The sequence below is a fragment of the Reinekea marina genome (genome assembly GCF_030409715.1).
Taxonomy (GTDB): Bacteria; Pseudomonadota; Gammaproteobacteria; order Pseudomonadales; family Natronospirillaceae; genus Reinekea; species Reinekea marina.
Map to the genome: position 1 here is coordinate 2993567 of NZ_JAUFQI010000001.1, position 448881 is coordinate 3442447.

Below are 448881 nucleotides of genomic sequence, written 5' to 3' on the forward strand. Positions count from 1 at the left end.
TGTCTCGACCATCAAAAAGCTGGTCAGTGAAGGTGAAAAGTTTACAGTGTTAACGGCCTACGACGCGACATTCGCCCACCTTGTATCAAGCAACGGTGTCGAAGTGATTCTTGTAGGCGACTCCTTAGGCATGGTGTTTCAAGGCAAAGAATCGACGGTTCCGGTTACTGTAGATGAAATGGTGTACCACACCGCTGCGGTGATGCGTGGTAACCAAGGCGCGCTGGTCATGGCCGATCTACCGTTTAATTCGTATGGCAGTGTCGAACAAACACTCGAATCTTCTGGCAAACTGATGCGAGCCGGCGCCCATATGGTTAAATTGGAAGGTGGCGCTTGGCTATGCGATTCCGTTACTGCATTAAGCCGCGCTGGTATCCCCACCTGCTTACATCTTGGTTTAACGCCCCAATCGGTGAACAAATTTGGCGGCTATAAAGTGCAGGGCCGAGATGACACCGCAGCACAAACCATGATTTGCGATGCAAAAGCCCTAGTAGAGGCTGGCGCCGACTTTATATTACTAGAATGCGTGCCGGCAGATTTAGCGAAGCGTGTGACAGAAGCGGTAGATGCGCCTGTCATTGGCATTGGTGCCGGCAAAGATACCGACGGCCAAGTATTGGTCATTTACGACATGCTGGGTTTAAACCCACACAAAATGGCGAAGTTTGTTAAAAATTACGCGGCCATTGATACAACTTGGCAAAAAGCGATTCAAGCTTATGTGCAAGATGTAAAAGAAGGCCATTTTCCAGCCCCTGAGCACTGTTTCGAGTAAAGCATGATAGTTGTAGAGAACTTAACCGATTTACGGCGTGAATTGGATGCGATTCGCGCGCAAGGAAAAACCATTGCGTTTGTACCGACGATGGGCAATTTGCATGAAGGCCACTTAAAGCTGATCAGGCGTGCTCGCGAGTCTGCCGACTTTGTGGTGTCTTCTATTTTCATCAACCCCACGCAGTTTGGTGAAAACGAAGACATTGGCGCCTACCCGAAAACGCTTGAGGCCGATAAAAAACACCTTATTGCCGACGGTTGCGGGCTGCTGTACCTACCCAACAACGACATCATGTACCCTAAGCCCGATTTAACTCGCGTTGAAGTCAGTAAAATCACTACCTTGCATTGCGGCTCTAGCCGGCCTGGGCATTTTGTGGGTGTAGCTACGGTGGTTCTAAAGCTATTTAACCAAGTTCAGCCTAATGCTGCGGTGTTTGGGCTAAAAGACTTTCAACAATTTACCGTGATAAAAACCATGGTAGAAAACTTATTTTTGCCCATCGAAATCATTGGAGTTGATACCGGTCGCGCAGATGATGGTCTGGCACACAGTTCGCGTAACAACTATTTAACGGCCGAAGAACGAGAAATAGCCCCAGCCTTATACGACACGTTGCAACAAGCAGCCCAAGCTTGCCAGCAACGTGACAAGAGCCACGCATTAATTACCCGTGAAGCCAAAGAAGCCTTACATGAAGCAGGCTTCACACCTGACTACTTCAACATCAGTCGCCAAAGCGATTTAGAGCCCGCGACCGAAGAAGACAAACACCTTGTGATATTAGCCGCTGCGTTTTTAGGTAAAGCGCGCCTCATAGATAATATTACTGTTGAGATTTCTGCTTAATAAACCCTACGATTCACTTTATCGATTGCACAGGATCAAATTACATGCAACGAATTATGTTAAAAGCCAAATTACACCAAGCACGCGTAACTCATGCCGTGCCAGATTATGAAGGCTCATGCGCAATCAGCGGAGACCTTTTAGACCTTGCTGGCATTGCCGAATACGAGCAAATTCAAATTTATAACATTGCCAATGGCGAGCGTTTCACGACTTACGCGATTCGTGGTGAAGAAGGCGAAGGTATTATTTCGGTAAACGGCGCCGCCGCGCACAAAGCCAATGTAGGTGACAGCATCATAATTTGCGCATACGCTAATTTTGATGAAAACGAAGTTGCCGCGTTTAAACCAAGCATGGTCTATATGAATGCCGACAACACAGTCAGCCATACCGCCAATGCAATTCCAGTGCAACTGGCTTAGCGTTCAGAACACCTTGCAGCGCAGCCTAGTTTTAACGCTAGGCTGCGCTCTTCTACTTTCTACTTTTTAGTTTCTTGACGACCACTTTCTTTATTCATTCGACTCAACCTATCCATTAAATACATCCCAGTTCTAGGCGATAGTGTTTATTTGTTACGAAAAAGACATAGCAATCGAACACGCTTTGTAATTTAATTACAAACATATTATTCAATACTTTCAAGAGGCTTGTATGTCATTTAACCCCACTAAATTGCCACAATGGACTGAACTTGAACAACATAAGGAAGAACTCGCTCAAGTACACATGCGCGATATGTTCAAAGCCGACAACAAGCGAGCGAGCAAGCTTAAGATTGAAGCCGCAGGCATTACTCTTGATTACTCTAAGAACCGCATCAATGACCAAACCATTGACCATTTAATGAGCCTTGCTAAGGCCACCCAACTGCCAGAAGCCATAAAAGCTATGTTCGATGGCGAAACCATCAACAAAAGTGAAGACCGCCCAGCGCTTCATATTGCTTTACGAAACCGTAGCAACCGAGCCATTGATGTAAAAGGTGAAAACATCACCGACACCGTCAACGCTTCATTGGAAAAAATGAAATCATTTACGGCCAAAGTCGACAGTGGTGAATTTGCTGGCTTTACCGGTAAAAAACTGCGAACCATTGTCAATATAGGTATTGGCGGCAGTTACTTGGGCCCTAAAGTGGTATCGGATGCACTAAAGCCCTACTGGAAAGAAGGCTTTGATTTAAAATACATTGCGAATATCGATGGCACTGACTTCGCCGAAACAGTGAAAGGGCTAGATGCCGAAACGACCTTATTTATTGTGGCGTCTAAATCATTTGGCACTTTAGAAACACTTAAAAATGCGGAAGCAGCTCGTGAATGGTTTTTTCAGCAAGGCGGTCAGCCTGAACATGTGAAAAATCACTTCGTCGCAGTTTCTACCAACGTGCCTGCCGCAACTGGTTTTGGCATTGATGAAGCGAATATGTTCCCGCTGTGGGATTGGGTCGGAGGCCGATATTCATTATGGTCGGCAATTGGTTTGGCGCAAATGCTTGTATTAGGCAGTGATACCTTTGAAGCCTTGCTGCAAGGCGCACATAATATGGATGAGCATTTCCGTACCGCTCCGTTAGAAAGCAATATGCCTGTCATATTAGCCATGCTCGGCGTTTGGTATCAAAATTTCTTTGACGCAGAGTCTCATGCCGTATTGAGTTATGACGAATACTTACAAGACTTACCCGCTCACTTACAGCAGGTAGATATGGAATCTAATGGTAAACGTGTAACTCACGATGGTGAGCCCGTAACTTGGCAAACTGGCTCAGTAATTTGGGGCGGAACAGGTACTAACGGTCAACACGCATACCATCAGTTGATTCACCAAGGCACCCGCCTAATCCCGGCCGATTTCATTATGCCGCTGACCTCACATAATGCCGTAGCCGATCACCACCCATGGTTGTTTGCAAACTTTTTAGGCCAACAACAAGCCATGCTTGAAGGTAAAACCCTAGAGGAAGTCTTTCAGGAACTGAAAGCCAAAGGGCTTACTGATGAGCAAGCTAAAGCGCTCGCTCCGCACAAAGTGATTCCAGGTAACCGCCCTTGTAATACCATTACCTTCAAACTTGGCACCCCTGAGATTATCGGCGCATTGATCGCTATGTACGAACATAAGATTTTTGTTCAAGGCACCGTTTGGGGCGTAAACAGCTTTGACCAATGGGGCGTAGAACTCGGCAAAATTTTAGGCAACGCCGTATTTGATGCCATAGAAACGGGCAATACCGACCATTTAGACGGCTCGACCGCGGCTTTGATCAAAGCGTTTAAAGAGGTGAATTAGTTTTTGGGCTGCGGGCTGCGGGCTGCGGGCTGCGGGCTGCGGGTAAAAAGTTAACCCCAGTCCAATACTAATCAAAAAAACTCTGAGAAGAGGCGCGAATGCTTGAGCACCAAGCACTAGCACCTCTTTTTAGTTTAGGCACTTTAAATTCAGCACACGCCCACCCTTCCAAGCTCACGACCTAACACGCAGCTCGATGCCTGCAGCCTAAAACACCAAACCTATTTCAAATCGTTAACATTCTGACACTTTTGGTCACATTCTTAACAATGAAGTGACATTCCAAACTGACTTTAATCATTTCCTATTCCATTTTGTTGACTGAAAACAAACGATCGGCTGAAATAGACGCTATTCTGTTCTTTAATGATAAAAAACAGACGGTTTTGGTAAAAATATTGCGCTACATATAAATTTTTGCGATAACTGTCACGTTTTTTGCTTTAATCCTATTTAAGTACGCATTTTGCGCCTAAGGAAGTTATGTTCAAGAAGCAACAATTTGGCTTTACCTTAATAGAACTGATCATCGTCATCGTTATTTTGTCGATACTAGCCGCGGTGGCTTTACCACGCTTTATCAGTTTTGAAGAGCAAGCCGAAGATTCTGTATTAGAAAACTCATTAGGAGCTATTCGGGCTGCGGCTCGTATTGGTGAATCGGCGGCTTATTCGAAAGGGTTTTCTGGCACGGGTGATTTTACGGTCAATGGCAAAAATATTTACTTTGTGAATAGTTTCCCAGTGGCTCGACCCTCGAATTTAAACAACCGCAATGCCAGCACCTTTTTTGGCATAGAACATTTGTTAGAAATAAGCGGCGATATAAAGGTGAGCTACAATGATACCAGCCCATTGGTCGGTAGAAGCGAAGCATATAACGATGTATTGATCTTACATTTTAAAGGGAAGTGTGTGACATACCAACCACCACAAACCCAGGGTGGCTTGCCCAATTACAGCAACACTGTTGGCCAATATGACGCCATAAATAACCAATGTATTTAATTTAATAACAGCTAAAGTTAAAGTAATTTGTTAAGAGAGCTTTCACTTTGGTGAAAACCAAACTAAACTGAAATTATATTTGAAAAAAACAGGAACAAACTATGAAAAAGCAACAAGGTTTTACACTTATCGAATTGATCATGGTAATCGTGATCTTAGGCATTTTATCGGCATTTGCATTGCCTCGTTTTGCTGATTTAGGTGGCCAAGCTGAGCAAGCGTCCATCGAAGGAGTCGCCGGTGCTATAAAATCTGGTAGTGCTATTTCTCATGCTACTTGTTTAGCAGACAATAATTGCAACTCAAATACAGCAACTGGTGAAACCGTAACTCTCGAAGGTAGAACATTAAGTCTAGTTTACGGTTATCCCGATGCTTCTGATTTGGTCGACTCAGTTGCACTGGATGGATTTTCTAATGCTGTTGTCGTTACAAGAACTACAGAAGTGGTAGGTTCAACTACAGCAGTCCCAGCTGAGACTATTATCGTATCAAATGTTTCTACAGGGACTCCATGTGCTAAGTTTGTTGAAGCTTTCGATAACGACAATACTGCTACGGTTTCAATAGTTGCACCAGTTATTACAGTTGCAACCTTTACAGACAATGGAACCGCCGGAACGATTGACGCTGGCGATACTTGTAGCTAATCTTCGAAAATATTAAATGGGGGTATAATTTTACCCCCTATTTACCTATGCAGAAAAAGAATGGTTTTACACTAGTTGAACTAGTTATTGTTTTAGTCCTTCTCGGAATACTTTCTGCCGTCACCATTCCCCGTTTTTTCAACAAAACAACTTTTCAAGACTCTTTCGATCGTTCACAATTTTCCAACGCTCTAGCTTGGGTTCGCAACCGAAGCATTACTTCCCAATGTACACATGAAGTTCGCGTATCCACTTCCGGTTGGACTACTTTTAGAGACGCAAACTGCTCAACACTGACGGTTGAACCAGGCTGCACAACCGCTGTTTATAATTTTAACGTGGCCGTTGTCGATGGTTCTAACAGTGCAGTAGAAAACTCAGAACCCCATGCATTATCGGCTGCACCCAATTTAAGATTCTTTTTTACCGGTGATGGCAGGCTATATTTTTTAAACACGCTGCCCACAACAGCAGGCTGCACTACTTTGCCAGCCAACCCTATTGCCGCTAATACCAGTTACGTGCTTTCTAACGGCACTTTGAATGTCGATGGAGGGTCTGCCTTTGTTGCCGTTCAATAGCCAAGCCATTTTAAAACAAAAAGGTGTCACCTTAGTTGAGCTGATCATTGCGATGGTCATAATCTCTATTGCGGCGGTGGCTATATTACAAACACTCGGCAGCCAAACCGTTCGCAATGTAGACCCTATGATTCAAAGCCAAGCGCAAATGCTGGCGCGTCAATATTTAGAGGAAGTGAGCGGTAAATCTTTTTTCGATGGCTCGGCCGACCCGCGCTTAAATTCAGGGTTAAGTCGAACCCAAATCAATAACGGTGTGGTTGATCAAAGCCGCGCCGGTGCTCCGTCACGCGTGACATGGGACAATATTTATGAATACGATGGTTACACCCAATCGGGATTACAAGATGTCTATGGCAATGCTTTAACGGAGTTTACAAATTTTAGTGTCGATATCGAAGTCGATATAAGCAGCACTGTTAGCATCAATGGCGATTCAAACAGCGCAACGGCCAATTGCCCGCCAAAATATATGGCCATTACCGTTACCATTACTGATCCACGTGGCAACAATACGGCTTTATCTGGCTATCGCGCTCGTTATTGGCAATCACCTAGCAGTTGGGGGTGCTGATTAATGACCCTAAAAAATAACAAAGGCTTTACGCTGACAGAGCTGATCATGGTGATTGTGATCATCAGTATTATTTCAGCCGTTGTAGGGCCTCTTATTGGTAATAAATTTTCAGCGGTCAGCCAAAGCTCGCAACGTGCAACTTGGGTACAACAAGCTGAATTTGCTCTATTCCATATTCGGCAAGATTTAGGCACTTCTATACCGAACTCAGCCTGCACGACTACGAACGCCAATTGTGATTCGGGTGATACCTTGGAGTTTTTAGGCGTACAAAACCGTAATAGAGACTTCGCCGCCCGTTATCGAGACCGTCAGCGCAATCCATACGATCGGCTTCAGACGAACAATGATGATGCCTTTGATGTATTCGGACTCTTTAGCAACCTACCAAATTACGTCAGTATTGGTGTCGACTCTCCTGCTGATGCCAGAACCCATTGGCAAAGCGCCACCACCGATGCAACAAACAGTAAAATAGCCCGCATAAGCAGTTACGACAATACGTTAACCGAAGACGACAATAATGCAGCGACGAACCCGAACCCATCTATCACCAACATTGAATTAATTAATAATAATCATCGCTTCGGTGGACACTCGCCTTTTTTTAGGGCCTATTTTACCGATGGCCCTATCGGATACGAGTGCAATGGTGGAACACTTTGGCGTGTTTCCAATTACACCAGTATGGACTCATCGGTTTTATTTTCTACTCGCACCGCGGCCGCCAGTGTCGATAAAGTACGTATAACAGACTCTGTAACCGCCTGTTCTTTTCAGGTACGCGGAGGTGCACCTTTTCAGCCTCCAACTGTAGAAGTATCGATCAGTATTGGTGAAGGCTCTGAAACCGTGACATTAAATGACATTATTGTGTTAGGGAATGGATCATGAAACGGCAGTATACTTCGCAACAAGGCGTGGCATTGGTTGCCGCCATATTCTTAATTGTGGTGTTAGGCTTAGCGGTCGTTGTTATGTCGGTTCTTGCAACCCGAAACACACAACAAAATACACAAAGCCTTTTGCAAATGCGGGCAATAGCCGCAGCAAGCGCGGCCCTAGAACACGGTGCGCAGAATATTGTTGAAACCGGCACTTGCACCAGTGGTACAGGCATAACTTTAACAGCACTGCCTGGCTTTAGCGTTAATTTAACGTGCAGCCAAAGCGCACATAACCGTCCTTCGCAAAGAATCACCTTATTTCGGCTCACCGCCTCGGCAGAATACGGAAGTCCAAACAATGCCGATTATGTATGGACGGAGTTAACGTCGACAATTGAGTTGTAGTGCACAGTTGTCGACCTTTTGTGGCAAGTAGATTGCTTATTTTTAACTATACTTACCTTACATATTAATAACTAATGCGATTGTAGCGATGCCTAACATAGTAAGCAGTGTAGATATGAAACATTTATTGGAGTTTTTAAATGATCAGTAACATGCGAGCAATGAAGACTACACGCGCTATTGCCATAGGCATACTTTTATTAATGCAAGGAATGGTCTTCGCTGCTACTTACACATTACCAGATGACGCGGGTACTGGCCCATTTAACAACTGCTCACTCGCAACCAATGTTTTAACTTGTTCAACAACTGTCACCCTTGGCTTAAATGATATTGTCAATATTTCTCAAGATAACCTTGTTTGGATAATAGAGGGTGATTTGTTACTTTCTGGTAGTGGTATTTCTATAAACCTTACAGGTAGTAATAAGCTGTTTATTCGCACTTCAAACCGAGTCGTTGGTAACTTTGACAATATTGCTGCCCGAGCCAACCTATTTAGTGAAAACTTAATTAACATTCGGAACAATCTACAATGGGAAGGCAACATTCAGTCAAACGGCTCTATCACTTTTAACAATAATGCTACAGTGATAGGTAATATTACTACGAGTCAGCAATTTAATTTCGCCAGTGGTTATGTATACGGGACTTGTACCGCTACTGGTGGCAATTTCGCAGCTAACTGCCAACAAATTACCCCGACAGTTAGCCCACAATATTGTGAATCATTTGACTTAGGCATTCCTCCGAACTGGCCGGTAACAACTTCAGCAAATGGCGTTGCCGAGATCAGCCATAATACCGCCTTAGTGAATTCAAGCCCCGGTTCACTGACATTGAGAAGCGGCGACGTACGTGTCCGTTCAAATAATTTTGACTTATCACCGGCATCTTATTCATCGGTCAATATTTCGTTCTGGATTCGAAGGGGAACTAATAGCCTAGGCACAGCGAGTGAGAGGCCGGACGCCGGTGAACACTTCGATCTTTACTATTTAGACAATACATCGACCTGGATATACAGGGGTTCGCTTTTAGGTGAAGGCACAGATGGTCAAGCCTATAACATTAATATACCGTTAGGCAGTAATGTAATTCACAGCAACTTCGCTTTTGAATTACGCTTAAGAACGGCCAATGAAGTTAATGGTGATTTCTGGCACATTGATGATGTGTGCATTACCCCACAGATTATTGTACCAAGCCCCACATTAGAATATCGCTTTGACGAAACCCATTGGTTTGGTTCGCCCAACGAAGTGAAAGACAGCTCCGGCAACTCCACCCATGCCACCGCTGATGCCGCCTCAGATACGACCACATCGACCGATGCTGTCATGTGTAGCGCGGCCAATTTAAACGGTATTGATCAATACATTGAGTCCCCCGGCTTAGGCCCACTAAGAACAACCTCAACGTTAAGCTTTTGGATTAAGACCCCCAATGGTTATTCTGGAACAGCAAACCCATGGACAACGCCTGTAGTCACTGGCTATGAAGAAGCCGGAGGTGGTGACGATATTTTCTGGGGGTACTTTGATCAAAACGGAAAAATTTCGACCACCAAAGGCAATACGCAAACCAGTACATCGAATAAACGTGCGACGATCAATGACAACCGATACCATCATGTCGTTTCAAGTTGGGATTCAACCACTGGTGAAACGAATGTGTATATTGACGGTGCGCTCGATCACAGCTACACCTCTGAAACAGGCGATGTCACTTATTTGTTTAAATGGATTGGATTAGTAGAAGATTCCGGCGGTTCTTTGGTGTATTTAAACGCACTTATTGATGAGTTTGTTGTGTTTGATTCTATTTTAACACCAGAACAGGTAGCCAAGGTCAATGATCTTCAGAAGAACAATCAAAATTTAGATGGTTCTGCTCGCGTTTGTGAACCCCCGCCACAATTCAGAATCATACACAGTGGCACGGCTCAGACATGCCAAGATGAAACCATTGCTATTGAAATACGCGATAGTGCAGGCAACCTAATCACGGGTTACGATAAAACAGTCACCTTTTCCACCACAACCGCATCTACTGGACCTGAATTTTGGGGGCTAGTGACAGGCACCAACGCAAGCAGTTTTACGGACAATGGCGATGGAACCGCAACTTATAAATTCGAGCCATCGGATAATGGTCGAATTGAAATTTCTTACGCTAATTATGATTCAAACGACACAACGGTAAACTTTAATGTCACCGATGGATCACTTTCTGAATCATCAAGCTATGACCCTACAGTTACTTTTACAGCCAATGAAGTTATTCAAGGCAGCTTCAGAGACGAGTTTCAAAACAGTGCATTGGTTTATCGCGATGAGTTTGAAACTGTTTCCTATTCTAACAACGATGGTCGTGGCGGTCTTAATTGGGCAACCGATTGGATCGAATCTGATCGCGTTGGGGGTAGTCAAGCTACGGGAGGCGATGTTCGAATTAATAACGGGCATTTAGAGTTGACCGGAAACGATACTTCAGGTGGTTCCTTCATTCAAAGTTCTGCTGAACGCGAAGTTGATTTGAGTAGTTATACCAGCGCAAGCCTTCGTTATACTATTCAGAGCACCGAAGTGGAATCAAACGATACTGCAGTGGTTGAAGTTTCGGATGATGGCGGCGCTACTTGGACAATATTAGTGACCTATACAGATGACATTCCTTCTTGGAAACCGAAGTCACATGACATTTCTGCGTTCATATCATCCAACACTCGAATACGTTTCAGAATCGTAGACCAACCAGGATCAACCTGTTGCTATGGTCCTGCAAACGAAATTCTAGAAATCGAAGATGTTGAAATTATCGTTGATGATTCAGGTTCCTTTTCTGGTAACAATGGCACGTTAAATTTCACTGCACCTTGGATTGAATCAGAAGCAGAGACACAAAATTCGCCTTCGAATGGTCCTATCAGTATTTATTTAGATCGTTTGCATTTGTTTGGTAGCAGCAACGCTAATAGCCCCGTTTGGATTGAGCGAAATCTAGATTTACAAGCTTATGATAAAGCAACCCTCACATTTGATTATGCGGCTCGCGGAAATGTGGATGCGCAGGATGAAGCTAAGGTTCAAATCTTCAATGGCAGCAGCTGGGTCGACTTACAAGTTTTTTCAGGGCTAACATCTGGAACAGCCAATATAGACATTTCCAGTTTTATGTCTTCGAATACCCGCTTTCGATTTTTCATTGATTCTTCAAACGCCGGCGGTACCGAGTGCTGTTATGATGGTAATGATGAGTATTTTGTCATTGATAATGTAGATATCGAAGTAAGCACCGTGCCGCAGTGTACTCCACCCACCAGTGGGCCAGACCATTTTTCTTTCAGCCACGATGGAAATGGCATTAACTGCGCAACGGAGTCGATCACCTTAACGGCACGAAATTCTGATGGCACTGTATTTACTACTTTCGCCGGAGACGTTGATCTTAGTGTTAGCACGTCGGATGGCGATTGGTCACACTCCAGTGCAGGTAAAGTAACAAACGGCAGTGCAAATAATGGGCAGGCAACAGTAACTTTCACCACCAGCGATTCGGGGGTAGTCGTGCTGACCTATGCGAATACAGAGCCCCAAACATTGAATTTCAATGCTCTGTACAATTCAGCGGTTTCAGAACAGTCGGGCAACGCGCCAACAACACCAAGAAATGATGACCCAAGCATGACATTTGCACGCTCTGGTTTTCAGTTTCTAGATTCCACTAATTCAGTCATCAGCCGTGTGAATGTAACGGCCGGCCTTTTAGCCGACCTTAAAGTGCAGGTAGTGGAATCGGATCCGAACACAAATGTATGTGTACCGTTGTTTTCAAATGCTTCGACAAAAGACATTACCATGGGTACAACCTGCACAACGCCAAACTCATGCTACCCAGGTGAAAAAGTTGAATGGACCAATGGTTCAGTGAATGATGAGCCCCTGCCAAACCCTGAAAACTTAGAAGGCGGCTTGGCTACCCAGAGTAACCCGGTGGTGTTTTCAGCCGATTCTCTAGCGAACTTTAGACTAAAAGCAACTGACATTGGTGAGCAGAACTTATCACTGTCTTACGAATTAACAGACATAGATGGCAATCCAACCTCACAGTTTATTACGGGCAATCTACGCCTTTTAAGCAGCCCCGCAAGCTTGGCCATTGCCTCTGTCGCTAACGCAAGTGGCAATGCCCCCAATGGTACGGACCCATTTGCAAAAGCAGGTGAAAACTTCACCACCACATTGCAGGCATTAGATTCTGATGGCAACCCTGTTTCAAGCTTTGGGCGAGTAGCCGGCTTACATAATGTACTATGGGACAACACGACACTTGCTGGCCCAATAGGTGGAACGACGGGCAATATAACAGGAGACAGTGTGGGCGCTTCTTCAGGTGGCCAATGGCAAGGCATAGATACCGACGGCAATGGCTCTTTAGATGGCATTAGTTTCTTAACAGGAAATGGCATCTCTTATAGCGAAGTAGGTGATATTAATCTGATTGCCGAAATTTATGATTTTATGGGCTTTGGAACCAACCTTGTCAGTAACAGCGTTAGCACGGGCCGCTTTACGCCAGCCTATCTGCAGGTAACGGAAGTGAATCCAAATACCGCAACTTGGGGAGATGGCAGCTCTATCTATCAAGGCCAAGATACAAGCCTAACGGGCTTAACTTATGATGTGGTTGCCTATGATATAAACGGTAACGTTTTAACAAACTACGTGGGCAACTATGTTGATTTTGGCAACAAAACAGACAGCCTTGAAAAAGATTCAAGCCAGTCCTCAACCGGCGGTGACTTAACAAGTTCATTGGCATGGACAGTCAGTAATGACGGTGATTTTGATGGCACTATCCGCCTTACGGGCGATTTTACCAACGTAAACTGGGCAAGAAACGCCACCGGACCAACGGCTGATGATGTCTTGCAAACCATTGGTAACTTATTGCTTACTACCGACGCCTTAACGGATGAAGACGGAATTTGTGTTCAGTCGTCAGCTTCGGGCAGTTGCGAAACTACTACGGCCGATATCGCCGATAGATCACTCTACTTTGGTCGCCTAGTGTTACCCAGCCAGGTGAATGGCACCGATCAAGATGCTGACATTCCCGTTACATTAGAATACTTATCAAGCTATTCAGGCTCTGAGCCGATATTCAGCGTACAAACAACAGAATCGGACATCAACAACAGCCTCATAACGGGCTTAAACTATAACAGTGGTTTATGCACTATTTCTGGATGCCCTGCCAGTGGAACCAGCACTGCAGATTTAGCCGATGGCACATTCTCTGGTCCAGCGGGTACTGGCACTTCTATGGTCAACGGGCTCGGTCAGTTGAGTGTGAATAGCTCAACAAGCTTACAAGGCTTACTGGAGGCCAATGCTCAAATACCAAGTTGGCTAACCTGGTATTGGGACGGAGACGCGAACAATAATGGCGTTTTGGAAGCCAGTGAACTTTCAGCCGCATCAACCATTATTTTGTTTGGGCAATACCAAGGTCGACAGCCAATTTTATTTACTCGCCCAGGGTTTAGGTAAATGTTTTTTGCTGCGGGCTGCGGGCTGCGGGGAATTTAAAATACCTTAAACAATATGAGCCGATTACTTTATTGCAGTACTTTTGAATTATGAAATCTAGGCCATTTCATAACAAAAAATGCCATCGTTCTTATTGTTTTATTGATTTCGATCAAGATCGGTAAATTAAGATTCTCTATTATAAAGTCACTCTCTCCGGTTTGGATAACTCCAATGATACCGGTTTATCGGGGTTGTGAATTGCCTAGGGCTTCTCTACCTTTCAGCATTGTGGTTCTCCAGTCACTTTGCTGGCAGTCCAACCCCGAGATTTTTCTACAAGATTTTGACCGAGAGAATCTTTCGACAATAAAATTTGGCGTGCAATTTAAATCGCACACGCTATGCTCTTGGTTCCTATTTTCTAAATGAACTTGTCCACTTGATCAGCTTAAATCGTCAAAATTTATTCGCCACACTCTTAGGCATTGTGTTTATCGCGTTAAGCGCTGGCCTTATATCTTTTTCTTTGCAGCAGCATCAGAAAGCGAATTCATTAGTAGCCAAGCAAACGTTAGTTCAGTTTGAAAAACAATTGCTCAGTTACGCGAACCAACTGACACAAATAAGTTACCAGCGACGCTTACCCTTAGCTAATTATTTAGAATTTAGCTCCATTGCTAACTATCTGCCAAACCTAAACGCGATAACCAATGTTTGGTTAATTAACGCCGACGGTACCTATTTCGATATAAACACCGCCAACCCTCACCAAAGCTATTTAGCAACCGCCGATGATACCGACCCGACGGCTTTGCCAAAAAACATCCGGCATCTACCAGTCTGGTCAGGACACTTTTTAACGTCAACCGAGAACGCCATAAGCCTATTTTCTAACTCACAACAACCTTCATCCCTTTATTTGGCTATTCCGATTCAACAAGACCAGCACAAACGTTTGTTGGCTGTGGGTTTAAACTTAGATTATTGGTTCTCACATGCTCTGAACGATCAACAGCTTGCGCTAATCGATAGCGGATCAAACTTATGGGCGAATCATCAAAGTCTCGATTCACAGGCTATTTATCTGAATGTTTTAGACAACCCAAATCTTATCCTTGGCAGTGCTATACCATTTAACCATTGGTTAACTTTGCTTCCCATCCCACTGTTTGCTTTGCTGTTAGTAGCTGCTTACAACTTGCAGTCAAACAACATGTCTCAGCTTGGCGGCGGAAAGTTAAAATTGGTGCACGAAGCCGTCAACGCATTAGACCTACTCATCGTTGAAACCGATGTAGAGGGCACTATCGTGTGGATGAGCAAAGGAGCATCTGAAAGCCTCGAAGTATTTAATGTGCAAGTGGGCGATTCTGTTCGCAAACACCTGGTAAACCACCCTAGAATTGTTAGCTATATTCATTCATCTTTACAAGGCGACAAACTCACCTACCAGGTAACGCATCAAGAATACGAGTTTCGTGTTCGGCAACAACCTAGGTTAGATGATCACGATCAAATCATTGGGTTAAACTTTATCGTTGAAGACATTACAGAACAAGCTAAGTTAGAAAAGCATCTGCGACATCAGCAACTCCACGATAAACTGACAGGCCTTCCTAACCGACAGCTGTTTGAACAGCAACTGGACAAAGATATTCATAAGGCAAAGCGGCACCAATCCAATGTTGCCATTTTAGCGATCGAAATAAACGGGCTCGGAAATATTAACAAAACGTTCAGTCACCACTTAGGTGATTTAGCCTTGAAACATATTGCCACGGCCCTGAGGCAAGAAATACGCGATGAAGATTTAATATCTCGCTTTTCTAGCGATGAATTTTTAGTCATTTGCGAACAGTATCAAGACCCTATCGAATTACGGGCCATTGCTCAGCGAGTGATTAATCGAACGACCGCAAAATTTACAATAAATCACCACGAGCTCACTCTTTCAGCAAATATAGGCATTTCAACCTACCCCCATGATTCGAAAGACGCCGGCAGTTTAATCAGTAACGCCATAGCGGCCATGCGCCATGCACGCCAAAGCGGCAAAAACACTCTAGATTATTTCTCTACCGACAATGCAAAATCAGTCCAACGAAAATGGCAGCTGGAACAGAGCTTGGCCAACGCGGTAAAAGTTAATAACTTTGAATTGCACTATCAGCCCATTTTTGATGTCAACACGCATCAAACAAAAGGGGCTGAAGCACTTATTCGCTGGCCCGTTGGGAAAATTCCACCGGATCGGTTTATTCCCATAGCCGAACAAGCGGGGTTAATGCCATCTATAGGAATCTGGGTATTAGAAAGTGCATTGAACCAACTGAAGCTATGGCAACATCAGAGCAGCAATTTTCAGTACATTACGGTGAATGTTTCAATCGCCCAATTGAAAGACAATGGCTTTATCGATTCGGTGAGCAAACTAATAAAACAAACACCGATAAAACAGGGTTCTGTGATCTTAGAACTTACCGAGTCGATAATGGCTACAACCAGCACCGACATTATTGAAAAGTTACACACATTAAAAAGAATGGGCTTTTTGATCGCCATAGACGACTTTGGTGTGGGCTATTCTTCATTAAACTATTTAAAACATTTACCGGTAGACATTATTAAAATAGACAAATCGTTTTTAGCCGGTGTCCCCAAAGACAATGCCAACCGATTAATTTGCGATGCAATTATTAATATGGCGCGGGCTTTGAATATGAATATCGTCGCCGAAGGAATTGAAACGCCAGAGCAATTAGCCTGGCTCGTTGAAGAAGGCGTAACCACGGCACAGGGATTTTACTTCGCAAAACCCCTTCCAGTTGACGCGTTTGAATACTTTTTACCTGTGACTAGCCAATAATTATATTGAAATCATCTGTTAACCTAGAATTAAATTGACGGCCAAGGCAACCAACCAAGCGTACTGAGATCGTCGCAACAATGTCATTGAATCAGGCAATAGCCGTTCAACTGAACGTTCGCCGACAGCGGCTTTTAAACAAGTCACCAGTAAAACTCGATCATCGCGCTCAAAATCTTTAACTTCTTTCAGCCAAATAGAAAAACAATGATTGAAGTCCCCTACCAAAGCTAACGTAAATGTCATTAAACGAACCGGAATCCAATACAGTGCGTGTTTTACTCGATGAAAAAAGACATCACTTTGTTGGTCATCATTGAGCGCAGTACTGATCAACCAAACCAACAACACACCAGGAGCACCGAATGCAATAAACCAAAATACCGACACAAAGAACCGCTCTAAAAACAAATAGGCTAAACCTGCTTGTACGCCCTCTTCAATCGCTTCATCGCCTGGCTCATACATTTGTGCGGCTAACCCGAGTTCTTCAACGGCCAATTGCCACGCACCTTGATCGTCTTCGGCTTCTTGCTTTCGAGTGAACTCTTCCAATACTTCCGGCTGATCGCCCGATTTAAAGGCTAACAACAACACGCCGACAGAAATAACAAAGGTAATAATGCCACTGGGTTTCCAACCCGTTAACAAGGCAAGCACCACTGTGGGAATTAATGCAAATAAAGCCACGGTAATTTTTGCGTTCCAACCCCGCTTTTGCAGAAAATCTCTCCATTCAATTACAATACCAGTGAGCGGTTCGCCATGGCCTGAAAGGCTTATAGAAACTAGGTAAGCGACGATAATGGCAATAAAATCCATGGGTTGTCCTTAGCGAGAAAAAGGCTGTTAATGTGCCACTTATTAAAGCAGCAAACGAGCTAAATTGAAAATGCCGACGGTCATTTCTTTTTGCTATCGCGTTTAGCCGTAAAGTTACGTAAACTAGCGCCGATTTTTAGCCCAATTGAGGTTTGCCGATGTTTATTTCAGATATGCCTTACGCCAAAACACTTCGAGACCACCTACTGCGTACCGTGCGGTTTTCGCTCGAAGAAGACATTGGCACTGGCGATATCACCGCCAAACTCATACCAGAAGACCAAACAGCCTCAGCTACCGTAATTACGCGGGAGAAAGGTATTTTGTGTGGCCGAGAGTGGTTTGAAGAAGTATTTAGACAAATTGACCCGACTCTTGAGCTCACCTGGGCAAAACAAGATGGCGACACCATTGAACCCAATGACACATTAGTGACCATAAAGGGCAATACCCGCGCAATTTTGACCGCTGAACGCTGTGCGCTTAACTTTTTACAAACGCTCAGTGGAACAGCCACCTTAGCCAATCAATATGCCATGGCCGTTAACGGCAAAGACATAGTGGTACTCGATACTCGCAAAACACTGCCTTGCCTGCGCTTAGCGCAAAAATACGCCACATACGTGGGTGGCTGCCAAAATCACCGTTTAGGTTTGTACGATATGTTCTTAATTAAAGAGAACCACATAGCGGCCTGCGGCGGTATTGCCCAAGCCGTGTCCAAAGCACAAGAAGTAGCGCCCGATAAACGCATCGAAGTAGAAGTAGAAACTATAGAGCAGCTAAAAGAAGCCCTAGAACAGCCCGTAGACGTGATCATGCTTGATAATTTTGATGCCGAGTTAACAGCAAAAGCCATTGAGATGAGCAATCAGAAAGTAAAACTGGAAAGTTCAGGCAATATGGATTTAAACAAGATTGACGATATCATCAATACCCTGCCTGATTTTGTATCGGTGGGTAATTTGACGAAGCATGTAACCGCGTTGGATTTGAGTTTGCGGTTGGGGTGATGGGTTAGTCGTCGCCTAAAGCGCCTACTATTGGGTGGGTTTGGTCTTCTAGGACGCAGCCTGTAGGTAAATAGTTGTCATTCCAAGCGCCGGTTACCTCAGAGGCATTGTTATTCACAAAGCAACCCCAGCTTTCTCCCTGCTCTCTCTCAAGAATGATAATTACACCTTTCAGGTTTGTAGACGACGCATCGCCAAGCGTCATTCGAATATCACCATACCCTCCATCTATAGAGGCAAATGATAAAGTCGGAAGTGCCGTAGCTATTGAGCTTTTAACCGCTCCTATAGAAGAAGCATCTAGTACAGGACTAGTAATACCATTCATCAAAGAGGTTTCTGTTGCTGCACGAAGAGTCGCTAGTTCACTGTACGCCCTAGCTAACTGGGTGCGGGCAACATAATTTTGATATTGAGGTAGCGCGATTGCTGATAAAATCCCTACAATTGCGACTACTATCATCAATTCTATTAAAGTAAAGCCTTGTGCATTAGAAAACTTCATAATTAACCCTCAAATACATTGCATTTATTAAAGCAATAAAGAGGCCAACCCTCGTATCTAAATAAATACCTAATTTTTATTGTTGGGTAAAGTAAATTCACTGACAGTCAATTCGTGTCCTTCACGACCCAATTGCCTTAAATATACAGTGTTAATAAGCTCTAAAAGTCTAACGGCTTCCTTTGTTTCTCCTAACAATATATGTGATTGTATCATTTTTAAAAGGAGATTAACTTCTGGCATCGTTTCTAATACTTCATAAGCACCAATCAACTCTGCCCTAACCATATCTTCAATGCCAATTTGATTTGCTGAATTAAGACTTGTTACTTGGATTGCATAATCAAGATCTGCTTTTTGAACCCAAGGATTAACAATTAGAGTAAGCGCTTGTCCGCCGGAAGAGGGAGCTCGCCTAAATTCATTAAGCTTTACTACAGTCCAGCTACCAGTAATAGAAAAAATAGTAAGAAGTAGCCCAACGCTCCCTACATATAACTTGGATATAGGCATTGAACTTCTATTTGAAATAAATAGTCTGATAAATAAAAGAAACAATACCCAGTGAATAAATGAATGGTAAAAAGGGTACTCGAGCATTACATGCACAGAGATCGGTAAGAGGAGTGAAAGTTTCAAATAAAAGGTATTTCTCGGGTTATTTTTTGAAGCGGAAATAAAAACCAGTAAAATTGCTATAAGAACAATAAACAATGTAAAAATGCCACCTTCGACACCTAAAAATAACAACTCATTATGAGGGTGTTTTAAATTAGCCACTAAAGTATCAGCGCCAAAAACCTCATTTGGATCACTTACCCAGCTTAATAAAAAATTATAGCTAAATTTTCCAAAACCTACCCCTCCAAGGTTATCAAAAATAATCAAAACTGACTGCATGTAAAATGCAAGGCGCGCATTACTACTGGTGATATGCGAATCTAGACCTCTTTGACTTCGGTCAAACAATATTAGATCTAAGTACTGAAACAATACTCCTAAGACGATTCCAATTAAAAATAAACCGAGAACCACTAAAATATTCTTATTCTGTTTGTGTAACAGCATTCCGAGAGTTAAAACAACTATCCCCAGTATTACCCCTAGTGCTCCTGTTTTACTTTGAATCAAATAAATTGAGGCAGGTAAAAGTACCAAGGCTATTTTTGATAGTATAGTACTAGTACTTCTTATATCAGTGACTAACAAGTACCCCGCAATGATTGTGCCTGTCGCAAGAAAACTACTCAGGACATTAGGTTGTAAAAAAACACCGCCTATCCTAAAGCCCTTGCTTGCAAAGAGAAATTCGAATGGGATAAGTACGAAATATTGTATTAAACCATAAATAGCTTGTAATACTATCAACAACAAAATAGTAGCTAGCATACGATTTTGACCAAGCTTAGTTTCAAAATCAGGAAGTAAAAACACCCAAAACAAAGTAACTATTACAAAGAATAACCTTAAAGCTGCTGTTGAAATCTCTGAATTATTCCAAGTCGCTGGCAAGAACGCAAAAAAAGCTAATATGAATAAGGGCACAAAAAAGCTACTAGTCTTAATGTTTTTATGTACAACCATAAACATCAAACTAATACCAACGGCAACTAGAACGATTGCATTATGCGGTATACTAAATCCACTTCCGCCTACCGAAGGAATCGGAATCAAAAAACATGGCAACAAAATGTAAGCAAAGATTTTAAAAGGTGAGACTTCCGTGATTTCGTTACGCATGATTTCCATCCAAAAAAATGCCCACCTAGAAGGTGGGCATATTAAACTCTAAAATCAACTAATTAATATAACCAGCGATTAACAACCTGGAGGAACGAATGAAGCATCCCAACCAGTCGCAGAACCCTGTGAAACTCCGCAAGTCCAAATACCGTCAGCATCTCGAGAAACTGCAATTGTAGCAGTTCTAATTGCAGTGCTAGCATTACCACCGAGGGTAGCAGTGATCGAACCTACACCGTTTGTGAAGTTGACAACTGGTACACCACCATCCATTAGATCAGAACTAGTAAAACCTAAAGACGCGGCACCTGAAGGAGTACCACCGCGCATAAATGTTTCTTCGGCGGAAGTTTTCAAAGAAGAAATTTCACCTAAAACTCGGTTAACTTGTGTACGAGCAATGTAATTTTGGTACTGAGGAATAGCGATAGCTGCCAAAATACCGATGATCGCTACTACGATCATTAATTCAATAAGGGTAAAACCTTGTTGTTTCTTCATAATAAATCTCCAAAGATTTTAAGTTTGTGAAAACACTTAATTTTCACGCTTGATTCCAATATGCAGGGGGCGTGCCAACTTTTAAGTCGTGATTTTTGCAAGCATTAAGACACTTTAATCATATAAATCGGTGCCAACTTAACCCCTTATCGGCGAGAAGTGACGATTTTGGGCACTTTTTCAATCTAACACTCAAAAAAGCTGTTAACTCGGTAGTAGCCACCTCATATAGTTACGCTATACTCTATCAGTATTCAAAAGGTATAGGTTAGGCAGCATGACAATGGCACTAGGAGGCTTGGCTCGTAGGTTAGTAGCAGATGGCGCTATTAATGAAGACGATGCTATTCAAGCGACTAAAGAAGCAGTCAAAGAGAAAAAGGGTTTTGTGCCCTATATTGTTGAAAACGATTTAGTCGCTTCTCAAAAAATTGCAGAGGTAGCTTCTGACGAATTCGGCACACCTTTCTTTGATTTAAATGCATTTGACTTCGAAGTGTACCCTAAGGATTTAGTCTCTAGCTCTCTAATTAGTGCGCACCATGCCATTCCCTTAGTAAAGCGCGGCACCCGTTTATTTGTCGCGGTTTCAGACCCAACAAATTTAGTCGCCATTGATGAAATAAAATTCCACACCGGCTTAAGTGTGGATGCCGTTTTAGTTGAAGAAGATAAGCTTGCTTCTACCATTGAAAAGTTACTGGATGATTCTGATAGTAATTTTGCTGATTTCGATGAAGACGGTCTCGATGATTTAGACGTCGTAGAAACCAGTACAAAGGACGAAGACGAGGGCGTAGGCGATGGCAGCGATGACGCACCTGTCGTACGCTTTATTAACCAAATGCTGCTTTCGGCAATCAAAAAAGGCGCTTCAGACTTACACTTTGAACCTTATGAAAAAAGCTATCGGGTTCGATTTCGTATAGATGGTGTATTACAAACCGCGGCCAAACCACCTTTAGGATTAGGCCCTAAAATGGCCGCACGTTTAAAAGTTATGTCTAACCTAGATATTTCTGAGCGGCGCATTCCGCAAGATGGTCGTATTAAGCTAAAGATCTCTAAAACGAAAGCGATCGACTTTCGCGTAAACACCCTGCCAACGTTATTTGGTGAAAAAATTGTCATGCGTATTCTAGACCCAAGCTCAGCGAAGATGGGGATTGACGCTCTCGGTTATGAAGAAGTTCAGAAACAACTCTACTTAGAATGTTTAGACAAGCCACAAGGTATGATACTGGTGACCGGGCCTACAGGTTCCGGTAAAACTGTATCCCTTTACACTGGCTTAAATATTCTGAACAAAGAAGGCATTAATATTTCTACCGCCGAAGACCCTGTTGAGATTAACCTAGAAGGGATTAACCAGGTAAACGTAAATAACAAAGTTGGTCTTGATTTCAGCTCGGCGCTGCGTTCATTCTTGCGTCAAGACCCTGATATTATTATGGTAGGGGAGATTCGAGATTTAGAGACGGCGTCCATCGCAATTAAGGCCGCACAAACGGGGCACATGGTGATGTCGACTCTACACACCAACAGTGCTGCTGAAACGCTTACTCGAATGATGAACATGGGCGTGCCTTCGTTTAACTTGGCCACTACGATTAACTTAATTATTGCCCAACGTCTAGCACGCAGGCTATGCAGTAAGTGTAAAGAGAAAGCCGATATTCCTGTTGACGTACTGATGAAGGAAGGCTTTACCGAGGAACAAGCTAAAGCAGCCACCATCTATAGCCCTAAAGGCTGCGATGCTTGCACCCGAGGTTATAAAGGCCGTGTAGGTATTTATGAAGTAGTTCGCATTACCCCACCCATCTCTAAGATTATTATGGAGGAAGGGAATGCCATTGAACTCAATGCAGAATTTGATAAACAAGGCTTTAACAGCCTTAGAAAGTCAGGATTAGTTAAAGCGGCTTCGGGCGTTACAAGCTTAGAAGAAGTTAACCGCGTAACCACCGATTAAAGGTAGATTAGTATTATGGCAACGCAAACGGCCAAACTTGCAACATTTAAATACGATGGCAAAGACCGCAACGGTAAATCTAAAAGCGGTGAAATCAGCAGTACCAATGCAGCATTAGCCAAAGCCGAGCTACGTAAGCAAGGCATTACCGTTAAAAAGCTGCAAAAAAAACGAGCCGATATCCAGCTTTTTGGCGGTCAAAAAATAAAAAGTGAAGATATTTCTATTTTCACTCGCCAAATGGCCACCATGATGAAGGCGGGTGTACCCCTAATGCGTTCCTTTGAAATTGTGGCGGAAGGCTTAGAAAACAAGACCATGGCCGAGGTTGTATTAAAAATGCGCAACAACGTTGCTGGCGGTGGCGGCTTTGCTGCAGCCTTGCGTGAACAGCCAAAATACTTTGATGACCTTTATTGCTCATTAATTGATTCAGGTGAACAGGCCGGTGCACTTGAAACTATGCTTGAGCGTGTTGCTGTATATAAAGAAAAATCTGAAAGTGTTAAGAAAAAAGTAAAAGCCGCGATGAAATACCCTGCAACGGTACTAGGTATTGCGGCCATCGTAACGGTAATTCTACTGTTAAAAGTAGTCCCCACATTCGCGACAATGTTCCAAAGCTTCGGTGCTGACCTACCCGTTCCAACTCAAATTGTATTAGACATGTCTAATTGGCTTCAGCAAAACGGCCTCATGTTTGGTCTGATATTAGTGGCTATCGGTATAAGCTTTCAACAAGCCATGCAGCGCTCCACTGCCTTTAAGCATGGCTTTCAACGAATAACGGTTAAACTGCCTATTTTTGGCCCTATTTTATATCAATCGGCTATGGCGCGTTACGCTCGAACACTATCTACGACTTTTGCCGCTGGTGTACCTTTGGTCAACGCTTTGGAATCGGCCGCCGGCGCTTCTGGCAACATAGTTTATTCAGAAGCCATTATGAAAGTTAAAAATGAAGTAGAAACGGGCTCTGAATTGGCCGGCTCTATGAAAGACACTGGAGTATTCCCGGCCATGCTCATTCAGATGGTCTCCATTGGTGAGCAATCGGGTGCACTAGATGACATGCTAGGAAAAGCAGCCGCTATTTATGAAGAAGAAGTCGATGCCTTAGTTGAAGGCTTAACCTCGATGATGGAGCCTTTAATTATGGCGGTTCTAGGTGTGGTTATCGGTGGCCTGATTGTGGCGATGTACTTACCAATTTTCCAAATGGGCTCGGTTATCTAATGGCATTAATTGAATATTTAGCATCAAACTCGGTCGCGTTTATCGCGACCGTTTTTATTTTAGGCTTGCTGGTCGGCAGCTTTTTGAATGTTGTTATTTACCGTTTACCGGTAATGATGCAACACGCCTTTAAGCTTGAAATTGCCTTTTTTAATGATGATGAAAAGCAATACAATGCTTTAGAGAATGAACCCAAATTTAATTTAGCCAAACCCGACTCTAAATGCCCGAACTGTCAGCATAAAATAAAGGCATGGGAAAATATCCCCGTAATCAGCTGGCTTATTTTAAGAGCGAAATGCTCCAATTGTAAAAAGCCCATTTCAGCCCGCTACCCTACTATTGAATTAGTCAGTGGGATTCTATCAGCAACAACGGCTTGGTATTTTGGTTGGGGAATTGAAGCGTTTACGCTGATTGGCTTTTTTTGGCTGCTGATCGTTCTCACTATGATCGACTTTGATCATAAACTATTGCCCGATTCTATAACCTTACCGCTTATTTGGGTAGGGCTTCTATTAGCTCTCATCTGGCAACCGTTCACAAGCCTTGAATCGTCCGTTATTGGTGCGATTGCAGGCTACATGAGCCTTTGGCTGCTGTATTGGTCATTCAAGTTGTTAACAGGCAAAGAAGGCATGGGCTTTGGTGATTTTAAGCTCTTTTCAGCCTTTGGTGCTTGGTTTGGTTGGCAAGCTCTACCGTTAATCATTTTACTCAGCTCATTAGTTGGCGCCGTAGTTGGTATTTTAATGATTGCTATTTTAGGTCGCGATAAACAAGTGCCTATACCATTTGGCCCTTATTTGTGTGGTGCCGCCTTAGTGTATGTATTTTGGGGTGAACGAATTATGAATTGGTATTTGGGAGCCGCCTTTTGATCGTAGGGTTAACCGGTGGCATCGCCTCAGGCAAAAGCACCGCTGTAGAGCTGTTTTCCAAATTAGACACGCCATTTGTAGATGCTGATGTCGTAGCGCGCGAAGTGGTCGAGCCTGGCACACCAGCGCTTGGATCTATAGTAAACCGCTTTGGTGAGCAAATATTAACATCGGAAGGTCATCTAAACAGAGCCGCTCTAAGGGAAATAATATTCAGCGATACTAGCCACAAACACTGGTTGGAACAATTGCTGCATCCTTTGATTCGTGAGTCGATGCTCTCTCAATTAGAAGCGTTTAATGCGCCTTATGTGTTATTGGTTGCGCCACTATTGTTTGAAAACAAATTAGAAACGCTCTGCGCTAAGACAGTAACTTTAGACATTCCTGAGCATATTCAATTAGAACGTGCCTGTAACCGAGATGGATCCTCTGAGGCTACCATTCAGAGTATTATCACCAGTCAGATCCCTAGGAAAGATAGGCTTGAAAAGGCCGACTTTATTCTGGATAATTCCAGAGATGAAGCCTATCTTGCAACCCAAGTAACGGCTTTACACCACTTGCTGCTATTGCAAGCTCAGCTTTAATTCACATCTTTATCGAGCCCGATCACATGATTGAATACAACTGCCCTACCTGTCAAAAGAAAACAGTCTATTCAAAGGATAATCCTTATCGACCCTTTTGTTGTGAACGCTGCAAATTGATCGATTTAGGCGAGTGGGCGAACGAAAACCACTCAATTGCGGGCAGAAGCGTTGCCGAAGAAATGTTTTCTGAAGATTTTGAAAATATCAGTGCAACTAAGCCACTGAACTAAGCTCGTGAACAAGTATTTTTAGCTGCGATACTCGGCATTAATTTTAATGTAATCATAAGATAAATCGGTGGTCCAAACTGTTTCCGTCTCGTGACCGCGATTTAATTCGATTCGAACCGTAATTTCATCAGGTGCTACCGCAGCTGCGCCAGCCGTCTCTGTATATTCTGGGCACCGCTGGCCTTGACTGACAATTTGAACATCACCCAAAAACACATCAATTGCATCGACATCCAACCCTTCTATACCACTTTTACCAACAGCCATTAAAATTCGGCCCCAGTTTGCATCGGATGCAGACATCGCCGTCTTAAAAAGTGGACTTTCCGCCACAGCGTAGGCCACTTTGAGGGCGTTATCGGGTGTGTCGCTGCTATTTACCTGCACAGAAATAAATTTATGGGCACCTTCTCCATCTCGTATTATTTGTTGAGCTAACGACAACATGACTTCGCTGACGGTTTTCAACAAGTACTTATAAAGCGGGTTATCTTCGCTTTCAACAGGAGAGACCGGTACTTGACCCGTCGCGACACAGACACTGGCGTCGTTAGTTGACGTGTCACTATCGACGGTAATACGGTTAAAAGATTGCTCTGAAGCGATGGCTGTAATTTTTTGCAACAGAGGTTGTGAAATGGGCGCGTCGGTTGCCACAAAAGACAGCATCGTTGCCATATTTGGCTTTATCATGCCGGAGCCTTTAGCAATTCCCGTTACCGTAATCGTCTCATCTTCAAACTCAAACTGACGAGAAGCACCTTTCTCTCGAGTATCTGTAGTTAAAATACCGGTTGAAGCTTCAGTCCAGTTATCTGAGTTTAAAGTAGCTAACGCATCTGGAATACCGGCGATCAACGAGGCCATTGGTAAATATTCACCGATAACCCCCGTTGAAAATGGCAATACTTGCTCAGGATTAACACTGCGTTTACCGGCTAACCGAGAGCAAGTTTCTTGAGCATCCTCAATACCTTGCTGGCCGGTGCCGGCGTTTGCATTGCCCGTATTAACGACTAAAAAACGCGTTTCCTGGCCACTGGCCAAATGTTTTTTAGCTACTTGAACAGGCGCAGCACAAAATGCATTTTGGGTAAATACAGCTCCAATAGTAGAGCCTGGTGCTAACTGGAATATCACTAAATCGCGATGGTCCTTTTTCTTAATGCCCGCACAAGCTACGCCAATGCTGACACCTGAAATAGGAAGCAATGAATCTGTTATTCCGGCTCCAACTGCCATATTCAACCCTTTTCAATTCTCGATTAAAAACTAGCCTTTTTAAGCTAGCTTACCGTGACACTGCTTATACTTTTTACCTGAGCCGCAAGGACAAGGTTCGTTTCGACCGACCTTTTGGCTTGCTCTAATAGGTGCTGGCTTACCTGATTCGGGGCTAGCTTTTTCTTCACCTTCAGCAAGTGCTGAAGTTTGAGCGTGTTCATATTTCATACGAGCTTTAGCCGCCTCTTGACGACGACGCGCATCGGCTTCGGCTTCTTCGGGTGAACGAACCTGCACCATACTTAAGTATTTAATAGTCTGGTATTTCACTTCACTGAGCATAGCTTGGAAAAGCTCAAACGACTCGCGCTTGTATTCTTGTTTAGGGTTTTTCTGAGCATAGCCCCGTAGGTGAATACCCTGACGCAGATGATCCATATTGTACAAATGCTCTTTCCAGTGTTGATCCAGCACCTGCAACATGACTTGCTTTTCAAAGCGACGGAAAGCATCAGCACCAACCACGGCTTCTTTAGCGACAATCTCAGCTTCTAAAGTTTCTAGTATCTTAGTACGCAGACCTTCTTCAGCGAGGTGATCATCAGCATCTAACCAAGCCTGAATGGTCAGCTTAGACCCCAGCTCACGCTCAATTTCTTTTTCTAGGCCTTCAACATCCCACTGTTCTGGAATCGATTGAGGCGGAATATAAGCCTCTACTAATTGGTTCACAACATCGCCACGTATCTTTTTAATGATATCGCCAATGTCTTCAGCTTCCATGAGTTCATCGCGCTGGGAATAGACAACGGTACGTTGGTCATTTGCAACGTCATCGTATTCTAGAAGCTGCTTACGTATATCAAAGTTTCGGTTCTCAACTTTACGTTGCGCTTTTTCAATGGCGTTAGACACCATTTTTGCTTCAATTGGTTCGCCTTCGTTCATGCCTAATTTGCTAAACATGGCTTTCATGTTTGGCGGCATAAAGATTCGCATTAAGTTATCGTCTAAAGACAAGTAGAAGCGAGATGAACCTGGATCGCCTTGACGACCGGCACGGCCTCGTAATTGGTTGTCTATTCGTCGACTTTCATGTCGTTCAGTACCTAAAATTGCTAAACCGCCGGCGTCTTTTACGGCCTGCTGGCGTGCAGCCCATTCAGTTTTCGTGGCTTCTATTTCTGCTTCACTAGGGTTCTTCAAAGCCGCTATTTCAGCGTCTAAATTGCCACCCAATACAATATCAGTACCACGACCAGCCATGTTTGTGGCAATGGTTACCGCGCCCGGCATACCCGCCTGCGCAATAATTTGAGCTTCACTGTCGTGTTGCTTCGCATTTAGAACGCTATGCTTAACTTTCGCTTTCTGTAAGGCATTTGAAATACGTTCAGATGCCTCAACAGAGGCGGTGCCAACTAACACTGGGCGCTTCTGCTTAACGATTGCTTTGATTTCTTCGATAACGGCCAGGTATTTGTCGTTTTCATTTAAGAAAACTAAATCGTTTTCATCGATTCGTTGAATTCCACGGTTTGTTGGAATAACAACGACATCCAAACCATAAATTTCACGTAATTCGAAAGCTTCGGTATCGGCTGTGCCGGTCATACCCGATAACTTGCCATACAATCGGAAATAATTTTGGAAAGTTGTCGAAGCGAGTGTTTGGTTCTCTTTTTGCACATCAAGGTGCTCTTTAGCTTCAACGGCTTGATGCAAGCCTTCACTCCAACGCCGACCAGGCATTGTACGGCCAGTATGTTCATCAATAATAACCACTTGGTTATCTTGAATAATATACTCAACGTCTTTTTGGAATAGATGATGCGCGCGGATCCCAGCCATAACATGGTGGAACAATATGAGGTTTGCTGGCGCATAAAGGCTTTCGCCCTCTGGCAGCAGGCCAGCCTCAGTTAATAGCTGCTCTACGTGCTCATGGCCGCTTTCGGTTAATTCAACGCTGCGCTGTTTCTCATCAACGATAAAATCGCCCGGTTGCGCGGGTTCACCTTCTGTTTCTTCATAGCCGCGAGTTAAACTAGGAATAAGCTTGTTTATTTCAATGTAACGCTGGCTAGAATCTTCGGCCGCTCCCGATATAATCAAAGGGGTACGGGCTTCATCGATTAAAATGGAGTCAACTTCGTCTACAATCGCAAAAGCATGCCCACGCTGCGCTTTTTCTTCAATACTGAACGCCATATTATCGCGCAAGTAGTCAAAACCAAACTCGTTGTTTGTACCATAGGTGATATCGGCTTGGTAGGCTTGACGCTTGGTTATAGGGTCTTGTTGGCCTACGACGATACCAACAGATAATCCAAGTGCGTTAAAGAGCGGTTCCATCCACTTAGCATCTCGTTGAGCTAAGTAGTCGTTTACGGTGATTACGTGAACGCCTTTGCCAGGAATAGCATTTAAATAAGCCGCGAGTGTCGCAACCAGTGTTTTACCTTCACCGGTTTTCATCTCGGATACTTTGCCGTGATGCAACACCATGCCGCCAATCATCTGCACATCAAAATGGCGCAGACCTAAGGTTCTTTTACTCGCCTCTCGCACAAGGGCGAATGCCTCGCAGAGCAAATCATCTAGCGTAGTACCGTTATTAAAACGTTCTCTAAACTCAACCGTTTTGGCTTTAATTTGATCATCAGAGAGCACTTCGAACTCTGGCTCTAGCGCATTAATACGCAGCACAATTTTGTTCAGTCTTTTTACTTCGCGATCGTTCTTGCTTCCGATCACTTTACGGGCAATTGAGGTAAACATAGCAGCTAATTTCTGTATTAATTTCAGTAAGTTATTGTTGGGGGTAACTATACAGATAGCAAGGGGGGTTGTCTTTTGAATTATCAGGAAAAGTTGGCTTTTGCCAACTCCCCCTTAATTTTAGAAGCGCGCGACGCGGTCGATATACTTGGCTGGGTCTACTGACTTACCATGCAACAATACTTCGAAGTGCACGTGTGGACCAGTAGAGCGGCCTGTAGAGCCCATAAGCGCGACGACATCGGCCTTTTTAACGACATCCCCTACTTCGACCAATATTTCATTACAGTGCGCGTAGCGTGTAACGTAACCGTTACCATGGTTAATTTCGACTAAATTGCCATAACCGTAACGCTCGCCAGCCCATGTCACGACTCCGGAGGCTACAGAAACGATGTCTGAGCCATCCTTACCGGCAAAATCAACGCCATCGTGCCATGCTAAATTGCCGTTAAATGGGTCGTTGCGATACCCGTAACGTGAACTCATCCAACCCTTTTTGATTGGCCGACCGGCTACAAATGTTTCACTTTGTATTTTTCGGTCACCTAGAAGGGAGTTAAGAACGCGCAGCTGTTGCTCGCGGTTTTCAATTTGTAAACTGAGTTCATCGAGAACATCAACAAAATCTGGCGGTGTAGCTTGTACAGAACCTGATTCTGGCCCGCCTACGGCTGGCGGCAACGAGAAGTCAAACTCCCCTTCATCTAAGTTGGCAACATCTACAAGTCGCTCACCTAAAGCATCAATGCGCGTTAAACGCGCCTGCAGCTCGGCCAAGCGAATTCTAAGGGCATTTATTTGTTCTTCTGTGTAAATTTGTGTTTTTTCAAGCTGTGCTGCTTGCTGGTCGATTCGGCCTTGCCATGTCTCAACCGCGTTGGCATCGATAATTGCTTTTTCATCACTGGACAACAGTCGATAACCGCCATAACCAATGCCCGACAACGTCAAAACGAAAAACAACAGCACAGGCGCAACCATCCAAGAAGATACCATTCTTGAACGACCGTGCTTTCGACTGACTATGATGATATTCATGTGCGGAACTACCTAACTATATGGCTGGAGTATAAGCAATGGGTAACTGCTCAACCTCGTTATCTTCAAAGGTAGCATACTCCCAGCAATCTGGCCGAGATAATAACTCTCTTAGCAATAAGTTATTAAGCCCGTGACCAGACTTATAACCTACAAACTTGCCAATTAAGCTATGACCCAACAAATACAGATCACCTACCGCATCTAAAATTTTATGTTTTACAAACTCGTCTTCGTATCGCAAACCATCTTCATTAAGCACACGATAGTCATCGACAGCGATCGCGTTATTCACACTTGCGCCCAGTGCCAAATTATTGGCTCTCAAATATTCGAAATCTCGCATAAAGCCAAAAGTACGCGCACGTGCCACTTCTTTGACGAAGCCAGAGGTAGAAAATTCAAACTCTGCGTGCTGCGATCTATTTTTAAACACGGGATGATCGAAATCGATGGTAAAGTCGATATTAAAGCCGTTATAGGGCTCAAAACGTGCGATTTTGTCGCCATCTTGCACACTAACAGGCTTTAGAATGCGAACAAACTTCTTTGGTTTGTTCTGCTCTTCAATCCCTGCAGATTGAAGTAAAAATATGAATGGACCGGCACTGCCGTCCATTATAGGTATCTCTGCTGCACTGACTTCTATATAGGCATTATCAATGCCTAAGCCCGCGCATGCAGAGAGCAAATGCTCGACTGTGTCGATGCTTGAATCACCGTTAACCAAAGTCGTAGACAGGGTTGTATCGCCCACATTCAGGGCATGAGCGCGTATTTCGACTGGCTTTTCTAAGTCAGTTCGGACAAATACGATCCCTGTCTCAACCGGAGCAGGTTTTAATGTTAGATACACTTTTTGACCAGAGTGGAGACCCACTCCTGTCGCTTTAATCGTGTTCTTTAATGTTCTTTGATTAACCATTACGTGACTCGTAACCACACTTATTGATTCACTAGCCGTTCATAATAACAGAACTAGCGCATCGAGCAAAAGTAACCGGCCAGTAAAACTTAGTCTGCTTGTCGTCGCAAGAAAGCTGGAATGTCTAAATAGTCCAAGTCTTTTGCAGATTTAACAGGCTTTTCTTCGTTTTTACTGGACGCTGTAGCAGCGGCTGCATCGGCCGATCGTTTGATCGCGGGACGCTCCAACTTTTTATAGTCTACACTACCATCGGGTTTACGAGTGTTATCTACCGCAACTTTTGGCTTATTTGTTTGCACAGGTTGTGCTTCACCAATGCCTGTTGCAACGACTGTTACTCGTATTTCATCGCCTAAATCCGGATCGATCACTGTACCAACAACCACAGTGGCGTCTTCAGAGGCGAAATCTTCGATCGTATTACCGACTTCACTAAACTCGTCTAAGCCTAGATCAACTCCAGCAGAAACGTTAACTAATATTCCTTTTGCGCCATATAAATCGACATCTTCCAAAAGTGGGCTGCGAATGGCCATTTCAGCGGCACGCTGTGCTCGATCTTCACCTGAAGCTCTACCTGACCCCATCATGGCCATGCCCATTTCAGACATTACTGTTCTAACGTCGGCGAAATCTAGGTTAATTGTACCTGGGCGTACGATCAGATCGGCAACACCTTGGACGGCATTAAGTAAAACGTTATTGGCTTCAGCAAAGGCATCTACCAACGTTACTTTTTTATCTAATACAGAAGAAAGCTTTTCATTAGGGATCGTAATTAATGAATCAACGTGTTGACGTAATTCATCCAACCCTTCATTCGCAATTTTCATGCGTCGACGACCTTCAAATGGAAACGGCTTGGTAACAACAGCAACCGTCAATATCCCAAGGTCCTTGGCAATTTCTGCTACAACAGGAGCAGCACCAGTACCAGTACCACCACCCATGCCGGCAGTAATAAAGACCATGTCAGCGCCTTTCATAATTTCGGCGATTTTCTCACGATCTTCTAAAGCCGATTGACGACCAATTTCCGGGTTCGCACCCGCACCTAAGCCACGCGTAATGGTTTGGCCCAGTTGAATTTGAATCTCAGCTTCAACACTGCGTAATGCTTGTGCATCTGTGTTAGCGCAAATAAATTCAACGCCTTCAACGCGAGACTCAAGCATGTGCTTAACAGCGTTTCCGCCGCCGCCGCCGCAACCAAATACTTTAATGACCGCATTTTGGGGTTGATCATCGACCAATGTGAATAAATCTCCACTATTGGTTTCATTTTCATATTGTGACATATCCTACTCCTTACTATTGTTTTAAGTGCCGCCTGACCGACACTGCTTTTTTAACTAGAACGTGTTTGCGATCCAGTTTTTAAATGACTTCCAACCCGATTGCTGTTGGTGATGTTTATGTTTGGTTTTTTTCGGTGCGGCCTTACCCGAATGCAACTGTTGCAATGCGTATTGCAGTAGGCCAACGCCGGTTGCATGGATCGGATTATTAACGACATCCGATAACCCCGACATCCCCTGTGGAGACGCTAAACGAACAGGCACATGAAACACTTCTTCAGCCAACTCTACTGCGCCTTCCATTTTTGCAGTGCCACCCGTTAGAACGACCCCAGCTGGAATCATGTCCTCAAAACCACTGCGTCGAAGTTCTGATTTAATCAGAGAGAACAATTCTTCGTAACGCGGCTCAACCACTTCTGCAAGCGCTTGCCGAGTAAGTTCACGCGCGCTGCGATCACCCACACTTGGAACTTTTATTGTCTCGCCTTCACCGGCTAATTGAGACAAAGCGCAAGCGTACTTTATTTTAATATCTTCAGCGTGCTGCGTTGGCGTTGCGAAAGCCATCGCAATGTCATTCGTCACTTGATCACCCGCAATTGGAATAACCGACGTATGGCGAATAGAGCCTTCGGTGAAAATTGCGATATCGGTTGTTCCACCACCAATATCAACTAAGCAAACACCCAGTTCTTTTTCATCATCCGTTAAAACAGCTTGCGCCGATGCAAACTGTTCTAAAATAATTTGATCAACATCCAAACCACATCGTCGAATGCATTTATCAATGTTTTGCACTGCATTTTGAGCGGCCGTGACCATGTGAACTTTGGCCTCTAACCGAACACCCGACATACCTAACGGCTCTTTAATGCCTTCTTGGCTGTCGATAATGTACTCTTGGGGTAACACGTGCAAAATGCGTTGATCGGCTGGAATAGCAACCGCTCTAGCTGCATCGATGACGCGCTCTAAATCAGCTTCGACAACTTCTTTATCTTTAATCGCCACAATCCCATTACTGTTAAGGCTACTAATGTGACTTCCAGCGATGCCAACATAAACAGAATGAATGTCACAGCCAGACATGAGCTCAGCTTCTTCTATTGCGCGTTGAACACTTTGAATCGTAGATTCAATATTAACCACGACGCCCTTTTTTAGGCCGCGCGATGGGTTGGACCCTAGCCCGACAATCTCAAGACCACCTTCAGCTGTTACCGTACCGACAATGGCAACGACCTTAGATGTTCCGATATCTAAGCCGACCAACATTTGTCCTTTCAGCGGTGATGTCATTGTTGCACCTCAATTTCTTCAATTTCATGATACGCAATGGCAACGCCATTTGGGTATCTCGCATCTATCGATTTTATTGTTTTGATCTCGTCGTGCGCTCTAATTACATCCACTACTCGACGCGATCTTTCTAAAACATTCCGGTCACCCAATGCAATTTCTATAGCATATGTGATCTCCAATTCCCAAGCCCCTCTAGAATGTAAAGTTACCTTTTTAACTTGAGCATCAACACTGTCGATAACCCTCGAAAACTGCAGATAATGCTCCATCACTTCTAAAGCACTTTGCTCAGGACCATTTAATGTGGCCAATTCCATTTCAACAACCGGTTGTTCTAAAGCAAGCCCTTCACTGTTTAGAACTCTTTGCCCATTCCATATAGCAACAGGCTGGTACTCCGTAACATCTACAACCAAAGAATTGGGCCATTTTTTTCCAACCGCAGCACTACGAATCCACGGCAGCGATTGAATAACTTCTCTTACTTCATCTACGTCGGTAGTGAGTAAGCTCTTGCCAATAAACGGCTTGGCTACTACTTCAAAACTTTCGTTGCTTTGATAAACCAATACTGTAGACAACTCAACGTTTTCTACTGGCATTGGCGTCCAATGCATACCACCGATTTTACTGCCCGCTACAACCAAGGCACTGACCAACAAAATCAAAACCAATCCGACCCCAGCAGGCTTGAGCAGTGGCCTTAAATTCATAGTCGAACGCTTTTTAGTAGCGCCCTTACTTTTTCGTTTATTGGCCAATGATCAACCTATACCGTGTCAACAATACGTTTCATCAACTGGGCTAGGCTCCAGCCTTTTGCACGAGCCGACATCGGTACCAAGCTATGACTCGTCATACCAGGAATAGTATTTACTTCTAAAATAAACACTTCCCCTTTGCTATTCATCATGAGATCTACTCGCCCCCACCCAGAACAATTCAGTGCCTCGAACGCTTGCTTGGCAATAGACTGTACGTAAGCTTCTTTTTCATCACTGAGGCCACTGGGTATATTGTACTCAGTATCGTCGCTGATATATTTGGCTTCATAATCATAAAACTCAGTTTGAGACTTCATCGAAACGACAGGCATTAATTCATCACCTACTATTCCGACGGTATACTCAGGTCCATCAATAAAGGTTTCGACCAACACTTCTTTGTCGTATTCCATAGCAAGTTCAATAGCAGGCAAAAACTCTGATTTACTATTCACTCGGCTGATACCAATACTTGACCCTTCATTTGCTGGCTTCACAAAGACTGGGTAATGTAACTGACCTTCTAACTGCCTTGCTTGTTCGGCGGATTTTACGATATTAAAATCAGCCGTCGGCAAGCCTGCCGCACGAAATATTTGTTTACTTCGATATTTGTCCAAGGCCACGGCAGAACCAATTACGCCACTGCCTGTAAACGGGAAGCCATGCCATTGAAGTACGGCTTGGAGTGTACCGTCTTCACCCATGCCACCGTGCAACACTGGAAACACAAGATCTGGCTTCTCAGCTTGTAACCAAGGCACCAAAGATTCCGTAATTACCAAATCTAAACTGACCACGTTATAGCCGGCTTCTTTTAGACCTTGGATGACCGTTTCGCCACTCATCAGAGCCACTTCGCGTTCAGAGGACATGCCTCCATAAATCACTGCTACCTTAGTCATTTACGTTAAACCCCAATTGGCTGTTTGCTATTCTTAAAGACAATGCACCTACATCACCAGCGCCCTGAGTGAGCAACAAATCACCATCTTGTAAAACATCGGTTAGTACAGAAAAAATACTTTCTTTGTCTTCAACAAAAATTGGATCCACTCGACCACGTTGGCGAATACTTCGACATAAACTGCGACCATCGGCGCCCGGAATAGGATCTTCGCCGGCACTGTAGATATCTAATAAAATAAGAACATCAACTTGAGATAATACTTCTACAAAATCTTCATACAGATCTCGTGTTCTTGAGTATCGATGCGGTTGAAAAACAGCCACCAAACGCCGCTCAGGCCATCCGGTTTTAATGGCATCAAATGTAACCGATAATTCTCGTGGGTGATGACCATAATCATCCACTAACATGACCTGCCCTTTAGGCGTATCGAAATTTCCATTGACTTGGAATCGTCGCCCCACGCCATCGAAATTTTTCAACCCATTCACAATATCGTCGTCTTTAACGCCTTCGTCTGTAGCAACGGTAATGACGGCAAGGGCATTCAACACGTTATGATCGCCCGGCATCTTTAGTTCAATTTCCAAATCCGGTAAATTGGGTCGAGTCACCGTAAACAAAGTCACTAACCCTTGTTTACGAATATTTACCGCACGAACATCGGCACCTTCGTTCAACCCAAAAGTAAGCACAGGACGATTGATGCGGGGCATGATTGACTGAATATTGGCATCGTCAGAACACAAAACAACAAGCCCGTAAAAAGGAACGTTATGTAAAAACTCTACGTAGGCGTTCTTGAGTTTTTCGAAATCGCCTTCGTAAGTACTCATATGGTCTGCATCAATGTTTGTCACAATGGCTGTCATAGGTTGCAAGTGCAAAAAAGACGCATCGCTTTCATCGGCTTCAGCAACCAAGTAGCGGCTTGTACCTAAACGCGCGTTGGAACCGGCACTGTTTAACTTGCCACCGATGATAAAAGTTGGGTCAAAGTCTTCTCCCGTCATGACCGAAGCCATCAGCGATGTTGTTGTAGTCTTTCCGTGTGCACCGGCTATGGCAATACCGTGCCGATAACGCATAAGCTCTGCAAGCATTTCAGCTCGACGAACAACAGGTATTCTATGAGCCGTCGCCCATTTAATTTCCTCATTTTCAGGATCAATGGCCGATGAGACAACCACGACATCAGCACCAATAACATAGGCTTCTTTGTGACCAAAATTAATCACCATACCTAAAGCCGTTAAACGATCGGTTGTGACACTGGCTTTAATATCGGTTCCAGAAATTTCGTAGCCTTGGTTTAACAGCACTTCTGCAATGCCACACATGCCCACGCCACCAATACCGATAAAATGTATTCGACGGATGCGGCGCATTTCAGGTATAGGAAAGCCAGCTGCTTTTTCGTTCATTAGTGTCATGCTTGCTTCCCCTGTGTAGCTTTAACAATGTATTCAACCATAATTTCTGCGGAGTCTCTGATACCCAAATGCCAAGCTTTATCTGCCTGCGCGATTAGGCCCTCTCTATTTCGTTGCCAGTCAGTTATTTTTTCAGCCAACACCTTTGGTGTTAGTTCTGATTGCTCTATCCATTGTGCGCAATTCTCGTTACACAACCATTCTGCGTTCCTATACTGCTGTTTATCGCCATGCCAAGGGTACGGAACAAATAAAGCGGGTAAACCCACTGCAGCTATTTCCGACACAGTCGACGCGCCACTGCGTGCGACGACAACATCAGCCCAACGGTATGCTTCGGCCATGTCGTCAATAAATTCGGTTACCTTTGCGTTTCCTGATGTATATTGATCTTGGACAGACGCCTTCTTTCCTCGACCCGTTTGATGCCATACGTTTACAGGTTCTTTTAGTAAAGCCGCGGCTTTCGGCATCAATTCATTAATGGCCTGCGCACCAAGCGAACCGCCCAAGACCAATACATTCAAAGCACCTGAAGGGCTTTGCTTGCGTAACGATGGCTTAGTCATACTGGCCAATGCCTTTCGAACCGGATTTCCAACCACTGGGTATTGCCCTGCAAAAGTATTTGGAAAAGCTTGCAATACCATACTGGCGCGATGAGCTAATTTTTTATTCGTAAGGCCAGGTGTTCCATTTTGTTCATGCAAAACCAGAGGAATATTAAGCATGCTTGCCATCAACCCACCTGGTGCAGATGGATAGCCACCAAACCCAACAACGACATCTGGCTTTTGCTTTCTAAACAAGCCATAGCAAACCCACAATGATCGCAATAAATTAATCGGCGTCATGAGTTTCCTAAGCTTTCCTCCATGCCAGGCTGATACCGGTAAACCATGGAACGGATAGCCTAATTTCTCGACAATGGATTGCTCCATACCACGAATTGAGCCCAACCAATGTACATCCATACCTCGTTCTTTTAATGCATCGGCAACGGCGTTTGCAGGGAATATATGCCCCCCCGTACCACCGGCCATAATCATAACTTTCATTTACCCCCCTTAGCCGAAGCTAAAGAAAGCGTTTCACCATAAACTCGATTTACAATGGCAATTAACCCCATGCTGACAATTAAGCTGGTTCCGCCCGCGCTGATAAAAGGTAACGTTAAGCCTTTGGTTGGCAGCAAACCGGTGTTTACGCCGATATTAATAAACGCTTGTAAACTAAACAAAATGCCAATGCCGTAACATATGAAACCGCCAAATAAATTATTTTTTAGCTCTGCTAAGCGACCAATTTTAAAGATTCTATGAATCATCAGTGCATAAACGGCAAGTAACCCAAGCACTCCGAATAATCCTAATTCTTCTGCAATAATGGCCACAATAAAGTCATTATGTGCTTCGGGAAGGTAAAAAAGTTTTTGCATAGAATTACCTAAGCCCACGCCAAACCATTCACCGCGACCAAACGCAATCAGAGACTGCGTTAACTGGTAACCACTGCCATAAACATTCTCAGGTGCCCAAGGGTCTAAAAAAGCCATGAGTCGAATGACTCGATAGCTTTGAGAAAAAGCCATAATACCCACGGCCCCGCATGCTGCGACCATAGCCAAGAAGAATTGACCCGGCTTTACCCCCCCTAGAAATAACATACCTAGAATAGTGCCCATGACAACAACAACGGAACCAAAGTCTGGTTCTAATAACAGCAGCGCTAACATTAAGCTCAGTACAAATACTGGTTTTAGAAAACCAGACCAGCTACTGATGACTTCATCACGACGTCTAACTAAGTAAGCCCCAACATATAAGATCATGGCCACTTTACCCAGCTCAGAAGGCTGAAACCCGATAGGCCCTATGTCGATCCAACGACGACTGCCTTTAATTTCTTGACCAATGCCGGGCACTAATACAATCGATAATAATAAAAAAGCAAAGAGTAACAGCAGAGGGCTGGCTTTTTGCCACACTGAAACCGGTATAACAGTAACAATCGCGGCAAAGAACAATCCCATCATCAAATAAATACTGTGTCGTAAAACAAAATGATAAGGTACACCGAACATATTTTGGCTAACATCAACACCGGCTGAACCGATCATTACAACACCAAACAATAACAGAGCCGCACAACTACCAAGCAAAACTCGCTCTGGTTGCCAAAGCGGTTGAAATGATCCTGATAAGCGATCTGTCACTAAAGGGATACGAGATTGCGCCGTCATTTTGCAGTCTCCACCCAAGTAACAAATTCATTGCCACGCGCTTCAAAATTTTTGAACTGATCAAAGCTAGCGCAAGCTGGCGACAATAAGACGATTTCTCCAGATTCGGCAATAGTTTTTGCTAAGTCTAATGCTTGATTCATTGTCTCGACCAACAAACTTCCGCTAATAAGACGGCTCAATGCTTCACCATCTTCACCAAAACAGATTACTTTTTTGCAAACTGCCGCCACGGCATTTACGAGCGGACTAAAGTCTTGATTTTTTCCTTGCCCACCTAATAAAAGGACAATATTTTTCTCAGGTTTTCCTAGCCCATTAATTGCAGCAAGGGTTGATCCAACGTTGGTCGATTTAGAATCATTAAAATAGCGAACACCGTCAATGGTACCCACTTCTTCACAGCGATGTGGTAAACCAGAAAATGTTTTTAACGCAGATATCGTGGCTTGCCTATCATTATCAACAGCATCGGCCAGCGCAATAACCGCCATAGCATTGGCAATGTTATGCTCACCAGGCAAAGCCAGTTCGTTCACTGTCATTATGGATTCAAACCCTTTGCATATCACGCGCTGGTTGTTCTCTAACCGTACGCCATATTGATTTAGGTCTGGCTCATCCAATGCAAACGAAGTCACTTTTACAGAATCAGGCACTAACGGCGCGGTCATAACATCGGCCCTGTTAAACACCGCATGCTGTGTGCCGAAATAGATTCGCTGTTTGGCTTGTTGATAGTGCGCCATTGAGTCGTATCGATCTAAATGATCTTCGCTGATATTCAGCACGCAAGCTACGTCTGCGTTCAGCTTAGGTAACAACTCTAATTGAAAACTAGATAACTCGAGCACTGCAACATCGAAGGCTTCATCAACATGATCTAAAACAGCATTGCCTATATTGCCACCTATTAAGGCTTTCTTATTTCCATTCTCTAAGGCCAGCCCCATCCAGCGCGTTACTGTCGATTTTGCATTCGAACCAGTAATAGCGATCACCTGACCAGAAAATTCACTTAAAAATAGTTCAATATCGCTGGTTACTTGCGCGCCATTTTTAATGGCTGTTTGAATTTCTGGCGTAGCCAAGGCAACACCAGGACTCATTACTAGGGTATTAGCACGAGCCAGAAAAGCTTCGTCAAACCGCCCCGTTAATACCGTAACATCTGGGAAATCACGAGTAATTTCGTCTAATCCTGGTGGGTTTTGGCGACTGTCGATAACGGAGAAAGATTTTCCGCGCGCAGCTAGATAACGCACACAGGAAACCCCGGTCATGCCCAACCCTACAACACAATAATGTTTGTCTGCTGCGATTAAACTCATGTTAACGAATCTTCAACGTTGCTAAACCGACTAAAACCAAAAACACGGTGATGATCCAAAAACGGACAATCACACGAGGCTCTGGCCACCCTTTTAATTCAAAATGGTGATGCAAAGGCGCCATTCTGAATATTCGCTTTCCTGTTAACTTAAATGAAGCAACTTGCAAAATTACCGACAGCGTTTCAGCGACAAAGACACCACCCATAATAAACAGAACCAGCTCTTGTCTAACTACAACGGCAATAACACCCAAAGCAGCACCCAAGCTAAGTGAGCCAACATCACCCATAAAAACCTGCGCTGGGTATGTGTTAAACCATAAGAAACCTAAACCGGCACCGACTAGCGCAGCGCAAAACACAATCAACTCGCCCACTCCGGCTACATAAGGAATTTGCAAATAATCTGAGAACACAGAATGTCCGGTTGCGTAGGCAAACACACCAAGTGCACCGCCCACTAACACAGTGGGTAATATAGCTAAGCCATCTAGCCCATCTGTTAGATTTACCGCATTCGATGTGCCGACGATCACAAAGTATGAGAGCACTATGAAAGAAAGACCGAGCGGAATTGCAATGTCTTTAAAAAACGGAACAAACAAAGTGGTTTGATTCGGTGTTTCAGCACAACTAAATAGAAATACTGCTGCCGCCAAACCAATAGCCGATTGCCAAAAATACTTATAACGGGCTGATAAGCCCTTACTGTTTCGATGAACAACTTTTCGATAGTCATCAACCCAACCGATCCAAGCAAAACCCGCAGTCACTAAAATGGTTACCCATACATATTGATTACTTAAGTCAGCCCAGAGTAATGTTGATACTATTATAGAAATAATGATGAGCGCGCCACCCATAGTAGGGGTACCCGCTTTAGTTAAATGCGACTGAGGACCATCGCTGCGAACAGCTTGTCCAATTTGATACTTTTTCAATGTTCGAATTAATCTAGGACCTAACAACAACGAAACACCCAGTGCAGTAAGCACACTAAAAATCGCTCGTAGTGTTAAGTACTGCAATACACTAAAGCCTGCATCGAATTGAATTAAGTATGGTGTTAGCCAAACGAACATTAGTTGATCCTCTTAAGTACATCTACAACACGTTCCATACCTGCAGAACGAGATCCTTTAACCAACACCGCTGTTGAACTGTCTAATTGACTGGATAGCTGTGCAATAAGCTCCGAGTGATTCGAAAAATGCTGACCACCGAATGATTCCGAAATTAGGTGAGCGTGATGCCCTACCGTAAAAATCTGTTTAACCTTACCCCGAGCATATTGACCGATAGCTCGATGATGACTATCAGACTCGTCGCCTAATTCAGCCATGTCTCCGGCAACCAATATTGTATCTTCACCGAGATCGGCCAATACATCGATTGCGGCTTTATAAGAAACAGGGTTAGCGTTGTAGGCATCATGAATGAGTGGACCACCATAAGTAGAATCAAGCGGCTGAAGCCTTCCTGGCTCCGGTTTCATGTTGCTTAAGCCTTCCGCGATGTCTAACGATGACACTCCAGCTAACCAAGCCGTTGCGGCGGCGGCGGCGGCATTCATCGCCATGTGCAAACCATACATTGGCCAGTTCACTGAAATATCACCATCGGGCAGCCCTAGTGTAAACTCACTGCCCAGCGCATTTGATGAAAAATTTAATAAGCAAACATCGGCGTCTGTGTGGCGACCAAAGCTTACGACTTTGCGATCGCCTGCTCGTTTCAACCATTGACCAAAATGCGGATCGTCCTGATTTAAAACGCACCCACCTTCCATGTCGGTGCCTTCAATAATTTCACCCTTGGCTTTACGAACGCCTTCTAGACCGCCGAAACCTTCAGTATGAGACTCTCCCGCATTTAAAAGTAAACTAATATGCGGTTTTGAAATTTGACATAACCAGTCAATCTCACCTTGAGCATTCGCGCCCATCTCTAACAATACACGCTGGTGCTGATCTGATAATTCAAACCAAGTTTTTGGCACGCCTATATCGTTATTAAAATTCCCATGCGTTGACAATAAGCCAGGCTGCATCGATAAAATTTCTTTTAACATGGCTCGGGTCGATGTCTTACCAACACTGCCCGTAAGCGCAATCACTTGGCCTTCAAATGCATTACGAATAAGTTGAGCTAAAAAGCCAAGCGCTTTACGAGTGTCTTTTACCAGTACTACGGGCAATTCGGACTCAATTGGCTGAGAAACCACCAAGGCACTTGCACCCTTCGCAGTGGCGACATCAATGTATTGATGACCATCGAAGCTAGGTCCTTGCAATGCAAAATAAACATCGCCTTTTTTAAGTGTTCTTGTGTCTGTAGAAGCATTGCCAATGGAACTATCGTTACCTTTCAGGGTGCCACTGGCGGCTGTTGCTAAACTAGAAAGTGTCGGGTTACTCCACATCTCGTGTTTCCTCCCAGAGCTGCACTGTTTCTTGATCTGAAAACGGGTGACGTACACCTTCTATTTCTTGGTAACTTTCATGACCTTTACCAGCAATCAAAATAACGTCGTCTTTATCGCATCGATCTAGTGTTTTTAAAATGGCGTCTCTTCTATCAGATATAACGGTTACATTTTCAAGCTGGGAAAAGCCTTCGCAAACTTGATTTATAATGTTTTCTGAAGATTCAGACCGCGGGTTGTCATCGGTAACCACTATAAAATCGGCAATAGCCTCAGCAGCGGCTGCCATTTGAGCCCGTTTCCCAGTATCTCTATCTCCGCCACATCCAAAGATAACGCCTAATCTTCCAGAGACATGTTCTTTACACGCTTCCAATGCATTCGTTAATGCATCAGGCGTATGCGCATAATCAACAACCACGGTGGGTGCCTGGGGCATGCGCATCATTTCCATACGACCATGAACCGCGCGTGTATTTGAAATTACACGAGCTGCTGTGTTAATTGGAATACCTTCTGCAAGTAACACTGTAAATGCGGCTAATGCATTGCTCAGGTTAAACCGCCCAAGCAACCTTAAATTTAATTCAACCGTTCCAAGCGAGGTTTCTACCTTGGCATCTAACCCAGCCGAATGCGCTCTGATTGAAGTGGCACTTACGTCGGCCTGGCGCTCTATTCCGTAGGTCCAAACTTTCTTGGCTTGAACCTTATCGAGGTGATTTTGCGCCCACTCGTCGTCCACATTAACAATGGCATTATTTAATTCCGGCCAAGCCATCAATTTCCATTTGGCGTTTCCGTAGGCTTCCATGGTTTTATGATAATCAAGGTGATCACGGCTTAGATTTGTAAAAACAGCCGTTGAAAAACGAACGCCATTAACTCGGCCTTGGTCTAATCCGTGTGAAGATACTTCCATCGCACAATACTGAGCACCTTGAACATGCTGGCGAGCTAATTCACGATGCAGCCGCACTACATCCGGCGTTGTATTTAAAGTTTCAGAGAGCTGACCCCAAAGACCTTGACCATTAGTACCAATGATTCCACAACGCTTTCCTAAATAATCAAGCGCTTGCGCAACATATTGGCAGGTAGATGTTTTACCATTGGTTCCGGTAACGCCCACCATCAACATCTGGTTGGTCGCTTTGCCGTAAAATTCGTGAGTCAATTCACCTAATCGATCTTTTAGGTTTTCAACCACACACACAGGAACAGATTTTTGAAAATCTACTTGTTTTTCACATAAAACCGCACTGGCTCCATTCGCAATGGCCTCATCGATATACTCGTGACCATCTACTTGGAAACCTTCAAGCGCGACAAAGATTGTGTTTTTTACCACTTCACGACTGTCTATCGTCATGTGTGTTGCTTGAACGCCAGCTAATGCAGGGCACTCAGGAAGCCAAGTCAACATCGATTGCATTACTGGCCTCCTTTAGCTAATAAGGGAGATTTATCAGGCTCTATGCCTAACAAAGGTAAAGCTTGCTGCATAAAACCTTTAAAAATAGGAGCCGCCACTTCACCTCCGTAATATTTATCTTCTGGTGGTTCGTTTATCACAACTACAGTCACAATTTTTGGGTTATCTGCTGGTGCGACGCCCACAAATGAAGATAAGTATTTCGAATCTTCATACCCTGCAGCGCCAACTTTATGTGAAGTTCCGGTTTTCCCCGCTACGCTATACCAATCTAAATTCGCTCGACGAGCGGTACCGCCGGGTTCGACCACGGTTTTCATCATATCAATAACTGTTCTAGCCGTTGAGGGCGAAACCACCTGCAATGCGTAATCTGGAGTTGGAGAATCTTTAATTAATTTGGCATAAACACGCTCACCGTCATTTGCTAAGGTCGCAAACGCTTGAGCAATATGTAATGGCGTTATCGCCATACCATAGCCGTATGAAAGTGCACCTTGGGTTACCTTATCCCAATTCAAAGGGCTCGGAATCGAGCCTGTCGCTTCCCCTGGGTAACCTAAACCAATGGCATCACCTAACCCGAAATCATAAAGTGTTTGCCAGAATTGTTGCTTTGGTATGTCGGCTGACAACCTTGCAATGCCAACGTTACTGGATTTTTGAATAACTTCGGTTGCGGTTAGCGTGCCATAGTTACGAAAATCTCGAATAGAGAACCGTCCCAATTTCATGTATCCAGGGCTGGTATTTATTTTTGTGTTTTTATTCAGTAAACCCGCTTCAAGCGCAATGGCCATAGTGATTGGCTTCATCACCGACCCAGGCTCAACTAAATCAGTTACTGCACGATTGCGTAATGCAACCGGGTTTAATGAAGATCTATCATTCGGGTTGTAACCCGGCTGATTAACGAGCGCTAAAATCTCACCTGTCTCAACATCCATCACTACAACAGAACCCGACTTAGCACCAAAACTTGCGATGGCTTGCTTCAGTTCTCGGTAAGCTAAATATTGCAAACGCACATCTACCGTTAAACTTAAATTTTTACCGGGTTGAGCCGCCGTAATTTCTCCAACATCGCGTACAGATCGACCGAGCAAATCACGAACCACTTGCTTTTTACCTGACTCAGCTTGTAAGTGCGCATTAAAAGCAAGCTCAACACCTTCTTGCCCTTGATCATCAATATCGGTAAACCCAACAACATGAGAAACAACTTCCCCGGCCGGATAGTAGCGCTTGTACTCCGATTGGCCATAGACCCCAGGAATGTTCAGCTCAATAATGCGATTCGCCGCATCAGGCGTCATGTGGCGCTTAACATACATGAATGCTTTGTGCTGCGTGGCTCGAGTTTTCAGCACTTTAGCTGGGACACCCACGGCTTTTGCTAATGTCGGAATATCATCTAGATTAATTTCGCGCGGGTCAGCCCAAATAGAAATAACCGGCGTACTGACGGCCAAGGGCTCACCATTACGGTCTGTCAACATGCCTCGCGGAGCATTAATAACCTCTACTCTCTGCCAGCGCGACGAGCCTTCAGAAATGAGGAAATCTTTTTGCAAAACCTGTAAATACACGACACGCCAAACCAGCGCTACTAGCAAGGCCAGCAACACGATTTGCGCTGTCACGTATCTCCATCGGTTTTGCACCATATTAGTGGTTCCCATTTATTTCTGTTATATCCTTGATGTCATCTAGTCCAGGCAAATACATTTTAAGTTCATTGCGTGCAATTCTTTCAACTCTTGATGGTGAAGAAAAAGCACTCTCTTCTAACAACAATTTCGCCCAACGCTCTTCTAAATCTCTTTGCTCACTTCTTACTTGCTCAAGCAATGCAAACTGCAATCGGGACTTATAGGTGTTGACGATCAACCCAAAACAGGTTGCAAACACCAACAACAATTCAATCGCCAGCACGGCATATGAAATTCGCTTACTGGCCATACTAAAGTTTTACAGCCGCTCTTAAGGTTGCACTTCGAGAGCGGATGTTCTGTGCAATTTCTTCAGCCGTGGCTTTTTTTGACTTAAACAATGGCTTCATATTTATATCTATATCAGCTTCCAACACAGGTAACCCTGGCGGTAACTCAGGCCCTTTATGTTGGCGCTTTATAAATTGCTTCACCATTCGATCTTCCAAGCTATGAAAAGTAATGATCGACAAGTGGCCACCTTTTTTAAGCAACTCAACGGAATCCGCAAGCAGCGTTTCAAGCTCGGAAAGCTCGCCATTTAAATGAATTCGAATCGCTTGAAAAGACTTCGTCGCCGGATGTTTTTTATGATCCCATTTCGGATGCGCCACTTTAATTATTTCAGCCAACTGTAACGTGGTGGTTATTGGCTGTTCTTGACGCGCATTAACGATGGCCTTAGCAATACGACGGCTAAATCGCTCATCACCGTATTGAAAAAGAACATCCGCCAATTCTGTCTCACCTACGCTGGCAATCCATTGAGCTGCACTGACACCCGAAGTTGGATCCATTCGCATATCTAGCGGACCGTCTGCCCGGAAACTAAATCCACGACCGGCATCATCTAATTGAGGGGACGACACACCAAGGTCCAATAAAATGCCCGCTACGCTCCCTTCTAACCCGGCTAACGCCAACTGCTCTTTCATCTGAGCAAAGCCAAAATGCATCACTCTGACACGAGAATCTTCCGCAGCCAGCTCATTCGCCGATTGAATCGCTAAGGGGTCTTTATCAAAAACGTACAAAACCGAATCAGCATCAAGCTTTGACAGCAATAAACGGCTGTGACCGCCACGACCAAAAGTACCGTCCACATAAACACCACTGCCGCTATAAACTGCATCAACAGTTTCATGCAACATTACGGTCTCATGTGAGAATGCCGATTGCGTCATAGTGATATTTGCTCCAATTCTTCTGTCATACTGGCATCATCGCCGGCTTCATCTATGTATTGATCTCGCGTTTGTTCCCAAAGCGCTTCAGACCACAATTCGAATTTATTCCCTTGGCCAACCAATACGACTTTTTTATCGAGCTGCGCATACTCGCGTAACGCGGCTGCAACAAGCATCCGCCCTGCACTGTCTATATCTACGTCTGTCGCGTGCCCTATCAATAGCCGCTGAATTCTTCGAGCAGGCTTACTAAAACTGGATAACGCTGAAATTTTTTCTTGGATAATCTCCCATTCTTTCAATGGGTATATAAGTAGGCACTTATCTTCTGTATCAATGGTGATCACCATTTGATTACTGGCGACCGCTTCAAGCGTGGCTCGATATCGGCTCGGCACAGCGACACGCCCTTTAGCATCTAAAGCTAAAGAGTGCACACCTCTCAACATAATGTTGTCGCTGTTCGCCATAACACATCCTAAGTTTGCTACAAGGGTTAGTGGTCACTAACATCAACAGACAAACCACTTCCACCCACTTTTACCCACAATTCGACACTATAGTGCCCATGTGCGACACAAGCAAGTATTCACTTCGATCGGACGATATAAAAAACCCTTTAAAAACATAGAGTTAGGAAGTGGGTCACAAAACGGAAAATAAAGTTAGTAAGTGCTAACCTACCAAAAATAAATAAGAGTGCGTAGTTACATCGGATAGTTAATGTAATACTTTAAGTTCTAGAATTTTTTGGTCTAAAAAATAGATATTAATAACCAGGAAGTATTGAAAGTGAACAGAGGTTTCTAGCAGCCTATGACACGGCTTTACTAGGGAAAATCGAGACTTTCGGCATATTAACCATTTATTCTTAGTACTGCAAACTCTCACATACGAGCCATGATATACATCGCCCACCTAGGGGCCTTACGATTGTACCCAGTACGTATAAACGGTTGCAGCGCGACATTTCATTGGCAACAATAGTCATTTTACTTTCAAGGCAGAATAATGGAGCAAATTTTCGAACGGTTAATGTACGCCTCACGGTGGATAATGGCCCCTATTTATCTTGGTCTGAGCTTAGTATTACTAGCCTTAGGCATTAAATTTTTTGAAGAAGTTTTTCACCTATTCCCTAAGTTATTTTCACTCTCCGAAGTCGATCTCATCTTAATCGTCTTATCTCTCGTCGATATCGCATTAGTGGGCGGTTTAATTGTCATGGTCATGTTTTCTGGCTACGAAAACTTTGTATCCAAGCTCGATATTGATGAAAATGATGAAAAACTAAGCTGGCTAGGGCAACTAGATGCGAATAGCCTCAAAAATAAGGTAGCCGCCTCCATTGTTGCCATCTCTTCTATTCATTTGCTTAAAGTTTTTATGGATTTAAAAGAGAAAGACCCTGCTTTAATTAAATGGTATGTATTAATTCATTTAACCTTTGTGGCGTCGGCATTTGCAATGGGCTATTTAGACAAAATTACGAAGAACTCGCATTAAAAGTAGCGCGGAATATTTAGCAGTAAGAAGGTGCCCACTCACTTAGATGTAAGTGAGTGGGCATATAGTGAGCCAGCCGATAAGCCGGGTTCTGTCTTGGACAGTCATTCATCTAGCCGTAAAATCGCTCTTACGGTCAAGCAATCTACCCGGTTCCAGCGCGGGTCGCGCCTATTGGAACCCTATTTGATCTTGCTCCAGGTGGGGTTTACCTTGCCAATTCTGTTACCAGAATCGCGGTGCGCTCTTACCGCACCCTTTCACCCTTACCTGCAAATAAATTCGCAGGCGGTCTCCTCTCTGCTGCACTGGCCGTCGGCTTACGCCGCCCAGACGTTATCTGGCACCTTACCCTGTGGAGCCCGGACTTTCCTCCCCTTGCTTACACAAGCGGCGACTGTCTGGCTGACTCAGCGCTGCAAAATACCGACTTTCAGCGTAATAGCAAGCTTAATCGCTATTAAAACTCAAGATTAAGTTATAATAGTCACGTTTATGGCCTTCGAAGACCTTTGCCAAAATAGCCGCGGCTTTTTTGGGTGGCAAGGCTTCACTCAACTCTCTTGCTAGGGCGAGAATGGTTGGATCGCTGATAGTCTGCTCGGCATGCTCAACTTTTCCGCCGACAACGACAACAAACTCCCCCTTTTGCTGGTTAGCATCTGAACTGACCTGCTCAAGGACCTCTGCTACTGTTCCACGCAGAACGGTTTCAAACGTTTTCGTCAGCTCTCGAGCCACAGCAATGGGCCGATAGGCGCCGAACACCATCGACATATCGGCTAATGACTTTTCAATTCGATGGCTGCTTTCATAAAAAACAACACTGCATGGCTGATTGGCTAGCGCTTTTAATCGCTTAACACGAGCACCTGCTTTACTCGGCAGAAACCCTTCAAACAACCAACGATCGGTGGGCAAGCCCGCAACTGACAGCGCCGTTACAACAGCGGATACGCCTGGCACAGGGACTACCTTATAGCCGGCCGCAATAACAGCGTTAACCAACACAAAACCCGGGTCAGAAATCAGCGGTGTACCGGCATCGCTGATCAATGCTAATGATTGCCCAAGCGCTAACTTTTCGATGATCACATTGGCTTTCTGCGATTCGTTATGTTCATGCAGCGCCATCATAGGGACTTTCGAATCTAAGGCTTCTAATAGCCGACCACTGTGGCGCGTATCTTCAGCGCAAATGAGATCGACCTGGCACAACACCTCACGCGCGCGAAGCGTAATGTCATCTAAATGCCCTATGGGTGTCGATACTATGTAAATCTCACCCGGTTTAACCTGTTTTTCTTTCATATCAGGACTGCTTTTATCAATGAATCATGACTTTTAGACCAAACCTTGAGTAAAATGGCGCAAAACTTGTAGAAACGATAAAACCATCATGCGCAATCACTCTTGGTCACTGACACTTCAAATTATTTCGCTTGCCACCATTACCCTATTGGCAGGTTGTGCAACTCAGCAGGCGGTATCACCCAGCGAGTCCGATTCCGCTCAATCTGAGCTAACCGGAAATTACGCGAGAATAGATCAACAGCTATCGGCTGTCGATGCCCTAATCGAATTAGAGCAAATAGAAGAAGCCGCCCTTTTGCTCGATGGTCTAAACATAGAAGTTATGAATACCGACCAGCAAACGCGCTTTGTACGTTATAACGCCAACATCGCTCTGATAAATGGCGATGGCCAAGTTGCATTAGAGTGGCTTAGCGGTGAGTACGCTTATCTATTCGATGGTTTGCCCTTAGATGACCAAATCAAAATTGGCCTAAATCGCGCATTAGCCAATGAGTATGCTGGCAAACCGCTGGCGGCCGCTCGCGAGCGGATATTTCTAGCACCCCTGCTAGATGATGAAGTAGCGGAACGCAATCAAGACCAAATATGGTTTAACCTACAGCTTGTTCCCGTCGAGCAAATTCAAACATTAGTAAAACTTGAGTCTAGCCCTGATTTAAATGGCTGGTTAGCGTTAGCCCTAATTGGCCATACTCAAGGCGATGACCTTTACAAAATGCTGGCGGGCATTGAAAGCTGGCAAAAGCAATATCGCAGCCACCCAGCCGCTAAATCACTCCCGGCGAGCCTGCAAATATTAAAAGAAATAGCCAACTCGCAGCCAACTCATGTGGGTGTTTTATTGCCGTTAACAGGGCCACTCGCAAAAGCGGGGAGCGCGATACGCGATGGTATTATTACAGCGTGGTACCAAGCTAAATTAAGAGGCCAAGAAGTTCCTGAGTTGAGCTTTTTTGACACCTCATCGACCGATAATATTGTGAATCTTTATAAGCAAGCCATAACCAGCGGTGTGCAAACCGTGATTGGACCTCTTGCTAAATCTCGCGTTCAACAACTGAGTATGGCCGAAGAGCTCCCCATTCCTGTATTGGCATTAAATTATGCCGACAAACAAGTTCAAGCGCGCGAAAACTTTTATCAATTTGGCTTAGCCCCTGAAGATGAAGCCATTCAAATAGCGCATGATATTTGGCAAGAAGGCGTACGCCATGTATTAGTTTTAGCCCCAAATAGCGATTGGGGTAAACGAGTGAGCGACGCCTTTATAAGCACTTGGCAAAACAAAGGCGGGGTTATTGCTAATAAATCGTTGTTTAACGCCGCTCGTCCCGATTTGTATTTATCGTCTATTAAGTCGGCTTTGAACGTGAATACCAGTGAAACGCGCCACACTCAACTGCAGCGCTTAATTGATTCGCCATTGGTTTTTGAGACACGCCGTCGTCAAGACATTGATGCTGTGTTTATGTTGGCTTTTCCCGCACAGGCACGGCAACTTAAACCAATACTCAATTATCAAAGAGCATCAGATCTACCCATTGTTGCGACCTCTTCTATTTACTCCGGTGTAAAAGACAAAGCGCGCGATAAAGACATTGAAGGCGTGAGGTTTGTTGAAACCCCTTGGCGATTAGAAACAAATTATTTAAAAACACAAGTTAACCAAGCGTTCCCGCAAAGTTTAGCCAACCATTCTTCGCTCGTTGCATTGGGTCTGGATGCCTACAAAATCTACAATAGGCTGCCACAAATGGCTGTTTTCCAAGACGTTCGAATCAACGGCAGTACAGGTACCTTAGGCATGTCTGAGTTAGGTCGGATACAACGCACTTTAGACTGGGCGATCATTGATAACGGTATTGCAACGCGCGTTAAAAATACCGACTTAGCCTCGAACGATCAATGACATCTGGCCACTTACAAACAGGAAGCGCCAGTGAAGACATTGCACTGGCGCACCTAGAAGAACATGGTCTCATTCTCGTAGATAAAAACGTGCGCTTTAAAGCTGGAGAAATTGATCTAATATGTTTAGATGGCAAGGAACTTGTCTTTGTTGAAGTTCGATTTCGAAAAGACGAGCGTTTTGGACGGGCCGCTGAAACCGTGACACGCGCCAAACAGAGAAAAGTTATTAAAGCTGCTGCATTATTTTTACAAAGTAATCGGCAGTGGGAAAACCACATCATGCGCTTTGACGTTATCGGCATGAATTCACATCATGAAATAGAATGGATAAAAGGGGCCTTTTTGGCAACTGTATGACACCAAATGACATCATTGTTGAACAAATAGGCTTGTCTTTAGAAACCTTTCAGATGGCAGCAGAATCTTTGTCTGACATCTTAATTCAGGCCAGTGAAATGGCTACCGAATGCTTGATTAACGATGGCAAGCTGGTTGTGGCCGGCATGGGCACATCGGCTTCAACGGGCAGTAACTTTGTGTCGAAGTTGCAAAGCCAGTTTGAAAGAGATCGCCCCGGGCTGCCAGCCTTATCATTATCGACCGATGGAATAGTCACAAGTGCCATAGCTCATGAATTTGGGCCTGGTGAAATTTACGCGCAACAAATTCGCTCCTTGTGCCACAGTCCTGACATTTTTGTCGCCATCAGTTCTTCGGGAAAATCACCCGCTGTGATAAAAGCCATTCAAGCAGCACACGATCAAGGCATCACCGTGATTGCGCTCACTGGAGGCAGTGGTGGTGACGTCGCTACACTCCTTGATGAAAATGATATAGAGTTACGAGTAGAAAGTGATCGACTGGGCTGCATCCAACTGACTCATCATTTATTGTTAAACATGCTCGTCGAATTAATTGAGAATCAAATTTTTGGATACGAATTATGATCTACCGACTCTTGGCCGCGTTTTTACTAGTGAGTATTTTTACAAGCTGCACCACAATTAGCCGAAGTGTTGCTAATGGCCCAATTGAAGCCGATTTGGAAGGTCGAACCATGGGCGAGGTGATCGATGACAAAACAATGCGCACTCGCTTAACCGTCAACTTAGAAAAACTAGATCCTCGCTTTGAAGATGCGCACGTAAATGTTCATGTCAATGCCGGTATTGTTTTATTAGTTGGTCAAGTTCCAAGTGGTGACATGATTCAAAAAGCGACGCAACTATTACGCGCAGATAAACAAGTAAAAGCTATTCACAATCACCTCACGGCTGAGTCTAATATCAAAACAGGGCTGAGAACAAATGACAATTGGCTCGCCTTAAAAACGAAATCAAGAATGTTTACAACCGACCACTTCCCTTCTTCAAAAGTCGATATCATCGTCGAAAAAGGCGTGGTTTATTTAATGGGACGCGTAACGGAAGGTACGGCAAAGCAGGCTGTTAAAATTGCAACCGAAGTCAATGGTGTCCAAAAGGTGGTCATGGTTTTTCAGATCATTCCTTGATATATATCAGCTCAGCATCTAAATTCAAGGATAGTATAAAAAGGTAAACCAACACTCACCCCAAGTAGGAGAAGTGATTATGGTCAACCATAAACATATTATTATGTTGTACGATGAATCTGAGGATTGCGCGAACGCCGTAGACAAGGCTGCAAATTTAGCGCGGCTGTCTGGATCATCTTTAACATTATTTGCTTGCGATTACAGCGGATCACTCACCACCAGCCACCCCCATTCTGAAAACGCTCGCGATGCATTTTTGACCCGGCTGAAAGACAGCCTCGACCCCTTACGAGATATCGCGAGAAAATACGACATAGATGTCACCACAGAAGCCGTCTGGGATAAACATTCCGGTGAAGCTCTGATGACCTATCTTGAAGGCAACCCTGCCGATTTAGTCGTAAAAGCCACGCATCATCAAAACGTCATTCAACGAACTTTTTTTAGCCAAACCGATTGGGAGTTAATTCGAAACTGCCCTGTGCCGCTATTACTCACTAAGGGCACAAAATGGCAAACCCCAATGAAGATCACAGCGGCAGTAGACCCTGTAAGAACGAATGATAAACCCGATTTTCTCGATGATCACATTATTCAATGTGGTACGGCAATGCGCGATTTAACGAACGCAAATTTGCATCTTTTGCACGTATACGACCCAACACCATTGATGATTTATTTAGATCAACCAGCAATCAATTCAACAGAAGTCGGTGAAGAAATACGCATACAACATGCAAAAGCCCTTGAAGAATTAGCCGAGGGTAAAAATATCGATAAAGCGTTCGCCCATTTACAAATGGGTTCCCCTGTGCAAGTTATTCCCGATTTCTTATATGAGAACAATACCGACATGGTAATTATGGGCGCTGCTTCACGCAGTGGTATAGAGCGTTGGCTACTAGGCCACACGGCCGAAAAAGTCTTAGATAGAATTACCGTCGATATCCTTATTGCAAAATAGCCTGTTACTTAACCAATAATCGGCCAACCTGTCGATTATTGGTTACATCTATAAACACCAATTTATAAACACTCCCCTATTTTTCGAGTTTTTTCACAAATCCTCGAATTGACGAACCTTATTGCTTTTAATCGGATGATAACTGTGTGATATTCAACCAAAACAATACCAATTAAATACCAATAAGGTAAATATCATGAAACATACTCTCTCTTTGTTTATTTTCCTGCTGTCCAGTTCTCTTAGCTATGCTCAAACTTGTCCAAATAAACTCCCAGCCTCCAGCCCAAACGATGATTTCCAAATACATTCCGATGGAACAGTCACCCATTTGCGAACGGGGTTAATGTGGTCTCGCTGCAGTTTAGGTCAGACACATAAGGAGGATCTCTGTATTGGTGAGGCCAGTGAGGTTGATTGGAGCTTTGGAACTGAAGCCGCCACAGCGAGCAATTTGGCTGGCCACAACGATTGGCGCTTGCCCGACATTACAGAAATTGAGACTCTCATAGAAAGAGCTTGTTATGACCCAGCCATTAATCTAACAGTGTTTCCAAATACACCGTCGTTATTTTATTGGTCAAATACTCCCGACATATACGGCCCAGGCCCTGCGTGGCGATTATTTTTTTACTATGGAGATATTTATTACTACTCCTATAAACATAACCAAAGCGCGGTCCGCTTAGTACGCAATGTAAAATAAGCATTAGAGTTGTGAACCTTTGCTTGGTGAATAATTTCGAAAACAGCCTTTCATTGCGTTTTACGACTGCGATTTAGGGCGTTCTGGCGTACAATAGCCACATTCAGTCAACTACTAATCGTTGTTAGGACACTATGGAACAGCTTGCGCTAAAAAAACTCAGTCGCGCTGAAGGCGACATTACCATCCCAGGTTCAAAAAGTTTATCGAATCGAATTTTATTATTATCAGCATTGTGCTCTGGCACAACCTACATCAGCAACTTGCTCGATTCTGATGATATTAAGCACATGCTAACGGCGCTGAAGCAATTGGGTGTCAGCTATCAACTCAGCGATTGCAAGACCGAGTGTAAAGTTGAAGGCTTAGGAGGCGTGCTGGCACAAGGGCAAAAAGAGACGCTGTATTTAGGGAATGCAGGGACCGCAATGCGACCGCTGGCCGCGGCACTTTGCATTGGCTCTGGGGAATTCACCTTAACCGGCGAAGACCGCATGTTCGAACGCCCAATTGGCGACCTAATCACAGCGATGGCGCCTTTAGGTATCAAAGTGGATTACTTAAAAGATGAAGGCTACCCTCCCCTAAAAATCACCTCACAACCGCTAACAGGTACCGATGTAAGCATAGATGGTAGTATTTCGAGTCAATTTTTGACCGCGTTGCTGATGGTTGCTCCCCTATTAAATCAAGATTTTACAATAAATGTTGAAGGCGAGCTGGTCTCAAAGCCCTACATAGACATAACTCTTGATGTGATGAAACGATTCGGCGTTCTAATTGAGAATGACCAATACCAGTCCTTCAATATAAAAAAAGGCCAACAATACCAGTCTCCAGGTAACATCAGCGTAGAAGGCGATGCTTCAAGCGCCAGTTACTTTTTAGCCGCTGGCGCCATAGGAGGCGGTCCAGTGAAAGTACAGGGTACCGGCCTTGATTCTGTACAAGGCGATGCGAAATTCGCAGAAGTACTTGAACAGATGGGAGCCACCGTTAACTGGTCGGGGAATTGGATCGAAGTATCAAATGACAAACCGCTCAAAGCGATCGACCTCGACTTAAATCATATCCCAGATGCCGCCATGACAATTGCGACTACAGCCTTATTTGCACAGGGAACAACGACTATTCGCAATATTTATAATTGGCGGGTCAAGGAAACGGATCGTATTGCAGCCATGGCAACTGAACTGCGGAAATTGGGAGCGACGGTTGATGAAGGCGAAGATTATATTTCTGTAACTCCGCCAGAAACCATTGGTAGTGCGGCGATAGACACCTACAATGACCACCGAATTGCCATGTGCTTCTCGTTAGCCTCATTTGGAAGTGATGGTATTGTAATCAATGATCCAGGCTGCACAGCAAAAACATTCCCCGATTACTTCGAACGATTTGCAAAAATCACAAAATAATCGCTAGAAAGCTGCGCATTTGCTTATATAATGCGCGGCATTGTCAAAAATTCGATACCAAGAGAGAGAACTATGAGCTATTCACAAGTACCTGCGGGTAAAGACGTCCCTAATGATGTTTTCGTTGTCATTGAGATCCCGGCCAATCACGACCCGATCAAATATGAGATCGAGAAAGAGTACGACGCGCTTATGGTTGACCGCTTCATGGCGACGCCTATGTTTTACCCTGCTAACTACGGCTATATCCCTGAAACGTTAGCGGATGATGGCGACGCTGTCGATGTATTAGTAGTGACTCCGTATCCAGTCGCTCCGGGTTCTGTTATTCGATGCCGCCCTGTTGGCGTGTTAGAGATGACCGATGAAGCAGGAAGCGATGCAAAGGTTATTGCTGTTCCGCATGACAAACTCACTAAAATTTACAGTGATGTTCAAGAAGCTACCGATTTACCAGAATTACTTCTGAACCAAATCAAACACTTCTTTGAAAACTACAAAGATTTAGAAACAGGCAAGTGGGTAAAAGTAGATGGCTGGGCAGATGCCGCACGCGCCAAGCAGATTATTGTGGAATCATTTGAAGCCGCTAAAAAATAATCTAAAAAAAGGCACTCCATCTGAGTGCCTTTACTTTCCTATGTTTAGTCGTTTCTTGCCACAAAAGCGATGCAGCTCAACGTTTCACTAACCTTTCTCTAGTAACTCTCGTAAATCAATAATGGCCGCATTTGCACGCGAGATATAATTTGCCATGACAAGAGAATGGTTAGCTAATATGCCCAAACCGTCTCCATTCAGAATTATGGGGGACCAAATATTAGACTGAGTGCCTTCCAACTCTCGAATAATTTGCTGCAAGCTGACCAAGGCATTCTTATCTTCTAGGACCGACTCAAAATCGACTTCTATTGCCTGCAGTATATGAATCAGAGCCCAAGATGTTCCCCGTGCTTCATAAAAAACATTATCAACGAGTAATCTAGGTGTTTTAACTTGCTGTTGCTGGCCCGTAGGCGTTGATTGTTCAGACATGGCTGATTGCCCTGCTAGATCGGTATTGAACCGAGTCTGCCCAACAGAAGCACTTAACCGTTGCGATAACGAGCCTAACCTCGTTTCAACATCTCTTAACCAGCTCGATAAATTGTCAGCTCGAGCATAAAACTGCGCATTGCCCTTGTCGACATCAGCCAAGCCCACTAAGTATTTATTGATCAACTTAATCGCTTCACGATACTGGCCTTCAGTGGCTGGCAGCATCCAGCTGTCGTGGTCAAAGTGCAACAGCGGTTCCGCTTTTGCTAAAAACTCATCTTCGGTCGATTGCGATTGAGAGCGACTCATATCTTTACGTAATGATCGAGACAGGTCTCGCAACTGAATAACAACACCAAACTCCCAACTGGGCATATTGTCTAAAAATATCGATGGCGGCGTTACGTCATTCGCTAAATACCCACCTGGTTTAGTGAGTATAAAATCAGCTAAGTAACTGAGAGTATAAGTGGTGGTGTAACCGACGACCAGTTGCTGCCCTTGCTCAGAAGCATTCTGTTTTGCCAAAGACGCCATGTTATATACAGCGGGCTCTCGGCTCCAAAGAATACCTAAAAATGACCAGATAACGGCGAGTGCGACGATAAGAAAAATTGAAAGGCGGCCGATTTTCTTCTTTCCTGCCCCTGAGCTCGGTTCACTTTTGTTCGAGAATCGAAATTTCAATTCATTCCAACTCCGTAAAATTCGTGCTTTTAGCATGATCTAAACTCCTTTAATCAGTGCTCAAGGGTACTCACCCAACAGGCAGATGCCAATAGCCCAACAGTCATATTAGCAAAGCATTTTTTGTTTTATGAACATTTTTCACAACTAAAATTCGTCTTACCAGTTGTTTGTGCAACTTATCCACACTATCGTGTACCTTTAGCCGAAATTCGAAGTCATTTCGCGACATCTACTGATTCACATAAATGGAAAGATAATGGCAAACATACTGCTATTGAACGGCCCAAACTTAAATTTATTGGGCACTCGGGAGCCCGAAGTGTATGGCTCTGAAACACTAGATGACATCTGTGCCGAGTTGAAAGATCAAGCGCATGCCTTGGGGCACGGGTTAGAAACGTTTCAAAGTAACCATGAAGGTGCTTTGATCGATCGCATTCACGAGACAATGAACGACGGCACTGACTTTATTTTAATAAACCCGGGTGCGTTTACGCACACCAGTATTGCATTGAGAGACGCCCTAGCCGGCGTTGCGAAACCGTTTATAGAGCTGCACTTATCCAACGTGCATGCACGAGAATCGTTTCGCCAACATTCTTATTTAGCTGATCTTGCAGTGGGTGTCATTGCAGGCTTTGGCAAAAACAGCTACGAACTTGCGTTGCAAGCAGCGCACAAACAACTCATTAAATAATAGATATTTTGCAGGGGTAACACAGCATGGATATTCGTAAAGTTAAAAAGCTTATTGAACTATTAGAAGAGTCTAATATCGATGAAATAGAGATCGCCGAAGGCGAAGAATCTATTCGTATCAGTCGAACTTCGCGTTTAGCCGCGAGCCAACCTATGCCAATGTATGCGCAAGCGCCGGCTCAATACGCGGCTCCTGCTGCGCCAGCGCCAGCTGCACCTGCGGCTCCTGCCGAAGCCCCGGCTGCAGCGGCAGAACCTGCTGGACACAGCGTTAAATCGCCTATGGTAGGCACCTTCTACGCATCTCCATCTCCAACTAGCCCTGCATTCGTTGAAGTGGGCCAAAAGGTTAATGCTGGCGATACTATTTGTATTGTTGAAGCGATGAAAATGATGAACCAAATTGAAGCCGATAAAAGCGGTACCGTAACGGCAATTTTGGTTGAAAACGGCGAGCCAGTAGAATTCGATCAACCATTGATCACCATCAGCTAACGGGAGCCTTCTCATGCTGAAAAAAGTATTAATTGCCAACCGCGGCGAAATTGCATTGCGCATTCTACGCGCGTGCAAAGAACTCGGTATTAAAACGGTTGCTGTGCATTCCACGGCAGACCGCGAATTAAAACACGTAAAGCTTGCAGACGAAGCTATTTGTATCGGTCCTGCTTCATCAACAGACAGCTACCTCAACATTCCGGCCATCATTGCTGCGGCTGAAATAAGTGATGCCGATGCCGTACATCCAGGGTATGGGTTTATGGCTGAGCGTGCTGATTTTGCAGAGCAATTGGAAAAATCTGGCTTTGTATTCATTGGCCCAACCGCCGATCTCATCCGTTTAATGGGTGATAAAGTGTCCGCTATTGAGGCCATGATTAAAGCAGGCGTACCAACCGTACCAGGCTCAAACGGCCCAGTGCCAAGCGACCCAGCACGGTGTAAAGAAATTGCCCTACGCATTGGTTATCCGGTCATTATCAAAGCGGCATCGGGCGGCGGTGGTCGCGGCATGCGCGTTGTTCATAAAGAGGAAGACCTGCTTACCTCAATTGAAGTAACACAAACAGAAGCCGCTGCAGCCTTTGGCGATGGCACCGTTTATATGGAGAAGTTTTTAACAAACCCACGCCATGTAGAAGTGCAAGTCATTGCAGACGGCCAAGGCAATGCCATTCACTTAGGTGATCGAGATTGCTCGTTACAACGTCGCCACCAAAAGGTCATTGAAGAAGCACCGGCCCCTGGTATCGATGAATCGGCTCGCCAAGAAGTTTTTGATGCTTGTGTAAAAGCCTGTATCGATCTTAACTACCGTGGCGCTGGTACTTTTGAATTCTTGTACGAAGACGGTCGTTATTACTTCATTGAAATGAATACTCGTGTTCAGGTTGAGCACCCTGTTTCTGAAATGGTAACTGGCGTAGACATCATTAAGGAGCAATTGTTAGTTGCCTCTGGAATGCCTCTTTCGATCAAACAAGAAGATGTGGTAATTCGAGGCCACGCATTTGAGTGCCGTATTAATGCAGAAGACCCAAATACATTTATGCCAAGCCCTGGCAAAATTACGCAGTTCCATCCCCCGGGTGGGCTAGGCGTGCGCTGGGATTCGCATATTTATACAGGTTATACTGTACCGCCTTTCTACGATTCAATGATTGGCAAGCTGATTACCTTTGCACCGACCAGAGCTGAAGCGTTACTGCGAATGTCTTCTGCGTTAGATGAATTGGTTGTGAATGGTATTAAGACTAACGTCAACTTGCACAAAGACCTTGTCGAAGACGTTGAGTTCGCTAAAGGTGGCGTGAACATTCACTATTTAGAGCACAAACTCAGCGACAGCAAGAAAAACTGAGTATATAAAGATGACATGAACTGATGATTTTAATTCGTTCATGAAAACATCGCATTAAAAGCGCGCCCTAGGCGCGCTTTTTTATGAACAAGAAAAATTACTTTAAATGCATTACCCTTATAGGACATCAAATTTAAAGGTAGCTGTTATTTATGGATTTCATCTCTTACCCATTGCTGGCCGCCATAATTGGAAACTTAAGTGCACAATTCGCTAAAGCCTTAGTTCAAGGTATCACCAAACGCAGTATCGCACCCGATGTCATATTCGCTTCTGGCGGCATGCCCAGCAGTCACTCGGCTTCAGTGGCCGCCCTGGCCATGGCCGTTGGCTTGCAAGATGGTTTCGACAGCAGTTTATTTGCCATTGCGCTCACGCTCACCGGTGTGGTCGCCTACGATGCCATGGGTGTGCGCCTCGCGGCCGGCAAACACGCCGCGGCATTGAATATCCTGGTTCAAGAATTTAAAGAACTCGCAGAACTCGCCAAAGAGAACCGCCCCGACAAAGGCATGATCATGATCCGCCACTTCCATGAACGTATCGGGCACAGCGTCAGCGAAGTATTAGCCGGCCTAGCCTTCGGCGCCGCGGTTGCTTATGGGGTTTTTAAGGTTTATTTTTAGTAAAAAGCTGCAAGTTTTTAGCGGCCAGCTGCAAGTAAATTCAAAAGACAAATATATTTGAAGACCTACGTTCAAAGCCCATGTCTTTTGCTTAGTCTTCCACAAATGCCATATTTGCCATTGAAGCTGGAAATGCTACCAACTTAGCTTGCGGCTTGAAACTGGCAGCTTGTAGCTCAAAAAGTGCGGCTTTGGCCGCCCTGCAACACCAAATTGCATAAATCACACTAACAGTTTTTGACAGTTTGGTTAGAATGTAGGTACATCAAGTAAAGAGCAGGATAAAACCATGCCACAGTATCGCTCCAAAACAACGACTTCAGGCCGAAATATGGCCGGTGCACGTGCCTTGTGGCGCGCCACAGGTATGAAAGACGACGATTTTCAAAAACCGATCATTGCCGTTGTGAACAGCTTCACTCAATTTGTACCCGGCCATGTTCATTTAAAAGACATGGGCCAATTGGTGGCACGTGAAATTGAAAAAGCTGGCGGCGTTGCTAAAGAATTCAACACCATTGCAGTCGATGACGGTATAGCAATGGGACATGACGGTATGCTTTACAGCTTACCTTCTCGTGAGATTATTGCTGATTCAGTGGAGTACATGGTAAACGCACATTGCGCGGATGCCATGGTGTGTATATCTAACTGCGATAAAATTACTCCTGGCATGTTGATGGCGTCTTTACGCTTAAACATTCCAGTGATCTTTGTATCCGGTGGCCCAATGGAAGCCGGTAAAACCAAATTAGCGGAACACGCGCTAGATTTGGTCGATGCCATGGTGATTGCCGCGGATGATGAAGCCAGCGATGAAAAAGTAGCCGAATACGAGCGCAGTGCCTGCCCTACTTGTGGTTCTTGCTCTGGCATGTTCACGGCTAACTCGATGAACTGCTTAACCGAGGCGATTGGCTTGTCTCTACCAGGTAACGGCACTACGTTGGCAACCCATGCCGATAGACGCCGTTTATTTGAAGAAGCAGGCCACCGCATTGTTGCTATCACTAAAGACTACTACGAAAACGACAATGAACGCGTACTACCACGTTCAATTGCCAGTTTTAAAGCGTTTGAAAATGCCATGGCGCTTGATATTGCCATGGGCGGCTCTACCAACACCATTTTGCACTTGCTAGCGGCGGCACAAGAAGCGGAAGTAGACTTCAACTTAAAAGACATAGATCGCATGTCTCATGAAGTGCCACAACTTTGCAAAGTTGCACCAAATACACCGAAATACCACGTCGAAGATGTTCACCGCGCTGGCGGCATCTTTGGAATATTAGGTGAGTTGAATCGTGCGGGTAAGTTACACGCCGATTTGCCAACCGTTCACTCAAACACAATGGCAGAAGCTCTAGAGAAATGGGACATCATGTCAAACAACGACAGCGATGTTGCAGAGTTTTACAAGGCTGGCCCGGCGGGTATCCCAACCCAAGTAGCATTTAGTCAAGCCACTCGCTGGCCTTCATTAGATGGTGATCGCGTAAATGGCTGCATTCGTTCTATTGAGAATGCCTTTAGCTTGGAAGGTGGTTTAGCGGTTTTGTACGGCAATATTGCTCAAGATGGGTGTGTTGTGAAAACGGCGGGTGTCGATGACAGTATTCTAAAATTTAGCGGCAAAGCCCGTATTTTTGAAAGCCAAGACGCTTCCGTGGAAGCTATTTTAGCGGACAAAGTAAACGAAGGTGATGTTGTTATTATTCGTTACGAAGGACCTAAAGGTGGCCCAGGCATGCAAGAAATGCTCTACCCAACCAGCTATCTTAAATCGAAAGGGTTAGGCAAAGCGTGCGCCCTTTTAACCGACGGGCGCTTTTCCGGTGGCACCAGTGGATTATCGATTGGTCACGTTTCACCAGAAGCCGCTGCAGGCGGTAACATCGCCCTTATTGAAGAAGGTGACACGATTGAAATTGATATTCCTAACCGCCGAATAGATGTGGCCGTCAGTGAAGAAACACTCACCAAACGCCGTGCCGCTATGGAAGCAAAAGGCAAAGATGCTTGGAAACCTGTTGAAAAACGCACTCGTGTGGTTTCACGCGCATTAAAAGCTTACGCCATGCTGGCCACCAGTGCCGATAAAGGTGCGGTCAGAAATGCTGAAATGCTTGACGACTAACAAGCGTTTAGCTTAGAAAATCGTTATAATCTGGCTTTTATTCTAAACGGGGTTCGCCCCGTTTTTTATTAAGGGTTATTTTGTGTCTGTTATCACTTCTCGCCGACTCCTAATCTCGCTCGCTTCTGCGATTGCCTTGCTCGGTTTAATGAGCGTATTTAACCTATGGCGATTTGATCATGCTCAATGGTTAAAGCAGCAGCTCACTTTTATTGATCATGAGCAAACGCCTCTGACTAGCCCAAGCACCACAAATAGGTTCGGTTCTAAATTAACATGGCAAAACCTCGAGCTAACACTCTCTCAATCTCACTATTTCGAGGCTGAAGTAATTACCCTTGAGTTAAACTTGGTGTCCATTCTGTTAGGCCGCCCAACGATCGAGAGCATTAGCCTACAGACGCCTTATTTTGAGACACATCCGGAATCGATCAACGCCGCTGTCTTACGAGCCCTGCTTGACCTGAACGCCAAGAAAATTTCTATTGCAAACAGCACCGCCGTATTCGATGACACTGAAGTACATGGTCTCAATATTGAAATGGTCAAGAATGGATCCTTAGGCGATTATTCAATGCAAACATCCGGGCACATTCGCAACGCTTCACTTGATGTTGGTTTTAATTACTCAGCAATGCTATCTTTGGCTAAAGATGACACGGTCATTTTTCGGAAAAACAATTTAACCAGCCAAACGTTTTTTCAACAAGGTTCGGTTCAATGGGTTGGAAAAGTTAAACAAGCTAAGCTCAGTACAGACAACTCCCTCACTCTGGAATTTGCTTCTTGGTCTTCCCAATGGAATCAAAATCGTTTTACACATTTACCTGAGCTGTTCGATTTTTCAGGCGGTTTAGAATTTGGTTCCTGGCAAAACGGCGAAGTAAACCTTAGACTTTTAGATGCAGCAGTGGCCTTTAGAGACACTCAAAATATTGCGCGAACTTATGCATTGCAATCGACCGAGGCCAGCGCTTCTGAACAAACCATCACGGGTCAACTCAGTGTTTCCATATTAGCCGAGCAACCTCAACAGGTGGCCGACCCACTCGATTGGCAAAGCTATAATTTTGTGATGACAGGACAAATAAATGACAATAAACCACTGATCTCTTGGGAAAAACCAGAATTTAGATTAGCGACCATCAATGGCGAAGGTCAGCGGTCATCTCATAACATCACATTAAAAGAACTCTCCCTTAACGCCGAAGGTAAGCTATGGCAATTAAAAGACGGGGATTGGAATGAATATCTAGATGAACAAAATACTGCGGGTTATGGTTTTGGTCGCCTAACTTTACAATGGCCGACGTTAAAAGTGATAGAAGGCCCTACAGTGACCAACCGGTTGCAGAAGCCTTTAAATTTATTGTCGAATGATATGGAAACAATCAATGCATTGCACCGCCTCCTGGTTCAATAAACAAGTACTCGAATGGTACGACCAATACGGCCGGAAAAATTTGCCATGGCAACAAGGCAAAACAGCCTATCGTGTTTGGGTATCTGAAATTATGTTGCAACAAACGCAAGTTGCGACAGTTATCCCATATTTCGAGCGCTTCATGTCTAGCTTCCCAACGGTTGAATCTCTAGCAAGTGCCGACCAAGATGATGTACTGCATTTATGGACGGGCTTAGGTTACTACGCTCGCGCACGTAATTTACATAAGGCGGCCAAACAGGTTGTAGAACAGTTTAACGGCCAGTTCCCTGAACAAGTCGAACAACTTGAAGCTCTACCCGGTATTGGTCGCTCTACCGCAGGAGCTATTGCGAGCTCAGTGTTTAACCAACCCGCCGCGATACTAGATGGCAATGTTAAGCGCGTTCTCGCACGCTTTTTTGCTCTTGCTGAATGGCCAGGTACCACTGCATCGCAAAAACAATTATGGCAATACAGTGAAGCCCTTACACCCAACAAACGAACGGCCGACTACAACCAGGTGATGATGGATTTAGGGGCACTGGTATGTACGCGAACAAAGCCTAAGTGCGACTCTTGCCCGCTCGCTAAAAAATGCTTAGCTTATGAACGCGATCAAACGCATTGCCTGCCGGTACCAAAGCCAAAAAAAGAAAAACCAACCAAAACAACACACATGCTTATTTTGCAACTCCCCGATGGCCGAGTTAAGCTGGTACAGCGCCCGCCAACAGGCATATGGGGTGGGCTGTTTAGTTTCCCTGAATTTGAAACGTTTGAAGATGTCGAATGTTATCTGCTATCAATCGAGGCTCAAGCACCTTTAAAATGGAAAAATTTCAAACACACTTTCAGTCACTATCACTTAGATATTTGGCCAATACAGGTTAAACTGAACCAACCGCCAAACAATGTAAATGATGAAAAAGCAATATGGTTTCAGCCCAGCTTACCTAATGAAGAACAAGCCATCGGAATGCCCGCACCTGCGGTTACTTTGCTGAAGAAAATTGCTCAATCGATGTAAGTTCACATTTGATAAAACTCGAGGTTCAAACATGACTCATTTAGTTGATTGCACCAAATATAAAAAACCGTTGCCAGCATTACAGCGCCCCCCTTTTCCTGGCCCAAAGGGTCAAGAGATTTTTGAAACAGTATCAGCACAAGCTTGGAGTGAATGGCAAGCGCACCAAACTCGCTTGATCAATGAAAAACAGCTCACGGTTACTGATCCTACTTCTCGAAAGTATTTAATGGAACAAATGCAACTGTTTTTAACCGGCCAAGAATACGACGCCGCAGAAGGTTATGTACCGGAAGATAAATAAAAGCAAATGAGAATGTACTTATTTCATTAAGCTGTCACGTAAACGTCACTTTTTCGTCATACAAATTTTTTAGTGTTCTCTCAAAATAAAACAACCTAGAGAGTCACTATGGAAAACGATCAGCACAAAACCGTTGCATTTGAATCTGTGTTAAATAAAGCCGTCTCGCGCCGTCGCGTTATTCAATCTGGAGGCGCTATAGGCGCTACCAGTTTTTTAGGCGGCGCTTCAACTTTAGCCATGTCGGCTACCCAAGCGACCTATTTAATGGGCTTCGACCCTATTCCGACGTCAACCGCAGACGAGATTCAACTTCCCTCGGGTTACCATTACGAAGTGTTAGTTGCCTGGGGTGACCCAATTATTAAAGGTGCCCCTAAATTTTCAGTGAGTAACAGCGCTGACGATCAAGCTGGGCAGTTTGGTGACAACACCGATGGCATGAGCATATTTCATTTACAGACGAAGCAAGGTGGCTTAGATGAAAATCGCGCCGTCATGGCGGTAAATAGTGAATATATAAATAAAGAGTTTATGCACACACACCAAGGCAAAAATATGAGCGCAGACGATGTTAAAAAAGAAATCGTTGCGCACGGTGTTAATATTTTTGAAGTTAAAAAGAATAAAAAAGGATCTTGGAAAGTTAACAAAAACTCACCTCTGAACCGCCGATTACATGGCGATGCTGATGAGTTTATTATGACAGGGCCTGTCACCGGGCACCCACTGGTGCAAACAGCGATGGATCGCAGCGGTTCAAAAATTCGCGGCACTCTAAATAACTGCGGCAACGGGCAAACCCCTTGGGGCACCTATATAACCTGCGAAGAAAACTTCAATGGGTACTTCGGCGCACCAGAAGCTACGCCCTTAAATGATGAGCAACGCGCTTATGGATTGTCTGAAACTGGTTTTGATTATAACTGGTGGCCACACGAAGATCGTTTCAATTTAGCCAAGCACCCAAACGAAGCAAACCGCTTTGGTTGGATTGTAGAAATAGACCCACTTGACCCCAGCTCTAAGGCCATGAAGCGTTCAGCATTGGGGCGATTCAAACACGAGAATGCAGCTATTACCTTAGCGCCGAACGGGCATGCGGTTGTTTATATGGGTGATGATGAGCGAGGCGAATTTATTTACAAGTTTGTCTCTAAAGAGACCTATAAAGAAAACGATCGCGCGCACAATATGCGATTGCTTGAAGAAGGCACATTGTACGCAGCAAAGTTTAACGACAATGGCTCGGGTGAATGGATTGAGCTGAGCTTTGGTAAAAATGGCCTAACACCCGCCAATGGTTTTAAAGACCAAGCTTACATCTTAGTGTACGCCCGCATTGCGGCCCGTTTTGTGGGGGCGACATCGATGGACAGGCCAGAATGGGTGGCTTGCCACCCTTCTTCGCCTATGGTTTTTTGCACGCTTACGAATAACAAATACCGAGGCGAACGTGATTCACAACCAGTCAACGCGGCAAACCCTCGTGAGAAAAACCCATTTGGACATATCATACGTTGGGTACCAGAAAACAGAGACCACAGTGCGCAACGTTTTGGCTGGGATCTATTTGCGATGGCCGGTAACCCTAATACGCAAACAGGGCTCATGGCCGGCAGTGAGAATATAAGCGCCGATAACATGTTTAACAGCCCCGATGGGCTCGCGTTTGATGCTGACGGCCGTTTATGGATACAAACCGATGGCAACTACAAAAATGAAGGCATTTTTGAAGGCCAAGGCAACAATCAAATGCTTTGCGCCGATCCGGTTACAGGGCATATACGCCGCTTTTTAGTAGGACCTAAAGAATGTGAAATTACCGGTTGTACGTTCGCGAATGATCAACGGACTTTGTTTATTGGTGTACAACACCCAGGTGTTGGCTGGCCAAATGCCGAAAAAGACGGTGTTCCACGCTCGGCCGTAGTTGCCATTCGCAAAGACGATGGCGGCATTATTGGAAGCTGAATCTAGTTAATATTGACCGATTTGAAGTGACAAGGAAGTTCACATAATAAATCTAACCACCTTTTGGCCAGCGTGATTCGCTGGCTTTTTTTTGCGACTAACTAATCTACTCCACAGCACTTTACACCAAATTATTTCGCCAAATACGCCATTTTATTCTGAAAAACTCAATTGATCGGCCTGAAAGCCTGAAATACGGCACGTTGAAAGTTGGCACAAACCTTGAAATAGCACAATTGTCACATTCAATTATCTCAAGGGAAAAATACCATGACAGCGACAACCGATACATTTGACACTCAAAAACGCGCATTTCAATCTAAACGCTCAAAAGGCTGGGGTGTTGGGCTTTACCGAAATACTGAAGACGCGAAGCTCGCAGGCGTTTGCTCTGGCGTGGCTGAGTACATAGAAATGGAAAAAGGTTTATTGCGAATATTGTTTTTAGCAAGCCTTCTGTTTAGCTCTGGCGGCTCCGGTTTTCTATACCTAATAGGCTGGTTAGCACTGGCTCCTAAACCAAAGGCCGAGCCAACGTCAACAACCACGCAAGATGAAGAGCAGTCTTCTGAACCAGCAGAGCTTTAATATTTAAAAATTCGGCAAGGTAACAGGGATGTTGCCTTGCTAATCCAATTTATACACTCTAACAATGCTATCAAGTTCGCTTACTGAGCTTTCTGTTTGATTAGACGCCGTTAAATTTGACTGCGCAATCGCAACAGTTGTATCGCCAATGGTGGCAATATCAGCCATATTCGATTCGATTTGCTGATAAAGCTGATGCTGGTATTGTGACTCTTGCTCTATAGTTTGATTCAACGCTTTAACTTGCTCTACACCTTCGTGCACCTTGCCAACCAAATCATTCATGGCCGACATATCCGTCGCCGTAACTTCAACGCCCTGTAGGGCAGACGACAAATTATTTAGCATTTGGCGAGTTCCCTGCTCTAAACTTTCAACGGTGTTCGCAATATCTTCAGTTGAGGTTTGAGTTCGGTTTGCCAGGGTCCTAACTTCATCGGCCACCACAGCAAAGCCTCGTCCTTGCTCGCCCGCACGAGCGGCTTCAATGGCCGCATTGAGCGCTAATAGATTGGTTTGATCGGCAATGCCTCTGATCTCGCTCAGCATTTTGCTGATCGACTCGCTGTCGGCTGCTAACTTGGCTGAAAAGTCAGAGGTCCCTTTCAGCTGCTCACTCAACTGTAAAACACTTTGCTGTGTTTTTGTGACTAACGAATAGCCTTCAGAGGAAAACCGATTAACTTTTTCAGCCCCTATACAGGCTTGTTTCGAATTCTCACTGATACAACCATTGTGCTCCGATGCGGCCTGAACGCCCTCTATAACCGCTTGGGTCTTCGTTTGCTGCGATTGCACACCATCATTGAGCTTAACGCTGTCTTCATGCTGGGAGTGTGCATTAGTGCTCATTAAGCCCACCGAACTGTTTACACGATGCATCAGCTGCCTCAGGTCTTCCGCCATTCCATTAAAACTAGCAATAATATCGCCAATCATGTCATCGCTTTCTAAGTGACACTGGTGCGAAATATCCTTATCGGATATTTGGCGCGCAACCACGGCAATTTGCTGCAACTTCACCAACAGTATTTTGTGCAAAATAATGTAGTTTGCGACACCCATTACCAAGCCAGCCATCACGCAGGCTACAGCAAATACTCCTAACAATCCGGGCTTAAACTCAACAAACAATGAGGCAAAAAATGGAAATATCGCGCCAATCACCAAGCCAAAAGCCAAAAACGACGTTAACGTATTCGATAACAAGCTGTGCCGATTCAATAATTTCATAGTTATCCCTACAAGAAGTAAACGCCAACCTTAGTATTGTCGCCTTAATCTTCGTTTACTTTAGACAAAGTTTTGTACAAATGCCTATTTGAAAAGGCACAAACCCTTAAAATTATCGAACATTCTAATTAACCTAGATAAAATTGATTAAAAAACAACAAAACTGATCGAAAATCACACGGAAAGTGAATTTTTATCAAAAGAATCAATAATTTAGCAAAAAAGGTGTTGACGACCTCGATGAAAATCCGTTTAATACGCCCCCGTTGACGAGATGAATATCTCAGCCAACATTGCCCAGATAGCTCAGTCGGTAGAGCAGGGGACTGAAAATCCCCGTGTCCGTGGTTCGATTCCGCGTCTGGGCACCATCAAATTTCACGAAGAAGCCTGCAGCAATGTGGGCTTTTTTGTGCCTACTCGAAACGCTCGGCGTCTTTAATCGCGCCACATCCCAATATGATCAAAAAATAATCTATTGAAATATTACACCGTTTGAACGTATTATACCTTTCGGTCAGGTTCAATTTGACTCGTAAGCAATCAATTAAAACTAAAACAAATGAGGATATTGCATGAAGTACATTTGCAAAATTGCCCTAACAGCAACTTCGCTGTTTTTATCGGCCTATGCCGCTTCGGCTGGAACCAACATTGAAACCAGTTTCGGCTTTGGTTTATCAGATGCAAAACTTGCTGAATACACCTACACAGATGGCAGCACTAAAACATTAATCGCCGGCAATGGCCTTGGGCTGGCGGTTAACCAAACCTTGACCACATTAAACTCTGTCGATGTTATTGCCGGCCTTGGGTTTCAATGGGGATCTATAGGCGATAGTTCGACCTCCACTTTATTCTACGACGGGTTTACCTATTTCCCCTTAGAGCTCAATGCCAAGTACCACATTACTAAAGAAATCGCGGTTAAAGGCGGAATTTCTTATTTGCTTTTCCCAATGTACATGTCACAAGAAGGGGACCAAAAGGCTAAATTTAAAGGAACGAGTAACTTAGGCTACAACGTTGCGTTGCACTACGATATTGGCGGTGTTTATTTCTACGGCAAGTACTCTGCAAATACCGTTGCCTATACCGAATTAAGCGATGGCGATGGTAACTCAGCCGACATAACTGGTGCTGTAGACGATGAGATCGTCAATGTTTTTCACCTAGGTGTCGGAATTAACTTCGACATGTTCTCAAAATAGGCGGCTTTTTTTAATTTAGCTTCGCCTTTCAGCAATCATTCTAATTAGCCGAACGCTTCGTTCGGCTTTATTCACCTTTAGGATGAGCCTCTTTCCCACCCTCCTATGCTAAGATGCCGCTACAATCCCTTTCAAATTGAATAGCGATATTTATGAGCTCTAATTCGAACCATTTCCCTCAATGGCTTGCCGTTACCTTGTTGATCAGTGTAGCGACCATGTTTGCTGGTAACCACGTTGCAGCTCGTTTGGCGTTTGATAATGGCGCAGGGCTGATCATTGCGCTACTGGCACGCAGTGGTTTTGCGTTAGTGATTATGGCAAGCCTAGTCATTTGGCAAGGGCAATCGCTACGCATAGCGAGAGGAAAACGACGCTTTCAATTATTGCTGGGGTTAATGATCACACTGCAGAGCTTGGCACTCTATTCATCAGTAGCGCGAATTCCCGTACCCATTGCGCTATTACTGATTAATTCTTGGCCGATAATTTACACGCTGTTAAATTGGGTGCTTTCTGGCATTAAGCCCACCGGCCGTTTTATTTTTATTATGGTAACCATTTTATTCGGATTGGTTCTCGTGCTCGATATTCCAAGCTGGTTCAACGGTGAGCAAGCTTTGGAAGGCGATTGGTTTACTGGCATTGCCTTAGGTGGGTTATCGGCCGTATTTTTAGCTATTGCGATGCGGTTAATGGATTTTCAGCTTGCGCAAATGAGTGGTTCAGTGCGTAGCGGTTTTTCTATGCTTTTTGTCGTGCTAACGCTAATGATCGTTGGCATCAGTGGCGTTGTACCAAACGGTATGACTCTGCCCATTAACGGAATCGGTTGGTTTGGTTTAGCCGCGCTTGCGGTGCTTTACGGTACCGCTTCTTCGATGTTGTTTATTTCATTGCCAAGACTAAACATGGCGCGAAACTCCCCAATTGTAAATTTTGAACCTGTCGCGGCGTTGTTTTTAAGTTGGTGGATACTGAGCCAAACGTTAAACACCATTCAACTTATTGGCGGTGCGGTCGTTATGTTTGGTATTGTGTTGCTCAGTTTTTCTAAACGTCCTAGTTAAAGGCAACATAAACAACATGAAAAAACAGGTATCCGACAAAACCCAACAAGAAGCACTTCAAGTCGCTAAAGCGACGGCTCGCTCAGGCCAAACCAAAGAGCAAACCAAGCTGATTGCCAAGGGTGTCGAAAAGGGCATTGCTGAGTATAAAAAGCAACAAAAAGCCAAAGCCCGCGAGCGTGATAGAGCCAAGAAAAAAGTCGACACCCATGCAACTGTAACCGCCAATGAAACCACAGAAAAATCTGGCGCATTAACTTGGTTGCCGTGGGCACTGTTAGCCATTAGCTGGCTTGGTTTTATTATTTATGCCGTTTTAACCGCTTAATGTTTGATCCTGCTAGCGACCCTTTTGTTGCCCCACCTTGCAACGAGGCTATCCTCACATTATTTGAAGATGACGACATTCTTGTTATCAACAAACCCAGTGGTTTGTTGAGTTTATCGGGCAAAAACCCATTAAATAAAGATTCGGTTCATTATCGGCTAAACCACAGTCGCCCGGGAATTCGGTTGCTACATCGGCTCGATCTTGGCACTTCTGGCGTCATGCTATTGGCTAAAAACAAAGCGGCCAATACCGCTCTGATGCATCAATTTCAACAACGAGCCGTGGAGAAAATCTATTTAGCTGTACTCGATGGTATCGTTGAACAATCTGAATTTAGCATAGACCTCCCCATTGCTAGGGGTGAGTTTCCTGCGCAAATCGTGTGCGAAAATTCAGGCAAACCCGCCTTAACCAAGGGGACTGTTTTAGCGATTGATACATTGCAACAAAGCACTCGAATTCGGCTCACACCACTGACGGGGCGCACTCACCAATTGCGGCTTCACTGTAAGGCATTTGGTCACCCTATTTTGGGCTGCGACATTTACAAACAAGGTCAAAGCGAAGCGAAAGCACCAAGATTACTGCTGCATGCGTATAGCCTAAGCTTTGTACACCCCGTTCACGGTGAAAATATGAAACTAATGGCCGACTGCCCGTTTTAATTGCTAAAATCAGGTTTTTGCTCATTCAAGGCACGATATGGATTTTGAAATAACAACGGTGGATGATTCTTTTGAAATAGAGCCAATCGACTTATGGCAAACGCAGTGCTTTGTAACCAGCAACCCATACCACTCCCTGCAAAAAGAGTCTTTATTGGCCAGTATCTATAACGATGCCTCTAGCACAAACGTGGCGATCAAAAGTGAAGTGGCGACCAGTGCAAAACAACACCTTAAAGAGAGCGCGCTCGATTTTTTAACCCGTGAAGATGCCGACTTGCAGGCCCTAAACAGCTTTTTATCTGAACTTATTGTTACCGTTGCGGCCGATGTTAACAACGGCTTTTGGCCAGAACAGGCTAATGCAGAAGCGACCATAACTGAAAGTTGGTACCACATTACGCAACAGGGCGGTTACCACGATGCCCACAGCCACCCTAACTGCTCGTGGTGCGGTATTTATTATGTTGAACCTGGCGATGTAGATACTGATCGAAAAAGTGGCGTGAACCGCTTTTACGACCCACGCAACAATGCCGACCACTATTTAGATGCAGGCAGCCAATACCTAAACAGCACCGGCATTTTAGATATGACGCCTTCAGAAGGCCAAATCGTGATTTTCCCTTCCTATTTAAAGCACTCGGCCTTACCTTATTTTGGCCAAAAAGACCGAGTGGTCATCGCCTTTAACGCTCGTGTTGATTTTATTTAAACGGCTAGTCTAAAAAAGTCGCAATCTCTTCTAGGGGCTTTTTCTCAATACTGGGCACTTGGCAATTATCCTCAGGGTAGCCAGCCACTAATATCATATAAGGTCGCTCATCTTTAGGGCGTTTGAGTATTTGGTTTAAAAATTTCATCGGACTTGGCGTGTGCGTCAAGGTAGCAACTCCGGCCTGATGCAGCGCATTAATTAAAAAGCCCGATGCAATGCCCACCGATTCAGAGGTGTAATAGTGCTTTAGCTTTTGGCCTTGATCATCGTAGGTGAATTTCTGCAAAAAGATCACGATGAGATGCGATGCTCGCTCCAAGAAGGGCTTATCAGCATCTGTACCTAGGTGAGACAGCGCATCTAGCCACTCTTCGGGGGCTTTATTGCTGTAAAACTCCCGCTCCTCTTCTTCTGCGGCCTCACGAATTTGCTTTTTAATATCGGGGTTTTTCACCACCACAAAGTGCCATGGCTGCATGTTAGCGCCATTGGGCGCGGTACCCGCGGCTAGTAACGCTTGTTGAATTACGGCATCGGGCACTTGTTTATCGGAAAAATCCCGGACGGATCGGCGTTTTTTGATGTCACGATAAAAGCCTTCCGCTCGTTTTATCATCTCAGCTTCAGGCAATTCGATATAATCGAGTGGCTGTGGGTTATAGTCATTATTCATTATTCTCAAACTCGCTATTAAACGGTGTTTTGGTGTTATTCCATCAGGTCTAACATAGTAGATTTACCCTATTTTTGACAACCGTTTCTGCACTGCCCTAGGTTTTGTGGCATTGCGCCCCTATAATGGGTGTTTTGAATGTTAGGTAAAACGCCGGTCCATGAAATTGTTTAAAAAACGCTATCGCAACCAGCTCGAAAAGTGGAACGCGACACCCGATAATACCGGCTCTAAACTTGGTCATTTTTACGATCGGCATTTTGTAGACCATGCCTTTATTCGGGCACTCAACCGAAATTTTCATGCCTTAGACTCGCATGTTTACCGAGGTGCTCAACCCTCGCCTCGGTTTATAAAACATTTAAAAGCATTGGGTTTTAAAACCATTATTAATTTACGAGGTGAGCACCGTTCGGCCAGCTATACGCTGGAAAAGCAAGCCTGTGAACAATACGGTGTCACCTTAATCAACACTAAATTAAATTCACGTCGCATTCCAGAACCAGCCGAACTAAAACAATGGCTGGCTTATGTTCGTGAATGTGAAAAACCCATGATGTTTCATTGTAAATCCGGTGCCGATCGTGCGGGTATTGCAGCGGCCATGTACCTATTAATAATGACCGACCAAGGCATCGATGCGGCAAAAAAACAGCTGAGCTTGCGCTATTATCATTTAAGCCACTCAAAAACCGGTATTTTGGATCACTTTATAAATGCCTATGCCGATTTCAATGCAAAAACACCCACGCCCTTTATGGAATGGTACGAACACCATTGCGACCGCGACGCAATAACTCAATCATTCAAACCCTCAACATTTTCTAATTGGATCGTCGAAAAGGTATTACACCGTGAGTAACCCCCAAGGTTCACAACTTATTAAACGGCTATGGCGCGATTACACTCGTAAGCACAGTTTAAAACTGATTATTGCCATCTTCTTTATGTTGCTCGAAGGGTACGCCATGTACATCTTCGTCAAAACGCTGCAACCGATGTTCGATGTTATTTTTATCGCTGGTGATGAAAGCCAAATTTGGCCCATTACCCTAGCCGTTTGCGGCGTGTTTGTGATTCGTGGAGTGGGTTCGTTTATTCACCGCTCATTAATGGTAAAAACTGGCGTGCTCATTGTGGGTGACTTGCAGCGCAACCTAACCAGGCATTTATTGTCTCTCGATGTTTCCTTTTTTAACAAACACTCCCCTGGCGAGCTGATTGAACGGGTTAGAGGAGATACGCAAGCGCTACAAGGCTTTGCCAGTACTACTTTGCTTACTTTAGGCCGAGATACAGCGCTTTTAGTAGCTATGTTAAGCAATGCCATCGCCGTAGATTTAATGTGGACGCTGATGATTTTTGTCGGCTTCCCATTGTTAATTTTACCCATTGGCATTTTGCAAAAACTAATACGAAAGCAAACACGAAAAGCCCGCAGCGCTTCGGCGCAACTCTCTACTCGGCTAGATGAAATTTTTCATGGCATTAAGGCCATTAAACTAAACAACTTAGCCAAACACGAAGACGGTCGTTTTTATTCAGGTGTGAATTCGTTTGTTAAAACCCAGATGAAATCAGAATACAGCCGCGCGGCTATGCCTTCCTTCATAGACATCATTGCGGGGGTTGGCTTTATTGCGGTTATTTATTACGGCGGCCAAGAGATCATTGCCGGTGAAAAAACCGCGGGGGCTTTCATGCAGTTTTTTACCGCCATTGCGTTAGTGTTAGACCCGATTCGACGGTTAACAAATATATCCGGTGCCATTCAAGGGGCCATTGCAAACCTTGAGCGCATTTATTTTTTGTTTGATCAAAAGCCCAAGCCGCGTTTAGCCGTTACAGAAAAGGCGTTAGAAAACCCTTATGGCGACATAAAGTTCAAAGACGTTGAATTTGGCTATACAGATCAACCCGTGCTCAACAAACTCAGCTTTAAAGCGCCCGGCGGTAAAACCACAGCTTTTGTGGGCCCTAGTGGCGCAGGTAAATCGACCCTCTTTAATATTCTTACGCTATTAGAGCTACCCAGTGCAGGGCAAATCACCATTGGTGATCAAGACATCTCTAAGGTAGACACTAAAGCCTTGCGCCATGAAATAGCGGTGGTCTCTCAAGAGTCGGCCTTATTTGATGAATCGCTTTACGAAAATATTAAACTCGGTGACTTAGAAGGCGATGATGAAGCGGTGGCGAATGCCGCCAAAGCCGCGTTGGTCTCAAAGTTTGCCGATAGCCTTCCCGACCAACTCGATACTCTGGCAGGGCCACGAGGTTCTAATTTATCGGGCGGTCAACGCCAACGCGTTATTATTGCCCGGGCCTTGCTAAGGGACGCACCGATTTTGTTGTTAGATGAAGCCACCTCGGCATTAGATAATCACACCGAGCAAAAAATTCAGGCTTTATTAGATGACTTTGCGAAAGATAAAACCACGCTCGTTATTGCACATCGGCTAACCACCGTCATGAATGCCGATTTAATTCACGTTATGCACAATGGGCAAATTGTTGAAAGCGGTACACATGAAGAGTTGCTCGCACTGAATAATCATTATGCGGCACTGCACACCACACTAGAGCGTTAGCTACGATTTATTAAAAATCATCTAAACACAAAAAAGCGCACGAATATGTGCGCTTTTAAAATGACATTAACACCATTACAAGATTACAATTTGAGCTTGATTTTAAAGGTTGCTACCGCTTCAATCGTAGTATTCTCCTGTGGTGGTTCACCTTGGGCTTCGACCGTAATTTTTGTCTTCTCTGCTCGTAAATATTTACCAATTTCAGAATCCGCGAAGACATCTAAATAAAGTAATCGAACATCGGTATTTGTGCCATCCTCTATTCGTGCAATTTCGATTTTCGTATCACTCTCTCCATCGCTAATATACACTTTCATAGAGCTTATAAATTCTAGAGTTTGCCCATCAGGATCCGTGACCTCTAATGTAAATCCCGTTAGGTAAGACTCCCCGATATTGTTCTTAGAAGCATTATTATTTTCAAACTCTTGTGAGCTACTTACATCAAATGAGACAAAGTTTTCGAACCCCAATGCTGTAAATGTATTGAAAAGCGAGCTCTTCTGAACCGTAGTCTCAGATTCAACATCCACGATCACTGTCGTTAATGAATCGCATGAGCTTAGAAAAAACATCAATGCAATCGCTGCAATATTTTTCATCTACTTCTACCCTCTCTTTGAAAAAATAGTTTTGTTAGTTTTGCTTTGTTTCTTTTTTAGCTAAATAATAGAGGTGAGTTGCACCATCCCAACCAATGATCACTATTGCGATCAATAACGCAACCTCTACACCCGTGTTAACACCCACCATGATATCGCTGAAGTTTTCTTTATCGACAACGTTTGCAACCGTTAACAAATTTTCGGTTTTTAGCAATATAGCGAGCACGCCAATCCACACCAAATTGAGTATTAAATTACACACTCGAAGACTCGCTCGCCACCATCCTTGAGCAAGTTTTGCGGCGGCTAATAAAATATCGAGTACCAATAACAAAACGATGGCTCCGATTAAAAACTCTGATATTGTCATTGATACATCGGTCAACCAGATACCATCGTGTCGAATCATACTTGGTAGCTCAATTGCGCCTGTGATCCATAATAACATAATGGCCGATACGTTAAGTTCGACGAGCGTCTCAACTTTTGGAATTTTCTTGTTCTGGCTTTGTTGAACCAATGTGTGAGCATTCCATTTATCGAGCCAACTGGCACGCTCCCCCATGCGCTCTAAAATGACAAAAACAACGCCAATCGCCAGTACGGCATTCATATAGGTACCCGGTATACCGAGCAAACTTTGCAATAGCGGTTGAATCACCTTATCAGAACTCCACACTCCCAGTGAAAAAAGTGAAATATGAATAACCGCGACAACTAGCGCCGCTATTTTTATGGCTTCTATAAAGCTTAAATACATGCCAGGACCAATAAGGTACATCGGTTCATCTTGCCCTAACCGAGTCGCCATGCGTATTGGGTGAGGCTGCTGTTGAATAAAGTCAACTGGCTCAACGTTAGCTTCTTGCTCTTCAAACTGTTCTGAAAGAGAATCAAATAATTCGTCTGCGGTATCAGAACGAAGCTTTGCCGGTAAATAACTGGCCACTTTATCTGCGTATGCGCGAATAATATCCATGTTGTAGCTCCTATTTTTTATCCAAAATTCGGTGAATGGTGGTGTTCATAGCCTGCCATTCATCACTTAACGCCGTTAAAACGTCTAAACCCAGCTCATTTAACCTGTAAAACCGCTTTTTGCGATTACTCTCTACCCGCCATTCACTGTCTAACAGACCTTGTTTTTGCAACCGGCGAACGAGTGGGTACAAAGTCCCTTCATCCATCGCTAGGCCCTTAACTTCAAGGCTCTTACGAAGAGAATAACCGTAATGCTCTTCTCTTAGTTGCCCAAGCACCGCCAATACAATGACCCCTCGCCTAAGCTCAAGGCGCATTTTTTCTAGCACTTCCTGAAACTCAATACTGTTTGCCATATACTGTGCACCACATAGTGTATGGCAAACAGTTTAACTAATTGGAACGGAAGTGCAAGTGTTGTACAGAAATTATTTAGGGAATTAGGTAGAGACTACAGTAGTGGGTAGTTAATGTGCGCCGTTCACATATATGATTACCAACACAGAGAGGACATCGGCACAAACGACCGATACAGAGGGAACACCTGCGAATAGCGGCTCCTGAACGATTAGCCGATCATCTGAACAGCGCTTAATTCGGCCTCTACAACCTGGTTCTTGCCTAGTTTTTTAGCCCCATACATAGCATCGTCTGTGCGAGCAATCCATTGATCAACGGTTTCTCCAAGACGATATTGGGATACCCCGAACGAGGCCGTCACAGTTAGTTTATTGCTAAAAAAGGAATCCGCGACCAGTAATTGTAATTCAGCAGCGAGTTTGTTGGCTGTTTCGGCGCTCGCATGATTTGCAAGGACTATAAATTCATCTCCTCCTAAGCGAAAAAGGTGATCGGTTGCTCTAATTCTTAGTCGAATCCTATCAGCAAATTCTCGAAGTAATTGATCACCAGCCAGATGCCCGAATTGATCATTTATATTTTTGAAATCGTCTAAATCAATAATTAAAAGAGACATTAAGTGACCATCTCGCTGCGATGCCGCCACTCCCTTTTCCAAATGATCTCTAAGCGCGATCCGATTGCCGGCCTGAGTCAACGAATCTGTTCGCGAAAGCTTCTGCATCGCATCACGCTGTCGATTTCTCTGAGTAGCAAAAATAAACGTAAACAATGCGGTAGCAAAGAGCGAAAGCCCCACCTTGGCTAACTCTAAATTGGTCAAGCTCGGGGAAAGATAGTAACTGATAGTTAACGTTGATAATAAGGTTAGAACCAATGCAGCTGCTGGTGTTGCCAAGAAAAACGCTGAAATAAAGACCGGGTAGAGAAAATACAGATCAGCCCGACTTAAGAGCATGGTGTTCGCGGTCATTCCCACCAAAGCAATCAACGCAATAAAGGTTCCAATTCCCTGCGTTTTCCCAGTCTTCCAGACGTAACGAATGCCAAAAACTGAAGTGACCACCCCAATAAAGTCGATGATTGCTACTACGTACTCTCCTGAAAATAAGCGAATAAACGTGAAGGGGACTAAACCTGTTAAACAAACTATGCATATACCAATAACGATAAGTTGTTCTGGGGAGCGTTTGAACATAAATCCGTTGTCCATAAAAAATTAGTATCGAATAGACCACTTTAACCCCTGGCTCATAAATCAACAACTACTCGTCTTTAACTAACAGATTTATTTTTACGGCCTCTATTGCTTGTAGTAAGTGTAATTAACTTAATGTTTTTTACTGTTTTTCAATCTTTTGAATCGGGCTACCTTTATATCCGCTTTTGGTATGAGAGAAAATCCTGAAACCGTATTAATGAAGCTTTTATGGGCAGCATGTGAAGTAGAAGCCACTGCCTAGAACTCACCAAACACATACAATTATTACTGACGGAATTTGAGCAAAAATTGAAAGAACCGATATGTAGAATTGAAATAATTGTCGCGTAACTAATAACCAGATTTTCTGAAATATTTTTGGCTGAGCGCTTCATCAGTATTAAATCTAACATCTGTTGCTCACGAGCCGTTAGCTTCGAACAAACGCCTTTTTAGAACGCACTCACTGTACCACTTTCTTTTTTATTTTTTACTAAGTTACGTATTGGCAGTGATTACACGGTGTCCGCCTTCAGCCAGTACTTCGCACAGTGAACGACCAATAAAGCCACTTTTACCGGTAACAAGACTGTTCATTGAACGGCTCTTATAATTTTATTTATAGGTCTGTTGCTCTATTTTAGCCAGTACCTGTTGTGCTTCGTCGGTTAACAATGAATAACTACGGATATCCCCATTTCGTTGCGCTTGGAATGCTTTTGTTACCAGCTGCTCATATTGCTTTTTGAGCTTTTTCGTCGGGTTTGCTTTAAATAATGAAAACATTGAAATCCTCGCTTTTGTCAGTCATGTCACTCAAGTTTAGATAGGACCATAAAATATACGCTATCCCTTGGGATTTAGATGACACTCAAGTTTATGTTAGGGGTATAAAGTTTGGTTACTAGACAAAGATAAATACGTGGGGTCTGGCACTTATGTCAGACTCGATGAAGGGCTTGATATTGATAAGTCAGAGTTAAAACAAGAGGATTTTGAAGTTCTCAATGGTGAAACCATCACTCTTACAGACGATGCTGCTGTATACCCTTTATCATCGAGCAGAGCGTTAGTTTATATAGAGTGGATTCCGTAGCGATGCATAAAGTAGCTTGCTTCCAACCTTTTAAACAAAAAAGCCCCGAGGAAATGAATCTCTCGGGGCTCTGAATTTGTTGGTACCAGCGGCCGGACTCGAACCGGCACGCTTTTAAGGGCGCGGGATTTTGAATCCCGTGTGTCTACCAATTTCACCACGCTGGCAACGTGGGCGGTATTTTAGGGAATTTTTCTTATGTGTCAAGCACTTAGGGAAATTAACTAAAGCGCAGGTAACGCGGCCATGAGTCGTTTGTGCCATGGCTGAGGTTTGGCGAGACCAAAACCCTGCCCGGTTTGGCAGCCTAATTGCTGTAATCGTTCACGCTGCTCGTCGGATTCAATGCCTTCGGCGAGCACTTCGATGTTTAATGCGTTTGCCATAGACAAAATGGCGTAAATAATTTGGTCTTCTTTGCGCGATTGAGTTTTTGTTTTTAAGAACTGTCGGTCTATTTTAAGTTTATCGATGGGCAACTGGTGCAAGTAAGCTAAGCAAGAATAGCCGGTACCAAAATCATCAATGGCAATCCGTATTCCCACTTCACGCCATTGGGTGAATTGCTCGATAACTCTATCGGTCAATGTCATTAATTGTGATTCAATCACTTCAAGCTCTAACTGCCAGTTAGCGGCTTTTACTTTTTCATTCAACGTTAAAATGAGTGACTGGAAAGCTTGATCGTCTATTTGTTGAACCGAAACATTCACTGCGATGACAGGAGAATAGTGCTCATTGCCATGACACCAAGACAGTACATCGCGCTCTATCAGTGCAAACATGCGAGCGGAATGTAGATTAATTAAACCGCGAGCCTCGGCTAAGGCAATAAATTTATCAGGCGCGACTTGGCCTAACTCAGGGGAGCACCAACGTGAAAGCACCTCTACCCCCTTAAACTCGCCCGTTTGCAGATTATACAAAGGTTGATACGCAGCGCTGAATTGCTCGGGTTCGTATTGCAATGAAAAACGCAACGATTCAACCATTCTTTGCTGAGCTTCGTTTTTGAGCGATAACTTTCGGTCAAACAACTGAAATTGAGCACGTCCACTTTTTTTAGCGGCAAACATTGCGCGCTCTGCGTTGATCAATAATTGCTGCTCGGTAGTTCCTTGATCTGGGTAAAAAGCGATGCCTATGGAAATACTGACTTGAAAGGTTTGTCTGCCAACCGATACCGGCCGTTCAAATGACCGCATTAAGCGGTGGCACAGATAGGGCATCTCATGGTCTTCACCGTATTCCACCATGGCAGCAAACTCATCCCCAGAAAGCCTTGCCAACACATCACTTTTGCGGAGCATATCGCGAATTTTTTCGGCACAAGCATTTAACAACTGGTCGCCTGCTTCATGGCCGTAAAGCTCATTTATGTCTTTAAAGTGGTCGATATCGAAATATAAGATGGCGAAATTAGGGTCTTGTTCGGCACTGACGATTCGTTGCCGAAGGCGCTCTAAAAAGGAATATCGATTAGGTAATGACGTTAACGGGTCTTTCTGGTGAATAAACGAGAGGTTCGGGGCGGTAACCAGCAGGCTAAATTCAAAAGTGGCGACATATCTTTGCCGGCCATCACTGTTGAGTGATGTCAGAGTTAAATACAAAGACTGGCCTGACTGGGTTTGCGATTCTACATGCGATTGCCATCGACCATCGATCAACAAGGTTTGTTGGATTTGCTGAGTATCAATATTTGCTGTGTTGGGAAGAAGTTCGAATAAGGAAGTTGGTTTTCTAGAGACGTGCTCGTTAAATTGCAGGTTGGCGTAGATCAGATTGAAGTAGTTATCAAACACCGCGACTGGCTGCGAAAGCTCATCGACTATGTCTCTGTAACTGGGTTGATATAATGCTTCACTACGGCGCACAACTACTAAACCTTTTAAATCGCTACAATACGCACCTATCAGCTAATAGTTGTGCGAATTTTGACCTATTGTTATTAATGAATTCTTTCCTTTAAATTCAACAACTTACTAATTCAACCTGATAACTTACTTTATTGTTGCTATGAATACCAGAACGCCGCAGCCGAGGCAAGCAATCTGCACAGTTGGTAACGAAAATAAACGGTTGCGCATGGAGCCTAGCGCACAATTCAGTTAGAATGAGCGCCCTTTAATTGAGCCACTTAAAATATTCATGCAAGTCTCTGATTTTGATTTTGATCTACCCGATGCCCAAATTGCTCGGCACCCCACTCCAAACCGCACCGGAAGCCGTCTTTTACATTTAGATGGACCGACCGGTGATATTCAGCATTTGAATTTTCCTGACATCGAGTCACTGGTAAATCCAGGTGATTTATTGGTGTTTAACAACACTCGGGTCATACCTGCGCGATTATTTGGTCAAAAGGTCTCAGGTGGCAAAGTTGAAGTATTGGTCGAGCGTATGACTTCGGATCATGAAGCTGTGGCACATATTCGTTGCAATAAAAGCCCAAAAGCAGGCACTGTTTTGCAAATGGAAGGCGATATTAAACTGGAAGTAACCGGCCGAGAAGAAAACCTATTTTGCATTCGATGCTCGAATAGCGAGCCATTAGTCGATCTATTAGAACTACACGGGCACATGCCACTACCGCCTTATTTAGAGCGCGAAGACGACGACACCGATAGAGAACGCTATCAGACAGTATATGCTCAGCAAAAAGGCGCCGTAGCCGCACCAACGGCAGGCTTACATTTTGATGATGAAATTTTAGCTAATCTTAAGGCAAAAGGCGTCAACACTGCTTTTGTCACACTGCATGTTGGCGCAGGCACCTTTGCCCCTGTAAAAGCCGATAAATTAGAAGACCACACCATGCATGCGGAATGGATAGACGTTCCAGAGCATGTTGTAGAAGAAATCAAGAAAACTAAAGCCAAGGGCGGTCGCGTTATCGCGGTGGGCACAACCAGCGTACGCTCTTTAGAGAGCGCTTCTCAAAACGGTGATATTGAGCCTTTTACGGGCGATACTCGTATATTTATATACCCCGGGTACGAATACAAAACTGTGGATGCCATGCTCACTAACTTTCACTTACCCAAGTCGACCCTTATTATGTTGGTCAGCGCTTTTGCTGGCACCAAACATGTGATGGATGCGTATCAAAGCGCCATTACAAATAATTATCGCTTTTTCAGTTATGGTGATGCCATGTTCGTCACTAAAAACGCGAACTGCCATGCACAAGAGGACACCCAATGAGCCGCAGCTGCTTCATGAAATTTTCACTTCACAATACCGATGGCAAAGCACGCCGCGGCACATTATCGTTTCCACGAGGTGAAGTGCAAACACCAGCCTTTATGCCAGTAGGCACTTACGGCACAGTGAAAGGCATGACACCCAAAGACATCAAGGAAATTGGTGCTGAAATTATCTTAGGTAACACCTTTCACCTTATGTTGCGCCCGGGCACTCAAGTGATCAGCGAACATGGCGATTTGCACGACTTTGCGCAGTGGGACAAGCCAATTCTGACCGATTCAGGTGGTTTCCAGGTATTTTCACTCGGTAAACTGCGCAAAATCACCGAAGACGGGGTAACTTTTCAGTCGCCCGTCAACGGCTCAAAAGTACACATGACTCCAGAAAGCAGCATGGAAGTTCAGCGCGCATTAGGTTCAGATGTCGTGATGATTTTTGATGAATGCACGCCCTACCCTGCCACGCATCAAGAAGCTAAAAAGTCGATGCAAATGAGCTTACGTTGGGCTAAGCGTTCTAAAGCCGCTCATGGTGATAGCCCTTCGGCTTTATTTGGCATTATTCAAGGCGGCATGTATGAAGACCTGCGAGAAGAAAGCCTTGAAGGCTTAAATGAAATAGATTTTGATGGCTATGCCATTGGTGGTTTAAGTGTAGGTGAACCGAAAGATGAAATGATCAAGGTTCTAGACTACCTACCAGCTAAGATGCCTGCCGATAAACCACGGTATCTGATGGGCGTCGGCAAACCAGAAGATTTGGTCGAAGGCGTTCGGCGCGGTGTGGATATGTTTGATTGCGTGATGCCAACCCGTAATGCTCGTAATGGTCACCTATTTGTAACCGATGGCGTAGTAAAGATTCGAAATGCAAAGCACCGCCACGATACAACATCGCTAGATCCAGAGTGCGATTGCTACACCTGCAAAAACTTCAGTAAAGCCTACTTATATCACCTCGATAAATGTGGTGAAATGCTCGGTGCGCAATTAAACACGATTCACAATCTTCGTTATTATCAGCGACTCATGGCCGAACTGCGATTAGCCATTGAAGAAAACCGCCTAGATGATTACGTAAATGACTTTTATGCACGTCGTGGCTTGGAAACGCCGCCATTGGCACCATAAAGTTTATAAATAACACCCTAACAACTAAAAATTGAAACTTGGAGTATCACTGATGAAAAAGATTTTAGCCGCTATTTTAGCGCTTGTACCTGTTGCCGCGATGGCACAAACCGTTCCAGCTCAACCGAGCCCGTGGCAGTTACCTATCATGTTGGGTATTTTCTTCGTTATTTTTTGGTTCATGGTTTGGCGCCCACAGTCTAAGCGTGCAAAAGAGCACAAAGAACTGTTATCGGCGATCAGCAAAGGTGACGAAGTAGTTACAACTGCTGGTATTGCGGGTAAGGTTTCTAAAGTAACCGATGATTACGTTCAGGTTGAAGTATCACCTAACGTTGTTTTATCTTTCCAAAAAGCGGCTATTTCGGCAACGTTACCGAAAGGCACTTTGAAAGCAATCTAATAAAACCAGGCTGCGATACGTAACAAAGCGTTTGTAAAAACCTGACACCTCGTCGGGTTTTTATTTTACTGACTTTGACGTTGGTAAAATAAAAACCTGAACAACGTAGCCACATTTACAGCAAGGAACGACCATGCTCAATAAATACCCATTGTGGAAATACCTGTTAATTGGCTTAGTGCTGGTGCTGGGTATTTACTACAGCCTGCCTAACCTTTACCCGAATGACCCTGCCATTCAAGTACGCGGTGCTAGCGCAGGCTTAATCGTAACCGACGTAACACTGAATAAAGCCGAGTCTGTGTTAGAAGAAGCCAATATTGAATACTTTGGTGGCGAAGTTCAGGGTCAATCTTTGTTGATTCGTGTCACCAGCAATAAAGATCAACTGTTGGCAAAAGCCGCGTTGCAAAAAGGCTTAGGGAACGATTACGTCGTCGCCCTTAATTTAGCGCCGACCACACCGAGCTGGCTCACAGCGCTAGGTGGCAAGCCGATGGCATTAGGTCTAGATCTTTCTGGTGGTGTTCACTTCTTGATGGAAGTGGATATGGAGAAGTACTTAGCATCTCGCTTAGCTAACTTTGAATCCGATATAAAACGCAACTTGCGTACCGAAAAAATTCGTTACCGTGCCGTTACTGTCAGCGGCGATCGCACCATTCAAGTGATTTTAGCGGATGAAGATCACCGAGATGCCGCAACCACATGGTTTAGCCGCAACTTAAATGAATTTACTCGTTCAAATACAACCGCACGAAACCTTCCAGCGATAGACCTTACCTTAACGGAAGAAGCCGTTACAGCGATGGAAGATTACGCGATTAAGCAGAACCAAACCACACTGAGCAACCGAGTAAATGAAATAGGCGTCAGTGAGCCATTGGTTCAACGCCAAGGTCGTAACCGCATTGTAGTTGAGCTTCCTGGTGAACAAGATACCGCTCGCGCCAAGAACATTTTAGGTAAGTCTGCAAACTTAGAATACCGAATGGAATCTCAAGACGGCAGTGGCGAGCTTTATAAATTTAAAGACAGCAATGCCACGGCAATGTTAAGCCGAGATATCATCGTAACCGGTGAAAACGTTGTAAACGCCAACGTAACCTATGACGAAAATGGCCAACCTTCTGTTTCTGTCACCCTCGACAGTGCCGGCGGTGCTCGTATGGGGCAGAACACAAAAAACAATCTTAAAAAGCGCATGGGTGTTTTGTTTATTGAGCAAAAGGCCGAACTTTTAGGGTATGAAACGGTTAACGGTACACAGGTTCCGCAATACCGTAACTACGAAACTAAAGAAATTATTTCTTTGGCGACGATTCAAGGCATCTTCTCATCACAATTCCAAGTAACAGGCTTAGACAGCTCTGAAGAAGCTTCAGAATTGGCACTTCTATTACGCGCTGGTGCGTTAGCCGCCCCAATGACCTTTGTTGAAGAACGCACTGTAGGACCAAGCTTAGGAGCTGAGAACATTCAAACTGGACTCATGTCTGTTGCCATTGGCTTCGGCTTAGTCATTTTGTTTATGCTGGGCTTCTATAAAGTATTTGGTATTTTCGCAGCGGTTGCACTCACTGCAAACCTATTCTTAATGATGGCGGTTATGTCGATGCTGGGAGCAACACTGACCTTACCAGGCATTGCAGGGATAGTATTAACCGTAGGTATGGCCGTAGATGCCAACGTACTTATTTTCTCGCGTATTAAAGAGGAACTCGCGGCTGGCAAGCCGATTCAAACGGCCATAGACGCAGGGTACGGCAGTGCATTTTCTACCATCTTAGATGCCAACTTAACCACACTCATTGTAGCGGTCATTCTCTACGCGATCGGCACAGGCCCAGTGAAAGGCTTTGCTATTACTTTATCGGTCGGTATTTTAACGTCAATGTTCACTGCCATCTTATTAACACGCGCCCTAACCAACTTGGTTTATGGTGGTCGCGTTGTTAAAAAGCTGTCTATTTAAGGAGACTCAAGATGACAGAACTCAAAGTTATTAACTTTATGGGCAAACGCATGATTGCCCTCGCCTTTTCCATTGTAATGTTATTAGTTTCGATTGGCTCTATCGCCATCAATGGATTGAACTTTGGTTTAGATTTTACCGGAGGCGTACAAATTGAGTTGGGCTTCGAAGAAGCCGCTGATTTAGACAAGATCAGAAACGTGCTCAATGCTGAAGGTTACCGAGATGTGAATGTAAAATTCTTTGGTAACAACACAGACGTGCTGATCAGCATGCAAGAAGACAGCAATCCAAAACTGGGCGAACAAGTACTGGCATTAATTCAGCAAGACCAAGGCAATGTTCAATTGCGCCGCAATGAATTTGTGGGTCCTCAAGTCGGTGAAGAGCTTGCGAACAATGGTGGCATCGGCATGATCGTCGCGCTGGGATTAGTCATGCTCTACATTGCATTTCGCTTCCAATTTAAATTTGCCATAGGCGCCGTAGCCGCGTTGATTCACGATGTCATTATTGTGATTGGCTTCTTTTCACTCACTCAAATGGCGTTTGACTTAACGGTACTGGCCGCGGTATTGGCAGTCATTGGTTACTCACTAAACGACACCATTGTGGTATCGGATCGAATTCGTGAAAATTTCCGTTCTATTCGTCGTGATGAGTCAGATTACTTAATCAACGTGTCACTTACCCAAACCTTAGGTCGAACGTTAATAACCTCTATAACTACCTTATTAGTGCTCATTGCATTGGGTGTATTTGGTGGCGAGCTCATTCATGGTTTTGCCATAGCACTCATGGTAGGTGTGGCCATTGGTACCTACTCTTCTATTTACGTGGCAGCAAATATCTTAATGCTGATGAAGCTGACCAAAGAAGACATGATGCCAAAAGAAAAAGAAGAGTTAGACACAGAAGAAGTGCCTTCTTGGCTTAAAGATGTGGAAGACGATGAGGAAGAGCCCTCCAAATCGTAATGTTAACCTGCAACAAAGATTAACAACAAAAAGGGCGGCTAAATCGCCCTTTTTTTGGGCCTGCGAAAAGACCAAGCAAGCATCGCACCCCGAAATTGAATTGTGATACACTTTTAATGATTCTGACAGGAAGATAAAGAGACCTATGAGTTCAACACGCGTTTTAACAGGCATCACCACCACCGGCACTCCGCATTTAGGCAACTACGCAGGCGCTATTCGCCCTGCCATAGAAGCCAGTAAAGCTGACAATGCGGAGTCTTTCTTATTTTTAGCCGACTACCATGCATTAATTAAATGCCACGAGCCAGAGCGCGTTCGTGAATCTGCACGATCTTGTGCCGCCACTTGGCTTGCCTGTGGTCTCGATGTAGACCGTGTCACTTTTTATCGTCAAAGCGATATCCCTGAAATAACCGAGCTCAGTTGGATACTAACTACCATTGCCGCTAAAGGGTTAATGAACAGAGCGCATGCTTATAAAGCCGCGGTTCAAGACAACTTAGAAAGCGGAGATGCCGATGCCGATAAAGGCATTGAGATGGGCTTGTTCAGCTATCCGATTTTAATGACCGCCGACATCTTAATATTTAATGGTCAGAAAATCCCGGTTGGTAAAGACCAAACCCAGCACATTGAAATGGCCCGAGATATAGCGCAGCGATTCAATTACATATACGGCGATACCTTTGCGCTGCCAGAGGCGGTTGTGGATGACAGCGCCATGATTATTCCGGGTTTAGATGGTCGTAAAATGTCAAAAAGCTACAACAACACCATCCCGTTGTTTGAAGCCGAGAAAAAATTTAAAAAGCTAATAAACAAAATCAAAACCAACAGCCTTGAACCAGGTGAACCAAAAGACCCTGAAGGTTGTTCTTTGTTTTCAATCTATTCAGCATTCACCAACGAAAGCCAGCAAGCCGATGTTCGAAAGATGTACGCCGATGGCATCGCATGGGGTGAAATGAAAAAGTTCTTGTTTGAATTTTTAAATGAAGAATTAAAAGACAAACGCGAAGAATACAATCGCCTTATGGCCGACCCAGCCGAACTCGATCGCGCATTAAAAGTTGGCGCGGAAAAAGCACGAAACGTTGCTACGCCATTTTTGCAAGAGATTCGTAGTAAGGTGGGGATTGGAGGCTTAGCGGGTTAGGTTTTTTTAAGCTGCAAGCTGCAAGCTGCAAGCTGCAAGACAAGATTAAATCGCCGTCGCTTTTGAATTTCAAGTGTTACTGGCGATTTTTTTTGGTTATTAAGTGCGGTTTTTGGTTTCGGGCTGCGGGTTAGGTCAACACATTTCGCAGCTTCGCTTCGCTTCGCGCGCTCCTACTTGGGAGCGGTGTTGGTGATTAGCTTTGGCGGTGGGTTTCACTGGAGCGGGTATCGTAAGCCATGGATGGCGAAGTTTAGCGGCGCATGGATGCGCGAACAGCGACCCGCGGAAGTGGAACGCGCTGCCAAAGCGGGTTTAACCTGTTCAAGGCTTCGGGCTGCGGGTTAGGTCAAAACATTTTAACCATTGCGTCTTCGCTTTGAGCGAGCGGATCATTTTAACTCTAAAGCCACGCTTCTAATTATCCTGCAAAAGATTCAAGGGCGTAGTCGGCAATTACTAAAAAGCTTACAATAGTAGCACCAACAACTGAGCCTAGTGTAATAAACACCTTAACTAAAATGCTTTCTGGCTTGTTAAATCGTTGCTTTTTCTTTCGGTAACTGGATCGTAAGAAACTTGATAAAATCAACCCTAGAATGGGTCCTACAACAATTGCAACAGCTCCAATTAGCATGCCCATGCTCAACTCCCTAACTTACTCAATTAAATGAATGTTCTATTCTATAGAAATAAAAATTTAACGCCCTGTATTTATGCTTTTAATTTGAAATATCGGTAATGTTGGGAACACAGTTTTAGGCTGCGGGCTGCGGGCTGCGGGTTAGGTCAGAACATTTTAAATATTTCGCGGCTTCGCTTTGCTTTGAACGCTCCTACTTTTTAAAGCGCAAAAAAAAGCAGATCGTTAGATCTGCTTCTATACGTTCAGTGAACAACGAACATATTAGATAGCTTCGATGTTCTCAGCTTGAGGGCCTTTCTGACCTTGAGTAATGGTAAACTGAACTTTTTGACCTTCGGCCAATGTTTTGAAACCAGAACCAGAGATCGCGCTGAAATGTGCGAACACATCAGGGCCATTTTCTTGTTCGATGAATCCAAAACCTTTAGTTTCGTTAAACCACTTTACAGTGCCAGTTACTGAATCAGACATGCTGTTTTCCTATTATATAAAAGTATAAAACGCCTTTGAGTAGAGTTGCCTCAACGCACAAGACGGTCGAGCCAGAAAAGTACATCTACTTATATACAACAGGACGAAAATGGAGCCATACGCCTATGTTCGAAATGCGGTAATAAGACTTACGTTCTAGCGACATTCATTATAGTGAACATATTCTGGTCGTCAACTAAACCATCTGGCCAACAAATGCGAAAATGATCTAATCTCAGTTAAAGAATGCCGATAAAAATAAAGCATTAAAATGATAGTTTCGATTTATATTTACTTTCAAAACAAGTAATTAGCAACAGACTCTATTACACTGCTTTAACCGTAAATTTAAAACAAAATCGCCATTCAACTCCATTATAAAGAAATGTTATAACATGACAAAAAAGGCCTTATTCATTGCCAAAAACTGGCCCGAGCCTAACTCGACAGCGGCCGGTCGAAGAACACTAGATGTATTGCAGATTATCGAAGAAATGGGTTTTTCAATACACATTGCTTGTACCGCAGAAGCAACACCCTTCCAAGCCGATTTTGATCAGCTGGGTTATGTCACTCATGCCATTGACGTTAACTGTTCATCATTCGATCAATGGGTCGCTAAGTTGCAACCCGCACTCGTCATCTATGATCGATTTGTCATGGAAGAACAGTTTGGTTGGCGTGTTAGAGAGCAAGTACCCAATGCCTTAACCTTGCTCGATACCAGTGACTTACATTGTTTACGCATAGCACGTGAAAAGGCTTTCAAACATAACAAAGCCATTAATTTGTTTAACGAAACGGCCGTAAGAGAAATATCAGCCATCAGTCGCTGCGACTTTACGCTGATGATTTCAAAGGCCGAAATAGACATTCTAAAAACCGAGTTCAATATACCAAGTTTTAAATGTTTATATTTACCTTTCCTTGTTTCTAAACTACCCAAACCTAGCCAAATTAGGTTTAAAGACAGACAACACCTAGTCATGATTGGCGGCTTCAAGCACGAGCCGAATAGAGACGCCACACGTTGGCTGCGAGAAGCCCTTTGGCCAGCTATTCGACCGTCATTACCGAAAGGCACTGAGATGCATGTTTTTGGCGCTTATGCCGATCATGCGATGAACCAGTTAAATGCACCAAAGGTAGGCTTTTTTGTTAAGGGCCGCACTGAGAGTTCTTTAAAAACCGTAGAACAGTACCGCTTAAATCTAGCCCCATTACGTTTTGGTGCAGGGCAAAAGGGAAAAATTTTAGAAGGCTGGCTTACCGGCACACCGACTCTGACAACCCCGATTGGGGCTGAATCAATGCTGGGCGACCAACCCAATATATACGAACTTTCAGATAAGCCTGAGCTATTTGCGAAACAGGTCGCTCATTACTACTTAAACGAAGGCCAATGGCAAGAACTTCAATCAGATGGCTATCAGCGTATTGCAAAGGATTTTTTAAAAGAAAATCAGATAGGTGCTTTCACATCAACCCTCGAGAATGCCCTCACGAACGTAGCAATCCATCGAAGCCAAGATTTTTGGCAACAACTCATGTGGCAAAACCAATTAGGTGCCATGAAATATATGAGTCGCTGGATAGAAGCCAAGAATAAACCTGATTGATTTTCGCACTGCCCAAAATGACACTAGACACTCTAGATCTGATCACAATTTAGTCACATTATTGACGAAAAGGAAAAATTTTTAGACGTATCACTCAAAAAGGCAACCTTTTTTGCATCAAAAGGTGTGAAATGCATCGCAAAACGGTAATGTCAGCTTATTGTTCTTTGATAATCACTCGCAACAAGTAAGGGTTCGCGTACATGTTCATAGATGGTTTATCCGACTGGGAGAAACGTCGTCTGGCATTAGTGCTAAAAGATCAAGGCCACACAGCCTTTATGGTCATCAAGCATGCTAAGGCCGCTGCACTGAGCGCTCAGCGAAACCGCCCTGTCAACGATGTCGACCAGAAATACCTAGCGTTGCTGGATAAAACCGTTGAAGCCCTTTATGGCTATAAACGTATGCCGAACACATTAGAGTACGCCACCCCGGAAACCGTCGCTGCGGCCGTCGGTGAAAATAATCGCCGCGGGAATTGACCCTCATAGCGCATAACGGCATCATGGCGAAAATTCAGCGCCGACCAAACAATGTCAAATAACCTAAAGACTGCACAACACTATCAGTGCCCCGTCTGTGAACAACCCCTAAACCCTAGCCTCAGACAATTCATCTGTGAAAACAATCATACTTTCGATGTACACAAAAAAGGCTATTTAAACTTACTACTCGCCCATAAAAAGAACAGTAAAGCACCGGGTGATGATGCTGATATGGTGGAAAGTCGGCGTCGCTTTTTAGCCGCCAATCACTATCAACCCTTGGCTGACTTTGTGGCAGAGCAGGCTCAGCAATTGCTGCCTGAGTCAGCAACCATCTGGGATGCTGGGTGCGGCGAAGGGTATTACACGCAAATAATTGCGCAATCTAACCCTGACTTTATGGTTTACGGGCTCGATATTTCTAAACCGGCCATTCAGGCGGCGAGTCGCTTTAAAGAGATTCACTGGAGTGTTGCATCAAGCGCACACCCACCCTATGGATCAAACAGTTTTGATGCCATTGTTAGCATCTTTTCACGTGTTGATGCGGTGCCATTTCATCGCGTATTAAAAAACAATGGCTCGGTACTTATGGTCGTACCTGACAGCGACCATTTAATGGGCTTACGTAAGATCATCTATGATAAAGTGAGGCCGTATGACACGTCTAAACATTTAGAATACTTTAACAACGGCTTCGAATTAGTCAGTGAGCAGCGTATCACCGTTCCACTTAATTTAACCACTAACGAAGCGATATTTGACTTGCTTGGAATGACACCTCATGCCCATCGATTACCGATAGACAAAAGGCGTCAGTTATCAGAAGTAGCCTCGTTGACTGACACAGCTTGTTTTAAATTGTATCACTTTAGAAAATCTCATCAGAGTCAAGACCAAATAAGCTAGGGTCGCCTGGGTCAACATCTTCTGGGCTAGGAGAAGGCGTACCATCGAAGTTTTCATTCACTTGCTTCACTAATATTTCGACGCGGCGATTTTGCAACCGTCCTTCTGGTGTATCATTTGAAGCCAACGGCTTGGTCGACCCATGCCCAACAATAGTGAAACGGTCTTCGCTCATCTCAGGCGCGATAAATAGGTACTCTGCCACAGCCAAGGCTCGGGCCGCACTGAGCAACCAGTTATTTCTAAACCGCGCCGTACTGATCGGAATGTTGTCCGTATGACCTTCTACAAATAACTTTCCAGGAGTAGTCACCAAAAGCACTCGGATTTTATCCAGAACAGGTAAGAAATCATCAGCAACATAATCCGAGCCGCCACTGAAGCTCTGTTCTTTAATTCGAATAATAATGGTTTCGTTTATGGTTTCTATTTGCAGCGCGCCTTCAGCGACTTCTTTTGCCAAGGCTTCTGCAAATTGCTCGGCCCGCTCTTGAACCTCTTCAGACGTCGCGTTTTCTGGAACGGCGATATCGCGAGACAACTTGCCTTCCTCACCCTGCGCGGTTTCTTGCATGGTCACGGTATCTTGGCAAAGAATTTCCAACGAGTCTTTAAGATCATCCACGGTATCTTGACGAACAGAATTTAACGGCGTCGGATTCGGCGTACCGGGGCTAAATTCTTTCGCGATTATGCTAGTCCCTTTTGGAATATCCATCACATTCACCTCGGCTTGCACACCAAAGGCATTGCGCAAAGAACCCGCTAAACGTTTAAACTTTAGGGCATCCATCTCAGAGAAAGACAACAGCAGCACGAAAAAGCACATTAACAGTGCCATTAAGTCTGAAAATGTACCCATCCATGCAGGGAGACCTTCAATGCATTCGGGGCAATCGTCTTCTTCTTCCATTCCTATCCCTTATTCGCCACGCAAATTAGATGGCAGATAACTTTTCAACATTGATTCAATAATACGAGGGTTTTGACCAGCTTGAATGGCCAATAAGCCATCGATCGCCATTTTTTGAATCGTTTCTTCTTGCTTAGAACGCACACCCAGTTTATCGGCAATTGGAATACAGATAACGGTGGCTAAGAACGAACCATAAAGTGTAGTTAACAAGGCAACCGCCATAGCAGGGCCAATGGTTTTTGGATCGTCCATGTTGGCCAACATCGCAACCAACCCGATCAACGTACCGATCATACCCATTGCAGGGCCTACATCGGCCATGGCACTGAAAAATTTTGCCCCGTCGGCATGCCGATCTGAGGTCATTTTCATATCTTTGTTTAATAACGTTTTTACGACTTCAGGGTCATGGCCGTCTACCAGCAACTGAATCCCTTTTGATAAAAAGTCACTGCTGGTTTCTTTGCCCTCTAAAGACAATAAACCACCTTTACGAGCGCCATCGGCAAGCTCAACGATTTCTCCAATTAAGTCTTCTGGCTTAACAATTGAAAATGAAAAGGCCTTTCCGACCACCTTCCCGACGCCTAAAAACTGCTCAAGGGTGAATTTCGACATGGCCACAAAGGTCGACCCACCAAATACAATAAGCACCGATGGAATGTTAATAAATATGCCTAGACTTCCGCCCAAAAGCATGGACATGATGATCATGGCGAGAGCCCCAATGAGCCCGACAATCATAGCTATATCCACGAAATACCTCGCTGTACTGTAAACCTCTTCAAATAAATAAAGAGGGAATAAAAAGAATTAGTTAAAGCTTAGCAGTAAAAATAAAACTCGGTAGCCAGAACCCTGAACAGAAAAGGCGAACCGCATTTCACTCATCGACCTAATAGTTTAAACTCTGGTCTTCAAAGGCTCTATCGGCCGAGATTTCTGAAAATTAACCCTAAATTTGCAAGTTTCACTTTAAAAGTGCCGATGCTAGAGGTATTTCAATGGCGAATCCAACTAAAAACTCATTCGAAGACGATTTAACGGCTTTAGAGAACATTGTTGAACAACTTGAGTCGGGCGAGCTCAGCCTAGATGACGCAATGAAGGCATTTGAATCGGGTGTCAAACTGACCAACCAATGTCAAAAAACGTTAGCCGATGCCCAGCAAAAGGTACAAGTATTAGTCGATAAAAACGGCCTAGAATCTTTGCAAGACCTTGACGATCAAGAGGCCTAATGAAACTCGACGAATATTTATCCGACACTCGTTCGCGCTTTGAAACCCACCTGCAACATTCGTTTCAACATTCGCCTTCAGAACAATTAAAAAACGCCATTCATTATTCGTTGCTCGATGGTGGCAAACGCTTGAGACCCGCATTGGTTCGTGCCGCAGCATTAGCATGCGGGCAATCGAATCAGCATTGGCTGATTCCCGCCAGCGCAATAGAAATGGTGCACGTTTACAGTTTAATTCACGACGATTTGCCTGCTATGGACAACGACGATTTGCGCCGAGGCAAACCAACCAACCATAAAGCCTTTGATGAAGCTACGGCCATTTTAGCCGGCGATGCGTTGCAAACCGAGGCGTTCTTGCAAATTGCGCAGGCAACTGAATTTAATGACCAACAAGTTCGGCGAATGCTAACAGCCTTAACAAAAGCCTCCGGTGGCCAGGGAATGGTAGGTGGCCAAATGCTGGATATACTGGCTGAGGAAACCTCCATTACGTTAGAACAACTACAGCATATACACCGCTTAAAAACCGGCGCGCTCATTCAAGCGTCATTAGCTATCGGTGCACTGTGCAAAGAAGACGTTACAGATTCAGTTTTACAACAACTGGAAGTCTACGGCGATGCCATTGGCTTGGCGTTTCAAATAACGGATGATGTTCTGGATGTTACCAGCACCACCGAAGTGCTTGGCAAACCTCAAGGCAGCGATGCCGAGGCACAAAAAACAACCTATGTAACTCTATTGGGGTTAAGCGGCGCGAAACAACAAGCGCATTTTCAGCATCAACGAGCACTCAGTGCGTTAACCGACATGGGGTTAAATGAAACAAGTCTGCTGTGGCAGCTTGCTGATTATATTTTATACAGAGACCATTAGTGAAGAAATCATCCGCCCTTACCGTTCCAGAGTTTCGTGTCTATTTCATGGCCGCTATTTTTGGCACCATGGCCATTTGGATGACACGTTTTCTTTACGCATGGATGGTTTGGGAGTACACAAAGTCGGCCTTTTGGGTTGGAGTTGCCAGCGCAGGTTTATTATTACCCTCTTTAATTGTGACACCAATTTTTGGTGTTATTTCCGATCGAATTAATCTCAAAAAAGGGATTGTGAGCTGGCAGTTTGCGCAGGGAGTTATCACCGCCCTTACGGCTATTATTTTAAAGTTTCAACCGCCTTCTCTACCCTTGCTAATGACCATCATTGTCGTGTTTGGCATCGTGGCTTCCGCAGGCTCTCCACTGCGATTAACAATTTTGCCAAAGTTAGTCGGTAAAAATCGTTTGTCTAGTGCGGTAGGCTACGGCGCCATTTTATTCAACAGCTCACGAGTTATTGCACCGGCTTTTTCAGCTTGGCTGTTGTCTATATCTTCTGAGATGGCTTTACTTTGGGTATGCACAATGGCGTTTGCTTTGGCCGCGGTCATAAATTTGCGCCTGCCTTCGTTTAAACAACCCGAGAACAAACCAGAAGCCTTGCCCTGGTATCAAGAGTTTATGGTGGGCGTTAACATCAGCTGGCAATCACCTTTTATTCGTATTTTAATTTTATTGACCTTCATCAATAGCTTTACCGGTCGAACTTTGATGGAATTATTACCCGCATTTTCTGGTACTTTATCATCGGGTTCTGCTGCTGATTTAGCGACGCTGATTGCCTGTGCGGGCATCGGATCCATTATTGGTGGCATTTTCATGTCTCGACAACGCAACGAACTCGCCCGCCTCAAAAATATACTACTTTTATCTCTTGGTTTTTCGCTAGTGTTTATTATTGCGCTACTTCTAACGCGTTCGCTCGCGTTTATATCTTTCTGCGTTGGCATGATCAGCTTACTGATGACTTTATTTGGCACCGGAAGCCAAATAATTTTGCAAATACAAACCGATGAGAACACCCGTGGAAGAGTCATGAGTTTATGGTTAACGATTGCCATTGCAGGGCCTGCAATGGGTGCTTTTCTAATGGGCTGGGTCACCGAAATTTCAAATTTTACCGTCACCTTTATGTTTATGGCTGCACTCACCTTACTATGCGGCGTGCTTTTGCAGGGCCACAAGAAAAAGATGGCCCAACATCAGAATGCACCCGAAGTGCAGCAGTGACGGTTTCTATGTGTTGAGTTACTGCCTTTTTACAACAATATTCTGTACACTAGGCCCCTTCTTACCCTCTCTGGTACTAGAGAGGTGATTCAGTATTATCAGGGTATTAAATGAAGGTTTTTGACCATATTCCAAAAACGCGTCCCCGAACGCCATTACTAGATCGCGTTGACTCCCCGGCCGACCTTAAGAAGCTCCCACTGTCTCAGTTACCGCAATACGCTGATGAACTGCGTGAGTACTTACTTTTCAGTGTTGGCCAATCTGGCGGTCATTTTGGTGCGGGGCTTGGCGTTGTCGAGCTAACGGTCGCATTGCACTATGTTTACGATACTCCTGAGCAAAATTTAGTCTGGGATGTGGGTCATCAGGCTTATCCGCACAAAATTATTACTGGGCGCAGAGATAAACTGCCGACCATTCGCCAAGAGCGCGGATTACACGCATTTCCACATCGTGAAGAAAGCCCATACGACCGCTTTGGTGTAGGCCATTCGAGCACCTCTATTTCTGCCGCGTTAGGCATGGCCATTGCGAATAGATTACAAGGCAACCCCCAACAAGCCGTTGCGGTCATTGGAGATGGTGCCATTACCGCTGGCTTAGCCTTTGAGGCCTTAAATCACGCTGGGCATGATGGCGCTAATTTACTGGTCGTATTAAACGACAATGACATGTCAATCTCAGAAAACGTTGGCGCTTTAAACAAGGCCTTTTCTCGGGTTTTTTCGTCAAAAACCTATTCGCATTTGCGTGAAAACAGCAAAAAAGTGCTCAAAAATGTGCCGCCTATGCTGGAGTTTGCCCGTAAAGCCGAAGAACACATGAAAGGCATGGTAGCCCCAGGAACACTATTTGAAGAATTAGGCTTTAACTACGTCGGCCCCGTTGATGGGCACGATGTAATAGAGCTAGTGAACACGCTCAGCAACATTAAAACGTTCAACGGCCCACAGTTTTTACACATTGCCAGCCAAAAAGGTAAAGGGTTTTTGCCGGCTGAAAACGAGCCCATTAAATACCACGCTATTACTAAAATTGAATCTCAAGTCAGCAACGCACCCGAGATAAAACCAGTCGCGAAACCGAGTTACTCAAATGTTTTCGGTCAATGGTTGTGCGATATGGCCGCTAACAACGCACAGTTAACAGGTATTACACCGGCTATGCGTGAAGGTTCTGATCTCATCAAATTTTCACAGCTATACCCGCAGCGATACTTTGATGTTGCTATTGCAGAGCAGCACGCCGTTACTTTTGCGGCGGGTTTAGCCTGTGAGGGGTTTAAACCCGTGGTAGCGATTTATTCAACCTTCTTACAACGTGGCTACGATCAATTGATACACGATGTGGCCATTCAAAATTTAGACGTTTTGTTTGCTATCGATCGCGCGGGTTTTGTCGGTGAAGATGGCCCGACACATTCGGGCAGTTACGATTTTAGTTATTTACGCTGTATTCCCAACTTGATCGTGATGGCCCCTAAAGATGAACAAGAATGTCGTCAAATGTTGTCCACTGGCTTTTTATACGAAGGCCCTGCCGCCGTCAGATACCCAAGAGGCAAAGGCCCTGGCGTTGAAGTCACAGCAACACTAGAGCCATTAACCATTGGCCAATCGGAGTTGCTACGTTCCGGTAAAAAAGTTGCTATTTTGGCCTTTGGCAGTCGCGTAGAGCCTTGTAAAGCAGTCGCCGATGCGCTGGATGCCACTTTAATAAACATGCGTTTTGTAAAACCGATAGATAAAGAAGCTATTATAAAGGCGGCTCAATCTCACGATTTACTCGTTACCGTTGAAGAAAATGCCATTATGGGCGGCGCAGGGTCGGCTGTCGCTGAAGCTCTACTTGCCAGTGGTGCTCCTGCAAATATATTGCAATTAGGGCTGCCCGATGAATACACTAATCACGCCAAACCAGAGGTTATGTTGGCGCAAGTGGGGCTAGACTCGTCGGGAATTCAAGCGGCCATTGAAGCGCGACTAGGGCAATAACATGGTGATTGTGCTCGCGATTATAGCGCTTCTAGCTCTATTAATTGGCCCTAACATCTGGGTGAAGCGAGTGTTGAAAAAACACAGTCGCGAGCGCAAAGATTTACCTGGCACAGGGTCTGAGCTCGCGAATCATTTAATTAAACGCTTTGAACTGACGGACGTTTCTTTGGAAACTACCGAAAAAGGCGATCACTATGACCCCACCAGCAAAACCATTCGGCTCACAGAGTCGGTTTACCAAGGTAAAAGCCTAACGGCCATTGCAACGGCGGCGCATGAATTCGGGCATGCCTTGCAACATCATAAAGCGTATCGCCCACTATTAACTCGAACTGCAATGGCAAAACAAGCCTATTACGTACAAAATGCGGCCAGTATTGCATTGCTGATGATTCCATTTTTATCGATGATTCCGGGCTTAGCGGTCTTTGCTCGGATTGTTTTAATATTTGTCATTGGCTCTATGTTTTTTTCAGCTATCATCCATTTAGTTACGCTGCCCGTTGAATTTGATGCTTCCTTTGGGCGCGCGCTGCCAATTCTGCAACAGGGTGACTATGTTGATCAGCGTGACTACAGTACCGTTCGGAAAATACTCTTAGCGTGCGCTCTAACCTATGTCAGCCAAGCCATGATTGGCGTGCTTAATTTTGGTCGCTGGATTCGTTTACTTAAGCGCTGAAGGGCACAAAAACTAAATCTTTTTTCTCGGTGCTTCACAATCCCAACAAAAATCAAATGAGCCGGCATTGCTTTCACCACACTGCCCGCAATACCAATCGTCTTGTTCATTTGCGGCAATTTCAGCAAGAATATTTTGCGCCAACCCTAGATCTCGTTCGTCTTCTAACCAGAGTTCTGGCCAGACATCCTGAGGGGCTAACTCCCCTGAACCGCCTGAGGCAAACTCATTACGAACACTCGTCCTAATGAGCTTTAAATCTAACAGGTTTTGAATGTTGACTACTTGATATAAATTCGGATGTGTATAAATTTTTGTCATTCGAGCGCCTTGGCCGATTAATACTATTACTCATTAAGGATGATTCGAGTTAACCTGTCCACTAAATTGCTCAATCAATCGCTGAATTCCAACTTAAGGACTAACCATGGTCTCAATCGGTGAATTACATGATCAGTGGCGATCACACTGCTTAACAAAACAAGGGGCTAGCGAAGACACCCCATTTGGACCAGAGGCTTTAGTGTTTAAAGTTGAGGGGAAAATGTTTGCACTGTTAATGAAGCGAAAACAAGGTTTAGCGTTAAATCTAAAGTGCGATCCACAAGAAGCGTTAATTATCAGAGAAAGCTTTGAGGCTGTAATACCTGGTTACCATATGAACAAAAAGCATTGGAATACGGTGTATTTAGATCAAGGGTTGGACGAATCATTAATCGCAGGTTGGATCGCTGATTCGTACAACTTGGTGGTGCAATCGTTGCCTAAAAAAACTCGTATTAAGTATTTAGGCGATAATTAACGCCTTAGTTACTCGAATTTGAAGTCAAATAGTGTTTACGTGACCACATTTTCATTTTATCTAATTTTCGTAATCGAGTACCCACTGATTCTATCGTTGTTTTGACAGGAGCGTTGTTATTTACAATTTCAGCCAACGCAAATTCCATCGAACTCCAAAAACGTTTCATTTCTGGAATGTCTGGCATGGTTTCACCAGTAGCGGCCATAATATAGGTATGCGCAATGAGCACATCCGCTTTTAGTTCGGACATAAATTGCTTATTCGCGGCCGCACCGATCGGTCTATCTGCATCAATGGTTTTAACGCCATTATAGGTCACAACGTACTCTTCCAAAAATTTCTTCGCCATTTCGGTGTTTGGCGACGAACTGTTGATGGCCGCAGATAAGAATCCAACAAAAGGTCGCCCTAATCCAGCACTGTCGTCAACTCGCGGAAATTTAGCTAAACCAAAATTCATATTCGCAGCCTTCAACTCATTCCAAACCCAAGGGCCATTAATATTCATGGCAATATTTCCTTCCTTAAAGCCGGTCATCATTGCGCCCCAGTCGCTTCCATCGCCTTCTTCGATTACGCCTTCTTTAACCAACTTTTGAAGCAACGATAAACCTTTCACTGCACCGCGATTATCAACACCGACTTCGGTTAATTGATACGCCTGATTTACTTTTTTAAATGAAAAACCACCAGCCGAGGTGACTAACGGCCAAGTGAAGTAAACATTGGTGGTTGGCCACATAATAGCGCGCTTGCCTTGCTTACGAAGTTGCTTGTCTAGGGCGATGACTTCATCCCAGCTTTTTGGTGGTTCAGAAATAAGGTCTTTATTATAAATAAGAGAAATGGCTTCCATGGCAATGGGGTAACCGTATATGGCATCCCCAACCGTTACCGCATTCCAAGCAAAATCATCAATGGTATTAAACAGCTCAACAGAAGGCTGCACGGGCTCTAAATAGCCTTCATTAATCCAATTACCAAAACGATCGTGTGGCCAAATAATGATATCCGGTCCTTCAGCCGTTGCAGCTACACGGTTGTAACGGTTGGCTGGGTCGCCATGACCTTCAGGCCAATCGTCTTGCGATTCAATTTTAACATCCATACCCGTGGCTTGCTGAAACTGCTCGGCAAGCTTTGCCAGCCCGGCTATTCCCTTATCATTGTTTATCCAAACTACTAAGGTGTTGTCTTTAAAAGCTTGCGCGGCTGGAATTAGCATGGCCAACAAGAGGCCAATGGCACTCATTTTTATTGTTTTATTAGGATTCATATACTTCTCCGATCCAGATCAATAGTTCTGTAATTTAGAGGAGCGCCGCCTGATTTCTCTATGAAAACGGTTTATACTGGCCGCTCTGCAACACAAAAATGCGCAAATGCCCCATCGTTGAGAATCAAGTGTAGCAATGCCCACTGAAACGGAAAGTTGGAAAATGGAAAAGTACGAGTTAGTTATTGTAGGTGGAGGAATGGTAGGCCTGACTATGGCCCTTGCACTGCGGCCTATGCTCGAATTAAACGCTAAAATCACATTGATTGATCCCGCGCCAGAACCCTCCGATACCGATTTAGCCTCACCAAGTTTTGATGATCGAGCAACGGCTCTTTCGAAATACAGTTTTAACGCATTAGCCGCTTTAGGCATCTCTACTCTAGATCAACACAGCAGCCCTATTAAAGCCATCGAGGTCTCCGATCGAGGACATGCAGGTTACCATTTAATGGAAGCAACTGAGCAAGGCTTAGATCAATTCGGTGCGGTTATTGCGAACAAAACCTTAGGCCTTCTGCTTTGGCAAAAAGCTAAATCGCTGAATATTGAGTACCGTTTCAACCAACGGGTGTCTACCATTAAGCCCGACGCTCGTGGACACACGTTATCGCTCAGCAATGAAGATAAGATTCACAGTCAATTCGTTCTGCTGTGTGATGGCGGTCGTTCTGGACTACACCATCAACTGGGCTTACAAGAAACCATCACAAATTTTCAAGCCCACGCTCGCATTGCCATTATTAAAGCAAAAAAACCGCACGCAGGTACGGCCTATGAACGATTCACACAACAAGGGCCTATTGCTTTATTGCCTTTTGGCGATTACAGCGCCTTAGTCTGGACCATACCGAATGATCGCTACGAAAAGATATCCCAGTTCGATAAATCACAATCGCTGGCATGGCTAAATGAGCAGGTCGGTCAGCGCTTAGGGTTAATCGAAGACATAAGCGATTGGCAAGACTACCCGCTGGTTGAAAAGCAATTACCGGTCTCTATCAGTCACGGGTTTTTAGCGCTCGGAAATGCGGCAGCCACCTTGCATCCCGTTGCAGGCCAGGGGTTCAATTTGGCCATTCGTGGAATGATGCGCAGCGCCCAAACCCTGAACAACGCTTACCGGCATAATCAAGCCATGCCAAGTTTCGAACAGTGCCAGTGCTTAGCGTCTGAATTGCAGAAAGACCAAAAGACAACCGCATTATTTTCGAATCGTCTTATTTCTTTATTTGGTTCACCCCAACCCGCTATTCAAGTGGGTCGCGGCTTAGGGTTAAATAGCCTCGATCGCCACCCGCTATTGAGCCAATCGTTCGCTTTGGCAGGCATGGGATTATTACAACAGGCTCCGGGCTTAATTTGAGGTTTCGATGACGCATACAAACTCACACGACATCATCATTTCAGGCGCAGGTCTGGTTGGACTTTCACTTGCATTAGCTTGCGCGCAAAAAGGGTTCAAAATTGCTTTAATCGAGAAAAATGCGCCACAGCCTCTAACATTAGAATCAGGGCAGTTTTCGCCTCGAGTCAGTGCTATTAATCATGCCAGTGAACGATTTTTACGATCGATTGGGGTTTGGCAAACCCTGCCAAGACAGCGCATGTGTGGATACAATAAAATGCATGTATGGGATGGACTTGGCAGTGCTGCATTAAATTTTAATGCCGATGAAGTTCAAGCCAGCCACCTGGGGCATATAATCGAAAACAACCTCATAATTGATGCCTTGTGGCAAGGTATTTACCAGCACCAGTCCATTGATTTGTTTTTATCGAAGCAGGTAACTGGCCTTGAACAAAACAAGGAACGCGCGAACGTTATCCTATCTAGCCAAGAACAACTCAGCGCCTCATTAGTGGTAGGCGCTGAAGGTAAGTACTCACCTATTCGTCAATTAGCGGAAATTGAAACCTATGATTGGGATTATCAACACACCGCAATCGTGACTACGGTTACACACCAGCACTACCATGATCATTGCGCTCAACAGGTCTTTTTAGACTCCGGTCCGTTGGCATTTTTGCCCTTAAGTGATGAACTTGACGGTCAAAATAAAAGCAGCATTGTTTGGTCAGTAAAAACCCCGCAGGCTGAAACACTTTTGGCGCTATCCGATGGCGAATTTCGAAATGCACTGAATCAAGCCTTTGAACATAAACTTGGGGAAATCGACGCCATAGACACTCGTTTTTCATTTCCACTGAAAGCTCAACAGGCAAAAACGGTATTCAAAGATCGAGTCGCTATCGTTGGCGATGCGGCCCACACTATTCACCCGCTTGCAGGCTTGGGTGTAAACCTCGGCTTTTTAGACGCGGCGGCCTTAGCTCAGGAGCTCACAAGAGCAAAGCAAAAACAGATCGACCTAACACACCCCTTCGTATTGCGGCGCTATCAACGTACACGAAAATCACATAATTGGGCCGTTGCAGCTTTAATGGAAGCCTTGAAACGCGGTTTTGACACTCAGCATCCTTTTTCTGTCTTAGCTCGTAATGCGGGTATGAATTTACTCAATAAGCACTCACTAGCCAAAAGACCGTTAATCTTGGCAGCTCTGGGCGATATTGGGACCAATTAGCGGTAGAATTAACTTGGCTTTCTACCCTAAATGCCTCATTTTGCGATACCATGCGCGCCATTCCATAACGTAGACATCAATCATGTTTGAAATTGCTTTGTTTGAACCTCAAATCGCGCCTAATACGGGCAATATTATTCGATTGGTTGCCAATAACGGTTGTAAATTGCATTTGATCGAGCCACTTGGGTTTTCTCTGGATGAAAAAAAGGTTCGACGCGCTGGGCTGGATTACCATGATTTAGCCAACGTAACCATTCACCCAAATTACAACGCCTTTAAAGAGGCCATGGGCGAGAAACGGATAATTGCTTGCACCACCAAGGGCACGCGCTTTCATAGCGATGTTCAATACCGAGAAGATGACGTTTTACTTTTTGGCGCAGAAACACACGGTTTACACCCTGATGTGATGGACAGCATCGCGCCGGAACACCGAATAAAAATTCCTATGCGTGAATCAAACCGTAGCCTAAATTTATCTAACGCGGTAGCTATTATCTCGTATGAAGCATGGCGACAACTCGACTATATAGATGCTATTCAATTTTAATCGCTAAGCGGTAAATTCGTCTCAAGCTGATTGCCTTCCTCTCGTTTAATTAACCACTGTCTCTGGCTGCTAGAACAGTGGTTCGAAACCATTTGCGCTTTCCTCACTCAGAGCCTAGCCTTTGTGTTAGAACATTCTAATTTGGTATCTGCATAAAACGTCACCTTTTTATTACTTATAGTGCTAAAAGAAGAGGTTTTTGTTAAAAAACTCGTGATTTATGCCCATAAAAAGGCTTTAAACTCAGGCAGTTAACCGAATATATTGCTAAACTACATGAAATATGCGAAAAACAGTTAGCTCGCAGGGTAAACAAAAACAATGCTAAAAAGAATGGTAAACAAATCAGCCACGGCGCAATGGCTCTATTTAACCTCACAAAGTATGACGGTTTTTCGTACGCAAGCGAGTTTAGGGAAGTTGCCCAGCGTTCATATTGTCGCGCATCAAGCGGTTGAAGATCCGCTACTTCATCCGGCCGCACATGTCGATTGGGTAAAAAAACATCTCAAGGGCAACATCAATCTTTTATTAGCCGACTCCCTTTACCAGTTATTGTTATCTGATGTTCCTGAGGTTCCTGAGGATGAAATTGAATCGGCTATAGAATTTAAAGCCGCCGACTTAATTCATTACGATATCGAAGAAGCCGCCCTCGACGTCATTCAATTACCGGATGAGGCTTACCGAGGCCGCATGAAAATGGCCTTTATTATTGCCACGCAAAAAAAGCCTTTGCGAGAATGGTCCATGGCTCTCATTCAAAAAGGCATTCGCATTGATGTCATCGATGTAGAGCACACGCAATTGCGCAATTTAACAGTTCATTTACAAAATTACAGCGAAACCGGATTATTCCATTTAGAAAACGCACGTGGCCGCTTAGTTTTAAATTTTTCCGGTGAAATGGTGTTGTCTCGAACCTTTGATTCCGGCCTATCTACCTTGATCACCGAAAATACGATTCAAGAAGATGAGCTGGAGATCACTCAATCTGACGACGCTCAAGATGATATTCAACTGGAAACGCTTGTATTGGAGATGCGACGCTCATTTGATTACTACGAATCGCAATTAGGTTTGGGCTCCATTGCTGAGGTGCATTTGCTGTGTTTACCAGAGCATGCCGAACTGTCGACTAAATTAGCACATAAACTTGGCATGCGATTTTCGCCCATTACCTTGTCTGATTTTATGCAATTTACTTCAGCAGATGAGCTCATAGACCCAAACCAGATGCTAGCACTTGCGGGCACAGCATTTAGGGAGACTGTGTAATGACCAAACAAGTTAACCTTGTCTCTGCCGATTTATTGCCAGGGTACGGCCCTGTGCAATTACCGGTTTTTATTTGGGTATTTTTGGCTTCACTTATTTGCGCCGTGCTATGGGTTTTATCAGCCTACAACACGCGTGCTGAATTAACTGCTGAACAAATGATTTGGAAAAATAGCGCGAGCAATCAACAGCAAGCACTGGTTTCTTACCAATCGTTGCACCCTGAAATGTTTAATGAAGAACAGCTTGAACAACTTAACGTGTCCTTAACAGCCGACCTAAACCTAAGGCGAACCACGTTACAAGATTTAGCCGATCAACTTGAAAATTCAATTGAAGGTTTTACCTCGCCCTTGAAGCAATTATCAGACTATGACGTCAATGGCCTTTGGCTAGAGACTATTCATCTTCGTAACGGTCAACGATCTTTCAGCTTAACAGGCTATGCTCAAACGCCTGAATTAATCCCCGAATACATTGCTCAGTTAGGTAACTCTGAATTTAAGGGCATTTCTATTCAACAGCTCAGCGTACAAAAAGAAGCTAATCAGCGCGGTTTGTGGCGCTTCAGTTTGTCTAACGACAAACAAATAGATATGGCGGAGGTACGTTAATGTTTTCCAAAAATGTCTATAAACTCAGGTTAGGTCTCGACCGGCTCAACATCCGTGAACGTTACATGTTGTTAGCGATTGTATTTGCCTCAGGAACCTTATTGGCCCAGGGCTATTTAATGCTCACGGGTTTAGACAATCACGATTCCGTCATTAACGCGACTAAGCAATATAAAGAAGAAACTGAGACCTACCAGAAAGAGTTGGCCGATTTAGAATCTGCTGCAAATAATCCGCGTATTGTCGCCCTACAAAACAGTAACCAAAAGCTTGAAGAGTCGATTGAAAAGCTTGATACCCGCATCGATAAAATCGCCAGTTTACTCATTACGCCAGAACGCATGGCATCGGTTATCCGGCAAATTCTCAATAAGCAAAGTAACCTAACGTTGCAACGTTTTCATGTGCTGCCCGTGGTTAAACTTCAGGCCAGCACAGATATTGATACGATTTTTTACCAGCACACGATAGAGATTACGTTAACAGGAGAATTCGAAGCCTTTGTTAGCTATTTAGAAACCATAGAAGCGCTACCTGAAGAATTATTTTGGGATGACCTCATCATCGATACTCAATCGTTCCCGCAGCTAGAATTTAAATTGCAAGTGCATACGTTAAGTCGCCAGGAGGAATGGTTAAATGTATAAATTAATGGCCACCGTTTTTCTTCTGTGCACAGCCTTAAGCTTGCCAACGCACGCGAATCCAATGCGTCCTGATAATTACTCCGCTCCTAAACAAAATACGAGCACGGTCGTTAGAAAGGCTAAACCGGCATCGTTTTCTTTGAGCGATATCGCCATTACCGGCGATTTACGGTTCGCGACCATTAACAATAAAACGCTCACCTTAAATGACCAAATCAGTGGATTTAAAGTGACGCAGATAGAAGCCGAATTTGTTGTACTAGCTCAAGGCAGCACAACTCGAACTCTTTACTTAAAGACTCCGGGCAGTTTTAAAATTGTTCCGTCAACAGAGGATTCCCCGAGTGAATAAGATACTCTCTACCAGCATATACGCACTGACAGTGACCGTTTTCGCGGCCTGTGCAGGAAACCCTAGTCAAGAGGCTGATACGGGCTTTAGTGCTAGGGCCGCACTTGCGGCGGAACGACAAAACGCGGTGGCTCAGCCCAATGATGCAACGGGGAACGTGGCTTCACCACTGACCTTGACGGATGATTTATTAGCGGTCGACCAAGCGCCCAAAGTCACTCGCATTGATATTGAAGCCAACAATAGACCTGCAGCGGCTTTCTTTGCGGATTTAGGCAAAAGCCAAAATGTAAATCTACTGTTAGACCCGCGCATCACCGGCAACATCAGCTTGTCTTTACGAGGTGTGACTCTAAAACAAACACTTTCCGCGCTACGCGACAGTTACGGCTTTGACTTTGAACGCACAAGCTACGGTTACCGTGTTATTCCGAACCAAATATCAACGCGCGTTTATAAACTTAACTACCTAAATGTAAAACGTACGGGTGAATCGAATACAAATATTGGCAGCGGCGAAGACGACAGCAGCAATAGCGTAAAAACCACCACTGGCAACGTCTCTAACCTTAACAGCGAAGGTTCTAGCGACAGTTTTTGGGGAAGTTTGCAAGAATCTCTTCAAGGTTTTATCCAAAGCAGTGAAGATGACTCAAACGTAATCATAAACCCTCAAACAGGCTTGTTAGTTGTGCGCGCCTCCTCTGTTGAGCATAACGCCATTCAACGATTCTTGGCCGACGCTGAGTTGACCTTGCAAAAGCAGGTGATCATTGAAGCCAAAATTGTAGAAGTCACTCTCGATAACGAGTTTAAATCGGGCATCAATTGGAGTATTTTTGATAATGACTTAGCCAGTGGCAATGCGAATGGCACACTATCTTTAGATGGCGGAACCGTTCCAAGCATTAGCGAAGCAGGCGGAGTATTTAACATTAGCTTGGGTATTAATAACTTTACCTCAATGCTTCAGCTGTTAGATCACCAAGGTGATGTTCAAGTTTTGTCTAGCCCTAGAGTGTCGACCATCAATAACCAAAAGGCGGTCATCAAAGTGGGGGTCGATGATTATTTTGCGACCAGTGCTACTCAAAACGTGAGTAATTCAGATTCGAGCTCTGGCACAACGAACAGCGCACCCTTTACCCTTGAGAAAATATTCTCGGGTATTGCGCTTGATGTTACCCCTCAAATTTCAAACGATGACAGCGTGACTTTGCACGTAAGACCTTCGGTAACGGAAGTTGTAGAGCGCACTAAAGTGATTAACGTGGGCGACCAAAGTTACTCGCTGCCTTTGGCTTACTCAAATATCCGCGAATCTGACAGCATCATTCGTGCGCAAAGCGGCCAAATTGTTGTAATAGGCGGCTTATTGCAACAAAAACAAGATAATGGCAATACCGGCATTCCATTTTTAGCCAAAGTGCCAATCATTAAGTATTTGTTTAACCAAGAGCGACGTACAACGCGTAAGAGTGAGTTGGTTATTTTACTCAAGCCTACTGTTTACGATCAGTACACCAGCTTAGACGACATCGATGATGTGCTAGGAAGAATTCAATAGTATGTATCAGCGCCACTTTGGACTCACCAAACAGCCGTTCAGCTTAACGCCTGATACGGGTTTGTTTGTAAACCTGCCCAGCCATGAGCAGTGTTTTGAGCTAATGGCGCACGTGCTTGCCAGTGGCGAAGGTTTTCTAAAAGTCATTGGGGATGTCGGCACCGGCAAGACTATTTTGTGCCGAAAGTTACTGAGATTTCTAGACGCTCAAGCTTCCAGCAATCATCGTTTCCATACCGTCTATATTCCTAACCCAATGCTTTCACCCGTTGGTTTGTATCGAGCTGTCGGTCAAGAGTTAGGGTTAGACGCTTCAGAAAAGCGAAATGACGATGCTTTGCTACAACACATTAATGAACGAGTACTGTCATTAGCTACAGAAAATAAAAGTGTGGTCATCGTCGTCGATGAATCTCAATCGCTTCCCCCTGCGACACTTGAAGCATTACGGCTTATTAGCAATTTAGAAACCGAAGAACGAAAACTGGTTCAGATCATTTTATTTGGCCAAACGGAATTGGATGATCTTTTAAATCAAGATAGGTTTCGTCAACTAAAACAGCGGATCAGTTTTGGGCATTATTTAACCCCGCTCGATGCAAAAGAAACACGTCAATACATTCAATTCCGACTACAGCAATGTGGCTACAATGGCCATGAACTGTTTTCAGACGCGGCGATTAAAAAGCTACATAAAGTAGCGCAAGGCATTCCAAGGATGATTAATGTTTTGGCGCATAAATCGATGATGGCCGCTTATGCTGAGCAAAAGAAGTTTGTTGAAATTGCTCATGTTATGCTCGCCGCCGATGTAAAAGAGCAACGTAAAGTATCCACCGCGCCAATTTTAGCCGGCACGGCATTTATCGTGTTACTCGCCGCCTTAGTGTGGAGATTAGTATGAGTGCTATCCATCAAGCGCTTCAAAAGGCGGAACACAGCCCTGCTGAGCCACTGACCGATGCACACTATAACCCACTGGCATCGAACAACGCTGCGCCTAAACCGCGCGATTCTAAAACCCTTATCTATTGGGTGTTAGCGGCACTATTTTTGTTGCTGGTCCCGGTGGTGCTTTTTTGGCCGTTGTCAGAAGATGAGCAAGGAACAGAAACTCAAGGTGTCGCCTCCGAGATATCCACTCCTGAAGTAACGCCCAACGGCACTAACGATAATGTTCTGGTGTTAACCCAATTAGAAACGGCAGAGCCTACTGCTGTGCTCGAAGCGCCTGACGAATCAATAGAGAATGCCACAACCCCAGCATCAGATACTGAGGCAACAACTGCAGCGTCTAAAGAACTACCGACTACGGAGCCTAATACTTCGGCAACCTTAAACTCCGAAGCCAATACCGACGTTAAACCAATCACTCAATCAGAAATTGAAACCCAGCCCATAAAATCGGCGGTACAAACAACGCAAAACACAACAGAATTAAATACGACGCCTGCCTCTAAACCAACCCAATCCATAACGCAGGCTCAGCCGTCAGAACCAAAAGCGCAAATTACTGATGTTGTCACCGCCAGCGCTCAACATTGGCAGTCTAAAGTTGAAGCGCACATTGCAAACGGCGAAATCGAATACGCCGAAGCGGTATTAAAGCAGTGGATAGGCGCTTCTCCGAAAGACGAAGCTCCCAGAGTATGGCTGGCTCGAATATACATTTCTAATAATCTTTACCGCCCAGCAGAAGCCTTATTGAACGAGATTAGCTCAAGTGAAGCGCTTGCTTTAAAGGGCGTCATTTACGAAAAAACACAGCGCTTTGTTCTTGCTGCCGAGCAGTTTTCTGAATTGTTTAATCGTGAACCCGACAGTGGCCGATGGTTAATTATGTGGGCTGTCAATACGGAAAACAGCGGGCAAGTTTCACGCGCGGTAGGGCTATATAAAGCCTTCATTAACAATTTTAATTATGAAGATCCTCAGCTGGTGCAATTTGCTCAGCAAAGACTTCAATCATTAGGGGGATCTTAAATGAAAGCAGATGCCCTACACGCCATTTTATCTGAGCATGCAAAAGTAGATACCAATCAACTAGACATGCTGTACGCTCAGCTACCTGAAGACGCTACGGTGGCTCAGTACCGAGCGCTTATCATTAAAAGTGGCCTTCTAAAATATAACGACATTATGACGCTGTTTATCACAAAAGGCCTAGTGCCAAAAGGACAGAACTTTGTCGATCGAATCGCGACTGAACGTGAAAAAACGCGATCCCAAACACCATTAAAACACGATCCAAAACTGGCTGGTGATGACCTTACGGTAAATCTAGAAGTTGATATCACCAACGGGAAGTTACCTATTGAAATCCCAACGCCAAATTCTAGTGATCTACACTTTAATTCTAGCGATGAAAAACAAGCCGTATTACTCGCATTAGACATGGCAAAACACGGAGACCCTGCTGAGGCTGAAGTCATCCTCTTAGAAACCATTGAGAGTTTTGAAAATTCGCTCGCCGCTATGCAATGCTTGTGTTGGCTATACTTAGCAACGGGTCATGCTGATTTAATATTAGGTTGGGCCCGTCGAAATTTAGATAAGAATCAAAGCGATACACTAACGCTAGAGCTGCTTTCTATTGCAGAACAAATTTTAGGCAAGCATTTGCTAGCAACAGCAAGATATCAGCGTTTGTTACAAAAAGATAAAGTGAAATCTTCTTGGTATTTTATGCTCGCACGAGCGCAAGAAGAAAGCCAATGTACTCAAGAAGCCATTGAAAATTACAAAATATATTTAGCGATTGGTAAAGACCCCAAGCAAAGGGATTACGCTCAATCGCGTTTAGAGGAGCTAAGCCGTAAATGACCACACTAACCCCTACGGATCCCAGCCCAAGAAAACGGATTCGTCTTGGCGATTTACTCGTTGAGGCCGGTGCCATCACTAATGGTCAATTAAACTTGGCGCTGCAAGAGCAAAAGATTACGGGTAAAAAAGTTGGCCGTGTTTTAGTTGACATGGGTTTGATTCAAGAACAGCAATTGCTGCTTACTTTATCGGGTCACTTAAAAATTCCATTCATTGAGCTGCGTCAATACCAACTCAATAACGACCTCATGCAAAAGCTCGATGAAAATATTGCACGCCGCTTCCGCTGTTTATTGCTCAGTAAAAAAGACGGTAAATACCTACTTGGTATGGCTGACCCTCTCGATCTGGTCGCCATCGATGAAGTTGAGAAAGCACTAAAAGAAGACGTTGCAACGGCCATTGTACGAGAATCAGAATTATTGGCCACGCTCGATGTGGTGTACCGAAACACCAGCGAAATTGAATCTTTGGCGGGGCAATTGGAAGGTGAGCTGTCGCAAAGTGATTTTGACATTGCTGATCTTGCCGATGAAAGTGACTTACAAGACGCTCCCGTCGTTCGACTGCTGCAAAGTGTATTAGAAGATGCGATATCAGTAGAAGCGTCTGACATTCACATTGAACCCGATGAAACAGTCTTCCGAATTCGGATGCGTATTGACGGTGTATTGCAAGAGCAGGTCGTCAAGGAAAAACGCGTGGCTTCAGCTTTAGTGATGCGTTTAAAAATTATGTCTAATTTAGATATTTCTGAAAAACGCTTACCTCAAGACGGTCGATTCAATGTCGGGGTTAAAGGGCGCTCCGTAGATGTTCGTATTTCTACGATGCCGGTACAATTTGGTGAGTCGGTGGTAATGCGATTATTAGATCAGTCTGCCGGTATTCTAAACTTAACCGAACTGGGCCTACCTAAAGATATTCGTGAACGCTTTGAGGTTATGATCGAACGCCCTCATGGTCTCATATTAGTTACCGGGCCGACGGGCAGTGGTAAAACCACAACCTTATATTCAGCGCTTTCAAAGTTGAATACACCTAAACGAAAAATCATTACGGCTGAAGACCCTATTGAATATCGCCTCAGCCGAATTAACCAGGTTCAGGTAAACCCGAAAATTAACCTTACCTTCGCAAGCGTGTTACGAACGGCGTTACGACAAGATCCAGATATTATTCTGGTCGGCGAGATGCGAGACCAAGAAACAGTCTCTATTGGCGTGCGCGCTGCGATGACCGGTCATATGGTGATGAGTACTCTGCACACCAACGACGCTGTTTCCAGTGCGATTCGGTTGGCCGATATGGGTGTAGAACCATACATGGTGGCGAGCGCCTTGCGGGGCGTACTGGCTCAACGACTCATTCGAAAAGTTTGCCAAGATTGTAAAGCACCGCATGAACCAGACACGCGAGCAAAACTCTGGTTACACAATATGGCTGGCGGTCGTTTCCAGACCTCTGAGTTCTTTAAAGGTGAAGGCTGCTATCAATGTAACAATACAGGCTACAAAGGCCGTATTGGTGTATACGAATGGCTCGAGTTAGATGATGATATGCTTGTTGCGTTGCGCGATCAAAATCATAACGACTTTATTCAAGCTGCCAAACGCAACACCAGCTTTAAACCCATGGAAGAACTTGCTTTAGAGTATGCCGAACAAGGCATCACCGATTTAGAAGAAGTGTTTAGAATCTCAGTCGATCTAGATGACTTTGAAACGGCTCACGATGCTTCTATAGAAAAAGTAACCGCGGAAGAAAAAGATGCCTAGCTTTTATTATCAAGGTCGCAGTGCAAATGGAGATCCGGTCAAAGGTGTTGTCGAAGGCAACTCCAAGTCGGCGGTGTTGACCTCGTTAAAGCGACAAAGCATTATTCCAACGATCATTGAGCCGGCAAAAGGCAGTAAGAACAAAGATAAGGAAAAGAATTCCGCGGCCGATGCCATTGGTGATTTTTTTGGCAAAAAGAAAGTTGGCATCGACGAACTCATTATGTTCAGCCGACAAATGTATGCACTCACGCGATCAGGCATTCCTTTGATTCGAGCAATTAATGGTCTAGCCGATGCCTCGCGTTCTGAAGTACTTGGCGATATCTTGCGCGATATTTCGAGAACCTTAACGCAAGGCTCTACGCTATCAAACGCTTTTAGAGCACACCCAGATATTTTTGGCGACTTGTTTGTATCGATGATTGCTATGGGAGAATCTACCGGTCGATTAGACACCGCATTTTCACAACTGATCAGTCACCTTGAGTTAGAAAAGGACACTCGGAAGAAAATCAAATCGGCCACACGCTACCCTATGATTGTTACCATCGCCATGATCATCGGCTTAGTGATTATCAATGTCATGGTCGTGCCGGCTTTTAGCAGTATTTTTGAAAAACTCGGTGCCGACCTGCCCTTGCCAACCATTGTATTGATCTCAACCAGTAACTTTATGATTAATTATTGGTGGCTCATTGTCTTTGTTTCTATTGCCAGTGTCATCGCCTTTATCCGCTGGAAACGCACCCCAGAAGGCTTATTAAAATGGGATGAGTTGGTGTTAAAAATCCCAATTCTAGGTGGCGTATTTGAACGTATTGCGTTGGGTCGATTCGCACGACCCTTAGCCATGATGCTGAGCTCAGGTGTGCCATTATTGCAAGCTCTGAAAGTGTCTTCGCGCACGGTGGGTAATGAATATATTGGGCAAGGTATTGAAGGCATGCTCAATGGTATTGAGCGTGGCGAATCGTTGTTATCTACAGCCTCTTCTAGTGGGTTATTCAACTCACTGATCTTACAAATGATCGCCGTTGGTGAGGAAACCGGTAATGTCTCGGACCTATTAACGGATATTGCAGATTTTTACGATCAAGAAGTAGAATATGACCTGAAACGACTTGCAGAATCACTAGAGCCTATCTTGTTAGTATTTATGGGTTTTATGGTTTTAGTGCTCGCGCTAGGTGTCTTTTTACCCATGTGGGAGCTGGGCTCAGCGTTCGGTTAATGACGCCCTAACTTTCTACAAAGGATTCAAATGGATAAGCAAAAGAAAACGGTATCGCTCGTCCTCGGAAGTGGCGGCGCGCGCGGTATGGCACATATCGGGGTCATTCGCTGCTTAGAAGACCAGGGTTATGAAATTAAGAACATTGCAGGTGCGAGTATTGGTGCGTTAGTTGGTGGTTTTTATGCGGCCGGGAAACTCGACCAATTTCAAAGCTGGGTTACAGCGCTGGATCGTAAAAATGTCCTCGGTCTGCTCGATTTAAGCTTTACGGGTGGCGGGTTATTTAAAGGTGACAAGCTCATGGACGCTTTAGAATCTTTAGTTAAAGATCGCGTTATTGAAACCTTGCCCATCGATTTTACCGCAGTTGCTGTCGATTTAGAGCGTCAAAAAGAAGTCTGGTTTACGGACGGCAGTTTATATGAAGCCGTTCGAGCTTCTATTGCCATTCCTTCTGTATTTAAGCCTCACTTCTATCGAAATATGTATTTGGTCGATGGCGGCGTATTAAACCCTGTTCCAGTAGCGGCTTCAATGAAGTACGTCACCGACATCACCTTGGCTGTTAATTTAAACGCAAAAAGAAACCCATTAGCCCCGAAGCTTGATCCTGAGGTTATGCAATCTAAGCGCTTAACGGCAGAAAACGGCGCGGTTCAGCGCGCCGTTAAACGTTTTATTGATCGTTGGAGTAATGAAGACAAAGAAGCCACTGGGCACGAGCGTCAGTTTTCAACGGTTGAACTGATCAACCGCAGCATCGAAACCATGCAAAACACCATGGCTCACATGAAACTGGCGGCTAACCGACCTGATATTCTCATTGAGGTTCCTTACACGCTTGGTGGCTTGTTTGATTACCACTTGGCTGAGGAGATGATCGAAGAAGGTTACCAGTTGTGCTTAAAATCGCTTCTGCATTTTGATCAAGTCGATACGGAAGACCCTTCAACGAGCGATTTTCATGGGATTCAACGAGAAACTTACGAACAGCCGTAACCCCTTAACGGCTGTCCGAATCCCAATTAAAGAGCCAAGCACCTAAGCCTAAAAACACAATAACCATCACAAGCAATATTGATAGGTGGTCGCTGATTTGTAACAAAGTCGCGCCATCAATCATGACCTTCCGCATGGCCTCAACAAGGTGCGTCAACGGAAAAGCATAAGAAACCAGTTTGATAAAGTGAGGAGCGCCCTCTAAGGGAAACCAAACCTGTGATAAGCCCATCATTGGCCAAGTCGTCATGTTGATTAATGCGCCAGTAAACTCTTCGCTGCGCAATCGGCTCGCAATGAGCAATCCCAAACTGATTAAAGCAAAGGCTCCTAAGACCATGACTAATAGAACTAACCAATATTGACCCACCATTAAGGTTGATAATGTAAACCAACCACCCAACAGCAACACATTACCGACAAATAATACCGACAACAACCGAGACAGAATTTGCGCGGAAATAAACTCTAACGCACTTAAGGGTGTGGCATTTAAGCGCTTTAACACGCCATTTTTTCGATATCGCACAATGACATAGCCCACTCCGAACAATGAGCTGAACATGATGGTCATGCCAATAATTCCTGGCAGCACCCAATCGACGTACCGAATTGCGGCTCCTTTGACTAAGTTCCGCTCATAGCCGGGATCTAGCTTGGAAAGAAGCTGCTCTACCATGTAGCCTTGGCTGCTTTCATCATTGACCCAGTACGCCAGCTGATCAATATCGAGTACTAAGTCTATCTGGTGTCGCTCTAACCGTTCTAAGGCCGTTTCAATGTCTTGATATGGAATAAAGTGAATATGCTTAACCGCCATAAGTTGCGGGCGAGCCAAATAACCGTCTTTTTCTGAAATAACACCGACGCTAAAAATCGGCTGACTTTGGCCAAAAGCGTAATAAAACACAAACAACAGCAAAAAAGGGAACAGCAAATTCCACATTAACGAGCTGCGATCTCTTACAAACTCTTTATTGCGGGCATTGAATACCGCTAACATTCGTTTCATGCATTATCCCCTTAAGGCGTGGCCGGTTAATTTTAAAAACAAGTCTTCTAACGTCGGCCTTTTAACTTGCATGCCTTCTAAAGAGATATTTTGTTGTATCAGTGACTGAATAGTCTCATCCACCTGTTCAGTTTCAATTTCATATCGGCCGTTGGCAATACTATGAGCGCCCGATATATCATTTGTGTTTTCTAGCGGAATGCACACCACTGCGCCGTTAAAATGATCGGCCAACAAGGCTTCTGGGGAGCCACTTGCGATGATTTGGCCTTGATCCATAATAGCGATATCATCACAAAGTACTTGGGCTTCATCCATGTAATGGGTAGTCAACACAATGCTACGCCCTTGCGCTTTGATGGCCTCAATCAATGACCAAAAGTTGCGTCGGGCTTGAGGGTCTAAACCCGTGGTTGGCTCATCTAAAAAAACTAAATCTGGTGAGTTTACTAAAGCTAACGCTAACAATAAGCGCTGTCGTTGGCCACCGGAAAGCGTGCGCGCATCTTGTTGCAAAATATCTTCCAAGGCACACAGTTGTATTAATTCATCCAACGGCATTGGCTGCTCGTATAATGCATGGAATAACTTTACGGTTTCAATGACGGTTAGGTAGTCTTGTAATGCGGTGTTTTGAAACTGAATGCCCACTCGCTTATAGAGTGATTTATTAGCAGGTTCACCAAACAGTGAAATCTTTCCCTGAGAGGGGTTCAACACGCCTTCAAGCATTTCAATGGTCGTAGTCTTGCCTGCGCCATTTGGGCCCAGTAAGCCAAAACAATCGCCTTGAGCAACTGAAAAGCTGATACCATTGACGGCTGTTTTAGAGCCGTAATTTTTTGTTAAATTCTCGACAGAGATCACATTTGTCATTCTAAGCACTATACAAAGTATTCAAAGCGCATAGGCTAATCAAGCCTGCGGCAAACTGCCAGTACAATTCGTCACTTATACATTTTGTTCGATAAACTAATCCCTGTTATTCGTGGATTATGTTAAGCTGACCGACCGGCTTTAAACCCGTCTGTTTAAGCCCATCAGTTGATAATTTTAGTTTAAACGACCCACTTTGCGGTCTGAAGGGTGCTACGTGATTTCAGAAAAAATGCTCTTAGTCTCTCCAACGCTCGCAGCTACATTGGGCTTAGAAGAAGCTTTGCTGTTTCAACTACTGTACGAAATCAAAACACTGCAGGAACGTGAAACCATTGAGTTATCTGTTCAAAAGCAGCAAAAATTATTGCCTTTTTGGAGTGATATGCAGTTTTTGGCCGTGTGCAATCGGCTACAAGCGCAAGGCGTTATAAACATTGTCAGCCAATCGCCTTGGCAATTTATCATTGACCCTTTATTTGATGCCGATGAGGCAGCAGGTACACAAACTAAGCTACCTTCGATCAGTAAAACCGTCCCTGTGTACAATAACACGCCAAATACATACGATGCCCCAAACCAAACACCGTCTGTCGCTGCAGTTAAATCACAGGCCACTGAAAAACTGCCGGTATTTTCAATGAACGATGCTAGGCGACGCAATCAAGAAGACGACGACTTGGCCTATCTTAAACCAGCCGCAAAGCACGGCGGCCGAGCCAGCGTTCAGCGGGTAAAAATGACGGCCGACTGGGAGCCGAGTGAACAGTTTCCCAATTTATTGTCATTTCACAATATTCCGCTAGCCTTTGCGCTTTCAGAACTTGAAAAATTTAGGCAATATTACCTGGCCAGTGAACGCCAAGAGGCCAACTGGGATATTCGATTAGTTAATTGGGTGCAACGCGCTTGGCCCGAATCACAACATGCAAAAGGTCGATATGAGCAATCAATCAACACATCTGGTGAGCCTGCAAACAATCCTCGAGAAAAAAGAGCACGCGTCCGGGACGCTCTCAGAAACATCTCAGATACTGACTGGTAATCGCCCTACCGTTGATCATGACACGAAAGTATTGATCAACATGATCTTTGCTCGCTTCCACCATATTTATACCCATCGCTTTGAAAGTGCTTACGGTGATGAAACCACTTTGAATCAGGCGAAACGTGAGTGGGCGATGTCTTTAGCTGGCATGACTGAGGTTCAACTCGAATTTGCATTAGAGCGCTGTAAGCGAGAGCATGCATGGCCCCCCACCATTGCAGAGTTTTTAAAACTTCTACAGCCTACGCCGGAATCACTAGGATTACCGTCTTTGGACCAAGCTTATTTAGAGGCTAGCGTGAACGCTCATCACCCGCAAGCTCATCGTTGGTCACATGTTTGCGTTCAGCTTGCTGCACAGCAGGTCAGTTACCATGCGTTGCGATCAGAAGCGGAAAGAATCACCAAACCAGTCTTTAAAAACGCTTATGAAAAACTTTGTCAGCGTCTGTTTAATGGTGAGACCGTTGAATTGCCGCGCGCAAACACCTTGCCTGAGCCAGACTACAGTGACGAGCGAAACTTTGTAGATGCATTAACTAAAATAGGCGTAGATGCGGTTCAAGCTCAAGCATTAGCTTATTATTTAGAAAAACCGAAAGGTAGTATTGTACGCGAACGCTATCGAAAAAAGACGATTGCGCAGCTGCAAGAAATGAAGGTAAATATTAACGCCCCTGAATAAGCCCCGTTGCACTTATGTTTTAATTGCCAACGGGCTCCATAAACCGGGCACTGGCGAACCCTTCTTTATCGTCAAAACGTATTTTCATCCAAAGCCCGACAGCTTCAGCTGGGTAGGCCCATACTTTCGCATCTTTACCTAACTTTGCAACGACATCGCTTTCAACCGTTGCTTGCGCTCGAACATTGAGTACGTTGGCCGACACTAACATTAAAACTTTCTCGACGTTAACCGTTGCTGAAGGCGCGGGTGTCGACTCTTTAACTGCGGGCGAAGAAGGCTCTACAAGCGCAAGCGTTTGCTCTAAAGATTCGGAAGTTGTTACCGTTTCATTAATGTCACTTGCTTGAGGCTCTTCAGAAGAAGGCGATGAATCGGGTGCATCTGCAGGCTCGCTAGCAACGACGACTGACGGTGTTTTATTAACCACGGCCTCTGTACTTTGCGATATCGTTGGGCCTTCATGTTGCATTCGTTCGACCGAAATACGGCCAAACTGCCAAGGACCAAACACCACAAAGGCTAAAACGGATGCCCCTGCAAAAAAGCCTAAGATAAAGCCCATGAGTTTCTCTTTTGACTTTTCTGGCGTTGGACTGTGTCGATCAAATACATGACGCGCTGTGGCCGTATGTCCGTGCAACCGCCACTCAATTCTATCTAAATACCTCGGATCTACCGGGAGTAAGGGCGCTCTTGGCTTCTTGTCATCGGCTTCTATGAACTCTCGGAACACATTGCCGCCAATTTCATGCAAGCGCTGTTCATTAATGCCAATCACTTGACCTAGAATTCTCAAGGCCAACGGTACGTGGGTCGGTAACTCATGATCGACCAAGACCAACCGCCAACAGGTTTCGACCAAAAACGGGATCTGCTCTTTTGAGATGACTTTCGCCATCCAATTGAGTGCCTCAACATGGCCTTCGACATCTTGCTCTTCGAGAAATTGAAACCAACGAGCACTTAAATCTGAATCAGAATACGGTAACGCATTATTTAAGGTGCGGTCTATTTGCAACTCAACGGAAGGGTACACATAAGCCAGCCATTGCAAAGCTAAATGCACAGCAGCTTGAGTTGGATCGGTAAAACCGTCCCAAAATCGACCTTCTGGCTCGGTCACGCTCGTCAGCTGCTTTTTTTCTGCCATGTTCATAATAGTCAATTGTTGTTTAGATGCCTTGGCACCTTCTCTCCAAAATGAAACAGTGTTCCTTCACATTATAGTAGTCAAGTCTCACCATTTTGCTTGGTTTTAGGCTATTTTTATCAAATATTTTAACTATTTCATAGAAATAGGGTTAAATTTTAGGTTTAAACACAGCAATTTTGATGAATCAGGCTCATAAGAACCAAAAAAAGGAGCACGCGGCTCCTTCTAGTATGTCTGACAAGACTAAACTTTATACTTGTCTGGTAAGGCGATTTTAGCGACTCCGGAATCAACTGCTGCACGCGCAACGGCACCCGCAACGCGATTTAATAATCGTGGATCTAATGGCTTAGGAATAATGTATTCTGGGCCAAACTCAAAGGCATTGCCGCCGTAGGCATCGATCACTTCTTGTAAGATCTCTTCTTTAGCTAAATCACTGATCGCATGCGCTGCAGCCAGCTTCATTTCTTCATTAATCTTAGTAGCCCGGACATCTAATGCGCCGCGGAAAATAAACGGAAAGCCTAATACGTTATTCACCTGGTTTGGGTAATCGGAACGACCCGTTGCCATAATGACGTCATCACGTACGCTCAACGCGAGTTCAGGCTTAATCTCTGGATCTGGATTAGAGCACGCAAAAATAATCGGCTTATCGGCCATGGTTTTTAATTGTTCAGCGCTGAGCTGATCAGGACCAGAAAGCCCAAGGAACACATCTGCGCCTTCTATGGCTTCAGTTAACGTTCTTGCTCGAGTGGTATCGTTGGCAAACTCAGCTTTATACTGGTTCACACCTTCACGGCCATTAAAAATAACGCCTTTTCGATCGAGCATAACGATGTTTTCTTTCTTCATGCCCGCTGCAACCAACAACCGAGAACATGAAATGGCCGCCGCACCTGCGCCTAAACAGACCAATTTAGCCGATTCGATAGACTTACCTTGAATATCAAGAGCATTTAGCATGCCCGCAACCGTAACAATGGCGGTGCCGTGTTGATCATCGTGAAAAATTGGAATACTGCATGACTCTATTAAACGACGCTCAATTTCAAAACACTCAGGGGCTTTGATGTCTTCTAAGTTGATTCCACCAAAGGTATCAGCAATAAGTTCAACGGTGCGCACAATTTCATTAATATCAGAAGAGTTCACTTCGATATCAATAGAATCAACGTTGGCAAAACGCTTAAATAACAGGGCTTTTCCTTCCATGACTGGCTTACTGGCCAACGAACCTAAGTTACCTAACCCTAAAATCGCACTGCCGTTAGAAATAACACCGACTAGGTTTCCCTTAATGGTGTATTTATAAGCATCTTCCGGATTATCGGCAATGGCACGCACAGGCTCTGCAACACCCGGGCTATAAGCCAAGGATAAATCACGTGATGATTCAGCGGCCGTCGAAATCTCGACGCTTAACTTTCCTGGACGAGGGTCAGCATGGTAGGCCAAGGCATCTTTTTTTAGTGTATCAGTCATGGGAGATCCAATTTTTTATATGTGTGGTTGTATGATCGAGTCGTTGTTTTTATTAGCTTAGCATAACGCCGCTAGAGTTCTGGCTCAATACGTCATTGTAGACATTGCTGCATAGTTGTATTGCTTATAGTCACTATAAAGGCAACTTTAGGGAAAATCGCCATTTAGTGCATAAAAACCATTAATATAAATATAGGTCACCAAACCATAATTATTGTTCAAATAATTATTACATGATCACGGCACCTTCTTACATTGAACCCAAGGCTCTAGAAATGAATATAAACATTAGGCTTGCCAACTACGCCGATGCTAGCGACGCTAACATAATACTAGACCAACTAAACGCTTATGCCCAAGACCCAATGGGCGGTGGCTCACCACTGAAAGAAGAAGTAAGAGAAAACCTAATTTCATCGCTTCACAAAATACCCGGCGCTTTCAGTTTAATTGCATTTGTTGACAATGAGCCCGCTGGGTTTGCTAATTGTTTTCAAGGATTCTCTACCTTTAAGTGTAAGCCGCTGATCAATATCCATGACTTTGCCGTGCTAGAACGTTTTAGAGGAATGAAACTCAGTCAACGGTTGCTTGAAAAAGTAGAAGACATTGCACGAGAAAGGGGTTGCTGCAAGGTGACTTTAGAAGTGCTAGCGGGAAATACCGCCGCAAAAAAGGCGTATTTAAACTTTGGATTCTCCGATTACGAGCTAGACCCCGCCTCGGGCTCGGCGCTTTTCTGGGAAAAACCTCTTTAAAGGCTTTCACAAGGCATAAAAAAACCCAGCCTAAGCTGGGTTCCTTTAAATAGACAAGATCAGTCTTATTTACCGATTTTACGGCCACTGAAACGAGTCTTGAAGCGATCGATACGACCACCAGAGTCAACCATCTTCTGTTGACCTGTGTAGAACGGGTGACATTTAGAGCATACGTCTAAGTGCATGTCCGAACCACGAGTAGAATTAATTTCTAGCTTGTTGCCACATGAACACGTTGCAACCATTGCTTCATATTTAGGGTGTATATCTGCTTGCATTATAATAACCTCAATTGACGCCGCTACCAGATCTCTTGTCAGGCACCGCGTTTTGACGGAACATTAACTTTGAAGGCACAATAGCGTGCTAGACGCCTCCAAAAAGGGAGCGCAATCATACCAGAGTTGTTTCAATTGACAAGTAATATAAGCCAAACAATGCAACGGGTGTCCATTGCCGTACAAGGCCCGTTTAACGGGCCTCTAACCTATTTGCACAGCCACAAACTCGCTCCAGGACTTCGTTGCAAAGTCAGCCTAGGTTCTCGTACAGTGATTGGGCTTTCGGTTGCCGATGCGCCAGATGAAGCGCTGGATGCCGCAAAATTGAAAAATGTAACAGAAGTGCTCGATACTGCGCCTCTCCTTAGCGAAGAACTGCTGAATATCGCAAATTGGATGGGTCGTTATTATCTTCATGAATTCAGCAGCCCTTTCTTTTTAGCCCTGCCTAAATTACTGCGCAGTGGCAAAAAGGCTGAATTAAAAAAAACACGCTGGGCAACACTGACGCTTCAAGGCCAGCACTTAGATTGCGCACAATTAGGCGGCGCGGCCAAACAGCAAGCTCTTATGCAAGTAATGCAAAAACAACAAAGCGCGACAATGCGTCATTTAAAGTCACTTGGTTTTGATTCAGCCGTCGTCAACGCTCTGGTTAAAAAACAGCTGCTCAACGTAAGTGACGAGGCAAATGAAGAGTCCATAACACCGACCGGAGAATTGTTTGAAAGTGAACTTAGGCTCACAGAAGAGCAGCAAACCGCCCTTAGTCACATTAAACTGGATGCTTATGCGCCTTGCTTGTTAGAAGGTGTGACCGGCAGTGGAAAAACCGAAATATACCTTCAAGCCATTCGCCAATGCTTGCAGCAAGGTAAACGCGCTCTGGTTTTAGTCCCCGAAATTGGCTTAACGCCACAAACCTTAGCTCGATTTCAAAAACGATTTCAAGACGACACGGTCGCACTGCATTCAGGATTAACAGACCCAGCACGTCACCAAGCCTGGCTAAAAGCCAAATTAGGGCAAGCCGCCATTGTTATCGGAACTCGCTCCAGTATTTTAACGCCGATCCCAAACTTAGGATTGATCGTGGTCGATGAAGAACACGATGCCTCTTACAAACAACAAGATACACTGCGGTATCACGCTCGGGATATCGCACTCAAGCGCGCGCACGATCTCAATATACCGATTGTGCTCGGCTCGGCGACCCCCTCGCTTGAATCTTTGCACAATGCCAGCATGGGTCGATTTGCGCATTTAAACTTAGCCAATCGAGCCAACGGCTCTTCATTACCGCCTATCGAAACCATTGATATGCGCAAGCAACAACACCAAAATGGGCTCTCTGAAAGGCTAGCGCACCGCATCAAAAGCCATTTGGATGACGGCAACCAAATTATTTTATTTTTGAATCGCCGAGGCTACGCGCCTAATTGGTTTTGTCGTAGCTGTGGCTGGATAGCCGATTGTACTTTTTGCGATGCACACATGACCTATCACCGTGCGCAACGAACCAATATTTGCCACCATTGTGGACACCGCGAAACACCCGTTCATAAATGCCCGAATTGTCATGAAACCACTTTAGAGGCAATGGGCACAGGCACAGAACGAGCCGAGGAAACCATCTCCCAATTGTTTCCTGACACCACAATCATTCGTTTTGACCGTGATATTGCCAGCACACGAAACAAACTCGAACAGCAACTGGCACGCACTGAGTCCGCCGGTCCAGCCATTATTATTGGCACGCAAATGTTGGCAAAAGGACACCATTTTGAACGCGTCACCTTAGTAGGCATTTGGGATATAGACGGCGGATTATTCAGTGCCGATTTACGAGCCCGCGAACGAATGGGCCAATTATTGACTCAAGTTGCAGGGCGTGCCGGCCGAGGAGAGCGAAAAGGCGAAGTAGTGGTGCAAACATGGTACCCCGAACACCCGGTATTCGAACCGTTGCTTAAGCATGATTACCGTAGTTTTGCTATTGAATTATTAGAGGATAGAAAGCGCACCCAATTGCCACCCTTTGGGTACTTGGCCGTTATTCGCTGCGACAGTGCGTTCGCAAATTTAGCCGAGCAACGGTTACAAGAAATGGCGCATTATTTACTGAACACCCAAAAAGTTCGAGTATTAGGGCCGTTACCCGCACTGCTTTCAAGAAGGGCTGGAAAGCATAGATACATGCTGTTAGTTCAAAGCCAAAAACGTAGCCACCTGCACGAAGTACTGACACCTCTGCATCGGCACTACCCTCGCGATGCTAAACAAGTCAGCTGGCACATTGACATTGACCCTTCCGATTTAGCCTAAGTAAATCAGAATGGCCTCGTTAGAGCACTAGCGAGGCAGGGCCAAAACGTGGATAATAGAGAATCGTATTCACACCCTATTTTTCCGGAGTATTTAAGTCAATGAAACAGCAAATCACACAATTGCTGGAAGCCGCAGCGCAAACGTTAAAAGACGACGGCTTCATCCCTGCAGAGCATGTTATTAACGTATCTGTCGATAACACTCGGGATAAAAGCCATGGTGATTTGGCAACAAACCTTGCATTGACCTTAGCGAAACCTTGTAAAAGTAACCCGCGCGAAGTGGCTCAAAAATTAATAGATGCCCTGCCCAGCAATGACTTTGTAAGTAAAGTTGAGATCGCAGGACCCGGATTCATCAATTTTTACTTAGCCAGCGCCTCTAGCGCGGCCATCGTTGCTGACATTTTGGAACAAGCGGATAAGTTTGGTACCAACACCAGCGGCGAAAACAAAAAAGTTCAAGTTGAGTTTGTGTCTGCAAACCCAACCGGCCCATTGCATGTTGGTCATGGCCGTGGTGCTGCCGTAGGCGATTCTATTTGCCGTTTATTGGCCGCAAATGGTTGGAACCCTACTCGTGAGTTTTATTACAATGATGCCGGCGCACAAATTAATAATCTAGCACTGTCCGTTCAGTCACGAGTGAAAGGCTTAACTCCTGAAGACGAGAGCTGGCCAGAAGATGGCTACCGTGGTCATTATATTTCTGATGTCGCGCAATCTTACTTAGCCGGCGACACCATCGTAGCCGACGATCGAAGCGTTGTCGGTAAAAAAGACCCCGACGATTTAGACGCTATTCAAGATTTTGCCGTAGCCTATTTGCGTCGCGAACAAGACCTTGATTTAAAAGCATTCGATGTGAAATTCGATGTCTACTTTTTAGAATCATCACTTTATTCCGAAGGGCTAGTAGAAGACACGGTGAATCAACTCATCGCCAACAACTACACCTATGAAAAAGACGGCGCGCTTTGGTTAAAGACTACTGAGTTTGGTGACGATAAAGACCGCGTTATGCGTAAAAAAGAAGGTGGCTATACCTACTTTTTACCAGATGTGGCCTACCACAAAAATAAATTTGATCGTGGCTTTGACCGCGTCATTAATGAGCAAGGTGCCGATCATCACAGCACCGTCACTCGAGTACGCGCAGGCATCCAAGCGCTGCAAGCCGGAATCCCTGAAGGCTTCCCTGAATACGTGCTACACCAAATGGTGTTAGTAATGCGTGGCGGCGAAGAAGTAAAACTGTCTAAACGAGCCGGCAGTTATGTAACCTTGCGTGATCTCATTGACGAAGTCGGTCGCGATGCAACCCGTTACTTCCTAGTATCAAGACGTGCCGATGCACAAATTACTTTTGATATTGATTTAGCGCGTTCAAAAAATAACGACAACCCCGTGTACTACATTCAATATGCGCACGCGCGCGTATTTGGCATGTTAAACAAACTCAAAGAACAAGGCATCGACTTTGATCAAGCGCTCGGCTTAGAAGCATTAGGTACACTCGATCTAGACGCTGAACGTGAATTGATGACTCAGCTTCGAAAATACCCAGACGTAGTGAAAAACGCAGGCACCTCATTAGAGCCTGCGTCTATTGCAACCTACTTAAAAGACTTAGCGGGTTTATTCCACAGCTACTACAACAGCAACAAAATGTTGATAGACGATGCCAACGTAAGAAATGCACGCCTAGTTCTTTCTAGAGCTGTCGCGCAAGTCATAGCGAATGGTTTAGATTTATTAGGTGTTAGCGCACCTGAACAGATGTAACTGAGGTCAAATGTCTCGCGATTTTGCTCATAAGCCCAAGCAAGCTGAAACCAGCCGTATTCCAAAGTGGGTATGGCTATTTACCAGCATCGTAGCTGTTGGATTCGTTGGGTTTTTATATTTCCTAGCTAAAGTGCCACCTGCAGAAGGTGGCGCCGAAGCCGTGCGCGAACAATTTAATATAGCTCTGAAAGAATCGACCACAGAGACAGAACCGCAACCGGCACCTAAAATTGAGCAAGTTGAAGAAATAAAAGAAAAAACCGAAACGCTGAAGCAAGCCTTCGAATTTTATCAATTGCTGCAAGATGACGAAGTTCCCACCGTGGCACCGGAAGAAAAACCCGGTTCAAGTGCCACCGCAACAAACACAACACAATCCACCACCAGTGAACCACCTAAAGCCAAAAGTTGGATCATCCAAGTCGCCTCCTTTTCAAGAGTAGATGACGCCGATCGATTACGTGCCGAATTGATACTCAATGGCCTCCCCAGTTCTAGCATAAACACAGTCAACCTAGGCGACAAAGGCACCTACCACCGAGTCGTCGTCGGCCCATTCGACAACCGATCCGCCCTCAACAAAGCTCAAGACAGACTTGCCGCTTTGAATCATCAGGTGATGGTACGGGCGCAGTAAGCTGCAAGCTGCAAGCTGCAAGCTGCAAGCTGCAAGCTGCAAGCTGCAAGCTGCAAGCTGCAAGCTGCAAGCTGCAAGCAAAACAAGAATATGAGCTTTCGCTCAAAACACAATGTTTTTGTCTTTTGAATTTACTTGCAGCCTGCAGCTCAAAACTCGCAGTGCCTAAGGCACTGTTCTGCCCTATATCTCTTGAACTTACTCGCAGCTTGCAGCTCAAAACTCGCGGTGCCTAAAGCACCGTTCTGCCCTATATCTCTTGAACTTACTTGCAGCTTGCAGCTCAAAACTCGCGGTGCCTAAGGCACCGTTCTCTAAACCGCCCTTTAAAAAAATACCCTTGCCCCCAAATAGGTTTTTGAATTCATTATTTTGGAACCCGTTATGACCACGATTGTTTCTGTTCGCCGCAATGACCAAGTTGTTGTTGCTGGTGATGGTCAAGTTTCTCTTGGTAATACGGTCATGAAAGGCAATGCACGTAAGGTGCGTCGCCTTTATCACGATAAAGTGGTGGCTGGTTTTGCAGGCGGTACGGCCGATGCTTTTACGCTGTTCGAAAAATTTGAAGGCCATTTGCAGCAGCACAGCGGACATTTAACCCGCGCCGCCGTTGAACTTGCTAAAGAATGGCGAAGTGACCGAGCCTTGCGAAAACTCGAAGCTATGCTGATCGTTGCCGACAAAGAGGCCAGCCTGCTAATTTCAGGTACTGGCGATGTTGTCGAGCCAGAGCATGGCGTCGTTTCAATCGGCTCAGGTGGTAATTTCGCCATGGCTTCCGCCCGTGCACTGTATGAAAACACCGATTTATCAGCTCAAGAGATTGCTGAAAAGTCACTCGAAATCGCCGCGGATATCTGCGTGTACACCAATCATAATACTGTTGTTGAAGTGCTTTAAGCGCTTCTATTGAACATCGAGGTAAGTATGTCGATCATGACCCCGCGCGAAATCGTGCATGAACTGGATAAACACATTATTGGCCAAGACGACGCAAAGCGAGCCGTTGCCATAGCCTTACGAAACCGCTGGCGCCGAATGCAGCTTGATGAGCGTATGCGAGACGAAATTTCACCCAAGAATATTTTAATGATAGGTCCAACGGGTGTCGGAAAAACTGAAATTGCACGTCGATTAGCCAAGCTTTCTAACGCACCCTTTATTAAAGTAGAAGCCACAAAATTCACTGAAGTAGGTTACGTAGGCCGAGACGTTGAATCGATTATTCGTGACTTGGTTGAAACTGGCATCAAAATGCTGCGTGAGCACGAAATGAATGCCGCAAAACCACGTGCACAAGACGCCGCGGAAGATCGAATCTTAGATATTTTATTGCCAGCACCTCGAAACGCCCAAGGTGATGCCGAATCTACCGATACTAACTCTAGTACCCGCCAAGTGTTCCGTAAAAAATTACGCCAAGGCGATCTGGACGATAAAGAAATTGAGTTAGAGCTGGCACAAAACTCTGTCGGAGTTGAAATCATGGCGCCTCCAGGCATGGAAGACATGACCAGCCAGCTGCAAAGTATGTTTTCAAATATGGGCAATCAAAAAACCCAAAAACGAAAGTTACCCATAAAAGAAGCGTTAAAACTACTCACCGATGAAGAAGCCGCAAAATTAGTCAATGAAGATGACCTTAAGCAACGCGCGCTGACGGCCGTTGAACAAAACGGCATTGTATTTATTGATGAAATTGACAAAATCGCTAAAAACGAAAATCGTGGTGGTGGCGATGTCAGTCGAGAAGGCGTTCAACGCGATTTGCTGCCACTTATTGAAGGCTGCACCATTAATACCAAATATGGCATGGTGAAAACGGACCATATTTTATTTATTGGCAGCGGTGCATTTCACTTTTCTAAGCCCAGTGATCTCATTCCAGAACTTCAGGGTCGATTACCGATTCGAGTTAACCTGCAAGCCTTAACACCGAATGACTTCAAACGAATTTTAACCGAGCCCGATTATGCCATCACCGAACAGTACGCGGCACTATTAGGCGCAGAAGGGCTGACGGTCACCTTTACTGACGACGCCATTGAGGCCATCGCCAATACGGCTTTCGATGTAAACGAAAGCACCGAAAACATAGGCGCGCGCCGGTTACATACTATTATGGAACGCTTATTTGAAGAAGCGTCTTACAACGCCAGTGAACGAAACGGACAAACCTTAGAAGTGACCGCTCAAATGGTTAAAGACACCTTGTCTGAATTGGCTCAAAACGAAGATCTAAGCCGCTTTATTCTTTAACGCACAAAGCTTAGCTTTCAGCTACGCGCAGCTTTAACGTCTGTAAATCAAACTTACATTCGGTTAGAGCTGCGCTATTATGGCTTCAACTGTAAAGCCATAAACTCCATGCTTCGCTCAGGTAAATACAAGATAGAGACTCCCGATGAATCAGGCACCAACGAAAATTGACTACCAACAGAGTACGGCATTACTCCGCATAGAGTGGCCAGATGGCAAGCAAGCCGAGTTAAGTGCAGAGTTTTTGCGCGTTCACTCGCCTTCGGCCGAAGTGCGCGGTCATGGAATCGGTCAAGAAACGCTTCAAACCGGTAAAAAGAATGTCGAAATTAGTAAAATAGAAGCCACTGGGCGTTACGCTATCAAAATTACCTTTAGTGATGGCCACGATACTGGCTTGTACGATTGGGGTTATCTAAAAAAACTGTGTGACGAGAAAGACAAATATTGGCAAACTTATCTCGAAAAACTCAGTAAAGCGAAGGAATCGCGAGAATCCAAATTTATCGACATCACCCAGTTGAACTCCTGAGCCTAATCTGCCTTGGGGTTTTGATTCGCTTGATTTACCATTAACGCAATCTCTTTGAGTACACCTTTCATGAAATATACCGATCTACGTGATTTTATTAATGTTTTAGAGCAGCGTGGTGAATTAAAGCGCATAAAAACGTCTGTTGATCCACATCTAGAAATGACAGAACTGTGCGATCGAGTATTAAGACAAAAAGGTCCGGCCCTACTCTTCGAAAACCCAACAAACCACTCCATGCCTGTACTCGGCAACTTGTTCGGAACACCAGAACGTGTGGCATTAGGCATGGGCGCTGAATCAACTCAAGAACTGCGTGAAATCGGAAAGCTACTGGCTTATTTAAAAGAGCCCGAGCCACCAGCCGGCTTAAAAGACGCTTGGCAAAAAGTACCTTTGTTGAAAAAGGTGCTCAGCATGGCACCAAAAACGCTTAAGAAAGGACCTTGCCAAGAAAACATCATTGAAGGCCCTGATGTAGATTTAGGAGTACTTCCCGTTTGGACGTGTTGGCCAGAAGATGCTGCACCACTGGTCACATGGCCACTTGTCATAACCCAGGGCCCACAAGGCGGTCGAACGAATCTTGGCATATATCGCCAACAGGTCATTGGAAAAAACAAACTCATCATGCGCTGGTTATCGCATCGCGGTGGAGCATTAGATTATCAAGCCTGGCAACATGAGCACCCTGGCGAGCCTTTTCCTGTCGCTGTTGCTCTTGGAGCCGACCCCGCGACCATCTTAGGAGCGGTTACCCCAGTGCCTGATACCTTATCGGAATACGCTTTTGCAGGGCTTTTACGAGACAGCAAAACCGAATTAGTGAAATGCAAACTTCATGATTTAAAAGTACCGGCCAGTGCAGAAATAATTCTAGAAGGCTATATTTATCCAGGCGAGACGGCCCCTGAAGGACCTTATGGCGATCATACGGGTTACTACAATGAAGTTGATGAGTTTCCCGTCTTTACCGTAGAGTGCATCACGCACAGAGACGACCCGATATATCACAGCACCTATACCGGCAGGCCACCGGATGAACCGGCCGTTTTAGGGGTAGCATTGAATGAAGTCTTTGTGCCTATTCTTCAAAAGCAGTTTCCTGAAATTATCGATTTTTACTTACCTCCGGAAGGATGCTCGTATCGCATGGCGGTGATAAGTATTAAGAAGCAATACCCTGGGCATGCAAAACGCGTCATGTTAGGCACTTGGTCATTCTTGCGGCAATTTATGTACACAAAATTCGTCATTGTTGTTGATGAAGATGTAAACCCAAGAGACTGGAACGACGTTATTTGGGCCATTACAACCCGCATGGACCCTTCTCGAGACACTACGTTGATTGATAATACCCCTATCGATTATTTAGACTTTGCCAGCCCGGTCTCTGGACTAGGCTCTAAAATGGGCATGGATGCAACGAATAAATGGCCAGGCGAAACGGATCGAGAATGGGGGCGCCCTATTGTAAAAGACCCTGCTACCGTTGCTAGGGTTGACTCAATCATGCGCGAATTGGGTGACATTTAGAGAACTGGCTCTATTTTTTGCGCACAAGGTCAATTAATTGTGGCTATTTTTCTGCACCTGACTATAATTTCTGACCAACAGGTCAAATAGAGTTTTAGGTGTTATGGAATCAATTACATTAATCGACTGGTATGGGTATTTAGGGTCGCTTATTATTGCAGTGTCGCTCACAATGTCAGACATAAAACGTCTGCGTTGGATAAACATGCTCGGTGCAGGTATGTTTGCAAGCTATGGCTTTATCATTTCAGCTTGGCCTGTTTTTGCGCTCAATGGTTTTATTGTGCTTATTAATATTTATCACATCTACGTCTTATACCGACGCCCTGTACCACAATCTTAAGCTAAGGGCATCGCCTTCTGATTCGAACTTTGTATAATGGCAACATTGTACAATACCGACTGGAGAAGCCTGTTGCCTAATTCGACGATTGCGACCGTTCATGATCTTAAACTTATGAGCGGTAAAGTCTGGCAAGTATTACTCAAACCCCTTGAGCCTTACCCATTCGAAGCTGGGCAATTTACCGAGCTGCTGATAGAGGGTTATCAATATCTATATTTCACCATTGCTTCAGCGCCTAACAGCCCTTGTATAGAGTTGCACGTTCAAGGCGGCACAGAAACTAATGATCAACTCATTGAACATTTGCGTCAGCATGGCTCCGTAGAATTAGCACCCGCCGGCGGACGTTGTATTTTACCCTCGCTTCCAACCGAACAAAGCCCATTACTGCTTATCGCTTCTGGCACTGGTTTTAGCCAAGTGAAGTCGATTGTAGAAGACTGCATAGATCGTCACTGTAATCGTCAAATTCATATTTATTGGGCAAGTTACAAACTCAGCCAGTTGTACATGCTCGAAAAAGCCGAAGCCTGGGCCGACCAACACCCAAATATTCATTTAGCGGCGCTTATTTCTGAACACAGCCATTGGGAAGACAATCACCAGATGTTACTGCACAGTATTTTGTCTGAGCAGTCGGCCTTAAAATCGGCACAAGCTATTATCTGCGGCTCACCTAAAATGGTGTATACACTATTTGATTCTTTGATTGAAAAAGGTTGCCGAGAACAGCACATCCTCAGTGATGTGTTTGATTTCGCTCCACGGGAGTCATCATGAATACCGCCGAAGTTTTACGCGTATTCGGCTTAGAGCCTCGTGAAACACGCATTTACTTAGCGCTTTTGGAATCAGGCCCTGCTTCTATTCGTGATGTCGCTGACCGCTCAGGTATTAACCGTGGAACCACTCACGAACTGCTAAAGCGTATGCAGCATAAGGGTGTGGTCAGCTATTTTCCAAAAGGAAAGCGTCGGCACTTTCGCGCTGAGCCGCCATCACGATTAAAAGAACTGGCGTTAAACCATCAGAATCAAGTTTCTGAAGCAATGGAGCTTTTAGAAGACAAGGTCATCCCGCAACTTTCGCACTTACAACCTATTACCGGGAATGCCGATGTTCATTACTACGAAGGTGACGATGGTATTGAGTTTGTTTTAAAAGACATTCTAAGCACTGTCAGTGATCAGCCAAACAAAACTTACTGCGTTTATTCCGCAAAAGCCATACGACGCCACCTGTATCGACCGTTTCCGAACTATACGCGTGCGCGGGTAAAGTTAGGTATCAATGTGAAAGTAATTGCTATCGGAGAAGGCGGTCGGGATGCGCCGCTTGCCGATCGAAAATGGATTGATGAAAAGTCCAGTGAAAATGCGGGCTCATACATTGCCATTTACCCACCCAAAGTAGCGCTCATTAGCTTGAGCGATGGCGACCTTCCAACCGCTGTGGTTATCCAGTCGCCGACAATTGCCAATACGCATCAGGTGATTTTTAACACCCTATGGCAAACGTTATAGTAAGGTGAAGCTGTCAGGCAATAGCTCAGCTACTGTCCAAGTTTTTGACTGACCTTTGCCATTAAAAGAAGTCACCTTAGCTTGTTGAGACATGAATTCACTCATGACTTGGCGACACGCACCACAAGGTGACGCAACTTCATCGGTATCGACAAAAATCACGACCTCTGTAATGTCTCCGGGTCTTGCACCATTAACAACAGCGGTGGTTATAGCATTTCGTTCCGCACATAAGGTGACGGGGTAGGCTGCATTTTCAACATTACACCCTAAAATTGTGTCACCTTGTTTGGTCGTTATAGCCGCACCGACAGAGAATTTACTGTAAGGCGTATAGGCTCGTTCTGCCGCCTGTTTAGCCAGTGGCAAAAGTGTTTGCTCTGTGCTCATAATGATCCCTTACAGTGTGATCGCCGCATCTAGCGTTAAGATAATCATATCGTTGAATGATGATTGACGCTCTTCTGGAGTCGCGGCTTCACCACGTGGAATATGATCGCTAACGGTAAGCACAGTTAAAGCATTTGCGCCAAACTCAGCGGCCACACCATAAAGACCCGCCGCTTCCATATCTACCGCCAAAATACCCATGCCGGCTAAACGATCCATCACGTTATCAACCGGGTGATAAAACAGATCGGAAGAGAAGATGTTACCCACTCTAACAGGAATATTTGCATCACGCGCAGAATTTACGGCCGCTTCCAACAGCTCATAGCTTGCAGTTGCACTGAAATCGAACCCTAACATGCGGTTACGGTTAACGACTGAATCGGTACTGGCACCAATGGCAATAATGACGTCACGTAAATTCACATCGTCAGCCAAGGCACCACAGGTGCCGACACGGATGATGTTTTTAACACCAAACTCAGTTATAAGCTCTTTAGCGTAGATAGACATGGAAGGTATACCCATACCAGAACCCATGACAGACAAGCGCTTACCTTTGTATTCACCCGTAAAACCGAGCATGCCACGAACGCTATTAACCTCAACAACGTTGGTAAGGTAAGTTTCTGCAATATGCTTTGCACGAAGCGGATCACCCGGCATCAGAACGGTTTCAGCGAAGTCACCTTTTGCTGCGCTGATATGAGGAGTAGACATATAATTTTCCTATTTTTTGACTAATTTGACCAATCGAACAGTTTTTTCAACTATACCAATCTATTGCCGAAATACTAGTCGTTATAGGCGATAAACGCACATTAAATTCTGGGTAGAATCACGGCGGCTTCCAAACCAAAACCAATGCGGTTTCTTAATCGTAATTGGCCACCTAAACCATGAGCGATATTTCGAGCGATACTTAAACCTAAGCCCGCACCGCCCGTGTTTCGGTTCCGTGAAGCCTCTAATCTTACGTAAGGCTCAAACACCTTCTCAAGATGATCTTCAGGGATGCCTGGACCATTATCAACAATATAAATTTTCAATTCATGACGTGAATCTACCACATCGACCCGAACCTTCGAGCCATAGAAAATACCGTTATGAATCAGATTAGATAAACAGCGCTTTAACGCCAAAGGCTTGCCAAAGAATGTGCGCTTCGCCAGCCCTTTCACCTCAATTTCGGACCCCATCAACTTACATTCTTCTTTTAAAGTATTGAGCAATTGGTTCACATCAATGGGGTGTGTTGCCTCATGCAGGTCGGTGCTTTTACCGAGATCTAACGCGCCTTTTACCAATGCCTCTAGCTCATCTAAGTCGCGGATCATCTTTTCTTGGATATCCGACTCTTCCATCAATTCAGCTCTCAGCCTTAGACGAGTGATAGGTGTTTTTAAATCATGAGAAATAGCTGAAAACATTCGTTCTCGGTTCTCGATAAAACGAATGATCCGTTCTTGCATAAAATTAAACGCAGAAGCTGTTTGCCGAACCTCTTTTGAGCCTTTGAGCATAAGCGGCTTTAAATCGTATTCGATATCGGTACCAAGATGGCGCGCCGCCTTTGATAAATTGGTTAATGGCGCGGTTAGCCACTTAACCAACAGCCAACTGATGACCACCAAGACAAACAAGGTAATCACTAAAAACGATAACTGCTCATTACTCAAACCGCGCACATCCGACAAATAATAAGGATCGGGCAACAGTCCGGCTAAATATAACCATTCTCCACCGCCTAGTGGCATCTGCGCGACTAAAACCGGGGCAACATCAGGTTCGCGAATGAGCGAATTTTGCGCCCATCGCGGCGGTAAATCTATCAATTTAATATCGTTTTTATAAACGCTTAAGGTCGTCGGGTCAGCAAAGGTCACCTGCATTTCACGAAGGCGCTGCCCTAACGTACTGGTGATCGACTCATTAAAATCGGTTAGAAATTGAGAGCTAATCGAAGTTTCGGCAATAGGCGTAACGTTAATAAACTCTTCGTTAATTGACACCAAAAAGCGAGAACCGCCTATATCGCGCATTTGGTTTAAAATAATATGACGATACTCTTTAGGGTACGCTCGAATAAACTCCACCGTTCGGCCAACAGAAGCCGCCATGTCTACGGCCATATCTCGCCCTTCATCGGCTTTTTTGAGCTCTAAAACATGTATCCATAGATAATTGCTGGCAAAGAAAGCGGTCATTAAACCGGCCAGCAGTAGTACTAAGAATCGTGAATATAGTGAGGTAGAGCCAAACTTAAGCACGGTTTAGCCCGCCTCCACTGTAGCCGTTAGCACATAACCTTTACCACGCACCGTTTTGATCATTTGAGGGGATTTACCGTCATCGCGTAACCGACTGCGTAACCGACTAATTTGAACATCTATCGAACGATCAAAAGGCGAGGCATCGCGCCCTTTCAAGTGATGAGATAAATCATCTCGGCTCAGCACTTGACCCGGGTTTTTCAAAAATAAACTGAGCAAATTATAATCCGCGCCATTTAATGATTCGGCAGGATCCGACCTATAAACCAACTCACGGTTGGTTATATTCAATGTAAAATCACCAAACTTTAACAACTGGTGAGCAGGTTTTTCCTGTTGCACACTCTGATTGTCTTCGAATCTTCTTAAAATTGCTTTTATACGCGCAAGCAATTCTCTAGGATTAAAAGGCTTGCCAACATAGTCATCGGCACCGAGCTCTAACCCTATTATTCGATCGGTTTCATCGGAACCGGCCGTTAACATAATGATGGGGATATTGGATTTATTTCTCACCATTTTACACAATGAGAATCCATCGTCGCCAGGCAACATAATATCAAGAACTATCAAGTCAAAATGATCGGCATTTAAACGATCGAACATTTTCTGCCCATCACCTACAGCGTCGACAGAAAAACCATTCTTCTCTAGATATTCTTTCAGTAAATCGCATATTTCTTGATCATCATCGACAATCAAAAGCTTTTTTTGTTGTTCTTGCATTGTCTAATTCTACTTTTTAAGTGAAAACAAACGTCCACGCGGAGTAAACCCGAATTGCTCATGGTACCCTGTTTCGAAAATTAGGTTTGTAACAAAGTATTATACAAACAACCAACCCTATTTCGACTACACTCATCTTATAATAGTCAAAAGTAAACACTAGGCGATTACAGAACTTGGAACACTCTAATTTTCTTAATGATCAGTCACCTATTGGCTTTATTGGAAAAGCCGGAGCATCGGCACTGCACGTAAACGAAGTGCGGAAACGGTTTCATGAAGTCAACGAAGGTCGCTTGCAGCGTTTAAAGGAAGGATTACAACTTAAACAACAACAATGTTTCGAGTTGTTACCGTTACTGTTCCATGTCCATCAACGTGGCTTACCGGGTTATCTCGAAGCGACTGAAATGCCAAGAGGTATTGCCTTTTATCAACCACAAGATGCACTGTTGCGTTCCGCCCAATCACTGACTCGGCAAACTTTTTCATCTCAATTAGTCAGTCGCCCTGAAATTTCGGCTTTGTACTTAATGGGGTCAAGTGGCAGCATAGGCCAATCGACTAGCTCAGACTTAGACATCTGGCTCTGTTATGACAGTGAGCTTAGTCAATTCAAAATTAACCTTCTGAATCAAAAGTGCGAAGCGATCAGCCACTGGGCCAGTGGCTTTAATTTAGAAGTGCACTTTTTCTTAATGAACGCTCAAAAGTTTCAAGGCGGCGAGCAACAATCCCTTACCGGCGAAAACTGTGGTTCAACCTCTCACACATTGCTGTTGGATGAATTTTACCGCACGGCGCAACTCATTGCAGGAGGCATGTCTGCCTGGTGGTTTGTGCCAACGTCCAAAGAACTAGAGCATGAAGGGGTTATAAAAAAACTCGTCAACAATGGCCACATTAGCACGAAAGAGGTTACCGATTTTGGAGGCGTATCAAAACTAGACGCCGGTGAATTTATTGGCGCTGGGTTATGGCAAATTTATAAGGCCATCGATGCGCCTTATAAGTCTGTACTCAAATTAATTTTACTTGAAATCTATGCACGGGAATTTCCTAAGGTTATCAGCCTGGCACACTCTTTAAAAAATGCCGTTTACCGAATGAATTTATCGCTCGATAACCTTGATCCTTATGTCATGCTCTATCAACGTATTGAGGCTTATTTAGTAGACCGAGGAGAAAAGGATCGTTTAGAACTTTTACGGCGATGTTTTTATTTCAAAGTCGGCATTAACGTTTCAAAGCCCACTCGAACTCGAACATGGCGCAGAGAGCTGATGGAAGTTTTAGTACAATCATGGGGATGGACAAAACATACAGTTCAACATTTAGACAACCATCGGCAATGGTCTATTGAATCTGTCATCAATGAACGCCGTTTACTAGTCAGTGAGCTCACTCGCAGTTATCGATTCTTAACTGAGTTTGCCGCAGAGCACCATAGCGCGCATGTCATGAGTCAAAGAGACTTATTAATTCTAAGCCGAAAGTTGCACGCGGCTTTTGATCGCCGACCTGGCAAAATTGATTTTATAAAAATTGGCTTAGACATAGACTTATCCAATGAAAAAATTCGTCTACATGAACGTGAGAGCAAACAAAAAGGTTCAGCATTGTGGGCGGCCTATAATCAACCCATTGATGAAATAGATTCAGCTTCGCCATTGAAATATTCTCAAGGATTACTTGAGACGCTGTTGTGGTGTCACTTAAACGGCCTTCTCAGTGCTCATTTGCACATTCCAATACAGCCGCTAAAAGAAAAAATAAGCGACTTTGAAATTCGTATGACCATTGCATCACTGCGCCAACATTTGCCGACCCCACTGGCCAAAATAAACCCAGATCGATTCTATCACCCTGCCCATATCACCAAGGCGGTGTTGTTTGTGAATTTAGGGCGAGACCCACTGGCTTATTTATCGGCACGCGGGTTGCAAAAAATATCTGAGCGCAGCGACAGTATGGATTTTAGCTCGCTAAGAGAGAACTTAATCATCAGTATAGATATGGTGTTAGTCAATAGCTGGGGAGAGGTCGTCGTTGAACGGTACGATGATCACAACGTAACCGCGAATGCCATTCGATCTTTAATAGGCAAAATCAATAAGCAGCACGGCAACTCGCAGCCAGAACTAAATGTGGTTTGCAACAATGAAACGCGACCGCATGCCATCGCCAAGAGAATCAGTGACTTATTCGAAGACGCCATAAATGCGCTGTGCCGATCAAACAAGTCTGCATCGCCTCGATTCATTTATCATGAAAGCGAAGAATTTCTCGTCTTTCAAAAACTTAACAATGTCATTGGCTACCGCCGATTCTCAACCGAAAAAGAACTCATTCAACAGCTCGGGGAAGAACAAACCACTCACAACCCTGTCATCATAGATAGACTCTTTCAGGCGAAAACAAAATGGCTAAAGCCGCTACTAAGCGCACAAAAACCACAAGCGATGATCATTGGTTTTGAACGGCACAATAAACGCGTGGCTATTCGGCTTATAGATGAAAAAGGATCCTTGATTGTTTTTGATACCGAATTTTTCAATGTCGCTACCCTTATATCGCCCTTGGTCCGATTCTTAAAAATTACAGAACACCGACAACGCAGTATTGATATAGAGCAATTCCAAGGGCAGCGGCAAATACAATGCATTGAATTTATATCAGAAAAAGGTCAATACAAGGCGCTAAGGACCCCGGTTAAAGGGCTCATCAACAAGGGGCATTTCATCAGCATTCAGGTCAATGTAGATGTCAGCTCCAATGGCTCGGATGAGTTTGTAATCAGCTGTAATGAAAAAGAATTTAGCAGTAATATTCTGGGTGATAATCTTTATACAGCCGTGGCATCTTACATATTAGGAATACGCGCCTCAGGAAAGAAATATCCTGCTTACATTACCGACATAGCTTTATCGGAAAACTTCATTGCGAAGCTTCCATACGGCATGGCACAAACAAAGCATTACCTTGAGTCTAAACTGAGACTCGAGAAAAAAATCAACCTAGCAATGGCTTCACTTTAAATGCAGGTTAAACCTTTGCAGCTAATGATTCTAAGTAGTCAATATTTGGAATAATGGCTTTACCCAATTGGGTGATCACAGCCATCGATTCCGCTTGACCTATCGTTGTTTGCTTATCTTCGCGTATTTCATTATCAGTAAGCTTTATCATTCGAGGAATACCTTGCACCATAATAGCAAAGTAAGGTCGGCTCTGATCATCACCAATACAGTTAAAAATTGCTAATCGAGATTCAACGCTGTTGCGCCCACTCACCTGACTGTTGGCTAATTCAAAACTGATCACGGGTACATGAATACCCCGCCAATGAACATAGCCTAGGCACCAAGTAGGTAAGTTCTCACCCGCTTCTATTTCGGTAGCCGGCACAAGTTCCGCTACCGCTACGTTAGGAACAAGTAAGCTTTTGCCTTGTACAGGCACCAATAAACTCGATACCGTGTCATTATCAGATTTAGAAAGCATTCTTGTTGGTGTTTTCATGATCTTACCTTTTACTGTGATATTAGGCGGCCTGAGACTTTCTCTCAGCTAACCAAGTAATTATTTTTTCAGCCAATTCTCTTGGCGAACCGCGCCAATCTAAACAACCCGCCTCTTGAGCAGAGTCTGGCATAGAAGGCTGAATACAGCTTTGTGTAGTTTGGCCCCACACAGTCCCGCCTTGCTCTTTAACTAACGTAGAACCAAGCGTACCATCACTGCCCATTCCACTGAATATAATGGCATTTGCTTTTTGTCCGTAGTGATTGGCGACATTTTTTAACAAATGATCCAAACTGGGACCATAAGGTCCGCTCCAACCGTTTTCTTTCCAAAGTACACCGGAGTTTTCAGTGAACACAATTTCATTATCAACCGGCACCACACACACTTTACCATTTTCTAATTGCACGCCATGATCGGCCTTGACCATATTCAATTGGGTATGGCGTCCAACAGATTGAACCAGTGCATCGAGGCAACCATCATCAATATGCTGTGCATATAGAAAGGCAGCGGGTATGTCTTTGGGTAATAAATCAACAAACTCTTTAACCGCTTGAGGCCCACCTAACGAAGCACACAAAACCCAGATCGGACCTAGGTTTGGGCACGGTGCATTTTTTAATGCCTCTGGCAATTCAAAGCTTTGCTTTTCGGAATTGTCGACGAGCGCTTCTAGGTCAATTTCCGGCGCAATAAGGGCTTCTTCAACGGGCGGTGCATGGGCATTGAGCTTTTCTTTTATTCGCCTTTGCCAGCCCAAATAGTCTTCGTCATTCTTGCCTGGAATATTGCCATCACCAAACAATACCGGCATCTCAGTTAGTTCAAGAACGTCCTGAATAAAGTCATCGTTCTGATCGTTCTCTTCTAGCTCGACAACCCATAGCCGAATGGTTTCGTTCTTCAGCAGCTTTTTATTGAGTCGCTCAGGCGATGTATTTACGGCCACATCATAGCCAGCATTATTTATCACAACCTGCAGCTGATGCTGAATAAGGGGTGACACAGCGATCACCCCAACACGATTATGTTTACCCTTCATGAGACACTCACGATTCTTCGAGCAATCGCTCGATCGTTTCTAAGAGTGGTCCTTCTTGGAAAGGCTTACCAATGTATTCATTGACGCCAATAGAAATAGCGCGATCTCTATGCTTACTTCCCGTACGAGAAGTAATCATGATAATTGGAATATGTTTTAGTCGATCATCGTGGCGAACTCGCTGTGCTACTTCAAAACCATCCATGTGTGGCATTTCAATATCCAGCAAAATCAAATCTGGAATTTCATCCATCATTTGAGTAATCGCATCGCCACCATGTTTAGCCAGCATTACGTCCATACCATTGCGCTGAAGCAGGCGACTGGTCACTTTTCGAACCGTTACAGAATCATCACAAACTAATACCTTCGATGGTCCTTCTTTCTTCTTGCTTGTCGGCAATACGGGTATGGCTTCAATGGCATCCGTTGCTTTTGATTGATCTTCGACAACCAACTCAGAACGAATCAAAGCAGGTAAGTCTAAAATCACAACAACGGAGCCGTCACCTAGAATGGTTGCACCAGAAACCCCTGGTACCTTACTAAATTGCGGCCCAAGGTTTTTCACCACAATTTCTCGTGATCCCATTAGCCTATCAACATGCAGCGCCATTGAGTGTCGCTCATCACTGCCTCTAACCAGAACTAACGGGATGTTATTGTCTAAATTGTCTAAATTTGGTTGTAACCCGGTATGCAGCAACGACGCCATATACTCTAAACGATAACGTCCGCCACCATATTCAAACAAAGGCGCATCGGGCTGATAGTATTGCGCAAGCTGTTTTGGCGTGACTCGTACAATACCTTCAATTGATGTTAACGGCAGAGCGTAGAGGTCATCCATCGTATTGACCATTAGCGCTCGGTTGACCGAAACCGTAAACGGTAATCGAATTATAAACTGTGTGCCTTGGCCGAGTTCAGAATCGATCGACATTGATCCGCCGAGTTGCTTAACCTCGGAATTCACAACATCCATGCCAACACCACGACCGGAAATCTGAGTCACCTTTTCCGCCGTACTGAAACCTGCATCTAAAATAAATTGCATGATTTCTGTGTCGTTCAAGTCTGAATCTTCTGCGATTAAACCTTTTTCGAGCGCTTTTTGGCGAATACGATTTACATCGATGCCTTTACCATCATCTTGCAACTTCAAGACAATGTCACTGCCTTCACGGGCTAGATCGAGCTGAACTGTTCCTTTCGTCGGCTTACCGATATTTGAACGAGCATCTGGCATTTCAATGCCATGGTCGACTGCATTTCGTAGCATGTGCTCCAATGGCGAAATCATACGTTCTAATACAGTACGATCGACCTCCCCTTCCGCATTACCAACAACAAAATCAACCTGTTTATTCAGTTCGCCAGATACTTGCCGTACGATACGACGCAAGCGAGGCAGCAACCGGTTAAATGGTACCATTCGAGTACGCATTAAACCTTCTTGAAGCTCCGTGTTAATACGGCTTTGTTGAAGCAAAATGGTTTCAGCATCGCGCGTTTTGTCGGTCAACGTCGACTTAATATCTTGAAGGTCGTATGTTGCTTCCATAAGCGATCGTGACAACTGCTGGATCTGTGAATATCGATCCATTTCTAACGGGTCAAAATCTTCGTAGTTTGTTTCCTCAGCCCGTTCTTGGCGAAAACTGATTTGAGCTTCGGTTTCTAAGTCTAATCGTCTTACTTGATCTCTTAAGCGATCAATCGTCGAATCCATATCGCCAAGACTAAATGTAAAGTCACTGACTTCTTGTTCTAATCGTGCACGAGTAATTGAAGTTTCGCCCGCCAAGTTTACCAACCCTTCTAAAAGGTTGGCGTTTACTTTCACGGTTTCTTGCGGTTGAGCACGCTTATTCTCTTGGGGTTGCTCTATTTTACTTAACGCGCTCGGTTCGGCTTCTTTTTTCTTGAAGGCAACAACGTTATCACTGGCAGACGGCTCAGCCGGTGCCAATGGCTTTTCATCTTTGGCCTCAGTACTTTGCAATAATTGAGCGGCAGATTCTGAATCAGCTTCTAATTGGGCAATCTCATCTTCATCCATTTCCTGGACAAGCTGAATAACACTCGGCCCAAAACCGCCACCAACGCCTTCATGATTCGCCAACATAGACTGCAGACTTTCAACATAAGACACCAACGTATCTTGGCGAGACATTACATTCTTAAAAAACGCGTCATTTAAAGGCAGTTTGTCTTGCTGGGTTTTAATTACAAAGCTTTCAAAATCGTGGCTTTGATCGCCCAGTTCTTTTAATTTAGCTAATCGAGCACCACCTTTTAATGTGTGCAAAACACGCTTCAATTCATCGGCGTGCGCTTCGTTTTCGTTATCGATTTGCCATTCTTCTACGGCATTTTCCAGCTCGGTTAAAAGCTCCCCGGCCTCATCAATGAAGATTTCTAAAATATCGAAATCTAAGTCATCCGGAAGATCTAAAGCCACTGCCGGAGAATCGCCTTCTACTCTTTCCACTGAGTTAGCAGGCTCTTCCGATTCTTGGTTCGAGGCTTCTACTGTTAACTCGTGCTCAACGTGCGTAGATAGATCTTGACTCACCAGGTCTTCAAGCGTCGGTTCTTTGCTCGTTTCAGCAGGTGTACTATCTACAGCAAGCGCCGAAAGTGCGTTGAAATCAGCCGTGGGATCTTTTCGATACAACGTTATTGCGGCAATTAAATCTGGAGCTGACAAACAAGACATGCTCGACTCAATGTCACCAATCATTACAGCTAACCGGTCATGACATTGTTGTAATAAAGAGATTAGGTAATCTGAAGGTTGATACTTCCCTTGACCTAAGCCTTCATATAGAAACTCCAATTCATGCGCTAAGTCTCCTAAAGGTGTAATTTCGGCCATGCGCGCGCCACCTTTAAGAGTGTGTAAGTCTCGCTGTAGCGACTCTACTTCTAGTGTATTAGCGGTATCATTTGTCCAGTTATCTAAGCTCTGCTGAATGCTTTCTAGTATGTCGTTGGCCTCTTCTAAAAAGATTTCAACAAGCTCAGCGTCGCCTTCAATCGATTGTCGTTCAGGCTGCTCAACTTCTAGAGCCGGCGAAGAAGTAGGATTACTTTCTTGAGGTGTCGATACCGGCGCAAGGGTGCTATCGACTAGCTGATCGAGTGGGGTACTCTCCACTGATTCAGATGTTTCGCTTTCTTGTTCCTGAGCACCTTTCACTTCAAAAGGAATGGCGTAAAGCTCATAAAGTTGTTTTAGTCGCTCAGAAAACAATGCGTCTGTTCTGATAGATTGACCTGCGGCAATTCGATCCATCATTGAAATGAGAGATTCGTGGCCATCATGCGCTAAGTTAAAGAACTTTTCCTCGACCATATAAGGGTTGGAGGCCGCAGCTTGGTATAACGAATGAAGCTCATTACTTAATTGAGAAACAGGCATCAGGTCAACGGCATAAGCTGCTTGTGCGAGCGTGTCTAGTTCGCGAATCAGAACAGACATTGATTCTTCGGCATTGCCTTGGCTCGACCACGCTTCCAAGAGGTGCTCTGCATCCATAACGATATCCATACTTTCGGACAAAAATATCGTCATTAAACTCAGTTCTTCAGTATTCGAAGGCTCTGCTTCTACAAAGATTTCTTTTTTATAGGCGATTACTCGCTCAATAAAGCTCTGAGCCTCTGGAGTTGTACTGGCCGTTGAATCTGCGGTAGCAAAATCTTTTACCAAAATGCTCATCGTCGCCAATAAATCGACAAACGATTGCGAAGCCTTTTGCCCTCGCTCTTGAAGCTCTTTAACTAACGCTTCAAGAGGTTGCACAACATCAGCAATCACTTCCACACTGGCCATATGTGCAGAGCCTTTGATGGTGTGTAATGCGCGTTGCAAGGCGTCTGGTAATTTACGACCAATAGGTTCGTCTGATAAATAATTATCAACAAACTCAATGTGAGAATTTAATTCAGCTTGGAATATTTTAAGCAAATTATCATCGGTACTGGGCTCAGATACTTCCACTGAGAAGTTCAGGTTGGATGTATCAGTTTCTTCTGCTTCAAGCTCAGTTTCAATATCTATCTCAAGCGTATCGTCAACCTGGTCTAACGTTTCTACCGCTGAATCCGTTATCTCAATTTCGTCTATTTCAGAATCATTCGAAACGGTAGACCAATCTGCTGGCTCGCCTTTTGAGATACTATCCGCTATGGCAGCTAATGCATTTGCTCTCGTTGCATCAACCGGCTTCTTTTTCTCAAACTGGGCAATTAAGTTTGGTACTTCAGCCGTCACTTCTTCGACCACACGTAATAGATCATCACTGATGTCTATACTGCCATCGATAAGTCGGTTCAACATGCTTTCAATAGACCACGCGGTTTCACCAATTAAGTTGGCGTTTACCATGCGTCCACTGCCTTTTAGCGTGTGAAAAGCACGTCTAAACTCAGTCAATGCTGATTTATCTGAGGTGTCTTGCTTGAATTGAGGGAAAAACTCATTGATGGCCTCAAGAACTTCTTCGGCTTCTTCAATAAAGATTTCTAAAATTTCATCGTCGATTAAATCATCGTCGTCATCTTCACTTAGCTCTGTTACTTCAGGCTGAATGATTTCTGCATTTTCTGTACTTTCTTCACTGACTTCTAAATGATCAGTATCGCTCTCAACATCAACGACTTCATTGAGGTCAGCTTTAATAGGCTGCGGAGCTTCAGCTTCAAACAAGGCTTGATCTATAGACAGCGTTTCATCAAAGTCACTTTCTAAAACATCGGCAACGGGTAACTCATCCCAATCGTCAGTTGCTGCAACATCTTTAGCATCAAGCTCTATTACAGTGTCGTTTTGGTCAATATTCAGTTCAATTGAATCAATAGACTCTTGCTCTTCATCACTTTCGAATTCCAGAGATAAATCTGCTTCCAGATCTTCTTCTGACTGTAAGAATGATTCGTCTTCGACATTCGGAGCTTCAATGGTATCGGAATCATCGACAACAAATGCTTCTTGATTATTCGATGTTTTGTCTTGTTCCGAAATAACTTCCGGTTCGTTCGATTCAACATCAAACTGAATGTTGTAGCCCAATTTACGAACAGATTCGGCGGCACGTTCCAATAACTCTACATTGGTGCCGGAGCCATCACGGAAAATGCGCTCTAAATAATACTCTACGCCAACCAATGCATCAGCGAGGGCATCTAGCTCGTCCCATTGTGGCTGATAGCGGTCACCTATGAGCTTTTGCTCTACATAATTTTGAACACACTTTAAAATGTCGGCCGCTTCATGCAATGGCACCATACTCAAACCACCACGTATGGTTGTCAGCTGGTTAGTCGCGTCTTCTAATCTCGCATGATCGAAATGATTGCCGATAAATTCTACAACCGCGTCTTTAATTTGCTCTAAACCATTTCTTGCTTCACGCAATAAGGCATCGTGTGCGTTATTTATATCACTTTGCGTAGCACTTGCCTGAGAATCAAAACTGGATTCATCGGTAGCAATACCTTTTAAGGTCGCTTCGACATATACCAATGCGCCAGCAATATCCATCAACTGCAAATCACTGACTTCGCTGGCTTTTGAAATGGTGTCATTAATTTCTGTAATTTGTTCGCCAAGCACTCGACGAGGGTTACCTAAACCTACAACGGCCATAGTGTCACAAAGTTGCTGCATTGGGCTGACTAACTCTTTAAGCCGGCTTGGATCGGACACTTTTGTTCGAACCATTAGGTCTAATGCATCTTTTAATCGCGCGAGTTCTTCTAAAAGAGCCGTTACTACATTAGAAATAGCTTCTTTATCTGGGCCGGCTAATTTAGCGCGTTGCGATTCAACTTCTTGGTCGGTTGGAAGCGAATGAGTTAAATTATATTGACGTTGGATTTGAGCAATACGATCAACGCCCGTATCCTCAAGCTTGGCAATATAAAACAATAAATTCTTAATCAGGGTTTCTGAGGGATAAGTCTGTACAACTTTAACAGGGTCAGCGATCAGTGCTTTAAGCTCAGAGTCTAAATCGCGTAACAGTTTTGCTGTGGCCGGCGAGCGATTAATTTGCCCTACTTTTATACCGGCTATGAAAGCATCTGCAATGCGCCAAAGCGACCCAATTTTTGTGCGCTCGGTTAATTTCGCTATACGAGCAATGGCTTTCGTTAAAAAACCGACACTGTTGTCGACATCTTGATTCTTTAACCAACCGAGTAACGCCAGTTGAAACATTTGTCGCAGCTTTTTAAGCAGGGCCATCGTTTGCTGCTGCGTAAAAGCACTGTAGTCGGGCTCTCCAACCATTCGCTTTGCCGCACTTAATTCAGGTGTAAATAGTGCCGTTTCAGAAAGCAAACTTGCGCCGCGAGCGGCACGTAAGTCATTAAGCAGCGGCAATATGATGATAGGGAGGTCATGCTGACCTTTTTTCAATTGATCCAAATAATTGGGAAGCTGAATGATCGCTTGCATTAATACCGCTAGATTCTCACCACTGGCGGGCACTAATCCTTCGACAATCGAACGATTTAGTTGTTCCATTTCTTCAGCAAGCAGAGCAGCACCAAAAAACTCAACCATTTGCAACGTGCCGTAAACCTGATGAATATACGACAAGCTGAATTCTAAACGGTTAGTATCTTCAGGTGTATCAACAAAAGCCTCTAATGCATATCGAGCCTGCTTCAGAGTTTCATCGATTTCACCTTTAACCCAATCTAATGCTACAAAATCTCGGCGGTCGGTCATGCCGATTTCCCCATTATTATTTACGTTTTATGTAAGCTAGTGCACGTTCACCTGGAACACGCGTTAAATCTGGCATATTCCAATCGACAATTTCTCCAAGGCCTAACACTAATATGCCACCTGGCTTAAGGCGGCTAGCTAACTCAGAGACAATGTCTTTGCGTCGCCATTTTCTAAAATAGATGAGTACATTTTGACAATAAATTACATCTAAGTTATTCAATGGAGAGCGCGCTAACTCCAACAAATTTAATCGAACAAAGCAGGCACGGTCACGAGTGCTTTTAACGACCTGTTTACTGCCACCAACATCGGTAAAGTATCGATCCACTAATCGTTTATCGAGCGTTTCTAGACGACGAAGAGCATATTTCCCCTCTGAAGCCGCCTTTAATCCTTTTTTACTGACATCAGTACCTGTTATGCCGTAACGAATATCGCTTGAAGATTCATGCTTAGCGAGAACCTCTTCGATCAAGATGGCTAAGCTGTAAGTCTCTTCACCAGATGAACAGCCAACACTCCAAACGCTGAGCGCTGATTCGTCTCTCTTTAAACGTCGAACAAGGTAGTCTTTTACTAGGGCCAGCGCTGCTGGATCTCGGAAAAAACGAGTTTCTTGTACCGTTATCCGGTCGATCAACTGATTCCACTCAATCAGCCCCCTATCGCCTTGCATTACAAACTCGTGATAGGTGAGGTAGTCATCGAAACCCACCTCTCGCATTCGTATAGACAAACAGGTTTTCAGAAAACTACGGCGGTGATCTGGAAGCTGCAAACCAAGCCGTTCTTCTATCGTATCTTGCCAGCAAGCGAATGCGGCATCCGATAAATCTGGCGATTGGTTTACAGACACAACCATAGTTTTCTCTTGTTTTTGTAACCGCAGCCTTAAACCGCAGTTACAAATTCATCGTCTAGATCTGGAATAGAAAGTGATTCTAGATCATCGTCATTTTCAGGTAGCTTAAAGCCGGCAACCGAAGACTGAAGGTCATTGGCCAATTGAGCTAAGTTACCAATCGATTTAGCCGTTGCAGTCGTACCCGCTGATGTTTGCGAGGTAATCTCTTGAATGACGTTCATCGTATTTGAAATATGACCCGCAGATGATGCCTGCTGTCTCGCTGCGTTCGAAATGTTCTGAATCAAGTCAGCTAGGTTTTTCGATACGCTTTCAATTTCTTCCAGTGCAACACCGGCGTCTTGCGCAAGGCGAGCTCCACGTACAACCTCGGCAACCGTTTGTTCCATCGAGATTACCGCTTCGTTGGTATCGTTCTGAATCGTTTTAACGAGCGCTTCAATCTGTTTTGTTGCAGCAGATGAACGTTCTGCAAGGCGCTGTACTTCGTCGGCAACAACCGCGAAGCCTCGACCAGCATCACCCGCCATCGATGCCTGAATTGCGGCGTTAAGTGCAAGAATGTTGGTTTGGTCTGCAATGTCGTTAATCAACGATACGATGTCACCAATTTCCTGTGAAGATTCACCCAATCGTTTAATACGCTTCGATGTTTCTTGAATCTGCTCACGAATGTTATCCATGCCGTTAATGGTTGCCTGTACCACGTCAGCACCTTTTTTAGCGATCGCAACCGATCGCTCTGCCACCGCGGCTGATTCCGCGGCGTTCGCGGATACTTGGTCAATAGAGACGGCCATTTCGTTAACCGCCGCTGATGCTCCAGCAATTTCTTGGGCCTGATGCTCAGATGCTTCAGCAAGGTGCATCGCCGTTGCCTGAGTTTCTTGTGCCGCTGAGGTCACCTGAACCGCTGTTGTGTTAATCGCCGATACCAGCGAGCGCATTTGGTCGATTGCGAAGTTAATCGAGTCGGCAATAGCACCTGTAAAGTCTTCGGTTACTGTGGCCTGAGTCGTCAAGTCACCGTCGGCTAAGTCGGCAAGTTCATCAAGTAAACGTAAAATTGCGTTCTGGTTTTGCTCGTTAGTTTCAGCTGTTTGCTGTAAATCGCTCTGTGTATCACGAATAATTACGAATACCGCGCCGGCAATTAACAGCATCGCTATCAAACCCAACAATAGAACCCAATTTGAATTAAATAGACGTGTATCGGCGGCAACCTGCATTTGGCCGATTAGATCGGATGCTAACTCAAGTAGAGTTTGTGAATCAGAGAATATGTTACTAGAAGCTTCACGTACCTGGAATAGCTCTGGAGATGTCGCCATAATTTGAGAAACTGAGCCAGATACAATTTCAAAAATTTCAGCAATATCATTCAAGGAGGCGGCTGCTTCAGGGTCTTCTACCTTTTGAATGTCTAAGTTGTCGTCACCTAAACGCATACCTTGTAGTACACGTGCAAAGAGTGCTGCATCTCGTTCAAATGAGTCGGCGGCCATTACGGCACCTTCGCCACCCACAAGTACGTTGTTAATAGACCGTACGATACGTTCCGCTAACCAAGACTGTCGTTGTGCAAGAGCAACCTGACCCGCGCCAGCGCCGTTTTCCAATAAAATTTCAACAACTTCGTCGTATTCTACTTGTAATTCAGGAATACGTTCAGAAAGAGTATTGGCCGTACCATGTAACTCAAGAATAACGTCACGTGAATCAACAATAAGGTTAGAAGATTCACTCACACCAGACCAAACACTGCCTAATCGGCTGGCATCAACGCCACTTGCGTGTTCACTTAATGCCGGTACGCCACTAACGGGATTACCTTGAAGAATGTAATTCCAGCGAATTTCAAATTCGGCACGCGCTCGTTGAAGCAAAGAGAAGGCTTCTTCTTTACCTGCGGATGCTTCCGAGGCGTTTTTAGCCAGTTCCTGAGACAATACCCTGAGTTCTGCGGCATTTTCCAATAACTCTTGATCGTACCGAGTTAAGGTACCAACGTGCGCAACTACGGCAACTGCCGCGATAATTACCACCAACAAGGCGGCAAGCAAGATACTGAGTAATCGGTTGGTACCGAGAATTGTCAGCAGGTTTCCGGCTCTTTGTTTCATTTTTGAACTCCAGTCTGGCTTCTGGTTGCCATCTATTTAACGTCTTTTATATATAAGAAAAGGTGCGACCTAAACGGCAACACCTTGAAACTCTTCACTTTCAAACAATTCCCGCATATTAAATCGGCACCATATTCGCTTGTCTTTCACGAAGTGCCCACTTACAAAAGGTTTTATGCCTTCTGGAATATTCGGTGTAGATTCATCGAAATCGTCTATTGGGAAATATTGCATACCTTCTACCCCATCGATAACCAATCCATCGCTCTGCTCATTTTGCTCTATGACCAAAATACGTCGATTACGGATAGCTTGATTACTTTCATAAGATAAAAAGTCATTTAAATCTATAATTGGAATGAGTCGGCCACGAATATTAGACACACCAAGAACCCATGACTGCACATTAGGCAGGCGGGTAAAATCGGGTACTCGCAAGATCTCCTTCACCTCCGACATCGGGGCAACAAAGTGATGCTCACCAATACGAAAGCCAATCCCACTCCATGTTTGTGCAACCTCACCTTGCTCTGGTAAGCCTTTAGCGCTGTGGCGCACACGAGACTCAATTCCTCTAAGCAGCGTGATCGGGGTTACTTCGGTCATCGCAATTAACCTAAGGTTTTGCCAGCCATCACAGCTTCAATAGTTTTAAGCAGCTCTGCTTCGGCTACTGGCTTAACTAGGTAGCCTGAAGCCCCTTGTCGACGACCCCAAACTCGATCTGTTTCTTGGTCTTTTGTAGTGACTATGACAACCGGAATGTGGGCGGTGTCTGCACCTTTAGTGAGCTGACGGGTAGCTTGGAAGCCGTTTAAACCCGGCATTACAATATCCATCAACACAACATCAGGCAGCTCTTGGCGAGCCAGCGCAACACCATCAGCACCGTTATCGGCGGTCAATACTTCTATTCCATGCTTCTCTAACATACCTTGAAAGGCATAGGTCTCGGTTGGAGAATCATCAACTATTAAGACTCGTGGCATAACATACCCTTGTTTCGTTTACTAAATTCGTTTTCTACTTAACGTAGTCTCGAATTGCACCTAGCAATTCGTCTTTTCCAAAAGGCTTGGTCAAATATTGATCTGAACCAACTATTCTACCTTTTGCCTTATCAAACAGCCCGTCTTTACTGGAAAGCATAATGACCGGTGTTTCTTTAAATGCACTGTTATTTTTGATCAGTGCGCAGGTTTGATAGCCGTCTAATCTAGGCATCATGATATCTACAAAGATAATATCTGGCTTAGAATCGGCTATTTTAGCCAACGCGTCGAACCCGCCTGTTGCGGTAATGACTTCACAGCCTACCTTCTTCAGTAGCGTTTCTGCTGTGCGACGAATGGTTTTAGAGTCATCTATTACCATTACCTTCAAATTGTCAAAACTGGTATCCATAAGCCATCCCAAGGTTTAGCGCTTTACACATAATAAATTTCAAACAATGTTAGCTTATTATTCTCGAAAATAACATGACTACAGTCTAACATGCCTATTCCATAACGACGGAAAATTTAGCTAATTTTTCAAGGGCTAACTTTTATCATAGATTCTAACTTATCGCTATAACTGTCTGTTAAGAAAGTTATTTTGACTTTCAGAACTTTGCTTTACCATGTATTCAATATTCCAATTTATTAAGAGAAGACCATGACAATCAAACTTGCCATCGTAATGGATCCAATTGAAACGATAAATTACAAAAAAGACAGTTCTCTGGCTATGTTGTGGGCCGCTGCAGACAAGGGTTGGGAGCTCCATTATTTAACATTACCCGATTTATACCTCGAAAATGGCACCGCTAAGGGTCTGAGCACGCCTCTCACGGTAGATCGTGATCCAAACGCCTTCTATCAGCTAGGAGACAAAACAAGCCGAGCACTGGCCGATTTCGACGTCATCTTAATGCGTAAAGACCCACCTTTCGACAATGAATTTGTGTATGCAACCTACTTGCTCGAAATGGCCGAGCAGCAAGGGAGTTTAGTGGTTAATAAGCCGCAAAGCCTGAGAGACTGTAACGAAAAGCTATTTGCGACCCACTTTGCACAATGCACACCGCCACACTTGGTCACTCGTGATTCGACTTTGTTACGACAATTTCACCAGCAGCATCAGGATGTTATTTTTAAGCCATTAGATGGAATGGGCGGTACTGCCATTTTCCGTTTAAAGCCTAATGACCCGAATGTTGGTGTAATCATTGAGACGCTGACAAATAATGGCCAAGAACAAATTATGGCGCAGAAGTTCTTGCCCGAAATTACAGAGGGTGACAAACGCATCCTTATTGTCGATGGCAAACCAGTAGACTATTGTTTAGCCAGAATACCGGCAAAAGGCGAAACGCGTGGCAATTTGGCAGCGGGCGGTCGTGGTGTTGCTCAACCGCTCACTGAAAAAGACCGCTGGATTGCGAACCAGGTCGCACCAGAGCTTGTGAAGCGTGGGTTATTATTTGTCGGTCTAGATGTTATCGGCGAATTTTTGACGGAAGTAAACGTCACCAGCCCCACCTGCATTCGAGAAATTGACACAGCCTACAATACAAATATCTCTGCAGATTTAATGAACGCAATTGAAAAAAGACTGGTAAAGAAGTAATACATGGCCACACAAACTGCAAAAATCGGCGCGATTGATCGCTTAAGTTTCACTGTATTTCTAGCGATAGCCTTGCACGCATTGCTGATATTCGGTGTCAGTTTTAGCTCATTCACCCAAAAGCAAAGCAGCCCGACGCTCGATGTAACGCTGAGCGTGCATAAGAGCAACGAAGAAGTCAGCCTCGATGAGGCCGACTTCTTAGCCGACAATGACCAAGTGGGCAGTGGCACACTAGACGACAAACAGCTTCTTAAATCTGACCAAGAAGCCGACATAGAAGAAAACCAAATCTTCCAAACAACGCCAACCATTCAACATTTAGCCTATACCGAGTTGAGTGTGAGCCACGACCGAATTATTACCACCAGTAAATTGAGTGATTTTGCGGCTAACAGCAGCTCAAGTGATGATGGTTCTGCCGATTCAGCGAATGCAGAGCAAGAGAATATTATCTTAAACAACATAACCGATGTAGCTACGTTAAAGGCCCTACTAGACGATAGCCGGCAAAATTATGCCAAACGTCCTCGTACCAAAACCTTGACCGCAGTTTCCGCTAAACGCGCTGCAGATGCTGCCTACATTCACAATTGGCTGCAAAAGGTCGAACGCATCGGCAATCAAAATTACCCCGAAGCCGCCCGAGAAAGAAGACTGATAGGCTCGGTGGGCTTAGCGGTAGAAATAAATGAAGATGGTTCTTTAAGAAGCGTATCAGTGACTCGTCCTTCGGGAAGCAGCATTTTGGATCAGGCGGCAAAACAAATTGTCCACCTTTCAGCCCCCTTTGAACCACTTAGCGCCGAAGTGCTCGAAGACAATAATGTTTTAGTCATTATGCGTACTTGGCATTTTAGAGTAGACGGCCAAACTCGGTTTAGCGCCGATGGCTGATACCTGGTTAGGATTTGATTGGGGAACTGGCTGGATTGGCGTTGCTTGCGGGCAAACGCAAACCCACACTGCGTCTGAGCTAAAGCCATTAAGAGCCAAAAACGGCATCCCGAATTGGGATGACATTGATAAACTCGTTCAAGAATGGAAACCCAAAGGCTTTGTCGTGGGCATTCCGTTTAATATGGATGGCTCCGAATCAGAAATGACGGTCAGGGCACACAAATTTCGCAAGCGTTTACATGGCCGCTATGGTCTTCCCGCCAATGGCATAGATGAACGCTTATCCACAAAGGAAGCCATGCACCATATAAGTAGCCAGCCAATGGCGCTGTCTAAAGCTCGTAAAGCCAAGGTCGATAGCATTGCGGCTCAAATTATTTTACAAAGCTGGTTAAATGAGCAACTCTATCAACACTAATCGTCCAGACGATAATTACTACTTGGATTATTTTTTAACAATGCTTAGCACTGTTGAAAAACGCTACCAAGATCTTTTCACCCCTGAAGACCGATCCTTTTTAGCGCGAATCAACCGTTGTTCGCCCATGGTACTGCGCTTGCTGATTCGCCTTTATATGCGTAAAGGTCCGAATTTTATCGCCGATAAACTAGATTATGCCGAAGTTGAAGATACCGCGACTGCCTTGTCAGAGCTCGCCGAACAATCCTTAATTCAATTCAATCCTGAAGTCTATGCTTGGGAGTTGATCGACTTACTGCCAGTCGCCCAATCTCGATCACTTTTTATTGAAGGTACTGAGAAAATCAAAAAAGCAGACATGCTAGAGCTTTGGTTAGAAGATGAGACTTTATTAACACCGGCCGATTGGGGTTACGACGAAACAATCATCACTCCTTGTGATTATGACTGCTTAAGACGATTCCAATTGCTCTATTTTGGAAACGAACGCCAAACCCTGACAGACTTTATCCTTGAAAATCTTGGCGTAGCCCAATATGAAAAATACCCACTGGATTCTCAAAATAGATTTTTTCAATGCACTGAAGATATCGATACATACCTTGAACTCAGTAATTTAAGCAGCGAATTTTACTTAATCAATGAGGCCAAAAACTGGTCGCTTCTCAATGATTTTGCAGAACAATGTTTATCATTAACGGTTTCAGATGCATTGAAGTATCGTTGGCATAAGCTTTTGAATCGTGTCGCTTATCGCTTAGAACAACTCAACGAACTCAACTTAAGCCTTACACTATTTCAGACCAACAGCTTACCGCCTTCGCGTGAGCGACAGGTTAGAATTCTTCATAAGCTCGAAAAGTACCAAGAAGCGTTGGCTATCATGGAACAATTGCAATCAGAGCCTAAATCGGAAAGCGAGTTAACCTTTTATCAACGCTTCATAAATAAACTCAATAAACCGCTCTCCCGTCCATTGGAGAAATTTCCGAAGCCTATTTGGAATGAACGTTATTTAGAAGTGTACAAACAAGACACCAAAGTTGAAGAAATAGCCGCTAGCACGTTAGGCCATTGTCACTGGTTAGAAAACACCCTACCCATGTCTATATTTGGTTTAGCGATTTGGTCCGCGGTGTTCGCCGATGTTCCTGGGGTTTGGCACCACCCGTTTCAATCCAAACCAACGGATCTATATGAAGAAACTTTTTATGCAAAAAGAGACCATTGCTTTCAATCTATTTTTGCACAAAATAAATCTCAGCTACGTGGGTCTTTGGTATCGATGTGGCAAGAAAAGCAAGGTATCAGCAATCCTTTTGTTCACTGGAAACATTTAACACTTGAGCTCGTGTTAAGTTGCTTTGACGCACTCAGCCTCGAACAATGGCATGGCGTATTCAAACATATTCTTACGGATATAAAACACCACCGCTCTGGTTTCCCCGATTTATTTCAACGAACCTTGCATGAGTATGAGTTTATTGAAATAAAAGGTCCTGGCGATAAGCTTCAGGATAATCAAGTGGCCTGGTTAAAAGTTTTTAATGACTTAAACATCAATGCAAGCGTTTGCTATGTCAGCTACTTGTGAACGCAAAACCTATAAAATCAATGTTCGTGCATTGGCCGATTTTTGCCAAACAGAAGGCGATTTAATCAGTCAGTACCGAGCATCACCCAGCAGTCTTGAAGGTCAATTTGGGCATCGCGCTATTCAAAACAAACGCCCAAAGCCTTATCAACCCGAAGTATCTGTATCGGTGCAATGGCAAGCTCCGCATTTTGATTTACGCGTTTCTGGTAGAGTCGATGGTGTTTTTCATAGTGGTATTGAAGAAATAAAAACGACTCGAATCCCACCCAGTGAAATCCCACCTACCACCAAAGCCTTGAACCTGTCCCAAGCAAAAATTTACGCCGCAATTTTAGCCAACCAGAGTTTTGACAACAGAAAGTCTATAGACGTATGCGTTTGCTACGTGCACCCACAAACACTGCAAGAATGGCCAGAGACCCAAACGTTTCAGAAACAGGATCTCATTGATTATTTAGTTTTATGTTGCGCGCGCTATGAGGATTGGCTGGAACAAAAGCATTCTCATTTTAAAGCCTTAATCCCTTACCTCGATTCACTTGCATTTCCATATTCTGCCATGAGACAGGAACAGCGATTAATGGCTGAAAGCGCCTATAAATCGATATTAACCCAGAAGCACTTGTGTGTAGAAGCACCCACCGGCACGGGTAAAACATTAGCCTCGCTATTCCCTGCAATTAAGGCGCTGAAAACTCCAGTCATTGACAGCGTATTTTATTTGTCCATGAAAAATACGGGCCAAGTAGCGGCATGGGACAGCCTAAAGCAACTAGACCCGAGCGCTAGAATAAATGCCATTCAATTGTCGTCAAAAGACAGTGCTTGCTTATCGCCAGAGACGCCATGCGACGGAGAGTTCTGTGAATTCGCCCGTGGCTATTTTAGAAAAAGATCCCAGATCAGGCATTTATTTTTTAGCCATAAGCATTGGACAAAAGCCGCTTTGATGGAAATAGGCTTAGAGAATGAAATTTGCCCTTATTACTTGAGTCAAGATTGGGCAATTTGGTCTGATATTGTCGTCGGCGATATCAACTACATTTACGACACGACGGCTGTTCAGCCTTATTTACTCAAAGAAATAGATAACCGTGCCACCATTTTGATAGACGAAGCTCACAACTTAATTGAACGTGGCCGAATGATTTATTCGACCGAATTTTTAGGTGCATCATTACAAGCGCTGCTAAAACTATGCCCAAGTAACATTAAAAAGAACCTGGCCAAGATTCAGAGTGCGCTTAGAACCTGTTGTAAAGATAAACAACAGGAAATAACCTCTATTTCGCCGGAGTCGTTAATTGGGCAAGCGCGTCAGTTTGTCAGTGACAGTGCCGCCTTGCTCAGAGAGTCACCGTCGTTTGTTCCTCCCATAGAGTGGCAGCAATTTATTTTTATGTGTTCTCGGTTTGTACGCTTAAGTGAGTTGGCCAATGAACAAGATTTTGTATGGCGTTATAATGATGGCCAACCCGCGGATCGTAAGATTGAATTGTTATGCTTAAACCCAGCAACGTTGCTGGCGCAAAAACACAATATTGTAAACAACGTTATCGCTTTCTCAGCCACCTTAACACCGGCCAACTACTCATTGACACTCAATGGCTTAAGTGAAAGCGTGTACCAACAATTGCCTTCACCTTTTTCGCCGCAGCAACATAGAGTAAAAATTGTACGAGACGTTTCAACCAGATATACCGACCGCAATGAATTGCCGCAAACCATAAAGAACTTACTGCAGAGTTACAGCCTTAACGAGAAGAATACTTTTGTGTTCTTCTCAAGTTACCTGCAGCTTAAATCATGTACGGCGGTATTAGAGATCAACGAGAACAAATGTATTATCCAACAACGTTCGTGGACACAAGAAGATAAAAACGCCGTTATAAATCGCTTTAAAAACGAACAGGGCCTCAGTTTATTTTGTGTACTCGGCGGCGTGTATTCAGAAGGCGTCGACTTACCAAACGCTCAATTAGAGCAAGTAATTATCGTAGGACCAGGATTACCACAAGTTAATGACCTCAACAATCGCATCAAAATGGCACTCAGCCAAAGAGGAATGCCAGGTTTTGACTACACATACCTTTTTCCCGGGCTTCAAAAAGTTTTGCAAGCGGCCGGTCGTGCCGTTAGAACCGAAAATGATATCGGCGACATTGTCTTAATTGATGATCGATTCATTCAATATTGGAAGAACGGCTTACTGCCTAGTTACTGGCACATCGAAGATTGCTCTATTGCGAAATGGACGAGTCATCAATCAGATTCAGACTGATAGGGCTCTTGTTCGAAATTCAAAATAGAGTCTCGCAAATGATCATAGCTATTATGCGTAAGTTCATCGTCTTGATTCAAAATATCCTCCGCCAGCATTTCTAATTCGGTCCAATCACTTTCTGTTAATAATTCTTGAGCCAAAGGGAATAAGACGGTTTCCTCAGCATCTAAGTGCAACATTTGCCGGGTTAAGTAAATTGTCGCCGTTTGATAAAGTTGCGCAACTGGCACACGGCCATCGGTAGTCACTCGACGAAATGCCACCTTTAACTCTTCAGTTAATTGCTCTAACCCATCATGCTCACTCAATACACCAACAATGTGGCTAGGGTGTGGTGGAGCACGCTGTAACATTCGCTTAAAAATAATGTCTTCTACGGGGTGGTGCCAACGTTCAGGTACAAAGGAGATGTAATCTAGAATGTCTAATATTTGCGAAGAGTTAAATACAAAATCGAGGTTTTCAAAGCCTTTTATTTGCATTTGAAGGCAATATAGAATCCGCGCCATAACTTTATGGTCGGCATTGAGTTGTTGAAGAAGTGCAACCCCCATAAGCGCTCCGTGGTAAGAGAATTATAGAAGTGTAACGGGCTGCCTAAAAGATGCGTTGACTTAAATCAATCTGAACTGCGTACGGTTTTGTTTCGGCCACCCTCTTTAGCCTTGTACAATGCCTGATCTGCTGCTTCGATCCATTCGCTATGCTCAGTGAATTTTTCAGACCAAGCGGACACACCTAAACTGACGGTCACGCTCAGAGTTTGTACGTCAGTTTCAACCTTCGTTTGCTCAATATCGGCTCGTAACCTTTCTGCAAAATTAAAGGCGTTGTCGATATCGGAGTCGATCAACAAAATGACAAACTCTTCTCCACCATAACGACCTGATAAATCTGTTGCACGAGAGTTTTCTTTCACCGCCCTAGCAACGGAACGGATCACCTGGTCTCCTGCAGGGTGCCCCCAAGTATCATTTACTTTTTTAAAGTGGTCGATATCGAACATAATCAAGCATAATTCGCGAGGGTTTCGCTGTTGGCGCATAAACTCGTTTTCAAACAGAGTTTCCCAATATCCTCGGTTAAATAATTGGGTCAATGCATCAATTCGGCTCAGTTCGGCTAGCTGTTCGTTTGCTTTATTTAACTTTAGTTTACTGGTAGCCACATCGGTTACGTCATACACAATGACGGCTAAATTTTCGACCTTGCCCGTTGTGCTTACAACCGGAATAAAGGTGCAGTTTTGATACATGTATGGCGTTACGCCGGTAATGGGCCGGTTATTACGAAACTTGAATACAAAAGGTCGTTGCTCCCAGGTTGTAAATGCTCGGTTACGTAATTGAATGACCGTTTCTGCTTTGTGTTTAAACCAATCTTGTGAAAGCTCAGGAAACACATCAAAAAGAGATTTTCCCAGGGCATCGGCAGAGTCGATACCGGAATTGTTTTCTATAAATCCATTCCATGAGGTAATGGTGTACTGTAAATCAAGTACGAGCACGCCAACATCGACAGTCTGTAAAACTTCGACTAACCAATGAAACTCTGTTAATGGATCATTGCTGTTTGACATCAGTCCTCCAGCATATAAGACAGTTTATCGGCTAATACGCTCAAACTGTCTTCTGTAAACAATAACAATAAATCACAATCTACATTGCGACCTTCTAACTTGTAAGGTAACTCAATGGTTAATGCTCGCTTCCATTGCGAATCTTGCTCGCTGAGCATTTCAGCAATATTCATGTGCTGCCCCAGCAAGTTTGGCTGCCCTTGCGAGAAGTTCACGTCGATTTGTTCTGCAAGACCATTCAAACAGGCGCCGATTAGGATATTGGCAATATCCATCAACAGCTCTAATTCTATTTGCTCGGTAATTTCGCCTTCATAATGCGTTAACTCAGCCATGTCCGTAAAACTGGCATCGTTAAAAATCAAAAGGGCCTCGCCTGCTATTTTCGACCCCGTAAAGCCTTGGCACACCGCACTCACTGAGCCGGATTCACCTATAGAAGTTAATGCCATGCTTAATTCGGCACGTTCAAGTAGGTTCACGGTAGGAATAGGCATTAACACAAAAGTATCGAGTAACTGCGCCAGCAAGTTTGCTGCACGCCCAACGGCCACGTTACTAATTTCTTGAAAACAATCCCTTAAATCTTCATTAAGTGAATCTGCATTCATATCAAGACTCCTCGCCAGAATAAATGCCAAAGTCACTTAATACTTTATTGAGTTCATCAGCTGCTAACGGTTTTTTTATGAACGCTAAAGCGCCCATTTTCATGACACGTGCATAGGCTTCAGGCTGAATATCACCTGAAATAACAATGACGACGGCCGGCAGGTCGTTAGCTTTTATTTCTTCAAGCACGGCAAAGCCATCCATTACTGGCATGGTCAGATCTAGCAACACCACATCACCTTTGCCAGCTTTAATAGCTTCGATAGCTTGCTGGCCATCTCCAGCTTGGGAAACTTCAACATCCCAGCCTTTAGGCAACGCACGGATCACTTGTTTTCGTGCAAAATTCGAATCATCGACCACTAATAAGGGTAACGACATAGGTACTCCAAAGAATCAATATAATAACTAAAGCCCATTACGACTGTTTTTCAAGTAATTCTGGCGTTAATTATAGAATTTGTGTCAGTTAGTTAGCGTTAATGTGCTTCATCCCAGTTATTGCCAACGCCGATATCAACAATCAACGGCACATCGAGTTGCGCGCAATGCTGCATCCTGAAACGCACACCTGAGCTCAACTCGGCAAAGTCATCTTCATGCACTTCAAATACCAGTTCATCGTGCACTTGCATTATCATGCGGGCACGCAACGGCGAACCTTCGAGCCATTTTTGAACGTCAACCATGGCCATCTTAATAATATCGGCCGCTGAGCCTTGCATAGGCGCATTAATCGCAGTTCTCTCCGCACCTTTACGCACCATCTGGTTAGAAGATTGAATGCCTGGTAAATATAGGCGACGGCCATAGATCGTTTCAACGTAGCCTGTTTCGCTCGCTTCGGCTTGAGTTTCATCCATATAGCGCTTCACGCCAGGGTAGCGTTCAAAATAAGCTTCAACGTATTTTTTAGCCTCGGTTCGGCTTATCCCTAACTGATTGGCTAAGCCAAAAGCTGACATTCCGTATATAAGACCAAAGTTAATTGCCTTGGCTGAGCGTCTCTGCTCTGTTGTCACATCCTCTTCAGCAACCCCCATTACTTCGGCGGCGGTTGCACGATGAATATCCCGACCTTCTTTAAAAGCCGTGACTAAATTTTCATCTTGACTCAGGTGCGTCATAATCCGTAATTCAATCTGAGAGTAATCGGCTGCGAGCAGCTTGTACCCTTTTGGCGCGATGAAGGCTTGCCGGATCGAGCGTCCTTCTTCTGACCGAATCGGAATGTTTTGCAAATTTGGATCATGCGAACTCATTCGACCCGTTTGCGCACCGGTTTGATGGTAACTGGTGTGCAAGCGGTAATCGTTATTCTCATCTTGCTGAACCATGGTGGGCAACGGATCAGTGTATGTACCCACTAACTTCCTAAGATGCCTAGACTCTAGAATCAACCTGGGTAGTTCATGCGATTCGGCCAATTCTTTTAAAACTTCTTCATTGGTTGAAGGTGCACCGCTAGCGGTTTTTTTAACCACAGGTAGCTCTAATTTCGTGAATAATATTTCGGCCAACTGTTTTGGTGAATCAATATTGAACGCTGTACCGGCTAAATCGTGAGCTTTTTGCTCCAGCGAGGCGAGGCGAGATTTAAAATCGGCGCTCACTTGATTCATATAATCGGTATCGAGAACCACGCCATTGCGCTCAACGGCCGCTAAAATAGGCGATAAAGGTTTTTCAATGTCAAAATAAACTTGCGCTAAGCCGCGCTGTTTCAGGCCATGACCCAGCCACTGCTGTATGCGAAGCTGAAAATCAACCCGTTCACAGAACCACAAACCAATCTCATTAGGATCAATGGCCGATACCGGTAACCGCTTTTTACCAGGCTTGCCTAGATAATCATCGAGCGTTTTGAGCTCTTTTTCTAGATAGAGGCGCGCTAAATTATCGACGGACAGCGGGCTAAAATGCGTTGCCAGCGCTTTATCGCGCTTACACGTACTGTCGTAAACAAAGGCCATGACTTCAACATCAAACAGTAGCCGTGAAGGCCGTATGCCTTTTTGATTAAACCAATGGTAATCGGATTTAAAATCACTGCCAGTTTTGGTAATGGCATGCGATTCAATAAGATCTTTAAACCATTGCACGACAGAATCGGTATCGAGCACTGTGCCAATATCGGCGGCAAATGGAAAATACCAGCTAAGCCCCGGCGCTGAAGCAATGGCTAGACCAGCCAGCTCGCGGTGATTGTAGTGCCCATCTTGCCACACCGGTACATAGCTAAGGTGCCCTGTTTTTTCTATTTCGGCCTTAATGCTGGCGAGTTCTTCAGTAGAAGCCACTAGGGTGTAATTTGTTTGCTCAGGTTCTATCGATTTAAACTCGGCACGATCTTCAATGGAGGCCGCCTTTGTATTACGAGAAGCTGAATTGGCAGCTGTTTCAGTCGTTTCGCCCGATAGCTCTCGAATCCAAGTCTTAAATTGAAAACGTTGATACAAGGCCAACAACTGTTCATTATCTGGGTCATTCGTTTTAATGTCTTGAACGCAAACATCCAACTCAACATCGAGTTTTATGGTGGCCAGTTCGTAGCTTAAGTACGCCATTTCTTTATGCGCTTCAAGCTTAGCGGCCATGGTTTTCGCGCCTCTGAAGGTTAGCTGCGCCACCTCGTCTAATCGACTATAGATGTCATTCAAACCGCCCAGCCCTTGTATTAACGCTAAAGCCGTTTTTTCGCCCACACCCGGAACGCCTGGAATGTTATCCACTTTGTCGCCCATCAGAGCGAGGTAATCGATCATTAGCTCAGGGCCAAAGCCATACTTTTCTCGTACGCCTTCAACATTTAAGTATTCATTTTTCATGGTATTGAGCAACGATACATGTGGGCTGACCAGCTGTGCCATATCTTTATCGCCGGTACTAATAACACACTCTAAACCCGCTTGAGTAGCCTGCTCCGCCAAGGTTCCAATAACATCGTCGGCCTCAACGCCTTCAATGCACAAAAGAGGCAACCCCATCGCGACCACCATGTCATGTACGGGCACGATTTGCTCACGCAATTCCTCCGGCATGGGTGGCCTGTTAGCCTTATATTCGGCATACATTTCATTTCGAAAGGTAGGGCCCTTGGCATCAAAAATGACGGCAATCGGGCTATTTGGGTACGATTCGACTAGCTTTTTTAACATCGAAGTGACGCCTTTAATAGCGCCTGTTTGGATGCCTTCTGAATTGGTCAGCGGCGGCAGAGCATGAAACGCTCTAAATAAATAAGAAGAACCATCTACCAAGACAATTGGCGCTGAAGTATTAACCATGAATGCGTGTCCAATGCTTACAAAAATTATTTTAAGGCAGTGTACCATGACTGTGTTCAAATTTTACTAGCACAATAGCCTTTGTTTTTAGGGTATCCACTGTAATCTTAGGCTCAATTATGGAATACTCAGCAGCCGATTTTTTATGAATGTAACCATCCCATGTCTGTCTACACCGAATTAAATAAACATGAGGTAAGTTCATTGCTGTCGCACTACGATCTGGGGGGATACGTTTCTCATCAAGGTATCAGCGCTGGCGTTGAAAATACAAATTATTTTGTCAGTACCGATCAGCACGAGCTGGTATTGACCATTTTTGAAAAGCACAGCTTTGAAGAGCTGCCCTTTTTTGTTGAACTCGGTGAACATTTACACAAACACCATTGCAGCGTTCCTCAGCCGTATCGCCAAGCCGATGGCCAGTTTATATTCACTATCAAAGGCAAGCCTGGCGTATTTTTTGAACGCGTGAGCGGTGGCCATGTTGAACACACACAGCCATACATTGAAGCTATTGCAACCGCGTTGGCAAAAGTTCACTTAGCGACAGCCGAATTCAACGCTCAACGCGAACACAGCCACGGCTTAGCTTGGGTAAAGCGTACGCTGGCTCAAATTCAACCCACGCTGGCTGAAAACGAGCAAATTATTGCGTCTAAAGCCATAGAACACATCAGCCAGCTACCAACATCTTTGCCTCAAGGTGTTATCCATGCCGATCTGTTTCATGACAACGCCCTTTTCGATCAACAAAAGCTCAGTGGCATCATTGATTGGTATTTTGCAGGCATCGACAGCTATGCACTCGACATCGCCATTACTTTGAATGACTGGTGTTTGAACGATGATGATGCCGTTTTTGCAGATAACCAAGTTCGATTCATGGCCGCGTATCAATCGGTTCGCCCGCTCAGCAAAGACGAGTTGCAAGCCGTGCCGATCCTGCAAGTGCAGTCGGGTTTGCGTTTTTGGTTAAGTCGACTTTTAGCCCAAAGAGAACACGGCGCATCGAGCGAAGCGATTACCGTTAAAGACCCTGAGCTAATGAAACGGCTTTTAGTTCGGCTAATGTCATCTTTAGGCACTATACTGTAGCCAAAACACGGGCAAAGTAGAGAACCGAATGACCAAACCAAATACGATAGATGCCTCGATTACTCCGATTGGCAGCTTAGAAGTATTATCTCAATTTGAAGTAAGTAAATTAAAGCAGGCTGGCGAAAATGGGCTATACGAATTGTTTCGCCGCTGCGTTCTCGCCATTTTAAATACCGGGTCCGACAGCGATAACGCAAAAACCATTTTACAAAACTACCCCGACTTTCGAATCGATATTGTTCAGCAAGATCGTGGCATTCGCCTAAATTTATACAATGCCCCTGCCGATGCATTTGTCGATGGCGCTATGATCACTTCGACCAGAGAAATGGTGTTTGCAGCACTGCGCGACATCGTGTGGACGGAAAGCGAACGCAAAAACGATTTATCTGAACAAGCCAGCGGCTCGGCCATCACCGATTATGTATTTCATTTTCTACGTAACGCCAAAATGCTGTTGCCGGGTCAGCAACCAAATTTGGTTGTATGTTGGGGAGGCCATTCGATCAATGAAGTCGAATATGAATATACCAAAGAAGTTGGCCACGAACTTGGTTTGAGAAGACTCGATATTTGCACAGGGTGTGGCCCAGGTGCAATGAAAGGCCCTATGAAAGGCGCAACTATTTCGCATGCAAAGCAACGCATTTTAAATGCTCGTTACATTGGGTTAACCGAGCCGGCCATTATTACCGCTGAAGCGCCGAACCCTATAGTTAACGATCTAGCCATATTGCCCGATATTGAAAAGCGCCTCGAAGCGTTTGTGCGCTTAGGCCACGGCATTATCATATTCCCTGGCGGTCCTGGTACAGCTGAAGAGCTGCTGTATATATTGGGTATTTTGTTGCATCCCGATAACAAGGAAATTCCCTTCCCGTTAATTTTAACGGGCCCAAAAGAAGCCGCCGACTATTTTAAACAGCTTCATGAATTTATTGCTCAAACATTGGGTTACCAAGCGCAGCAAAAATATAAAATAATTGTCGATGACCCCATTGCGGCGGCTAGAGAAATGACCACCGGCATGCAACTGGTAACAGATTACCGTCGCAAAGCAGCCGATGCTTACCACTTTAATTGGAAACTGCACATTGACCCCATTTTCCAAGAACCTTTCCATGCCACGCACGATAATATGGCCAAACTTAACCTGCATAAAAACGCACCCGTGCACTTGCTTGCAGCCGATCTAAGACGAGCGTTCAGTGGTATTGTGGCCGGTAATGTAAAAGAACAGGGCATAAATTTAATTGAAGAGAAAGGACCTTTCGAGATACACGGCGACCCCGAAATTCTGCAACCACTCGATAACTTGCTAGAAGCCTTTGTAGCGCAAAAACGTATGAAGTTACCCGGCAGTGCTTACGTGCCCTGCTACAAGGTCATTGCCTAGAAACTCACTAATTGCATGAATACCCGCCGCTTTTTGCGGTGGGGAACTGCCAGGTAAATCCGCTGGATTCTAAAAATTTTGGAATCAACTGCTTTCCGCCGCTAATCACTGGAACACTGTCGATCTTTGGCAAACCAGCCTTTAGCCGCAAATAGTTTAGAACCTCATACATAGGCATCGGTTGTTTGTCGGTAATTAAAACGCGATCAGGTAACGGCTGCTCAAAAGTTATTAAATGCATTAACGCCGCTGCGGCATCATTAATATGAATTCGGTTAGTCCAGTGATTCGTAACAGGCAGTTCTTCTCTAGGTTTGCTCGCTTGACGTTTAAGCCAATCTCGCTGTGCACTGTAAATTCCACTCAGTGTTGCAGCGCAAGTATTTGATTCTATCGCGTGAAGTTGCCGCTCCATTGCCAATAAAATGTTGGCATAAGGGTCATCAGATTGAGCCAAGCTGTCATCGTATAAATACTCACCATGGTTTTCACCAAAAACTCGGCTCGAACTGACCACAATAATTCTTTTAGGACGCTTTTTCCAAGAAGATAAAGACTGGTTCAGCTGTTCTAAAGGCGCTAAATAGGCTTTTTGATACCCTTCAAGCGATCGTGTTTGAGCCGATAACGCCACAATTAGGTAATCGGCCTGATAATCCGGCCAACGCTCTTGCGATAAATCTATGCCCACCTGCTGAACTGTTTGGTTTTGGGCGTCTACGGTGCGACGCAAAGCAATAACCTCGTGCCCTTGGTTTTGCGCCAGCGCAGCCACTCGACTGTTGAGGTCTCCTAATCCAGCCAAAAGAATTCGACTCATCACTTTTTCCATCACTATTTGGCCTTAATGTATCATTAACTGCTTGTATCATCAGGTAGATTTCGATAGTTTTTACCAACTCAACACTTTTGGCACCTTCATGACGTTAACCGAACTCAAGTACATCATTGCACTGGCGCAAGAAAAACATTTTGGTCGCGCGGCACAGCGTTGCTCCGTTGCACAACCCACCTTGAGTGTCGCCATTCGAAAAATGGAAGATAAACTTAAAGTAGCTATCTTCGAGCGCAATAAAAACGGCGTTACTGTTACGCCTATTGGGGAAAAAATAGTGGCTCAAGCGAATCGTGTGCTTGAGGAAACCGTTAAAATAGACGACATAGCAAACGCGGGGAAAGATCAGTTATTAGCGCCGATTCGTTTAGGCGTAATATTTACCATTGGTCCGTATTTGCTTCCTCATATTATTCCTCAACTTAGAACAACGACACCGAATATGCCTTTGTCGATTGAAGAAAACTTCACCGCCAATTTACGACTTCGATTGAGAGAAGGGCACTTGGATGCGTTAATCATTGCACTGCCCTTTAATGAAACCGATGTACTTACTAAACCACTTTACGATGAGCCATTTGATATTTTATTGCCTGCGCAACATCCATTAGCCGCGCAAAAAGATATTTCAGAGCAAGAACTCAGTGCTGAAAACTTACTGCTGCTGGGCCAAGGTCATTGTTTTAGAGACCAAATTTTAGACGACTGCCCATTGATTGCCGCCGCCACCCGAAACCCAGAAGGCAAAACCCAAACCATGGCCGATGGTACGTCACTTGAAACCCTAAGGCACATGGTGGCGTCTAACCTAGGAATCACAATTTTGCCTCGATCCGCCACCGGTTCTCACCTTTATAAAGAAGACTTAGTGGTCGTTCGCCCTTTCCGCGGCCAAGCCCCGACTCGAACCGTCGCGCTTGCTTGGCGAACCAGCTTTCCTCGACCGAGTGCGATCGATGCAATTGAGGGTGCCATTCGGCTATGCAAAACCCATTAAGTCTGAGTTTTTCTGTTACCAAGCTTAAAGGTGCAGGCCCTAAAATTGCTGAAAAGCTCGCGGGGCTGGGTATTGTCTGCATCCAAGACTTACTGTTTCATTTGCCCTATAAATATCAAGACCGCACGAAAATAACGCCTATTGCTTCTTTGCGGCTAGGCATGGCGGTTGTGGTCGAGGCGGAAGTAAAGGCGGCCACAGTTGCCTTTGGTAGACGCCGTGCTTTATTGGTAAAAATTCAAGATGGCAGTGGGCTACTGACATTACGCTTTTTTCATTTTTCTCGTGCTCAACAAGCGTCCCTAAAAACAGGGCATCGCATTCGATGCTACGGCGAAGTACGTATGGGTCCAACTGGCTTAGAGATGGTGCACCCAGAATACTCCGCTCGTGAAGAAGGCGACTTCCCAGCATTAGAAAACACCCTAACACCGCTATACCCATCGTCTGAAGGCTTGAATCAAATTCGACTACGCGGCCTAATTGAACAGGCACTGGCCATTTTAAAAGCCCAAGCCGGGCTCCCTGAATGGTTGCCGGCTAACTGGTTGCAAGAATGGCGCTTGCCAACTCTAACCCAAGCTTTATTCAGTTTGCACCACCCTATCAGTGAACAAGACGTAGCTATGCTCTTAGAGGGCAATCACCCAGCTCAATCGCGCTTAGCTTTAGAGGAGTTGTTAGCGCACCATTTAAGTTTGCAGCAAATACGAGCCCAAGCCAAAAGCCATGGCGCACCTGCAATAAAGGCTTCTGAATATTTAGTCCCTGATTTATTGGCGGCACTGCCATTTAAACTCACCAATGCGCAATTGAAGGTCAGTGGTGAAATCAGCGAAGATCTGGCCAAACCCTCTCCAATGATGCGACTGGTTCAAGGGGATGTTGGCTCTGGTAAAACGTTAGTCGCGTTGGTTGCTGCGCTGCAAGCCATTGAGCAAGGATTTCAAGTGGCGCTAATGGCGCCCACAGAACTGCTGGCCGAGCAGCATTTTCGCAACATGCAACAATGGTGTGAGCCTTTAGACGTGTCGATTGACCTGCTGTTAGGTAAAAGCACCAAAAAACAACGCGATGAATTATTACCTAAATTGGCAGACGGGAGCATCCAGTTAATCACCGGAACTCACGCTCTGTTTCAGAAAGGCGTTGATTTCGGCAACCTCGGGCTAATTATCATCGATGAACAACATCGTTTCGGCGTTCAGCAGCGGCTATCACTGAAAGAAAAAGCCATTAATGGCAACCCACACCAATTGGCCATGACCGCCACGCCTATCCCTAGAACGCTTGCCATGACCGCATTTGCCGATCTTGATTTGTCCGTGATCGATGAACTTCCTCCAGGGCGAACTCCAGTAGTGACGGCATCTATCAGCCAAGACAAGCGCGATGCCGTCATTGCTCGTGTTTTTCACGCCGTTCAAGAAGGCCGCCAAGTATATTGGGTGTGCACGCTGATTGAAGAATCTGAAGATTTACAAGCCGAAGCCGCGGAAGCCAGCGCCAACCGCTTAGCCGAAGCGCTGCCGCATTTAAGAATTGGTCTATTGCACGGTAAGTTAAAACCGAAAGATAAATCTCAACTCATGAATGCCTTTAAAGCTCAAGAGCTCGATATTCTTGTCGCCACCACCGTTATTGAGGTGGGTGTTGATGTGCCAAATGCCAGTGTGATGATTATTGAAAACCCCGAACGCTTAGGGCTATCTCAGCTTCACCAACTTAGAGGTCGCGTGGGGCGAGGCACAACTGAGAGCTATTGTTTATTAATGTATGGCCACCCACTCTCTGAACAAGGAAAACAACGCCTTGAAGTTATGCGCAGCACTAACGACGGTTTCGTTATAGCCGAGGAAGATTTAAAAATACGCGGACCGGGCGAAGTATTGGGAACACGACAAACAGGAGCGATTGGATTTAGAGTTGCCGACATCGACCGTGATCAACACTGGTTAGAAGTGGTGCCTGAATTAGCCAACAAGCTTATGTCTGAGTACCCTAACCATGTAGACCCAATCATAAAACGCTGGTTGTTTGACGCTGAACGCTTTGCCCAGGTGTAATTAAAAATGACGCCTCAAAATTGCTTACTTCAAGTTGTGAACTGCATCTCACTCTAAAAAGAGGTTTTAGAGCTAAGTCACTGTTTTTTCATTAACCTTTAAGGTTTAAGCTACTATACTCAAACGCAGAATTATCCAAAAAACAAAGTTGTGACTTGCTCTTAAGGAATTGACGTTGACCTCTCAAGCCGAAAATATTTTGCCTATCATTGTTCGCCAACACTTGGCAAAGCAGTCAATTCACCATGCTGTGGGCCCTAATAAACCAACGTTAGAACGCGCTGAAGTGTGTTTATTAGAAGATGAACAAGGCATAGTTCAAGTGTTTTTATCGTCTAAAGCACTTGCTGATTTTGATAAAATTAAACAAGTCACCGGGCGAGAGTTAACGCCACTGAGCAGCCAAAAAATAAATGATATAAAGCGCCGGCTAAATATTGAAACGATTCCGGCTTTCGACGATTTAATTCAAGCCACCACCATCATTGATAAAGCACTTTACGAAACCGATCGTATATTTGTGCACAGTGGAAACCCTAGTCATTTAATGGCATTGCAAAACGCCGATGCCATGAAAAGACTCGACACCACTATTATTGAATCCGTTGCCACGCAGCTTCCGCTAGAAGAAACCAACTACGAGCTCAGTCTGTTTGATCATGATCGAGACGAGATTCATACCGCCGTTAATAAATTTACCGCGCTAAGAATCAAGCAACGTTTAGAAGAAACGCTTGAAATACCGCCGCTACCCGATACCGCACAGGCCATTATTCGCCTGCGGGTAGACCCAGACGCCAATATAGAAAAGCTCAGCCAAATTGTAGAACGAGACCCGAGTTTAGCGGCGCAAGTCGTCAGCTGGGCAAGCTCTTCATACTATTCTGCGCCTGGCTCTATAAAATCGGTACAAGACGCCATTGTGCGAGTTCTTGGTTACGATTTGGTCATGAACTTAGCCTTAGGGTTATCGTTAGGTAAAACCCTCGACATGCCAATCGAAGACGACGGCAATGATGTCTCCTATTGGAATAAAGCGGTTTACATGGCCGCCTGTGTCGGTGCCTTAGTCAGCACCATTCCAAGAGAGTTTCGCCCGAGTTTCGGCTTAAGCTACTTAGCTGGGTTATTGCACAACTTTGGGTATTTGATAATGGCGCACTCATTTAGGCCACACTTTGAAGTAACAGCTAATATGATTGCGTTAAACAAACATTTAGATCATCAACATATCGAAAAACATGTTTTAGGCATTACCCGTGACCAGATAGCTTCAAACCTAATGCACAGCTGGAACATGCCGGGTGAAGTGACTATGGGCATTCGCTACCAAAGCGACCCACATTATTTAGGCACCAACAGTGATCAAGCGCATTTAATTTATTTAGCCAATCACCTTTTAGAAGAATACGGCTTAATTCCTAATAGCCACCAAGTGTTCGATTCCATGGTATTTGAACATCTGAATATCAATAAAGAAGACGTAGAACCACTAATGGAGCAAATCAAAACAAACCGCGCCGAGTTAGATATGATTGCAAATTCATTAACGGCCTAGAGTTAAGCGGGTAATTTTACCCGCAGCCCGCAGCCTAAATCTCATTGCCCACAACCCGCTTCGGAGGTGGAGTCCACACCCCCAAAGCTTAACCTCAGCACAAAGCCCAAGTAGGAAATGAGATGGACCCGTCCCACTTGTGCCATGATTAAGTTGCAAAACTCTAATCAGGTACGGCATCCAGCAGGAGGATCCATCATGCAAAATACTAACATTATCGGTCTTGATTTGGCGAAGTCTGTTTTTCAATTGTCTGTGTTAGATCATCGCGGCAATGAGATTAAAAAGAAGCAGCTCAAGCGTGCTCAAGTGTTGCCTTTTCTTGCGAAGCAGCCAACATCTGTCGTCGCTATGGAAGCTTGCAGCGGATCCCATTACTGGGCTAGGCAGTTGGCTAAGCTCGGTCACACCGTTAAAGTTATACACCCTCGTTACGTTAAACCCTTCGTTCAGGTGAACAAAAATGACACCAGGGATGCTCTTGGCATCGCTGAAGCAGCGAGTCGACCAACCATGCCGACCGTTGCTGTAAAAAATGTTGAGCAACAAGATCTTCAGGCGTTGCATCGTGTTCGGGAGCGTATAGTGAAAGAGCGTGTTGCCGTAGGCAATGAGCTCCGAGGTCTGTTGGCTGAATATGGAGTCATTCGTCCTAAGGGTGCAAAAGCTATCCGTGAGCAGGTGTTATTGGTGTTAGAGGATGGAACGAATGAGCTCAGCGTTCGAGGTCGGCGAATGATAGCCGACCTCAGGCAGCAGTGGTTGCAACGCGAACAGCAAGAGCAGCAATACGCCAAAGAAATCGCGCAGATCGCCAACTCAAATGAAACCTGTAAGCGTCTTCAAAGCATACCGGGTATCGGTCCAATCATCTCAACGCTTCTCTACAGTCACATTGGCAAGGCTGCATCGTTTGCCAGTGGTCGTCATGTCAGTGCTTCACTGGGGTTGGTTCCCAGACAGCACTCCAGCGGAGGGAAAGATGTCTTGCTTGGCATTAGTAAACAAGGCAATAAACAGATCCGTAAGATGCTGGTGCATGGCGCGAGGTCGGCTTATAAATCCTTGCAGCGGCAGGAAAAAGACAGTGCTCTAAAGCAATGGGTGATGAAGCACGAAGGGAAAAAGCATCCCAATGTCATCATCGTGGCACTCGCGAATAAGCTCGCCAGAATCAGTTGGGCACTGATGAAAAATGGTTCGGTATACCACTCTTAAGTCAAAAGAGAAAAAGAACCAGCAAGGTAAGTTAGAAGTTATAAATCAGATTAACCTAGAGGTTGCGCAGACCCTTAAGACACAAAAGATAAGATCGACTTACTGAACCCTTGAGAGCGCTTTGGCTCAAAGAAGCCGCGTAGGAGATCAGGACAGTAAGAGCACAACTCATAATGGCTCAGGACAGAAGGCGACGGCCGTCCTAAATAAGAAGCCGAATATAAGCGTGCAATCTCAATCTAATGTAAAATAAGTGGCTTGCAACAACGGACGGGTCCATATAAGCGCTCGAAGCAAAGCGAAGACGCGAAGTGATCTTACCCAATTCGCAGCCTAAATCTCGTTGCCCACATCCCGCTTAGGAGGAGGGGTCCACTTCCACGGGTCGCTGTTCGCGCATCCATGCGCCGCTAAACTTCGCCATCCATGGCTCAGATTCCCGCTTCAGTGGACCCCACCCCCAAAGCTTAACCTCAGCACAAAGCCCAGATAGGAGCGCTCGAAGCAAAGCAAAGACGCGAAGGGTTTTAGATGTTTTGACCTTACTTGCAGCTGGCAGCTTAGAACTCGCGGATGCCCAAAGGGCATCGTTCTGTTTTTAACGCCCACAAAAAAGGCCAACCCGAAGGTTGGCCCGATTCTATTTTTCAGAGGAATCTGAAATTAGAAAGAGTAACGTGCGCCTAAAGTTAACATGCTCTTAGTGTCGCCCTGCATGTCGTAGTCGCCGTAGAACTCAACACCAGAATCAGCAGTGTAAGTTACGTTTAGTTCGATCAAAGCATCGTCTGCTTCAGTTGCATCGAAGTTAGCAATTGTAACGTCAGCAGAGGCAGAGATCATGCCAGAAGCGTAAGTTGCGCCAGCACGTACTTCATCACCAGTTTCTTCAGCAGTCGTTAGAGTATAACCAGCAGAAACGCCCATTTCTTCAGAAACATCGTAAGAAGCGTCAACGTCTAGTTGCTCGTCTTGCTCAACGTCAGTGTTAACGTCAGTCCAAGCAGCAGTTACTGTAGCGCCTGCTAGAGAAGCTTCGATAGAAGCAGCATACTCAGTTACTTTATCAGTAGCGCCATAGTTGTTTACTGCAGCCATTACTGTGAAGGCATCTGTAGTGTAAGTTACACCAGCACCAACGAAAGTAGCAGGGTCAGAACCGTCTGGCGCACCGTCAGATCCAGAGAATTCACCTTCAACAGTATAGCTTAGTGCGTCAGCTGAACCAGTGTACTGAGCAGCAACACCGTATGAAGAGCCGTAACCAGTGGTGGCTGGCTGATGGTTTTGCAACTGTACAGTTACACCTTCAGCTACAACGTATTTGAAACCAGCATTTACGTCAGCAGTACCAGCTTCAGCCATCTCATGAGCGTACTCATCAGTAGACATTAGGTTACCAACTTGACCGAAAGTTAGGTTACCTTCAGTTACTGTTAGATCGCCAACTGTTACAACTAGCTCGTCGCTTGTTAGGGCATTATCATTAACAGTAGTGTCGCCGTCTGCTGCTTCAATACCGATTGAACCAGAAAAAGGACCGTTAACAACGTCAACGTCCATTGAGATTGAATACTCTTCGTCTACAAGGTTAACGTCTTTAGTTGCATCGTTGTTTAGATCAACAGTCAACGCAGTGTCCATAGACCCTGAGTAAGTGATTGTAGCTTCTGTATCAGCAGCAAGTGCTTGACCAGAAATAGCAGCAGCAAGTGCAGAAACTGCGAAAATAGCTTTCATGTAGATTCCCCTAGTTTTTTATTATCAATACTGGCTTGGTGACCAGACTACTTGATTGACTACTTTGATCAAAATGATCTCGTAGTTCAGTTATTGTTAACACGACATACAATTAACCTAAAACGTACAGCGTGTCAAAATGTTACTAAGAAAAAAAAGATAAAAATTGCAGTCATCAAACTGAATGGCGATTCTCATCGGCTTGGGGTTTGGCGACTATTATTTTTAAATTCCTTCCCCAGGGTTGTTCGGTAGCCCGTTCAACCATCGAGGGATATAAAACCAGAGCTCAACCCTGTGGTCAACCCTTTATTTACGCCTAAAGTGCTGATATTTGAACTATTTCCGCCCTTTCGTAAAGATATTGCGCCAAATCAACTATTTGATGGGCTGAAAAAGCCCATATCACAAGCGATTAAAACAGTTGTTTGAAATATATTTTCTTCCTTCTTTTATTAACAAAAAAAACGACAAAGTCTTTTTTTCCTTTAGTTTTCCGAGCATTACCCCGTATTTTTTTCTTACTGGCATAAAAAAAGCAAAACTTTTTTATAAGTTTTGCTTTTAAAAAAACGTTTAAAACGAATTAATTTTTATGAAAATTGTTTAGATTTCGTCGAAAAATTTCTTAACACCGTCGAACCAACCTTTGCTTTTTGGCGAGTGTTTTTTACCTTCGGTACTTTCTTGGAATTCTCTTAGCAATTCTTTTTGCTTCGCCGTTAAATGAACCGGCGTTTCTACGACAACGCGACACAGTAAATCACCCACTGAATGCCCTCGTACAGGCTTAACACCTTTGCCGCGTAATCGGAATAATTTACCGGTTTGCGTTTCGGCCGGTATTTTAAGTTTTACACGACCATCGAGCGTGGGCACTTCAAGCTCACCCCCTAAAGCGGCTTCGGCAAAGCTGATCGGTACTTCACAGTGCAGATTAGCGTCATCGCGTTCAAAAATACTGTGGCGTTTAACATGAACCTCTACGTACAAGTCTCCCGCTGGGCCGCCATTGCGCCCTGCTTCGCCTTCTCCGCTCAACCGTATACGGTCGCCTGTATCAACACCCGCTGGAATTTTAACATTAAGCGTCTTAGTTTCTTCTTTGACACCTCGGCCATAACAGCTGTTACAAGGGTCTTTAATGATTTTGCCGGCACCTGAACACGTTGGGCAGGTTTGCTGCACTGCGAAGAAGCCCTGCTGCATGCGCACCTGGCCCGAACCGCCACAGGTATTACAGGTGATAGGAGACGAGCCCTTTTTCGCACCCGAGCCATTGCAAGGCTCGCAATTGGTTAACGTAGGGACTCGAATGCTCTTTTCGATGCCACGAACGGCTTCTTCGAGCGTGAGCTCCATGTTGTACTTTAAATCTGAGCCACGCTGAACATTGGATCGACCGCCACGCTGACCGCCGCCGCCAAAAATATCACCAAATACATCACCAAATATGTCACTGAAGTTACCTTGCCCATGGCCGCCTTGACCGCCAAAGCCACCTTGGCCATCTACACCAGCATGGCCAAATTGGTCGTAGGCCTGGCGTTTTTGACTATCGGAGAGCACTTCGTAAGCTTCGTTGACTTCTTTAAACTTACCATCGGCTTCTTTGTCGTCAGGGTTACGATCCGGGTGAAACTTCATCGCCATTCGTCGATAAGCTTTTTTGATTTCCTTCTCGTCGGCACCTTTCGATAATCCCAGTACTTCGTAGTAATCGCGTTTTGACATGTAGTTGCTCGTTCCTGACCCCAACGGGGCTAATATTCAGTTAGAAGGCATCGCTTGCGCTGAATACCTCTGTTCATAGGGCAATGTTTTCGGTTAACGGTTGTAAACTAAATAAACGGCTATTAACCGAAAACACTGCAATTGCAGTGTTTTGGGCCAACAAAGCGGGCGAACCCGCTCTGTTGGTTTTTAAAGTAAAGGCCGCTCGCCTTACTTATCTTTCACTTCTTCAAACTCAGCATCTACAGCATCGTCTGGGCCAGCAGAGGCTTCTTCCGCTGCGCCAGCATCGGCACCTGCTTCTTGAGCCGCATCGGCATAGATCTTCTGTGAGAAGCTTGCTGTGGCTTCGCTTAAAGTCTCAACCGCTTTATCGATTGCTTCTTTATCATCACCTTTCAAAGCTTCTTCAACAGCAACACAAGCTGCTTCGATGGCCGTTTTCTCTTCTTCAGTCGCTTTATCTTCGTTTTCTTTCAAAGACTTACGCGTAGCATGAACAAGACCATCAGCCGTGTTACGAGCCTGAGCGAGTTCCTCGAACTTACGGTCTTCTTCAGCGTTCGCTTCAGCGTCTTTCACCATTTGTTCTACTTCTTCATCCGACAATCCAGAGTTCGCCTTAATAACGATAGACTGCTCTTTACCAGTACCTTTATCTTTAGCCGATACGTTTAAGATACCGTTGGCGTCTAAATCGAAGCTGACTTCAATTTGCGGCACACCGCGTGGTGCAGGCGGAATGTCGGCTAAATCGAAACGGCCTAGAGATTTGTTCTGGCTCGCCATTTTACGTTCACCCTGCAACACGTGAATGGTTACAGCGGCTTGGTTATCATCTGCAGTAGAGAAGGTTTGGCTCTTCTTCGTTGGAATAGTGGTGTTTTTGTCGATAACCGACGTCATTACACCGCCCATTGTTTCAATACCCAGTGTTAAAGGCGTTACGTCTAATAGAAGTACGTCTTTTACATCACCAGAAAGTACCGCACCTTGAATGGCAGCACCCACAGCAACAGCTTCATCTGGGTTAACATCTTTACGTGGCTCTTTACCGAAGAATTCAGCTACTTTTGACTGAACCAAAGGCATACGCGTTTGACCGCCTACTAAGATAACATCGCTGATATCTGAAATATCATGATCAGAATCTTTCAACGCTACACGAACAGGCTCTAAAGAACGCTCAATTAAGTCTTCAACCAAAGATTCTAGCTTGGCACGTGTGACTTTTACGTTTAAGTGCTTAGGTCCAGATGCATCGGCAGTGATGTAAGGCAAGTTAACATCTGTTTGAGCGGCAGAAGACAATTCTACTTTTGCTTTTTCACCGGCTTCTTTTAAACGCTGCATTGCTAGCGCATCACCAGAAAGATCAATGCCTGATTCTTTCTTGAATGTTTCCGCTAGATACTCGATTAAACGCATGTCGAAATCTTCACCACCTAGGAAGGTGTCACCGTTAGTCGCTAACACTTCAAACTGGTGCTCGCCATCTACTTCGGCGATTTCGATGATAGAGATATCGAATGTACCACCACCTAGGTCATATACGGCTACAACGCTGTCGCCACGGTTTTTATCCATACCGTAGGCTAACGCAGCGGCTGTAGGCTCGTTAATAATACGCTTAACGTCTAAGCCAGCAATTTTACCCGCATCTTTAGTTGCTTGACGCTGAGCATCGTTAAAGTAAGCCGGAACCGTAACAACGGCTTCAGTAACGCTTTCACCTAAGTATTCTTCAGCGGTTTTCTTCATTTTCTTCAAAACTTCAGCTGAAATTTGTGGCGGCGCTTTTTTGTCACCACGAACTTCAACCCAAGCATCGCCATTATCGGCTTTAGCAATTTTGTACGGCACCATACCGATGTCTTTTTGAACCACATCATCGTCAAAACGGCGACCGATTAGACGCTTAACCGCATACACTGTGTTTTGCGGGTTAGTGACTGCTTGGCGCTTAGCGGGCTGACCCACTAAAATTTCGTTGTCGTCGGCAAAGGCAACAATCGACGGGGTTGTGCGATCGCCTTCAGCGTTTTCAATTACTTTAGGCTTATCGCCTTCCATCACGGCCACACAAGAGTTTGTGGTGCCTAGGTCAATACCAATGATTTTACCCATTTTTAATACTCCGTATTTAATTCAGTCTTGCTTGTCATGCGATATGAGAGCAAGACCGCATAATTCAAGTGGTTATTACAAATTTTCGTTCAAAAAGCACTCAATTAGGCTTTTTCATCAATCGTTGTCGCTTGTTCGGCACTTTTACTGACCATGACCATCGCTGGGCGAATGAGCCTGTCATGTAATGTGTAACCTTTTTGCATCACCGCTATAACGGTATTAGGTTCAACATCTGGGTTTTCAACCATAGACATGGCTTGATGCAACTGCGGGTCAAATGGCTCGCCTTGTGGGTCTATTGCGACAATATTAAATTTCGCAAACACATCCAAAAGGCCTTTTAGCGTCATTTCGACGCCTTCTTTTAACGCCTTAACTTCCGCAGAATCGGACTCGCTGGCTAAAATAGCCCGCTCTAGGTTGTCAGCGACGCTTAATAGCTCTTTGCTGATTTTCTCTTGTCCAAATTTGTGAGCGTTTTCGACATCCTTTTCAACACGACGACGCAAGTTGGCCATTTCAGCTTCAGATCGAATAAATTGATCCTTGTACTTAGCCGCTTCTTCTTGGGCCGATGCCAGTTGTGCAGCTAAATCGTCAGATTCTTCTGATTCCACGGCTTCAGATGCTTCAACAGGCTCTTCAACAGTTTCGCTTTCTAGCTGTTCTTCAACTGGTTTTTCTTCGTTGCTCATGATCTACCTTCTCAAAAGTTCGAACTATAGTGTTATGCCGACAATCAATGGGGGTAAGCCCTTAGTTTTCAAGGGGAGAATCCTCAAGAAATCGCTTAAAACACAAAAGCATTGCAACGCAGAAAATTTAACTGTATAAATAACCAGTTAATTCATTTTGTGGTGAACCTCATGCTTCAAAACCTTTCAATTCGAAATATCGCCATTGCAGACAATATTGATATTGATTGGCGCAGTGGCATGACCTCCATTTCAGGTGAAACAGGCGCGGGTAAGTCTATTTTGCTGAACAGCCTAAGCCTTGCCTTGGGCGATCGTGCCGACAGCAATGTCGTCCGCTATGGTGAAAAACGCGCAGAAGTGGTTGCCGCATTCGATATTTCAAGAATTGATGCCGCAAAAGCCTGGTTAAAAGAACGAGATTTAGACGATGGAAGTGAGTGCCTACTGCGCCGAACCGTCTCTAACGAAGGCCGTTCACGTGCTTTCATAAATGGCCAACCCGTGCCACTAGCCGAGTTAAAAGTACTTGGCGAACACCTTATTGATATTCACAGCCAGCACGCACATCAATCACTACTAAGACACGACACCCATTTAAAACTGCTCGATGAATACGCCGACAACGAAAAACAACTGCAAAAAGTAAAAGAGGCTTGGATAGCGTGGCAAGGCTTAGACCGTAAATTAAATGCGCTATCCCAAAGCCATGAAGAACGAGAAGCTCGCCGCCAACTACTTGAGTACCAATGCCAAGAGTTAGAAGCATTAGAGCTGCAAGAAGGCGAAGTAGAAACATTAGAAATCGAGTTTCAGCGCATTCAGCAAAGCGAAACCTTACTGACACAAAGCCACCAGGCACGAGATATATTAGCCAATGAATCGGGTGAAAACGCAGCCCAAGCCATTAAAACGGCGTTAAATTGCTTACAAAAAATAAACGATAGAAGTGAGCCATTGAGCAACGCGATCAGCCTGCTCGATAGCGCGGTGATTCAAGTCGAAGAAAGTGCCCACGACCTTGACGCCTATATCGATAGCATTCATGTAGATGAAGAGCGCAGCCATTATTTAGAATCACGGCTAGATACCATTCACACGCTCAGCCGTAAACACAACATTAACTCCGATCAACTGTTTGAATTCAGTCAAAGCTTACAGGCTGAATACTCTGAGTTAAACGAATCTCAAGGGTCTTTAGAAGAGCTCCAATCTGAAGTGGCCGCACGTAAACAAACCTATTTAAAGCAAGCCAAGCAGCTCTCTTCGAAACGAAAAACAGCGGCGAATGCTTTTTCGAAAGAAGTCATCGAAAAGTTAAATCAGCTCGCCATGCCTGGCGCACAATTTAAGGTCGCATTTTTAGAGCAAAATAAGGCCTCAACCAGCGGTATTGATACGGTTGAATACCAAATAAGCTTGAACCCAGGCCAGCCCTTGCAGCCGCTGGCCAAAGTAGCCTCAGGCGGCGAATTATCACGTGTTTCACTGGCCATTCAGGTCATTTGTGCCGAACACTCCACTATTCCTACCCTAGTTTTCGATGAAGTTGATGTTGGAATTAGCGGCGCTACTGCAGAAATTGTTGGCCATATGCTTCGCCAAGTAGGACAACGCGGCCAAGTTATATGTGTTACACACTTACCACAAGTAGCCGCGCTGGGTCATAACCACTGCATTGTAGAAAAACAACATCACGCCAAAAACACCACATCTACCATCAAACGTTTAACAGACGAACATCGTATTGATGAAATTGCGCGAATGTTGGGCGGAATCGACATCACCGCCCAAACCCGAGCACATGCCGAAGAAATGTTAAGAACCAGTGCAAGAGCGCATTGAGGGTGAAAAGATAGCTGCAAGTTTTGAGCTGCAAGCTACAAGTTAAAGTCAAAAGGTTAGTCACGGCACCAAAACTTCCTAATGACCATAGAGTAGGAGTCTTCGGAGCGAAGCGGAGAGACGATGGTTTTGGGAAAGCTGTAAGTTTTAAGCAACAAGCTGCAAGCTAAAGTCATAACATTCGCGTCTTCGCTTTGCTACGAGCGCTCCTATACATGTCGCTTGCAGCTTGTTGCTTGTAGCTTGTAGCTTATATCTCACGGTGCCCTTATGGGCACCGTTCCACCCTATTGCGCTGCTAGTTCTAGCAATAAGGCTTTGGTTTTTTCTTTACCTGCAAAACCTTCTTTGATGGTATGAACAGTACCGTCTTTTGCTACTATGTATGCAGCCGGAAAGCCCTTTGGCTCGAAAAACGATACTATTTGTTGGGTTCGATCAGAAACGTTTAAGAAGTTAACGGGGGTTTTCTCTAAAAATTTCTTTGCTAAATTAACGTCTTCATCTGTATTGATGCCTAAGAAGTAAATGCCTTTACCTTTAAGCTCAGAGTTTAATTCGCTTAAAATAGGGAACGACTGAATACAGGTCGTGCACCAACTTGCCCAGAAATCCACATAAAGAACACGGCCTTTTAACTGAGCCGTATCGAGCACCTTGCCATCGACAGTGGGTACTTTAAAGTTAGGGAACTTATCGCCAACTTTAACTTCAGCATGGGCCAAAGTGGCTAAAAATACTGAAACAACTGCAACAATGCGCAAAAACTTCATGTGTCTTCCTCTGAGCTATCAATAGTTAAGATTACAGTTTAACGCTTAAAGCTGAACTTAAACGGAACCGTATCAAACTTTTGGTTCTTTTTTCGCGTTTAACGGCTGAACGTAAAGAACCAAACTGTGATCAACAATTTCATACCCGTGTTCTTTTGCAATTTCGTGCTGTCGGCTTTCAATTACAGGATCAACAAATTCAATCACCTCACCAGATTGCACATCGACCATATGGTCATGGTGATCGTCGGAAGCTAATTCATAGATGGCGTGGTTACCGTCAAAGTTGTGTTTGGTAATTAAGCCGGCGGCCTCAAATTGGGTCAATACCCGATAAACAGTTGCAAGCCCAACATCTTCACCGGCCTCTTGTAGCTGCTTATATACTTCTTCGGCGCTGATGTGCGCAACATCATCGTTTTCGAACATTTGTAATATTTTAACGCGAGGCAAGGTAACCTTAAGCCCAACTTTCTTTAATTCTTGATTTTGAATTGTCACCTTCTCGTCTCCAGATAACTGTGTACAATAGCCACATCATACTGACTTAAGTAAACTTAGGAACCCATTTTGGCTATTCGTAATATAAAACTTGCCGTTATTAGTGCTTTTATTCTTATTGCATCGTCTTGCACCCTATTAAAGCCTTATCAGGCCGAACTCGGACAAGGGAACTTTGTCTTACCAGAACAAATAGAAAAGCTAGAGATTGGCCAAACAAAAAACCAAGTTCAATACTTAATTGGCCTGCCCATTTTAGAGGGTGAGTCTACCGAAACGAAATGGATATACCCTTTAAAGCAAGATGACGAGACGTTTAAACACCTCATCATTAGGTTTACCAATAATAAGGTCAGTGAAATCTCTAAACCTTAAATAAAGCCCTTATTTAGCGGGTTTTTTAGCCGCTCTATTAAGGCGAGCCTGCTTTGGGTCTATCAGCAGTGGGCGATATATTTCGACTCGATCGCCCGGTTTTAATACTTCTGAATCTGGCTTTGCAACTTTTCGGCCAAACAGCCCCATCGCAGAGCCTTCTATATCTAGCCCAGGAAATTCTTTATCCAGCCCGCTCAATAAGGCAGCCTGCTTAACGGTGCAGTCTTCGGCAACATCCAGCGTAACAATCAACTGTTTTTCTGGCGTTGCATAGGCCACTTCTACTTTCATCATATTCATCTTTCCAAACTCATTGGGCTTGCAGTTGATTCGCTCTTTGAACAAACGAATCAACCATATTGTTAGCAACTTGCTTAAAAACAGCACCAAAGGCCATTGCGGTTAAGCCTTTTTTCATACTAAAGCGCAAATCTAAGCTGACCTTACACCCCTCTTCAGATAACGGCGTAATTAACCAAGTACCGGTCAATGCCTCTAAAGGGCCTTGTTCAAGGGTCATTTCAATCGCAGACGGAGCTTTTAGCGTGTTGCGAGTAATGATAGTTTTCTCAACACCGGCCTTTTTTATAATTAACTCACCTAACATATGAATATCGCTGCTCTCTAACACACGAGCACTGGCGACTCCGTCCAAAAAACTCGGATATTGTTCAATATCGTTAATAATGTCGTAAACAGATTTTGCGGGAGCCAAAATTAAGGCCGATCGGTGAATTTCAATCATGTGTTGGGAAAATTGCCCTGTGTTTAACCCAAGAAAATAAACGCACGACCACCAACACCAGCAATGAAACCGTCAATGCCTGAGTTGCCGTAATAGCCGTTAACGTCAACGTTGTGCGCGCGAATATTACCCCAAGCAGCACTGGAACCACAAACCTTAGCGTAATCCGCCATAAAAAATATCGGATTCCGCCATGAGGGTTAATTTGGCGTAATACCGTATTAGGTCGCATAACCCAGCCAACCCAAAAAGACACACCCCCCGTAATCAAGGGCACAATCAGCCCTTGCCCTAAAGCCTGCACAACATCATAAATAGACTGGCCATACCAGACGAGCGGCGAATAAACTCCGTTCGAAAACACCATAGCGCCACTTAATATAACCACCGCAATCATAGTTAAGGCTAACAACCAATGCCGAATAAAAGTCCCTAGCTTTTGAGTTAAAATTAACAATAACGGTACGCTGCTTAGCAAGCCTACAATGGGCAGCAGTATTAACCACATCATCGTCTGCACTGGCACAGCGTCCTGCTCGGCTAAACTAACCATCAATGTTCTAAATACAGTGCCCACATCTACCGAACCAGTATCAAGAGAGCCTATCCATTGATAAGAAATCGACATTAATGACAAACCAAAAAGCACATCAAACAATTGCACCGTAATAATGGCTCGGCCCGTTGGTAATTTATCCGCCACTTTGGTGCCAATAACATACCAAACCAACAAACCGGCCAACGAAGAAGTAATGGCATGTGAAATCGCCACCAACCAATCACCCCAGTGTAAACGTGGGTATTGTAGGTTCATTAACAGCTCTGAAATTTGTGGAACACAAAAAAAGATAAAGGCCAAACACAGTGGAATAAAAAATTGAAAGACCGATATAATTCCGCGCCATGCCAGCCCGCCTAACAGCATAAGAAAAATTCCTTGAGCCATCACAAAGCTCATGATTCTGTCGGTGTTTTGTGACTGTTCAAACCAATATAGGTTTTGATCCAGCGGCCTTAAACTCAGCAAATCACCATTAACACCATCGATACTGAAAATAAGCGCCCAGGCGGTATTAAATAAGTTTGTCGAAAGCACAAATACTAAAGCGATCATGAGCAAGGCGAGTAAAAAAGCCGCTATTCGCTTGTTCAGCGCTAAAAATGAAAGCTCAAAAGGTGACGCACGATATATTCTGCCTGCAACTAGCTCGGCTTGTAATATGGGTAGAATGAAAATGAGTTTGATCACTGCGTACGCTAACAAGAACGAACCTTGACCATGCTTTGCCGCTAACACAGGCAAAATGAGGCCATCACTTAAACTTAGCTGAGTACCAATTAACACGGTAATAAGTAAGAACGGGTTCATATTTTTGCGAATACCTTCACAACGCGGTTGAATGACTATAGAAATAGACTGCTATACTGACACAAAAATGGAAATTTAGAACCGTTATGACTGAACCTCTATATGACCTTAGCTTTAAGGGTGACTTAATCGATGGCTTTTTCCAAGACTTTGTCAAAGCCGACTTACAAACCCTCGTAAAAGCCGATGAAAAATACATAAACCTATTATTCAGCGGCTCTGAACAGTCTATTAAACGAGGCGTAGATAAAGCCACGGCCATAAAATTTCAGCAAGCCTTCAAAAAGGCGGGGGCTAAGTTAGTCGTACGTCCACATAAATCTGGGGCATCCACAGAAAAGGTGGTGCAGTCGGCTCAACCCACCTCAAATAGCGCTGCAGAACCAATAAAAACAGCCCCTGCCCCGAAACAAGAAGAGGTTCAACCCTCGACAGCGGAACAATGGTCGACCACATTAGATTCTGTACCGGGTGAAAGCCGCCCAGAGCTCAGCGAGCACCATCAACCTGATATTAAAGCCCCCGAAGCGATCCCAGATTGGTCTGTTTCTGAACCAGGGGCTCAATTAGGTGATACGGCACCAGAGCAGGCCGTAGAATTTGACTTCAGCGACCTTTCCGTCGCGGAAGCCGGCGAAGATTTGATTTTAGAAAAGCCTATAGAACCCGCGCCACCGGCACTTAATTTAGATAGCTTAAGTTTAGCTGAAGCCGGCGCTACGCTTGAGACCCTTCAAGATGACAAAGAGCCTGTTCAGGTCGATATCAGTCATCTAAGCACTGAATAGCGGCGATCATTAGTCGAACGCCTTATAAAAATGCCGCTGCACTGGCGGCTAATGTCATCACGAATAAGAACCACTTCATAAACTTTGGATCGACATTGAGTGATAACTTCACCCCTATTTTTGCTCCCACTACCGTAGAAGCCGCCAAGATTAATCCAGGAACCCACATTACTTGATCTCGCCAAATAAACACAACCAACGCAATAAGCGTAAAGGCACCCGCGGCCAATACTTTGAGCGCGTTAGTCCGAACTAAGTCATAGCGTAACGTGCCACCGATGGCCGCGATCAAAATAAAACCAACTCCAGCTTGAACAAAACCGCCATACCAGCCTGCAAACAGCAGCATCCACCAAGCTTGCACATTGCCTTTGACTAATTTTGAGGTTTCATCAGGGCCAGGAAAGACCGTAGATGGACGAATTAAAATAACCGCCGAGAGCGACAACATGGTAAATAGCAAAACAGGTTTTAAAAAAGAGACTGGCATAAACGAAGCACTAATACTGCCAACAAGCCCACCGATACACAGCGGAATCATAATGCCTTTTAGATCATGGGTTGGCATTTTGCCATGAGCTGAAAAGCCTTGAATAGCCGCCAAGCTTTGCATAAATACACCCACGCGATTGGTGGCATTGGCCGCATCTGCAGGCATGCCCATCATCATTAGCGCTGGCAGCGTCAAGTTAGAACCACCACCGGCAATGGTATTAATAACGCCTGAAATTAGCCCTGTGATCGCTAGAATGGAAATAAACAGCGGAGTTAACTCTAGTTCCATAAATACAACTCTTTTTTACAACCCAAAGGCGTACTTTACGCCATTTATTCAACTAACGTCACCCTACCTTCCGATGAGTTTGCGCCTTTTGCTCTAACCAATAACTCTCACAGACGAGAGCATGCGGTAAGTCAAACGCCAAACTGAAACGCCAAAGATCGTCCTGTACTGATGGGTCTGCGAGTAAAAAAGGGCTTATAGAGTCGACTAAGCCTTGAGCCACTGGGCATTGCTCGACAAGCTCGGCTAGGCGAACTTCCAAATTCTGGGGTGATAAATTTAATGCGGTACAAATAAAAGAAGACACTATGCTCATAAAACCTCACTGAGTGTCACTGGCAAGGCTTTCGGTAGGCTACCGAGTGCTCTTTAGCTAAATTTATATACCGCCTGCAAGTGACACATTAAATGAGCGGTTTCGTGCATAACTATATCAATATATATTGATATAGCAAGAGCTTTGCGCGTTTTTACTGCAAAGCTTTCTTCCTTTCCACACTTCTTAGGTTTACCATCGTGGTCGAATGAACGGAAGGGCTTTTAAAATGAAACATGCTGTAATCACTGGGGGGAGCCGTCGACTGGGGCTATACCTCACTGAGCATTTTTTAAATTTAGGCTGGTTTGTAACGGTATTAAGCCGAGAAAAGAGTTCAAGTTTGGCGGCGTTAGCCTGTGATCAACTTACGATTATCGAAGTAGACTATTGCGATGAAGAAAACCTCACCGAAGCCACACGAGCGTTGCAAGACCAAACCATCGACCTTTTAGTGCACAACGCCTCCCTGTTCGATAAAGACGTACATCATCAAGCCGATTTAATGCGCTTTTTTGACCAACTTTACCAGGTACATATGCGCTTGCCTGCACTACTGAATGAATTGTGTTTTGATGCGTTGTCCCGCTCGAACAATGCCAATATTGTGCATATGACGGATATCTACGCTCAAACGCCACATCCAGAGTTTGGTTTATACAGCGCAAGTAAAGCAGGTTTAGAGAGCCTGATGAAAAGCTATGCGGCAAAATACGCGCCTAATATTCGTGTTAACAGCATTCAACCAGGGCCATTGAAATTTCTACCCAACCACAGCGACGAAGATAAGCTAGCGGTACTCAACAACAGCCTTATTCCTATTGAAGCTGGTTTTTCACCCGTTGCTCAAACAATCGACTTTATTATCAAAAACCCATTTGTAACAGGAGCAAGCCATACGGTTGATGGCGGTCGCTCTGTTAAAATGAACCGTTAGGAAACATTCATGCATAACGCAATTATAAATATTAAAAATCTGCGACTTCGCACTTATATTGGTTTTAACCCTGAAGAACTCGAAAAGCAGCAAGATGTCATCATTAATGCAGAGATACATTACCCTGCAGATTTAGCGATGATTACAGACGATCAAGAGAATGCGGTTAACTACAAAACCATAACCAAACGAATGATTGCCTTGGTGGAAGAAGGGAAATTTAAACTCTTAGAAAAGCTCACAGCCGACTTGCTAGATATAGCACGGGAACATCCAAGCATTCATTATGCAAAGGTGACGGTCGACAAACCCCATGCTCTGCGCTTTGCCGACTCGGTATCACTAACGCTTGAAACAACTACCTAACAAAGTCTCGACGCAAGTCTTTGTCAGTTTGGAAACTACCACCTAAGGCAAGTGTTTCAGTATTCGACGAGCTGTCCATTACGCCACGTGCTTTAACACAGTAGTGAACAGCTTTGATTCTAACCGCTACATCGGGCGTACCTAATAGCACCTGTAGGGCAATGAGTACTTGTTGATTTAGCCGCTCTTGCACTTGGGGCCGTTGGGCAAAAAAGCGCACAATGCGATTAATTTTAGACAACCCAATAATGCGTTCTTTCGGAATATAAGCGACATCAGCAACGCCATCAATAGTGACAAAATGGTGCTCACACGTGCTGGTTAGGTCTATTTCACTGACCCGAATCATCTCCTGAACGGCCATTTTGTTTTCAATGAGGGTGATTTTTGGGAAATGCTTGTAATCAAGCCCTGAAAAGATTTCCTGAACGTACATTTTAGCAATTCTCTTGGGCGTATCGGCCAAGCTATCATCGCTAAGGTCAAGCGCTAAAACTTTCATCACTTCGGCCAAATGCTGCTCAATTTGAGCTTGCTGCTGGCTCTGTGTCAGCGTTTGCTCGACCATAGGTGTTTCTAGGCCAGCTTTAATCAACGCTTCTTTTACGCTTGCCGCTTCAGGTGTCAGAGACATTCGGTGTTCCTATCTTGATTTATATATAACAATACGTCATTAGTGGGAAATTGTATCACGTGCTATTCGAAAAAAGACCCGATAATTCACAAGGTTATTTTGCTTTAAGTTTATAGTTGTTACTGGTGTATTCAGGCTCTATAACACCCCCACGTTCATTGATCACTAACGTTAAGGCAAAAAAGTAATTTGTCAGTAAGTTCGCATAGCGATGCAGGGTATCGGGAAGTGTTTGACCTTCTTGCTCTGCTTTCACCAGCATACGAATGGCTTTTTTAGAAACACTCCGTGCTTGATGTAATTGAATACAAGCCCCCTTACCTCTAGGTAAAACAAACACTTTTTTCTCACCCGTCAATAAAGATAAAAAGTGATGATAGCGATCTTTTAATTGGTCTATATCAGCTTCGGTTATGGCGCATTTACCTCGTATTGACCCATTTAGATCAAATATTTTAGGCTGCAATGTAAATAGATCTTCCGCGATATCTTGGCTCGCCTCATCACAGGCACAGCCGGCTAGCCCTACCAGCGTACAAAGCTCATCGGTTAGTATTTCAAAATCGCACACACTGGATTGTTCGTATATAAATGGGTAACAAAGCTCATCAATATCACCGGAGTATTTCATTTATTCGCTTACCTTAACTGAATGATGTACAGCTTGCGGACAATGTTGACGGCTTTAATTGATTGACTTTTAAGCCATTTGAGCGTCAAATGCCCCTGCTTTTTGGAATGCGGTGTAAGTCCGCAGCGGTCGCGCCACTGTAAGCGCTTTAAATAGCGTAAGCCAGAGCTAAAAAGTAAACAATTTATTTTAATCTGTACGCGCCATGCAGGAGCCTTTCGTATGCCAACTTTGTTTCGTACTCTGATTGTTATTTCTATCAGCCTATTCTCTTCCCTTGTTTTTGCAACCGACTACCCTTTAACGGTGACTGATGGCATGGGTAACACCATCACCTTACAAAAAGCACCGGAGCGCATTTCATCTAAAACGTTATTTACCGATGAAATTTTCAGTGAAATTTTAAGCCCATCTAAGTTAAGCAGTATTTCTGATATTGCAAACGATGCTAATTTCTCAAACATTGCCGACAAGCTTCCTAAAGGCGTTGCCTTAATGGGTCTGAATGTCGAACAAATTCTATCGAACTATCCAGATATTGTATTTGCCGCCAACTGGAGTGACTCGGGTGTTGTCGAGCAAATTAAGCAGGCAGGTATCACTGTTTATCTTGTGAATACGCCTTTCACTATTGAAGCCATTCAGGCCGAAATTGAAAAGATCAGCCAAATTGTCGATGCCACTGAACAAGGTGAACAATTGCTCGCAAACATGAACCAAAACATGGCGGCATTGAATACCAAAATCCAAGACATTAAAAACGCTGAATTGGTCGCTCTAGATTACAACACCTGGGGTACGTCTAGCGGAGTAGACTCTACTTGGCATGCATTGGTTACAGCCGCGGGTATTGAAAACGCTGCAGCACGTTTTGAACAAGGCAGTTATGGCCAAGTAACGATGTCGAAGGAGCTCATTCTTGAGATCAACCCTGACATTTTATTTTTACCGGGTTGGATCTATGGGGATGATAAAGGTGCAGAGCAGTTTATGAATTCAGTTAAAAATGACCCTGCATTGAAAGATGTCGCGGCCGTAAAAAATAACCGTATTTATGCCGTTCCTGAAAACCTACGCGGAACCTACAGCCAGTACATAGCCGATACCTTAGCTTACGTCGTCAATAAGGTTCATTCAGACATCGAGTAACAACGATGATTCGAGCTCACGCAGCGATTCAAAAAAGCTCAACTATTTGGCTGAGTTTACTGGCCCCGGTGGTGGTATTACTTTACCTCGCGCTGGGCTCAGTGCCATTGCCATTTATAGAAACGCTGCAGGTCATTAAACTCACATTGTTTAATCAATCTGAGCAGGCGCAAACCCTATACCCGAAAACAAATGCCATCCTCATGCACATTCGATTACCTCGGGCATTTGCCGCCATATTGGCTGGTAGTGCATTAGCTTTAGCGGGCGCCGCCATGCAAGGGTTGTTTCGAAACCCATTAGCAAGCCCAAATGTTTTAGGCATTAGCGCTGGCAGTAGCTTAGGCGCGGTCATCGCAATCACCACAGGTTTAAGCCTAGTTCACCCGTTGTTCTTACCTGGGATGTCTGTAGCCGGAGCAATGGCTACCGCTGCATTGGTGTATGTTATCTCTATCCGAATAGCGAGTACCCAGCAATTGCTTTTTATAATTCTCACCGGCTTGGCTATTTCGTCTTTGCTGTCTGGGGCAACGTCGGCACTTTTGCTTATCGCCGCACAATATGAAGTGAGCCAATATGTATTTTGGACCATGGGTGGATTAGAAGGACGCATGTGGCAACACAGTTTATGGCCAGCACCTTTTATTATTGTTATGTCGGCCTTTTTATTCAGCAAAGCTCAAGCACTGAATTTACTTTCACTGGGTGAAGAAAACGCGCATGGCATGGGTTTGAATGTACAACGCTCTCGCAAGCTGATACTCATTTTATCTTCTGTGCTCACTGCCTTGGCGATTTCTATAGCCGGCCCTGTTGGGTTTATCGGGCTAATGGTGCCCCACTTAGTTAGGCTTATTGTAGGTCCTAACCATAAAATCCTCCTCCCCATGTCGGCTTACGTAGGCGCTATGTTTATACTGCTGGCCGACTTACTCGGGCGAACCATTATGCCGCCCTACGAAATTAAAGTTGGTATTATTACGGCCGTGGTCGGTGGTGCCTATTTTATATATCTCATCATTCGCTATCAAAAATACGGGCGCTTGGCATGAACCAGCAAGCATTTTTAGAGGTTAAATCACTTCAATTTTCTAAGTCGGGTCATACCCTATTAGAAGACATTAGCTTTGCCATCCAAACGGGTGAACTCATTGGCATTATTGGTCCAAATGGTGCCGGTAAAAGTACGCTGCTAAAATGCATGATTGAGTTTTATAAAAAAGATGCCGGCCATATTCGGTTAAACGGTAAAGACACGGATTCGTTTAACCACAATCAACGCGCTCAACAGATGGCTTATTTGTCACAGTACCCTGAATCGGCGTTTCCATTCAGCGTAGAGGAAACCATCCTGCTCGGGGCGAATGCCGCTCTTGAAGCCGGTAAATTGTCTAAACTTGAAGCTCAGACCAAAGCCAAACAGTTGGCCAATAATTTGGGCATTGAAAACCTTTGGTCACGAAAACTAACCGAACTGTCCGGTGGTGAAACTCAGCTGGTGCATTTCGCTCGTATTTTATTGCAAGAAACGCCTTTGGTACTGCTAGACGAACCAACCGCGAGCTTAGATATTGGCCACGAAACCCAATTAATGAACTTACTTCGAGCGCGTTGCAATCAGGGCACTACAACCTTAGTCGCGCTTCATAATTTAAACACCGCAGCCGCCTTTTGCGATCGATTGGTTTTGTTAGATAAAGGGAAGCTGATCGCAGTGAATACTCCAGATGAAGTGATCACCGAACAAAGAATCTGCCAATTGTATGATCAACCTATTTTAGTCACGCCACATCCAATTTCTGGCACAATCACCGTGCTGCCTAAACGTATTCACAACTAAATTTCTGGTAAACCCAGTAATAGCCATTGCAACTTTGATTGTCTGCCTTACACTTTAAGTAACCTGATTTGGAGCTGTGAGCATGATTGACGACATCACCCTTGAAGAAGAACGCACCTTGTCGTCAGCGGTAGACCCAATAGCACTTACCCGTTTACTCGGTCAACAAGAGTATGCTGACGTTGCCTCATTGCTTGAATCGTTACCGCTAGAAGATCGTTCCATCACTTGGTCTGAAATAAGCCAAGAACATCATTTAGGTATATTGGTAGAGATGCGTGCAGACCCACGTGAAGCTCTTATCGATGAAATGTCGCTCATTGAACTCGATGCTTTATTTAAAGGCATGGATGCGGAAGACTTAGTTGAGTTATCCGATTCATTACCGAATCGACTCATTGATCGCGCCCTAAGCGCCATGGATGACATTCAACGTCATTATTATGAAGGCGCTCAGCAATACGAAGATTCACTGGCCGGGCATTGGCTAGGACACCACTTTTTATCTTTACCTCAAAATGCAAAAGTTAGAGATGCACTGCGCTTACTTAGGCGTGAGCTGCCCGAATATGTAGACACCTTATTTTTAACCAGTCGTACCGGCGGGTTTCGTGGCGCTGTGAAAATTGGCTCCGTCATCGGTGCACCTGACCACCTACTCTTAGCTGAAATAGCCGAAGAAGACTTTACGACAATTAATGCTAACGATGATGCCACGGAAGCAAGCCTTAAAGTTCAAAACAGCGGTTACAGTGCACTGCCGGTCGTGAACGATAATTCAACGTTACTGGGCAGACTCGATATAGGAACGGCCAGCGAGCTGGTTAATGATTATTACGAAGGTCGCCTCATGGCAACGGCCGGTTTGGACGAAGATGAAGATTTATTTTCACCGGTAAAAACCGCTGCAAAAAATCGAGCATTATGGCTAGGAATAAACTTGCTTACCGCATTTGCGGCCGCTTGGTTTATTGGTTTATTTGAGGCCACATTGCAACAGGTTGTCGCCTTAGCGGTACTTATGCCCGTAGTCGCCAGTATGGGCGGTATTGCTGGCAGCCAAACACTTACTCTAGTCATTAGAGGGTTAGCACTCGGACAAGTGAATGAAGTAAACCGATGGGCGCTTGTTAAAAAAGAGCTCCAAGTTGGCGCATTCAATGGTGTTATTTGGGCGGTGGTCGTAGGATACATTGCGGGTGCATGGTTCGACAGTTTCATGATCGGTTTTGTCATCTCGCTTGCCATACTCGTCAACATAGTGACCGCTGCGCTTTCAGGAGCGCTCATTCCAATAGCCCTTAAAAAACTTAAACTAGATCCCGCTTTATCGGGTTCGGTTGTTCTAACCACGGTGACAGATATTGTGGGGTTTGTGGCGTTTTTAGGGTTGGGGGCGTTGTTGTTGACTTAGGGCGGTTTTGAAAACAATTCAGCGTTTTTTAGTAGGAGCCTGCGGAACGCAGTGGAGAGGCGATCTTTTTTTTGAGCTGCAAGTTTTGAGCTGCTAGCTGCAAGAAAATTCAACATATTCACCGTACCCTATTTGTAGGAGGCTTCGGAACGCAGTGGAGAGGCGATCTTTCTTTTGAGCTGCGAGTTTTGAGCTGCAAGCTGCTAGTAAATTCAAAATATGTACCGCACCATAAATACTCATTCCTTATTGCGATAAAAAGCGGCCTCTAGTAAATTAGCTCGCCCTTCCATACCCGAAATAAGCAATTGCACATGAAACGAATAAACGTCATCGGTACCACTGGCAGTGGTAAATCTACTTTTTCGAAACGATTATCTGAAAAGCTTGGTGCGCCCTACTTACAAATGGATGAGATTTTTTGGAAACCCAACTGGCAAGAACCTAGCGATGAAGAATTTTTTGCCAACCTCAATAAAGCGACCGACCAACCAATGTGGGTTCTAGATGGGAATTTCACTCGGACCAACCACATTAAATGGCCAAAGGTTGATACCGTCATTTGGATAGATCTGCCTTTTTTTACTTCTTTTAGCCAGTTGCTTAAAAGAACCATACTACGCTCTGTATCAAAAAAAGAACTTTGGCCGGGAACAGGAAATAGAGAAAGCATTAAGAAATCATTCTTTTCAACGGACTCGATTTTAGTTTGGTTTTTAAAGACCTATTGGAAGAATAAAAAGCGATATACGAAACTGGAGCAAATAGGTAAAGAGCAAAATTTTGAATTTATCAGGCTGGGGAGTCGTAAGGAGATTGAGCAGTTTTTACGAGAGGTAAAATAAGTTAGTTTCGGGTTGCGAGTATATTCAACATCATTGCGGTTTCGTATATGTAGGAGGTTTCGGAACGTAGTGGAGAGGTGATTTTTTTTTAAATGTAAGTTTTGAGCTGCAAGCTGCTAGTAAATTCAAAACATTCAACGCACCATATTTGTAGGAGCCTTCGGAACGCAGTGAAGAGGCGACCTTTTTTGAGCGGCAAGTTTTGAGCTGCAAGCTGCTAGTAAATTCAAAGCATTCAACGCACCATATTTGTAGGAGCCTTCGGAACGCAGTGAAGAGGCGACCTTTTTTCCTGCAAAAAAACAAACCCTTCGCGTCTTCGCTTTGCTTCAAACGCTCCTACATTTTAGTGTGGTGATCACGCTAGCTTTGGTGGCAGGTTTCACTGTAGCGGGCATCTGAGCCATGGATGGCGAAGTTTAGCGGCGCAGGATGCGCGAACAGCGACCCGCGAAAGTGGAATTTGCAACCAAGGCGGGTATTGGCTTGCGGGTATAAATAAAACCCTTCGCGTCTTCGCTTTGCTTCGAACGCTCCAACATTTTAGTGTGGTGCTCACGCTAGCTTTGGTGGCAGGCATCACTGTAGCGGGCATCTGAGCCATGGATGGCGAAGTTTAGCGGCGCAGGATGCGCGAACAGCGACCCGCGGAAGTGGAGCCTGCAACCAAGGCGGGTATTGGGCTGAGGGCTGAGGACTGAGGACTGAAGGTTAAGAGTCTCCCTCTAAACCTATATTTTAACTACTCTGTTTCGGCCTTTTTCTTTGGCTTTGTATAGGGCTTTATCGGCTTGCTTTATCACTTCTTTTGAATCGGATAAATCCGCCGATTTTTCTGCGACGCCTATGCTGATGGTAACGTTAACACCGTTTGCCTGCTTCGCGCCTCTTCGCTGCTTACCTTGTTTATCGTCGTCGGGGCGGTCAGAATCTCTTAGGCTTAGGGTATAATTCGCAATAGATTCCCGCACTAACTCTAGGTGCGGAAGCGCATAATTCGCATCTTTACTGGGAAATAAGATGGTGAACTCTTCGCCACCATAACGAAATGCTTTACCGCCGCCGGTGACTTCGTTAATTTTACGCGCCACCATTTTTAAAACCTGGTCACCCACATCATGGCCATAGGTGTCGTTAAATTTTTTAAAGTGATCCACATCTAGCATAGCCAAAGTATAGTGACGGCCCAAGCTGGTCATCTGCTTCTCTAATGCCTTGCGCCCTGGAATGTTAGTTAACTCATCAACGTAGGCTAATTCAAATAGCTCTTGAACCATAATAACTAACAACAAAAACGATAAAATAGAAAAACAAAAGGCCGATATTAATGGCTCAGCAAAAAACAAAAATAACACAAATATGACCAACAGCGCGTACACCCAAAAGCCTCGTAGCAATGTAGGTAGCAACCAATAAAAAGCACCTAAAAAAGCAATACTCGGCACGTAACTGCTTAGTGCAGCTAAGCTAAGCCAGCTATCTGCATAAATGCGGCGGTAAAATATTTCAGGAATGGCCGCCACTACATTGTGTTCATTTAACAAAGGAATGGAAAGCGCTAAAAGCATAGGTAACACACACAGCAGTAATACACATTTACCCGACAACGTTTGCGGTGACTTTTCACCAAAAACAGCGATCACAACCAGTAACACGGGCAATAACAAATTAAGCATAAGGTAGCGGATAAACGTCAGTTCAAGTGCCATTGCCGTTTGCAAATAGGTTTGCACTACCCAATACGCCGCTAACAATAAAACGGCGGTATACATCATCGCGTAATGCATTAAAAACAAAGCCACCGCCGCAATCAGCGGAAGCGCTACATAAGGTGCCCACAACAAAACGACGGAGAAATCATTAATCAAAGACGGTGCACGTACAAAACTCGCAAAACCGATCATTAATACAGCGAATGGAAATGTTAAACGGGTAAGAAAAACAGGCACTGACCACCCTCTTTTATAGTTCCACTTAGCTTAGCGGAAATTTTAAGGGTTTTCATTGTTTCTCAAGACCAACATGATAATGTTAATGAAAAATAACCGCGGAGCAAAAGATGTATTTCGGGAGTGATAATCAAACTGGCGCCTCGCCACAAGTACTCAACGCCATTATCGAAGCCAACAACGCCGTCACTGATGCCTATGGTGAAGATCAATGGACACAACAAGCCTGCGCCAAAATCTCGGAGATTTTTGAGTGCGATGCTGATGTTTTTTTAGTCAATACTGGCACCGCCGCCAACTCCTTGGCGCTAGCTTGCATGGTTGATCCATGGAGCTCAATAATTTGTCACGGCCAAGCTCACATAATTAACGATGAGCTAACCGCACCCGAATTCTTCACTCACGGCGCAAGGTTGATTGGCTTAGATACCCAAGAAGCACAACTCAGTGCGCAAAGTTTATCGAGCTATTTATCTCAAGGGGCCGCACACCCTCCTCACAATGCAGAGCCAAAAGCATTAAGCATTACCCAAGCTTCAGAATCGGGCATGGTGTATTCAGTTGAGCAAGTCACTGAGCTTGCAAAAGTAGCTCACCAGCATGGGTTAACTGTGCATATGGATGGCGCGCGATTCACCAATGCTTTAGTCAACCAAAAATGCACACCCGCAGAATTAACCTGGAAAGCAGGCGTCGATGTTTTGTGTTTAGGGGCCACCAAAAATGGCGCATTGGCCGCCGAAGCCGTTGTATTTTTCAATAAAGATTTAGCCAAAAGTTTTGTGGCTCGGCGAAAACGTTCTGGCCATTTATTATCAAAAGGTCGGTTGTACGGCGCACAAATTTGCGGCTGGCTAGAAAACGATCACTGGATTGAGCTGGCGGCCCACGCGAATCAACAGGCCAGTAAATTAGCAGCCGGTATTGAAGCGGCGCAAAGCACTCGCTTAGTATGGCCGACCATGGCCAACGAAGTGTTCGCCATTTTACCCAACCAAACCATTGAAAAGCTGCGCACAGCAGGCGCCGTATTGTATGAATGGATACCTGGCTTTTTACCGAGAGACTTAGCCATTGAAAAAGATGAATCGGTCGTTCGGTTAGTGTGCTCGTTCCGTACGCAAGATGAAGAAGTAGCCCAGTTTATAGAACACCTAAGCTAGGCCGTTATTCTTGTTGAGATTGTAGGTGGAGTAATTCACCTACTCTTTTAACGGCCTCTATTCGCTCTGGTGTCCACGGCGATGCAAAGGTAATTCGAAAACAGTGATTGCTGTCGCCAGTACTCGAAAATAACTCTCCTGGAGCAATTCTGATGCCTTGCTCTCTTAAAATATGATAAAGCGCCGTAGTATCAATATGCCGAGCACATTCTACCCACAACGATAACCCGCCCTGAGGATTTGACAGCCGAGTGCCCTCCGGGAAAAACTCACCAATTAGCTCGCGTAATTGAGCGCAGCGTTGTCGGTATTTTTCACGCGCGTAACGTAAGTGCCGATCATACATACCTTGCGCCATAATATCGGCAGCGACCAATTGCGGTAATATCGGCATAGAGACCGTATTCACGTATTTAGTATGCAACACCTTGTCGAACAACTGACCGGGCATGACCCAACCAATACGTAATTGTGGATGAATCGTTTTAGACACCGAAGAACAGTAGATTACTCGCCCCTCACTATCGAACGATTTAATCGCCTTACCGCGACCACCATCAAATGCTAAATCACCGTAAATATCATCTTCAATTAAAAAGGTTTGATGTTTGTTAATCAGCGAAACTATTTCCGCTTTTTTGTCATCAGGAATGGTGCAGCCTAAAGGGTTCGAAAAAGCACTGACCAGCAACACCGCTTTAATTTCCCATTGCTCTAATGCCAACGCTAAGGCATCGGTACTCATACCTGTGTCGGGGTGGGTAGGAATCTCAATCGCCTTAAGCCCAAAACTCTCAACAATTTGTATCAAGCCATAATAGCAAGTCGATTCCATTGCGATCACATCACCAGGTTTGGTTAATACACTCAAGCTCATGGCGACCGCGTTTTGGCAGCCTGTCGAAGTTATGACCGCCTCTGGTGACACAAAGATGCCCGCATCGACAGCTCTGCGCGCTATCTGCTGGCGAAGACTCGCTTCACCGATGGGTGAGTCATAACCCGATAGCAACGAGTTAGACGTACGGGATAAACGGGTAAAGGTTTTTTGGACAACCGAACAGATTGGCATGGTTAAATCGGGTAAGGCGGTGCACAAGTTTACGGCATTTATAGAAGCGCTTTCATGTTGCACCTCCATCACCAATTCCGATGAAGCCGCTGGGCGAGGGGTCGATAAATCCTCAGGCGTTGTTGGACGGTTTAAAGATTCCGCCGCACTACGCTTAACGTAATACCCCGATTTTAATCTAACTTCAACCCAACCTTGTTCTTCTAACATGGCATAAGCTGAGTTTACGGTCGCAATAGATACGTGCGCTTGTTTTGCCATACCGCGTACTGAAGGCAGCTTATCACCCGTGAGATATCGCCCTTGTTTTATTTGCTCGATCAGCGATAAAGACAACTGTTCGTATAAACGGTTTTGAGTAGACACATCACAGTTCCTTCAATTAAAGCCCATAACAGAACACTAACACACCCATCTGTACCTGCAAATTAATATTTCTTCTGAATCTGTACCCATAACAGGTATTTTATATAATGTTGTTTCAATTGATGAAGGAGGTACACTGCCATGAAGACTCAGACAAACACAAAGCTTGTCACTCAATTCAGAAAAATTTTAATACAGTGGCGAACTCGTAAAATCTTACGCCAGCTTGATACCCTACGCTTAAAAGACATTGGGGTGTCATCTTGGGATCTAACACATAAAGGCAAACTAAAAAACAAAGGCACAGTATGAGCGGTTGGTTAAGTTTACTAATTTTTGCCATGGTATCGACGGTAACGCCTGGGCCTAACAACATCATGATTATGGCATCGGGGCTTAACTATGGCATTCGCCGTTCGTTGCCACATTGGTTTGGAATCTTTTTAGGATTTCCGTTAATGGCGCTGGGGGTCGGCTTAGGGTTAGGTCAGGCTTTTGAATTGTGGCCTTGGCTACACTCTGTCATAAAAGTATTAGGAATAAGCTACCTATTATATTTGGCCTACAAAATAGCCATCACCAACACTCAGGCTGAAGATAGTGCTTCCTCTAATCCATTAACTTTTATGCAAGCGGTGTTGTTTCAATGGGTTAACCCTAAGGCTTGGGTGATGTGTATAGGGGCTATCGCCACCTTTACCACTTTCGATATTAGTATGATGCAACAGGCCTTACTTATCGCTTTTGCATTTGTACTAGTCGGTGCACCTTGTACAGGAATTTGGCTATTTGCTGGCCATTACTTACAGCGCTTTCTGAATCAGCCAAATTATCAACGCATGTTTAACTATGCAATGGCGACTTTATTGGTAGCCTCACTGCTGCCGATGGTTCCATTCGATGCATTCATCTAGGGTTACGCCTTTACCACCAAAAATATCTAAAGCACTACCGATGGTTAAATCGACTTTACCTCTAGATAATTCATGGACGCGAAGTAAATCGGCTAGCGATCGGGCACCACCGGCATAGGTAACCGGAATAGTTGTATGCTGGCCAAGCAACCTGACCAGCTCTTCATCTATACCACCTTGTAAGCCTTCTACATCGGCGGCATGAACTAAAAACTCAGCACAATGTTTTGATAACTCAACCAGTGTATCGCTATTCACGGCTAATGAAGTAATGGTTTGCCATCGATTAGTAGCAATGTGCCAGCCAGATTCTGTTTTACGGCAACTTAAATCGAGCACTAATTTATCTGCACCCACTTCTGCTTTTATGGCCTCTAATTTAGAGAAGCTAAATTCGCCGCCTTCAAACAAGGCCGAGGTCACTATTACATGGCTCGCACCCGCTTCAATATAATGACTGGCATTCTCTACAGTAACACCCCCGCCAAACTGCAAACCTTGTGGCCAAACGGCCAGCGCTTTTTTCGCCTGCTCGTCATTGCCCTGGCCTAACGCAATTACATGCCCACCGGTCAAAAGATGCTCTTTATACAAACCCGCGTAGTAAGCGGCATCGTATTGGCTAATAAAATTAGTTTGTGCACCTTCATCGTTAAGGCTCCCGCCTACAATCTGCTTTACTTGGCCTTGATGTAAATCGATACAGGGGCGAAAAATAGTCAAGCGAGACTCCTTAAAAAATATAAACACCGGCATTTAGCCGAAGTATACCCTGACCTTAAACACCAACCAATAACAAAACGACCGAGAACAGCACACTAATGATACCAAGCCACTCCATCCGACTAATAGATTCACGGAAAAAATAGTGAGTTAAGGCTAAGGTAGCAATGTATTCAATTTGTCCGAATGCTTTCACAATGGCCGCATCTTGATAACTAAAGGCGGTATACCAACCAATACTGCCTAACGTTCCAGTTAAGCCAACAAATAGAATAGTATTGGCTTGACCATGTAATTGTTTCCAGTTTTGAGAATCCTGCCAATGAACTAATCCACTGCAAATAAGCCCTTGAATCCCAAGAGAAAGCATCAAAACATAGGCGGCAGTCATGATAGGGTTTACTACTGAAACAAGGCTTGCCTCTCTTAACAATAGAGAAGTTAGGGCAAAGAAAACACCAGCCAATATACCCAAAATAAATGTTTTATTATTCCAAAAGGACTTAACGTGAATACTGGATTTCTTGAGACTTACGAATACTAATCCTGTCACGCCAATTAAAATTGCCAACCATGCGAGTAAACTCAGAGTCGTTGAAAAGATCAAAGCGCCGATAATAGCCGCAAATATACCCTCCGTTTTAGCAAAGGTTGTCCCCACAGCAAAATTGCGAAGACTTAAAACCTTTACGAGCAATAATGTTGCAGCCAGTTGAAACAGAGCAGCACTCAAAACAATGGTATAAAACGACAGTGTAAATTCTGTCAGGGCCATAAACTGCCCTTGCCAGATTAGGATAAAATAGATTATAGCCACTGGAAAACCAAAACCATAGCGAGCCCAAGTTGCAACGATAGCGCTCATACTATGCGTTAGTTGTTTTTGGCCCGCCGTTCGAACCGCTTGCATTAATGCGGCCAATAGCGTGAATGCTATCCATTCCATTTTGAAATCTCTTCAACTTTGATGTGCAGTGTAAAAAGAGAGCTTCCTAAGAGCCAATGAATAAGGCGACTGGTATCTATTCCGATTAAGAATAGAAGCTACTGATCGGCTACTTCTCCAAAAACCCTTTGCTGCGCAAGAACCTTAACATGTGTGGTCTAGCTTCCTTTTGCAACATATTCGCAATTTGTGATGTCCAGGTAGCGGCTTTGTTATTGCCTGTTCGCTGTTGGTAGTAAGATTGAACTTGCGCATCATAACGAGCCATGGCTTCAACATCACCCGTTTGAGTGTAGGTATTCTTCTTAAGTACCACAGATAAAGGTAGGCGAGGTTTTACTTCAGGGTTTTGCGCTGGTTTTCCGATACACAAACCAAATACTGGATAAACTAAATCAGGGAGTTCTAACAGCTTAGATACGGCTTCAATATTATTGCGCAATGCTCCGATATAGCATATCCCGTAGCCTTCAGATTCAGCCGCAACCACAACATTTTGCGCAAATAAGCCGACATCAAGGGAGGCCGTTAAAAATTGTTCGGTATAGCCTTTATGCATGTCGGCTTCGTGCAAAGCGCAAGCTTCTTGATGGCGCCTCATGTCGGCACAAAAAACGAGAAAAACAGGTGCTTCACTCACGTATTGTTGATCAGCCGCTAAGTGCGCGAGTACATTTCTCTGGTCTCCTTGATCAACTTGTATCACCGTACAAGCTTGAATAAAACTAGAAGTGGCCGCGGCTTGGCCAGCTTGTATCCAGTGCTCTAACTGCTCTTGAGGCACAGCTTCTTCGGTAAACTTACGAATAGAGCGATGCGATTGTAATAGGGCTAACGTTTCATTCATGATTTATTGAACCTTTTAAAAGCAGTTGTTTACAAAGTTTAATGAGCCAGCTCTTAGCACCAATTTACATAAACCAGTACCAAGCCCACAATGGCATGACCAGAAAAGCTATCAACGTTTGTAGAGTAATGATTGAAGCCATTGATTCTAAATCACCGCCCAATTGACGCGCTAAAATATACGCCGAAGATGCGGTTGGCGAAATGAAGGCAATAAGCAGTACACCTGCAGCAACCCCCTCTAAGCCAAACGCAAAGCATAAGACTAATATCAACACGGGTTTAAACAGAAACTGAACCACGGATGATTTTACAATGGCACTAAAATGGCCTTTCACAAGCTCTGGCCTCAAGGCCGCACCAACGGCCAATAACCCCAATGGCAAAGCGGCTCTGCCGATGATTTCCGTGATCTGTAACGTGACCCCTGGCAGTCCAATACCTGTAATGCTTAACAAAGCGCCTATAGCACAGCCAATAATTAATGGATTCATAACGAGTTGCTTTATAAAAACTTTCGCCGACCGAGCTTCTTTTTTTCCGTAGAAAACAAATACGCCGACACATAAGAAATTGATCATCGGTATCATAAAGCCCGCACCAATGGAGGCTAATGCTAACCCTTCTGCGCCAAAGTAGGCGCCAGATATAGAAAGTGCGATGTAAGTATTGAATCGAACTCCGCCTTGGAAAATAGAGGTAAATTCAGCGGGCGAATCGTTATTTGGCAATAAATGCAGAGCTATTAACGTGGCAGATGTAATAGTAAGTACCAAAAAAATGATCAACAGCATAGTTGGCCAAGGCGCGCCGTCTATTTGCTGGCTAGCCAATGTATTTATCAGCAAGGCCGGAAACATGACAAAATAGGTGAGTTTTTCAATGCCGGCCCAGGTTTGTGCCGATAAAAATTTGGCTTTATTGAGTAGATAGCCCAATGCTATAAGCACTAAAATCGGAATTAACGCATTTACAAAATGGATCATGATTCACCGAAGCCAAGAGGGCTGTGTATTTAAGTAGTAGTAATATCTAGGATAGCAAATTGATGACTTTCTAGCGATGGTTAAAGCCCTGCTATTTGTTCAGAAATTTGCTATGGTGCGCGACCTCAATTTACCAGTCAATAGGATCTCACCGTGGCGATCAAACCCACCATTTTTAAAGTTTCAATAAACTTATCGGATTTAGATCGAAACCATTACGACACCATCAATTTAACCATTGCCAAGCACCCTTCTGAGACTGAAGAACGTTTGATGGCTCGCATAGTGGCCTATTGCTATGAAGCCCAAGAAAATTTAGTGCTGACAAAAGGGATCAGTGATACCGAAGAACCGGATATGTGGGTGAAATCGCTCGATGATCAAATTCAGCTTTGGATAGATATGGGCGAACCTTCAACTGATCGAATTAAAAAAGCCAACCGCCAATCCAAACACACCATTGTTTACAGCTTTAACTCAAAATCTGATGTTTGGTGGTCTCAATCAGCCGACAAATTCAAACAGATAGGTGGTAGCTATTATCAGTTTGATTTCTCAGAAATAGAGCCTTTAGCGGCACACCTAGAACGCACCATGAAGTGGTTCGTCACTATTTCAGATGAAACTGCAGCCATTCAAACAGACACAGGTGAATTTTCAATTCACCGAACGCTTTTGCATTCCTAAACGATAATTTACAACTTAAAAAAAGCGCCACCGGATCAAGGTGGCGCTGAAACCAGAACGGTTTAAGACGAGATAAAATCAGCCACTGGCGTAATTTGTTTTTTGGTGTGCAGTCCTGGCGCATGACCACACCCTTTCACAGGCAAATAATGCATATTTGGTTTTACAGCCTGCATTTTATCAACGATTCCTTCCGTCAGAACATCCGAGTCAAGCCCGTGCACTAACATTAGAGGGCACTCTATCATTTCGAATAACCCCCATAAGGTCACCGGCGGCTTTGAGGGATCAAACTGCTGAACAATTTTTGGGTCGTAGTGACTAACAAACTGGCCATTATCTAACCGCCGACTGCATTGCTGAGCCATTTGATGCCACTGCTGTTCACTGCGTTCACCAAAGGGTGCATACAATTCTCTTATTCGGCATTCAAAACTAGAAAGCGTTTCAAATGCAGGAAAATCACTCACGTATTCGACGATTCGAGTTAAGGCTGCAGATGGAATCTCTGGCCCGATGTCGTTAATGACTAAACGATCTATTTTGTCTTTTAAAACAGACGTCGCAGCCACCATGCCAATAATGCCGCCCATACTTGTGCCTACCCAAGTGCAACTCTCTACTTGGTAGTATTCGCATATAGACTGAGCATGATTCAGGTAAACTGGCACTTCGTAAGTGGAGGCATTGTCGGCCCACTGCGAGAGCCCACGACCGATCGTATCGGGTGCGAGAACTCGAAACCCTTGATGCGCTAGCGATTCTGCTAATTCAGTGAAATCGGCGCCGGTTCTGGCCAAACCATGCCAGCAAATAACGGTTTTTTTCGCATTGCGATTCCAAACACGAACATGCACTTCGTAATCTTGGCAACGGATAAAATCTTGTTCAAACATATTAAGATTTTCCTTTTACTAGCCGCCCAACAATGCCTTGTGGGAAAAAGTAAACCATCACCACAAACAAAATGCCTAGCCACAACAACCATCGCTCTGGATTAAACAGTTCTACGATTACCGGTACATCGATCAGTGCATCGTGAACGGTGCCCATCCATTGATTCAAATAGTTTCGCGCCAGCATCATAACGGTAGCGCCAATGATGGCACCGTATAAAGACCCCATGCCACCAATTACGACCATTAACAATACATCGATCATAATCGTTAACGACAACACCGATTCAGGACCCGTGTAACGAAGCCACAATGCCATTAAGGCACCAGCAATAGTGGCAATCGTTGCACTGATGACGGTAGCCGCGGTGCGGTAATAAACGGTGGTATAGCCGATGGCTTCGGCTCTAAACTCATTCTCTCGCAATGCTTTTAAAACCTTGCCAAAAGGTGATGCAATAATTCGCACCATGACTAAAAACAGCACGGTGGAGACCGCTAGGATGAAGTAGAAATTGACGATTTTTCCAGAGATTCGAACGCCAAAGACTTTTTCATCAAACAGTTTAAAGGCGGGTGTTAGCAATCTTGGTATCTTATAGGTCATGCCATCTTCACCGCCTGTGTATAAGTAAAGCTGTGATACCAACACAGATGCTACACTGGCCACCGCTAAGGTGATCATGGCGTAGAAAATGGCTTTTACACGCAGCGAAACTAAACCAATAGCAATGGCGATAATCGCAGAAGTCAGCATCGCAATAATTACAGCGATAATGAGCACGCTGAAGCTCGGCGTAAAATTATCAAAACCAATTGCAACGGCATAAGCGCCTACACCAAAAAACAGAGTATGCGCAAAACTAACGACGCCAGTATAGCCAATCAATAAATCATAAGATGCGACAAGCACTATGAAAATAATCAACCGAGCGGCTGTATCCAACGCACGACTGCCATCAAAAATAAAGGGAGCGAATACAATGGCGAGCAAAATTGTTGCAATAATGACTCGCAGTAAACGGCTTTCAGGTAATGTGTCTTTAATAGCTTGAATCATGGTTAATTTCCTTTCGAAACCGGCACAAGACCTTTAGGTCGCCACAATAAAACAGCAACCATTAAGATGAGCGTTGAAACCAAGGCAAGCTTAGGAAAAATAAAGCCCACGTAATTAGATAGCAGCCCAACCATCAACGCCGCTAAAAAACAGCCTTCGATTGATCCTAACCCTCCGATAATGGCAACGATAAATACGGTGATCATTAAATTTTGGCCAATATGCGCGGTAATCACTTCGTCATACATACCCCACATTACACCTCCTATACCAGCAAGTGCCGACCCTGCGATAAACACGAGAATAAAGAGTTTTTCAATATCGTACCCAAGAGACTTGACCATCTCTTTGTCTTCTACTCCCGCTCGAATAAGCAACCCTAATCGGGTTTTGACAAACACCCAACGTAAGCCAAAAAATAAAACCACGCCTAGAATTACAGCTAACAATCGATACTTTTCAAAAATAAAACTGCCCACTTGGAAGCTGCCTTGAAAAGTATCGGGCTTTAACCAAGCTTTTTCTTGATTCCCCCACAGAACATAAATAAGTTCTTCTGCGACAATCATGCCACCCGTGGTAATTAGAATCTGCATCAAATGGTTGCCATACACATGGCGAATAATGACTTTTTCAAATACCCAAGCAATTAAACCAACAACAATGGCTGACACTAACATCGCAAGAATCATCAACCCCACTTGCACGAATACAGAACTGCCGGTGAGTAAATCTGGCCATAAATGCATGACGCTAAACCCTACAAATGCACCAAATGAAATAAAGGCACCGTGGCCAAAGTTCAGTACATCCATCAAGCCAAACACCAGTGTAAAGCCCGAAGTCATAATAAAAATCATCATACCCATGGCAACACCGGCAACAGTTAATGTCATCCAAGCTGCAGGATCACGAATAAGTGCAAAGCCAACTACCGCAAAAGCTAAGATTAAAAACAAAGCTTGAACGGTTGGGCTTTGCTTCCAGTGTTCGGTGTGACTAACAGATTCTTCAGTTGGGTGAGGTGCAGAACTTGCTTCACCAGCCGGTAACTTTTTTGTCGCTGAATTCATTGGTGAGCCTCCATTGAAAGACCGAGCAGCGCGGATTGCTTTTCTTCATCGGCTACAAATGAAGCCATATCACTTTCGTGAACGATGACACCATCATCCATAATGGCTAAATGATCGCCTAGTACGCTGGCCATTCTAAAATTCTGTTCAACCATTAAAATTGTTGTGTTGTTTTCTTTTAATTGATTAAACGCGGTAATTAAATTCTCTATGATCGAAGGTGCTAACCCTTTACTCGGTTCGTCGACCAACAAGAGCTCGCATGGTTCTATAATTGAGCGCGCTATCGAAAGCATTTGCTTTTGCCCACCCGACAATTGCCCCGCTGGCCACTGCCAAAACTTTTTCATGGCGGGAAATAAAGTAAATATCCACTCTAAGCGTTCTGGATCAATTTTATTTTTCCGTGTGGCCAGTCGAATATTTTCTTCAACGCTCAATCCGGAAAATATACCCATATTTTCGGGGACGTAATGCAACCCTTTACGTGCAATCGCCACAGTTTCAAGTGTTTGAATGTCATCGCCATTCAGTTGGATTTTACCTTGGGCCGCCTGCCACAACCCCATGATTGTGCGCATGGTAGTTGTTTTTCCGGCACCATTTCGACCCAATAACATGGTGACTTGATTTCGCGGTACGCTGAAACTGACACCGTGTAATATATTATATTGAGCAATATTCGTATGAACGGAATCTAGTGTTAATACGTTATCTTGCACTTGCGCATCTTGCTGTAACTGAGCAGTCATTAGGCCACCTCATCAGATTCGGGTAACTCACCAAGATACGCTTGGCGGACAACGTCTAAAGACATTACTTTTTCAGGATTACCATCGGCAAGCAATTTGCCGTTATGCAGCACTATAATTCTGTCGGCTAAGGTACGAATCACATCCAATTTGTGCTCTACCAATAAAATGGTTCGGTTCCCTTCACTTTTGATTTTTGCAATAAGCTCTAACAGCACAGGGGCTTCGTCTACGCTCATTCCGGCAGTGGGCTCGTCAAACATCATGACTTTAGGGTCCATCGCTAGCATCATGCCAACTTCTAATCTACGTTGGGCTCCATGGCTCAACGCTCTTGCTAACTCTTGCGATTTTGATGTTAGCTCGATGGTATCTAATAATGATTCAACTTCTTTTTTTACTGAATTTAACCGGCTAGCAAGCGCCCAAATTTTTGGTCCAAACCCTAATCGAGCTTGCACTACAAGGGTCAAGTTTTCAGCGACGGTTAAATTTGGAAACAATTGAGTTAATTGAAAGGCTCGGCCTACGCCATGCTTGGCCCGCTTTGCGATCGCCCAATTGGATATATTGCGACCTTCTAAATAGACATCGCCTTCTGAAGCCGGTAGCTGCCCAGAGATGAGATTAAAATAGGTCGTTTTGCCAGCACCATTAGGGCCGACGATCGCCGTCAATGTTCCCTGTTCAAATTCCGCACTGACCTGATCAACAGCAATGTGGCCGCCGAACCGGATACTTAAGTTTTGGGTTTTAAGAACGGGGGAAGAATCTTGACTTGGCATGATTCACCTCTTGTTTTTATTGTAAGGAAGTCGGCGCACTTTGCGTGCGCCTTAATTGAGATTACTTTTTCATTGCACCAATAGGTACATTCATTTCTGATGGCTTAATTTCACGAACGGTTTCTAATCGAGCCCATTCGTAATCGTCATCAACGACCACTTTAAAGTGATACATAGATTGCAATGCTTGGTGGTCTTCTGCACGGAATGTCATGGTGCCTTTTGGCGTTTCCCAGCTCATGCCCTCTAACACTTTGATCATGGCATCTGCATCAGTGCTGCCGGCTTTTTTAATGGCTTCAACTGCAGCAATACCCACACTCATACCACCGGCAGTGAACATATCTGGTGGTGAATCGAAACGCTTGTAGTGCTCTTTCACGAGCCAATCGTTAATTTCATTCTTAGGGTTTTCGTAGTAGTAGTATGTTGCACCTTCAGCACCTGGGAACTGCTTATAAGCGGGTAATACCGCTAAAATGTTACCCGCAAGCGCAAACTCAATATTATACCGCTCTGGGTTCATCGCCTGTATTTTAGCCAACGGATTTCCCCCAGCCCAAATGGTATAAATAAGCTTTTTACCTTCTTTATCTTTCAGTGCATCAAACATACGCTGACCAGAAGCCGTAAAATCGGTCGTTGTGGTTGGTACATACTCTTCATGCACAACCTTGGCACCCGTGCCTTCCAATGCATCTTTAAAGGCTTGAGCCCCATCACGACCAAAAGCATAGTCTTGGGCTAAGATTGCTATTGAAACACCAGGACGTCCAATTGCTTTTGCACTGGCTATGGCATCTTGAGTTGAGTTACGTGCTGAGTGAAAAATGTATTTGTTTGAGTTCTCACCCGTAATTGAATCAGCAACCGCTGGGTCAACAAATAATATCTTTTCATACTCTTCAGCTACTGGCAGCATGGCCATCGCAACCCCTGAGGATACAGGACCCACTGCAAAGTCTACTTCGTCATCGGCATAAGCTTCTTCAAGCATTGATCTACCCACTTCAGGGTTCGCTTGCGAATCTTTTTCGATCACAACAATTTTTTCGCCGTTTACCATCATGGTTCCGCCGGTTGCATACTCTAGGCCAAGCATCAAACCATCGTGGCTTTGCTTACCGTAGGCACCGAGTGGACCCGAGCTTGGGTAAATGTGACCAATTTTTATCTCTGCAAATGCTGCTGTGCCCAGTGCGGCGACCATTACGCCAGCGGCTGTGGCGAGTTTCGTCATTTTCATGTCGTTCTCCTGTTATTTTTATTTTCTACTACGCTTTTTTTAACTTCATCTAGGGCTGATGTTAAGCAACCCAATTACGAACCAAACCACGCCTAATTTTTCCCGTGGCTGTTTTTGGCAATTCATCGGCAAACTCAACTCGCTTAGGAACTTTGTAACGTGCCAAGTTTTCTCTACAAAAATCCAATACTTGCTCTTTAGTAACAAACAAACCCGGCTTACATACTACAATTGCAACACCCGTCTCACCCCAAACTCTGTGCGGCTCACCCATGACAACCACTTCTTCTACGGCATCCAGTTGATTGATAACTAGTTCAATTTCGCTGGGGTATACGCACTCACCGCCACATATAAATAAGTCATTCATGCGATCAACGATGTGGTATTGCGAGTCAACTCTTTGGGCAACATCCCCCGTTCTAAACCAACCGCGGTAAAAAGACGATTTCGTAGCATGAGCACTGCGCCAATAGCCTGGAGTAACGGCTTCACCTTTAATTAAAATTTCACCCGGTTCACCTTCATCAACATCAGTCGAATCCGGACCGACTAACCTAACGTGCGTATGCTTAACAACATTACCCACTGCCGTTGGTTGCTTAAGCGCTTCTTCTTTAGTTTGCAAAAACAACGTTGGTCCCGATTCTGTTAACCCACATCCATTTTGAATAACCAAGCCTTTTTCAAACCATAGCTGCCAAAGATCTTTTGATATGGGTGCGCCACCACTGGCAACAATGTTAAATTGGTCGACAGGAAATTCCGCCTGTTCAAACTCAACAAGCTCCGCCATTTTTTGAAACAAGGTAGGAATAAACAACACGCTCGTCACTGGTTTGTTTTGCATGTCATTTAATAGTTGATAAGGATTGGCCTCGGCATAGACTTGAACACAGCCGCCTTGCATGAGCGTGGGCATGGCAAATAAATTAATACCTGCGGTATGGTAATGCGGTAACGCTGAAAGATTATATTCGTGATCTGTCAGCTCAACTAAACTCAATACATTGTCAACATTAGTCACATGCATGGTCCAATTGTATATAACCGCTTTAGGTTCACCTGTGGTGCCAGAAGTGAATAACAAGTACCAAGGTGTTTGTTCATGACTAACCGTTGCGGTAATCGAAGCAACATCGCCTACTAACGCTTGATCTATTTCGCAAATGCCAAAACTTTTTATTCTGTCTACAGGCTGGAAACTATTTACCAAGGTTTCAAATTGATCTTCGTATAAAATTAAAGACGGTTCGGCCAGCGTGATTATATGTTTGTGAACCTGTTGAGATTCTCGCCAATTCAATGGTAAGAGCGTGATCGATGCTTCTTTCGCGGCAAGCAATGCTGCAAAAAAATCAATTGAGTTTTTAGCGACCCAGACAACAACATCTCCTTCGGTTAAACTCTGGCTTGCAAAAAAGCACTTCCACTTTTGGGTTTGAAGATAAAGGACCTGATAATCCCACTCACGCCCGGTTGCCACATCGACCAGCGCTATACTTGAGCCATATAACTGGCTCAAGTTCAAACTGATTGAGTGAGGCAAAATTGTTGGGTTCATTTTTTCAACCCGTTTTTGAGTAAATCAATGATCGAATCCACCACCTCATCCAAGGTGTCCTCTGATGAGTGTGTACCGCCCCAAACAATGTAGCGCTGCCCTATAAAATGCATCATGCCCATGATGGCCCATGACCAACTTTCTAATTGACCCTTTCGAATGGATTCTTTTTCGACCGCCACACCCAATGCTTCTTGATACCCTTGGGCGAAAGACATGTAATAAGCTTTATGAACTTCAGGGTCTACAAACTGGCTTTCTTGTAAAATGCGATATAAATGAGGGTGTTCTTGGATGTAGTTTAAAAAGGTTCGCAACCCTACCCTTTCAGCCTCTAGGCGATCTTCAATATTAATTACCGACTCAGATAGCAATGAGCGAATTGTGCGGTTGATATACAAAACCAACTCTCGAAGCACATCTTCTTTGCATTTGAAATAAAGGTAAAAAGTACCCTGAGCAATACCCGCCCGATAAGCGATGCCCGTTATTGAGCCTTCATGAAAGCCCTTCTCACCAAACTCTACTTCAGCTGCATTTAATATCTTTTCTAGCGTTAACTTGCCGCGCTGAGTTTTAGGCACAAGCACCTGACTGAGTTCTTTTAACGATTCCACAACCAAACCTGACGACTGATTCATGTTTCACCTTAAAGAGTTAAGTGACTTCTTTCAAGCGTTCTTTTCCCCTACTTAAGTAGGAGTTACTTACCGAGTCATTTCGCCAACACCTTGCTATGTGCTGTATATCGTCTAATACTGGTCAATAAGCCCAAATTTTAAAGGATTTAACGTGGACCCACTTTTACTGCTCGTTGGCGTTGGCATTGTGTCAATTCTTTGCCAACTCTTAGCCTACCGACTGAAACTACCCGCCATTTTGCCGCTTTTGGTTGCAGGTATTCTGCTAGGACCCGTCTTTTCTGTATTAGACCCCGATTTATTATTTGGCGATTTATTGTTCCCGATCATTTCACTATCGGTCGCCATCATTTTATTCGAGGGTGCCCTCACTCTAAGGTTTCAAGATCTCGGCCACCATGGTTCGATGGTACGAAACTTATGCTCTGTAGGAGCCTTAGTAACCTGGGGGGTCATTACACCGACGGCGTATTTTGCACTTGGAGTAAGTTGGCAAATGGCTTTTTTGTTCGGCGCGATTATTACAGTAACCGGTCCAACCGTTATCGTGCCCATGCTCAGAACGGTCAGGCCATCCGTTAAAGTCGCGAACATTTTACGCTGGGAGGGTATTATTATTGACCCAGTAGGTGCCCTGCTCGCGGTTTTGGTGTTCGAATTCATCATTGCTTCTGCCCAGCCCTTGCAACACACATTGCAACTATTTGGGATGGTATTGGCGAGCGGTTTTGGCATTGGCGCGGCCGTCGGTTTTGCGCTGTCTTGGGTCTTACGCAAGAACTGGATCCCGCATTATTTAACTAACACAGCCGTTTTAACCATTATGCTGGGGGCGTTTGCCCTTTCGAACGCCTTAGCCCATGAATCTGGATTATTATGCGTGACCGTCATGGGGATATGGATGGCAAATAGTAAAGACCTGGATGTCAGCGATATTCTCGAATTTAAAGAAACACTCAGTGTCTTACTCATATCAGGATTGTTCATTTTACTGGCGGCTCGTATCGATTTAGCTTCTATCATAGCCATAGGCTCTGGCGCTGCGGTTTTATTAGTAGTTATTTTGTTTATCGCTCGGCCCGTCAGCGCATTTATTTCTTCTATTGGCACCGATTTAACGTGGCGAGAAACCGCACTCATCTCTTGGATAGCGCCTAGAGGCATTGTTGCTGCAGCCGTATCTTCGCTTTTTGCATTAAAATTAGAAGCACTGGGGTTTGACGGCGCCGAGTTGCTGGTTCCCATGGTGTTTTTAGTGATTGTCACCACCGTATTTTTACAAAGCTTAACAGCTAAACCCATTGCCCGAATGCTTGGGGTTACTGCCCCCTCGCCTTCTGGCGTATTAATCTTTGGCGCAAGCAGTTTTGCCCGAGCTTTCGCGAAATTACTCAAAGAGAAAAACATCAATGTATTGCTCGCCGACACCAACTGGGATGCCATTCGCCAAGCTCGAATGGATAACTTAGACACCTACTATGGCAACCCTATTTCAGAGCATGCGCGATTAACGTTGGAGCTATCGAGCTATGGAAAAGTACTGGTGTTATCACCTTATAAACAACTTAACCCGCTAGTGACATACCACTTTGAAGATATCATTGGCAAAGGCAAGGTTTTTGGCCTCACCCACGGCGAGCAATCAAAAACAGCCAGCCACAAAGTCTCCGAAAGCTATGCAAAAAAACTGGGGTTATTTAAAGAGGGCGTTACCTACAGCAAGCTGGCCAGCCTAATGTCGAAAGGCGCGACAATAAAATCAACCAAAATTTCTGAAGCGTTTACCTTTGAAGACTACCAAGAAGAATATGGCAATCGAGCCATTCCGCTATGCTCTATCGACCCTAACGGAAGAACTTACATAAATAACCTAGGTAGCGAACTCACCATAAAACCAGACTGGGAAATAGTGAGCTTAGTGTCACCTGAAGAACCTAAGTAAACTGTATTCTATAGTCTAATCATCTAGCAAGCATCGCAGTGAAATCATAAGCTGCGATCGCTTCACCCTTTACCGCCAATATTTTCCACCAGCCTTCATAAAACTTTAGTATCACCATGAGATAGTTTTTAAAGTTGCCAACGAGCACTCAAAATGAGCCTAAGGAACGATTAGAGACCTAGGTCTAATAGACTTTTTGTTGACCAAGTGCATAGAATCGACCCAATCGTACACAGTTCAAGCACGGAGCAAGCGGTACCAGCCAAACTGTTATGAGAGTTTCGTTCAAAAGCAATAATAAACTAAAGAGAGGAAACTAAATGAAAAAGCCAATATTAAGCTTATGCCTAATGGCGCTGGGAGCCGTATCTGTATCGCAACACCTGTTTGCCGATTCAGGGATCGAAGTAGGTGTAAGGCCGTACTATTTGATCAACGACATGGAAGAAAGCTCGCTGAAAAACAAGCTACTTTCGTGTCAAAATAAGAAATCTAAAGTGTCGACCTTTTCTATAGGTCACCGTGGTGCGCCAATGCAATTCCCTGAGCACACCAAAGAATCTTATTTAGCTGCGGCGCGCATGGGCGCGGGTATTATTGAGTGTGATGTTACGTTCACCAAAGATAAAGAGTTAGTGTGCAGGCACTCTCAAAGTGATCTGCACACAACAACGAATATTTTATTAACTCCCTTGGCTGAAAAATGCTCCGTTCCGTTTACGCCTGCGAAATATGATGAAAATGGAAATTTAACTGAACGGGCTAGCGCAACCTGCAAAACTACGGACATCACCCTAGCTGAATTTAAAACCTTAAAAGGCAAAATGGATGCAGCAAACCCTGCTGCGCGAACCGTTGAAGAGTATGTCAATGCAACAGCAGCCTGGCGTACAGATCTATATTCGGGTAACGGCACTTTAATGAGCCATAAAGAAAGTATCGAATTATTCAAGGAATTAGGTGTAAAAATGACGCCAGAGTTAAAGTCTGCGTCAGTTGAAATGCCTTACCAAGGAACCTACACACAACAAGACTATGCCCAACAAATGATAAACGAATATATAGAGGCCGGTGTTCGTCCTAGAGATGTATTCGCTCAGTCATTTAACATTGATGATGTTAAATATTGGATTGAAAACGAACCAGCGTTTGGTAACCAAGCTGTTTTCTTAGACGGTGCCAGCAGTGCTGAAGAAGTTCAATCTAGAATTGACAATATGGAATCTTTTGCAGACCAGGGTATTCAATATATTGCGCCCCCTATTTGGACATTGCTCGCACTTAATGGCAATAATGACATTGTGCCATCGGAATATGCAAACGCAGCGAACGATGCCGGTTTAAACATTATAACTTGGTCATTAGAACGATCAGGGCTCTTGCAAAACGGTGGTGGCTGGTATTATCAAACGATACAAGATGCAATTGACGACGATGGCGACATGTATGAAGTTGTTGATGTGCTCGCACAAGAGGTCGGAGTTGTAGGCATATTCTCCGACTGGCCTGCCACTACCACCTACTACGCTAACTGTATGGGATTAAAATAATAGTCACACGCACTTAAGATGAGCGTTATACAAAAGCGTGGCTTGTCGAACAGGCCGCGCTTTTTATTTTGAACAAAATTAGATAATGTACAACCCAACGCAACATTGATTGACATTGATGAGTACTTTTAATGCTTACAAAAACGCCAAATTCGCTCACGCCATTTTCAATCTCTAGATTACCACGCATTCTGTTTGGGGCTGGTGAACTCAGTAAATTGCCTGCAGAAATACAGTCATTTGGCTCTAATGTATTAATAATCACCGGAGGGCAATCCTTCACTCAATCAATACAATGGTCAGTACTAAAACGCTCTTTAGACGAGCTCAATATAGATGTTCATTTGGAGCGCGTTAGCGGCGAGCCTACTCCTGGTCAAGTGGACGCAATTGTTGCTCAGTATAAAAAAGAAACCATTGCCGTGGTCATTGGTATTGGAGGAGGCAGCCCTCTCGACGCTGCAAAAGCCGTTGCCGCATTATTACCCAGCGGCCGTTCAGTGATGAACTACTTAGAAGGCGTTGGGAAAGGTATTACTTTTAGCGGTCCTACCATTCCCTTCATAGCAGTGCCGACAACCGCGGGCACAGGCAGTGAAATGACTAAAAATGCCGTGCTCAGTGACACCGAACAAGGCTTTAAAAAGTCGTTCCGTGATGAGCAAATGACCGCACAGGTGGCCATTATCGATTCAACATTACTCGAAAGCTGCCCGCGCCCGCAGTTGATCGCCAATGCCATGGACGCCTTTACCCAATTGTTAGAATCTTATACTTCCACTCGCAGCAATCCATTGACCGATGCGTTAGCCTTAAGCGGCATTGAACACTTCTTAAAAGGGTTTAACTTTCACCAGGAGGCTGATCTTGCTGGACTCGATCACCTAGCCTACGCATCGATGTTATCGGGATTATGCCTAGCTCAAACTGGCTTAGGGGCCGTACACGGCATTGCTTCACCCTTGGGGGCACATTATCCGATTCCTCACGGCGTGGCTTGCGGAACCTTGCTGGCTGCAGTCACCGAAGCGAATATTACGGCGTTACAAAGCAGATCTCCTAATGACAACGCTCTCGTTCGTTATGCAAACATCGGCCGAATGATAAACCCCAGCACCATTCACAATGCCGAAGCGCTTACAAAGTTAATAAACTCACTAGATCATTGGACACATAAACTTAACATCCCAACACTGAATTCTTTTGGCATGGTGGAGGAAGATGTAGATAAAATCGCCTCAGAAAGTGGTGGAAACAGCATGAAGACAAATCCGATCGAATTAACGCAAAATGAACTGAAAACTATTATAATGCAGCGGCTTTCATGAACGTCACTCCACAACAACTAGCCGCTAGTTTGCAGAAAAAATCAAACAAAGCGATCCCAAATCGGCGGCGCACCATAGTAATTATTAATAAAATCAATAAATTTACGCAACTTACTTGCCAGCAGTTTTCGATGCGGATAAACCACGTAAAGCCCTAACGGTTGTGGTTGATAATCTTTTAAAAACACCTTGAGTTTCCCATTTTTTATGGCCTCGGCAACCATAAAGGTTGGTTGCAATGCATAGCCATCCCCTGCAATGGCAGCATCCACCAATACATCGCCAATGTTAGCCGAAAAAATAGAACCGCTCTCTTTACTGGCTTTGTTTAACGCTGCCATAAGGGCCGTTGACGAAGCGTAATGCTCCATATAGCTATAACGTAAATAGTGTTTAGGATTCAACTCGTTAGGGTGGTTAGGCTCGCCTTCCTTTGCCAAATAACTTGGCGATGCACACATCACTAAGTTAATAGGCGCAATTTTTTTAGCCACCAAAGACGAGTCTTTTAAATGGCCAATACGCAACGCTAAATCATATCCCTCCTCAACTAAGTCTACTTTACGATCACTGACTTGAATGTCGATACCCACCAAAGGGTTTTGCAGCTTAAACTCCCTGACTAAGGGTGTTAAATAGCGCGTAGCAAAAGAAACAGGAGCGCTTATGCGCAATAACCCTTGAGCTTGATCCACAAGCATTCCAAGGCTGCCTTCCATATCATTCAAACGCTCTAATATTTCTAGGGCTAAGGGCACGCATTGTTGCCCCGCCTCTGTTAGGTGAACTTTGCGAGTTGTTCGATTAAATAAGCGAGCCCCTAAGTGGCTTTCTAATTGAGCAACTTGCTTACTCACCATTTGATTGGACGTATTTAGCTTGTCTGCAGCTTTGGTAAAGCTGCCTTCGTTCACCACGGCAATAAAGGCATGCATTGCATCAATTTTATCCATTTTTAGTTTTCTCTCAGTCATTACCAACTATTTGTTGGTAGTTAATCAACTTTCAGCCTATTTATCTACATTTAAAACAACAGTAATCTACCGCTCAACGTAAACAACGGTTCGCAAGAGCCTGATTTATCACTAAATTTTGGAGAACACAGATGAACAAACAAACATTAATTGCATTAATTGATACAAAGGCCGGTTTAGCCGCCACGTTTTTACGCATCCCTATCGGTATTATCTTGGCCGTACATGGCGCGCAAAAACTGTTTGCTTGGTTTGGTGGCTACGGTTTAGACGGCACCGGCCAATGGATGGCAAGCATTGGCTTGGCACCGGGATACTTGATGGCACTTTTAGCGGGCAGCGCGGAGTTTTTTGGCGGAATTGCCCTTATTGTAGGCTTGTTAACACGCCCAGCAGCTTTAGTAGGCGCATTCACAATGGTCATTGCTATATTCTGGGTTCACTTTAGCAACGGTTTCTTACTAACAAGTAACGGCTACGAATATGCACTGGCTCTCTTAGCCGCAACAGCAGCGCTTACCGTTCAAGGCGCAGGAGCTTTATCGCTCGATAAGTTAATCAGCGATAAATTGAAATAACCATTTAACATCGAAGTCGGCCAAGTGGCTGACTTCATATTTTATGCGGAGGCACTATGCTAGCTAACCAGAACATCATGTATATTGCGCACGGTGGTGGTCCAATGCCTCTCTTAGGTGACCCTTCTCATAAAGAGTTGAATAGCCAATTAATTAATATGGCCTGCAGTATCAAAAAACCCAGCGCTATATTGGTCGTCAGCGCACACTGGGAAGCAAACAAAGCTACGATCACTTCAGCGGCTCATCCACCCTTACTTTACGACTACAGCGGATTTCCAGAGGCGGCCTACTCATTAACTTATCCCGCTCCGGGCGAACCCGCGTTAGCCAAAATCATTTTTGATGCTTTGCAAAAAGCAGGTATAGATGCAGAGCTGGATGAAAACCGAGGCTTTGATCACGGTGTTTTTGTTCCACTGACGTTAATGTATCCAAAGGCTGACATCCCAGTCGTGCAGCTTTCATTACTGAAGACCTTAGATGCACAACAACACTTAAAAATGGGTGAAGCCCTGCAGCGCTTGCCGTGGAAAGATCTACTTATCGTTGGCTCAGGGTTTTCCTTTCATAATATGCAAGCGTTTTTCAACCCGGCACTAGACCCCGACAGCCAAAAAAATATTGCGTTTGATGAGTGGTTAATCGAATCCGTTCAACATATCAATACCAACACTGGACAAGCGCGACTGGCGAACTGGGACCAAGCGCCACACGCTCGTTTTTGCCACCCTAGAGAAGAGCACCTGCTGCCATTGCATGTTTGCTACGGTATCGCAGGTCGTGCCAGCAGCCAACATACGTCAGTATCGGTATTAAATACGCGTGCTTCTATGTTTCAATGGTAACCGGCAGTGAAAGTGATAACCCATCTTAAAAGTCATTAAAGTGCGCCTTCACATAACCATTTTTTATAAATGCTCCCCTTGAAAATTTACGACTCAACCCTAGTTTCACCTTGTGACAGGTTCGTCTATTAAGAGGGTCTGTCATCATTAATTGTTTTTATTCTATTTTGCTTCTTTATGGAGGATATATTATGAATGCAGTTGATTTAACACCCCTTTACCGCAGTACTATTGGCTTTGATCGATTGGCATCGATCCTTGATCATGCACTTTCAACCGAGCCTACTACCAACGGCTATCCGCCCTACAATATCGAATCGAATAACGAGAACAGTTACGCGATATCGTTAGCGGTTGCAGGGTTTTCTGAAGACGAAATCGATATTCAGGTTGAAAAAAGCGTGTTGATTATTAAAGGTGAAAAAAGCAACAGCGAAGAGAAGAAATACCTTTACCAAGGTATAGCGAATCGCACCTTTGAACGCAAATTCAGCCTAGCCGATTATGTTGAAGTAACAGGAGCAGAAATGGCGAATGGTTTACTTCGAATCAATCTTGTTAAAGAGATTCCAGAAGCCATGAAACCAAAAACCATTGTCATAAACCGTAGCGACAACGTTTTGGAGCATGACACCAAAACTAAATCGCACAGTAAGGCGGATAAAGCCGCTTAAACGTGTCAGGGCGCATTCTGTGCGCCCTCTTTTTTTTCGTAGACATTAATCTACGACCAACATTCATAAGCACCTGTCTAAATTTGATTTTTCCCAAGTATAGAACCTATGGGATAATGATCATAAGCGAGCCATCTCTCAAAAAAACAGAGAGGGCTGCCCCACATCGACCCACAAATAAGGAAAAACCATGTCTATTAAGCGCTTTGAAACCAAGCAACGTATGAGCCGTGCCGTTATTCACAATAATACCGTCTACTTATGCGGCCAGGTAGCGGCCGATGCCAGTGCAGACATTACTGGCCAAACCGAGACTACTTTGGCGAAGATTGATGATCTGTTAGCTTCGGTTGGCTCAGACAAAACTAAGTTGTTATCTGTCACTATATACGTAAGCTCAATGGAGCACTTTCAAGGCATGAACGCTGTTTGGGATGCATGGGTACCCGAAGGTTTAGCCCCTGCCCGTGCTTGCGTCGAAGCAAAGATGGCCCGCCCAGAGTTGTTGGTTGAAATGAGCGTCATTGCAGCGGTCTAATTAGGCTGCGACTAGGGGCTGCCGCCCCTTTTCATCCCCCCATATAGAAAAACCCTTTTCCTCCTAAAGTAAACACTTGTTTTCCCAGAAATGGTCTATGCTTTAACCACTGTATGAAAATTGGAGTGGTCATGAGCGATATCAGTGGGCTTAGTTTGCAGCGATTGCTAGAAAATGCCTACATTGGTGTTGTTATCCACAAATGGGACACCGAAATTGTGTACGCCAATTCAACGGCAACGCGCCTGCTTGAACTAGATACCGAATCCTTTATTGGCAAAGACTCATGGGACCCACAATGGTATTTTGTTGATGAAGATGGCAAGCGGTTAATGGTTGAACAATACCCCGTCAATAAAGTTAAGCGTACAAACCAAGATTTAAAAGACGACATCATAGGGCTACAGCAGGAAGACTCTGAGCAGATTCGTTGGTTTAAAGTTAACGCTTATAAAGAAGGCCAAGGTAATTCTGAAAGCCAATTTATAGTAGTAACTTTCAACGATATTTCAGACGCTAAAAACTTATTCTCTTACCAAGATATTCTAGAAAACACCCAAGATGCAGTCATCGTAACCGACGCAAGTGAGATAGCTTACCCTCTCGGACCAAAAATCATTTACGTAAATGACGCCTTTGAGAAGCTCACAGGATACAGTGCAAGTGAGGCCATTGGCGAGACACCCAGAATCTTACAAGGTGAATTAACCAGCAAAGAGTCTAAAGACAGAATTCGAACAGCCTTAGAAAACAAAGAAGCCGTAACGGAGACATTGCTGAATTACGATAAATCAGGCCGCCCTTATTGGGTTGAAATGAGTATTATTCCTCTGATAAGTGGGTACGGGGAAGTAACCCACTTTGCTGCGATTGAGCGTGATGTTTCTGAACGGAAATTTTTAATAGAACAACTTAAGCGTAAGAATGAAGATTTGAAAGCTATAAAAAAAGATCTATTGAAACTGGTCGAAAGACGTTCTTTTGAGTTACAAAGGACCAAAGAAAAATTAGAGCTCATTGCCTACATCGACCCTCTGACAAATATTCCTAACCGGCGAAATTTTTTAGACCAAACGCAAATGCTAATCGCCACGTGCCAACGCCAAAAGTTATTTTTTGCCATGGGGATGATAGATCTAGACGATTTTAAGAAAGTCAACGATACCTACGGCCACGCAATTGGCGATGCAGTATTATCTGACTTCGCAGCGCGTTTGAAAAAATTATTTCGCTCCAGTGATGTCTATTGCCGATACGGTGGTGAAGAGTTTGCTTTTGCTGTGGGGCTTATCAGTAAAGAAGGTGCAAACCACGTAGGTAAACGCTTAGCCTCTCAAAAAGATAAATTCCATGTAACCGTTTCAAATAAACAAGAAAAACCCGAAAAAATCATCTACTCTGTCAGTGTTGGCATAGCAATTTATGACGGAGCGGAACTGCCCGATAAAGACCTACTTTTAAATGAGGCCGATGCAGCGCTTTACCAAGCCAAAGCAGCCGGTAAAAATTGCTTTAAGATACATAACGTAAAATAGAGGCCTGCTATGATTGCACCTAATTATCCAGAAAACGAAGCCGAACGCTTACATGCGCTTAAAACGCTTGAGATTTTAGACACAACCCACGAAGAACGGTTCGACCGCATCACTAGAATGGCAAAGCGAATGTTCGGTGTTTCTATTTCACTCGTTAGCCTAGTTGATGAAAACAGACAATGGTTCAAATCTAAACAAGGATTAGATGCTACTGAAACGCCTAGAGACATTTCATTTTGTGGTCATGCCATTAACGGCGATGAAATATTCATTGTCCCCAATGCCATCGAAGATGAGCGGTTTCACGATAATCCGTTAGTGACTGAAAACCCCAATATTCGTTTTTATGCGGGTTACCCGTTAAAACTAAGGTTAGGTATAAACATTGGTACCTTATGTATCATAGATGACAAGCCGCGCGAAATGGATGAAGAAGATAAACAGCTGCTTAGAGATTTAGGGGCCATGATCGAGCAAGAAGTACGCTCCATTCAAATGGCCACCCTCGATGAACTCACTCTAATTTCAAACAGGCGCGGTTTTTTATCGCTCGCTGAGCACACGCGGAAATTTGCCAGCCGTAAAGAGATGTCTCTCACCACCATTTTATTTGATTTAAATAAATTTAAAGCCATTAATGATACTTATGGCCATCACGAAGGTGACTATGTGCTTAAAAAATTTGCGCAAGTACTTTTAGATACCATCCGAGAATGCGATGTAGCTGGCCGTTGGGGTGGAGATGAATTTGTAGCTCTCATCACAGACTCCAACGATCAAAAAGTAAAAGCCGTTCTAGAACGCCTAAAAAGAAATATCGACATCTTAAACAAAGCCAATGATAAGCCATTCAACATTGAATACAGCGCCGGTGTGGCTCACTTTAACCACTACAGCGAGTTACCAATGGAAGCCATGATAGAACAAGCCGATGCCGAAATGTACAAGCAAAAGCGAGGGGCTCGAAATGGCTAGTGCTCTATTAATTATTGATATGCAAAATGCATTTATAGAAGAGTACACGCAAACGGACGATGTAAAAACAGCTTGCGAAGTCATAAACTATTGTAGCCAGTTGATGCGCTCGGCAAAGCAACCCGTCATACATATCCGTGACGTAAGCGAAGCAGATGAACTTAACGAGCAAGAGTTAAAGATAATTAGCGATATAACGGTAGACCCTTCTGATTTACACATAGAAAAGCACTACTCAAATGGATTCTTCAAAACTAACCTGAAGGAAACGTTACAAAGCCTAAATGTTAATTTTGTAATCCTTTGCGGCCAAGCTGCGGAACAATGCGTGGTGTTTACGTATAACGGTGCCAACGAAGCCGGCTTTTCGGCGACCGTGTTGCAAGAAGGCGTAATCAGCCCGAAACCAAATAGGGCTGAAATGTTAATGCAAGACCGCAATGTTATTTCTCATGCGGCTATTCGTGCATTGGTACGATAGCCACTTTTGTTTAGGCTAGCCTGTTATTATCTATAGCCTATTCTCCACCCACGCCATGCTTACCTCGGGCAACAAACAGGCTCGCAATACCTCCATCCGGTTCAACCACAATGACTTCCTCTATTAGAAAGGCGCTTTTAGCGAATCAGCAAGACTGTTCTACACAAAAAGTTGAGCACTACGCCTCAATCATTCAAATATTAAATACACCTGCAGTTGTTTTTGACTATAGCCAAATCATTGTCTACTCCAACTCTCAATAATAAGTGCAGCTTAATTAAACTACAAGGACTCATCCCTGATAGATTTTTGGTAATTTACCTCTGCTATCAATTGCTGTATCGCTAAGCTATTTTCTGTATCCCGCTTTAAAAGCTCATTCAACTCTGCTAATGCATCATTATATCGTCGATACGCCATAAAAATTCTAACTCTTAAGTACAACGGTTCGGTTACCTGTTTATCCAGTAATGCCTCGGCATAAGCAAACTTTGCAGCATCAAAATAGTTTTTCTGCTCAACAGCTATGTACCTTAAGTTACCGTACAAACCAGAACTTCCTGGATTGCGTTCAAGAGACTCTGTAATATATTGCTGCGCTAATTCTAACTCACCAAAACGAAACGCCGTGGAAATTTGGGAGCTTACAATTGCTGGGTGAGAGTAAACCTCAATGGCTTCTTGATACTTTTCTCGGGCTTTCTCATGCAATCCTCGTTGCGATAGTTTCCACCCTTCATAATCTATATACAGTGCCTCTAACACTATTAAATCTTGGTTTATTGCGTAGCGAGATTTAGTATCTTCAATGAGCCACTTTAATATATCTTCACTTCCATGCCATTTTGGTAGTGAATAGTGAAAAAAAGAAAAATGCGTTTCTACCGAACCAGGCTGATATTCTAAAGATTCGCGAAAAATAGGAATAGCCAAATAGGCTTCTGATGTTCCAATACCCTTGTAAATATCGATTGTTTTTGCCCATACCAATGGCAGCATTGGATCAATTTCTCTGGCTTTATCAATATAGTCCTTCGCTAGCTTCATTTTTTCCTTAAAAATTTGAAAATCATCCTCCACTACGTTCATGGAAAAGCCAGACCCTCTGAAATCCCACGCAAGATCCCTATTCGACATAGCCAGCAATAGGTAACCAACAGCTGAATCCGGGTACTGAGAGACTAATTTTTCTAATTTCACTATTTGATTCGGGTCATTTAGCAGAATTTGTGAATAGAGCGCCTTAATTGTGGACTCTTCTAGTTCTCCATTCCGATATTTTTCAAACAATCCCTCCAAAGTAGTAAGTAGCAACTGATATTTTTCATCTCTGAGCATGCTATACAAAGTAGTATTTATTGGGAGATTGAATTCCGATAAGGGCATTTCAATTAGCTGCTTAAATTGAGCATCACTTCCTTGTTCACGGCTATCCGAGAATCCTGTTAAACAAAAGACAACGCCTGTTAACGTTCGAGTTACTAAAGCGGCCTTAGTTGCTGATGATTTAGAAGCGCTTCGAGTAGGTGATAAAAAAGACACAGGATCAGTTGGTACTCCTAGCCAATCTGGGTTTCGACAAAGATCCTGCGCACTCTCTCGCCATGCCTGAACAGATCCATCATTGTCACCACCCAGAGCGGTTAGGTTTAAACGGTATGTTCGGACTCCTAACTCTTCGACCTGTGTACTTACACTAGAAGGAACTCCATTAGCAAAAGAAAAATTCATTGTTCCTAACAATGAGATTGCGACTACAAACTTAAAAATAGTAGGATTCACTTTTCACCTCCTAACAAATAGCTTGCAGTTTTTCCATCTTCGTACTCAGTACCACTGATCATTAATCGCATCTGTTCTTTTTCTTGTTCGTTTACTGGCAAAAGTGATTCATCATTCATTAGTACTCGTAACGCATAAACCTGATATTCAACTGATCCTTCTATCAAATACAGCTGTTCCCAAACCTCATCTCGAGTAACTGTCTTTGGTCTGTATCTAGCTAAGTACATAAAAAAACGTTGATCTCGCTTAAATAGTTTGCTTGAGTACATTGTACGCCACCAACTTTCTTTATCATTTTTTACAGCGTGATATTTCAATAAATACTGTAAAGACTTCGGAGACTTTGGCTCGTTTTCCTCTATAAGACTTTTTGCTTTTTGAAAATCTTTAGGAAAGACTTCAACAAAATTCACTGCCAACCTAAAAGTACTTTCCTCTAAACATATATTTTGTCTTTCACAATGAAGCAGATGCAGTCGTTCTTTAAATGGATCAGCCTTAACTATTGCATTGTCCATATAATATAACTCGCTGTACGCTTCATTCACTAAAATTTTTATCTTAGAATTATTATGATCTAGAAGTTGATCATAAATACGGATTACGTGAGATAACATTTCCTTATCATTTATTGCCATACGTTCAAATCGGTTTGCAGCGTAGAATATTTTTAGGGCCTCCACATCGGGTAGCTCGCTTGCATTTTCGACAGCATTTATTGCGTTATAAAGCTTATCTCTATAGGGAGAGCCAATTGATTCTTTTAACAAACTAAACAATTTGTCTAATTCTATTCTTGATCTAAAGTCACCGGCGAGTAATGCTTTTTGATAAAAGTAATCGGCTAAATCCAGACGATTCAAAGATTTTCCATACCCAGCTAACTCCCGATAGAATGAGCCAGAATAGTTTTTATCGGCATTCATCAATTTTTCTAGAATGGCTAGGCCTCGTTGCTCATTTAACATGCCATAACTAGTACTTAAATATAGTCGTGCTAAATAGGAGTACCCGTGGTGATCACTGCGCTCTAATAAACTAACCGCCAGTTTTTGATTTTTTATTTTAAACTTATTCAAATGAGCAATGGAGCCTAGCCAATAGTAGTATTCCGGGTTTACTTCACCTTTATTACTTTCTAATGCCGCTTGCGCATAGCGTTCGAATTTTTCAACACTAAACTGGCCATCGTGAACATCTGAACTATGAACCAAAGCAAGTGCTACGTTTTCAATTGATTTATTGCTGGTTTTTGGAAGTAATTTAGAAAACTCACGATAAGCTACTGTTTTTTGCTGGTCATGCCCTCTATAAAGTCGCCCCAAATAATGATGTATTTTTGCCTGACTGTCGGTTTCATTGCCTATCAAAGCTCGAAAAGCCCACTTTAAATCTTCATCATCAATAAAAGAATCACGTGACTCAATAAGATTTAGCAACCTAAGTCTTTGAGAATCTGTTGCTGTATAAAGTGAAGCCCAAAGCCATTGTTGTGCAATTTCAACATCTTTATCAAAGTACGTACCTTTTAAGTAGGAATCCGCTAACGTATATACTAATTTTTTCTGCGTTTTTTGAGTTAATGCTTTGTTAATAAATTCAGGAAGCTTATCTAATTCTTTAGAATCAAACTCATCTTGATGTTCCATTAACAGCGATATCATTTGGTAAGCTGCCTTGTGAGAACCCATTAGCGATGCTCTTTGGAGTGCATCGAATGACAGCTGCTTCGTTCCCTCTTCACTTCGATATAAGTAAAAAACACCTAGAACTCGTGCTGAATCTTCATCATATTTTGATAACTCACTAAGTGCAGCAACGCCTGGGTTATCTTTCAACGAAAGTGAACTATCAATATAGAGCGACTCTCGTGCCCATTCTCGAGCGCAATCGATCCGACCGGTCATTGCGCATTCTTTATAATACGTCAATTCGTTTTCATCGCCTTTTCTAGGTAGATCATTGAATTCGTAGACCTGCGCTAAATATTTGGCGCATCGATTCCCTCCTAATTTGAGGCCCTCTTGATAGAGCTCAACAGCGCGTTTAACATCAATTGCCATTCCATCGCCAAGTTGGGCCATCTTCCCCAACTCGCATAGCGCATTCGCGTCACCAGCTTTCTCTGCTTGTTTTAAATAGGCTTCGGCTTGCTGAACATTCTTTGGCCATACGTAGCCTATTCTTAGCCAAGCGCCCATCTCTGTCATGGCGGGTGCAAAACCTAAAACTATTGCTTGGTTTAGCCACAGGTAGGCTTGCTGGTCGTTAGGCTGGCCCGCACACTTTCTACAAGCGTATAATCCAGCCACTTTGACCATTGCATCTAGAACTCCTAGCTCTGAGGCCTTTATTAAATAAGGAAGCCCATCTCTGCTATAGATAGAATTATTTTCGTAGCTACGCAAATAGCCTGCGAGGTACCAGGCTAAATCATGGTCATATTCTAAAAGTGGGTCTAATAACTTTAAGTTTTCATTAAAATTAGGCTCTGAGGAGTGGTTCAAATTTAGCTTTTGCCAAGCATCCAATGCCATAGCATCGGCCACGCCATTTTTTAAAGCGACTTCATACTCTGTTCCAAAACGTTCACGAAGGCTTTCAATTCGGATTCGTACATTTATGTCTCCGAACATCGGCATCAAGTGGATTTCGGTATATTTTGCACAAAAAACATCAGTGGCTGAGCACAATTCAGCGGCTTTAACGGCATCTACAGTGCGACCTGCCAAAAAATGGTCAACTACATTCTGCCAATGCATAGTGCGCTTTGTCTCTGCTGCAGCCATAGCTATACAGCTTGCTAGTAAAATAAAGACTGCAGCCAGAAACCTTAACCCTTGGCTCTTCATTTGAAACCCTCTTGTTATTTTGACAACCTAAATTAGACTATTTAAAGATAGACGTAATTCAAGGCAGCCTCAAGGGCTTATTTAAAAATGGGTTCTCGATTCTTATAATTTTTCAACAGAACTATGCACAACAGTTCTATTCCTGCCTTCCTCTTTCGCCAAATAAAGAGATTCATCAGCCATGGATATAAGTTTTTCTAGTTCGACTTGAGTGGGTAATGCACTGACCACTCCTATGCTCGTAGTCACTGCTTCGCCATTTGGTATGGCGACTTGTTCAATTTTTTTGCGCAGCTCTTCAGCTAACTGCTTTGCTTGCTCTTGAGTGGTATCTGGAAGAAAAATCAGAAACTCTTCACCACCCCAACGTAATGGAATATCAGAATCTCGAACGCGATTTTTTATTTCTTTTGCGACCCGTTCAAGTACTTCATCCCCGGTGGCGTGTCCGAATTGATCATTTATCTTTTTAAACCAATCAAGATCCATCAATAAAATAGACATTGGCGTGTTATTTCGCTTTCCTAATTCCCAACTGGGTTGCACCAGTTCTATAAAAGCTCGCCGGTTATAAAGATTAGTGAGTGGATCTAACCTCGCATTACTTTCTGCGTGTTTACGAGCGTCTTGGGCGAGTTTAAAATTAAATCCTAGTGATATAGATAGCAATGACATTTCAAGCATCATGCCCACCTCTATCCCTCTAAACGCAGCCTGAGAAAACGGAATAACGCCCCAGGTTGCTAAGCTAGAAAAAGAGGCACCCCCAGTGCCCATAAGTATCGCTGGAATAAAGAATTTCGCCATAGGATCTTTGTTTTTATAGGCAAGATACCCAGTAAAAAGCATCGCAAAGGTTAACATTGATAAAATGGCCAACTGAACCAAAACAATGACCATTCGACTCCCAAACAAAAATAGCAGTACAGCTAAGGCAATTAAAGCACCATATATTCGAAGCCTACTGTCATATAAGGCCGGCAAAAAAGTACGGGTATTGAGGAAACCTATCGTGAAGACCACGGCTGAAAAAATATAGCCAAACATTAAAATGGGCATTAGCCATTGTTGAATGGCTACTGAGTCTGGCCACACTAGCCAAAAACCGTGTCCTGTATATGTGAAATTAAATGCAGTAAACGCAAATAAGTAGATTGGGTACAGTAAGTAGCGAATTTCTCTCACATAGGCGTAAAGTGTTAAATTGTAAATAAGCAGGATGAGCAAGCCACCGTACATTGCCCCATATAAATAGGCATTTTTTGCAAATTCTGATTGCATGGCTGGCTCACTGCCAATGTACATTGGAAACGCCATCGGATCTTGTGAACGAAACCGAAAGAGTACATAAGATTGTCCGGCCGGAAACTCGTATTCCACCGAAGGCATTCGGGTGCTACGTTCTCGTTGCGAAAATGGAATATTATCGCCTAGTGACACTTTTTTTTGTAAAGCATCGTTAGAAAAAAAATAAACATCCAAGGTATCTAACCAGGCATTATCGATCCTGATCACTCTAGACTCAGTCGCTTCGTTGGTATTGTTAACAGGCAACACCGCCCATATGTTTTTCCGGGTGAAGCCAAGGCTTACCTTGCCTTTTGTATTTTCAGCAAAGTGCCCTTGCTTAAAAGTTTCAAATGCGAGCTCTGCATCCAAGGTTGAATTTGCTGACGCATACAAAAATAAGCGATCATTAACTAAAGTAAGTGAATTCTCATGCGGAAACGCTTCAGTCGCTGCAATAGTAGATACCGTGCAAAGTAATACGAATATAAATTTACAAAATGCCTGAATACTGCTCATACTTTATTACTTATGCCTTATTAAATGCCCATTAACCAAATTCTAAAAAAGAATGAAGATTGCTTCCCATCTAATAACTATAACTTAATTTTAGTTGATATGAGCAAATGATAAGCAAGCCGCTCTTAAAACCGAGGAACTTCCACAAAAATACAACTAAAATCGCTTAAATTCTTAAAACTCAGTCAAGAAATGTTCTTGTAGGCAAGCAGCGCCCGCTCACGGCTTGCTTTTAAATCGACCATTGGTTTTGGGTAAGTGTCACCTAATGAGACTTGAGCCATAGCCAGAACATCTTCTGGGGCTTCCCAAGGTCGGAATAAATATTTAATCGGCAAAGCTTTTAACTCAGGCAAGTACTGTTTGATGTAGAGCCCTTTCGGGTCAAATTTTTCACTCTGCGTAACTGGGTTAAATATTCGAAAATACGGCGCGGCATCGGTACCACAACCCGCAACCCACTGCCAACTTGCGCTATTATTGGCTAAATCGGCATCTACTAGGCAATCCCAAAACCACTTCGCCCCAATACGCCAATCGACCATCAAATTTTTTACCAAGAAAGAAGCCGTGATCATTCTTACCCGATTATGCATATAACCTGTTTGCCAAAGCTCGCGCATTCCTGCATCGATAATCGGGAAGCCTGTCAGCCCTTTTTGCCAACGCCCTATTTGATCGGCTTTGTTAAGCCAAGGAAAATGATCAAACGATGGCTGAAAGTTCTGACTGGGCAGGCTAGGCCAATGAAACAGCAAGTAATATGAAAACTCACGCCAGTAGAGCTCTCGCATAAAGCCCTCTTTGCTTTGGCTTTCTGGCATGGCGCTAAGCTCTTGGCAGATCTGCCTTGGTGATACTTCGCCAAAGTGAAGATGAGGCGACAACCTACTTACAGATTGTACTGCTGGAAAATCACGATTTTCTTGATAACCTTCTAATCCGTTCTCTAAGAACGAACGTAGAATAGAGTGCGCACCCTGCTCACAGGGTTGCCAATGGCTTAGCAAGGAGGCACCCCACGGTTGGCTTGGTTGTAAAGGCAAACAATCTAACGAAGTGGATTGGGCGTCTCTGACCAGAGAGCTCGGCACCTTTGGCGCGCTAACCGCATTTAACTTCAAGCCTTTTTTGATGCATTGGCGGTGATAAGGGGAAAACACTTTATAAGGCGTTCGATCAGCTTTTAAAATGGTCCAGGGCTCATTTAATAGGGTTCCGTTGAAGCTTTTGGCATGAATGCCTAGATCACTGCACTTTTTTTTGATTTTTGTGTCGCGCGAAATACGCCAGGGTTCATAGCGGCGATTCCAGAACACATTGGTAATATTAAACCGTTGGGAAATATTTTCGATGATGGTTTCAGCATCTCCCAGGTAGAGGTTAAGCGCTCCGTTAAGCTGAGTATTTAATTGGGAAAGCGATTCATACAGCCACACTCGGCTTGCGCCACCGAGCTTGAGATTATCGCAATTCTTTTCATCTAAAATGAAAATAGGCAATACATTAACTTGAGCCAGAGCGGCGCTTAAAGCGGGGTTATCACTTAAGCGAAGATCTTGTTCAAACCACATAAGGGTGACTGACGGCTGCATTAGGTTCCTTAACGAAATTAATTACTGCTAGGGTAAGTACGGCCGTATATATAAATCAGATCTTTAAAAGCGAATTTAAACGGGAGGGTGTATGAACATTTTAATGACAGGGGGCTCCGGCTTTCTAGGCTCGGCTTTTATTAAACACTCTAATGAACACACCTTCACCATACTCACTCGTAACCCTGAAAGATCAAGAATACAGTTTCCCCAAGCAATCCACTGCATTTCATCTCTCGATTCTTTAGATAATCTCGACGAATTTGATGCAATCATAAATTTAGCGGGTGAGCCCATAATAGATAAACGTTGGACAGATAAACAAAAAGCCATCATCGCCAAAAGCCGACTATCAATAACATCACAACTGGTTACGCTAATCACCAAAAGCGCAAACCCTCCCAGTGTCATGCTCAGTGGTTCCGCCATTGGTATTTATGGCAATGGCGGAGACGAAGCGCTTACTGAACATCCCGATATTAAAAACACCAGCTTTTCAACACAGCTTTGCACCCAATGGGAAGCTGCGGCTAACCAAGCTAGCTCATACACTCGTGTTGTTAATTTAAGAACTGGGATTGTATTAAGCAATCGCCAAGGTGCATTGGCGAAAATGTTACTGCCTTTTAAATTAAACTTAGGTGGAAGGTTAGGCAATGGCGAGCAATATATGGCGTGGATACATTACCAAGATTATCTTAATGCGCTTGAGTTTTTACTAAGAAACCAAGATGTTTCAGGCCCAGTGAATATGGTGGCCCCTACACCAGAAAAAAATAAAGAGTTCACTCAAACATTAGCCAGTACATTGAACCGCATTGCACTATTTCCAGTTCCTGAATTTGTTTTAAAGCTTTTGCTAGGTGAATCTTCTTGTTTGTTATTGGATAGTCAGCGTGTGGTGCCTAGCAAGTTGAGAGAGAGTGGTTTTGAGTTTAGGTATTCAACGTTGAGCGATGCCCTTTCCAACCTACTAAATTCAGCCGAGGACTAGATCGGGTTCGAGCAAAAACGAACTGATGCATTGGCATTAGATTACTTTGTGCCTAACTTTACTCTGTTGCGGGAATGTCTTGCGTACAACCATGTACGCAACTCTTCGGGCGCCTTTGGCGGACCAAATTGCTCCTGGCAATTTGTCGACTGAATTGTCCGGAACAATTCAGCACGACCAAAGGGAGCCTATGGCAAATGCCAAGGATGGCATTTGTAACTTTCACGGAACGCATAAAGCGAACGACTCTCGTCGTTCGACCAATAAAAAACCCCATGCATTGCTGCATTAGGCTGGATTGTGGCTAACTTTGCCCTGTGGCGGGAATGTCTTGCGTACAACCATGTACGCAACCCTTCGGGCGCCTTTGGCGGACCAAATTGCTCCTGGCAATTTGTCGAACCCGGAACGCATAAAGCGAACGACTCTCGTCGTTCGACCAATAAAAAACCCCATGCATTGCTGCATGGGGTTGTTTATTGGTGGAGGCGGCGGGAATCGAACCCGCGTCCGCAAATCCGCCACTCGCGGTCCTACATGTTTAGTCACTTCTTTAATTTACCCTTGTCGTTACCGAAGGACAGGTGCGACTCGGGGAGCCAGGGATTTAGATTGTCGGCGATCGGGCCTTGGCAACCGTTACGCGTATCTTGAATGTTTGACAGTCAGTAGATCCGTTCAAGCACAGATCAGTGACCGCCGGGTAACTAAGACCCAGTTTTGAAGAATTATGCGGCTAGCGCGTAACCTTCGAAGTTGTCATCATTTGCAACTATAAGTTTGCAGCTTTCGATTAACGTGTTTCGCTACCAACACGACATGCACCTGGAGCTTAGTAATCCACGTCGAAGCCAGGTCGCCCCCTTTAAACTGGTTAAAGCTCTCTTGCGAGAGTGGCTTGGGATAATAATCACCATGTTTGAGAAATTGGGGCTTTGCCCTATTTTTCAAGGGCTTAGTATACCAGCATAAATAGGCACTGCCTATTTATGTTTGGTTAATGGGGTTAGCTGTTCACTCTGCAATCAGCTTTGGTGGCTACATTTTAAACATGGCTATTTGCTGATCGAATTGTTTAATCAGCGCATCTAGCTCTTTCGATATGCTTTGCGTTTGGGTCACTCGTGTATCGGTGTCTTCGGCTAGTGATTGAATGTCGGATATTAATGACGATATCCCCATAGCCACTTCGGTCTGCTCTTTTGAAGCGTTGGCTATTTGAATGTTCTTCTCGTTAATACCGGCCACCATGTCGGCAATTTCTTGAAGGGCGTTGCTGGCTTCGGTAATGTCTTTTTCGGTGGCTTGCGAGCTTAATTGGCCTTTATCTATGGCTACTACGGCATTATCGGCACCAGTTTTCACGTTTTCGAGTATGCGCTCGATCTCAGTGGTTGAATCTTGGGTGCGCTGCGCTAAGGTTCTTACTTCGTCGGCTACTACGGCAAAGCCTCGGCCTTGGTCGCCGGCTCGGGCGGCTTCAATGGCGGCATTTAGCGCCAGTAGGTTAGTCTGTTCGGCAATGGCTCTGATTACATCCAAAACACTGCTTACATTGGCGGCGTTTTCGGCCAGCTCTTTGATAACTTCTCCGCTTGAATTTAGATCGCTTACCAGCTGCATAGATTTACGTTTAGCGGAATCGGCTATTTGCGTGCCGAGTGACGATTTTTGCGCTGTATCCTTGGTTATATCCGAGGTTAAGCCTGAGTTATTTGAAACTTCTTCGGCGCTGTGAGTAAGCTCTTGAACCGCCGTTGCTACTTGTTCCGTTGCACTGTATTGATGCTTAGATTGTTGGGCTAATTCATTCGACATATCGGATAAATGCGCTGACGATTGCGTTAAGGCCGATGAAGTAACTTTCATGGTTTCTACATTTTTGGTTAAAAAACTTTGCAGTAACCTTGCTGTATTCGCAATGTTGCCTATTTCATCATTACTCTGGTAACGGCACCCTGTTGAAAGATCGCCCTCGCCTATGGCGGCTAAATTATCCGCTACTTCACTCAATGGGCGAATAATGACTTTGCTGACAAAATACAGGGTGACTAATGCAACCACAATAATTACAGCAATAAACGATACAAGGTTGATAACGGTATTGCGTTGTGAAGAGGATTCCAATACTGATATTTTGGCATTCACCTGTTCACCTAAGCGCTCTACTATTAAATCTAGCGCTGCCGACGGTGCACGGTCAATACCGCTTACGGAGTTATCACCCACGGCAATATCAAACCCTGATGCAATAAATTGATTACGACCTTCACTGTAGGCTGATTTCATGGCGCTGTGATCGGTCAAAAATTGTTTGGCAAGACTTTGGGCTTCGGTTCCACTTTCTAGCAACGGCAGTAATTGGTTTACTATGTCTTGAACGGTGTCGTGGCGACTATTGAAACGATCCCAGTATTTCGCCATCTGCTCTGCATCGGCACCTCGTATTAGAACATTCTTCCATTCTTGCACTTGGCGCTTAAATTCTAAATTCGCTCTCAACGCTAATTCACTGGCTAATTCATCGGTGTGCACCAGCACGTCATACTTTTCCATATCTCCATTTGCTCTACCTAATGCAATAAACGCAATAACACTGAGTGCGAAGATTGAACCATAAATAATTACCAATAGTTTTGCTTTTACGCTCGAAATAATAGCCACGTGAATCTCCAAATAATAATTAGCCTGCCAACAAGAGTATCGGCTCCTATTCTTTGGAATTTAGTGTAGATTTAGACTATGACAAGAAATTGAACAAAATAATAAAATACACTTACGAAGATGATTAGGATACATGCGCAGCGGCACTCCTGCCCTGTTCATACTGAACAGGGCAGTTTTTTTCTACATTTTGAATAACGCGACTTGCTGATCAAACTTTTTAATCAATGCGTCAAGCTCTTCTGAAATGGCTTGTGTTTGGCCAACTCGTTTGTTGGTGGCATCGGCTAAACCTTGTATGTTAGAAATTAACGAAGAAATACCCAAGGCTACATCGGTTTGCTCTTTCGATGCATTGGCTATTTGAATATTTTTTTCATTGATGTCGGCCACCATCGTTGCAATTTCTTGTAACGCGTTGCTGGCTTCGGTGATGTCTTTTTCTGTTTTTAATGAACTCTCCTGACCTTTATCCATCGCTACAACGGCATTATCGGCCCCGGTTTTTACATTATCTAAAATACGTTCAATTTCAGTAGTTGAGTCTTGAGTTCTTTGCGCTAATGTTCGTACTTCATCAGCCACTACCGCAAAGCCTCTTCCTTGCTCACCGGCCCTTGCCGCCTCAATCGCCGCATTTAATGCCAATAAGTTGGTTTGTTCTGCAATCGCTCTGATCACATCAAGCACATTGCTTACGTTTGCCGCATTCTCGGCAAGCTCTTTAATCGCTTGAGCGCTTTCATTTAAATCGGACACTAATTTCACTGACTTAGTTTTCGCCGCTTCGGCAATGTGCGTACCTTGAGCCGACTTATCGGCGGTTTCTTGGGTTTTTTCTAATGTCAGTGCAGAGTTATTAGATACCTCTTCAGCACTGTGGGCTAGCTCTTGTATGGCTGTAGCTACCTGCTCGGTTGAGCTGAATTGCTCGTTAGATTGATGCGAGAGTTCTTTCGACATAGTTGATAAGTTAGTGGAAGATTGCGTCAAGGCCAAAGAAGTGGCCTTCATTGTTTCCATATTGTTCAACAAAAACTGGTGTAATGCTCTTGCCGTATCGGCTATCTGCCCAAGCTCGTCTTTGCTTCTATACTCACAGGTTTGCTTTAAGTTCCCCTCACCTAATGCACCTAAATTAAGGGTAACTAGCTTCAGTGGCTTTACGATGTAGTTTTGTATAAACCAGATAGCACCTATGGTGACAATCACCATAACCACCACAAATGCCAGAATATCAATAATAAAGTTCTTGCGTGATGAAGCTTCTAATATGGCCACTTTTTCGACAACTTGGCGCCCTAAATGATGAACGATCATGTCGAGTGCTTTCGAGGGTCCGTCGTCTATGCCTGCCACAGTTTTATGGGCTTTCAATGCATTGTAGCCTGATGACGCAAAGCTGCTTAAGCTTTCTTCATAGGTCGCTTTCATGATCTCGTGATCAATCAGAAATTGTTCTGCAAGAGTTAACGCTTCGCTGCCTTGTGTTAATAAAGGGATCAGTTCTTTCACTTCTTGTTGAACGGTATCGTGGCGAGATAAAAACTTGTTCCAACTGGCCTCGCGTTCAGCATCTTCCGTGCCGCTAATTAAGACTTTTTTCCATTCAATCACTTGCCGCTTAAACTCTAAATCGGCTTTTAATGCCAGCTCGCTGGCGTGTTCATCAACATGAATGAGTTGATCATACTTATGAATATCGTCATTCATTCGAGCCAGCGCAATAAATGCAACCGTACTTAATGCAGCAACGGTTCCCCCTAGAATAAACAACAGCTTGGTTTTAACACTATTAAATTGCATCACCCTAAACTCCTCAATTAGATAGGCATTAGCTTTAGCCTTATCAATTTGAATCTAGACCAAGCTGTTCAAAATGCAATATTGAGGCGCTTAAATTAGTTAATTAACGCCCAAAATGAATACAATTCAACCCATAGATAGGGGGTTTTAGGGGTTTTAGGGGTTTTTTCTTACGATGAGCAGCAGCCTTGGATATAGGCTGCTTTCGGTGAGAGTAACCAATAATTATCGGTTATAGGCCTTATTTACTCGCTGTAAATCGCGACTAGAATCACGATCTTTAATGGCGGCTCGTTTATCGTGTTGCTGTTTACCTTTTACTAAGGCAATGTCGGCTTTAATTTTATTGCCTTTCCAATAAACACCTAAACAAACGGCCGTGTAACCGGTTTGCTGGGAATTGCGCTGAATCTTATCTATTTCCCGGCGATTTAACAGAAGCTTACGCGTACGAGTAGGATCGGCAATGACATGAGTAGATGCTGTATTTAAAGGCGTGATATGGGCACCAATCAAATAAGCTTCGTCGTTTTGAAAAATAACGTAGCTGTCTACCAGCTGCAGTTTTCCAGCACGCATGCTTTTAACTTCCCACCCCATAAGGGCGAGGCCAGCTTCGTATTTATCGATGATATGGTAATCATGGCGGGCTTTTCTGTTTTGAGCGATCGACCCACCGCTGGTCGATGCTTTTTTCTTTGGTTTATTCATATTGGCGATTATATCGCTTTTAGACTATTTGACCATCATCATGTGTGCAAATATCGGGTATTGTATCGGCTTTCTGGTGCATTAATCGCTTGCCATGTACTTTTATGGGTAATAAAAGAGGAATTATTGTGTTTGGTTTGTTTGTATTGTTGTTGTATTGGTTTTTAGGCAGTGCATTTGTAGCTTGGGTAGGCTGGCCAATACCGGGCAGTGTTGTCGGCTTAATGGGTTTGTGGCTAACGTTAGTTATCTACGGCGGCGTACCAAATTGGCTGAAATTGCCTTCGAATTTGTTGATTCGCTATCTAACCTTAATGTTTGTACCCGCTGGGGTAGGACTGATAGAACATTTAGGAAGGCTATACAATTTAGGCGTTGCCATGTTTGTCATTATTGCGATCAGCACTTTGCTCACGGTTCTGGCAATGGCGCTTGTGTTTAAGCTATTAGGGAAACAATCATGACGCCGGAACTCACCCTTTTATTTACACTCACCCTAACGATGGGCGTGTATTTTATTTCAGAGAAAATTTACGTCTTTTGTCGGCGCTCTCCGTTAGCGCACCCGGTGTTTTTATCAATCGCGTCACTGATAGGCTTTTTAGTATGGAGCGGCTGGGAATACGAGCAATTTAGACAAGACACGCAGTTTATTCACTTTTTACTAGGTCCTACAACAGTAGCGTTAGCCATTCCACTCTATGAACAAATGCCTTTAATCAAAAAAATGGCATTACCGTTATTGGTCGCTTGTTTTATTGGCGCGTTGGTGGCCGCCAGCAGCGCGGCTCTGATCAGTGCACTTTGGACAGGCGATTTAGTACTGAGCTTAAGTTTAATGCCAAAATCGATTACCACACCGATTGCGATGGATCTATCGCTTTTAGCTGGCGGAAGCCCTTCGCTAACAGCAGGTATTGTTTTGATAACTGGTGTAATGGGGTGTTTGATAGTGCCGATTAGCCTTCGTTGGCTAAAAATAAAAGACGATGCGACTCAAGGTTTAATCATTGGTATTACGGCGCATGGTATTGGCACCGCACAAGCGTTTGAGAAATCGGCTACTTGCGGTGCTTTTGCAGGCTTGGCTATGAGCTTAACGGGCGTCATCAGCGCATTTGTCTTGCCGGTTTCTCCATTAACAACTTGGGTTGAAAGGCTAGTCGGTGGCTAGCTTTTTCAGCATCAAACCCGCTCGCTGCCCAACCGGTACCTTTGGGTTTGGAAACACGACATACTCTTCTTCGTTTTCAACTTGATACGATTCTTCACCGTCTTTCCACACGGTAAAGCCCTTAGGGTAACCGGCAAAGTTGGCGGCGCTGTCTTCAATAAAAAACTCCCAGGCATCACTGGTTTTATCTATTTCATGGCATACAACAAATGAATCGACTGCTTTTTTAGCCTTCGCTGGAAGCGCTTCCCCGGCAATAAGTTCACGCAAGGCGTAATCTATGCCTACAAATTGTTTTAAATCGTTTTGCCCGAAAGGCTTTACTTTACCCAATTCAAGCGTGAAGCTTTCAGCATTGTATTTTAGTGATGTAAAAGAGCTAAAGGTGTTAGCCTCTTTTTGTTGCAATAAAACCGTTTGAATATCGGCTCTTGCTAAAAAGGCTTTTTGGCTTTCAGGCAATGTGCGATTAGGAACATAAGGGTAAACCGCAAATTTTTCGCGAGCACTGTCTCTTATGGCAGTGTGGCAATCGTAATGCATACGTTGAGTGACAGTCACTGGTTCTTCAGCGAAAAAATTAGCCACGTAAGCTTCAAGTTTTGCCGCACGTTTAACTTCTTTCAACGAAACATCATAGCCTTGCCAATCACCGCAAAACAGACGATTCATATTTACATCGACAAAGCGATCCGCTTCAATCATGGACCAAGGGTTGCCTAAAATAAATAAAACACGCTGACCACTTTTTTGGTCTTCCGCCAATAAATCATCAATGATTTTACTGATAATTTCGATGGGTGCGGTTTCATTGCCATGTACGGCACAAGAAATCACTAGCGATGTATCGCATGCCGTATTCGGCTCAAACTTAATGACACCCGTATCTAAAAACGTGACCTCAGTGCCTGCCGATAAAATATCGTGCTTTGGCTCGAGCGTTACATCGGCGTTAGCCATTGTGTGCTTGATTATGTCTTTATGGGGTGCAAAAAAAGATGATGTCATAACAGTGCCTGTCGGGTTCTTTATGTTTCTTGAGATTACAGCGGATCGGATAAAAAGAAAGAGCCTTAGCGGCTCTTTTTAATTGTGCTTCTAACGTGGCTGCAAATGGCCAAGCATTCGTTTTTCGAGCTGCTTAAACACACCCAAAATGCAGAACGTTAAAGCTAAATAGATGAGTGCTACAAAAATGAAAGCTTCAAACGGCGAATAGTAGCGAGCGTAGATATCGCGTGCGGCGCCTGTTAAATCAATAATTGTCACTGTCGATGCAATAGCACTAGCGTGTAACATAAAGATTACTTCGTTACTGTAAGCTGGAATTGCACGTCGGAACGCGCTCGGCAGAATGATGCGAGCCATTCGCTTGCCCCAGCCCATACCATAGGCCTTTGCGGCTTCGATTTCGCCACGCGGTGTCGCTAAAATAGCGCCACGGAAAATTTCTGTCGTATAGGCGGCGGTATTTAATGAGAACGCAATTAAACAAGGGTAAAAAGCGCGCTTGAATATTTCCCACCAAAAGGACTCTTGAATACCTTCAATTAACGTCACCCCGTAGTAAATCATGTATAGCTGTATTAGTAGCGGTGTTCCTCGAAACACATAGGTGAATACCCAAACTGGCCCGGAAATAAACTTATTTTCAGAAGCGCGCATAATCGCTAACGGCACAGCCAATACAAAACCAACGATTAACGATAGTACGACTAACTGAACGGTCTTAACTAAGCCATCACCATAGTGTGCCCAAGTTTCAGGGTTGCCAAAAATCTCTATTATTGATTCAAACATCTATTAACCCTTAATTACGCCAGCACTGAATTTAACGTTAAGCCGCTTAAACACGACATCCGAAAGCGCTGCTATCGCTAAGAACACAATGGCAACTGGGATCAAAAACTTAAAGGGTTGACCCGTTGTTTTTGCCGCCTCCGAAGCTAAACGCACCATATCAGCTAAACCAATAATGCTCACCAAGGCTGTGGTCTTAAGCAACACCTGCCAGTTGTTTGCAATGCCAGGTAAAGCATGTCGCATCATCTGCGGGAACGAAATACGCTTAAATACTTGCCAGCCGCTCATGCCATAAGCTTTTCCTGCTTCTATTTGGCCGGGATCTACCGCCAAGAAAGCGCCTCGGAACGTTTCAGTCATATAGGCGCCAAAGATGAAACCAATGGTTAGCACGCCCGATAAAAATTCATTGAATGAGAAGAAGATGTCAATGCTGCCATCGCTTAGGTCGTACAGTAAATTAAAAAATGAGTTGACCATAATTTGGCCACCATAAAACAACAGCAGCATCCAAACTAGGTCGGGCACGCCTCGAATTAAGGTCGTATAAAAAGTGGCTATTGCTCTGGGAACTGGGTTTTTGGACATTTTCGCCATGGCCCCAATGAGCCCTAACGTAAATGCTAAGATGATAGAAAGTGCCGCTAACTCAATCGTTACGACAGCCCCACCCATTATCGAAGGACCATAGCCTTCAAAATCAAACATTCCAGCCATTGAAATTCTCTCTAATTATTATGATTACACTTGGTATGCACTTGCCGCGTACTTGGCCAGCAAATACCAAGTAGAACCTGATGTTTTGAATATAAGGGCCCTAAAAGAGCCCTTATTTTAGACGTTAATGGCTAAACATGCGCTTAGCCATTGAGTATCGATTAAAGCTTGATATCGAAATCGAAGTACTTCTTCATGATGACATCGTAACGACCGTCTGCTTTGATTTTAGACAATGCTGCCGATACTTTTTCTTCTAGCTCAGCATCACGCTTACGGAATGCCGCGCCAACACCTTCACCAAAGATACGAGTAGGCTCTTTAACGTATTCGCCTGCTTGGCTAATACCAGAACCTTCACCTAGCATTTCAATACCAACGGGTGCATCAACAAACATAGCGTCTAAACGACCACCTTTAAGATCTACAACCATGTCATCGGCAGTGGTGTAACGAACAATTTCAGCATCTTTCAAGAATTCAGTAACGTAAGTATCCTGAATAGTGGCGCGCTGTGCACCAATACGCTTGCCGCTTGAGTTAGCTGGATCGAAGCCGCTGCCATCTGGAGCGAAGAAAGCTGAAGGAGTTGTGTAGTAAGGCTCAGAGAAAAGAACACGCTTAGCACGCTCTTCGTTAATAGACATAGAAGAGAAGATCATGTCGTATTTACGAGCTAACAAACCAGGAATGATGCCATCCCATGCTTGAATGACCCACTCACAATCGTTACCAGAAATTTCTTTACAAACTTCGTTACCAAGTTCAATTTCGAAACCTGTTAACGTACCGTCTGGGGCTTTAAACTCGAAAGGTGGGTAAGGTGCATCAACACCGACTCGAATAGTATCCCAGTCTTTTGCTTCAACAGCAGAAGTTAGGGCGGCAACACTGGCCAAAGCAATTAAGATCTTTTTCATTATTATGCTCCATTAAGGATTATGTTTTCGAGCCTAGAGGCTCTGTTCTAGTTGTCGTATTAAACACGAGGCGCGTATGACCTCATGCTTGGGCTCCAAAATCAATACTTTGGAGACAAAAATTGCTTCATTCGCTCAGAAGATGGGTTCTCAAACACCGATTTAGGATTACCCTGCTCTTCAATCACCCCTTCGTGCAAATAGACAACCTGATTAGAAACATCTTTTGCAAACGACATTTCGTGCGTTACAACGATCATGGTACGGCCTTCTTCAGCCAAACCACGCATCACTTTCAACACTTCGCCCACTAATTCAGGGTCTAGTGCAGACGTTGGTTCATCAAACAACATGACTTCTGGGTTCATCGCTAGGGCGCGAGCAATAGCCGCACGCTGTTGTTGCCCACCAGACATATGTGCGGGATAGTAATCTTTGCGGTCATACAAACCCACTCTATTAAGGTGCTCTTCTGCGCGCTCAATGGCTTCGGCTTTAGAGACGCCCAAAACATGAATAGGTGCTTCAATAATGTTTTCCATTACTGTCATGTGTGACCAAAGATTAAACCCCTGAAAAACCATCGACAAACGAGCACGCATAAGTTCTACCTGGCGCATATTGGCCGGCATACGCTCGCCACGTTTATCCGTCTTAAAGGCAATATTCTCACCATGTACCTGAATATCACCTGAAGTAGGAATTTCTAATAGGTTAATGCAGCGAAGAAAAGTAGATTTACCTGAACCTGATGAACCGATGAGAGAAATAACATCGCCTTTTTTGGCCTCTAAGGAAATACCTTTCAAGACCTCATGACTACCAAAACTTTTATGTACATCTTTGACAATCAGAGGGGCAACTTCTGACATTGTTATCTCCTAGAATACTTTGGTTTACATATAACATTGACCAGATTAAAGCAGGACAGCATTACTGAGTATTTGTTTTTATTGATACAGGTCACATTTTGTAAACCCGCAGCCTTTTTGTAAAACACAATCTAACCTGCCTCTTTTCCATGTGCGACATTTTTACGAAAAAAGACAAGGCGATCGCCTTATACCTGTCAAATAGAGTTAAATTATGCATTTGAATCAAATAAAGCATAAACGCATGCTGTTTCTGGTTACAAGTAATTTTAGGTGACAACCCCACATCGCTCAAATTAAGGGCAATATCTGGTTGTTTTATCGACATTTCGCGCCATCTTTGTGCAAGCAAAGTTAGATTTACAAGTTATTCTAAATAATTCTAACCTTAATTCGCTTTTCTTAAGCTCCCAGCTATTGCCCTATTGGAATGGCTGTTTTATGGTACTGCAACACTTTGATGAGCTGCTACTTAGTATCATCACAATAAAAAAAGCGACAACGACCAGATGCATTGGTCTGGGGAGAAGTTGCTACTCACTGCCGTTACCTCTTGCTACACGCAAACTGGGTAACAAAATGGAGAATCAAACTCATGAAAAAAGGCATTTCATTACTTGCCGGCGTTACAATGGCTGCAGCACTAGCCACTAACGCAATGGCAGCACCAAAAACTTTTGTATATTGTGCAGAAGCAAGCCCAGAAGGCTTCAACCCTGCTTTCTATACATCAGGTACAACTTTCGACGCATCTTCACGCCCTATGTTCAACCGCTTGGTTGAGTTTGAGCGCGGCGGCACTGCAGTTCGCCCAGGTTTAGCTGAAAGCTGGACTATTTCTGAAGATGGTAAAACTTACACGTTCAAGTTACGTAAAGGTGTTAAATTCCATCAGCGAAAAGACTTCCGTCCTTCACGTGATATGAATGCAGACGATGTTTTATTCAGCTTTAACCGTCAGCTATTGGAAGACCACCCATACCATGCTGTAGGCGGAAAAGATTACGCTTACTTCGGTTACATGGACATGGCGAACACTATTAAGTCTATTGAGAAAGTAGACGACTACACGGTTCGTTTTAACCTAAATGTAGTTGATGCCACGTTCTTAGCGAACATTGCGATGGACTTCGCTTCTATTGCTTCAGCAGAATACGCCGATGCAATGATGGATGCGGGCACGCCTGATCAGTTCGATAAAACGCCTATCGGTACTGGCCCATTCATTTTGGCTCAATACAAAAAAGATTCGGTTATTCGTTACGTTGCTCACAATGCATACTGGGAAGGCAAGTCTAAGTTAGACCGTCTTGTATTCTCAATTACGCCAGATGCAAGCGTACGTTATGCGAAGCTTCAAAAAGGCGAGTGTCACCACATGCCTTACCCGAACCCATCTGACGTTGCAGCAATGCAAAAAAATGATGACCTTAAAGTATTGCAATCTAACGGCCTAAACGTTGGTTACTTAGCATTCAATACCAAGAAGCCACCTTTCGACAACGTACTTGTTCGTCAGGCGCTAAACATTGCAACCAACAAAAACGCTATCTTAGATGCCGTTTACGAAGGTGCGGGTGAAGTGGCTAAAAACCCAATTCCACCAACAATGTGGTCTTACAACGAAGATATCGTAGATTACGATTACAACGTTGAATACGCTAAGAAATTATTGGCTGAAGCTGGCTTCCCGAACGGTTTTGAAACCGACATCTGGGCCATGCCTGTATCTCGTCCATATAACCCAAATGCACGTCGTATGGCTGAGCTTATCCAAGCCGACTGGGCAAAAGTGGGTGTTAACGCGAAGATCGTTTCTTACGAATGGGGTGAATACCTAGATCGTTCTAAGAACGGTGAGCATGAAACAATGATGCTTGGCTGGACTGGCGACAACGGTGACCCAGACAACTTCATGTATGTGCTTCTAGGCTGTCCTTCTGCTGAAACTGGCGGTAACCGTGCATTCTGGTGCCACGAAGAGTTTAACGGCATGTTAGAAACCGCACGTTCAACCTTCGATCTTGAAAAACGTACTGAACTTTACAAAGAAGCTCAGGTGATTTTCAAAGAAGAAGCGCCATGGATAACGCTTGCGCATTCGGTAGTATTTGAGCCGGTTCGTAAAGAAGTGACTGGTTACAAAATGAGCCCATTCGGTGGGCACGATTTCTACCCAGTAGATCTTGTTGACTAAAAAGCATTGTTAGTCTTGTGAGGGCGGCTCCCAGCCGCCCTTTTGTTTGTTAAGAGCACACTATCCACCAAACGTGCTTCTACTATAAGAAATAACTCAGGTAATCCCTATGTTCCAATTTATTTTGCGTCGATTAAGTGTGGTGATCCCTACGTTTATTGGCGTCTCCTTACTCACCTTTTCACTGATTCATTTTATTCCCGGTGACCCTGTAACCGTGATGGGTGGTGAACGCGGCGTAACCGAAGAACAGCGTGCTGAAATTGAGGCCATGCTCGGGCTAGATAAACCCATTTATAAGCAATATTTCGTCTATATCTCTAATGTACTGCAAGGTGATTTAGGCACATCTTTTATTACTCGTGAACCTGTCATGAGTGAATTCTTAACTTTATTTCCTGCAACGATTGAGCTTTCTTTCTTTGCAGCCATATTCGCAATTCTCGTTGGCCTACCCTTAGGCATTATTGCCGCCGTAAAACGAGGCAGCGTATTTGATCACAGCGTAATGACCGTGAGTTTGGCCGGTTATTCAATGCCCATTTTTTGGTGGGGCTTACTGTTAATTCTATTATTTTCTATCCAACTCGATTTAACACCCGTTTCAGGCCGATTAGACGTGGCCTATTGGGTTGATGAAGTAACGGGTTTCATGATTATCGATGCTTGGCTTTCTGGTGAAGAAGGCGCCGTACAGTCGGCATTCGCACACCTTGCCTTACCCAGCATTGTACTAGGCACCATTCCCATGGCCGTTATTGCTCGTATGACGCGCTCTTCGATGTTAGAAGTTCTAAGTGAAGATTATATCCGTACGGCTAGAGCGAAAGGCTTGTCTCGCACCACGGTAATTTTAAAGCACGCCTTACGCAACGCATTGATTCCTGTGGTTACCGTTATTGGTTTGCAAGTAGGCACATTGCTTTCAGGTGCCATCTTAACCGAAACCATTTTTGCTTGGCCCGGCATCGGTAAGTGGTTAATTGAAGCCATTGGTCGACGCGATTACCCTGTTGTTCAAGGCGGTCTACTGATGATTGCAACCATGATCATCCTCGTTAACTTTATTATTGATTTAATGTACGGCGTGATTAACCCTCGCGTTCGTCATTCTAAATAGGAGCAGATATGACTCAATCTACTGTCACTCCCGCTGTTGCTCCCCGCACACCGCTGGCCGAATTTTGGTTTTACTTCAGCCAAAACCGGGGCGCAGTTGTCGGACTAGGTTATGTGATCTTTATTGTACTGCTTGCATTGCTAGCCGATGTTTTAGCTCCATTTTCGCCTATCGAGCAGTTCCGCGATGCTATTTTATTGCCTCCAGCATTTACGGAAGGTGGTCAATCTCAATATTGGTTAGGCACCGATGAAGTAGGCCGCGATATTTTATCTCGCTTAATGCATGGCGCGCGTTTATCGCTGTTAATTGGCTTGGTCATCGTAAGCATTTCATTGGTTATGGGTATTTGTTTAGGTTTATTTGCAGGCTACTTTGGCGGTTTTATTGATTCTGTCATCATGCGTACCAGTGATATTTTGCAATCACTGCCCGCATTGTTGTTAGCCATTGCCGTCGTCGCGGTGTTAGGACCTTCGATTTTAAATGCCGGCTTAGCGCTTTCGTTGGTTTACTTGCCTCATTACATCCGTTTAACACGAGCGTCAGTTTTAGCTGAAAAGAATCGTGATTATGTGGTGTCTTCTAGTGTGGCGGGCGCGGGTTCGTTCCGAATCATGTTTATCACAGTACTGCCTAACTGCTTAGCACCATTAATTGTACAAGCCACTTTAGGTTTCTCGAATGCCATTCTCGATATGGCCGCTTTAGGATTCTTAGGCTTAGGCGCACAACCACCAGCGGCTGAATGGGGCACAATGCTCGCAACGGCTCGTGAATATATTCAAAGTGCATGGTGGGTAGTGACTTTCCCTGGTTTAGCCATTTTAACCACGGTTCTAGCATTTAACTTAATGGGTGACGGCTTACGTGATGCCCTTGACCCGAAACTGAAGCAATAGGAGGCCGAAATGTCATTATTATCAGTTAAAAATTTGTCGGTCACCTTTGGCACAAATGAAAATCCGTTTCGTGCCGTCGATCGTTTAAACTACGAAGTCAATGCCGGCGAAGTGTTAGGTATTGTCGGTGAATCTGGCTCAGGTAAATCGGTCAGCTCTTTAGCGTTGATGGGCTTAATTGATTTCCCCGGTAAAGTATCTGCCGATTCTCTGTCGTTTGAAGGCACTGAACTTCTGAGCTTAAAAGACAAAGCTCGCCGAAAGATTACGGGCGATGATATCGCAATGATCTTCCAAGACCCAATGACCGCTTTAAACCCGTGCTTTACGGTTGGTGATCAAATCATGGAAGCCATAAAGGTTCACCAAGGCGGTAGTAAAAAAGAGCGTAAGCACAAAGCTATTGAATTACTTAAAAAGGTGGGCATCCCAGCGCCCGAAGATCGCCTAAAAACATACCCGCATCAGTTATCTGGCGGCATGAGCCAACGTATAATGATTGCCATGGCCATTGCTTGCGACCCCAAGCTATTGATTGCAGATGAACCGACGACCGCTCTCGATGTAACCATTCAAGCGCAGATTATTGATTTACTTTTAGATCTTCAGCGCGAGAAAAACATGGGGCTTATTTTAATTACGCATGACCTTGCTTTGGTGGCTGAATCGGCTGATCGCGTTGTTGTGATGTATGCCGGCCAAGTGGTTGAAATGGGTAATGCGGCTGAAATTTTTAAAAATCCTAAGCACCCTTATACCGAAGCATTGATGAAGTCTTTACCGGAATCATCACAAGGCCGAGCGCGGCTAGACGCACTCGGTGGTGTAGTGCCTGGCGCAAACGATCGTCCAAATGGCTGCCTGTTGAACCCGCGCTGCCCCTATGCGACCGATCAATGCCGCACCGAAGAGCCTGAATTAATTACCACAAATGATCACGCTGTTCGCTGCTTTATGCCACTACCTCATTCAAAGGATGCTGCCTAATGACCAAAGCGACTCAAAAACCGGTCCTACAGGGCACCGGCCTAAAACAATATTACGAAGTTAGCCAAGGCTTCATGAAGCCAAAAGGCACCGTGAAAGCTGTAGACGGTGTAGATTTTAGCGTTGATGCAGGCAAAACCTTAGCCGTAGTAGGGGAATCGGGTTGCGGTAAATCTTCGTTAGCGCGTCAATTAACCATGATTGAAACGCCGACCGAGGGCACCTTAACCTTTGAAGACACCAATCTATTAACGCTCACAAAAGAAGAAAAAGCGAAAGCGCGCCAGCGAATTCAAATTATTTTTCAAAACCCTTATGGTTCATTAAACCCACGTAAAAAAGTGGGTGACATTTTAGAAGAACCCTTAGCCATTAACAGTGATATGAGTGCGGCAGAACGCAAAGAACGCGCACTCTATTTATTGGAAAAAGTTGGCTTAAAAACCGAACACTACAATCGTTACCCGCATATGTTTTCTGGCGGCCAACGCCAGCGCATTGCGATTGCACGTGGCCTAATGATGAACCCTAAAGTTGTAGTGGCCGACGAGCCCGTTTCAGCGCTAGATGTTTCGGTTCAAGCACAAGTACTCAACTTGATGATGGATATTCAAGAAGAGTTTGGTTTGGCTTACGTGTTTATTTCACACGACTTAAGTGTGGTTGAACACATTGCCGATGATGTCATGGTGATGTATTTAGGTAAGGTAGTAGAACGAGGCACCACGAAACAAATTTTCGAAAACCCTCAGCACCCTTATACTTTGGCATTGTTATCATCAACGCCACGAATAGACCCCGAGCACCGAATTGAAAAAATTCGTTTGCCAGGTGAATTACCATCGCCGTTAAACCCGCCATCGGGTTGCGCATTCCATGGCCGCTGCCAATACGCCAACGAACGCTGCTCAACAGAGACACCTGTGCTCATTCAAACAGACGGGAAATCTGATGTAGCTTGTTTTGCGGTTGAGGAAGGGAGGATGTAAGAAAAAAACACAACCTTTCGTTTGTGCTTTTTTTGTTTTGAGCTGCGGGCTGCGAGCTTCAGGTTAAAGCCTTGTCGTCTCTCCACTGCGTTCCGAAGACTCCTACAATGTGGTACCACGTGGGAGCGTTCGGAGCAAAGCGAAGACGCGATGTTTTGAACTTACTCGCAGCTTGCAGCTAGAAGCCCGCGGTTGCCCCTTAAGGGCAACCGTTCTTTCTTTACTACTTTAAAGCCTTCAACATATTTTTCACCAACAACCAAAACGGTTCTACGGTGCTTATTTCCATACGTTCGGTTGGGCTGTGCGCGCCGCGAATGGTTGGGCCCATGCTGACCACATCCATATCGGGCTTTTTGCTTAATAATATCCCACATTCTAAACCCGCATGAATCGCTTTAAGCGCAACTTCTTCACCGGTTATTTCTTCAGCCAATGCTTTGGCTTGGTTTACTAGAGGGCTATCAAAATTCGGGTTCCAGCCGGGGTAATCTAAAATGCATTTAGATTCTAATTGAAACGCATTTAAAATGGCTTCAATTTGCTGCTTCAAACCAAGGGTTTGCTGATTATTAAAAAAGCGTAAGCTGGTTTGAATATGCAGTTGACCTTCTTTAATATTTACAACGGCTAAGTTGCAACTTAAATCAACTAAGTCGGCAGGCTCGTTCAAATTGTAACTTTGCGCACCATGCGGTAATGCACTGATCAGCTGCAAAAATGCCTGAGTATCTTGTGCACTCACTACGTCGCTTTTAGCATCGTCTACAGATTCTAAAATCCACTCAATGGCGTTATCGGCTGCGGGTAAATAACTCAACCAACGTTGCTTCGCATCTTCCATGGCGTTTTTCCACGCATCTAAATCACTGTCGTTAATCATGACAACGGTGCTGGCTTCTCGTGCGATTACGTTATGTGCAATACCGCCTCGAAAGCTGACAATTTGATATGGCAGTTCGGTTTGAGACGTTAAAAACTCAACCAGTAATTTATTAGCGTTGCCTAGTTGCTCGTGAATTTGCACTCCCGAGTGACCACCTTGCAAGCCTTTTAGGTGGAACCGGTAAGCACGGGTGCCAGCTTTAGCCGCTTCGGTGGCTAACGGTCGAGTGGCATCATAACCATAACCACCGGCGCAACCTAAGTAGATTTCACCCCAGTCTTCGGTGTCTAGGTTCAGCATTTTAGTGGCCGACAACATAGAGGCATCTAGCTCAGAAGCGCCGACTAAGCCAGTTTCTTCTTCAATAGTAAACAACAATTCAAGGGGTGGGTGCACTACGGTTTCATCCGTAATTACGGCCATTGCCGCTGCTACACCAATGCCGTTATCGGCACCTAAGGTTGTACGGTCTGCTCGTAACCAACCGTCCACTATCTCTAATTGCAGTGGATCTGTTGTAAAGTCATGCGCTTTATCGCCCGTTTTTACCGTCACCATATCTAAATGGTTTTGAATGGCGACCGTTGGAGCATTCTCATAACCTTGGCTCGCGGGAACATACACAACTAAATTTCCGGCGGCGTCTACTTTATGCTGCAAGCCTTTAGAATCGGCTAACGCAATAATATGATCGCGAACTTGCTGCTCTTGGCCAGAAGGGCGTGGGATTTGAGTTAATTGATAAAAATGTTCCCAAATATGCTCTGGGCTGGTCGGGTATTGAGATGGCTTCATAGCTGAACATTCTTCTGAAATTGTCGAAGTCGCAAGCTTACTGTTTCAACTGTTGGGCGGCAACTTTCAGGCGAATATACTCTGGCAGGTTCTATTTAGGTGTTCACAACTGAATATATTGACGCGAAAACGTCGAAAACCGTTAAAAAATCGACCATGTTTCTCTAAAAGTGGCTTTTTCAATTGAAATTGCTTACCTTGAACACTGATTTGAACCAGAAAGAGCGTATTGCCGCAGGCAGCCGTAACGCCCAATGAAAAATAAAAGTATTCCCTCAATTAAGACCGATTATAAGAATCGCTTTAACCGCAAGCTTTGGCTGGCCGAACGAAAGCGTGACCTCAGGTTATACTTTGACTCTCGAAATATGATACATGGCAAGTTTGAAAACGAACCTTTCTGGTCCGTTGTGCCGCGCACATCTTTGTGGCACATCCCCAGTTTAGGCACTCCGGGTTTTGATGGCTGGTATGGTATTGCTGGCGATCACCCAACTGATGTGGTGCCCTTAAACTACTTTGAAGGTGATATTCGCAAGATACTCGATCATTTTGTAAAGAAATGGTTACATGCAGCCGAAAAACTTAAACAAGGCGAAGACTACGGTGATTTTCGCATCGAGAATATCAAAGAGCGTCCAATCATTGGGCAGCTGATTGAAGACCGCGCCACTAGGCTTGAGCGCTTCGTCGCCGCAGAAGAATTGTGGACTGAACAGACCCTTGTTTGGGTGCCTCCAGCTCCAGTTCCTGACGATGAAATCGAATCTGATTAAAAAATATACAGACATTTTATTTTCAAGTATGTATACTCCGCGCCGCCGAGGTGACCCAACCTGCTCAGCAGCCATTTACTGGCTCCTTTTCGACAATGTAATAAACGGTTTTCCGCTATTTCGCGGCATGGGGCGCAGTTAATTCACCTTCGCAGCGGCATCCAGACCGCCTGTGTGAACTACTGGATATACCCCGTTGGCCAACCCACCGGAAAAATTTAACGTGTTTACTTACTTATAAAATAGGTAGGCATGCTGTTTATTGGAAAAAATTAATGTCAGAAAATACCACTTTCGCCGATTTAGGTCTTACTCCTTCTATTTTAAAAACCCTAGACACTTTGGGCTATGAAAGCCCTACTCCTATTCAGTCGCGTGCGATTGTTGAGTTGCTAGAAGGCAACGATGTTCTAGGTTTAGCGCAAACCGGTACCGGTAAAACCGCTGCGTTCTCGCTACCTTTGCTATGCAAAATTGATACTACTTCTAAATCTCCACAAGCACTCGTGCTGTGCCCGACTCGTGAATTAGCGATTCAGGTTGCAGAAGCATTCCAGACTTACGCTCGTGGTGTGAACAACTTTCACGTATTGCCAATTTATGGCGGTACCGACATGCGCAACCAGCTCCGTGCTCTAAAGCAAAACCCACAAGTGATTGTTGGTACGCCAGGCCGAGTGATGGACCATTTACGTCGTGGAACCTTAGATTTATCTCAGTTAAAGCACCTTGTATTAGACGAAGCCGATGAAATGCTACGTATGGGCTTTATTGAAGACATCGACTGGATCTTAGAGCACACGCCAGAAGACAAGCAAACGGCACTGTTCTCAGCCACGATGCCACGCCAAATTAAGCGTATTACCGACCAGTACCAGAAGAACCCGGTAAAGATTGAAATTAAATCAAGCAACACCGAAATGTCTCAGATTGAGCAATTCGTGTGGCGTGCAACAGGCATCGATAAGCTAGAAGCCTTAACGCGTTTACTCGAAGTAGAAGAATGGAATGCCATTATTATCTTCGTACGTACTCGTGTTGAATGTCAGTTCTTATCTGAAAAATTATCAGCACGTGGCTATGCGGCCACCGCACTCAGCGGTGAAGTGGCTCAGAAGCAACGTGAAGAAATTGTTAACCAAATGAAGAAAGGCAAACTCGACATCATCATCGCGACCGATGTTGCTGCACGTGGCCTAGACATTGAGCGTATTACTCACGTGATCAACTGGGACATTCCAGGTGACGTCGAAGTGTACACTCACCGAATTGGCCGTACCGGCCGTGCGGGTCGTTCAGGTAAGGCAATTTTATTCTGTAAGCCACGTGAACAGCGTGTTTTGCGTGACATTGAACGCCACACCAAACGCCCGATGCTAGAATACCCAATGCCAACCGCTGATCAGCTCGGTGAACACCGCAGCGAACAGTTTAAAGCCACGGTAATGAACCATATCGAAACAGGCAAGCTTGATTACTTCAAAGCGATGATTCAGCGCTGGCAGAACGATGACGACATGGAGCCGCTAGACGTTGCCGCTGCCCTTGCGTTAATGGCGCAAGAAGACAAGCCGCTGCAATTACCGAAAGACCCTGTTGGTCGTCCGCGTCGTGATCGTGATGATCGTCCACGCAATGACCGTAATGATCGTGGCGACCGTAACGACCGTGGTCGCGACCGCGGTGAACGTGGTGAGCGCGGATCTCGCAAGCGCGCATTAGACTATGCAGCCCAAACTTACCGTTTAGACATTGGGCACCGTGATGGCGTTCAGCCTGGCCAAATCGTAGGTGCTATTGCAAACGAAGGTGGCATTGAAGGTAAGTTCATTAACAACATCAACATTAAAGATACCTTTACGTTGGTTGATTTACCCGATGGCATGCCAAAAGAAGTGTTTGCTCAATTGCAAAAAACTCGCGTAAAGGGCCGTCCGCTATCATTGCGTACTTGGTCTGAAGATGCGCCTTCTGGTGGTGATCGTAAACCACGTGGCGATCGTAAACCTTCTGGCGGTAAAGAGCGTAAACCTCGACGTTCTGAGTCGTAAGCAAAGTTAAGCGACCATGAAATACTTAAGAAGCGGTGCTCAGCACCGCTTTTTTTTGATCTTTTTTTGTACATTCCTTCTTTATTCCTTGCTTAACGGTGACAAACTGTTAAGGTGGGCTCCTGGCTTAAGAGAAAGCCGTGTTTATTTGTAAGATCCCCGTTGTGTTAGTCATAATTCTTCGCGTTATCCTCAGTTAAATATTAGTTTTCTTTCCGCTTAAATGCCTGATTTTGCAGGCGAATTTATTATTTATTTAGGATATCTATTATGTCTACTACTACTGGTTCAGTTAAATGGTTCAACGAAGCTAAAGGTTTTGGTTTTATCGAGCAAGAGTCTGGTCCTGACGTTTTTGCACATTTCAGTGCAATCTCTGGAAACGGCTTCAAAACTTTAGCTGAAGGCCAAAAAGTTGAGTTTACTGTTACTGACGGTCAGAAAGGCCCTCAAGCAGAAAACATCGTTTGTATCTAATGGATACTTACTAAGAAAGTGCTGTTAGCACTTTCTTTTTCACACACGCAATTTTGTGTGTGTGAACGTATTTAAGAATTACCCATCGCATTGCAATACGGCAATCCGTTACAACAAGATTGATTCAATAAAGAATCAGCACCGCTTAAAGTTTTCCCTCCTACTATCTATTCCACTTCTGAGATAATCTAACTCCCTAGTACAAAGATATTTAGCAAAAAACGGTTAGCGGCATTAAGAGAGTTATTATGCTATTTAGCCAATCAACACAAGCAACACCCAGCCCAATTTATGATAACCCAATTCCCGGTCGTGAATTTATTCTTAGCCTATTCGATTCGTTTAAACAACGTCTAAATCGCGATCAAATCGCGACGGCACTCGATTTAAATTCACCCGAAGAAAAAGAAGCCCTTCGCCGCAGACTGCGTGCAATGGAACGTGATGGACAGCTGATGTTCCAACGACATAGCTACCAACTTATTGATCCAGATTCATTGGTGACCGGAAGCATTAGCATTCATCCAGATGGCTTTGGCTTTGTATCCTTTAGTGACACCGAAAAAGATCTGTTTCTACCTAAGACTCAATTAAACCATGTGTTTGAAGGTGATGTCGTGCAAGTACTAATAGAGCCAGGCCGAGGCGAAAAGCGATCATTCAATAACTTGATAAAAGTTGTAGAGCGTAAAACCACACACATTGCCGGTCTACTCACACGCCAAGGCAAAAACTATTTCTTAACGGCCGACAGCAATAAGATCAGCCAAGAAATACAAGTAGACCATCAACAGCTGCTTAAAGCTAAAGCGGGTCAGTATGTAAATGCCGAGATTACAGATTACCCAACATACCGCAAACCGACTCAAGTTAAAATTACCGAAGTGCTCGGCTTTCCACAAGAAACCGGCATGGAAACAAAACTGGCATTGCGCCGGCATGGCATCAATGAACTCTGGACAGACGAACTGGTATCTCATGCCAAAAAGATTGGCAGCCAAGTCGCTGAAAAAGACAAAGCTGGTCGAGTAGACTACCGAGATCTACCCTTCGTTACCATTGATGGATCCGATGCCAAAGACTTTGATGATGCCGTTTATTGTGAACAAACCGAACAAGGTACTTGGCGTTTATTCGTCGCCATAGCCGATGTTTCACATTACATTAAACCAAACGATGCCTTAGATATTGAAGCACAACAACGCGCCACCTCAATTTACTTTCCTGGCCAGGTTGTCCCTATGTTGCCAGAGCCGCTATCTAATGGGTTATGCTCACTAAACCCTGATGAAGACCGCTTAGTGATGGTTTGTGAAATGCATATCAGCGAAGATGGCATCGTTACTGATTCAGCCTTCTCAGAAGGATTAATTCGGTCTCACGCTCGGTTAACTTACAACCAGGCTTACGCTGTTGTTGCACAACCACGCTCTAAACTCACTCAAAAAGTAAATGAAACAAGCCCTAGCGTTGTACCGCATGTTAAAAACCTACATGCACTTTACTTAACGTTAATAGACCAGCGTAAACAACGCGGCGCGATCGAGTTTGAAACAAAAGAAATAACATTTAACTTAAACAAAAAGCGAAAAATCGATAGCATCAAACCGGTAAAGCGCAACGATGCCCATCGAATGATCGAAGAGTTTATGCTTTGTGCCAACGTAGCCACAGCCGAATTTTTAGCCGCACATAAAATTCCAAGTATGTTTCGAGTTCACCCTAGCCCTCAACAGAAAAAGCTCACAGCATTGCGAGCGTTACTGGCTGAAAAAAGCCTGAAACTTGGCGGCGGAGATTCGCCTACATCGAAGCACTATAACGAGCTTTTAGAAAGAGTGAACGGCAGGGCCGATGCAGACAGCATTCGCACTCTATTACTAAGATCGCAAAGCCAAGCCGAGTATTCAGAAAAGAATCAAGGCCACTTCGGTTTAGCCTATGACGCCTATGCGCATTTTACCTCACCAATTAGACGCTACCCAGACTTGTTAACGCACAGAGCCATTCGTGCAAAGCTGCGCAACAACACACCCAAAAGCGGCTTACAAAGAATGCTCGGGCTATTACAACTCGACAAGCTGATCACAAAGCCATTACCGAAAAAAGATTACCCGTACGACTTAGACGACATGGAAGTCCTGAGTAAACACTGCTCGGACCAATCACGCCTAGCCGATACAGTAAGCCGAGAAGTTGAAAGCGACCTAATGTGCCAATACATGCAGCCGTTTATAGGAGACACATTCCAAGCATCTGTTACTGGAGTCACAAACTTTGGAATATTTGTTGAAATAGACAAAATTGGCGCCGAAGGCTTAGTTCATACCTCAACATTGCCTGGAGACACCTTCACCTTCGATGCGCCCTTGCAAAAGTTAGAAAACGGCAAGCAAAGCTATTCGTTAGGCGATCGAGTAAACGTGAGTTTAAAGAGCATTGATATGCAAGATCGGAAGATGGTGTTTTTGGTGGTTTGAAAGCTGCAAGTTTATAGCTGCTAGCTGCAAGTAAAGCAATGGTTCGAAGAGCTGTTTAGGGCTTCGAGCTGCGGGCTTCGTGTTTTAAAAACGCCATACAGTCGCGTCTTCGCTTTGCTTCGAGCGCCCCTACATTTACAACGCCATATTACCTGTAGGAGCCTTCGGAACAACGTGGAGAGGCGATTTTTTTGTAGCTGTTTTTGGCTCCGGGTTGCGGGCTTCGTGTTTAAAACCTAAAACAATCTCAAAACTGTAGCCCTGGTATCAAATGACCCTTGATCGGGTATCTGAGCCATGGATGGCGAAGTTTAGCTTACATGGATGTACTTGCAATGACCGAGCAACGGTGATTTGGTGCTGGGGCGGTTTGAAAGCTGCAAGTTTATAGCTGCCAGCTGCATTTAATAGTAAGTCGCATTGCAGAAGACTAGCTCTTAGCAACCAGCTTCGCGTCTTCGCTTTGCTTCAAGCGCTCCCACATTGTGTTTTGGGGTGTGGCGGATTATTTACCCGCCACGTTAATTAGCCTATGAAGAACTTAATGGCAGCGCCGATGAGTAGAATTGGGAACAGAATTCGGAACCATTTTGCGTAGGTTGCGGCGTCTTCATCGGTCATGGGCTTTGAATTTTGTGAGGTGAACTTAATCACCGCCAACATGACTAGGCCTAAGACTAATAAAATAGGAATGATGACTGGCATTAGGATTCTCCAAACAACTCAGCTAGCATTTCACCCGGCTGGGGCGCGCGCATGAAAGACTCACCGACTAAAAATGCATGAATATTATGGTTACGCATTAACGTAACATCTTCAGCGGCCAGTATACCGCTTTCTGTGACTAGAATTCGATCTTGATCGACCATTTGTTTTAAATCTATTGTCGTTTGCAGTGAAACCTCAAAAGTATGCAAGTTACGATTGTTCACCCCAATGAGTTTATTGTCTATGGCTAGCGCGCGGCTCATTTCTTCATCGTCGTGTACTTCAATAAGCACATCCATACCGTATTCAAGTGCTTGCGCATGCAAGTCAATCATTTTTGGTTGATCTAACGCCGAAGCAATTAACAAAACACAGTCTGCACCAATGGCACGAGCCTCAGCCACCTGATACGCATCAATTAGAAAATCTTTTCGAATAACCGGCAACGCTACATTTTCGCGCGCCTGAATTAAATAGTCTTCATGGCCTTGAAAGAAATCAGCATCGGTCAAAACAGACAAGCACGCCGCGCCATGCTTTTCGTAACTGATGGCAATGTCTTGCGGAATAAACGGGTCGCGAATCACACCTTTACTTGGGGAAGCTTTTTTTATTTCCGCAATAACCGCAGAATGCTGCTGAGCAATTTTTGCTTCTATGGCTGTTGTGAACCCACGAGGGGCCTCGTAACGATCAAACTCTTGCTCAAAATCTTTTAAACTCTTCACTTTACGTCGTGCGGCTACTTCTTCAACTTTACGGTCGAGAATTTTCTTTAAAATAGTCGGAGTATTACTCATAGTTACCTATTCTCTATAAATTATTATGCGCTGGCTGTTTGGGTAAAATCTACAAGCTCATTCAGTTTTTCACCTGCTTGACCCGAAGCAATGACATCTTGAGCCAACGCAACACCTTCTTCAAAACTGCTGGCCACGCCCGAAACATAGATTGCTGCACCCGCATTTAATGCAATTAAATCACCCGCACAAATGAATTGATCGGTAGATTCACCACTAAAAACACCCTTAATAATGGCCAAACTTTCTTCAACGTTATTTGCCTTCAAGCTGCCCAAACCTTGGCTAGCTAAGCCAAAATCTTCTGGTTCAACATTATATGAGGTTAAACGGCCCTCTTTATATTCAGCAACATGGGTGGGTGCCGCAAGGCTAAATTCATCTAGGCCATCTTTAGAGTGAATCACCATTACGTGTTCAGCACCCAACCGCCCCAAAGTTTGTGCCAACGGCTCACACAGCTCTTCAGAAAACACCCCCATGACTTGGCGCTTTACGCCGGCTGGGTTTGTTAATGGGCCCAACATGTTAAAAATAGTGCGTAAACCGAGCTCTTTGCGCGGACCAATGGCATGGCGCATGGCGCTGTGATGGTTTTGAGCAAACATAAACCCCACACCAATCGTTTCTATCGCTCTCGCCACAACTTCAGGGCTTACGTCTAAGCGCACGCCGGCCGCTTCTAGTACATCGGCGCTGCCAAAGGTAGAAGACACGGCACGGTTGCCATGTTTCGCCACACGGCCACCCGCAGCCGCAACAACAAACGCCGTGGCGGTAGAGACGTTAAATAATTTTTGCCCGGCATCACCCACACCACCAGTACCGCAGGTGTCGACAAGGTTTTCACCAGAGACTACAACTTTGGTGGCCAGTTCACGCATGATTTGCGCCGCACCGCTGATTTCATCAACCGTTTCGCCCTTCATACGCAGGCCCATTAAAAAAGCGCCAATCTGAGCATCGGTGCATTCACCGGTCATAATAGACTTCATGACCAGCTTCATTTCTTCTTGGTCTAAATGCCCATGCATAGAAATTCGGTTTAACGCTTTTTTAATATCCATGTTTGTACCCTCGCTGACCGCCCAACATTAACGGCGGTTTAGAAAATTTTGAAATAGATTAAGTCCATGCTCCGTTAACACAGATTCTGGATGAAACTGCACGCCTTCAACATCTAACGATGTATGGCGCACGCCCATGATTTCCTCTTGCTCGCCTTGGGTGTTTTCAACCCAGGCCGTTATGGCTAAACATTCAGGTAACGTCTTTTGATCGAGCACCAATGAATGGTAGCGAGTCGCGGTATATGGGCTTGGCAACTGGCTAAACACACCCGCTCCCTTGTGGTGTATTTGGGAGGTTTTGCCGTGCATTATGGTAGTGGCATTGCAAACCTTTGCACCAAAAACTTGCCCGATGGCCTGATGCCCTAAGCAGATACCTAATAGAGGCACTTTTCCTGCAAAATACCGAATGGCGTCTAAGGATACCCCTGCCTCGTTTGGCGTACAGGGCCCTGGCGAAATCACGACCTTTTCAGGAGACATAGCCGCAAGCGCTTCAATGCTGTACTCATCGTTTTTGACGACCTTCACCTGCGCACCTAGCGATTCTAGATAACTTACAATGGTGTAAGTAAAAGAATCGTAGTTATCTATCATTAAAATCATAAATCGACATCAATTAGCAACATCGGAAAATCATACCACGGCTAACCTTTAAATTAAGCGTTGACTCTACACCAAAATGTTATAGCATACTAGTACATGAATACATCAAAAACAGAATTAAACCAATTACTCGATCATCTACTTGCGGCCAATTCTCGTGCTGATATGTCGGCACGGTTAGAGCAACTGCTCACGCCTACCGAGTTTGATGAGGTCGTGAAACGATTGCAAATACTGTGCATGCTCGACCAAGGCATACCGCAACGTAAAATTGCCGAAACATTAGGCGTGGGCATTGCCACCGTCTCTCGTGGCGCGCGAGCCCGTAAAGAAAGCTAACTAAAGAGATTGCCGAAACATGACCACCTACTCACCGTTTGAGCTGCCTCGAAAACCCTTTTATGTCAAAGTTACCGATTCATGCGACTTTTTCGAGCTGTTCAAAAAAATTGAAAAACGCTTTTCCACCTGCTTCATGCTCGAATCACTGGGCGAAGACAGCCACATAGCGCGTCATAGCATTATTGGGTTTGACCCAGAGAAAATTATTTACGCCAATGGTCAGCAGTTGATCATTGAAGATCGCGATGGTGGTTCTGAATCGATTCATTCAGATAACCCCTACCAAAGCCTGCGAGCCATGATGCCGCAGAACATTATCTCGCGTATGTATGCTGGCGGCCTAACCGGCTACTTAGGCTACGATGCCATGAATTATTTTGAGCCTAGCTTAACCATCAATTCAAGCGAAATGTTCGATGCCTTCCGCTTTGGCTTATATAAAGATGGGCTCGTGCTCGATAAAATGACCGGCGAAGTTTTCTATTTTTATTATGAAGACAATCGCATTGAATTAGTGAACGAACTTATTGAAGCGCCCTATTCAGGTAACGGCACGCTTAAAGTCACCGACCTCGGTGAAGACATGACCCGTGAAGCGCACAAAGACGCAGTGTTGAAAGTAAAACAAGACATCGTTGACGGCAAAATTTTCCAAACCGAAGTAGGCTTTAAGAAGCATTTTAAACTAGATGGCGACACCATCAATATTTACGAGCAAATGCGCGAAGTAAACCCTTCGCCACAAATGTACTACGTTAAATTTGGTGAGCAAAAACTCATTGGTGCTAGCCCAGAACTATTGTTCAGACTCCGCCAAGGCGAAATGGAAACTTTTCCGCTGGCAGGTACCGCTAAGCGCGGTGCTACCAACGAAGAAGACACCGCTTACGCCCGCGCCTTACTGAATGACCCAAAAGAGATCGCCGAGCATAATATGATTGTTGATTTACACCGCAATGATATTGGCCGTGTTGCGCGCTATGGCACAGTGAAAGTACGCAGCCTAATGGATATTAAAAAGTTCAGTCACGTGCAACATATTTCCAGCGAAATTGTAGGCATTATTAACGAAAAAGAAGACATGTTTACCGCGCTCGCGGCTAACTTCCCGGCCGGTACGTTAACCGGCGCCCCCAAAATTGAAGCCATGAAAATCATCAACGATTTAGAAGGCGATGGTCGCGGGCCTTATGGCGGAGCGGTTGGGCACTTTTCGTTTAATGGTGATTGCACCTTTGCGATACCGATTCGAACCGTTTTTGCCAATGCCGACAAAGCCTATGTACAAACCTGCGGTGGCAATGTTTACGATTCGAACCCTGAAGATGAATACGAAGAAATACAACGAAAGTTTGCCGGTACTAAAAAAGTACTCGATAAATTTATGTAACCTAAGTGAATGAGAACCGCTATGAATGTTTTAATTATAGATAACTACGATTCCTTCACTTATAACTTGTATCAGTTTATTGGTGAAATTTTAGAATCGGAGAAAAACCAAGGAAATCTCGATTCGTTTAACATCACGGTTAAACGCAATAATGAAATGACGCTCGAAGACGTTAAAGCCCTGAATGCCGACCGTATTATCATTTCTCCTGGACCGGGTTCCCCCGATGACCCAACCTACTTTGGCATATGCGCCGATGTCATACGTGAGCTGGGCAAGACAACGCCGTTACTGGGCGTTTGCTTAGGCATGCAAGGCATAGTGCATTGCTTTGGCGGTAACGTAGTTAAAGCACCGTTACCCATGCACGGAAAAATTAGTCCAGTAAACCACGACAACAGCAGCGTCTTTTACAACCTACCCGACCAACTCGAAGTAATGCGTTACCACTCGCTCATTGCCGAGGCCAGCACCCTGCCCGAATGCTTAAGAGTGACCAGCACCGTGGGTGAGTTAACCGCGAATGATTTTAATAACCGAGAAAAACTGAAAAGCTTAAAAGAGTTTGAACTCATGGGCGTTCAGCACACCGATTACCCCATTCACGGCATTCAGTTTCACCCTGAATCTTTTGCCACCGAAGGCGGCAAAGATTTAATTAAAAATTTTCTGTTCCGAGCTGGTGATTAGTGGCTGCCTAGCGACCGGGGGTACTGCAAAGAAAGGGACGCCGTAAACCCATCCATGGGGGCTCGTCATTGGCATCCATGCCAATGAACGCCCTATCTTTGCAGTACCTCCGATCACTTAATGTTGCAACTCAGCTATATTTTACGCAAAAAAAATCTCTCTCAAGTTACCCTGAGAGAGATTAGTTATTATAAATGGCTGCTATTTATAGACAGGCATTTTTGCGCAAATGGCGATTACTTTTTGCTTCACTGCTTCGATCACTTGATCAGAGTTGCCGGCTTCTAGTGAATCGAGTACATCACAAATCCAACCCGTTAGCTCAGTGACTTCGGCTTCTTTAAAGCCTCGACGCGTGATGGCCGGTGTGCCGATTCGTAAGCCAGAGGTAACAAAGGGTGAACGCGGGTCGTTTGGTACCGAGTTTTTATTTACAGTGATGTTTGCTTTGCCTAAGGCTGCATCAGCGTCTTTACCTGAGTATTCTTTTCCGATTAAATCGACTAAGAATAGGTGGTCTTCGGTGCCATTAGACACAATGTTTATACCGCGAGCCATAAAGGCTGCTGCCATTGCTTTCGCGTTTTTAACGACTTGAGTTTGGTATTCTTTAAACTCAGGCTCCATGCACTCTTTAAAGCAAACCGCTTTGGCCGCAATAATGTGCATTAACGGGCCGCCTTGGCTTTCAGGGAAAACCGCAAAGTTAAGCTTTTTGTTTAGCTCTTCGTCTTCGGGCGCTAAAATTAAACCGCCACGTGGACCGCCTAACGTTTTATGAGTGGTTGTCGTTACAACATGCGCGTGCGGTACAGGGCTTGGGTATACGCCCGCGGCGACTAAGCCGGCTACGTGCGCCATATCTACAAATAAGTAAGCACCCACTTCATCGGCAATTTCACGGAAACGCGCCCAATCGACAATCAGAGAATAGGCTGAGAAGCCCGCTACGATCATTTTAGGTTTGTGCTCACGTGCTAGTTCAGCCACTTGGTCGTAGTCAATCTCACCGGTTTCAGCATTTAAACCGTACTGAACAGCGTTATAAATTCGGCCAGAAAAAGATACAGAAGCACCGTGGGTTAAATGACCACCGTGGGCCAAGCTCATGCCAAGAATAGTGTCGCCAGGCTTACATAATGTCATGTAAACGGCTGCGTTTGCTTGAGAACCTGAGTGAGGCTGAACGTTGGCATAGCCTGCACCAAATAGGGCTTTAGCGCGATCAATGGCCAATTGCTCAACCACATCTACATGCTCACAACCGCCGTAGTAACGCTTACCTGGGTAGCCTTCTGCGTATTTGTTCGTTAACTGAGAGCCTTGCGCTTCCATCACTCGGGGTGATGTATAGTTTTCAGAGGCAATCAATTCTATGTGCTCTTCTTGACGCACACGCTCTGCTTCCATCGACTGCCATAAATCGGCATCGTAGTCGGCAATATTCATAGACTTTTCAAACATGAGACTCTCCAGCAAAGGGGAAGGGTTGATTAAATAGTTTTGTTGTCATTATTCATTCAAACTGTTTAAGCAAACGTTCCTTCTTTACCACTAAGTCAGCTTTTAATACTGAATATCAGTGAAAAAACAGTGAGCTATTGTACACATTCACGCCTTAATGCCTAGTAAAGTATTTGGTCTCATCAAATAGCCTGTAACTTGCCTTTTACAGCCTTTTGGTAGCGAAATTGGGCGTTTCGACTAACCTGAGTTTGAGTCCTTTTTTTATGATTTTCGCTTTAGGTTTCCTAACTCATGATCAAGCCCTTAAATGCGCTTAAATATTTATACCAACAGCTATCTGTTGCCAAAAAAGTAGCGCTGACAGGTGTCACTTTACTGCTGGTGCTATTGGCATTGAATACTTACTTGATCATGCAACGAGCCAGTACCATTATTTATGAACAAATAGAGGCGAATTTAACACGTGCCAGTCAAGTGACTTTGGCCAGTATTGCCAAGTCAGCTGGCAATGAACAAGATGTTCTCGATCAATTGAGCCTATGGAATCAAAATATTGAGCTATATCAAAATTACGATATTCATATTCAACTTTTCGATCAAAATAACACTCCCTTACTCAATTTAAACAAACTAAGTGCCAGCGATACAAACGACCTGTTTGGGAATACACGCCGAATATTAGTTTTTCCGGCTGAATTTTTCGGCAACACATACACACTTAACGTAAGTTACGATGAATCCCATGCTCTAGGGTCTATTCGCGACTTGTCTCAGTATAATTTCGTTATGCTGCTTTCGAGTTCGTTAGTCATTATCGGCGTATTACTTGTAATACTGCGCAGCAGTTTGTTGTCTCGGTTCAAGCAACTCAGTGATGCCGCTAAAATTATTGGCCATGGTGATCTATCCCATCGAATAGAAGTTTCCGGTCGAGACGAAGTTGCAAATTTAAGCCAAACTCTGAATGAAATGGCAGAAAACTTAGCTAAAGTTACGGCCTCTCGCGATATTTTAGACCATGAAATAGAACAAAAGAATAACGCCTTACAACAGTTAACCGAGCAGCGCTTCGCATTAGATCGCCAACACACGATGATCGATACTATGGGCACACACGCTCGCCTAGGCGCGTGGGTCGTTGATTTAGAAAAGAACACATTATTTTGGTCATCAATGACTAAGAAAATATATGAAGTCGACGATAGCTATGAACCAAATTTCGAAACCGCCTTTAGTTTTTTTAAACCCGGAAAATCAAAGCAAACCATTGTAAGGGCCATTGAACGCGCCACTGAATACGGCACCCCCTTCAGTGTTGAATGCGAGATCATTACCGCCAAAGAAAACACCTGCTGGATTCACTTCACCGGCCAGGCCGAGTTCAAAAATGGTCACTGCGCGGTCATTATGGGCTCCATCCAAGACATTCAAGAGCGCAAAGAGTTTGAGCTCGATTTAGTGAAAGCGAAAGAATTAGCCGAGGAAGCCGTTCTGGCGAAAAGTAAATTCTTAGCCACCATGAGCCATGAAATAAGAACGCCGATGAACGGCATTATTGGCATGATTGAATTAATTGATCAAACCTCTCTTACAGATGAACAGCATCACCGCTTAAAAGTAGCCCTATCAAGTGCTAACTCACTTCTCACCATCATCAATGACATTTTAGACTTTTCCAAAATAGAAGCCGGTAAATTAATTATAGAAACCATTGATTTTAATTTTGTGAATTTATTAAAAGAAACGGTTGAATCTGTCGAAGTGTTAGCCGAAGCCAAAGACGTATCTCTAATTGTAGAGCACAGTTCCTTAGCACGTGAATTTATGCGCGGCGATCCAACTCGCATTCGGCAAATCATCACTAACTTATTAAGCAACGCTATAAAATTCACACACCAAGGCAGGGTTAAAATAAGCTGCGATTTAATGCCCAGTGATCACAACGATGATATATTAACGATTGAAGTAGAAGACACGGGCATTGGCATAGAGGCCGAAAAAATTGATTCGCTTTTTAAAGCCTTTCAACAAGAAGATGCTTCAACTACGCGCCACTATGGCGGGACAGGCTTAGGCTTATCTATCGTAGGAAGCCTAGTTACTCAAATGAATGGCACAGTGCATGTAAAAAGCACGGTAGGGCAAGGCAGTTGTTTCAAAGTAACATTGCCCGTTGGTTTATCTTGGGTAACACCAAGAGCCATCCCAAACATCAGTATCGCCTTTAAAAACGCACTCATAATAAGTGACCCCACCCAACACCATACACATCTAAAAGATCAACTGTTAGAGCTTGGCATGTGCATTACCGATATACAGCCAAGACTGATCAACAACTATAAACCGGCCGATCAACCTCCACAGTATATTTTTATTGAACTGAATGACCCTCGAAAAACGGCACAGGCATTTTTGAAGCTGATTAAAAACAACATTCAATTAGAAGAGTCGAAAGTTATTGTGGCCACGTCTAATGCGCTAGTGGGCGATGGACAATTGTTTGGTCACATGGGCTTTGATGCTTACATATCGCTGCCAATGAACTCTAATGAAATCAAAGACATGCTACTGCTGTTAGCCGATGAAAAAGACTCACCCAAGGGTAAAAAACCAACGCTCGTTACTCGGCACATGGTGAATGAGATAAAATCGACTTCAAAAGTACTGGCCACTCGTTTTGACTGGCCGAAACATCTCAAAATTTTACTGGCAGAAGACAACCTTACCAATACCTTAGTAGCCAAAGGTATTTTAAAATCGCTCGGCTTACAATGCGATACCGTTGCTAACGGCCAAGAAGCTGTTGATGCCATTACGCAAGCGACCGAAACCCCCTACAGCCTTATTTTTATGGATTGCCAAATGCCCGAACTCGATGGCTTTGCCGCCACATTGGCCATTCGTAAACTTGAACAAAAAGACGCCAGCCGAGTACCTACAATCATCATCGCCATGACGGCCAATGCCATGTCGGGTGATCGAGAGATTTGCCTAGCGGTTGGCATGGACGACTACTTAGCAAAGCCCATCCATCGCGATTCACTTATGCAAAAACTACAGCAATACTTCCCTTTAATGAAAGATTCTAGCCAATTAGGTTGAGTTTTTGTTCACGAAGGATGAAATCTGCCTCGAAGCCCTTTAAACTGCATTGATTCTTAAACCCATGCGTTGATCAACATTACATCAACCACAGTTAACGAGGCAATTTCCGTGGCTCAATATGTATTTACTATGAATCGTGTCGGTAAAATCGTTCCACCGAAACGACAAATACTAAAAGACATCTCACTTTCTTTTTTTCCGGGTGCAAAAATCGGGGTTTTAGGTCTCAATGGTTCCGGTAAGTCTACTTTATTACGCATTATGGCCGGCCTAGACACTGATATTATTGGTGAAGCGCGCCCGCAGCCAGGCTTAAACATTGGCTACCTACCCCAAGAGCCCGAGCTAGACGATTCTAAAACCGTTCGCGAAGTTGTCGAAGAATCGATGGATCAGGTGAAATATGCGCAAGCTGAGTTAGACGCCGTCTATGCCGCTTATGCTGAACCCGATGCCGATTTCGACAAGCTCGCCGCTCGCCAGCAAGAATTAGAGAACATCATTAATGCATCAGATGGTCACAATGCCGAAACGCGCATGGAAATTGCAGCAGATGCACTACGCCTTCCCGATTGGGATGCCAGCGTTAAAAATTTATCTGGTGGTGAACGTCGCCGAGTCGCGCTGTGCCGATTACTACTCTCTAACCCTGATATGTTGTTACTGGATGAGCCAACCAACCACTTGGATGCCGAGTCTGTTGCCTGGCTTGAACGCTTTTTACATGAGTTTACGGGCACCGTGGTGGCCATTACCCATGACCGCTATTTCTTAGACAACGTAGCGGGTTGGATTTTGGAACTCGACCGTGGACACGGCATTCCTTTTGAAGGCAACTACAGCCAGTGGCTTGAGAACAAAGAGCAGCGCTTGCAAATGGAGTCTAAGCAACAAGCTTCACATGAGAAAGCCATTAAGGCCGAGCTTGAGTGGGTACGCCAGGGCAGTAAAGGTCGTCAATCTAAATCAAAAGCACGTTTAAAACAGTTTGAGCAAATGAACTCTCAAGAGTTTCAAACGCGTAACGAAACCAACGAAATGTATATTCCTCCGGGGCCTCGCTTGGGTGACATCGTGATCGAAGCCGAAGGGATTTCAAAATCTTTTGATGGTCGTGTTCTGTACGATGACCTCAATTTTGTGATTCCACCTGGTGCTATTGTCGGTATTGTTGGCGGTAACGGCGCGGGTAAATCAACACTATTCAAGATGATATCTGGCAGCGAGCAGCCCGATAAAGGCACTATTAAGATTGGTGAAACCGTTAAAACCGCCTTTGTTGGCCAAATGCGCGAGCTGAATGGCGAGAACACCGTTTGGGAAGAAGTGTCAGACGGTTTAGATAACATCACCATTGGTACCTATGAGACTTCCTCTAGAGCCTATCTAGGACGCTTCAACTTTAAAGGCGGTGACCAGCAAAAATTTGTAAAAAATCTCTCCGGTGGGGAACGAAATCGCCTATTCTTAGCCAAGCTATTAAAAGAAGGCGGGAACGTAATTCTGCTCGATGAGCCGACCAACGACTTAGACGTTGAAACACTGCGTGCCCTAGAAGAAGCTATTTTAGCCTTCCCCGGTGTCGCTGTAGTGATCTCGCATGACCGTTGGTTCTTAGATCGAATTGCGACCCATATATTGGCATTCGAAGGTGATTCACAAACCGTATTCTTTGAAGGTAACTTTAGCGAGTACGATGCAGATTACCGCAAACGCCATGGCAATGAAGGGCCTAAGCGCATGAAGTATAAGCGAATAAAGTAATCTCATTTTTCGATACCATTCATTGATTGTAGAGAAAGCAATGCCTGACGCTAAACAACGTAAAATTGTAAACCCATATCAAAAAACGTTATTCGCCTTAATTGGCGTTGGATTTAGCTCAGGCTTTTTATTGCTGGGTGGTTTTTGGTTCTTTAACACCGACTACGGTATGGCCAGCACCATGTTTGCCGTCATTATGCTGTTTTTAAGCGTTGCACTTATGGCGGTTGCTTTCCGTCTCTTTGCTTCTTTGTCGCTGAAGTTGGCTCAAAATGATCAAAAACACATTCAAAATGCCATAATTCAGGCAAAAGACATGCTCGATTCCTCTAAACAACTTCGAGAAGACCACATACTGTTACAATCTCTTTCTCAAAACCTCCCCTACCCCATTTGGCTTAAAGACCGTTTCGGCCGGTACCTTGTAACCAATAAAGCGTTTGTGAGCCAGTGGTGCAACAATGTAGACCCTATCGGAAAAACCGATGCCGACCTTCTTAACCAATCGCTTGCAAATGCCTTTCAGGCCGCCGATCAACAAGTACTCTCAGATCACAAAGCACATATTTTAGAGTTAAAGCTTGAAATAACCGGGCAGCCACCTCGCTGGGTTAAAATTGAACGCTACGCCTTGCTGGGCGAAGATGGCAATGTTGTTGGCGTATTAGGCTTAGCGGTCGATATTTCTGTTTACAAACTCGACAGTCAATCTCATAGCCAAGGCATTGATGTTCTAACTGGCTTTGCCAACCAGCAAGCTCTAAAAAGCCAATTTAAAGTCGATAAGTGGGATGATTTAAACCCATTGTGCTTACACGTTGATCTTGATCATTTTAAAGTCATCAATGACTCGCTGGGTAAAGACACGGGTGACGTACTGCTTAAAACGGTCGCTAATCGTATAAAAGAATCGAGTCCAAAAGGGGCATTCTTAGCCCGTTTAGGGGCCGATGAATTTGTTGCTATTTGGCCAGAGCACGATGAAATGACTCAATCTATTGAACGCTTGTTTGAGTTATTAAAGCAGCCAATTAGCCTTCAAGAAGGCCAGTATAGCTTTACTACCTCGATAGGGGCGGCACAAATGCCCATTCACGGCAGTACACTTGAAGAAATAGAACAGAACGCCAGTATTGCGCTTTTTAACGCTAAAAAGCTCGGCCGGAATCAGATCCATTGGTACAAAGACAGCTATGAAGGCCAAGCCGAGCGGCGCTTAAATAAAGAGCAGATGTTGCGCCAAGCCATCGCCGATGAAGCCTTTATTGTTCACGTTCAACCACGTATAGATTGCACCACCAACCAAATAGAAGCATTGGAGTGCTTAGCCCGTATTCAAACCGACAACGGCGAGATTCAATACCCAGGCACGTTTATATCGTTAGCAGAAAGCAATGGCTTAATTCGGCATGTTGATTTATACATTCTCGAATATGCCCTATCGCTGCTGCAAGAATGGATATCGGAAGGCAATGAACCACTGAAGCTGGCGGTAAACCTGAGTTTGCAAACGATCAACTCCACTTTGCTAGACCACCTTTACCAATGGCAAGCACGCGAGCCAAGAGTGTTTGAATACATCGAACTTGAATTAACCGAACATCGCCTACCCGAAAACAACAGTGAGTTTTTAAGGCTGTTACATGAAATACGGGAACTGGGCATAACCTTAGTCTTGGATGATTTTGGCACCGGTTACGCCAACTTGTCACGCCTACCCCAGTGGCCATTTCAAATTTTAAAGCTAGACCGTAGTTTCATTGCAAACATCCGCGAATCTGAGAAGCAGCAGACCGTAGTACGCAGTATTGTCGAAATGTGCAGCAACTTAGATATTAAAGTAGTGGCCGAGGGCATTGAGACAGAAGAAGAGCTAACACTGATCGATAAGCTTGGATGCCACTCGATTCAAGGCTTTGTCTATGCCAAGCCAAAGCCCATAGAAGAGGCTGAAGACTGGTTAAAACACAAAAAAATCACAATTCAGTAAAATAATTTAAATAAGCTCTTGATTTATATAAGTTTTCTACTTAATATGCGCACCTCATCGACGTGCGGACGTGGTGAAATTGGTAGACACGCCAGATTTAGGTTCTGGTGCCGTAAGGTGTGAGAGTTCGAGTCTCTCCGTCCGCACCATCTCTTACTAGAGTCTTCTAGTATTGCTACACAAAACTCAAGCTTTTCACCTTTATTGCAATTTCCTATTCAGGCTCACTTTAGGAACTTAATGTTCAACCAGCGATAGCCTTTAAAGCGCCCTTAACGCGAGGAATGCTCATATGCAAAGCGTTGTTAGGCACCGTCACGTAGCGCAACAATTCTAGGCTCAAGCACACTCCAATGCTCTTTAAGGTAATGCTTAATACCAATAGTTTTGGTCCACTTATTTAAAAAGCCAAAAAAGGGCTTCTTACGTCGAATACCGCGGATAATCTCTTCAATAAGCCAGCCTTTATCAAAACCGGACCACTCCCCTGCAACACTTAATAAATTTTTAGATACGGCTGGTGCCACCTCATCAAATAATATTAATCTTATTTCTTCAGGGGAGTAATCTGATTCAACGCACACACGAACAATATTTTCATAATACCGAGTTACATCCGTATCCAAAAACAAATCAGACAGAGCAACCCAAACAGGTTTTCTTTTATTAAGATTAATCTGAGACATCATCAAATTATGGCTTCCCGTTGTGCCTAGAACCTCGAAAAAAGGCGCTACATAGGTTGGCTAAAATAAGTATGCTGGTAGCCCGATACTGTTGAATGTTAGGCATTTTTTAGGGTTTCGATTCGTTGTATTGCTTCTTGTATGTCGCTTATGGAATCAATAATTCCGTCTACCTCTTTAGGCGTGGAAAAGTTAGTATTACGAACCCAGATAACTTTCATTCCAAGTTCTCTTGCCGGTTGTAGGTCGTTGTCGGGGTTATCCCCGATACAAATACAAGAATTAGCTAAGCTCCCTAATTCATTCAAACAAGCTTCAAATATACTAGGTTCAGGCTTCTTAGATCCAAATTCTTCTGATATCTTGATAGCCTTAAAGAAATGTCTGATACCCACAAAATCTATCTTAGCATTCTGACATCGTGCTCTGCCATTAGTCACAATACCAAGGGAATATTTCTGAAATAAATCATCTAAAGTTTCTTTAGCACCATCAAAAAGCACGGCTTCAAAGCCATACTTATCTTTGAAGTCATTGAATAATTCATCAGCAATCTGTTCGCAACCAAACAACTCGACACAAGCTAATTGATACGCAGTATGCTTGTTCTCATATCCATTCTTTTGATGATGAAGCACTGACCTGACAAATTCATCCTTTGTTGCTTTGATAGATTCTTTAAACCTGGGATATTGATTAGTTAAGAAGAGTCGCATTGTCTCTTCTCGATCTATCAGGGTCTCGTCTAGGTCGAATAATAGTGATGACATATTGTCGCCCTGTTATACGGCGTTTAACACCAAACCTTTTGATCTATAGAAAATGACTAAAGAGAATATAATTTCTGTTAGACCACCTATAAAGGCACCGACTATAAAGTTAGCCCCCAATAAAATGCAAAACATGCCGGATAACATTAATACAGCACCTAAAATCCAATAAATTTTTTCACCATATAAAGTGTTAAAAATTAAATAGCGTACACCAATAGCCATGAGCATAATTGGATAAAACCATTCCATATGAAGCTTTGCAACATAGAAAGCCAAGAATAAACCGACAAACAAAATAATAGTGCTTTCTAAAGCAAGCTTACCTAGAGGATTATTAGGGTTATGATTCCCTGGACGCTTAAGTACTTTTGATAACAGCATAGCCAACGGATGTATAAACATACCACCAATAAAAAGAGTAAGCATGCTCCCTTGATTCGTATGAAGCAATGCAGTTAAGCCTGCCAGACTCCATACAAATCCAGAAGCAAGAACACCAGTTCCACCTCCAAAATATGAAAAATTCATGTCCTTTTGTGCTTCTTCAAATTTCATAGGTACTCCGTAATGTTGAGCTGCACAGCGTTAAGCGTAGGGACGAGCCCTAAACCCGCCGCAAAGCGGAATTTTAGGTGGGCTTTTACCTGGCGCGCCTCGTTATAATTTTCTAGCATGAGACTCTTTCAACAGCACTTTCATTTAGCCTCCACGCCGTACACCCAGTCACGTTGTTTATTTGGACTTCCCTCTCATTAAGCAAAATTGGAATAAATGTTTGAACTGAATGGATTTCCTTTGCAACACATTTCGCACCGACGGCAAATGCAACAATTGCTGAACACCCTAAGTTGCCACAAAATTCAGAGCTAGTTATTGCCACCACTTCGGTATGGCTATCTGACCACACGATGGCATTATCGAGAGCTGAATTCCCTACAATAAACTCACGAGATTCATTACACAATAAGGAAAAGTCCTCAGTATATTCCTTCGGATCGATTTCCTGTGCACAGGACAACGTACTAATTATAATTGTCATTAATAGTGTTAAGTATTTGTACATAATTTTCCTATGCATAACGCCCTGTTAAGGTGTGAGCAACCCAATACCGAAGCTCCCGCATACCACCCTAAACACTAAAACCAACGCATAGTAAAAATGCCACGCGTTGCGAATCACTCTTAAACAGTTTGTTATGTTCGTAGCTTTTGTAGTCCTCGAATCGCCCTGTTAGTCGACTCTACCAAGTCTGCCTGTTTCAATTTTTCTCGAATTGCCAATGCTTCTATGAACTGTTGCTCTGCCAGTTTATAGTTGCCAACCTCAACGTTCAATTTACCCAAATGCTGCAAGTTAAAACTCAACGAAAGCTCACAAGCAAAGTCTTGGCTTTTTAAGAATGCTTTTTCAGCGCCAATCATGTCACCTGAATATTGCAGAGCCATACCTGAAATATGTGTTGACCAGAACTTGTACTTAACGCTAGCCGTTGAAGTATGCACTTTGGAAGCCATCCGATAAGCTAACCTACAAAGCCCAATGATTCGTAAACAATCGGCTATCAAGAGAAGCTGCCATTCTAGCTTCTCTTTTTTGTTTGAAAGCTTGAATAAGAGGGCTTTATACAGCTTTACAACAAGTTTCCGAAAAACGCCAAAAGTTACCCTGTCCCTTTGATATTCCACCATGTCCTCCTAGAACAAAACGTCGTTGAACACCGGCAAAAAATGAACGCCAGTGAGTTTTTTGTCCAAAGCCCGGTACGGGCGGGTGCTTCACTTTGTTATAGATGTTGAGGCACTTTGAATTTTGGCATGCAACTGAGACATTAGCGATTGATACACTAATGAATCAAAAACTTGAAGATTGCCTACCTTAAACTCACCTCCAATCGCAGGGTGAATCTTCCAGCCGATGCATTCACTATCATTTGGAATAACCCCGTTCTCTATAGCGATTTGATACCAGCTAGCAATAAATATCTCGTCGAGCCACTCTTCAGAATTTTTAAGCTTGTTGTATTCATTAGAATTCTCAGCAATTCTTTCAAACACTCCATCCAGCACCGACAATAAAGAAAGAGAGCCATCTGGGTTTCCAAATACCCAATCTCCAAATGCCGTTATGAATAAAGGAGTTGAATCGGATGGTACTAACCATGACCACTCAGGAAGAAATTTTTCTATTTCATTTTGAGTTATCTCTCGAATGAATGGCATCTAAGTTCCTATCTATCTATAACGCCCACCACACAGGCGAGCAACTTGTTGCGAGTCCAAGGCACGGAGTGCCTGATTGTGCTGGTTCTTGTTACTAGTCTGGGTTGCCTTCATATTTAACTTTGGAGCTCTATTTGTTTTGGTTTTAGCGGAGCTAATAGCATATAAAATACCCATGCGAACCAAGATACAAAGATCATAGCTAAAAGCCAAGCAAGTTTCTCTTTACCTGAAACCTTCTTCGAGAAAATGATACTGAGAAGTGGTATAAACCAAAAAATCAGCAAAAATTGACCTAAAAAAGTTAAGTTAATATTCATAGATTATCCTTATCTAATTATTACTAGTAACGTTGTACACAGTGGCGAGCGTATGCGAGTCCAGTGCCGTAGGCACGATACTGCTGTACCTTGTTAATGTGCATTGACCACCACTGCCTTTATTTTTAGATTACAAAAGCCTAAATACTATGACTTTTGCCACGAACTAAAGCCTTTAATATGCCAGTGGAAAAACCTTTAAGCCACTGGAAATTTAAGCTATTCACGAAGAAACTGGCGCTAAATTAAAAGACAATTACTACATAGTGCCATTTAGTATTAAATATCCCTCGTCTGCACAATAACGTTGTTGTGCTGGCGCGAACGGTATTGAGTCGAAGGCCCGACGCGCAAGCGGTTTTAAGCGGGCCTGTTCCAGCCACTCATTGTTATAGGCTATTGCGATTAAGCTAAATCTATTTCATTCCATAAAGGCTTTAAACCTTTTGACTGCATATAGGTTCCGTAATCTACCCATTTCCCACCTCGAATATGTTCTTTCTTGAACCAAGTGGCTTCGCACTCTTCACACAGGAATATTTTCTCGTTTTTAGCTCTGATCCTAGCTTCTATTATTGAGCCTTGTGAACATCTAGGGCAAAGCATTCAATATTATCCTCGACTAAAACCTATAACGCAAAGCACTGCGGCGAGCGTGAGCGAGTCCAGTGCCGTAGGCACGATGCAGCTGCGCCTTGTTACAAGTAGTGGCCTGTGGCTCTTAACTATCACGTGCCTACGTGCTTTATAATTTATTGTTTTCCATCAAGCTTCGCCTTTGGCGCGGTATTTAAGCTTGATGACCTTTATACTTGGTTGCCAGCTTAACTAGGCTGGCTACTCACTCTACCCTAGCTTGGGGCCGATGACTATTGCGTAAAAGCTAGCCTGTTAAATTTGTGAACCGTTGCACCTAAAACCACAAATTAATATGGGCAAAACTATATTTTGGTGCAAACTACACTCAATAGTCTTAAATACTTTTCCACCTGTAACGCAAAGCTTAGCGGCGAGCGACTGCGAGTCCTACAGCCCGCCGCGAAGCGGTGAATTTAAGGCTGTATTGCTACAGCGTATTGTTAGGTGTTTGTTGCTGCTTCAAAATTGGGTTACTAAAAGAGCAATAATGGCTACCGAAGCAGAAGTAAAAGCTGCGATCGCTGAGTATTTTGCCGCAACTGCAGAACGATTTGCCGCATCTATCATTGGTGCCATCCTTCGCTGTTCCAAAATATGCATAGCTTTCCATTTCCTATCGGACGAGTCATTTTCAGTTGTAAACTCGTATAATTTCTCTGTGCTCATTTCTGCCATTTTTTCATGTGAGGTAGAACTCATAATTTATACCTAACGCCAAGCTTAGCGGTGAGCGACGAAGGAGCGAATCCTTAGGCCCGCCGCGAAGCGGTGAATTTTGGGCCGTATTGCTACAGCGTTTTGTTATGAATGAGGCAGATTATGCCATTCATGAGAACAGCCATTCTTGCATTCAGTTTCTCTTCGTCTACCGTCAGCGGCTGAAAAGATAGAGATCAAAAGCAAGAATGCTCGTTCCAAGTCTATCCCGTTTAATGCCTTTAGTTTTGCACGTGCCTCGTTAAAAGGCTTCTTAACAACGATTACACATGATGAATATGTAGGCTTTAGGCCGGATAGAGTTATACCTTTTTCTATATCCCTTTGATTTGGATGAGATTGAAATATGCATAAGTCTAGAGCCTTCATTAGCTCTACTTTCTCAAGATCTGAAGCTCTTGAAAACAACATAACACCATATTCGATGGCTATTATACCTTGTGCTAACTTGTTAATAAGTAGCTCGTTTTCACTCATAAAAATTCATAACGCCAAAAGTTGCGGCTGCGAAGCAGTCCAGCCACGAAATGGCGATGCAACCTTGCCTTGTTAACTGCCGAACTCTGGCAGTGTGGATGATATATGCAAAACGTCCGATAACCATGAGCCTTGTTCTTGACTAGATAAATATACAGACTTGCCTTGCCCCTTGATCTCTAGGATCTGATGCAAATTACCGCGACTAATTAATTCTATTTCATTACCGATTAAGCCTTGCCACATATTCCAATTTGAAGCATCTACTACATGGTCAGGCTCATTCGTGTTAAAGCGATGATTCTGAACTCCCACTGAGTATTGGGCAGGCTTATTGCACCATGAGAAGTATTTCTTCTCTCCTCCTTCAAACTCTAAGTATATTTCTCGGTCTATTTCATGCCACTCTTGATTAATATTGAGTGATACGAGATCTACCTCATAGAGTTCATAAATAACGCGCTTCAATTTCATAGGCAGTTAACGCAAAGCACTGCGGCGAACGACAGTGAGTCCAGTGCCGTAGGCACGATGCAGCTGCGCCTTGTTACAAGTAGTGGCCTGTAGCTCATAACTATCACGTGCCAACGTGCTTAATTATTTATTGTTTTCCATCAAACTCCGCCTTTGGTGCGGAAGTTTAGCTTGATGACCTTTATACTTGGTTGCCAGCTTAACTAGGCTGGCTAATCACTCTACCCTAGCTTGGGAGCGATGACTATTGCGTACAAGCTAGCCTGTTAAAGTTGTGACCCGTTGCTCTAAAAACCATAAATTTATACGAGCAAAACTATATTTTGGTGCAGGATTCATTCAATAGTTTTAAATGCCCTTCCACCTGTAACGTCTACAGCTGTGGCGCCTGATTTTCGCGTCCACTGCCTGTTTTTGTTATGGCTAGTACATCGTAAAATAGTCGATCTATAGCCACCTGGTATTTCGCATTTGTTTTAATAGCTATTTTTGGTGATACCAATGCGGCATCCATACCCATTTTAGTCGCTCCTTCAACATCAGCAATTTCAGAGTCTCCAATCATGAGCGATTCTTCGGGCCTAACACCCAATTCACCAAGAACAGCCTCAAAAGCATTACAAGACGGCTTCCTATAACCAATTGCGCACGACCAAACAACACTATCAAAGTACTTTGCCAACCCACGAGCTTCTAAATCATTTTGGAAGATTTCTTTAGGACCGGTAGCATTTGACAACAAGCCCAACTTATATCCGTTTCTCTTTAACTCTATAAGCATTTTTTCTACGTTCGGAAAAGTTTCATTAGAACGACAAAACTCTTCTAAATGCCTACGACCAATATTCTCACTAAATGGAAGCCCTGTCCTCTCAAAGCAATGTGCCCAAATATCCGTCCACTCGGGCTGTTTTTTCTGGTCCGGCTTATATAGATTGCTAATTTCTTTTTCAATCTGTTTTCCTACAACAAAAGCTTTCTCGTCATCAACGACAGATTTAAGAGCATTCGCTAACGAACCTGATTTTGCTATAGTATTTCCAAAATCAAATACTAATGCTTTATACATAATGGACCATAACGCAAAGCTAAGCGGCGCAGCTAGGCTGCGTCTGATCTTCCCCCGATAAAATGGACACCTCGGGATTCACGCTGCCATTTGTTCATAATTAATTGGTGACATATACCCAATACCTGAGTGTAACCTCACCGTATTGTAAAATTTATTTATATACCTGCTAAGCTCAGATCGCAACTCTTCTATTCCTTTAAAATAGGTTTGCCGGATTAACTCACCTTTTAAGGAATGGTAAAACGATTCCATGAACGCATTGTCTGTACAATGTCCTGGTCGATTGACACTGTGATGCATACCATATTTTACCAATTCAGATTGAAAGACCGAGCCCGTAAATTCAACACCTCTATCGGTGTGAAAAATAACATTTTTTGGGTTTCGCCCTTTTTTAATGACATACCTTAAAGCGGTTGTCGTTAACTCCGTTGTTCTAGAATAGGATAATGACCAACCCAATATCCGGCGCGAGTATTGATCCATGATCGTTGCTAAATACGTCCACTTTCTTTGTAATTTAATATAGGTTACATCGGCGACCCAAACTTGATCCGGTGCCGTTGCAGCGTCGCGCGCTAATAATCGATTTTCACCTTTCGCTATGAAGCGTTTAAGTCCGGGCATTCGCCGCGTTACTTTGGTGACCCTGGCTTTGAGCCCTGCTTCACGCATTAGCCGCTCGACACGCTTCTTAGCGATGCGGTAACCGCTCTGACGCAGGGATTCATAGACTCTAGGACTGCCATATCGTCCGTGACTGTCGTCAAATATCTTCGTGATCTGTTTTAACAATTGCTGATCGGACAATGCCCGATCTGTTGTCCCTCGCTGACGCCATGCATAGTAGCCGCTGGGCGATACCTGCATCCAACGACAAAGGTTACGTACCCCTATTTCTTTTCCGTATCTGTGGATGAACCCAAATCGTTCTGATGTTGATCCGCCAGATACTGTTGCCACTTTTTTAGAAGGTCATTTTCCCTCTTTAATCTATCGATTTCTTTTTTTAACTGAGCGTTCTCAGTTATTTGCTTCGCCGATTTCACTTTGCGTTTCTTTGACAAACCTACTCGCCTTTTTCCATCACCTTGAAGATGGCCTTCTCGATACTCTTTGCGCCAACGGGACAACATAAATGGATGAATACCCAAGCCTTCCGCAACCTGAGAACTTTTAATATCAGGTTGATAGCTCATTTTAACAGCTCGAACTTTAAACTCTGTTGAATACTGCCACGTTTTACGTGGATTATTATACTTTGGCAAAATTACCTCCAGATGCGTTATCTAGAGGTGTCCACTAAAACGGGGGAAGTTCAGCGTCCGGCTGCATGCGCTTGTTATGTGTTTACTCGCTTTATTAGTGGAAAATCAGTTGTAATACCATGTATTACCAAAGGCTCGCCATTTTTTATAAAGCCATTTCGCTCATAAAACATTTTAGCGGTTATTGAACTAGCGACACGTATATTCTCTACGCCGTTTTGTATAACTCGTTTTTCCAAAGCGGCTAACATTGCCTTGCCACTATTTTTGTAAAGAGCCTCAGGCAAAAGATAGTTTAATAGTATTTCACCTGACAAAGTTACTGCTGAAAAACCAACCACCTTATCATCTTCATCCACACAAACGACTTCATAAGTTTCTGGATTATTTATCCACAACTTTATATTTTCAGGTGTTTTGTTCTCTAGCCATTCTGCCACGAATTCCTCATTCGGATAGTCTTTTGCGCAGACTTCCTTAATCGATCGAATCAATACAGCACAAGCTTCATTCGCATCTTTCTCAACGGCTTCTCTAATTCTAAACAATCTGATTATCCCTTTGCTTTACGACTTACAGGTACACATAACGTCCACCACACAGGCGAGCAACTTGTTGCGAGTCCAAGGCACGGAGTGCCTGATTGTGCTGGTTCTTGTTACTAGTCTGGGTTGCCTTCATATTTAACTTTGGAGCTCTATTTGTTTTGGTTTTAGCGGAGCTAATAGCATATAAAATACCCATGCGAACCAAGATACAAAGATCATAGCTAAAAGCCAAGCAAGTTTCTCTTTACCTGAAACCTTCTTCGAGAAAATGATACTGAGAAGTGGTATAAACCAAAAAATCAGCAAAAATTGACCTAAAAAAGTTAAGTTAATATTCATAGATTATCCTTATCTAATTATTACTAGTAACGCAAAGCACTGCGGCGAGCGTGAGCGAGTCCAGTGCCGTAGGCACGATGCAGCTGCGCCTTGTTACAAGTAGTGGCTTGTGGCTCTTAACTATCACGTGCCAACGTGCTTAATTATTTATTGTTTTCCATCAAGCTTCGCTTTTGGCGCGATATAATAGCTTGATGGCCTTCATACTTGGTTGCCAGCTTAACTAGGCTGGCTAATCACTTTACCCTAGCTTGGGAGCGATGACTATTGCGTACAAGCTAGCCTATTAAAATTGTGAACCGTTGCTCTAAAAACCATAAATTTATACGAGCAAAACTATATTTCGGTGCAGGATTCATTCAATAGTTTTAAATGCCCTTCCACCTGTAACGCCTTTAGCACGCGCGAGTTTACGAGTCGCCGTGCCTATAATTGTTAGTATTAGATTGCTTTAACATATAGCATAGTTGGCAGGCCGTCCCAAAGGTCTTTTGTCTGAAACAATCTCTTGAAGCCAAAAGCTTCGTAAAAAGCCCTTGTTTTCTTATAACCAGGGTGTGGTACTTCGTCTCCTAAAGTTTTTACATGAAGAAATTTATACTCTTTCTTTTTAGCTAGCTTTTCAGCTGCAACCATGAGTTTCTTGCCTATACCTTTGCGATGATTCTTTTGACTAATTGCCATTGAATAAATTTCAGCAGTAGTTTCGAAGTGCCAATCAATTGATATTACACCCTCCACTCTACCGTCAACTATTGCCACTAATGCACTATCTTCGCTTAGCTGGTTCGCATAGTCAGAATTTATTTCTTCACTCCCAAACCAACCATCAAGTTCATTAAAAATTTCATAACAACGTGCTTTATAGTCGACTTTATAAGGTTCGATCATGCTCATCCTTAGAATACTAACGTTGTACACAGTGGCGAGCGTGAGCGAGTCCAGTGCCGTAGGCACGATACTGCTGTACTTTGTTAATGTGCATTGACCACCACTGCCTTTATTTTTAGATTACAAAAGCATAAATACTATGACTTTTGCCACGAATTAGTGCCTTTAATATGCCAGTGGCGAAGCGTTTAGGCCACTAGAAATTTAAGCTATTCACGAGGAAACTGGCGCTAAATTAAAAGACAATTACTACATAGTGCCATTTAGTTTTACATATCCCTCGTCTGCACAATAACGCAAAGCACTGCGGCGAACGACAGTGAGTCCAGTGCCGTAGGCACGATGCAGCTGCGCCTTGTTACAAGTAGTGGCTTGTGGCTCTAAACTATCACGTGCCAACGTGCTGAATTATTTATTGTTTTCCATCAAACTTCGCTTTTGACGCAGTAATTTAGTTTGATGGCCTTAAAACTTTCTTGCCAGCTTAACTAGGCTGGCTAATCACTCTACCCTAGCTTGGGAGCGATGACTATTGCGTACAAGCTAGCCTGTTAAAGTTGTGAACCGTTGCTCTAAAAACCATAAATTTATACGAGCAAAACTATATTTTGGTGCAGGATTCATTCAATAGTTTTAAATGCCCTTCCACCTGTAACGCAAAGTTTAGCGGCGAGCGTGAGCGAGTCCACAGCCCACCGCATAGCGGTGAATTTAAGGCTGCATTGCTACAGCGTATTGTTAACTTATGGCTATCCCAGCTTTAATAAGGTATTGCTTTAGCTTATTAGCAAATTCTGCCATTTCATCTTTATTAAATTTTGGAGCATTTTCCCAATCATAAAACCAAGCCGGATATCTTCGTATTTCAGGCTCTTCAGACAAGTAGCGAGGGAAAATATGTGTATGTAAAGCTGGTTCGCTATTACCCAATGTTTCGTAGTTGACACGATAACAACCGGTTAGTTCTAACAGTGCATCTCCAATCACTGTTGTCTCATAGAGATATTGCTTACGCTCTTCTTCAGTCAAGCTATTCAAAGACTCAACGACTGGATCTGCTAACAAAAGGCAATAACCTTTTAAAAACTGAACGTCTCCGATTACTACCCAGCCACTTTTAGTTTTGCAGACTACTGTTTCATTTTTACCATTTCGTGCTGCTTCTACACGGTCATGTATGAGTGTTCCCAATTACTTCATTCCTTAAGTTAACGCCAAAAGTTGCGGCTGCGAAGCAGTCCAGCCACGAAATGGCGATGCAACCTTGCCTTGTTAACTGCCGAACTCTGGCAGTGTGGATGATATATGCAAAACGTCCGATAACCATGAGCCTTGTTCTTGACTAGATAAATATACAGACTTGCCTTGCCCCTTGATCTCTAGGATCTGATGCAAATTACCGCGACTAATTAATTCTATTTCATTACCGATTAAGCCTTGCCACATATTCCAATTTGAAGCATCTACTACATGGTCAGGCTCATTCGTGTTAAAGCGATGATTCTGAACTCCCACTGAGTATTGGGCAGGCTTATTGCACCATGAGAAGTATTTCTTCTCTCCTCCTTCAAACTCTAAGTATATTTCTCGGTCTATTTCATGCCACTCTTGATTAATATTGAGTGATACGAGATCTACCTCATAGAGTTCATAAATAACGCGCTTCAATTTCATAGGCAGTTAACGCAAAGCACTGCGGCGAACGACAGTGAGTCCAGTGCCGAAGGCACGATGCAGCTGCGCCTTGTTACAAGTAGTGGCTTGTGGCTCTTAACTATCACGTGCCAACGTGCTTAATTATTTATTGTTTTCCATCAAGCTTCGCTTTTGATGCGGTATTTAGGATTGATGGCCCTTAAATTTGATTGCCAGCCTAACGAGGCTGGCTTTTCACTCTACCCTAGCTTGGGAGCGATGACTATTGCGTACAAGCTAGCCTTTGAAAGTTGTGAACCGTTGCAATTAAAACCACAAATTAATACGGGCAAAACTAATCTGTTGGTGCAGGATTCAATAATTAGCTATGAATGCCCTTCCACCTGTAACGCAAAGCACTGCGGCGAACGACAGTGAGTCCAGTGCCGTAGGCACGATGCAGCTGCGCCTTGTTACAAGTAGTGGCTTGTGGCTCTTAACTATCACGTGCCAGCGTGCTTAATTATTTATTGTTTTTTCACCAAGCTTCGCTTTTGACGCGGTATTTAAGCTTGATGTCCTTTAAAATTGGCTGCCAGCTTAACGAGGCTGGCTATTCACTTTACCCTAGCTTGGGAGCGATGACTATTGCGTAAAAGCTAGCCTGTTAAATTTGTGAACCGTTGCACCTAAAACCACAAATTAATATGGGCAAAACTATATTTTGGTGCAAACTACACTCAATAGTCTTAAATACTTTTCCACCTGTAACGTTGTACACAGTGGCGAGCGTATGCGAGTCCAGTGCCGTGGGCACGATACTGCTGTACCTTGTTAATGTGCATTGACCACCATTGCCTTTATTTTTAGATTACAAAAGCCTAAATATTATGACTTTTGCTACAAATTATTGCCTTAAATATGCCAGTGGAAAAACCTTTAAGCCACTGGAAATTTAATCTATTTACGAGGAAATGGTGCTAAATTAAATGACAATTACTACATAGTGCCATTTAATATTAAATATCCCTCGTCTGCACAATAACGCAAAGCACTGCGGCGAAAGACAGTGAGTCCAGTGCCGTAGGCACGATGCAGCTGCGCCTTGTTACAAGTAGTGGCCTGTGGCTCTTAACTATCACGTACCAACGTGCTTAATTATTTATTGTTTTCCATCAAGCTTCGCTTTTGACGCGGTATTTTAGTTTGATGGCCTTTAAACTTGCTTGCCAGCTTAACTAGGCTAGCTAATCACTTTACCCTAGCTTGGGAGCGATGACTATTGCGTACAAGCTAGCCTGTTAAAGTTGTGAACCGTTGCTCTAAAAACCATAAATTTATACGAGCAAAACTATATTTTGGTGCAGGATTCATTCAATAGTTTTAAATGCCCTTCCACCTGTAACGCCCCTAAGCTACGGCGAAATCGCGCGAAGCGTGATTGAGTCCAAGGCCAGCCGCGGAGCGGTGTTTTGGCCTGAGTAGCCTTGGTTTGTTAGTTTTTCTTCGTGTAGTGCTTATCAAATTCTTTAAACACATTAGGATTAAAGAATGACTTACTTCCACTCTTTGCATTTGATGGGTTATAAAGTCGTTTACGGCAATATTTTTCATCAGTTTCTAAAGGTTTCCGAATTCTGTGATATTGGTTATTTACCTTAAAGTTTTCGTACCGAACTTTTAATCTAGTAGTCAATACATCGTAATCCCATGGATATTTATCCATGATTTCTTCTTCTGCGAGCCTCACAATCGGTGCTTTCGCATCATTTGATATTTGGATCGGTATACCTGACCCGCTCTTAACTTTCTTGAAATTAACATCAATTCTTAATGACAGGTTATAGTCGGTTAGGTTTTCGCCGTCGTAGTTTTTTTCAACAGATTTAATATATTTCAGAAGCTTCTTCTCTGAAGCATTAAGAGTTTCACCATTTACTGAATCGAACCCCCTAAAGAATGCCATTGGCATTAGATAGAAATTATATTTATCTAGTACTGGCCCGAACCATTCTTGTATCAAACGCAAGTAATTCTGTAGAGAGGCAGTCCCAATCTCCTGCACCTTAACCGCTAAAGACAGATCATCGTTAATAAAGTGAATTGAGTTATCTCGCACCTCAGCAAGAGTAACTATATTATCCTTTACGGCTGCGCTTATCCTGACGCCATAGTCTTCGGTAACAATCCTATGAGCTTCATACAGGCTAACGGACATTGGATTCCCAGCTCGATTAGATTTAATAAATCTCTTTTTGGATTTTCCGCCGTTTTTTAACTGTCTATGCTCCCAAACGTACAAGCTGTTCACTTGATTGCCTGAGAGTTGTAAAACTTTGGCTTTCAATAAAAGCTCCCAAGCATTAATACATAGTACAGAGAAAGTTTCCTCCCGGTAGTTGAAGTCTGGTTTATTATAAATTTCTATTGCAGATATCATTGCTGCAATAGATTTGTCTAGCATGGCTCTGGTTCTAGACTTCATCCAAACTCCTTAAAACTAACGCAAAGCACTGCGGCGAACGACAGTGAGTCCAGTGCCGTAGGCACGATGCAGCTGCGCCTTGTTACAAGTAGTGGCCTGTGGCTCTTAACTATCACGTGCCAACGTGCTTAATTAATTATTGTTTTTTACCAAGCTTCGCTTTTGAAGCGGTATTTAAGCTTGTTGTCCTTTAAATTTGGCTGCCAGCTTAACGAGGCTGGCTATTCACTTTACCCTAGCTTGGGAGCGATGACTATTGCGTACAAGCTAGCCTGTTAAATTTGTGAACCGTTGCTCCTAAAACCACAAATTTATACGAGCAAAACTTAGTTTTGGTGCGGGCTAAGTTAAGTAGTATTAGATGCCCTTCCACCTGTAACGCAAAGCACTGCGGCGAGCGTGAGCGAGTCCAGTGCCGTAGGCACGATGCAGCTGCGCCTTGTTACAAGTAGTGGCTTGTGGCTCTTAACTATCACGTGCCAATGTGCTTAATTATTTATTGTTTTCCATCAAGCTCCGCCTTTGGTGCGGAAGTTTAGCTTGATGACCATTAAACTTGCTTGCCAGCTCAACTAGGCTGGCTAATCACTCTACCCTAGCTTGGGAGCGATGGCTATTGCGTACAAGCTAGCCTGTTAAAGTTGTGAGCCGTTGCACTCAAAACCACAAATTAATACGGGCAATACTATTTTTTGGTACATATTAAATTCAATAGTTTCAAATGGTTTTCCACCTGTAACGCCGCCATAAAAGGCGAGCAACTTGTTGCGAGTCCAGCGCTGAAAGCGCGATTTTTAATGGCCTTGTTAGCTTTTTCATTCGATAGTGAATTCAAAAATGAACGGCTTGCCAGCTATACATGAATTTGAAGAGCTTAGTGCCGGCAATTGGCCTAAATTTAAAATTGTTTGCACTAACAGTGAATCTTCATCCGTATTGGCGGCCAACTGATAACCAGTGATAACTGCTCTTTTATCAACTACGAGAGCCAACTTATATTGGCCTATGTGCTCATGCGTTAACAATCCCGCGTTTCCAAATTCAGTTGAAAAGAATACTGGAAGTTTTGAAAGAAGGTAGTATTTTCCAGCAGCATTTGCACAATCAAATCCTTCCTGACTTGTAGCATTAACTGAAGTGTTTATCGCGCCTGTATGTTGATAAGTCACTTCACTTTCTGCCTTCACAAAGCCAGCAAGCAGAAATAATAAAGATAATAGTGGAAATCTCAAATTACATCTCCCTGACAGCTAACGTTGTACACAGTGGCGAGCATATGCGAGTCCAGTGCCGTAGGCACGATACTGCTGTACCTTGTTAATGTGCATTGACCACCACTGCCTTTAATTTTAGATTACAAAAGCCTAAATACTATGACTTTTGCCACGAATTAGTGCCTTTAATATGCCAGTGGCGCAGCGTTTAGGCCACTAGAAATTTAAGCTATTCACGAGGAAAATGGTGCTAAATTAAAAGACAATTACTACATAGTGCCATTTAATATTAAATATCCCTCGTCTGCACAATAACGCCCACCACACAGGCGAGCAACTTGTTGCGAGTCCAAGGCACGGAGTGCCTGATTGTGCTGGTTCTTGTTACTAGTCTGGGTTGCCTTCATATTTAACTTTGGAGCTCTATTTGTTTTGGTTTTAGCGGAGCTAATAGCATATAAAATACCCATGCGAACCAAGATACAAAGATCATAGCTAAAAGCCAAGCAAGTTTCTCTTTACCTGAAACCTTCTTCGAGAAAATGATACTGAGAAGTGGTATAAACCAAATAATCAGCAAAAATTGACCTAAAAAAGTTAAGTTAATATTCATAGATTATCCTTATCTAATTATTACTAGTAACGCCAAGCTCACCTGCGATTTTTGCGGAGAGCAATTGTGTAAAGTGGAGCTACGCGACATACACAATTGAGCGTAGCAAAAATTGTCAGGTGCAGCTTTTTGTTATGCATGCCCGAACTCATAATTTACAAGCGATTGATAAACCAGCTTAAGTAAGTGCTCTCTTTGCTCATAAATCGCTTCAATCTGTTTTGTACTCCAATTGTCGAGTAACTCGAGGTATGCCCCATGAGCAATAAGATTTCTTAAGTGCGAGTAAGTTTTTGCGCCTAAAACATCATTTTGACTATCAATTTTTCTTACAGCTAATTGGACCTTAAGATCTTTCTTTTTCGAGCCAGGATAAAGACTTTTCGTGATCATATTTAAAAAGCTCTCAGACAGGTCGGATTCACCATCTCGAGTATTCCAGAACCCCTCGATAAATGCCCATAAACTTAATACTTCAAGAAATACATCGTTAATAAGGGATATTTTATAAATTTGCTCAATACTTGGAAAATACCGTTTCTCTAGAGATAGCAGCGACAGTATGTATTTTTCAAAAATATCGGAGGATTCAGAATCTATCACTACCTTAGACGCTAAGAAAGATTCTGGTATATTAGGCCAGTTTGGCAATATTATAGCTGCTTTTTCTGTGTATTCACCAACGCCAGATATATATGTGGGAGTCGGCAGCGACATTCTTAATGCCAAATGAATAGCAGAAAATAGTTTCTGCGTGTTGTGTGTAGCACATGGATTTGGTGTTACCACATATAAGCAGTCAAAAGGATTAGGTTGCCTAGCACCTATCCAACCACCTGGTTTTACTAGTTTATGTTCAATCCAATCAGCATAAACCTCGTTTATTTTTATTGCTCTTTCGTAATCAGTAATGAGTAAGCTTACCTTTTCGCCTTCAAAATCAATGTCAATCGTGATTTCCGACTTTAGCGATTCGAAATTGAATATCATCCATAATCCATATCTCATTGGCTAAACTCACTTAAATGCATAACGCAAAGCACTGCGGCGAACGACAGTGAGTCCAGTGCCTTAGGCACGATGCAGCTGCGCCTTGTTACAAGTAGTGGCTTGTGGCTCTTAACTGTCACGTGCCAACGTGCTTAATTATTAATTGTTTTCCATCAAGCTTCGCCTTTGGCGCAGTACTTTACCTTGATGGCCTTTAAACTTGATTGCCAGCTTAACGAGGCTGGCTATTCACTTTACCCTAGCTTGGGAGCGATGACTATTGCGTACATGCTAGCCTTTGAAAGTTGTGAACCGTTGCAATTAAAACCACAAACTAATACGGGCAAAACTAATCTGTTGGTGCAGGATTCAATAATTAGCTTTGAATGCCCTTCCACCTGTAACGCCCACCACACAGGCGAGCAACTTGTTGCGAGTCCAAGGCACGGAGTGCCTGATTGTGCTGGTTCTTGTTACTAGTCTGGGTTGCCTTCATATTTAACTTTGGAGCTCTATTTGTTTTGGTTTTAGCGGAGCTAATAGCATATAAAATACCCATGCGAACCAAGATACAAAGATCATAGCTAAAAGCCAAGCAAGTTTCTCTTTACCTGAAACCTTCTTCGAGAAAATGATACTGAGAAGTGGTATAAACCAAAAAATCAGCAAAAATTGACCTAAAAAAGTTAAGTTAATATTCATAGATTATCCTTATCTAATTATTACTAGTAACGCCCACCACACAGGCGAGCAACTTGTTGCGAGTCCAAGGCACGGAGTGCCTGATTGTGCTGGTTTTTGTTACTAGTCTGGGTTGCCTTCATATTTAACTTTGGAGCTCTATTTGTTTTGGTTTTAGCGGAGCTAATAGCATATAAAATACCCATGCGAACCAAGATACAAAGATCATAGCTAAAAGCCAAGCAAGTTTCTCTTTACCTGAAACCTTCTTCGAGAAAATGATACTGAGAAGTGGTATAAACCAAAAAATCAGCAAAAATTGACCTAAAAAAGTTAAGTTAATATTCATAGATTATCCTTATCTAATTATTACTAGTAACGTTCCTAAACTACGGCGAAAACGCGCGTAGCGTGTTTGAGTCCAAGCCCCATTTGCGTAGCAAACGTTTTGGGGCTGAGTAGCTTTGGTTTGTTATAGGGCTTCACCGTTTGCCACAGACCAATGATGGGGCATTAGCTCACGAATTGTTTTGAATATCAATTTATTATCTTTTGTACTGATAGCAGCCTTTACATCACCACCCCAAAAAACAAGACGCTCTTGGCAAATACCACATGGGGATAAGATTATAACTTCACTATCTTCATCTTTTCTGCAAATACATAGTGAATGGGTAATCGCCTCGTCTAACTTAAAAGCTTCAAGATAAGCTCCCAGCTCAATACAAACATTTAAACTATCGTTCTTCGTATCTGGCGGAACACTAGTAAGTATTTTTCCTGACTCAGTTCGAACTGCGGCAGCATAACCATCACCCTTAGGGTATCTATGCTTTAATAGATTTAAGGCTGAGTCATATAATTTTTGTTCGATGTTCATTGATATCTCTCGTAGCTATAACGCAAAGCACTGCGGCGAACGACAGTGAGTCCAGTGCCGTAGGCACGATGCAGCTGCGCCTTGTTACAAGTAGTGGCCTGTAGCTCATAACTATCACGTGCCAACGTGCTTAATTATTTATTGTTTTCCATCAAACTCCGCCTTTGGTGCGGAAGTTTAGCTTGATGACCTTTATACTTGGTTGCCAGCTTAACTAGGCTGGCTAATCACTCTACCCTAGCTTGGGAGCGATGACTATTGCGTACAAGCTAGCCTGTTAAAGTTGTGACCCGTTGCTCTAAAAACCATAAATTTATACGAGCAAAACTATATTTTGGTGCAGGATTCATTCAATAGTTTTAAATGCCCTTCCACCTGTAACGCAAAGCACTGCGGCGAACGACAGTGAGTCCAGTGCCGTAGGCACGATGCAGCTGCGCCTTGTTACAAGTAGTGGCTTGTGGCTCTTAACTATCACGTGCCAACGTGCTTAATTATTTATTGTTTTCCACCAAGCTTCGCTTTTGGCGCGGTATTATAGCTTGATGGCCTTTAAATTTAGCTGCCAGCTTAACGAGGCTGGCTATTCACTCTACCCTAGCTTGGGAGCGATGACTATTGCGTACAAGCTAGCCTGTTAAATTTGTGAACCGTTGCACCTAAAACCACAAATTAATATGGGCAAAACTATATTATGGTGCAGACTACACTCAATAGTCTTAAATACTTTTCAACCTGTAACAGTTTATTCTTCCGCACTAGCGGCTTTTACTGGGAGCGGTTAAACTTTGAGCTCGTTTTTATGCATCGCTCCATCCTTAAACCATAATGGCGCTTTGCGGCTTGCCTGTCAATTTGGTTAGTCTTTTTTTGCCGCTTGTGCAATATATTTCCTGTATATACCGCGCTTTAAACCTACATAAAACCTAGCCTTTTAATATTTAAGTTTGGTCACTGTTTATGCAAGCATCCACAAAAAACCGCTTAATCCACATATACAGAATAACCACCGGTAATTACCGCTCTTGCTAATAGATTGCGATGAGGTTCTCAGTTTACGTGAGGGTTTTTAATATAGGCGATGACTATCTCAACTGATTGTTGCTTCATCTGTACAAGACTGAACTTTTTTTAAAAAGCACTTGCATGGCGCGTTTGGTTTACATAAGAGACAGTGCCTATAGTTTTAATACTATATGCTTAAGGCTTGTTGTGGGTGTAGGGGGTTTGGTTGTTGAGTTTATTTTTTCTTATAGGCATTCGTTTATTAAGGCTTCGAGTGAAGCCTTATATTTTAAGCGGGCTTAGCGTTTTTAAAACAGGTTAGCCCTAGGCAGTGTTTTTCTATCGCGGTTATTTTAGGGTAAGGCGTTAAATCAAATTCAAAGCGGCGTGCGTTAAACAATTGCGGTATTAAACATAAGTCGGCCATGGTGAGTGTTTCGCCTATGCAATAATGGCTTTCACTTAATGTGGATTCAATTTTTTGAAACCCTTGTGCCAACCAATGGTGGTACCACTGTGTTTTAACTGGCTCTGGTTGGCCGAGTTGCCCAGTTAAATATTTGAGTACGCGCAAGTTATTTAATGGGTGCATGTCGCAGGCTATGGCGTAACTTAAGCTTCTAATTTGGGCGCGCTGCCATGCATCTCCTGGTAGTAATTTGGGCGTTTCTGGGTAAGCTTCATCTAACCATTCGATGATCGCTAAGCTTTGTGCGAGCACCCCTTGCGGGGTTTCAAGCGCGGGCACTAAGCCTTGCGGGTTCTTATCTGTGTATTGCGCTTGGGTTTGCTCTCCTTTCAGCAAATCCACATCACTCACTACGGCTGCTATGTCTTTATAGTTAAGCGCAATACGCACTCGATAAGCGGCGGTAGAGCGTACGTAGTTGTGCAACACTAAATTCATTATCGCCTCCTAGGGCTTAGCTGGCAGAATTGTTGAACGAACTTCGCCAAAGCCAATACGAACGTAGCCTTCGCGCTTACAATAACCTGTCATGATGATTGAATCGCCGTCATTCAAAAAAGTTCGCTGTTGCCCATTTTCAAAAGCAATGGGCTTTTTACCGCCTTGGGTTAGCTCCAACAATGAGCCCGCTTGTTCGGGGGTAGGCCCCGATTGTGTACCCGAGCCCATTAAATCTCCGGCCATTAAATTGCAGCCATTACTGGCGTGGTGCGTAATCATTTGCGCCACACTCCAGTAAGCGTCTTTGAAATTCGATTGCGACAATTGCGTCAACGGAACATCGGCCGCTTCAATTGAACAGGTTAACTCCATGTCTATTGCGCCATATTGCTGGTTGTACTCTGAATCTAAATGCGGCATGGGCTCTGGCTCGCCTTGCTCGCGCACAAAGGGCGCTCTAAACGGTGCTAGCGCTTCGGCTGTTATAACCCAAGGCGAAATAGTAGAAGCAAAACTTTTTGCCAAAAATGGTCCTAACGGCTGATACTCCCAAGCTTGTATATCACGTGCCGACCAATCGTTTAGCAGGCATAAACCAAATAATCGCTGCTCGGCTTCTTCCATCGTTAAAGGTTCACCGAGTTCGTTGTTTTGTCCAATAAAGAACCCAACTTCCAGCTCGTAATCTAAGCGCTTACAAGGGCCAAAACTAGGCTCAGTTGCATCGGGTGCTTTGGTCTGCCCTTTCGGACGGTGAAACTGTTGCCCACTCACATCTATACTCGACGCTCTACCATGATACCCAATAGGCACCCATTTATAGTTAGGTAACAGTGGGTTGTCGGGCCGGAATAAACGGCCGACTGCGGTTGCATGGTGAATAGACGCGTAAAAATCGGTGTAGTCCCCGATTTGGCAAGGCCGTTTAAATTGCGCCTCGTTTTGGCTATAAAGTAATGACTGCAAAGCCGGCTGTGTTTCACTTCCAACTTGCAACCAGCGCGATATGTCGGTTCTTAAGGCAGACCAATGCGCTGGGGTTAGCGCCATCAACTTATTCATTTCGGGCTCTTTACAACACTCTAAGGCTTCTTGCGATAAAGGCGTTGATGCTACATTTAGAGCGGCTATGGGGGCTAACGGTAATATTTGGTCGCCAATGGCGGTCACTATTGAACACTCACCCTTATCAGAACTTTTTTTAGCGCTGGCAAAAGGTAGGTTTTGTATTGGGAAATCGGTCACGCCATCGTTGGCGCTCTCTACCCAGCTTTTTAACCTAGGATCGTGCGTTGCATTTAACATGTCCACTCTCTTTAAGATTCATTATTGTCTGTAAATTTAGATTCTAAACCCGCCCAACACTGGGGGTAGTCTAACTGCCGCTCGGGTGCGTTTAACATTTGCGCAGTAGGCGCCAGCACGTAACGAGATTCAAACATGAACGCTAAGGTGTTTTCATAGCGCTCCGGTTTTAAATTGGCATTGCTGGCTTTTTCAAAGACGGCTTGCTCAGGGCCATGCGGTGTCATGGCGTTGTGTAAACTGAACCCACCCGGTTCGAATCCTTTTTCTTTGGCATCGTAAACGCCTTCGATCAGGCCCATAAATTCGCTCATCACATTACGATGGAACCAAGGCGGGCGAAAGGTATGCTCGGCCACCATCCAACGCGGTGGGAAAATAACAAAATCTAAATTTGCGGTGCCTTCGGCGTAAGAAGGCGAGGTTAATACGGTAAAAATTGAAGGGTCAGGATGGTCAAAGCTGACTGTATTGATTACATTAAAGCGAGATAAATCGTATTTGTAGGGCGCACTGTTGCCTGCCCACGCGACCACATCAAATGGGCTGTGCTCTAGCAAGTTACGATAAAAATGTCCGCTAAATTTGGTGATCAACTCATACGAGTGATCGCTTTCTTCAAACCAGGCCACTGGGTACTGAAAGTCTCGATCATTGGCAAAGCCATTGGCACCTACTGGGCCACGCTCAGGTAACGTCAACGGGTGGCCGTAGTTTTCACACAAGTAGCCGCGAGCACTGTTTTCCGAAATATCGATACTGAATTTCATACCACGAGGTATAACCATGATTTCGCCAGGCGCTACAGTTAAACAGCCGCATTCCGTTTTTACCTGCAGCTCGCCTTGGTGCGGAACAAACAACATTTCAGCGTCGGCATTGATCATAGCGCGACCCTTCATCGATAAGTTAAACCCATAGTGAGCGATGCCGATGCCTACCTGCTCTTTTACAGAGCCATTGCTGGCAATTGAAACAACGCCATCAATGAAGTCGTTTGTCGTATCATTTCCAGTTAATGGACTCCAACGCATAGCAGAAGGAGGCGTTGGCGTGGGTTCGGGTGCGCTCGTCCAACTAGCCTGCACATAGGTTTGATAATCGCTTTGGCAAACCGATGGGCGTTTCCTATAAAACCAAGTGCGTCTGTTTTGCGCTCGTGGTGCTGTAAATGCCGTGCTGCTGAACTGCTCGGTATAGAGCCCTAACGGTGCTTTCTGTGGGTTAAATTGCCCCACCGGCAAAGCGCCAGAAATGGCTTCGGTCTCAAATTGGTTGTTGAATCCAGATAAATAGTGAAGCGCGGTTGTCATTATTATGAGCCTCTAATTCTCTTAGCTAGAATTTAGCGAGAAATTAACCGATTCACCAACCCTAATGCACAATCGAATAGAATTTATGCGTAAAGCAAACAGAACTCGGGTGTAAAGTTGGTTAGCCCATTGTGGGCAATAGATGCTCAATAAATTGCCGGGTTGCAAATTCATCTAGGTAACCATCGGGCTTTTTATGGCTTCTTAAGTGTTGATAAGCCGAAATAATTAAAACCCAATGTTCATCAGGTTCTAGATAGGAGGCTACTTCAAAGACGATTTTCTGCGCCATCGTCAATGCCTTACGGTCTACAACTTCGGCTTGGCGGTACTGATAGCCACAGCCAGTGGCTAACCACTCTAAACTGACATTTGCCGATACGGCAATTTGGTTGGCTTTGGCTAAACTGGGCTCAGAACCTCTTAAATATTTGCGAATGAGGCTTTCGCTCAGCTTTACTTTGCGTGCAAATGCCGAAACAGACAAATCACCTATGAGAACCTGTAATCGCTCCGCAAAGTTTTGTGATGGCTGTGATGTTTGCTCAACGTCTGTATTCATGTCGGTAGCCTAGGGCAACTATATTTAAGAAGTTAAGCAAGAATTATCGGTTGCTTGCACACTAACGTCAATTGCGTACTTTGGCCAATAGTCAATAATCGAACAGGCTTTAAAAAAAACCTCTGCTACACTTTAAGAGTCACTTTAGAGGTATTTTATGTATCCTACTTTCACCATTACACCCGTTGACACTCGCTTTGCGCTTGAAGTTGACCAACTAATAGAACAGCTCGAGTTACCTCAACAAGCGCTTGGCAACCTAGTTACGGTTGTGGAAAAGCTGGCTTGCGTTCAACAAACGGTTCACATTAATGTTGGCGAGCTTTCTCATACTATTTTTTGCGCCGATCATGGTATTTATCAGCGCTCTCATGCGTCGAGTACACAGCCCTATACTACGGCTGACTATATCTCTCGAATCTTAAAATCTCGCTCGCCTCTAGCCAAAGCCTGCGCGATGAATAAAATTGATTTCACGGTGGTTGATTGCGGTTTAAGCCATGAGGTTACGTTGCCACATGAGCATTATTTAAACTATTCCGTAGCTCCCGGTACACGCGATTTTTCGACGCTCCCAGCCATGACTCACGAGCAATTTTTACAAGCGTTTAATATTGGCCAAGAGATCGCACAATTAAGAATGGCCGAGGGCGCTAGAATTATATCATTTGGCGCATTGGGGTTAGGGAACACCACCAGCGCTGCGACTATTACAGCTCACTTGCTCAAAATGCCGGTCGAAGATTGCATCAAAAACTTCTCTCATTATGATGCACAACTCACGCAAGATAAGCTGCACTGCGTAACTCAAGCCCTTATGTTGCATCGAGATTCGATGATTGATGGTTTTAGTGCCGTAGAATTGGTAGGCGGGTTTGAAATAGCTGCATTAATGGGTGCTATGGCTATAACGGCCGAATTGGGTGGCCTAATATTAGTGGATGGGTACGCTTGCTCAACGGCGCTGCTTGCCTTATCACAACAATATCCGGCGGTTATAGACTACGCACTTTTTACGCACCAGTCTGTGCATGCCGGTCAGTTAGCCATTTGCCAACATTTTAAACAAAAACCTCTATTAAATTTAGGGCTATCCGTCGGTGAAGGCACTGGTTCCGTTTTAGCTTGGCCACTTATTAAATCGGCCGTTAATTGCTTACAAGATGACTAGTTCTCAGAAGCAATCATCACAATATTCCTACCGGCTTCTTTAGCACGAAACAGCGCTTGGCCAGCGCTTTTCATAAGCCCTTCTAATCCCAGCGTGGCCGATTGAGCAATGCCAGCGCTGACGGTATAACTCACACTGCCTACTGTTGTTTCGGCATAGCCTTCTTCAATTTTGGTCCTGAAAAAATCGACCAGCTGAGACGTTTTATCGTCGGTTAAGCCTGGAAAAACAACGCAAAATTCTTCGCCTCCCAACCGGCCCACAATAAAGCGATCAAAGGTTTCCTGCATCGCTTTCGCTAAATGAATAAGTACTTCATCGCCCACATCATCACCATAATCTTCATTAACGTGCCTAAAATGATCGATATTAAACAGCGCTAATGAGATCGGCGTTGCTTGGTTTTGGCATTCCTCTAACGAGGCGCGCGCGTGTTCTACAAAATAGCGGCGATTCCCAATTCCCGTTAGCACATCGGAATACGCCAGCTTTTTCATGGCATCTAAGCGTTCCATTGACTCTACGCTTTGCATAACACGGCAAAAAAACTCTTCATGCGAAAAGGGTTTATAAAGGAAATCATTGGCACCATTTTTAATAAACTTTGCCGACAAATATTTATCCTCGGCCGAAGATAAACCAATTACGGCTAAGTCTTCCTTGCCGTGTTTATGCCGCAACTGATGCACTAAATCGAAACCATCTAACTTGGGCATATTATTATCGGTGATAAGTAGCTTTATTTCTTTATCGGATAGAATCGTTTGTAAGGCTTGCTCACCGTCTTCGGCTTCGACCACCTGAAATAAGTGGCGTCTTAACAATTCAATCATATATCGGCGCGTAACTTTTGAATCTTCTGCGACCAATACTTTCACAAAGCGATTTTGTGCTAATCGATTAACTAAATTAACGGCGTATAAATAACTAAACGGACCTTCCTTTAAAACATAATCAACAATGCCTTTTTTGGTTAAATGATCACGCTTTTCTTTATCAACAGAACCGGTTAAAACGATCGTCGGAATGCCTTGGCTTAAACAATCATCCACGAGCTCACCATTAGCGGCATCGGGTAAATTTAAATCTACAATCGCGGCGAGCCAATCGGAAGATTTGACAAGGTGCTTTACCGCTTCGTGGCGAGATTCGGCAAACACTAAATTATAGTTTAATGTCTTCTGCGCGAGGTGCTTTAAGATTTTAAGCACCATTGGGGAGTCTTCTACAATTAAAACCGACTGCACTGTTGTGTCCTTAAATGAGACAGATATTTCCAGTGTAGTCGGTCAATGGTATTTTTCTAGATTAAAACAATAAGCTCAGTAAATTCTGAGTTAAGCGCACGCCGTAGCCGGTAACATCTGTTGGTACATGAGCTAAACCACCTTTATGGCGGGCTGAGGAAAGATCTATGTGTAACCAAGGTACCGCAGGCTCAACAAACCGACTCAAGAAACGCGCGGCATCGATATGATCGGATGATTTACCCGGGTTGCATTGCATAACATCCGCAACGTCACTTTTAATGTTGTCGTCGTAGTCAGCGTCTAACGGAAATGGCCAAACTCGTTCACCACTGGCTTTTCCAGCTTCTATAAGCGGTAAAAACCAAGCATCGTGGTTGGTAAAACAGCCCGAGTAACGAGTCGATAATGCCCCAACACAGGCACCCGTTAACGTGGCGTAATCGAATACCGCCTTAGGGTGCTCACGCGAGGCTAATGTTAATGTATCGGCCAGAACCATTCGCCCTTCGGCATCGGTGTCTACAATTTCAATGGTGGTGCCATTGAGTGCACGAACCCATTCATTGGCATGAAAAGCTTTAGGACCTAAATGGTTATCGGTTATCGCCAACCAACCGGTTAAATTCACTTTTTGCTTGCGTCGAGAGGCGGTTAAAATGTTTCCCAAAACCAGCGCACTGCCGCCCATGTCGCCGTTCATACCAAACATAGAGCCAGATATTTTTAGGTTGTAGCCACCTGTATCCATTGTGATGCCTTTACCGACCAATGCGATACTCTCGACGGAATCGGCATCGCCTCGGTAATGCACACGCACGATGCTGGCTTCATTATGTTCAGAACCTCGCGCTACCGCCAAAAAGGCTCCCGCGCCCATTTGTTCTAGCTCTTTGTAACGGAATACTTTGCAATCCCAGCCTTCGGCTTCGGCTAGGTCTTCTACTAATTCACGATAAGACCAAGGGTTAAGTTCATTAGCAGGTAATTCACTTAAATACCGAGTAAACGCATTGCCTTCGGCTTCGGCCAGGCGTTTTTCAACTTCTTCGTTGGCTAAAGGACCGGTAATCGAAAGCGTTAATGATGGCGTTTTAGCACTGTCTTTTTTGAAACTGGGTAACTGATACCATGCGGCAAGTACGGCACTTAGCAAAGCATCACCAAGCTCTGTTTTGTCGAAACTAAGGGCAATATGTTGATCTTCTTTACGCCAAGCCCCTTTTACTAGATCACGCGCGGCACTTAACAACTCAAAGGTGCTTTGGCTCTCTGGCTCGGTTTGATAGGTCCATTGCTGGCCCGTTTCGAGCAATGTTTTTAATGAAGTTTCGCCATTTAAGTGTTGATTTATGACGTTATGAGTAGACTCTTTACGCCACTCTATACAGCTCTGGGCTTCGCCAGGCACTTGCTGAGAAAATCGAACTTCAATTGCTGGGTAATCAAATAACTTCATTTAATGTGCCTATTTATATACGGACGGCTCGCCTTCTGGGCGAGTTTTAAAGCGTTTATGCAACCATAAATACTGGTCAGGGTGGCGACGAATACACGATTCTAACCACGCATTCACACGGTGTGCATCACCTACGTTATCGCCACTTGGGATCTCCAATGGCGCTTCGAATTTTAATACAATGGTCTGGTCATCGTCATCTCGATATGAGCTTAGCGGTAAAACTATTGCGTTACCAGAACTTGCGAGCTTTCCGGTCATGGTGACTGTAGCGGTAGGTATACCAAAAAACGGCGCAAACACACTCACCTTTCGACCGTAATCTTGATCTGGAGCGTACCATATAATTTCGCCGCGCTTAAAGGCCCCTAATAAACCGCGCATATCTTTACGTGCAATGGTGCGATGAACAAATTTTTGTCGCCCTTTAACCATAAAATAATTAAACAGCGGGTTGTCATCGTTTCGGTAGGTCACTGAATATTGAGCGTATTTAGCTAAAGCAACCCCTGCAATATCGAGGGGCCCAAAGTGGCCACTGAGCAATAACACCCCTCTTGGGTCGGCTTGGGCCGCCTGTAAGTGCTCTATACCTTCTACTCGCTGCTTTAACTGGCTATCTTGAATGCACCAGGCTCGTGCGGTTTCAATTAACCCTAAAGTGTATGAATAAAAGGTCTTTTTGGTTAACGCGACTTGTTCTGAGCGGGTTAACTCAGGAAAGCACAAAGTGATGTTGGTCAATGCTACCTTGCGTCGGCTACTGGCCACTTTAAACAACAGTTTCGCCAGACCCTTGGCCAGTGCTTTTTGAACAATAAAAGGCAACCGCGCAACACCTTGCAAAAACCCAATGCCCAGCCATGTCGGCCAAAACCTAGGGTGCAAAAAGTCACGATACCGATATGTGCTGACGATGTTTGAGTTTTTCTGTTTACCTGGGCGAGGTACATTACCTAGCGACATGCAAAGGGGCTCCACAATTTAATTGACTATTGTACCGCGCTTAACGGTTTTGTCAGCTCCAAAAGCAGCTTATACTAGGGTTATCATTTTATGAGCAAAGATAAAGACTATGGCCAAAGCATTACCGAAGATATTAACCAATCGCCCTCAGGCGCACTTACTCATTAGTAAATTGCAGCAGTGGCAGATTAAATTCCAAGGCTGGCAAGATGCCCGCCGTGCCTTAAAAGCACACAAGCGTTACTCTTAAACGAACGCATTTGCCGTAATACAGCACTAAAAAAGCCGCTAAAAGCGGCTTCTTAGTGCTAACAAAGTACCTACAGCTAAAACCTACAGGTGCTCCACCATCTCAATTTCATATTCAACAACACCGCCAGGGGTGGTAATACCCACTGTATCGCCTTCTTCTTTGCCGATAAGGCCACGTGCAATGGGTGAATTAACCGAAATTTTATTGCTCTTCACGTCAGCTTCATCGTCACCGACAATTTTATAAACCACACTTTGCTCGGTTTCGATATTCAACAGCGTAACCGTGGTTCCAAAGATGACTTTTCCGGTAGCCGGAATATCAAGCACATTAATAACCTGAGCCATCGATAATTTGGCTTCGATATCTTGAATGCGCCCTTCAATAAAGCCTTGTTGCTCGCGTGCTGAATGATATTCTGCGTTTTCTTTTAAATCACCATGCTCTCGTGCTTCTGCAATGGCCGCAATTACAGCAGGGCGCTTGACAGTCTTGAGCTCTTTTAGCTCTTCTTGAAGTGCGAGTTCGCCTTCTACAGTCATTGGGTAACGTTGCATAGGTTTTCCTTCTAATAAAATCAAAAAGAGCCACAAACTGGCTCTTTTATATAATTTGTCTCAACCGAGAATGGTCTAATTTCGACTATTATGACGCGCTTTTTACTAGGTGCAAGCCCGCTGTCACATTAGCGAGTTTGCACCTAACAAGACTTAATCGGCAATTTGACCTAAATGCAGGTCTTGCAATCGATTTACGCCGCTGCTGCCTTTTAACATCATCGCCATTACTGAAGCTTCTGCGCCTGCTAACGTAGTGGTGTAATAGACTTTATGTTGCAATGCGCCACGGCGAATCTCGGCACTGTCGATCATTGATTGGCGGCCTGCGGTGGTATTCATCACATAGCTCACTTCATCGTTCTTAATCAAATCGACTAAATGCGGTCGGCCTTCTTTTACCTTATTCACCGCTTGAGTTGGCAAGCCGTTTTCAGCAAAGTATGCCGCTGTACCTTTGGTCGCAACAACTTCGAAGCCTAACTCAGCTAGGTTCTTAGCCATGTCTAGCGCCGCTGCTTTATCTTGGTCTTTAACCGAAATGATCACTTTGCCCGACGTCGGGATTATTGAACCCGCGCCAATTAACGCTTTAGAGAAAGCTTCCGCAAACGTTTTACCCGTGCCCATGACTTCACCGGTCGATTTCATCTCTGGGCTTAAAACTGGGTCAACTCCGTGGAATTTATTGAAAGGCATCACCGCTTCTTTCACTGAGTAATAGCTTGGAACCACTTCGGCGGTGTAGCCTAATTCAGACAGCTTTTTACCGGTCATGACTTGAGCGCCTATTTTCGCAAGCGACTGCCCAATGGCTTTAGAAACAAAAGGCACCGTTCGTGATGCTCTAGGGTTTACCTCAATGATGTACATTTTGCCGTTTTGCCACGCCATTTGTACGTTCATTAAACCGACTACGTCTAGCTCAAGCGCCATGGCTTTCACTTGTTCACGAACAATATTTTGAGCTTCAGTAGATAAACTGTAAGGCGGTAAAGAACAAGCGGAATCGCCTGAGTGAATACCTGCCTGCTCAATATGCTGCATGATCGCTCCGATCACTACTTGCTCGCCGTCGCTCACACAGTCGATGTCTAGCTCAATTGCGTTGTCTAAGAAGTGGTCAAGCAATACTGGCGCGTCATTAGAAACTTGTACCGCTTCATTCATATAACGGCGCAGCTCGGTTTCGGCGTAAACAATTTCCATAGCACGGCCACCCAACACATAAGATGGTCGCACCACCAATGGGTAGCCAATACGGTTCGCAATGGTCACGGCTTCGTCTAAGCTTCGCGCTGTGCCGTTTTCGGGCTGGCGCAAGTTGAGTTTTTCAACCATAACCTGGAAACGTTCACGGTCTTCAGCTCGGTCAATGGCATCTGGGCTGGTACCAATAATTGGTGCACCGGCGGCTTCTAGTTCACGTGCTAATTTAAGTGGGGTTTGGCCACCGTATTGAACGATCACACCCTTAGGCTGCTCAAGTTCAATAATTTCCAACACGTCTTCTAAAGTTACAGGCTCAAAGTAGAGGCGATCAGAAGTGTCGTAATCGGTTGAAACGGTTTCTGGGTTGCAATTCACCATGATCGTTTCGTAGCCTTCATCGCGAGCCGCCAACACGGCGTGTACACAACAATAATCGAACTCAATACCTTGACCAATACGGTTAGGACCACCACCAAGCACAATAATTTTATCGCGCTCACTCGGTGCGGCCTCACACTCTTCATCGTATGATGAATACATATAAGCCGTGTCTGATGCAAATTCAGCAGCACAAGTATCAACGCGCTTATACACCGGGCGAATGCCTAAATCCCAACGCTTTTTACGTAATTGCTTTTCACCCACACCGAGCAATTTGGCTAATCGCTCATCTGAAAAACCTTTACGTTTTAAACGACGCATTTCAGTGGCGTCGATGTCTTTCATGCCTTTGCTGGCCAGCGCTGTTTCGTCTTTGATGATGTCGGCAATTTGAACCAAGAACCAAGGGTCTACGCCCGTGTACTCGTATATTTCATCGATACTCATGCCGCTGCGTAATGCATCGCCTATGTACCAAATTCGGTCAGGGCCGCATTCTTGCAATTCACGTAGGATTTTTTCTCGACTGCCTTCGGCATTATAATCGATGAAGCTATCGAAACCACATGCGCCTACTTCTAAGCCACGTAATGCTTTTTGCATAGATTCTTGAAAGTTACGACCAATGGCCATCACTTCGCCAACCGATTTCATTTGTGTTGTTAAACGATCATTGGCTTGTGGGAATTTCTCAAATGCGAAGCGAGGAATTTTTGTAACAACGTAATCGATGCTTGGCTCAAACGATGCTGGAGTAATGCCGCCAGTAATATCATTTTGCAATTCATCCAATGTGTACCCTACGGCTAACTTGGCAGCGATTTTAGCGATCGGGAACCCCGTCGCTTTCGATGCAAGTGCCGATGATCGACTCACGCGCGGGTTCATTTCAATAATGACCATGCGCCCGTCTTTTGGGTTAATACCGAACTGAACGTTAGAACCACCCGTTTCAACACCGATTTCACGCAGAACCGCCAACGAGGCGTTACGCATAATTTGGTATTCTTTATCGGTTAACGTTTGTGCCGGTGCAACGGTAATAGAATCACCGGTATGCACGCCCATTGGATCAAAGTTTTCAATGGCGCAAACAATAATGCAGTTATCGGCTTTGTCGCGAACAACTTCCATTTCATATTCTTTCCAACCAATTAGGCTCTCATCGATCAGCAATTCATTGGTGGGTGATAAATCTAAACCGCGTCGACAAATTTCTTCAAATTCATCTTTGTTGTAAGCAATGCCGCCGCCCGTTCCGCCCATGGTAAAGCTAGGACGAATAATCGTTGGGAAGCCTAGCTTCTCTACAATGGCCCAAGCTTCTTCTAAATTGTGCGCAATACCAGAACGAGGCGTTTCTAAATTAATCGCCTTCATCGCTTTATCAAAACGATCGCGATCTTCGGCTTTATCAATGGTGTCGGCATTTGCGCCGATCATCTCTACATTGAATTTTTCCAATACGCCGTGCTTTTCTAGATCAAGCGCGCAGTTCAATGCGGTTTGGCCACCCATGGTTGGCAAAAGGGCATCGGGCTTTTCTTTTTCAATTATTTTTGCGACTTCTTGCCATACCACGGGCTCGATATAGGTTGCATCGGCCATGCTAGGGTCAGTCATAATGGTCGCTGGGTTCGAGTTCACTAAGATGACTCGATAACCTTCTTCACGCAGCGCTTTACAAGCTTGCGCTCCGGAATAATCAAACTCACAAGCCTGACCAATAACAATGGGGCCGGCGCCTAATATTAATATGCTTTTTATGTCTGTACGTTTTGGCATGATAACTCGCTAATTCTTTAAAAACTTGGGTCAGTTTAGTTTTACTTTTAACGTTTAACCTTTAAGCCTTACGTTTACTCATGTCGTCAATAAACTGGTCAAACAAAGGTGCGCAATCGTGTGGCCCTGGGCTGGCTTCTGGATGCCCCTGAAAACTGAATGCGGCTTTGTCTGTTCGCCGAATACCTTGCAATGATTTATCAAAAAGAGATTGATGCGTCATTTCAATGTGCGCCGGCAGCGATGTTTCATCGATCGCAAAACCATGGTTCTGACTGGTGATCATGACAGTTTTATCGGCCAGTGTTTGCACTGGATGGTTAGCTCCGTGATGACCAAATTTCATCTTCAAAGTTTTTGCACCACTGGCTAAGCCAAGTAACTGATGCCCTAAGCAAATACCAAAAACGGGAACATCGGTTTCTAGAATTTGTTGAATGGCGGAAATAGCGTAATCGCACGGCTCTGGATCACCCGGGCCATTAGATAAAAAGATGCCATCTGGGTTCATCGCTAACACGTCGGCGGCTGGAGTTTGTGCTGGCACAACCGTGATGCGACATCCACGATCCGCTAACATACGCAGAATATTGCGCTTAACACCGTAATCGTATGCAACGACATGGAACTTGCTGGTATCGGGTTTAGTGTGGCCATGGCCAAGTACCCAGCTGCCTTCTGTCCACTCGTAAGGCTCTTTAACGGACACTTCTTTGGCTAAGTCCATACCCTTTAAGCCGGCAAAGCCTTTCGCCAGCTCAAGCGCTTTTGCTTCGTCAATACTGTCACCGACCATGATACAGCCGTTTTGCGCACCTTTTTGGCTCAATAAGCGAGTCAGCCGCCGAGTATCGATATCGGCAATGGCAACGACATTTCGCTCGACTAAATAGTCTTCAAGTGATTGTTCACTGCGAAAATTACTTTCAAGAAGTGGTAGGTCGCGAATAACAAGGCCAGATGCCCAAACTTGAGACGATTCTTCATCTTCTGAGTTTACGCCGGTGTTGCCAATATGGGGGTAGGTGAGGGTTACGATTTGTCGTGCATAGGAGGGGTCGGTGAGAATTTCTTGATAGCCTGTCATGGAAGTGTTGAAGACCACCTCACCAACAGATTCACCAACGGCACCTATGCCGATTCCTGTAAAAATACTTCCGTCTTCGAGCGCGAGAATGGCAAGCTTAGCCAAGATCTGTTCCCCTATCATTAATCAAATGGATTGAGAAATCTGACCTTTCAGACCAAAAACTACGTTTCTAATTCGCAAAAAAGCGAGATGAAGTTGCCCTCATCCCGCTTCTTATAATTCGTGCCAAGTACAGCTGCACTTGATGCGGTTTTGAAACTGTAGTGTAGTTATAATCTGTCATGTCAACGAGTTGCGTAAACAACTCAAAATTTGGCGGATTCTACATGAAATCAGCCTACTTTGTCCATAAATTTTGGCATTGAAATGTTTTTTAAAGCTTACTTGGCAAGCCGACCTTAATTGGCCTAAATAAATGTCGCTCATTTGTAGTTTTAAGTGCACCTAAATCTGGTCAGTTAAATAAAAAAATGTCATTATAAGTAGCAAATAACGCTACTTTTCCTTGAGGTCTTCATGTCTCAAACGGTTCAACTCGTCGATACCTTGAAAAAAATTCTTCGAGAACGAAAAATCACGTATCAAGAAGTGGCTGAGAAGCTCGACTTGAGTGAAGCCAATGTTAAACGCATGTTTTCGAAGCGCCATTTTACATTGGCTCGCTTAGAAGAAGTCTGCGCCATGGCCGATGCCGACTTAGGCTACTTAATGTCACGTATGCATGAAGGGTCGATGATCATCGACACCTTAAGCAAAGAAGCCGAGAAAGAGTTGTGTGGAAACATCAAGCTTTTAATGATTGCTCAGCTACTGATTAACCGCTGGGAGATTGAAGACATTGTCGAGACTTATGAGTTTGAAGACCACGAAGTGACGCAATTGATGGCTAAGCTAGACCGCTTAGGCATTATTGAACTTCTGCCAGGTGACCGCGTAAGGAACTTAATTTCCCGAGACTTTAAGTGGATTCCTAACGGACCTGTTTATAAGTACTTTGAAGAACATATTGCCAGAGAGTTCTTTAACTGTAAGTTTGAACAGAAAAACGGTGAGATTTTGATTTTCATGGCCGGCATGTTGTCTCGCCAAAGCAACAGTCAAATGCAAACCAGTATGCGCCGCTTAGCACGCGAGTTTGATGAACTCAGCAAAGAAGACGGCAAGTTGCCATTAAATGAAACTTACGGCACAGGTTTAGTGCTCGCCATGCGCCCTTGGGAGCTCAGCACCTTTGCTCAATTCCGACGCAAAGAAAATACAAAGAAATTTAGGCTCACCTAACACAAACACCAAACAAGCCAACGCGTGTGTGGTGTTTAGTGGCTTTTTTAGAAATTACACCGTGGTGTCTAGATTAAACCCGACTTCTTGCTGTCGATTCACTTGATAGGCGGCATCTAAGGCTGACTCTACGGTTTCAGAGGTTTGGCTTAATATGTCGTTTAAGCGTTCTTTATTCGATTCTGAAACTTCTTCGCTGCGCTTATCTTCGTTTTCAGAATTTGCTTCTACTTTAGAACTGTCTTCGCCTTGAATATCACGCTGTTCACTACGTTCTTCTTCGGTTTTTTCAGCCATTTGACGCTCAAGTTGGCGCAGGTCGTTTTGCGCTTCCATTGATAGCTGAGTGGCCAACGCCGCCACTTGGCGATCTTGGGCCGACGGTTCCGCCGGTGCTAAAGCGGCTCGGCGCACTTGCTCGGCTTTGCGCAATGTGGCTTCTGGGTTATTTGGAACCGGAGATACACTGATCCCCACCTCACCGGCGGTTGCATAGCGCTTACCATCGGGACCTTGGGTATAAGTAAACTGCATGGCACCCGCATATTGGCCTCCGACGGATTGGTGCGCCTGTTCATGCGCTTTAACTTCTCTGTCTCGGGCGGCTAATTCACGAATGGTTTCAATATCGTCTTGAAGCTTAGCTTGCTCTGCTTCGGCGTTTCGCTTGGCTTGCTCGGCTTGCTGTTCAACGCGCTGGCTTTGCTCGCTACTGCTTGGGGCTTCGTCTCGGCTGACTTCATTTGAACGCGCAGACTCTTCTTGCGAGCGCACCTCAGAGCTGGCGCGGCCTTCAATTTCGGCATTGGCATTTGGTGCAGGACGCGTTTGCCTCGTATCTACTTCAGCTTCTAACTTACCAGGCTGCTCTCTTGCGCTGCGGCGAGAGTCTGTCGACTTTTCGGGTTCTTCAACCGGTGCGAAGACGGCGGTTTCATTTTCTTTACGCAACCGAGATTGCTCTGCTGGGTCACTAGACAAAGCAAAGGTCGGGGTTATTGCATTTGGAAACACACCGCTGACTGTCGACATAATGTTCTTTTAAACCTTTATATCAATTAAAGTGCCCAGCATATCACTGCCTGCTTGCACTACTTTTGCGCTGGCTTGCACTTGGATTTTACCCATCTGTTGCTCAACGATTGGGCTTACCAATTCTTCTGGGCCCCCTTCTTCGGGTGGTAAATTTGCTTTTGCGATTTGATCGGCACTGCGATTGAGCATGTCATTGCCACGCGCAATTCCGTATACACCACTACTTAACACAGAATTTATCATCCGAACTCCTATTCAAAAAACAACAGGCATAGCCAGCCTTGACTATATTTTAACCAATTCCATTCGCAGTACTGTAAAATTTTGTGAATTCACTCAAGAAATCTATAGCCCTGCCGATACAGCGACTGTTGCGGGAAAAACCCAAATACAAACGGTTAGATAGGTGCATTACAAGCACGAATTTTTGGCATATATTCGGTTGAATTATGCCAATTTATTGTTATTCACTTGTTAGTAGAAAGGTCTCAGATGGATCAACCGTGATTCGATTCAACATGGCCTCGCGCCCTAAAAGCATTAGGTAGCTCATGTCGGAACGATCCGTTAAAGAAATATCAATCTGCCATTCTTGTTGATTCATCCGAATTGATGTTCTAACAATGTATCGCTCTTCGGTCACTCCATTCGATGATTTAATTTTCCGGACATCTCTTAGCGGTGCTTGACAAGTTATCACTTCATCTACGTTATGTACCGTTGGGTGAATATCAAATGAGACCCACTTTTTTCCGCCTTTTTTAAATTTCTTAATATGATCAACATGCAACGAAGAGGTTTTCGCGCCGGTATCTACCCTAACTTCTAAATCAATAATGCCTAAACCGGGCAAATCGCAATTCTCAATACTGCCCACCATAAACTTTTGCAAAGTCATTTGCTGCCCTCTTACATAGCTCTATTTTTCAGATCAATCAGGAATAAGGATGTCTTGCATTACTTCAATATTATCGGCAATGTCTTCATCGTTTTCAGTGAAGAAGGCTATGTGCACCAGTGCTTCTCCTTCTTGAACCAATGGAATATTTTGCTTTCCAATAATAATGCCTGAACGCGGTGCTGTAATTTCTGTTAACACTTCACCAAAAGGGTTGCTGATTTTAGCAAGGACATCTCCTTTTTGAACTTGATCACCCAGTTTGTGCGCCGTATTTACGATGCCACTTAGGCTTGCTCGCACCCAGCTGCTGTTATTCGCCACATAGGGCGTAAACTTTCTTTTTGGAAGCTTCCTATTAACCAACCCTAACGATATAAGCACGTTTATGACGCCCTTCACGCCGGCTCGAATCGACAATTCATCAAACCTTAATGCCTGACCCGCTTCATACAACAGTATTTTAGTGCCATTTTCTACAGCGGCTTCTCGCAAAGAACCATCCCGTAAATCTGAGTTTAAAAGAACGGGTACACCAAATTGCATGGCCAGCTCACGGGTTTCAGAGTCTTTCAAGTTCGCGCGGATCTGCGGTAAATTAGATCGATGAATCGCCCCTGTGTGTAAATCGATTCCGTATTCACATTGCGACACAATTTCTTCCATGAATATATTCGCCACACGTCCGGCCAAAGAACCTTTTGCTGATCCAGGAAAACAGCGGTTAAGATCGCGCCTATCTGGCATATATCGACTTTGATTGAGAACGCCGTAAACATTTACCATCGGAACGAGAATTACTGTACCCGCACTCACCTTAAGGGATTTTGATTGTATTAAGCGGCCGACTATTTCGACACCGTTTAATTCATCACCATGTATCGCTGCTGAGACAAACACAGTGGGCCCGGGTCGTTTACCGCGAATAACGTAAATTGGCATGTTTACGTCTGTGTTTGTGTAAAGCTTGGCAACAGGCAATTCTATGCTACACCGCTCTCCGAGTTTAATTTCTTTACCGCCAATTACGAGTACATTAGTTGTCATCTAGCCTTTACCTTTGGTTTTGGTTTTGTGTGGTTTCGCATCTGTTTCAATAAAATCAAAGATCAAACCCGCTACGTCTTTTCCTGTAGCCTGCTCTATGCCCTCTAAACCTGGCGATGAATTTACTTCCATCACGACCGGTCCATTCTTAGATTGTAGCAAATCAACGCCACACACATTTAAACCCATAACTTTAGCTGCTTTAGCCGCCGTAGCCCGCTCTTCTTTAGTGAGCTTGATTAATTGGGCTGAGCCGCCGCGATGTAGGTTGGAGCGGAACTCGCCTTCGGCACCCTGGCGTTTCATCGCAGCGACAACTTTCCCGCCAACAACGAAGCATCGAATGTCTGCACCACCGGCTTCCTTGATGTACTCTTGAACTAGGATGTTTGCTTTTAAGCCCATAAAGGCCTCAATGATACTTTCAGCGGCTTTATTGGTATCGGCCAACACCACTCCAATACCTTGAGTGCCCTCCAATAGTTTGATCACTAAAGGCGCGCCACCCACATTTTTTATTAAATCTTTTACGTTATCTGGCTTACTGGCAAAGCCTGTGCGCGGCAAACCAACATCTTTTCTGGACATTAGCTGTAATGAACGCAACTTATCTCGTGAACGACTGATGGCGACCGATTCGTTCACACAAAATGTGCCCATCATCTCAAACTGACGAACAACCGCTGTACCATAAAAAGTAATTGACGCGCCGATGCGTGGAATAACAGCATCAAAGTAAGGAAGCTCCTCACCATGGTATCGAACAGCAGGCCGACTGCGGGTTATATCCATATAGCAATGCAGGGTATCGATCACTTCTACTTCATGACCACGCGCGCGGCCAGCTTCGACGAGTCGGCGGGTTGAGTAGAGGTTTTCGTTTCGAGAAAGTACAGCGATTTTCATAGCAAGCCCTTGATTAAGAAAAGCGGCACTCGCAATGAATTTGCCAGTGGCCTAATCTTGAATAATGTTAGAGAAACCTTAGTTTGTCGATCATTATTTACAAGGGCGGCTAACTATTTTAAAACCACTCAGAGAATCGCTTACAGGTCTAAAAATTTAGGATTGAGCCAATCGCTCGGGATATCGCTCAGTTTTTCTGAAAAAGGCATTACGCCTATCAACGGAGCTCTTAAATACTGTTGCAAGGTTTGAATGTTTTCTTCTAGGCCGTCCATTTCAGGGTCAATACAATTCGCGATCCACCCAGCGACCTTTAAGCCATCTCGTTCAATGGCTTCCATTGTAAGAATGGCATGATTCAAACAACCAAGTTTCATACCCACTACTAAAATAACGTCAAGATTAAGTGCCTTTACAACGTCCGCCAAGGTTTCGCGGTTGTTTAGCGGCACGCGCCAACCTCCAGCCCCTTCAACAAGGGTTAGCGCTGCATTAGCGCTCATTAAAGTGCCTCGCACAAAACCCACCAGCTGCTGAGAAGACAAACGTTTATTTTCACGTTGTGCTGCAATATGAGGTGCCATGGGTGCTTTTAGTAACACAGGGTTCGTTTGTTGATAACTCAGTTTCACCGTGGAAGCATTCGCTAAGTTTACGGCATCGTCATTTTTTTCTTCGCCATTCAATAACTCCGACCCGGCCGCCAATGGTTTTAACCCAAGCGTTGAATGGCCTTGCTGTGCAAAGGCGTTCAACAAGGCTACTGATACAAAAGTTTTGCCTGCGTCGGTATCGGTACCGGAAATAAAATATTTTCGTTTCATTTAATTCGGTTTCTTTAAAATTATGTAAAAAATTTCCCATGTGGCGGGGTATTGCGAATTTTGCCTTCTAAACGGCTGATAAGCACGCAACATTTTTCGGACCGACGATACTTTAGGTTGCTCATTACGATCAACATGATTCGCCCCTAATATCTTAAGTTCATTGAGCAAGGTTAAAGGGTGATCGTATAAAACTTCGATGAATGATTCCTGCCAATGTTCTACCACAAAGCCTGTATCACTGATGGCATCGCGCCACTGTTGAGCGCTATTAAACTGATTTACGTGCGCTACTTCATCCACCGATTGCCAAGCGGTTTTTAGTTCGCTTAAAGTTTTTGGTCCGACAGTGGCTAAAGCAAGATAACCCCCTGGCGTTAACATGGAAAAAGCATGTTCAACAAACTTCATCGGGCACTCTAACCATTGCACAGCTAAACTTGACACAGCTAAGTCGATACTCGAACTTTGAAAGGGCGGTTGTTCAAGATCGGCCTGCACCGTTATTACCTTTCGGTGACGATGCTTTGCTTGGTGTAACATCGCATTCGATAAATCTAACCCGAATAGCTCGCGCGGGTTAAACCGATGATCAAGCGCAGGCAGTAAATAGCCTGTCCCTGTGCCTAAATCGACCGCTTTTTGAGCGCTCACCATAGGAAGCCGGGTTACACGTTTCATGAGTTCGTCGGCCACTTGGCGTTGCAAGTGCGCCACTGAGTCGTAGTGCTCTGCCGCAGCACTAAACGATTGAGCTACTGCGGATTTATTCATGTGACTGAATCCAATTAATGGTGTCTGCTTCTGCAAATAACGGCGCACTGTGCTGTGCATTGATTTTGGTTAAAGATGCCACTGGCAATGCTTCCCAAGCTTTAGAGGCTTTTTCGATCGGTACCAATTGATCTTGAGCACTGAGCAATACGTGACAGGGCACATCCACTTTAAAATTTTCGGCGTTAAAATCGTACAACCACTGCAAAGTATTCAGCTGCTTTCCTAAACATAAATATGAAGACACCTCTTTACCGCGTGCTTGATCTACCAGTAAAGCAAAGCGTTTTCGAGTAGCCTCGGGGTTAGCCTCATACCGAGCCATAAAACCTTCTGCTACATCAGGCTCTAACCCATTCTCACCGCTAAATTGCACGTTGGTATTTATCAGCAAACAATTCTGCACCCACTTGTTTCGACTGGCGAGCTGATAAGCTAATGCGCCCCCTAAAGACCATCCCACCAGCTGAGTTGGCTCGGTAATTTGGCGGCTGCATTTTTGAAGCCAGGAATCGACGGTGCCTTGCTCATTTTGAAAACTCAATTGCTCTTCATTTTCGGCACCAAGCTGTGCTTTTAAAGTGTCGAAGCTGGTTTCATTCATTTGCCAACCCGGTAACCAAACGCGCTTCATACGACCAACCTTAATGCATCATAGAGCTCATCAATATCGGCTTGAGTGTGATCGGCACTGAGCGTAAATCTTAATCGTGCCGTTCCCTTGGGCACAGTTGGCGGCCGGATCGCTGAGACTAAAATTCCCTGCTCTTTTAATTGCTTGCTTAACTGCAATGCTCGTTCGTTTGCACCCACCAGCACCGGTTGTATGGCGGTAGAAGAAGACATTAATTCGAAACCTAACGAGGAGATTTTAGCTCTAAAATAAGCAATATTTTGATTCAATTGGGCTCGACGATCTTGGCCATTGATCACCAACTTTAAAGACTCTCGAGTAGCTGCGGCTACCGAAGGTGGAGACGCCGTGGTATAGGTATAAGGCCGCGAGTATTGCAAAATGTATTCAATGGTTGTCGCATCGCCAGCAACAAAAGCGCCAGAAGTACCAAAGGCTTTACCTAATGTGCCTATCACCAAGGGAACCGCTTTCGAATCTAATCCTAACTGAGATACCAAGCCGGCACCGTTGTCACCTAAAGTACCCAAACCATGTGCATCATCTACCATCAACCAAGCACCGTACTGCGAACAGAGTTGAGCAATGTCGGTTAAGGGCGCGCAATCACCATCCATCGAAAATACGCCATCGGTCACGACTAATTTTTTACTGGTCGCTGAAGCCAAACATTGCTCTAGGTGTTCTAAATCATTGTGCCGATACCGCAAAGAGCGCGCTTGCGACAAGATACCGCCATCGATCAACGAGGCATGATTCAGCTTATCTTGAATGATCGTATCGTGACGTGTCATCAAGGCTGCTATAACACCCAGGTTGGCCATATAGCCTGTTGAGAACAGCAATGCTCTCTCTCGCACCATAAAGGCGGCTAACTCTTGCTCTAACTGCTCATGCTCTCGATGATGGCCATCTATTAAATGCGATGCGCCCGCTCCTACGCCTACTTTTTTAATACTGGCAATCATGGCCTCGCAGACGAGAGGGTGGTTAGCTAAGCCTAAGTAATCGTTACTGCAAAACGAGAGCATGGGTTGGCCATCAATGACAACTCTAATGCCTTGTGCAGAATGCAACTGCACGCGTGAACGAAGCAGCTGATCGTTTTTGCGCTTTTCTATTGCCGCGCTGATGTCGCTAAATTGTTTCAATTATAAGGTCGCGTCGTAAAATTTTTCGTTATTGCGCTTAGGGCAATTCATCGGATCAAAGGTTTGCACAGCGTCGTTGTCGAAGCTGCCTTCGCGCTCAGGACGTATGCCCAATTTTTTAAACAAGGCTTTGTCTTTGTTTGCCTCTGGATTTGCGGTGGTTAATAGCTTTTCACCATAAAAAATAGAGTTTGCGCCAGCGAAGAAGGTCATCGCCTGCATTTCTTCTGTCATCTCTTCTCGCCCTGCCGATAATCGCACGTGTGATGTCGGCATCATGATTCGTGCCACGGCAATGGCACGGATAAAGTCGAGTGAATCTAATTCCTCTTCTTGTGCCATTGGCGTTCCTTCGACTTTCACCAGCATATTTACCGGTACGCTTTCTGGATGCGGATTCATGTTGGCGAGCTGAATAAACATGCTGGCGCGGTCACCGACGCCTTCGCCCATTCCCAAAATGCCGCCTGAGCAAATTTTCATACCTGCATTACGTACGTTTTGTAGGGTTTCTAAGCGATCACCGTAAGTACGGGTCGTTATAATTTCTCCGTAATACTCAGGTGAGGTGTCTAAATTGTGGTTGTAGTAATCTAATCCTGCATCGGCAAGTTCTGCGGCTTGCTCATCTTTAAGCATGCCCAGCGTCATGCAAGTTTCTAGCCCCAACTCTTTTACGCTTTTAACCATTTCAATAATATGCGGGAAATCTTTAACCGCAGGAGAGCGATAGGCTGCTCCCATGCAAAATCGGCTTGCGCCAGCGGCTTTGGCGGCCTTAGCTTGCTCAATCACCTTTTGAACTTCCATCAACTTTTCTTTTGCTAAACCGGTATTGTAATGCGCCGATTGAGGGCAGTATTTACAGTCTTCTGGGCAGGCTCCCGTTTTAATCGATAAAAGCGTACTGACCTGCACTTCATTAGGGTCGAAATTAGCGCGATGCACACTGGCGGCTTGAAACATTAAATCATTAAATGGCAACTCAAACAGAGCCACGACTTCTTCTTTAGTCCAGTTGTGGCGGGGGGTTGTCGGGTTTAACGTGGTCATAATGCATCCTAGTTGTGTTTCAGCCAGCTTCGCGCTTGCTATTTAATCGAGTTTTAGTGGTTTAAATTTTATAGGTCGCTTCAAATAGGTCAACCTTGAGTAACCCAGAACCTTACTACTGATCAATATTCAACCACAGTGATAATAGTTCGGACTTCAATCGCAACTTTTGAATGGACTGTTTGTCGTCTTTGTCTTTGGCTTGTATGGTGAGTAAACCATTCGTTCAAGGAAGAACAACAATGCTAATTAAGTGGCGTGCATGGCTTGCCCATGCATTAAACCCGGTATGCCCTGGTTGCCAGCAAGCTCTAGCCGGTGACCATTTGTGTTTAGTGTGTCAAAGCTTTTTAACCCCTTTGCCACTGCCCTGCCCTTGCTGTGGTGAACCTAATTCAAACGGTCACCGATGTGGACGATGCTTAAAATACCCAAGCCGATGGGACCGACTCTATGCCCCATGGCCGTTCGAATTTTTGGCACGCCATCTCATTCTTGAATTTAAATACCGCCGAAATTTTGCGGCTGGGCAAGCGCTGGTTAGGCTGTGGCACGCTAATGTGGGAGCTGTTGACTTGCCGGATGCATTCGCCTTTGCGCCTATGACTCACGCTAAGCAAATGAAGCGTGGGTATAACCAAGCTCAATGGCTGTGCCGATCTTTTTCTAAATCCTTCAAAAGGCCTGTGTTTTCAGGGCTTCAAAAAAAACACGATACTCAACCTCTGGAAGGACTAACTAAAAAAGAGCGAAAGCGGGTTCTAAAGAATTCATTTCAGGTTCTATCCCCTCCGCCCAAGCATATTGCCATCATAGATGACGTCTTCACTTCAGGCGCAACGGCCAACGAATTAGCACGCATTTTAAAAAAAGCGGGCGCGGCCCGTGTCGATATTTGGGTGCTGGCAAGAACCCCATTACAAGGTAAATCAATGCTTTAAATTTAGTCGATTACTCTTAGAGACGTCGCTGACTGGCAGAGCAATCTCAAAGCTAGCGCCGCGTTTTAAGTAAGGCTCAACTAAGCGTATATTGCCATTGAGCCCTCTTTCTACCAGATTATAAACCAACGATAAGCCAATGCCGTGGTGCCCACCCATTTGGCTTGAATAAAACGCTTCAAATACACGGCTTTGGTCATTAGCGGCAATACCATGACCATCATCTGAAAACTGAATCACATATTGGCTACCCTCGCAGTAGCCTTTAATGTGAATACGCCCTTTATCTTGACCGCGAAAAGCATGTTGCAGTGCGTTTTCGCAAAACACCGAGATAATTTGCATCCAAATATTTGGGTTGGATTGAATGTATAGGTCGTCCTTCATATCCATACTAATGTGCACCGTCACGCCTTGTGCGTTTTGGCAAAATAAACGTGCGGCGTCTTCTAAGATCGGTTTTAAAGCAAAGGTTTGTTTGTCTGTCTGATCGTGCTCAGACACCATCATTTGCACACTTTTGATCAGTTTAGTGGCCTTGGTTACGCTTTTATCAATGACTGACATCACGTCTAAGGAGCCGGCAATATGGTCAGTGAGATCCGTTTGTGTCAGCTGATCACGTTTTAAATCACTGAGGATGCCGTTTAAATGCGATTCGGCCGTTGAAGCCGACGTTCGAATATTGCCCAACGGCGTATTTAACTGATGTGACATGCCACGTAACAGCTGACTTAAGGCGGTTTGTTTTTCACGCTCAACCATGAGCGCTTGTAACGATTCTAGCTCTTTACGTGTGATGGTTTCGCGTTCGGCCAGCTGCTCAAATTGTTCCATCAGCAACACCTCATCGGTGATGTCTATTAGCACCGTAAGTACACAGTAATCGCCATCGTCTAAAGTGATACGCTGATCTTGCAGCTTTACCCAAACTACCGTGCCATCAACGCGATGTGTTTTCAGCGTCATAGGCTCGCCAACACCGGTTTCTATGATTTGCGCATACCGTTGTTTGGCGAGTTCATGTATTTCTTCTGGGATCAACGTCATGATTGAATCCAATGTTAAATAGTCTTCAACGCGATCAAAGCCATACAAACGTGCGTAGTCTTCCGACACGTAAATAGGTTTAAAGTTTTTATGTATTTGCATGGTAACGCCCGACAGGCGACCCATGGCCGAGATGAGTTCAGAGGCTGAGATATCTGAAAATTTCATTCACTTTCTAACGGCTGTGACTATTCCTCACAGACTAGTTGAGAGTTGTAATTCCGCCAGTGTGAATTCATACCTCCTGTTTTAGGGCAATGGCGGTTCTTAAGCGAGTTGCGCCAAAGGCGGACATTTTTTCAAAGTCTGCTCGAGCAATGGGTACATGCTGACAATCGATAGGCAACTGCCTATCGTCATCAAGGTCAGGATCATGGACGTAAATACAGGTGTCGTCGGTGTGCGTCACGGTCACCCAGTGCGGGGCTTTTTTGCCATCCAATCGGTAGGTACTGATCAAGACTAAAACGGCGTAACCACTGGCCAATAATGTATCGACCTCCGCTTGAACAATGTCACCATAAACAATCTCAATATTATTTTCTTTGGCTTGCGCAACAAAGTGATGATGAACCGTACTCATGATGGCTTTCTTTTCGGCTGAGCGAACGCCGTCCAAAAATAAAGGCTCATGAGTATTGATAAAAACTTTAGCGCTAAACCCTCTTTTTACAGCAGAAAGGCCCAAGCCCAGAGGGTGACACCCGCCATGACCGGAGGTCATAAAAATGGTCGTTGCTTCGCGCCAAAGATCGAGCTCTAGCTCTTGCGATAAAGCGACAGACGGATCAAGACTCGACATCGCCATCATTACCGCCGCTGGACCACAACTGAAATCGGTTGTTTGCGGGTACCAGGTGGTTTTTCTCTGCAACACGGTTTCATCGACTCGGCGAATGGTTTTCTGCATTCGCAAGGCATCACTCTTATCATCATAATAATGAGAGTATTCACCAAACACTCGATATCCCCGACGCTCATAAAGTTGCCGAGCCGGTAGGTTATTTTCAGCGACTTCTAAGCGCATATACAAACGCCCAACATTCGCCGCCAAGAGCTCTAACTCAGCCAAAAGGCGGCCTGCCAACCCTTGCCCGCGCGCCTCTGGCGAAATGGCTAATGAATATAACCGAGCCAGGCGCGTGCCTCTGTTACACATCACTAGGCCATAGCCCAGCAACACACCCGGTTTGGCTTCGGCGACGAGCAATATATCCTCTTGCGATGCGATCCAACGCTGTAAGCTACGTTTACTTAAGCGATCATGATCGAAGCTGCTTTGCTCTAATGTATGTAAAGCAGCAAGGTCCTTTTTTTGCGCGCGACGAAAATTAACGGCCACGGTTTTCGAGCCGACGTTGAAACTCACCCATAATTTGCATATACAACTCATCTCCTAAATAAAGGTCTTCAACGCCGCGATCTAAGCTTGGGTTATCGTTTACTTCAATAACATAGGCTTTCCCTTTGTGTTCTTTAATATCGACGCCGTATAGGCCATTACCAATAATTGAACATGACTTTAACGCGGCATCCAAGACGATTTTAGGGACCTCAAAAGTTGGCAGGGTTTCGAAATCACCTGATACGTTACGCTTAGCGCCATGGTTATAGATCTGCCAATGGTTTCGCGCCATTTTATAACGGCAGGCAAAAATGGCACGCCCACCTAACACACCAATGCGCCAATCAAAATCGGTATATAAGTATTCCTGCGCCAACACCAGCGCACTGTCCGCTAATAACAGCTGTAGCTTTTCTCGAAGGGCGTTGCGATCGGCCACTTTGAAGACTCCACGCGAGAACGAACCCTCTGGCATTTTTAACACCACGGGGTAACTGAAATTATCCTCGATAACGTCTAACGTTGTTGCTTCTGCGTCGGTCACAACCTCAGTCTTTAAACTGGGTACCTGATGGTAGCTAAAGGCATCGTGTAAAAACACCTTGTTGCAGCAGCGCAAAATAGACTGGGAATCGTCTATAACCACTAAGCCCTGATTTTCAGCCTGAACCGCGAGCCGATAGGTATGGTGATCGATAGCGGTGGTCTCACGAATGAACAGTGCATCAAAGTGCCCAATATTTGAAATTTGCTCAATACTTAATGCTTCGGCATGAATGCCATGCTTTGCCGCGGCTCGAATCATGTGCGTAATGGCCGCTTTATCACTCGGAGGCACCGACTCTTCTGGGTTCACCAAAATTGCCATGTCCCAACGCGCTTGTTTTTTCTTGGCTTGCACTTTCCAAATCGACTCTGAAAACTCTTTAAGGTGTTCAGAAAAAACCGCCAGTTGATCGTGGGGCAAATCTGACAAGCAGAGCTGCGCCACATAAATACTTAACCGTCCAGCATTGGGCTGGAGTGTTAATTTTAGCAATGGCGTTTGCAGCTGCGCGTAAACTCGACTGACCAGTTTTTGTAATTCAGGCGAGGAAACCTTGCCGAAAAACGCATAAATAGTTTCTTGATTCGCCAATTCAGCCATCAGCTTGCTTTCTTGAGCCATGGTTAAGAACGGTTGACCCGCAGGTTGATTGCGCAAGGCGTTTAAGGTTTTGACACTCGGCACCACTTTATGACTTCGCGCTTCGGCCAGCAACGAACAATAGTAGCCTTTACTCAAGTAGGCTTGGCTATCGCATAGATTGATAATGCGTGTTTTTGGCTCATTGCGTTTTGGGTAGTCTTTTAAGTAGGTGTTAAAGTTAATAACCCCAGGCAACTCATCACCAACAGGGCTATTTTCATCAATAACGATAAGCGTTTTATACACTGAATTTCCTAGTAAAAAAGGCGGCCCAAAGGTCACCTGAATTGTTTTATTTGAGTCATCTCAATTAGCGCAGAATGCCTATGCTATATAGCGCTGTTTTAGTGTTTGAGCAACCTTTAAAGCGGTGGATTTCCAAGCTATTTTTCGGTGGCACTGAGTTTATGACGACCGTCGCATTTTACGACCCAATTATTGAGTCTTTTCGAGGCGCGCTAAAAGGCGCATTTTAGGGAACAGGCAGACCGCCTTTAGCCTTGGCTATCCTTGATCCACCCAGCCCCTAGAACGGCTATACGGTTAACTTGAATTGCTCTGACTTCAAGTAAATAGCTCTGCAAATGGCGTGTCTTGCTTACATGCTTTCCGTTATACTCCGCCCAATTCTACTTTTAGCGATTCAGCTCTATGGAAACTCAACACCCGTACGATCGCCTGACACAAGATCGGCTCATCGATTGGCTTGAAACGATAGGCTTGTATACAGACTATCGAATATACCCACTGAACAGCTATGAAAACCGTGTTTACCGTGTTGGTGTTGAAGACGACACACCGGTGGTCGTAAAAGTATACCGCCCAAATCGTTGGACACAGGCTCAAATTCAGGAGGAGCTCGATTTTACCGACCAATTGGCAGAAGCCGAGATTCCCGTGGTGCCGGCGCAAAAAATTAATGGGGCAAACCTTCATGAACAAGATGACTTTTTCTTTGCTAGCTTCCCAATGCGAGCAGGCCACGCTTTTGATCTAGACAATGCCGATCAACTCTATCGTGTTGGCCAACTGCTCGGACGGCTGCACAGTGTTGGTAAGCAAGCGTCCTTTAAGACCCGGCCCGCAATGTCATTGGTCGAGCCGATCAAAGAAGCGCGCGAGTTTTTCCAAGACAGTGACATGATGAGTGCAGACATTAAACACAATTATTTGGACTGTTTAACCGGCATTGAAGCTCAGCTACCTTTTTACCAAAACATATTTGAGCAATCTGAACAATTTCGTATTCATGGTGACTTTCATCCGGGTAATATCCTGACTCGCGATGATCAACTTCTGGTTGTCGACTTTGATGACACTGTGACCGGCCCGGCCATGCAAGACATTTGGAAATTATTGTCTGGCTCGGCACATGAACAAGCTCAACAACTGAATGAACTCGAAGAAGGCTACGAGCAGTTTTGTGATTTTCCTCGATCCGAGATTCCACTGGTTGAAGCCTTACGGACTGTTCATATGGTGAAACACGCTTTATGGATTGCCAAACGATGGCAAGACCCTGCCTTCCCGGTAGCGTTTTCCTGGTTTGGCACCGATCGTTATTGGAGTGAGCACCTTTTAGCCTTGCGCGAACAATGGGCCGAGCTCCAAGAACGCCGTGATGATTTTTAATAACCCCACCGCTTGGTGATTTAACTTGAGGTAACACATGTCAAAAATAATATTAGTGGTCATTATCATTGTTGCGTTGTTAGTTTTAATTAAACGCAACGCAAACAATAGCCAATTAGCCGAAGCAAACAAGCAAGCGGGTTTAGAGCACTTGTCCGAAAACGCTAAAAACGTAAATGTTGTCACCACCGAATCAGGGCTGCAAATAGAGGTTCTTGAAAAAGGCAACGGTACTGAACATCCGAAAGCGTCGGATCGAGTAAAGGTTCACTACCACGGCACTTTAACCGATGGCACTGTTTTTGACAGTTCTGTTGAGCGTGGCCAACCGATTAGCTTTGGTTTAAATCAGGTTATCAAAGGTTGGACAGAGGGGTTACAAACGATGGTTGTAGGAGACAAAGTTAAGCTAACTATCCCGAGTGAGCTAGGTTATGGCAACCAAGCAGCAGGGAAAATACCACCCGGTGCCGTACTCATTTTTGAAGTAGAACTGCTCGGTATTAACGAATAAGCACCCTTAAATTAGGCTGAAAAATATTAAAAAATTTCAGCCTAATTTTCGCCAGTTGCTTGACGGTCTGTAGTTTTTAGAAACCTTAAGCATTTAGTAGTGGCAAAAATAAATTCTTGGCCGATACTCAATAGTAACCTTAGTCGTATTACAAGAAGGTTATTATGAATACGTCATTACCTACCTACAGTCGCTTAGAAGATCAACTCAACTCAGCTTCTCACGCACTCGGCAGCCTACTGGCTGTAATAGGCACCGCGGTGCTTCTCGTCGTTGCTGTTAGCACATCAAATCCATGGGCTGTTGTAAGCACGATTATTTATGGCGCATCCGTCATTACCCTGTTCTCTGCATCGGCGGTATACCACTGGATAACAGAACCCACTATTCGGCGATTAATGCAACGCTTTGATCATATTGCTATTTTATATTTTATTGCAGGCACTTTTACGCCTTTTGCATTAGTCAGCTTACAGAGTGTTTGGGGCTGGAGCGTCTTTGGATTTGTTTGGTTTTGTGCGATTACCGGAACCATTGTTCATCTTACGCCGTTGCGAAAATACCACCTCTTCATGGTGTTTTTAAATTTACTGATGGGCTGGTCGGCTTTATTAATTGTAGTGCCTCTATCACAAGCCATAGAACCTATGGGCGTCGGCATGTTAGTGGCTGGCGGAATTACTTATACGCTTGGCTTGGTCTTTTATTTAAACCAGCGCCTATGGTTAAACCACTTTATATGGCATCTATTTGTTTTGCTTGGCGCTATTTTGCATTATTTCACCATCTTGTTTTACGTATTCTAACGAAAAGGTTATATGGCGCTGTATAGTTTTTCGGTGAGCTGTTTTAACAAAACAGCTTCCTCGTGACTAAACTTTATCTTACAACTCAATGCTTCAGGAACACTGGCCGCTTTAGATTGTAATAACCGCCCCGCTTCAGTCACTAATATAACTTTTTGACGAGAATCCACTTCGCTGGTTTGCCGCTCAATAATCTCTTTTTGCTCTAATCTTTTTAAAATAGGCGTGAGTGTGCCTGCATCTAACCGTGTTCGTTCAACCAAACGTTTTATCATAACGCCATCGTCTTCCCACAGTGCTAACATGACTAAATACTGTGGGTATGTTAAATCGAGCACCTCCAGTAAAGGACGGTACGCGCGAATGAGTGCATTCGTGGCTGAATACAAAGAGTGGCAGATTTGGTTTTCGAGTTTAAGCTGATTGTACTCAGACATAAGGCACCTCTTAAAAAAACAACTATTTTGCGCACAAACTATTGACGAGTCAATCTTTTCCATGCATTATTTTGCGCACAAACTAAATAACACTTGGAGATACAAGATGAACGCTATTCTAACCATTATCGCAATTTTTATCATTTTCAATATTGGCCGCATTGTTTACCAAAACAACCAAACACCTGAATTAGGCGTTAATAATGGCCAACTTAGCCCAATCAGCAAAAAGCCGAACAACGTTTCAAGCCAAACTGACATTCCAGAGAAGTATGTCGCGCCGTTGGCCATGAAAGGAACGCTGGAAGAAACCATGCAATCACTTAAAACAGCTTGTGCGGAATATGGCAACGCTTCCATCATTGAACAAACTGACAACTACTTGTATGTCATCTTTACGACCGCGCTCATGAAATACAAAGACGATGTCGAGTTTTACATTGATCAAGAGAACAAAGAAGTGCATTTCCGCTCTGCTAGCCGCGCCGGTTATTCCGATATGGGCTTAAACCGAGAACGCTACAATAAAATTGCCGAACTTTATCAAGCAAACTGAGTCTAATGGTCACCACCACTGGTCACCGATTAAAAAGGAAACACTGTGAAAAAATTTGATCTTATCGTTATAGGTTCTGGCGCGGCAGGCCTAACCAGCGCATTTACAGCGCTTGGCTTTGGTAAAAAAGTACTTATTATTGAAAAAGACAAGCCCGGTGGTGAGTGTACTTGGTCGGGCTGTGTACCGAGCAAAGGTTTAATCAACCAAGCTAAAGATATTCATATCGCTAAAAAATACGCTGATATCAACATCAACAGCGCCGAGATTTTAGAAAAAGTCCGCGCCACGAGCGAAAAAATCTATACCCACGAAACGCCTGAGGTATTAGAAAAGGCCGGTGCTGTATTTGTGCAGGGATCGGCTAAATTTGTATCGCCGAAGGTTATTGATGTGAACGGTGAGCAATATCAGGCTAAAAAAGTCATGATCGCCACCGGCTCTAGCCCAATGGTTCCGCCTATTCCTGGTTTGGCCGATGTGCCTTACTTAACCAATGAGAATTTTTTCCAACAAACCAGTTTGCCGAAATCGGTGATTGTTTTAGGTGCCGGTGCAATTGGTATGGAACTCTCTCAGTCGATGAATCGCTTAGGGGTTGCTGTACAGGTAGTAGAGATGATGCCTGAAGTCATGTTCCGTGAAGAACCTGAGTTCTCAGAAATTATTCGCAACAAACTCGAGCAAGAAGGCGTTGAATTTGCACTTGGCCATAAAGCAGTAAAAGTTGAAAAAACCGCGCAAGGCATTCGTTTAACCACCGACAACAACGGTGAATCTTCACACTTTGAAGCAGAAACCATTTTAGTTGCACTGGGTCGTTCACCTAACGTAAAAGGCATGGATCTAGATAAAGCCGGTATTGAAGTAGAGCGTGGCGTGGTAGTTGATGAACATTTACAAACCACGGCCAAAGGTGTGTATGCCTGCGGAGATGTAGCAGGGCCATACTTGCTGTCTCACATGGCCAACTACCAAGGCAAGCTTGCGACCATGAACGCCATTTTGCCAGTGATTAACCGCAAGGTGAATTACCAGCATGTAGCCTGGACCACCTTTACAGACCCAGAGTTTGCTCGCGCTGGCTTAACCGAAGCCGAAGCCCGTGAACAACACGGCGACAGCATTCGCGTGTACCACTACGATTTTGAAAAGCTCGATCGCGCGATCACCAAGGCCGGTGACTTCGGTAAGATTAAGCTAATTGTTAATCGCAAAGGCAAAGTACTGGGCGCGCACATTATTGCAGACCGTGCAGGTGAGTTAATTGCCGAAGTGCAAGTGATGAAAACGCTGGGGCTAAACTTTGGTAAATTACAAAGTGTGATTCACCCCTACCCAACTTACTCTGATTCTCTAAGGCAAATTGCACAGCAAGTTTACCTAGATAACATTTTGCACCACCCTGTGGTTAAATTGTTTCGTAAGTCTTAACAGTACCTTTCGTTATTATTTTTTATAAAAACGAACACTCAATAAAAAAGCGCATCTAAGATGCGCTTTTTTTGAATCCTAGCTAAGCGTTACTCTTACTCATCATCTAAATCATCATCTTCGTCTTCATCTAGCTCGCCGTCGTCGTCTAAATCTTCACCATATTCGGCTGACTCTTCCATGTTGTCTAACACAACATTGGCTATTTCACTGCCGGCTTCGATGGTAACGCTGTTGCCATCGAACACGCTTAAATCGATGTTGGCATTGCTGTTAGTTTCTGTATTTGAAAAATCAAACCAAGCATCCGTTCTAAATGCCACAATGACATCATTTAAACCGGCACCGTCGACCATAAACCCTTTTGAAGCTTCGCCTTCACCGCTGAATTCAAATTCAATATCTTCATCGGTGGAAAAAGTAAAGGCTACACCTTCTGTGGCATTTGCTTTTAAATAGGTGCCTGAAAAGTGAATGGTTTTTCCGGTTAAAATTGCTTTCGTTGTGTCGTCTAACCCCACCAACGAATCAACATCGGCTTCTTTTAGAGGCTCAAGCTCAAACTCGATGTCTGTGTAATTGCCGGCTTTAATGTCAACTTGTGGCAACTCTGGGTAAGTGGTGTTGGTAGCGAGGTCGACCACAAAAGGGCCTACAAATTCAACTTCTTCTTCAGATTCAACCTCGACTTCATTATCCGCGTAGTCGTCTTCGTGCTCTAACTCAATCTCATCCACTACAACCCAAGCGCTGTCTAGGGTTAAGGTACCCAACGTAGCGCCCGAGGCATTAATAACGCTAATGTCTACGCTCGTGCTGGTGTTTCGAGCCACCGTGCGAACGGCCTGTTTTGGTGCGGTATTCGCTTTTGCTTGAATATCGAGTGTAACAGCGCCCTTGCTGCCATCGCTTGGGTTGCAGCCTACGAGAGCGATAGATGTGAATAAGATGCTTGGAAGTAACTTGTTCATAGTGTTTATTCTCATTGGGTGAATGTGTAAACACAGCTTAACCCGCTTGCGCACCCTACAATGTTCTAGAAACGTTCTAAGTTTGTAGTCTTGCTGTAATTAAAGGCCGTAGTCGATTAAAGTAGGCGAATGAGAATCATAGAGACAAATGATGAAAAACCTGTTTACGCAAATATACATACGCATGGCGATTGGCTTTATTGCGACAACGCTCCTAATTCTAGCGCTTCTAACAGTATTAGTAGATCGACGCTACGAATCGTTTGTTGAAAAAAGCGCAATTCCGGCAGGTAATTTAGTGTCAACCGGTTGGCTCGCCGCCTCTGGTGATGAACAAACAGCTTGGCTAGATTTAGTATCCAGCTTGACCAATACTACTTGGCAGCTCAATGAAATGAGTCTAAGTAGCCCGATAGAGATCATCCATTCTTCTTGGATTCAGCAAAGTGCCGAAGTAAATATCCGATTAACCAATCAATTGGCCGTTTGCGTTAAGGTGTCTAATTGGCGTGACTGGTACATTGGAATTGGTTGGCTAATTTTAAACGACATTTCGCTGCAGCCGAGTGATAAGCGTCAAGCTTACTTTGAACAATTACAGCTAGAGATGCCTTGGCAACTCGAAAGAGTAGACCGTGAAGAAGAATCATTGTCTAAACTTTCACTACGACAGCTGAAATCTGGCCAAGCGGTTTTTTTACCGGCGCAAGACCAGCAGTCAGATTGGCTTTACTTACCCGGCGGTGCAGAACAAGTCATTAAAATTGGTCCGATAGCTCGATTCGAAACATTCAGCGTTTTACAGTGGTTTGGCGTATTAACTTTGGCGTTGTCTATATTAGCCATTGCTTTAACCCTCATTACTCGCCCCATTTATAATCGTATAGAAGACATTCGTCGGGGTTTGGCTGACTTTACTCAAAACAAAGGTTACTTAAGCCTACCCACTGATTATTCCGACAACTTAGGATTAATGGCTAAACACATTGAAGATTTATCTAACGATCTCATTAAACAAGCCGAACAGAATAAGCAATTAAATATGGCTGTTTCACACGATTTGAAAACGCCAATCGCGAGACTTAAATTTGCGCTAGAAATGGCAAAGGAAAGCCAAAGTTTGGACCATCTTGAAACAATGGATCGAGATATTCAATTGCTCACCAATCTTATAAATGAGCTATTACTCTATCACCAATTAAATTCAACGAAACACTCAGAATTAGAGCCGTTTGATATTGCACATTCACTTTATAAACAGGTTCGAGAAACCGTCCCATCAAATTTTGAGCTTAAGCTGCAAGTGAGCCACACAAAAATGATGGTGCCGATAGACTCCAGCCATTGGCGACGCTTGTCACAAAACTTAATTGATAATGCGATGCAATATGGACAAAAAAGACTGTCCATTCACTTGAAAGCGCACAAACACTGCATTGAATTTAAAGTTCAAGACGATGGACCCGGATTAACACCACGCGATTTTGAAAGCTTTTTAATGCCGTTCCAACGTAAAGATCAAAGCCGAGGCACACAAAACTTGAATCACGGATTAGGGTTAAGTTTAGTGCAAGCGGTTACAGCACACTACGATGGTCAATTATCTCTAGAACCATCTGCGCTCGGAGGCTGTTGTATTTCTGTCACGTTACCACTTTGGCCAAAAACTCAAACAGGGTTAACGATTGAGGATTCTTCTTCGCCTTTATTCAATGAAAAGAGGGTATTGCTATGAAACGATTGTGCGTAACAATTCTATTGTTGCTCCCTAACATAGCCCTAACCGATGACTGGGGTAGTTGGGATGATTTACCTGACAACTTGCTTCAAGAGACCGATACATTAAAGCTGATGAATGAATTGGATCGATTATTCTCTAGTGGCTCTGAAACCGTAGATGAAGAGCTAGACACTTGGTTGAATCAGCTCAACTTACGCCTTAATATTTCCGAAGAAGATTTAGAAGCATTATTGGAAGAGTTAGGCGAAAGTGAAGCTGAGCGCCTTGAGGATTGGCTAGAAGACCAGCTCGAGCTACAAGAAGATGCCTTGGAGTTTAAAGAAGAAGATGATGATGACGATGATTTTGACGACGAAGATGATGTTGAAATAGAAGAGGAAGAGGAAGAAGAGGAAGAAGAGGAAGAAGAGGACGACGATGAAGAAGATGACGAGGACGTTGAGTGATTCTTTTTAGAGTTTTATCCATTGGAAGCGTAATGGCTGCCATGGCAACAACAACGTTGGCTTCTGATTGTAAATGGGAAGAGACATTAACCGAAATCATTGAGCATCAAGATCAAAATAGCCCGTACACTACATTAGTTGAACTCAATGCATTAATGTCAAAATGCCCGAGCACCCCAAGGCTGTACCTTGAAAAAGGTACAATGCTCTACAAATTACAACGATATAATGACGCGGTTGATCAATGGCAATACGCGCTCGATACATATGAATTGCCCGAAAATGTAGCCTTAAAAGTAAAGTTAAAAATACTCGACGCACAAAAAAAACAAAAGAACCAACTACGTCATTTATTATTAGCGCGAGTATCGTTTCAATCACAATCTAATGAAGAACAGCAGTACGGAATTCTTTCCTTGCAAGGTAAATCTACGTTTAGCTTTCCGGCTTGGGAATTATTTAAACAACCGGCTTATATCGAAACCTATACTGGCTACGGTGGGTTAATGAAACAGCCCCTAGTACAAACACCAGACTCTACCTCAAATACATTATTAATGTTCCAAGTGGGCAGTGCTATCAATTGGCAAAACCTTAGGCTACCCGTTTCGCTTGGGTTAAATTACATTAGTAAAGAACTCAGCTTTAACCTGTCTACTTCACCTCGGTTCAAATGGAAAAGCATAGAAGCCTCTACAGGTTTCGATTACGAATTAAGCGAAGGCACTTTAGAATTGGAACCTAAAGTTCGCTGGAAAGGGTCTGAACTGTCAATCGATGTCAGTGCAACGCATCAAAAACTATGGCAAACATTGAATGTAGAAGCCAGCGTGGGCAAAAAGTGGAATGTTGAGGTTGCTGGTGAGTACGACCTTATCGACGCCGAGCATGAGCTGAGTATCGCTTTAGCGAATCGAATTACTTCAAATTTAAAGCTTTCTGTTAGTGCTAATGCTGTGATGTCTGAACCCAGCTATTGGGAAACCAAAGCTGGCCTTCTTTGGAAAATATATTAATCATGCAAACCGATTTTGAATACGCAACTATTAGCTTAGTAGAGGATGATGCTGGATTAGCCGAGTTAACGGCCACCTATTTAGAAAGCCACGGTTATTCAGTTGACATTATTGTTAACGGCCTTGATGCGGTAAAACGCATTCCTGAAACAAACCCAGATTTAGTCATCTTAGATATAATGCTGCCAGGCTTAGATGGCATGGCTGTTTGTCAAAAACTCAGGCAATCTTTCTATGGACCTATACTTTTTTTAACAGCACGAGGCGATTCTATCGACGAGATATTGGGGTTAGAGATTGGAGGCGATGATTATTTAGCGAAGCCTGTTGAACCCCGCCGGTTATTGGCCCGAGTAAGAGCGATGTTACGACGGCAAACAACCGATATATCCACAACAATAGGCAATCAAAGTCAAAGTGACTTTAGGTTTGATAAAGTAAAACAAGAAGTTTACTTTCAAGACTCAAGGGTAGAGTTAACACAGCCCGAATTCCGGTTACTGCTGTGTTTAAAAGAAGCACAGGGTAAAATAGTTTCTCGTGATGACATCATGAAAACGATTCGAGGCATCGAATACGATGGTGTATCACGCACCGCCGATATTTTAGTATCAGAGGTACGAAAAAAGCTTCCACAAGGAGAATGGATAAAAACCATTCGTGGTCAGGGCTACACCTGGACAGAGTAGTGTACTTATGGGTGTTGAGTATTTCGTGCAATTTGCATCAGTGCTTTGAGATAATCGGTGTCTTTGTCGGCATCACGAACCCCTAAATAGATTTTTTTAGGTACGCCTTTCTTCCCTAACCTAACCGTCTTAATCGGCAACTTAGATTGGTATTCTTGAGCAAGCCACTTAGGCAACGCAGCCACCCCACGTTTACTTGCCACCATCTGCAACATAATGTCTGTGGTTTCAATGGTTTTATGTTGCTTTGGTGTGATGCCCGCAGGCGACAAAAAATGCGTAAAAATATCCAGCCGATCTCGCGCAACAGGATAAGTAATCAGCACTTCTTCCATTAAATCGCTGGGCACTGCAGAAGCTTGCTTGGCCAGCTTATGTGCATTATGCACAACGAGCACTTGCTCATATTCAAAAACTGGCTCGAAACTAGAACCGGGCTTAATGATTGGGTCTGGCGTGACCAATAGATCTATTTCATGACCATACAACGCGCCCATGCCACCAAATTGAAACTTTTGCTTCACATCGATATCGACATTGGGCCATTGCTCTAAAAATGGCGACACCACCTTGAGTAACCATTGGTAACAGGGGTGGCATTCCATGCCAATGCGTAATTCGCCTCGGTGACCTTGTGCGAATTGCTTTAGCTGCACCTCGGCATGTTCTAATTGCGGCAAAATTCGGTTGGCCACGTTTAGTAAATAATGCCCAGACTGGGTGAGTTGCAGTGTGCGCCCTTCTCTCAGCCAGATGGCCGTGCCTAACTTTTGCTCTAATTTCCTCATAGTATGGCTAAGCGCCGACTGAGTTAAACATAAGCTCTGCGCGGCGGCGGTTAAGGTACCTAAGCGCTCGGTTTCTCTTATTATCGAAAAGTGAATTCTTTCCAGCACATAACAACCATGAATATAATTAATGAGTTGGTGAATATATACCATTATACGTCATGAATAAATATCCTTAACCTAGCGCCACTGACTCATTGTTACAAAGGATTATCTCATGGCGTTAACACATAACTTAGGGTTCCCAAGAATTGGAGCGAACCGAGAATTAAAATTTGCACTCGAATCTTTCTGGCAGGGCAAAAGTACAGAGGCCGACTTACATGCCACCGCACAAGCCATTCGATCAAAAAACTGGCAAGTACAAGCTTCGCTCGATTTTACACCTGTGGGTGATTTTTCATTTTACGATCACGTACTCGATACCAGTTTTATGTTGGGTCACTTACCTGAGCGCGCTAAAAACATAGATGGCAATCGATTAGATCAATATTTTAGCGTGGCCCGAGGGCGTTCTGCTCGTAACCAAAACACAAATGCCTGCCCTCACATACATGCCGGTGAAATGACAAAATGGTTTGATACAAATTACCATTACATTGTGCCAGAGCTCACTCAAGGCTCCGAGTTTAAGCTCAATGCAACCGCATTGTTGAGTCAAATAAAAGAAGCGCAACAATTTGGCCGTGCCATAAAACCCGTGATCATTGGTCCGGCAACTTATTTATGGTTAAGCAAACCAAAAGACAAAAGCCATCCTCTGGAATTTGCTCAGCAATTAGTAGAGCAATACATTGATTTACTCACATTACTGAGCGAGCACCAAGTGGAATGGGTGCAAATAGATGAACCCATTTTAGTAACTGAGCTCGAAAAACCTTGGTTAGATACCATTGATGCATTGTACAAGGCGCTTTCTGACACCCCAATTAAACTATTACTGACTACCTATTTTGGCAGCTTAGGTGAAAACCTGCACTTCACCAGCCAATTACCCGTAGCGGGCTTTCACTTAGACGCCATCAATGCTCAGCACGAAGTAGAGTTTTTAACGAACCAATTAACGGACAACCAAATACTTTCTTTAGGCGTCATAAACGGTCGTAACGTATGGGTTAGCGACTTAAACGCCACACTAAACTGGCTAGAACCAATTTCAAACAAGCTCAAACATCGACTTTGGTTAGCGCCATCCTGTTCTTTGATTCATGTACCGGTGGATTTAAATAGCGAAGATAAACTGGATGATGAAATTAAGTCTTGGCTTTCATTTGCGCATCAAAAGCTTCAAGAGTTGGCGATTTTGAAACAGGCACTTAACCACGGTCGTCACACGGTAGAATCGGAACTGGATCAAAATAGCAAAGCTCTAGAAAGCCGTGCAAGTTCAGCGCGAATACATAATCCAATTGTGCAAAACGCATTGAGCGCAATAACCAAAACCGACGAAGCTCGTGATAGCGGCTACGAAACGCGTGCAGCAATACAATCAAAGCAATTTCATTTACCGCTGTACCCAACTACGACAATTGGTTCGTTCCCGCAAACTGAGGACATTCGTAAAATACGCCAACAATTCAAACGAGGCGATATACGATTCAGTGACTATCAACATAAAATCCGTGAAGCCATCAATGAATGCGTTTCCATTCAAGAAGCCATTGGCTTAGATGTTTTGGTTCATGGTGAAGCAGAGCGCAATGATATGGTTGAATACTTTGGTGAGCAGCTTCAAGGATATACGTTTAGCCAATTTGGCTGGGTACAATCTTATGGATCTCGTTGTGTAAAACCCCCTATTTTATTCGGAGACATAAGCCGCCCGTTCCCGATGACGGTCAGTTGGACAAAGTATGCTCAGGCACAAACAAGCAAACCCATGAAAGGAATGCTTACTGGCCCTGTCACTCTCCTAAACTGGTCATTTGTGCGCGATGACCAACCAAGATCCGTTACGGCACTGCAGCTTGCACTAGCCATAAAATCTGAAGTACTGGATCTTGAAAAAGCCGGCATCAACATAATTCAAATAGATGAAGCCGCATTGCGTGAAGGGCTACCGTTGAAAAAATCAGAGTGGCAGGCTTACTTAGATTGGGCGATTAAAGCATTCAAAGTCACCGCCAATGGCGTAAAAGATAGCACCCAGATTCATACGCACATGTGCTACTCGGAGTTCAACGACATTATTGAAGCCATTGCCGATATGGACGCCGATGTTATCACCATAGAAACCTCCCGTTCAGACATGGAACTATTGGATGTTTTCCAACATTTTAATTACCCGAACCAAATAGGCCCCGGTGTTTACGACATCCACTCGCCTAATTTACCCACCAAGGAGAGCATTGTTGCCTTAATGCGAAAAGCCGCGGAGCGCATACCCAAAGAGCGATTATGGGTAAACCCAGATTGTGGTTTAAAAACTCGACAATGGTCTGAGGTAACACCCGCACTTGAAAACATGGTGGCCGCCGCCAAAGAATTGCGCGCAGAAGGTTCACCCAGCCATGCGTTAAAGACACCTGAAAAGGCACTCGCTTAGCCAGGTAAAAAAGCAGGTAATTTTTTTAATTGTCTGCTTTGCTTAAATTAAGAATTAGACCCTTCCATTTTATTTATTGCATGCTAAGCTCTGCCTATGACTTATATTACATGCAACTATTCTATTTCTATTTGTTCACTGCGGTTCGTTAGATCCTGCAGTACTTTTCCCGTTTAAGGGCGATTAAGGGCGGACACTCTTAGTCGCCCTTAAACTCACCTGTTTAAAATTTAAAAACACCCAAAACGCCAACTAATTCGCACTAAGCGCGACCCACTCTGCCCAACTAGCGCAGTGTGTTCGTGCTGTGCGCTTAGTAGCGTTTAGGCTTTCTCAAAAAAACACGCTTTGCCAATACAGCATTTAAACTGCAAGCAAGGCAATAACACCCAGAACCTAATTAGGAGAGCAACATGAACAACCCAGAGATCACAATATCAAGCTACGACTTTGATTTAATCAGTGACTTACTAGATAAAATGAAATCGACTGAAGAGCTTGAAAAACTCAGCGCCGAACTCGATCGCGCTAACGTAGTGGCGTTAAAAGATTTACCAGGAAACATAGTAGCCATAAACTCAACCGTGAGCTTTATTATTGAAACCACACAAAAAGCCTTCACCTATAAATTAGTAACGCCTAAACCAAAGCTAGAAGACGGCGGGTTATCTATTATGTCTCCCATTGGCAGCGCCATTATCGGCTTGAGTGAAGGGCAAACAATAGAATGGCCAATGAGCAAAGGTGAAACTGTTACCGTAAAAATCACCAATGTGAACCACGCAGAACGAGCACAGAAGCTTGCTTAGGCTGCATGGCTTACCACAAAAAAGTTAGAATCCAATAAAGGAACCCTACGTAACCCACAACGGCTCGTAGGGTTCTTTTTGCATGCCCCTTAAAAACCCATTACTCTAATAGCGCAAATACAGCCTCACTATAAACCAAAAAACGGGCTGCCTAGAAGCCAAGTATTTAGCCTTAACGATACCCTCTAAGGCTTTGCTGGTTACGATGAATTCAAAACACTAATAATTAGAGGCTCTATGAAAAAGCTTATTGTTGTATTCACCCTCTTTCTTGTGAGCTGCGCTAGCTTAGAACCCAAATCGACTGAATCTAGCGCTTTAACCGGCACCATATCGGTTGAACTTAATAAACCTTGGCGCTTGTTTTATAAAGGCGTTCAGAAAACCCCCATTCAAATTAAAATTGAGAATCTCGATACTGGGAAAACACACCTAATAAAATCTAACTCACAAGGGTTTTATTTTTTAGCAAACGTACCTCCCGGCCACTACGCAATGTCTCAGTGGAAAATAGAGCGATCGACTTCTTCAGAAAACTGGTTTATGACCGGCGCTCTGACCAATAACTATGTTGAAGCACAGCCCGGGACCATTGGCGTTTTTAAACCCGTTTCGGCAAGTGTCTCCGTAATATCGGCAAATAAAAACAAACTGGATTTCCGCACCAACTTAGGGGTAGTCAACAAAGAAGCCTTACACGGCATGATCGCCCGAGATTTTCCAAGCTGGTTAAGTTATTTAAAATAGCCACCCTAGATTGCCGCTTAACCAAGGAATAAGCTCATGAATAACAAATACAAAACCATTAACTACAAGTTTAAAAAGCGCTGGTTTAGCTCGGAAGTAAATACCGAAGAACTCAATAACGAGATAAACGCCCAAGCCACCAACGGCTGGCAGTTTGTAAGCATGAGTGTGGTTACGCTATATGGCTACCCACAATCGGTGGTGTGTGTTTATAAGAATGTCGATTGAAACGGCTATTTGAAAACTGAACGACATTTGACTTTAGTGGCCTAGGTGTTCAATATGGCTATTATTTTTATTTATCCGCTTATCTTGGATTTAGCCTGATATGGAGGCTAGAGCGGTAGAATAAGGTGTTACTTTTAGGAGGCGAAGCAGGTATGTCGCAGGAATGTAATGAAAATGCTAAGGCTGTTCAAGAGGCGTCTAAAGCTGTCGTAAAAGTAGCAGAAACTTCTGAAAAGTTCGGTGCTTTCATCGCTGAGTTTACTCGGGAGTCATTAGAAGCTGGAATGGGAGTATTTGCTGATAAACTCAAATACCTCCGCTGGGAAAGGCAGCATCGGCTTATAAAGCGGGCAAACGAGTTTCTGAGACTAGAAGGGTTTGATAAACCCGTATTCGCCTTACCCTTAAAAAGTGCGATCCCATTAATAGAAGCCGCCTCCCTTGAAGAAGTTGACGAGTTGCAAGACTTATATGCCCGCTTAATAGTTGTGGCTACAACTAATAAAGAAGTAAATGAAACATTCATGCGCAGTTATATTGATACGCTGGAACGTTTTACACCTCTTATGGCTTCAATATTTGATAAATCTTATACGAACTATTGGAATTCAATAGATTCCGTTTCGAAGTTAGTTGACCTTGATTCTACTTTACCAGAGGATTTTTCTTCGGCAATTGTATTTGGTTCATTTGAAACCGATAAAGAATTAGCATGGAACGAGCTAGATAGACTAGGTTGCCTTAGAGTTGAAAGGAAAATGAGTGGTGGAAAGCTTCACATGGAATCAAAGACTACAAGGTACGGATTGGCTCTATTTGATGCTTTGAAACTGAAACCCGTAAATGAACAAAAGTAACAAGCGTAAGCACTGCGACTCGAAAGCTCGCGCGTGTTACGGGCGTTAGTAGCCATGAATCAGATGCATCTAGTCACATGGGGTGATACCGAATATAAGTTGCAGTGGGTATTACCTGAGGATATTCCGAAGGACTCCATAGTCACTACGGCGCATGGATATTGCTTTAAAGGTGACGAGCTATTGGTAGTGGAAAATCATCGGGGTTTTGAACTGCCGGGCGGTCATTTAGATCCTGGCGAAAATTACGAAGCAGCGTTCAAGAGAGAAGTTCTAGAGGAAGCCTGTGTACATGTAGGAAATGTAGTCTTACTTGGTTTTATTCGTGTAGAGCCATTGCTAAAGACCACTTCGTTGAACTATCCATCCATTTCTTATATGGCATTCTGCTCGTCAGTCGTAGAGAAAATTGAAGATTACTTGCCAGTTCATGAGTGTGTATCTAGAAAATACATTGCTCCAATGGAAATAAGGGTGGTTCACCATCACTGGCATGAAATATATGAACCATCACTATTATCTGCTGTTGCGTAAACTACTAACAAGCAGTGGCTGGAACGGGCCCGCTTAAACTAACCCGCTGTAGCGGGCGGGCCTTCGTCACAAAAACGTTAATGGTAATTGTATGATTCAGCCTTTATCCAAAAAGTTAATCGATCCTGTTTTTGAATTAATGAAGCAGAATATGCTTAGTTACTACGTCAGTAGAGGCGAAGATTGGAATGAGCAAAAGATTAGGGAACACTTTCTAGCCCAAGACGGTATCGTAATTGCTAAGTCCGGCCAAGTATTAGGTTTCTCATTCTATGAGTTAAAGGAAAAATGTATTCACATTCATACGTTACAAATTGCATCACCATATCAAAATCGAACTTTGGGTGGCCGATTTTTTAAATGGTATCGAGAGCTGGCAAGTAAAACTAGTTCTGAGGTCATAACTTGTGGTGTGTACGAAAGTAATGCAGCACGATACATGTATGAACGGATTGGATTTAAAGAGATAGGTTTAGTAAACGGCGTAGTCAAAATGGCGCTAACATTAACAAGTACGGACTTGGGGCTTGGGGCTCGTGACCTCTCCCCAGCCGTAAACGTTATGTTGAAAGGTCTCGGGTGATCCCTTATGAAAGAACTCTCAATGGCTGTTTTGGTTAGGAATGGAAAAGTTCTCATACAGAAGAGATATCGACGTGCAAAAGGCATGGTATTTGAGTTTCCAGGCGGGTCTGTCGATGAAGGAGAGTCTGGTGAGGTTGCAGCCAGAAGAGAGTTAATGGAAGAAACAGGTATTACTGGATTGAGTGTGCTAGGCAGTCGATCTTTGACAAACGAATATGGTGGGAAAATACATTATATTGTTTTTGAAGCTAAGCAAAATTCGAAACCAGTTGAAGTCGATCCGGTGCGTAAACAAACCTTCCATTGGTTTGACTTGGATGGAATTCCTACTTCTGACTTTTATGAAGCAGATATACACTTTATAAAGCATGAACTTGGCAACTTCACATAACAAATACGGGTTAACTTCAATAGAGATTGAGTCGAACGTCAAGGTAGAGTACTTGAATCGCGAGACTTGCTTAAATTTGGGATGTCGGACAAATTAACCGCAGCGGTGCTTCGCGATTATACCGCTACGTTACTGCCCGTTAGCTTAACGCTATGTGTAAATCAGATTCGGAGAACAATCTTAGTGGATGCCGAAGTAAAGAAAAAATTCGATTCATATCCAGACCATGTTCGAAATCGGCTTTTAGATATTAGAGGGTTAATTCTTGAGGTCGCCGAAGCTGATGAGGTTGGAGAGATTACGGAGGCGTTGAAGTGGGGCGAGCCAAGCTACGCAGCCAAAAAAGGAAGCCCCATTAGAATAGATTGGAAGCCGAAGAACCCAGAAATTTTTTCTATCTATTTCAACTGTAACACAACCCTAATTGAAACATTCAGAGAAATATATAGCGAATCGTTTCAATTCGTAGGCAATAGGGAAATGGTATTTCCACTATCAGAGGATATACCAATATCTGAGTTAAAAGCATGTATTTCAATGTCGTTGCGTTATCACAATATCAAACATTTACCATTACTTGGAGCCTAATCATCTCAACACATTACGAACGGCTCAAACGGACAAATATTCGCTGTCACTATTTTTGCTTTGAAACGAAAAAAGCCGCCATTAAATATTTGCGCGGTTAGCCGTACGTTTTGTGCTAGAAATTGGTTAGCATTTGAATCAAGGCAAACTTATGATCGATCACTTTGAAATTAAGGTAGTAGAATTTGAGAAGTGCTTGAAATTCTATTCAAGTGCACTAAAACCATTGGGCATTGTATTAAAATGGTCAGATTCATCTGCCGCTGGCTTTGGAACTACTCACGAGCCTAATGTTAGGTTTCTAATTGAGAAATCAGAGTCTTCTACAAAGAGTCATATAGCATTTAAAGCAAAAGATGAAGCATCTGTAGCGTCGTTCTATGAGAAAGGGCTAGCTACATCGGGTATTTGTAATGGCAAGCCGGGAATTAGAGAGCATTACGCACCAAACTACTTTGCGGCATTCTTATTTGATCCAGATGGTAATAACATTGAAGCAGTTGTTTACCTTTAAATGCACATAATGAAGAGTTATATGTTCAAGCCCGATTTTAACCTGCTATCACAGGGGGCTTTGAACTCGTTGGCAGCATGAGCTTAAAAATAGGTGCTAAACCAATTGTAGATATTGCAATAGGCTTAGCTACTTTGGATTCAGCTTTAGAGGTTGATTTTAAATTATTAGCAAAGCGAAGATGGTTTCGCTACCTTTCTATTGCCGAAAAACGTTAGGCTTACACTGAGTCGGAAATTAATGATTTCATGGCTAATTCTGGGTTTGTAGTATCAAAACAGGAGAGAGAAGTTGGTTACACTTCAGGTGCAGGTTATGCCTGCGAGTATTTAATGGTAGCTGCACGTAAAGACTAACAGGTAGCAGAACCCGCCCGTACCAGGCTTTGAATTGAACATTATTTGCCATACCCAGAGAGTAATATTTGAGATGAATTATACAGGTTCGTGTTTATGCGGTGATGTGAGCTTTGAACTCAATGGTGAGTTCGAAAGTTTCTATCTATGTCATTGCAAGCATTGTCAGAAAGATACGGGCTCAGCGCATGCATCAAATTTATTTTCAACAACAGCAAAGCTGATCTGGCGAACAGGAAAATCTAAAATCACCACCTATAAGTTACCAAAAACGAAACATGTTAAAAGCTTCTGCTCAAGTTGTGGATCTGCCGTTCCAAACATTCAGATGAACAACAAACTTGTTGTTGTACCAGCGGGCTGTTTAAACGAAGAGATTTCCATTAAACCGACAGCGCATATTTTCAAAGCAAGCGCTGCTTCGTGGGAGGATAACTTAGACAATGTTAAATCTTATGATCAACTTCCTGAATAGAGACACAAAAACTATTAACGCACGCCTACGGCTTTACGTGGCTGTCGCCACACTGTATTTTTATCATTATAGAAAACAGCGAAACCAGAAGCATTCAAAATATATAGGTACTATTTTCAGAGTATTTTACAGCTTGTCGATCAGGATTTTGTGAAAATTCGAAGTCCTTCTGAAAGGTGGTGGGTAAGAACAAGAAGCTACATATCTCAAAAACACACTATTTTGCTTTGAGTAGCACTGGTAAAGAAAAACTCACGGAATCCCTTTAGTCCGAATATGCACAGATTTGCGACTCGCTACTCTCACAGACAAGGAGGCCAAATCTTACTGCCGTTTCTGGCAATGAATATTTTGAAACTCAGTATAAAACTGTTATTAGTCTTGTAAAAAATGAAGGATAGTTAAACTAGGACATCCATCATATTTCCGTTTGAAGTACTGATTCATGAACTAGGATTGGAAAATGTATACTCTCCAAAATTCGAGTGTCTTACTCGAATATATATTCCCCTTTTAGATATCCTTCAAGTGCACCACTGTTGAAATTTTATTTATAAGCATTCCCTACAATCTAAGTTTGCCTATTGAAGCACACACTTAATTTCGAAGAAACTTGATTTATTTGTTACTATCACAATAAGTTACCTAAATATTTACACACTATGATAGACATTACCGGCTTTATAATAACCATTCTGCCTATTGCCCTCTCTCCTGGTACTAGCTTTACATTGGCCATTTCAAATATTGCTATTGCTGGGCTACGTGGTGTGCTGCCTGTGATTTTGGGCTCCGGCGTTGGCATTGTTCTACATGCCACCTTGGTGGGCTTAGGTGTTTCAACACTCATAGCCAACAATCCTCAAGCGATGTATGCACTCCACTTATTTGGCATAGCCTTTTTGGGCTGGCTTGGATTTAAGTTATTGTTCACTGGCATTCAAGCGTTCCATGAAAATTTAGCGCTGAATCATAGATTAGTAGGCTTTAAACAAGCATTATTATTAAACTTAATCAATGCGCGAGCCATTGTTTTGTACCTGACAGTAACGCCTATTTTTGCAGGTAATTCCCTGACCGGCTTCATTGCGCTAGGGCTAGTTCATGTGGCAATGTTGGCTTGCTGGATACTACTGGCTGGCTCTATCATTATTATTGCGCGTAGAAAAATAAAGCTTAATCTCGTTACCGGGGTAATTAACTTCATGGGCGGTACTTCGTTGTTAGCCGTTACCTTGAATATGATCTACGCCAACTTCTTAGCTTAACTTAAGGTTTTAGTTTAACAATGGATTCAAAAACTGATTTAAAATAAGGAATAATTTAATGAAAGCAAGGATAAAGCACTTTGGGTTGGGTATTGTATTCTTTCCAATCCCATTTTTTTATACCACTGTATATTTAGGGGATATTGAAAACACCCTTTCTAGCTTTATAAGTATACTTATTTCTAGCCTGCTTGGCTTTGTGTTGGCAGGATTATATGCTGAGGTTTTTGCACCAAAAATCAGACGGTTTTATTGGTTAATAACTTTATTTATAGGCATATTGATCACTATTGCTTTGCTTATAACGGGTTTGGATGAAAATACGTTTGTTGATGCAAGCTGTGTAGCGGTTGCTTTTGTTCTCATGGCAACAAGCTATAATGATGGCGTGCATAGACCTCTGAATTCAGTCCAAGAACAAAAAGACGCCCTTAGATAGTTAAAGAGCAAATTTGCCTCACCGCTAACTATGAAGAGGCATATGAACTCGAAATATTTGATGCTGAAACACCTGATGCAGTTTGACTTTCGGTGAAGCGTCATCGCTTTAAAAAAAGGCCAATACTAGTGTATTTTAAAATATGTCGATTACTGGCACATTAACGTAATGTCGAACACCAGCTTCACAACACGGTTAGACCGTCGCCAGCGCCTTCTCGCCTTATTGAGGTCCGAAGGCAGCTGGAACACTGCCAACCTGCGCGATGAGCTTGATGTGAGCCAGCGAACCTTGATGCGTGAGCTGGCCGAGCTGAAATCGATGGGTTATCCGATCGAATCTGAACGCGGGCGAGGCGGGGGTATCCGGTTAAAAGGACGTTGGGGCATAGAGCGTTTACATCTTTCTCATCAGGAAGTTATTGAACTCGTAATGGCCCTCGCCATCATGGAGAGGCTTCAATCGCCGTTCTTAACGAGTAACCTGAAGGCTATCCGACAGAAATTATTTCAAGCCTTTCCTGAAAACCAACGAAAGTCAGTCTCTGGTATCCGTAAACGGATATTCATTGCCGACAAAGTCGAGCCTTTTTCAGAAGGCGACATGAAAGTGAAACTAAGCCAATCAACAGCAAAAATTTCTGAAGCGTTTTTAAGGCAACAGCTTGTCGAGATTCACTATGAATCACAATCAGGACAGCGAACAAGCCGGGTAATTGAGCCGCACTATATTGTGCTGAACTGGCCCACATGGTACATACTTTCTTATGATCATTTGCGTGAAGCCGACCGGCTGTTTCGAATAGATCGAATTAGAAAGGCACAGGTGTTAGTGAAGACCTTTCGTTTAAAACCCAAACCTCAGTTCCACGAACGCTACGAACCTTATTTCCAATTGATTTAAGATTAATATGCCAACAAATGGCACATATGTCCTTATTGTGTGTTTTAAAACCACTCACAACAAAATTAAGGACCTACTATGTCAACGCCGCTTTGCTTTCCAAACCCTAGCCTGATCGACTTAAACGGCATCCAACTGGAAGTCTTTGAAGCCGGGCAACAACACCGAGGCAACCCTATCGTTCTGTGTCACGGCTGGCCGGAGCTCGCTTACACTTGGCGCTATCAAATAGACCCATTGGTTGAGGCGGGCTTCCATGTCATCGTGCCCAATCAGCGAGGTTTTGGTCGTTCAACAGCACCTGAGTACGTAGATGCGTATAACATATCCTATCTAACCGCGGACCTTATCGCCCTTCTGGATCATTTTGGGTACGACAAGGCAACGTTTGTCGGTCATGACTGGGGTGCAAACATTGTCTGGAGCCTAGCCATGTTGCACCCGAGCCGTGTCCATCGTCTAGTGAATCTCGCCTTGCCGTACCAAATACGAGGTGACCAGCCGTGGACGGAAGCACTTGAGGCGTTTTTCGGCAGTGACAATTACATAGTTCACTTTTGCCGGCAGCCCGGCGTGGCCGATGCGATCCTCGATGACAACGTAAACAGGTTTCTCGGTAATCTGTTCCGCAAGAATCTGCCTGCCAAACCGCCAGAGCCTGGCCAGATGATGATCAACCTAGCTCTAAACAAAATGCCTGAAGGCGATCCGATCATGGCTGACGCTGACCTGCAGGTGTTTGCAGAATCATTTATTCACACCGGACTTACACCCAGCATCAACTGGTATCGTAACCTGGACCGAAACTGGGAAATTCTAGGTCATGTTGACCCCATCATTCATCATCGAACGTTGATGATTTATGGGGAGCAGGATGCAATACCAAAGCTCGAAAATATTCGCGAGTTTGTCCCGAATATCGATGAAATTAGTCTCGATTGTGGTCACTGGATTCAGCAGGAACAACCGGAGGCTACCACAGCCGCCATCTTAAATTGGCTAGAAACCACGAGTTAACAACCAATTTAGTTAGGGTTATTGCACTATTTGCATAGGCGTTTGCTTTTTTTTGAGAGGATGAATTAAATTATGTTCAAGTTTGCCTTGGGACTTTCAACAGCTCCTATTTTCATTGCTCAACTAGTGACGCCTACACGCTTTTTTTTGGAATTGGCTGGCATACCCGATGTTTATGTTTTTTTAATAGGTTTACTTTGGCTTACTTTGATATGCTCAGTCTATTGGGCTAAAAAATTAGTAGACTACGAATCTCCTCATCTAGCTCTATTGTGTTGTCTTTTAATATTTTCACCTATATCGAGAGTACCTGTTTTCATATTATGGTGGATCACTAATAAATGGGAGATTGGTACTCATTACGATATATTTGATACCTGGACTCAAGCACTCATTGGGCAGCTTTTTTATGGCTCTCTTATTCAAGTCGTCCCGGGATTTATCGTTGGTTCTATTACTATTGCTGTTCTACGTTTGACAGCAGAATAAACATCACTTAAAAAATCAACTTTGGTTTGGTATCTTTGGATGGAATAAAATATTCTATAGATGACAAGGGCAACATTCTGCCTGGATTTACGCGCTATGCTCGGTTCAGTGCAATACCGAATAAGCTAAAGCGTTACCTTCAAAGTTTGGTTCCATGAGCAGACGCTCTTACTCATTTTGTTAATCGCAACAACCCTAAAGGTATGAAAAAGGATATGACGCATTTACCTGAATTGATTGAAACCGAAAGAATGATCGTACGTGTCGCCCAACCAGGCGATGGTGCCAGCTTTAACAAAGCCATTCTCGAATCTATCGAACATTTAAAAGATTGGCTTGGTTGGGTAACGCCGCCACCTACTGAATCGCAGTCAGAGGAATCTTGTAGAAAAGCCTATGGTCGTTTTCTTCTCAATGAAGATTTAATGGCGCTGTTCTTTCACAAAGAAACTGGCGAGGTAATCGGCGGTAGTGGCTTACACAATGCCGATTGGGATAAGCGTCAATTTGAAGTGGGGTATTGGGGTAATTCTCGCTATTCTAAACAGGGATTTATGACTGAAGGCGTCAAAGCTTTAGTCTCTTATGCGCTGAACGAGTTGAAGGCCACGCGCGTCTATTTAACTACCGACGAAAGAAATAGTGCTAGCTGGAAACTTGCGGAACGTGCTGGTTTTGTACACGAAGGTACGTTAAGAAATGATCGCTACGACATGGAAGGAAACCTGCGAAATACCAAAGTTTACTCGGTGGTTCCATCTGATTCACAACGATAAAGTTCAATAGACTTTGGCTTAGGTTTTATGTGCATTATTGGGCAACGAGGCTATGAAAAAAACATGGAAATTCGAGCTATTTCTTGGGAGCAAACACTGCCACTAAGGCAAAGTGTATTATGGCCAAATAAACCATCAGAATTTTGTCATGTAGAGGGTGATTCAGGTGCCATGCATTTTGGCGCATTTACTAACGACCAGCTAGTTTGTGTAGCTTCTGTTTACCTCGATGCGAACAAAGCGCGCTTACGAAAATTTGCAACCCATACGGAATACCAAGGCCAAGGTATAGGCTCAAAAATGTTAACCTATATTTTGCATTCCCTAAAAGATACCGATGCAAAGGTTTTTTGGTGTGATGCAAGAGAATCGGCTTTAGGTTTTTATCAGCGCTTTGGTATGCGGCAATGCGGAGAACGGTTTTATAAAGCCGATATCACCTACTTTAAAATGGAAGTTTCTTTATAGGGGGGTCGACGTTGATTTAAGCACCACCAATATTTATTAGAATAAAAGTGATACGAGGCGCGCGAAACGATGATTGTATAAATCTAGCCCTATCCCTCTAGGAAAGCCAATCACATTGGATATTGAGCGGCATTCATTTTGGCTAAGGCTTGCTTAACAATTTGCAATTTTCAACCTAAATAGAATAGGCTACAGAACTCATTATTCTTTGTTCAATAATAAAAAAACTAAAAAGGATTTCAAATGTACCGTGCCCTAACGCTAAGCCTTGCAATTATCTACACAACCGCCCACGCGGCTGATATCAAAGAACGCACAGACGCTCATGGTATTGCGCAAGTTTGGGTGCCGCCAGGTACTTTTATGATGGGTACCGACAACCCAAATTTCACAGAGCCTAGTTGGGCGGTCAAGGTGTTTCCTACCGAAGCGCCTCGCTTTGAAACCACGATTACCGAAGGGTATTGGATTGATAAATACGAGGCCACCAATGAAAGTTTTCAGGCGTTCGTTGATGCCGATGGTTATACCACCGAAGCCTTTTGGTCGAAAGAAGGTTGGGATTGGATAAGTGGGCGATACCTTCCTATTTATCCAATACCTTGTCATGAGGGTGCTGCTAATTTACCGCGCGCTTGCATCACCTGGTATGAAGCCGAAGCTTATGCTGCCTGGCGTGGCGGTAGGCTGCCAACAGAAGCGGAATGGGAATACGCCGCAGCGGGGCCTAGTAGTCTCATATTCCCTTGGGGCAATGAATGGCAAGACAATCACGCAAACATTGGCGACACTGCGTTGCCCGTTGGTAGCTTACCGGCTGGTGTTAGCTGGGTTGGCGCGCACGATATGTCTGGGAATGTCATGGAGTGGGTAAGCGATTGGATAAACTTTGATTTTGATCGCTCTACTCAAGGAGATAATCCGACTGGCTCACCGACCGGATTCAAAAAAATGGAGAAAGGCGGATGGTATGGCAGCCACCCAAATGTAAGCCGTAATGCTTACCATCATTTTGAAGATGCGCCCATTTATCAAGATTCGCACATCGGCGTGCGTGTAGTTACGCCAGCGAAAATGCCTTAATGCACAGCGCTGGGCAGCAAGGCTATAGCACAGCAATAGCGAAAGGCATGCTTCATTGGGCTGTGGAACAAGGTGCAACCTATGCTTACCTTCAAGGGGTTGCCAACTGATCCGCTATAAAACTCTAAGAAAAACTCGGATATAAACGCCAGTTTGATGATTGGTATAGAGTACTGAGTCAAGGTAGGCTGACGGTTAGTCATTGTTAAAAGGATTAAATACTATGTCTGGTTACCAGCTAGCTCAACTTAATGTTGCCAAGCTTCTCGCCCCAATAGATTCGCCCAAAATTGCAGACTTTGTGGCCAATCTAGATAGAATTAACGCGCTTGCAGAAGCCTCTGAAGGCTTTGTATGGCGTTTACAAACAGAAGAAGGTGATGCTACGGGCATTGATTATTTTGGTTCAGATATAATTGCCAATATGTCCGTTTGGCGATCAATAGATGCGCTTCACCATTACGTATATAAAACGGCGCATATTGAAATTATGCGCCGTAAAAAGGAATGGTTTCATCACATGAGTGAAGCACACACAGTGCTTTGGTGGATACCTTCTGGCCACAAGCCTAGCATTGAAGAAGCCGCACTTAAGTTAAGCACTTTGCAAGATAAAGGCCCCACTGAGCAGGCTTTTACGTTTAAAAAGTCTTATTCAATACCTAGTGAATTTGTTTAAAACTAACCAACAATGAAATAAGGATAATTTCGTTATGACAACTCTTAAAATTAACTTGCTTAAGGTTTCAGGCACTCTATTTGCTTTTATTTTAGCTCTGTACGGCGGTATTGCACTCTACCTACTCTCAAGATCTTACCTCATGATAGACGAATCTTTTATCTCAACATTTTCTAGAATGATTTTTAGCTTTTTAGGTGCGGCATGGGTATATAGTTTTACCAGCTTGAGCTGCAAGTTCTTTAAAGAGCAGCAAACGTCTTAACGAGGCGGTTTGGATATTGATGGAAGGCGTTTCTTGCCATATTACTATTCTAGGCAAAAGCCAATAGTCTTAAGTGGCGCTGCAGTATCTATGCAACGCCATTCATTTTTACCAAAAGTTAATCTTTATCATCATTTAATAAATCGGCCAATACCACGCGTGGTACACCCAGTGCTCTAAGAACACCTGCAACTACATTGTTGATAGATTTAGTCAGATTAAACTTTTTGTTTTCTGGGAAATCATCAAACACTGGCTGGTGTGCATCAATTAAGGCAATGCGGTCTGAGCCGAGCTGGGTTTTCATGTAATCGACACTCGGCTGTACGTTTTCGATATAAAACTGAAAGCGTTTAACCAGCGATTGATCATCATCGTCGGCACGGCCACGAGATTGCGCACGCGCCATCATTTCTTGGCGGCTAATACTTAGGTGAATCACTTTAAGCACCGGGATATCCATGCTTTCTAAAAAGGCTAACAAGTGCTCAGCTGCGCGGACTGTTCTTGGATAACCGTCTAAAATGAAGGTTTCTTCTCGGGTGCTTCGGGCTTGTTCAATATGGGCGGCGACAAAATTTTCTGTCCAACGGTTCGGCACTAATAAACCGTTCATGGTACAAAACTCCAGCCAGTCTAGCTGAGAGGTAAATAAGTCCATATTTGGCTTTTTGAAATAAGCTTCAAGTTCGGCTTGGTAAGAACGTACCTTTGCCGATAAGCTTTCGCTCGAGTCTATGCAATCAAATATGTTGGTGGTGGCGCTTAGGTCGTACTTGGTGGCCAATAACTCGGCAAATTCGGGGTCTTCTTTGGCGCCGCGGAAGGTACTGCGGAGAATTTCACCCATAGATAGGTGTGCTTCGGGGCGTATGCTTAGGGTTCGGCAGAGGGCACTGGCCACTTCACCTTTACCGCAACTCGATGGTCCGGTGAGAATAATCACCCCCGGCTCTCTAACGGTGACTTTTTCTACCTGCACTAACGATTTAAGGCGGCTTTGAGATTGCATTGTGTTCCCCAATTGTCGATTTAGGGAATCTTCGCTATCTTTGCCATTTAATTCAAGTGAATTATCTGAAAACCGCCCAGTTTGCGATTATCGGATGTATTTAACGCTCTTTTGGAACCACATCAACATCATCATATCGCCTTCGATCACCACATCTTTCTCTTGAATGGCTTTCATGAAGGCATTTTTGTCTTTACCGGTCGCCATAGACCAAAGCGTATTAAACCCAACGGTAGGGCTGCTAAAACGAATCGTCATTCCAGCGTCACCTTGATGACCTGATTGCGTGTTTATTTGCTGGTCTTTAAAGGTAAATAACCGCCCAGGTTTTTCTTGAGCGGTAGTAATGAGAATAGATTTGTCGACGTCGATCAAAAATGACTTCATTTTAATGTTATTGCGGGCCGCACGGCGGTACATAATGGCCATTAACCATAAAAGTGCTCGGAACTTCATAATATCTCAGCTTATTCAAACGATCGTTTGAATTTACCCTATTACTAGACACTTGTATAGTTATAAAAATGCTCGGTTAGCCTTAGCTGAACTTCTTCAACATGCTATCGGGCAACCAACGCATCAGCTGCTGCACAAACAACCACGGCCATGTTGGGGTGTAACTGGTGGGTTTTTCTTTGTCGATGGCCTTCACTAAGGCGGCGCACCCAGTGTCTAAATCTACAATAAACGGTACTTTTTTCACTTTTTCATTGAGCTCTGTGCGAATAAAGCCAGGGTGAATACACGAAACCTTGATCGGTGTATTTTGCACATCGATACGAATACCTTCGGTCATGGTGGTTAAACCGGCTTTAGTTGCTGAGTAAACATTCAACGCTCGGCGAAAACCGCGCACCGCACTGACGGAAGAAATAGTCACAAGGTGACCGTGATTTTGTTCTCTGAAAATTTCCATCGCCGCTTCGGCTTGCGCTAAAGCAGCCACAAAATTGGTCATCGCCGTTTCTCGGTTGGCTTCAAAATAGCCCGTGCCAATCGATGCACCTTTACCCATACCCGCATTGATGATTATTCGGTCAATCGTCGTAAAGCTTTGTTGAAACGCTTTAAATACAGTGAACACGGCATCGTGATCATTTACATCTAGGCTTTGAAGCTCAATGCGAATGTTTGGGTGCTTTTCAAGCAAGCTGGATTTAAAGGATTCTAAACGGTCGAGTCGGCGCGCACAGAGCGCTAAGTTATGCCCTTTGGCGGCAAATTTTTCAGCCATACCCTGACCAAGCCCTGAGCTTGCACCGGTAATTAAAATTGTTTTTCGCATTAAGTTACCTATCTGTACGTTATGAGTTTTTTATTGTTTTGTTGTTCTATATGCACATATTCATTCAAGGTTGAAACTTGCAACCCGTTACGAGTAATCAGCAGTTTGGTGATGCCGGTATTGACTAGTTGCCTATTCAGCATGAGTGCTTGCAAAGAACTTAATTGCATAATGTGTGCAACAATATTTGAGATGACCCCGCCAGAGGTAAACACAATAGCAGCTTGTTGCGTTTGTTGAATAAGTTGTTGCAATGCATGGTTGGCGCGGCTTTTAAATTGCGGCCAAGTTTCACGGTAATTTGTGCCATTTGCATCGGCCTCTACCCACTGCACCATGGCTTTTGAAAACATCGCCATTTTATCGATGTCGCTTAGATCTAAGAATTCATCTCTGTGCAGTTGATGAGTTTTTAAATACTGAGCGGTGATATCTTTATGGTCAAACTCATTCCACTGCTGGTTTTCATGCGTGGGCCGTTTATTTTCATACGCGTGCTCACAGGTTTGTTTATGGCGCTGTAATGAGCCGAGTTCTAACCGATCAACGTTTACGTTTTTAGCGCGCAGGGCTTGACCAACCAACTGGCTTTGTTCACAACCAGTAGGCGATAATTGATCGTAATCTTTTTCACCAAAACTGGCTTGGCCATGGCGCACCAAATACACTATTTTCATTTGGCTTTTATCGCTTGGTTACAGCGCCACAGTAAATAATGAATAAACACCCAGAAGTTTTTAAACGCTGGGTTGCGTGATTGCTTGTGGTGATAGCGATAATAAATTTGCTGCGCAATGCCCGCTAATCGGAACAAACCAAACACTTCGTAAAATCTGAAATCGCTATAGCTGCCACCGGTTTTTTCTAGATATGCGCGGATCACTTCTTTTCGGCTAAACATACCTTCTAGATGCGTTGGCTGGCGACGCATGGCTTTGGCCATAAAGTCATCATCGGCTTCTACCCAATAGGCTAAGGCGTTACCTAAATCCATAAGCGGGTCACCCAAGGTGGCCAGCTCCCAATCTAGCACTCCAACAATATCGCTCGGATGTTCAGAGTTAAGCACTAAGTTATCAAAGCGAAAATCGTTATGGGTTAAGCAGATGGTTTCTTTGCTGGGTTTGTTATTCTCTAACCAGTTAATTACTTTTTTACCAGAAGGCACGTTCCAGGTTTTGGCGTCACGGTATCGTTTAGACCAACCTTCTACTTGGCGAGTAACATACCCTTCCCCTTTGGCTAACCCACTTAAACCCGATGCTTCAACATCAACACTGTGCAGTTCTACCAGTGCGTCTATCATGTTATTGCATAGGTTTTTTACTTCCTCGGACGAAAGGGAAGCATTTTTTGGCATATTTTTTCTAGGAATAATGCCATTGAGTTTTTCCATCACGTAAAAGTCGGTACCTATCACCGATTCATCTTGGCACAACGCATACATGGCAGGCACATAGTGATAAACCGGCTTGAGCGCTTGCTGTATTTCAAACTCGCGCGCCATATTATGTGCGCCCTTAGCTTTTTTACCGGCCGGGGCACGTCGTAATATGAGCTCCCTATTGGAGTAAGTTAAGCAATAGGTCCAATTCGAAGCACCGCCAGAAAACTGCTTTACGCTTGGCAGTTCGTTGAGCCCTTCTATGTGGTTACTCAGCCAAGCATGCACGGCATTCACATCTAGCTCTTCGCCCGGCTGTGTTTTTTGCTGGTTATGCGTCGCCGAATTATGCGCCATTTTCGTAACCCTTTACCGTGAATGGCTTAGATTTTTTTGCCATGAGCCAAAAATAAAAATTTGGCAACCAACGCTTAAGCGAATAAATGCGTCCGCCATCGGCATGAGTAATCACCATGAATTTATTATTTTGAACCGCCTTAAAAGCGGCCTCGGCAACTTCCTCTGCACTCACGGTTCCGCGTTCAACTAACTTAGTGACCACCGATTGCATGTCGGACTGTTCTTCAGGCAATGATTTATCTAAATTCGTTTTTACAAAGGCTGGGCACAATACAGACACACCAATATTAAATGGGCTTAGCTCTAGCTTCATGGTTTCACTGTAAGCAACCAAAGCGGCCTTCGATGCATTGTAAGACCCCATAAATGGCATAGAAGTGATGCCGGCCTGAGACGCAACGTTTACAATATGGCCTGTTTTATTTTTTCTCATATCTGGCACATATAATTTTGCTAACCGTACACAGCCAAGTAAGTTAATGTCGAGCACCCATTGCCAAGCTTTTAACGACTCGCCTTCAATCGACCCAGCCGTCGGCACACCGGCGCTGTTAATGAGCACATCTAGCGCGCCGATATGTTCATCTGTGTAGCGTTTAACGGCCGCTAAACTTTCATCGTCAGTCACATCGCAAGCAACAAAATGCCCTTGCCCACCGGCTTCGTTTATTGCGTTTATTGTGGCTTGGGCTAATGCTTCCGTTCTGTCGGCGACACAAACCGTTGCACCTGTGCTCGCCCATCGCTTAGCCATCGCCAAACCCAAACCTGAAGCGCCGCCAGTAATCAGTACTTTTTTCATGATGCTTTTCCTTTGAGGTGTTTGGCAATTTCTAAACGTGAGACCATGTGGCGATGCACTTCATCGGGGCCATCAGCAATGCGTAAAATTCGCGCCATGGCCGTAAAAGACGCGAGCGGCGTATCATCTGAGACACCTGCGCCACCATGCATTTGAATGGCCATATCGACCACATCTTGCAGCATGTTTGGTACAGCAACTTTAATAGCCGAAATTTCAGTCATGGCGTTTTTAACGCCAAAGTTATCTATTTTCCAAGCCGCGTTTAACGTGAGCAACCTGGCTTGATCAATTTGAATGCGCGCTTGAGCAATGCGCTCGGTATTTCCGCCTAATTGAATGATGGGCTTGCCAAAGGCTTGGCGTGAAAGTCCTCGTTGAATTGCCATCGCTAACGCTCTTTCGGCTGCGCCTATAGCACGCATACAGTGATGAATTCGCCCTGGGCCTAAGCGACCTTGCGCAATCGCAAAGCCTTTTCCAAGGTCCCATATGAGGTTTTCTGTTGGAACGCGAACGTTAGTGAACGTTACTTCACCATGTCCATAGGGTGCATCGTACTCACCATAGGCCGTCAACATGCGCTTAATGCTTACTCCAGGTGCATCTAAAGGTACTAGCGCCATAGAATGTCGTTCGTGTTTTGCCGCGTCAGGCTTTGATAGGCCCATAACAATAGCCACTTTTGCATTGGGGTGGCCCAACCCAGTGCTCCACCACTTTCGTCCATTAATCACTAACTCATCGCCATCGGCTGCGATAGTGGCCTCCATGTTCGTTGCATCACTTGAGGCCACCTCTGGCTCTGTCATACAAAAAACCGATCGAATGTCTCCGGCGAGCAAAGGCTTAAGCCATTGCTGTTTTTGGGCGTCAGATCCAAAGTGATACAGCACTTCCATATTACCGGTATCGGGCGCATTGCAATTAAAAATTTCCGGAGCAAATATCACTTTACCGGTGGCTTCCGCGAGTGGCGCATATTCGCTACAGGTTAGCCCTTGACCCAATTGAGCATCGGGTAGAAAGAGATTCCACAGCCCTTGCGCTTTCGCGTCTTTTTTTAGCTGCTCTACTTCATCTAAGGTACGCCATTCTTGCCAATTTCCCGTTGGATTTAGAGCTCGGTTTGCGGCCAAAACAGACTGTTCCACCGGCAGAACCTTTTCATTCATAAATTGATTGAGTTGAGCGAGATAATCATTACTTCGTTCTGAATTGGAAAAATCCATAACACACCTTTTTATTATTGGGCATCCATGCTTTAAGAATGGGATAGATTGACTCAGTGTACGCAAGCCCTTACTGTGAACAAAATGAAATATATTTGACCCACACTATGAATTTTATTCAATATGATTAGCCTAAAATCGATCGCTCAACTGGATCTCAACTTGCTCAAAGTGCTCGAAGCCCTTTACCAGCATGAAAACATGACGCGTACTGCCGAAGCGTTAAATATCACGCCTTCTGCGGTGAGCCATTCTGTAAAACGACTTCGTGAAGCCTTAGGAGATCCGTTGTTTACACGCCAAGGTTCAACCATGAAGCCCACGCCTGTCTGCCGACGGGTTATGCCGGAAATAATCTCCACCCTAAGCCAGTTAAGACGATCACTGCAAACCTTAGGTGCCTTTGACCCACTTTCGGCATCGCAAACTGTTGTGCTCGCCATTCACGATGCCTTAGAGCCGCTTTTCTTCCCGTCTGTCCTAGCTTACTTTAGCAAGGTTGCTCCAAATTTAGAGTTTCATAGCGTTAAAATAGAACGAGATTCCTTGCCCATGCAGTTAGAATCGGGCGCGATAGATTTTGCGATCGATGTCGCTCGCCCACTGTCCAACCCAATAGGGCATGATTTAATCGCCTCTTCTGGATTTTGCTGTTTAGGTGGCAAAAAGTACTTTCCACAAAGAGAACTCTCCGTAGAGCATTACCGGCAACTGAACCACATAACGGTGTCTAACCGCCCGACTGGACGAGTGTTAGAAGATATTGCTTTTGCAACTTTAGGCATTAACCGAACAGTGAAGGCGCGCTGCCAGAGTTACGCAACGGCCACCTCTTTATTGACCCAGCAGCAGTCTATATTAACACTGCCAAGATCGTTGGCTAATGCCTTTACCGATCTAGAGCTTTGTATTATGCCATTACCTTTTGAAGTGCCGAATGTAGATACGCATTTATATTGGCACCAACACACACAAGCCGATGGCTTTTTGGCTTGGCTTAGAGAGCATTTGCTAAACAGTTTGCAAAGCCAAACTGGCACAAAAAAAGAGCCCTGAGGCTCTTTTTTTAAATTACTAAACAACGCTTATTTGTTGACGCTGTCTTTTAAAGCCTTACCCGCTTTAAAGGCAACGGTGTTACTTGCAGGGATTTCTATCTCTGCACCCGTTTGTGGATTCTTACCTTTACGCTTAGCACGTGAGCGCGCTTCAAAGGTGCCAAAGCCCACTAAGGTTACCGATTCTTTCTTGGCAACTGTCTGGGTAATCTGGTCTAGAATTACGTTTAGTACTTCTGCAGCTTTATCTTTAGTTAAATCTGCATGCTCTGCAATAGCAGCAGATAGATCGGGCTTACGCATGGTAACTTCCTTTTATGTCTCTTATTGTTATAACTAGCAATCTCACTCTAAAAACAGCCAGCAAAGCGCTGTAAAAGGTGTGACTATGCCCCTAGACTACCTAGTTCTCACCTGCCTTGCCAAGCCTTAAATTCCAAATTCTCCGCCTTTGAGCGTCAAATTCGTAAAAAAATGCTATTTTTCAAGCAGTTATCGAGCATATATTGACCAAAAATAACATTTGGCATTCAACATAGTAGAGCACCTCAGGTACACTGGCGCTTTTTAATAAATGACTTATGCAGTGGAAACCTTAACTTTCGATTTAGACACACGTAGCCACTCTTGGTATACGCCCAGCGCCTTTCCTGAACCGATTCCAGACGAAATGGGTTATTGGCTGTTTTTGCCTGGCAGTTTGACCGAAGCGCTGCGCCAACGTACGGATAATTTTTCCGTGGCTGTGATTGAAGAAACTCTCATCAACAGTACTGATCCGAGCCTCAATGCCGCCCATACGAAGGAAAAAGCCGAGTATTTTTCACGTAAAGTAGCGCTGAAAAACCACCAAGAAATTTGGGTTATGGCGCACACACTAATACCCACTACAAGTTTAAAACAGGGCTTAGCGGAATTATCAACACTGCAAGAAAGACCCTTGGGTGAGTTGTTATTCGCCGACGATACTGTGCGAAAAAGCCCAACAGAAATCACGCATTTTGATACACTCTGGGGGCGCCGTTCACGCTATTGGTTACGTGAACAACCTTTACTGGTGACCGAATATTTTTTACCTGAATTAATTAGGCAATCATGAATAAACTAGCGCTTTCACAATACATAAAGCTCACTCGACTCGACCGCCCTATTGGCACTTACCTTCTTCTTTGGCCGACATTAACAGCGCTGTGGATCGCTTCGGGCGGGTTTCCGTCTATTAAGAATCTCATTATTTTTACGCTGGGTGTGTTATTCATGCGCTCCGCAGGTTGCGTAATTAACGATTACGCCGATCGGAAAATTGACGGCCACGTTAAGCGAACAAATACCCGCCCCCTAGCCCAAGGTTTAGTCACTGAAAAAGAAGCGTTAATACTTTTTTCTGCGTTAGTGGGTGTCTCTTTTATTTTAGTATTACTGACAAACGCATTAACGGTGTATATGTCTTTTGTTGGTTTAGCTCTTGCGTCGCTTTATCCATTTATGAAACGCCATACCTATTTGCCTCAGGTGGTACTCGGTGCCGCTTTCGCATGGGCGATTCCGATGGCATATACCGCCGCACAAGCCCCATTAGTTGATACCGTATGGTTACTATTTACCGCCAAAGTATTATGGACAGTGGCCTATGATACCCAGTACGCCATGGTCGATAGAGACGACGATATAAAAATTGGCGTGCGCTCAACTGCAATTTTATTTGGCGATGCCGACAAGCTAATGATCGGCGTTCTGCAACTGCTGGCACTGCTGAGCTGGGTAGCGGTAGGCGTAAAAGCCGAATTCGGTTTGGTATGGTGGTTCGCCATTGCCATTTCAGCAGGGCTAATGAGTTATCAGCAGTGGTTAATCCGACATCGAGACCGCGATGCATGTTTTCAAGCATTCTTAAATAATCATTGGCTGGGGATGGCGCTATTTATAGCCGCGGTCGTGGAACTGCTCTAACCTTTTAATTGGGAAAGATGGCAGAATTATGAATTTTGTCATCTTAATGTCACAAAACTTCTTTTTAATCGTGAGCTATTATGAACCCTATTCAGGAAACTGACATGGCAACACGAAGTATCTTAATCGTTGATGATGAATCGGCCATTCGCGATGTTATCGCCGCTGCGCTCGAAATGGCGGGTTATCGCGCTTTAGAAGCAGGTAACGCGCAAGACGCTCATTCAATTATCGTCGACCAAAAGCCCGATTTAATATTACTAGATTGGATGATGCCCGGCACCAGTGGGGTTGAATTGGCGCGTCGTTTAAAACGCGATGCTTTAACTCAAGAGATTCCCATTATTATGCTCACCGCCAAAGGCGAGGAAGAACATAAAATATCAGGCTTAGATGCCGGTGCCGACGATTACATCACTAAACCTTTTTCACCGCGTGAATTAGTGGCTCGATTAAAAGCCGTATTACGTCGCTCTACACCGGCCGGCGTTGATACTGTAGTTGAAGTAAAAGGTTTAACGTTAGACCCGACCAGCCACCGAGTATTTGCCGATGGCTCAGAGCTCAAGCTAGGACCCACCGAATTTAAATTGCTGCAATTTTTTATGACTCATCCTGAACGCGCTTATAGTCGAAGCCAGTTGCTTGATCACGTTTGGGGCGGTAATGTGTATGTAGATGAACGAACAGTCGATGTACATATTCGACGCTTACGAAAGCTATTAGGTGAGCAATACAAAACACTCGTACAAACAGTGAGAGGAACGGGGTATCGATTCTCTACTCAGTCGCCAGAGAGCCTCTAATTTATGATTCGGGATTTACGCAAATCTCATTACAAAAACCTAGCTATTTCAGCTTCTGTGGCCGTATCAGTGGGTTTTGTATTTGGCTATCCTTGGTTATTTTTGGCCGCTGCCAGTGCCAGCTATCTAATTTGGATTTTATACCAACAGCACCGTCTTATTTCGTGGTTAATAAAAGGGGCGAAGAACGCACCGCCCAATGCTATGGGGTTATGGGGTGTAGTGTTCGATCACCTTTACATGGTACGCAAGAAACACCGCAAGCAAGTTAGACGGTATCGTGAAACCATTCAAAAAATCCGTACATCTAATCAGGCGTTGGCCGATGGTGTTATCACTTTAGATTCCAATGGCAACATAGAATCGTGGAACAAAGCCGCTGTTAAGTTATTGAATTTGAAAAAAGTCGACGAAGGTCATTTACTCACGAACTTGATTCGAGATCCTGAGTTCACAGACTACTACAACAAAGCACAAAACAAAGAACCGATCACTATAGAAAATCCGGCACACGCAAATCGTTCTCTGCAAATATCGATGACCGTCTACGGCGAAGGTGAGCGCTTACTATTGCTGCGCGATACCACTCGTTTAGAGAAGCTTGAAAAAATGCGGCAAGACTTTGTAGCCAACGCCTCGCATGAGCTCAAAACACCAATTACAGTTGTTCAAGGTCATCTCGAGAATATTTTAAATTTCAATGATGATATTCCCCCTGCCATGCACAAAGCATTGCTCAGCATGTCGACGCAAGCAAAGCGTATGAACAACCTTGTCAATGATTTACTCATTCTCAGTAAACTCGATATTGACACCAGTGATGCGCCAATGAAGAAGATAAACATCCCAGACTTAATGTCGCAGTTGATCGAAGATGCATTGCAATATGCGCACAGCATAGATAAGAAGTTAGACATTACATTTCAATGCCAAACCGATGCTATGTTGTTAGGGGATTTGGGTCAAATAAGAACGGCGTTGAGCAACTTAATATACAATGCAGTACGTTATAGCCCGTCTCAAAAGTCCATTGTCATCAGCTGGAAAAAATCGGCTCTGGGAGGTTTACTGACGGTTCAAGATCAAGGTTACGGCATTGAGCAACATCATATTCCTCGGCTTACCGAACGTTTTTATCGAGCCGACAAAGGCCGCTCAAGTGAAGACGGTGGCACTGGTTTAGGGCTGGCCATTGTGAAGCATATATTGAACCACCATAACGCCTATTTAGATATACAAAGCCAGCCTAATATTGGTTCAGCCTTCACCTGTATTTTTCCCAAAAAGCGACTGAGCGAATTATCTCAACGCTCGCAAAACTAGCGACGAACTTGAGCAATAAACTTACTCAGCGTTTCAAGTTTTTCTTGATCATCATCGACGATGCGAACATTAAGATTTAACCTTGAGCAACTGAGTGATTTTTCAGTTAAAGCAACCGATGTCACCATGGTATTTATGCGCGCCACGGCATCGGGATCGTTTTTCGGAACAATATCCACCACGACTTGATCTAGCACGGTAGGAGGAACGGTATCATCAAGTTCTACTGTCATGCTTAAGTCGGTTAAATTAATGTCTCGTAAGTCACCTTGCCAAGCGGCCTTGGGAGAGCGCACCGCGACTTTCGCTAATATGCTCGCTTTGGGTTTGGTTTTACCTGCTCTTATCGGCTCTTTATCGACTAATTTCGAACTGGGTGCACCCGTGGTTAGCAATGAAGCGCTGCCGGCTGAATTTGACGACGCAGGTTTTTTAGCCGCTTGCGGCGCAGCCCCTAGTAAGACACCCGCCGATTCATTAGCCGATCCAAATGTGGGCTTCATAGCTGCAGCCCCTTTTAAAATAGATTTTACCAACGCACCATGATTTACAGAGAGTAACTTAAGCACTTTTTTAAGGATTTGATCGTTACTAAAGGGCTTACCAATGTAATCGGATACGCCTGCTTGAACCGCTTCGACAACATTGGTTTTATCGCCACGACTGGTGACCATCATAAAGGGGGTCTTGGGTAGGCCGTTATCATTTTCATAAGCCCGTAACCATTGCAACACCTCGATGCCGGATTGCTCGGGCATTTCCCAATCACACAGCACTAAATCGTATTGCTTTTTAGACAACAGGCTTTGAGCTTTTTTGCCATTCACGGCTTCATCTATTTGGCACTGGGCAAACTGCTGCCGTAACGTTCTTTTGACTAGGTCACGAATAAAGGAAGCATCGTCGACCACAAGGAAACTTAAACTAGACATGTATGAAGGATCTCTATTTTTGTATAGTTAAGCATAGCCGAACATCAAAACATTGCCGACATTATTGGTCGATGTTAACGCGCAGTCGCCATTGCTGTTCGTCTGGAACCACAAATGAAAGTTCAGCATGGCGATATCTCAAATCCTGGCGCACGAGTCGCTGACAATCCTCTACCAAGGACTCTTCTGCGTTAACTGACAAATAGATTCGCTTCACTATTCGAGCCTGTATTTTTAGCACTGGCTGCGGCTCGGCGAATAAAAATGCCGCTCGCCACTCCTCGCGCAGTGCATTTTCTGGGTTATCCAAAAAAAAGCCAGGAATAGGATTGTGGCCATTGACGTTAAAATCATGGGTTGCGCCATATTGTACTGCTTTCAATAACGCTAAGCGCTCATCATTCGACTGAAACACGTCGTGGTTGGCTTCTAACTCAACGCATATACCACTGAATTGATCAGCCAAACACTGCCAACCATAGTGACTCAAAGCACTGTTGAATAACCGTAGATAGCTTACTTTATGAAATCGCTCGGTAGAGTACTGATTTGAGCCAGGCTTGCTTTGTTGACGACGAGCCTTAATCCCCGCCTCTATAGAAGGCATGAGCTTTTCAGATTGTTTCGTAAAATCTTCAAAACTGAGCAGCGCACTGATGTGCCCAGGTAAAGCTTCAAATTGACGCCGCAGCTCTTGGTTTATTTCATGCTCGGTAATGGGCGCTTGGGATAAAACTCGTTTATGACCTGTTTCTAAATAAGGACTGAGCTGATTCGATCCATGAAGTAAGGGTAAACGGGCATTCTTCAAATGACCCAGCAATGCCGAAGACCCATATAAATGAAGAGAGGCAGTCGCCATTGTCATTTTTTACTACTCCGTTTGTAAGACATTTCCTACAACATTCGTACGTTAATTGGAAAACCCTTGTGATAGAGTCGACACTTTAAGAGGCACTTCTACGAGCTACGTAGCCTGTAGAGAAGCTTGTTATTTAGGCAAGCTTTTTGGCTCTAAAATTTGTCATATCCTCATCACAAAAAGCCATATACTAGATCTTGTTCAGGAAGAACTCCAAGGAAGTATAGCTAGGATTGGCGACCAACGGATGGAATGTGCTGCTCGGATGCAGACTTTGGACAAAACTCTACGGATAGAGCGCATTGGATGCACACGGAAGACCTCAGGACACGCCCTGGAACGGGTAAGCGAGTTACATGGATGTAATCGACTCAGGATGAGACTGTTCACGGAAGACAATTGCTTACGACTCCAGGGGAAAGCTCACTTTCCCCTTCCCTTTCTCCCTAAATATCTATGAACCAAGCGCTTCATTTATAAGCAAAGCCGAGCGGTAAGCCGCCTTTTGTAGCTGTGTTCTTAGCAACGCTTGCCCTTCTTTAATTAACGCTGCACTGTAACGCCCCTCTGTTGCAATGGGGTACACATGTTCACGTGCCAGCAAATGCGATTCAAATGCCCAATCTTGTGGCATCTTTGATTCGCTCCAAGTACTGAGATCCATATCTTTCATTTCGCGGAAATACTCTTGAGCCAAACTAAACCAACGCGTTTCAAACCTTCGGTACAGATCGTAATTCCAGATCCAGGCAAGATTAACGTCTTTGAGATCGCCATCTTTTAAATAAATCTTTTGGCCGCCCATATCACGCTTAAGCCCGGTATTGACCGGCACATGGAGCTGCACCATATAATGCATTAAATAGCCTAACGCCTTCTTTTTTTGCGCATTCGAAAACTGGTTCTCTTGCAGCACTTTTTTACTTTCTAACACAGCCCCTACAGAACAGGCGTTTTTTGGGCAGTGCTGTTGTGGATTAAACTCAGTATCTTCAACAGAAAACAGAGTAAGCTGCAGCGGCTGCATAGATCGATTCTTTGCGCGCGAAACCTCTTGCTCTACTCTTGGCGCCATGGCAATGAGCTCACGCTGCCAGTTTGCCCCCAGTAGTGATTCCAAGCGGCCTTTAGCATTGTCATCTAAATACATCACCATCAACTGAGCCACCATAGAGTGGCCCTGCTCTTCGAACGCGCTAACCAAGGGCGATGCCGCTATCAAAAGTGAAGCGACTAGCCTCTTCGACTGTTCTGCTCGGCTAACCATCCAATGAATAAAAAGCTGATAACGACTAGAGGTCCTAACCATAATGCTCCTGCTAACAATAACAATTCACGAACCACCGGCACCAAATAAACAGAAATAGCACCATAACCAACGGCACATAAGGCCACAAACACCAAGGTTCTAATAATAAAGTGCGCACCCTTCACCAATGCCCAAACAGCCTTGTTGATCCGAGCGCCATAAATCACCAGTATAGTGGCAATATAAGCTGATGCGATAAAAGTTAAATGAGGCCGAAACCAGCCCGAAAATACGGTCAATAAATCAGACATGAACTCTGTTTCACCTAGTAATTGAATGGCCTAATATTGTGCCAGAGAATAATGCCATCAGGCACCTAGTTACGATTTTTTTGCACGAATCCGACGATCACGCCAACTGCTGAAGACCAACCAGCCCACGGAGACGGCCAATGCAGAAGAAGTAAGTACCAACCAACCATAAAGCGTTGTTATTTCACGCATAACGATATCTTGCGTCGATCGCTCTAGTAAGTACTGCTCCACATGTCGCTCTAATGACCGATCAATGACATCGATGGTAATGGCCGATTGAAACAGAACGATATATGCGCCGGCAAAAACACCCACCAACAAGATTGAAATTATAAATTGCAGATAACGACTAATATTAGACACTAAATTACCTTAGAAAATTACGGAGCCTGTTATTGAAAAAGATTGATATTTGCTCACAACAAGATAGTCGCTAATCATAAAAAAACCCAGCCGAAGCTGGGTTAAAACTAGGTTTTGAAATAAGTGGTGCTTAGTAGAAAAAAGTAAAGCCGAAGTTCGCCGTCCAATTTTGTAATGCGTTATTATTAGATTCTAGATTAATGTCTAATACAGCACTCTCAGATGGTTTGAATGAAAAGCCCAAGTCAATTGCGTAGCCAGAATCTAAAATTTCTAGGCTAGAATCATCTTCAGTCACTTGAACGTAATCTTCCTCGTAACCGGTACCTGCGTTATTCACTTTATTTTTAGTAAATGTTGATTTAGTGCTTGAGTAGGTTAAAACATCTATATTTGCACCTGCACGCCAAGTCCACTTTTGGCTCGCAGCAAACTCGGCCGAAACACGTACATTAGCATCAATATCGGTGCTTTCAGATGCGGTAATAGAAGTAACACCGGTAGGGCCCGTTGTATTATTGGCTGAATCTAGAGCATCGACAAATTTATTATCACTTACTGTGACCGAAGTAGAGCTTGAAGATGTCGTGTAATCCAAGTTTGGTTGGATTTTAATTGCCGCGGGTCCAACATTTTTGCGGTGGTCTAAACCTACACTGAAAATAGTTTCTTTAGCATCTAGGATACTGCCAGAATCAGTGGTTGTGGTTTCATTTGTATCTGTTGCCGGTGCCGCTAAATTTTCATCAAACTGGGTTACAACACTGCGAGTAAAGCCTGTTGTTTCGTTGTTGTTGATAGCAATTCCACCAGTAACATAGGTAGTTGAGTTAAACTTATAACGACCGGCTGCAGAGGCAACTAAGCCTCCCGTACGCTCGCTAGAAGTTGTACTTACGGTGGTACGAGTTTCGCGGTAAGTTGCCGTCGTATTGCCGTCGGTTGTTAACACATCAACAACGCTGAGGCTATCAACTGTACTTGCAGAGGGCAAAGATAGTGAAATGGTACCATCGATAGGTAAATCATTTAACACAAACCCAGCTGCTATTTGTGCTTCGCTAGATTTGATAGCACGTTCGTTTGCTTTAACTTCTAAGCTGGCCGTATCATTCCCGACAACTAAGTCTGTTTTGCCGTCTTCTTCAAGGTAAGTAAAGTTAGTTTGACCAGTAAATGATGTCACTAATAATTCGCTTTCGTTATCAATTTCGTAACCTGAAGCGATACCTAAACCACCAAATCCTAAGTTTCCACCCCAGAATACATCGATGGCATTGCCACCTCTTCCGCCATGAACGGCTAACTTTTGATTGAATGCGTTAAATACATAACCAACGTTACCCCAATCGCTGAAAGTCACCTGGTTTTTTGTGTTTAGTATAAAAGCTGGATTATCGTAGGCTGTATCTTTATCTGCTACCGATTCAACTGGATCACCAGCTAAGAATGAGCTCGCAGATGCTGAGCCAATTGATGCAATCGCAATTGCAGTAACTAACAAGTTCTTTTTCATGGACTATAGACCCTATTGATAATTATTTCGTTTATTGTTCGAAAAGTGTTCAAAGCCCAGCGAATATATAGCTCATTTCAATAATTATCAATTTGATTAACTATTTTATTTAAAAGTTTTAGATCCTAGTCAATTTTTCGACACATTACTTTTGATATCAAGGTCGATTTCATTATAAAGACTTTAATGTCAATTTTTTGCCTCAACGGCACCTGCCCGCTGCGCCATACCCATCATCTTATAGACTAAAAGTGAGGCGGCGAAGTCGTAGGCGTGAAAGCCTTCGATGGGGGCGAATTCCATTAAATCGAAGCCGATTAATTGGCGTTGCTTTATGACGGAATCAAAAAGGTTTAGGGTTTGGTACCAGCCTAGACCACCAGGAACGGGTGTTCCTGTTGAAGGGAAAACGGATGGATCCATGCCGTCAATGTCGAGAGTGAAGAATACTTTTTTAGGGAAATCTTCAGGTAAATCAATGTGCTGAATATTTTGCGGAACGAGGTCATCGGCATCAATAAAGTGAATACCTTCTTGCGCACGAATTTCTCGCTCTTCATCGCAATAGGCACGAATACCAAGTTGAAATAGAGGCACTCCGGCGTCAACGACACGCTTCATGACCGAAGCGTGACTGAGTGGGTTGTCTTCATAGGCATCGCGTAAATCGGCGTGAGCGTCTATTTGAACGACGCCAAAATCGGTTATGCCAGCATCTAGATACCCTTTAATTACACCCCAAGTCACCGTGTGCTCGCCTCCTAATACCACTGGCATTGATCCCGCCATTAGAATTTTGGCCGTGGCACTGGCAATGCTTTCAATAACGGCTTCATCATCTTGGTTGCAATTGATGGTATCGCAGGTATGAATACCCAGTTCGCTCGGGCTTGATTTACCATCCCACGTTTCTAGTTGATGCGATGCTTCAAGGATGGAGTCTGGCCCCAAAGCCGTACCACCGCCATACGACACTGACTTTTCATAAGGCACGGGCAGTACCGCAAAGCCAGCTTGATTTAGTGGCGCTTGTTCAATTTCTGAACCTAAAAATATCACCTTCTCTTTTTGAGCTGGATTACGACCCTGAACCATGAAAATGTCCTCTTAAAATTAACCTAAACGCTGCTTAAAATCGCTATACCCAAACTCTTTCAGTATGCGCCGTTCATTTGTTTTTGAATTCCACACCACCAGCGCGGGCAACTGACATCCGTTAAAGGTGCTGGTTTTTACCATGGTGTAATGACTCATATCTAAAAATAGTAATTGCTGCCCTACTTCTAACGGAGCGTCGAAGCTGTAATCACCCATGACATCACCCGCAAGGCACGTTAAGCCCCCTAAACGATAGGTATGCTTCTTCTCATTGGCTTCACCCGCTCCAAGAATGTCGGCTCGATAGGGCATTTCCAATGTATCAGGCATGTGGCAAGTAGCCGAGCTATCTAAGATGGCCTGCGGCAATTGATTAAACCCAATGTCGAGCACTTGGGCACTGAGTACGCCGGAGCCAATGGCAACGGCTTCGCCAGGCTCTAGATAAACTTCGAGTGAATAGGTTTCACGAATAGCTTTTATTCGATCAACCAATGCATCACGCTGGTAATCACCTCGACTTATATGATGACCCCCACCAAAATTAATCCACTTTAATAGTGGTAACCATTGGCCAAAGTTTTTTTCTACTACATCAAGCGTGCGCGCCAAGGGTGCAAAATCTTGTTCACACAAGGTGTGAAAATGAAGCCCTGTTAACAAGCCGGACTCGATTGCAGAAGAAACAATGGCCGGATCAAAACTGGCCAAAGGAATACCCAATCGCGAGCCCGGAGCACAAGGGTCATAAATATCAACGTCACCCTCAGAATGCTCAGGGTTAATACGTAAGCCAAATTGCAAGTTCGGTCGTTTTTGCTTGGCTTCAATTAACTTAGCTTCGAAACGTTGCCATTGCGATAAGCTGTTAAAGACGATGTGATCAGCAATATCAAGCAACTGAGTTAAGTCGGCATCACTGAAAGCTGCAGAGTAAACGTGCACTTCGGCCGGCTTATCACCCGAGCAATAGTGGTCTTTACCTAAACGAGCCTCGTGAATACCCGAGGCGCATATCCCATCGAGATATTGCGCCGTTAACTCACCTAAGGGCCAAAGAGAAAACGCTTTAAGTGCCGCTAAAATTTTAGCGCCACTGCGCTGGCCAACTTCTGCCAACTGCTTTAGGTTTTCCTCAATAGCAACTTCATCGACAATAAACGCTGGGCTTGGTAACCCTGTTGTATCGAGTTTACTGAAATCGGTCAGCATCTTATTTACAGTCATTTACGGGCTCGTTTAAATTAAGTTACTGATCTAAATTGAATTCATCCAATTCGATAATATTCCACGGCAGACCATATTGATTCATAGCCTCCATAAATGGATCAGGATCGAACTGCTCTATGTTCCATACACCCGGTTGAAGCCATTTATCTTCGGCCATCAGTTTCGCACCAATCATAGCTGGCACGCCTGTCGTGTATGAAATTGCTTGCGATTCAACTTCAGCGTAACAAGCTTGGTGATCACAAATTTGGTAGCAATAGACTATTTTTTCTTTACCATCTTTTATACCTTTTACAACCGTACCAATACAGGTTTTTCCTTTAGTACGCGGCCCCAATGAGGCTGGGTCTGGTAATAGTTTGGCTAATAATTGAATCGGTACAATCTGCTGGCCATTGTAATCTATTGGATCAATGCCAGTCATGCCAACGTTTTCCAATACTTCTAAATGCTTTAAGTAGTTTTCAGAAAAGCTCATCCAAAACTGTGCACGCTTAAGTGTTGGGTAGTGCTTAGACAAAGACTCCAACTCTTCGTGGTACATACGATAAATGTTATAAGTACCTACGGATTCTGGACAGGTGAATTCGGCTTTTTTGCTCATTGGGGGAGTTGTTACAAATTCACCCCCTTCCCAATGACGACACTCAGCAGACACTTCTCGAATGTTAATTTCAGGATTAAAATTTGTCGCAAAAGGATAGCCGTGATCGCCACCGTTAACATCGATGATGTCCAGCTCATGAATTTCATCAAAATAATGCTTAGCTAAATACGCAGTAAACACATTCGTCGCACCTGGATCAAAGCCACTGCCGAGTAACGCGGTTAACCCGGCTTTCTGGAATTTTTCTTGATACGCCCACTGCCACTTATATTCAAATTTAGCGGTATCTAGTGGCTCATAGTTAGCGGTATCCATGTAATGCACACCCGCTTCTAAACAGGCATCCATGATGGTTAAATCTTGATAAGGTAAGGCAACGTTTATCACCAACTTCGGTTGTTCCGATTTTAATAAAGCCGCTAGCTCAGGTACATTATCGGCATCGATTTGTGCGGTTCGCACAGTTACACCCGTTTTTGCTTTAACTTGCTCTGCAATCGCCTTGCATTTAGATTCGGTACGGCTAGCAAGTATTATTTCACCGAAAGTTTCGGCTTGTTGTGCACATTTATGTGTGACGACACCGCCGACTCCGCCGGCTCCAATAATCATAACTTTAGTCATAACGTTTCACTCTCAAAGTAGGTGTAACCATCCAGGCTATCTTTAAACGCCTTCAGTATTGTTTTGCGTTTTACCGCGGTTATTTTGCCTTGCTTTACTGCTGCTTCGGCACGTTTTCGAAACTCTTCTTGCATAATCTTCGGATCGTACTCAACATAGCTTAGAACATCTGAAATGCTGTCGCCGTGAAACTCACGAGCAAAATTCAAGCTACCGTCTTCGCTGATGTGTACACTCACCACATTGGTGTCACCAAATAAATTATGCAAATCACCTAACGTTTCTTGATAAGCGCCCACTAGGAATACACCAAGGTAATAGTCTTCCTGCTCTTGCTTTTCGTGCAAACGAATAGTCTTTTTTATACCATCAACACTGGCAAATCGATTTATTTGTCCATCGCAGTCGCAAGTAATGTCTGCAATAACCGCATGCCGAGTTGGGCGCTCTTCTAAACGATGCACAGGCATTACTGGGAACACTTGATCAATCGCCCAAGCATCGGGTAGCGACTGAAAAAGACTAAAATTGCCATAATAAACATCGGCCAATTGCTCATGAATGTCGAGTAATTCTGGCGCTGGGCGGTTTTGCTGCGCTACTTCCTTTGCCACCTTTTCAAAAACAGCTAAGGCCAAATTATCGGCACAGGCACGTTCACTTAATCCGATTTGGCCGTGCAAAAATAATTGTCGAATTTGATCACGATAATATTCCGCATCGTGAAAACACTCCTGATAATTTTGACTATTGATAGCATCATTCACCAACCATAGGTTTTGCAATAACTCATGGCTGTCTTCTGGTAACGCATCAGGCAGCGGAGCCGGATCATGATTGCGCACATCTAAAATGTTAAACAACAACATTGAAGAATAGGCGACTGTCGCACGGCCCGATTCAGTTACGATCACGGGGTGCGCAATGCCTTTCGGAGTTAGCGCTTCGCTGATCGTTTCGACTATCGCGGCACAATACTCATCGAGCCCGTAGTTCATGCTGTTACTGCTGATATTACGAGTACCTTCGTAATCCACCGCTAGGCCACCCCCTAAATCAAGGTAACCCATAGGAGCGCCTTCTGCTTGCAAGCCAGAATAAAATTGACAAGCTTCTTGAACACCGTTTCGAATATTACGAATATTCGGTATTTGTGACCCTATGTGGCAATGCAATAGCTGTAAGCAATCGATCATATCGGCCGCTTTAAGCTGAGTGACCACATCAAATAATGCCGTGGTAGACAGACCAAAAATAGAGCGATCACCGCTATCGGCGTTCCAGTGACCATCCACTTTCACACTGGAACGGATGCGTACGCCTAAAAGCGGCTTAATGCCTAGCCGTTGACTGGCTTTAATAATGATGGGTAACTCAGCTGGCGTTTCTAAAATGAAGAAACACGGAATACCCATTTCGCGAGCATAGAGACCCAATTCAATAAACTCAGAATCTTTGTAGCCGTTACACACAATTAAACTGTCGTTATCTTGCAGTTTCGCTAAAGCAATGATCAGCTCAGCCTTACTGCCCGCTTCCAAGCCATGACTGAATCGTCGACCATAATCGGCAATTTCTTCAACCACGTGGCATTGCTGGTTAACTTTGATCGGGAAAACACCGCGATATACGTTTTGATAATCGTAAGCGGTGATGGCCTCTGCAAAGGCATTATTGAGCTTCGCAATGCGATCATCGAGTAGGTTTTCTATGCGCAGCATCGCTGGCATTTCCAAACCCCGTTCGGACATTGCTTGAATAATATCGAGAATGGCAACAGACGCTTTCTGCTCGCCAAAAGGGACATTAACGACAGCCTGACCGGCCTCATTAACTGAAAAATAATCCGCGCCCCAGTCGTTTACACCGTATAACTGAGCGCTGTCTTCGGTCGTCCAAGGTGTGGCCGACTCTACAGAATTAGGTTTTGTTAGAAAAGAAGGGTTCTTTCCCATCAAGGCTTCCTCCAAGATGCAGTAAAAGTGCTAAAAAAAAATAAATACACTTTCACTCATAAGAGAAAGTGCTTGATTAAAACCTCATAAAACCTCTGTAAGTTGCTAAAACGGCGGTGATTCTATTCCTCAACATCGGAATTGCAAGGAATTTTTTGATTAACTTAACCGCTTTACCTTAAAAAGTAACGATAAGCCTAAAACGACAAAAGCCCCGATCCTTACGGAACGGGGCTTTTAGAATGTGGTGCCGACACCAAGAGTCGAACTCGGGACCTACTGATTACAAGTCAGTTGCTCTACCAACTGAGCTATGCCGGCTAACGGAGGCGAACTATATATATGTGATGGTAAAAGGTCAACAACTAATTGATAAATATAAGGTTTTTTATTAATTATTCGTTGAAGGGTTCATCAAATGGGCAGATTCGGGAGTATGAGCTATGCTTTTTATTGTGATTCTTAACCGCAGTAAAGGTTTAGCCATGCGCATTAAATGGATTTTACTCTGGGTTGCTCTCGCAGCTAACTCGTCTGTATTTGCTAAAGATTTCCAATTTTGTCTTGAAAATCAACAGGTGCCGCCTTTTCTACTCGGCACTGCCGACATTATTGAAGGTAAAAATGGCATTGTGGGTGATTTGCTTTTTATCTCTTCCCAAACCAGTAACTTACCCATTAAGTTCAATCGACGCCCCTGGAAACGATGTATCGAAGAGTTAAAGCATGGCAAAGTAGACGCCGTTGCCGCCTTTGTCTTCAGTGAGGATCGTGACAATTGGTCTGCATTTCCGAAAACGAACGGTGAATTAGATGATCGCTTCTTTTATCAAAGCAATTATATGGTATTTACCTACCCTGGCTCACAGATATCGTGGGATGGCGAGTCTATGTTGCCAAAAACTGCAAAAGTTCAATCTATCCCTGGGTACGTTGCAGACCAAATGCTACAAGACATGGGCTTTATTCCGTCTGCACCGTTGCAACCTAAAAAAGCGCTGGAGTTAGTTTCTCGTGGGTTGCTCGATGGGTTTGTAATGGAAGCCTTGATTGGCCAAACTATTTTAAATGACCTCGGTTTAGCCGATAAAGTTATTGCACTAGAAACGCCTTTTAGCAGCCAATACTGGTACGCCGCCTTTTCAAAGCAAGCCTATGAAGAGCGCCCTGAAGATATTGAAGCGTTTTGGACGGCTTTAAAAGCCGCCCGAATTGAACATTCAAAAGCACTTTTTGATTTTTACCTATAAGCTAAAGCTAGGCGAGATCTATTTGCCAAGTTGAGCTTCGATATTGGCCAACTTTTTATGGCGAACGTCTTTGCCTTTTACAAGGTATATGACCGATTCGCCAATGTTACGCGCATGATCACCAATACGCTCGAGAGAGCGCAACGCCCACATCACATTCAGTGCGTGGGAGATCATTCTCGGATCTTCCATCATTTTAGTCACCAATGTTCTGATTGCGGTGCCATACTCTAAGTCGACGGCTTTGTCTTGCTGCAACACCGATAATGCTTGGTCGGTATCGAGACGAGCAAACGAATCTAATGCTTGCTGCACCATTTGACGTACTTTTTCACCAATATGGCGAAGCTCTACAAAGCTTTGTGGCCCGTTACCGGCGTCTGCGATTTCTAATGCTTGTTTGGCAATTTTACTGGCCTCATCACCAATGCGCTCTAGATCGGTCACGGCACGTGTGACGGCGATGATGAAGCGTAAATCTGATGCCGCTGGGTTTCGGCGTGCTAGAATTTGTGTGCACTCTTCATCAATTTTTACTTCCATCTCATTCACTTCTTTATCTAATGTGATGGTTTGCTCGGCAACTTTCGTATCAACGTTTTGCAATGCGTTAAACGCCATTTCTAATTGCTGCTCAACTAAACCACCCATTTGCATAAGATGCTTACGTGCTTGCTCAAGCTCTGCCGTGAATTGTGCTGAGGTGTGTTTTTCAAATGTCATTTTGGCCACAAGTGACTCCTTAACCGAATCGACCGGTGATGTAATCTTCCGTTAGTTTATGGCTAGGCGCCGTAAAAATCTTATCGGTATTATCTACTTCAATAAGGCGACCTAAGTGAAAGTATGCCGTGCGATTTGAAACTCGCGCAGCCTGTTGCATGCTGTGCGTCACGATTGCGATTGTGTAGTTCTCAGAAAGCTCGGCGATGAGCTCTTCAATGCGCGCGGTTGCAATTGGATCTAGGGCCGAGCATGGCTCATCCATTAAAATAACCTCGGGTGATACAGCAATCGTTCGTGCAATGCACAAGCGCTGTTGCTGGCCACCAGAAAGCCCGGTAGCAGGTTGATCTAATCGATCTTTAACTTCATCCCAAATACTGGCCTTACGCAATGCGGTTTCTACCACCTCATCAAGTTCGACGCGACGATTAACTAAGCCGTGAATTTTTGGTCCATAGGCTACGTTTTCGTATATAGATTTTGGAAACGGGTTAGGCTTTTGGAACACAATCCCCACTCGGGCTCGAAGGCTTACAACATCCATATTTTTTTCATAGATATTCTCACCATCTAAACTAATCTCACCCTTCACTTTACAGCTTTCTATGGTGTCATTCATTCGGTTCAGCGTTCGTAAAAAGGTCGACTTACCGCAACCCGACGGACCGATCATTGCTAACACTTCATTTTTCCCGATATCGAGATCGATGCCGTGAATCGCTTGAGCGTCGCCGTAAAACACATCTACGTTACGAGTGCTCATACGTGTTTGGTCTTCGCCTATTAGCGGGCTGCCAACGGTAGTAGACCAGCCTTTGAATGTTTCTTCTATCGCTCTATTTTGCTCTGTCATGTTATACATCTCTTAAATTTTTAAATTGGGTAACTCACCAACGACGCTCAAACTTTTTGCGTAAGAATACGGCGACTAAATTCATAGTGGCTAGGAAACCTAACAACACCATAATGGCACCTGACGTTTTTGCGACAAAGGCTCGCTCTGGCAAATCGGACCACAAATATACTTGCACAGGCAGCACAGTGGACGGATCAAAAGGCGTGGCTGGCACATCGACAATAAAGGCGACCATTCCGATCATTAACAAGGGCGCTGTTTCACCTAACGCTTGCGCCATACCAATGATGGTGCCGGTTAACATGCCAGGCATGGCCAGTGGTAATACATGGTGTAATACCATTTGCATTTTAGATGCCCCTAACCCTAACGCAGCTTCGCGGATCGAAGGAGGCACGGCTTTGATGGAAGAACGTGACGAAATAATAATGGTGGGCAATGTCATCAGTGTTAACACTAAGCCACCGACAACCGGCGCAGACCTTGGTAAATGCAACACATTAATGAATACGGCTAAACCCAGCAAACCGAACACAATGGAAGGCACCGCCGCTAGATTGTTTATGTTCACCTCAATAATTTCAGTCAATCTATTTTTAGGTGCAAATTCCTCTAAATAGATGGCTGTTGCAACCCCTAATGGGAAAGACAAAATCAAAGTGACCAACAAGGTGTACAGTGACCCGATCATGGCACCGCGAATACCCGCTTGTTCTGCTTCGCGTGAATCCCCACTGGTAAAAAACTGGGTATTAAACGATTTACGAATGTCGCCTGACTCTTTAAGACTATCGACCCAAGCAATTTGCTCATCGGTAAATCGGCGTTCGGCCTCTGGCAAGGTACGATCAACCTGGCCTTTCATAAAGGCATCAGTTTCATCATCAGCCAACACCCAAATAGATTCCGTGCTGTTTAATAATTCTGGGTTTGCTAGCAGGCGATCTTTTAAATCATATTCACCCACGCTACTGGTTAATGTATAGAGGCGGCGCTTAGCGCTTCGGCCGGTCACTTCTGGGAAGCGCTCTTTTAAAGCTTCTTTCAGTAACCCACCCCAATTGGCGTACAAAAGCTGCTGCTCGTCTTCAATGTTGTCAATTCCTAACACTTCGGCATCGTAATGTACGTCTAAGCGAATCTCCGTAGCGTAAAAGGTTGAAAACCCCGCGGTAAAAATGGTGCCGATCAGCAGCGCTAAAAAGCTCAGTCCAATCACAATAGAACTGATACCGAAAAACTTAAAACGTTTTTCTTTGGCATAACGCTTCGCTAGCTTTTTATTAAGCCGCTCTTGCTTTGTTTGAGCTAATCGCTCAATTGCATTTAATGTTTGATTAGTCATATTGCTCTCTGAATTTTTTCACGACTGCCAAGGCAATTACGTTAAGGATTAACGTGGTGACAAACAGCATTAAGCCTAAAGCAAACGCTGATAAAGTTTTTGCACTGTCAAATTCTTGATCGCCCACCAGCAATGTGGCTATTTGCACGGTTACTGTGGTGACCGCCTCTAACGGGTTGGCGGTTAAATTCGCTGCAAGCCCTGCGGCCATCACAACAATCATCGTTTCACCAATGGCACGAGACGCGGCCAGCAGTACACCACTGACAATGCCAGGCAATGCCGCGGGGAACACGACTTTCTTGATGGTTTCACTGCGCGTTGCACCTAACCCAATTGAACCATCGCGTAAGGTATTAGGCACTGCGTTTATAACGTCATCGGCTAATGATGATACAAATGGAATAATCATGATGCCCATTACTAAACCAGCGGCCAATGCGCTTTCAGAAGAAACGCCCTGCGCACCAAACCCTTCTAAGAAATTCTTAAGCTGCGGCGCCATCGTAAGCGCTGCAAAGAAACCATAAACTACAGTAGGAATACCCGCTAACACTTCAAGCAGCGGTTTAATGATGCTGCGAACTTTAGGTGTGGCGTATTCGACTAAAAAGACCGCGGTCATTAACCCAATAGGAACAGCCACCACTAAAGCAATGGCCGCGATCATGAGCGTACCTACAAATAGAGGAATAGCACCAAACGCTCCTGATGAACCCGTCACTTCGGCGTTTATCGCCATTTGTGGGCTCCACTTTGTACCGAAAACAAACTCAGTAAAGGGTACGGCTTGGAAGAATCGTATCGATTCAAATAAAACAGAAAAGACAATACCCACGGTCGTTAAAATGGCCACTGAAGAACTGAGCATGAGAATGGTGCGCAAGACACGCTCAAAATGATGCCGTGCTTTTTGAGCGGGGCGAATCAGCACCCAACCTATTGCGGCACACAAGGCGGTAAGTGCAATCACTAAAGTCGTTTTTAGAATACGACTGCTACGCTCTAATGCGTCGAGCTGTTCTACAGCTGTTAAAAAAGCTGAATCAGAGGCCGTTGCTAATGACCCAACTCTTAAGTTATTAATTTCTGTCCATAACAGACTCAACTCTGAATCGGCCATGTTTTGATAACTCAGGGGTAACTCGCTGAGTACTTTGTTTTGGATCCAAGACTCTTCAAAAATCACCCAAAGACAAAGCAAGATAATGGCAGGAATACCCGCCCATATACCAGCCATTAAACCGTAGTAGTTTGGCAGCGAGTGTAAGTGGCGTACCCCGCCAATAGACTTCGCAAGCGCCTCGGATCGCTTTCGCCCAAATACGTACGCCATGATTGCAAACATGACGATGAGCAAAAACAGGGAGGAAGATGTCATAGTGTCTCCTAATTAAACAAAATCGCTAACAGCGATTCACCAAGTTAGCCTAAAACGCGAAAAAAGGAACCAGCCAAAGGCTAGCTCCTTACGCTTCGCATAGTGCGTTTATTACATTGTAAATTCTTTCTGTGCTGCAACCGCTGCACGTATTTCTTTTAACTCTTGTGACCCTAACGGAATCAATCCTTTTTCTGCAAGGTAGCCATCTTCACCTTGTGCGGCTGGGCTTAAGAATGTATTCACATACTCAAGAATGCCAGGGATCACACCAATGTGGTTCTTCTTAACGAAGAAGTGCAATGGACGAGACACTGGGTAGCTACCGTCAGAGATTGAATCAAAGCTGATGTCTACACCGTTAAACGCTGCGCCTTGTACTTTATCGCTGTTTTGATCTAAGAATGAATAGCCAAAGATACCGTAAGCGTTTGGATCGGCTTCTAGCTTCTGAACGATAAGGTTGTCGTTCTCACCGGCTTCTACAAAGGCACCGTCTTCACGCATTGAGTCGCAAATTTCTAAGTATTGGCTCTTGTCGCTGCTCTTTAGGTCTTTGATCCAATCAAACTTAGCACAGCCCTTTTGCATCACAAGCTCAACAAACGCAGCACGTGTACCAGAAGTTGGTGGGGGACCTAACACTCGAATAGCAACATTCGGTAATTTAGGATTGATGTCACTCCACGTTTTGTATGGGTTTTCGATCAACTCACCGGCTTTAGTACCCGGTACTTTGGCGGCAAGCGCTAAGAAAATCTCTTGTTGAGTAACGTCTAGTTTTTCGCCTTTCTTGCTGTTTGCAACAGCAATACCATCGTAGCCAATTTTCACTTCGATAATACCAATGCCTTTTTCAGCGCAAGCCTCGTATTGTGATTGCTTGATGTAGCTTGAAGAGTTGGTAATGTCTGGCGTGCTTTCACCTACACCGTCACAGAAAAGCTTTAAGCCACCACCAGAACCGGTTGACTCAATGGTCGGTGTTGCAAAAGAAGTAGAACGACCAAAGCGCTCTGCTACTACAGTCGCAAACGGATAAACGGTAGATGAACCGACAATATTAATTTGGTCACGAGCGTGCGCCTGCAGAGCGCTTACGGAAGCGATCGTAGTTAAGGCTGCAGCTAAGAGTACTTTTTTCATTGTATTGCTCCTTTAGTGAATAGTGTGGCCATCACTCGATGGCATGAACGCTATCCTAAAAAAGCAATGTGACAGTTATGTGACAAATTGACATTTTTTTCATATTTCTCCTTTAACACCAAAAAAGCAGGCTTTCACATAGGCATAGAAAGCTATAGCCGATATAATGCGGCGCTTTACAATAACAACTTAAACAGTCGAGTCATGCCTAAATTAGATGAGTCTTATCCAGAGCCGAAAGGTGAGTTACAGCTAAGAGTGGTAGCGCAACCCAGTGATGTAAACGCCAATGGAGACATTTCTGGCGGATGGTTAGTGTCACAAATGGACAATGCCGCCAGTATCGTTGCCAGCCGCATAGCAAAAGGCCGAACAGCCACTATGGCTATGGGGGATATGAGTTTTATGCGCCCTATTCGAGTCGGTTCTGTTGTGTGTTGCTATACGCATATTGCGCACGTTGGTAAAAGCTCTGTCCGCATTAATATAGAAGTGTGGAGCCGAATGCCTGAAGACACTGAGCGAAATAAAGTGACCGAAGCTGAATTTGTGTACGTTGCGATTGATCAGAATCGAAGAATTCGTTCTATCGAGCTTTAACTACGGTTTTCCAACCGAGCTAAAAACAACCTAGCTTGGCTTGCAGTCAAACGCTAATCTAACTCTATAACTTAAGAGGGTTAGATCATGATTCGCTCACTGCTATTAATAGCTTTATTATGGCCAATACTTGGATTCGCTGAGAATCAACTGATTATTGAAACAGTCGACGGCGTGCTTATCGCTGAAGAAGATCTAGAACAAGATCAGGTGACTGTTGCCCTTGCTAAGGGTAACTACCAATTTTATTTCCGCAATAGCGCCCCTTGCGCTTATTCCTTGGGCAATGTAGAAGGTGCAAAACTTCGTTTTAACAAGCCGTTCCCATTGCAGGCTTGCGCCATACAGGCTGTCCCTTTGAAAGTAAGAGTTGCTGGTGATATCCAGTTTACGCTCAGCACTGAAGATAAAACCGTTTCGTTGAAACTATTGCCAAAACAAACTTCTCAGGCATACGTTAGACCACTTCCAGAACACCAATGCCCTATTTGGCAGGGCGAGCCCGTTACTGTCGATGTCAGCACTCAATTTAAAAATGGCGAGCTAGTTCGGGATTTTTACTCAAAACAAACTGCGAGCGTTGAAAACGGTGAAGTGACTTTTACCCCCGCAAAAAACAGCAATGGACTGTTACTGATTGAATCGGCCAATGCTGAGCCGTCGGAATTTACTTGGGGAAATGCGCTGGTCTACTTTTTAATGACAGATCGATTTCACAATGGCGATTTAACAAATGATTTATCTTTTGATCGCCGCAAAGACAACAAAGAAGAAGTGGGTACATTCCACGGCGGTGATATTAAGGGCGTGATTGAAAAGCTCGACTATATTGAAGCGCTTGGAGCAACCGCTATTTGGATGACGCCCGTTGTAGAGCAGATTCACGGTTTTGTGGGCGGTGGCAAAGATGGGACGTTCCCATTTTATGCCTACCACGGCTACTGGGCATTAGACTACACCAAGCTTGACCCTAATTTTGGCACGGATGAAGATTTACGAACGCTAGTAAAAGAGGCCCATAAACGCGATATTCGATTAGTTTGGGATACGGTCATTAACCATGCCGGCTACCCATCTTTAGCGGATTTAAAAGATTTTAACGTGGATGTCCTCAAGCCAAACCAACCGAATATGGGCAATGATTGGCAACCCAAAAACGGAGAGAATTGGCACAGTTATACTAATTTAATTGATTTTCAAAGTGGCAACTGGCGCAAACAATGGTGGTCAGATGAATGGATACGTTCTGATATGCCAGGTTATACGCCACGAGGATACGATGATCTGAGTATGGCATTGGCCGGGTTACCAGACTACCTCACCGAATCTAAAGTTCCGGTAGAATTACCCCCGATATTAAAAAAGAAAAAAGACACTCGCGCTCAGAACATTTCACAACCAGTAATTCAACACTTAATAGATTGGCAAACTTATTGGGTTAGAGAGTTTGGCATCGATGCATTTCGAAGCGACACCGCTAAGCACGTCGAGCTTGAACATTGGTTAACGTTAAAACAAGAGGCATCGAATGCACGTAGAGACTGGCAAGGGGACAACCAAGATACCAAACTCTCAGGTGAAACGGATTTTTGGATGGTGGGAGAAGTATTTGGACACCCACTATTTAAAGATTATTACTACGACTATGGTTTTGATAGCCTTATTAATTTTGAATACCAAGATATGGCTCACAACCTTGCCCTATGCATGAACGACTCAGAAACCGTATACCAAAAGTATGCGCAAGCCATAAACAGCGACCCAGACTTTAATGCGCTAACCTATATAAGTAGCCATGACACTACGCTTTTTTATGCTAAATATCAGAGCTTAGATCTCCAAAAACGTATTGCTGCACCATTCTTATTGCTACCCGGTGGTATTCAAATCTACTACGGTGACGAAACCGCTCGCCCATTAGGTCCTTATGCCGATGATTTTCATCAAGGTACGCGCTCGGATATGAATTGGTCTAAACTGTCTGAAGAACATAAAACCTTGCTTAAACATTGGCAATTAATTGGTCAGTTCCGCAAAAAACACGCAGCAGTCGGCACGGGCGCACATCATATGATCAGCGAATCGCCCTATGCATTTAGTCGATCAACACAAAATGACCGTGTTATTGTGGTTTTTGCAGGCAACGAACGCTAAACGCACCATAAAAGTGCAAAAGCAGTATTCTTAGTGATCAATTTAGTAAGTTGGCTGGTTTTTTTGCGAAATTAAAGGAAATTAACGGTGTTTTTTATTCACCGAAGAGTTTTATTACGAAACAAAGGCTCTATAATGCGACCCGCATTTGTGCCGTTTGATTGAGGAATCAACATGAACAATACCAGCCCACTGTCCGTTTTATTTGGACGGTCGCCCGTAAAGCCCATGCAAGAGCACATCAGTAAAGCTCATGCTTGTACTGAAGAGCTTGTTCCATTCTTTGAAGCCGCGATGAAAGGCGACTATAAAGAAGCTGAGAAGTACCGCTCATCGATCACCCAATTAGAAGGTGAAGCCGATGCTCTCAAAAAAGACATTCGCGCACATTTACCGAATAGCTTATTTATGCCTGTGCCTCGTTCTGACTTATTAGAATTATTGAGCATGCAAGACCGCATTGCCAATAAAGCTAAAGATATTTCTGGCATTATGTTGGGCCGTGAAATGATGATACCCGATGAAGTTCAGCCTTTAATGAAAGAATATCTTTTAGCGGCAATCGGAACTAGCCGACGCGCTAAAGATGCACTTGCCGAACTCGATGAACTTTATGAAACTGGTTTTGGCAGTAAAGAAGTAAGCTTTGTAGCAACCTTACTCAGCAAACTTGACGACCAAGAACACAAAACGGACGTTTTTGAAATTCAAATGCGCCGCTCCCTTCGTGATATTGAAACAAAATACCCCCCTTTAGAGATGATGTTCCTTTATAACGTCATTGACCAAATTGGTGATCTTGCGGACGTTGCTCAGCGTGTCGGATCTCGCCTACAAATTTTAATCGCCCGTTAGCGACGGCACGTACTGATTAATTGAGGATATTTTATGTTTGTCATTAGTGAATATGGACAGATACTGATTCTATTAGCCTGCTTTTTTGGCTTTTTAATGGCCTGGGGCGTTGGTGCAAACGACGTTGCGAACGCCATGGGTACATCGGTAGGCTCAAAAGCATTAACTGTAAAGCAAGCCATAATCATTGCGATGATTTTCGAATTTGCCGGTGCATACCTTGCCGGCGGTGAAGTAACCAGCACCATTCGAAAAGGCATTATCACGCCAAGTGAGTTTGCGGACAGCCCAGAACTCCTGGTGTACGGGATGATGTCGGCCTTACTTGCTGCGGGTATTTGGCTTGCTATTGCCTCTTCTAAAGGCTGGCCTGTTTCGACTACCCACTCTATTGTGGGTGCGATTGTGGGCTTTGCTGCCGTAGGCATTGGCGTTGAAACCGTAAACTGGGGTAAGGTTTCGGCCATTGTTGCGAGTTGGGTTGTTTCACCTTTACTAAGCGGCACGATGGCTTTTTTAATATTTAGAAGTGTATCTAAACTCATCTTAAACACCGATGACCCGTTCGCAAATGCCAAAAAATATGTACCGTTCTACATGTTCTTCGTTGGCTTCATGATTGCAATGGTGACCATGGTTAAGGGCTTAAAGCACGTTGGCCTAGACTACACCTTTTTACAATCAGCCGGCCTAGCTACATTAGCAGGCTTTGCCGTTATGGCCTTAGGTTACGTATTACTTTCTCGCGTTAAGATTGATGAAGAAGCCGATAAACACTTTCGCTTTGCGTCTGTTGAAAAGGTCTTCGCTATTCTTATGGTTTTCACGGCCTGCGCTATGGCGTTTGCCCACGGCTCTAACGATGTAGCAAATGCCATCGGACCCCTAGCTGCAGTTGTTGGCATCATTCAAAACAATGGTGAAATTCTAGCAAAAAGCGCACTACCTAGCTGGATACTGCTATTAGGCGCCTTAGGTATTGTATTTGGCTTAGCAACCTATGGTTATAAAGTAATGGGTACTATCGGTAAAAAGATCACCGAACTTACCCCAAGCCGTGGCTTTGCCGCTGAACTAGCCGCCGCTACAACGGTTGTTCTCGCTTCTGGTACAGGCTTACCTGTTTCTACAACACACACGCTTGTAGGTGCTGTACTAGGTGTAGGTTTAGCACGCGGTATTTCTGCATTGAACTTACGCGTACTTGGTAACATTGTATCGAGCTGGGTGATCACCCTACCTGCCGGCGCATTCTTATCAATAATATTCTTCTTCATGCTTAAAGGGATATTCTCTTAAGGGTTTTGAAAGTGGATTAAAAAGGATGCTTCGGCGTCCTTTTTTTTGGCTTCGGGTTATGCCTAGGGCTTTGGATTGAGGTAGTAGTCTAGCTGCAAGCTGCAAGCTGCAAGCTGCAAGCCAGAAAGAATAAATTTTGTATGGAGGTTCGCAACCTTTTTATAGGAATTGCTTCAGTATCGAACTATCGATACTTTACTTTGCTTCGATAGCTCCTACAGGAAAGGTTTGTGTTTTGTGCTGGCAGGAGGCTTCAGAGTGCAATGAAGAGCCTAAGAGGCGGTGTTTAACCATCGCGTCTTCGCTTTGCTTCGATAGCTCCTACAGGAAAGACTTGTGTTTTGTGCTGGTAGGAGGATTCGGAATGCAATGGAGAGCCGATAAGGCCGTGCTTAACTATTGCTTCTTCGCTTTGCTTCTAAAGCTCCTACAAGAAAGGCTTGTGTTTTGTTCTGGTAGGAGGCTTCGAAATGCAATGGAGAGCCGATAAAACGGTACAAATATTACGCAATCTGCAGACATAAAAAAGCCCAGCTTAGCTGGGCTTTTTCGTTAACTCTGACCTTAGTCTTCGCTTGATTCAGCTTCAACTTCAGGACGGTCAACAAGTTCAACGATTGCCATTGGTGCACTATCACCAGCGCGGAAACCGCACTTAAGTACACGCAAGTAACCACCAGGACGCTCTTTATAACGAGGACCTAAATCGGTGAACAATTTACCTACCATTTCTTTCGATTGTGTACGGTCGAAAGCCAAACGACGATTAGCAACTGAATCATTCTTTGCTAATGTAATTAGAGGCTCTGCAACACGACGCAATTCTTTCGCCTTAGGCAAGGTCGTTTTAATCACTTCATGCTCAAACAAGCTGTTCGCTAAATTTTGCAACATAGCTTTTCGGTGAGCACTGGTGCGGTTAAAGTGACGACCACTTTTACGATGACGCATTTCTAAATTCCTTACCAGCCAGAAGACAGGCCCCGCTTACGCGAGAACCTTGTCATCATTCTTTAAACTTGCAGGTGGCCATGCTTCTAGAACCATGCCTAGAGACAGACCTTTGGATGCAAGAACGTCTTTAATTTCAGTTAAAGATTTCTTACCCAAGTTCGGTGTTTTTAACAGTTCAACTTCTGTACGTTGAATCAGATCGCCAATGTAGTAGATGTTCTCTGCTTTTAGGCAGTTAGCACTACGAACCGTTAGCTCTAGATCATCAACAGGGCGCAACAAGATAGGATCGATCTTATCTTCTTCTTTCTCTTGTACCGCTTCTGCTTGGTGATCTAAATCGACAAACGCAGCAACTTGTTGCTGTAAGATCGTTGCAGAACGACGAATCGCTTCTTCAGGATCTAATGTGCCGTTTGATTCTAATTCAATAACCAGCTTGTCAAGGTCTGTACGTTGCTCAACACGCGCACTTTCTACGGCGTAAGCTACACGAACGACTGGGCTGTATGTCGCATCCAATTGCAAGCGACCAATCGGTTTACTCTCGTCTTCTTCGCTGCTGCGGGCTTCTGCTGGTACGTAACCGCGACCAACAGTAACTTTCAGAGTCATGCTGACGTCTGCGCTGCTGCCCAAGTGAGCGATCACATGGTCAGGGTTAGCGACTTCAACACCATGATCAAGCTGAATATCTCCAGCGGTCAAAGTGCCTGCACCTGCTTTTTTCAAAGTAAGTGTGCACTCATCTCTTTCATGTAATTTAACAGCCACATCTTTCAGGTTGAGCAAGATTTCTTGCACATCTTCCTGAACACCTTCGATTGTGCTGTATTCATGTAATACACCGTCGATTTCTACTTCGGTGATAGCCGCGCCTGGCATAGACGACAACAGAATACGACGCAACGCATTACCTAAGGTATGGCCGAAACCACGCTCTAATGGTTCAAGCGTAATTTTAGCGCGATTTGCGTTGATTTCCTGCACATCGATGTGACGTGGTGTCAAAAACTCGTTGGCTGAACGCTGCATAGATGCCCCTATTTGCAGTGAGATTACTTAGAGTACAATTCTACAATCAAGTTTTCGTTGATATCTTGTGAAAGTTCCGCACGCTCTGGAATAGAGTTGAACTTACCTTCCATTTTCTTGCTATCAACTTCTAACCAAACAACTGCAGTACGTGATGCATTTACTTCCAAGGCATTCTTGATGCGCAATTGGGTAGTAGACTTTTCACGAACTGAGATTACGTCGCCTGGTTTAACTTGGTATGACGGAATGTTAACCGTCTGGCCATTCACCAAAATTGCCTTATGTGATACTAACTGGCGCGATTCCGCACGAGTTACACCAAAGCCCATTCGATAAACAACATTATCTAAACGCTGCTCTAAAAGCTTTAACAAGTTTTCACCTGTTGCGCCTTTAAGGCGAGCGGCTTCTGCGTAGTAGTTACGGAACTGCTTTTCTAACACACCGTAAATACGACGAACTTTCTGCTTCTCGCGAAGCTGTACACCGTAATCAGATAAACGACCACGACGTGCACCATGAACTCCAGGAACCGCTTCGAGTTTACACTTTGAATCAAGTGCTCGAACGCCGCTCTTTAGAAAGAGGTCTGTGCCTTCACGACGAGACAGCTTACACTTAGGACCAATATAACGTGCCATTGATTTCTGTCTCCTTAATTAAACGCGACGCTTTTTAGGCGGGCGACAACCGTTATGTGGAATCGGTGTTACATCAGTAATATTACTGACGCGATAACCCACCGCGTTTAATGCTCGTACCGCAGACTCACGACCTGGACCTGGACCTTTAACTTCCACGTCTAAATTCTTAAGACCATATTCCTGTGCTGCTACTCCAGCTCGCTCAGCGGCGATCTGTGCAGCGTAAGGAGTGCTCTTACGTGATCCACGGAAACCGGAGCCACCAGCAGTTGCCCAACTCAGGGTATTGCCTTGGCGGTCCGTGATAGTCACGATGGTGTTATTAAAAGAAGCATGGATGTGCGCAATGCCATCCGCTACTTGCTTTTTCACCTTCTTTCGTGCCTTCGTACCTGGCTTTGCCATCTTCGATTTCCTATGTAAATTAATTCAAATCAAACTTATCGTTTGATAGGCTTCAGAGGACCTTTACGGGTGCGCGCGTTATTCTTCGTGTTCTGTCCGCGTACGGGCAGATTACGACGATGTCGAATTCCACGGTTACAACCCAAATCCATTAAGCGCTTGATATTCATCTGAATGTCACGGCGCAAATCACCTTCAACAGTGAATTCTCCGACTGCAGCGCGAATCTCGTCAAGCTTAGCTTCATCGAGACTTGACACTTTGGTCGTTGGTTCAACACCAACAGACTTACAGATGTCATTAGCACGGGTGCGGCCTATACCAAAGATATAAGTCAGGGAAATCACCGCATGCTTATTGTCAGGTATATTGACGCCTGCTATACGGGCCATTCAACTTCTCCGTTAGTAATAAAACTGGGGCAGCGTTAATGCGCCCCAACAAAAACCCCCAGTAATCTGAGGGCGCGAAAGAATAGCGCTAGATTAAACTAAAATCAAGCACTATCCAAATAAACTGAATTACCCTTGACGCTGCTTATGCTTTGGGTCTGTTGCGCAAATTACGCGAACTGATCCATTGCGACGGATAACCTTGCAGTTTCGGCAGATCTTCTTTACGGATGCACGTACTTTCATGCTTAACTCCATCCAGTTTCCGGCTCTCAAAGAGATGCTCGGTTATTTCAAATTCGCCTTTTTCATCAATGATGAATACTGATGCGACATGAGATGACTCTGTACTTGCGCCATGAAATCCATGACGACCACCACTACGATCAATAACGAAGTTCCACCTAGATAGAACGGTACGTTAGCGGCCATCACTAAACCTTGCGGTAAGAGTGAAACAGCGGTGATATACAAAGCCCCAAAAAATGTTAAACGTGCAGAAACACCATCAATGTATCGAGAAGTTTGCTCACCAGGACGAATCCCAGGAATAAACGCACCGCTACGCTTTAAGTTTTCTGCAACATCCTTTGGATTAAAGGTAATCGCAGTGTAGAAATAGCAGAAGAAAACCACTGCTAGTGCAAACATTACGAGATACAAGGGCTGGTTAGGACCTAGCAATAAAGCTACATCTTGCAACCACTCGAAACCTTCTTTCTGCCCAAACCAATTACCAAGTGATGCTGGGAACAGCAAAATACTTGATGCAAAGATCGGCGGAATCACACCAGCCATATTAACCTTTAAAGGCAAATGACTGCTTTGCGCCTGAAAGACCTTACGGCCTTGCTGACGCTTGGCATAATTAATGGTAATGCGACGTTGGCCACGTTCGATAAAGACAATAAAAGCAACCACTGCAATAGCAAATAAGCCAATCAACAGTAATGCAATTATGCTCAAGTTACCTAAACGAGCTGATTCAAAGCTCTGACCAATCGCGCCTGGTAAACCGGCAACAATACCCGCAAAGATCAACAAAGAAATACCGTTTCCGATACCGCGCTCTGTTATCTGCTCACCCAGCCACATCATAAACATGGTGCCTGTAGTAAACGTAACGACAGCGATAAAGTAGAAGCTGGCGCTCGATTCAAAAGCGATGCCTTGACTTGCTAGGCCTGCCGAGATCGCGAACGACTGAACTACGGCTAGTGCAAGGGTCAGATACCGGGTGTATTGAGACATCTTGCGACGCCCTGCTTCACCATCTTTCTTAAGTTGCTCTAACTGAGGGCTTACTACAGTCATCAGCTGCATGATAATAGATGCACTAATATACGGCATAATGCCGAGTGCAAATATACTCATACGCTCCAATGAACCACCTGAAAACATGTTAATCATGCTTAAGATAGTATCTTGGTTGCGCTCGAACATTGCTGCTAACTGGTCCGGATTAATACCAGGAACTGGGATATGGGCACCGATTCGATAAACCAGCAAAGCCAGTAAAACGAAACGGAGGCGAGCCCAAAGCTCGCCCAGACCCTTACCACTCATTCCTGCAGGTAGTCCTTGTGTGGTCATTAGGGATTATTCCTCTACCTTACCGCCTGCTGCTTCAATTGCTGCTTTCGCACCCTTGGTTACTTTTAAGCCTTTAACTGTAACAGCTTTAGTAATTTCACCAGAAAGGATTACGCGAGCGCGCTGGATGTTATGGCTGATTACATCGGCCTTAACAAGAGCATCAACTGTAACAACATCGCCTTCAATTAACGTCAATTCGTTCAAACGAATCTCTGCAGTCTTACCTGCAAGACGAGAATTAAAACCGAATTTTGGTAAGCGACGCTGTAAAGGCATTTGACCGCCTTCAAAACCAGCTTTAACTGAACCACCAGAACGTGATTTCAAGCCTTTATGGCCACGTCCACAAGTTTTGCCTAAGCCAGAACCAATTCCACGACCAACACGCTTTGGCGCATGAGTAGAACCTTCTGCTGGGCTTAATTTATTCAAATACATTTGCTTACCCCTCAACCACGCGCACTAAGTAGTGCACTTTGTTGATCATACCGCGTACAGCGGGAGTGTCTTCAAGCTCGCGTACCTGATTCATTTTGGTTAGACCCAAACCTTTAACCGATGCACGGTGTTTAGGCTGAGCACCAATCGGGCTGCGGAACAATTGAACTTTTACTGTTTTCTTAGCCATGGTGTTTACCCCAGAATCTCGTCTACAGACAGACCACGCTTAGCAGCGATATCTTCAGGTGAACGCATCATGGACAAACCTTTAACAGTCGCGCGAACGATGTTAGCTGGGTTTGTAGAACCATAACACTTAGCCAAGATGTTGTGTACGCCTGCAACTTCAAGAACAGCACGCATAGCGCCGCCTGCAATTACACCAGTACCTTCAGAGGCTGGTTGCATGAACACCTTAGAACCACCATGTCGAGCCGTTACAGCGTACTGTACCGTGCCGTCTACAATGTTAACTTCAACCATGTTACGACGCGCTGCGTCCATGGCTTTTTGGATTGCGACAGGGACTTCTTTCGCTTTACCGCGACCGAAACCAACTTTACCTTCGCCATCACCTACTACCGTTAAAGCTGTGAAACCGAAAATACGGCCACCTTTAACTACTTTTGCTACACGGTTGACCTGTACTAACTTTTCTTGCAGATCGCCGCCAGCTTGAACTTGATCATTATTCGCCATCATTCACACCTTAGAATTTCAGGCCGCCTTCACGGGCCGCGTCTGCCAATGCTTTCATACGACCGTGGTATTTAAAACCAGATCTGTCGAAAGCTACGTTTTCAATACCAGCTTCTTTAGCGCGCTCTGCAATCAGAGTGCCTACTTTAGCGGCTGCTTCAATATTACCAGTTGCATCAGAACGCAATGTTTTATCCAAAGTAGAAGCACTTGCTAAAATCTTGCTGCCATCTTCTGAGATAATCTGCGCATAAATGTGCTGATTTGACCGATTTACGCTTAAGCGATTCGTACACAATTCGCGCATTTTTGCACGACTGCGACGAGCACGGCGTAAACGGGAAATTTTCTTTTCGCTCATGACCTATGCCCTTACTTTTTCTTAGCTTCTTTACGACGAACGTATTCGTCAGCGTAGCGTACACCCTTGCCTTTATATGGCTCTGGCGGACGGAATGCACGAATCTCTGCTGCGGCTTGACCAAGCTGTTGCTTGTTCGCGCCTTTCAATACGATTTCCGTATTGCTAGGAGTTTCGGCTGTCACACCTTCAGGTAATACGTAATCAACAGGGTGAGAGAAACCCAACGTTAAATTAAGTGTTTTACCTGCTGCTTTCGCACGGTAACCAACACCATTTAAGATTAGCTTCTTTTCAAAACCCGCTGAAACACCAACAACCATGTTGCTGACTAACGCGCGCATTGTGCCAGACATTGCACGTGAAATTTTACCACCATCACGTGCCGCAAAAGTAAGAGTGTCACCTTCTTTCTTAACTTCAACAGAAGGGTGCATCGCTTGCGATAACGTTACTTTTCCGCCTTTAACAGTAATAGATTCACTGTCAAGTTTAACTTCAACACCGGCAGGAACCGTCACTGGGGAATTTGCTATTCGAGACATCGCTAGTTCACTCCTTAGAAAACTTCACAGATGACTTCACCACCAACGCTTGCAGCACGTGCTGCGCGGTCAGTCATGACGCCTTTAGAAGTAGAAATGATCGCGATTCCCAAACCACCAGATACTTTAGGCAAATTAGTTGCACTGCAGTATTGACGTAAACCAGGGCGGGATACACGCTGAATTGATTCGATAACAGGCTTGCCTTCGAAATACTTAAGCTCGATTGTCATAACTTTTTTAGCTTCACCTTCAACGGTGTAACCAGCTACGAAACCTTCTGCCTTTAGTACATCTGCAATAGCTGTCTTCTGCTTAGAAGATGGCATTGCAACAGCAGCATGACCTGATCGCTGTGCATTACGAATACGTGTGAACATATCCGCAAGCGTATCTTGCATACTCATTAGATATAACCTCTATAATCAGCTTAAACGCGGTAGCCGGGGTGACATACCCCGGCCCAGACCGTTTAGCTTACCAACTTGCTTTTTTAAGACCGGGAATGTTGCCTAACATGGCTTGTTCACGGAGTACGTTACGAGACAGGCCAAACTTACGGTATACACCGTGTGGTCGACCCGTTACTTGGCAACGGCGCTGCATTCTAACAGGACTTGCGTCTCTTGGCAGCTTTTGTAGTGCAATTTGTGCTTCCCATACATCTTCAGCTGAAGATTCTGGGTTTTTTATGGTCGCTTTTAGCGCCGCTCGCTTCTCTGCATACTTAGCAACTAGCTTGGTACGCTTCGCTTCGCGAGCTTTCATACTCTCTTTAGCCATGAACCTATCCCCTTAGCTCTTGAACGGGAAGGACAACGCTTTTAATAGAGCGCGGCCTTCATCATTGGTGTTTGCAGTTGTGGTGATGGTGATATCCATACCGCGTAATTTATCAACCTTGTCATACTCGATTTCAGGGAAGATAATTTGCTCTTTAACACCCATGCTGTAGTTACCACGACCATCAAATGACTTAGGGTTAATACCCCGGAAGTCACGTACACGAGGTAAAGAAATATCGACTAGGCGGTCCAAAAAGTCCCACATGCGTTCTTTACGTAAAGTTACCTTTACACCAATTGGCCAACCTTCACGAATTTTGAAGCCAGCAACTGATTTACGTGCATTTGTTACAACAACCTTTTGACCAGAAATTGCTTCAAGATCACGCACTGCGTTTTCTATCTGCTTCTTGTCACCGATTGCTTCGCCCACGCCCATGTTAAGGGTGATCTTTGTGATTCGTGGGACTTCCATAACGTTCTTGTAGCCGAACTCTTTTTGGAGCGCAGACACAACGTCAGATTTGTATAGATCTTTTAGTCTAGACATAGTTGTATCCCTTATTCACCAATCACTTTTTTCGTGGACTTAAAGATGCGTACTTTCTTACCATCTTCTACTTTGAAGCCAACTCGGTCGCCCTTGTTAGTTTCTGGGTTGAAGATTGCAACATTAGATACAGCAATAGGCGCTTCCTTCTCAATGATGCCACCTTGGACACCAGCTTGAGGATTAGGCTTTTGGTTTTTCTTGACAAGGTTAATGCCAGATACCAAAAACTTATCGCCTTTCTTCTCATCAAAGATCACAGCAGAAATCTTGCCGCGCTTACCTTTGTCTTTACCAGCAATAACAATTACGTCATCGCCTTTTATTAGCTTTTGCATTTTTTACTCCACCTCCTGCTACCGTCTCATAAAATAAGCCCCGAAGGGGCTTATAGTACTTCCGGCGCCAGGGAAATGATTTTCATGAATTTTTCAGTACGCAATTCGCGAGTCACAGGCCCGAAAATACGGGTACCGATTGGCGCATTGTTTGCGTTCAGCAGAACAGCTGAGTTTACATCAAAACGGATAACAGAGCCATCCGGTCGACGAACACCTTTTTTGGTGCGCACTACTACCGCGTTCATAACTTGACCTTTCTTAACTTTACCGCGAGGAATTGCTTCCTTCACAGAAACTTTAATCAAGTCACCGATATGAGCGTAACGGCGGTGTGAGCCACCCAAAACTTTAATACATTGGACGCGTTTAGCACCGCTGTTGTCAGCTACATCCAATACGGATTCTGTTTGGATCATGGATCAAACTCCCGAATTAAACGCGAACTGCGCGTTCGTCGATACTAACCAACCGCCATGTCTTTGTTTTAGACATAGGACGGCACTCTTCAACAGTCACGGTATCGCCTAAGCCACACTCATTCTTTTCATCATGAGCCTGGATCTTAGTAGAACGCTTAACGTATTTCCCATAAATAGGGTGTTTTACTTTGCGCTCTAGCAATACAGTGATTGTCTTATCAGCTTTATCGCTGACTACGTGACCAGTTACGGTACGAGCTGTGTTTTCAGACATATCAAGCACCTGCCTTCTCGTTCAATACAGTTTTCACACGTGCAATGTCCTTGCGGACCTGCCCAAGCAAATTCGTCTGGCTCAACTGACCAGTCGTCTTTTGCATGCGATATTTAAATTGATCGCGTAGCAAGTCCAACAGAGTGTTGTTCAGCTCTTCAACAGACTTTTCACGAAGATCTTTAGTGTTCATCACATCACCTGTCGTTTAACGAATGTAGTAGCAATAGGAATCTTTGCAGCCGCTAAAGCAAATGCTTCGCGTGCAATCTCTTCACTAACGCCTTCCATTTCGTATAGAACTTTACCTGGTTGAATCTGGCATACCCAGTATTCAACGTTACCCTTACCTTTACCCTGACGAACCTCTAGAGGCTTCTGAGTAATCGGCTTATCTGGGAATACACGAATCCAGATTTTACCACCACGTTTAATATGACGAGTCATAGCACGACGTGCGGCTTCAATCTGACGGGCAGTAATACGACCACGGCCAGTTGCTTTAAGTGCATATTCTCCAAAGCTTACTTTGCTTCCGCGAAGTGCAAGACCGCGATTACGGCCCTTCATCATCTTGCGGAATTTCGTACGTTTAGGCATTAACATTGAACGTACTCCTTATCGCTTCGCGTTTTTCTTAGGTGCTGCTTTTGCTTTCGCATTGGCGCGTACTTCTTCAATACCGCCTAAAACTTCACCTTTGAAAATCCAAACTTTAATACCGATAATACCGTAAGTGGTATTAGCTTCGGCAGTAGCATAATCAATATCAGCACGTAAGGTATGCAAAGGTACGCGACCTTCCATGTACCACTCTGCACGAGCAATTTCAGCACCGCCTAAACGGCCGCTTACTTGTACACGAATACCTTGAGCACCGCCTCGCATAGCGTTCTGCATAACGCGCTTCATCGCACGGCGGAACATTACACGGCGCTCTAGCTGACCCGCAATAGAGTGGGCAACTAACTTACTGTCAAGATCTGGCTTACGAATCTCTTCGATGTTGATGTGGACAGGAATGCCCATCATTGCTGTCAATTCTTGACGCAATACTTCAACATCTTCACCTTTCTTACCGATCACAATACCTGGACGAGCGGTATGAATTGAGATTTTCGCATTCTGAGCAGGTCGTTCAATAACGATCTTGCTTACAGAAGCCTTTTCTAATTTCTTCTCTAAAAAGCTACGAACTTCAATGTCGTTCAATAGTTTCTTCGAGTACGTATCACTTCCCGCATACCAGACCGAGTTATGGTCTTTAGTGATGCCGAGTCGGATACCAGTCGGATGAACCTTTTGACCCATTTGAACTCTCTCCTATTAATTCTGCTCGGCAACTTTAACCGTGATGTGACAAGATCTTTTTAAGATCCGGTCTGCACGGCCTTTAGCACGCGGACGAATACGTTTCATAGTCATGCCTTCATCAACGAAGACAGTAGAGACGTTTAGTTCGTCAACATCTGCACCATTATTGTGTTCAGCGTTTGCAACTGCAGACTCAAGAACTTTCTTTACTAAGTCAGCACCCTTTTTAGGGCTAAACGTTAGAATGTCTAAAGCTTCAGCAACCGACTTACCACGGATTAAATCCGCAATAAGACGACCTTTCTGAGCAGACAGACGCGCACCGCGCATTACAGCTTGTGTTTCCATCATATCTACCCCTTACCTAGCTTTCTTGTCCGCAGCATGGCCTTTATAAGTACGAGTAAGTGCAAACTCACCCAACTTGTGTCCAACCATATCTTCGGTTACAAACACAGGCACATGTTGACGGCCATTATGGACTGCAAAGGTCAACCCAACAAATTCTGGGAAGATTGTGGAGCGACGAGACCAAGTTTTGATAGGTCGCTTTTCGCCCGCTTCCAGTGCAGCCTCTACCTTTTTCATCAAGTGCAGGTCTACAAATGGACCTTTCTTAAGTGAACGTGGCACAGCCTTTTCCTCTTAAATTAAATTACTTAGAACGACGACGGACAATATATTGATCCGTGCGCTTGTTCTTACGTGTTTTGTAACCCTTAGTTGGAACGCCCCAAGGAGTAACTGGATGACGACCGCCCGAAGTACGACCTTCACCACCACCATGCGGGTGATCTACCGGGTTCATGGCAACACCACGAACAGTCGGACGAACACCGCGCCAGCGTGAAGCACCTGCTTTACCGAGCTGACGCAAGCTATGTTCTGAGTTGCTCACTTCACCTAAAGTGGCGCGGCAATCAGAAAGAACTTTACGCATTTCACCTGAACGCAAACGTAGAGTTGCATAAGCACCTTCACGAGCGACCAACTGAACTGAAGTACCGGCTGAACGAGCGATTTGACCGCCTTTGCCTGGCTTCATCTCAATATTATGCACAACAGAACCAACAGGCATGCTGCGCAAAGGCATTGTATTACCAACCTTGATTGGCGCGTGGTCGCCAGAAATAACCTGATCACCAGCTTTCAAACCGCCTGGAGCCAAGATATAACGACGCTCACCGTCTGCGTAGCAAACTAATGCAATGTGCGCAGAACGGTTTGGATCGTATTCCAAACGCTCGACTTTCGCAGCAATACCGTCTTTGTTGCGCTTAAAGTCAACTAAACGATAATGGTGCTTATGACCACCACCGATGTGGCGAGTAGTGATACGACCGTTGTTGTTACGACCACCTGATTTAGATTTCTTCTCAACTAAAGGAGCGTACGGAGAACCTTTATGAAGCTCTTCGTGTACTATTTTAGTTAGGTGACGACGACCCGCTGAGGTCGGTTTTGCTTTGACAATAGCCATTGCTCGAAACCCCTACCTTATTCTGCGCCCAGGAAATCAATTTCCTGACCGTCAGCTAATCGTACGTAAGCTTTCTTAACATCAACACGTTTACCCATGCCACGCTGTGTGCGCTTGGTTTTACCCTTTTGGATAAGTGTACGTACTGAGTCAACCTTAACTTCGAACAACTGCTCGACAGCCTTTTTGATTTCAGGCTTAGTTGCATCTTTAGCCACACGGAAAACGTATTGACTATTCCCTTCCGCTACGATCGTCGCTTTTTCAGAGATGTGCGGACCTAAAACGACCTGATAGATACGTTCCTGGTTCATGCGTAAACCTCCTCAAGCTTCTTAAGCGCGGCTACAGTTACCAACACCTTCTTGTAAGCTACAAGGTTAACTGGGTTTACACCAGCAACGTCACTTACTTCAATGTGTGGAACGTTACGAGAAGAAAGATGCAGGTTTTGATCTACTTCATCAGCGATGATCAAAGCACTTGTTACATCGATTTCTTTCATTTTTGCCAAGAATAATTTAGTTTTTGGTTGTTCAAATTTAAGATCTTCAACAACAACTAAACGGTCCTGACGAACTAACTCAGACAATATAGATTTAACCGCACCACGATACATTTTACGGTTAACTTTCTGAGACCAGTCTTGTGGAGTACGAGCAAAAGCGTGACCACCACCAACCCAGATTGGGCTGCGGATAGTACCAGCACGAGCACGACCCGTACCTTTTTGACGCCATGGCTTAGCACCACCACCAGCAACTTGAGAACGAGTCTTAGTTGCACGACTACCTTGACGAGCACCAGCCAAGTAAGCATTCACTACTTGATGTACTAGCGCTTCATTATATTCATTACCAAAGGTGGCTTCGCTTAGCTCAACCTTGGTACTAGCATTACCAGCAACTTGAATATCCATTGCTACCTCCTAGCCTTTAACCGCAGGTTGAACAACAACACGACCACCGGTTGCACCCGGTACCGCACCTTTAATGAGCAGCAAGTTACGCTCAGCATCTACACGTACAACCTCTAGAGATTGAACAGTATTGCGAACGGCACCCATGTGACCTGCCATTTTCTTACCTTTCCAAACACGACCTGGTGTTTGACACTGACCGATAGAACCGGGAGCACGGTGAGAAAGGGAGTTACCATGAGTTGCGTCTTGCATAGAGAAGTTGTGACGCTTGATCGCGCCAGCGAAGCCTTTACCTTTAGAGGTTCCGGTCACATCAACTTTCTGACCCGCTTCGAACAATTCAACAGTTAGCTCTTTACCTGCTTCGTATTCTGAAGCATCAGCAACTGTGAATTCACGAGTAGAATCACCCATTTCAACGTTAGCTTTAGCAAAATGACCTGCCTCTGCCTTGCTAACCTTGTTTGCGCGCTTGTTACCAGCTGTAAGCTGAACAGCGACATAGCCGTCGGTTTCTTTCGTTTTCACTTGAGAAACGCGATTAGGCTCAACTTCAACGACCGTTACAGGGATAGAAACGCCATCTTCTGTGAAGATGCGAGTCATACCTTGCTTTCGGCCAATTAAACCAATTGACATTACTTTATTCCTCTATGTACGGGGCTAAAACCCGCTATGGCCGCCCCAACTTTACCTTTCGGTATTACTAGGGCCGTTACAGTAGAGCATCTACTTTATTTACTAGCCTAAGCTAATCTGAATATCCACACCTGCTGCCAAATCCAACTTACGCAGTGCATCCACTGTCTTTTCAGTTGGTTCAACAATATCTAGCATGCGCTTGTGAGTACGAATCTCGTACTGATCACGCGCATCCTTGTTCACGTGCGGAGAGATCAGCACAGTGAAACGCTCTTTACGAGTAGGTAGCGGAATAGGGCCGCGCACCTGCGCGCCTGTACGTTTCGCCGTATCGACAATTTCTTGAGTCGACGCATCGATCAATCTATGATCGAAAGCTTTCAAGCGAATTCTGATCTTTTGGTTCTGCATGTGACCAAAGCTCCAAAGATGTTAAACAGCAGTTAATTTCCCCCAAATTCGAGGGACGCGTATTGTATGTATCTTGGCCAGAAGTGTCAATCTAAGATTAGATCTGGTTTTCATTATAGAAATCATACACTTACCTTTGGGTGTAGCGTTTTTTTACAAAAGGTTACATTGGTTGGAGCATGATTACTGGCTGTTCGGCCACTTAAGAAGATTTGAGTTACAAAATATAACTAACTAGATGCTTACTCCGTTGCAGATTTGACACAACAAGCCGATACCTTTGTTGGGCAAACAAACCTAGGGCGTTAGCGGTCTCACGTCTCGCGGAATCTTAAATTTGTGATAGACTTCATACATTAATGTACAGGTAGATGTTCAATGTGATCCAGTCACCTAAGCAGATCAACGACAGCACGCTTGCCTTGCCAGTCAGGTTACTGGAAAAGGGTATGTTTGTGTGTCGATTAGATCGGCCATGGCTTGGAACACCCTTTTTAATGCAAGGGTTTTTGCTTCAGTCTGGCGAAGACATCGCTACGCTGCAAAACCTGTGTGAATTTGTTTATGTTGATACCCATAAAAGCATCTACACATTCAAACAAAAGAAGAAAACCACCCTCTTTAAAAAACCCTCAAAGGCATTTGCCTCTGAAATCCCTGCTTCCATAGATAGAGATCTGGCTAAAACCGGACTGCGCACAGTGCTGCCTGTGTACACAGAATCCATAAAATCTTTACGGACTTGCTATAAGCAGTTTTCCATACATCAAGAATTTGATGCTAAAAAGCTCACCTCACAAGTTGAGCATTGCTTGGATTCTATTTTGCAAAATACCTCGGCCATGTCTTGGCTTTCGAGAGTGAAGTCACACCAAAACTATGGCTTTGAACATGCCATGCACGTTAGCATCTTAGCCATGGTTTTTGCTGTCCATTGTGGCTGGACCCGTGCGGAGGCAAAAACTGCAGGTCTTGCTGGGTTACTGTTTGACATAGGCAACATTAAAATACCCCAAGCTATCTTAAACAAACCAGGCCCCTTAACTGAGTCTGAGTGGCAATTAATTCAATCGCACCCTAAATGGACTCGTTACTTTCTAGAAAAATCTGGATTTGATCAAGCCGTGGTAGAAGCAGGTTACTACCACCATGAACGGGCAGACGGGAATGGTTATCCTGCGAGGCGCTTAAGCAGCCACACCAACCAATATGCTCGATTGATTCACATCTTAGATGCCTTTGATGCCATGACCAGTTTTAGGCCCTACGCTGAGCAACGTACCGTATTTGAAGCCTGTCGTATTCTTTATCGCGGGCGAGGGTCTGACTTCGACAGCTACTTAGTTGATCAATTTATCGCCATGATGGGCACCTATCCTATCGGCACCCTTGTTGAATTGAGCAGTGGTGAGGTGGGTGTCGTTATCGGGCAAAACAATAATGCCCGCCTTTTGCCAAAGCTCTCCATCATTCGTGATCAAAATAAAAATGAAATGCCAGAAACCATCGTCAACTTGCGCAATGTTGTCGACAAACAAGGTAATCCTCGAGTGCGAATTAAAACGATGCTGCACGATGGTAGTTATGGTGTTTTTATGCACGACTATACCCGGCAACTGCTCACGAGCTAACCTGCCTTTTAGGTTACGCTTACAATATCGCCCGATTCGATTTATCCTAACCGCATTAGGAATTCCGCAAGAGAACCGCTATGCCCACTGAGTTTTTCGTTACACTGATGGCCAGTACTTATGCCTTAGTTTTATTCGGTCTCAGTTTTCGTATTTTGCTGAGGCGTCGCCCGGTGGGCGTAACTCTAGCTTGGCTCTTATTTATTTATATTCTTCCTGGTATGGGCATGGCGCTCTACTTGCTATTTGGCGAACGCTATTTAGGCAGCCTTAGAGCGAAGCGTGCTGCTGAGCAGTTTAAACACTACTCGCAATGGTTACATTCTTTGCAAGTACCCACCTTTTTGCCCGACGCCGCACCAAAAGTTATGAAGTTAGTTCACCAAGCCATTGGTGCACCCGCATTAAATGTAGAGCGCTGGAAAGTTTTAAGCCAATCTGATGAGCTATACAGCACATTACTCGACGATATTAATCGTGCAGAAAAAGTTATTTTTGCTGAATTTTATATTATTGAGGTTAAGGGCAATGTTCACCGTGTTGTCGATGCACTGATTGCAGCCGCAAAACGCGGTGTGCACGTTCACCTCATGTTTGACAGCGTTGGGTCAAGCCGATTTTTTCGCAGTGACCATGTAAAAAACATGCGCAGCCAAGGCATTCAAATCATAGATTCACTCCATGCTAATTTGTTAAGGATGACGTTACGCCGGCAAGACCTGCGCATGCACCGCAAGCTGATCAGTATAGATGGCAACGTAGCTTATACCGGCTCAATGAATTTAGTGGATCCTAAGTATTTCAAAACCGATGCCGGCGTAGGTGAGTGGATTGATATTATGGTGCGTCTTGAAGGCGGAATATCGCACTTTATTCAAAGCACACTGGTGTTTGATTGGGAGTTAGAAACGGGCATCCGTCTCGAAAAACACCTTTGCTGGCCAACACAAAACACACATACATCGGAACAAATGCAATTATTACCCAGCGGCCCAGCGTTGGATGACGAGCTATTATTACAAGTATTGCTAACCGCCATTCACAGCGCGCAGCATCGCGTGATTATTACGACGCCTTACTTTGTCCCAGATGAATCGCTATTGCAGGCGTTAAAAACCGCTGCAAAACGCAACGTTGAAGTTATCATTTTACTGCCACGATTAAATGACAGTAAGCTAGCCCAATACGCAGGCCGATCTTTCTTCGAAGAGCTTTTGCTTTCTGGGGTAGACATTCGCCGCTTTGAAGGCGGGCTGCTACACACTAAGTCGGTTGTGATTGATGATTCATTAACCTTGGTCGGCTCGGTTAATTTAGATATGCGAAGCATCTGGCTTAATTTTGAATCGACACTGATTGTAGAAGATGTTCAATTTAATGCGGCCATTATGGCAGTGATCAAAAGCTATTTGTCTGACTCAAAATCACTGACATTGGCGCAATGGCGAGCGCGATCCTTACCTAAAAAGGTATTTGAAAGCATCGCTCAGCTCGCCAGCCCTTTGCTCTAATGACTATAGCTCGAACGCTTCGAATTCGTTCGTATTCACTTCGGTATTAACTGCGCCTACTAGGTAACTCGATATCTCAACTTCTTGCGGAGCGACTTGTACCGCCTCACTCGACACCCAGTGGTCCATCCAAGGCAGAGGATTATCGGTGCGATTAAACAACGGTGCTTGCTTAAGCGCCTGCAGTCGCTCATCGGTTAAGAACTCAATATAGTGGTGCAGAATATCTGCGTTTATACCCATCATTGATCCTTGTGCAAACAGGTAGTTTGCCCAGGCTTTTTCTTGATCTGCGGCATCTTTAAAAATACCCATCAGCTCGCCCTGACACTCTTTTGCTATATCAGCCATTTCTGGATCGTCTTTGCCTTCGGCCCAAGTATTAATAATGAACTCTGTACCGCTAAGATGCAGCGCCTCATCGCGTGCGATAAGCTTCACTACTTTTGCATTACCCTCCATTTTAGCATTTTCTGCAAACGCAAAACTGCAGGCAAAACTGACATAAAAGCGAATGGCCTCCAATACATTAACCGTCACCATTGTCAGGTACAGCAATCGCTTTATTTCGCGTTGCTTAGCCGATGTTTGTTCATTCGGAGCCAGTAAGTGCCATTGCTGAACAGCATAAATCAGCTGATCGTAGTAATCTGTGATGGATTCAGCCCGCTCGACTATTTCCGGTGTATTCACAATGTCGTCAAAGATGACGCTGGGATCAGACACAATATTACGAATAATATGCGTGTATGAGCGCGAATGAATCGTCTCACTAAACGCCCAGGTTTCTATCCAAGTTTCTAACTCAGGCAAACTGACTATCGGCAAGAAGGCAATATTAGGTGAGCGCCCTTGCACGCTGTCTAACAAAGTCTGATATTTTAAATTACTTAAGAAAATATGCTTTTCATGCTCACTCAGTGCTAAAAAGTCTTTTCTATCTTGAGATAAATCTACTTCTTCCGGGCGCCAAAAAAAGGACAGTTGTTTTTCTATCAATTGTTCAAACATGGGATAACGTTGTTGATCAAATCGTGCAACATTGACGGACTCTCCCATAAACATCGGTTGAGTTAACGGGTTAAATTGCTTTTGATTAAACGATAAAAAACTCATCTCACACTCCTTAAATTAAATGGCACACGCGCCAGATTCACAACCCACTTCTTGCTGCACACTTTGTTCGTGCTTATTGCTAGAGCCATCGTGAGTGTTGTGGTAGTAAAGTGTTTTTAAGCCCAACTTATAACTGGTTAATAAATCTTGCATCAGCAGCTGCATGGGTACTTTGCGCTCGGCAAACTGTTCTGGCTGATAACTGGTGTTGGCTGAAATCGCTTGATCGACAAATTTCTGCATAATGGCGACGAGTTGCAAATAGCCTTTGTTGTTGGGTTGCTGCCACAGCAGTTCGTAACTATTCGCCAGTGTTTTAATATCGGGTACGACTTGTTTTAAAATACCGTCTTTAGAAGCCTTAACAGAAACCAACGCACGAGGTGGTTCAATGCCATTCGTTGCATTAGCCACTTGAGAAGAAGTCTCTGAGGGCATTAATGCCGTGAGCGTTGAATTGCGTAAACCGTGAGACAGAATTTTTGTTCTCAACGCCTCCCAATCGTATTGCAAGGGAGTATCGACAAGCTTATCGATTTCCTGCTTATAACGATCGATCGGCAATGACCCTTGCGAGTATTTAGTTTCAACAAAACCAGGGCATGCACCTTGCTCTTGAGCTAAATCGGCTGAGGCATTTAACAATTCATACTGCAGCGCTTCAAAAAGTTGGTGGGTTAAATTGTTGGCTGATCCATCGCTATAACGTACCGAGCTTTTAACTAAATAATTTGCATAGTTGATCACCCCAACACCCAAAGGACGGCGCTTCATCGTTGCCCGCTTAGCGGCGGCTACAGGGTAATCTTGGTAATCTAACAACGCATCGAGCGCTCGAACTAAAATTCGGCTTAAGCTCGCCAGTTCGTGCAGGCCTTCAATTTTACCCAGATTAACAGCGGCGAGTGTACAGAGTGCAATTTCACCGTTCTCATCATCGACACGGGTTAAAGGTGACGTTGGCAGCGCGATTTCCATGCACAAATTGCTTTGTAATATCGGCGCTACGCTGGCAATAAAAGGTCCGTGATCGTTGCACAAATCTACATTCTGAATGTAAATTCGACCGGTAGATGCACGCTCTTGCAGCAAGAGCGAAAACAAATCGGTGGCTTTGATGGTTTTTTTGCGAATCCCCTCATCGGATTCGTATTTAAGGTAAAGCGCTTCAAACTCAGCTTGGTCTGCAAAAAAAGCATCATAAAGATCTGGAACATCAGAAGGTGAAAACAAACTTATATGGCTGTTTTCGATCAGGCGCTTATACATAAGCTTATTTAATTGAACGCCATAATCTAAGTGACGGACGCGGTTTTCTTCAACTCCTCGGTTATTTTTAAGAACCAACAAGTCTTCTACTTCTAAGTGCCATAACGGGTAAAACAAGGTTGCCGCACCACCTCGAACGCCGCCTTGAGAGCAGGATTTAACCGCTGTTTGGAAGTGTTTATAAAAGGGAATACAGCCTGTGTGGTAGGCTTCTCCATTGCGAATGGGTGAGCCAATCGCTCTTATTTTTCCTACGTTAACGCCAATACCTGCACGCGCAGAAACATAATTTACAATTGAGGCTGAAGTGGCATTTATTGAATCTAAACTATCATCGCAATCGATCAACACGCACGATGAAAATTGCCGAGTGGGTGTACGTACACCCGACATAATAGGCGTTGGTAGCGATACTTTGTGGGTTGAGCTGGCTTCATAAAACTCAGCAACCATAGCCAACCGTTTATCATGCGGGTAATGGGCAAATAAGCAGGCACCGATTAATAAATAGAGAAACTGAGGTGACTCGAACAGTTTCCCAGTGACTCTGTCTTGCACTAAGTATTTCGCCTGCAGCTGCTTAACGCCTGCATAAGCAAATTCTAAATCTCGATGATGCTGAATAATACTATCGAGCTGTTGCCAGTCTTCCTCAGAATACTGCGATAGCAATTCTTTATCGTAGCGGCCTTGAGCAACTAGATTTTTCACATGGGTTGCCAACGGCGGCGGCGTAAATTGACCATAGGCCTGCTTACGAATATGAAAAATTGCTAAACGTGCTGCAAAGAATTGGTAGTCGGGTGTATCAGTTGATATTAGGTCTGCTGCGGCCTTTATCAGTGTCTCATGAATTTCAAATGTAGAGATACCATCGTAAAAGCGAATCTTGGCATTGAGCTCAACTTCAGATACAGAAACTTTTTCTAGCCCTTGAGATGCCCAATCTAATACGCGATGGATTTTGTCGAGGTCGATCGCTTCTAAACGACCATTTCGTTTTTTAATTTGCACTTTGCCAATCTCCAATCATGACAAAGCGGGGAAGCCGTCACACAACAACACCCAGAAAAACAGCTGGTGAATGTTGATGTACATGCTTTATTAAACAAGTGATTACTTGTCATCGGTTCGCCCCGCCCGAGTTAGTGTTTGAATAATCGTCATGGCCGGTCTCCTGGCTTAGGGATCAACATCTGCATTCCCTTCCCAAGACATTGTCTCAGTGGGATTACAATACAGGCTTCTCCATTACAGTTGCGGGGGCAGCATCGGATTCTCACCGATTTCCCAAGAGGCTGTGAAGTGTTCAACAGCCGTCAAAGTTGTTACCAATCTGATTTGCTTTTTAAGCAAAGCACAAGATATAGAGATAGAAATGGCTTGTCAAACCATATATAGATATTATTTGAAAAGATGATCCGCTACAAAAGGGTTAGATTGGCGCTCGGCTCCAAAGGTAGACTCTGGGCCGAGGCTATGAATAAATTACAATTAATTCTATGATAGATTAGTGCCTGAAAGGTATAGCTTTAAGGAGCTAGCTTTTATCAGCTAAACCGCTCCATTATCTTATTGTTTAAAAATGACCTAATAATCACCCGAGTTTTAAAAAATGAATAAGACAGCAAGTCGCATTATGGATATCGCGGAGTCACTCCTACGTACGAAAGGCTTTCAGGGTTTTGCATTTCGAGAAATTGCAAATGAGATTGGAATTAAGAGCGCAAGCGTCCACTATCACTTTGCTACAAAAGGAGAGTTGGTTGAAGCCATCTTAGTACGATACATTGAAAATTTTGAAGCAGCCTTATTAGAGGCTGAGCAGAAGCTTGACAGCCCATCTGATCGCCTTGAACACTACATCAAGATGTATCGAACAGAATTCATGGACAACAAGTATACTTCTCTGTGCATTATGCTAGGGGCAGACATCGACATTTTACCAGAGCCTGTTGTTCAGCAGTTGAGCAGTTTTTATAGATTAAACTTAGAATGGATCAGCTCTCAAATAGAACATGCACCAAACAACTTAACTGCTAATGAGATCAAGCAAAATTCCGCCCATATACAGGCCAGCCTCAACGGTGCATTAATGGGTGCGCGTTCAATGGAAGATGCAAAGTACTTTGACTTGGTGGTAGACAAAGTTCGACAACAATATAGATTGATGCTCAAAGCATGATTTTTTCACGAACCAAAGAATGACTTTCGTTAAAAACCTTAAAAGCTACATATTTCGATTCATAATTTAACCACAAATAATTAACCAAAGATTCTTCACCCCGTAATGAAGATATCTTTGGTTACTGTAGCTAAATTCTATTTCTCCTTGATGCTCATAAAGTAGGCTCTTCTGTTGATATTGAATCTTCATCGCCAGTTGTTGTAGATATTAAAAGAAAGGCTAGCACTGAGCAGACTACAGCAACAATACCAATAGTATGAACCCTGTATTTAGCTAACAAACCGGCTGAAGCTAACGTTATGATGAATGCCAACAAAGAACTTATTAGATTCATTCCGCTTGAACAGGCACCTGAAATATCCCTGTGAATACTCATAACAAGGGAAGTGCCAGTGGGTATGGTTATGCCAATAGATAATGTGACCAACATAAAGGGCACAAACAATTGATATGCAGCCGTTAGTGGAGCAATACTGATAGATATTATAAGTACAGCAGAGCCAGTTAATAATCCGAACACGCCAATTTTTGTAACTGCCAACTCCGAGTACTGTGCACATAGTGATTTTCCTACGCCTCCACCTAAACCGAAGGCAGCCGCGATAGGGATAAATGTAAGCCCTATATATACCGGTGACATATCAAGTGATTCAAGAAGAAATGGAGTCAATGTAAGATACGCCATATACACTCCAATGCAGAGACCCAAGGTTATTGCAATTACAATAAATATACGGCTACCTGTAAGTTCTCTATAACTTGCTAATACACTGCCTTTCATTTTATTCACATCAGTTTTTAATGACTCTTTAAAAATAAACATCGTCCAGAGGACCAAAATAAAATTCAAAAGAAGGAGGAAAATAAAAATCGAGCGCCAACTGAAAACCTCTGTTAATCCACCGCCAAATAGCGGTCCTAATGCGGGAGAAATGCCCAGAAATGGCATAACTATCGAGAATATTTTCTGTACATCTTTTTCAGGATATATGTCAACCACCATGGGTTGCCAAAGTACATACGCAGAGCATACTCCCATTGCCTGAAAAAACCTGGCTACAAGAAACTCTTCAATAGTTGTTGAAAAGAAGCACCCAAAACTACCCGCTGCAAATATAGTCAAGCCAACCATTAATACAGGCTTTCTACCAAACCTGTCAGACATCGGGCCGTAGATTGGCAGTGTGAGTATCGAGCCGATAAAGAAAATACTTAAAGACCATCCCACCAGCATTTCGCTGGTTGCAAAACTCTCCTTAATATCCGGAAATGCGGATACGTAAACATCTGAAGTTAACAGGTTGACCATTGCAAGCATTATTGCAAAGAACACAAATCCAAATTGCTTTTGTTGAGCCATACTATTATCCCTAAATTAGAGTGTGTATTTTAATTTCCTAACGTGTATTTCAAATGAGCTCATCGGCATAAAAAGTCAAATCAGAATCTGAACCCCCAACTGAATCAAAGAATATATAACCAATACAACATAGGCTCACGACAACCTACCTACCAGTAGATAGATAAAGTGAGTTTAAGTTCATTGGAAATAGGTGTCAAACAGGATTTCGGAAATATTTTGGTCGGCATGTAAATATGTTTAGGCTTACAATAGCCTTAAAGAGCCGCTCTAGCGTGTGGGAGGTTTAAAAAAAGGGCCAGCTCGTTTAAAAGCGAGCCAATTGCACCTTATCAATATACAATTATAAGACAAAAGATCGGTCGCAGCCTGCTGTCCTCCTGTTAAGATTACAATGGCTTGTCAAACCATATATAGATATTATTTGAAAAGATGATCCGCTACAAAAGGGTTAGATTGGCGCTCGGCTCCAAAGGTAGACTCTGGGCCGTGACCGGGAATAAAGTTAACATTATCTCCCAGTGGCCACAGGTTTTGAGTAATAGAATTAATCAATGTTTGGTAATCGCCTTTTGGAAAGTCGGTTCGGCCTATGCCGCCAGCAAAAATAACATCGCCGACCCAGGCGAGTTGTTGCTTGGGGTGATGAAGAATAACGTGGCCGGGTGTATGTCCAGGCGCGGCGATAACATCCAAGGTTTCATTACCTACTTGCAGTGAATCGCCATGAGTTAACCAGCGATCAGGAATTACATTGCGTAACCCCGGCAAGCCATACATTTGCGCTTGTTGCTCTATCCCTTCTAACCAAAACTCATCTTCTTTACTCGGCCCAATTACGGGCACTTGAGTTCGCTCTCTAATATCTTGAGAGCCACCTGCGTGATCTAGATGTCCATGCGTTAGCCATATGGCCGTTAAGTTCAAACCTTTTTGCTTAATTGCATCAAGCAGCCTATCGGCTTCACCCCCGGCATCCACTAACACTGCATCGTTTGTTTCATCACACCAAAGTAATGAACAATTCTGTGCAAAGGCTGTTACGGGCATGATTTCATATTTTAGCAAAAGGCGTCTCGCTCTAGGGTGGTTGGCTTGAAAGGTAATTTCGAGCTCAAGATACCAATGACAGTACGTTTAAGCTCGGTCTTAACAATTTTATTAGATATCGACCCAAGGCGGCAACTGGAATACCCGTTTACTTTGCCTGCGACAGTATAAACTGACTGACTTTTTCTACGGCGTTTTGTAAATGCTGCTCGTGAGTATAGCCACTGGATTTTCTTGGCTTTAAATCATGATCTCCATCTTGAAACCATTCGATCTGCATCTTTTCAGCCAAACGATACTGAGCTACATCTTCTGCGTTACCCATATTGTCTCGTTCGCCTTGGCAAAGCATGACAGGGCACTTCAACGCAGGGAAATGATCAATACGAACTTTTTCCGGCTTACCCAACGCATGAAAGGGATAACCAAATACTACGACACCATCAACGTCTATCTGGGTCGCCAACACTGAAGCCATTCGCCCTCCCATCGATTTCCCACCAATAAAACAGGGTTCGGTAATAGCAAGACGATCGATAACATCTTTGAAGTGTTCGAGAAGCTTAGGCTGACGATCGGGCGGTCGTCTTTTCCCAGTTAACAACTGTTGCTGCATATATTGAAAGTTAAACCGAATGACTCGAACACCTAGCAAAGACAACTCAGTTGATACATATTGCATGAAGTCAGACTCCATACCAGCACCTGCTCCGTGTGCAAAAACTAGCGTTGGGCATCCTGCATCGCCATTAATTAGAAATTCGCTCACTAATTTCTTCCTAGTTATTTGTTTTAATTACTCAAGCAGACGTATTGGACCTAACCTACTCTTTTCTCGACCATGCGCACAAAAAATGTGACGAAGTCGACATTTCGAACAATGTTAAAACTAATATTACGATAACACAAGCTCGCGATTTTTAATGACCCCCTTTATCATGTCTATACGACCTTACAGAGTTCACATCAGTTTATGAACAATTTCATCTCAAAAAAACTTGTCACCGTGACGCTCTTCTCATTATGGTTTATTACAGGTTGTGCAAGCGTACCTTTAAGCAGCACAGAGCCCGATAAACTAACCGTTAATGTGTCCGTCGTCGCTGAAGAAGACCGGCAAACCATCGACATTTTCCTTAAGCGCGGCTTTTGGGGTCAGCCCGTTAGGCTAGATTCAGCAGACGACGCCTTACTAACCGTCAACTCTGGAGAAACAAAAACACTCGTGGCAGCCAGAAAAGATGGGCGTTACGGATTAAAACTGAAGCAAGGTAGTTTCGCGCAGAGACTCGACATTACGGGTGTCGGGGGTGTTAATGTGCCGCCGTTACCGCAAGTCGTTTTGACCGATAAGGAGACGCTTGAGAATCAAGTGTTTTTTAAATCGGATCAATTGATACTTCGCTTAAATGAATCAAGCGCCGATAAAAGACATTTAGCTTTTTCTGTGAAGTGTGGCCGCATTATATCGAGCACCAACATAGATATTAGCAAGAGTGCACGCACCTACAGTTTATCGATGGCGGATATCATGCGACGCCTAAACAATAGTGCCGAAGCGGATCTAACCGGTATGCTACCTATTAAAATGTCGTTAGTAGAATCGGCTATTGTGAATTGGCCGCCACCTTTTGTGGCCCAGCAGCTTATTGCAAAAGACAGCACCGACTTCTTTATCGATACGTCGGGCTTTAAATTCACTGGCAGCATCACCATAAAGCCCAGCAGCGCCGTCTCCTTATTGCTGACTAACCGAAAATGGCCAGTCACCTATTGTTACTAGGTTAAACAAAAGGCAGCGGCATCTCCGCTGCCAGATGTTATACGACAATAGCTCTAACGATGAGCCAAATAATCCAAATGGTGAAAATCACTGGAGCCAAGCTTAACACCAAACCCAGCAAGCCAAAAAACACACCAAACAAGGCGCCGACTATCCACATGCCACCGGTTGCTGCGCCTGCAATAAGTAAAAATACCAGAAAGACTTTAGCGCAGGTGCGCGCAATTGAAGAACTTTTTCGGCTGGGCGGGTACATGTTATCAATATAGTAATCAGATTTAGACACGGTTCTCTCCTTAAGGTCATTTACTTACCCTATTACAGGAACCGTGCCAACTTGATACCCCTTGTTTTAAAGGGTTTCAGGCCACCCACAACAAACATCTAGCAGTTTCGGCTAAACTTTTTAGCCATTTAACTCATAAGCCGCCGACAATTGTTGAGTGAACCTGTCGGCCTTAATTAAGTCGGCCGCTTTTTCAGCAATGGCCATCGTCGGTGCATTGGTATTGCCTCCAATAATGGTCGGCATAACTGATGCATCGACCACACGTAACCCCTCTAAACCGTGAACTTTCAACTCTGAATTCACCACTGAGCATTCATCGCTACCCATTTTACAGCTGCCCAATGGGTGGTAAACCGTATCAGTTCTATTGCGTATAGCCGCTTTTAGTTCAGCGTCACTTAGCTTTAATAACGAATGGGTTTCGGTGCTGCAAAAATCTGCCAAGGCTGGTGACTCCAGTATTTTTTGCGTTTCACGAATGCCATTGAAAAGCGTGTCTACATCTTCTTGCTCCGCTAAAAAGTTGGGGTTAATCAACGGCGCATCAAATGGATTCGCTGACGCTAGTTTCACCCAGCCTCGGCTTTTAGGTCGCAATGCACATACGTGGCAACTGACACCATGAAAAGGCGATGGTTTACGTAAATGATCCTGTAAAATACCCACCACAAAATGCAATTGAACATCGGGCTTTTCTTTATTCGGTTCACTTTTTATAAACCCACCAGCCTCAGCGCCATTCGATGACACTACACTTTGGTAATTGCCTCGATAGAACTTCCAAAGCCCATTCGCAATATCATACAGGCCTTTAGGCGATGGCCCTAAAGTCGCTTTATTCTTACTTTTAAACGTAAGCACCACATCGGGGTGGTCCATAAGATTGTAACCAACGCCAGGCAATTCATGCTGAACCTTGATACCAACAGATCGTAAATCATCTGGGTGACCAATACCCGATAACTGGAGAATTTGTGGAGAATTTAAACCACCTGCCGAAACAATGACTTCTTTTTTAGCCGTGACGGTATGCGCTTTGCCTCGCCAATATAAATGCACGCCGGTGCAACGCTTTTTGTCGAGGGTTAGGCGCAATACTTTTGCTTTGGTTAAAACCGTTAAATTGGGGCGATGCATAACGGGCGTTAAATAAGCTCTCGCCGCGCTGCATCGATGGCCATCAATTTGGGTAACCTGATACGCACCAATGCCTTCTTGTTCTGGGCCATTAAAATCATCATTTTGCACAAAACCGGCTTCTACCCCTGCTGCGACAAAAGCATCTCGAGCTGCACTGGGGCTTTGTAATTCACTGACGTTTAATGGCCCACCTTGGCCATGCAGTTCGGTATTGAGGCGCTCGTTATGCTCTGATTTTTTAAAGTAGGGCAACAGGTCATCAAACCCCCAGCCCTCATTACCAAGAGCCGCCCATTCATCGTAATCAGAGCGATGACCGCGCACATAAATCATTGCGTTTATAGCACTTGAGCCGCCTAAGGTTTTACCTCGTGGCTGGTAACCTTGACGACCATTCAAACCGCTTTGAGGTACTGTCTTATAGGCATAATTTAAATATGAAGTCGGCACTGTTGTTGTCATACCAAATGGAATGTGAACCGCTGGTGAGGTATCAGCAGCGCCAAACTCCAGTAAGGCCACTGAAACGTCTGAGTCTTCCGACAATCGATTCGCGAGCACGCACCCAGCTGAGCCGCCTCCGATAATGATGTAATCGTATTCCACACTGAATCCTTATAATTATTGTTGATCGTGCAATCACCACAGATTACCGCGAGCCCGCCGCTATAGGTAGTCATGAAGGTATTTTTTAAGCTATTGTTTGGCAAATAGCACGAAGATAAGGAACGAATATGGCATTTTCGATGGTAGGCGGTGTAATGCTGCTGTTAGTGCTTATTTTCTATTTTAGAATGGTTGATAACCGCAACAGTGCGCGTCAACGAAAGTCACAGGTGCAACATTGGTTGGAAAAGGCCGAAGTGTTTGAATCGGTTGCCGATGATAAAAATGCGCTGAAAACACTAGAACAAGCGTTAGCAGCGCATCCAGAAGAGCCAGACCTGTTAGAAAAAGCTAAGTCTGTTCGATTAAGATTGGCCCAAGAAGATCACTAAAAATCGTAATCGCCGGACTCTTGAATACTCAATTTAGCGGCCTGACCACTTAAGTGGTTTGAATCGGTTTCTTGATCAAGTTTAATCATGAGACGCAAATCATTCGCAGAATCGGCATAAGCAAGCGCATCTTCATAGGTAATTTCCCCTTTGCTATAGGCTTTGAAGAGCGCCTGGTCAAAGGTTTGCATACCCTGCTCACTCGATTTACTCATTAAATCTTTCAATAAGTGAACTTCACCTTTTCGGATATGATCCGATACCAATGGGGAGTTCAACAACACTTCAATAATGGCTTTTCGACCCTGCCCATCGGGAGTTGGCACCAATTGCTGCGCCACAATACCTCGAAGGTTCAGCGATAAATCCATCCACAACTGACGCTGACGCTCGTGCGGGAAAAAGTGCATGATTCGATCGAGCGCCTGGTTGGCGTTATTCGCATGCAACGTCGCCAAACATAGGTGGCCCGTTTCTGCAAATGCTAACGCATATTCCATGGTTTCACGCGAACGAACCTCACCAATCATGATGACATCAGGGGCCTGACGCAGGGTGTTTTTTAACGCAATTTCAAAGCTATCGGTATCAATGCCCACTTCACGCTGCGTAACAATACTGCCTTCGTGTTGGTGAATAAACTCGATTGGGTCTTCGATCGAAATAATATGCCCTTTAGAGTTCCGGTTTCGGTGACCAATCATGGCCGCCAAACTGGTCGATTTACCGGTACCGGTTGCGCCCACAAAAATCACTAAACCACGACGCGTCATGGCCAGCTTTTTAATGACATCGGGTAAGCCCAACTCTTCAATACGGGGAATGCGAGTTTCAATGCGACGCAAGACCATGCCAGCTAAGTTTCTTTGATGGAAGGCACTGCAACGGAATCGTCCTATTCCGCGTGCAGATACGGCAAAGTTACACTCTTGAGATTCGTTAAACTCAATACGTTGTTTTTCTGACATTACCGAGAGAACCAGCTCTCTGGTTTTTTCAGGGCTTAAGGGCGACTTAGTCACGGGAAGAACCGAGCCGTTCACTTTCATGCTGGGTGGCACACCTGCGGTTATGAAAAGGTCAGACGCACCTTTTTCAACCATTAGACGTAATAATTTATCGAATTCCATGGTACTTCCTATTTAGAAGTTATCGGGTTGCTTGGCTTTTTCCCGAGCAACTTCTCGTGAGATCATGCCTTTTTGTACCAAGTTTTGCAGACATTGATCAAGTGTTTGCATGCCATACTGTGAGCCAGTTTGAATAGCGGAGTACATTTGCGCTACTTTGTCTTCACGTATGAGGTTTCGAATGGCTGGTGTGCCAATCATAATTTCATGAGCTGCGACTCGCCCGCCGCCGTTTTTCTTCAATAAGGTTTGCGAAATTACCGCCATTAACGACTCTGATAGCATCGAACGAACCATTGATTTTTCGGTAGCCGGGAAAACGTCGACAATACGGTCAATCGTTTTTGCAGCAGACTGAGTGTGTAAAGTACCAAAAACCATGTGACCCGTTTCGGCTGCTTCGAGCGCTAAACGAATGGTTTCTAAATCTCGCATCTCACCCACGAGAATAATATCGGGGTCTTCACGTAAGGCCGAACGCAAGGCTTCGCTAAACCCTAACGTATCACGGTGAACCTCACGCTGGTTCACCAAACACTTTTTAGATTCGTGAACAAATTCAATCGGGTCTTCAATGGTTAAAATATGCTCATATTTTGTTTCATTGATGTAGTTAATCATTGCCGCAAGGGTAGTAGATTTACCAGAACCCGTCGGCCCGGTGACTAGGCATATACCACGAGCTGTGTCTGAAATGTCTTTAAAGACTTGCCCCATGCCAAGGTCTTCCATCGTTAATACTTTCGATGGAATGGTACGAAATACAGCACCTGCGCCTCTGTTATGGTTGTACGCATTCACACGGAAACGAGCAACGCCAGGTACTTCAAACGAGAAGTCGGTTTCCCAAAACTCCTCGTAATCTTTGCGCTGTTTATCGTTCATGATGTCATAAATTAAAGAATGCACTTCTTTATGTGGCATCGGGGGAAGGTTAATACGACGCACGTCACCATCGACTCGAATCATCGGTGGAAGGCCTGCCGATAGGTGTAAATCTGAGGCACCTTGTTTGGCACTAAAGGCAAGTAGTTCGGTAATGTCCATGCAAAACTCCGATCAGGGGGCTTATATTCGTCGAATAGTCGACACAGAAATAAATTTAGTGTCGTTCAGCTTAGCACAGCCAGTTATAATGCAGACAATAGTGAACAAAAAAAATGAGATTATCATGACGAACTTGCTACTTAGTTCACGACTTAAAGCCGTTAATGAACGAATTATAGCCAGCGCGGGCGCTTCTGGGCGACCGATCCATGAAGTTAGGCTACTGGCTGTCAGTAAAACCAAGCCTTTGGAGCAATTAGAACAAGCTTATCAGGCAGGCCAGCGTCATTTTGCTGAAAATTACGCCCAAGAAGCCGTAGAAAAGCGCACTTCATGGCCACATTCGGGTTGCGAATGGCACTTTATTGGCCCTTTGCAGAGCAATAAAACCCGTGCGATTGCAGAACACTACGATTGGGTGCATACCGTAGACCGGTTTAAAATTGCCAAACGTTTAAACGATCAGCGCCCTTCTAAACGAGCGCCACTTAAAGTGTTGATTCAGGTGAATATCAGTAATGATCCCGCAAAGTCGGGCGTTTTAACCGAAGAAGTCTACGCATTAGCCAAGCAATTGCTTACACTACCTGCTCTTGAGTTTAAGGGCTTAATGACGATAACCGCAGCCAACTTATCAAAAGACGATTTAAAAGCTCAATTTTTGCAATTGAAATCATTGCGAGACACCCTCATTCAAGACTTTTCAAGCTGCACAGAATTGTCTATGGGCATGAGCGCGGATTTTGAGCTCGCCATAGAATGCGGTGCGACCATGGTTCGCGTTGGCAGTGAAATTTTTGGGGCAAGACCCACAACAACGGAGTAACACGATGTCCATGAACACCATAGGCTTTTTAGGTGCCGGCAATATGGCAGGCGCTATTATCAAAGGGTTAATCGCCAGTGGGTTTGAGGCCAAGAGCATTTGGGTGTTTGATCGCAATCAAGATAAGCGCGATGGCTGGGCCGCCTTAGGGTTAAGCATCGCCAAAAACGCCGATGATTTAGTGATCCACAGTGATGCATTGGTGTTGTCGGTAAAACCTCAAGGTTTAAAAGAAACCTGTGAAAGCATTGCCAGTGCCGTGGCGGATCATAAGCCCCTAATTCTTAGTGTGGTTGCAGCGATTCCAGCGCAAAGCATTGCGCAATGGTTGTCTGCCTCCTTACCAATCATCCGTGTCATGCCCAACACGCCTTCATTGGTGCAAGCTGGTGCCAGCGGACTTTTCGCGAACAACCTATGTTTACCAGAGCATAAAGCCTTCGCCGAAACGGTTTTCCGCGCGGTCGGCCGTATTAGCTGGGTAGAAGATGAACAATTAATTCACAGTGTCACGGCTGCGGCTGGCAGCGCACCTGCTTATTTCTTTCGTTTTGCCGAAGCCATGTCTAAAACAGCGCTCGAACAAGGTTTAACGGAACAACAAGCCCGCACCCTAATTGGCCAAACCATGCTCGGCGCGGCAAAAATGATTCTCGAAACCAATGAAGACATTGGGCAAATGCGTAAAAATGTATGCTCTCCCAATGGCACCACTGAACGTGCGATTTTTAGTTTTAACGATGACCAGATTGATACGGTCGTGAATAATGCGATGAAAGCTTGCTTTGATCGATCTGTAGAATTGACTGACCTATTGTCACAATAAATAAGGAGTAACACATGCTCGGCGAATTAGCGGTACTGATTATACGAACGGCCTTTAGCATTGTACTAATTGCGCTCGTGGCGCGTTTTTTAGCGCAAATAGCGAGAGCCAACTTTAACAACCCTCTAGCCCACACTGTTATTAAAATTACGACGCCATTTTTGAACCCAGCGCGTCGCGTTATTCCCAGTGTAGGCGGGCTAGATTTCGCTGCGCTAGTGGTGGTTTTTCTAGGTCAGCTAATATTAGCCAACCTAGTGATTGCTTTGTTAGGCGTTAACCCTATTCCGTACCTTAGCCAACTCGTAATTTGGGCCATTGTCAGTGTGGCTGGATTAATTTTAGTGGTCTTACAATGGAGCATGATTATCAGCGCTGTAGGTGGCTTGCTGACGATGGGGCAATACAACCCATTCTTGGCATTCTTACAAGAAATTGTCGAGCCATTTGTTGGACCGTTGCGCAAATTAAACATGCAAGTTGGCATGCTCGATTTATCTTATTTAGTCGGCTTTTTAATTATTATTATTCTGCGCGATTTCATTATCGGCGGCGCGATTCTCAGCTCGACGGGGTATTATAATTTTGTGATGGGCCTTAAAGGCTTGCATCCGTTTTTTGGACTTTAAGGAAAACCAATGCCAAGGGATATCCCAGCAGATAGCGTCGGTATTGTCACACCAAACCTAGCGTCTTTCGAGCAACCTTTGCCATTACGCAGCGGCCGCTCTTTGCCACGCTACGATTTAATGTATGAGACCTATGGCGAACTCAACGCAGATAAATCGAATGCAATTCTCATTTGTCATGCCCTCAGCGGCCATCATCATGCCGCCGGGTATCATAGCGAACAAGATGATAAACCTGGTTGGTGGGATGCCTGTATTGGTCCAGGAAAGGCGATAGACACGCAGCGTTACTTTGTGGTGTCTCTAAATAACCTAGGGGGCTGTCATGGCTCAACCGGCCCTACGTCAATAGACCCTGAAACGGGTGAACGATACGGCCCTAACTTTCCTATTATGGCCGTGCGAGACTGGGTGAAAAGCCAAGCACGTTTAGCCGATTATTTAGGCATTGATTGCTGGCATGCCGTTGTTGGCGGGTCTTTAGGAGGCATGCAGGCACTGCGCTGGTCTATTGACTACCCAGCCCGACTAAAAAAATGCGTGGTCATCGCCTCGGCGCCAAAATTGACGGCGCAAAATATTGGTTTTAACGAGGTGGCACGCCAAGCCATTACCAGCGATCCCGATTTTCATCAGGGGTATTATTATCAACACAACACCCTTCCAAAACGTGGCTTATCTTTAGCCAGAATGTTGGGCCACATTACCTATTTATCGGATGATTCAATGCGCGATAAATTTGGCCGAGATCTAAAAACTGGAAAACTGAGTTTTGATTATGGGGTCGATTTTGAAGTCGAAAGTTACTTGCGATATCAAGGTGAAATTTTCTCCGATAAGTTCGATGCCAATAGTTACTTGTTAATGACCAAGGCATTAGACTACTTTGACCCGGCCGCTGACCACGGTGATGACTTAAGCCGATGTTTAAACCAAAGCCAATGTGATTTTTTGGTGGTTTCGTTTTCTACCGATTGGCGTTTTAACCCCAGTCGCAGCAAAGAAATTGTGGATGCATTAGTGCGAGGTCAAAAGTCGGTGTCTTATTTAGAAATTGATGCCCCTCAAGGTCACGATGCCTTTTTGTTTCCAATACCTGAATACGTTGGCATCGTATCTGGATTTTTAGCTAAACCAAGTCAGGGGCTGAGCTCATGAGAACCGATTTGCAAGCGATCAGCCAATGGATCACTCCAGGTGAACGAGTACTCGATTTAGGTTGTGGTGATGGTGAATTATTAGCCTACCTTAAGAAAGAAAAACAAGTTACGGGCTATGGCATGGAAATTGACACGCAAAAAATTGTCAGCTGTGTCGAGAAAGGCGTAGAGGTGATTCATCAAGACTTAAATGACAGCTTAGACTACATTGATGATCAAAGTTTTGATACCGTCCTCATGACTCAATCGCTACAACAAACCAATGCGCCCGATAAAATTGTCGATGACATGTTACGTATCGGTAAACGCGCCATTGTGACGTTCCCAAACTTTGGTCATTGGACGACTCGAATTTACTTAGGTTTACGAGGCATGATGCCAATGTCCGATGCCCTTCCCTTTCGATGGTACGATACTCCTAACATTCACTTTTGTACCTTTAAAGATTTTGAAGTGCTCTGCAAAGAACACAATATCGATATTCTGATGCGTACCGTGGTAGACAGCGAACATGAAGCCAACTGGAAAATTAAAATGCTGCCTAATATGTTAGGTGAAGTGGCTTTGTATCACCTTGGCAAAAAATAATTATTTCAGTAGCCTTAAGGAAATAACATAATGAAAAAACTACTGTTTTCCATCGCGATCGTCTGTGCGGCTCTACAAAGTTTCGTGCACGCTGAGCAAAAGGTCGAGTTTAATGGCTATGAGCTTCACTATATCGTGCTAAACACAACAGAGCTCAGCCCAGAAATAGCAAAGCGCTACGACATCAGCCGTTCGGGCAAACGTGCGTTTGTGAATTTATCCGTTCTGAAACAAGACCAAGACAGCATACCTTTTGCCGTAGAAGCCAAGGTGACGGCATTGCAACGCAATTTAATGGGGCAGCGCGGAGACATTGCCTTGCGCACTTTCAAAGAAGGCAAAGCCATATATCACATTGGTGATTTTCTAATTTTTGACAAAGAAACTATTTGGCTCGATATCACCGTCGACATCGAAGGTGAAGACACCTTTGAATTTACATTTCCACAACAAGTATGGCGAAACTGATTATGAACCAACCTCAACAATGGGTGTTAGCATCGAATAATGCCGGCAAATTAAAAGAATTTTCCGAATTGTTAACGCCTCTCGATATCTCCATTAAACCGCAAAAGGAATTTGGCGTAGAAGATGCCATTGAAGACGGTTTGAGTTTTGTTGAAAACGCCATCATCAAAGCTCGGCACGCGGCTAGTATTACTGGCCTGCCCGCTTTGGCTGACGATTCAGGATTAGAAATAGATGCTTTAAATGGAGCGCCAGGTATCTACAGCGCACGTTTCAGTGCCATGCATGGCGGTGAAAAATCTGACCAAGCTAATTTACAATTGGCACTTGAACGATTAAAAGACACCCCGACTGAACATCGATCCGCAAGATTTCAATGCGTGCTTGCGTTTATGCGGCACGCAGAAGACCCAACCCCTTTAATAATTCAACGAAGTTGGGAAGGCCAAATTTTAAATGAGCCTCGGGGTGAAAATGGGTTTGGATATGATCCGATTTTTTGGGTAGAGGCCCATCAATGTAGCAGTGCTGAGCTCACTAAAGAACAAAAGAATGCATTAAGCCATCGTGGTCAAGCGGTAAAAGCATTTGCCGAGCAAATCAAACAGCGATTAGGCCGATAGTTGAGTATTTTGCCCCCGTTATCGGTGTATGTGCATGTACCTTGGTGCATTCGAAAATGCCCTTATTGTGATTTTAATTCTCATGCTTCAAAAGCTGAGGACATCCCAGAACACGATTTTATTCAGCAGCTCATTGCCGACATAAAGCAAGATGCACCACTAGCGCAAGGGCGCTTAATCTCCACAGTATTTTTTGGCGGCGGCACGCCAAGTTTGTTATCCGATAAAGCCATTGCCACCATTATAGATGCGCTCAACGACACCATCGGCTTTGAAGATCATGCCGAGATCACTCTAGAAGCTAACCCCGGGACAGCTGAAGCCAATAAGTTTAAAGGCTTCGCGAAAGCTGGCGTGAATCGGTTATCGATTGGCGTGCAAAGTTTTAATAATCAACGATTAACCGCTCTCGGGCGAATTCATAATCGAGACGAAGCGAAAAGAGCCGCACAATTTGCCCACGATGCCGGCTTAAGCAATTTCAATATCGACCTTATGCACGGATTGCCAAACCAATCTGAGGCCGAGGCACTCGATGACATTGACCAAGCGCTCGCTTTATCGCCACAGCACATAAGCTGGTATCAACTCACCATTGAAGCCAATACAGAGTTTTATCGCGCGCCACCCACGCTGCCTGAAGATGATGTCTTATGGGCTATACAGAAAGCAGGCCAAGCTCATTTGGCCGCCAACGGCTTTGGCCAATATGAAGTCTCGGCCTATTGTAAGCCTGGCAAAGAAAGTCGGCACAATCTGAACTATTGGCGTTACGGTGATTATCTCGGCGTAGGTCCGGGTGCCCATGGTAAAATTACCCAGACTTTGCCCAATTTTACGATCAGGCGCACACGAAAAACTCGGCTTCCCAAAGATTACCTAAGAACCGATCGATTATTGGTACGGCATGAAGAGTACGTCGACCCCACTGATCGACCCTTTGACTATTTTATTAATACCCTTAGATTACGAGAAGCGACCTCCATTGGGCACTTTGAACAGTTTACTGGGTTAAATGCTGAGACGATAAAGCCCACACTTCAAGCCCTCATTGAAAAGGGCTGGCTTGAAAAAAATTCAGAATTCATTAAAACAACCGATTTAGGTTATCTATACTTAAACGACGTGTTAGCCCATTGGTTAGATTAACATGCACCCTAAAATAGCTTTATTTTTATATTCAATGTTGTGGTGGCCCGTAGCCACTTTGGCCTTAATTCGCCTATATTTAAAAAGTTTAAAACAACCCAGCTATCGCAAACGAATCAAAGAACGTTTTGGTGTTTGGCCCAGCATGCCCACCGGCAGTTTTTGGGTACATGCGGTAAGCGTAGGCGAAGTTATTGCCTGCAAAGAGCTGGTAGAACAGTGGATGCTAAAGCACCCTAATACGCCTGTACTGATCACCACGATGACCCCTACTGGTTCAGACACTGTTAAAAAGCTATTTGCAGGGCGAGTGTTTCATGCCTATTTACCTTGGGATTTTCAAAGCACGCAACGCCGGTTAGTGCAGCAATTAAAGCCTTGTTCTTTAACCATCATGGAAACGGAACTCTGGCCCAATTTAATTCATGCTTGCTACGCAGAACAAGTGCCCGTGATTGTTGCGAACGCCCGCTTATCTGAGCGATCTTTTCGCGGCTACCGTCGGTTCTCTGCGTTAACTCAACCCATGCTACAAAGAGTTTCTGGCATCGCAGCACAACATGCCCCCGACGCTGAACGCTTTGCTAAACTCGGAGTGCATTCAAAATGCCTGCAAGTGACAGGCTCTATTAAGTTTGACATTGCCCCCAACGATGCACTGCAGGCCGATATTAAACGATGGAAACAATCACTCAATGGTCGCCCAACTTGGATTGCGGCTAGCACGCACCCTGGTGAAGAGGCCATTTTGTTAGAAGTTCACCAGCACATCGTAAAGCAAATACCGAATGCTTTACTCCTGTTAGTGCCTCGACACATTGAGCGTTCAGATAAAATATCCGAGCTCATTCGCCAGCAAGGCTTTCAATTTTCAAAGCGCTCAGTCGATACTCACTGTGCCGACCGAGACTCTGTATTTTTAGTTGATACATTAGGTGAATTAATGCTGTTCTACGGCATAGCCGATGCCGCCTTTATAGGAAATTCTTTAAACAACGGTGGCGGACACAACCCAATCGAACCCGCTTCGCTGGCCGTGCCAGTTATCAGCGGCAACAGCTACATAAACTTTCAAACCATTTTCGATGCCATGAAACTCGATAATGCCGCGATCATAGTTGATACTCCAGAGCAACTCACGCAGCGTATTCTCGGACTGTTTAAATCAAGAGATTTAAGAGACACTTTCGGACAAAAGGCTTTTCAGTTTTACCAGCAACAGCAAGGCGCACTGGGTAGGCTCATTACTTGGGTTGAAGTACTCACCAGAACAAAAAAGTTATCTGCAAAGCAACCCAAAGAAACGCTTTAAATATTTGATAGGAGTAACATCTATGGCTAAACCAGCCAACCTTGCTTGTGCTAGGCATATATTAGTGAAGCAAAAAGACCAAGCCGAAAAAATATTAGCGGAACTTAAAAAAGGGGCAGACTTCGGTAAACTCGCTAAAAAGCACTCCACTTGCCCATCGGCAAAAAAAGGCGGTGACTTAGGCGAATTCCGCCGTGGTCAAATGGTAAAAGCCTTTGATGACATTGTATTTAAAAAAGAGGTGCTCGCCATTCATGGCCCAGTAAAAACAAAATTTGGATTTCACATAATTCAAACTATTTACCGCCAATGAACCGCATACAACATATAATATGGGATTTTAACGGCACCTTACTCGATGATGTCGAGCTATGTATCAACATTATGAATAGGCTGCTAATCAAGCGAGGTCTGCCTTTGTTAGACCGAGCGAGATATTCAGAGGTTTTTCAGTTTCCGGTCATTCATTATTACCAGGCTCTAGGGTTTGATTTTCAACAAGATCCTTTTAAAAATCTTGCGCAAGAATATATAACACCCTACAACAAATCAGTTCGACACTGCTCACTGTATCCTGGTGCGTTCAATACACTGGCTTACTTTAAAGAAGGCGGTATAAAACAGTATATTCTTTCGGCTTTTGAGCACGACGAGCTAATGCAGGTATTGAAACATTTAGACATATTGCATTATTTTGACGATGTAACTGGTTTAGACAACCAACACGCCGCCAGCAAACTTCAACAAGGTAGCCAACTACTAAAAGCTAACGCCATTAACCCGGAAACTGCGTTAATTATAGGAGACACTCACCACGACTATGATGTAGCCAACGAACTTAATACCCATTGCCTACTCATAGACCACGGCCATCAGTCTAGGCAAAAGTTAATGGCTTTAACTCAACAGGTTGTGAGTGATTTTGAGCAAATTTACCCCTTTGTACAATCATTTGAGCTCAGCCAGGCTTCCGTTTAAGCTTTTAAATTCGAAACAATAAAATCAACCGCCGTCTTAATTTTTGGCACTAAGTAGCGCTGTTTTTGATACAACAAAAACACGCCAAAATCCGGTTGCTGAGTTATGTTAACCGGGGTGTCAAAGTGGATTTCTTGTAGCGCACCCGACTCTAGATAAGGCTGAGTCACCCACTTCGGTAGCATCAAAATCCCCTCGCCTTTCACAGCCCGATCGACTAACCAATGCCCACTATTAGATATCAATACCGGCGTCCCTGAGACATCGTGCCATTGATTTTCGACAAAACATAACCAGGGCGTTGGTCCGGTGGGTGATTGAAAAAATAAGCCTCGATGAGCTTTTAAATCGAAAGGATGTTTAGGTGTACCGGCACTGTCTAAATAAGCCTGTGCGGCTACAGGGTAGAAATCGTTTTGCATGAGCTTTACCGCTACAACTCGCTCGTTGGGTGCATAGCCTCCTCGTATTGCAATGTCGACATCATCGCGATCGAATGCAGAAAGTTGATCGCTGAGCGTAAGGTCGAGCATGACTTTAGGGTATTGCACTGAGAATTGGTCCAACAACGGAATGAGCACCTGCTCACCAAAGCCCACCATAGAACTGATCTTAAGTCGCCCCATCGGTTCTGAATGGTAACTGCGCACCGACTCATCGGATTGCTCTAAGGCACGAATAATTGCATCGACCTGTAAATAATAATTTCGGCCAACTTCCGTTAACTTCACCACCCGAGTAGTCCGCTTCAGCAAAGTAGCCCCTAAACTCGCCTCTAGATCAGCCACTCGTCTAGACAATGAAGAAGGAGGTACATTGAAGCGCGCAGCCGCTTGCGTAAAGCTACCTGTTTGAGCCACCGCAACAAAATATTTTAACGCCCGTAATTGATCCATAGAACCTGACTAATACTTTTGAAATAAGAAAAAACTCAAACACACCAATTTACAAATTAACCTTTAATAAACTTACTCAGCTAAAGGCCGAATACACTGTATTTCAGTCTGATCTTCTGCCGTAAAGGCCATAAACTTTTTACCAATTTTAGCGAGTTTAAAAGTAACGGTTTTTTGTTGCAGGATATCTTGCTTAAATGAGCTGGCAACGCCGTTTAACAGTGGGTAAGGTGAAATAATATCGCCTGACAACTGGCTAACAACTAGCTGGTTATTCACAAAGGTCCACTTCGCTTTCAGACTAGCAGCTAATGGCACCTCCGTATTTAACCTTGGATAAAAAAACAACAGGTTGCCTGATCCAAGCAAATGACCATTATCGTTTATGCTTAAATCCCCTATCGCAAGCGTATCACCATATTGGGTGTGTACACTGCTTTGGCATTGCCACTCCCCAAGTATGTATGGTCGGTAGTCGGTCGCGGCAAAAACGAATTGGCCAGCAAACACCAGAAATAGCACAACGAGTAAACGCATATCAAAGAGCCGTTCATGGAAAATAGCAGTTTAGCGCTGCGCATTGGGAGTGTATATAGGTTTTGGGCTGCGGGCTGCGGGCTGCGTGTTTAAAGACTAAAACACACCGCTGAACAAAGCTTTGGTGGGGAATTCACCTAGCTCGGGAATCTGAGCCATGGATGGCGAACTTTAGCGACACATGGATGTGCTTGAGCGACCGAGATAGGTTGATTTTCCGCCGAAGCCACCTTTGATGCTGAACGGTTAAATAGACTAAAACACACTGCAGTACAAAGCTTTGGTGGGAAATTAACTTAGCTCGGGAATCTGAGCCATGGATGGCGAAGTTTAGCGGCACATGGATGTGCTTGAGCGACCGAGATAGGTTGATTTTCCGCCGAAGCCACCTTTGATGCTGAACGGTTAAATAGACTAAAACACACTGCAGTACAAAGCTTTGGTGGGAAATTAACTTAGCTCGGGAATCTGAGCCATGGATGGCGAAGTTTAGCGGCACACGGATGTGCTTGAGCGACCGAGATAGGTTGATTTTCCGCCGAAGCGACCTTTGACGCTGAACGATAAATAAAAGCTAGAACGCGCTTCGTTTATCTTGAAAAACCCTATTATTGTCATAAAAACAATAAAGATACGTAAAATCCACCCTATATGAAGCCATTTTAATAAATAAAAATCACCCCATATTATCAATGTCGAAACAACAACCTTATTTTGGAATCCTAAATGCCTACTTATAAAGCCATCAATCTGATTAAACGCCCTACGGGTCCTAGCAGCCCAGAATTGTTTGAAATTGTTGAAAAAGAAGTACCTAACATTAAAAGTGGTGAGTTTTTAATTAAACAGAATCACATGTCATTAGACCCAGCTATGTTTGGTTGGATGTCGCCTGACACAGAAAGCTACATTCCACCCGTGGAACTGGGAACAGTAATGCGCTCTTCTGGTGTAGGTGAAGTGATTGAATCACAACACCCAGACTTCGCCGTTGGCGACAAAGTGAATGGCATGTTTGGCTGGACTGAAATGCTGGTCAGCGATGGTACTGGCGTAAATAAATTAGATAAGAGCTTATCTGATGAAATGATACTCTCGGTTTTTGCACTACCGGGTTTAACGGCTACAAAAGGCTTATACAGTTTTGGTAAGCCTAAAGAAGGCGAGACAATTGTCGTGACTGGCGCTGCAGGCTCTGTTGGTTCAATTGTGGGTCAGCTGGCAAAAGCGGATGGCTTGCGTGTTATTGGTGTAGCCGGTAGTGAAGAAAAATGCGCTTGGTTGACCGATGAATTAGGTTTTGATGGTGCCATTAACTATAAGTCTGACGATATTTCAGCTCAATTAAATGAGCTGACGCCAAATGGTATTGATGTTTACTTTGAAAATACCGGCGGTCCAATTCAAAAGCTGGTCTTTGACCGCATGAACGCCCATGGCCGATTAATCGTTTGCGGCATGATTGCAGATTACGTGGGCGGCGAACCTGCACCAGGTCCTAGCTGGATGAATGCCATTCGTAAGCGCTTGACCATTCAAGGCTTCACCATGCCAGATCACTTTCATGAAACCCCTCAACTACTTGAGAAGTTAACCCCTTATGTGATGGCGGGCAAAATCAAATACCGTAGCCACACCCTAGAAGGTTTAGAGTCAGCTATTGAAGGCTTGAACTTATTCTTTACCGGTGGAAACAAAGGTAAGTTGATCGTTAAGCTTTAAGTTTTAAGTTTTAAGTTTTTTTAACTTATATTTAATGCCAGCGTTGGTCGACTTTCGCTGGCATTTTTGTATTTAAAAGAGGTTATTGCATGGAGCTTAACCCAATAAGATTACCTTCAGTATCCATACAGACACTCACATAGCCAAACTCACCGATCTACATTTTGGGGTTAATTATGGTCCCTCTAAGTGCGCTTTTAAATTATCTAAAATATTTTGCCAACCCTGCTATTGCAATTCAGCGCTGTTAGAGCCTGCTGCATAGTACTCGCTAAAAAGTTTGCCTTTATGCAGCATTGAGACCAGCAAAAGTCTATTCAACTAGACACCCTTTCACACCTCTTCATTCTAAAAAATAGAACATATTGTGCCAAATAATCAATTATACAGAACCAAACCCACCCTCTAGACTGTGATTAACAAATGGATCATCAGATCAAAACCTTGCGATCGTCTACACTGATCAACCTGATCAATAGGCCTCCATATAACAACCAAAAGGTAGAATGCTATGAGCAATGAAAATGTAGGAAAGTGCCCTGTAATGCACGGCGGCAATACTAAGTTGGCAAACAGCGGTACCCAAAACGTAGATTGGTGGCCAAATCAACTGAACTTAAAAATATTGCATCAAAACGATACTAAGTCTGACCCTTTAGATGCAAACTTTGATTATGCAAAGGCCTTTCAGGCACTGAACTTAAAAGACGTAAAAGCGACGATCGAAACGGTTTTAACGGACTCCAAGGATTGGTGGCCGGCCGATTACAATCACTATGGTCCATTTATGGTACGTATGGCTTGGCACTCGGCGGGCACTTACCGGACTGCGGACGGTCGCGGCGGAGCTGGTAGTGGCAGTCAGCGTTTTGCACCGCTCAACAGCTGGCCAGACAACGGCAATCTAGACAAAGCTCGTCGATTGCTTTGGCCAGTAAAGAAAAAATACGGCCGAGCGTTATCGTGGGCCGATTTATTTATTTTAGCCGGCAACGTATCAATAGAGTCTATGGGGTTAAAAACCTATGGTTTTAGTGGCGGCCGCGAGGACATCTGGGAACCAGAAGAGGATATCTACTGGGGTGCAGAAAAAGAATGGCTTGGCGATAACCGTTACTCGGGTGATCGCGAACTTGAAGCGCCACTTGCTGCGGTACAAATGGGTTTAATCTACGTGAACCCAGAAGGCCCTAATGGCAACCCATACCCATTGGCCTCTGGACGCGACGTACGAGACACCTTTGCCCGAATGGGTATGGACGACTATGAAACAGTCGCCCTTGTCGCTGGCGGTCATACCTTTGGTAAAGCACACGGCGCCGGCGATGCAAGCTTAGTTGGCGCTGAGCCTGAAGCCGCGGCTATAGAAGAAATGGGTTTCGGTTGGAAAAGCCAATTCGGTAAAGGCCATGGTCGTGACACCATCACCAGTGGCATCGAAGGCGCTTGGACACCGACACCAACTCAATGGGACAACAGCTATTTTGAAGTACTTCTTGGGTATGAATGGGAACTGACTAAAAGCCCTGCTGGCGCGCATCAATGGAAAGCCGTCGGACTGGCTGAGAGTGACCATGCGCCCGATGCTGAAGACGCCAATATCCCAGTCGGCCTGATGATGACGACCGCTGATATGTCTTTGAAGCTCGATCCTGAGTATCGAAAAATTTCAGAGCACTTTCAGAAAAACCCAAATGAATTTGCCGATGCCTTTGCAAAAGCATGGTTTAAGTTAACCCACCGAGACATGGGACCTAAATCTCGATACATCGGTGAAGAAGTACCGGCCGAAGATTTAATTTGGCAAGATCCGATTCCTACGGTGGATCATCCTTTGGTTAATGAAACTGATATCGCCGAATTAAAGAAATCGGTATTGTCTTCGGGTCTTTCCACGGCAGAGATTATTTATACGGCTTGGTCGTCGGCCTCAACTTTTCGAGGATCGGATTTCCGTGGCGGGGCTAATGGAGCTCGTATTCGATTAGCACCGCAAAAAGATTGGGCGGTGAACAAGCCCGAACAATTGCAAAAGGTACTATCTGTATACGAACAAATTCAAAGTGCGTTTAACGGTGCACAAAGTGACGGCAAAAAAATATCTATGGCCGATTTAATTGTACTCGCTGGCTGTGCGGCGATAGAGCAGGCAACGCGTGAAGCGGGGAATGAGAGAGTCGTACCTTTTACTCCGGGTCGAACCGATGCCAGCCAAGCGCAAACCGATGTTGAATCGTTTGCAGCACTTGAACCCGTGGCCGATGGTTTCCGTAATTACTGCCCGCGACAATACAACATATCAATGGAAGAGCTACTGTTGGATAGAGCACAGCTGCTAACGTTAACAGCACCGGAAATGACTGTATTATTGGGCGGCCTACGCGCCCTAAATGTAACGGTGAACGACGATTCGACCGGGGTGCTTACTCAAACACCCGGAGCATTGAATCATAATTTTTTCGTGAATATTACAGATATGGACATTAACTGGATACCGACTGATGACGATGCTCAAACCTTTTACGGAATTGATCGAACTCGTGGCAAGAAAAAATGGACGGCCAGCCGAGCAGACTTAGTCTTTGGCTCGAACTCGCAGCTAAGAGCATTGGCAGAGTTTTATGCAAGCGATGATGCCAATGATCAGTTCACCACTGATTTTATTAGCGCCTGGGTTAAGGTTATGAATGCGGATCGATTTGAACTGCGTCTCAATCAATAACGTTAATTCACACAACTCCTAATTACACGGCCTTTAAGCTTGAAGGCCGTGCTTTATATGGAGCGATGCTCTATCCAAATCGACACACCAAAATTTTCAACCATGTTTTAGTGCAAATTCGATAGCACTTTGAACTGCCACTGCTTGTGCTAAATTGCATTGCTCAGGAGTAGCTTTAAGGCTATCCGGGTACACCTCTGTTGTGGTTTTAAATGTCGCAGGTGTCATTCCCGCACATAAACCCAGTGCTTTTAGTGGGTAGCGAATCACACCTTTATCCGTAATCGGCGAACCAATTAACTCACCTTTTGAATCGGCTGGAGCTATATGAGTCACTTTCTCAACGGCTTCAATGATTGCTTTTTGAAACGCAGGCTGTGGATGTTCAGTATCATCTACTAGGTAAAAGCCATCGGGAATAATATGAGGGCCACTGAATTTTCCATCTCGTGCGGCTAACGCAGGGCGAAACTCTGTTTCATCGGTGTCCGTTGTTTCATGAAGGTCAATGTGCAACAAAATACGCTTTTGAATTGGCTCAACCAGACGAATTAAGGCGGCTGCTTCTTCGGCAGGACTGTTGTCTCTAAAAGAACGATTAGGGTCTATAGCGTTAGCATTCCAGCGGTGAATGCGTTCATAGCCCCAAGGGCTGACACAAGGTGCAATGAGCAAGTTCACTTTTTTACTGAAGCGTTCAGCATGTTCTTCTACAAACTTTAAAGCGCCATGCACGCCACTGGTTTCATAGCCATGCACACCGCCGGTCACTAATACCACCGGCAAATTCGCTTGCCAATTGCGAGTTCGAATGGCATAAAGTGGGTACTGATCAGCGCCATAATTTAACTGGCCATAAGTTTCCACATCAAACCGTTCCGCCAGTGCCTCAACTTTGCTAATCACATCTTTCTTATAACTTCGATGCTTAACCTGCTGCGACAGCCATTGTAATTTTTCGACGTCGCCCCACGGTTGTCCAGGCGTTCCTATCGGGTAGTGTTCTGTCGCAGTGGTCATTTTTGCCTCCAAATAATGTTGGATTAATATTAAATATTTTCTTCAAACGTAGCCTAAAACCCGCCTAATTGAATTTGGTATTCCAAGCTTACAGCGCCGCTATTTGGCTGAAAGTACAATGATAGACTGGGCTTAAGTTTAAGATTTGTATTTCTTAACACATTGACGTTGGGCGCAACACCCAACCCAAAGGCTAGCTCATTCGAATCGCCCACTTGCTGACTCAGCAAACTGAAATTTACTTCCGTATTACGCCAATACATCAGTGGCGTGAACGACCGACCAACTGGGCCTAAGTTAATTCGGTAATTGGCTTCCATTTGAGCGCTGTACCCAAGTTGATCTATCGGACTAAAAATACGCGGTTGGCTTAACATTGATTGCGGGGTATTAAGGTGCTGTAACGACAACGCAAAATCTACAGATTGCTTCTCATTAAAGCCTTCCATCGTTAACTTAGAGCTCGACAACCAGTTGATTGTTTGTTCGGCAAGGTAGAACTGGCCATCAATACTCTGCTCAAAGCCTGATGGTGTTTCTATTGCTTGAAAAGCACGCTCTTTTATTCGTTGATAACGAGTGCCATAAATTAATCGCGTCAACGAATCACCTTGATTGAATGCTTGACGCTCAACTCCAATGTATGGCTGCCACGTAGATTGATACACACCGAAATATTTTTCAATGGGTTGCTGAGCTAAAATACTCACGCTTGATTCCACTTGATCATTTTCGTTTATCATTTTTTCTATACGGGTTCGATAAAAAGGCCCCGCATCTGATCGATATTGTGCATTAATGCTACCGAACCAATCTTCTGCGCTGTCATCATACCCACTCGTGAGCTGGACATTCACTTTATCCATCACATCGTCTGAAAATATCGAAGCGCTTAATTGATCGCCATCGAATAACAATTTCCAACTGTGAGGATTCCATAAGTGCCGAACCGGCGAGTAAGGCTCGCTCTCAAAGGTAACTTGAGTAATTTCAACCTCGGTGATCGGCAGGTGCTGCTCTAGCGCTTCCATAAATATCGGTGCGGAACGCGGCTGTGCATCCACCGGCTTCCAGTGAGTCGGAGCTTGAGGTAAATCTTTAAATTCAACCGCTACGACTTGCTGACCTTGCGCCGTATAATCAGCCATCACTACCCGTTGGTTAACTTTATCCCAATGTAAAAAATAACTGCCATAAGGGCGTGTTGCTACCTGATATGTTTTGTCGGATGCACGTGAACGGGCGTAAACTTGATCTATGCCAGAAACATCGGAACTATAAAGTAGCCAATGCTCTGTTAATATAGGAGATCGCAACGTTTCATGCGAGTTAGGTTTAAGTAAAGTTGTATTTTCTAGCTCGCGGTCAATATGATACACGCCATCGGATTCGCCCCCAGACAAGACGTAAACCCAGCCATCTTGAACAGGCCGAATATCGTAAGCAATACTGTAGTTCGGTAAAGGTACAACTTTCAATAAACCGCCTTTTTTATCTAACAAAACAAATTCACTGCTTCTGTCTTCATTAAAACGATTGACTAAAAACTGATGATGGTTACTACCCACATAAGTAAAGCGCTCTCCAACTGAGAGTTGTTGCTCTCCTTCATCTTGGCTCCAGCAATACAAATCCGCAGTGTCTCGAAAGGGCTTTTTGGCATGGGGCTTTTCTTCGATCCAACACCATTGATGGTTATGCGCGACAACCGACATTGTTTTTGATCCGCCATAGTAACTGCGAGCGGCCCGATTTGTTAACGGTTGAATAAGTCGGTCGCGCCCCTCTTCAATGACCACAATCGATGAGCCCAACTTGGCGTCAACCTTAACGGCAAATACTTGTTGATCCACAACGTTAATGGGGTAAAAACTTTGCCAATGCTCTCCTTGTTGCCCCTTAATTAAGTCAACCCTGGAAACATCCAATGTGCTTTGTTGATGCTGCCAATAGCTTTGTAATGACGACACCATGTGTTGGTAGTGTTTACTTAAAGTTAACCCAGTTTCTTTTTTTAACGCACTGTCTAAGTTAAAACCCGACGGTGTCGCTAATCGGTTAATAATGCGATCGAACAGGTCGCTACCATACTCGCTACGCAAATAGGCCGTTAAATAGCGACCTAAAACATAAGGGCTGTGTCTCGGTGTGCGATCAAAGCCTGTACCTAGCATGGCTCTCTCGTATGAGTAGGGCGCGCGCTCCTGTAAATCTGTGCGATACCACAGATCGAACGAAGCTGTGCGACCCCGGCCGCCTTCAGTCATCAGTGTTTCACTTACTACGGCGTCACCTTCAAAAAACCAAGCAGGCAAAAATAGCGCTGAAAAAGCACCCGAGCCTAATTCACCGAGCGCAAAACTCATCGCCTTTGCCACTAGGTTGTCGCTCATTTGGTTATATTGAACAATGTGCCTACCTTCATGTACGGCAAGCGCGTCAAACCATTCTAACTGTGCAAAGGGGGCTGGCTTATTAAACCAAAGAGACCGGTAAGGCATTAGGCCAACATTGCCATTCGATGTATGCGCTCTTGTATAAAGAACAATTGGAATGGGCTTCATGGCTCGTGTCAGCGGCATTTCATTTAGGTGCTGATTCAAATAATAGTTTAGCTGAACCGCGACTCTTTGCGCATGTGAATGAATATTTGCTTCGTAGATCAAGCTAAACATGGGTTCGTGAATCACCCGCCATTGCGGCTTAGTGTCTATAGCACCCGCTAAAGGGATGCATGCACATAGAAACAACATTCTCAAAAAACGTTTGAAGATAGTCATTATTTTTTTTTGTATGCACTGCGACATAACACGCCTATAGTAAGTGGTGAACTCAATGATATGACCTTTTGGTAATTTGGCTTGTCGATTGAGGTTAACCGATTCCTACTAAAAACAAAATCTCAAGGAGATAGCTATGTCACAATATGTAATGGTTTATATCGGTGGCGATACCCCGAAAACACCTGAGGAAGGCAAAAAGCACTTTGCCGACTATATGCAGTGGATTCAATCGCTCGGCGATGCCGCTGTAAGCCCGATGAACCCTCTCAAAGGAACGGTAACAGTCAACCCAGATGGCAGTGTTTCGCAAGGCGGATCTTCTCAAATGTCTGGTTACACCATTGTAGAAGCCGAATCGATGGAAGCGGCTTTAGAGATGGCAAAAACGTGCCCATTTTTGACAATCAACGGCCAACTTGAAGTGTCTGAACGAATAGAAATGCCAAGCTAGCTCACACCAATGACCGGCCGCGTGCACATCTCAAATGAAAGACCGTTACTCACAGAAACTGTGGATAACTCTTGGGATAAACATTTGAGAAGTCACGCTGAGCCCCGAATTTAAAGGGATCTATAAACTTGAGTCAAAAACACTCAGATCCATTCTATTTCTGAAAAGCTCAATAAAATCAACACTTTAATTTAATTAATCGGCTTTATTAGTTGAATATCGGGGTTGACAATACGCTTTTGCTTTCCAGTTCATCGAAGGTGGATAAGTGTATCCGTCTTTACAATCGATCGACTCATCAGCCTAAAAAATACACGATAGTGATGCATTTTTCACAATTGACGCTATAGTATTTTCATTAGTGAACAAAATAATAATAAACCCTAAGCATTAAGTAGATGGATCTATGGTGATCGTAATCGCTTTACTTGTATTATTCAGTGCAGTAGCCGCGGTATTTGGCTGGCTACTTGCTGTGCCTGCGCTCTTCCAATTAACGCCCACAATTGCGCCCATGCAATTTAATTCGGCGTTAGGGTTGGCCTTAAGTGCTTTAGCCCTTCTCCTTTATGAAAAGCAGTACCATCGAACCGCTTTAGCAATGTGCTCCGTACCTGTCGTTATCGGTTTGCTCACATTACTTGAATACATTTTTCAGACTAACTTACGCATTGACGAGTTGTTCATATCATCTGAAATCATGGTGGGCACCTCACACCCAGGGCGAATGGGGCCTAACAGCGCGTTAAGCTTTATTGTTTTAGGGTTGGCCATCGTAGGTCTGAACCATTGTAAGCATCACGTCGCCAGCCAATTTATAGCACTAGCGCTAGTACTAACACTGTTGGCATTGTCTATTGAACCATTAATTGGTTACCTACTGGGCGTGGAAGCGGCCTATGGTTGGGGTCAGTTTACTCAAATAGCACCACAAACATCCTTCAGCTTCCTATTGTTATCGTTAGCCTTAGCTTATCAAGGTACGGCTCAATACGAAGGTCGCAAATATTTATTCTTTACTCTGTTTTTGTTTTTTTCCGTATTCGCACTAGACATGATAATGCCACTGGGCGTTGCCGTTGGCGTTTCTTATGTGCCGTTGGTGTTAAGCTGTTTATGGTTTAAACAAAAATCAGCACCTTGGTTGAGTGCGATACTGGCCTCGATTTTAATAATTTTAGGGTACTTTGTTTCACCGCCGCCTATTTCTACGCTTGAATACGCCCTCATCAATCGAATGCTCTCTATTATCGCCGTTTGGGTGATTGCAGCCTCGGTTTTCCTATTTTTAAAGAAAGAACGAGAATCTGTAGAAATTAAAGAGCACCTCGAAATGGCGTTAGAAGGGGCGGCTTTAAGTCCATGGAAATGGGATCTAGTGAGTGATGAGATAACATTTTCCAACACTCTGATAACCATGCTGGGCTATAACGTCCATTCATTTCCTAGCAAAGAGGCCGAGTGGTATAACCTTATCCACCCAGGCGATCGCGATGCCACCAAAGCGGTCATTACGGACTGCTTAACAGGTGACAAATCGACCTTTGAATTAGAGTTTCGTGTGCAACACAAGCAAGGGCAATGGCTAACGCTTCGTTCCTTAGGCAAAGTTTCAAAGCGATCTGTTATTGGTCAGCCCCTGCAAGTATCGGGCATCCATGAAAACATCACCGAACGCATTCAAAAAGATGAACAATTGCGTCTACTTGAAGCGGCCATTAATAATTCCAAAGATGCGCTACTAATAACCAATGCAAACATTGAAGACCCTTCGATTGTTTTTGCCAGCGCGTCTAATATAGCGTTGTCGGGTTATCAACCTGAAGAGCTGCTAGGAAAAAACCCCAATATTTTACAAGACCGTCAGTGCTCTATGGGCGAGCAACTGGAGCAACGCCAGCGCATTAAAGAGGCTTTAGCAAACAACAAAGTATTCACGGGTGAAATGATCAATGTAACAAAAGATGGTCGTGAATATTGGGTTCGACTGACAATTTTCCCTGTACAAAATACCGATGGCGTAACGACGCACTTTGGGTCGTTGGGCAGTGATATTTCAGCCGAGCGCCAAGTACAACAACTGTTAAAATTAGAACAAGAACAATTTCAAACCGCAATGGAATCATCACCCATCGGCATTGCATTAGTCTCACTTGAAGGCGAGTGGATTAGAGTGAACCGGGCGATGTGCGAACTGCTTGAATACCCAGAAGCGGAACTCATCACCCGTAACTTTAAAGAGCTCACGCACCCAGACGATATTGAGCTGGATTTGCCCTATATAGAGCCCATGTTTAACGGTGAAATCAACAGTTATGAAATAGAAAAAAGGTACAAAGCAAAATCGGGAAGAATATTCTGGGCGCTGCTGACCGTATCTTTAATCCGAGATAAAAACAATAACCCAATGCATTTTATTTCCCAAGTTCAAGACATTAACGAGAGAAAGGTTCAAGAGGCACAGGTGTCGCAATATTTAGAGGCGTTGGAAATCAGTAATCAAGAATTAGACGACTTTGCCTATATTGCCTCACATGATCTAAAGGAACCATTAAGAGGCATTAACAACCATGCTCATTCACTGCTAAAACTGTACCACGATAAATTCGATGAAAGAGGACAACGAAAGCTAAACCGAATGGCCGTTCTGGCCGAAAAAATGGAGCAACTCATCAGCGATTTACTCTATTTTTCTCGCATTGGACGGGCAGAAGACGCCAAAGAAACATTCTCGGTCGAAGAACTGATCAATAGTGAAGTTCAATTGCTAGGGAAACTAATCAGTGAATCAAATGGACGTGTAGAAATAAGCGCTCCGCTACCGGAGTTATACGCCAATCGTTTTAAAGTTTCGATAATCTTCCGAAATTTAATTTCAAACGCCTTAAAATATAACGACAACGAGCAAAAACTGATAAACATCCGTTTTGATAAGCACTTTAAACACGATACTAAAACGCTTAATAATGTATTTCATGTGCAAGACAATGGCATTGGCATTGACCCTATGTTCCATGACAATATTTTTAGAATGTTTAAAAGACTGAACAGTGAAAAAAGCTATGGTTCGGGCACAGGTGCCGGTTTAGCCTTTGTAGCAAAGATTATTAAACAAGTAGGCGGACAGATCTGGGTTGATTCTGAACTTGGAAAAGGGTCGACCTTCCATTTCACGTTAGAAGGAGTTACTCATGAGCCGAATTAAGGCGAATCAACTAATATTGGTCGTTGAAGACAGTGAGGATGACTATGAAGTCATGATGGACGCTTTTGAACTTTCCGATAGCTTACGCAACCCAATTTATCGTTGCGAAGATGGTCAATCGGCGTTGAATTACCTTCAACAGAAACCGCCGTTTAATGACGAAGAAAAATACCCACCACCGGCCATTATTTTGCTAGATCTGAATATGCCAGGGATCGACGGCCGCCAAGTGCTTAAAACCGTCAAGGCAGACGAAACTTTACGAAAAATCCCAGTAATAGTACTGACCACCTCAAACGATGAACGCGACATTGAAGACTGTTACGAACTCGGTGCCAACAGCTACATTAAAAAGCCAGTCGATTTAGATAATTTCTTAGACGCGATCAAGCAGCTTAGAGAATATTGGTTTGAAGTTTCTATTTTGCCAAAAGGTGATCTATGAAAGAAAAGAAGCGCGTGCTCATCGTTGACGACATTGAAGACGATGTTGAATACTGCATTGAATCTCTTGCCAATGATCCCCAACACGAGTGGGAAGCATTATCCACCGATAATGGAAAGGATGCCCTTAATATTATTCGAGTAAATCGCTTTGATTGCATGCTCCTAGATTATTCCTTGCCGGCGTTAAATGGCATAGAAGTGCTGCAGCAATTAAGGGAAAATAATATTGAATTGCCCGTCATTATGTTAACCGGTCAAGGTAGCGAGCGCATTGCCGTAGAATCAATGAAATACGGCGCCCAAGACTATCTAACTAAAGATGAAATAAAATACCCCAATATTGTCAATGTGATGCTTCAGGGTATCGAAAGAAAAAAGCGCGAACTCACCATTTTCCAACGGGCTAACTATGATCACTTAACTGGACTGGCAGGGAGAGCCCTATATCAAGATCGTATCAATAGTGCGATCGAAAGATGCTTGCGATTGGATAGCCATTTTATGTTGATCTTTCTGGATCTGGATAAGTTTAAAGGTGTCAATGATGTGCACGGCCACAAAGCAGGAGATCTTATGCTCAAAGAAGTGGCCGTTCGGTTGGAGTCTTGCGTCAGAAAAAGTGATACTGTGGCTCGATTGGGCGGTGATGAGTACGCCATCATCGTGGAAAACATTGACAGCAAGAATTCCCGATCGATTGAAAAGTTGCTTACAAAAATACATTCGGCCATTACCTCGCAACCCATCTATTACAAAAACGTATCGCTCGATTTCAATGCCAGTATTGGTGCAGCGATTTACCCCGATTCAGCCAAAACTTGCGACGAATTAGAAGCGCTGGCCGATAAAGCCATGTACAAGAGCAAGCAAGACTGCGAGAAAAAGTTCAATTATATTCGTTAGCGATATAACCATGGGCTACACTTTTTTAATGCCTGTGCAGCGTCCTTCGAAGCAAGGTTAGAAGCTTCTTTTATTTTGAATGCGTATTTTTTTAAGATCATCAATCGTTTATTTTAGCGACTTTCACCTAGTTTAGTATTCAGAAATCATAGAAAATTATTTTTATTCACCAAAAAAAAGGGCTCCTAAAATAGGAGCCCTTTTATACAGTTATTTTATGAGCGTTATTGTCTCACTAAATCAACTTGTACTGTACCAAGGTTACCAGCGTTCGCTGCATCAGTCCCCACAGAGAAAGATCCATAGAAGCGATCTCCAGATACAGAACCCGGTAGGTTGAAGTTCAAGGTAGCATCGAACGGTACACCACCGGCTTGTACGGTTGGCATATCAACTGACAGATTCATTTCATCTCCAGTAACCACGGCCGCATGCACTGTGTAGTCTTGTGCATCTACGTGACCAGGCTCCCAGTTTTGAACCACAATCCACATTTGACCAGCAGGCGGGTTAGCGATGTTAACGTATTCGAATGATCCGCCAGCAGCACTGTAACCAGCTAGTGTGCCAAAGCCAGGAGTAGAACCAATACCAACAAATAGATCTAAATCGCCAGACATTGATTCGGTGATTTCAGCAACAAATCGAGTTGCTCCAGCCGGTACATCGACGATGAATACTTCTTGGCCATTAACAGCAGGATCGAACCCACCATCGAACGGATCTCCATTTGACGGATCAGAAACCACAGCACCGGTATAAGCTTCAGACTTCGCTAGGCCTGTAATTTCAACCATTGCGTTAGTAATCTCTACCGCCTTCAAGCCTGGTAATACAACCGAATCGGTTTCGAATGCCGCTGTAACATCAACCGAACCAGGTAGGTTAGATAATGCCGACAATGCAGCTACTGGGAAGTGGGCATCTGGAACGTGACGAGTCTTCGACTTAATCACAACCTGATCAAACAACCAATCACCAATACTTGTGCGAGAGGCATCCGCTGTAAAGGTAAGCGTTTGGCTTTCACCTGGCGCTAAACGGAAGTGCTTCGGAGCAACAGAAACGTGATCAGTCGATTGAGACTTCCAACGTGTTGATTTATCCGACACGTTAGTCACCGTACGAGTCCAAGTACAGCTAACCACACACGCGTCTTCGCCCAAGCCAGTTAGGTTCAACTCAGAAGGCTTACCACCAATGAACGGATCTTTAGCTAAGAAGTTATCCAGTGTCTCATCAAGAACCAACGCTGCGTTTGCAGCCGCAACTAGATCGATACGACCAGCACCCATATCAAATGGATCGGCTTGCGTTACACCATCTTCTTTTACATGGTTTAGATTCGCCGTCGTCATCATCGCCGATTGAATCTGCATGGGTGTCCAATCTGGGTGAAGCGCGGTTAACAACGCACCTGCGCCTGCAATATGCGGGCTAGACATCGATGTACCTTGAATGATGTTGTAGTCTTGCTCTGCTTCGCTGTAACCTTCATGGAAAGCGGCAAAGATAGCACGACCCGGAGCGGTAATGTTTGGCTTAACAATAGATGGCACGCTTGGGTTAACGCCACGTGAACTGAAGTAAGCCATTACATCGGCATATTCAGACGCTAATACAGCTTCGGTGCCTGTAATAGTTCCGACATGTCCTGAACCAGTTTTTAACCATTCGCGAATAGTCGTGAAATCGGTGAAGGTAATTTGAGTTGCTGGCACGGTGTGCGCATCTGTTTCAAAGTAACCAGAACCGTCTGGCGTACGAGGAGGTCGAGCAACAATAACTGCAGAGCCACCATTGGCCGCTACATTCGTACCTTTAGCGACACGAGCAATAGCACCCAATTCACACAGTACAATTTCACCTTCAAACTTGCTGGTGAATTGACCTTCTAAACATAGTGGGTTGCCGTAATCGGCTGCATCAACAATAGCCGCTGGTCCAAAGCCTGGAGCGATCGATTGACCGATCATTTCTGGCAATGAATCACCTTGGTCATTGGTTAGACCTGTCACTGAATTCTTATACAGGTAATCATGTGAGCTTGCGGCTACCGTTGTAATCCACGGTGCATCGCCTGGGCTACCTACTGTCGCAAATTCAGGACCAGAGTTACCAGCAGAGGTTGCAACAAAGATACCGGCATCCATTGCGGCTAAGAAAGACAATGAATCGTTATCGGCCCACGGGTCAGAAGAACCGCCACCAATTGAGTAGTTAATAACATCAACGCCATCTAAAATAGCTTGGTTGATGGCAAACAAAATAGCACTCAAGTAACAGCCTGCATCACCACAAACGGTATACGCAATCACGTTAGAACGTGGCGAAACACCCGAAATGGTTTTGCTGATTTCAAAGCCTGTCGGCGCTGATACCGTTGCGTTGTAAACCAAGTTACCAGCCGAAGTACCGGCCGTGTGAGAGCCGTGACCGTCTTGATCTCGCGGGCTACCTTCGTTAATGAACGGTACACCCCACGCCCCAATTAACTTGTCGTTACATGGGAAGGTTGCATCGTAGACTTCACTGGCAGGATCACACACACCAAAGTACTGGCCTTTTGGGTTAGAGTGACGATAACCATCGCCCGCAACTTCAGCAAATGAATCTGAAATTGGGTTAATACCTGTATCGATCACACCGACCACAACGCCTTCGCCACGGGTCGGCTCTAAGCCGGCTGTGCCGTGCCAAATTTGTGGAGCACCAATCCACTGGAAGCCGCCTTCATAAAAGCAGCCAGCCATACCGAAAGAAGCGGCAATGGCAACAAAGGTAGCCGACTTACGGCCAACCCAGCCACGACGCCAAGCAAATACAGTTAGGCCAAACATGAGCACCAAAGTAAAGGCCGTAATGGCCCATACTGAAGCATTCGCATTGTCTACTGGTACCGCATAGCCGGTGAGAGACTCTGTGCTTTCTAACTGGAATAGCTGATCTTTTTGAACTTTACGAACACCCTGAATAGAGGCAGCTTTTTGCGCTTCGGCTTCAGTAAGCTCAATAATAAGTACGTTAGAAGCTAATTGAAGCTGCTCAAGCGGAGTCACCATACGGCCCACTTGTGTAGACAGTTGCGCTAAGAACTTGTCTTGAGTGGTTTCTAAGTAATTCGCATAGTTTTGAACATGCGGCGCATTGACTTCTAGCTTCGATTTACCTTCCGTACTGGTGGCCTCATAGCCATTGATACCACCACGGTAACGAGCCACGGATGGATCTCTTAATGAAATAATGTATCGCTCTGTTGGCTCTGCAACAGCAAACGACATCATGCGGCTTTGAACACCAAAGGCTTTAAAGCCTGTGCTTGGCGTCTGCTTGATGGTTTTTTCAATAACGGGTCGTTCAGTTTTAACCGCGCCTGTTGTTACACTTGATTGTGCAAAGGCTTGGCTAGATATAATGGCTGTACCAAGAGTCACCGCAAGAACGGCCGACTTTAAACCAGTACGAACAACATTATGAGCTCTAGACTGACTCATATTCACTTCCTTCTTTTGAGGTTGCCCCCTTCAATGCACAGTAATCCCATTTATTACGGGCGCAAAAAACCCACCGCCTACACTGTGTAAGGTTAAGGGTAATCATTACTTGCTATGTGATGAGGCTTTATTATTAAGTTGACTCAGCCAAAGCTCACTGGGTAAGTGAACCACTGACTGGACTGTTGGGACTGGAATATGTTGAATGAATACAATACCTTTTAAGTAACTATTCAGCGTATCCGAAAACACCCATAGTACGAGTAAGAAGATTGAATCTTCAATCAGCTAAGTTACGGTGTTTACAGATAACCGACAAGCAAACAGTGTAAAAAAAATTTGTTTTTTGTGAACTGCGTCAAAAATATCAACGCAATATTTCACCTAGCGCAACAAAAGGATCAATTCAGCAATCATCATTGCAAAATATAAACCTTCTCAACTGTGCCTAAGGTTGGCATTATTCACTTTTATTCAATAGAGCCTATCCCTTGTCAAAATCTAACGCGTCTTACAATTCGTATATCGGCATAGCCTTAACAAACCCCAAAAGCCCAACCAACGTCGGCGCGGTGTTACGAGCCGCGGGTTGCTTTAATGCCAATCAGGTTCTCTACACGGGTAATCGGTTTGATATTGCCAAAAAGTTTCAAACCGACACCAAGCAAGCCAATCATAGTATTGGGCTTACAAAGGTTGAGTGTTTTGATGGTGAAAAGCCGACACAGGCAAAGTTAGTATGCGTTGATCTTGTTGAAGGTGCGATTCCACTGATGGATTTTGAACACCCTGAGCAGGCACTCTATGTATTTGGCCCTGAAGATGGCTCTATAAACCAAGAAACCATTTCTAAAGCGGATGCCGTTGTGTATATCCCAACCACTGGCTGTTTAAATTTGGCCGCATCTGTCAACGTGCTTTTGTACGACCGACTGGCTAAAAGCACGCACATAGACCGAAGCAACGAATTAATCATTCGCTCTAGAGACAGAAACAACCAAACACGCGTTACAGACTCTGAATAAAGCGCTCAGGGCTTTCTTGGTATTTGCTTAGGCATACAGAGCATATGCAGTGTTTATTTATTTGCTGTGGCGGCACAAGCGCGACAAGTTCGTTGGGAATACTTACGTTAAAGCACCAACAAGGTTCTTTGCTTTGTGCAGAACAGCTATTGTCTTGCTGGCAAAAAGGGCAAGTGTTTTCAGGCTTATTTACGCTATCTGTCAAATGAAATTTCCTTCGAGGTTAGAGGCCTAAATTGGCCCGCTGGTAACTGATCATCTAAGACAATTGGCCCAATCTGAGTGCGATGAATCGACATTACCGGGTTCCGAAATCGCCCAAACATGCGCTTTATTTGGTGATATCGGCCTTCAGTTAACTTAACTTGGGCTTGGCAAAGCGCTAAACGGGTTAGCTTGGCGGGGCGGGTGACGATGCCTTCATAATCGAAATACAACCCTTGAGCAAAGGCGTCAACGCATTCATCGCTGATAGGATCCCTTACGGTAACTAGGTAGGTTTTTTCACAACCATATTGAGCGCCGCTTAATTGCTCGCTCCAGCGTGCATCATTGCTCAGGATTAACAATCCGGTGGAGTTTTTATCGAGCCGCCCAGCAATGTGTAACGCTTGGGCATTGGTTGGATCAATACTGTCCATGACCGTTGTTTGGTTATTGTCTTTTGTAGCGCTCAATACACCCGCGGGTTTATTGAACATAATATAAGTACGCTCTAACCCTACTTTTTGTTGCTCGGCACAGATGACCGTTGAGAATTGATCGACTATCTGTTGAGGGTCGTTTACCACTTTGCCATCAACGCTGACTTGTTGAGCGGCCAACAATTGCTGGGCTTGTCGCTTGCTCATTTGAAAATGGTGACACAAAAAACGATCCAACCTGAAGCGTTTAGATTTCATATATTTGCCATGCCCTGTTGACTCGCCCCTTACGTCAGGGTTTAGGATGCTTTCATTATATCGCAACAGGGTTAAAGAGGCACTTTCAACTATGCAAACGCAACCCCCCAAAACGATAGGTGAGGCTGCAAAGTTTTGCCACGTCAGTGTTAAAACACTGCGCCACTACGATGCCATTGGGCTATTAAAGCCCAGTGTTAGATCGCAGGCAAATTACAGACTTTACACTCAATCCGATCTCGAGAAACTGCATAGCATTTTGGTGTATCGAGCCTTGGGTTTAAGTTTAAAACAAGTCAGTGAAATCTTGGCGGCCGATGGTTTGTCTAAGATTGCACTACTTCAGCAGCAATACAGCGATTTAGAGCAACACATCGACCGACTCACGCACATAAAGTCGACCGTTAAAGAGATGATCCAAAAGGAGACGACCCCAATGAAAAACAAACAGTTTGATGCCTTTAAAGGTTTTGATCCCGATCTGTATGAAGCAGAGACAAGAGAGAAATGGGGTCACACTGAGGCTTACAAAGAATCTAAAAAAAGAACACAGCACTACAGCAAGGACGATTGGGAGCAATACAATAAAAAAGTAGATGCATTAAACCAAACATTGGCCGAGCATTTAAAGCAAGGCTTGCCGAGTGATGACTCGCAGGTTATTGAGACAGCCGAAAATATGCGGCTGTTAATAGATCAATGGTTTTACCCTTGCTCAAAAGAAATGCACGCCAATCTTGGGCAAATGTATACCATGGATGAGCGCTTTACGGCGTACTATGAAAGCATTCACCCTGGTTTAGCCAATTACTTAATGCATGCGACCCAAGCCAATCTTCAACACTCGCCCGAGTAGTCTTTATACACTAGGGTGCCAATGCAAACTCTACGGCCATTTGCGCATGAATGGCTGTAGTATCATAAAGTTTTACGGGTGTATGGCTTTGGTTGACCAGCATGGCTATTTCTGTGCAGCCTTCTATAACGCATTGTGCACCTTGATCGGCCAACGCTTGAATAATTCGTATATATTGCTCGCGAGATTGATCATTTATTTGCCCTAAGCAGAGCTCTTCATAGATTACTTTATGCACCAACTCGCGATCGGTTTTATTGGGTGTTATCACCGTTAATCCGTATTTTTCTTTTAACCGACCGATATAAAAATCATCTTCCATTGAAAACTTGGTGCCTAAAAAGCCAACTGTAGTATGACCATCGTTAATAATGGCCTGCGCAGTGGCATCGGCTAAATGCAGTAGTGGGATACCGACCGCAGCGTCGACCTCTGGAGCCACTTTGTGCATCGTGTTTGTGCAAATCAAAATAAAATCGGCCCCTGCCCTTTCGATATTTTTAGCACTTTCGACCAACACATCAGCGGTACCTTGCCAGTTATTTTGATGTTGCATTTCCATCACTGGGTGAAAATCTAAGCTGTCTAATACTAATCGAGCACTGTGGTGCCCGCCTAAGGCTTGCTTGGTCAACTCGTTTATTTGCCGGTAATACAATTCAGTGGATTCCCAACTCATGCCACCGATTAAGCCAATTTTTTTCATCACAAAGCATCCTTTCATCTCAAAGCGCTAAGATAACCCATGCGGATTTTATTTAGCAATTCATTTTGATTCTAATAATAGTTTCGCTATGATGAATTAATCCCCATTCTCAAAAGGTTCTTTATGACTCCCCTTAGAAACATCACTCGCATCATTGCGGTTAGTGCCTTCATAGCATTATTGGCTGGTTGCGCGTCTATTCCACCGGTCTCTAACGAAACGGGTATGCTACTGATCCCAATACACTATCAAAAAGAGGTTCCCGGAAAGCCGTTTATTAAGTATCGCGTCGTATTTAGTGATGGGACCGTGACTTATTTGCACGCGGATAAAAGCTATGGTCTTGTCAAAAACCTAGCGCCTGGTCACTACAAGGTTGATTACATGGAAGCCATGTATATTCAAAGCGGTCGACTCACGGAAGACTATACAACAAACTTGTCCTTTACTATTGAACCGGGAAAAATTACTACCTCTGATAACTGGTTAAGAGTTCGGTTATATAAAAAGCCAAACGCCTATTATCAACAAGGTTACTTTGAACGCATGACCCAAACTGAAAAGCAATCGAAAATGAAAGAGTTTTCAGCGAACAATGACCTTTCTGGCTGGGTGCTCCAATAAATAATAAATGGCTAATCTTGCTTAAGAATCGTTGAGATTAGCCAAGCTGACATCAGCAAAAACAAAGCCATCACGTTCGACTACGTCACCAACCTCAACCTCAATAGTTTGTTGAAACATAGGTCCTTGATAGACAAAGGTATGAAATTCACCGTTCTCTCCACATGGGTCTACACCATTGGGTAAGTCAGCTATGAATTGATGATTGTACTCTCGCCCTACAAAGCGTTTATCTAACACTTTAGGGTCAATACAGGTCACAATCGCTTTTACACCGCCTTGAATCATCTCGTTCGCCAATTCAGAGGTATCTTTTTGCCACAAGGGAAAAACAGGGTTAATGCCCGTGTTTTTTAAATTATCAATCCGATACTGCCGAACATCTTCTAAAAATAAATCACCAAAGCATAAATACTCAACGCCTTTTTCAACTAACGCATCGTTTGCTTTTTGCATAATCTCTAGGTATTGCTCGTTATTGCATGGGTAAGGAATTTCTAACAGTTGAAGCGGCAAATTCAACGCAGCAGCTTGACGTTGTAACAGATCAATACGAACGGCATGCATGGCTGTGCGCTTAAACTGAGCATTCACCGTACATAAAATGCCTTTTATCGACACACTTGAATCTTGTTGCAACTGGTAGGTTGCCCATGCCGAATCTTTACCGGTACTCCATGAAATGTACGTAGGCTTTTGCATGATGAAGTTTCCTTTAGTTTTTTTGCCTAGCTGGTCTAGTTTATCTACTAGAGATTCGAATTGAATAGCATAAAAGCCCAATGCCAGATAATCGACACTGTTTCGCCTAAGTGGCGATTATTTAACGTCAATTTAAGATAATACGCCAACATATCAACACCATAAAGCCACCATGGTATAAATTTTTTGACCTACCTTTAAAGACGGAGGCTCCACTAAGCAAATGCCTAACAAGTTTTACCTCTATAGGGGTGTAGGCGTTTAACACATGAGCCGATTTTAAAAATGGTATTAAAAAGGCTAAGCCTATGAAACTTGTAAAAACGTTAGGAATGATTTCTTCTGCTTCAATTTTAGTTGCTTGTGGCGGCGGTAGCGGAAGCGGGGGCGATGTCAGCGATGTCGTCTCTATTGCATTAACTGGCAGCGCCGCGCTGCCGAATCAAATGGCTTTGGTGACGCCATCTGATGACAGTGAACGATCGCTGCAGCGATCTTTAGCGCAGCGTGAAGTTTATAATACGTCGAATTATGCAGGTAGCAGCGACTACGCTAAATCACATCAAAACCTTTACGTTTGGCTCGATGCCGTTGAACCCATTTCATTTATTGATGATTTCTTATGTTTTACTGGGCAAACAAAACCCTTAGCTATGTTGGGCGAGGGTGACTATGTTGCTTGGGCCGATGCTGGCCGTTGCTTTGATGAAAACGATGGCTCCGATCAGCAGCAAGGCAGTGGTAGCTCAGATCAGGTGCCTAGCTACGTTACCATCGTCGCAAATTCTAGCCAAAATAGCGCAACGGATCCTTTAGTACTCAACGCTTGGATAGAAGATTACAGCGGCCAGTCAGGGGAAGGTGAAGGCGGAGGCCCCGATGCTATTAAACTTTTAGGTACCGTTTCTAAGACACCAACCGATGACAATCCGTTTGGTGTGTTTTCATTGACCTATGGTTTGCTTCCAAGCTTAAACAGTACTCAATCAGACAGTACGGGTTATGGCGAAGTGACTTCATCTGAAACCAGCGATGGTGGCGCGTCTTTTACGCTTTATCAATTAGATACCCAACAACAGCAAAGCCAAAGTATTGAATGTACAACCACCGCGTCTGTTGATTACAACGATGCTACCGAAGAAGGCTTAGCTCGAACTGCTCGTCAATGCTATATCGAAAATACCAACACGTTAGTTGCTGATCGCAGCGGTGCGTTTGCGCTAGCGGTCAATGATACTTATGTTCATATGGCAAAGGCTTCGACCACGGCGGGCTTATCGTCGCCGGATGAAGAAACTTGCTTGTTACGAAACGAATTTAACGAAGTGGCTTGGAACTACGGTTTGTTCAACAAAACCAGCGGTGCGGAAGTCGCCATTAATTCAGGCATGCAACTCAAAGTAGACGCCGATGGCGATGGTTCAGGTAACGATGCAAACGGTTTTGAATCTTGGGGGCATATTGGCTATCACGGCAGCTGGCGTGAAGATGGCCAAGCGTTTGCGAACAATGAAAACGTACAACGCGCAACTTGGGATGGCAGCACAGGCGAGCAGTACACGGTGAAAGTTGCTCCGGGTCGCTTAGTGAAAAACACGGTAGAGTCTGTAAATTTATCGGCTTTAGCAGGAGTCTCTTTTAATACGCATATTTATGAAGGCGATACTCACTTGCTTGCATCTGCTACAGACTTTAATGGCGATTCTGACACAACCGACAGTCTAGAACTTGTCATTGAGGTAAACGGAGCTAGTAATGGATTTGAAGTCGTTGGCATTCAAGATGGCTGGGGAGATAGCGGCCCTCAGATTACCAATGTTAGCCCTGCGGTTGCAATCAACTTAAATGCAGATCGTATGCTGTATCTTTGGTCTAACCAGTTAGGCGGCAACGTTAAATACAAATCTAACTCTACCTCATTAAAACTGTTTGCTCGCTCTTACGTAAACGGCAGTGAAACAGGGTCTGGTGAATTATTTGACAGCACAGCCTCAGCTGATTTGGTGTGTGTAGAGCGCTGCTTAAAAGCGGATGTGTCTAAGGCCGATTTAGCGGGTGATTGGGACGCCGTTTTTGATACAGATGCACAAACCGTTGTTAATTATGATTTCACGCAAAGTGGCTTAACCTTAGTATCAAATGGTGGCACGAACGCCATTGGTTATGCTTCGGATGTGACTTCTTCAGACGTTCAAAGCAGCCAAAATTGGCAGTGGGGCTTAGAGACAGGACCGATGGTACCTGCAGGCTCAATAAACACTGCATCCGATTTTTACGCTGGTTTAGAAAATGGGGACATAACCGAATTCTACCACTGGGAAACTGGCATGAATGCTTGGCAACAGCAAGTTGTACTCGTTGACCAAAACAGCGAAGCGGTTGCTTTTGACCAACCAATTGCGTTCAAATACACCCACGAACAAGCCAACGATCGT

At 44.3% G+C, this 448881-nt stretch carries 539 protein-coding genes, 4 tRNA genes, 2 other RNA genes, 2 pseudogenes and 2 riboswitches (2 of these 549 only partly in view); of the genes and pseudogenes, 258 read left to right on the plus strand and 289 right to left on the minus strand.

What is annotated here, in order from left to right; all coding sequences use genetic code 11:
- The 5 genes from panB to pgi form a co-directional block, all read left to right on the plus strand.
- Positions 1–781 carry the 3' portion of a 3-methyl-2-oxobutanoate hydroxymethyltransferase gene (panB, locus tag QWZ13_RS16405; protein ID WP_290282722.1) on the plus strand. The gene continues 17 nt to the left of window position 1, outside the view, so the window shows 781 of its 798 coding nt (coding positions 18–798); its start codon lies off the left edge, out of view; the stop codon is at positions 779–781.
- A 3-nt stretch (positions 782–784) separates the two neighbouring features.
- Positions 785–1633, plus strand: a complete 849-nt coding sequence (gene panC / locus QWZ13_RS16410) for a pantoate--beta-alanine ligase (RefSeq protein ID WP_290282723.1) — start codon at positions 785–787, stop codon at positions 1631–1633.
- 44 nt (positions 1634–1677) lie between these two features.
- A complete protein-coding gene (panD, locus tag QWZ13_RS16415) occupies positions 1678–2058 on the plus strand; it encodes an aspartate 1-decarboxylase (protein WP_215999991.1) in 381 nt (126 codons plus the stop codon).
- Complete coding sequence (locus QWZ13_RS16420) at positions 2003–2128, plus strand: hypothetical protein (protein ID WP_290282724.1); 126 nt, start codon at positions 2003–2005, stop codon at positions 2126–2128. Before panD ends, QWZ13_RS16420 begins: the two co-directional genes overlap by 56 nt.
- A 162-nt stretch (positions 2129–2290) precedes the next feature.
- The gene (pgi, locus tag QWZ13_RS16425; RefSeq protein WP_290282725.1) at positions 2291–3931 is read left to right on the plus strand and encodes a glucose-6-phosphate isomerase; all 1641 of its coding nucleotides are present in this window, start codon (positions 2291–2293) and stop codon (positions 3929–3931) included.
- Here the strand turns inward: pgi and QWZ13_RS16430 are convergent.
- Positions 3881–4048 (minus strand): hypothetical protein, encoded by a 168-nt coding sequence (locus QWZ13_RS16430; protein ID WP_290282726.1) that lies wholly within the window; start codon positions 4046–4048, stop codon positions 3881–3883. The two genes, pgi and QWZ13_RS16430, sit on opposite strands and share 51 nt — an antisense overlap.
- 366 nt (positions 4049–4414) lie before the next feature.
- Here QWZ13_RS16430 and QWZ13_RS16435 point away from each other — a divergent pair, with 366 nt between their 5' ends.
- The 9 genes from QWZ13_RS16435 to QWZ13_RS16475 all read left to right on the plus strand — a co-directional run bounded on the left by QWZ13_RS16435 (position 4415) and on the right by QWZ13_RS16475 (position 16442).
- Positions 4415–4939 carry a prepilin-type N-terminal cleavage/methylation domain-containing protein gene (locus QWZ13_RS16435; RefSeq protein ID WP_290282727.1) on the plus strand — a complete coding sequence of 175 codons (525 nt, stop codon included), beginning with the start codon at positions 4415–4417 and terminating at the stop codon, positions 4937–4939.
- Positions 4940–5040: 101 nt separating this feature from the next.
- The gene (locus QWZ13_RS16440; protein WP_290282728.1) at positions 5041–5589 is read left to right on the plus strand and encodes a type II secretion system protein; all 549 of its coding nucleotides are present in this window, start codon (positions 5041–5043) and stop codon (positions 5587–5589) included.
- A 47-nt stretch (positions 5590–5636) separates the two neighbouring features.
- Positions 5637–6170 (plus strand): prepilin-type N-terminal cleavage/methylation domain-containing protein, encoded by a 534-nt coding sequence (locus QWZ13_RS16445; protein ID WP_290282729.1) that lies wholly within the window; start codon positions 5637–5639, stop codon positions 6168–6170.
- Positions 6133–6744 (plus strand): type II secretion system protein, encoded by a 612-nt coding sequence (locus tag QWZ13_RS16450; RefSeq protein ID WP_290282730.1) that lies wholly within the window; start codon positions 6133–6135, stop codon positions 6742–6744. Before QWZ13_RS16445 ends, QWZ13_RS16450 begins: the two co-directional genes overlap by 38 nt.
- A 3-nt stretch (positions 6745–6747) precedes the next feature.
- Entirely contained in the window at positions 6748–7641 is an 894-nt protein-coding gene (locus tag QWZ13_RS16455; protein WP_290282731.1) for a prepilin-type N-terminal cleavage/methylation domain-containing protein, read from the plus strand.
- The gene (locus QWZ13_RS16460; protein WP_290282732.1) at positions 7638–8039 is read left to right on the plus strand and encodes a hypothetical protein; all 402 of its coding nucleotides are present in this window, start codon (positions 7638–7640) and stop codon (positions 8037–8039) included. Before QWZ13_RS16455 ends, QWZ13_RS16460 begins: the two co-directional genes overlap by 4 nt.
- A gap of 140 nt (positions 8040–8179) precedes the next feature.
- Positions 8180–13594: a DUF6701 domain-containing protein gene (locus QWZ13_RS16465; RefSeq protein WP_290282733.1), complete on the plus strand. Its 5415-nt coding sequence runs from the start codon at positions 8180–8182 to the stop codon at positions 13592–13594.
- 141 nt (positions 13595–13735) lie between these two features.
- Complete coding sequence (locus QWZ13_RS16470) at positions 13736–14005, plus strand: hypothetical protein (protein WP_290282734.1); 270 nt, start codon at positions 13736–13738, stop codon at positions 14003–14005.
- Positions 13950–16442, plus strand: a complete 2493-nt coding sequence (locus tag QWZ13_RS16475; RefSeq protein ID WP_290282735.1) for an EAL domain-containing protein — start codon at positions 13950–13952, stop codon at positions 16440–16442. The genes QWZ13_RS16470 and QWZ13_RS16475 overlap by 56 nt, the downstream gene beginning before the upstream one ends.
- A gap of 18 nt (positions 16443–16460) precedes the next feature.
- On the opposite strand, the gene ampE is transcribed toward QWZ13_RS16475, so the two are convergent.
- Positions 16461–17264, minus strand: a complete 804-nt coding sequence (gene ampE / locus QWZ13_RS16480) for a regulatory signaling modulator protein AmpE (RefSeq protein WP_290282736.1) — start codon at positions 17262–17264, stop codon at positions 16461–16463.
- A gap of 90 nt (positions 17265–17354) precedes the next feature.
- Between ampE and QWZ13_RS16485 the strand changes: the two genes are divergently transcribed.
- Both QWZ13_RS16485 and nadC read left to right on the plus strand, forming a co-directional pair.
- Positions 17355–17567 carry a hypothetical protein gene (locus tag QWZ13_RS16485; protein ID WP_290282737.1) on the plus strand — a complete coding sequence of 71 codons (213 nt, stop codon included), beginning with the start codon at positions 17355–17357 and terminating at the stop codon, positions 17565–17567.
- The gene (gene nadC, locus QWZ13_RS16490) at positions 17480–18277 is read left to right on the plus strand and encodes a carboxylating nicotinate-nucleotide diphosphorylase (protein WP_290283400.1); all 798 of its coding nucleotides are present in this window, start codon (positions 17480–17482) and stop codon (positions 18275–18277) included. The genes QWZ13_RS16485 and nadC overlap by 88 nt, the downstream gene beginning before the upstream one ends.
- 4 nt (positions 18278–18281) lie before the next feature.
- On the opposite strand, the gene QWZ13_RS16495 is transcribed toward nadC, so the two are convergent.
- The 3 genes and pseudogenes from QWZ13_RS16495 to QWZ13_RS16510 form a co-directional block, all read right to left on the minus strand.
- Positions 18282–18782: a pilin gene (locus tag QWZ13_RS16495; protein WP_353958996.1), complete on the minus strand. Its 501-nt coding sequence runs from the start codon at positions 18780–18782 to the stop codon at positions 18282–18284.
- A 69-nt stretch (positions 18783–18851) separates the two neighbouring features.
- Positions 18852–20522, minus strand: a complete 1671-nt coding sequence (locus QWZ13_RS16505; protein ID WP_290282738.1) for a PglL family O-oligosaccharyltransferase — start codon at positions 20520–20522, stop codon at positions 18852–18854.
- A gap of 141 nt (positions 20523–20663) precedes the next feature.
- A pseudogene (locus QWZ13_RS16510) lies at positions 20664–21026 on the minus strand (pilin); the annotation flags it as partial.
- 95 nt (positions 21027–21121) lie between these two features.
- On the opposite strand from QWZ13_RS16510, the gene QWZ13_RS16515 reads away from it, so the two are divergent.
- From QWZ13_RS16515 to yacG, 6 genes are read left to right on the plus strand one after another with little or no spacing between them, the layout of a single operon-like run.
- The gene (locus QWZ13_RS16515) at positions 21122–21298 is read left to right on the plus strand and encodes a hypothetical protein (RefSeq protein ID WP_290282740.1); all 177 of its coding nucleotides are present in this window, start codon (positions 21122–21124) and stop codon (positions 21296–21298) included.
- Between the two features lie 11 nt (positions 21299–21309).
- Positions 21310–23001 carry a type IV-A pilus assembly ATPase PilB gene (pilB, locus tag QWZ13_RS16520; RefSeq protein WP_290283402.1) on the plus strand — a complete coding sequence of 564 codons (1692 nt, stop codon included), beginning with the start codon at positions 21310–21312 and terminating at the stop codon, positions 22999–23001.
- Between the two features lie 15 nt (positions 23002–23016).
- Positions 23017–24237, plus strand: a complete 1221-nt coding sequence (locus QWZ13_RS16525) for a type II secretion system F family protein (RefSeq protein WP_290282741.1) — start codon at positions 23017–23019, stop codon at positions 24235–24237.
- Complete coding sequence (locus QWZ13_RS16530; protein WP_290282742.1) at positions 24237–25118, plus strand: prepilin peptidase; 882 nt, start codon at positions 24237–24239, stop codon at positions 25116–25118. Before QWZ13_RS16525 ends, QWZ13_RS16530 begins: the two co-directional genes overlap by 1 nt.
- Positions 25094–25708: a dephospho-CoA kinase gene (coaE, locus tag QWZ13_RS16535; protein ID WP_290282743.1), complete on the plus strand. Its 615-nt coding sequence runs from the start codon at positions 25094–25096 to the stop codon at positions 25706–25708. Before QWZ13_RS16530 ends, coaE begins: the two co-directional genes overlap by 25 nt.
- A 26-nt stretch (positions 25709–25734) precedes the next feature.
- On the plus strand, positions 25735–25941 hold the full coding sequence (gene yacG, locus QWZ13_RS16540; RefSeq protein ID WP_290282744.1) for a DNA gyrase inhibitor YacG: 207 nt from the start codon (positions 25735–25737) through the stop codon (positions 25939–25941).
- 18 nt (positions 25942–25959) lie between these two features.
- On the opposite strand, the gene argJ is transcribed toward yacG, so the two are convergent.
- The 20 genes from argJ to QWZ13_RS16640 all read right to left on the minus strand — a co-directional run bounded on the left by argJ (position 25960) and on the right by QWZ13_RS16640 (position 48877).
- Positions 25960–27183: a bifunctional glutamate N-acetyltransferase/amino-acid acetyltransferase ArgJ gene (argJ, locus tag QWZ13_RS16545; RefSeq protein WP_290282745.1), complete on the minus strand. Its 1224-nt coding sequence runs from the start codon at positions 27181–27183 to the stop codon at positions 25960–25962.
- Positions 27184–27222: 39 nt separating this feature from the next.
- Positions 27223–29946 carry a preprotein translocase subunit SecA gene (secA, locus tag QWZ13_RS16550; RefSeq protein ID WP_290282746.1) on the minus strand — a complete coding sequence of 908 codons (2724 nt, stop codon included), beginning with the start codon at positions 29944–29946 and terminating at the stop codon, positions 27223–27225.
- Between the two features lie 120 nt (positions 29947–30066).
- Positions 30067–30987, minus strand: a complete 921-nt coding sequence (locus tag QWZ13_RS16555) for a M23 family metallopeptidase (RefSeq protein ID WP_290282747.1) — start codon at positions 30985–30987, stop codon at positions 30067–30069.
- Positions 30988–31003: 16 nt separating this feature from the next.
- A complete protein-coding gene (lpxC, locus tag QWZ13_RS16560) occupies positions 31004–31912 on the minus strand; it encodes a UDP-3-O-acyl-N-acetylglucosamine deacetylase (protein WP_215999970.1) in 909 nt (302 codons plus the stop codon).
- An 89-nt stretch (positions 31913–32001) separates the two neighbouring features.
- Positions 32002–33213 (minus strand): cell division protein FtsZ, encoded by a 1212-nt coding sequence (gene ftsZ, locus QWZ13_RS16565; protein WP_215999969.1) that lies wholly within the window; start codon positions 33211–33213, stop codon positions 32002–32004.
- Between the two features lie 54 nt (positions 33214–33267).
- Complete coding sequence (gene ftsA / locus QWZ13_RS16570; RefSeq protein WP_290282748.1) at positions 33268–34515, minus strand: cell division protein FtsA; 1248 nt, start codon at positions 34513–34515, stop codon at positions 33268–33270.
- Positions 34512–35279 (minus strand): cell division protein FtsQ/DivIB, encoded by a 768-nt coding sequence (locus tag QWZ13_RS16575; RefSeq protein ID WP_290282749.1) that lies wholly within the window; start codon positions 35277–35279, stop codon positions 34512–34514. The genes ftsA and QWZ13_RS16575 overlap by 4 nt, the downstream gene beginning before the upstream one ends.
- An 8-nt stretch (positions 35280–35287) precedes the next feature.
- Positions 35288–36187 carry a D-alanine--D-alanine ligase gene (locus QWZ13_RS16580; RefSeq protein ID WP_290282750.1) on the minus strand — a complete coding sequence of 300 codons (900 nt, stop codon included), beginning with the start codon at positions 36185–36187 and terminating at the stop codon, positions 35288–35290.
- Positions 36180–37625 carry a UDP-N-acetylmuramate--L-alanine ligase gene (murC, locus tag QWZ13_RS16585; protein WP_290282751.1) on the minus strand — a complete coding sequence of 482 codons (1446 nt, stop codon included), beginning with the start codon at positions 37623–37625 and terminating at the stop codon, positions 36180–36182. Before murC ends, QWZ13_RS16580 begins: the two co-directional genes overlap by 8 nt.
- Positions 37622–38683: an undecaprenyldiphospho-muramoylpentapeptide beta-N-acetylglucosaminyltransferase gene (murG, locus tag QWZ13_RS16590; protein WP_290282752.1), complete on the minus strand. Its 1062-nt coding sequence runs from the start codon at positions 38681–38683 to the stop codon at positions 37622–37624. The genes murC and murG overlap by 4 nt, the downstream gene beginning before the upstream one ends.
- Complete coding sequence (gene ftsW, locus QWZ13_RS16595) at positions 38680–39867, minus strand: putative lipid II flippase FtsW (RefSeq protein ID WP_290282753.1); 1188 nt, start codon at positions 39865–39867, stop codon at positions 38680–38682. The genes murG and ftsW overlap by 4 nt, the downstream gene beginning before the upstream one ends.
- Complete coding sequence (gene murD, locus QWZ13_RS16600; protein WP_290282754.1) at positions 39864–41198, minus strand: UDP-N-acetylmuramoyl-L-alanine--D-glutamate ligase; 1335 nt, start codon at positions 41196–41198, stop codon at positions 39864–39866. Before murD ends, ftsW begins: the two co-directional genes overlap by 4 nt.
- A gap of 1 nt (position 41199) precedes the next feature.
- A complete protein-coding gene (mraY, locus tag QWZ13_RS16605) occupies positions 41200–42282 on the minus strand; it encodes a phospho-N-acetylmuramoyl-pentapeptide-transferase (RefSeq protein ID WP_215999961.1) in 1083 nt (360 codons plus the stop codon).
- Positions 42282–43622 carry a UDP-N-acetylmuramoyl-tripeptide--D-alanyl-D-alanine ligase gene (locus QWZ13_RS16610; protein ID WP_290282755.1) on the minus strand — a complete coding sequence of 447 codons (1341 nt, stop codon included), beginning with the start codon at positions 43620–43622 and terminating at the stop codon, positions 42282–42284. Before QWZ13_RS16610 ends, mraY begins: the two co-directional genes overlap by 1 nt.
- On the minus strand, positions 43612–45060 hold the full coding sequence (locus QWZ13_RS16615; protein ID WP_290282757.1) for a UDP-N-acetylmuramoyl-L-alanyl-D-glutamate--2,6-diaminopimelate ligase: 1449 nt from the start codon (positions 45058–45060) through the stop codon (positions 43612–43614). Before QWZ13_RS16615 ends, QWZ13_RS16610 begins: the two co-directional genes overlap by 11 nt.
- Entirely contained in the window at positions 45060–46742 is a 1683-nt protein-coding gene (locus tag QWZ13_RS16620) for a peptidoglycan D,D-transpeptidase FtsI family protein (RefSeq protein WP_290282758.1), read from the minus strand. Before QWZ13_RS16620 ends, QWZ13_RS16615 begins: the two co-directional genes overlap by 1 nt.
- A complete protein-coding gene (gene ftsL / locus QWZ13_RS16625; protein WP_290282759.1) occupies positions 46729–47022 on the minus strand; it encodes a cell division protein FtsL in 294 nt (97 codons plus the stop codon). The genes QWZ13_RS16620 and ftsL overlap by 14 nt, the downstream gene beginning before the upstream one ends.
- Position 47023: 1 nt before the next feature.
- Entirely contained in the window at positions 47024–47956 is a 933-nt protein-coding gene (rsmH, locus tag QWZ13_RS16630) for a 16S rRNA (cytosine(1402)-N(4))-methyltransferase RsmH (protein WP_290282760.1), read from the minus strand.
- A complete protein-coding gene (gene mraZ / locus QWZ13_RS16635; protein ID WP_290282761.1) occupies positions 47953–48429 on the minus strand; it encodes a division/cell wall cluster transcriptional repressor MraZ in 477 nt (158 codons plus the stop codon). Before mraZ ends, rsmH begins: the two co-directional genes overlap by 4 nt.
- A gap of 250 nt (positions 48430–48679) precedes the next feature.
- Positions 48680–48877, minus strand: coding sequence for a hypothetical protein (locus QWZ13_RS16640; RefSeq protein WP_290282762.1), 198 nt, complete (start codon positions 48875–48877; stop codon positions 48680–48682).
- Positions 48878–48915: 38 nt separating this feature from the next.
- Between QWZ13_RS16640 and QWZ13_RS16645 the strand changes: the two genes are divergently transcribed.
- Positions 48916–49068 (plus strand): hypothetical protein, encoded by a 153-nt coding sequence (locus QWZ13_RS16645; RefSeq protein ID WP_290282763.1) that lies wholly within the window; start codon positions 48916–48918, stop codon positions 49066–49068.
- A complete protein-coding gene (locus tag QWZ13_RS16650; RefSeq protein WP_290283403.1) occupies positions 49016–49465 on the plus strand; it encodes a TIGR00645 family protein in 450 nt (149 codons plus the stop codon). The genes QWZ13_RS16645 and QWZ13_RS16650 overlap by 53 nt, the downstream gene beginning before the upstream one ends.
- A gap of 64 nt (positions 49466–49529) precedes the next feature.
- On the opposite strand, the gene rnpB is transcribed toward QWZ13_RS16650, so the two are convergent.
- An RNA gene (gene rnpB, locus QWZ13_RS16655) (RNase P RNA component class A) lies at positions 49530–49878 on the minus strand.
- 37 nt (positions 49879–49915) lie between these two features.
- Positions 49916–50776 carry a 16S rRNA (cytidine(1402)-2'-O)-methyltransferase gene (gene rsmI, locus QWZ13_RS16660; RefSeq protein WP_290282764.1) on the minus strand — a complete coding sequence of 287 codons (861 nt, stop codon included), beginning with the start codon at positions 50774–50776 and terminating at the stop codon, positions 49916–49918.
- 88 nt (positions 50777–50864) lie between these two features.
- Here rsmI and QWZ13_RS16665 point away from each other — a divergent pair, with 88 nt between their 5' ends.
- The 8 genes from QWZ13_RS16665 (at position 50865) to ppa (ending at position 57897) form a co-directional block, all read left to right on the plus strand.
- Positions 50865–52691 (plus strand): penicillin-binding protein activator, encoded by a 1827-nt coding sequence (locus QWZ13_RS16665; protein ID WP_290282765.1) that lies wholly within the window; start codon positions 50865–50867, stop codon positions 52689–52691.
- Entirely contained in the window at positions 52688–53050 is a 363-nt protein-coding gene (locus QWZ13_RS16670; RefSeq protein ID WP_290282766.1) for a YraN family protein, read from the plus strand. The genes QWZ13_RS16665 and QWZ13_RS16670 overlap by 4 nt, the downstream gene beginning before the upstream one ends.
- A complete protein-coding gene (locus QWZ13_RS16675) occupies positions 53017–53640 on the plus strand; it encodes a D-sedoheptulose-7-phosphate isomerase (protein WP_290282768.1) in 624 nt (207 codons plus the stop codon). The genes QWZ13_RS16670 and QWZ13_RS16675 overlap by 34 nt, the downstream gene beginning before the upstream one ends.
- Positions 53637–54206 carry a BON domain-containing protein gene (locus QWZ13_RS16680; protein ID WP_290282769.1) on the plus strand — a complete coding sequence of 190 codons (570 nt, stop codon included), beginning with the start codon at positions 53637–53639 and terminating at the stop codon, positions 54204–54206. The genes QWZ13_RS16675 and QWZ13_RS16680 overlap by 4 nt, the downstream gene beginning before the upstream one ends.
- Positions 54207–54285: 79 nt before the next feature.
- Positions 54286–55173 (plus strand): universal stress protein, encoded by an 888-nt coding sequence (locus tag QWZ13_RS16685; RefSeq protein ID WP_290282770.1) that lies wholly within the window; start codon positions 54286–54288, stop codon positions 55171–55173.
- 196 nt (positions 55174–55369) lie between these two features.
- A complete protein-coding gene (locus QWZ13_RS16690; protein WP_290282771.1) occupies positions 55370–55879 on the plus strand; it encodes an Lcl C-terminal domain-containing protein in 510 nt (169 codons plus the stop codon).
- Between the two features lie 134 nt (positions 55880–56013).
- On the plus strand, positions 56014–57297 hold the full coding sequence (aroA, locus tag QWZ13_RS16695) for a 3-phosphoshikimate 1-carboxyvinyltransferase (protein WP_290282772.1): 1284 nt from the start codon (positions 56014–56016) through the stop codon (positions 57295–57297).
- A gap of 72 nt (positions 57298–57369) precedes the next feature.
- On the plus strand, positions 57370–57897 hold the full coding sequence (gene ppa / locus QWZ13_RS16700) for an inorganic diphosphatase (RefSeq protein ID WP_290282773.1): 528 nt from the start codon (positions 57370–57372) through the stop codon (positions 57895–57897).
- Positions 57898–57984: 87 nt separating this feature from the next.
- On the opposite strand, the gene QWZ13_RS16705 is transcribed toward ppa, so the two are convergent.
- Together QWZ13_RS16705 and QWZ13_RS16710 are read right to left on the minus strand one after the other, a co-directional pair.
- Complete coding sequence (locus QWZ13_RS16705) at positions 57985–59058, minus strand: DUF2333 family protein (protein WP_290282774.1); 1074 nt, start codon at positions 59056–59058, stop codon at positions 57985–57987.
- A gap of 67 nt (positions 59059–59125) precedes the next feature.
- Positions 59126–59254: a hypothetical protein gene (locus QWZ13_RS16710; RefSeq protein ID WP_290282775.1), complete on the minus strand. Its 129-nt coding sequence runs from the start codon at positions 59252–59254 to the stop codon at positions 59126–59128.
- Between the two features lie 27 nt (positions 59255–59281).
- Here QWZ13_RS16710 and aroQ point away from each other — a divergent pair, with 27 nt between their 5' ends.
- The 4 genes from aroQ (at position 59282) to QWZ13_RS16730 (ending at position 62211) form a co-directional block, all read left to right on the plus strand.
- Positions 59282–59722, plus strand: a complete 441-nt coding sequence (gene aroQ, locus QWZ13_RS16715; protein ID WP_290282776.1) for a type II 3-dehydroquinate dehydratase — start codon at positions 59282–59284, stop codon at positions 59720–59722.
- A 26-nt stretch (positions 59723–59748) separates the two neighbouring features.
- Positions 59749–60219 carry an acetyl-CoA carboxylase biotin carboxyl carrier protein gene (gene accB / locus QWZ13_RS16720; RefSeq protein WP_290282778.1) on the plus strand — a complete coding sequence of 157 codons (471 nt, stop codon included), beginning with the start codon at positions 59749–59751 and terminating at the stop codon, positions 60217–60219.
- Positions 60220–60232: 13 nt separating this feature from the next.
- Positions 60233–61585 carry an acetyl-CoA carboxylase biotin carboxylase subunit gene (gene accC, locus QWZ13_RS16725; RefSeq protein WP_290282779.1) on the plus strand — a complete coding sequence of 451 codons (1353 nt, stop codon included), beginning with the start codon at positions 60233–60235 and terminating at the stop codon, positions 61583–61585.
- A 173-nt stretch (positions 61586–61758) separates the two neighbouring features.
- The gene (locus QWZ13_RS16730) at positions 61759–62211 is read left to right on the plus strand and encodes a divergent PAP2 family protein (protein WP_290283404.1); all 453 of its coding nucleotides are present in this window, start codon (positions 61759–61761) and stop codon (positions 62209–62211) included.
- Here the strand turns inward: QWZ13_RS16730 and QWZ13_RS16735 are convergent.
- Both QWZ13_RS16735 and QWZ13_RS16740 read right to left on the minus strand, forming a co-directional pair.
- Positions 62161–62316: a hypothetical protein gene (locus tag QWZ13_RS16735; RefSeq protein ID WP_290282780.1), complete on the minus strand. Its 156-nt coding sequence runs from the start codon at positions 62314–62316 to the stop codon at positions 62161–62163. The genes QWZ13_RS16730 and QWZ13_RS16735 overlap by 51 nt on opposite strands.
- Positions 62303–62437, minus strand: a complete 135-nt coding sequence (locus QWZ13_RS16740) for a hypothetical protein (protein ID WP_290282781.1) — start codon at positions 62435–62437, stop codon at positions 62303–62305. The genes QWZ13_RS16735 and QWZ13_RS16740 overlap by 14 nt, the downstream gene beginning before the upstream one ends.
- A 63-nt stretch (positions 62438–62500) precedes the next feature.
- Here QWZ13_RS16740 and ilvD point away from each other — a divergent pair, with 63 nt between their 5' ends.
- The 5 genes from ilvD to QWZ13_RS16765 all read left to right on the plus strand — a co-directional run bounded on the left by ilvD (position 62501) and on the right by QWZ13_RS16765 (position 69079).
- Positions 62501–64348, plus strand: a complete 1848-nt coding sequence (ilvD, locus tag QWZ13_RS16745; RefSeq protein ID WP_290282783.1) for a dihydroxy-acid dehydratase — start codon at positions 62501–62503, stop codon at positions 64346–64348.
- 82 nt (positions 64349–64430) lie between these two features.
- Positions 64431–65771 (plus strand): hypothetical protein, encoded by a 1341-nt coding sequence (locus tag QWZ13_RS16750; protein WP_290282784.1) that lies wholly within the window; start codon positions 64431–64433, stop codon positions 65769–65771.
- Positions 65743–66801, plus strand: a complete 1059-nt coding sequence (mutY, locus tag QWZ13_RS16755) for an A/G-specific adenine glycosylase (RefSeq protein WP_290282786.1) — start codon at positions 65743–65745, stop codon at positions 66799–66801. Before QWZ13_RS16750 ends, mutY begins: the two co-directional genes overlap by 29 nt.
- Before the next feature lie 31 nt (positions 66802–66832).
- On the plus strand, positions 66833–67105 hold the full coding sequence (locus QWZ13_RS16760) for an oxidative damage protection protein (RefSeq protein ID WP_290282787.1): 273 nt from the start codon (positions 66833–66835) through the stop codon (positions 67103–67105).
- A gap of 108 nt (positions 67106–67213) precedes the next feature.
- The gene (locus QWZ13_RS16765; protein WP_290282788.1) at positions 67214–69079 is read left to right on the plus strand and encodes a PhoX family protein; all 1866 of its coding nucleotides are present in this window, start codon (positions 67214–67216) and stop codon (positions 69077–69079) included.
- Between the two features lie 121 nt (positions 69080–69200).
- On the opposite strand, the gene QWZ13_RS16770 is transcribed toward QWZ13_RS16765, so the two are convergent.
- Positions 69201–69371 (minus strand): hypothetical protein, encoded by a 171-nt coding sequence (locus tag QWZ13_RS16770; RefSeq protein WP_290282789.1) that lies wholly within the window; start codon positions 69369–69371, stop codon positions 69201–69203.
- Here QWZ13_RS16770 and QWZ13_RS16775 point away from each other — a divergent pair.
- A complete protein-coding gene (locus QWZ13_RS16775; RefSeq protein ID WP_290282790.1) occupies positions 69350–69667 on the plus strand; it encodes a PspC domain-containing protein in 318 nt (105 codons plus the stop codon). The genes QWZ13_RS16770 and QWZ13_RS16775 overlap by 22 nt on opposite strands.
- Before the next feature lie 39 nt (positions 69668–69706).
- On the opposite strand, the gene QWZ13_RS16780 is transcribed toward QWZ13_RS16775, so the two are convergent.
- Both QWZ13_RS16780 and QWZ13_RS16785 read right to left on the minus strand, forming a co-directional pair.
- Positions 69707–70747, minus strand: a complete 1041-nt coding sequence (locus QWZ13_RS16780) for a methyl-accepting chemotaxis protein (RefSeq protein WP_353959026.1) — start codon at positions 70745–70747, stop codon at positions 69707–69709.
- A gap of 43 nt (positions 70748–70790) precedes the next feature.
- A complete protein-coding gene (locus QWZ13_RS16785; protein ID WP_290282791.1) occupies positions 70791–70928 on the minus strand; it encodes a hypothetical protein in 138 nt (45 codons plus the stop codon).
- Between the two features lie 267 nt (positions 70929–71195).
- On the opposite strand from QWZ13_RS16785, the gene QWZ13_RS16790 reads away from it, so the two are divergent.
- The 6 genes from QWZ13_RS16790 (at position 71196) to QWZ13_RS16815 (ending at position 74892) form a co-directional block, all read left to right on the plus strand.
- Positions 71196–71271 (plus strand) — tRNA-Phe (locus QWZ13_RS16790).
- Between the two features lie 204 nt (positions 71272–71475).
- Positions 71476–72111 carry a hypothetical protein gene (locus tag QWZ13_RS16795; protein ID WP_290282793.1) on the plus strand — a complete coding sequence of 212 codons (636 nt, stop codon included), beginning with the start codon at positions 71476–71478 and terminating at the stop codon, positions 72109–72111.
- Between the two features lie 152 nt (positions 72112–72263).
- Positions 72264–73181: a DMT family transporter gene (locus QWZ13_RS16800; protein ID WP_290282794.1), complete on the plus strand. Its 918-nt coding sequence runs from the start codon at positions 72264–72266 to the stop codon at positions 73179–73181.
- Positions 73147–73509 carry a DUF2956 domain-containing protein gene (locus QWZ13_RS16805; protein ID WP_290282795.1) on the plus strand — a complete coding sequence of 121 codons (363 nt, stop codon included), beginning with the start codon at positions 73147–73149 and terminating at the stop codon, positions 73507–73509. Before QWZ13_RS16800 ends, QWZ13_RS16805 begins: the two co-directional genes overlap by 35 nt.
- Positions 73509–74177 carry an RluA family pseudouridine synthase gene (locus tag QWZ13_RS16810; RefSeq protein ID WP_290282796.1) on the plus strand — a complete coding sequence of 223 codons (669 nt, stop codon included), beginning with the start codon at positions 73509–73511 and terminating at the stop codon, positions 74175–74177. Before QWZ13_RS16805 ends, QWZ13_RS16810 begins: the two co-directional genes overlap by 1 nt.
- A 37-nt stretch (positions 74178–74214) precedes the next feature.
- Positions 74215–74892, plus strand: coding sequence for a TIGR02466 family protein (locus QWZ13_RS16815; RefSeq protein WP_290282797.1), 678 nt, complete (start codon positions 74215–74217; stop codon positions 74890–74892).
- Between the two features lie 4 nt (positions 74893–74896).
- Here QWZ13_RS16815 and QWZ13_RS16820 read toward each other — a convergent pair whose 3' ends face one another.
- A complete protein-coding gene (locus QWZ13_RS16820) occupies positions 74897–75568 on the minus strand; it encodes a nitroreductase family protein (protein ID WP_290282798.1) in 672 nt (223 codons plus the stop codon).
- Positions 75569–75728: 160 nt separating this feature from the next.
- Between QWZ13_RS16820 and QWZ13_RS16825 the strand changes: the two genes are divergently transcribed.
- Both QWZ13_RS16825 and QWZ13_RS16830 read left to right on the plus strand, forming a co-directional pair.
- Positions 75729–76430, plus strand: coding sequence for a fused DSP-PTPase phosphatase/NAD kinase-like protein (locus QWZ13_RS16825; RefSeq protein ID WP_290282799.1), 702 nt, complete (start codon positions 75729–75731; stop codon positions 76428–76430).
- Positions 76423–78159, plus strand: a complete 1737-nt coding sequence (locus QWZ13_RS16830) for an ABC transporter ATP-binding protein (RefSeq protein ID WP_290282801.1) — start codon at positions 76423–76425, stop codon at positions 78157–78159. Before QWZ13_RS16825 ends, QWZ13_RS16830 begins: the two co-directional genes overlap by 8 nt.
- 83 nt (positions 78160–78242) lie before the next feature.
- Here the strand turns inward: QWZ13_RS16830 and QWZ13_RS16835 are convergent, their stop codons facing one another.
- The 8 genes from QWZ13_RS16835 to QWZ13_RS16870 form a co-directional block, all read right to left on the minus strand.
- Positions 78243–78479: a hypothetical protein gene (locus QWZ13_RS16835; RefSeq protein WP_290282802.1), complete on the minus strand. Its 237-nt coding sequence runs from the start codon at positions 78477–78479 to the stop codon at positions 78243–78245.
- A 319-nt stretch (positions 78480–78798) separates the two neighbouring features.
- Complete coding sequence (locus tag QWZ13_RS16840; protein ID WP_290282803.1) at positions 78799–79746, minus strand: hypothetical protein; 948 nt, start codon at positions 79744–79746, stop codon at positions 78799–78801.
- Between the two features lie 10 nt (positions 79747–79756).
- Positions 79757–80104, minus strand: coding sequence for a PadR family transcriptional regulator (locus QWZ13_RS16845; protein ID WP_290282804.1), 348 nt, complete (start codon positions 80102–80104; stop codon positions 79757–79759).
- Between the two features lie 212 nt (positions 80105–80316).
- The gene (locus QWZ13_RS16850) at positions 80317–81081 is read right to left on the minus strand and encodes a GGDEF domain-containing protein (protein ID WP_290282805.1); all 765 of its coding nucleotides are present in this window, start codon (positions 81079–81081) and stop codon (positions 80317–80319) included.
- Positions 81047–81346: a hypothetical protein gene (locus QWZ13_RS16855; protein WP_290282806.1), complete on the minus strand. Its 300-nt coding sequence runs from the start codon at positions 81344–81346 to the stop codon at positions 81047–81049. The genes QWZ13_RS16850 and QWZ13_RS16855 overlap by 35 nt, the downstream gene beginning before the upstream one ends.
- Before the next feature lie 136 nt (positions 81347–81482).
- Complete coding sequence (locus QWZ13_RS16860) at positions 81483–81704, minus strand: hypothetical protein (RefSeq protein ID WP_290282807.1); 222 nt, start codon at positions 81702–81704, stop codon at positions 81483–81485.
- Between the two features lie 103 nt (positions 81705–81807).
- On the minus strand, positions 81808–81906 hold the full coding sequence (locus tag QWZ13_RS16865; RefSeq protein ID WP_290282808.1) for an NAD-dependent epimerase/dehydratase family protein: 99 nt from the start codon (positions 81904–81906) through the stop codon (positions 81808–81810).
- 18 nt (positions 81907–81924) lie between these two features.
- Positions 81925–82095 carry a DUF6435 family protein gene (locus QWZ13_RS16870; protein ID WP_290282809.1) on the minus strand — a complete coding sequence of 57 codons (171 nt, stop codon included), beginning with the start codon at positions 82093–82095 and terminating at the stop codon, positions 81925–81927.
- Positions 82096–82231: 136 nt separating this feature from the next.
- Here QWZ13_RS16870 and QWZ13_RS16875 point away from each other — a divergent pair, with 136 nt between their 5' ends.
- Positions 82232–82405, plus strand: a complete 174-nt coding sequence (locus QWZ13_RS16875; protein WP_290282810.1) for a hypothetical protein — start codon at positions 82232–82234, stop codon at positions 82403–82405.
- Here QWZ13_RS16875 and QWZ13_RS16880 read toward each other — a convergent pair.
- From QWZ13_RS16880 to QWZ13_RS16895, 4 genes are all read right to left on the minus strand, one after another.
- Positions 82384–82515 carry a hypothetical protein gene (locus QWZ13_RS16880; RefSeq protein WP_290282812.1) on the minus strand — a complete coding sequence of 44 codons (132 nt, stop codon included), beginning with the start codon at positions 82513–82515 and terminating at the stop codon, positions 82384–82386. The two genes, QWZ13_RS16875 and QWZ13_RS16880, sit on opposite strands and share 22 nt — an antisense overlap.
- Positions 82486–82572, minus strand: a tRNA-Leu gene (locus QWZ13_RS16885). Before QWZ13_RS16885 ends, QWZ13_RS16880 begins: the two co-directional genes overlap by 30 nt.
- 57 nt (positions 82573–82629) lie before the next feature.
- On the minus strand, positions 82630–84282 hold the full coding sequence (locus QWZ13_RS16890) for a sensor domain-containing protein (RefSeq protein ID WP_290282813.1): 1653 nt from the start codon (positions 84280–84282) through the stop codon (positions 82630–82632).
- Between the two features lie 97 nt (positions 84283–84379).
- On the minus strand, positions 84380–84511 hold the full coding sequence (locus QWZ13_RS16895) for a hypothetical protein (protein WP_290282814.1): 132 nt from the start codon (positions 84509–84511) through the stop codon (positions 84380–84382).
- Between the two features lie 45 nt (positions 84512–84556).
- Between QWZ13_RS16895 and queA the strand changes: the two genes are divergently transcribed.
- Genes queA through yajC form a run of 3 tightly spaced genes read left to right on the plus strand, consistent with a single transcriptional unit; the run spans position 84557 to position 87148 of the window.
- On the plus strand, positions 84557–85612 hold the full coding sequence (queA, locus tag QWZ13_RS16900) for a tRNA preQ1(34) S-adenosylmethionine ribosyltransferase-isomerase QueA (RefSeq protein WP_290282815.1): 1056 nt from the start codon (positions 84557–84559) through the stop codon (positions 85610–85612).
- Between the two features lie 14 nt (positions 85613–85626).
- Positions 85627–86745, plus strand: a complete 1119-nt coding sequence (gene tgt, locus QWZ13_RS16905) for a tRNA guanosine(34) transglycosylase Tgt (protein WP_290283406.1) — start codon at positions 85627–85629, stop codon at positions 86743–86745.
- Positions 86746–86797: 52 nt separating this feature from the next.
- On the plus strand, positions 86798–87148 hold the full coding sequence (gene yajC, locus QWZ13_RS16910; RefSeq protein WP_215999912.1) for a preprotein translocase subunit YajC: 351 nt from the start codon (positions 86798–86800) through the stop codon (positions 87146–87148).
- On the opposite strand, the gene QWZ13_RS16915 is transcribed toward yajC, so the two are convergent.
- Positions 87105–87263 carry a hypothetical protein gene (locus tag QWZ13_RS16915; protein ID WP_290282816.1) on the minus strand — a complete coding sequence of 53 codons (159 nt, stop codon included), beginning with the start codon at positions 87261–87263 and terminating at the stop codon, positions 87105–87107. The two genes, yajC and QWZ13_RS16915, sit on opposite strands and share 44 nt — an antisense overlap.
- An 18-nt stretch (positions 87264–87281) precedes the next feature.
- On the opposite strand from QWZ13_RS16915, the gene secD reads away from it, so the two are divergent.
- From secD to QWZ13_RS16940, 5 genes are all read left to right on the plus strand, one after another.
- On the plus strand, positions 87282–89123 hold the full coding sequence (gene secD / locus QWZ13_RS16920; protein ID WP_290282817.1) for a protein translocase subunit SecD: 1842 nt from the start codon (positions 87282–87284) through the stop codon (positions 89121–89123).
- An 11-nt stretch (positions 89124–89134) separates the two neighbouring features.
- Positions 89135–90100: a protein translocase subunit SecF gene (gene secF / locus QWZ13_RS16925; protein ID WP_290282818.1), complete on the plus strand. Its 966-nt coding sequence runs from the start codon at positions 89135–89137 to the stop codon at positions 90098–90100.
- A complete protein-coding gene (locus tag QWZ13_RS16930; RefSeq protein WP_290282819.1) occupies positions 90063–90206 on the plus strand; it encodes a hypothetical protein in 144 nt (47 codons plus the stop codon). The genes secF and QWZ13_RS16930 overlap by 38 nt, the downstream gene beginning before the upstream one ends.
- A gap of 39 nt (positions 90207–90245) precedes the next feature.
- Complete coding sequence (locus tag QWZ13_RS16935; protein WP_290282820.1) at positions 90246–91259, plus strand: tryptophan--tRNA ligase; 1014 nt, start codon at positions 90246–90248, stop codon at positions 91257–91259.
- 186 nt (positions 91260–91445) lie between these two features.
- The gene (locus tag QWZ13_RS16940; RefSeq protein WP_290282821.1) at positions 91446–91607 is read left to right on the plus strand and encodes a hypothetical protein; all 162 of its coding nucleotides are present in this window, start codon (positions 91446–91448) and stop codon (positions 91605–91607) included.
- Between the two features lie 73 nt (positions 91608–91680).
- On the opposite strand, the gene QWZ13_RS16945 is transcribed toward QWZ13_RS16940, so the two are convergent.
- Positions 91681–91896, minus strand: a complete 216-nt coding sequence (locus tag QWZ13_RS16945; protein ID WP_290282822.1) for a hypothetical protein — start codon at positions 91894–91896, stop codon at positions 91681–91683.
- Positions 91897–92166: 270 nt separating this feature from the next.
- Entirely contained in the window at positions 92167–92376 is a 210-nt protein-coding gene (locus QWZ13_RS16950) for a cold-shock protein (protein ID WP_215999907.1), read from the minus strand.
- A gap of 45 nt (positions 92377–92421) precedes the next feature.
- Between QWZ13_RS16950 and QWZ13_RS16955 the strand changes: the two genes are divergently transcribed.
- The 4 genes from QWZ13_RS16955 (at position 92422) to QWZ13_RS16970 (ending at position 95392) form a co-directional block, all read left to right on the plus strand.
- The gene (locus QWZ13_RS16955) at positions 92422–92604 is read left to right on the plus strand and encodes a hypothetical protein (protein WP_290282823.1); all 183 of its coding nucleotides are present in this window, start codon (positions 92422–92424) and stop codon (positions 92602–92604) included.
- Positions 92605–92771: 167 nt separating this feature from the next.
- Complete coding sequence (locus QWZ13_RS16960) at positions 92772–93995, plus strand: glycosyltransferase (RefSeq protein WP_290282824.1); 1224 nt, start codon at positions 92772–92774, stop codon at positions 93993–93995.
- Between the two features lie 203 nt (positions 93996–94198).
- On the plus strand, positions 94199–94480 hold the full coding sequence (locus tag QWZ13_RS16965; protein ID WP_290282825.1) for a hypothetical protein: 282 nt from the start codon (positions 94199–94201) through the stop codon (positions 94478–94480).
- Between the two features lie 51 nt (positions 94481–94531).
- Entirely contained in the window at positions 94532–95392 is an 861-nt protein-coding gene (locus QWZ13_RS16970) for a putative RNA methyltransferase (protein WP_290282826.1), read from the plus strand.
- Here the strand turns inward: QWZ13_RS16970 and QWZ13_RS16975 are convergent.
- Both QWZ13_RS16975 and pomA read right to left on the minus strand, forming a co-directional pair.
- Positions 95355–96305 (minus strand): MotB family protein, encoded by a 951-nt coding sequence (locus QWZ13_RS16975; protein ID WP_290282827.1) that lies wholly within the window; start codon positions 96303–96305, stop codon positions 95355–95357. The genes QWZ13_RS16970 and QWZ13_RS16975 overlap by 38 nt on opposite strands.
- A 9-nt stretch (positions 96306–96314) precedes the next feature.
- The gene (gene pomA / locus QWZ13_RS16980; RefSeq protein ID WP_215999902.1) at positions 96315–97064 is read right to left on the minus strand and encodes a flagellar motor protein PomA; all 750 of its coding nucleotides are present in this window, start codon (positions 97062–97064) and stop codon (positions 96315–96317) included.
- 248 nt (positions 97065–97312) lie between these two features.
- Between pomA and QWZ13_RS16985 the strand changes: the two genes are divergently transcribed.
- The 5 genes from QWZ13_RS16985 to QWZ13_RS17005 all read left to right on the plus strand — a co-directional run bounded on the left by QWZ13_RS16985 (position 97313) and on the right by QWZ13_RS17005 (position 102344).
- Positions 97313–97549, plus strand: coding sequence for an exodeoxyribonuclease VII small subunit (locus tag QWZ13_RS16985; RefSeq protein ID WP_215999901.1), 237 nt, complete (start codon positions 97313–97315; stop codon positions 97547–97549).
- Positions 97549–98430, plus strand: coding sequence for a polyprenyl synthetase family protein (locus tag QWZ13_RS16990; RefSeq protein ID WP_290282828.1), 882 nt, complete (start codon positions 97549–97551; stop codon positions 98428–98430). The genes QWZ13_RS16985 and QWZ13_RS16990 overlap by 1 nt, the downstream gene beginning before the upstream one ends.
- Entirely contained in the window at positions 98430–99662 is a 1233-nt protein-coding gene (locus QWZ13_RS16995) for an MFS transporter (protein WP_290282829.1), read from the plus strand. Before QWZ13_RS16990 ends, QWZ13_RS16995 begins: the two co-directional genes overlap by 1 nt.
- Before the next feature lie 110 nt (positions 99663–99772).
- Complete coding sequence (gene dxs / locus QWZ13_RS17000) at positions 99773–101659, plus strand: 1-deoxy-D-xylulose-5-phosphate synthase (protein ID WP_290282830.1); 1887 nt, start codon at positions 99773–99775, stop codon at positions 101657–101659.
- A gap of 1 nt (position 101660) precedes the next feature.
- Entirely contained in the window at positions 101661–102344 is a 684-nt protein-coding gene (locus QWZ13_RS17005) for a zinc metallopeptidase (protein WP_290282831.1), read from the plus strand.
- 12 nt (positions 102345–102356) lie between these two features.
- On the opposite strand, the gene QWZ13_RS17010 is transcribed toward QWZ13_RS17005, so the two are convergent.
- Entirely contained in the window at positions 102357–102665 is a 309-nt protein-coding gene (locus tag QWZ13_RS17010; RefSeq protein ID WP_290282832.1) for a putative signal transducing protein, read from the minus strand.
- 106 nt (positions 102666–102771) lie between these two features.
- Between QWZ13_RS17010 and QWZ13_RS17015 the strand changes: the two genes are divergently transcribed.
- Positions 102772–103146, plus strand: coding sequence for an MmcQ/YjbR family DNA-binding protein (locus QWZ13_RS17015; RefSeq protein ID WP_290282833.1), 375 nt, complete (start codon positions 102772–102774; stop codon positions 103144–103146).
- A gap of 4 nt (positions 103147–103150) precedes the next feature.
- On the opposite strand, the gene malE is transcribed toward QWZ13_RS17015, so the two are convergent.
- Complete coding sequence (gene malE, locus QWZ13_RS17020) at positions 103151–104425, minus strand: maltose/maltodextrin ABC transporter substrate-binding protein MalE (RefSeq protein ID WP_290282834.1); 1275 nt, start codon at positions 104423–104425, stop codon at positions 103151–103153.
- Between the two features lie 18 nt (positions 104426–104443).
- Positions 104444–104569 (minus strand): hypothetical protein, encoded by a 126-nt coding sequence (locus tag QWZ13_RS17025; RefSeq protein ID WP_290282835.1) that lies wholly within the window; start codon positions 104567–104569, stop codon positions 104444–104446.
- On the opposite strand from QWZ13_RS17025, the gene QWZ13_RS17030 reads away from it, so the two are divergent.
- From QWZ13_RS17030 to QWZ13_RS17095, 14 genes are all read left to right on the plus strand, one after another.
- Positions 104562–105791, plus strand: coding sequence for an FAD-dependent monooxygenase (locus tag QWZ13_RS17030; protein ID WP_290282836.1), 1230 nt, complete (start codon positions 104562–104564; stop codon positions 105789–105791). The two genes, QWZ13_RS17025 and QWZ13_RS17030, sit on opposite strands and share 8 nt — an antisense overlap.
- Positions 105792–105798: 7 nt before the next feature.
- Positions 105799–107013 (plus strand): UbiH/UbiF/VisC/COQ6 family ubiquinone biosynthesis hydroxylase, encoded by a 1215-nt coding sequence (locus QWZ13_RS17035; RefSeq protein ID WP_290282837.1) that lies wholly within the window; start codon positions 105799–105801, stop codon positions 107011–107013.
- 82 nt (positions 107014–107095) lie between these two features.
- Positions 107096–107566 (plus strand): tRNA (cytidine(34)-2'-O)-methyltransferase, encoded by a 471-nt coding sequence (locus QWZ13_RS17040; RefSeq protein ID WP_290282838.1) that lies wholly within the window; start codon positions 107096–107098, stop codon positions 107564–107566.
- Between the two features lie 333 nt (positions 107567–107899).
- A complete protein-coding gene (locus tag QWZ13_RS17045; protein WP_290282839.1) occupies positions 107900–108844 on the plus strand; it encodes a type IV pilus biogenesis protein PilM in 945 nt (314 codons plus the stop codon).
- A complete protein-coding gene (locus tag QWZ13_RS17050; protein ID WP_290282840.1) occupies positions 108844–109458 on the plus strand; it encodes a PilN domain-containing protein in 615 nt (204 codons plus the stop codon). The genes QWZ13_RS17045 and QWZ13_RS17050 overlap by 1 nt, the downstream gene beginning before the upstream one ends.
- On the plus strand, positions 109458–110105 hold the full coding sequence (locus QWZ13_RS17055) for a hypothetical protein (RefSeq protein WP_290282841.1): 648 nt from the start codon (positions 109458–109460) through the stop codon (positions 110103–110105). Before QWZ13_RS17050 ends, QWZ13_RS17055 begins: the two co-directional genes overlap by 1 nt.
- Entirely contained in the window at positions 110098–110457 is a 360-nt protein-coding gene (locus QWZ13_RS17060; RefSeq protein WP_290282842.1) for a hypothetical protein, read from the plus strand. Before QWZ13_RS17055 ends, QWZ13_RS17060 begins: the two co-directional genes overlap by 8 nt.
- Entirely contained in the window at positions 110450–112024 is a 1575-nt protein-coding gene (gene mshL / locus QWZ13_RS17065; protein ID WP_290282843.1) for a pilus (MSHA type) biogenesis protein MshL, read from the plus strand. Before QWZ13_RS17060 ends, mshL begins: the two co-directional genes overlap by 8 nt.
- A gap of 1 nt (position 112025) precedes the next feature.
- On the plus strand, positions 112026–112928 hold the full coding sequence (locus QWZ13_RS17070) for an ExeA family protein (protein ID WP_215999885.1): 903 nt from the start codon (positions 112026–112028) through the stop codon (positions 112926–112928).
- Positions 112925–114007, plus strand: a complete 1083-nt coding sequence (locus QWZ13_RS17075) for a tetratricopeptide repeat protein (RefSeq protein ID WP_290282844.1) — start codon at positions 112925–112927, stop codon at positions 114005–114007. The genes QWZ13_RS17070 and QWZ13_RS17075 overlap by 4 nt, the downstream gene beginning before the upstream one ends.
- Positions 114008–114847, plus strand: a complete 840-nt coding sequence (locus tag QWZ13_RS17080; protein WP_290282845.1) for a tetratricopeptide repeat protein — start codon at positions 114008–114010, stop codon at positions 114845–114847.
- Positions 114844–116628 carry a GspE/PulE family protein gene (locus tag QWZ13_RS17085; protein WP_290282846.1) on the plus strand — a complete coding sequence of 595 codons (1785 nt, stop codon included), beginning with the start codon at positions 114844–114846 and terminating at the stop codon, positions 116626–116628. Before QWZ13_RS17080 ends, QWZ13_RS17085 begins: the two co-directional genes overlap by 4 nt.
- Positions 116621–117862, plus strand: coding sequence for a type II secretion system F family protein (locus QWZ13_RS17090; protein WP_290282847.1), 1242 nt, complete (start codon positions 116621–116623; stop codon positions 117860–117862). The genes QWZ13_RS17085 and QWZ13_RS17090 overlap by 8 nt, the downstream gene beginning before the upstream one ends.
- 30 nt (positions 117863–117892) lie before the next feature.
- Positions 117893–118864 (plus strand): patatin-like phospholipase family protein, encoded by a 972-nt coding sequence (locus QWZ13_RS17095; protein ID WP_215999880.1) that lies wholly within the window; start codon positions 117893–117895, stop codon positions 118862–118864.
- Between the two features lie 4 nt (positions 118865–118868).
- On the opposite strand, the gene QWZ13_RS17100 is transcribed toward QWZ13_RS17095, so the two are convergent.
- On the minus strand, positions 118869–119876 hold the full coding sequence (locus QWZ13_RS17100) for an ABC transporter permease (RefSeq protein WP_290282848.1): 1008 nt from the start codon (positions 119874–119876) through the stop codon (positions 118869–118871).
- A 3-nt stretch (positions 119877–119879) separates the two neighbouring features.
- Positions 119880–120752: an ABC transporter ATP-binding protein gene (locus tag QWZ13_RS17105; protein WP_290282849.1), complete on the minus strand. Its 873-nt coding sequence runs from the start codon at positions 120750–120752 to the stop codon at positions 119880–119882.
- A gap of 217 nt (positions 120753–120969) precedes the next feature.
- Here QWZ13_RS17105 and QWZ13_RS17110 point away from each other — a divergent pair, with 217 nt between their 5' ends.
- Together QWZ13_RS17110 and QWZ13_RS17115 are read left to right on the plus strand one after the other, a co-directional pair.
- The gene (locus tag QWZ13_RS17110) at positions 120970–121797 is read left to right on the plus strand and encodes a DnaT-like ssDNA-binding domain-containing protein (protein ID WP_290282851.1); all 828 of its coding nucleotides are present in this window, start codon (positions 120970–120972) and stop codon (positions 121795–121797) included.
- On the plus strand, positions 121694–122485 hold the full coding sequence (locus QWZ13_RS17115) for a replication protein P (RefSeq protein ID WP_290282852.1): 792 nt from the start codon (positions 121694–121696) through the stop codon (positions 122483–122485). Before QWZ13_RS17110 ends, QWZ13_RS17115 begins: the two co-directional genes overlap by 104 nt.
- A 19-nt stretch (positions 122486–122504) precedes the next feature.
- Here the strand turns inward: QWZ13_RS17115 and QWZ13_RS17120 are convergent, their stop codons facing one another.
- Both QWZ13_RS17120 and QWZ13_RS17125 read right to left on the minus strand, forming a co-directional pair.
- Positions 122505–123644, minus strand: a complete 1140-nt coding sequence (locus tag QWZ13_RS17120; protein WP_290282853.1) for an SH3 domain-containing protein — start codon at positions 123642–123644, stop codon at positions 122505–122507.
- A 240-nt stretch (positions 123645–123884) separates the two neighbouring features.
- Positions 123885–125132, minus strand: a complete 1248-nt coding sequence (locus tag QWZ13_RS17125; RefSeq protein ID WP_290282854.1) for a malic enzyme-like NAD(P)-binding protein — start codon at positions 125130–125132, stop codon at positions 123885–123887.
- 233 nt (positions 125133–125365) lie between these two features.
- On the opposite strand from QWZ13_RS17125, the gene QWZ13_RS17130 reads away from it, so the two are divergent.
- On the plus strand, positions 125366–125890 hold the full coding sequence (locus QWZ13_RS17130; protein ID WP_290282855.1) for a GNAT family N-acetyltransferase: 525 nt from the start codon (positions 125366–125368) through the stop codon (positions 125888–125890).
- Between the two features lie 65 nt (positions 125891–125955).
- Here QWZ13_RS17130 and rpmE read toward each other — a convergent pair whose 3' ends face one another.
- A complete protein-coding gene (rpmE, locus tag QWZ13_RS17135) occupies positions 125956–126138 on the minus strand; it encodes a 50S ribosomal protein L31 (RefSeq protein WP_290283407.1) in 183 nt (60 codons plus the stop codon).
- Between rpmE and QWZ13_RS17140 the strand changes: the two genes are divergently transcribed.
- The 4 genes from QWZ13_RS17140 to QWZ13_RS17155 all read left to right on the plus strand — a co-directional run bounded on the left by QWZ13_RS17140 (position 126077) and on the right by QWZ13_RS17155 (position 130926).
- Positions 126077–126238, plus strand: coding sequence for a hypothetical protein (locus QWZ13_RS17140; protein WP_290283452.1), 162 nt, complete (start codon positions 126077–126079; stop codon positions 126236–126238). The genes rpmE and QWZ13_RS17140 overlap by 62 nt on opposite strands.
- Before the next feature lie 68 nt (positions 126239–126306).
- Positions 126307–128499 (plus strand): primosomal protein N', encoded by a 2193-nt coding sequence (locus QWZ13_RS17145; RefSeq protein WP_290282856.1) that lies wholly within the window; start codon positions 126307–126309, stop codon positions 128497–128499.
- 101 nt (positions 128500–128600) lie between these two features.
- The gene (gene argS, locus QWZ13_RS17150) at positions 128601–130286 is read left to right on the plus strand and encodes an arginine--tRNA ligase (protein ID WP_290282857.1); all 1686 of its coding nucleotides are present in this window, start codon (positions 128601–128603) and stop codon (positions 130284–130286) included.
- A 10-nt stretch (positions 130287–130296) separates the two neighbouring features.
- Entirely contained in the window at positions 130297–130926 is a 630-nt protein-coding gene (locus QWZ13_RS17155; protein WP_290282858.1) for an SPOR domain-containing protein, read from the plus strand.
- On the opposite strand, the gene QWZ13_RS17160 is transcribed toward QWZ13_RS17155, so the two are convergent.
- Positions 130865–131146: a hypothetical protein gene (locus tag QWZ13_RS17160; protein WP_290282859.1), complete on the minus strand. Its 282-nt coding sequence runs from the start codon at positions 131144–131146 to the stop codon at positions 130865–130867. The genes QWZ13_RS17155 and QWZ13_RS17160 overlap by 62 nt on opposite strands.
- Positions 131143–131346 (minus strand): hypothetical protein, encoded by a 204-nt coding sequence (locus tag QWZ13_RS17165; RefSeq protein ID WP_290282860.1) that lies wholly within the window; start codon positions 131344–131346, stop codon positions 131143–131145. The genes QWZ13_RS17160 and QWZ13_RS17165 overlap by 4 nt, the downstream gene beginning before the upstream one ends.
- On the opposite strand from QWZ13_RS17165, the gene hslV reads away from it, so the two are divergent.
- The 5 genes from hslV (at position 131311) to QWZ13_RS17190 (ending at position 135599) form a co-directional block, all read left to right on the plus strand.
- Positions 131311–131829: an ATP-dependent protease subunit HslV gene (gene hslV / locus QWZ13_RS17170; RefSeq protein ID WP_290282861.1), complete on the plus strand. Its 519-nt coding sequence runs from the start codon at positions 131311–131313 to the stop codon at positions 131827–131829. The genes QWZ13_RS17165 and hslV overlap by 36 nt on opposite strands.
- A gap of 27 nt (positions 131830–131856) precedes the next feature.
- Positions 131857–133188 carry an ATP-dependent protease ATPase subunit HslU gene (gene hslU, locus QWZ13_RS17175; RefSeq protein WP_290283408.1) on the plus strand — a complete coding sequence of 444 codons (1332 nt, stop codon included), beginning with the start codon at positions 131857–131859 and terminating at the stop codon, positions 133186–133188.
- 145 nt (positions 133189–133333) lie between these two features.
- Positions 133334–133720: a gamma-butyrobetaine hydroxylase family protein gene (locus tag QWZ13_RS17180; RefSeq protein WP_215999866.1), complete on the plus strand. Its 387-nt coding sequence runs from the start codon at positions 133334–133336 to the stop codon at positions 133718–133720.
- 69 nt (positions 133721–133789) lie between these two features.
- Positions 133790–135256, plus strand: a complete 1467-nt coding sequence (gene ubiD / locus QWZ13_RS17185; protein ID WP_290282862.1) for a 4-hydroxy-3-polyprenylbenzoate decarboxylase — start codon at positions 133790–133792, stop codon at positions 135254–135256.
- A 103-nt stretch (positions 135257–135359) separates the two neighbouring features.
- On the plus strand, positions 135360–135599 hold the full coding sequence (locus QWZ13_RS17190) for a YgjV family protein (RefSeq protein WP_215999864.1): 240 nt from the start codon (positions 135360–135362) through the stop codon (positions 135597–135599).
- Here QWZ13_RS17190 and QWZ13_RS17195 read toward each other — a convergent pair.
- On the minus strand, positions 135570–135701 hold the full coding sequence (locus QWZ13_RS17195) for a hypothetical protein (protein WP_290282863.1): 132 nt from the start codon (positions 135699–135701) through the stop codon (positions 135570–135572). The genes QWZ13_RS17190 and QWZ13_RS17195 overlap by 30 nt on opposite strands.
- On the opposite strand from QWZ13_RS17195, the gene QWZ13_RS17200 reads away from it, so the two are divergent.
- Both QWZ13_RS17200 and QWZ13_RS17205 read left to right on the plus strand, forming a co-directional pair.
- Positions 135672–136382: a ferredoxin reductase domain-containing protein gene (locus tag QWZ13_RS17200; RefSeq protein ID WP_290282864.1), complete on the plus strand. Its 711-nt coding sequence runs from the start codon at positions 135672–135674 to the stop codon at positions 136380–136382. The genes QWZ13_RS17195 and QWZ13_RS17200 overlap by 30 nt on opposite strands.
- Positions 136379–137125, plus strand: coding sequence for a TrmB family transcriptional regulator (locus QWZ13_RS17205; protein ID WP_290282865.1), 747 nt, complete (start codon positions 136379–136381; stop codon positions 137123–137125). Before QWZ13_RS17200 ends, QWZ13_RS17205 begins: the two co-directional genes overlap by 4 nt.
- On the opposite strand, the gene cdd is transcribed toward QWZ13_RS17205, so the two are convergent.
- The 4 genes from cdd to QWZ13_RS17225 all read right to left on the minus strand — a co-directional run bounded on the left by cdd (position 137120) and on the right by QWZ13_RS17225 (position 140514).
- Positions 137120–137515 (minus strand): cytidine deaminase, encoded by a 396-nt coding sequence (cdd, locus tag QWZ13_RS17210; protein WP_290282866.1) that lies wholly within the window; start codon positions 137513–137515, stop codon positions 137120–137122. The two genes, QWZ13_RS17205 and cdd, sit on opposite strands and share 6 nt — an antisense overlap.
- A gap of 9 nt (positions 137516–137524) precedes the next feature.
- Positions 137525–138235, minus strand: a complete 711-nt coding sequence (deoD, locus tag QWZ13_RS17215) for a purine-nucleoside phosphorylase (RefSeq protein WP_290282867.1) — start codon at positions 138233–138235, stop codon at positions 137525–137527.
- Positions 138236–138336: 101 nt separating this feature from the next.
- Complete coding sequence (locus QWZ13_RS17220) at positions 138337–139785, minus strand: ATP-binding protein (protein ID WP_290282868.1); 1449 nt, start codon at positions 139783–139785, stop codon at positions 138337–138339.
- Between the two features lie 3 nt (positions 139786–139788).
- Positions 139789–140514 (minus strand): response regulator, encoded by a 726-nt coding sequence (locus QWZ13_RS17225; RefSeq protein WP_290282869.1) that lies wholly within the window; start codon positions 140512–140514, stop codon positions 139789–139791.
- A 176-nt stretch (positions 140515–140690) separates the two neighbouring features.
- Between QWZ13_RS17225 and QWZ13_RS17230 the strand changes: the two genes are divergently transcribed.
- Positions 140691–143552, plus strand: a complete 2862-nt coding sequence (locus QWZ13_RS17230; RefSeq protein WP_290282870.1) for a class I adenylate cyclase — start codon at positions 140691–140693, stop codon at positions 143550–143552.
- 7 nt (positions 143553–143559) lie between these two features.
- Here the strand turns inward: QWZ13_RS17230 and QWZ13_RS17235 are convergent, their stop codons facing one another.
- The 8 genes from QWZ13_RS17235 to pilG all read right to left on the minus strand — a co-directional run bounded on the left by QWZ13_RS17235 (position 143560) and on the right by pilG (position 156224).
- Positions 143560–144036, minus strand: a complete 477-nt coding sequence (locus tag QWZ13_RS17235; RefSeq protein WP_290282871.1) for a chemotaxis protein CheW — start codon at positions 144034–144036, stop codon at positions 143560–143562.
- A 22-nt stretch (positions 144037–144058) separates the two neighbouring features.
- Positions 144059–145084 carry a chemotaxis protein CheB gene (locus QWZ13_RS17240; RefSeq protein WP_290282872.1) on the minus strand — a complete coding sequence of 342 codons (1026 nt, stop codon included), beginning with the start codon at positions 145082–145084 and terminating at the stop codon, positions 144059–144061.
- Between the two features lie 7 nt (positions 145085–145091).
- The gene (locus tag QWZ13_RS17245; protein ID WP_290282873.1) at positions 145092–151829 is read right to left on the minus strand and encodes an Hpt domain-containing protein; all 6738 of its coding nucleotides are present in this window, start codon (positions 151827–151829) and stop codon (positions 145092–145094) included.
- Between the two features lie 16 nt (positions 151830–151845).
- Positions 151846–152694 carry a CheR family methyltransferase gene (locus QWZ13_RS17250; protein ID WP_215999854.1) on the minus strand — a complete coding sequence of 283 codons (849 nt, stop codon included), beginning with the start codon at positions 152692–152694 and terminating at the stop codon, positions 151846–151848.
- 29 nt (positions 152695–152723) lie between these two features.
- Positions 152724–154820 (minus strand): methyl-accepting chemotaxis protein, encoded by a 2097-nt coding sequence (locus tag QWZ13_RS17255; RefSeq protein ID WP_290282875.1) that lies wholly within the window; start codon positions 154818–154820, stop codon positions 152724–152726.
- 69 nt (positions 154821–154889) lie between these two features.
- A complete protein-coding gene (locus QWZ13_RS17260; RefSeq protein WP_252728883.1) occupies positions 154890–155426 on the minus strand; it encodes a chemotaxis protein CheW in 537 nt (178 codons plus the stop codon).
- Positions 155427–155431: 5 nt separating this feature from the next.
- A complete protein-coding gene (gene pilH / locus QWZ13_RS17265) occupies positions 155432–155809 on the minus strand; it encodes a twitching motility response regulator PilH (RefSeq protein ID WP_215999852.1) in 378 nt (125 codons plus the stop codon).
- 34 nt (positions 155810–155843) lie between these two features.
- Positions 155844–156224 (minus strand): twitching motility response regulator PilG, encoded by a 381-nt coding sequence (gene pilG, locus QWZ13_RS17270; RefSeq protein WP_290282876.1) that lies wholly within the window; start codon positions 156222–156224, stop codon positions 155844–155846.
- A gap of 252 nt (positions 156225–156476) precedes the next feature.
- On the opposite strand from pilG, the gene gshB reads away from it, so the two are divergent.
- The 5 genes from gshB to QWZ13_RS17295 are packed head-to-tail and all read left to right on the plus strand — an operon-like array spanning position 156477 to position 162629.
- Positions 156477–157430 (plus strand): glutathione synthase, encoded by a 954-nt coding sequence (gene gshB, locus QWZ13_RS17275; protein ID WP_290282877.1) that lies wholly within the window; start codon positions 156477–156479, stop codon positions 157428–157430.
- Between the two features lie 3 nt (positions 157431–157433).
- Complete coding sequence (locus QWZ13_RS17280; protein ID WP_215999849.1) at positions 157434–158327, plus strand: energy transducer TonB; 894 nt, start codon at positions 157434–157436, stop codon at positions 158325–158327.
- Positions 158320–158748 (plus strand): Holliday junction resolvase RuvX, encoded by a 429-nt coding sequence (gene ruvX, locus QWZ13_RS17285; RefSeq protein WP_215999848.1) that lies wholly within the window; start codon positions 158320–158322, stop codon positions 158746–158748. The genes QWZ13_RS17280 and ruvX overlap by 8 nt, the downstream gene beginning before the upstream one ends.
- Positions 158726–160345, plus strand: a complete 1620-nt coding sequence (locus tag QWZ13_RS17290; RefSeq protein ID WP_290282878.1) for a VRR-NUC domain-containing protein — start codon at positions 158726–158728, stop codon at positions 160343–160345. Before ruvX ends, QWZ13_RS17290 begins: the two co-directional genes overlap by 23 nt.
- Positions 160329–162629, plus strand: coding sequence for an ATP-dependent DNA helicase (locus tag QWZ13_RS17295; RefSeq protein WP_290282880.1), 2301 nt, complete (start codon positions 160329–160331; stop codon positions 162627–162629). The genes QWZ13_RS17290 and QWZ13_RS17295 overlap by 17 nt, the downstream gene beginning before the upstream one ends.
- On the opposite strand, the gene QWZ13_RS17300 is transcribed toward QWZ13_RS17295, so the two are convergent.
- From QWZ13_RS17300 to QWZ13_RS17325, 6 genes are all read right to left on the minus strand, one after another.
- Positions 162611–163186 carry a hemerythrin domain-containing protein gene (locus QWZ13_RS17300; RefSeq protein WP_290282881.1) on the minus strand — a complete coding sequence of 192 codons (576 nt, stop codon included), beginning with the start codon at positions 163184–163186 and terminating at the stop codon, positions 162611–162613. The two genes, QWZ13_RS17295 and QWZ13_RS17300, sit on opposite strands and share 19 nt — an antisense overlap.
- 65 nt (positions 163187–163251) lie before the next feature.
- Positions 163252–164211: a sensor domain-containing diguanylate cyclase gene (locus QWZ13_RS17305; RefSeq protein WP_215999844.1), complete on the minus strand. Its 960-nt coding sequence runs from the start codon at positions 164209–164211 to the stop codon at positions 163252–163254.
- Positions 164211–164822, minus strand: coding sequence for a histidine kinase (locus tag QWZ13_RS17310; RefSeq protein WP_290282882.1), 612 nt, complete (start codon positions 164820–164822; stop codon positions 164211–164213). The genes QWZ13_RS17305 and QWZ13_RS17310 overlap by 1 nt, the downstream gene beginning before the upstream one ends.
- 1 nt (position 164823) lies before the next feature.
- On the minus strand, positions 164824–165204 hold the full coding sequence (locus QWZ13_RS17315) for a response regulator (RefSeq protein ID WP_215999842.1): 381 nt from the start codon (positions 165202–165204) through the stop codon (positions 164824–164826).
- A 98-nt stretch (positions 165205–165302) separates the two neighbouring features.
- Positions 165303–168110: a DNA polymerase I gene (polA, locus tag QWZ13_RS17320; RefSeq protein ID WP_290283409.1), complete on the minus strand. Its 2808-nt coding sequence runs from the start codon at positions 168108–168110 to the stop codon at positions 165303–165305.
- 31 nt (positions 168111–168141) lie between these two features.
- Entirely contained in the window at positions 168142–168315 is a 174-nt protein-coding gene (locus tag QWZ13_RS17325) for a hypothetical protein (RefSeq protein WP_290282883.1), read from the minus strand.
- Between QWZ13_RS17325 and QWZ13_RS17330 the strand changes: the two genes are divergently transcribed.
- The gene (locus QWZ13_RS17330; RefSeq protein ID WP_290282884.1) at positions 168315–169208 is read left to right on the plus strand and encodes a homoserine kinase; all 894 of its coding nucleotides are present in this window, start codon (positions 168315–168317) and stop codon (positions 169206–169208) included. The two genes, QWZ13_RS17325 and QWZ13_RS17330, sit on opposite strands and share 1 nt — an antisense overlap.
- Positions 169209–169236: 28 nt before the next feature.
- Complete coding sequence (gene ppnN, locus QWZ13_RS17335) at positions 169237–170607, plus strand: nucleotide 5'-monophosphate nucleosidase PpnN (protein ID WP_290282885.1); 1371 nt, start codon at positions 169237–169239, stop codon at positions 170605–170607.
- 7 nt (positions 170608–170614) lie between these two features.
- Here ppnN and QWZ13_RS17340 read toward each other — a convergent pair whose 3' ends face one another.
- The gene (locus QWZ13_RS17340) at positions 170615–171427 is read right to left on the minus strand and encodes an NAD-dependent epimerase/dehydratase family protein (RefSeq protein ID WP_290282886.1); all 813 of its coding nucleotides are present in this window, start codon (positions 171425–171427) and stop codon (positions 170615–170617) included.
- 100 nt (positions 171428–171527) lie between these two features.
- Here QWZ13_RS17340 and QWZ13_RS17345 point away from each other — a divergent pair, with 100 nt between their 5' ends.
- The 3 genes from QWZ13_RS17345 (at position 171528) to QWZ13_RS17355 (ending at position 176063) form a co-directional block, all read left to right on the plus strand.
- On the plus strand, positions 171528–172439 hold the full coding sequence (locus tag QWZ13_RS17345) for a hydrogen peroxide-inducible genes activator (protein WP_290283410.1): 912 nt from the start codon (positions 171528–171530) through the stop codon (positions 172437–172439).
- On the plus strand, positions 172424–174505 hold the full coding sequence (gene recG / locus QWZ13_RS17350) for an ATP-dependent DNA helicase RecG (RefSeq protein ID WP_290282887.1): 2082 nt from the start codon (positions 172424–172426) through the stop codon (positions 174503–174505). The genes QWZ13_RS17345 and recG overlap by 16 nt, the downstream gene beginning before the upstream one ends.
- A 175-nt stretch (positions 174506–174680) precedes the next feature.
- Positions 174681–176063: an HDOD domain-containing protein gene (locus QWZ13_RS17355; protein WP_290282888.1), complete on the plus strand. Its 1383-nt coding sequence runs from the start codon at positions 174681–174683 to the stop codon at positions 176061–176063.
- Here the strand turns inward: QWZ13_RS17355 and QWZ13_RS17360 are convergent.
- Entirely contained in the window at positions 176052–176267 is a 216-nt protein-coding gene (locus tag QWZ13_RS17360; protein WP_290282889.1) for a hypothetical protein, read from the minus strand. The two genes, QWZ13_RS17355 and QWZ13_RS17360, sit on opposite strands and share 12 nt — an antisense overlap.
- Here QWZ13_RS17360 and QWZ13_RS17365 point away from each other — a divergent pair.
- From QWZ13_RS17365 to QWZ13_RS17375, 3 genes are read left to right on the plus strand one after another with little or no spacing between them, the layout of a single operon-like run.
- Positions 176262–177281 carry an IS110 family RNA-guided transposase gene (locus QWZ13_RS17365; protein ID WP_290282890.1) on the plus strand — a complete coding sequence of 340 codons (1020 nt, stop codon included), beginning with the start codon at positions 176262–176264 and terminating at the stop codon, positions 177279–177281. The two genes, QWZ13_RS17360 and QWZ13_RS17365, sit on opposite strands and share 6 nt — an antisense overlap.
- Positions 177259–177387: a hypothetical protein gene (locus QWZ13_RS17370; RefSeq protein WP_290279980.1), complete on the plus strand. Its 129-nt coding sequence runs from the start codon at positions 177259–177261 to the stop codon at positions 177385–177387. The genes QWZ13_RS17365 and QWZ13_RS17370 overlap by 23 nt, the downstream gene beginning before the upstream one ends.
- Positions 177388–177402: 15 nt before the next feature.
- Positions 177403–177534, plus strand: a complete 132-nt coding sequence (locus QWZ13_RS17375) for a hypothetical protein (RefSeq protein WP_290279979.1) — start codon at positions 177403–177405, stop codon at positions 177532–177534.
- A gap of 105 nt (positions 177535–177639) precedes the next feature.
- Here the strand turns inward: QWZ13_RS17375 and QWZ13_RS17380 are convergent, their stop codons facing one another.
- Both QWZ13_RS17380 and QWZ13_RS17385 read right to left on the minus strand, forming a co-directional pair.
- A complete protein-coding gene (locus QWZ13_RS17380; protein WP_290282891.1) occupies positions 177640–177789 on the minus strand; it encodes a hypothetical protein in 150 nt (49 codons plus the stop codon).
- A 155-nt stretch (positions 177790–177944) separates the two neighbouring features.
- A complete protein-coding gene (locus tag QWZ13_RS17385) occupies positions 177945–179021 on the minus strand; it encodes a hypothetical protein (RefSeq protein ID WP_290282892.1) in 1077 nt (358 codons plus the stop codon).
- A 297-nt stretch (positions 179022–179318) separates the two neighbouring features.
- On the opposite strand from QWZ13_RS17385, the gene QWZ13_RS17390 reads away from it, so the two are divergent.
- A complete protein-coding gene (locus tag QWZ13_RS17390; protein WP_290282893.1) occupies positions 179319–179453 on the plus strand; it encodes a hypothetical protein in 135 nt (44 codons plus the stop codon).
- A 174-nt stretch (positions 179454–179627) separates the two neighbouring features.
- Here QWZ13_RS17390 and dnaJ read toward each other — a convergent pair whose 3' ends face one another.
- Both dnaJ and dnaK read right to left on the minus strand, forming a co-directional pair.
- Complete coding sequence (gene dnaJ / locus QWZ13_RS17395) at positions 179628–180755, minus strand: molecular chaperone DnaJ (protein ID WP_215999834.1); 1128 nt, start codon at positions 180753–180755, stop codon at positions 179628–179630.
- A gap of 210 nt (positions 180756–180965) precedes the next feature.
- Complete coding sequence (gene dnaK, locus QWZ13_RS17400; RefSeq protein WP_290282895.1) at positions 180966–182882, minus strand: molecular chaperone DnaK; 1917 nt, start codon at positions 182880–182882, stop codon at positions 180966–180968.
- Between dnaK and QWZ13_RS17405 the strand changes: the two genes are divergently transcribed.
- The gene (locus QWZ13_RS17405) at positions 182869–183033 is read left to right on the plus strand and encodes a hypothetical protein (RefSeq protein ID WP_290282897.1); all 165 of its coding nucleotides are present in this window, start codon (positions 182869–182871) and stop codon (positions 183031–183033) included. The genes dnaK and QWZ13_RS17405 overlap by 14 nt on opposite strands.
- On the opposite strand, the gene grpE is transcribed toward QWZ13_RS17405, so the two are convergent.
- Positions 182987–183580 carry a nucleotide exchange factor GrpE gene (gene grpE, locus QWZ13_RS17410; protein ID WP_290282898.1) on the minus strand — a complete coding sequence of 198 codons (594 nt, stop codon included), beginning with the start codon at positions 183578–183580 and terminating at the stop codon, positions 182987–182989. The genes QWZ13_RS17405 and grpE overlap by 47 nt on opposite strands.
- A gap of 111 nt (positions 183581–183691) precedes the next feature.
- Between grpE and recN the strand changes: the two genes are divergently transcribed.
- Positions 183692–185425 carry a DNA repair protein RecN gene (recN, locus tag QWZ13_RS17415; RefSeq protein WP_290282899.1) on the plus strand — a complete coding sequence of 578 codons (1734 nt, stop codon included), beginning with the start codon at positions 183692–183694 and terminating at the stop codon, positions 185423–185425.
- Positions 185426–185448: 23 nt separating this feature from the next.
- On the plus strand, positions 185449–185595 hold the full coding sequence (locus tag QWZ13_RS17420) for a hypothetical protein (RefSeq protein WP_290282900.1): 147 nt from the start codon (positions 185449–185451) through the stop codon (positions 185593–185595).
- Positions 185596–185712: 117 nt separating this feature from the next.
- Here QWZ13_RS17420 and QWZ13_RS17425 read toward each other — a convergent pair whose 3' ends face one another.
- Together QWZ13_RS17425 and fur are read right to left on the minus strand one after the other, a co-directional pair.
- The gene (locus QWZ13_RS17425; RefSeq protein WP_215999830.1) at positions 185713–186198 is read right to left on the minus strand and encodes a TlpA family protein disulfide reductase; all 486 of its coding nucleotides are present in this window, start codon (positions 186196–186198) and stop codon (positions 185713–185715) included.
- A 72-nt stretch (positions 186199–186270) separates the two neighbouring features.
- On the minus strand, positions 186271–186699 hold the full coding sequence (gene fur / locus QWZ13_RS17430; protein ID WP_290282901.1) for a ferric iron uptake transcriptional regulator: 429 nt from the start codon (positions 186697–186699) through the stop codon (positions 186271–186273).
- 69 nt (positions 186700–186768) lie between these two features.
- Between fur and QWZ13_RS17435 the strand changes: the two genes are divergently transcribed.
- On the plus strand, positions 186769–187074 hold the full coding sequence (locus QWZ13_RS17435; RefSeq protein WP_290282902.1) for an outer membrane protein assembly factor BamE: 306 nt from the start codon (positions 186769–186771) through the stop codon (positions 187072–187074).
- A 9-nt stretch (positions 187075–187083) separates the two neighbouring features.
- Here QWZ13_RS17435 and QWZ13_RS17440 read toward each other — a convergent pair whose 3' ends face one another.
- Genes QWZ13_RS17440 through QWZ13_RS17450 form a run of 3 tightly spaced genes read right to left on the minus strand, consistent with a single transcriptional unit; the run spans position 187084 to position 189191 of the window.
- Positions 187084–187422 carry an RnfH family protein gene (locus tag QWZ13_RS17440; RefSeq protein ID WP_353958998.1) on the minus strand — a complete coding sequence of 113 codons (339 nt, stop codon included), beginning with the start codon at positions 187420–187422 and terminating at the stop codon, positions 187084–187086.
- Positions 187388–187822 (minus strand): type II toxin-antitoxin system RatA family toxin, encoded by a 435-nt coding sequence (locus QWZ13_RS17445; RefSeq protein WP_290282903.1) that lies wholly within the window; start codon positions 187820–187822, stop codon positions 187388–187390. Before QWZ13_RS17445 ends, QWZ13_RS17440 begins: the two co-directional genes overlap by 35 nt.
- Positions 187815–189191: an SLC5/6 family protein gene (locus tag QWZ13_RS17450; protein WP_290282904.1), complete on the minus strand. Its 1377-nt coding sequence runs from the start codon at positions 189189–189191 to the stop codon at positions 187815–187817. The genes QWZ13_RS17445 and QWZ13_RS17450 overlap by 8 nt, the downstream gene beginning before the upstream one ends.
- 86 nt (positions 189192–189277) lie before the next feature.
- Here QWZ13_RS17450 and QWZ13_RS17455 point away from each other — a divergent pair, with 86 nt between their 5' ends.
- On the plus strand, positions 189278–189979 hold the full coding sequence (locus QWZ13_RS17455; RefSeq protein WP_290282906.1) for a hypothetical protein: 702 nt from the start codon (positions 189278–189280) through the stop codon (positions 189977–189979).
- A 22-nt stretch (positions 189980–190001) separates the two neighbouring features.
- Here QWZ13_RS17455 and QWZ13_RS17460 read toward each other — a convergent pair whose 3' ends face one another.
- Together QWZ13_RS17460 and QWZ13_RS17465 are read right to left on the minus strand one after the other, a co-directional pair.
- Positions 190002–190763 carry a sulfite exporter TauE/SafE family protein gene (locus tag QWZ13_RS17460; protein WP_290282907.1) on the minus strand — a complete coding sequence of 254 codons (762 nt, stop codon included), beginning with the start codon at positions 190761–190763 and terminating at the stop codon, positions 190002–190004.
- Between the two features lie 58 nt (positions 190764–190821).
- Entirely contained in the window at positions 190822–191079 is a 258-nt protein-coding gene (locus QWZ13_RS17465) for a hypothetical protein (RefSeq protein ID WP_290282908.1), read from the minus strand.
- Positions 191080–191287: 208 nt separating this feature from the next.
- Here QWZ13_RS17465 and QWZ13_RS17470 point away from each other — a divergent pair, with 208 nt between their 5' ends.
- Positions 191288–192016: an SDR family NAD(P)-dependent oxidoreductase gene (locus QWZ13_RS17470; RefSeq protein ID WP_290282909.1), complete on the plus strand. Its 729-nt coding sequence runs from the start codon at positions 191288–191290 to the stop codon at positions 192014–192016.
- Between the two features lie 9 nt (positions 192017–192025).
- On the plus strand, positions 192026–192382 hold the full coding sequence (folX, locus tag QWZ13_RS17475) for a dihydroneopterin triphosphate 2'-epimerase (protein WP_290282910.1): 357 nt from the start codon (positions 192026–192028) through the stop codon (positions 192380–192382).
- Here the strand turns inward: folX and folE are convergent.
- On the minus strand, positions 192375–193016 hold the full coding sequence (gene folE / locus QWZ13_RS17480; RefSeq protein ID WP_290282911.1) for a GTP cyclohydrolase I FolE: 642 nt from the start codon (positions 193014–193016) through the stop codon (positions 192375–192377). The genes folX and folE overlap by 8 nt on opposite strands.
- A gap of 94 nt (positions 193017–193110) precedes the next feature.
- Positions 193111–193647, minus strand: a complete 537-nt coding sequence (locus QWZ13_RS17485; RefSeq protein WP_290282912.1) for a cobalamin adenosyltransferase family protein — start codon at positions 193645–193647, stop codon at positions 193111–193113.
- A 54-nt stretch (positions 193648–193701) separates the two neighbouring features.
- A riboswitch (cobalamin riboswitch) is annotated at positions 193702–193834 on the plus strand.
- Between the two features lie 35 nt (positions 193835–193869).
- Here QWZ13_RS17485 and QWZ13_RS17490 point away from each other — a divergent pair.
- From QWZ13_RS17490 to QWZ13_RS17505, 4 genes are all read left to right on the plus strand, one after another.
- A complete protein-coding gene (locus tag QWZ13_RS17490; RefSeq protein WP_290282913.1) occupies positions 193870–194796 on the plus strand; it encodes an ABC transporter substrate-binding protein in 927 nt (308 codons plus the stop codon).
- Between the two features lie 5 nt (positions 194797–194801).
- Positions 194802–195851 carry a FecCD family ABC transporter permease gene (locus tag QWZ13_RS17495; RefSeq protein WP_290282914.1) on the plus strand — a complete coding sequence of 350 codons (1050 nt, stop codon included), beginning with the start codon at positions 194802–194804 and terminating at the stop codon, positions 195849–195851.
- On the plus strand, positions 195848–196639 hold the full coding sequence (locus tag QWZ13_RS17500) for an ABC transporter ATP-binding protein (RefSeq protein ID WP_290282915.1): 792 nt from the start codon (positions 195848–195850) through the stop codon (positions 196637–196639). The genes QWZ13_RS17495 and QWZ13_RS17500 overlap by 4 nt, the downstream gene beginning before the upstream one ends.
- Before the next feature lie 82 nt (positions 196640–196721).
- A complete protein-coding gene (locus QWZ13_RS17505; RefSeq protein ID WP_290282916.1) occupies positions 196722–198053 on the plus strand; it encodes a magnesium transporter in 1332 nt (443 codons plus the stop codon).
- A 93-nt stretch (positions 198054–198146) separates the two neighbouring features.
- On the opposite strand, the gene QWZ13_RS17510 is transcribed toward QWZ13_RS17505, so the two are convergent.
- Positions 198147–198296, minus strand: a complete 150-nt coding sequence (locus QWZ13_RS17510) for a hypothetical protein (RefSeq protein ID WP_290282917.1) — start codon at positions 198294–198296, stop codon at positions 198147–198149.
- A gap of 71 nt (positions 198297–198367) precedes the next feature.
- Here QWZ13_RS17510 and QWZ13_RS17515 point away from each other — a divergent pair, with 71 nt between their 5' ends.
- Positions 198368–198898 carry a P-loop NTPase family protein gene (locus QWZ13_RS17515; protein ID WP_290282918.1) on the plus strand — a complete coding sequence of 177 codons (531 nt, stop codon included), beginning with the start codon at positions 198368–198370 and terminating at the stop codon, positions 198896–198898.
- Between the two features lie 30 nt (positions 198899–198928).
- Here QWZ13_RS17515 and QWZ13_RS17520 read toward each other — a convergent pair whose 3' ends face one another.
- The 3 genes from QWZ13_RS17520 to QWZ13_RS17530 all read right to left on the minus strand — a co-directional run bounded on the left by QWZ13_RS17520 (position 198929) and on the right by QWZ13_RS17530 (position 200847).
- Complete coding sequence (locus QWZ13_RS17520) at positions 198929–199204, minus strand: hypothetical protein (RefSeq protein ID WP_290282919.1); 276 nt, start codon at positions 199202–199204, stop codon at positions 198929–198931.
- 76 nt (positions 199205–199280) lie between these two features.
- Positions 199281–199502 carry a hypothetical protein gene (locus QWZ13_RS17525; RefSeq protein ID WP_290282920.1) on the minus strand — a complete coding sequence of 74 codons (222 nt, stop codon included), beginning with the start codon at positions 199500–199502 and terminating at the stop codon, positions 199281–199283.
- 127 nt (positions 199503–199629) lie between these two features.
- A complete protein-coding gene (locus QWZ13_RS17530) occupies positions 199630–200847 on the minus strand; it encodes a GGDEF domain-containing protein (RefSeq protein WP_290282921.1) in 1218 nt (405 codons plus the stop codon).
- 110 nt (positions 200848–200957) lie between these two features.
- Here QWZ13_RS17530 and QWZ13_RS17535 point away from each other — a divergent pair, with 110 nt between their 5' ends.
- Complete coding sequence (locus tag QWZ13_RS17535; protein ID WP_290282922.1) at positions 200958–202010, plus strand: threonine aldolase family protein; 1053 nt, start codon at positions 200958–200960, stop codon at positions 202008–202010.
- Between the two features lie 4 nt (positions 202011–202014).
- Here the strand turns inward: QWZ13_RS17535 and QWZ13_RS17540 are convergent, their stop codons facing one another.
- A complete protein-coding gene (locus QWZ13_RS17540; protein ID WP_290282923.1) occupies positions 202015–203448 on the minus strand; it encodes an aminotransferase-like domain-containing protein in 1434 nt (477 codons plus the stop codon).
- A gap of 141 nt (positions 203449–203589) precedes the next feature.
- On the opposite strand from QWZ13_RS17540, the gene QWZ13_RS17545 reads away from it, so the two are divergent.
- Positions 203590–203760 (plus strand): DUF1127 domain-containing protein, encoded by a 171-nt coding sequence (locus tag QWZ13_RS17545; protein WP_290282924.1) that lies wholly within the window; start codon positions 203590–203592, stop codon positions 203758–203760.
- Complete coding sequence (locus QWZ13_RS17550; protein WP_290282925.1) at positions 203757–204362, plus strand: LysE family translocator; 606 nt, start codon at positions 203757–203759, stop codon at positions 204360–204362. Before QWZ13_RS17545 ends, QWZ13_RS17550 begins: the two co-directional genes overlap by 4 nt.
- Here QWZ13_RS17550 and hisA read toward each other — a convergent pair.
- From hisA to QWZ13_RS17570, 4 genes are all read right to left on the minus strand, one after another.
- Positions 204324–205085, minus strand: coding sequence for a phosphoribosylformimino-5-aminoimidazole carboxamide ribotide isomerase (hisA, locus tag QWZ13_RS17555; protein ID WP_290282926.1), 762 nt, complete (start codon positions 205083–205085; stop codon positions 204324–204326). The genes QWZ13_RS17550 and hisA overlap by 39 nt on opposite strands.
- A 55-nt stretch (positions 205086–205140) precedes the next feature.
- Positions 205141–205995: an EamA family transporter gene (locus tag QWZ13_RS17560; RefSeq protein WP_290283411.1), complete on the minus strand. Its 855-nt coding sequence runs from the start codon at positions 205993–205995 to the stop codon at positions 205141–205143.
- Positions 205996–206140: 145 nt separating this feature from the next.
- Positions 206141–206878 carry an oxygen-insensitive NADPH nitroreductase gene (gene nfsA / locus QWZ13_RS17565; protein ID WP_290282927.1) on the minus strand — a complete coding sequence of 246 codons (738 nt, stop codon included), beginning with the start codon at positions 206876–206878 and terminating at the stop codon, positions 206141–206143.
- A gap of 64 nt (positions 206879–206942) precedes the next feature.
- On the minus strand, positions 206943–207863 hold the full coding sequence (locus tag QWZ13_RS17570) for an AEC family transporter (RefSeq protein ID WP_290282928.1): 921 nt from the start codon (positions 207861–207863) through the stop codon (positions 206943–206945).
- 153 nt (positions 207864–208016) lie between these two features.
- Here QWZ13_RS17570 and QWZ13_RS17575 point away from each other — a divergent pair, with 153 nt between their 5' ends.
- On the plus strand, positions 208017–208550 hold the full coding sequence (locus QWZ13_RS17575) for a YaeQ family protein (RefSeq protein WP_290282929.1): 534 nt from the start codon (positions 208017–208019) through the stop codon (positions 208548–208550).
- Here QWZ13_RS17575 and QWZ13_RS17580 read toward each other — a convergent pair.
- From QWZ13_RS17580 to QWZ13_RS17620, 9 genes are all read right to left on the minus strand, one after another.
- Positions 208474–208674 (minus strand): hypothetical protein, encoded by a 201-nt coding sequence (locus QWZ13_RS17580; RefSeq protein ID WP_290282930.1) that lies wholly within the window; start codon positions 208672–208674, stop codon positions 208474–208476. The genes QWZ13_RS17575 and QWZ13_RS17580 overlap by 77 nt on opposite strands.
- Positions 208613–209446 carry an alpha/beta fold hydrolase gene (locus QWZ13_RS17585; RefSeq protein WP_290282931.1) on the minus strand — a complete coding sequence of 278 codons (834 nt, stop codon included), beginning with the start codon at positions 209444–209446 and terminating at the stop codon, positions 208613–208615. Before QWZ13_RS17585 ends, QWZ13_RS17580 begins: the two co-directional genes overlap by 62 nt.
- A gap of 1 nt (position 209447) precedes the next feature.
- Entirely contained in the window at positions 209448–210506 is a 1059-nt protein-coding gene (locus QWZ13_RS17590; RefSeq protein ID WP_290282932.1) for a branched-chain amino acid ABC transporter permease, read from the minus strand.
- A 2-nt stretch (positions 210507–210508) separates the two neighbouring features.
- Positions 210509–211579, minus strand: a complete 1071-nt coding sequence (locus QWZ13_RS17595) for a branched-chain amino acid ABC transporter permease (RefSeq protein WP_290282933.1) — start codon at positions 211577–211579, stop codon at positions 210509–210511.
- On the minus strand, positions 211576–212331 hold the full coding sequence (locus QWZ13_RS17600) for an ABC transporter ATP-binding protein (protein ID WP_290282934.1): 756 nt from the start codon (positions 212329–212331) through the stop codon (positions 211576–211578). Before QWZ13_RS17600 ends, QWZ13_RS17595 begins: the two co-directional genes overlap by 4 nt.
- A complete protein-coding gene (locus QWZ13_RS17605; RefSeq protein WP_290282935.1) occupies positions 212331–213116 on the minus strand; it encodes an ABC transporter ATP-binding protein in 786 nt (261 codons plus the stop codon). The genes QWZ13_RS17600 and QWZ13_RS17605 overlap by 1 nt, the downstream gene beginning before the upstream one ends.
- 61 nt (positions 213117–213177) lie before the next feature.
- Entirely contained in the window at positions 213178–214362 is a 1185-nt protein-coding gene (locus QWZ13_RS17610) for a substrate-binding domain-containing protein (RefSeq protein WP_290282936.1), read from the minus strand.
- A gap of 61 nt (positions 214363–214423) precedes the next feature.
- Positions 214424–215926 (minus strand): class I adenylate-forming enzyme family protein, encoded by a 1503-nt coding sequence (locus tag QWZ13_RS17615; RefSeq protein ID WP_290282937.1) that lies wholly within the window; start codon positions 215924–215926, stop codon positions 214424–214426.
- Positions 215923–216567, minus strand: a complete 645-nt coding sequence (locus tag QWZ13_RS17620) for a TetR/AcrR family transcriptional regulator (RefSeq protein ID WP_290282938.1) — start codon at positions 216565–216567, stop codon at positions 215923–215925. The genes QWZ13_RS17615 and QWZ13_RS17620 overlap by 4 nt, the downstream gene beginning before the upstream one ends.
- A gap of 151 nt (positions 216568–216718) precedes the next feature.
- Between QWZ13_RS17620 and QWZ13_RS17625 the strand changes: the two genes are divergently transcribed.
- On the plus strand, positions 216719–218509 hold the full coding sequence (locus QWZ13_RS17625; RefSeq protein ID WP_290282939.1) for a cation:proton antiporter: 1791 nt from the start codon (positions 216719–216721) through the stop codon (positions 218507–218509).
- Positions 218510–218528: 19 nt separating this feature from the next.
- On the opposite strand, the gene QWZ13_RS17630 is transcribed toward QWZ13_RS17625, so the two are convergent.
- Complete coding sequence (locus QWZ13_RS17630; protein ID WP_290282940.1) at positions 218529–218657, minus strand: hypothetical protein; 129 nt, start codon at positions 218655–218657, stop codon at positions 218529–218531.
- A gap of 172 nt (positions 218658–218829) precedes the next feature.
- On the opposite strand from QWZ13_RS17630, the gene QWZ13_RS17635 reads away from it, so the two are divergent.
- Complete coding sequence (locus tag QWZ13_RS17635) at positions 218830–220059, plus strand: glycerophosphodiester phosphodiesterase family protein (protein ID WP_290282941.1); 1230 nt, start codon at positions 218830–218832, stop codon at positions 220057–220059.
- A gap of 25 nt (positions 220060–220084) precedes the next feature.
- On the opposite strand, the gene QWZ13_RS17640 is transcribed toward QWZ13_RS17635, so the two are convergent.
- On the minus strand, positions 220085–220324 hold the full coding sequence (locus tag QWZ13_RS17640; RefSeq protein WP_290282942.1) for a hypothetical protein: 240 nt from the start codon (positions 220322–220324) through the stop codon (positions 220085–220087).
- Between QWZ13_RS17640 and QWZ13_RS17645 the strand changes: the two genes are divergently transcribed.
- Complete coding sequence (locus tag QWZ13_RS17645; RefSeq protein WP_290282943.1) at positions 220278–221387, plus strand: iron-containing alcohol dehydrogenase; 1110 nt, start codon at positions 220278–220280, stop codon at positions 221385–221387. The genes QWZ13_RS17640 and QWZ13_RS17645 overlap by 47 nt on opposite strands.
- A 41-nt stretch (positions 221388–221428) precedes the next feature.
- Here QWZ13_RS17645 and QWZ13_RS17650 read toward each other — a convergent pair whose 3' ends face one another.
- Positions 221429–222340 carry a LysR family transcriptional regulator gene (locus QWZ13_RS17650; RefSeq protein ID WP_290282944.1) on the minus strand — a complete coding sequence of 304 codons (912 nt, stop codon included), beginning with the start codon at positions 222338–222340 and terminating at the stop codon, positions 221429–221431.
- Between the two features lie 152 nt (positions 222341–222492).
- Here QWZ13_RS17650 and QWZ13_RS17655 point away from each other — a divergent pair, with 152 nt between their 5' ends.
- Positions 222493–222939, plus strand: a complete 447-nt coding sequence (locus QWZ13_RS17655) for a DoxX family protein (RefSeq protein WP_290282945.1) — start codon at positions 222493–222495, stop codon at positions 222937–222939.
- A 56-nt stretch (positions 222940–222995) separates the two neighbouring features.
- Complete coding sequence (locus tag QWZ13_RS17660; protein WP_290282946.1) at positions 222996–223787, plus strand: DODA-type extradiol aromatic ring-opening family dioxygenase; 792 nt, start codon at positions 222996–222998, stop codon at positions 223785–223787.
- A 25-nt stretch (positions 223788–223812) separates the two neighbouring features.
- On the opposite strand, the gene QWZ13_RS17665 is transcribed toward QWZ13_RS17660, so the two are convergent.
- Complete coding sequence (locus QWZ13_RS17665) at positions 223813–223935, minus strand: hypothetical protein (protein ID WP_290282947.1); 123 nt, start codon at positions 223933–223935, stop codon at positions 223813–223815.
- A 43-nt stretch (positions 223936–223978) separates the two neighbouring features.
- Between QWZ13_RS17665 and QWZ13_RS17670 the strand changes: the two genes are divergently transcribed.
- From QWZ13_RS17670 to QWZ13_RS17695, 6 genes are all read left to right on the plus strand, one after another.
- Positions 223979–224461 (plus strand): Hsp20 family protein, encoded by a 483-nt coding sequence (locus tag QWZ13_RS17670; protein WP_290282948.1) that lies wholly within the window; start codon positions 223979–223981, stop codon positions 224459–224461.
- A gap of 190 nt (positions 224462–224651) precedes the next feature.
- Positions 224652–224999 (plus strand): RidA family protein, encoded by a 348-nt coding sequence (locus tag QWZ13_RS17675; RefSeq protein WP_290282949.1) that lies wholly within the window; start codon positions 224652–224654, stop codon positions 224997–224999.
- A 131-nt stretch (positions 225000–225130) separates the two neighbouring features.
- Positions 225131–226534 carry a diguanylate cyclase gene (locus QWZ13_RS17680; RefSeq protein WP_290283412.1) on the plus strand — a complete coding sequence of 468 codons (1404 nt, stop codon included), beginning with the start codon at positions 225131–225133 and terminating at the stop codon, positions 226532–226534.
- A gap of 9 nt (positions 226535–226543) precedes the next feature.
- The gene (locus tag QWZ13_RS17685; RefSeq protein ID WP_290282950.1) at positions 226544–227509 is read left to right on the plus strand and encodes a sensor domain-containing diguanylate cyclase; all 966 of its coding nucleotides are present in this window, start codon (positions 226544–226546) and stop codon (positions 227507–227509) included.
- Positions 227502–227990: a cysteine hydrolase family protein gene (locus tag QWZ13_RS17690; protein ID WP_290282951.1), complete on the plus strand. Its 489-nt coding sequence runs from the start codon at positions 227502–227504 to the stop codon at positions 227988–227990. Before QWZ13_RS17685 ends, QWZ13_RS17690 begins: the two co-directional genes overlap by 8 nt.
- A 110-nt stretch (positions 227991–228100) precedes the next feature.
- Complete coding sequence (locus QWZ13_RS17695; RefSeq protein ID WP_290282952.1) at positions 228101–228253, plus strand: hypothetical protein; 153 nt, start codon at positions 228101–228103, stop codon at positions 228251–228253.
- Positions 228254–228272: 19 nt separating this feature from the next.
- Here QWZ13_RS17695 and QWZ13_RS17700 read toward each other — a convergent pair whose 3' ends face one another.
- The 4 genes from QWZ13_RS17700 to QWZ13_RS17715 form a co-directional block, all read right to left on the minus strand.
- Positions 228273–229772, minus strand: a complete 1500-nt coding sequence (locus QWZ13_RS17700; RefSeq protein ID WP_290282953.1) for a tetratricopeptide repeat protein — start codon at positions 229770–229772, stop codon at positions 228273–228275.
- Positions 229769–232627 carry a tetratricopeptide repeat protein gene (locus QWZ13_RS17705; protein WP_290282954.1) on the minus strand — a complete coding sequence of 953 codons (2859 nt, stop codon included), beginning with the start codon at positions 232625–232627 and terminating at the stop codon, positions 229769–229771. Before QWZ13_RS17705 ends, QWZ13_RS17700 begins: the two co-directional genes overlap by 4 nt.
- Positions 232628–232729: 102 nt before the next feature.
- Complete coding sequence (locus QWZ13_RS17710) at positions 232730–234433, minus strand: diguanylate cyclase (protein WP_290282955.1); 1704 nt, start codon at positions 234431–234433, stop codon at positions 232730–232732.
- A 185-nt stretch (positions 234434–234618) separates the two neighbouring features.
- Positions 234619–236028 (minus strand): cryptochrome/photolyase family protein, encoded by a 1410-nt coding sequence (locus QWZ13_RS17715; protein WP_290282956.1) that lies wholly within the window; start codon positions 236026–236028, stop codon positions 234619–234621.
- Positions 236029–236119: 91 nt separating this feature from the next.
- Between QWZ13_RS17715 and QWZ13_RS17720 the strand changes: the two genes are divergently transcribed.
- Genes QWZ13_RS17720 through QWZ13_RS17730 form a run of 3 tightly spaced genes read left to right on the plus strand, consistent with a single transcriptional unit; the run spans position 236120 to position 237314 of the window.
- Positions 236120–237022, plus strand: a complete 903-nt coding sequence (locus tag QWZ13_RS17720) for a TIGR01777 family oxidoreductase (protein ID WP_290282957.1) — start codon at positions 236120–236122, stop codon at positions 237020–237022.
- 30 nt (positions 237023–237052) lie between these two features.
- A complete protein-coding gene (locus QWZ13_RS17725; RefSeq protein WP_290282958.1) occupies positions 237053–237175 on the plus strand; it encodes a hypothetical protein in 123 nt (40 codons plus the stop codon).
- Positions 237138–237314 carry a hypothetical protein gene (locus QWZ13_RS17730; protein WP_290282959.1) on the plus strand — a complete coding sequence of 59 codons (177 nt, stop codon included), beginning with the start codon at positions 237138–237140 and terminating at the stop codon, positions 237312–237314. Before QWZ13_RS17725 ends, QWZ13_RS17730 begins: the two co-directional genes overlap by 38 nt.
- Here QWZ13_RS17730 and QWZ13_RS17735 read toward each other — a convergent pair.
- Positions 237311–237547, minus strand: coding sequence for a hypothetical protein (locus QWZ13_RS17735; RefSeq protein WP_290282960.1), 237 nt, complete (start codon positions 237545–237547; stop codon positions 237311–237313). The two genes, QWZ13_RS17730 and QWZ13_RS17735, sit on opposite strands and share 4 nt — an antisense overlap.
- Positions 237503–237886: a transfer-messenger RNA gene (gene ssrA, locus QWZ13_RS17740) on the minus strand. The genes QWZ13_RS17735 and ssrA overlap by 45 nt, the downstream gene beginning before the upstream one ends.
- On the opposite strand from ssrA, the gene QWZ13_RS17745 reads away from it, so the two are divergent.
- Positions 237842–237994: a hypothetical protein gene (locus QWZ13_RS17745; protein WP_290282961.1), complete on the plus strand. Its 153-nt coding sequence runs from the start codon at positions 237842–237844 to the stop codon at positions 237992–237994. The genes ssrA and QWZ13_RS17745 overlap by 45 nt on opposite strands.
- A 66-nt stretch (positions 237995–238060) precedes the next feature.
- Here QWZ13_RS17745 and QWZ13_RS17750 read toward each other — a convergent pair whose 3' ends face one another.
- From QWZ13_RS17750 to smpB, 3 genes are all read right to left on the minus strand, one after another.
- Positions 238061–239686, minus strand: coding sequence for a methyl-accepting chemotaxis protein (locus QWZ13_RS17750; RefSeq protein ID WP_290282962.1), 1626 nt, complete (start codon positions 239684–239686; stop codon positions 238061–238063).
- Positions 239687–239869: 183 nt separating this feature from the next.
- A complete protein-coding gene (locus tag QWZ13_RS17755) occupies positions 239870–241492 on the minus strand; it encodes a methyl-accepting chemotaxis protein (protein WP_290283413.1) in 1623 nt (540 codons plus the stop codon).
- A gap of 225 nt (positions 241493–241717) precedes the next feature.
- Complete coding sequence (gene smpB, locus QWZ13_RS17760) at positions 241718–242203, minus strand: SsrA-binding protein SmpB (protein WP_290282964.1); 486 nt, start codon at positions 242201–242203, stop codon at positions 241718–241720.
- A 44-nt stretch (positions 242204–242247) separates the two neighbouring features.
- On the opposite strand from smpB, the gene QWZ13_RS17765 reads away from it, so the two are divergent.
- A complete protein-coding gene (locus tag QWZ13_RS17765) occupies positions 242248–242667 on the plus strand; it encodes a CidA/LrgA family protein (RefSeq protein ID WP_290282965.1) in 420 nt (139 codons plus the stop codon).
- The gene (locus QWZ13_RS17770) at positions 242664–243377 is read left to right on the plus strand and encodes an LrgB family protein (RefSeq protein WP_290282966.1); all 714 of its coding nucleotides are present in this window, start codon (positions 242664–242666) and stop codon (positions 243375–243377) included. Before QWZ13_RS17765 ends, QWZ13_RS17770 begins: the two co-directional genes overlap by 4 nt.
- On the opposite strand, the gene astE is transcribed toward QWZ13_RS17770, so the two are convergent.
- From astE to QWZ13_RS17800, 6 genes are all read right to left on the minus strand, one after another.
- Positions 243363–244337 carry a succinylglutamate desuccinylase gene (gene astE / locus QWZ13_RS17775; RefSeq protein ID WP_290282967.1) on the minus strand — a complete coding sequence of 325 codons (975 nt, stop codon included), beginning with the start codon at positions 244335–244337 and terminating at the stop codon, positions 243363–243365. The genes QWZ13_RS17770 and astE overlap by 15 nt on opposite strands.
- Positions 244338–244475: 138 nt before the next feature.
- A complete protein-coding gene (locus QWZ13_RS17780) occupies positions 244476–245177 on the minus strand; it encodes an ABC transporter permease (RefSeq protein WP_290282968.1) in 702 nt (233 codons plus the stop codon).
- Positions 245178–245180: 3 nt separating this feature from the next.
- Positions 245181–245888, minus strand: coding sequence for an ABC transporter permease (locus tag QWZ13_RS17785; RefSeq protein WP_290283414.1), 708 nt, complete (start codon positions 245886–245888; stop codon positions 245181–245183).
- 170 nt (positions 245889–246058) lie between these two features.
- A complete protein-coding gene (locus QWZ13_RS17790) occupies positions 246059–246817 on the minus strand; it encodes a transporter substrate-binding domain-containing protein (protein ID WP_215999770.1) in 759 nt (252 codons plus the stop codon).
- A 101-nt stretch (positions 246818–246918) separates the two neighbouring features.
- Entirely contained in the window at positions 246919–247689 is a 771-nt protein-coding gene (locus QWZ13_RS17795; protein ID WP_215999769.1) for an ABC transporter ATP-binding protein, read from the minus strand.
- Between the two features lie 91 nt (positions 247690–247780).
- On the minus strand, positions 247781–248041 hold the full coding sequence (locus QWZ13_RS17800) for a hypothetical protein (protein ID WP_290282969.1): 261 nt from the start codon (positions 248039–248041) through the stop codon (positions 247781–247783).
- Between QWZ13_RS17800 and QWZ13_RS17805 the strand changes: the two genes are divergently transcribed.
- From QWZ13_RS17805 to QWZ13_RS17830, 6 genes are all read left to right on the plus strand, one after another.
- Positions 248032–248343 (plus strand): hypothetical protein, encoded by a 312-nt coding sequence (locus QWZ13_RS17805; RefSeq protein ID WP_290282970.1) that lies wholly within the window; start codon positions 248032–248034, stop codon positions 248341–248343. The two genes, QWZ13_RS17800 and QWZ13_RS17805, sit on opposite strands and share 10 nt — an antisense overlap.
- A complete protein-coding gene (locus tag QWZ13_RS17810; RefSeq protein ID WP_290282971.1) occupies positions 248285–249886 on the plus strand; it encodes an ABC transporter substrate-binding protein in 1602 nt (533 codons plus the stop codon). The genes QWZ13_RS17805 and QWZ13_RS17810 overlap by 59 nt, the downstream gene beginning before the upstream one ends.
- A gap of 109 nt (positions 249887–249995) precedes the next feature.
- Entirely contained in the window at positions 249996–251006 is a 1011-nt protein-coding gene (locus tag QWZ13_RS17815) for an ABC transporter permease subunit (RefSeq protein ID WP_290282972.1), read from the plus strand.
- A gap of 8 nt (positions 251007–251014) precedes the next feature.
- Entirely contained in the window at positions 251015–251908 is an 894-nt protein-coding gene (gene dppC / locus QWZ13_RS17820) for a dipeptide ABC transporter permease DppC (protein ID WP_215999766.1), read from the plus strand.
- 9 nt (positions 251909–251917) lie between these two features.
- Positions 251918–252895, plus strand: a complete 978-nt coding sequence (dppD, locus tag QWZ13_RS17825; RefSeq protein ID WP_290282973.1) for a dipeptide ABC transporter ATP-binding protein — start codon at positions 251918–251920, stop codon at positions 252893–252895.
- Positions 252895–253884, plus strand: coding sequence for a peptide ABC transporter ATP-binding protein (locus tag QWZ13_RS17830; protein WP_290282974.1), 990 nt, complete (start codon positions 252895–252897; stop codon positions 253882–253884). The genes dppD and QWZ13_RS17830 overlap by 1 nt, the downstream gene beginning before the upstream one ends.
- A 223-nt stretch (positions 253885–254107) precedes the next feature.
- Here the strand turns inward: QWZ13_RS17830 and pepD are convergent, their stop codons facing one another.
- Both pepD and QWZ13_RS17840 read right to left on the minus strand, forming a co-directional pair.
- Positions 254108–255565 (minus strand): beta-Ala-His dipeptidase, encoded by a 1458-nt coding sequence (gene pepD / locus QWZ13_RS17835; RefSeq protein WP_290282975.1) that lies wholly within the window; start codon positions 255563–255565, stop codon positions 254108–254110.
- Between the two features lie 66 nt (positions 255566–255631).
- The gene (locus tag QWZ13_RS17840; RefSeq protein WP_290282976.1) at positions 255632–255820 is read right to left on the minus strand and encodes a hypothetical protein; all 189 of its coding nucleotides are present in this window, start codon (positions 255818–255820) and stop codon (positions 255632–255634) included.
- Here QWZ13_RS17840 and QWZ13_RS17845 point away from each other — a divergent pair.
- From QWZ13_RS17845 to rnr, 7 genes are all read left to right on the plus strand, one after another.
- Complete coding sequence (locus QWZ13_RS17845; protein ID WP_290282977.1) at positions 255820–256341, plus strand: DUF4826 family protein; 522 nt, start codon at positions 255820–255822, stop codon at positions 256339–256341. The genes QWZ13_RS17840 and QWZ13_RS17845 overlap by 1 nt on opposite strands.
- A complete protein-coding gene (locus QWZ13_RS17850) occupies positions 256322–256483 on the plus strand; it encodes a hypothetical protein (protein WP_290282978.1) in 162 nt (53 codons plus the stop codon). The genes QWZ13_RS17845 and QWZ13_RS17850 overlap by 20 nt, the downstream gene beginning before the upstream one ends.
- A 133-nt stretch (positions 256484–256616) precedes the next feature.
- Complete coding sequence (locus QWZ13_RS17855) at positions 256617–258392, plus strand: DEAD/DEAH box helicase (RefSeq protein ID WP_290282979.1); 1776 nt, start codon at positions 256617–256619, stop codon at positions 258390–258392.
- 16 nt (positions 258393–258408) lie between these two features.
- The gene (locus tag QWZ13_RS17860; protein ID WP_290282980.1) at positions 258409–258546 is read left to right on the plus strand and encodes a hypothetical protein; all 138 of its coding nucleotides are present in this window, start codon (positions 258409–258411) and stop codon (positions 258544–258546) included.
- A 116-nt stretch (positions 258547–258662) separates the two neighbouring features.
- Positions 258663–258869, plus strand: coding sequence for a cold-shock protein (locus tag QWZ13_RS17865; RefSeq protein WP_215999760.1), 207 nt, complete (start codon positions 258663–258665; stop codon positions 258867–258869).
- Positions 258870–258930: 61 nt separating this feature from the next.
- On the plus strand, positions 258931–259056 hold the full coding sequence (locus tag QWZ13_RS17870) for a hypothetical protein (RefSeq protein ID WP_290282981.1): 126 nt from the start codon (positions 258931–258933) through the stop codon (positions 259054–259056).
- 61 nt (positions 259057–259117) lie between these two features.
- Complete coding sequence (gene rnr, locus QWZ13_RS17875) at positions 259118–261349, plus strand: ribonuclease R (protein WP_290282982.1); 2232 nt, start codon at positions 259118–259120, stop codon at positions 261347–261349.
- Between the two features lie 20 nt (positions 261350–261369).
- Here the strand turns inward: rnr and QWZ13_RS17880 are convergent, their stop codons facing one another.
- The 6 genes from QWZ13_RS17880 to QWZ13_RS17905 form a co-directional block, all read right to left on the minus strand.
- On the minus strand, positions 261370–261522 hold the full coding sequence (locus QWZ13_RS17880; protein ID WP_290282983.1) for a hypothetical protein: 153 nt from the start codon (positions 261520–261522) through the stop codon (positions 261370–261372).
- A 94-nt stretch (positions 261523–261616) separates the two neighbouring features.
- Complete coding sequence (locus tag QWZ13_RS17885; RefSeq protein ID WP_290282984.1) at positions 261617–261793, minus strand: hypothetical protein; 177 nt, start codon at positions 261791–261793, stop codon at positions 261617–261619.
- 81 nt (positions 261794–261874) lie between these two features.
- Entirely contained in the window at positions 261875–262054 is a 180-nt protein-coding gene (locus QWZ13_RS17890; protein ID WP_290282985.1) for a hypothetical protein, read from the minus strand.
- Positions 262054–262857 carry an indole-3-glycerol phosphate synthase TrpC gene (trpC, locus tag QWZ13_RS17895; protein ID WP_290282986.1) on the minus strand — a complete coding sequence of 268 codons (804 nt, stop codon included), beginning with the start codon at positions 262855–262857 and terminating at the stop codon, positions 262054–262056. Before trpC ends, QWZ13_RS17890 begins: the two co-directional genes overlap by 1 nt.
- Before the next feature lie 23 nt (positions 262858–262880).
- Positions 262881–263924, minus strand: coding sequence for an anthranilate phosphoribosyltransferase (trpD, locus tag QWZ13_RS17900; protein WP_290282987.1), 1044 nt, complete (start codon positions 263922–263924; stop codon positions 262881–262883).
- A 27-nt stretch (positions 263925–263951) separates the two neighbouring features.
- The gene (locus QWZ13_RS17905) at positions 263952–264533 is read right to left on the minus strand and encodes an anthranilate synthase component II (RefSeq protein ID WP_215999755.1); all 582 of its coding nucleotides are present in this window, start codon (positions 264531–264533) and stop codon (positions 263952–263954) included.
- Between the two features lie 96 nt (positions 264534–264629).
- Here QWZ13_RS17905 and QWZ13_RS17910 point away from each other — a divergent pair, with 96 nt between their 5' ends.
- Genes QWZ13_RS17910 through QWZ13_RS17920 form a run of 3 tightly spaced genes read left to right on the plus strand, consistent with a single transcriptional unit; the run spans position 264630 to position 266955 of the window.
- Positions 264630–264872 (plus strand): Trp family transcriptional regulator, encoded by a 243-nt coding sequence (locus tag QWZ13_RS17910; protein WP_215999754.1) that lies wholly within the window; start codon positions 264630–264632, stop codon positions 264870–264872.
- Positions 264873–264891: 19 nt separating this feature from the next.
- Positions 264892–266265 (plus strand): anthranilate synthase component I family protein, encoded by a 1374-nt coding sequence (locus QWZ13_RS17915; protein ID WP_290282988.1) that lies wholly within the window; start codon positions 264892–264894, stop codon positions 266263–266265.
- A 21-nt stretch (positions 266266–266286) separates the two neighbouring features.
- Positions 266287–266955 (plus strand): anthranilate synthase component II, encoded by a 669-nt coding sequence (locus tag QWZ13_RS17920; protein ID WP_290282989.1) that lies wholly within the window; start codon positions 266287–266289, stop codon positions 266953–266955.
- Here QWZ13_RS17920 and QWZ13_RS17925 read toward each other — a convergent pair.
- Together QWZ13_RS17925 and glyA are read right to left on the minus strand one after the other, a co-directional pair.
- Positions 266920–267072 carry a hypothetical protein gene (locus tag QWZ13_RS17925; RefSeq protein ID WP_290282990.1) on the minus strand — a complete coding sequence of 51 codons (153 nt, stop codon included), beginning with the start codon at positions 267070–267072 and terminating at the stop codon, positions 266920–266922. The two genes, QWZ13_RS17920 and QWZ13_RS17925, sit on opposite strands and share 36 nt — an antisense overlap.
- Positions 267073–267156: 84 nt before the next feature.
- Positions 267157–268419, minus strand: a complete 1263-nt coding sequence (gene glyA, locus QWZ13_RS17930; protein ID WP_290282991.1) for a serine hydroxymethyltransferase — start codon at positions 268417–268419, stop codon at positions 267157–267159.
- Between the two features lie 294 nt (positions 268420–268713).
- Here glyA and QWZ13_RS17935 point away from each other — a divergent pair, with 294 nt between their 5' ends.
- From QWZ13_RS17935 to QWZ13_RS17950, 4 genes are all read left to right on the plus strand, one after another.
- Positions 268714–271524 (plus strand): ATP-binding protein, encoded by a 2811-nt coding sequence (locus tag QWZ13_RS17935; RefSeq protein WP_290282993.1) that lies wholly within the window; start codon positions 268714–268716, stop codon positions 271522–271524.
- Between the two features lie 111 nt (positions 271525–271635).
- Positions 271636–273291 (plus strand): energy-dependent translational throttle protein EttA, encoded by a 1656-nt coding sequence (gene ettA / locus QWZ13_RS17940; protein ID WP_290283415.1) that lies wholly within the window; start codon positions 271636–271638, stop codon positions 273289–273291.
- A gap of 40 nt (positions 273292–273331) precedes the next feature.
- Positions 273332–275281 carry a putative bifunctional diguanylate cyclase/phosphodiesterase gene (locus QWZ13_RS17945; RefSeq protein ID WP_290282995.1) on the plus strand — a complete coding sequence of 650 codons (1950 nt, stop codon included), beginning with the start codon at positions 273332–273334 and terminating at the stop codon, positions 275279–275281.
- Positions 275282–275345: 64 nt separating this feature from the next.
- Positions 275346–275430 (plus strand) — tRNA-Leu (locus tag QWZ13_RS17950).
- A gap of 156 nt (positions 275431–275586) precedes the next feature.
- Here the strand turns inward: QWZ13_RS17950 and QWZ13_RS17955 are convergent.
- From QWZ13_RS17955 to QWZ13_RS17985, 7 genes are all read right to left on the minus strand, one after another.
- The gene (locus QWZ13_RS17955; protein ID WP_377361830.1) at positions 275587–275970 is read right to left on the minus strand and encodes a DUF7079 family protein; all 384 of its coding nucleotides are present in this window, start codon (positions 275968–275970) and stop codon (positions 275587–275589) included.
- Positions 275971–276065: 95 nt separating this feature from the next.
- Positions 276066–276737, minus strand: a complete 672-nt coding sequence (locus QWZ13_RS17960; RefSeq protein ID WP_290282998.1) for an HAD family hydrolase — start codon at positions 276735–276737, stop codon at positions 276066–276068.
- A 12-nt stretch (positions 276738–276749) separates the two neighbouring features.
- Positions 276750–277295, minus strand: coding sequence for a DUF7010 family protein (locus QWZ13_RS20025; RefSeq protein ID WP_377361828.1), 546 nt, complete (start codon positions 277293–277295; stop codon positions 276750–276752).
- Positions 277292–277414, minus strand: a complete 123-nt coding sequence (locus QWZ13_RS17970) for a hypothetical protein (protein WP_290283001.1) — start codon at positions 277412–277414, stop codon at positions 277292–277294. Before QWZ13_RS17970 ends, QWZ13_RS20025 begins: the two co-directional genes overlap by 4 nt.
- Positions 277408–277704 (minus strand): hypothetical protein, encoded by a 297-nt coding sequence (locus tag QWZ13_RS17975; protein ID WP_290283002.1) that lies wholly within the window; start codon positions 277702–277704, stop codon positions 277408–277410. Before QWZ13_RS17975 ends, QWZ13_RS17970 begins: the two co-directional genes overlap by 7 nt.
- Before the next feature lie 123 nt (positions 277705–277827).
- On the minus strand, positions 277828–277920 hold the full coding sequence (locus QWZ13_RS20095; RefSeq protein WP_290283003.1) for a DUF3265 domain-containing protein: 93 nt from the start codon (positions 277918–277920) through the stop codon (positions 277828–277830).
- A 14-nt stretch (positions 277921–277934) separates the two neighbouring features.
- Positions 277935–278429: a hypothetical protein gene (locus QWZ13_RS17985; RefSeq protein WP_290283004.1), complete on the minus strand. Its 495-nt coding sequence runs from the start codon at positions 278427–278429 to the stop codon at positions 277935–277937.
- On the opposite strand from QWZ13_RS17985, the gene QWZ13_RS17990 reads away from it, so the two are divergent.
- The gene (locus QWZ13_RS17990) at positions 278415–278537 is read left to right on the plus strand and encodes a hypothetical protein (RefSeq protein WP_290283006.1); all 123 of its coding nucleotides are present in this window, start codon (positions 278415–278417) and stop codon (positions 278535–278537) included. The two genes, QWZ13_RS17985 and QWZ13_RS17990, sit on opposite strands and share 15 nt — an antisense overlap.
- Here the strand turns inward: QWZ13_RS17990 and QWZ13_RS17995 are convergent.
- The 4 genes from QWZ13_RS17995 to QWZ13_RS18010 all read right to left on the minus strand — a co-directional run bounded on the left by QWZ13_RS17995 (position 278517) and on the right by QWZ13_RS18010 (position 279886).
- Positions 278517–278960, minus strand: coding sequence for a T6SS immunity protein Tdi1 domain-containing protein (locus tag QWZ13_RS17995; RefSeq protein ID WP_290283007.1), 444 nt, complete (start codon positions 278958–278960; stop codon positions 278517–278519). The two genes, QWZ13_RS17990 and QWZ13_RS17995, sit on opposite strands and share 21 nt — an antisense overlap.
- Positions 278961–279076: 116 nt before the next feature.
- Positions 279077–279280, minus strand: coding sequence for a hypothetical protein (locus QWZ13_RS18000; RefSeq protein ID WP_290283008.1), 204 nt, complete (start codon positions 279278–279280; stop codon positions 279077–279079).
- A gap of 245 nt (positions 279281–279525) precedes the next feature.
- On the minus strand, positions 279526–279663 hold the full coding sequence (locus QWZ13_RS18005) for a hypothetical protein (protein WP_290283009.1): 138 nt from the start codon (positions 279661–279663) through the stop codon (positions 279526–279528).
- A gap of 22 nt (positions 279664–279685) precedes the next feature.
- Complete coding sequence (locus tag QWZ13_RS18010; RefSeq protein ID WP_290281924.1) at positions 279686–279886, minus strand: hypothetical protein; 201 nt, start codon at positions 279884–279886, stop codon at positions 279686–279688.
- Positions 279887–280187: 301 nt separating this feature from the next.
- Here QWZ13_RS18010 and QWZ13_RS18015 point away from each other — a divergent pair, with 301 nt between their 5' ends.
- Complete coding sequence (locus tag QWZ13_RS18015) at positions 280188–280631, plus strand: hypothetical protein (RefSeq protein WP_290283010.1); 444 nt, start codon at positions 280188–280190, stop codon at positions 280629–280631.
- A gap of 89 nt (positions 280632–280720) precedes the next feature.
- Here QWZ13_RS18015 and QWZ13_RS18020 read toward each other — a convergent pair whose 3' ends face one another.
- Positions 280721–281047, minus strand: a complete 327-nt coding sequence (locus QWZ13_RS18020) for a DUF5958 family protein (RefSeq protein ID WP_290283416.1) — start codon at positions 281045–281047, stop codon at positions 280721–280723.
- On the opposite strand from QWZ13_RS18020, the gene QWZ13_RS18025 reads away from it, so the two are divergent.
- On the plus strand, positions 280983–281189 hold the full coding sequence (locus QWZ13_RS18025; protein WP_290283453.1) for a hypothetical protein: 207 nt from the start codon (positions 280983–280985) through the stop codon (positions 281187–281189). The two genes, QWZ13_RS18020 and QWZ13_RS18025, sit on opposite strands and share 65 nt — an antisense overlap.
- Here the strand turns inward: QWZ13_RS18025 and QWZ13_RS18030 are convergent.
- From QWZ13_RS18030 to QWZ13_RS18060, 7 genes are all read right to left on the minus strand, one after another.
- Positions 281186–281587 (minus strand): hypothetical protein, encoded by a 402-nt coding sequence (locus QWZ13_RS18030; RefSeq protein ID WP_290283011.1) that lies wholly within the window; start codon positions 281585–281587, stop codon positions 281186–281188. The two genes, QWZ13_RS18025 and QWZ13_RS18030, sit on opposite strands and share 4 nt — an antisense overlap.
- A 373-nt stretch (positions 281588–281960) precedes the next feature.
- Positions 281961–282656, minus strand: coding sequence for an HAD family hydrolase (locus tag QWZ13_RS18035; RefSeq protein WP_290283012.1), 696 nt, complete (start codon positions 282654–282656; stop codon positions 281961–281963).
- 78 nt (positions 282657–282734) lie between these two features.
- A protein-coding gene (locus tag QWZ13_RS18040) for an IS3 family transposase (protein WP_290283013.1) occupies positions 282735–283927 on the minus strand; the annotation gives its coding sequence in 2 pieces (ribosomal slippage) (positions 282735–283630 and positions 283630–283927; 1194 coding nt in all).
- Between the two features lie 74 nt (positions 283928–284001).
- Positions 284002–284475: a GNAT family N-acetyltransferase gene (locus QWZ13_RS18045; protein ID WP_290283014.1), complete on the minus strand. Its 474-nt coding sequence runs from the start codon at positions 284473–284475 to the stop codon at positions 284002–284004.
- Positions 284476–284610: 135 nt separating this feature from the next.
- Positions 284611–284814, minus strand: a complete 204-nt coding sequence (locus QWZ13_RS18050; protein WP_290283008.1) for a hypothetical protein — start codon at positions 284812–284814, stop codon at positions 284611–284613.
- A 441-nt stretch (positions 284815–285255) separates the two neighbouring features.
- On the minus strand, positions 285256–285705 hold the full coding sequence (locus QWZ13_RS18055) for a GNAT family N-acetyltransferase (RefSeq protein ID WP_290283015.1): 450 nt from the start codon (positions 285703–285705) through the stop codon (positions 285256–285258).
- A gap of 249 nt (positions 285706–285954) precedes the next feature.
- The gene (locus tag QWZ13_RS18060; protein ID WP_290283016.1) at positions 285955–286104 is read right to left on the minus strand and encodes a hypothetical protein; all 150 of its coding nucleotides are present in this window, start codon (positions 286102–286104) and stop codon (positions 285955–285957) included.
- A gap of 209 nt (positions 286105–286313) precedes the next feature.
- Between QWZ13_RS18060 and QWZ13_RS18065 the strand changes: the two genes are divergently transcribed.
- Positions 286314–286469 (plus strand): hypothetical protein, encoded by a 156-nt coding sequence (locus QWZ13_RS18065; protein WP_290283017.1) that lies wholly within the window; start codon positions 286314–286316, stop codon positions 286467–286469.
- On the opposite strand, the gene QWZ13_RS18070 is transcribed toward QWZ13_RS18065, so the two are convergent.
- From QWZ13_RS18070 to QWZ13_RS18080, 3 genes are read right to left on the minus strand one after another with little or no spacing between them, the layout of a single operon-like run.
- Positions 286444–286896, minus strand: coding sequence for an HIT family protein (locus tag QWZ13_RS18070; RefSeq protein ID WP_196159771.1), 453 nt, complete (start codon positions 286894–286896; stop codon positions 286444–286446). The two genes, QWZ13_RS18065 and QWZ13_RS18070, sit on opposite strands and share 26 nt — an antisense overlap.
- Positions 286877–287032, minus strand: a complete 156-nt coding sequence (locus tag QWZ13_RS18075) for a hypothetical protein (RefSeq protein ID WP_290283019.1) — start codon at positions 287030–287032, stop codon at positions 286877–286879. Before QWZ13_RS18075 ends, QWZ13_RS18070 begins: the two co-directional genes overlap by 20 nt.
- Positions 286978–287379, minus strand: coding sequence for a hypothetical protein (locus QWZ13_RS18080; RefSeq protein WP_290283011.1), 402 nt, complete (start codon positions 287377–287379; stop codon positions 286978–286980). The genes QWZ13_RS18075 and QWZ13_RS18080 overlap by 55 nt, the downstream gene beginning before the upstream one ends.
- 156 nt (positions 287380–287535) lie before the next feature.
- Between QWZ13_RS18080 and QWZ13_RS18085 the strand changes: the two genes are divergently transcribed.
- Positions 287536–287778, plus strand: coding sequence for a hypothetical protein (locus QWZ13_RS18085; RefSeq protein ID WP_290283020.1), 243 nt, complete (start codon positions 287536–287538; stop codon positions 287776–287778).
- Positions 287729–287863 (plus strand): hypothetical protein, encoded by a 135-nt coding sequence (locus QWZ13_RS18090; RefSeq protein ID WP_290283021.1) that lies wholly within the window; start codon positions 287729–287731, stop codon positions 287861–287863. Before QWZ13_RS18085 ends, QWZ13_RS18090 begins: the two co-directional genes overlap by 50 nt.
- Positions 287864–288007: 144 nt before the next feature.
- Here QWZ13_RS18090 and QWZ13_RS18095 read toward each other — a convergent pair whose 3' ends face one another.
- The 10 genes from QWZ13_RS18095 to QWZ13_RS18140 all read right to left on the minus strand — a co-directional run bounded on the left by QWZ13_RS18095 (position 288008) and on the right by QWZ13_RS18140 (position 292782).
- Positions 288008–288157 (minus strand): hypothetical protein, encoded by a 150-nt coding sequence (locus tag QWZ13_RS18095; protein ID WP_290283022.1) that lies wholly within the window; start codon positions 288155–288157, stop codon positions 288008–288010.
- A gap of 202 nt (positions 288158–288359) precedes the next feature.
- Positions 288360–288482, minus strand: coding sequence for a hypothetical protein (locus tag QWZ13_RS18100; RefSeq protein WP_290283023.1), 123 nt, complete (start codon positions 288480–288482; stop codon positions 288360–288362).
- Positions 288483–288835: 353 nt separating this feature from the next.
- Positions 288836–289825, minus strand: coding sequence for a DUF3644 domain-containing protein (locus QWZ13_RS18105; RefSeq protein WP_290283024.1), 990 nt, complete (start codon positions 289823–289825; stop codon positions 288836–288838).
- Positions 289826–290172: 347 nt separating this feature from the next.
- Positions 290173–290301 (minus strand): hypothetical protein, encoded by a 129-nt coding sequence (locus QWZ13_RS18110; protein ID WP_290283025.1) that lies wholly within the window; start codon positions 290299–290301, stop codon positions 290173–290175.
- Between the two features lie 159 nt (positions 290302–290460).
- Entirely contained in the window at positions 290461–290586 is a 126-nt protein-coding gene (locus tag QWZ13_RS18115) for a hypothetical protein (RefSeq protein WP_290283026.1), read from the minus strand.
- A gap of 54 nt (positions 290587–290640) precedes the next feature.
- Entirely contained in the window at positions 290641–290850 is a 210-nt protein-coding gene (locus tag QWZ13_RS18120) for a hypothetical protein (RefSeq protein WP_290283027.1), read from the minus strand.
- A 458-nt stretch (positions 290851–291308) separates the two neighbouring features.
- Positions 291309–291446 (minus strand): hypothetical protein, encoded by a 138-nt coding sequence (locus tag QWZ13_RS18125; RefSeq protein ID WP_290283028.1) that lies wholly within the window; start codon positions 291444–291446, stop codon positions 291309–291311.
- A gap of 2 nt (positions 291447–291448) precedes the next feature.
- On the minus strand, positions 291449–291652 hold the full coding sequence (locus tag QWZ13_RS18130) for a hypothetical protein (RefSeq protein ID WP_290283029.1): 204 nt from the start codon (positions 291650–291652) through the stop codon (positions 291449–291451).
- Positions 291653–291784: 132 nt separating this feature from the next.
- The gene (locus tag QWZ13_RS18135; protein ID WP_290283030.1) at positions 291785–292369 is read right to left on the minus strand and encodes a hypothetical protein; all 585 of its coding nucleotides are present in this window, start codon (positions 292367–292369) and stop codon (positions 291785–291787) included.
- Between the two features lie 287 nt (positions 292370–292656).
- Positions 292657–292782: a hypothetical protein gene (locus tag QWZ13_RS18140; protein ID WP_290283031.1), complete on the minus strand. Its 126-nt coding sequence runs from the start codon at positions 292780–292782 to the stop codon at positions 292657–292659.
- A gap of 46 nt (positions 292783–292828) precedes the next feature.
- On the opposite strand from QWZ13_RS18140, the gene QWZ13_RS18145 reads away from it, so the two are divergent.
- Positions 292829–293122 carry a hypothetical protein gene (locus QWZ13_RS18145; protein WP_290283032.1) on the plus strand — a complete coding sequence of 98 codons (294 nt, stop codon included), beginning with the start codon at positions 292829–292831 and terminating at the stop codon, positions 293120–293122.
- Between the two features lie 18 nt (positions 293123–293140).
- On the opposite strand, the gene QWZ13_RS18150 is transcribed toward QWZ13_RS18145, so the two are convergent.
- The 5 genes from QWZ13_RS18150 to QWZ13_RS18170 all read right to left on the minus strand — a co-directional run bounded on the left by QWZ13_RS18150 (position 293141) and on the right by QWZ13_RS18170 (position 294681).
- The gene (locus tag QWZ13_RS18150; protein WP_290283008.1) at positions 293141–293344 is read right to left on the minus strand and encodes a hypothetical protein; all 204 of its coding nucleotides are present in this window, start codon (positions 293342–293344) and stop codon (positions 293141–293143) included.
- A gap of 124 nt (positions 293345–293468) precedes the next feature.
- Positions 293469–293672 (minus strand): hypothetical protein, encoded by a 204-nt coding sequence (locus QWZ13_RS18155; protein WP_290283008.1) that lies wholly within the window; start codon positions 293670–293672, stop codon positions 293469–293471.
- A 123-nt stretch (positions 293673–293795) separates the two neighbouring features.
- Positions 293796–294203, minus strand: coding sequence for a cytidine deaminase (locus QWZ13_RS18160; protein ID WP_290283033.1), 408 nt, complete (start codon positions 294201–294203; stop codon positions 293796–293798).
- Positions 294178–294321 carry a hypothetical protein gene (locus QWZ13_RS18165; protein ID WP_290283034.1) on the minus strand — a complete coding sequence of 48 codons (144 nt, stop codon included), beginning with the start codon at positions 294319–294321 and terminating at the stop codon, positions 294178–294180. Before QWZ13_RS18165 ends, QWZ13_RS18160 begins: the two co-directional genes overlap by 26 nt.
- Before the next feature lie 228 nt (positions 294322–294549).
- Positions 294550–294681: a hypothetical protein gene (locus QWZ13_RS18170; protein WP_290281950.1), complete on the minus strand. Its 132-nt coding sequence runs from the start codon at positions 294679–294681 to the stop codon at positions 294550–294552.
- 216 nt (positions 294682–294897) lie between these two features.
- On the opposite strand from QWZ13_RS18170, the gene QWZ13_RS18175 reads away from it, so the two are divergent.
- The gene (locus QWZ13_RS18175) at positions 294898–295032 is read left to right on the plus strand and encodes a hypothetical protein (RefSeq protein ID WP_290283035.1); all 135 of its coding nucleotides are present in this window, start codon (positions 294898–294900) and stop codon (positions 295030–295032) included.
- Positions 295033–295349: 317 nt separating this feature from the next.
- Positions 295350–295511, plus strand: coding sequence for a hypothetical protein (locus QWZ13_RS18180; RefSeq protein WP_290283036.1), 162 nt, complete (start codon positions 295350–295352; stop codon positions 295509–295511).
- Here QWZ13_RS18180 and maiA read toward each other — a convergent pair.
- Genes maiA through QWZ13_RS18205 form a run of 5 tightly spaced genes read right to left on the minus strand, consistent with a single transcriptional unit; the run spans position 295498 to position 299298 of the window.
- A complete protein-coding gene (gene maiA, locus QWZ13_RS18185; protein ID WP_290283037.1) occupies positions 295498–296115 on the minus strand; it encodes a maleylacetoacetate isomerase in 618 nt (205 codons plus the stop codon). The two genes, QWZ13_RS18180 and maiA, sit on opposite strands and share 14 nt — an antisense overlap.
- 9 nt (positions 296116–296124) lie before the next feature.
- The gene (gene fahA, locus QWZ13_RS18190) at positions 296125–297423 is read right to left on the minus strand and encodes a fumarylacetoacetase (RefSeq protein ID WP_353958999.1); all 1299 of its coding nucleotides are present in this window, start codon (positions 297421–297423) and stop codon (positions 296125–296127) included.
- 11 nt (positions 297424–297434) lie between these two features.
- The gene (hmgA, locus tag QWZ13_RS18195; RefSeq protein WP_290283039.1) at positions 297435–298736 is read right to left on the minus strand and encodes a homogentisate 1,2-dioxygenase; all 1302 of its coding nucleotides are present in this window, start codon (positions 298734–298736) and stop codon (positions 297435–297437) included.
- 21 nt (positions 298737–298757) lie between these two features.
- Positions 298758–298886 (minus strand): hypothetical protein, encoded by a 129-nt coding sequence (locus tag QWZ13_RS18200; RefSeq protein ID WP_290283040.1) that lies wholly within the window; start codon positions 298884–298886, stop codon positions 298758–298760.
- Complete coding sequence (locus QWZ13_RS18205) at positions 298858–299298, minus strand: helix-turn-helix domain-containing protein (protein ID WP_290283041.1); 441 nt, start codon at positions 299296–299298, stop codon at positions 298858–298860. Before QWZ13_RS18205 ends, QWZ13_RS18200 begins: the two co-directional genes overlap by 29 nt.
- A gap of 54 nt (positions 299299–299352) precedes the next feature.
- Between QWZ13_RS18205 and QWZ13_RS18210 the strand changes: the two genes are divergently transcribed.
- Both QWZ13_RS18210 and QWZ13_RS18215 read left to right on the plus strand, forming a co-directional pair.
- On the plus strand, positions 299353–299487 hold the full coding sequence (locus tag QWZ13_RS18210) for a hypothetical protein (protein ID WP_290283042.1): 135 nt from the start codon (positions 299353–299355) through the stop codon (positions 299485–299487).
- A complete protein-coding gene (locus QWZ13_RS18215) occupies positions 299456–300469 on the plus strand; it encodes a nicotinate-nucleotide--dimethylbenzimidazole phosphoribosyltransferase (RefSeq protein ID WP_290283043.1) in 1014 nt (337 codons plus the stop codon). The genes QWZ13_RS18210 and QWZ13_RS18215 overlap by 32 nt, the downstream gene beginning before the upstream one ends.
- Here the strand turns inward: QWZ13_RS18215 and QWZ13_RS18220 are convergent.
- The 3 genes from QWZ13_RS18220 to lpxL form a co-directional block, all read right to left on the minus strand.
- Complete coding sequence (locus QWZ13_RS18220) at positions 300466–301716, minus strand: response regulator (RefSeq protein WP_290283044.1); 1251 nt, start codon at positions 301714–301716, stop codon at positions 300466–300468. The genes QWZ13_RS18215 and QWZ13_RS18220 overlap by 4 nt on opposite strands.
- Positions 301717–301777: 61 nt before the next feature.
- The gene (locus QWZ13_RS18225) at positions 301778–303175 is read right to left on the minus strand and encodes a M17 family metallopeptidase (protein ID WP_290283045.1); all 1398 of its coding nucleotides are present in this window, start codon (positions 303173–303175) and stop codon (positions 301778–301780) included.
- A gap of 9 nt (positions 303176–303184) precedes the next feature.
- Positions 303185–304141: an LpxL/LpxP family Kdo(2)-lipid IV(A) lauroyl/palmitoleoyl acyltransferase gene (lpxL, locus tag QWZ13_RS18230; RefSeq protein WP_290283046.1), complete on the minus strand. Its 957-nt coding sequence runs from the start codon at positions 304139–304141 to the stop codon at positions 303185–303187.
- A gap of 109 nt (positions 304142–304250) precedes the next feature.
- Between lpxL and QWZ13_RS18235 the strand changes: the two genes are divergently transcribed.
- On the plus strand, positions 304251–304391 hold the full coding sequence (locus QWZ13_RS18235) for a hypothetical protein (RefSeq protein ID WP_216000174.1): 141 nt from the start codon (positions 304251–304253) through the stop codon (positions 304389–304391).
- An 83-nt stretch (positions 304392–304474) separates the two neighbouring features.
- Here the strand turns inward: QWZ13_RS18235 and greA are convergent, their stop codons facing one another.
- The 4 genes from greA to QWZ13_RS18255 form a co-directional block, all read right to left on the minus strand.
- A complete protein-coding gene (greA, locus tag QWZ13_RS18240) occupies positions 304475–304951 on the minus strand; it encodes a transcription elongation factor GreA (RefSeq protein WP_290283417.1) in 477 nt (158 codons plus the stop codon).
- A 153-nt stretch (positions 304952–305104) separates the two neighbouring features.
- Positions 305105–308329, minus strand: coding sequence for a carbamoyl-phosphate synthase large subunit (carB, locus tag QWZ13_RS18245; protein ID WP_290283047.1), 3225 nt, complete (start codon positions 308327–308329; stop codon positions 305105–305107).
- 61 nt (positions 308330–308390) lie between these two features.
- On the minus strand, positions 308391–309521 hold the full coding sequence (gene carA, locus QWZ13_RS18250) for a glutamine-hydrolyzing carbamoyl-phosphate synthase small subunit (protein WP_290283048.1): 1131 nt from the start codon (positions 309519–309521) through the stop codon (positions 308391–308393).
- Between the two features lie 177 nt (positions 309522–309698).
- Positions 309699–309845 carry a hypothetical protein gene (locus QWZ13_RS18255; protein ID WP_290283049.1) on the minus strand — a complete coding sequence of 49 codons (147 nt, stop codon included), beginning with the start codon at positions 309843–309845 and terminating at the stop codon, positions 309699–309701.
- A 90-nt stretch (positions 309846–309935) separates the two neighbouring features.
- On the opposite strand from QWZ13_RS18255, the gene QWZ13_RS18260 reads away from it, so the two are divergent.
- Positions 309936–310700 carry a helix-turn-helix domain-containing protein gene (locus QWZ13_RS18260; protein ID WP_290283050.1) on the plus strand — a complete coding sequence of 255 codons (765 nt, stop codon included), beginning with the start codon at positions 309936–309938 and terminating at the stop codon, positions 310698–310700.
- Between the two features lie 54 nt (positions 310701–310754).
- On the opposite strand, the gene QWZ13_RS18265 is transcribed toward QWZ13_RS18260, so the two are convergent.
- Positions 310755–311732: a putative metalloprotease CJM1_0395 family protein gene (locus QWZ13_RS18265; RefSeq protein ID WP_290283051.1), complete on the minus strand. Its 978-nt coding sequence runs from the start codon at positions 311730–311732 to the stop codon at positions 310755–310757.
- 9 nt (positions 311733–311741) lie between these two features.
- On the minus strand, positions 311742–311924 hold the full coding sequence (locus QWZ13_RS18270) for a hypothetical protein (RefSeq protein ID WP_290283052.1): 183 nt from the start codon (positions 311922–311924) through the stop codon (positions 311742–311744).
- On the opposite strand from QWZ13_RS18270, the gene QWZ13_RS18275 reads away from it, so the two are divergent.
- Positions 311923–312141, plus strand: a complete 219-nt coding sequence (locus QWZ13_RS18275) for a hypothetical protein (RefSeq protein WP_290283053.1) — start codon at positions 311923–311925, stop codon at positions 312139–312141. The two genes, QWZ13_RS18270 and QWZ13_RS18275, sit on opposite strands and share 2 nt — an antisense overlap.
- 57 nt (positions 312142–312198) lie before the next feature.
- Here the strand turns inward: QWZ13_RS18275 and QWZ13_RS18280 are convergent, their stop codons facing one another.
- From QWZ13_RS18280 to rimK, 3 genes are read right to left on the minus strand one after another with little or no spacing between them, the layout of a single operon-like run.
- Complete coding sequence (locus QWZ13_RS18280) at positions 312199–312633, minus strand: ATP-dependent zinc protease family protein (RefSeq protein ID WP_290283054.1); 435 nt, start codon at positions 312631–312633, stop codon at positions 312199–312201.
- 33 nt (positions 312634–312666) lie between these two features.
- Positions 312667–313680, minus strand: coding sequence for a succinylglutamate desuccinylase/aspartoacylase family protein (locus tag QWZ13_RS18285; RefSeq protein WP_290283055.1), 1014 nt, complete (start codon positions 313678–313680; stop codon positions 312667–312669).
- Complete coding sequence (gene rimK / locus QWZ13_RS18290; RefSeq protein WP_290283056.1) at positions 313681–314586, minus strand: 30S ribosomal protein S6--L-glutamate ligase; 906 nt, start codon at positions 314584–314586, stop codon at positions 313681–313683.
- Positions 314587–314595: 9 nt separating this feature from the next.
- Here rimK and QWZ13_RS18295 point away from each other — a divergent pair, with 9 nt between their 5' ends.
- The gene (locus QWZ13_RS18295; RefSeq protein ID WP_290283057.1) at positions 314596–314838 is read left to right on the plus strand and encodes a hypothetical protein; all 243 of its coding nucleotides are present in this window, start codon (positions 314596–314598) and stop codon (positions 314836–314838) included.
- Here the strand turns inward: QWZ13_RS18295 and bioD are convergent.
- The 5 genes from bioD to bioB are packed head-to-tail and all read right to left on the minus strand — an operon-like array spanning position 314727 to position 319022.
- Positions 314727–315410: a dethiobiotin synthase gene (gene bioD / locus QWZ13_RS18300; protein WP_290283058.1), complete on the minus strand. Its 684-nt coding sequence runs from the start codon at positions 315408–315410 to the stop codon at positions 314727–314729. The genes QWZ13_RS18295 and bioD overlap by 112 nt on opposite strands.
- Positions 315411–316232 (minus strand): malonyl-ACP O-methyltransferase BioC, encoded by an 822-nt coding sequence (gene bioC, locus QWZ13_RS18305; RefSeq protein WP_290283059.1) that lies wholly within the window; start codon positions 316230–316232, stop codon positions 315411–315413.
- Positions 316177–316818: an alpha/beta hydrolase family protein gene (locus tag QWZ13_RS18310; RefSeq protein ID WP_290283060.1), complete on the minus strand. Its 642-nt coding sequence runs from the start codon at positions 316816–316818 to the stop codon at positions 316177–316179. Before QWZ13_RS18310 ends, bioC begins: the two co-directional genes overlap by 56 nt.
- Positions 316815–317969, minus strand: coding sequence for an 8-amino-7-oxononanoate synthase (gene bioF, locus QWZ13_RS18315; protein ID WP_290283062.1), 1155 nt, complete (start codon positions 317967–317969; stop codon positions 316815–316817). The genes QWZ13_RS18310 and bioF overlap by 4 nt, the downstream gene beginning before the upstream one ends.
- A complete protein-coding gene (gene bioB, locus QWZ13_RS18320) occupies positions 317970–319022 on the minus strand; it encodes a biotin synthase BioB (protein ID WP_216000188.1) in 1053 nt (350 codons plus the stop codon). It abuts the gene before it with no gap.
- Positions 319023–319195: 173 nt separating this feature from the next.
- On the opposite strand from bioB, the gene QWZ13_RS18325 reads away from it, so the two are divergent.
- Positions 319196–319963, plus strand: a complete 768-nt coding sequence (locus QWZ13_RS18325) for a ComFC family protein (RefSeq protein ID WP_290283063.1) — start codon at positions 319196–319198, stop codon at positions 319961–319963.
- On the opposite strand, the gene QWZ13_RS18330 is transcribed toward QWZ13_RS18325, so the two are convergent.
- From QWZ13_RS18330 to QWZ13_RS18340, 3 genes are all read right to left on the minus strand, one after another.
- On the minus strand, positions 319952–321181 hold the full coding sequence (locus tag QWZ13_RS18330) for a sensor histidine kinase (protein ID WP_290283064.1): 1230 nt from the start codon (positions 321179–321181) through the stop codon (positions 319952–319954). The two genes, QWZ13_RS18325 and QWZ13_RS18330, sit on opposite strands and share 12 nt — an antisense overlap.
- 67 nt (positions 321182–321248) lie before the next feature.
- Complete coding sequence (locus QWZ13_RS18335; protein ID WP_290283065.1) at positions 321249–322406, minus strand: GNAT family N-acetyltransferase/peptidase C39 family protein; 1158 nt, start codon at positions 322404–322406, stop codon at positions 321249–321251.
- The gene (locus tag QWZ13_RS18340; RefSeq protein ID WP_216000192.1) at positions 322345–323793 is read right to left on the minus strand and encodes a RimK family ATP-grasp domain-containing protein; all 1449 of its coding nucleotides are present in this window, start codon (positions 323791–323793) and stop codon (positions 322345–322347) included. Before QWZ13_RS18340 ends, QWZ13_RS18335 begins: the two co-directional genes overlap by 62 nt.
- A gap of 74 nt (positions 323794–323867) precedes the next feature.
- Between QWZ13_RS18340 and QWZ13_RS18345 the strand changes: the two genes are divergently transcribed.
- The 5 genes from QWZ13_RS18345 to trhA all read left to right on the plus strand — a co-directional run bounded on the left by QWZ13_RS18345 (position 323868) and on the right by trhA (position 326499).
- Entirely contained in the window at positions 323868–324023 is a 156-nt protein-coding gene (locus QWZ13_RS18345) for a hypothetical protein (protein WP_290283066.1), read from the plus strand.
- 108 nt (positions 324024–324131) lie between these two features.
- On the plus strand, positions 324132–324257 hold the full coding sequence (locus QWZ13_RS18350; protein WP_290283067.1) for a hypothetical protein: 126 nt from the start codon (positions 324132–324134) through the stop codon (positions 324255–324257).
- The gene (locus tag QWZ13_RS18355) at positions 324199–325179 is read left to right on the plus strand and encodes a serine/threonine protein kinase (protein ID WP_290283068.1); all 981 of its coding nucleotides are present in this window, start codon (positions 324199–324201) and stop codon (positions 325177–325179) included. The genes QWZ13_RS18350 and QWZ13_RS18355 overlap by 59 nt, the downstream gene beginning before the upstream one ends.
- 37 nt (positions 325180–325216) lie before the next feature.
- Positions 325217–325693 carry a BamJ family beta-barrel-assembly machinery protein gene (gene bamJ / locus QWZ13_RS18360; protein ID WP_216000194.1) on the plus strand — a complete coding sequence of 159 codons (477 nt, stop codon included), beginning with the start codon at positions 325217–325219 and terminating at the stop codon, positions 325691–325693.
- A gap of 164 nt (positions 325694–325857) precedes the next feature.
- On the plus strand, positions 325858–326499 hold the full coding sequence (gene trhA / locus QWZ13_RS18365) for a PAQR family membrane homeostasis protein TrhA (RefSeq protein WP_216000195.1): 642 nt from the start codon (positions 325858–325860) through the stop codon (positions 326497–326499).
- Positions 326500–326507: 8 nt separating this feature from the next.
- Here trhA and QWZ13_RS18370 read toward each other — a convergent pair whose 3' ends face one another.
- The gene (locus QWZ13_RS18370; RefSeq protein WP_290283069.1) at positions 326508–326936 is read right to left on the minus strand and encodes a MarR family winged helix-turn-helix transcriptional regulator; all 429 of its coding nucleotides are present in this window, start codon (positions 326934–326936) and stop codon (positions 326508–326510) included.
- Between the two features lie 106 nt (positions 326937–327042).
- Between QWZ13_RS18370 and QWZ13_RS18375 the strand changes: the two genes are divergently transcribed.
- A complete protein-coding gene (locus QWZ13_RS18375) occupies positions 327043–327492 on the plus strand; it encodes a DUF1499 domain-containing protein (RefSeq protein ID WP_290283071.1) in 450 nt (149 codons plus the stop codon).
- A 45-nt stretch (positions 327493–327537) separates the two neighbouring features.
- On the plus strand, positions 327538–328926 hold the full coding sequence (locus tag QWZ13_RS18380) for a dihydrolipoyl dehydrogenase family protein (RefSeq protein WP_290283073.1): 1389 nt from the start codon (positions 327538–327540) through the stop codon (positions 328924–328926).
- Between the two features lie 95 nt (positions 328927–329021).
- Here the strand turns inward: QWZ13_RS18380 and QWZ13_RS18385 are convergent, their stop codons facing one another.
- Positions 329022–329897, minus strand: coding sequence for a hypothetical protein (locus QWZ13_RS18385; protein ID WP_290283074.1), 876 nt, complete (start codon positions 329895–329897; stop codon positions 329022–329024).
- Positions 329898–330045: 148 nt separating this feature from the next.
- On the opposite strand from QWZ13_RS18385, the gene QWZ13_RS18390 reads away from it, so the two are divergent.
- Genes QWZ13_RS18390 through QWZ13_RS18405 form a run of 4 tightly spaced genes read left to right on the plus strand, consistent with a single transcriptional unit; the run spans position 330046 to position 333789 of the window.
- Positions 330046–331632, plus strand: coding sequence for a sensor histidine kinase (locus QWZ13_RS18390; protein ID WP_290283076.1), 1587 nt, complete (start codon positions 330046–330048; stop codon positions 331630–331632).
- Positions 331629–332084, plus strand: coding sequence for a hypothetical protein (locus QWZ13_RS18395; RefSeq protein WP_290283077.1), 456 nt, complete (start codon positions 331629–331631; stop codon positions 332082–332084). The genes QWZ13_RS18390 and QWZ13_RS18395 overlap by 4 nt, the downstream gene beginning before the upstream one ends.
- Entirely contained in the window at positions 332081–333100 is a 1020-nt protein-coding gene (locus QWZ13_RS18400) for a hypothetical protein (protein ID WP_290283078.1), read from the plus strand. Before QWZ13_RS18395 ends, QWZ13_RS18400 begins: the two co-directional genes overlap by 4 nt.
- On the plus strand, positions 333061–333789 hold the full coding sequence (locus tag QWZ13_RS18405; RefSeq protein WP_290283079.1) for a response regulator transcription factor: 729 nt from the start codon (positions 333061–333063) through the stop codon (positions 333787–333789). Before QWZ13_RS18400 ends, QWZ13_RS18405 begins: the two co-directional genes overlap by 40 nt.
- A gap of 5 nt (positions 333790–333794) precedes the next feature.
- Here the strand turns inward: QWZ13_RS18405 and QWZ13_RS18410 are convergent, their stop codons facing one another.
- Complete coding sequence (locus QWZ13_RS18410; protein WP_353959000.1) at positions 333795–334730, minus strand: LysR substrate-binding domain-containing protein; 936 nt, start codon at positions 334728–334730, stop codon at positions 333795–333797.
- Between the two features lie 64 nt (positions 334731–334794).
- Here QWZ13_RS18410 and metE point away from each other — a divergent pair, with 64 nt between their 5' ends.
- The 6 genes and pseudogenes from metE to QWZ13_RS20100 all read left to right on the plus strand — a co-directional run.
- On the plus strand, positions 334795–337122 hold the full coding sequence (gene metE / locus QWZ13_RS18415) for a 5-methyltetrahydropteroyltriglutamate--homocysteine S-methyltransferase (RefSeq protein ID WP_290283080.1): 2328 nt from the start codon (positions 334795–334797) through the stop codon (positions 337120–337122).
- A gap of 29 nt (positions 337123–337151) precedes the next feature.
- Entirely contained in the window at positions 337152–337274 is a 123-nt protein-coding gene (locus QWZ13_RS18420) for a hypothetical protein (RefSeq protein ID WP_290283081.1), read from the plus strand.
- A gap of 261 nt (positions 337275–337535) precedes the next feature.
- Entirely contained in the window at positions 337536–337931 is a 396-nt protein-coding gene (locus QWZ13_RS18425; RefSeq protein WP_290283082.1) for a GreA/GreB family elongation factor, read from the plus strand.
- Between the two features lie 237 nt (positions 337932–338168).
- The gene (locus QWZ13_RS18430; protein ID WP_290283083.1) at positions 338169–338678 is read left to right on the plus strand and encodes a carboxypeptidase-like regulatory domain-containing protein; all 510 of its coding nucleotides are present in this window, start codon (positions 338169–338171) and stop codon (positions 338676–338678) included.
- A gap of 36 nt (positions 338679–338714) precedes the next feature.
- Positions 338715–338906, plus strand: coding sequence for a DUF4177 domain-containing protein (locus tag QWZ13_RS18435; protein ID WP_290283084.1), 192 nt, complete (start codon positions 338715–338717; stop codon positions 338904–338906).
- Between the two features lie 284 nt (positions 338907–339190).
- A pseudogene (locus QWZ13_RS20100) lies at positions 339191–339598 on the plus strand (Abi-alpha family protein); the annotation flags it as partial.
- An 83-nt stretch (positions 339599–339681) separates the two neighbouring features.
- On the opposite strand, the gene QWZ13_RS20030 reads toward QWZ13_RS20100, so the two are convergent.
- Positions 339682–339819 (minus strand): hypothetical protein, encoded by a 138-nt coding sequence (locus tag QWZ13_RS20030; RefSeq protein WP_290283086.1) that lies wholly within the window; start codon positions 339817–339819, stop codon positions 339682–339684.
- Between QWZ13_RS20030 and QWZ13_RS18450 the strand changes: the two genes are divergently transcribed.
- From QWZ13_RS18450 to QWZ13_RS18530, 17 genes are all read left to right on the plus strand, one after another.
- Positions 339797–340297: an NUDIX hydrolase gene (locus QWZ13_RS18450; protein WP_290283087.1), complete on the plus strand. Its 501-nt coding sequence runs from the start codon at positions 339797–339799 to the stop codon at positions 340295–340297. The genes QWZ13_RS20030 and QWZ13_RS18450 overlap by 23 nt on opposite strands.
- A 151-nt stretch (positions 340298–340448) precedes the next feature.
- Entirely contained in the window at positions 340449–340880 is a 432-nt protein-coding gene (locus QWZ13_RS18455; protein WP_290283088.1) for a GNAT family N-acetyltransferase, read from the plus strand.
- Positions 340881–340901: 21 nt separating this feature from the next.
- Positions 340902–341273: an NUDIX hydrolase gene (locus tag QWZ13_RS19965; RefSeq protein WP_353959001.1), complete on the plus strand. Its 372-nt coding sequence runs from the start codon at positions 340902–340904 to the stop codon at positions 341271–341273.
- Positions 341274–341339: 66 nt separating this feature from the next.
- On the plus strand, positions 341340–341861 hold the full coding sequence (locus QWZ13_RS18465) for a DUF1801 domain-containing protein (RefSeq protein WP_290283090.1): 522 nt from the start codon (positions 341340–341342) through the stop codon (positions 341859–341861).
- A complete protein-coding gene (locus tag QWZ13_RS18470; RefSeq protein ID WP_290283092.1) occupies positions 341801–341962 on the plus strand; it encodes a hypothetical protein in 162 nt (53 codons plus the stop codon). The genes QWZ13_RS18465 and QWZ13_RS18470 overlap by 61 nt, the downstream gene beginning before the upstream one ends.
- A 50-nt stretch (positions 341963–342012) precedes the next feature.
- Positions 342013–342375 (plus strand): VOC family protein, encoded by a 363-nt coding sequence (locus tag QWZ13_RS18475; protein ID WP_290283419.1) that lies wholly within the window; start codon positions 342013–342015, stop codon positions 342373–342375.
- Positions 342376–342804: 429 nt separating this feature from the next.
- Positions 342805–343206: a GFA family protein gene (locus tag QWZ13_RS18480; RefSeq protein ID WP_290283093.1), complete on the plus strand. Its 402-nt coding sequence runs from the start codon at positions 342805–342807 to the stop codon at positions 343204–343206.
- Positions 343175–343360, plus strand: coding sequence for a hypothetical protein (locus QWZ13_RS18485; RefSeq protein ID WP_290283094.1), 186 nt, complete (start codon positions 343175–343177; stop codon positions 343358–343360). Before QWZ13_RS18480 ends, QWZ13_RS18485 begins: the two co-directional genes overlap by 32 nt.
- Positions 343361–343868: 508 nt before the next feature.
- A complete protein-coding gene (locus tag QWZ13_RS18490; RefSeq protein WP_290283095.1) occupies positions 343869–344474 on the plus strand; it encodes a LysE family translocator in 606 nt (201 codons plus the stop codon).
- Positions 344475–344754: 280 nt separating this feature from the next.
- Positions 344755–344913, plus strand: coding sequence for a hypothetical protein (locus QWZ13_RS18495; RefSeq protein WP_290283096.1), 159 nt, complete (start codon positions 344755–344757; stop codon positions 344911–344913).
- A gap of 168 nt (positions 344914–345081) precedes the next feature.
- A complete protein-coding gene (locus QWZ13_RS18500) occupies positions 345082–345816 on the plus strand; it encodes a helix-turn-helix transcriptional regulator (RefSeq protein ID WP_290283097.1) in 735 nt (244 codons plus the stop codon).
- A gap of 228 nt (positions 345817–346044) precedes the next feature.
- Positions 346045–346833 (plus strand): alpha/beta fold hydrolase, encoded by a 789-nt coding sequence (locus tag QWZ13_RS18505; RefSeq protein ID WP_290283420.1) that lies wholly within the window; start codon positions 346045–346047, stop codon positions 346831–346833.
- 72 nt (positions 346834–346905) lie between these two features.
- Positions 346906–347322: a hypothetical protein gene (locus QWZ13_RS18510; RefSeq protein WP_290283098.1), complete on the plus strand. Its 417-nt coding sequence runs from the start codon at positions 346906–346908 to the stop codon at positions 347320–347322.
- A gap of 35 nt (positions 347323–347357) precedes the next feature.
- On the plus strand, positions 347358–347480 hold the full coding sequence (locus QWZ13_RS18515) for a hypothetical protein (protein WP_290283099.1): 123 nt from the start codon (positions 347358–347360) through the stop codon (positions 347478–347480).
- A 45-nt stretch (positions 347481–347525) separates the two neighbouring features.
- Positions 347526–348098, plus strand: a complete 573-nt coding sequence (locus QWZ13_RS18520; protein ID WP_290283100.1) for a GNAT family N-acetyltransferase — start codon at positions 347526–347528, stop codon at positions 348096–348098.
- Positions 348099–348161: 63 nt separating this feature from the next.
- Positions 348162–348566 (plus strand): GNAT family N-acetyltransferase, encoded by a 405-nt coding sequence (locus QWZ13_RS18525; protein WP_290283101.1) that lies wholly within the window; start codon positions 348162–348164, stop codon positions 348564–348566.
- Between the two features lie 243 nt (positions 348567–348809).
- Positions 348810–349649 carry a formylglycine-generating enzyme family protein gene (locus QWZ13_RS18530; RefSeq protein WP_290283102.1) on the plus strand — a complete coding sequence of 280 codons (840 nt, stop codon included), beginning with the start codon at positions 348810–348812 and terminating at the stop codon, positions 349647–349649.
- Here the strand turns inward: QWZ13_RS18530 and QWZ13_RS18535 are convergent.
- On the minus strand, positions 349646–349852 hold the full coding sequence (locus QWZ13_RS18535; protein ID WP_290283103.1) for a hypothetical protein: 207 nt from the start codon (positions 349850–349852) through the stop codon (positions 349646–349648). The two genes, QWZ13_RS18530 and QWZ13_RS18535, sit on opposite strands and share 4 nt — an antisense overlap.
- Positions 349853–349872: 20 nt before the next feature.
- Here QWZ13_RS18535 and QWZ13_RS18540 point away from each other — a divergent pair, with 20 nt between their 5' ends.
- The 3 genes from QWZ13_RS18540 to QWZ13_RS18550 are packed head-to-tail and all read left to right on the plus strand — an operon-like array spanning position 349873 to position 350773.
- Positions 349873–350328, plus strand: coding sequence for a DUF3291 domain-containing protein (locus tag QWZ13_RS18540; protein ID WP_290283104.1), 456 nt, complete (start codon positions 349873–349875; stop codon positions 350326–350328).
- A gap of 34 nt (positions 350329–350362) precedes the next feature.
- Positions 350363–350593 carry a hypothetical protein gene (locus QWZ13_RS18545; protein ID WP_290283105.1) on the plus strand — a complete coding sequence of 77 codons (231 nt, stop codon included), beginning with the start codon at positions 350363–350365 and terminating at the stop codon, positions 350591–350593.
- A 9-nt stretch (positions 350594–350602) separates the two neighbouring features.
- Complete coding sequence (locus QWZ13_RS18550) at positions 350603–350773, plus strand: hypothetical protein (protein WP_290283106.1); 171 nt, start codon at positions 350603–350605, stop codon at positions 350771–350773.
- On the opposite strand, the gene QWZ13_RS18555 is transcribed toward QWZ13_RS18550, so the two are convergent.
- The 7 genes from QWZ13_RS18555 to QWZ13_RS18585 form a co-directional block, all read right to left on the minus strand.
- Positions 350712–351605: an adenylate kinase family protein gene (locus QWZ13_RS18555; protein ID WP_216000215.1), complete on the minus strand. Its 894-nt coding sequence runs from the start codon at positions 351603–351605 to the stop codon at positions 350712–350714. The genes QWZ13_RS18550 and QWZ13_RS18555 overlap by 62 nt on opposite strands.
- Before the next feature lie 87 nt (positions 351606–351692).
- A complete protein-coding gene (locus QWZ13_RS18560; RefSeq protein ID WP_353959029.1) occupies positions 351693–352034 on the minus strand; it encodes an SCP2 sterol-binding domain-containing protein in 342 nt (113 codons plus the stop codon).
- Positions 352035–352143: 109 nt separating this feature from the next.
- The gene (locus QWZ13_RS18565; protein WP_216000217.1) at positions 352144–352890 is read right to left on the minus strand and encodes an SDR family oxidoreductase; all 747 of its coding nucleotides are present in this window, start codon (positions 352888–352890) and stop codon (positions 352144–352146) included.
- 8 nt (positions 352891–352898) lie between these two features.
- On the minus strand, positions 352899–353567 hold the full coding sequence (locus tag QWZ13_RS18570) for a histidine phosphatase family protein (RefSeq protein WP_290283108.1): 669 nt from the start codon (positions 353565–353567) through the stop codon (positions 352899–352901).
- Positions 353564–354631, minus strand: coding sequence for a phosphotransferase family protein (locus QWZ13_RS18575; RefSeq protein ID WP_290283109.1), 1068 nt, complete (start codon positions 354629–354631; stop codon positions 353564–353566). Before QWZ13_RS18575 ends, QWZ13_RS18570 begins: the two co-directional genes overlap by 4 nt.
- On the minus strand, positions 354621–355436 hold the full coding sequence (locus QWZ13_RS18580) for an SDR family oxidoreductase (RefSeq protein WP_290283110.1): 816 nt from the start codon (positions 355434–355436) through the stop codon (positions 354621–354623). Before QWZ13_RS18580 ends, QWZ13_RS18575 begins: the two co-directional genes overlap by 11 nt.
- The gene (locus QWZ13_RS18585) at positions 355433–356734 is read right to left on the minus strand and encodes an acyl-CoA dehydrogenase family protein (RefSeq protein ID WP_435407321.1); all 1302 of its coding nucleotides are present in this window, start codon (positions 356732–356734) and stop codon (positions 355433–355435) included. The genes QWZ13_RS18580 and QWZ13_RS18585 overlap by 4 nt, the downstream gene beginning before the upstream one ends.
- 57 nt (positions 356735–356791) lie before the next feature.
- On the opposite strand from QWZ13_RS18585, the gene QWZ13_RS18590 reads away from it, so the two are divergent.
- Positions 356792–357724, plus strand: a complete 933-nt coding sequence (locus QWZ13_RS18590; protein WP_290283111.1) for a LysR family transcriptional regulator — start codon at positions 356792–356794, stop codon at positions 357722–357724.
- A gap of 29 nt (positions 357725–357753) precedes the next feature.
- Here the strand turns inward: QWZ13_RS18590 and QWZ13_RS18595 are convergent, their stop codons facing one another.
- Positions 357754–358029, minus strand: coding sequence for an HU family DNA-binding protein (locus tag QWZ13_RS18595; protein WP_290283112.1), 276 nt, complete (start codon positions 358027–358029; stop codon positions 357754–357756).
- Positions 358030–358312: 283 nt separating this feature from the next.
- Between QWZ13_RS18595 and QWZ13_RS18600 the strand changes: the two genes are divergently transcribed.
- The 4 genes from QWZ13_RS18600 to phoR all read left to right on the plus strand — a co-directional run bounded on the left by QWZ13_RS18600 (position 358313) and on the right by phoR (position 361805).
- Positions 358313–358825 (plus strand): chorismate--pyruvate lyase family protein, encoded by a 513-nt coding sequence (locus tag QWZ13_RS18600; protein WP_290283113.1) that lies wholly within the window; start codon positions 358313–358315, stop codon positions 358823–358825.
- On the plus strand, positions 358822–359676 hold the full coding sequence (gene ubiA, locus QWZ13_RS18605) for a 4-hydroxybenzoate octaprenyltransferase (protein ID WP_290283114.1): 855 nt from the start codon (positions 358822–358824) through the stop codon (positions 359674–359676). The genes QWZ13_RS18600 and ubiA overlap by 4 nt, the downstream gene beginning before the upstream one ends.
- Before the next feature lie 80 nt (positions 359677–359756).
- A complete protein-coding gene (gene phoB, locus QWZ13_RS18610; RefSeq protein WP_435407324.1) occupies positions 359757–360482 on the plus strand; it encodes a phosphate regulon transcriptional regulator PhoB in 726 nt (241 codons plus the stop codon).
- 3 nt (positions 360483–360485) lie between these two features.
- Entirely contained in the window at positions 360486–361805 is a 1320-nt protein-coding gene (gene phoR, locus QWZ13_RS18615) for a phosphate regulon sensor histidine kinase PhoR (RefSeq protein WP_290283115.1), read from the plus strand.
- Here the strand turns inward: phoR and QWZ13_RS18620 are convergent.
- From QWZ13_RS18620 to QWZ13_RS18670, 11 genes are all read right to left on the minus strand, one after another.
- On the minus strand, positions 361802–362737 hold the full coding sequence (locus QWZ13_RS18620; RefSeq protein WP_290283116.1) for a response regulator: 936 nt from the start codon (positions 362735–362737) through the stop codon (positions 361802–361804). The genes phoR and QWZ13_RS18620 overlap by 4 nt on opposite strands.
- Positions 362738–362798: 61 nt before the next feature.
- Positions 362799–363605 (minus strand): hypothetical protein, encoded by an 807-nt coding sequence (locus tag QWZ13_RS18625; RefSeq protein WP_290283117.1) that lies wholly within the window; start codon positions 363603–363605, stop codon positions 362799–362801.
- 448 nt (positions 363606–364053) lie between these two features.
- Positions 364054–364908 (minus strand): S1/P1 nuclease, encoded by an 855-nt coding sequence (locus QWZ13_RS18630; protein ID WP_290283119.1) that lies wholly within the window; start codon positions 364906–364908, stop codon positions 364054–364056.
- A complete protein-coding gene (locus QWZ13_RS18635) occupies positions 364833–365159 on the minus strand; it encodes a DUF3392 family protein (protein ID WP_216000231.1) in 327 nt (108 codons plus the stop codon). Before QWZ13_RS18635 ends, QWZ13_RS18630 begins: the two co-directional genes overlap by 76 nt.
- A gap of 69 nt (positions 365160–365228) precedes the next feature.
- Positions 365229–365525 (minus strand): hypothetical protein, encoded by a 297-nt coding sequence (locus QWZ13_RS18640; protein WP_290283120.1) that lies wholly within the window; start codon positions 365523–365525, stop codon positions 365229–365231.
- Between the two features lie 130 nt (positions 365526–365655).
- Positions 365656–367041 carry a hypothetical protein gene (locus QWZ13_RS18645; protein WP_290283121.1) on the minus strand — a complete coding sequence of 462 codons (1386 nt, stop codon included), beginning with the start codon at positions 367039–367041 and terminating at the stop codon, positions 365656–365658.
- A gap of 189 nt (positions 367042–367230) precedes the next feature.
- Positions 367231–368136 carry an agmatinase gene (gene speB / locus QWZ13_RS18650; protein ID WP_290283122.1) on the minus strand — a complete coding sequence of 302 codons (906 nt, stop codon included), beginning with the start codon at positions 368134–368136 and terminating at the stop codon, positions 367231–367233.
- 18 nt (positions 368137–368154) lie between these two features.
- Entirely contained in the window at positions 368155–369366 is a 1212-nt protein-coding gene (nspC, locus tag QWZ13_RS18655) for a carboxynorspermidine decarboxylase (RefSeq protein WP_290283123.1), read from the minus strand.
- Between the two features lie 22 nt (positions 369367–369388).
- The gene (locus tag QWZ13_RS18660; RefSeq protein ID WP_290283124.1) at positions 369389–370600 is read right to left on the minus strand and encodes a saccharopine dehydrogenase family protein; all 1212 of its coding nucleotides are present in this window, start codon (positions 370598–370600) and stop codon (positions 369389–369391) included.
- Positions 370597–372555 carry a biosynthetic arginine decarboxylase gene (gene speA, locus QWZ13_RS18665; RefSeq protein ID WP_290283125.1) on the minus strand — a complete coding sequence of 653 codons (1959 nt, stop codon included), beginning with the start codon at positions 372553–372555 and terminating at the stop codon, positions 370597–370599. Before speA ends, QWZ13_RS18660 begins: the two co-directional genes overlap by 4 nt.
- A gap of 245 nt (positions 372556–372800) precedes the next feature.
- A tRNA-Thr gene (locus QWZ13_RS18670) sits at positions 372801–372876 on the minus strand.
- 122 nt (positions 372877–372998) lie between these two features.
- On the opposite strand from QWZ13_RS18670, the gene QWZ13_RS18675 reads away from it, so the two are divergent.
- Positions 372999–373805: a type 2 periplasmic-binding domain-containing protein gene (locus tag QWZ13_RS18675; protein ID WP_290283126.1), complete on the plus strand. Its 807-nt coding sequence runs from the start codon at positions 372999–373001 to the stop codon at positions 373803–373805.
- An 18-nt stretch (positions 373806–373823) separates the two neighbouring features.
- Here QWZ13_RS18675 and phoU read toward each other — a convergent pair whose 3' ends face one another.
- The 5 genes from phoU to QWZ13_RS18700 form a co-directional block, all read right to left on the minus strand.
- A complete protein-coding gene (gene phoU, locus QWZ13_RS18680) occupies positions 373824–374528 on the minus strand; it encodes a phosphate signaling complex protein PhoU (RefSeq protein ID WP_353959030.1) in 705 nt (234 codons plus the stop codon).
- A 19-nt stretch (positions 374529–374547) separates the two neighbouring features.
- Positions 374548–375393 carry a phosphate ABC transporter ATP-binding protein PstB gene (gene pstB / locus QWZ13_RS18685; RefSeq protein WP_290283128.1) on the minus strand — a complete coding sequence of 282 codons (846 nt, stop codon included), beginning with the start codon at positions 375391–375393 and terminating at the stop codon, positions 374548–374550.
- 25 nt (positions 375394–375418) lie between these two features.
- Positions 375419–376732 (minus strand): phosphate ABC transporter permease PstA, encoded by a 1314-nt coding sequence (gene pstA, locus QWZ13_RS18690; RefSeq protein WP_290283129.1) that lies wholly within the window; start codon positions 376730–376732, stop codon positions 375419–375421.
- On the minus strand, positions 376725–378113 hold the full coding sequence (pstC, locus tag QWZ13_RS18695) for a phosphate ABC transporter permease subunit PstC (RefSeq protein ID WP_290283130.1): 1389 nt from the start codon (positions 378111–378113) through the stop codon (positions 376725–376727). Before pstC ends, pstA begins: the two co-directional genes overlap by 8 nt.
- 111 nt (positions 378114–378224) lie before the next feature.
- Complete coding sequence (locus QWZ13_RS18700; protein ID WP_290283131.1) at positions 378225–379259, minus strand: substrate-binding domain-containing protein; 1035 nt, start codon at positions 379257–379259, stop codon at positions 378225–378227.
- An 87-nt stretch (positions 379260–379346) separates the two neighbouring features.
- On the opposite strand from QWZ13_RS18700, the gene QWZ13_RS18705 reads away from it, so the two are divergent.
- The 4 genes from QWZ13_RS18705 to QWZ13_RS18720 all read left to right on the plus strand — a co-directional run bounded on the left by QWZ13_RS18705 (position 379347) and on the right by QWZ13_RS18720 (position 384167).
- The gene (locus QWZ13_RS18705; RefSeq protein WP_353959002.1) at positions 379347–379859 is read left to right on the plus strand and encodes an acyl-CoA thioesterase; all 513 of its coding nucleotides are present in this window, start codon (positions 379347–379349) and stop codon (positions 379857–379859) included.
- A gap of 87 nt (positions 379860–379946) precedes the next feature.
- Complete coding sequence (locus QWZ13_RS18710) at positions 379947–382013, plus strand: alpha-amylase (RefSeq protein WP_290283132.1); 2067 nt, start codon at positions 379947–379949, stop codon at positions 382011–382013.
- A 174-nt stretch (positions 382014–382187) separates the two neighbouring features.
- Positions 382188–382868 (plus strand): TIGR00153 family protein, encoded by a 681-nt coding sequence (locus tag QWZ13_RS18715; protein WP_216000244.1) that lies wholly within the window; start codon positions 382188–382190, stop codon positions 382866–382868.
- A gap of 33 nt (positions 382869–382901) precedes the next feature.
- A complete protein-coding gene (locus QWZ13_RS18720; protein ID WP_290283133.1) occupies positions 382902–384167 on the plus strand; it encodes an inorganic phosphate transporter in 1266 nt (421 codons plus the stop codon).
- Here QWZ13_RS18720 and QWZ13_RS18725 read toward each other — a convergent pair.
- Positions 384126–384272 (minus strand): hypothetical protein, encoded by a 147-nt coding sequence (locus QWZ13_RS18725; RefSeq protein WP_290283134.1) that lies wholly within the window; start codon positions 384270–384272, stop codon positions 384126–384128. The two genes, QWZ13_RS18720 and QWZ13_RS18725, sit on opposite strands and share 42 nt — an antisense overlap.
- A gap of 31 nt (positions 384273–384303) precedes the next feature.
- On the opposite strand from QWZ13_RS18725, the gene QWZ13_RS18730 reads away from it, so the two are divergent.
- A complete protein-coding gene (locus QWZ13_RS18730; protein WP_290283135.1) occupies positions 384304–384657 on the plus strand; it encodes a hypothetical protein in 354 nt (117 codons plus the stop codon).
- 74 nt (positions 384658–384731) lie between these two features.
- On the opposite strand, the gene rplQ is transcribed toward QWZ13_RS18730, so the two are convergent.
- The 28 genes from rplQ to rpsJ all read right to left on the minus strand — a co-directional run bounded on the left by rplQ (position 384732) and on the right by rpsJ (position 398380).
- Positions 384732–385118: a 50S ribosomal protein L17 gene (gene rplQ / locus QWZ13_RS18735; protein ID WP_216000468.1), complete on the minus strand. Its 387-nt coding sequence runs from the start codon at positions 385116–385118 to the stop codon at positions 384732–384734.
- A gap of 36 nt (positions 385119–385154) precedes the next feature.
- The gene (locus QWZ13_RS18740; RefSeq protein WP_290283136.1) at positions 385155–386156 is read right to left on the minus strand and encodes a DNA-directed RNA polymerase subunit alpha; all 1002 of its coding nucleotides are present in this window, start codon (positions 386154–386156) and stop codon (positions 385155–385157) included.
- Positions 386157–386179: 23 nt separating this feature from the next.
- Positions 386180–386800, minus strand: a complete 621-nt coding sequence (gene rpsD, locus QWZ13_RS18745) for a 30S ribosomal protein S4 (protein WP_216000470.1) — start codon at positions 386798–386800, stop codon at positions 386180–386182.
- A gap of 18 nt (positions 386801–386818) precedes the next feature.
- Positions 386819–387208, minus strand: a complete 390-nt coding sequence (gene rpsK, locus QWZ13_RS18750; protein ID WP_216000471.1) for a 30S ribosomal protein S11 — start codon at positions 387206–387208, stop codon at positions 386819–386821.
- A gap of 35 nt (positions 387209–387243) precedes the next feature.
- Positions 387244–387600, minus strand: coding sequence for a 30S ribosomal protein S13 (rpsM, locus tag QWZ13_RS18755; RefSeq protein WP_216000472.1), 357 nt, complete (start codon positions 387598–387600; stop codon positions 387244–387246).
- Between the two features lie 129 nt (positions 387601–387729).
- Complete coding sequence (rpmJ, locus tag QWZ13_RS18760; RefSeq protein WP_216000473.1) at positions 387730–387846, minus strand: 50S ribosomal protein L36; 117 nt, start codon at positions 387844–387846, stop codon at positions 387730–387732.
- 42 nt (positions 387847–387888) lie between these two features.
- A complete protein-coding gene (gene secY, locus QWZ13_RS18765; RefSeq protein ID WP_216000474.1) occupies positions 387889–389193 on the minus strand; it encodes a preprotein translocase subunit SecY in 1305 nt (434 codons plus the stop codon).
- 6 nt (positions 389194–389199) lie between these two features.
- The gene (gene rplO, locus QWZ13_RS18770) at positions 389200–389634 is read right to left on the minus strand and encodes a 50S ribosomal protein L15 (RefSeq protein ID WP_216000475.1); all 435 of its coding nucleotides are present in this window, start codon (positions 389632–389634) and stop codon (positions 389200–389202) included.
- 4 nt (positions 389635–389638) lie between these two features.
- Entirely contained in the window at positions 389639–389824 is a 186-nt protein-coding gene (gene rpmD / locus QWZ13_RS18775; RefSeq protein ID WP_216000476.1) for a 50S ribosomal protein L30, read from the minus strand.
- A 5-nt stretch (positions 389825–389829) separates the two neighbouring features.
- A complete protein-coding gene (gene rpsE / locus QWZ13_RS18780; RefSeq protein WP_216000477.1) occupies positions 389830–390336 on the minus strand; it encodes a 30S ribosomal protein S5 in 507 nt (168 codons plus the stop codon).
- A gap of 10 nt (positions 390337–390346) precedes the next feature.
- The gene (rplR, locus tag QWZ13_RS18785; RefSeq protein ID WP_216000478.1) at positions 390347–390697 is read right to left on the minus strand and encodes a 50S ribosomal protein L18; all 351 of its coding nucleotides are present in this window, start codon (positions 390695–390697) and stop codon (positions 390347–390349) included.
- Between the two features lie 11 nt (positions 390698–390708).
- A complete protein-coding gene (gene rplF / locus QWZ13_RS18790; protein ID WP_290283139.1) occupies positions 390709–391242 on the minus strand; it encodes a 50S ribosomal protein L6 in 534 nt (177 codons plus the stop codon).
- A gap of 14 nt (positions 391243–391256) precedes the next feature.
- The gene (gene rpsH, locus QWZ13_RS18795; RefSeq protein ID WP_216000480.1) at positions 391257–391649 is read right to left on the minus strand and encodes a 30S ribosomal protein S8; all 393 of its coding nucleotides are present in this window, start codon (positions 391647–391649) and stop codon (positions 391257–391259) included.
- Between the two features lie 70 nt (positions 391650–391719).
- A complete protein-coding gene (gene rpsN / locus QWZ13_RS18800) occupies positions 391720–392025 on the minus strand; it encodes a 30S ribosomal protein S14 (RefSeq protein ID WP_216000481.1) in 306 nt (101 codons plus the stop codon).
- A 12-nt stretch (positions 392026–392037) separates the two neighbouring features.
- Positions 392038–392577 (minus strand): 50S ribosomal protein L5, encoded by a 540-nt coding sequence (gene rplE / locus QWZ13_RS18805; RefSeq protein ID WP_216000482.1) that lies wholly within the window; start codon positions 392575–392577, stop codon positions 392038–392040.
- An 11-nt stretch (positions 392578–392588) separates the two neighbouring features.
- Positions 392589–392915: a 50S ribosomal protein L24 gene (rplX, locus tag QWZ13_RS18810; protein ID WP_216000483.1), complete on the minus strand. Its 327-nt coding sequence runs from the start codon at positions 392913–392915 to the stop codon at positions 392589–392591.
- Positions 392916–392965: 50 nt separating this feature from the next.
- Positions 392966–393313, minus strand: a complete 348-nt coding sequence (gene rplN, locus QWZ13_RS18815; protein WP_290283424.1) for a 50S ribosomal protein L14 — start codon at positions 393311–393313, stop codon at positions 392966–392968.
- Between the two features lie 37 nt (positions 393314–393350).
- Entirely contained in the window at positions 393351–393611 is a 261-nt protein-coding gene (gene rpsQ, locus QWZ13_RS18820; protein WP_216000485.1) for a 30S ribosomal protein S17, read from the minus strand.
- Between the two features lies 1 nt (position 393612).
- Positions 393613–393804 (minus strand): 50S ribosomal protein L29, encoded by a 192-nt coding sequence (gene rpmC / locus QWZ13_RS18825; protein ID WP_216000486.1) that lies wholly within the window; start codon positions 393802–393804, stop codon positions 393613–393615.
- Positions 393804–394217: a 50S ribosomal protein L16 gene (gene rplP, locus QWZ13_RS18830; protein ID WP_216000487.1), complete on the minus strand. Its 414-nt coding sequence runs from the start codon at positions 394215–394217 to the stop codon at positions 393804–393806. The genes rpmC and rplP overlap by 1 nt, the downstream gene beginning before the upstream one ends.
- Positions 394218–394229: 12 nt before the next feature.
- A complete protein-coding gene (gene rpsC, locus QWZ13_RS18835) occupies positions 394230–394922 on the minus strand; it encodes a 30S ribosomal protein S3 (RefSeq protein ID WP_216000488.1) in 693 nt (230 codons plus the stop codon).
- 15 nt (positions 394923–394937) lie between these two features.
- Positions 394938–395273, minus strand: coding sequence for a 50S ribosomal protein L22 (gene rplV, locus QWZ13_RS18840; RefSeq protein ID WP_216001066.1), 336 nt, complete (start codon positions 395271–395273; stop codon positions 394938–394940).
- Between the two features lie 12 nt (positions 395274–395285).
- Positions 395286–395558, minus strand: coding sequence for a 30S ribosomal protein S19 (gene rpsS, locus QWZ13_RS18845; RefSeq protein ID WP_216000489.1), 273 nt, complete (start codon positions 395556–395558; stop codon positions 395286–395288).
- 22 nt (positions 395559–395580) lie between these two features.
- Positions 395581–396405 (minus strand): 50S ribosomal protein L2, encoded by an 825-nt coding sequence (gene rplB, locus QWZ13_RS18850; RefSeq protein ID WP_216000490.1) that lies wholly within the window; start codon positions 396403–396405, stop codon positions 395581–395583.
- Between the two features lie 17 nt (positions 396406–396422).
- On the minus strand, positions 396423–396719 hold the full coding sequence (gene rplW, locus QWZ13_RS18855) for a 50S ribosomal protein L23 (protein ID WP_216000491.1): 297 nt from the start codon (positions 396717–396719) through the stop codon (positions 396423–396425).
- The gene (rplD, locus tag QWZ13_RS18860) at positions 396716–397324 is read right to left on the minus strand and encodes a 50S ribosomal protein L4 (protein WP_216000492.1); all 609 of its coding nucleotides are present in this window, start codon (positions 397322–397324) and stop codon (positions 396716–396718) included. The genes rplW and rplD overlap by 4 nt, the downstream gene beginning before the upstream one ends.
- A gap of 9 nt (positions 397325–397333) precedes the next feature.
- Positions 397334–397966: a 50S ribosomal protein L3 gene (gene rplC, locus QWZ13_RS18865; protein WP_216000493.1), complete on the minus strand. Its 633-nt coding sequence runs from the start codon at positions 397964–397966 to the stop codon at positions 397334–397336.
- A gap of 102 nt (positions 397967–398068) precedes the next feature.
- A complete protein-coding gene (rpsJ, locus tag QWZ13_RS18870) occupies positions 398069–398380 on the minus strand; it encodes a 30S ribosomal protein S10 (protein ID WP_008044356.1) in 312 nt (103 codons plus the stop codon).
- A 380-nt stretch (positions 398381–398760) separates the two neighbouring features.
- On the opposite strand from rpsJ, the gene QWZ13_RS18875 reads away from it, so the two are divergent.
- Genes QWZ13_RS18875 through cls form a run of 3 tightly spaced genes read left to right on the plus strand, consistent with a single transcriptional unit; the run spans position 398761 to position 401522 of the window.
- Positions 398761–400011: a cyclic di-GMP phosphodiesterase gene (locus tag QWZ13_RS18875; RefSeq protein WP_290283142.1), complete on the plus strand. Its 1251-nt coding sequence runs from the start codon at positions 398761–398763 to the stop codon at positions 400009–400011.
- On the plus strand, positions 399965–400102 hold the full coding sequence (locus tag QWZ13_RS18880) for a hypothetical protein (RefSeq protein ID WP_290283143.1): 138 nt from the start codon (positions 399965–399967) through the stop codon (positions 400100–400102). The genes QWZ13_RS18875 and QWZ13_RS18880 overlap by 47 nt, the downstream gene beginning before the upstream one ends.
- Entirely contained in the window at positions 400092–401522 is a 1431-nt protein-coding gene (cls, locus tag QWZ13_RS18885; RefSeq protein ID WP_290283144.1) for a cardiolipin synthase, read from the plus strand. The genes QWZ13_RS18880 and cls overlap by 11 nt, the downstream gene beginning before the upstream one ends.
- A gap of 3 nt (positions 401523–401525) precedes the next feature.
- Here the strand turns inward: cls and nrdB are convergent, their stop codons facing one another.
- From nrdB to QWZ13_RS18900, 3 genes are read right to left on the minus strand one after another with little or no spacing between them, the layout of a single operon-like run.
- Positions 401526–402638: a class Ia ribonucleoside-diphosphate reductase subunit beta gene (gene nrdB, locus QWZ13_RS18890; RefSeq protein ID WP_216000496.1), complete on the minus strand. Its 1113-nt coding sequence runs from the start codon at positions 402636–402638 to the stop codon at positions 401526–401528.
- 15 nt (positions 402639–402653) lie between these two features.
- Positions 402654–404930 carry a class 1a ribonucleoside-diphosphate reductase subunit alpha gene (gene nrdA, locus QWZ13_RS18895; RefSeq protein ID WP_290283425.1) on the minus strand — a complete coding sequence of 759 codons (2277 nt, stop codon included), beginning with the start codon at positions 404928–404930 and terminating at the stop codon, positions 402654–402656.
- Positions 404891–405034, minus strand: a complete 144-nt coding sequence (locus tag QWZ13_RS18900) for a hypothetical protein (RefSeq protein WP_290283145.1) — start codon at positions 405032–405034, stop codon at positions 404891–404893. Before QWZ13_RS18900 ends, nrdA begins: the two co-directional genes overlap by 40 nt.
- A 23-nt stretch (positions 405035–405057) precedes the next feature.
- A riboswitch (cobalamin riboswitch) is annotated at positions 405058–405258 on the minus strand.
- A gap of 264 nt (positions 405259–405522) precedes the next feature.
- Here QWZ13_RS18900 and QWZ13_RS18905 point away from each other — a divergent pair.
- On the plus strand, positions 405523–406092 hold the full coding sequence (locus QWZ13_RS18905) for a TetR/AcrR family transcriptional regulator (RefSeq protein WP_290283146.1): 570 nt from the start codon (positions 405523–405525) through the stop codon (positions 406090–406092).
- A gap of 154 nt (positions 406093–406246) precedes the next feature.
- On the opposite strand, the gene QWZ13_RS18910 is transcribed toward QWZ13_RS18905, so the two are convergent.
- Both QWZ13_RS18910 and QWZ13_RS18915 read right to left on the minus strand, forming a co-directional pair.
- Positions 406247–407455 carry a Bcr/CflA family efflux MFS transporter gene (locus QWZ13_RS18910; RefSeq protein ID WP_353959003.1) on the minus strand — a complete coding sequence of 403 codons (1209 nt, stop codon included), beginning with the start codon at positions 407453–407455 and terminating at the stop codon, positions 406247–406249.
- A gap of 420 nt (positions 407456–407875) precedes the next feature.
- Positions 407876–408523, minus strand: coding sequence for an MBL fold metallo-hydrolase (locus tag QWZ13_RS18915; RefSeq protein ID WP_290283147.1), 648 nt, complete (start codon positions 408521–408523; stop codon positions 407876–407878).
- A gap of 27 nt (positions 408524–408550) precedes the next feature.
- On the opposite strand from QWZ13_RS18915, the gene QWZ13_RS18920 reads away from it, so the two are divergent.
- On the plus strand, positions 408551–408676 hold the full coding sequence (locus QWZ13_RS18920) for a hypothetical protein (protein ID WP_290283148.1): 126 nt from the start codon (positions 408551–408553) through the stop codon (positions 408674–408676).
- Here the strand turns inward: QWZ13_RS18920 and QWZ13_RS18925 are convergent.
- A complete protein-coding gene (locus tag QWZ13_RS18925; RefSeq protein ID WP_290283149.1) occupies positions 408654–409274 on the minus strand; it encodes an alpha/beta family hydrolase in 621 nt (206 codons plus the stop codon). The two genes, QWZ13_RS18920 and QWZ13_RS18925, sit on opposite strands and share 23 nt — an antisense overlap.
- Before the next feature lie 204 nt (positions 409275–409478).
- Between QWZ13_RS18925 and QWZ13_RS18930 the strand changes: the two genes are divergently transcribed.
- On the plus strand, positions 409479–410288 hold the full coding sequence (locus QWZ13_RS18930; protein ID WP_290283150.1) for a hypothetical protein: 810 nt from the start codon (positions 409479–409481) through the stop codon (positions 410286–410288).
- A 37-nt stretch (positions 410289–410325) separates the two neighbouring features.
- Here QWZ13_RS18930 and QWZ13_RS18935 read toward each other — a convergent pair whose 3' ends face one another.
- The 3 genes from QWZ13_RS18935 to QWZ13_RS18945 form a co-directional block, all read right to left on the minus strand.
- Entirely contained in the window at positions 410326–410574 is a 249-nt protein-coding gene (locus QWZ13_RS18935) for a hypothetical protein (RefSeq protein WP_216000499.1), read from the minus strand.
- Between the two features lie 120 nt (positions 410575–410694).
- The gene (locus tag QWZ13_RS18940) at positions 410695–412278 is read right to left on the minus strand and encodes a GMC family oxidoreductase (RefSeq protein ID WP_290283427.1); all 1584 of its coding nucleotides are present in this window, start codon (positions 412276–412278) and stop codon (positions 410695–410697) included.
- Complete coding sequence (locus tag QWZ13_RS18945; protein ID WP_290283151.1) at positions 412176–412427, minus strand: hypothetical protein; 252 nt, start codon at positions 412425–412427, stop codon at positions 412176–412178. Before QWZ13_RS18945 ends, QWZ13_RS18940 begins: the two co-directional genes overlap by 103 nt.
- 24 nt (positions 412428–412451) lie before the next feature.
- Between QWZ13_RS18945 and QWZ13_RS18950 the strand changes: the two genes are divergently transcribed.
- Complete coding sequence (locus QWZ13_RS18950) at positions 412452–412715, plus strand: hypothetical protein (RefSeq protein WP_216000501.1); 264 nt, start codon at positions 412452–412454, stop codon at positions 412713–412715.
- On the opposite strand, the gene QWZ13_RS18955 is transcribed toward QWZ13_RS18950, so the two are convergent.
- Both QWZ13_RS18955 and QWZ13_RS18960 read right to left on the minus strand, forming a co-directional pair.
- A complete protein-coding gene (locus tag QWZ13_RS18955; RefSeq protein WP_216000502.1) occupies positions 412712–413845 on the minus strand; it encodes a PilT/PilU family type 4a pilus ATPase in 1134 nt (377 codons plus the stop codon). The genes QWZ13_RS18950 and QWZ13_RS18955 overlap by 4 nt on opposite strands.
- Before the next feature lie 12 nt (positions 413846–413857).
- Entirely contained in the window at positions 413858–414892 is a 1035-nt protein-coding gene (locus QWZ13_RS18960; protein WP_216000503.1) for a type IV pilus twitching motility protein PilT, read from the minus strand.
- Between QWZ13_RS18960 and QWZ13_RS18965 the strand changes: the two genes are divergently transcribed.
- The 11 genes from QWZ13_RS18965 to QWZ13_RS19015 are packed head-to-tail and all read left to right on the plus strand — an operon-like array spanning position 414858 to position 423451.
- A complete protein-coding gene (locus QWZ13_RS18965; RefSeq protein WP_290283152.1) occupies positions 414858–415718 on the plus strand; it encodes a YggS family pyridoxal phosphate-dependent enzyme in 861 nt (286 codons plus the stop codon). The genes QWZ13_RS18960 and QWZ13_RS18965 overlap by 35 nt on opposite strands.
- Positions 415657–416544, plus strand: coding sequence for a pyrroline-5-carboxylate reductase (proC, locus tag QWZ13_RS18970; protein ID WP_290283153.1), 888 nt, complete (start codon positions 415657–415659; stop codon positions 416542–416544). Before QWZ13_RS18965 ends, proC begins: the two co-directional genes overlap by 62 nt.
- A 14-nt stretch (positions 416545–416558) precedes the next feature.
- Positions 416559–417173 carry a YggT family protein gene (locus QWZ13_RS18975; RefSeq protein ID WP_290283154.1) on the plus strand — a complete coding sequence of 205 codons (615 nt, stop codon included), beginning with the start codon at positions 416559–416561 and terminating at the stop codon, positions 417171–417173.
- A 9-nt stretch (positions 417174–417182) separates the two neighbouring features.
- A complete protein-coding gene (metX, locus tag QWZ13_RS18980; RefSeq protein ID WP_290283155.1) occupies positions 417183–418331 on the plus strand; it encodes a homoserine O-succinyltransferase MetX in 1149 nt (382 codons plus the stop codon).
- On the plus strand, positions 418328–418921 hold the full coding sequence (gene metW, locus QWZ13_RS18985; protein ID WP_290283156.1) for a methionine biosynthesis protein MetW: 594 nt from the start codon (positions 418328–418330) through the stop codon (positions 418919–418921). Before metX ends, metW begins: the two co-directional genes overlap by 4 nt.
- 30 nt (positions 418922–418951) lie before the next feature.
- Complete coding sequence (locus QWZ13_RS18990; protein WP_290283157.1) at positions 418952–419389, plus strand: DUF4426 domain-containing protein; 438 nt, start codon at positions 418952–418954, stop codon at positions 419387–419389.
- A gap of 2 nt (positions 419390–419391) precedes the next feature.
- Positions 419392–420012: an RdgB/HAM1 family non-canonical purine NTP pyrophosphatase gene (rdgB, locus tag QWZ13_RS18995; RefSeq protein WP_290283158.1), complete on the plus strand. Its 621-nt coding sequence runs from the start codon at positions 419392–419394 to the stop codon at positions 420010–420012.
- Positions 420013–421161 (plus strand): radical SAM family heme chaperone HemW, encoded by a 1149-nt coding sequence (gene hemW, locus QWZ13_RS19000; protein WP_290283159.1) that lies wholly within the window; start codon positions 420013–420015, stop codon positions 421159–421161. It abuts the gene before it with no gap.
- Position 421162: 1 nt separating this feature from the next.
- Positions 421163–422473, plus strand: coding sequence for a lipid IV(A) 3-deoxy-D-manno-octulosonic acid transferase (gene waaA / locus QWZ13_RS19005; protein WP_290283160.1), 1311 nt, complete (start codon positions 421163–421165; stop codon positions 422471–422473).
- Between the two features lie 22 nt (positions 422474–422495).
- Complete coding sequence (locus QWZ13_RS19010; protein WP_290283428.1) at positions 422496–422786, plus strand: peptidylprolyl isomerase; 291 nt, start codon at positions 422496–422498, stop codon at positions 422784–422786.
- Entirely contained in the window at positions 422783–423451 is a 669-nt protein-coding gene (locus QWZ13_RS19015) for an HAD family hydrolase (RefSeq protein ID WP_290283161.1), read from the plus strand. The genes QWZ13_RS19010 and QWZ13_RS19015 overlap by 4 nt, the downstream gene beginning before the upstream one ends.
- On the opposite strand, the gene QWZ13_RS19020 is transcribed toward QWZ13_RS19015, so the two are convergent.
- From QWZ13_RS19020 to QWZ13_RS19035, 4 genes are all read right to left on the minus strand, one after another.
- The gene (locus QWZ13_RS19020) at positions 423448–424347 is read right to left on the minus strand and encodes a LysR family transcriptional regulator (RefSeq protein ID WP_290283162.1); all 900 of its coding nucleotides are present in this window, start codon (positions 424345–424347) and stop codon (positions 423448–423450) included. The two genes, QWZ13_RS19015 and QWZ13_RS19020, sit on opposite strands and share 4 nt — an antisense overlap.
- 72 nt (positions 424348–424419) lie before the next feature.
- Entirely contained in the window at positions 424420–424884 is a 465-nt protein-coding gene (locus QWZ13_RS19025) for a hypothetical protein (protein ID WP_290283163.1), read from the minus strand.
- A 133-nt stretch (positions 424885–425017) separates the two neighbouring features.
- A complete protein-coding gene (locus tag QWZ13_RS19030; protein ID WP_290283164.1) occupies positions 425018–425383 on the minus strand; it encodes a hypothetical protein in 366 nt (121 codons plus the stop codon).
- A complete protein-coding gene (locus QWZ13_RS19035) occupies positions 425374–425577 on the minus strand; it encodes a hypothetical protein (protein ID WP_290283165.1) in 204 nt (67 codons plus the stop codon). The genes QWZ13_RS19030 and QWZ13_RS19035 overlap by 10 nt, the downstream gene beginning before the upstream one ends.
- Before the next feature lie 33 nt (positions 425578–425610).
- On the opposite strand from QWZ13_RS19035, the gene QWZ13_RS19040 reads away from it, so the two are divergent.
- Together QWZ13_RS19040 and katG are read left to right on the plus strand one after the other, a co-directional pair.
- Positions 425611–426606, plus strand: coding sequence for an NADP-dependent oxidoreductase (locus QWZ13_RS19040; RefSeq protein WP_290283166.1), 996 nt, complete (start codon positions 425611–425613; stop codon positions 426604–426606).
- A 511-nt stretch (positions 426607–427117) separates the two neighbouring features.
- Entirely contained in the window at positions 427118–429328 is a 2211-nt protein-coding gene (gene katG / locus QWZ13_RS19045; protein WP_290283167.1) for a catalase/peroxidase HPI, read from the plus strand.
- 96 nt (positions 429329–429424) lie between these two features.
- Here the strand turns inward: katG and QWZ13_RS19050 are convergent, their stop codons facing one another.
- From QWZ13_RS19050 to QWZ13_RS19060, 3 genes are read right to left on the minus strand one after another with little or no spacing between them, the layout of a single operon-like run.
- The gene (locus QWZ13_RS19050; protein WP_290283429.1) at positions 429425–430321 is read right to left on the minus strand and encodes a M14 family metallopeptidase; all 897 of its coding nucleotides are present in this window, start codon (positions 430319–430321) and stop codon (positions 429425–429427) included.
- Entirely contained in the window at positions 430257–430394 is a 138-nt protein-coding gene (locus QWZ13_RS19055) for a hypothetical protein (protein ID WP_290283168.1), read from the minus strand. The genes QWZ13_RS19050 and QWZ13_RS19055 overlap by 65 nt, the downstream gene beginning before the upstream one ends.
- A 7-nt stretch (positions 430395–430401) precedes the next feature.
- Complete coding sequence (locus QWZ13_RS19060) at positions 430402–433128, minus strand: hypothetical protein (RefSeq protein WP_290283169.1); 2727 nt, start codon at positions 433126–433128, stop codon at positions 430402–430404.
- 136 nt (positions 433129–433264) lie between these two features.
- Here QWZ13_RS19060 and QWZ13_RS19065 point away from each other — a divergent pair, with 136 nt between their 5' ends.
- The 5 genes from QWZ13_RS19065 to QWZ13_RS19085 all read left to right on the plus strand — a co-directional run bounded on the left by QWZ13_RS19065 (position 433265) and on the right by QWZ13_RS19085 (position 438137).
- A complete protein-coding gene (locus tag QWZ13_RS19065) occupies positions 433265–433582 on the plus strand; it encodes a YciI family protein (protein ID WP_290283170.1) in 318 nt (105 codons plus the stop codon).
- Between the two features lie 212 nt (positions 433583–433794).
- Positions 433795–433932, plus strand: coding sequence for a hypothetical protein (locus tag QWZ13_RS19070; protein WP_290283171.1), 138 nt, complete (start codon positions 433795–433797; stop codon positions 433930–433932).
- A gap of 56 nt (positions 433933–433988) precedes the next feature.
- Positions 433989–436787 (plus strand): PAS domain-containing sensor histidine kinase, encoded by a 2799-nt coding sequence (locus tag QWZ13_RS19075; protein WP_290283172.1) that lies wholly within the window; start codon positions 433989–433991, stop codon positions 436785–436787.
- A complete protein-coding gene (locus tag QWZ13_RS19080; RefSeq protein WP_290283173.1) occupies positions 436774–437232 on the plus strand; it encodes a response regulator in 459 nt (152 codons plus the stop codon). Before QWZ13_RS19075 ends, QWZ13_RS19080 begins: the two co-directional genes overlap by 14 nt.
- Complete coding sequence (locus QWZ13_RS19085; RefSeq protein WP_290283174.1) at positions 437229–438137, plus strand: GGDEF domain-containing response regulator; 909 nt, start codon at positions 437229–437231, stop codon at positions 438135–438137. The genes QWZ13_RS19080 and QWZ13_RS19085 overlap by 4 nt, the downstream gene beginning before the upstream one ends.
- Before the next feature lie 224 nt (positions 438138–438361).
- On the opposite strand, the gene QWZ13_RS19090 is transcribed toward QWZ13_RS19085, so the two are convergent.
- Positions 438362–441631: a S8 family serine peptidase gene (locus tag QWZ13_RS19090; protein WP_290283175.1), complete on the minus strand. Its 3270-nt coding sequence runs from the start codon at positions 441629–441631 to the stop codon at positions 438362–438364.
- A gap of 105 nt (positions 441632–441736) precedes the next feature.
- The gene (locus QWZ13_RS19095; RefSeq protein WP_290283176.1) at positions 441737–441883 is read right to left on the minus strand and encodes a hypothetical protein; all 147 of its coding nucleotides are present in this window, start codon (positions 441881–441883) and stop codon (positions 441737–441739) included.
- A gap of 320 nt (positions 441884–442203) precedes the next feature.
- Between QWZ13_RS19095 and QWZ13_RS19100 the strand changes: the two genes are divergently transcribed.
- Positions 442204–442656, plus strand: coding sequence for a TrmH family RNA methyltransferase (locus tag QWZ13_RS19100; protein WP_353959031.1), 453 nt, complete (start codon positions 442204–442206; stop codon positions 442654–442656).
- Here the strand turns inward: QWZ13_RS19100 and QWZ13_RS19105 are convergent.
- Complete coding sequence (locus QWZ13_RS19105) at positions 442640–442861, minus strand: cysteine-rich CWC family protein (RefSeq protein ID WP_290283177.1); 222 nt, start codon at positions 442859–442861, stop codon at positions 442640–442642. The genes QWZ13_RS19100 and QWZ13_RS19105 overlap by 17 nt on opposite strands.
- On the minus strand, positions 442851–443624 hold the full coding sequence (locus tag QWZ13_RS19110; protein WP_290283178.1) for a 16S rRNA pseudouridine(516) synthase: 774 nt from the start codon (positions 443622–443624) through the stop codon (positions 442851–442853). Before QWZ13_RS19110 ends, QWZ13_RS19105 begins: the two co-directional genes overlap by 11 nt.
- On the opposite strand from QWZ13_RS19110, the gene QWZ13_RS19115 reads away from it, so the two are divergent.
- On the plus strand, positions 443605–444414 hold the full coding sequence (locus QWZ13_RS19115; RefSeq protein WP_290283179.1) for a MerR family transcriptional regulator: 810 nt from the start codon (positions 443605–443607) through the stop codon (positions 444412–444414). The genes QWZ13_RS19110 and QWZ13_RS19115 overlap by 20 nt on opposite strands.
- A gap of 10 nt (positions 444415–444424) precedes the next feature.
- Here the strand turns inward: QWZ13_RS19115 and QWZ13_RS19120 are convergent, their stop codons facing one another.
- Positions 444425–445138 (minus strand): aspartate/glutamate racemase family protein, encoded by a 714-nt coding sequence (locus QWZ13_RS19120; protein ID WP_353959004.1) that lies wholly within the window; start codon positions 445136–445138, stop codon positions 444425–444427.
- A 105-nt stretch (positions 445139–445243) separates the two neighbouring features.
- Here QWZ13_RS19120 and QWZ13_RS19125 point away from each other — a divergent pair, with 105 nt between their 5' ends.
- Positions 445244–445744, plus strand: coding sequence for a hypothetical protein (locus tag QWZ13_RS19125; protein WP_290283180.1), 501 nt, complete (start codon positions 445244–445246; stop codon positions 445742–445744).
- Positions 445745–445765: 21 nt separating this feature from the next.
- Here QWZ13_RS19125 and QWZ13_RS19130 read toward each other — a convergent pair whose 3' ends face one another.
- Positions 445766–446527 carry an adenine nucleotide alpha hydrolase gene (locus QWZ13_RS19130; RefSeq protein WP_290283181.1) on the minus strand — a complete coding sequence of 254 codons (762 nt, stop codon included), beginning with the start codon at positions 446525–446527 and terminating at the stop codon, positions 445766–445768.
- Positions 446528–446573: 46 nt separating this feature from the next.
- Positions 446574–446714, minus strand: a complete 141-nt coding sequence (locus QWZ13_RS19135; RefSeq protein WP_290283182.1) for a hypothetical protein — start codon at positions 446712–446714, stop codon at positions 446574–446576.
- Positions 446715–446754: 40 nt separating this feature from the next.
- Here QWZ13_RS19135 and QWZ13_RS19140 point away from each other — a divergent pair, with 40 nt between their 5' ends.
- Positions 446755–448881: the 5' portion of a hypothetical protein gene (locus QWZ13_RS19140; protein ID WP_290283183.1), read on the plus strand. Its footprint extends 342 nt past the window's final position; only the first 2127 of its 2469 coding nucleotides appear in the window; its start codon is at positions 446755–446757; its stop codon lies beyond the right edge, outside the window.

Bases quoted from the DNA above. Each gene is read 5' to 3' on its own strand.
- panC (WP_290282723.1), top strand. From the start codon at position 785: ATGATAGTTGTAGAGAACTTAACCGATTTACGGCGTGAATTGGATGCG.
- panD (WP_215999991.1), top strand. From the start codon at position 1,678: ATGCAACGAATTATGTTAAAAGCCAAATTACACCAAGCACGCGTAACT.
- QWZ13_RS16420 (WP_290282724.1), top strand. From the start codon at position 2,003: ATGCCGACAACACAGTCAGCCATACCGCCAATGCAATTCCAGTGCAAC.
- pgi (WP_290282725.1), top strand. From the start codon at position 2,291: ATGTCATTTAACCCCACTAAATTGCCACAATGGACTGAACTTGAACAA.
- QWZ13_RS16435 (WP_290282727.1), top strand. From the start codon at position 4,415: ATGTTCAAGAAGCAACAATTTGGCTTTACCTTAATAGAACTGATCATC.
- QWZ13_RS16440 (WP_290282728.1), top strand. From the start codon at position 5,041: ATGAAAAAGCAACAAGGTTTTACACTTATCGAATTGATCATGGTAATC.
- QWZ13_RS16445 (WP_290282729.1), top strand. From the start codon at position 5,637: ATGCAGAAAAAGAATGGTTTTACACTAGTTGAACTAGTTATTGTTTTA.
- QWZ13_RS16450 (WP_290282730.1), top strand. From the start codon at position 6,133: ATGTCGATGGAGGGTCTGCCTTTGTTGCCGTTCAATAGCCAAGCCATT.
- QWZ13_RS16455 (WP_290282731.1), top strand. From the start codon at position 6,748: ATGACCCTAAAAAATAACAAAGGCTTTACGCTGACAGAGCTGATCATG.
- QWZ13_RS16460 (WP_290282732.1), top strand. From the start codon at position 7,638: ATGAAACGGCAGTATACTTCGCAACAAGGCGTGGCATTGGTTGCCGCC.
- QWZ13_RS16465 (WP_290282733.1), top strand. From the start codon at position 8,180: ATGATCAGTAACATGCGAGCAATGAAGACTACACGCGCTATTGCCATA.
- ampE (WP_290282736.1), bottom strand. From the start codon at position 17,264: ATGGATTTTATTGCCATTATCGTCGCTTACCTAGTTTCTATAAGCCTT.
- QWZ13_RS16495 (WP_353958996.1), bottom strand. From the start codon at position 18,782: ATGAAGTTTTCTAATGCACAAGGCTTTACTTTAATAGAATTGATGATA.
- QWZ13_RS16505 (WP_290282738.1), bottom strand. From the start codon at position 20,522: ATGCGTAACGAAATCACGGAAGTCTCACCTTTTAAAATCTTTGCTTAC.
- pilB (WP_290283402.1), top strand. From the start codon at position 21,310: ATGGCACTAGGAGGCTTGGCTCGTAGGTTAGTAGCAGATGGCGCTATT.
- QWZ13_RS16525 (WP_290282741.1), top strand. From the start codon at position 23,017: ATGGCAACGCAAACGGCCAAACTTGCAACATTTAAATACGATGGCAAA.
- QWZ13_RS16530 (WP_290282742.1), top strand. From the start codon at position 24,237: ATGGCATTAATTGAATATTTAGCATCAAACTCGGTCGCGTTTATCGCG.
- yacG (WP_290282744.1), top strand. From the start codon at position 25,735: ATGATTGAATACAACTGCCCTACCTGTCAAAAGAAAACAGTCTATTCA.
- argJ (WP_290282745.1), bottom strand. From the start codon at position 27,183: ATGGCAGTTGGAGCCGGAATAACAGATTCATTGCTTCCTATTTCAGGT.
- secA (WP_290282746.1), bottom strand. From the start codon at position 29,946: ATGTTTACCTCAATTGCCCGTAAAGTGATCGGAAGCAAGAACGATCGC.
- QWZ13_RS16555 (WP_290282747.1), bottom strand. From the start codon at position 30,987: ATGAATATCATCATAGTCAGTCGAAAGCACGGTCGTTCAAGAATGGTA.
- lpxC (WP_215999970.1), bottom strand. From the start codon at position 31,912: ATGGTTAATCAAAGAACATTAAAGAACACGATTAAAGCGACAGGAGTG.
- ftsZ (WP_215999969.1), bottom strand. From the start codon at position 33,213: ATGTCACAATATGAAAATGAAACCAATAGTGGAGATTTATTCACATTG.
- ftsA (WP_290282748.1), bottom strand. From the start codon at position 34,515: ATGACATCACCGCTGAAAGGACAAATGTTGGTCGGCTTAGATATCGGA.
- QWZ13_RS16580 (WP_290282750.1), bottom strand. From the start codon at position 36,187: ATGACTAAGGTAGCAGTGATTTATGGAGGCATGTCCTCTGAACGCGAA.
- murC (WP_290282751.1), bottom strand. From the start codon at position 37,625: ATGACACTAATGAACGAAAAAGCAGCTGGCTTTCCTATACCTGAAATG.
- murG (WP_290282752.1), bottom strand. From the start codon at position 38,683: ATGAAAGTTATGATTATGGCCGGTGGTACGGGGGGGCATATATTCCCT.
- ftsW (WP_290282753.1), bottom strand. From the start codon at position 39,867: ATGACGGCGCAATCTCGTATCCCTTTAGTGACAGATCGCTTATCAGGA.
- murD (WP_290282754.1), bottom strand. From the start codon at position 41,198: ATGAGTTTAATCGCAGCAGACAAACATTATTGTGTTGTAGGGTTGGGC.
- mraY (WP_215999961.1), bottom strand. From the start codon at position 42,282: ATGTTCGTTTGGCTAACACCATACTTAATTCAATTCGATGCAGGCTTT.
- QWZ13_RS16610 (WP_290282755.1), bottom strand. From the start codon at position 43,622: ATGTGGAGTAACCCGACACTTTCTAGTTTAGCAACAGCCGCCAGTGGC.
- QWZ13_RS16615 (WP_290282757.1), bottom strand. From the start codon at position 45,060: ATGCAATCGATGTTGACTTGGCTTCCTGAGTGCCCTGCATTAGCTGGC.
- QWZ13_RS16620 (WP_290282758.1), bottom strand. From the start codon at position 46,742: ATGGGAACCACTAATATGGTGCAAAACCGATGGAGATACGTGACAGCG.
- ftsL (WP_290282759.1), bottom strand. From the start codon at position 47,022: ATGGCCAGTAAGCGAATTTCATATGCCGTGCTGGCGATTGAATTGTTG.
- rsmH (WP_290282760.1), bottom strand. From the start codon at position 47,956: ATGACGCAATCGGCATTCTCACATGAGACCGTAATGTTGCATGAAACT.
- mraZ (WP_290282761.1), bottom strand. From the start codon at position 48,429: ATGGCGAACAGCGACAACATTATGTTGAGAGGTGTGCACTCTTTAGCT.
- QWZ13_RS16650 (WP_290283403.1), top strand. From the start codon at position 49,016: ATGGCCCCTATTTATCTTGGTCTGAGCTTAGTATTACTAGCCTTAGGC.
- rsmI (WP_290282764.1), bottom strand. From the start codon at position 50,776: ATGAAAGAAAAACAGGTTAAACCGGGTGAGATTTACATAGTATCGACA.
- QWZ13_RS16665 (WP_290282765.1), top strand. From the start codon at position 50,865: ATGCGCAATCACTCTTGGTCACTGACACTTCAAATTATTTCGCTTGCC.
- QWZ13_RS16670 (WP_290282766.1), top strand. From the start codon at position 52,688: ATGACATCTGGCCACTTACAAACAGGAAGCGCCAGTGAAGACATTGCA.
- QWZ13_RS16675 (WP_290282768.1), top strand. From the start codon at position 53,017: ATGGATAAAAGGGGCCTTTTTGGCAACTGTATGACACCAAATGACATC.
- QWZ13_RS16680 (WP_290282769.1), top strand. From the start codon at position 53,637: ATGATCTACCGACTCTTGGCCGCGTTTTTACTAGTGAGTATTTTTACA.
- QWZ13_RS16685 (WP_290282770.1), top strand. From the start codon at position 54,286: ATGGTCAACCATAAACATATTATTATGTTGTACGATGAATCTGAGGAT.
- QWZ13_RS16690 (WP_290282771.1), top strand. From the start codon at position 55,370: ATGAAACATACTCTCTCTTTGTTTATTTTCCTGCTGTCCAGTTCTCTT.
- aroA (WP_290282772.1), top strand. From the start codon at position 56,014: ATGGAACAGCTTGCGCTAAAAAAACTCAGTCGCGCTGAAGGCGACATT.
- ppa (WP_290282773.1), top strand. From the start codon at position 57,370: ATGAGCTATTCACAAGTACCTGCGGGTAAAGACGTCCCTAATGATGTT.
- QWZ13_RS16705 (WP_290282774.1), bottom strand. From the start codon at position 59,058: ATGCTAAAAGCACGAATTTTACGGAGTTGGAATGAATTGAAATTTCGA.
- QWZ13_RS16710 (WP_290282775.1), bottom strand. From the start codon at position 59,254: ATGTCGCGAAATGACTTCGAATTTCGGCTAAAGGTACACGATAGTGTG.
- aroQ (WP_290282776.1), top strand. From the start codon at position 59,282: ATGGCAAACATACTGCTATTGAACGGCCCAAACTTAAATTTATTGGGC.
- accB (WP_290282778.1), top strand. From the start codon at position 59,749: ATGGATATTCGTAAAGTTAAAAAGCTTATTGAACTATTAGAAGAGTCT.
- accC (WP_290282779.1), top strand. From the start codon at position 60,233: ATGCTGAAAAAAGTATTAATTGCCAACCGCGGCGAAATTGCATTGCGC.
- ilvD (WP_290282783.1), top strand. From the start codon at position 62,501: ATGCCACAGTATCGCTCCAAAACAACGACTTCAGGCCGAAATATGGCC.
- mutY (WP_290282786.1), top strand. From the start codon at position 65,743: ATGCATTGCACCGCCTCCTGGTTCAATAAACAAGTACTCGAATGGTAC.
- QWZ13_RS16760 (WP_290282787.1), top strand. From the start codon at position 66,833: ATGACTCATTTAGTTGATTGCACCAAATATAAAAAACCGTTGCCAGCA.
- QWZ13_RS16765 (WP_290282788.1), top strand. From the start codon at position 67,214: ATGGAAAACGATCAGCACAAAACCGTTGCATTTGAATCTGTGTTAAAT.
- QWZ13_RS16775 (WP_290282790.1), top strand. From the start codon at position 69,350: ATGACAGCGACAACCGATACATTTGACACTCAAAAACGCGCATTTCAA.
- QWZ13_RS16770 (WP_290282789.1), bottom strand. From the start codon at position 69,371: ATGTATCGGTTGTCGCTGTCATGGTATTTTTCCCTTGAGATAATTGAA.
- QWZ13_RS16780 (WP_353959026.1), bottom strand. From the start codon at position 70,747: ATGGCTGGCTTGGTAATGGGTGTCGCAAACTACATTATTTTGCACAAA.
- QWZ13_RS16795 (WP_290282793.1), top strand. From the start codon at position 71,476: ATGAAGTACATTTGCAAAATTGCCCTAACAGCAACTTCGCTGTTTTTA.
- QWZ13_RS16800 (WP_290282794.1), top strand. From the start codon at position 72,264: ATGAGCTCTAATTCGAACCATTTCCCTCAATGGCTTGCCGTTACCTTG.
- QWZ13_RS16810 (WP_290282796.1), top strand. From the start codon at position 73,509: ATGTTTGATCCTGCTAGCGACCCTTTTGTTGCCCCACCTTGCAACGAG.
- QWZ13_RS16815 (WP_290282797.1), top strand. From the start codon at position 74,215: ATGGATTTTGAAATAACAACGGTGGATGATTCTTTTGAAATAGAGCCA.
- QWZ13_RS16820 (WP_290282798.1), bottom strand. From the start codon at position 75,568: ATGAATAATGACTATAACCCACAGCCACTCGATTATATCGAATTGCCT.
- QWZ13_RS16825 (WP_290282799.1), top strand. From the start codon at position 75,729: ATGAAATTGTTTAAAAAACGCTATCGCAACCAGCTCGAAAAGTGGAAC.
- QWZ13_RS16835 (WP_290282802.1), bottom strand. From the start codon at position 78,479: ATGAAAGTGTATATTAGCGATGGAGAGAGTGATACGAAAATCGAAATT.
- QWZ13_RS16840 (WP_290282803.1), bottom strand. From the start codon at position 79,746: ATGGATATTATTCGCGCATACGCAGATAAAGTGGCCAGTTATTTACCG.
- QWZ13_RS16845 (WP_290282804.1), bottom strand. From the start codon at position 80,104: ATGGCAAACAGTATTGAGTTTCAGGAAGTGCTAGAAAAAATGCGCCTT.
- QWZ13_RS16850 (WP_290282805.1), bottom strand. From the start codon at position 81,081: ATGACCGCGAACACCATGCTCTTAAGTCGGGCTGATCTGTATTTTCTC.
- QWZ13_RS16860 (WP_290282807.1), bottom strand. From the start codon at position 81,704: ATGAAGCGCTCAGCCAAAAATATTTCAGAAAATCTGGTTATTAGTTAC.
- QWZ13_RS16865 (WP_290282808.1), bottom strand. From the start codon at position 81,906: ATGAACAGTCTTGTTACCGGTAAAAGTGGCTTTATTGGTCGTTCACTG.
- QWZ13_RS16870 (WP_290282809.1), bottom strand. From the start codon at position 82,095: ATGTTTTCATTATTTAAAGCAAACCCGACGAAAAAGCTCAAAAAGCAA.
- queA (WP_290282815.1), top strand. From the start codon at position 84,557: ATGCAAGTCTCTGATTTTGATTTTGATCTACCCGATGCCCAAATTGCT.
- tgt (WP_290283406.1), top strand. From the start codon at position 85,627: ATGAAATTTTCACTTCACAATACCGATGGCAAAGCACGCCGCGGCACA.
- yajC (WP_215999912.1), top strand. From the start codon at position 86,798: ATGAAAAAGATTTTAGCCGCTATTTTAGCGCTTGTACCTGTTGCCGCG.
- QWZ13_RS16915 (WP_290282816.1), bottom strand. From the start codon at position 87,263: ATGTGGCTACGTTGTTCAGGTTTTTATTTTACCAACGTCAAAGTCAGT.
- secD (WP_290282817.1), top strand. From the start codon at position 87,282: ATGCTCAATAAATACCCATTGTGGAAATACCTGTTAATTGGCTTAGTG.
- secF (WP_290282818.1), top strand. From the start codon at position 89,135: ATGACAGAACTCAAAGTTATTAACTTTATGGGCAAACGCATGATTGCC.
- QWZ13_RS16930 (WP_290282819.1), top strand. From the start codon at position 90,063: ATGTGGAAGACGATGAGGAAGAGCCCTCCAAATCGTAATGTTAACCTG.
- QWZ13_RS16935 (WP_290282820.1), top strand. From the start codon at position 90,246: ATGAGTTCAACACGCGTTTTAACAGGCATCACCACCACCGGCACTCCG.
- QWZ13_RS16945 (WP_290282822.1), bottom strand. From the start codon at position 91,896: ATGCTAATTGGAGCTGTTGCAATTGTTGTAGGACCCATTCTAGGGTTG.
- QWZ13_RS16950 (WP_215999907.1), bottom strand. From the start codon at position 92,376: ATGTCTGATTCAGTAACTGGCACTGTAAAGTGGTTTAACGAAACTAAA.
- QWZ13_RS16960 (WP_290282824.1), top strand. From the start codon at position 92,772: ATGACAAAAAAGGCCTTATTCATTGCCAAAAACTGGCCCGAGCCTAAC.
- QWZ13_RS16965 (WP_290282825.1), top strand. From the start codon at position 94,199: ATGTTCATAGATGGTTTATCCGACTGGGAGAAACGTCGTCTGGCATTA.
- QWZ13_RS16970 (WP_290282826.1), top strand. From the start codon at position 94,532: ATGTCAAATAACCTAAAGACTGCACAACACTATCAGTGCCCCGTCTGT.
- QWZ13_RS16975 (WP_290282827.1), bottom strand. From the start codon at position 96,305: ATGGAAGAAGAAGACGATTGCCCCGAATGCATTGAAGGTCTCCCTGCA.
- QWZ13_RS16985 (WP_215999901.1), top strand. From the start codon at position 97,313: ATGGCGAATCCAACTAAAAACTCATTCGAAGACGATTTAACGGCTTTA.
- QWZ13_RS16990 (WP_290282828.1), top strand. From the start codon at position 97,549: ATGAAACTCGACGAATATTTATCCGACACTCGTTCGCGCTTTGAAACC.
- dxs (WP_290282830.1), top strand. From the start codon at position 99,773: ATGAAGGTTTTTGACCATATTCCAAAAACGCGTCCCCGAACGCCATTA.
- QWZ13_RS17005 (WP_290282831.1), top strand. From the start codon at position 101,661: ATGGTGATTGTGCTCGCGATTATAGCGCTTCTAGCTCTATTAATTGGC.
- QWZ13_RS17010 (WP_290282832.1), bottom strand. From the start codon at position 102,665: ATGACAAAAATTTATACACATCCGAATTTATATCAAGTAGTCAACATT.
- QWZ13_RS17015 (WP_290282833.1), top strand. From the start codon at position 102,772: ATGGTCTCAATCGGTGAATTACATGATCAGTGGCGATCACACTGCTTA.
- malE (WP_290282834.1), bottom strand. From the start codon at position 104,425: ATGAATCCTAATAAAACAATAAAAATGAGTGCCATTGGCCTCTTGTTG.
- QWZ13_RS17030 (WP_290282836.1), top strand. From the start codon at position 104,562: ATGCCCACTGAAACGGAAAGTTGGAAAATGGAAAAGTACGAGTTAGTT.
- QWZ13_RS17035 (WP_290282837.1), top strand. From the start codon at position 105,799: ATGACGCATACAAACTCACACGACATCATCATTTCAGGCGCAGGTCTG.
- QWZ13_RS17040 (WP_290282838.1), top strand. From the start codon at position 107,096: ATGTTTGAAATTGCTTTGTTTGAACCTCAAATCGCGCCTAATACGGGC.
- QWZ13_RS17045 (WP_290282839.1), top strand. From the start codon at position 107,900: ATGGTAAACAAATCAGCCACGGCGCAATGGCTCTATTTAACCTCACAA.
- QWZ13_RS17050 (WP_290282840.1), top strand. From the start codon at position 108,844: ATGACCAAACAAGTTAACCTTGTCTCTGCCGATTTATTGCCAGGGTAC.
- QWZ13_RS17055 (WP_290282841.1), top strand. From the start codon at position 109,458: ATGTTTTCCAAAAATGTCTATAAACTCAGGTTAGGTCTCGACCGGCTC.
- QWZ13_RS17060 (WP_290282842.1), top strand. From the start codon at position 110,098: ATGTATAAATTAATGGCCACCGTTTTTCTTCTGTGCACAGCCTTAAGC.
- QWZ13_RS17070 (WP_215999885.1), top strand. From the start codon at position 112,026: ATGTATCAGCGCCACTTTGGACTCACCAAACAGCCGTTCAGCTTAACG.
- QWZ13_RS17075 (WP_290282844.1), top strand. From the start codon at position 112,925: ATGAGTGCTATCCATCAAGCGCTTCAAAAGGCGGAACACAGCCCTGCT.
- QWZ13_RS17080 (WP_290282845.1), top strand. From the start codon at position 114,008: ATGAAAGCAGATGCCCTACACGCCATTTTATCTGAGCATGCAAAAGTA.
- QWZ13_RS17085 (WP_290282846.1), top strand. From the start codon at position 114,844: ATGACCACACTAACCCCTACGGATCCCAGCCCAAGAAAACGGATTCGT.
- QWZ13_RS17090 (WP_290282847.1), top strand. From the start codon at position 116,621: ATGCCTAGCTTTTATTATCAAGGTCGCAGTGCAAATGGAGATCCGGTC.
- QWZ13_RS17095 (WP_215999880.1), top strand. From the start codon at position 117,893: ATGGATAAGCAAAAGAAAACGGTATCGCTCGTCCTCGGAAGTGGCGGC.
- QWZ13_RS17100 (WP_290282848.1), bottom strand. From the start codon at position 119,876: ATGAAACGAATGTTAGCGGTATTCAATGCCCGCAATAAAGAGTTTGTA.
- QWZ13_RS17105 (WP_290282849.1), bottom strand. From the start codon at position 120,752: ATGACAAATGTGATCTCTGTCGAGAATTTAACAAAAAATTACGGCTCT.
- QWZ13_RS17115 (WP_290282852.1), top strand. From the start codon at position 121,694: ATGAGCAATCAATCAACACATCTGGTGAGCCTGCAAACAATCCTCGAG.
- QWZ13_RS17120 (WP_290282853.1), bottom strand. From the start codon at position 123,644: ATGAACATGGCAGAAAAAAAGCAGCTGACGAGCGTGACCGAGCCAGAA.
- QWZ13_RS17125 (WP_290282854.1), bottom strand. From the start codon at position 125,132: ATGACTGATACACTAAAAAAAGATGCCTTGGCCTACCATGCTGACCCT.
- QWZ13_RS17130 (WP_290282855.1), top strand. From the start codon at position 125,366: ATGATCACGGCACCTTCTTACATTGAACCCAAGGCTCTAGAAATGAAT.
- QWZ13_RS17140 (WP_290283452.1), top strand. From the start codon at position 126,077: ATGTCCGAACCACGAGTAGAATTAATTTCTAGCTTGTTGCCACATGAA.
- rpmE (WP_290283407.1), bottom strand. From the start codon at position 126,138: ATGGTTGCAACGTGTTCATGTGGCAACAAGCTAGAAATTAATTCTACT.
- argS (WP_290282857.1), top strand. From the start codon at position 128,601: ATGAAACAGCAAATCACACAATTGCTGGAAGCCGCAGCGCAAACGTTA.
- QWZ13_RS17155 (WP_290282858.1), top strand. From the start codon at position 130,297: ATGTCTCGCGATTTTGCTCATAAGCCCAAGCAAGCTGAAACCAGCCGT.
- hslV (WP_290282861.1), top strand. From the start codon at position 131,311: ATGACCACGATTGTTTCTGTTCGCCGCAATGACCAAGTTGTTGTTGCT.
- hslU (WP_290283408.1), top strand. From the start codon at position 131,857: ATGTCGATCATGACCCCGCGCGAAATCGTGCATGAACTGGATAAACAC.
- QWZ13_RS17180 (WP_215999866.1), top strand. From the start codon at position 133,334: ATGAATCAGGCACCAACGAAAATTGACTACCAACAGAGTACGGCATTA.
- ubiD (WP_290282862.1), top strand. From the start codon at position 133,790: ATGAAATATACCGATCTACGTGATTTTATTAATGTTTTAGAGCAGCGT.
- QWZ13_RS17190 (WP_215999864.1), top strand. From the start codon at position 135,360: ATGGAATCAATTACATTAATCGACTGGTATGGGTATTTAGGGTCGCTT.
- QWZ13_RS17195 (WP_290282863.1), bottom strand. From the start codon at position 135,701: ATGAACGGTCGCAATCGTCGAATTAGGCAACAGGCTTCTCCAGTCGGT.
- QWZ13_RS17205 (WP_290282865.1), top strand. From the start codon at position 136,379: ATGAATACCGCCGAAGTTTTACGCGTATTCGGCTTAGAGCCTCGTGAA.
- cdd (WP_290282866.1), bottom strand. From the start codon at position 137,515: ATGAGCACAGAGCAAACACTTTTGCCACTGGCTAAACAGGCGGCAGAA.
- deoD (WP_290282867.1), bottom strand. From the start codon at position 138,235: ATGTCTACTCCTCATATCAGCGCAGCAAAAGGTGACTTCGCTGAAACC.
- QWZ13_RS17225 (WP_290282869.1), bottom strand. From the start codon at position 140,514: ATGCAAGAACAACAAAAAAAGCTTTTGATTGTCGATGATGATCAAGAA.
- QWZ13_RS17235 (WP_290282871.1), bottom strand. From the start codon at position 144,036: ATGAAAACACCAACAAGAATGCTTTCTAAATCTGATAATGACACGGTA.
- QWZ13_RS17240 (WP_290282872.1), bottom strand. From the start codon at position 145,084: ATGAAGGGTAAACATAATCGTGTTGGGGTGATCGCTGTGTCACCCCTT.
- QWZ13_RS17245 (WP_290282873.1), bottom strand. From the start codon at position 151,829: ATGACCGACCGCCGAGATTTTGTAGCATTAGATTGGGTTAAAGGTGAA.
- QWZ13_RS17250 (WP_215999854.1), bottom strand. From the start codon at position 152,694: ATGGTTGTGTCTGTAAACCAATCGCCAGATTTATCGGATGCCGCATTC.
- QWZ13_RS17255 (WP_290282875.1), bottom strand. From the start codon at position 154,820: ATGAAACAAAGAGCCGGAAACCTGCTGACAATTCTCGGTACCAACCGA.
- QWZ13_RS17260 (WP_252728883.1), bottom strand. From the start codon at position 155,426: ATGACCGAAGTAACCCCGATCACGCTGCTTAGAGGAATTGAGTCTCGT.
- pilH (WP_215999852.1), bottom strand. From the start codon at position 155,809: ATGCCACGAGTCTTAATAGTTGATGATTCTCCAACCGAGACCTATGCC.
- pilG (WP_290282876.1), bottom strand. From the start codon at position 156,224: ATGGATACCAGTTTTGACAATTTGAAGGTAATGGTAATAGATGACTCT.
- gshB (WP_290282877.1), top strand. From the start codon at position 156,477: ATGACAATCAAACTTGCCATCGTAATGGATCCAATTGAAACGATAAAT.
- QWZ13_RS17280 (WP_215999849.1), top strand. From the start codon at position 157,434: ATGGCCACACAAACTGCAAAAATCGGCGCGATTGATCGCTTAAGTTTC.
- ruvX (WP_215999848.1), top strand. From the start codon at position 158,320: ATGGCTGATACCTGGTTAGGATTTGATTGGGGAACTGGCTGGATTGGC.
- QWZ13_RS17290 (WP_290282878.1), top strand. From the start codon at position 158,726: ATGAGCAACTCTATCAACACTAATCGTCCAGACGATAATTACTACTTG.
- QWZ13_RS17295 (WP_290282880.1), top strand. From the start codon at position 160,329: ATGTCAGCTACTTGTGAACGCAAAACCTATAAAATCAATGTTCGTGCA.
- QWZ13_RS17300 (WP_290282881.1), bottom strand. From the start codon at position 163,186: ATGGGGGTTGCACTTCTTCAACAACTCAATGCCGACCATAAAGTTATG.
- QWZ13_RS17305 (WP_215999844.1), bottom strand. From the start codon at position 164,211: ATGTCAAACAGCAATGATCCATTAACAGAGTTTCATTGGTTAGTCGAA.
- QWZ13_RS17310 (WP_290282882.1), bottom strand. From the start codon at position 164,822: ATGAATGCAGATTCACTTAATGAAGATTTAAGGGATTGTTTTCAAGAA.
- QWZ13_RS17315 (WP_215999842.1), bottom strand. From the start codon at position 165,204: ATGTCGTTACCCTTATTAGTGGTCGATGATTCGAATTTTGCACGAAAA.
- polA (WP_290283409.1), bottom strand. From the start codon at position 168,110: ATGGTTAATACTTCAGCGCCAATTGTCTTGGTAGATGGTTCTTCTTAT.
- QWZ13_RS17325 (WP_290282883.1), bottom strand. From the start codon at position 168,315: ATGAACTTACCTCATGTTTATTTAATTCGGTGTAGACAGACATGGGAT.
- ppnN (WP_290282885.1), top strand. From the start codon at position 169,237: ATGACCAAACCAAATACGATAGATGCCTCGATTACTCCGATTGGCAGC.
- QWZ13_RS17340 (WP_290282886.1), bottom strand. From the start codon at position 171,427: ATGAGTCGAATTCTTTTGGCTGGATTAGGAGACCTCAACAGTCGAGTG.
- QWZ13_RS17345 (WP_290283410.1), top strand. From the start codon at position 171,528: ATGACGTTAACCGAACTCAAGTACATCATTGCACTGGCGCAAGAAAAA.
- recG (WP_290282887.1), top strand. From the start codon at position 172,424: ATGCAAAACCCATTAAGTCTGAGTTTTTCTGTTACCAAGCTTAAAGGT.
- QWZ13_RS17365 (WP_290282890.1), top strand. From the start codon at position 176,262: ATGCAAAATACTAACATTATCGGTCTTGATTTGGCGAAGTCTGTTTTT.
- QWZ13_RS17370 (WP_290279980.1), top strand. From the start codon at position 177,259: ATGGTTCGGTATACCACTCTTAAGTCAAAAGAGAAAAAGAACCAGCAA.
- QWZ13_RS17385 (WP_290282892.1), bottom strand. From the start codon at position 179,021: ATGAAAGCTATTTTCGCAGTTTCTGCACTTGCTGCTGCTATTTCTGGT.
- dnaJ (WP_215999834.1), bottom strand. From the start codon at position 180,755: ATGTCAAAACGCGATTACTACGAAGTACTGGGATTATCGAAAGGTGCC.
- QWZ13_RS17405 (WP_290282897.1), top strand. From the start codon at position 182,869: ATGATTTTACCCATTTTTAATACTCCGTATTTAATTCAGTCTTGCTTG.
- dnaK (WP_290282895.1), bottom strand. From the start codon at position 182,882: ATGGGTAAAATCATTGGTATTGACCTAGGCACCACAAACTCTTGTGTG.
- grpE (WP_290282898.1), bottom strand. From the start codon at position 183,580: ATGAGCAACGAAGAAAAACCAGTTGAAGAACAGCTAGAAAGCGAAACT.
- QWZ13_RS17425 (WP_215999830.1), bottom strand. From the start codon at position 186,198: ATGAAGTTTTTGCGCATTGTTGCAGTTGTTTCAGTATTTTTAGCCACT.
- QWZ13_RS17445 (WP_290282903.1), bottom strand. From the start codon at position 187,822: ATGATTGAAATTCACCGATCGGCCTTAATTTTGGCTCCCGCAAAATCT.
- QWZ13_RS17450 (WP_290282904.1), bottom strand. From the start codon at position 189,191: ATGAACCCGTTCTTACTTATTACCGTGTTAATTGGTACTCAGCTAAGT.
- QWZ13_RS17455 (WP_290282906.1), top strand. From the start codon at position 189,278: ATGACTGAACCTCTATATGACCTTAGCTTTAAGGGTGACTTAATCGAT.
- QWZ13_RS17460 (WP_290282907.1), bottom strand. From the start codon at position 190,763: ATGGAACTAGAGTTAACTCCGCTGTTTATTTCCATTCTAGCGATCACA.
- QWZ13_RS17465 (WP_290282908.1), bottom strand. From the start codon at position 191,079: ATGAGCATAGTGTCTTCTTTTATTTGTACCGCATTAAATTTATCACCC.
- QWZ13_RS17470 (WP_290282909.1), top strand. From the start codon at position 191,288: ATGAACGGAAGGGCTTTTAAAATGAAACATGCTGTAATCACTGGGGGG.
- folX (WP_290282910.1), top strand. From the start codon at position 192,026: ATGCATAACGCAATTATAAATATTAAAAATCTGCGACTTCGCACTTAT.
- folE (WP_290282911.1), bottom strand. From the start codon at position 193,016: ATGTCTCTGACACCTGAAGCGGCAAGCGTAAAAGAAGCGTTGATTAAA.
- QWZ13_RS17485 (WP_290282912.1), bottom strand. From the start codon at position 193,647: ATGAAATACTCCGGTGATATTGATGAGCTTTGTTACCCATTTATATAC.
- QWZ13_RS17490 (WP_290282913.1), top strand. From the start codon at position 193,870: ATGCCAACTTTGTTTCGTACTCTGATTGTTATTTCTATCAGCCTATTC.
- QWZ13_RS17495 (WP_290282914.1), top strand. From the start codon at position 194,802: ATGATTCGAGCTCACGCAGCGATTCAAAAAAGCTCAACTATTTGGCTG.
- QWZ13_RS17500 (WP_290282915.1), top strand. From the start codon at position 195,848: ATGAACCAGCAAGCATTTTTAGAGGTTAAATCACTTCAATTTTCTAAG.
- QWZ13_RS17505 (WP_290282916.1), top strand. From the start codon at position 196,722: ATGATTGACGACATCACCCTTGAAGAAGAACGCACCTTGTCGTCAGCG.
- QWZ13_RS17510 (WP_290282917.1), bottom strand. From the start codon at position 198,296: ATGAGTATTTATGGTGCGGTACATATTTTGAATTTACTAGCAGCTTGC.
- QWZ13_RS17515 (WP_290282918.1), top strand. From the start codon at position 198,368: ATGAAACGAATAAACGTCATCGGTACCACTGGCAGTGGTAAATCTACT.
- QWZ13_RS17525 (WP_290282920.1), bottom strand. From the start codon at position 199,502: ATGGCTCAGATGCCCGCTACAGTGATGCCTGCCACCAAAGCTAGCGTG.
- QWZ13_RS17535 (WP_290282922.1), top strand. From the start codon at position 200,958: ATGTATTTCGGGAGTGATAATCAAACTGGCGCCTCGCCACAAGTACTC.
- QWZ13_RS17545 (WP_290282924.1), top strand. From the start codon at position 203,590: ATGAAGACTCAGACAAACACAAAGCTTGTCACTCAATTCAGAAAAATT.
- QWZ13_RS17550 (WP_290282925.1), top strand. From the start codon at position 203,757: ATGAGCGGTTGGTTAAGTTTACTAATTTTTGCCATGGTATCGACGGTA.
- QWZ13_RS17560 (WP_290283411.1), bottom strand. From the start codon at position 205,995: ATGCAAGCGGTTCGAACGGCGGGCCAAAAACAACTAACGCATAGTATG.
- nfsA (WP_290282927.1), bottom strand. From the start codon at position 206,878: ATGAATGAAACGTTAGCCCTATTACAATCGCATCGCTCTATTCGTAAG.
- QWZ13_RS17570 (WP_290282928.1), bottom strand. From the start codon at position 207,863: ATGATCCATTTTGTAAATGCGTTAATTCCGATTTTAGTGCTTATAGCA.
- QWZ13_RS17580 (WP_290282930.1), bottom strand. From the start codon at position 208,674: ATGCGCCAGGACTGCACACCAAAAAACAAATTACGCCAGTGGCTGATT.
- QWZ13_RS17585 (WP_290282931.1), bottom strand. From the start codon at position 209,446: ATGTTTGAACAAGATTTTATCCGTTGCCAAGATTACGAAGTGCATGTT.
- QWZ13_RS17590 (WP_290282932.1), bottom strand. From the start codon at position 210,506: ATGATTCAAGCTATTAAAGACACATTACCTGAAAGCCGTTTACTGCGA.
- QWZ13_RS17595 (WP_290282933.1), bottom strand. From the start codon at position 211,579: ATGAATTCAGCGACAAAAAAGTTACCGGCTGGTGAAGCAAGTTCTGCA.
- QWZ13_RS17600 (WP_290282934.1), bottom strand. From the start codon at position 212,331: ATGACTGCTCAGTTACAGCAAGATGCGCAAGTGCAAGATAACGTATTA.
- QWZ13_RS17605 (WP_290282935.1), bottom strand. From the start codon at position 213,116: ATGCCAAGTCAAGATTCTTCCCCCGTTCTTAAAACCCAAAACTTAAGT.
- QWZ13_RS17610 (WP_290282936.1), bottom strand. From the start codon at position 214,362: ATGAAAATGACGAAACTCGCCACAGCCGCTGGCGTAATGGTCGCCGCA.
- QWZ13_RS17615 (WP_290282937.1), bottom strand. From the start codon at position 215,926: ATGAACCCAACAATTTTGCCTCACTCAATCAGTTTGAACTTGAGCCAG.
- QWZ13_RS17620 (WP_290282938.1), bottom strand. From the start codon at position 216,567: ATGAATCAGTCGTCAGGTTTGGTTGTGGAATCGTTAAAAGAACTCAGT.
- QWZ13_RS17635 (WP_290282941.1), top strand. From the start codon at position 218,830: ATGAAAAAGCCAATATTAAGCTTATGCCTAATGGCGCTGGGAGCCGTA.
- QWZ13_RS17650 (WP_290282944.1), bottom strand. From the start codon at position 222,340: ATGGATAAAATTGATGCAATGCATGCCTTTATTGCCGTGGTGAACGAA.
- QWZ13_RS17655 (WP_290282945.1), top strand. From the start codon at position 222,493: ATGAACAAACAAACATTAATTGCATTAATTGATACAAAGGCCGGTTTA.
- QWZ13_RS17660 (WP_290282946.1), top strand. From the start codon at position 222,996: ATGCTAGCTAACCAGAACATCATGTATATTGCGCACGGTGGTGGTCCA.
- QWZ13_RS17665 (WP_290282947.1), bottom strand. From the start codon at position 223,935: ATGATGACAGACCCTCTTAATAGACGAACCTGTCACAAGGTGAAACTA.
- QWZ13_RS17670 (WP_290282948.1), top strand. From the start codon at position 223,979: ATGAATGCAGTTGATTTAACACCCCTTTACCGCAGTACTATTGGCTTT.
- QWZ13_RS17675 (WP_290282949.1), top strand. From the start codon at position 224,652: ATGTCTATTAAGCGCTTTGAAACCAAGCAACGTATGAGCCGTGCCGTT.
- QWZ13_RS17680 (WP_290283412.1), top strand. From the start codon at position 225,131: ATGAGCGATATCAGTGGGCTTAGTTTGCAGCGATTGCTAGAAAATGCC.
- QWZ13_RS17685 (WP_290282950.1), top strand. From the start codon at position 226,544: ATGATTGCACCTAATTATCCAGAAAACGAAGCCGAACGCTTACATGCG.
- QWZ13_RS17690 (WP_290282951.1), top strand. From the start codon at position 227,502: ATGGCTAGTGCTCTATTAATTATTGATATGCAAAATGCATTTATAGAA.
- QWZ13_RS17695 (WP_290282952.1), top strand. From the start codon at position 228,101: ATGACTTCCTCTATTAGAAAGGCGCTTTTAGCGAATCAGCAAGACTGT.
- QWZ13_RS17705 (WP_290282954.1), bottom strand. From the start codon at position 232,627: ATGAAGAGCCAAGGGTTAAGGTTTCTGGCTGCAGTCTTTATTTTACTA.
- QWZ13_RS17710 (WP_290282955.1), bottom strand. From the start codon at position 234,433: ATGAGCAGTATTCAGGCATTTTGTAAATTTATATTCGTATTACTTTGC.
- QWZ13_RS17715 (WP_290282956.1), bottom strand. From the start codon at position 236,028: ATGCAGCCGTCAGTCACCCTTATGTGGTTTGAACAAGATCTTCGCTTA.
- QWZ13_RS17720 (WP_290282957.1), top strand. From the start codon at position 236,120: ATGAACATTTTAATGACAGGGGGCTCCGGCTTTCTAGGCTCGGCTTTT.
- QWZ13_RS17745 (WP_290282961.1), top strand. From the start codon at position 237,842: ATGCACCTGGAGCTTAGTAATCCACGTCGAAGCCAGGTCGCCCCCTTT.
- QWZ13_RS17755 (WP_290283413.1), bottom strand. From the start codon at position 241,492: ATGCAATTTAATAGTGTTAAAACCAAGCTGTTGTTTATTCTAGGGGGA.
- smpB (WP_290282964.1), bottom strand. From the start codon at position 242,203: ATGAATAAACCAAAGAAAAAAGCATCGACCAGCGGTGGGTCGATCGCT.
- QWZ13_RS17770 (WP_290282966.1), top strand. From the start codon at position 242,664: ATGACGCCGGAACTCACCCTTTTATTTACACTCACCCTAACGATGGGC.
- astE (WP_290282967.1), bottom strand. From the start codon at position 244,337: ATGGCTAACGCCGATGTAACGCTCGAGCCAAAGCACGATATTTTATCG.
- QWZ13_RS17780 (WP_290282968.1), bottom strand. From the start codon at position 245,177: ATGTTTGAATCAATAATAGAGATTTTTGGCAACCCTGAAACTTGGGCA.
- QWZ13_RS17785 (WP_290283414.1), bottom strand. From the start codon at position 245,888: ATGTTTGATTTTGAAGGCTATGGTCCTTCGATAATGGGTGGGGCTGTC.
- QWZ13_RS17790 (WP_215999770.1), bottom strand. From the start codon at position 246,817: ATGAAAAAGATCTTAATTGCTTTGGCCAGTGTTGCCGCCCTAACTTCT.
- QWZ13_RS17795 (WP_215999769.1), bottom strand. From the start codon at position 247,689: ATGTCAGAAGTTGCCCCTCTGATTGTCAAAGATGTACATAAAAGTTTT.
- QWZ13_RS17810 (WP_290282971.1), top strand. From the start codon at position 248,285: ATGAAAAAAGGCATTTCATTACTTGCCGGCGTTACAATGGCTGCAGCA.
- QWZ13_RS17815 (WP_290282972.1), top strand. From the start codon at position 249,996: ATGTTCCAATTTATTTTGCGTCGATTAAGTGTGGTGATCCCTACGTTT.
- dppC (WP_215999766.1), top strand. From the start codon at position 251,015: ATGACTCAATCTACTGTCACTCCCGCTGTTGCTCCCCGCACACCGCTG.
- dppD (WP_290282973.1), top strand. From the start codon at position 251,918: ATGTCATTATTATCAGTTAAAAATTTGTCGGTCACCTTTGGCACAAAT.
- QWZ13_RS17830 (WP_290282974.1), top strand. From the start codon at position 252,895: ATGACCAAAGCGACTCAAAAACCGGTCCTACAGGGCACCGGCCTAAAA.
- pepD (WP_290282975.1), bottom strand. From the start codon at position 255,565: ATGAAGCCATCTCAATACCCGACCAGCCCAGAGCATATTTGGGAACAT.
- QWZ13_RS17845 (WP_290282977.1), top strand. From the start codon at position 255,820: ATGAAAAATAAAAGTATTCCCTCAATTAAGACCGATTATAAGAATCGC.
- QWZ13_RS17850 (WP_290282978.1), top strand. From the start codon at position 256,322: ATGAAATCGAATCTGATTAAAAAATATACAGACATTTTATTTTCAAGT.
- QWZ13_RS17855 (WP_290282979.1), top strand. From the start codon at position 256,617: ATGTCAGAAAATACCACTTTCGCCGATTTAGGTCTTACTCCTTCTATT.
- QWZ13_RS17860 (WP_290282980.1), top strand. From the start codon at position 258,409: ATGAAATACTTAAGAAGCGGTGCTCAGCACCGCTTTTTTTTGATCTTT.
- QWZ13_RS17865 (WP_215999760.1), top strand. From the start codon at position 258,663: ATGTCTACTACTACTGGTTCAGTTAAATGGTTCAACGAAGCTAAAGGT.
- rnr (WP_290282982.1), top strand. From the start codon at position 259,118: ATGCTATTTAGCCAATCAACACAAGCAACACCCAGCCCAATTTATGAT.
- QWZ13_RS17890 (WP_290282985.1), bottom strand. From the start codon at position 262,054: ATGCCAGTCATCATTCCTATTTTATTAGTCTTAGGCCTAGTCATGTTG.
- trpC (WP_290282986.1), bottom strand. From the start codon at position 262,857: ATGAGTAATACTCCGACTATTTTAAAGAAAATTCTCGACCGTAAAGTT.
- trpD (WP_290282987.1), bottom strand. From the start codon at position 263,924: ATGGATATTAAAAAAGCGTTAAACCGAATTTCTATGCATGGGCATTTA.
- QWZ13_RS17905 (WP_215999755.1), bottom strand. From the start codon at position 264,533: ATGATTTTAATGATAGATAACTACGATTCTTTTACTTACACCATTGTA.
- QWZ13_RS17910 (WP_215999754.1), top strand. From the start codon at position 264,630: ATGAATACATCAAAAACAGAATTAAACCAATTACTCGATCATCTACTT.
- QWZ13_RS17915 (WP_290282988.1), top strand. From the start codon at position 264,892: ATGACCACCTACTCACCGTTTGAGCTGCCTCGAAAACCCTTTTATGTC.
- QWZ13_RS17920 (WP_290282989.1), top strand. From the start codon at position 266,287: ATGAATGTTTTAATTATAGATAACTACGATTCCTTCACTTATAACTTG.
- glyA (WP_290282991.1), bottom strand. From the start codon at position 268,419: ATGTTTGAAAAGTCTATGAATATTGCCGACTACGATGCCGATTTATGG.
- QWZ13_RS17935 (WP_290282993.1), top strand. From the start codon at position 268,714: ATGATCAAGCCCTTAAATGCGCTTAAATATTTATACCAACAGCTATCT.
- QWZ13_RS17945 (WP_290282995.1), top strand. From the start codon at position 273,332: ATGCCTGACGCTAAACAACGTAAAATTGTAAACCCATATCAAAAAACG.
- QWZ13_RS17955 (WP_377361830.1), bottom strand. From the start codon at position 275,970: ATGATGTCTCAGATTAATCTTAATAAAAGAAAACCTGTTTGGGTTGCT.
- QWZ13_RS17960 (WP_290282998.1), bottom strand. From the start codon at position 276,737: ATGTCATCACTATTATTCGACCTAGACGAGACCCTGATAGATCGAGAA.
- QWZ13_RS20025 (WP_377361828.1), bottom strand. From the start codon at position 277,295: ATGAAATTTGAAGAAGCACAAAAGGACATGAATTTTTCATATTTTGGA.
- QWZ13_RS17970 (WP_290283001.1), bottom strand. From the start codon at position 277,414: ATGCTAGAAAATTATAACGAGGCGCGCCAGGTAAAAGCCCACCTAAAA.
- QWZ13_RS17985 (WP_290283004.1), bottom strand. From the start codon at position 278,429: ATGGTGGAATATCAAAGGGACAGGGTAACTTTTGGCGTTTTTCGGAAA.
- QWZ13_RS17995 (WP_290283007.1), bottom strand. From the start codon at position 278,960: ATGCCATTCATTCGAGAGATAACTCAAAATGAAATAGAAAAATTTCTT.
- QWZ13_RS18000 (WP_290283008.1), bottom strand. From the start codon at position 279,280: ATGAATATTAACTTAACTTTTTTAGGTCAATTTTTGCTGATTTTTTGG.
- QWZ13_RS18010 (WP_290281924.1), bottom strand. From the start codon at position 279,886: ATGCTTTGCCCTAGATGTTCACAAGGCTCAATAATAGAAGCTAGGATC.
- QWZ13_RS18025 (WP_290283453.1), top strand. From the start codon at position 280,983: ATGCATAAGTCTAGAGCCTTCATTAGCTCTACTTTCTCAAGATCTGAA.
- QWZ13_RS18020 (WP_290283416.1), bottom strand. From the start codon at position 281,047: ATGTTGTTTTCAAGAGCTTCAGATCTTGAGAAAGTAGAGCTAATGAAG.
- QWZ13_RS18030 (WP_290283011.1), bottom strand. From the start codon at position 281,587: ATGAAATTGAAGCGCGTTATTTATGAACTCTATGAGGTAGATCTCGTA.
- QWZ13_RS18035 (WP_290283012.1), bottom strand. From the start codon at position 282,656: ATGTATAAAGCATTAGTATTTGATTTTGGAAATACTATAGCAAAATCA.
- QWZ13_RS18050 (WP_290283008.1), bottom strand. From the start codon at position 284,814: ATGAATATTAACTTAACTTTTTTAGGTCAATTTTTGCTGATTTTTTGG.
- QWZ13_RS18055 (WP_290283015.1), bottom strand. From the start codon at position 285,705: ATGATCGAACCTTATAAAGTCGACTATAAAGCACGTTGTTATGAAATT.
- QWZ13_RS18075 (WP_290283019.1), bottom strand. From the start codon at position 287,032: ATGGTTATCGGACGTTTTGCATATATCATCCACACTGCCAGAGTTCGG.
- QWZ13_RS18080 (WP_290283011.1), bottom strand. From the start codon at position 287,379: ATGAAATTGAAGCGCGTTATTTATGAACTCTATGAGGTAGATCTCGTA.
- QWZ13_RS18085 (WP_290283020.1), top strand. From the start codon at position 287,536: ATGCGGTATTTAGGATTGATGGCCCTTAAATTTGATTGCCAGCCTAAC.
- QWZ13_RS18090 (WP_290283021.1), top strand. From the start codon at position 287,729: ATGAATGCCCTTCCACCTGTAACGCAAAGCACTGCGGCGAACGACAGT.
- QWZ13_RS18105 (WP_290283024.1), bottom strand. From the start codon at position 289,825: ATGAAGTCTAGAACCAGAGCCATGCTAGACAAATCTATTGCAGCAATG.
- QWZ13_RS18125 (WP_290283028.1), bottom strand. From the start codon at position 291,446: ATGAAGGCAACCCAGACTAGTAACAAGAACCAGCACAATCAGGCACTC.
- QWZ13_RS18130 (WP_290283029.1), bottom strand. From the start codon at position 291,652: ATGAATATTAACTTAACTTTTTTAGGTCAATTTTTGCTGATTATTTGG.
- QWZ13_RS18135 (WP_290283030.1), bottom strand. From the start codon at position 292,369: ATGTCGCTGCCGACTCCCACATATATATCTGGCGTTGGTGAATACACA.
- QWZ13_RS18150 (WP_290283008.1), bottom strand. From the start codon at position 293,344: ATGAATATTAACTTAACTTTTTTAGGTCAATTTTTGCTGATTTTTTGG.
- QWZ13_RS18155 (WP_290283008.1), bottom strand. From the start codon at position 293,672: ATGAATATTAACTTAACTTTTTTAGGTCAATTTTTGCTGATTTTTTGG.
- QWZ13_RS18160 (WP_290283033.1), bottom strand. From the start codon at position 294,203: ATGAACATCGAACAAAAATTATATGACTCAGCCTTAAATCTATTAAAG.
- QWZ13_RS18175 (WP_290283035.1), top strand. From the start codon at position 294,898: ATGGTGCAGACTACACTCAATAGTCTTAAATACTTTTCAACCTGTAAC.
- QWZ13_RS18180 (WP_290283036.1), top strand. From the start codon at position 295,350: ATGGCGCGTTTGGTTTACATAAGAGACAGTGCCTATAGTTTTAATACT.
- maiA (WP_290283037.1), bottom strand. From the start codon at position 296,115: ATGAATTTAGTGTTGCACAACTACGTACGCTCTACCGCCGCTTATCGA.
- fahA (WP_353958999.1), bottom strand. From the start codon at position 297,423: ATGTTAAATGCAACGCACGATCCTAGGTTAAAAAGCTGGGTAGAGAGC.
- hmgA (WP_290283039.1), bottom strand. From the start codon at position 298,736: ATGACAACCGCGCTTCACTATTTATCTGGATTCAACAACCAATTTGAG.
- QWZ13_RS18205 (WP_290283041.1), bottom strand. From the start codon at position 299,298: ATGAATACAGACGTTGAGCAAACATCACAGCCATCACAAAACTTTGCG.
- QWZ13_RS18215 (WP_290283043.1), top strand. From the start codon at position 299,456: ATGTATCCTACTTTCACCATTACACCCGTTGACACTCGCTTTGCGCTT.
- QWZ13_RS18225 (WP_290283045.1), bottom strand. From the start codon at position 303,175: ATGAAGTTATTTGATTACCCAGCAATTGAAGTTCGATTTTCTCAGCAA.
- lpxL (WP_290283046.1), bottom strand. From the start codon at position 304,141: ATGTCGCTAGGTAATGTACCTCGCCCAGGTAAACAGAAAAACTCAAAC.
- QWZ13_RS18235 (WP_216000174.1), top strand. From the start codon at position 304,251: ATGGCCAAAGCATTACCGAAGATATTAACCAATCGCCCTCAGGCGCAC.
- greA (WP_290283417.1), bottom strand. From the start codon at position 304,951: ATGCAACGTTACCCAATGACTGTAGAAGGCGAACTCGCACTTCAAGAA.
- carB (WP_290283047.1), bottom strand. From the start codon at position 308,329: ATGCCAAAACGTACAGACATAAAAAGCATATTAATATTAGGCGCCGGC.
- QWZ13_RS18255 (WP_290283049.1), bottom strand. From the start codon at position 309,845: ATGAGCGACATTTATTTAGGCCAATTAAGGTCGGCTTGCCAAGTAAGC.
- QWZ13_RS18260 (WP_290283050.1), top strand. From the start codon at position 309,936: ATGTCTCAAACGGTTCAACTCGTCGATACCTTGAAAAAAATTCTTCGA.
- QWZ13_RS18265 (WP_290283051.1), bottom strand. From the start codon at position 311,732: ATGTCGACAGTCAGCGGTGTGTTTCCAAATGCAATAACCCCGACCTTT.
- QWZ13_RS18275 (WP_290283053.1), top strand. From the start codon at position 311,923: ATGTCATTGCCACGCGCAATTCCGTATACACCACTACTTAACACAGAA.
- QWZ13_RS18270 (WP_290283052.1), bottom strand. From the start codon at position 311,924: ATGCTCAATCGCAGTGCCGATCAAATCGCAAAAGCAAATTTACCACCC.
- QWZ13_RS18280 (WP_290283054.1), bottom strand. From the start codon at position 312,633: ATGACTTTGCAAAAGTTTATGGTGGGCAGTATTGAGAATTGCGATTTG.
- QWZ13_RS18285 (WP_290283055.1), bottom strand. From the start codon at position 313,680: ATGACAACTAATGTACTCGTAATTGGCGGTAAAGAAATTAAACTCGGA.
- rimK (WP_290283056.1), bottom strand. From the start codon at position 314,586: ATGAAAATCGCTGTACTTTCTCGAAACGAAAACCTCTACTCAACCCGC.
- bioD (WP_290283058.1), bottom strand. From the start codon at position 315,410: ATGAAACGAAAATATTTTATTTCCGGTACCGATACCGACGCAGGCAAA.
- QWZ13_RS18310 (WP_290283060.1), bottom strand. From the start codon at position 316,818: ATGAAGCGCGTTTGGTTACCGGGTTGGCAAATGAATGAAACCAGCTTC.
- bioB (WP_216000188.1), bottom strand. From the start codon at position 319,022: ATGACCACGTTAAACCCGACAACCCCCCGCCACAACTGGACTAAAGAA.
- QWZ13_RS18325 (WP_290283063.1), top strand. From the start codon at position 319,196: ATGGACTGTTTGTCGTCTTTGTCTTTGGCTTGTATGGTGAGTAAACCA.
- QWZ13_RS18330 (WP_290283064.1), bottom strand. From the start codon at position 321,181: ATGAAATTTTCAGATATCTCAGCCTCTGAACTCATCTCGGCCATGGGT.
- QWZ13_RS18335 (WP_290283065.1), bottom strand. From the start codon at position 322,406: ATGAGTTGTATATGCAAATTATGGGTGAGTTTCAACGTCGGCTCGAAA.
- QWZ13_RS18345 (WP_290283066.1), top strand. From the start codon at position 323,868: ATGCCTATGCTATATAGCGCTGTTTTAGTGTTTGAGCAACCTTTAAAG.
- QWZ13_RS18350 (WP_290283067.1), top strand. From the start codon at position 324,132: ATGGCGTGTCTTGCTTACATGCTTTCCGTTATACTCCGCCCAATTCTA.
- QWZ13_RS18355 (WP_290283068.1), top strand. From the start codon at position 324,199: ATGGAAACTCAACACCCGTACGATCGCCTGACACAAGATCGGCTCATC.
- bamJ (WP_216000194.1), top strand. From the start codon at position 325,217: ATGTCAAAAATAATATTAGTGGTCATTATCATTGTTGCGTTGTTAGTT.
- trhA (WP_216000195.1), top strand. From the start codon at position 325,858: ATGAATACGTCATTACCTACCTACAGTCGCTTAGAAGATCAACTCAAC.
- QWZ13_RS18370 (WP_290283069.1), bottom strand. From the start codon at position 326,936: ATGTCTGAGTACAATCAGCTTAAACTCGAAAACCAAATCTGCCACTCT.
- QWZ13_RS18375 (WP_290283071.1), top strand. From the start codon at position 327,043: ATGAACGCTATTCTAACCATTATCGCAATTTTTATCATTTTCAATATT.
- QWZ13_RS18385 (WP_290283074.1), bottom strand. From the start codon at position 329,897: ATGAACAAGTTACTTCCAAGCATCTTATTCACATCTATCGCTCTCGTA.
- QWZ13_RS18390 (WP_290283076.1), top strand. From the start codon at position 330,046: ATGATGAAAAACCTGTTTACGCAAATATACATACGCATGGCGATTGGC.
- QWZ13_RS18395 (WP_290283077.1), top strand. From the start codon at position 331,629: ATGAAACGATTGTGCGTAACAATTCTATTGTTGCTCCCTAACATAGCC.
- QWZ13_RS18410 (WP_353959000.1), bottom strand. From the start codon at position 334,730: ATGGTATATATTCACCAACTCATTAATTATATTCATGGTTGTTATGTG.
- metE (WP_290283080.1), top strand. From the start codon at position 334,795: ATGGCGTTAACACATAACTTAGGGTTCCCAAGAATTGGAGCGAACCGA.
- QWZ13_RS18425 (WP_290283082.1), top strand. From the start codon at position 337,536: ATGAACAACCCAGAGATCACAATATCAAGCTACGACTTTGATTTAATC.
- QWZ13_RS18430 (WP_290283083.1), top strand. From the start codon at position 338,169: ATGAAAAAGCTTATTGTTGTATTCACCCTCTTTCTTGTGAGCTGCGCT.
- QWZ13_RS18435 (WP_290283084.1), top strand. From the start codon at position 338,715: ATGAATAACAAATACAAAACCATTAACTACAAGTTTAAAAAGCGCTGG.
- QWZ13_RS20030 (WP_290283086.1), bottom strand. From the start codon at position 339,819: ATGGCTACTAACGCCCGTAACACGCGCGAGCTTTCGAGTCGCAGTGCT.
- QWZ13_RS18455 (WP_290283088.1), top strand. From the start codon at position 340,449: ATGCTTAGTTACTACGTCAGTAGAGGCGAAGATTGGAATGAGCAAAAG.
- QWZ13_RS19965 (WP_353959001.1), top strand. From the start codon at position 340,902: ATGGCTGTTTTGGTTAGGAATGGAAAAGTTCTCATACAGAAGAGATAT.
- QWZ13_RS18470 (WP_290283092.1), top strand. From the start codon at position 341,801: ATGTATTTCAATGTCGTTGCGTTATCACAATATCAAACATTTACCATT.
- QWZ13_RS18475 (WP_290283419.1), top strand. From the start codon at position 342,013: ATGATCGATCACTTTGAAATTAAGGTAGTAGAATTTGAGAAGTGCTTG.
- QWZ13_RS18480 (WP_290283093.1), top strand. From the start codon at position 342,805: ATGAATTATACAGGTTCGTGTTTATGCGGTGATGTGAGCTTTGAACTC.
- QWZ13_RS18485 (WP_290283094.1), top strand. From the start codon at position 343,175: ATGTTAAATCTTATGATCAACTTCCTGAATAGAGACACAAAAACTATT.
- QWZ13_RS18490 (WP_290283095.1), top strand. From the start codon at position 343,869: ATGATAGACATTACCGGCTTTATAATAACCATTCTGCCTATTGCCCTC.
- QWZ13_RS18500 (WP_290283097.1), top strand. From the start codon at position 345,082: ATGTCGAACACCAGCTTCACAACACGGTTAGACCGTCGCCAGCGCCTT.
- QWZ13_RS18510 (WP_290283098.1), top strand. From the start codon at position 346,906: ATGTTCAAGTTTGCCTTGGGACTTTCAACAGCTCCTATTTTCATTGCT.
- QWZ13_RS18520 (WP_290283100.1), top strand. From the start codon at position 347,526: ATGAAAAAGGATATGACGCATTTACCTGAATTGATTGAAACCGAAAGA.
- QWZ13_RS18525 (WP_290283101.1), top strand. From the start codon at position 348,162: ATGGAAATTCGAGCTATTTCTTGGGAGCAAACACTGCCACTAAGGCAA.
- QWZ13_RS18530 (WP_290283102.1), top strand. From the start codon at position 348,810: ATGTACCGTGCCCTAACGCTAAGCCTTGCAATTATCTACACAACCGCC.
- QWZ13_RS18535 (WP_290283103.1), bottom strand. From the start codon at position 349,852: ATGACTAACCGTCAGCCTACCTTGACTCAGTACTCTATACCAATCATC.
- QWZ13_RS18540 (WP_290283104.1), top strand. From the start codon at position 349,873: ATGTCTGGTTACCAGCTAGCTCAACTTAATGTTGCCAAGCTTCTCGCC.
- QWZ13_RS18545 (WP_290283105.1), top strand. From the start codon at position 350,363: ATGACAACTCTTAAAATTAACTTGCTTAAGGTTTCAGGCACTCTATTT.
- QWZ13_RS18555 (WP_216000215.1), bottom strand. From the start codon at position 351,605: ATGCAATCTCAAAGCCGCCTTAAATCGTTAGTGCAGGTAGAAAAAGTC.
- QWZ13_RS18560 (WP_353959029.1), bottom strand. From the start codon at position 352,034: ATGGCCATTATGTACCGCCGTGCGGCCCGCAATAACATTAAAATGAAG.
- QWZ13_RS18565 (WP_216000217.1), bottom strand. From the start codon at position 352,890: ATGCGAAAAACAATTTTAATTACCGGTGCAAGCTCAGGGCTTGGTCAG.
- QWZ13_RS18570 (WP_290283108.1), bottom strand. From the start codon at position 353,567: ATGAAAATAGTGTATTTGGTGCGCCATGGCCAAGCCAGTTTTGGTGAA.
- QWZ13_RS18575 (WP_290283109.1), bottom strand. From the start codon at position 354,631: ATGGCGCATAATTCGGCGACGCATAACCAGCAAAAAACACAGCCGGGC.
- QWZ13_RS18580 (WP_290283110.1), bottom strand. From the start codon at position 355,436: ATGAAAAAAGTACTGATTACTGGCGGCGCTTCAGGTTTGGGTTTGGCG.
- QWZ13_RS18590 (WP_290283111.1), top strand. From the start codon at position 356,792: ATGATTAGCCTAAAATCGATCGCTCAACTGGATCTCAACTTGCTCAAA.
- QWZ13_RS18595 (WP_290283112.1), bottom strand. From the start codon at position 358,029: ATGCGTAAGCCCGATCTATCTGCTGCTATTGCAGAGCATGCAGATTTA.
- ubiA (WP_290283114.1), top strand. From the start codon at position 358,822: ATGAATAAACTAGCGCTTTCACAATACATAAAGCTCACTCGACTCGAC.
- phoB (WP_435407324.1), top strand. From the start codon at position 359,757: ATGAACCCTATTCAGGAAACTGACATGGCAACACGAAGTATCTTAATC.
- phoR (WP_290283115.1), top strand. From the start codon at position 360,486: ATGATTCGGGATTTACGCAAATCTCATTACAAAAACCTAGCTATTTCA.
- QWZ13_RS18620 (WP_290283116.1), bottom strand. From the start codon at position 362,737: ATGTCTAGTTTAAGTTTCCTTGTGGTCGACGATGCTTCCTTTATTCGT.
- QWZ13_RS18625 (WP_290283117.1), bottom strand. From the start codon at position 363,605: ATGACAATGGCGACTGCCTCTCTTCATTTATATGGGTCTTCGGCATTG.
- QWZ13_RS18630 (WP_290283119.1), bottom strand. From the start codon at position 364,908: ATGGTTAGGACCTCTAGTCGTTATCAGCTTTTTATTCATTGGATGGTT.
- QWZ13_RS18635 (WP_216000231.1), bottom strand. From the start codon at position 365,159: ATGTCTGATTTATTGACCGTATTTTCGGGCTGGTTTCGGCCTCATTTA.
- QWZ13_RS18645 (WP_290283121.1), bottom strand. From the start codon at position 367,041: ATGAAAAAGAACTTGTTAGTTACTGCAATTGCGATTGCATCAATTGGC.
- speB (WP_290283122.1), bottom strand. From the start codon at position 368,136: ATGGTTCAGGGTCGTAATCCAGCTCAAAAAGAGAAGGTGATATTTTTA.
- nspC (WP_290283123.1), bottom strand. From the start codon at position 369,366: ATGACTGTAAATAAGATGCTGACCGATTTCAGTAAACTCGATACAACA.
- QWZ13_RS18660 (WP_290283124.1), bottom strand. From the start codon at position 370,600: ATGACTAAAGTTATGATTATTGGAGCCGGCGGAGTCGGCGGTGTCGTC.
- speA (WP_290283125.1), bottom strand. From the start codon at position 372,555: ATGGGAAAGAACCCTTCTTTTCTAACAAAACCTAATTCTGTAGAGTCG.
- QWZ13_RS18675 (WP_290283126.1), top strand. From the start codon at position 372,999: ATGCTTTTTATTGTGATTCTTAACCGCAGTAAAGGTTTAGCCATGCGC.
- phoU (WP_353959030.1), bottom strand. From the start codon at position 374,528: ATGACATTTGAAAAACACACCTCAGCACAATTCACGGCAGAGCTTGAG.
- pstB (WP_290283128.1), bottom strand. From the start codon at position 375,393: ATGTATAACATGACAGAGCAAAATAGAGCGATAGAAGAAACATTCAAA.
- pstA (WP_290283129.1), bottom strand. From the start codon at position 376,732: ATGACTAATCAAACATTAAATGCAATTGAGCGATTAGCTCAAACAAAG.
- pstC (WP_290283130.1), bottom strand. From the start codon at position 378,113: ATGACATCTTCCTCCCTGTTTTTGCTCATCGTCATGTTTGCAATCATG.
- QWZ13_RS18700 (WP_290283131.1), bottom strand. From the start codon at position 379,259: ATGAAAAAAGTACTCTTAGCTGCAGCCTTAACTACGATCGCTTCCGTA.
- QWZ13_RS18710 (WP_290283132.1), top strand. From the start codon at position 379,947: ATGATTCGCTCACTGCTATTAATAGCTTTATTATGGCCAATACTTGGA.
- QWZ13_RS18715 (WP_216000244.1), top strand. From the start codon at position 382,188: ATGAACAATACCAGCCCACTGTCCGTTTTATTTGGACGGTCGCCCGTA.
- QWZ13_RS18720 (WP_290283133.1), top strand. From the start codon at position 382,902: ATGTTTGTCATTAGTGAATATGGACAGATACTGATTCTATTAGCCTGC.
- rplQ (WP_216000468.1), bottom strand. From the start codon at position 385,118: ATGCGTCATCGTAAAAGTGGTCGTCACTTTAACCGCACCAGTGCTCAC.
- QWZ13_RS18740 (WP_290283136.1), bottom strand. From the start codon at position 386,156: ATGCAGCGTTCAGCCAACGAGTTTTTGACACCACGTCACATCGATGTG.
- rpsD (WP_216000470.1), bottom strand. From the start codon at position 386,800: ATGGCACGTTATATTGGTCCTAAGTGTAAGCTGTCTCGTCGTGAAGGC.
- rpsK (WP_216000471.1), bottom strand. From the start codon at position 387,208: ATGGCAAAGCCAGGTACGAAGGCACGAAAGAAGGTGAAAAAGCAAGTA.
- rpsM (WP_216000472.1), bottom strand. From the start codon at position 387,600: ATGGCCCGTATAGCAGGCGTCAATATACCTGACAATAAGCATGCGGTG.
- rpmJ (WP_216000473.1), bottom strand. From the start codon at position 387,846: ATGAAAGTACGTGCATCCGTAAAGAAGATCTGCCGAAACTGCAAGGTT.
- secY (WP_216000474.1), bottom strand. From the start codon at position 389,193: ATGACCACACAAGGACTACCTGCAGGAATGAGTGGTAAGGGTCTGGGC.
- rplO (WP_216000475.1), bottom strand. From the start codon at position 389,634: ATGTATTTGAATAAATTAAGCCCAGCAGAAGGTTCTACTCATGCGCCA.
- rpmD (WP_216000476.1), bottom strand. From the start codon at position 389,824: ATGGCTAAGAAAACAGTAAAAGTTCAATTGTTCCGCAGCCCGATTGGT.
- rpsE (WP_216000477.1), bottom strand. From the start codon at position 390,336: ATGGCGAATAATGATCAAGTTCAAGCTGGCGGCGATCTGCAAGAAAAG.
- rplR (WP_216000478.1), bottom strand. From the start codon at position 390,697: ATGAGCGAAAAGAAAATTTCCCGTTTACGCCGTGCTCGTCGCAGTCGT.
- rplF (WP_290283139.1), bottom strand. From the start codon at position 391,242: ATGTCTCGAATAGCAAATTCCCCAGTGACGGTTCCTGCCGGTGTTGAA.
- rpsH (WP_216000480.1), bottom strand. From the start codon at position 391,649: ATGAGTATGCAAGATACGCTTGCGGATATGTTCACACGTATTCGTAAT.
- rpsN (WP_216000481.1), bottom strand. From the start codon at position 392,025: ATGGCTAAAGAGAGTATGAAAGCTCGCGAAGCGAAGCGTACCAAGCTA.
- rplE (WP_216000482.1), bottom strand. From the start codon at position 392,577: ATGTCTAGACTAAAAGATCTATACAAATCTGACGTTGTGTCTGCGCTC.
- rplX (WP_216000483.1), bottom strand. From the start codon at position 392,915: ATGCAAAAGCTAATAAAAGGCGATGACGTAATTGTTATTGCTGGTAAA.
- rpsQ (WP_216000485.1), bottom strand. From the start codon at position 393,611: ATGTCTGAAAACACAGCTCGTACCGTAACTGGTCACGTAGTCAGCGAT.
- rpmC (WP_216000486.1), bottom strand. From the start codon at position 393,804: ATGAACACTAAAGATCTTCGTGAAAAGTCTGTTGAAGAGCTGAACAAC.
- rplP (WP_216000487.1), bottom strand. From the start codon at position 394,217: ATGTTAATGCCTAAACGTACGAAATTCCGCAAGATGATGAAGGGCCGT.
- rpsC (WP_216000488.1), bottom strand. From the start codon at position 394,922: ATGGGTCAAAAGGTTCATCCGACTGGTATCCGACTCGGCATCACTAAA.
- rplV (WP_216001066.1), bottom strand. From the start codon at position 395,273: ATGGAAACACAAGCTGTAATGCGCGGTGCGCGTCTGTCTGCTCAGAAA.
- rplB (WP_216000490.1), bottom strand. From the start codon at position 396,405: ATGGCTATTGTCAAAGCAAAACCGACCTCAGCGGGTCGTCGTCACCTA.
- rplW (WP_216000491.1), bottom strand. From the start codon at position 396,719: ATGAACCAGGAACGTATCTATCAGGTCGTTTTAGGTCCGCACATCTCT.
- rplD (WP_216000492.1), bottom strand. From the start codon at position 397,324: ATGGATATTCAAGTTGCTGGTAATGCTAGTACCAAGGTTGAGCTAAGC.
- rplC (WP_216000493.1), bottom strand. From the start codon at position 397,966: ATGTCAATTGGTTTAATTGGCCGAAAGCAAGGTATGACTCGCATCTTC.
- rpsJ (WP_008044356.1), bottom strand. From the start codon at position 398,380: ATGCAGAACCAAAAGATCAGAATTCGCTTGAAAGCTTTCGATCATAGA.
- QWZ13_RS18880 (WP_290283143.1), top strand. From the start codon at position 399,965: ATGGTGTTTTTATGCACGACTATACCCGGCAACTGCTCACGAGCTAAC.
- cls (WP_290283144.1), top strand. From the start codon at position 400,092: ATGCCCACTGAGTTTTTCGTTACACTGATGGCCAGTACTTATGCCTTA.
- nrdB (WP_216000496.1), bottom strand. From the start codon at position 402,638: ATGAGTTTTTTATCGTTTAATCAAAAGCAATTTAACCCGTTAACTCAA.
- QWZ13_RS18900 (WP_290283145.1), bottom strand. From the start codon at position 405,034: ATGACAAGTAATCACTTGTTTAATAAAGCATGTACATCAACATTCACC.
- QWZ13_RS18905 (WP_290283146.1), top strand. From the start codon at position 405,523: ATGAATAAGACAGCAAGTCGCATTATGGATATCGCGGAGTCACTCCTA.
- QWZ13_RS18910 (WP_353959003.1), bottom strand. From the start codon at position 407,455: ATGGCTCAACAAAAGCAATTTGGATTTGTGTTCTTTGCAATAATGCTT.
- QWZ13_RS18930 (WP_290283150.1), top strand. From the start codon at position 409,479: ATGAACAATTTCATCTCAAAAAAACTTGTCACCGTGACGCTCTTCTCA.
- QWZ13_RS18950 (WP_216000501.1), top strand. From the start codon at position 412,452: ATGGCATTTTCGATGGTAGGCGGTGTAATGCTGCTGTTAGTGCTTATT.
- QWZ13_RS18955 (WP_216000502.1), bottom strand. From the start codon at position 413,845: ATGGAATTCGATAAATTATTACGTCTAATGGTTGAAAAAGGTGCGTCT.
- QWZ13_RS18960 (WP_216000503.1), bottom strand. From the start codon at position 414,892: ATGGACATTACCGAACTACTTGCCTTTAGTGCCAAACAAGGTGCCTCA.
- QWZ13_RS18975 (WP_290283154.1), top strand. From the start codon at position 416,559: ATGCTCGGCGAATTAGCGGTACTGATTATACGAACGGCCTTTAGCATT.
- metX (WP_290283155.1), top strand. From the start codon at position 417,183: ATGCCAAGGGATATCCCAGCAGATAGCGTCGGTATTGTCACACCAAAC.
- metW (WP_290283156.1), top strand. From the start codon at position 418,328: ATGAGAACCGATTTGCAAGCGATCAGCCAATGGATCACTCCAGGTGAA.
- QWZ13_RS18990 (WP_290283157.1), top strand. From the start codon at position 418,952: ATGAAAAAACTACTGTTTTCCATCGCGATCGTCTGTGCGGCTCTACAA.
- rdgB (WP_290283158.1), top strand. From the start codon at position 419,392: ATGAACCAACCTCAACAATGGGTGTTAGCATCGAATAATGCCGGCAAA.
- waaA (WP_290283160.1), top strand. From the start codon at position 421,163: ATGCACCCTAAAATAGCTTTATTTTTATATTCAATGTTGTGGTGGCCC.
- QWZ13_RS19010 (WP_290283428.1), top strand. From the start codon at position 422,496: ATGGCTAAACCAGCCAACCTTGCTTGTGCTAGGCATATATTAGTGAAG.
- QWZ13_RS19015 (WP_290283161.1), top strand. From the start codon at position 422,783: ATGAACCGCATACAACATATAATATGGGATTTTAACGGCACCTTACTC.
- QWZ13_RS19020 (WP_290283162.1), bottom strand. From the start codon at position 424,347: ATGGATCAATTACGGGCGTTAAAATATTTTGTTGCGGTGGCTCAAACA.
- QWZ13_RS19025 (WP_290283163.1), bottom strand. From the start codon at position 424,884: ATGCGTTTACTCGTTGTGCTATTTCTGGTGTTTGCTGGCCAATTCGTT.
- QWZ13_RS19040 (WP_290283166.1), top strand. From the start codon at position 425,611: ATGCCTACTTATAAAGCCATCAATCTGATTAAACGCCCTACGGGTCCT.
- katG (WP_290283167.1), top strand. From the start codon at position 427,118: ATGAGCAATGAAAATGTAGGAAAGTGCCCTGTAATGCACGGCGGCAAT.
- QWZ13_RS19060 (WP_290283169.1), bottom strand. From the start codon at position 433,128: ATGACTATCTTCAAACGTTTTTTGAGAATGTTGTTTCTATGTGCATGC.
- QWZ13_RS19065 (WP_290283170.1), top strand. From the start codon at position 433,265: ATGTCACAATATGTAATGGTTTATATCGGTGGCGATACCCCGAAAACA.
- QWZ13_RS19075 (WP_290283172.1), top strand. From the start codon at position 433,989: ATGGTGATCGTAATCGCTTTACTTGTATTATTCAGTGCAGTAGCCGCG.
- QWZ13_RS19080 (WP_290283173.1), top strand. From the start codon at position 436,774: ATGAGCCGAATTAAGGCGAATCAACTAATATTGGTCGTTGAAGACAGT.
- QWZ13_RS19085 (WP_290283174.1), top strand. From the start codon at position 437,229: ATGAAAGAAAAGAAGCGCGTGCTCATCGTTGACGACATTGAAGACGAT.
- QWZ13_RS19090 (WP_290283175.1), bottom strand. From the start codon at position 441,631: ATGAGTCAGTCTAGAGCTCATAATGTTGTTCGTACTGGTTTAAAGTCG.
- QWZ13_RS19115 (WP_290283179.1), top strand. From the start codon at position 443,605: ATGCTTTCATTATATCGCAACAGGGTTAAAGAGGCACTTTCAACTATG.
- QWZ13_RS19120 (WP_353959004.1), bottom strand. From the start codon at position 445,138: ATGAAAGGATGCTTTGTGATGAAAAAAATTGGCTTAATCGGTGGCATG.
- QWZ13_RS19125 (WP_290283180.1), top strand. From the start codon at position 445,244: ATGACTCCCCTTAGAAACATCACTCGCATCATTGCGGTTAGTGCCTTC.